Below are 461373 nucleotides of genomic sequence, written 5' to 3'. Positions count from 1 at the left end.
CTGCCTGTGGCATGAGGGCCGTGGCGCGGACGTCCTACCTGCGGAGGAGTTTGCTCACTGACCGCATTGCTACCGCAACTGATGGTGAGACTGTTACGCGCCCGATGTGAGCCCGCGCATAGGACGCACATCACGTACGAAGCCCCCTAGTGGACGTCCGGGCCCCGTAAAGGAGGGCTAAGTGTGGACATTGGGGCCGTCGGCGGACCCCCTGATCCACTATCGGGCTTCGTACGTCACTCCTTTGCCACAGAATTTTGCGCCCGCTAAGAATTGCTCCCGTCGCTCGGCGCCGCGGTCCTCGCACCGCGGCGTTTTGCCGGAAGCAACCTGTCCCCACCGGTTCAGAGCGGCCTCCCGATTTACGAAGAGGTCCACCTGCCATGTCCCAGCGCACCCCCTCTGGTCATAGTCGCTCCACGCTGACCAAGAACCAGAAGTTCTCGATCGCCGGTGTCGCCACCCTCGGTGCCGCCGCCCTCGCCTTCTCGATCGTGCCGGGCAGCTCCGACGACGCCCGGACCGCGCAGACCGAGGCCCTCGGCGCCCGCTCCGCCGCCTGGGCCGCGCCGGCCGACGCCCACGCGAGCGTCAGCAAGCAGCAGGCCAACGCCAGCAAGCGGGCCAAGGACGCCGCCGCGAAGGCCGCGGCCGACAAGAAGGCGGCCGACGAGGCCGCGGCGAAGAAGAAGGCCGAGGACGAGCGCAAGGTCAAGCAGGCCGCGAGCCGCTCCGCCGCCCGCAAGCCCGTCTACGCCAACAACCTCGACGGCTGGATCCGCCAGTCCCTGGACATCATGAAGTCCAAGGGCATCCCCGGCTCGTACGAGGGCCTGCACCGCAACATCATGCGGGAGTCCACGGGCAACCCGAACGCCAAGAACGGCTGGGACATCAACGCCCAGAACGGCACCCCGTCGATCGGCCTGCTCCAGGTCATCCAGCCGACGTTCACCGCGTACCACGTGGACGGCACCTCGACGAACATCTACGACCCGGTCGCCAACATCACGGCCGCGGCCAACTACGCCGCCGACCGCTACGGCTCGATCGACAACGTGAACGGCGCCTACTGAGTCGTACCCCCGGACCTCTTCAGCCGAGGCTCACAGACGCCGAAGGGCGGCACCCCGTGCGGGGTGCCGCCCTTCTTCGCGTCCGGCTCGCGCCGGGAGCGACTACTTGCGCATGACCTCCGGCTCGTGGCGGCGCAGGAAGCGGGCCACGAGGAAGCCGCAGAACGCGCCGAGGGCGAGCAGGGCGGCCATGTCCATCATGTAGGCGCCCGCCTCGTGGTCCCACAGCGGGTCGGTGGCGCCCGGGTCGTCCGGGTTGGGGCTGATCCTGTTGAAGTCCAGCGTGGCGCCGGCGGCCGCGACCGCCCAGCGCGACGGCATCAGGAACGAGAACTGATTGACGCCGACCGTGCCGTGCAGGATGAACAGACAGCCGGTGAACACGACCTGGATGATCGCGAACATGACCAGCAGCGGCATCGTCTTCTCCGCGGTCTTCACCAGGGCGGAGATGATCAGGCCGAACATCATCGAGGTGAAGCCGAGGGCCATGATCGGCAGGGAGAGCTCAAGGAGCACCTGACTGCCGAGGACCAGGCCCTCCTTCGGGATCTCACGGGTGGAGAAGCCGATCACGCCGACGAGCCCGCCCTGAAGGACGGTGATCGCGCCGAGGACGATGACCTTCGACATCAGGTACGCGGACCGGGACAGGCCGGTCGCGCGCTCCCGTTCGTAGATCACCCGTTCCTTGATCAGCTCACGGACCGAGTTGGCGGCGCCCGCGAAACAGGCGCCGACCGCGAGGATCAGCAGCACCGTGGTGGCCGTGCCGTTCGGGATGATCTTGCCGGTCTTCGGGTTCACCACCGGCAGCAGACCCTTGTCCGGGTCGATGAGCAGGCTCACCGCGCCGAGCACCGCGGGCAGGATCACCATCAGCGCCAGGAAGCCCCGGTCGGAGGCGATCACGGACACATAGCGGCGGATCAGGGTGAGCAGCTGCGAGCCCCAGCCCTGCGGCTTGGGCGGCGCGATCGCCTGCGGCGGCGGCATGTGCACGGACTGCGCGGCGACGGCGTCGATGTCCGCGGCGTACATCTGGTAGTGCTGCGAGCCCTTCCAGCGGCCCGCCCAGTCGTAGTCGCGGTAGTTCTCGAAAGCGGAGAAGACGTCGGCCCAGGTGCTGTAGCCGAAGAAGTTCAGGGCCTCCTCGGGCGGGCCGAAGTACGCCACCGAGCCGCCCGGCGCCATCACCAGGAGCTTGTCGCAGATGGCCAGCTCGGCCACCGAGTGCGTGACGACGAGGACCGTGCGGCCGTCGTCGGCGAGGCCGCGCAGGAGCTGCATGACGTCGCGGTCCATGCCCGGGTCCAGGCCGGAGGTCGGCTCGTCCAGGAAGATCAGGGACGGCTTGGTGAGCAGCTCCAGGGCCACCGACACGCGCTTGCGCTGGCCACCGGAGAGAGAGGTGACCTTCTTCTCCTTGTGGATGTCCAGCTTCAGCTCGCGCAGCACCTCGTCTATGCGCTGCGCGCGCTCCTGCTCGCTGGTGTCGGCGGGGAAGCGCAGCTTGGCCGCGTACTTCAGCGCCTTCTTGACGGTCAGCTCCTTGTGCAGGATGTCGTCCTGCGGGACCAGACCGATGCGCTGGCGCAGCTCGGCGAACTGCTTGTACAGGTTCCGGTTGTCGTAGAGGACGTCGCCCTCGTTGGCGGGCCGGTAGCCGGTGAGCGCCTTGAGGAGGGTCGACTTGCCGGAGCCCGAGGGGCCGATGACCGCGATGAGCGACTTCTCCGGGACGCCGAAGGAGACGTCCTTGAGGATCTGCTTGCCGCCGTCGACCGTGACGGTCAGGTGGCGCGCGGAGAAGGAGACGTCACCGGTGTCGACGAACTCCTCGAGGCGGTCGCCGACGACGCGGAACGTCGAGTGGCCGACGCCGACGATGTCGTTCGGGCCGATGAGGACCGTGGACGACTTCGCGATCGGCATGCCGTTGACGTACGTGCCGTTGTGCGAGCCGAGGTCGCGCAGCTCGAAGCGGCCGTCGGGCGTCGACGTGAACTCCGCGTGGTGCCGTGACACCTGGAGGTCGGAGACCACCAGCTCGTTCTCCAGGGCACGACCGATGGTCATCTTTCGGCCAAGCGAGAACTGGTGGTACGTCGTCGGGCTGCGGTCGCCGTAGACCGGTGGGGCCCCCGCCGCACCGCCGGATCCCATGCCCGCGCCCGGGCCCTGCTGCTGCGGCACCTGGTGCGGTGCCTGCTGGTGCTGCGCCGGCGCCTGGCCCTGTTGCTGCCAGGCCTGCTGCTGCGGCATCTGCTGCGGCTGCTGCTGGGGCGCCTGATACTGCTGCGGCGCCTGGTGCTGCGGCTGCTGCCCGGCCCAGCCCTGCGCCTCCTGCTGCCCCGGCTGACCGGCGGCGTGCTGCGGCGGCGCGTACTGCCCCTGCTGCTGCGCGCCCGGCGCGGACACCGCGGCGGCGGCACCCGCGGCGCCACCGGAGAGGATCAGTTGCGGACCGTCCGTCGCGTTGCCCAGATGGACGGCCGAACCCGGCCCGATCTCCATCTGATGGATCCGCTGCCCCTGCACGAAGGTGCCGTTGGTGGAGCCGTGGTCCTCAATGACCCAACTGCGGCCGCCCCAGCTGATCGTCGCGTGCCGCCAGGAGACCCTGGCGTCATCCAGCGCGATGTCACCCTGTGGATCGCGTCCAAGGGTGTATGGCCTGGACGAATCGAGCGTCCAGGTCCTGCCATTCAATTCCAGTACGAGTTCCGGCACTCCATGCCCCACTGAGTTGTCCCCCGAGTTGCCCCCATCATGGGGAGTCTAGGGATGTCGAACATCGGGAGGAACTATTTCAGGCGGAGGCCTCTGACCGAAAGTCGGGCCTTGTGAAGACTGCGTACGAGCCACTATGACTGCCCCGTTGACGGGGCAGATACCGCCCCGGAAAGTAGTAAGGGCTCTCAGCGAGTGCGGATCGCGTGCATACCGCGCATGCCACTCATGTCAGTGATGCCTGGAATGACGGGTATGCGCTCGACGCCTGTCCTCCCGGCGCCCACTGCCGTCCGTGCCATGCCCGTCATGCGCCTCACGGGTTCCCCGGCGCGTCTTCCGTACGAGGAGGGCGACGCGCTGCGAGCTCGGGGGGTCCCATGGAGACCGGCGGACACAAGGACGTACGGCGGGGTGTGCCCTGGGGTGATGCCCTGCTCTCCGCGCTCGCCGCGGTCAGCTGGGCGCTGATCGGCATGGCGGGCACGGCGGCGCTCGGCCTGCATCTGCTCGGGGCGGACTCCGCGGGGTCGCTCGGGCCGATGACGGCCGCGGCGATCGCGCTCGGCGTCGGCGGTTCCGTCACCCCGTCCGGTGACGTGTCGGCCTTCGGCCTCAAGGGCGCGGAGGCGACCACGGCCATCGAGGTCACCCCTCTGGGAGTGAGCCTTGTGGGCGCGGTGCTGCTCTCCTACTTCTTCCGGCGTTCCCTGCGCGGCGCGGGAGTTGTGATCTCACCCGCCGAACTCGTGGCCCGCGCGGGCACGGTGATCGTGCTTTTCCTCGGCATGCTCGGCGGTCTCGCCTGGGCGGGACACGATGTCATCACGATCGACGGCAAACAGCTCGGTATCGACAAGGGAATGGACAAAGGCCTCGACAAAGGTCTGGACAATCTTCCCGACGGTATCGCCGACCGGATTCCCGACGGCCTCAAGGACATCGGCGGCATCGGGGACATCGGCGGACTCCTGCCCGACCGGCTCGGCGACCTCGTCGAGGCGAAGGCCGCGGTGGGCTTCACGGTCGACACCGGGTCCACCCTGCTCGGCGGCGCGCTCTGGGTCGCCGCCGTACTGCTCATCGCCCTCCTCGCCTCCCGCCGCACTCCCCTGCCGCCCGGCCTCGGCGCCCTCCACCGGCTGCTGCGGCCCGCCGCGTCGGCGCTGGTCACCGTGGTCCTGATGGCGGTGGTCGCGGGGCTCACGGCGGCGGCGTACGCGATGATCGGCGACGACAACCCGAAGCGGGTCGCCGGCGGTGCGCTGCTCGGCACGCCGAACGGTGTGTTCCTCGGCCTGCCCGTGGGGCTCTTCGTCCCCTACGACGGCGAGGTGAAGGGGCCCTTGGCGCGCTTCCTGCCGGACCCGGTGGACGACCTGCTGCGCGGCGACAGCAACAAGGCCCTGACCGTGGGGCGGCTCGCCGAGCTGGACAACCGGGTGTGGCTGCTCGCGGTCGCGGCGATCGTCATGATGCTGTTCGCCGGGGTCCTCACCGCCGTCCGCACCCCGCTGGGGCCGGACGCCACCACGGCACGGGACGTCGGCGCCGTCGGCTTCGCCGCCCGCTGCGCCCTGTGGCTCGGGCTCGTCACGGCGGTCGCGCTGCCCCTGATGGCCTGGCTGTCGGGGGTGTCCGCCGACGCCTCGGTGTCGGTACTCGGCTTCGACGGCTTCGGCGCCGGCCTCGAACTGCACGGCAAACTCGGCATGGCGCTGCTCCTGGGAGCCGTGTGGGGCATGGCCGCCGGTGCCGCCGGGGCACTCCTCGCCCGGGCCACCGGGGCGGCCGGGGGCCGTGCGGCGCCGCTGGCGCTCGCGGGCGGCGAGACGGAGGAGGGGGTGCCCGGGGCCGGGCAGCAGCTCGTGCCCGGGGCGCACGCGGCGGGGCCCTATCGGGCGAGCACGCCTTATCGGCCGCCTCGGGCGGAGACCAACCCGTATTTGCGGGTGCCGGAGGAGTTGCGGGATCGGGAGCCGGGGGCCGGGTCGGGGCAGAGGTGGGACCGGGGGGCGGGTCGGGGGTCGGCGTCCGGTCCGGGATCAGGTCCGAGGTCAGGTCCGGGTGCTGGTAGTGGCGGTGCATCGGCCGGGGGCGGGGTGCCTCCGTCTGCGGGCCGAGGGGCGCCGTCGGCGGGCGGGCGTCCGCCGGGGGCCGGTGGGCCTCCGCCCCGGGGCGGTGGGGTGCCTCCGCCGGTGAGCGGGGCGCCCACGGTCGCGGGTCCTGTGGTGCCGCCGGCGGGTGAGGGGTCCGGGCGGGGGCGCCGGGGCGAGGAGGAGTGGCCGCCTCCCCCGCCTCCGCCGCCACCTCCGCCTCCGCCGCCGTCGGGTAGGGGGCCGAGGAAGCGGTAGGGCTGCGGGGTGGGGGTGTTGGGGGTGCTGCGGGGTGGGGGGCGTGGGGTGCGTGGGGCGAGGACCGTCGTGAGGTGAGGGCCGTCGCGGGGTGAGGGCCGTCGCGGGGTGAGGGCCGTCGCGGGGTGAGCGGTGGCGTGGGGGGGCCGCTGGGCGAGGTCCGCTGTGAGGCGAGGGCTGCCGAGGGGGGCGCTGGCGTCGGATGTCGCGAGGCGGGGCCATCGTGAGGTGAGGGCCGCCACAAGGCGAGAGCCGACGTGACCTGGGGCCGCCGAGGGGCGCACGCTGCCGTGAGGTGCCGCGGAGCGGGGGCCACCGCGAACTGAGCGCCGCCGAGAGGCGCCCCGAGGCAGGGCCAACGTGAACTGAGGGCCGCCGCAGGGCGCACGCCGGCGCTGGATGCCGCGACGCAGGGCCAGCGTGAGGTGCCGCAAAGCGACGGCCCGGCCAAGGCGAGCTGCGGGCCGCCGCAGGGGTGCGCGCCGTCTCGGGGTGCCGCGCAGCCGGGACAGCCGTGCGGTGCCGCAAAGCGAGGGCCGCCGTCGCCCGGGGTCGCCGCAGGGCGCGTGCCGCGCCGAGATGCCGCAAGGCGAGAGCCGTCGTGTGGTGCCGCCGGGCCAGGCTGTGCACGGCGCCCTGGGCCGCCGCCAGGACATGGCTCCGTGGGCCGCCGCCAGGACATCGCACCCTGGGCCGCCGCCACGAGACATGGCTCCCTGGGACACCGCCCCCCAGGACCACACCCCCACCGCCCACAGGTGAACACCCGACAGCCCGCCCGAGGCCCCCAGGCAAAGGGACCGCCAGCGTCCGGGGTGGCGCCGTCCGAGGGTCGGACAGGCCCGCCACCAGGCCGACCCGGCCAGATACCGTGGGGATCACCATGAGTGCCTCGACGCCCCCGCCGACCTCCGGCGAGCCCACCGCAGCAGGTCCCGGCGCCTCCGCCGACCTCCCCACCCTTCTGGTCAAGATCTTCGGCAAGGACCGCCCAGGCATCACCGCCGGACTCTTCGACACCCTCGCCGCGTACTCCGTCGATGTCGTCGACATCGAGCAGGTCGTGACCCGTGGCCGGATAGTGCTGTGCGCCCTGGTCACCGCACCGCCGCCCGGCATGGAGGGCGACCTGCGGGCCACCGTCCACAGCTGGGCGGAGTCCGTGAAGCTCCAGGCCGAGATCATCTCGGGCCACGGCGACAACCGCCCGCGCGGCCTCGGCCGCTCCCTGGTGACGGTGCTCGGCCACCCCCTCACCGCGGAGTCGACGGCCGCGATCGCCGCCTGCATCACGGCCACGGGCGGCAACATCGACCGTGTCTTCCGCCTCGCCAAGTACCCGGTCACAGCAGTGGAGTTCGCCGTCTCCGGCACGGAGACCGAGCCGCTGCGCACCGCCCTCGCGACGGAGGCGCACGCCCTCGGCGTGGACATCGCGGTCGTGGCGGCGGGCCTGCACCGCCGCGCCCAGCGCCTGGTCGTGATGGACGTCGACTCGACCCTCATCCAGGACGAGGTGATCGAGCTCTTCGCCGCGCACGCGGGCTGCGAGGAGGAGGTCGCCGCCGTGACCACCGCGGCCATGCGCGGCGAGCTGGACTTCGAGGAGTCGCTGCACGCCCGGGTCGCGCTGCTCAAGGACCTGGACGTGTCCGCCGTGGACAAGGTCAGGACCGAGGTCCGGCTGACCCCCGGCGCCCGTACGCTCATCCGCACCCTCAAGCGCCTCGGCTATCAAGTCGGTGTCGTCTCGGGCGGCTTCACCCAGGTCACCGACGACCTGAAGGAACGTCTCGGCCTGGACTTCGCGCACGCCAACACCCTGGAGATCGTCGACGGCAGGCTCACCGGCAGGGTGACCGGCGAGATCGTCGACCGCGCGGGCAAGGCCCGGCTGCTTCGCCGCTTCGCCGCCGAGGCGGGCGTGCCGCTGGAGCAGACCGTGGCGATCGGCGACGGCGCCAACGACCTGGACATGCTCAACGCCGCCGGCCTGGGCGTCGCCTTCAACGCCAAGCCGATGGTCCGCGAGGCCGCCCACACCGCGGTGAACGTCCCCTTCCTCGACACCGTCCTGTACCTCCTCGGCATCACCCGCGAAGAGGTCGAGGCCGCGGACATGCACCTGGACCAGGACTAAGGGCAGGAGCAGGGGCAGGAGCACGCGGGCCCGGCGTCCCTCGACGCCGGGCCCTTCTCGTGGATCACAGCAGGTCGGATCGGATCGGGCGGGCCCGAGCAGGTCTGAGCAGGTCGGAGCAGGCCAGCGCGGGTGTATCGGTCCTGCTACTCCGACGGCGCCCAGTAGTCCACCAGGGTCGCCGTCCCCGGCTCCAGGCCCTTCCACGACCCGGTGTACGTCAGGACGGCGAACGCCGACGTCGGGAAGCCGCGGCGGTTCATCCGCACCTGGGCGTCGCCCTCGGCATCGCCGCTGAGGACGTCGGCGAGGCCGTGGACGCCGGGGTTGTGGCCGATCAGGATCAGGTCCCTGACGTCGTCCGGGGTTTCGTTGAGCACGGCGATCAGCTCGCCGGGGGACGCCTCGTAGACCCGGTCCTCGTAGACCGTCCGGGGGCGCTGGGTGAGCTCCGGGACGGCGAGCTTCCAGGTCTCACGGGTCCTGGCGGCGGTCGAGCAGAGGGCGAGGTCGAAGGCGATGCCGCTCTCGGCCAGTCTGCGACCGGCCACGGGGGCGTCCCTGCGGCCGCGCTCGGCGAGCGGGCGCTCGTGGTCGGTCACTTGGGGCCAGTCGGCCTTCGCATGCCGGAAGAGGACAATCCTGCGGGGTTCTGCGACGCTCATGCGTCCCAGCTTCGCATGAAACACGCCATCGGGCGCAGGGAGTTGACGGGCTCCGTCAGCACGGGTGACAGGGCTTTCGAAGGGTGACCCACGAGGTCAGGGGCGGTGCCGGGGCCGCGCGCCGCGCCGTGGGGGCAATCGCTCACGATCTCCGCGTCACGCCGCGATGCGCAGCATGTCCCGCAGGCGCTCCAGGATGTCCGTGACCGCGGGCTCGCTGCTCGCCGCGTGGGCGTCCGCCGGGTTCAGTATCAGCAGGAGCAGGGCCGCGAAGGCGATCGCGGGGAGGGCGATGGACCACCAGGGCAGCTGGATCTCGATGCCGGCCGGCTTCGCCTGGTCCGCCGGATCGCGTCGAGTGTGCGAACGGGCCGACATGCCGCCTCCATGGTCTTCGAGTGCTCCGTGCCGCGTCTTCGCGGCCACATCTCGAAGGTACGGAGTCCGGCGCCCTCAACCCATCCGGTGATCCACCCAGTTAACCCTGACACTGGCCCCCTAGGGGATGGTGGTGCTAGCCCCACCATCCTGCGACGCGGGGGCCCCGCGCCGCCTGCTGAGGGATCGTCAGGGGGAGGCCACCGTCGCGACGATTCCGATGATCACGGTGATGGCCAGCATCGCGCCGAGCACGAGGAGCAGCTTCTTCTGGCCGTTCTGGGGGTTCGGGTCGAGCACTGGCATGGGGCCAGTCTCGCACCCCGCGGGCGGACCGCGGTCCCCGGGGTCGGGCAGTCGCGGTCCCCTGGGCCAGACTGTCGCGGCCCCCGGGCTCAGGCAGTCGCCCGCGCGGCCTCCGCCCGCTGCGCCACCTCGTCCTCGATGGTGCGGTCGCGGCCCGCGAGGACGCCGACGGCGATCTGCGGCACCATCAGGCCCGCCATGAGCGCGATCGGCAGGCCCCAACCGCCGCTGTGCTGGTAGAGGACGCCGACGAGCAGCGGTCCCGGGATCGAGATCAGATAGCCGGTGCTCTGCGCGAAGGCGGACAGCTTGGCCACACCCGCGCTGCTCTTGGCGCGCATGCCGACCATCGTGAGGGCCAGCGGGAAGGCGCAGTTGGAGATGCCGCACAGCAGCGCCCAGGCCCAGGCGCCGCCCGCCGGGGCGAAGTACAGGCCCGCGTACCCGGCGAGCCCGCAGGCGCCGAGGGCGACCACCACGGGACCCTGGTGGGTGAGGCGCGTCGCCACGCGCGGGATGACGAAGGCGAGGGGCACGCCCATGGCCATCGTGACGGCAAGCAGCACACCGGCCTCACCGGCGGGCACGCCCGCGTCCCGGAAGATCTGCGGCAGCCAGCCCATCGTGATGTACGCGGCGGTGGCCTGGAGGCCGAAGAAGCAGGCCAGCGCCCAGGCGGTGCGGCTGTGGGTGATGCGCAGGCCCTCGTCCTGCTGCCGGACGGCCGCGGGCACCCGCTCGGAGCCGACGGCGTTCCCGCGGTCGCGCACCAGCGGGATCCACGGCACGACGGCCACGACGGCCACCGCCGCCCAGATGGCGAGGCCCGCGCGCCAGCTGCCGCCGAGCGCGTCGGTCACCGGCACGGTGACGGCGGCGGCGAGCGAGGTGCCGAGCGCGAGGGCCATGGAGTACAGGCCGGTCATCGAGCCGACGCGGTCCGGGAACCAGCGCTTGACGATCACCGGCATCAGGACGTTGCTGACGGCGATGCCCATCAGCGCGAGCGCGCTCGCGGCCAGGAAGCCGACGGTGCCGCCCAGGAAGGGGCGTATCAGCAGGCCCGTGGCGATGGCCACCATGCCGCCGCACACCACCGCGCCCGCGCCGAAGCGCCGGGCGAAGCGGGGCGCGAGGCTGCCGAAGGCCGCGAAGCACAGCGGCGGCACGGAGGTGAGGAGGCCGGCGAGGGTGCCGCTCATGCCGAGGCCGTCGCGCACCTCTTCGAGGAGGGCGCCGAGGCTGGTGATGGCGGGCCGCAGATTGAGGGCCGCGAGGACGATGCCGACGATCACGAGGCGCGTCGTCCACGCGCGCGTGGGCTGCTGTTTCACGGCCGTCGCCGCGGCTCGCGCGGGTCCGGCCCCGCCGGTCTCGTCGGTACCACCGGTGCCGCTCGCGCGTCCCGTGAGCACCTTCGGTGCCGTCGTCGCCGTACCCGTGGCCGTACCCGTCGCGGGACTCGTCGTCTTCGCTTCCTCACTCGCCATGAGAGCCATCATAGAATCATGGGATGATTGGCTGTCCAATCCGTTTCACGATGCAAGCACCAGCGGGCACCCGCCCGATCACCGTCCGGCCTCCCGTCCGACCGCTCGCCCGAAGGAACGCCATGCCCCTGACCACGCCGCGCCGCTCGGCGCTCTCCGAGCAGGTCATCTCCGAGCTGCGCAACCAGATCTCGTCCGGCGAGTGGCCGGTGGGCTCCCGCATCCCCACCGAGCCCGAGCTGGTCGAGCAGCTCGGCGTGGCCAGGAACACGGTGCGGGAGGCGGTCCGCGCCCTCGCCCACAACGGCCTGCTCGACATCCGGCAGGGCTCGGGCACCTATGTGGTCGCGACCAGCGAGCTCGCGGGCGTGATGCAGCGCAGGTTCGCCGACGCCCACCCGCGGCACATCGCGGAGCTGCGCGCCACGCTGGAGTCGAGCGCCGCGAAGCTGGCCGCCGAGCGGCGCACCGAGCGGGACCTGCGACAGCTGGACACGCTGCTCGCGCGCCGCGAGGAGGCCTGGGCCTCGGGCGACGCCGAGGCGTTCGTGACGGCCGACTCGACGCTGCACCTCGCGGTGGTGGCCGCGTCGCACAACGACGTCATGACGGCCATGTACGCGGACCTGGGCGAGGTGCTGCGGGACTGGCTGCGCGAGGACATCGGCCGGGAGCTGACGCCGGAGGCCTACATGGACCACGGGCGCCTGGTCGAGGCGATCCGGGCGGGGGACGCCGAGGCCGCGGCGGCGGAGGCGGCCAGCTACCCCTACCTGTGCCGCCCGGAGCGCTTGGCGGCCGACGCCTGACGTCCGCCCGCCCCACCGCTGTCCGGCCCCATCGCTGTCCCGCCCCACCACTGTCCGGCCTCACCGCTGGTGGCTGACCCACACCGAGCGGATCTCCTTCCAGCACCGCCCGGTGAGCCGCACCGTCCCGGCCGGTCCCGCGGCCACCGGAGCGCTGTCGCTGTCGACGTCCCACCACCGGTCGCACTCGATGTGCAGCCGGACCCGGTCGGTCTCGGGGTAGGGGTTGTGGCAGTACGCGACGGCCGTCGACCCCTGCACGCTGCTGCGGCACTCCGCGCCGAACGGCCGGTCCTCGCGGGCCGGTCGCGCGGCCCCGCCCCGGTCACCGCCGTCGGCCGCGCGGGTCACCGCTCCCCCGGCCGTGTGGGACGCGGCGTCATAGGGGAGGGCGACGAGCAGGGCGAGGGCGGCGAGCACCGCACCAGGTGACCAGCGCACACTTCAGGGTGCGCGGCCCGGGCCCGGGCGCGCCCGGTCAGGCGGCCGAACGGGCGACGCCCCGCCTCCCGCGCGCTGCGGGGGACGGGGCGTCGGCCACGTACGAAAGGCACGTACGGACTCGTACGAGGACCTGCTCAGGCACCCATCATGTGGACGCCGCCGTCGACGTGCACGACCTCGCCCGTCGTCTTCGGGAAGAAGTCCGACAGGAGGCCGACGACGCCGCGGCCCGCGGGCTCCGGGTCGGTGAGGTCCCAGCCGATGGGGGCGCGGTGGTTCCACACGTCCGCGAGCTCCTCGAAGCCCGGGATGGACTTGGCGGCCATGGACTTGATCGGGCCGGCCGAGACCATGTTGACGCGGACGTTGCGGCCGCCGAGGTCACGCGCCAGGTAGCGCCCGGTGGACTCCAGGGCGGCCTTGGCGACGCCCATCCAGTCGTACTTCGGCCAGGCGATGGAGCCGTCGAAGGTGATGCCGACGACCGAGCCGCCGCCGCGCTTCTCCATCAGCGGGAGCAGCGCCATGGTGAGCGACTTCAGGGAGTACGCCGAGACCTGGAGGGCCGTCGAGACGTCCGCCCAGTCCGCCTCCAGGAAGTTGAAGGCGCCCTGCGGGCCGAAGGCGATCGAGTGGACGACGCCGTCGATGCCCTCGTCGTCGCCGAAGTACTCGTTGACCTTGGCGGCCAGCGAGTCCAGGTGCTCCTGGTCGGTCACGTCCATCTCGATGACCGTGGTGGGCTTGGGCAGCCGCTTGGCGATGCGCTCCACGAGCGTGACGCGGCCGAAGCCGGTGAGGACGACCTCGGCGCCCTGCTCCTGGGCGACCTTCGCCGCGTGGAAGGCGATGGAGCCCTCCGTGAGGACGCCCGTGACGAGGATGCGCTTGCCGTCGAGAATTCCGCTCATGGTGATCAGTGACCCATGCCCAATCCGCCGTCAACCGGGATGACGGCTCCAGTGATGTACGAGGCGTCGTCCGACGCGAGGAACTTCACCGTCGCGGCGATCTCCTCGGGCTTGGCGTAACGGCCGAGCGGCACCTGCGACACGATGTTCGCGCGCTGCTCGTCCGTCAGCACCTGGGTCATGTCGGTGTCGACAAAACCGGGCGCGACGACGTTGAAGGTGAGGTTGCGAGAGCCCAGCTCCCGGGCGAGCGAACGCGCGAAGCCGACCAGGCCCGCCTTGGAGGCGGCGTAGTTCGCCTGCCCTGGCCCGCCGTAGAGGCCCACCACCGAGGAAATGAGGACGACCCGGCCCTTGCGGGCGCGCAGCATGCCGCGGTTGGCCCGCTTCACGACGCGGAAGGTGCCGGTGAGGTTGGTGTCGAGGACGGACGTGAAGTCCTCCTCGGACATGCGCATCAGGAGCTGGTCCTTGGTGATGCCCGCGTTGGCAACCAGGACCTCGACGGCTCCGTGCTTCTCCTCGATCTCCTTGTAGGCCTGCTCCACCATCTCGGTGTCGGTGATGTCGCACTTGACGGCGAGGACGCCGGCAGCGGTGAGGTCCTTGGGCGGCTCACCCGAGCGGTAGGTGATCGCGACCTTGTCGCCGGCGTCGGCGAACGCGCGGGCGATGGCGAGGCCGATGCCCCGGTTTCCTCCAGTGACGAGAACCGAGCGGCTCAACGGATCACCCTTTCGATAGCGGTCTGATACGCCGACCCGAACACCAGGATGACAGGCGGCTTCTCGGAAAACTTATCGGTCTCGCCCCGCTCCATGACAATCGGGCACCGACAGTGGCTAGTCCCGCCTCCTGTCAGGTTCCTACAGTGCGTGCGCTCATGGCGATGCGGACACGGTCCGTGCGACATGACGCACTGCCGACGCGGCACGTCACTATTTGCCCTTAAATAATCGTTTTGTCGACGTGATGTGTCTGATCCAGGTCTACTCGTCCCGGACCCAGCGACGGTCCGCTTCTGCGAGCCTTTCGCACAGCTCTCCGAGCGCGCTGTCACTCAGCGCCTCCCGGTGGGACAGCGCGTTGCGAGCTGCGACCAGGCTCCTGAGTAACCGTCGTTCCTCTGACGGCAGCCGAACATGCTCCTCGTTGCAGGCACGCAGCAGATCACCGGGCTCCGCACACCTGAACGTCCGCTCAGGACGGGTGCGATAGTCAGGGAGCCTGTTCCTCATATGGAGTTCCACGAGCTCCTTCACCGGACGGTTCACGTACGCGAGCGCCACTTCCGCGAGCCGTCGGCGCGCGTCTTCGAGCCAAGGCATCAGCACTCGGGCCTGCGCCTGGCTGACCAGGATGTTGAGCTGATCAGGGCGGCCCGATCCCCCGTCCCTGTGCCACACCGCAGGGTGGACCCTGGGCCTTCCCTCCCAGGACTGGACGATTCCGTCCGCCCACGCCTGACGCAGAGCCGAGGGCGGCTTGTGCTGGACGCCCGCACCGCTGCGTATCGCGGGACAGTCCGAACCAAGATCCCGCCGCAGCGCCACCAGGCAGGCGCGCAGGCTCTCGTCGAGGGTGCGGTCGCTGCCGTCCCACCGGCCGAGGAGCTCCATCGCGAGGCCGATGTCGGGCCCGGACAACTCCCCCACCACCTCCTCACGCACCGCGCGCAGCACACGAGTACGCAGAGCCGCACCGCTCGTACGGGACGGGCCGGGGATCAGGGACCCGCGAAGGCCGGCCAGGAGAGTGGCCGTGTCCAGTCGGCCCATCGTCCCCCACCACCAATGGACGGCGCTGGTCGCCAGCTCCAGTTCCAGTTCGTCGGGGAGCAGCGAGGGCAGATCCTGGAGACGGCTGGTCACCATGACCCTCGGCCGTTTCTCCGGAGGAAGCCCGACGTCCTTCGCCGCCGCCCCCAGAGCCCGGACAAGCCGGGCGATGTCTTGCCCGCGATCCGCTTCTCGCCCTCCCGGGCCTTGTGCCGAACCGGGCTCGGCCCACGCCCTGATCCCTATCACCGGACGCCACTGAGCTACGGGGTCGGTCAGTTCGTCGACCGTTCGGCCCGGGTCTACGGAGAGCTCCTTGGCAAGCCTGCTCATGAGTTCCGACGGGCCTGTGTCCCGGGGCGAGCGCGGCGCATCGGCGCATGCACGCGGGAAGTCCCATCCGATGTCGAATCCGTCATCGAAGCCGTCGAGCAACGGCACATCACCTGCCGCGTACGGTGGCCATGAGGTTTCGAACGTCTTCGGCGGCTGTTCCGTGGCTGTTGTCGGCTCAGGCACGTCAATGCGTTCAGGACAGCGATCCAGCACCATGCGGTGCAGTTCCCCCGCGATCCCGTGGGCGACCAACTCGTCCGGCATCAGCCACAGGCAACTGCGGCCCAGGGCCAGATCGGCCCCAATGCGTTCGAGTTGGTCACGCACTCCCGGCAGCCTGCCCAGATCCTCCCCTGTCAGACGCATGGTGATCACGCCCCGGAGAAGCGGGCCCGAACAGCGCGGAAAGTCACCGGATCCACGGTGATCCCATCGTCAGCCTCATCGACGATTCCCAGCCGGTCCAGGCGGATCAACCAGGCCTTCGCGTCCTGCTCGGAGAGTTCCACCGCCGCCGCCACGTCGTCTATGGGCACTCCCTGCGCCTCGTTGACGTATCCGTTCCACATACCCAGCAGGTCCAGGTCGCGGCGTTCCAAACCGGCCCATTCGCAGTGCTTGTCGAGATTGTCGCGCTTCTGGATCGTCCGGCTCACTGAGTCCAGCGCGTTGTCGAGCGTCGCACCTCTCTTGACGACATCCGCGATGGCGAGCTCCACCCACGAGGCCCAACCCCCCGTGACCTGGATGAGCCGGGAGCGCTCCGCCCTGGACACGAACGGGCATTCGGGCCAGGCGCGAAGGCTCTCCACCGTCCAGCGCTCCGGGTGCAGGAATCGCACCGCAGGCTGGTCCTCCTCCCTGAGGTCCCGCAGGTCGCCCACGGTCAGTGCGTCGGCGACCACGAGGACGGACCGATGGCCGGAGCGCTTGCGTCCTTCGGCCTGCCGTATATGGGAGTCGGCGGCAGGTCCGGCATGCTGCGCGCACGCGTCCACCGCGTCGATCAGCGCGGGAGCCGCGGCCCCCCGCAGATCAACGGTGAGAACGTAGTTCCGACGCAACCTGGACGCGGCAGCGAGCGCGACGCGGAGGTCTTCCTGCGCTGAGAGGCCGCGCACCTCCACGCCTCGCGCCTCTGCGAATTTCCCCGCCGCGACGATCATCAGCTCTGGCCGATACAGCCGCGTGGTGCCGATCACCGTGACCCCGGGCTGGGCCGCTTCGTGCAGTTGTCCTTCGGTGAGAGGGCTGTAGCGCGTCACGAACTGCTGGGCGTTGCTCAGACTGTCACGCCCCAGAAGCCGCCGGGCTGCTCGAGGGTCGTATTCATACGGCTGGCTGAACTCGGTCTCTCGGAGCTCCAGTTCGAGCTCCTCACGTGTGCCGAGCATGTTCACGACGTTGGGACTGCGCACGGCGAACCGCGAGCGGTCGCCCAGTTGGACGAGAAGGCCCAGGCCGACCATCTCCTTGAGATAGATCTGCACCTGCTTGACACCCAGCCCCTGGAAGCCCGCGGGCCATGCTTCACCGGCCCAGCGCAGCAGTTCCTCGGCGGAGTAGTCGCCACGATAGCCATTGGCGAGGCTGCGCAACGCGATAACCAGCGTCAGGACGCGATAGCGGTCCTCCAGATTGATCGTGAAGCGCAGCCGCTCCGCCAAGCGTGTGCGGACGGTGTCCGACCCGGCCACTTCTTGGACATCCGCCTCCGTGATCAGCGTGGGGCGGGCGTGACCGCGCTGGGCACGCTCCTGGAGGGTCTGCACGAGCTCGCTGCAGAAGATCTGCACCAGGTTGGCCTGGTAGTTGGTGATGGCCAGGATGCGCCATACGAGTTCCGGACGCTCGAAGACGAAGCCCAACGCCGTCATGGGCTCGGTGACCAGACGCACGGCGGCGGTCGGGTTGAGCGGGCCGACCAGGACGTCGGGGCCGCCGTGAGCTGTGGACACATTGGACAACTCGCCGAATCGCTGCACCTGATGCAGGCCTGCGAACACGACTTTGAGCCGCCTGTCGGTCTGCTCCATCAGGTGCTGGAACCGTTTGACGTTCTGGAACGTGGACTCGCCGCCGGAGCGGAATACCCGGCGTGAGTCGGCCGTCAAGAAGGCGTCCGCTTCGTCGGCGAGGATCAGCAGTCGACGGGAATCGTGCGCGTCCAACCAGCTTCGGATCTCCCTGGCGACAACGTCGGGCCCCGCGTGGTCCGAAACCCTCTTGGAGTCGATGACACGCTGGCGCTTCAGGTCCTCGGCGAGCAGGTTCCAAATCCGCTCGGGGGATTCGGCCTGGCCGATCTCGGCCTTCACGAGGTCCAGATAGACGGCCACGTTGGACTCGGAATGGCTCGGGAAGAGCTCGGCCACCCTGCGCAGCAGCGCGGACTTGCCCAACTGGCGCCCGCCATAGAGGAAGAGGCCACCTTCCGGGTTCATCACCTCCCGCAGTTCCTTGTCACGGCCGTAGAAGACCTCGGGGGGCACCGCGCCCGCGACGAACGGCGTGTAGGGGTCGTACGCGGCCCAGGGGAGCGTCACGCGCTGCAGCGCGCGAAACGCGCCCGGCGTACGCGCCGCCATCCAGCCGAAGACCGCCGGGTCGACAACGAGGGCCTGCTGCGCTCGCCGCCGCGCCACTTCGGTGAGCGTGCGCCGCCCTTCCAGCCCGAGCGGATGCAGATAGATCACGATGTTGGCGTCGACGTCGGCGTCTTCGAGGTGGGCGAGCGGTCCCTCCGCGCGCTGCTCTTCCCATATGAGAACTATCGTGTACGACGTCGCACGAGAACCAAGCGCCGCGACGTACCCAGCACCCTCGGTCACGCTCGCGCGCCCCTTGAACCTCCGCACACCCTGGCCCATGCGCTCGGCCTGGAAGGGTGCCACCGGTTTCAGTCCCAGCAGGCGCAGGACCTTGGGCAGGTGGTGACTCCAGTCACTGTTCCGGCCCTTCTTGGTGCACAGGGCCTTCCAGGAGGCGAGGCCGTCCTCGGCGTTGCGGGTGAGTTTGGTGCCGGACCCAAAGCGGTCGGCCCACCAGCCCGCGGGGACACCGTCGCCTCCGGGCGCGGGAGCCGCCGGACCGGTCAGCCCTTGAAGGAACTCGCGCAGCTCGACCCCCTCGTCGTCCGGGCCGTCGGGCAACCTCTGGCTGCTCTCGGTCAGGGCGAGGAACTCCTGAGCGGTGACCGTGTCGCCCTCGTCGATCAGACGCAGGATCCGGTCGTGGTCGGGCTCCGAGAGAGGACGCTCGGGGTCGAGCCTGAGTGCGTCCAGTCTGTCCCGCAGCAGTTTGGTGGATTCGGCGACCAGCTTCGTGAGCTCCGCCACGAGCTCACGCAAGGCCTCCAGTGCGTACCGGCAGCGTCCCTGTTCGTCTCCGTCCGCGAACTCCTGGAGGCGCCCGGTGAACTCGCGCTCGGTGTCGGGCTGCATCAGGTTGAGCGTCCTGATCTGCGCCAGGTGGGACGCGGCCACACCGTGACGTTCCGCGATCTTGCGCCGCCACGTCTTCTCGGCCTCGCGGCAGCGCCGTGTGGCGTCCTCCTGCCAGTCTCGCCCCGTGTCCGGGTCGGACGTGACCCGTCTCTCCACAGCCCGCGCCAGGGCCCGGGCCAGGTGGAGATCGCCTCGGCTCAGGTAGTCATCCAGAGCGGTGTCGGGCGAGGCGGGAGTCAGAAGACCGGTCATGGAGTGGGCCGTGCGGGGGTCAGCAAGGTCGGGTCGGCCGTCGGCGTCACGCGGCAACTGCGGTACGAAAAGGAGACAGTCCTCGGACGGCAGCAAGGCGTTGTCCGGCTTCACGAGAGATTCACCGGTGCCCACGAATTCACCGGTCAGCCAGGTCCTGAGGAGACCGAGCGCGGCTCCGCCGACTCCGGCCGGCACGTCGTAGGACGCCACCTCCAGGACAGCTGCCTCGAGTTGGGGGACCTGGGTTCCCGAGGCGGCTTTCCGAGCTCGGTCGGCGGCAGCCATCGCCTCCGCCTTCGTCACCAGTTCGGCAACCGACCGGATCGTCGTCTGCAACTGGCGCAGGGCGCCCGAGTGGATGGGTTCCCGTGCCTGCTTCGGGGTGCGGAAGCGGCTGTCCGCGTCCTCGATGAGCCAGTCGGCGCGCTCGCCCCGGCAGAGATCGTCGCTGATCGCCCGCAAGGCCGCACCGTCGTCGTTGTTGGAGCGAGCCCACTGGAGAACCACCCTCAACGCCTGGTTCAACTGTCCCGACGGGCCTGTCAGGTACTGAAGCACCCGAGAGGCGCGCTGGTACTTGATCTTCCGGCGAGGGAGGTCCTCGAGGAGGACCCGGGCGGATTCCTCGATGTCCTTCGTGGTGGGACGGTGTTCCGTCTCAAGGGAGTCGTCGACGGCCCCGGGGACGAACGTCTGGCACTCCCGAACAGCCGTCACGAGTACTGTCAGCAGGTCCTGCCAGGGCACCGAGAGTCCGGCCGGCATGGAGAAGTCGCTGACGAGCGCGTGCGGCCACCCAGCGGTGAGACCGGCCCTCAGGGCCGCCACGGTGGCCACAAGATGGGCTTCCCGGTCCTCCACGAGCTCCGCGGCCGCGAAGTCGTACTCCATCTGTGCCTGTGTGGCGCCGTCCACGTCGACGCAGGCGAAGGCGGCCGCCGTGAAGGCAAGCGCCTTGGCCCGGGCGGCGGACTCGTCCGACGCCTCGGTCATCCAGTAGGCGTGTGCCATCCGACCGTGCCCGACGAGTTCCACCACAGGAGGGACTCGTTCTCCCGTGCTCCAGGGCAGCGTCAGGTCCACTGCCCTGTGGGGCATGTCGACAGGCTCGCCGGATGCGGGCTCCGCCAAGGCGTCTGTGGGCGGCGCGGTGAGGGCGGCGGACTCCTCATCGGCGGTGGGTTCCGTGCCGAGACTCTCCCGTTCGGTCTGCACCGGACGATGGGCTCGGTTTCGGTCCTGTCCCTGGGCGTGGTCCTGAGCACGGGTCTGCCCCTGTGTCGGCGACACCGTTCGCTGCTGAGCCGAAAGGGCTGAGGTCGGCTCCGTCGAGGGCTGCGGACGGTTCTCGCGCTCCGGTCGCTGTGCGCTCTCCCCCGGCGTTCCCTCGGAAGGGCCCTGCTCCTCGGACGATTCCCGGGCCTGTCCGCATGTCGCCGCTTCAGTCGATGCGGACGACGGAGATGCGACGTCCTGCGACATCGCGTCCCGACTCTCGGTGGCGTCGGGCACCTGCGTCACCTGGCCGGACGCGGATGTCGGAGTCGCCTGGCGGGGTGCCGCACCCTCGTCGACACCCTCAAGCGCAGAGATTCGGTCGAGGATCCCGTCTAAGGCCATCCGTAACCCCTCGGCCTCGGCTTCGCCCTCCGCGTCCGCGATCCACTGCTCGTACTGGGCGGCTCGCTGCCTGAGCTTCGCCAACTGACCTGCCCGGCGCGCTCGTTCTACACGGAGCGCGTCGATCCGGTCGAGTTCGGCATCCAACTCCTCATAGCCCTCTCCGGCAGGCCAGCGGACCCCCTGGACGGCAACCGACTGCGCCAGCAGGGCGCGCGCGTGGACCCAGGCGGACAGCTGGGCACCAACAGTCTGCGTTTCCTCCGGAGCTTTCCCTTCCGCCACCTCGGCAGCAACGCCGCGCAGCGCCTGGACCAGCTCCGCACCGCCGGACCGCAGCTCGGCCAGAACACCCCGGGCTTCATCCGTGCCGGCGGTGTCGCTGCACGCGCCTTCCTTCGAGGAATCCGTCGCTGCCGCCATCTCAGGATCCGCCTTCTCCTCGCCCATCTCTGCGGCTCTTCCCTCCTGCTCGCTCTCTCGCTCGACCGTGCCGCTCTCGTCGGCGAGCGCTGGTCCTATCTCCCGTGCGTTCGGGGGAGGTTCGCGCTCTGCAAACAGGGTGAGCCGCTCACGGTTCACCACCGCGATCGCTGCGGCGGGCTGTCCCTTCACCCCCGGCCGGAGCAGGCCGTAGAGAGCACATCGCGCCAGCGGTGGTTCAAGGACCTTGAACATCAAGGACAGTTGACTGTCCGTAGGATCCCTCACCACGCTTCGCGGGAACCCGTAGAAGCTGTCCAGCACGTGTGCCGCCCAGGCGACACCGCAAGCGGACACACCCAAGAGGTTCGACTCGGATGCCGTGGTCAACCACACGCGCGCCGAATGCACTTCGCGCCGCGACACCCCGGGGACGCCTTTCGGATCCCTGACTCGGCGCCGATGGGCGTCGCAGTTCCTGCGCCGCAGGCACTGATGGTATGTCAGCAGTCGTCGCATACCGCGCTCGTCGAGCGACATGAGCCATGCACGAAATTCCTGCCCCCACTCCTGCATGGGCAGATACTGTCACTTGCCACTGACAATGTGGCCGCCTCTCGGAAACTCAGGGGTCGCAGACCGTCTTCGCGGGGGCAACGCCGAGGCGCGCCCACCCCGGATCGCCTCCCGCCTCGCGCCCCTCGACGACAGTTGGGCAGGCGTCTTCCCGGATCCAGCCACGCGTCGACGAGCAGCCACCGACTCGACGCCGAGCTGTGTGGATTTCCAGCGGATACGACCGGTCGAACATGATTCACTGCCTGCGACGGCCAGAGCAGGCGAGCACCGAAGGGATTCCACCTGTGCCCCACGAAATCGATCAATCATTTCTGGCACTCCCGTTGCGGGCGCTCGCCGACGCCGCGCTCGCCCGCGCGCGGGCGCTGGGCGCCCAGCACGCGGACTTCCGGCTCGAGCGGGTGCGCAGCGCGTCCTGGCGGCTGCGGGACGCCAAGCCGGCCGGGTCGTCCGACACCACGGATCTGGGATACGCGGTGCGGGTGGTGCACGACGGGGCGTGGGGGTTCGCCTCGGGCGTCGATCTGACGATGGACGCGGCGGCGCGGGTCGCCTCGCAGGCCGTCGCGATGGCGAAGCTGTCGGCGCAGGTGATCAAGGCCGCCGGGTCCGACGAGCGCGTGGAGCTCGCGGCCGAGCCGGTGCACGCGGACCGGACCTGGGTGTCCGCGTACGAGATCGACCCCTTCTCCGTGCCGGACGCGGAGAAGACGGGGCTGCTCGCGGAGTGGAGCGCGCGGCTGCTCGGCGCCGCCGGCGTCGCGCACGTGGACGCCTCGCTGCTCGCCGTGCACGAGAACAAGTTCTACGCGGACACCGCGGGCACGGTGACCACCCAGCAGCGGATGCGTCTGCATCCGCAACTGACCGCCGTCGCCGTCGACGAGTCCAGCGGCGAGTTCGACTCGATGCGCACCATCGCCCCGCCGGTCGGCCGCGGCTGGGAGTACCTCACCGGGAACACCTGGGACTGGGCGGGCGAGCTCGACCGGATCCCGGAGCAGTTGGCGGAGAAGATGCGGGCGCCGAGCGTCGAGGCGGGCCGCTACGACCTCGTCGTCGACCCGTCGAACCTGTGGCTGACGATCCACGAGTCCATCGGCCACGCCACGGAGCTGGACCGCGCGCTCGGCTACGAGGCGGCGTACGCGGGCACCTCCTTCGCGACCTTCGACCAGCTCGGCAAGCTGGCGTACGGCTCGTCCCTGATGAACGTGACGGGTGACCGCACGGCCGAGCACGGGCTCGCGACCATCGGCTACGACGACGAGGGCGTGGCCGCGCAGTCGTGGGACCTGGTCAAGGACGGCACCCTCGTCGGCTACCAGCTGGACCGGCGGATCGCGAAGCTCACCGGCTTCGAGCGGTCCAACGGCTGCGCGTACGCCGACTCCCCCGGGCACGTCCCGGTGCAGCGCATGGCGAACGTCTCGCTGCAGCCGGATCCCGGCGGGCTCTCCACGGAGGACCTGATCAGCGGCGTCGACCGGGGCATCTACGTGGTCGGCGACCGCTCCTGGTCCATCGACATGCAGCGCTACAACTTCCAGTTCACGGGACAGCGCTTCTACAGGATCGAGAACGGGCGGCTCACCGGGCAGCTGCGCGATGTCGCCTACCAGGCGACGACCACCGACTTCTGGGGCTCGATGACGGCGATCGGCGGCCCGCAGACGTACGTCCTCGGCGGCGCCTTCAACTGTGGCAAGGCCCAGCCGGGCCAGGTCGCGGCCGTGTCGCACGGCTGCCCCTCCGCCCTCTTCTCGGGCGTCAACATCCTCAACACCACGCAGGAGGCCGGGCGATGATCAACTGCGGCACCCACGGAATCGGCTGGGGGTCCGGGGGTTACTCCCCGGGAAAGCACCGTCTCAACACCACGCAGGAGGCCGGTCGATGAGCCGCACCACCAAGCCGCACGAGATCGTCGAGCGCGCCCTGGAGCTGTCCACCGCCGACGGCTGCGTGGTGATCGCCGACGAGGAGTCGACCGCGAACCTGCGCTGGGCCGGCAACGCGCTCACCACGAACGGCGTCACCCGCGGCCGCACCCTCACCGTCATCGCCACGGTCGACGGCAAGGAGGGCACCGCGTCCGGTGTCGTCTCGCGGTCCGCGGTGACCGCCGCCGACCTGGAGCCGCTGGTGCGGGCCGCCGAGGCCGCGGCGCGCACGGGAGGGCCCGCGGAGGACGCGCAGCCGCTGGTGGCCGACGCCCCGGCGTCGCCGGACTTCACGGACGCGCCCGCCGAGACGTCGTCGGCGGTCTTCGTGGACTTCGCGCCCGCGCTCGGCGAGGCGTTCGCCCGCGCCCGGGCGGGCGGCCGTGAGCTGTACGGCTTCGCCAACCACGAGCTGACCTCCACCTACCTCGGCACGTCGACGGGGCTGCGGCTGCGCCACGACCAGCCGAGCGGCACCCTGGAGCTGAACGCGAAGTCCCCGGACCGCACCCGCTCGGCGTGGGCGGGCCGGGCGACCCGTGACTTCAAGGACGTCGACCCGGGCGCCCTGGACGAGGAGCTCGCGCGGCGCCTGGCCTGGGCGGAGCGGCGGGTGGAGCTGCCCGCCGGGCGGTACGAGACGCTGCTTCCGCCGACCGCCGTCGCGGACCTGCTGATCTACCAGCTGTGGTCGTCGGCGGGCCGGGACGCCGCGGAGGGCCGCACGGTGTTCTCCAAGCCGGGAGGCGGCACCCGGGTCGGCGAGCGGATCTCGGAGCTGCCGCTGACGCTGCGCAGCGACCCGAACGAGCCGGGCCTGGAGTCGGCGCCGTTCGTCCTCGCGCACGCCTCCGGCGACGACGCGTCGGTGTTCGACAACGGACTGCCGCTGCGGCCCACCGAGTGGCTGCGCGGGGGCGAGCTGGCGCAGCTCACGACGACCCGGCACAGCGCGGCCCTGACGGGCCTGCCGGTGGCCCCGGTGATCGACAACCTGATCCTCGACGGCGGCTCGGACCGCTCCCTCGACGACATGGTCGCGGCCACCGAGCGCGGCCTGCTCCTGACCTGCCTGTGGTACATCCGCGAGGTGGACCCGGCGACGCTGCTGCTCACCGGCCTGACCAGGGACGGCGTGTACCTGGTGGAGAACGGCGAGGTGGTCGGCGAGGTGAACAACTTCCGGTTCAACGAGTCGCCGGTGGACCTGCTGTCGCGGGCCGCTGAGGCGGGCCGTACGGAGAAGACGCTGCCGCGCGAGTGGGGCGACTGGTTCACCCGGGCCGCGATGCCCGCGCTGCGGGTCCCCGATTTCAATATGAGCTCTGTCAGCCAGGGCGTATAACCTCGGAGACCGCACCCGCGGTACGCCGGGGTGCACGCATCCTCTGACACCGCACCCCCGAGGTGCGTGGTCGAAGCACACCCAAGGAGACACGAGACCCGTGACGGACATCGTCGACGAGCTGAAGTGGCGGGGGCTGTTCTCGCAGTCCACCGACGAAGAAGCACTGCGCAAGGCGCTCGCGGACGGTCCCGTCACGTTCTATTGCGGCTTCGACCCGACGGCGGCCAGCCTGCACGTCGGGCATCTGGTGCAGGTCCTGACCGTGCGCCGCCTGCAGCAGGCGGGCCACCGCCCGCTCGCCCTGGTGGGCGGCGCCACGGGCCAGATCGGCGACCCGCGGCCGACCGCGGAGCGCACCCTGAACGACCCGGAGACGGTCGCGAACTGGGTGTCCCGGCTGCGCTCGCAGATCGAGCCGTTCCTGTCCTTCGAGGGCGAGAACGCCGCGGTCATGGTCAACAACCTGGACTGGACCGCGGGGATGTCCGCGATCGAGTTCCTGCGGGACATCGGCAAGCACTTCCGCGTGAACAAGATGCTCACCAAGGACTCGGTCGCCCGCCGCCTGGAGTCGCAGGAGGGCATCAGCTACACGGAGTTCAGCTACCAACTGCTCCAGGGCATGGACTTCCTGGAGCTCTACCGCCGCCACGGCTGCACCCTGCAGCAGGGCGGCAGCGACCAGTGGGGCAACCTCACGGCGGGCATCGACCTGATCCACCGCCTGGAGCCGGACGCGACCGTGCACGCGCTCGCGACGCCCCTGATGACCAAGTCCGACGGCACCAAGTTCGGCAAGACCGAGGGCGGCGCCGTCTGGCTCGACCCGGAGATGACGACGCCGTACGCGTTCTACCAGTTCTGGCTGAACGTGGACGACCGGGACATCTCGCCGTACCTGCGCATCCTGAGCTTCCGCTCCCGCGAGGAACTGGAAGAGCTGGAGAAGCAGACCGAGGAGCGCCCGCAGGCGCGCGCCGCGCAGCGCGCGCTCGCCGAGGAGCTGACCACCCTGGTGCACGGCGCCGACCAGTGCGCGGCCGTGATCGCCGCGTCGAAGGCGCTGTTCGGCCAGGGCGATCTGGTCGACCTGGACGAGGCGACGCTGGCGGCGGCGCTGTCCGAGCTGCCGCACATCCAGGTCGCCGATCTCGGCCCGGTCGTGGACCTGTTCGCGGAGGTCGGCCTGGTGGCGAGCAAGTCGGCCGCGCGCCGCACGGTCAAGGAGGGCGGCGCGTACGTGAACAACACGAAGGTCGCCGCCGAGGACGCCGTGGCGGACCGCGCCGACCTGCTGCACGGGCGCTGGCTGGTGCTCCGGCGCGGCAAGAAGAACCTGGCGGCGGTCGAGGTCACGGGCTGACCGCCCGGATCAGGGCCACGGCCTGACCGTCAGGCACAGCACGGCGCCGTCAGGCACAGCACGGCAGAGGGGCCGGTCCGCACGGACCGGCCCCTCTGCTTCTCCCCGCCGTCGGGCTCGGCTCCCGGCCGCTAGGTCGTCTGTTTGCCGCCCTTGATCATCTTGTACGCGGCGTCGCCGAGACCCACCACCACGAGCGCCGCGGCCAGCTGGAGGGCGTGCCGCCCCCAGTCGATGCCCTTGGTCTCGTCGATGCCGAAGCCCGCGGCCATCCAGTTGCCGAGCACGGCGCCGATGATGCCGAAGATCGTCGTCAGCCAGAGCGGACTGTGCTGCTTGCCCGGCAGGATCGCCTTGGCGATGAGACCAAGCACGAATCCCACGATGATCGCCCACAACCAGCCCATAGCTGCCTCCTCAGACGGCTCGACATGAGCATTACGCTCAGTGTCGGCCCATCCGCCATACGGCGCATGTCGGGCACCTCCATACGTGGCGCGACGCAGCCCCCACCAGGAGCCGAGCCGCCCCCCGGTCTACGCGTCGGCGCAGGCGCGGCGTAACGTGGTGGAGCGTCCAGGCCGGGGAGAGCCTGGCATGACGGGCAGGCGGTGGAACGTGATGCGGAAGCAGAGCAGCGCCCAGGTCTTCCGGATCACCGGGGCCCGGCAAGGCCTCGCGGACGACATCAAGGGCCGGCAGCGACGGTATGTGATCTCGATGTCGGTCCGTACTGTTTCAGTCATTGCCGCCGCGGTGCTCTGGAACGTCGAGCGGCACGTCGCTCTGGTCGCGCTGGTACTCGGAGTGCTGCTTCCGTACGTCGCCGTGGTGATCGCCAACGCGGGCCGCGAGAACGCTCCGTCGCTGCCGTCAACCTTCGTACCGGCACCGTCGCGGCCGATGCTGCCGCCGACGGCGACCCGTGAACGGGCCGCGGAACCCGTCCCGGAAGATGTGACCGGGGTCACGCACGAGGACGTGAAGGCGCGGTCGGGCGAACAGAGTTGACCGTCGACCTTACGCCAAGCTCAAGAAATGCTCAGATCAATCATGTAGTTCCAGTGCCAGGCGGCCGGTTCCCCGTGACATACTTCGTACGCGCTCCGCATCCCCCGTCGGAGCGACAGACCGACGCCGGGCAGCTCCCCCCGTGGCTGCTCGGCGTCGCCTTGTTTGGGATGAGTACGTGAGCGACGAAACACCGATCTGTTCCGCCAAGGGCTGCCGCGTCGCCGCGGTCTGGGTGCTCGCCTGGAACAACCCGAAGATCCACACGCCGGAGCGTCGCAAGACCTGGGTCGCGTGCGACGAGCACCGCGAGCACCTGTCCCAATTCCTGGGCGTACGAGGCTTCTTGAAGGACGTCGTGCCGCTCGCCGAGTGGGAGCAGCCGGAGGGCTCCACCGGCTGACCCGGCACTAGCCGCCGATCGCCGACATCGGCCGGTCGGGCTGGAGGAACGACGGGTCGTCGAGGCCGGAGCCCGCCTTCTTGCCCCACATCGCGAGCCGCCAGATGCGGGCGATCTCCTCGTCCGCGCCCTCGTCGGGACCTTCGGCACCCTCGGGCGCCGCCCGCAGCGCCGCCCGCAGGTCGGTCTCCTCGCTGGCGAACAGGCAGGTGCGCACCTGGCCGTCGGCCGTGAGGCGGGTGCGGTCGCAGGCGGAGCAGAACGGGCGCGTGACGGAGGCGATCACGCCGACGCGGTGCGGGCCGCCGTCGACGACCCAGCGCTCGGCCGGGGCGGAGCCGCGCTTCTCGGAGCCCTCCTCGGTGAGGGTGAAGCGGGTGCGCAGCGAGGTCAGGATGTCACCGGCCGTGATCATGCCGTCGCGCTTCCAGCCGTGCTGGGCGTCCAGGGGCATCTGCTCGATGAAGCGCAGTTCGTAGTCGTTCTCCACGGCCCAGGCGAGGAGGTCCGGGGCCTCGTCGTCGTTCAGGCCCGGCATCAGGACGGAGTTGACCTTGACCGGGGTCAGGCCCGCCTCGCGGGCGGCTTCGAGCCCTTCGAGGACGTCGCGGTGGCGGTCGCGGCGGGTGAGGGTCTTGAAGACGTCCGGGCGCAGGGTGTCCAGGGAGACGTTGACCCGGTCGAGGCCCGCCTCCTTCAGGGCCTTGGCGGTGCGCTTGAGGCCGATGCCGTTCGTCGTCAGGGACATCTTGGGGCGCGGCTCCAGGGCGGCGCAGCGCTCGACGATGCCGACGAGGCCGGGGCGGAGCAGGGGCTCGCCGCCGGTGAAGCGGACTTCCTCGATGCCGAGGCGCGTGACGGCTATGCGGATGAGCCGGACGATCTCGTCGTCCGTGAGCAGGTCCGGCTTGGCCAGCCACTGCAGGCCCTCTTCCGGCATGCAGTACGTGCACCGCAGATTGCACCGGTCGGTCAGTGAAACCCGCAGATCGGTGGCCACTCGGCCGTACGTGTCGATGAGCACGTGGGCCCCCTCCCCGGTCCGGATCGGCAGTGTGGCGTGGTGACGCCCTTTGAGTACGAGCCTACGTGACGGTACCGACATCGAAGAGGGGCATGATCCAACAGGAGCGGCGCGACCGCGTCGTAGAGATCTACGACGATCTCGACGGCGCGGCCGCGCCGGGGTGCCCCGGGCGGGCCCGCGGTGAGCGGGCCCGGTCGGCTCAGTGGGCTCCGGTGCCGGTCAGGGACCGGACCTCCAGCTCCGCGTACTTCTCCTTGTCGGGCTCCTCCTTCGACAGGACGGTGCCGAGCCAGCCGAGCAGGAAGCCGACCGGGATGGAGATCAGGCCCGGGTTCTCCAGCGGGAACCAGTGGAAGTCGACGCCCTTGAACATGGACGTCTTCTCGTTGCCGGAGACGACGGGCGAGAACAGCACCAGGACGACGGCGGTGGTGAGGCCGCCGTAGATCGACCACAGCGCGCCCTGGGTGGTGAACCGCTTCCAGAAGAGGCTGTAGAGGATCGTCGGCAGGTTCGCCGACGCGGCCACCGCGAAGGCGAGGGCCACCAGGCCGGCCACGTTCAGGTCGCGGGCGAGGGCGCCGAGGCCGATCGAGACCAGGCCGATGAAGACGGTCGCCCAGCGCGCGGCCTTGACCTCCTGTTTCTCGCTGGCCTGGCCCTTCTTGATGACGTTGGCGTAGATGTCGTGCGCGAACGACGAGGACGAGGCGAGGGTGAGACCCGCGACGACCGCGAGGATCGTGGCGAACGCGACCGCGGAGATCGTCGCCAGCAGGATGGCGCCCCAGTTGGAGTCCACTCCCCCCAGATGGAGGGCGAGCAGGGGCGCCGCGGTATTGCCCGCCGGATTGGAGTCGGTGATCTCCTTGGGCGAGATCAGCGCGGCGGCGCCGAAGCCGAGGGCGATCGTCATCAGGTAGAAGGCGCCGATGATGCCGATGGCCCAGTTCACGGACTTCCGGGCGGCCTTCGCCGTCGGCACCGTGTAGAAGCGGATGAGGATGTGCGGCAGGCCCGCGGTGCCGAGGACCAGGGCGATGCCGAGCGAGATGAAGTCCAGCTTGGACGTCGCCGTCGCGCCGTACTTCAGTCCCGGCTCCAGGAACGGCGCGCCCTTGCCGCTGTTCTCGGCGGCGCTGCCGAGCAGGTCGGAGATGTTGAAGTCGAACTTCAGGAGCACCAGGAAGGTCAGCAGGAGCGCGCCCGCGATCAGCAGCACGGCCTTGACCATCTGCACCCAGGTGGTGCCCTTCATGCCGCCGATGGTGACGTACACGATCATCAGGACGCCGACGAGCGCGACGATGGCGACCTTGCCGCCGTCGCTGGTGATGCCGAGGAGCAGCGAGACCAGGACGCCCGCGCCCGCCATCTGCGCGAGCAGGTAGAAGATCGAGACGACGATGGTGGAGGTGCCCGCGGCGGTGCGCACGGGGCGCTGGCGCATGCGGTACGCGAGGACGTCGCCCATGGTGTAGCGGCCGGAGTTGCGCAGCGGCTCGGCGACCAGGAGCAGCGCCACCAGCCAGGCGACCAGGAAGCCGATGGAGTACAGGAAGCCGTCGTAGCCGAACAGGGCGATGGCGCCCGCGATGCCGAGGAAGGACGCGGCGGACATGTAGTCGCCGGAGACGGCGAGGCCGTTCTGGAAGCCGGTGAACTGTCGTCCGCCCGCGTAGAAGTCGGCGGCGCTCTTGGTCTGCCGGCCCGCCCACACGGTGATGACGAGGGTGGCGACGACGAAGACCGCGAACAGTGTGATGATCAGCGGCCGGTGCTCGCTGGCCTCGTTCGCGGCCAGCACGGTGCTCTGCGCCGTGTGGAGCTGAAGGGTGCTCACGCGCCGCCCTCCATCCGGGACTTGATGGCGTCGGCCTTGGGGTCGAGCTTGCTGGCGGCGTGCCGGGAGTACCACCAGGCGATGAGGAACGTGGTCAGGAACTGGGCGAGGCCGAGGACCAGGGCCACGTTGATGTTGCCGAGCACCTTGGTGCCCATGAAGTCGCCCGCGTAGTTCGAGAGCAGGACGTACACCAGGTACCAGGCGATGAACGCGATGGTCAGCGGGAACGCGAACGAGCGGTGGGCGGTGCGCAGTTCACCGAACTCCGCGCTCTGCTGCACCGCGACGAACTCCTCCGTGGAGGGCGTGACGGGGGTGGGTTCTGAGCCGCCCTTCGATGGTGGCGGTACGTCGGTGGCCACGGAGTCTCCTCGTGGGACGGGGGTGGTGGGGAGGTGTGGTGCCGGGGCGGGGGGTTCGGGGAGGTGGGGGGAGTCGGAGGTGGTGCGGTGCATGGGGGTCTGCGTTCTCTGCTCTCGGGCCGTCGTGGGTGGCACGGATAGTGACACGGATCACGTGGCCGCGGATGGTGATGCTAAGCCCCGGGGACGTGATCCGACAGGGGGTCGATATTGCTTCTGTCCGCTGTTCAACGTCTCGGCGGCACGCCCGAAGCGGTCGAACTCACGCTTTTCCCGCTTTCTTCGGGAAGCCATTGCTGGCCTGGGAGTTCGGGGGATAACTTCACCCTGCACCACTCGTCATGCACCTGCCCGGGCACCAGCAGTGTTCGGGCAGTTCCGTATCCGGATGATGTGGAGATCCCATGGCTCATCTGCGCTCGTCACGCACGTCGCGCTCCAGACGCCTGGCGCTCGCGCTGCCGCTCGGTGTCGTGCTCGCCGCAGCGGTCGGCTTCGCGCCCGGCGCCGCGACCGCCGCTCCGCTCGACTCTCCCGGCTCCAGCACGGCGCGGGCCGCGGACACCGACGCGGCCGGCAAGCTGGCGTACGTCGTCAACACCAGGTCCGACGCCAAGACCCTGGCGCGGGTGAAGAAGGCGATAGCCAAGGCCGACGGCACGGTCGTCGTCACGTACGCGAAAATTGGCGTGATCGTCGCCCACTCGGCCAATCCGGACTTCGGCAAGACGCTGCGCGACGTGCGCGGTGTCCACTCCGCGGGCGCCACCCGCACCTCGCCGCTCACCCCGGCCGCCACGACGCAGGAGGGCGCGCCGACCTTCGTGTCGAAGGAGCAGGCCAAGGCGCTCAAGCAGCAAGCCGCCGCGGGCAAGGGCGGCGCCGCCGCCCAGGAGCCGCTCGAGGCCGACCAGTGGGACCTGCGGGCCATCGGCGCCGACAAGGCCGCGCAGATCAACCCGGGCAGCAAGAAGGTCACCGTCGGCGTCATCGACACCGGTGTGGACGACACCCACCCCGACCTCGCGCCCAACTTCTCGGCCAAGCAGTCCGCGAGCTGTGTCGGCGGCAAGGCCGACACCTCCCCCGGCGCCTGGCGCCCGGCGAAGCCCGAGCACTACCACGGCACGCACGTGGCGGGCGAGGTCGCCGCCGCGCGCAACAACGTCGGCGTCGCGGGTGTCGCGCCCGGCGTGAAGGTCGCGGGCATCAAGGTGGCCGACCCGGTCAGCGAGCTGTTCTTCCCGGAGAGCGTGGTCTGCGCCTTCGTGTTCGCCGCCGACAACGGCATCGAGATCACCAACAACAGCTACTACGTGGACCCGTGGCTGTACAACTGCAAGGACGACCCGGACCAGCGGGCCATCCTCGACGCGGTCAACCGCGCCCAGCTGTACGCCCAGCGCAAGGGCACCCTGAACCTCGCCTCCGCGGGCAACTCCAACCACGACCTGGACGCGGACGAGATCCTCGACGAGTCGAGCCCCGACGACTCCACGCCGGTCCCCCGCACCATCGACCCGCACGAGTGCCTCGACATCCCGACCCAGCTCCCGGGCGTCGTCACGGTCAGCGCGACGGGCGTGTACAAGGCCAAGTCGTACTACTCGACGTACGGCAACGGCGTCGTCGACATCGCGGCCCCCGGCGGCGACCGGCGCTACCAGAAGCCGACCGACACCCCCTCCAAGGACGGCGGCATCCTCTCCACGATGCCGGGCGGCCAGTACGCGTGGCTGCAGGGCACGTCCATGGCGTCCCCGCACGCGGCCGGTGTCGCGGCGCTCCTGAAGTCCACGCACCCGAAGGCGGGTCCGGCGGAGCTGCAGCGGCTGCTCAAGCGGCAGGCCGACAACCCGGGCTGCCCGACGAAGCCGTACGACCCCGACGGCGACGGCAAGGTCGACGCCGTCTGCAAGGGCGGCAAGAACAAGAACGGCTTCTACGGCCACGGGATCGTCGACGCGCTCGACGCCGTGAAGAAGTAAGGGGAACGGCACCTTGAGCAGCAAGCACACCAGCGGGACCGGCCGGGCCGGACGCCGCGCCGTCGCCCTTCCCCTCGGCGTCGCGGTGATCTCCGCGCTCGCCTTCCTGCCGGGCACCGCGTCCGCCCAGAGCGACGCTCCCGCGGCGCCCTCGGCGCCCGCGGCTCCGGGCGTCGGCGTCCTCGCCGCGGCCGCGGACGGTTCGACGATGAGCTATGTCGTCAACGTCCGCACCGGGCACGGAGGTTGGGCGGCGAAGTACGTCAAGAAGGCCATCGCCAAGGCCGACGGCAAGGTCGTGATCGCGTACGACAGGATCGGTGTGATCGTCGTCCACTCCGCGAACCCCGACTTCGCGAAGACGATCCGCAAGGTCAAGGGCGTGCAGTCGGCCGGTGCCACGCGCACGGCGCCGCTGTCGGCGCAGTCCAGCGACGACATCGACGCCTCGCGTCCGCTGTCCGCCAAGGAGGCCGAGGCCGCCGCGGACAAGGCCGGGGGCGGTCAGGACGAGCTGGAGCCGCTGCAGTGGGACCTGCCCGCCATGAAGGCGGACCAGGCCCACAAGGTGTCCCTCGGCAGCCCGAAGGTGACCGTCGGCGTCCTCGACTCCGGCGTCGACGACACCCACCCGGACATCGCGCCGAACTTCGACAAGCGCGCCTCGGCGAGCTGTCTGGGCGGCGTGCCCACGCAGAAGGACAACGCGTGGCGTCCGGTGGCCAAGGAGAGCGACCACGGCATGCACGTGGCGGGCACCATCGCCGCCGCGAAGAACGGCACCGGCGTCACCGGTGTCGCGCCGGGCGTGAAGGTCGCGAGCCTGAAGGTGGCCGAGCCGGCGACCGGCATGTACTACACGGAGGCCGTCGTCTGCGGCTTCATGTGGGCGGCCGACCACGGCGTGGACGTCACGAACAGCAGCTACTACACCGACCCGTGGCTGTTCAACTGCCGCACCGACGCCGACCAGAAGGCGCTGGTCGACGCGGTCGGGCGGGCGACGAAGTACGCGGAGCGCAAGGGCGCGGTGAACGTCGCCGCGGCCGGCAACGCGAAGACGGACCTCGCCCAGGACGAGATCGTCGACGAGTCCAGCCCGGACGACACGACGCCCGTCACGCGGACCATCAAGACCGCGGACTGCCTCGACATACCGTCGCAGCTCCCGGGCGTGGTGACCGTGTCGTCGACGGGCGCGAAGGGCATCAAGTCGTCGTTCTCGAACTACGGCAAGGGCGTCATCGACATCGCGGCGCCGGGCGGCGACTCCACCGCCTTCCAGAAGCCGCAGCCGCCCGCCACCAGCGGTCTGATCCTGTCGACGCTGCCGGGCGGCAAGTTCGGCTACAAGGCCGGTACGTCGATGGCCTCGCCGCACACCGCGGGCGTGGCCGCGCTCATCAAGTCGACGCACCCGAAGGCCTCCGCGGCCCGGGTGAAGGCCCTGCTGTACCGCCAGGCCGACGCGATGGCGTGCACCGACCCCTACGACATCGACGGCGACGGCAAGGTCGACGCGGTGTGCGCGGGCGGGAAGAACAAGAACGGCTTCTACGGCGTGGGCATGTCCGACGCCCTTGACGCCGTGCGCAAGTAGGGCGCGGGGCGCGAACGGCGCCCCGCCGATGTGACACCTCGCGATGAGCGGGGTGGTGAGGGGCCGGGCGGTGTACGTGCCGTCCGGCCCTTCGCGAGAGGATGCCGCACATGTATGCGTACCAGGACTCGACGTTCGCCTATGAAGGGCAGCAGCAGTGGCGGGCCGAACCCGACCGCCCCGGATGGCAGTTGTGGATCCGGTTCGTGCTGACCGTGCTGGTCCTGCCGGTGTGGTGGCTGCTGCTTCTGGTCATCGCGCTCGCCGCGCTCGTGGTCGCGATGTTCGCCGAGATCCTGACCATCGTCCCGGGCTTCGAGCGCGGCGCCGACCGCGCCATGGACGCCGTCATCGGCAAGGTCTCCGTCTGGCCGCGCTGGGCCGTGACCTGGCCCGAGCTGCGCCACGAGGGCGACACCGCGTTCCACGCCGCGCGGGTCGACGCGTACCTGGACAAGTGGACGAAGCACGCGTCCAGGCCCAGGGCCCCGAAGAAGCCCGCGCCCTCGCCGGAGTGCGAGGTCCCGTGGCGCAAGTACCGGGGCGTCGGCGGCGCGTACGTCGTCGAGGCGGCGGCGCGGCGCGGCTGGGAGCTGCGGCCCTCCGACCCGGCGAAGGAGATCCGGCTGTGGTGGTCGGCGGCTTCGGTGGCGGGGGCCACGGGGCCGGGCGTGGCTGGGCCTGACGTGGCCGAGCCAGGGGCGATGATGCCGGGCACGGCGGGGCCGGGGGCCTCGGGCCGCCCGCCCGCGGGCACGGCATAGTGACTGCATGACGCAATCATCTTTGGGGGACGCCGGTGGGGAGCAGGCGCCCTTGAACGGGCCTGCGGTCCCGGGGCCGTTGGACGGAGCCGCGGTCGCCTGGGACGCGCTCGGGGGCGACCCCGCGCTCCTGTCCCGGCTCTCCCCCGTCGTACGCGAGGACACCCTGCCCGCGCGGCTCCCGGTGCGGGCGCTCGCGCGGTCCTGTGTGGGCGTCTGCGCGCTCGCCGCCGCCGAGTTGACGGCCCTGCGCACGGGGCGGGACGTGCCGCACGCGCGCGTGGACGACGGTTCGGTGGCCGCCGCGTTCACCAGTGAACGGCACCTGCTCGTGAACGGGCGCGCGCCGGAGTCGTTCGCGCCCCTGTCGCGCTTCTGGCGCACCGCCGACGGCTGGGTGCGCACGCACGCCAACTACCCGCACCACCGGGCCCGCCTGCTCGCCGCGCTGGGCCTCGGCGACGGCGAGGCGTCCGTGGAACGCGTCGGCGCCCGCCTCGCGGAGCTGCCCGCTGCCGAGGCCGAGAAGGCGGTGTACGCCGCCGGGGGCCTGGCCGTCGCCCTGCGCACGCCCCAGGAGTGGGCGGCGCATCCGCAGGGGGCCGCGGTGGCCGGGCTCCCCCTGGTGGGCCGGGAGCGGCTCGGTGACGGCACCCCGCCCGCGACGGCGCCCCTCCGGGCCGCGGCCACGGACCCGCTCCTGCCCGCCGCCGGGCTGCGCGTCCTCGACCTCACGCGCGTCATCGCCGGACCGGTCGCCACCCGTACCCTCGCCCTGCTCGGCGCCGACGTGCTGCGCGTCGACCCGCCGCACCTGCCCGAACTCCCCGACCAGCACGCCGACACGGGCTTCGGCAAGCGCTCCGCCACCCTCGACCTCGGCGCCCCCGCGGACCGGCGCGCCTTCGAGGACCTGCTCGCCGGGGCCGACGTGGTCGTGACCGGCTACCGGCCCGGCACCCTCGACCGGTTCGGGCTCGCCCCCGAGGCGCTGGCCGAGCGGCGGCCCGGCCTCGTCGTGGCGCAGCTCTCGGCGTGGGGCACGAGCGGCCCGTGGTCGGGCCGCCGCGGCTTCGACAGCCTGGTGCAGGTGGCCACGGGCATCGCCGTGGCCGAGGGCGCGCCGGACGCGCCCGGTGCGCTGCCCGCGCAGGCGCTGGACCACGGCACGGGGTATCTGCTGGCCGCTGCGGTGCTGCGGGCGCTGTCGGAGCGGCTGAGGGGCACCGCCGACGGCACGGGTGGCGCGGGCGGCGCGGGTGGCACGGGTGGCACGCCTGTGGTGCGGCTCGCCCTCGCGCGGACGGCGGCGTGGCTCACGGGCTGGCCGACGTACACGGCGGAGCCCTGGCTCACCGGGACGGACGGCCCCCTGGGGCGGCTGCGGCACGCCCTGCCGCCGGTGTCCTTCGACGGCGGGCCCGTGAACTGGGAGCGGCCGCCGGGCGGTTGGGGCGGGGATGCCCCTGTGTGGCGGTGAGCGGGGCCGGATGGGCGGAATGACATTCCGCCAGTTGTTTGCCCGGACTTGCCCGGGAGTGCGACGACTGGTGAAGATCTTGTGGTGAGCTCCATACGACCGCCAGGGGACCCGGGAGGCGAGGCCACGGCCCGGACGGCCGCCGCCTCGTCGCACACAGGGTATTCGGCCCCGCCGCACCGTCCGGGGTACGCGGGCCCGGCCGACGCGCACGCGGCCCCGCCCGACACGACGCGTCCGGCCGCGCCCGACACGGCGTATCCGGACCCGGCGGACACGCTGCACCTCACCGTGCGGCGCACTCCGGATCCGGCCGACACCTTGCACCTCACCGTGCGGCGTGCGGAGCACCCCTCCGCGCCGCCCGCCGCACCCCAGGCACCCCAGGCACCCCAGGCACCCCAAGCCTCCGCGCCCCGCCGCCCGTCCTCCCGCCGTGCCGTCGCCGTGCTCGTCCTCGTGGCCGTCGCGGCCGTGGTGCCGCTCTTCGGGCCCAGCGCCGTCCTGGACGGCACCGGTGAGGCCGAGGCGCCGGGCACGCCGGGCATCACGTTCCTGCGGACGGTCCTGTTCGCCGCGCTGTGCGTGCAGGTGGGCGAGGTGTTCGTGCGGCGGCTCGCGCGCCGGGTGCCGGGGGCGCCGCTCGCATCGGCGCCGCCGGGGTGGGGGTGGTGGGCGGCCGTCGCGGGCGGTGTCGCCGCGCTCGGCCTCGCCTCGATCGTGGCCAGCGGCAACCTGGTGCCGCACCAGCCGTCCGACCTGGACATCGGCGGCCTGTACCAGTCGCGGGACGGCCGCCTCGCACTCCTCGAGGTCAACGCCTTCGTCGTGGCCGCCCTGTGCGCCCGCTCGCGCCGCCCGGACAGCGCCGTCCTGCCGCTGGCCGCCGTGATCGTGGCGGAGGCGCTGCGTGCCCACCCGCCGACGGAGGAGGCCGCGCTCGTCGGCTCGGGGCTCACCCTGGTGCACCTGACGTGCGCGGCGCTGTGGGCGGGCGGCCTGCTGTACGCGCTGCGTACGCTGCGGAGCTGGCGAAGGACCGCCCCGGAGGCGGGCGTTGCCGTGCTCGGCCGCTACGCGCGCGTGGCCGCCGTCCTGTTCGCCGCGATCACCGCCAGCGGAATCGTCAGCACGCTGCGCCGCATGCCGCCGGACACCGTGGCCGACCAGCTGACGGACACCGCGTACGGCCGCACCCTGCTCGCCAAGGTGCTGCTCGTGGCGGTCGTCGCCGTCCTCGCGCTGCTCTCCCGGCGCCGTCTGAAGCGGTCGCCCGGGGCCACGCTCAGCACGTACGCGCCCGCGCGCGCCGAGGTGATGGCGCTCGGGGCCGTGGTCGCGGTGTCGGCGCTGCTCACCGTCGTTCCGGTGCCGATCCGTTGGTGAGGGTGGCGGTGAGCACGCCCCGGGTCAGGAGGGCCTGGGCGGCCAGGTAGGTCAGCATGACCCAGAAGTCGGGGCGGGGCGCCTGGGGCCAGTCGGCGACGTCCGTGGCGATGAGGGTGTCCGAGAGCAGGAAGAGGCCGCCGCCCGCCGCGGCGGTCAGGCCGAGGGTGGTCGCGCCGAAGGCCATGGCCGTCAGGAGCAGGCTGTAGCCCGCCACCGGGATCCGCATGTCCGACGGCAGGTCGGGCCACAGGAGCGCCACGGTGACGATCAGGGCGCAGGCGTAGGTGGCCACGACGAAGGTGCCCCGGGCCGGGGCGTGGTGCTCGCCGTGTCTGCGGAACAGGACGAGGTAGCAGAGGTGGCCGATGGCGAAGGAGCCCATGCCCGCGAGGAAGAGGGGGTCGGCGTCGCCGAGGAGGAGGACGTCCCCGCCCCAGCCGAAGAGGAGGGCTGCCGTCAAGAGGGGTGGGCCTTTGCGGAGGATCACGTAGGCCGCGAGCAGGGGCATGAGGAGCGGCTTCAGTACCGTGTGGCCCGGGTCGGACCCGAGGGCCAGGGAGGCCAGGTCTCCGGCTGCCGCCAGGGCGAAGGCCACGAGTGCGGCTGTGCCGTAGCGGTGCCTCGTGAGCGTAGGCGTCTGCGCACTCGGCACCGGGGGTTGTGCCCACCCGTTCCGCCCTGCGGAACGATTGCCCACAACGGCGGACCTCGATGTCGGCTCACCGCGGGCCACGCCCCGGCCCGGCTCCGCGCGGCTCACGCCGCGGGCTCCGTCGTGCGTTCCCGCGTCGGCGTCGGCGCCGCGGCCGGTGGCTGGGGCGGCTGCCAGCCCGGGCCCCGGAAGACGTGGCCCGCCCGGGCGCTCCAGGTGGATGCCTGTTTCAGGTCCCTGGCGATCGCCGCGTACTCGTGGGTGGCGACGCGCAGCGGGTTGTACGTCGTGATGTTCTTCGTGAGGCCGTAGACCGGGCGGTCGGTCTCGGGGACCCAGGAGCGGAACAGGCGGTCCCAGACGATCAGGATGCCGCCGAAGTTGCGGTCCAGGTAGCCGCCCTGCGAGGCGTGGTGGACGCGGTGGTGGGACGGGGTGTTGAAGACGTACTCGATGGGCCGGGGCAGCTTGCCGATGCGTTCGGTGTGGATCCAGAACTGGTAGACGAGGTTCGTCGCGGAGCAGAAGGCGAGGGCGGCCGGGTGCACGCCGAGGGCGATCAGCGGCAGGTAGAACGGCCACACCGTGAGGCTCGTCCAGGGCTGGCGGAGCGCGGTGGTGAGGTTGAACTTCTCGCTGGAGTGGTGCACCACGTGGCAGGCCCACAGGACGCGGATCACGTGGTGGCCGCGGTGCGACCAGTAGTAGAAGAAGTCCTGCGCGAGCAGCATCAGCGGGATCGTCCACCACAGGACGGGCACGCGCAGCGGCGTCAGCGCGTACACCCCGGAGTAGACGGCGACGATCGGGATCTTCCAGAGGAAGTCGAAGGCCAGGCTGCCGAGCCCCATGGTGATGCTCGTGGCGGCGTCCTTGGTCTCGTACCCGGCGGCGTCCTCGTCGGGGTGGACCCGGTGGCTGATGATCTCGACGACCGTGAGCACCACGAAGGCGGGGATGGACCACAGCACGACATCGGGCAGGTTCGGGGACATGCGTGCACGGTAGAACGGCCTCTGGGCTGCCGCTAGGGGTTGTTACCGATAAGTATTACCGTGGGTACGGCCCCGGTTTTTGGTGATCTCCGCCAATGCGGGGCCCAGGCTCCCCCCGTGCGGGGCGCAGGTCCGGACCACCGCCTCACACCCCGGCCGCGCCGAGCAGCGCCCCCGCCCCGTACGTCACCGCCATCGCGAGCGCCCCGCCCGCCACGTTCCGCACGACGGCGGGCCGCACCGCGGCGGAGCCGAGCCGGGCGCTGCTGAGGCCGGTGAGGGCGAGCGCGCCGAGCACCGAGAGGACGGTGACGCCGAGGCGCAGGTCGGCGGGCGGGAGCACCATGGCGAGCAGCGGGAGCAGCGCGCCCGCGGTGAACGCGAGGAAGCTCGCCCACGCGGCGTGCCAGGGGTTGGTCAGCTCGTCGGGGTCGATGCCGAGCTCCACGCGCGCGTGGGCGCGCAGGGCGTCCCGCTCGGTGAGCTGCACGGCGGCCTCGCGGGCCACGTCACGGCTGAGGCCGCGCTCTTCGAGGAGGTCGGTCAGCTCGGCGAGTTCGGCCTCGGGCTGCTCGCGCAGTTCGCGCTTCTCCAGGGCCAGGGCGGCCTTCTCGGAGTCGCGCTGGGTGGACACCGAGACGTACTCGCCCGCGGCCATCGACATCGACCCGGCGAGCAGTCCGGCGAGGCCCGCCGTCAGGATCGTGGCGCGCTCGTCGGTGGCGCCGGCGACGCCGACGACGAGGCCCGCGGTGGACACGATGCCGTCGTTGGCGCCGAGCACCGCGGCCCGCAGCCAGTTGAGGCGGGTGCCGAGCGCACCGCCGTGGGCCTCGTCGTGGTCGGGGGCCGGCGCCTGATCGCTCATCCGGGGAGGGTCTCACCCGGTGCGCCGCCCGTGCGGCAGCGGCGCACCGGGAGGCTCACCAGACCCTCGTCTGCCCGCCGGGCGCGAACACCGGGCTCGTCGCCCCGGCCGGGGCCTCCTTCAGGGGTTCGGCGAGCTCCTGGACGGTGGGCCCGACGCGCGCCGCGACGGCGTCGAGGCGCCCCAGGTCGAAGCCGTACACGCGGGCCGCGTTGCCGCCCGCCATGGCCGCGACCTCGGCCGGGGGCAGGCCCGCGTAGGCGGCGCGCAGGCCCTCGCGCGAGAAGGGGTGGGTGCCCTCGTCGTGCGGGTAGTCGCTGCCCCACATGATCTTGTCGAGGCCGACGCGGTCGCGCACCGCCGCCTCGTGCGGACGCATGAAGCTGGCGCCGACGAAGCAGTTGTCCCGCCACACCTCGGAGGGACCCTTGCCCATGGCCTCGGAGAGCCCGGCGCCGAACTTGGCCTCGGCGGTGTCCCGGCGCGCGACGGCCGCGACGAGCCGCCCGTGGTAGTAGTCCAGCATCGCGAGCACGCCCGGGATCCAGCCGGAGCCCTGCTCGGTGAGGACCAGCTTCAGCTCGGGGTGGCGCCGGAAAGCGCCGCCGAACATCAGGTGCCACAGCGCCCGGTGGGAGAACCACGTCGTCTCCACCATGAACACCGCGCGCGCGGCGGGCTCGTCGCCGAGCGGCGGCGAGGCCGAGCCCGCGTGGTGGTTCACGGGCACGCCGAGCTCCGCGCAGACCGCCCACAGCGGGTCGTACGTCTGCGAGTACAGCTCGGGCAGGCCCGACCCCGGCGGCGTGCCGGGCACGAGGACCCCGCCGGTGAGACCCGCGTCGACGCACCGGCGGACCTCCCTGACGGCCTCGTCGACGTCGTTGAGCAGGATCTGGAAGACGCCCGCGCGGCGCCCGGGTGCCGCCGCGCAGAAGTCCGCGAGCCAGCGGTTGTGGGCGCGCAGTCCGGCCCAGCGCTGCTCGTACTCCTGCCGGGTCGGCGCCGGGGCCATCAGGGACGCCGACGGGAAGAACGGCGGGATGGTGTTCGGGAACACCACCTCGGCGACGATGCCGTCGGCCTCCAGCTCGGCGACGCGGCGGTCGGAGTTCCAGTTGCGGTCGGCGGTGTCGGCGAGCAGGTCCTCGTACGGATTGACGTAGGTGGCCGCCCAGGCGTCGAAGGCCTCGTGGTGGCGGGCGGCCAGGTAGGGCTTGTAGTCGAGGAGGTCGGCGCCGGCGTGGCAGTCGGCGGAGATGACGGTGTAGCGGTCGGTGTCGGCGTACGTCCTTGTGTCCGTCATGGGGTCACCCCGAGCGTCGGGAAGTCGTGGCCGGTCAGCCAGTGGCGGCCCGTCTCGCGCGAGCGGGCCCAGGAGGCCGCTACGGCGCGCTGGTCGGAGTCCTGGCCGAGGTCGGCGGGGGTCGGGCCGATGCGGCGGGCCAGCGGGGCGAGCTTCGCGGTGTCGAAGCCGAAGACCTCGGCCGCGGCGAGGCCCAGCATGCGGCGGGTCTCGTCGACGGGGATGTCGTGGAAGGTCCTCGCGAGCCACGCGCGCGTGTCGGGCCAGGTGCCCTCGGGGTGCGGGAAGTCGCTGCCCCAGAGGATGTTGTCGACGCCGATCTCGTAGCGCTGGGCCAGCTCGCGGCGCTTGGTGTTGGTGGCGCAGACGAAGATCTGCCGGTCCAGGTACTCGTGCGGCGGGCGCTTCAGCTCGGCGAACGGCGACAGCTTCTTGCCGCCGTGCGCGCCCAGGTACAGCCGGTCCATGAACCACAGCAGGTTCGGCAGCCACCAGCAGCCCGACTCCGCGACCCCGAACCTGAGCCCCGGGTGCCGCTCGAAGACCCCGGACCAGAGCAGGAACCACAGGGGGCGGGCGGGCCACCAGGTCACTTCGGAGACGTAGATGCCGAGGTGGTCGCCGTACTCGTCGCGGGGCGCGGCCCCGGAGTGGGTGAGCACGGGCATCGCGCACTCGGCCGCGGCGGCCCATACGGGGTCGTAACGCCGGTCGTGGTAGGGCGCCTTGTCGACCCACATGGAGGGGATCATCAGGGCGCCGAGCCCCGACTCCTTGGCGCGGTGGATCTCGGCGACGACCCGGTCGACCTCTCCGGTGACGGGCAGCAGGGCGACGCCGCAGTGCCGTTCGGGGTTCCCCGACACGAAGTCGGCGAGCCAGCGGTTGTGCGCCCGGGCGCCCGCCATGCCGAGGTCGGGGTCCTGGTCCCCGGAGAGGCCGAGGCCCACTCCGAAGGGCGCGGCGGTCCGGCTGTCCACGGCGTCGGCGTCCGGGAAGACGACCTCCGCGGCCACCCCGTCGCCGTCCAGCTCCTTGAGCCGCTGCGCGGGGTCCCAGCCGCCCCTGAGGCCTTCCTCGTTGTCGCTGAACCACCGGTCGGCGAAGGCCTCGTTGCGGATGCCGAGCCGGGTCATCTCCTCGCGGCGCCGCTCGCGCCCGCCGAGGAACTCGTCGAAGTCCCGGTGGAACCGGGCGTCCAGGTAGGGCCGGTACTCCTCGGTGGGCAGACCGGCGTGGCAGTCGGAGGACACGATCACATAGGGCTCCGCGAAGCCCTGTCGGGATTCTTCGGTGTCGTGCGGGTCCGTCATGGCGGCTCCCTCAGTCCAGGATGAAGCTCTCCAGGTACGACGGGTCGGTCCGGCCGAGCATCGACTGCGCGCGGGCCCGGATCTGCCGGTCGCTGTGCTCGCTCGCGGGCAGCAGCCAGAAGCGGCCCGCCGCGACGCCCTCGGCCACCAGGTCCGCCACGTCCTCCACGGGCGTGAACGCGACCTCCTGCCCGGCCTCGCGCATGGCCGCCTCCCACTGGCCGAGGCTGCGGTAGGGCGTCCTGCGGGGGCGGGACTTGGCGTACCGCTCGGGGCGGTTGCGGTGCGACTCCCACAGGCCGGTGCGCAGCATGTGCGGCCCGGGGAAGAGCACGGAGGCGCCCACGCGCGCGTGCTCCGCCTTGAGGTGCGCGTACAGGGACTCCGTCATCGTCACGACGGCCGCCTTGGTGACCGCGTACACGGACGCCGTCGGCAGCGGCGCGATACCGCCGTCCCCGGAGGAGGTGTTGACGACGTGGCCCTCCTCGCCGCCCGCGAGCATGCGCGGCACGAACGCCTGGATGCCGTGGAAGACACCCCACACGTTGACTTCGAAGGCCCACTTCCAGTCGTTCGGATCGTGCTCCCACATCCGGCCCTCGGCGCCGGAGCCGACCCCGGCGTTGTTGCACAGGACGTGCACGGCGCCGAACCGGTCGTACGTGTCGTCGGCGAGTGCGGCGACCTGCTCGCGCACGCCGACGTCGACCACGCGCGCGTGCACGCTCGCCCCGTCCGCGCGCAGCCCGGCCGCCGCCTTCTCCAGGGCGTCCGCCTCGACGTCGGCGAGCACGACGGTGAGGCCGTCCGCCGCGAACCGCCGTGCGAGGGCGAGCCCGACGCCGCTCGCCGCGCCCGTGACGACGGCGACCTGCCCCCGGCGCAGCTCCATGTCAGACGCTCCCCTCGGGCGGGCCGTCCAGGATCTGCCGCGGGTCGTCGTAGCGCTGGTGGATGTAGGGCAGCAGCGCCTGCGCGTCGACGCGCTCCACCACCCTGCCCCGCTGGTCGCTGGTCTTCTCGCCGATGGTCAGCTCCACCAGGCGGCGCACGGGCAGGTCCGCCACCGGGTCGTACATCGACTCGCGCAGCACCACGTCCCCGGTGACGCTCTCCAGCCTGCGGACCCGCTCCTCGCGTACGCAGTGCACGAGCACCGGGTCCGTGTCGAAGCCCGAACCGTCCACCGCGGGCAGGAACTTGAAGTAGAAGTCGGTCTTCCGCGTGGGCTCCGGCAGCGGCAGGCTCCCGCTCACGGCGCCGCGCACCTCCACGAACGCGATGCCGTGCCGGGCCATGGCGGCCCGCACCACCAGGCCGTCGCGCTCGACGGTGACGTCGCCCAGCTTCTTGGGCTCGCCGAAGACCTCACGGCCGCCGGTCAGTGCGCGCTCGTGCGTCATCGGCATCACCAGCGGATACCAGCCCGCCACCCCGCCGTGCTCCGCCGCGACGGCCACCGAACCCGCGCCCAGCGGATAGCCCGCGAGCTCCACCCTGCTGATGCCTGCCCGCACCAGGGGGCGGCCCGCGGGCTTCAGTGGCGGTGGCAGGACCGCCGCCACCACGTCCGGGTCGCTCTCCCACACGGCCACCACTCCCGTGGACCAGATGTCGGGGAGCCTGGTGTTCGCGGTGCGCGTCGCGGCCATTTCGGCCTCGGTGCGCGCGCCGTAGCGTACGCGTGCCATGCCGTACCACCCTTCGCCGACGGGCTGTCAGATACTTGCGGCGGTTCTGTAACACAGTTACAACAGGAGCCGTGAAGGGTAAAGAGACGCGTGCGCATCTGGACCGGGAACAGGTCATCGCCGCCGCCGCGGGCCTCGTCAAGCAGCACGGTCCCGACGCCCTGACCATGCGGGGGCTCGCCGCCGAGCTGGGCACGGCCGTCACCTCGATCTACTGGCACGTCGGCAACCGCGAGCAGCTCCTTGACGCCCTCGTCGAGCGCACCGTCGCCGAGCTCGGGGAGATCCGGCCGGGCGGGGGCACGCCCGCCCGGCGCATCGTGTCCGTGGCGCGCGCCCTGCGCCGGCTCCTTCGCGACCACCCGCACCTCATCGCGATGGTCCACGAACGCGGCCTGACGGAGCGGATGTTCCTGCCCGCGCAGCGGGCCCTGGTGCACGAGGTGCACGCGGCGGGGCTGCGCGGCGCCCGGGCCGCCGACGCCGTGCGCGCCGTCCAGATCCATGTCGTCGGTCACGTCCTGGTCGAGCGCAACCGCGAGCGGGCGCCGGTGCAGCGCCCCGGCGAGCAGGAACTGTGGGACGCGCGGGCCGCCGAGCAGGACCCGGCCCTCGCCCGCGCCCTCGCCCGGCCGCCGGACACGGAGCGGCTGTTCACCCTGTCGGTGCGGGCCCTGGTGGCGGGGTTGCTCGAACCCCCCTCCGGAGACTGACGGTCCGGCACGGAAGCCGCCGCCACCACCCCCGCGAGGTGACCGCCCCGGCCCCGGAAAGGTGACTGCCCCCGGCCCTGGGACCTGACTGTCAGTCGCGGCCCGTATCCTCATGGACCATGCTCGAAGACCGCACGACCGCACCGCCGACCGCGACATCGGCGAGTCCGGCCACTCCGGCGACGACCGACGCGACGGCGCCGGGGTCCGAGACCCCCTGGCCGACCGCCTACCCCTCCGGGTACGCGGTCGTCGACGTCGAGACCACCGGCCTGTCCAGAGACGACCGGATCATCTCGGCCGCGGTCTACCGCCTGGACGCCCGCGGCGACGTCGAGGACCACTGGTACACGCTGGTGAACCCGCAGCGCGACCCGGGCCCGGTCTGGATCCACGGTCTGACGAGCGACAAGCTTGCCGACGCCCCGCTCTTCGCGGACATCGCCGAGGAGTTCGCGACCCGCCTCGCGGACCGCGTCCTCGTCGCGCACAACGCCGTCTTCGACTGGTCGATGATCGCCAGGGAGTACGCCCGCGCGGAGCGCACCGCCCCCGTCCGGCAGCGCCTGTGCACCATCGCGCTCTCCAAGGAGCTCGGCCTGCCGCTGCCCAACCACAAGCTGGAGTCCCTCGCCGCCCACTTCGGCGTCGTCCAGCGCCAGGCCCACCACGCCCTCGACGACGCCCGGGTCCTCGCCGAGGCGTTCCGGCCGAGCCTGCGCGCGGCGGCGAGCGACGGCGTGCGGCTACCGCTCCTGGAGTGCCGCCCGCTCACCGAGTGGTCCGACGGCGGCGCCCGCATCGGCCGCCAGGGCGGGCCCGCCACCGGCTCCTCCACGTCGTCGTTCTCGGCGTACTCCTCGTACCAGTCCGGCAGTTGGCGCCCCTCCCGCAAGCGCCCCGCCTGCCCGTTCCCGAACCCGGGGCGGTGGGAGGACGGCAAGCCGCTCAAGCAGGGCATGCGCGTCGCCTTCTCCGGGGACACCTCCGTGGACCGCGAGCTCCTGGAGGACCGGGCGTTCGAGGCGGGCCTGCACATCGCGACGAGCGTGTCGCGGCTGACGAGCCTCCTCGTCACGAACGACCCGGACTCCGGCACGTCGAAGACGACGAAGGCCCGGGCGTACGGCACTCCGGTCATCGACGAGGCGGCCTTCGGCCAGCTCCTCCAGGACGTGGCCCCGGCGGAGACCCCGGCAGAAAGATGACCGCCACACGGTCCGCGTCAGACGGGTGATTGCCGGGCGACTCGCCCGTCCGCCGCTCGCCCCACGCCGCCGCCGCGTCCCACTCTGTGGCGCATGGCACGTTGTGAGGTCTGCGGAAACGACTACGGCATGTCCTTCGAAGTTCATGCCCAGGGTGCGGTGCACGTCTTCGACTGCTTCGCCTGCGCCATCCACCGCATGGCGCCCATCTGCGAGCACTGCCGGTGCCGCATCATCGGGCAGGGCGTCGAGGTCGAGGGTCACTGGTACTGCGGGGCGCACTGCGCCCGCGCGGAGGGGCGGGTGGGGATCGTCGACCGGGTGTGAGCGGGGGCCCTCCCGTCGGAGGGCTTTCCCACGCGGGGTAACGTCGAAGCCGTGTACCGCTTCCTCCTGACCCGCCAATGGGTGATCCTCACCCTCGTCGGCCTCGTCCTCATCCCCGTGATGATCGAGCTGGGCTTCTGGCAGCTGCACCGCCACGAGAAGCGCGTGGCGCACAACCAGAAGATCGGCAGGGCGCTCGACGCCGCGCCGGTCCCCGCCGAGCGGCTGACCGCGCCGGGCCGTGACGTACCGGACTCCGCGGTCTACCGCCGGGTGACGGCCAAGGGCACCTTCGACCCCGAGGACGAGGTCGTCGTGCGCCGCCGCACCAACTCCGACGACGAGGTCGGCTTCCACGTCCTGACCCCGTTCGTCCTCGACGACGGCAAGGTGCTGCTCGTCAACCGCGGCTGGATCCCGGCGGACGGCCCCCAGACCGCCTTCCCGAAGATCCCCGCCCCGCCCCGCGGCGAGATCACCGTCACCGGCCGGCTCATGGGCGACGAGACGTCCGCGGCCAGCGGCATCAAGGACGTACGCGGACTGCCCGACCGCCAGATCATGCTGATCAGCAGCGGGCAGCAGGCGCACGCCCTGGGCAAGAAGGTGCTCGGCGGCTACATCGAGCAGACCGCGCCGGACCACGGCGGCTCCCCCCAGCTCCTCGCCGAGCCCGACCACAGCGGGATCGGCGCGCACATGGCGTACGCCGTGCAGTGGTGGCTGTTCGCCGCCGGGGTGCCCGCGGGCTGGATCGTCCTTGTCCGGCGCGAGCGCAAGGACCGCATCGAGGCGGCGGCGCGGGCGGCGGCGGAGCAGGCGGAGGACGGCGAGGAGGCCGAGGCGGCTTCCCCGGCGACGGCCCAGGCCTCCCCCGGGACGGCCTGACCCCGGCGCACCCGACCCGCCCGGCGCACCCGACCCGCCGAAACTCCCGCCCCACCCGGCGCACCCGACCCGCCCGACCCTGCGGACCCCCGCCCCCTGTTCCGGTTGACACGTCGCCGAACCGGGAAGCCGTCACCCGTGTCACAACCCCAGCGCCGCCCCATCGAGGACTACGCCCTGATCGGCGACCACCAGACGGCCGCCCTGGTCTCCCGCACCGGATCCGTGGACTGGCTGTGCCTGCCGCGCTTCGACTCCGGGGCCTGTTTCGCCGCGCTCCTGGGCGACGAAGAGAACGGCCACTGGCGCCTCGCGCCGAAGGACGCCGACGTCTGCACCCGCCGCGCCTACCGCCCCGACACCCTCGTCCTCGACACCGAGTGGGACACCCCGGACGGCTCGGTCCGCGTGACCGACTTCATGCCGCAGCGCGACCGCGCCCCCGACCTCGTCCGCGTCGTCGAGGGCCTCCGGGGCGAGGTGACCGTGGACAGCACGCTCCGGCTGCGCTTCGACCACGGCTCGATCGTGCCGTGGATGCGCCGCGCCGACGGCCACCGGGTGGCGGTCGCGGGCCCCGACTCCGTGTGGCTGCGCACCGATCCGGAGGTCCGTACCGAGGGCCGCGACTTCACCACGTACTCCGAGTTCACCGTGGCCGCCGGGCAGCGCGTGACGTTCGTCCTCACCTGGCACCCCTCGCACGAACCGGCCCCGAAGCCGCTCGACACCGAACAGGCGCTGCGCGACAGCGTCGATGACTGGCGGGCCTGGGCGGCCCGCTGCCGCTACGAAGGCCCTCATCGCGACGCGGTCATACGCTCCCTCATCACCCTCAAGGCCCTCACCTACGCCCCGACCGGCGGCATCGTCGCCGCCCCCACCACCTCCCTGCCCGAGGAGATCGGCGGCGTCCGCAACTGGGACTACCGCTACTGCTGGCTGCGCGACTCCACGCTCACGCTCGGCGCGCTGCTCGCCGCGGGCTACCTGGAGGAGGCCGAGGCGTGGCGCGACTGGCTGCTGCGCGCGGTGGCGGGCGACCCCGCCGACCTCCAGATCATGTACGGCCTCGCGGGTGAGCGGCGGCTGCCGGAGTACGAGGCGGGGTGGCTGCCCGGGTACGAGGGCTCGGCGCCCGTGCGCATCGGCAACCGGGCGGTCAGCCAGCGCCAGCTCGACGTCTACGGAGAGGTCGTCGACTCCCTCACCCTGGCCCGCCGCGCCGGCCTCGCCACCCGCCCGCACGGCTGGCGGCTTCAGCTCTCCCTCATGGAGTTCCTGCGCCACTGCTGGCGCGAGAAGGACGAGGGCCTGTGGGAGGTGCGCGGCCCGCGCCGGCACTTCGTGCACTCCAAAGTGATGGCGTGGGTCGCCGCGGACCGCACCGTGCGCGCGATGGAGGACGACCCGGCGCTGCCCGGCGACGTGACGCGCTGGCGGCGGCTGCGCGACGACATCCACGCGGAGGTCTGCGCCCGCGGCTACGACGCGGAGCGCCGCACCTTCACGCAGTCGTACGGCTCGCGCGAGCTCGACGCCGCGCTGCTCCTGATCCCGCGCGTGGGGTTCCTGCCGCCGGACGACCCGCGGGTGATCGGCACGATCGAGGCGGTGCGGGACGAACTGGGCATGCGCGAGGGGCTGCTGCGGCGGTACTCGGTCGAGGGCGCCGTGGTGGACGACGCCGTCCCCGCGCCCACGGCCACCGTGGACGGCCTCACGGCCACCGTGGACGGCCTGCCCGGCGGCGAGGGAACCTTCCTCGTCTGCTCCTTCTGGCTCGCCGACGCGCTGCACCTCACCGACCGCACCAAGGAGGCCCGCGCCCTCTTCGAGCGGCTGCTCGCGCTCCGCAACGACGTGGGGCTGCTCGCGGAGGAGTACGACCCCGTGGCCGCGCGCCAGTTGGGCAACTTCCCGCAGGCCTTCAGCCACGTGGGCCTCGTGGGCACCGCCCTCGCCCTCTTCGGCACCGACGCGGCAGGATAGGACCATGGATCTTGGACTGAACAACCGTGTGTACGTCGTCACCGGCGCCACCCGTGGCCTCGGCAACGCCGCCGCCCGTGAGCTGGTCGCGGACGGCGCGAAGGTCGTCCTGACCGGCCGCGACGAGAAGACGGCCGCCGCGGCGGCCGCGGAGCTCGGCCCGAACGCGGTGGGCATCGGCGCGGACAACGCCGATCCGGGCGTCGCGGACCGCCTCGTGGCGGCGGCGCGCGAGCACTTCGGCGGCTTCGACGGCATCCTCGTCAGCGTCGGCGGGCCGCCGCCCGGCTTCGTCGCCGACAACACCGACGAGCAGTGGCAGGCCGCTTTCGACTCCGTCTTCCTCGGCGCGGTACGCCTCGCGCGCACCGCCGCGGCGGAGCTGGGCGAGGGCGGTGTCATCGGCTTCGTCCTCTCCGCGTCCGTGCACGAGCCGATCCCCGGCCTCACCGTCTCCAACGGCCTGCGCCCCGGCCTCGCGGGCTTCGCCAAGTCCCTCGCCGACGAGTTGGGGCCCCGCGGCATCCGCGTGGTCGGCCTCCTCCCGGCCCGCATCGACACCGACCGCGTCCGTGAACTCGACGGCTTCTCCGCCGACCCGGAGGCGACCCGCGCGGCCCACGAGTCCCGCATCCCGCTGCGCCGCTACGGCACCCCCCAGGAGTTCGGCCGCACCGCCGCGTTCCTCCTCTCCCCCGCGGCGTCGTACCTCACCGGCGTGATGCTGCCCGTGGACGGCGGGGCGCGACACGGCTTCTAGCCTGCGGCTGGGTGGGGGTGCCCGCCGCTAACGCGACGGGGTTTCCAGCCCGCGGCTCGGTGGGGGTGCCCGCCGCTACCGCGACGGGGTTTCTCCCACCCGCCCACCCGTTTGCTGTGGGACGTGGGGTGGGGGCTCGGGGCGAGGTGGGTGGGGGTACCCGGGGCGCCGGGTGCTCCGAGGGTCCGGGGCGAGGGCGGGTTCGGGGCGAGGGCGGGCTCAGGGCCAGGGCGGGCTCGGGGCCAGGACGGTGGGCGGAAGCCGCTGAGGGGCGAGGCGGGTCCCACAGTTCCGGGCGGGCGGGTGGGAGAGGCCGCCGCGCAGCGGCGGCGGGGCTGCCGCCCACGGCGAGGTGGAGCGCGGGGACGGGGCGAGGGTGGTCGGCCAAAGCCGCCCGGGGGCGAGGCGGGCCCCACAGTTCCGGGCGGGTGGGTGGGAGAGGCCGCCGCGCAGCGGCGGCGGGGCTGCCGCCCACGGCGAGGTGGAGCGCGGGGACGGGGCGAGGGTGGTCGGCGGAGGCCGGGCGGGGGTGGGCCGGGGGCGCCCCCGGGGCCGCGGTGCCCGGAGGGGTGGGTGGCCGCCGCCGACCGGGGCAGACCCCACGTTCAGCTGACGCGTTCGGCGCGGTGCTTCACGGCACGCAGGAGCACCGTGGCCGGCAGCCGCCCCAGACCGGCGGAGTCCCGCGCATGCGCCAACGCCTCCTCGCAGGTGCGATGCAAGGCCTCCGCGGGCACGGCGTCGGCGCCGAGGACGAGCCCGACCCGCGCCTCGGGGGCGTTGCGCCGCCCGGTGAGCCGCACCCGGGCCCGCTCGACGCCGTCGAGCGCCGCGGCCTCGGTCTCGAGGACGCTCTCCATGGCCCGCCCCCGCAGCAGCGCGCCCTCCCCGTCCCCGGTCTCGACCAGGACCTCCGCGAGGCGCCGCCGCCGCAGTTGGGCGGTGAGCCACCACAGGGCGAGCAGCACGACGACGGCGAGCACGCCGATGACGGTGGGCCACCACCAGCCGTCGTCCCGCCACCGCGCCCGGTCGGCGTCACTCAGCAGCACGTCGTCGCGGGAGTCGTGCACCCACCACGAGGGCGGCTCGACGCCGAGCCCGACCGCGAGGACGGACCCGCCGAGCAGGACGAGGGCGAGGCCGAGGAGGCCGAGGAGCACACGGTTCACGGTCCGCAGCATGGCGCGGTCACCCCTTCCGGCCCGGCCGGGCCACGTGCACGGAGAGACCGGGCGGGTGGCCGAGCCCGAGGTCGTGGATGGCGGCGGCGAGGGCGGCGTCCAGGTCGCCGCGTACGTCGTCGAGTTCACGGAAGTGCGACACGGCCCGCACGTCGACCTTGGAGCGGCTCATCCGGACGCGTACCGACCGTACGCCCGACACGTCCATGGCCCGGTCCCGCAGCGCCGTCGCGGCGGCGCCCCGGTCGAGCCCGGCGCGCACGTCGGCGTGGGTGCGCCGCATCGGGAGGAGGGAGCGCAGCCCGGGCGTCACGGCGAGGACGAGGAGCCACAGGCCGACGGCCACGGCCGCCGCGGCCCCGGCGAGCACCGCCGTGCTGTCGAGGGGCCGTTCGGCCAGCTCACGGGCGAGATCGCGGCGCCACCGCATCGCGGGGTGGTCGGCGCGCACGGCGACGATGTCGTACAGGAGCAGCCCGGCGCCGCCGAGGATCAGCAGGGCGAGCAGCCCGGCGGGCACCCGCCGCACCGACCAGAAGCGGGGGGAGCCGTCCTCGTCGCCGAGGGTGGGCAGCGGCTGGTAGGCGGCCGCGGACGCGGACTGGTCGAGTTCGGGTTCGGCCGCGGCACGCTCGATGACGGGCACGGCCTCGCCCGGTTTGGTCAGGTCGGTTCCACCGGCCTGCCGGGGTTCGCTCATCGGGTCCTCCCCTGCGCCGCGTCCCGCGCCTGCGCCGAGTGCAGCCGCTCCACCTGGACCGCCACCTCGGGCACTTCCATGCCCGCCAACGCCTTTACCCGTTCGGCGACCCGGTGACGCACGGCGCCGCACTGGCGGCCGATGTCGCTGGGGTAGTCCAGTTCGACGCTGACGCGGACGCGCGCGCTGCCGTGCGGGGCCTCGCCCGGCCTGGCGGAGCCCCCGGCGGGGGGCCGCACGCTCACGGTGGCGTGCGGTGGCGCCGCCTCGTCGGGCAGCGCGGGCAGCGCCTCACGTGCCGCGCGCGCGGCGATCTTCGCGACGACGCGGTCGGCGATCCGGGTCGCGCCGCGCTCGCCGGGCGGTACCTGCCCCACGACGTCGGCGGCCACCGCTCAGCGCCGCCGGTCGCCGCGGGGACGGAAGAACTCCCCGGGCTCCAGGTCCCCTTCCAGGAACCGCCCGGCCACGAACCCGATGGCGCCCAGGGCGGCCACCAGGAGGAAGGCCCCGAATCCGCCGAAGTACCCGGCGAATCCGAGGGCCATTCCGGCGATCATGCCGATCACGGCAAAGCTCATCGTGCGCTCCTTCGCTCCTGCGCGCCTCATGCTCCCGGCCGTCCGCGCCCGCCGCCGCGTACGTCCCGTGCTTCTCCTCTACCCAGGTCGCGCGGCGGGGCCGCCCCACCCGCGGGTGCGGAACGCCGGACGGTCCGAGCCGTCGCCTCCGACGGTCCGAGCCGTCGCCCCTATTGAAGCCGCGACGGCTGCTCGTCGTCCTCGTCGTCCGGCAGCTTCACATCACTCACCGCGATGTTCACCTCGACGACCTCCAGGCCCGTCATCCGCTCGACGGCGGCGACGACGTTCTCCCGTACGTCCCGCGCGACATCGGCGATCGAGACTCCGTAGTCGACGACGATCTCCAGGTCGAGGGCCGTCTGCACCTCGCCGACCTCGGCCTTCACGCCGCGTGTGACGGCCTTCGAGCTGCCGGGCACCCGGTCCCGCACGGCCCCGAAGGTCCGCGCGAGGCCGCCGCCCATCGCGTGCACGCCGACGACGTCGCGGGCGGCGAGGCCCGCGATCTTCTCGACCACACCGTCGGCGATGCTGGTACGCCCGCGCGTCGCGGGGTCGCCTCCCCCACGCCGTGCCGTGCCGCCCGTCCTGGCTTCGTCGGGCGACTCCTTCGCGAGCGTCTGGGACGTCGTGCGCTCTCCGGTGTCGGTCATCGTGCGGTCCTTTTCAGCAGGGGATCTGCTCTTTCGTCCACATTAAGCGCGGCCCGGGGCCGGCGCGCCCGGGATGGGGCACGCTGGAGCCATGACGGGTGACGGGTGGACCTCCGCGGTACGACGTCAACTGGGCCTCGGCCGGATGCTCCCGCTGGGCGGCCCGGGTGACGGCGCCTGGCTCGCGGAGTCGGCGGCGCGTTCGGTGCTGCGCGGCTCGGCCGCGCGGGTGGCGGGGGTCCGCGTGACCCGCCTGCGGGTGTCCCTCGTGGAGCGGGGCGGCGCACCGCTGTCCCCGGACGCGTACGTCGTCGCGGTGCCGTCGCCGCCGAGCGCGCTGCCGCCGGGGCCGCTGCGGATCAGCGCGGAGTTCCAGGCCGCGACGACCGAGCCGCTGGCCCCGACCGCGGACCGGCTGCGCAGGACGCTCGGCTCGGCCGCGGCGGAGCGGCTGGGTCTGGTGGTGACGGAGGTGGACCTGCGGGTGACGGGGCTGATGGAGGGGGGCGGGGGGCTCGGGGACGGGGGCCTTGGGGATGCGGCGGCCATGGGTGCGGTGGCCGGGGGTTCGACGCCCGGGGATGCGATGCCCGAGGACACGGCCGCAGCGGCTGCGCCCTCGGCGGCTGCCCCCTCGGCCACCGGCGACATCGCCGACGTACCGTCCGATCCCCTCCCCGCGTACGAGGACGACCCGTCGCCCGGCGACGAGGGGCGTGTGGCGCGGGCCGCCCTCGCGGTGCCCGGCGTGGCGCGGTTGGCGGGGGTACTCGGCGGCACGGCCCGGGCCGTCCACATCGAGGAGCACGGGGCGACGCTCATGCTGCCGCGCCGCCATGTCCGGGTGGACCTCGCGGCGGACGCGCGGCACCGCACCCTGGACGTGGCGCGCGCGGTCCGCGCGGCCGTCGCCGCGTCCCTGCCGGACCGACCGTCGGTGGCGGTCCTGGTCACGGCGGTGGACTGACCGCCGCCCCGCCGACCCCCGGCCGACTGTCTCTACCGGCTGCCCTCCCGACCAGGGCCGACGGCCGCCCGGGACTCCCTCAGTCCCCGATGCCCGCCAGATCCCGCAGCCTGCGCGCCTGCGCGGCCCGCTCGGCGCGGCGCTGCTCCTCGTACGAGCGCCCCGCGGCACCCTGAAGCAGCGCCTTGGTCTCGATGACCGCGTCGCGCGGCGCGGCGAGCAGCGCGGCGGCCAAGTCCTGTGCGGTGGCGTCGAGTTGGTCGCCGGGCACGACGAGGTTGGCGAGGCCGATGCGCTCGGCCTCGGCGGCCTGGACGAAGCGGCCCGTGGCGCAGATCTCCAGGGCGCGGGCGTACCCGACGAGGGAGACCAGCGGGTGGGTGCCGGTGAGGTCGGGCACCAGACCGAGGCTGGTCTCGCGCATGGCGAACTGCGCGTCGTCGGCGGCGACCCGCAGGTCGCAGGCGAGGGCGAGCTGGAACCCGGCACCGATCGCATGCCCCTGGACGGCGGCGATGGACACGAGGTCGCCGCGCCGCCACCAGGTGAAGGCGTCCTGGTACTCGGCGATGGCCGCGTCGAGCTCGTCGTCCGCGCCGCGCGCCAGGTCGATGAAGGACGGTTCGCCGTCGAAGCCCTCGGGCGTGAACGCCTGCCGGTCGAGGCCGGCGGAGAAGGACTTGCCCTCTCCGCGCAGCACCACCACGCGGACGCTGCCGGGAAGCACCCGGCCGGCCTCGGTCAACGCCCGCCACAGCGCGGGAGATTGGGCGTTGCGCTTGGCCGCGTTGGTCAGCGTCACCGTGGCGACGGCCTCGTCGACCGTGAGGCGTACGCCGTCCCGGTCGAGGACCGGCGCCGTCGTGCTTGCGACGCTCGGGCCGCTCTCGGGCGAACCGCTGTCGGGCGAAGCCATCAGTGCCTCCGGGTGGGTGCAGTCATGGTGGACGCACGCCGGTCAGCGCCCTGGCGGACGCGTGTCGGCGCGCCCTGCGGGCACGGACGTGCCCACAAGTGACTGCACAGTAACCACCCGGTCGATCAGCCGATCGACCGGGTGGCCACACCGGACCACCCGGAGTCGGACGGCCGCGAGAAGCCGACTGGGCCGACTAGCTGGAAGCGGCCTTCTTGCCTCGCGTTGCCCCGCCGCGTCCCCGCAGCGTGACTCCGGACTCACTGAGCATCCGGTGGACGAACCCGTAGCTGCGGCCGGTCTCTTCGGCCAACGCCCGGATGCTCGCACCGCCGTCGTACTTCTTCTTCAGGTCTGCCGCGAGCTTGTCGCGCGCGGCGCCGGTAACCCGGCTGCCCTTCTTCAGAGTCTCGGCCACCCGTGCCTCCTCATGGGAAGTGCGCTCTGGACTTCTCATGATCACCCCTTCCGAGCGTCCTGGCCACCCATTCGGCAAGGTCCATGCGACTTGATTCGCCGGGAGTCAAGCGGCCGTCACGAGCGGAATTAACGATTCCGCACGTCGCGGGACGTACCGCCGAATGGGTTCTGCGAGGAAGCGGCAGGTCAGCGCCGTGCCGGGGAAAGACGGGCCTGCGGGTCCCGTGGGACGCGAAAATCCGTGTATGCCACACCTCGGTACGAGGACGTCTCACACAGATGAAGGATCACGGCTCGGCCGAATGATCCATACGCAGTGGATCAGTCATTCGATCAAGCCCGGTGGACCCCGGACAGGGGTCCGACCGGGAGATCGTCAGGCGAGAGCCACCAGGTCCGCGTAGTCCGCGCCCCACAGGTCCTCGACGCCGTCCGGCAGCAGAATGATCCGCTCCGGCTGCAGCGCCTCGACGGCGCCCTCGTCGTGCGTGACCAGGACGACGGCGCCCTTGTAGGTGCGCAGGGCGCCCAGGATCTCCTCGCGGCTGGCCGGGTCGAGGTTGTTCGTGGGCTCGTCGAGGAGCAGGACGTTGGCGGAGGAGACGACGAGGGTCGCGAGCGCGAGCCGGGTCTTCTCCCCGCCGGAGAGCACGCCCGCGGGCTTGTCGACGTCGTCTCCGGAGAAGAGGAACGAGCCGAGCGTCTTGCGGACCTCGACGAGGTCCAGGTCGGGCGCGGCCGAGCGCATGTTCTCCAGGACCGTGCGCTCCGGGTCGAGGGTCTCGTGCTCCTGGGCGTAGTACCCGAGCTTGAGGCCGTGGCCCTCGATGACCTGGCCGGTGTCGGGCTTCTCGGCGCCGCCGAGGAGCCGCAGCAGGGTGGTCTTGCCCGCGCCGTTGAGGCCGAGGATGACGACGCGCGAGCCCTTGTCGATGGCCAGGTCGACGTCGGTGAAGATCTCCAGGGAGCCGTACGACTTCGAGAGCCCCTCGGCCATCAGCGGGGTCTTGCCGCACGGCGAGGGCTCGGGGAAGCGCAGCTTGGCGACCTTGTCGCTCTGGCGCACCTCGTCCAGGCCGGCGAGGAGCTTGTCGGCGCGGCGGGCCATGTTCTGCGCGGCGACGGTCTTGGTGGCCTTGGCGCGCATCTTGTCGGCCTGCGAGTGCAGGGCCGCGGCCTTCTTCTCGGCGTTCTGGCGCTCGCGCTTGCGGCGCTTCTCGTCGGACTCGCGCTGCTGCTGGTAGAGCTTCCAGCCCATGTTGTAGACGTCGATCGCGGAGCGGTTGGCGTCCAGGTAGAAGACCTTGTTGACGACCGTCTCGACCAGGTCGACGTCGTGGGAGATCACGATGAAGCCGCCGCGGTACGTCTTCAGGTAGTCGCGGAGCCAGACGATCGAGTCGGCGTCGAGGTGGTTGGTCGGCTCGTCCAGGAGGAGCGTGTCGGCGTCCGAGAAGAGGATGCGGGCCAGCTCGATGCGGCGGCGCTGACCGCCGGAGAGCGTGTGCAGGGGCTGGCCGAGCACGCGGTCCGGGAGGTTCAGGGCGGCGGCGATGGTGGCGGCCTCGGCCTCGGCGGCGTACCCGCCCTTGGTGAGGAACTCCGTCTCCTGGCGCTCGTACTGCTTGAGGGCCTTCTCGCGCGTGGAGCCCTGGCCGCTGGCGATCCGGTGTTCGTTCTCGCGCATCTTGCGGATGAGGACGTCGAGGCCGCGCGCCGACAGGACGCGGTCGCGGGCGAGGACGTCCAGGTCGCCCGTGCGCGGGTCCTGCGGGAGGTAGCCGACCTCTCCGGAGCGGCTGATCGTGCCGCCCGCGGGGGTGCCCTCACCGGCCAGGCACTTGGTGAGCGTCGTCTTGCCCGCGCCGTTGCGGCCGACGAGACCGATGCGGTCGCCCTTGGCGATGCGGAACGAGGCGTTCTCGATGAGGATGCGGGCGCCGGCACGCAGCTCGATACCGGAGGCGGTGATCACGGTCAGACTCCTGGACAGGGGATATGGACGGCGGGAGGGAGGCAAGGACGATGCACGATGCGTTGTCGCGCGGAGCGCGCCGCTCAGCCGTCTAATGCAGCAGGAGGATGGCCATGGGCCAATTCTAACGGGGCGCCGCAACCGCTTTTCCGGCGCGGCCCTCGGCGGCGCTCCCGGAGGGCCGCGTGACGCGGCCGAGGGGCGGCGTAGCCCGTTCGGACCTCCGTCCGGCGCCGGGTGGTGCGGGGCGTACCAGGATGAAGTGGCCGGGGTCCGGCGCGGGCGGCGGAGCGTCGTCCCGGAGGTGAGGCAGCGCGGCTCGTACGCGAGGCAGAGGGTGGTGCGCCCATGCAGTTCGACGACGACGCGAATCTCGACTCCTCCGAGGTGCAGGATGTGCGCGGCAGCCGCATCCCCGGCGGCAAGGCGACCATCGGCGGCGGTGTCGCCGGTCTGATCGCGCTGCTCCTCGGTCTCTTCTTCGGCGTGGGTCCCGACCAGCTCGGTCTGACGGACGGCGGCGAGGAGCCGGCCGCCTCGTCCTCCTCGCTCGCCGAGGTCAAGCGGAGCTGCCACACCGGCAAGGACGCGAACGCCCGCGAGGACTGCCGGATCCTGGCGGTCGTCAACAGCGTCCAGGACTACTGGCGCCAGGAGTTCCCGCGCCGCCAGGGGCAGTACGCGTCCGCGCAGACCGTGTTCTTCACCGGCCGCGTCGGCACGGCGTGCGGCGCGGCGTCGTCGGCGGTCGGGCCCTTCTACTGCCCCGGCGACCGCAGGGTCTATCTGGACCTGGGGTTCTTCGAGGAGCTGCGGACGAAGTTCGGCTCCACCGGCGGTCCGTTCGCGCAGGCGTACGTCGTGGCGCACGAGTACGGCCACCACGTGCAGAACCTGATGGGCACGCTGAGCCGGGCGCAGGACGGCCGGACCGGCGAGGGCAGCAACGCCGTACGCGTCGAGCTGCAGGCCGACTGCTACGCGGGGGTGTGGGCGCACCACGCCACGCGGACGCCCGACGAGGAGGGCAGGCCCGTGATCAAGAAGCTCACGGACGACGACATCCGCGACGGCCTGGACGCGGCGGCGGCGGTCGGCGACGACCGGATCCAGGAGCGCTTCCAGGGCCGGGTGACCCCCGAGTCCTGGACGCACGGCTCGGCGAAGCAGCGGCAGGACTGGTTCTACCAGGGCTTCCGTACCGGCGACATGGCGCAGTGCAACACCTTCCGCTGAGCCGCGCCGCCCGGCCCCCGCGGGCGCTCCCGGGCCGTTGTCAGACCCCGGTGCCAGACTGTGGAACAGGTCACGTCGAACGAAGGAGTGATCGCCATGGCAGGCGCTGCCAGGGGACGCCCGAGCATCTTCCCGACGCTGTTGTACGCGGACGCCAAGGCCGCGATCAAGCAGCTCACGGAGGCCTTCGGCTTCACGGAGACGAGTGTGTACGAGAGCGAGGGCGGCACGGTCCTGCACGCCGAACTCACGTACGGCAACGGCGCGGTGATGCTGGGCTCCAAGGGCCGCGGCGGCCTCTTCGCCGAGACGATGAAGGACGCGGGCCCGACCGCGACGTACATCGTGGTGGACGACGTAGACGCCCACCACGAGCGGGCCGTGGAGCACGGCGCGGACATCCTGATGCCCCCGACGGACCAGGACTACGGCTCGCGCGACTACATGGCACGGGACGCGGAGGGCAACATCTGGAGCTTCGGCACGTACGCCCCGGAGATACCCGCCTGACCCGCCCCGGGCCCCGGGGCGGGCGCGGCTCTCACATGCCGCCGGTGTGCACCTGGAACGCCGCCCGGCGCACGGCCTTCGCGAGCGCCGGGTCCGGGTGGGCCGCGGCGAGCGCGACGAGGACCTGCACGGTGCGCGGATGGCCGACGGTGCGCACCTCGTCGATGAGCGCGGGCACGGTGGGCTGCGGCGCCGACTCCAAGTGGCGCACGAGCAGTTCGGCCTCGCCGTGGTCGGCGACGGCCGCCGCGGTGTCGACCCACAGCCAGGTCGACTCCGCCCGGGTCAGGACGAGATGGACGTCCTCGGGGTCGGTGCCCTCGTGCTCGGCGAGCCACAGCAGGGCGTAGGGCCGCAGCGAGGCCTCGTCGACGACGGCGCGGACGTCCGGCTCGGCCGGGGCGCCGACGACCCGCAGGGCCTCGAAGGCGAGGCCGCGCAGCAGGGCGTCCTCGCCCCGGGCGGCGTCGATGAGTTCGGTGACGGCGGTGCCCGCGTCGCGGGCGGCGAGCCAGGCGCGGTACTCGGCGCGGGCCGCGTTGGGCCGCAGCCGGGCGCAGCCCCGGAGCATGTCCTCGGCGGACTGCTCGATGTGCCCCGCCGGGCTCTGCGCGGCCACGCAGATCTGCTCCAGCTTGACCCACACCGCCCAGCTGCCCAGCGGGGTGAGGGTGGCCTGGCCGTCGGCGCAGGTGAGGGCGCCCACGGCGGACAGGGCGTGCAGCGCCCAGTCGAGCAGGGCGGGCAGCGGGGGCTGGGTCGCGCAGTCGTCGGGCTCCGTGAGGTCGGCCGGGGCGGTGGCGGCCTGGGGCGGGGCGGTGGCGGCGGTCGTTGGGGCGGCGGTCGCCGGGGGTGGCACCGCTTCCCGGTGCGGTGCGGGCCGGGACGGGGGCTCGGGCTCCGCCTGCGGGCCGTACGGGATCTCGCAGCGCTCGGTGCGCAGTTCCCGGACGCGCTGGTCCAGGAGATCCAGGAGCTGCGGCACGGGCACGGGGCCCGCCGACAGCTGGAGGAAGGAGAGGAGCTGGGGGACGGCCTCGACGGCCTCCGCGACGGTGGCGGGCGGCAGTTCGGCGGGGGCGGGGTGGACGAGCGACCAGGCGTCGAACAGGGCGACCCAGCCGCGCAGGACCGCGGCGTCGTCCCGGTCCCAGGCGCGCAGCCGCCAGCCCGGGCGTGCGGTGCCGCCGTGCACCTCGACGAGTCCGGCCAGGCGGGCGGTGTCCCAGTCGGCACGGACCTGGTGGACCGTCATGTCCAGTGCGGCGGCCGCGCGTTCGGCGGTCGCGTCGGAGAGGGCGCCGCCGGTCCCTTTGCCCGTCCCGGCGTCCGCGTCGGCGTGCGGTCCGGCCTTCGGGCCGGCCCCCGCGCCGCTGTCCTTGCCGCCGTTGCCGCCGTCCCTGCCGCCCTTCGCGGCGCCGGTCGTGGTCTCGCTCTTGCCTTTGCCCTTGCCCGCCGCGCGCAGGGGGCCGGTGTCGGGACGCAGGGCCTGGTCGGCCCAGCGGGCGACGCGTACGGCGCTCGCCAGGCCCGCGCGGGCCTGGCGGGCCAGCTCGGCGGGCGCGGGGGTGCCCTCCGGCGGCGGGGGCGCGGGACGGCGCGAGCGGCGCTGGGTCACCGCGCCGGGGGCGCCGAGGGGGCCGCGCGCTCGGCCGCGCTCCGCCTCCGCTCGCCTTTCGGCCCTCGGGGACGGTGTGCGGACGAGGTGGAGCCGGGAGTCGCGCGGGATACGGGACGTCACGGGAGCAGTCTTCCTGTTGACGGTCCGAAAACCCAAACGGAATCCCGTCGGGGGCCTGGCAAGCGGACCCCAGAGCGGTCGCGGAGCGTCAGGCCCGGAGGTGGGAAGGGGGTCGCATCGGCTACATCAAGGGGGTGAGGAAGCGGCGCAGCGCCTCTTCGTACCGTGCGGAGTCGGCGTTCCACATGGCGCCGTGGGGCGCATCCGGAACGGTGTGCAGGGTGACGAGGTCAGGGCGTTTTCCGGCCAGTGCCCGGGAGAGCTCCCAGGGGGCGACGGTGTCGCCGGGGCCGTGCAGGACGAGGGTCGGAACCCGCAGGGCCGCGGGGTCGGCGGCGTCGGGGAGGCGGTCGCCGCGCAGACCGGTGCGGCCCTGGGCGGCGCGCACGGCCAGCGGGAGCAGCGCGCCGGGGGTGCGGCGGGCGGTGGCCAGGGCGCGCAGCGTGGTCTCCCAGTCGAGCACCGGCGAGTCCAGGACCAGGCCCTTGACGCGGTCGCGCAGGGCGGAGCGGGCGGCGGCGTGCAGGGCCATCGAGGCGCCGGTGGACCAGCCGTACAGGACGACGTCGCGGGCTCCGTAGCGCACGGCGTAGCGGATGGCGGCGTCCAGGTCGCGCCATTCGGTCTCGCCGAGGTGGCCGAGACCGTCCGGTGGCCGGGGCGCGCCCAGGTCGCCGCGGTAGGCGAGGTCGAGCACCGGCAGCTGCTGGCGGCGCAGGAAGTCCATGACGACCATCGGGTGCTCGCGGGTGGTGCCGAGGCCGTGCACGGTGATCACCCAGGTGTCGCGGGCGCCGGGCACGAACCAGGCGGGCAGCGGACCCAGTTCGCCGGGGACGTCGACGTCGGCGTGGTCGATGCCGAGCGCCCCGCGTGGGTCGCCGATGTGGACCTGTGGCGTGAACCAGACCCGGGCGCCGGGCTCCAGGGTGCCGTGGGTGACGCGTTCGAGGCGGCGCACGACGGTGTCGGCCTCGTGCGGGGCGGCGTCGAGGACCGGGCCGACGACGGCGTGGCAGCCGTCGCCGCTCAGGCCGTACAGGCCGGGGCGCCCGGAGGCCAGGGATCGGGTGAGGGCGATCTGTCCTGCGGCCGTGGAGTGCACGGTCAGACGTGGTTCCGTCGGCAGGGGGCGGCCCGCGGGGGCCTTCAGGGCGGCGTCGCTGGCGTAGCGCCCGGCCGCGATGGCGAGGGCGGTGGCGCCTAGGACGGCGGTTGCGGTGGTGACGACGGCGGTCGTCGCTTTGGCAGGGCGCACCCCAACAGTGTCTGCGGGGTCGGCGAGCGCGGCCAGTGGGCGGCGGCGCGGGAGTGCGCTCCGTGCGGGGACACCGACCGGTCCCGGCCGCGACCCGCGACCCGGTCGCGGCCGCCACGCGCGCCCCGGTCCCGGCCGTCAGCCGCACCCCGGTCCCGGCCGTCAGCCGCGCCCCGGTCCCGGCCCCTTCCCATGCCCCGGCCACGACCCCGCACCGCGTCCCGGCCCGTACTCGCCCGGCTCACCGAGCCGACCCCGACCGCGAGCCACGCCCGCCCCGCCTCGGGGGCGAGGTCAGCCCCCGTCCGCCCTGTCCGCCCCGGCGGACCCAGCCACCCCGGCGGACCCGTCCGTCCCGGCAAGCCCGTCCACCCCCACCCCCCGCTGCCCATACCCCTTCAACTTCCGCCCCGCCTCGCTCACCCGTTCCGCGGACAGGATGCTCGGCGTGCGGCCGGGCACCGAGGTCGCGGTGAGCCAGAGGTGGCACATCCACTCCAGTTGGGCGGTGCGGTCGAAGGCCTGGGAGAGGGAGTCCCCGTAGGCGACCGTGCCGTGGTTCTGGAGCAGGCAGGCCGTGCGGTCGCGCAGGGCGTGGAGCATGTGCTCGGCCAGCTCGTCGGTGCCGTACAGGGCGTACGGGGCGACGCGGACGGGGCCGCCGAGGGCGCCGGTCATGTAGTGGATGGGCGGGAGTTCCGGGACCAGGGTGGAGACGGCGGTGGCGTGCACGGCGTGGGTGTGGACGACGGCCCCGGCGTCGGTGGCGCGGTAGATCGCCAGGTGCATGGGCAGCTCGCTGGTGGGGCCGAGCGTGCCGAGGAGCCGCTCGCCGTCCAGGCCGACGCCGAGGATGTCCGCGGGCGTCAGCCGGTCGTAGGGGACGCCGCTCGGGGTGACGAGGACGGTGTCGCCGACGCGCACGGAGACGTTGCCGGAGGTGCCGACGACCAGGCCGTCCGTCACGGTCCTGCGGGCGGTCGCGACCAGCTCGTCCCAGGCCCGCGCGAGCGCCTCGCGCCCCGCGCCCGCAGTGGTGTCGTGCCGCTGCTCAGTCATGCGGTGATCCTGCCAGAGGGCGCGGCCGCGGGGGCCGGGTGAGCGCGGCGTCCGGGCATCGGGGCGGGCCATGGAATGGAATGGGGGGAGTCCGTGGAGCCTTGGAACACGGCACCGCCACACGGCCGGAGGTTTGAGACCTGTGGGCGGTCCGACGACGGCGCCGGTCACGGCAGGTGATCAGGATCTCTTCCCCGGCTCGACGGCCCAGCTCAGCGGTTCGAACGGGGGTCGCCCGAAAGGACCACGGACGGCCTAATTCCGGGCCCCCCACGGGTCCTCGCCATCACCCCGCCGCCCGAGTGGGTGTATGCCGGAAGGATGTGGAGTGACGGCACCCCGGTTCGAGTCACCGTGCGGCCCAACCCAGTTCACTTTCCGTTCATCCAGGTTGCCTACGTTCCACGAGCCACTGACGTCCAACAGAAGCCTGGGTAAATGGAACACATCACGCTTCTCCTCGGGATCGTGATCGTTACCGCTCTCGTGTTCGATTTCACGAACGGTTTCCACGACACAGCCAACGCGATGGCGACGACCATCTCGACCGGCGCTCTCAAGCCCAAGACGGCGGTGGCCATGTCCGCCGTGCTGAACCTCGTCGGAGCGTTCCTCTCCGTCGAAGTCGCCAAGACCATCTCCGGCGGCATCATCAATGAAGACGGTCTCAAGACCGAAGTGATCTTCGCGGCCCTGGTGGGCGCGATCCTCTGGAACCTGTTGACCTGGCTGCTCGGCCTGCCGTCCAGTTCCTCCCACGCCCTGTTCGGCGGCCTGATCGGCGCCGCCGTGATGTCGATGGGCTGGTCCTCGGTCAACGGCGGCACGGTCGTCACCAAGGTGCTGCTCCCCGCGGTCGCCGCCCCGCTCGTCGCCGGCATCGCGGCGACGCTCGCCACCCGCCTCACGTACAAGATCAGCAGCCGTACGGACGAGAAGGCGACCTCGAAGGGCTACCGCGCCGGGCAGATCGCGTCGGCCGGGCTCGTCTCGCTCGCCCACGGCACGAACGACGCCCAGAAGACGATGGGCATCATCACGCTGGCCCTGATCACCGGTGGCGTGCTCAACCCGGGCGCCAACCCCCCGATGTGGGTCATCGTCTCGGCCGGAGTCGCCATCGCCCTCGGCACCTACCTGGGCGGCTGGCGCATCATCCGCACCATGGGCAAGGGCCTCACCGAGCTGGCGCCGCCGCAGGGCTTCGCGGCGCAGACGTCCGCCGCGACGGCGATCCTCGCCTCCTCGCACATCGGCTTCTCCCTCTCCACCACCCAGGTCTGCTCCGGCGCCGTGATGGGCGCGGGCCTCGGCCGCAAGGGCGGCGTGGTCCGCTGGTCCACGGCGACGCGGATGTTCGTGGCGTGGGGCCTGACGCTCCCGGCCGCCGGTCTGGTCGGCGCGGGCGCCGAGCTCCTCACCAAGCAGGGCACCTGGGGCATCGCCACCACGGCCGCGCTCCTGGTCGGCGGCTCCGCCGTCATCTGGTCGCTGTCGCGCCGCCAGCCGGTCGACCACACGAACGTCACGGCCGACGAGATCGGCACCCCCGGCGCCGGCACCGCCGAGCCCGCGGGCGTCGTGACCACCGCCATCGCCGCCGTCACCCCGCCCCCGGCGGGCCCGGTGACCACCGGCACCGGGACCTCCGCGGTCGAAGGCGCCGCGCCCGCCCCCTCCGTGGCGGACTCCGCCCGGCCCGCCACGGTGTAAGGAAGCAGCAGCATGAAGATCGACTGGGCAGCTCTCGGCTCCGTCTTCGGAGTCAGCCTCGTGGTGACCGTCGCCCTCGTGGGCCTGTTCACCCTTGGGATCGTGGGCCTCTCCAAGCAGGAGCAGGCGCGGACCGCCGGGGGCGGCACGGCCGCGGTACCGGCGCGCTTGGGGGCGTACGCCTGCTTCGCGCTCTGCGTGGCGGCGGTCGCGTACGGGATCTATCTGATCGTCGTCTGACGGCGCGGGCGCCACAGCGCCCCGTCCGAAAAGCCCTGAGGGGCGGCCGAACTGGCCGCCCCTCAGGGCTTTTCGGCGTTCCGGCGCCTGGCCAGGAGGCCCGCGGACCGCGCGGGCGACACGCGCTAGCGATCATCCGCGATCAGGCAACACTGCGACTCGCTCATGTTCGATTAGACATGTGGCATACTGGGTAGCAGCACTCTGCTAGGGTCGGGCGCACATATGTCAGACAGAGCGGCTGCGCTGCGCTGCACGGCGGAGGGCCAGTCTGCGTTAGGCATACCTTCGTATCGCTGCCCTTCGTACGGCTTCATGGCGAGCTGACTCCTGGTCGTAGTGAAGGAGCCTCATGCCCAGCGAACTGGACCCGAGCCTGAACCGCCGTAAGCTCCGCATCGCCCTGCGCAAGGCCCGTGAGGACGCCGGGCAGACCCAGGGTGAGGCGGCGAACGAACTCGAATGGTCACTGTCGAAGCTGAACCGCATCGAGAAGGGCACCGTCAGTGTCTCGGTGACGGACCTGAGGGCACTGCTGCGTCAGTACGGCGTGGACGACGAGGAGAAGGTGACGGAGCTCGTCAACGCCGCTCGGGGCTCGAAGGGCCAGTCGTGGTGGACGCAGTGGTCGGACGTCGCCAATCCCCGGTTCTCCGAATATCTGGGGTTCGAGGCCGCGGCGGTCTCCCTGCGCACTTACCAGCCCATCGTCGTCCCCGGCCTGCTGCACACCGAGGAGTACGCCGACGCCCTGGCCACCCCCGAGGTCAGCGACACGAACACGCGCCGCCGCCTGGTGGAGTTCCGCACCGCGCGCCAGGAGCGGGTCTTCGACCAGGACAACGGGATCGAGGACCTGCACTTCATCGTGGACGAGGCGGCGCTGCGCCGCCGTATCGGCGCCCCGGCGGTGATGCGCGGCCAATTGCAGCGGCTCCTGGAGGTGGCGGAGCATCCGAACGCCACCCTCCAGGTGCTGCCGTTCACCGCCGGGGCGCTGCTGAGCACCCAGACCCCGTTCGCCCTCCTCGGCTTCAAGGACGACGACGACCTGATCTACGTGGAGTTCTCGCAGGCCGTCATCGCGACCCGGGAGAACTACGAGCTGGTCGCCAACTTCCAGGACTGCTTCGAGCAGTTGCAGGAGATCGCGTACAGCGGAAGCCAGGCGATCGACCTGATCAGCGAGGTCAGGGAAGGCTTCGCAGGCTGATTCTCGGAGCCGTCCGCTCCGGGACGAGGGGAGGTCTCGCGCCATGTGGGTCGTCATGTTGGCACGGTGGCTGTGGCACCACCTGACGGCCGCGCAAGCCGCCGCCCCGGACGGCTCCCCCGGCTCCCCCGGCGCCCCTGGGGTCCCTGCCCCTGCGGGCGCCGACGGAGCGGGCGAGGCGGACCCGCCGCCGGGCCAGGACCTCACGGCACCCGCCGCCCCCACCCACGTCAACGACCTCATCCGGGAGGGTATGAAGGACCCCGACTTCGCCCGCGAGCTGGACCGGCTCCTCGACCACGAGCACCGGCGCAGCCTGCACTCCCAGGAACTGCAGACGCTCAGCTTCCTCGCCAAGACGGGCTGCGTCTCGCTGTGCCTGGCCGTCGTGGTCGTGACGATCGCACCCGTCGTGATCATCGGCCGGAGCGTCGTCGCGCACTACGACATCAGCCCCTGGCACTTCGCCGTCGTCCTCAGCGGCGTCTGCGGACTGCTCACCGCCGCCGTGGGCTGGGTCGTACGGATCCTCAGGCGCGGCCGCCGCCAGGACCCCGCCGCTCCGGCCGAGCCCCGCCCGCCGGCCGACGGGGCGTCCGCGGACGGACCCGCTCCACGGGCGGGCGCGGGATGAGCGACGCACGGCCCCACACGACACCGGCGGCGACCGCCACGGCGGCGGACGTCGCCAGCCACACGACGAGCCGTAACGGCACGCCCTCGACGAGGAGGGAGGCGAGCGCGCCCGTCAGGGCGGCCACGCAGCCGCAGAGTCCGCAGTACACCACCACGGCGAGCCGCCTGGTGGACGGCGGGACATGCCTGCTCAGTGGCAGCTGCCTGCTCTCAACCCCCATGGTCTCCAGCCTTCCGTGCGCACGCTGGGACAGGTCACTCCACCCCGACTCTCCCCGAGGCCACCGCCCTCACAAACGCACGCCACGCCGGTGGCGTCACGGCCAGGTGCGTCTCGCCGCGGCGGTTGGAGTCACGCACCCACACCCGATCGCCGGGACGGGCCACTTCCACACAATCGCCGCCCGCCGTGGCGGTGTAACTGCTCTTGAACCACTGCGCTGCCGGTAAGTACGCGTCGGCCACACCGCCCCCTTGCCCCGTGCGCTCACAAGAGTCGGCGTCGCCCGAGCGGGTCCGCATGCCGCGCCGCTCTCCTGCTGTCATGTTCAAGTTTACGAACGGGCGTTGCTCCCGCCTAGCCGTAAACCGGCCCCCGGAACCTTCCGTGTGGAGCTCCGCACACTCTCCCGTCGCAGGTCAACAGCGAGTTGACGGGCGTCGTGGGCCGTGGTGGACTGCCGGAGCCATTTACGGCGGCAGGAGAGGAAGCCGGTGCGAATCCGGCGCGGTCCCGCCACTGTCACCGGGCGATCCGACGCGATCCCCGGGAGCCAGGAACTCTCGCCGCCGATCTCGTCGAACCAGGGCGCGGAAACCCTGAGTGAGGACATATCGCCATGCGCGGCCGCCCGTTGCCGTCCCCTGCTCCGCCCGGGGCCCCGTCGCGGCCGAGAGCCCTCCGCCGCGTGTCGGCGGGCTGACCCCCATGTGTGCCGATCGCGACTTCGCGTACGGCGCCGCCGCCGGACTCCTCGGTGACCTGCTGCTCGGCGATCCTCGCCGCGGGCATCCGGTCGCCGCGTTCGGGCGTGCGGCGGGGGCCGTCGAGCGGGTGCTGTGGCGCGACCACCGCGGGTGGGGCGCGCTGCACACCCTGGTGTGCGCCGGGGGCGCCGTCGGCGCCGGTGCGCTCGCTTCTTTCGCCGTACGCCGCTCGCGTGCCGCTTCCGTCGGGCTGACCGCCGCCGCGGCCTGGGCCGTCGTCGGCGGGACCTCCCTCGCGCGGGAGGCGCGCGCCATCGGGGGCGCCCTCGCCGCGGGGGACGTGGACGTCGCCCGGGAGCGGCTGCCCCATCTGTGCGGGCGTGATCCCGCGGCGCTCGACGCCGACGGGATCGCCCGGGCCGTCGTCGAGTCCGTCGCCGAGAACACGTCCGACGCCGTCGTGGGGGCGTTGGTGTGGGGGGCCGTCGGGGGTGTGCCGGGGCTTTTGGGGTTCCGGGCCGTCAACACGCTCGACGCGATGGTCGGGCACCGGTCCCCGCGCCATCTGCGGTACGGGTGGGCTTCTGCTCGGCTCGATGATGTCGCCGGGTGGCCCGGGGCTCGGCTCACCGGCGTGCTCGCCGTGGTCGCCGGGGGGTCCCCTCGGGGGGCGGTGCGGGCTTGGCGGGCCGACGCCTCGAAGCATCCCAGCCCCAATGCCGGGGTCGTCGAGGCCTCCTTCGCGGGGGCGTTGGGGGTGCGGCTCGGGGGGACCTTGTCCTACGCGGGGCGGGTTGAGCATCGGCCTGTCCTCAACGGCGAGGGGCGGGCTGTCGCCGTGGGCGACATCGAGCGGGCCGTGAAGTTGTCCCGGAGGGTCGGGTGGCTCGCCCTGGGTGTTGCTGTGGCCGCTGACCTTGCACGGGGTGCACGCGCGACCAAGCGGCACCCGGCGCCGTGGGCTGTGCCCACCCGTCCCGCCCTGCGGGACGATCGCCCACAGCGGGAGACGGCAGGCAATCGGCTGCCGGAGCAGCACGGGCAGCCCGCGCCACATGCGCAGTCACAGCGACCTGGAGGTGGCGCGTGAGCGGTGGGCTGTTGGTTGCCGGGACCACCTCCGACGCCGGGAAGAGTGTGGTCACCGCCGGGATTTGTCGGTGGCTCTCCCGCAAGGGAGTCTCCGTCGCGCCGTTCAAGGCGCAGAACATGTCCCTGAACTCGTTCGTCACTCGGGAAGGGGCCGAGATCGGGCGGGCGCAGGCCATGCAGGCGCAGGCCGCTCGGGTGGAGCCCAGTGCGCTGATGAATCCCGTGCTGTTGAAGCCGGGGAGCGACCGGTCGAGTCAGGTCGTGCTCATGGGGAAGCCGGTGGGCGAGATGAGTGCCCGGGGCTATCACGGGGGCCGGCAGGAGGCGTTGCTCGACACCGTCGTGGGATGCCTGGAGGAGCTTCGGGGCACGTATGACGCCGTGATCTGCGAAGGGGCGGGGAGTCCCGCCGAGATCAACCTCCGGCGGACCGACATCGTGAACATGGGGATCGCGCGGGCCGCCCGCTTCCCGGTCGTCGTGGTCGGGGACATCGACCGCGGGGGTGTGTTCGCGTCGTTCTTCGGGACCGTGGCGCTGCTGAGCCCCGCCGATCAGGAACTCGTCGCGGGCTTCCTCGTCAACAAGTTCCGCGGGGACGTGTCGCTGCTCGAACCCGGCCTCGACATGCTGCGCGACCTCACCGGGCGGAGCACCTTCGGCGTGCTGCCGTTCCGGCACGGGCTCGGCATCGACGAGGAGGACGGTCTTCGGGTCTCGCTGCGCGGGGCGGTGCGGGAGTCCGTCGTGGCGGCGCCCGTCGGCGCGGACGTGCTGCGGATCGCCGTGTGCGCGGTGCCGCTGATGTCCAACTTCACCGACGTGGACGCGCTCGCGGCCGAACCCGGCGTCGTGGTGCGGTTCGTGGACCGGGCCGAGGAACTCGTCGACGCGGACCTCGTCGTCGTACCGGGAACGCGCGGAACCGTGCACGCCCTGGAGTGGTTGCGCGAGCGCGGGCTCGCGGACGCGCTGGCGCGCCGGGCCGCCGAGGGCCGGCCGGTCCTCGGGATCTGCGGCGGCTTCCAGGTGCTCGGGGAGCGGATCGAGGACGACGTCGAGTCGCGGGCCGGGACCGTGGACGGGCTCGGGCTGCTGCCCGTACGGGTCACGTTCCGGCGGGAGAAGACCCTGGCGCGGCCCGTCGGCGAGGCGCTCGGTGAGCACGTCGAGGGGTACGAGATCCATCACGGCGTCGCCGAGGTCCTGGGCGGGGACCCCTTCCTGGACGGGTGTCGGGTGGGGGCCGTGTGGGGCACCCACTGGCACGGGTCGCTGGAGAGCGACGCGTTCCGGCGCCGCTTCCTCACCGAGGTCGCGCGCGCCGCGGGCCGCCGCTTCGTGCCCGCGCCCGACACCGGCTTCGCCGCCCTGCGCGAGGAACAGCTCGACCTCCTCGGCGACCTCATCGAAGAACACGCGGACACCGACGCGCTGCTGCGCCTGATCGAGACCGGCGCTCCGTCCGGTCTCCCCTTCATCGCACCGGGGGCACCCTCATGACCGTCCTTCTCCTGTCCACCGCCGACACGGACCTGCTCGCCGCCCGCGCGTCCGACGCGCCCTACCGCATCGCCAACCCGACCCGCGTCGACGTGCGCGAGGAACTGCCCGCGCTCCTGGACGGCGCGGACATCGCCGTCGTACGCCTCCTCGGCGGCAAGCGCGCCTGGGAGGACGGGCTCGCCGCGCTGAAGGCGGCCGGGATCCCGACCGTGCTGCTCGGCGGCGAGTCCGTGCCCGACGCCGAGCTGATGGCCGAGTCGTCGGTGCCCGCCGGCGTCGTCGCCGAGGCGCTGCGCTATCTCGTCGAGGGCGGCCCCGCCAACTTCGTGGAGCTGGAGCGGTTCCTGTCGGACACCGTGCTCCTGACCGGCCACGGCTTCGCCGAGCCGCGGAAGATGCCCGAGTACGGGGTGCACGGGGAGCGCGCGCACGTGGAGGGGCGCCCGACCGTGGGCGTGCTCTTCTACCGCGCGCACCAGCTGTCGGGGAACACCGCCTTCGTGGACACCCTCTGCGACGCCATCGAGGACAAGGGCGCCAACGCCCTCGCCGTGTACTGCGGTTCGCTGCGCGGCGCCGACCCCGGCCTGTACGAGATCCTCGGGCGCGCCGACGTCCTCGTCGCCACCGTCCTCGCCGCGGGCGGCACCCACGCCTCCGACGCCAGCGCGGGCGGCGACGAGGAGGCCTGGGACATCGGCGCCCTCGCCGACCTCGACATCCCCGTCCTGCAGGGCCTGTGCCTCACCTCGTCGCGCGCCGCCTGGCAGGACTCCGACGCCGCCCTCTCCCCCATGGACGCCGCCATGCAGGTGGCGATCCCCGAGTTCGACGGCCGCGTCATCACCGTGCCGTTCAGCTTCAAGGAGCAGGGCCCCGACGACGTCCCCGTGTACGTCGCCGACCCCGAGCGGGCCGCCCGCGTCGCCGGAATCGCCGTCCGCCACGGCGCGCTGCGGCACAAGCCCAACGCAGACAAGCGCCTCGGCCTGGTCTTCACCGCGTACCCGACCAAGCACAGCCGCGTCGGCAACGCCGTCGGCCTCGACACCCCCGCCTCCGCCGTGCGCGTCCTCGACGCCCTGCGGGACGCGGGCTACGCCGTCGAGGGCCACCCCGACAACGGCGACGAGCTGATCCACACCCTCATCAACGCCGGTGGCCACGACGTCGAATGGCTCACCGAGGAGCAGCTCGCCGCCGCCCCCGCGCGGGTGCCGCTCGCCGACTACCGGGCGTGGTTCGACACGCTCGACCCCGAGCTGCGCGACGGCATGCTGGAGGCCTGGGGCGAGCCTCCGGGCGGCCTGTACGTGGACGGCGGGGACATCGTGCTCGCGTCGCTCCGGTTCGGGAACGTCGTCGTGATGATCCAGCCGCCGCGCGGCTTCGGCGAGAACCCCATCGCCATCTACCACGACCCGGACATGCCGCCGTCTCACCACTACATGGCCGCGTACCGCTGGTTGGACAACAGCTTCGGCGCCGACGCCATCGTGCACATGGGCAAGCACGGCACCATGGAGTGGCTGCCCGGCAAGGGCCTCGGCCTGAGCGGCGGCTGCGCGCCGGACGCCGTGCTCGGCGACCTGCCGCTCGTCTACCCCTTCATCGTCAACGACCCCGGCGAGGGCACCCAGGCCAAGCGGCGCGGGCACGCCACCGTCGTGGACCACCTGGTGCCGCCGATGGCGCGCGCCGACACCTACGGGGACCTGGCGAAGCTGGAGCAACTCCTCGACGAGTACGCCCTGGTGAGCGACCTCGACCCGGTCAAGGCGCCGGCCGTGCGGGCGCAGATCTGGACGCTGGTGAAGGCCGCGGAGCTGCACCACGACCTGCACGTCGACGACCAGCCGGACGACGACGCCTTCGACGAGTTCGTGATGCACATCGACGGCTATCTGTGCGAGATCAAGGACGTGCAGATCCGCGACGGGCTCCACATCCTCGGCGGCGGTCCCGTCGGCGAGGCGCGCGTCAACCTCGTCCTCGCGGTGCTTCGCGCCTCGCAGGTGTGGGGCGGTGCCGCCAACGCGCTGCCGGGGCTTCGGGCCTGTCTCGCGGAGCACTTCGGGCTCGATGAGAAGGAACTGCTCGGCGAGCCCGGTGCGGCCGTGAAGGTGGCCGACGGGCTCACCTCGCTGGTGGAAGGGCCCGCGCGTACCGCCGCCGACGCCATCGACCTGCTTGAGCAGCTGTGCCGCCGCCTCGCCGAGGGCATGGAGGAGCGCGGCTGGGACCTCGCCGCCGTGCGCGGCCTCGTCCGTGACGTCGTCGGCGTCGAACTGCCGCCCGCCGTCGCCGTCCTCGGATTCGCCTGCGAGGAGGTCGTGCCCCGGCTCGCCCGCACCACCGACGAGATCGGGCACATCCTGCGCGCCCTCAACGGCGGCTACGTCCCCGCCGGACCCTCGGGCTCCCCCACGCGCGGCCTCGTCAACGTCCTGCCGACCGGCCGCAACTTCTACTCCGTCGACCCCAAGGCCATTCCGTCCAGGCTGAGTTGGGAGGTCGGACAGTCCCTCGCCGACTCGCTCATCGCGCGCTATCTGGCCGACACCGGCGAGTACCCGAAGTCCGTGGGCCTGACCGTGTGGGGCACCTCCGCCATGCGCACCCAGGGCGACGACATCGCGGAGATCCTCGCGCTGCTCGGGTGCCGGCCCGTGTGGGACGACGCGTCGCGCCGCGTCACGGGCTTCGAGGTCGTGCCCGTCGCCGAGCTGGGGCGGCCCCGCATCGACGTCACCGTCCGCATCTCCGGGTTCTTCCGCGACGCCTTCCCGCACGTCGTGGGGCTGATCGACGATGCCGTGCGGGCGGTCGCCGATCTTGACGAGGCTCCGGACCAGAACTATGTACGCGCCCACGTCGACGAGGACACCGCCGAGCACGGCGACCGGCGGCGCGCCACCGCCCGCATCTTCGGCTCCAAGCCCGGCGCGTACGGGGCGGGGCTGCTGCCGCTCATCGACGCGCGGAACTGGCGCTCCGACGCCGATCTGGCGGAGGTGTACGCGGTGTGGGGCGGCTACGCGTACGGGCGGGGGCTCGACGGGCGGGCCGCTCGGGGGGACATGGAGACCGCTTTTCGGCGGATCGCTGTCGCGGCGAAGAATGTCGATACGCGCGAGCACGATCTCGTCGACGCCGACGACTATTTCCAGTACCACGGCGGGATGGTCGCCATGGTGCGGCATCTGACCGGTGAGTCGCCCGAGGCGTACGTCGGGGACTCGGCCGTGCCCGATCAGGTCAAGACGCGGACCTTGGGGGAAGAGACCCACCGGGTGTTCCGGGCGCGCGTCGTCAATCCGCGGTGGATGGCCGCGATGCGGCGGCACGGGTACAAGGGGGCCTTCGAGATGGCCGCCACCGTGGACTATCTGTTCGGGTACGACGCGACCGCGGGTGTCGTGGACGACTGGATGTACGAGAAGTTGTCCGCGGAGTACGTCTTCGACCCGGAGAACAGGGCCTTCATGGAGAAGTCCAACCCGTGGGCGTTGCGGGGGATTTCCGAGCGGTTGCTGGAGGCGGCGGAGCGGGGGCTCTGGGCCGAGCCGGACGCGGAGACGTTGGAGCGGTTGCGGGCCACGTATCTCGAGCTCGAGGGAAACCTGGAGGGGGACGGCTGATGGCCCTCAACACCCCCGCGTTGGCGGGGACAACAGCAGCAGCTCGACCAGGTGATCGTGGAGCAGCGGACCACCCCCGCATCGGCGGGGAATATGGCCCCATCGTGGCTCTCTCCTTCTTTGAAGCTCTCTCAGTCCGGCCCCAGCCACTCGAAGGTGTGATCCGCGCATGAGCCCCTACCCTTTCACCGCGCTTGTCGGGCAGGACGACCTACGCTTGGCACTACTGCTCAACGCTGTCAGTCCCGCAGTGGGCGGCGTACTGGTACGGGGGGAGAAGGGCACCGCCAAGAGCACCGCCGTACGTGCACTCTCGGCACTGCTGCCGGAGGTGAGCGTCGTTCCGGGGTGTCGGTTCTCCTGTGACCCAGCGGCGGCGGACGCAGACTGCCCGGACGGTCCACACCGGGACGCCGGACGGATCCAACGCCCCGCCCGCATAGTCGAGTTGCCCGTCGGGGCCTCCGAGGACCGGCTCGTGGGGGCACTCGACATCGAGCGGGCACTGGCCGAGGGCGTGAAAGCGTTCGAACCCGGACTGCTCGCCGACGCCAACCGGGGAATCCTGTACGTCGACGAAGTCAACTTGTTGCACGACCACCTGATCGACGTCCTTTTGGACGCCGCCGCCATGGGCTCTTCCTATGTCGAGCGCGAGGGTGTGTCCGTACGGCATGCCGCGCGGTTCCTGCTCGTGGGGACCATGAACCCCGAAGAGGGCGAGCTGCGGCCGCAGTTGCTCGACCGGTTCGGGCTCACCGTCGAGGTCTCCGCGTCCCGCGAGCCCGACCAGCGCGTGGAGGTCGTGCGGCGGCGGCTCGCCTACGACGACGACCCGGACGGGTTCGCGGCGCGCTGGGGCGACGAGGAGGGTGCCGTACGCGGCCGCATCGTCGCCGCCCGCGCGCTGCTGCCGCGGGTGCGGCTCGGGGACGGGGCGCTGCGGCAGATCGCGGCGACCTGCGCGGCCTTCGAGGTGGACGGCATGCGCGCCGACATCGTGATGGCCCGCACCGCGACCGCCCTCGCCGCCTGGGCCGGGCGTGAGGACGTGCTCGCCGAGGACGTGCGGCAGGCCGCGCTGCTCGCGCTGCCGCACCGGCGGCGGCGCAATCCCTTCGACGCGCCGGGGCTCGACGAGAACAAGCTGGACGAGACGTTGGAGGAGTTCGGGGAGAACAACGACGGGGGTGATGAGCCCGATCCCGATGGTGGCGGGCCCGACGGTGGTGGCGGGCAGCCGCCGCAGGACTCCGGGCCCGAGCAGTCCGGGGACGGGGCCGCCGCGACGCCCGAGGCCGCCGACGACGGGCAGCCGCAGGGTGGTGGCGCGGGCGAGCAGCAGGCCGTGCGCGCCGGTGAGCCGTTCCGGACGAAGGTCCTGAGCGTGCCGGGGCTCGGCGAGGGCGCGGCGGGGCGACGGTCGCGGGCGCGCACCGAGCACGGCCGTACGACGGGTGCGCGGCGGCCCCGGGGGGCGCTCACGAAGCTGCACCTGGCGGCGACCGTGCAGGCCGCCGCGCCCCATCAGCGGGCGCGCGGGCGGTCCGGGCGCGGGCTCGTGGTGCGGCGTGACGATCTGCGGCAGGCCACCCGGGAGGGGCGCGAGGGGAACCTCGTGCTGTTCGTCGTGGACGCGTCGGGGTCGATGGCGGCGCGGCAGCGGATGAGCGCCGTGAAGGGCGCGGTGCTCTCGCTGCTGCTCGACGCCTATCAGCGGCGGGACAAGGTGGGGCTCGTGACGTTCCGGGGGTCGGGGGCGGAGGTGGCGTTGCCGCCCACGTCGTCCGTGGACGCGGCGGCCGTGCGCCTGGAGTCGCTGCCCACCGGCGGGCGTACGCCGATCGCGGCCGGGCTGCTGCGCGCCCACGAGGTGCTGCGGGTGGAGCGGCTACGGGATCCCGCGCGGCGGCCGCTGGTGATCGTGGTGACCGACGGCCGGGCCACCGGCGGTGTGGAGCCGGTCGCGCAGGCCGGGCGTGCCGCGCGGCTCTTCGCCGCCGAGGGGCAGGCGTCGGTGGTCGTGGACTGCGAGTCGGGTCCGGTGCGGCTCGGGCTCGCGGGGCAGCTGGCCGGGGAGCTCGGCGGGACCGCGGTGACGCTCGACGAGCTGCGGGCCGACTCGATCGCCGGTCTCGTGAAGGACGTCCGGGAGTCGTACGGCTCCGCGAGGAGGGTTGCCTGATGCCTCAGGGACAGCCGAGTGTCGTGCCCGACGACGGGCTCACCACGCGTCAGCGGCGCAATCGGCCGCTCGTCGTCGTGCACACCGGGATCGGCAAGGGCAAGTCGACGGCCGCCTTCGGGCTCGCGCTGCGGGCCTGGAATCAGGGGTGGCCCATCGGCGTGTTCCAGTTCGTGAAGTCGGCGAAGTGGAAGGTCGGCGAGGAGAACGCGCTGCGGGTGCTCGGCGCCAGCGGGCAGGGCGGGTCCGTCGACTGGCACAAGATGGGTGAGGGGTGGTCCTGGATCCAGCGTGCCCCGGCCGACGGCGAGATGAGCAACGAGGACAAGGCCCGTGAAGGGTGGGAGCAGGTCAAGCGGGACCTTGCCGCCGAGACGTACCAGCTGTACGTCCTCGACGAGTTCGCCTACCCCATGCACTGGGGGTGGATCGACGTCGAGGAGGTCGTCGCCGTGCTGAAGGCCAGGACCGGGACCCAGCATGTCGTGATCACCGGGCGCAACGCGCCGGACGCGCTCGTGGAGTACGCCGACCTCGTCACCGACATGTCCAAGGTCAAGCACCCCATGGACGCCGGTCAGAAGGGGCAGCGGGGCATCGAGTGGTAGCACGTGTCGTTGTCGCCGCACCGTCCTCCGGGAGTGGGAAGACGACCGTCGCGACCGGGTTGATGGCCGCCTTCACGGAGGCCGGGCTCGCCGTGTCCCCGCACAAGGTCGGGCCCGACTACATCGACCCCGGATATCACTCGCTGGCGACGGGCCGCCCGGGGCGGAACCTGGACGCGTATCTGTGCGGGCCCGACCTGGTCGCCCCGCTGTTCGCGCATGGCTCCGCCGGGTGTGATCTGGCCGTCGTCGAGGGTGTGATGGGGATGTACGACGGGGCCTCCGGGCAGGGGGAGCTGGCCTCCACCGCGCATGTCGCGAAGTTGCTGCGGGCTCCTGTCGTGCTGGTCGTCGACGCGTCGTCGCAGTCCCGGTCCGTGGCCGCGCTCGTGCACGGGTTCGCCTCCTGGGATCCGGAGGTTCGGGTCGGCGGGGTGATTCTCAACAAGGTGGGGTCGGAGCGGCACGAGGAGTTGTTGCGGGAGGCGTTGGACTCTTCCGGGGTGCCGGTGCTGGGTGCCTTGCGGCGGGCTCCGCAGGTTCGGGCGCCCTCTCGGCATTTGGGGCTTGTGCCTGTCGCCGAGCGGCGGGGGGAGGCTCTTGAGGCTGTGACCGCGTTGGCCTCGCAGGTGCGGGGCGGGTGTGACCTGGAGGCGGTGTTGGCGTTGGCTCGCAGCGCGCCGGAGTTGTCGGGTGCGGGGTGGTCGCCCTGCGAGGCATTCCCCAGTCCCGCCCCCTCCCGGCTGTATCGATTTGCGGCTCCGCCGCGTGGGGGGCTCCGCCCCCGGACCCCCGAATCGGCGCTTCGCGCCTCGTCCTCAAACGCCGGACGGGCTGAAATCAGCACCCCGGACGTGCAGGAGCCGCCCGTCGTCGCCATGGCGGGTGGGGCCGCGTTCTCGTTCTCCTACGCGGAGCACGCCGAGTTGCTCGCCGCTGCCGGGGCCGAGGTCGTGACCTTTGACCCTCTGCACGACGAAGAGCTTCCCCCCGGCACCCGGGGGCTCGTCATCGGGGGCGGGTTCCCCGAGGTGTACGCGCCCGAGCTGTCCGCCAACGAGCCCTTGCGGAAAGCCGTGGCGGAGCTCGCCCGGAGCGGTGTGCCGGTCGCCGCCGAATGTGCCGGGTTGCTCTATCTGGCGCGGGAGTTGGACGGGAAGCCGATGTGCGGCGTGCTGGACGCGACGGCGCGGATGTCGGAGCGGCTGACGTTGGGGTATCGCGAGGCCGTCGCCGTGTCGGACAGTGTGCTCGCGGGCGTGGGGACACGGATGCGCGGGCACGAGTTCCACCGCACGGTCGTGGAGCCGGGCGCGGGGGCGGCTCCCGCCTGGGGGCTGCACGCTCCTGAACGGCGCGTCGAAGGTTTCGTACAACGGGGTGTGCACGCGAGTTATCTGCACACGCACTGGGCCGCCGAGCCCGGGATCGCCCGTCGGTTCGTGGAGAGGTGCAAGGCATGAGTGGCAGCGGCAGCAGGCTGATCGGCGTGGGGGTCGGCCCCGGCGATCCCGAGCTGGTGACCGTCAAGGGCGTGAACGCGCTGCGCGGCGCCGATGTCGTCGTCGTACCCGTCATGGACACCGGCGAGCGCGGGCGCGCCGAGGCCACGGTGCTGCACTATGTGCCCGAGGACCGCGTCGTACGCGTCGTGTTCGCGCTGAACGAGCGCACCGACCGGGCGCGGCGCGAGGCGGCCTGGGACGCGGCCGGGGAGCGCGTCGCCGAACTGCTGCGGGAGCGCGGCACGGTGGCGTTCGCGACGATCGGCGACCCCAATGTGTACTCGACGTTCACCTATCTCGCGCAGACGATCGAGGGTCTGGTGCCGGGGGTGGCCGTCGAGACCGTGCCCGGGATCACCGCCATGCAGGACCTCGCGGCGCGCAGTGGTGCCGTCCTCACCGAGGGCACCGAGCCGTTGACGCTGGTGCCGGTGACGGCCGGGGCCGCCGTCCTGAAGGACGCGCTCGCCGGGCCCGGGACCGTGGTGGCGTACAAGTTCGGGCGGCTCGCGCACGAGGTCGCGGCGGCGCTGCGGGAGACCGGGCGGACCGAGGACGCGGTGTGGGGGTCGGCGCTCGGGCTGCCCGAGGAGTCCATCCGGGGCGCCGGGGAACTGGGCGACGGGCCGCTGCCGTACCTGTCGACGCTCATCGCGCCCGCGCGGCGCGAGGGCGGGCGGGGCGGGAAACTGTGACCCTCGACCGGGGGCGCGGCTCACTCGGCGATGCCCACCACCAGCCAGATGAACGCCGCCCCCGCCACCGTGCAGAGCAGCGTCGAGCGCGCCGGGTGGTCGTGGTGGGCCTCGGGCAGGATCTCGGCGGCGGCGAGGTAGAGCAGGGCGCCGCCGAAGAAGCCGAGATAGCCGCCGAGCAGTTGCTCCGGAATGGTGAAGGCCAGCGTGGTCGCCGCGCCCACGACCGGGGCGACCGCGTCGGCGAACAGCATCGCGACGGCCTTGCGGCGCGCGTTCCCGTACAGCCGGGTGATCGTGTACGTGTTGAAGCCGTCCGCGAAGTCGTGGGCGATGACGGCGACCGCCACCGCCACGCCCATGCCGCCGCCCACCTGGAACGCGGCGCCGATCGCGACCCCGTCCATCACGCTGTGGCCGACCATCGCCGCGGCCGCCGTCAGGCCGACCTCCGGGACCCGGCCGCCCGGGTGCTCGTCCGCCCCGTGCGCCGACCGGCGCAGCGCGAGCAGCCGCTCCACGACGTGCGCGAACAGGAAGCCCGCGACGGCCAGGAGCAGCGCCGCCGGTACGCCGAAGACCGGTCCTCCGGCCGCCTCCAGGGCCTCGGGGAGCAGATCGAGGCCGACGACGCCGAGCATCAGGCCGCCCGCGAGACCGAGCACCAGATGGCGCCGGTCGGTGACCCGCCCGGCGGTCCAGCCGCCGACGAGTGTCATCACGAACGCGCCGAGCGCCACGAACACCGCCATGCGCTCTTGCTAGCCGATTGAGCCCGCGCCCGCATCGCGCACCCGCCCCCCGGCCCCACGGGCCACTCCCCCGGCCCCGTCCCCGGGCCGCACGTCTTCTTCAGTCCCCGTTCCGCACGAGTCCGTACGAGTCGGTACGAACCCGTACGAGCCAGTAGCAGTCCGTATGAGAGGAACCTCCCCATGGCCGACGCCGCCCCCACCGGCAAGGTGACCTTCGTCGGGGCCGGACCCGGCGCCGCCGATCTGCTGACGTTCCGGGCCGCCCGGGCCATCGCGGACGCCGACGTGGTGATCTGGGCCGCGAGCCTGGTGCAGGCCGAGGTCCTGGAGCACGCCCGCGAGGGCGCCGAGATCCTGGACTCGGCGGTGATGTCCCTGGAGGACGTCGTGGCCGTGTACGAGCGGGCCGCGCGGGACGGCCTGAAGGTCGCCAGGATCCACTCCGGTGACCCGGCGCTGTGGGGCGGCACGCAGGAGCAGTTCGACCGGTGCGCCGAGCTCGGCGTCGAGACGGAGATCGTGCCGGGTGTCTCGTCGTTCTCGGCGGTCGCCGCCATCGCCGGGCGCGAGCTGACCATTCCCGAGGTCGCCCAGTCCGTGATCCTGACCCGTCTCGGGGGCGGCAAGACGCCGATGCCGCCCGGCGAGGAGGTGCGGGAGTTCGCACGGCACGGCACGACGATGGCGCTGTTCCTGTCGGCGGCGCGCAGCGGCCAGCTCGTGCGGGAGCTGCTCGAGGGCGGCTATCCGACGAGCACGCCCGTCGTCGTCGCGTACCAGGCCACCTGGCCGGAGGAGCTGGTCCTGACCTGCACCGTCGAGACGCTCGAAGAGACGGTCAAGGAACACCGGCTGTGGAAGCACACCCTGTTCCTGGTCGGCCCCGCCCTCGGCGCCCACGGCACCCGCTCGCACCTGTACCACCCCGGCCACTTCCACGGCTTCCGCAAGGCCGACCCCGAGGCCCGCGCGGCCCTGCGCGCCGAGAGGTCCGAACGGTGATCACTGTCTTCGGTACGGGGACGGGGGCACCCCTGGACGAGGCGGCCCGCTCGGCGGTGCGGGGCGCCGCCCTCGTGGTGGGCGGCCGCCGCCATCTGGAGGCGGCGGGGGTGCCTGCGGGGGTCCGGCAGGTGGTGCTCGGCCCGCTGGGGCCCGCGCTGGAGGCGATCGAACGGCTCCTGTCGGCAGACGGCGAGATATCTAAAGCCTGTCCGGCGATTGAGGACGAGGCCGAAGGCCGATCGGCGGGACCACGGACGCGGAGCAATGACTCTCCCCACGCCCCGGCAAGGGTGGTCGTCCTTGCCTCCGGGGACCCCGGGTTCTTCGGCATCGTGCGCGCCCTGGCGGACAGGTTCGGGCCGGACGCCCTGGACGTCCGGCCCGCCGTCTCGTCCGTGGCGACGGCGTTCGCGCGGGTCGGCCTGCCCTGGGACGACGCAGTAGTGGTGAGCGCCCATGGGCGCCACCTGCGCACGGCGGTGAACGCCTGCCGGGCCCACCCGAAGGTCGCCGTCCTCACCGGCCCCGGCGCGGGCCCCGCCGAACTGGGCGCCGAACTGGCCCGCCGCACGGAGAGCCGCACGCTGGTGGTGGCCACCGCCCTGGGCGACCCCGCCGGAGAACGCGTGGAACGGGTCACCCCCACCGAGGCCGCCGCCCGCGACTGGGGCGCCTCGGTCAGCGTCGTGCTCTGCCTCGACGAGGAGCGCGCGGTCACCGCGGCCGCCCGTACCGTCGCGGGGCCGCGGACCGGGCCCGGCCGGTGGGCCCTGGCCGAGGAGGAGTTCAGCCACCGGGACTCGATGATCACCAAGTTCGAGGTGCGGGCCCTCGCGCTCGCCCGGCTCGGGCCGCGCGTGGGCGACCTGGTGTGGGACATCGGCGCGGGGTCCGGCTCCGTCGCCGTGGAGTGCGCGCGGCTCGGCGCCGCCGTGACCGCCGTGGAGAAGACCGCCGACGGCGTCGAGCGTGTCCGCGCGAACGCCGCCGCGCACGGCGTCGACGTCCTCGCCGTGCACGGGGCGGCGCCCACCGTCCTGTCCGACCTCGCCGACCCCGACGCCGTGTTCGTCGGGGGCGGCGGGCGCGAGCTGCCCGCCATCGTCACCGCGTGCGCGCGGCGGGCGCGGCGGGCCGTGGTGGTGTCCCTCGCCGCGGTCGACCGGGTGCCCGCGGTGCGGGCCGCGCTGCTCGGGGCCGGGTTCGACTGTGACGGGGTGCTGTTGCAGTCCTCGCGGCTCGCGCCGCTGCCGGGTGAGGTCACGCGGCTCGCCGCGACCAATCCGGTGTTTCTGCTGTGGGGTACGCGGCCGGCTGCGCCGGGCGCGGAGCCCTTGGGTTCGACTTCCTTTACCGAAGGGGTAGTTCAGTGATCGGCCTGATCTCCGCCACGGAGGCCGGTGGGCGTGCGCGTGCACGGCTCGCCGGCGCCTGGCCCGCGCGTACGCGGGTGTACGAGGGTCCCGTGCGGGACGCCTTCGAGCGGGCGTTCCGCGAGTGCGAGCAGGTGGTCTGCTTCCTCGCCGCGGGCGCCGTGGTGCGGTTGGCCGCGCCGTTGCTCGCGGGGAAGTCGGTCGACCCCGGGGTCGTGTGTGTCGACGAGGGTGGGCGGTTCGCCGTCGCCCTGCTGGGTGGGCATGCCGGGGGCGCGAATGCGCTGGCTCGGGAGGTCGGGGAGGTGCTCGGGGCCGAGCCTGTGATCACCACCGCCACGGACGCGGTGGCCGTGCCGGGGCTGGACACGCTCGGGTTCCCCGTGGAGGGGGATGTTGCCGGGGTGACCCGGGCCATGTTGGACGGGGAGGCCGTCGCCCTGGAGGCGGAGTTGGCGTGGCCCCTTCCTGCCCTGCCGTCGAACGTATCGGCACCCCCGCACTGGGCTGTGCCCACCCTTCCCCAAGCTCTCGGCTCCGCCGGCCCCGCCCCACGGGGTGAAGGCGGGAAGCCGACCGTGCGCGTGTCCGACCGCGCCCTTGAGCCCGCTCTGCGGGAAGTCGTGCTGCGGCCGCCCTCGCTCGTCGTGGGGGTCGGGGCCAGCAAGGGGGCGCCTGTCGACGAGGTGCTGGGGCTTGTGCGGGAGTCGCTGCGGGAGGCCGGGCTCTCCGCCCTCTGTGTGCGGGAGTTGGCCACCGTCGACGCCAAGCGGGACGAGGCGGGGATCGTGGAGGCGGCCGGGCGGCTCGGGGTGCCGTTGGTGACGTACGGCGCCGAGGAGCTGGCCGGGGTCGAGGTGCCGAATCCGTCGGGGGCGCCGCTCGCCGCCGTCGGGACGCCGTCCGTCGCGGAGGCCGCGGCGCTGCGCGGCGGGGGCGAACTCGTCGTACCGAAGCGGAAGTCGGAGCGCGCGGACGGCAGGCCCGCCATGGCGACCTGTGCGATCGTGCGGCGGCCCGCGCGGGGGCGGCTCGCCGTCGTGGGGCTCGGGCCCGGCGCCCGGGACCTGCTCACGCCCCGCGCCCGCGACGAACTGCGGCGCGCCGCCGTGCTCGTGGGCCTCGACCAGTACGTCGACCAGATCCGCGACCTGCTGCGGCCGGGGACGCGCATCGTCGAGTCGGGGCTCGGCGCCGAGGAGGAGCGGGCCCGTACCGCCGTCGCCGAGGCCCGCGAGGGCCGCGCGGTGGCGCTGATCGGGTCGGGCGACGCGGGCGTGTACGCGATGGCGTCGCCCGCGCTCGCCGAGGCCGGCGACGACATCGACGTCGTCGGCGTACCGGGAGTGACCGCCGCGCTCGCCGCCGGTGCGCTGCTCGGCGCGCCGCTCGGCCACGACCACGTGTCGATCAGCCTGTCCGACCTGCACACGCCGTGGGAGGTCATCGAGCGCCGGGTGCGTGCGGCGGCCGAGGCGGATCTGGTCGTGACGTTCTACAACCCGCGCAGCCGCGGCCGTGACTGGCAGCTGCCCAAGTCCCTGGCACTGCTCGCCGAGCACCGGGCGGCCTCGACGCCCGTCGGTGTCGTGCGCAACGCCTCGCGCCCCGACGAGAGCGTGCGCCTGACCACGCTGGCCGCGCTCGACCCGGACAGTGTCGACATGATGACCGTCGTGACCGTCGGCAACACCGCGACCCGCGCCATCGCGGGCCGCATGGTGACGCCCCGCGGCTACCGCTGGCAGGGGGTGTGACCGCCATGGCCGACGGACAGAGCACGGCACGCGTCGTGCACCCCATCGAGCAGGAGTCGTTCCGGCGGCTGCGGTCCCGGCTCGACACCTCGCACTTCCCGCCGCTGACGCGGGCCGTCGTGGAGCGCGTCATCCACTCCGCCGCGGACCTGGACTACGCGCGGGACCTGGTGACGGACGAGGAGTCGCTGGTACGCGGCCACGCCGCCCTGCACGCGGGCGCGCCCGTCGTCGTGGACGTGGAGATGGTCGCCGCCGGGATCACGCGGCGCGAGACGGTGTGCCGGCTCAAGGACGCCAAGTCCGCTGCCGGGCTGACCCGTTCGGCGCATGCTGTGCGGCTCGCGTACGAGGAGGTGGGTCCGGGCGCGCTCTGGGTGATCGGGTGCGCGCCCACCGCCCTGGAGGAGCTGCTGCTGCTCGACGCCAGGCCCGCCCTCGTGATCGGCCTGCCGGTCGGCTTCGTGGGCGCCGTCGAGTCCAAGGAGGCGCTGCGCGCCAGCGGACTTCCCGCCGTCAGCAACGTGTCCGAGAAGGGGGGTTCGGCGGTCGCATCGGCCGCTCTGAACGCCCTGCTGTACCACCCCCCGGCGCCGGGCGCCGGGGTCCGACCCGAGGAGAACAAGTGACCACCCCGCCCGCACTGCTCATCGCCGGCCACGGCACCCGCGACGACGCCGGGGCCGCCGCGTTCCGTGACTTCGTCGCGGAGCTGGCGCGCCGCAACCCCGAACTGCCCGTCGCGGGCGGCTTCATCGAGCTGTCGCCGCCGCCGCTCGGCGAAGCCGTGACCGAGCTCGTCGAACGGGGCGTCAAACGGTTCGCGGCGGTGCCGCTCATGCTGGTGTCCGCCGGGCACGCCAAGGGCGACATCCCGGCCGCGCTGACCCGCGAGAAGGAGCGCCACCCCGGCATCTCGTACTCCTACGGCCGTCCGCTGGGCCCGCACCCCTCGATCCTGAAGGTCCTGGAGCGGCGGCTCGACGAGGCGCTCGGCGACACGGTGCGCACGCCGGAGGACCGGGCCGACGTCACCGTGCTCCTGGTGGGGCGCGGCTCGACGGACCCCGACGCCAACTCCGAGGTGTTCAAGGCGGCGCGGCTGCTGTGGGAGGGGCGCGGGTACGCGGGCGTGGAGACCGCGTTCGTGTCCCTTGCCGCGCCCGACGTGCCGTCGGGCCTCGACCGGTGCGTGGCGCTGGGCGCGCGGCGCATCGTGGTCCTGCCGTACTTCCTGTTCACCGGCATCCTGCCGGACCGGGTGCGGCAGCAGACCGACGGCTGGGCGTCCGCGCACCCCGACGTGGAGGTGCTGTCCGCCGATGTGATCGGCCCCGAGGAGGAGCTGGTCGAGCTGGTCATGGAGCGGTACCGGGAGGCCGTGGGCGGGGACCTGCGGATGAACTGCGACACCTGTGTGTACCGGGTGGCGCTGCCGGGCTTCGAGGACAAGGTGGGCCTGCCGCAGCAGCCGCACTTCCACCCCGACGACGACGGCCACCATCACCACGGGCACGACCACGGTCACGGTCACGGGCACGGACATCACGGAAGCCATGCGCACTCCCACTGAGGCCGGGGTCGCCGACGGTCCGGCGGCGGGCGTCGCCGCGCCCGACGTCGACCTGCGGCACCACGGGGACGTGGAGGTGCGGGGCGGCGGCGATCTGGTCGACCTGGCCGTCAACGTCCGTGCCGGTACGCCGCCGGCGTGGCTGAAGAGTTGCGTGGCCGCGTCCCTCGACGGCCTGGCCGCCTACCCCGACGGGCGGGCGGCGCGGGCCGCGGTGGCGGCGCGGCACGGGGTCCCCGTGGAGCGGGTGCTCCTGACGGCGGGGGCCGCCGAGGCGTTCGTGCTGCTCGCGCGGGCGCTGCGGGTGCGGCGGCCCGTCGTGGTGCATCCCCAGTTCACCGAGCCGGAGGCCGCGCTGCGGGATGCCGGGCACGCGGTGGGGCGGGTGCTGTTGCGGGCCGAGGACGGGTTCCGGCTCGATCCGGGGCTCGTGCCCGAGGACGCCGACCTCGTCGTGGTCGGCAATCCCACGAACCCCACCTCCGTGCTGCATCCCGCCGCGGACATCGTCCGGCTCGCCCGGCCGGGGCGGGTCCTCGTGGTGGACGAGGCGTTCATGGACGCGGTGCCGGGCGAGCACGAGGCCCTCGCCGGGCGGGTCGACGTGCCGGGGCTCGTGGTGCTGCGGAGCCTCACCAAGACGTGGGGGCTCGCCGGGCTGCGCATCGGCTACGTCCTCGCCGACCCGGCGGTCGTCGCCGAGCTGTCGCGTGCGCAGCCGCTGTGGCCGGTGTCGTCGCCCGCCCTTGCCGCGGCGGAGGCGTGCGTGTCGCCGCGGGCGCTCGCGGAGGCGGGCCATGTGGCCCACCGGGTGGCCGCCGAGCGGCGGTATCTCGTGGGCGGGCTCGCGGAGCTGCCCGGCGTCTCGGTGGCCGGGCCCGCGGCGGGGCCCTTCGTCCTCGTCCGGGTCGCCGACGGGCTCGGCGTGCGGGCGCGGTTGCGCGAGCGGGGGTTCGCCGTGCGGCGTGGCGACACGTTTCCCGGGCTCGGGGCGGAGTGGCTGCGGGTGGCGGTGCGGGACCGGGGGACGACGGACGCGTTTCTGGGGGCTTTGCGGGGGGTGCTGGCCGTCGGGCCCTGAGGCCGTGGGCGGGCCCTGCCGGGGGCTCCCCAGTCCCGCCCCTTCCCGAAACCGGGGCTGCGCCCCTGGGCCCCGGGGGTGGGTGTCCCCTTCGGGTGGGACAGCCTCCGCCGAATCGGCGCTTCGCGCCTCGTCCTCAATCGCCGGACGGGCTGAAATACAGCCGGGGCGGGCTGGAAAGGTGCCGCAGGGCGGGCCGGAAACATGCCCCGGGGCGAGCCGGAAGCACGCCGCAGGGGCAGGCCGGGAGCATGCCGCGGGGCAGGCTGGAAGCACGCCGCAGGGGCGGGCCGGAAGCACGCCGCGGGGCAGGCCGGAAACATGCCGGGGGGCGGGCCGGGAGCATGCCGCGGGGGCGGGCCGGGAGCATGCCGCGGAGGTGGGCCGGGAGCATGCCGCGGAGGTGGGCTGAGAGCATGCCGCGGAGGTGGGCTGAAAGGTGCCGGGTGGGTGGGCCGGAGTGGTGCTGTGGTGGGAGGCGGTTCGGGGCCGAAGGTGCCGCGCTGCTGCGCAGCCGGTGCAGGTTTGGGCGGGTGGGTGGGAGAAAGCCCCTCCGGCGTTTGAGGAGCGGGGGTCTGGGGGCGGAGCCCCCAGTCACGGGCAGGGGCGGGACCCGGCCGGGGCGTCGGCACCCCGGCCGGGAGTCGGCTCAGCCGCGGCGGCGGCGCGTCAGCGCCAGGGCGCCGCCTCCGGCGAGGACCAGGGCCACCGCGCCCCCGGCCACGTACGGGGTGGAGGAACTGCCGCCGGTCTCGGCGAGGTTGTCGTCGGGGGCCTCCTTCTTCGCGGCGACCGGCTGGGCGGGCTTGCCCTGGGGCGCGGGCTCGGCCTTCTGGGGCTCGGGCAGGGGCTTGGGCCCGGGGCCGGGGGTGGTGCAGTTGGCGCCGGCCAGGGTGACCGTGCCGTCGACGGCCGCGACGCCGAGCTTCAGGGGGTCGACGGACACCTTGAGGCGCAGGGCGACCGCGGCTGCCGTACGGGACGTGGTGCGGGCCGAGGACAGGTCGAGGCGGACGTCGCCGACGCCGGGGACGGACACCTGGGTGGTGCCGGAGGCCTTCACGGCGACGCGCTTGCCGAGCACGGTGACCCCGCCGAGCAGCTTGGACTCGGCGACGGGCCGCTTCCCGGACACGCACAGGGCCTTGGAGGTCACCTGGTCGACCTCGACGAGGGGCAGCACGGGCAGTCCTGGCAGATGCACCTTCGCGCGGGCGATGTTGCTGTAGCCCTGGGCCGTGCCGCCCTTCACGGTGGCGCGCGCGGTCGCGACGTCGGCGCGCAGCACGCTGACGGGGCGGCCCCCGTCGACGCCGTCCAGCTTCACGGTGAGCGCGGTCTTCTGGGCGCTCGCGGGCGCGGACACCTCGTTGAGGACGGCGTTCAGCGGGAGGTTCACGGTCTTGTCGAGCAGGGAGACGTTGAGGCCGGTGCGCAGGACGACGGCGTCGGCGCGGCCGCCGCGGTGGTCGTCGGTGGCGTGCGCGGTGCCCGCGGCGGCGAGGGCCGCGGAGCCCGCCGCGACGACGGTGGCGGCGGTGAGCGCGCCGATGCGGCGCCCGGGCAGTCTGCGGAAGGCGTTGCTGGTCAAGGTGGTGGAACCCTCACTTGAGTCACGGAAGTACCGACCGCGCACGCCACACGGGGACATCGCGTGCGCGCGGCACCAGGGACGCCGGGGATGCGCCTGGCGGCGCCCTCCCGACACCCGGAATCTTTACGCACTGAGAGTGAACAGTCAGCAACGCGGCGTGAGTTCACCCCAAGGAGAGGTTTCCGACGATGCATTCGAATCCGTCGGCACGGGCGTTCCCCCGGGCCTCTCGCACCCCGCACGTGCCGGTGACAAGCGTGATCGTCACGTTGACAGCCGGGGCCGGGGCAAAGTTACGTACAACGAGCCGGACCCCGTCGCGTCACCCTCCGTCAACAGGAGCCGCATGCCTCGCAACGTCGTCCTGATCACCGCCGACCAGTGGCGCGGCGACTGCCTGTCCGCCGCCGGGCACCCCGTGGTCCGCACGCCGTACCTGGACCAACTGGCGGGGCGCGGCGCCCGGTTCGACAAGGCGTACTCCGCCGTGCCGTCGTGCATCCCGGCCCGCGCCGCCCTGCACACCGGCCTCGCCCAGACCTCGCACCGCCGCACCGGCTACCGGGACGGCGTGCCGTGGGAGTATCCCGTCACGCTGGCCTCCGAGTTCGGGCGGCACGGGTACCAGACGCGGGCCATCGGGAAGCTGCACGCCTTCCCCGAGCGCAATCGCATCGGGTTCGACGAAGTGACCCTCCACGACGGGTACTTGCACGCCGCCCGGGACCGGCGGGTCGACCCGCGCTTCCACGACGACTACCTGTCCTGGCTCGAACGGCAGCCCGGCGAGCGCGCCGGGGCCGACTACGCCGACACCGGCCTCGACTGCAACAGCGTCGTGGCCCGCCCCTGGCCCCGGGCCGAGCGGCTGCACCCCACCAACTGGGTGGTGACCGAGGCCGTCGACTTCCTCTACCGCCGCGACGTCACCTCGCCCTTCCTCCTCCACCTCTCCTTCCACCGGCCCCATCCGCCCTACGATCCGCCCGCCTGGGCCTTCGAGCAGTTCCTCGGCGTGCCCCAGGAGGAGCCCGTCGTGGGTGACTGGGCCGACTCCCTCGCCCACTGGCGCGACGACAGCCGGGCCGACGCCAACTACGCGACGTACGACGCCGAGACCGTCCGGCGTGCCCGCGCCGGCTACTACGGCCACATGGCCCACATCGACCAGCAGATCCAGCGCTTCCTCACCGCGCTCGCCGAGTTCGGGCTCGGGGACGACACGTGGGTGTGCTTCACCTCCGACCACGGCGAGATGCTCGGTGAGCACCGGCTGTGGCGGAAGGCCTATCCGTACGAGGGGTCCGCCCGGGTGCCCCTGGTGCTCGCCGGGCCGCCGGGCGCGCTGCCCTCCGGCGGGGTCGTCGCCGACTCCCTCGTCGAACTGCGGGACGTCATGCCGACGTTGCTCGACTGCGCGGGTCTTGCCGTGCCGGACGGCCTCGACGGCTACAGTCTGCTCCCCGCGGCGCGGGGTGAGCCTCTTCCCTCGCCCCGGCCCTGGCTCCACGGCGAGCACGTCCTCTTCGGGGAGTCCATGCAGTGGCTCACCGACGGGCGGGAGAAGTATGTGTGGTTCTCCGGCAGCGGCCGCGACCAGCTCTTCGACCTGACCCTCGACCCCCAGGAACGTCACGACCTGGCCCCGTCCCGACCCGCCTCCGTGACCCGCTGGCGCACCCGCCTCACCACCGAACTCACCGACCGCCCCGAGGGCTACGTCTCTGACGGCGCCCTACGCCCCGGCCGCGCCCCGTTGGAGGTCCTGCCGGAGGCTCCCCAACCCCACCCCTTCCCGTAACTGGGGGCTCCGCCCCCAGACCCCCGCTCCTCAAACGCCGGAGGGGCTTCCTCCCACCCACCCGCCCAAACCTGCACCGGCCGTGCAGCAACGCGGCACCTTCAGCCCCGAACCACCTCCCACCACAACGCCACTCCGGCCCACCCACCCAGCACCTTTCAGCCACCCCGGCGGCACGCACCCGCCCCGCCCCGGCGAGTTTTCAGCCCGTCCGGCGATTGAGGACGAGGCGCGAAGCGCCGATTCGGCGGGGGCTGTCCCACCCGAAGGGGACACCCACCCCCGGGGTCCAGGGGCGCAGCCCCGGTTTCGGGAAAGGGGCGGGACCGGGGCGCACCGCGAGGGTCAGGCCACCACCCGCCCGTTCACCACCACCGCCGAAGGCGCCGCGAGGACCCGGACGTCCGCGCGGGGGTCCTCCGCGTACACGACGAGGTCCGCCGGAGCACCCTCGACGAGCCCGGGGCGCCCCAGCCAGGAACGGGCACGCCACACGGCGGAGGACAGCGCCTCGACGGCCGGGATCCCGGCCTTGGTGAGCTCGGCGACCTCCCCGGCGATGAGGCCGTGGGCGAGGGCCCCGCCGGCGTCGGTGCCGGCGTAGACGGGGACACCGGCGTCGTAGGCGGCGCGGACGGTGTCGTAGCGCCGGGCGTGGAGCCGCCGCATATGGGCGGACCAGCGGGGGAACTTCGCCTCGCCGCCGTCGGCGAGCTGCGGGAAGGTCGCGATGTTGACGAGGGTGGGCACGATGGCGACGCCGCGGGAGGCGAAGAGGGGGATGGTGTCCTCGGTGAGCCCGGTGGCGTGCTCGACGCAGTCGATGCCGGCCTCGACGAGATCCCGGAGGGAGTCCTCGGCGAAGCAGTGGGCGGTGACCCGGGCCCCGAGCCGGTGGGCCTCGGCGATGGCGGCCTCGACGGCACCGCGCGGCCAGCAGGCGGTGAGGTCCCCGGCGTCACGGTCGATCCAGTCGCCGACGAGCTTGACCCACCCGTCGCCGCGCCGCGCCTCGCGGGCGACGTACGCGACGAGGTCGTCGGGCTCGATCTCATGGGCGTAGTTGCGGATGTAGCGCCGGGTGCGCGCGATGTGCCGCCCGGCCCGGATGATCTTCGGCAGGTCCTCGCGGTCGTCGATCCAGCGGGTGTCGGAGGGCGAGCCCGCGTCGCGCAGGAGCAGGGTGCCCGCGTCGCGGTCGGTGAGGGCCTGCTTCTCGGCGACGTCCGGCGCGACGGGCCCGTGGGCGTCGAGGCCGACGTGGCAGTGCGCGTCGACGAGGCCGGGCAGCGCCCAGCCCCGGACGGTGAGCACGTCCCCGGCGGCGGGCCGCCGGTAGGTCACCCGTCCGCCGACCACCCACAGCTCGTCGCGTACGTCGTCGGGCCCTACGAGCACCCGCCCCTTCACGTGCAGCACCGCGCGTTCGCTCATGTGCGTCAGCTTAGACAGCAGCGTGGGAGGCGACAGGGCTGACGGGGGCGGTGGGTACGCTCGACGGCGAGAGACCGGGGGCCGAGCCCCGCGGCCGCCTCACCGACCCGCCGTACAGACCCCGTTACCGAAGCGAGCAGCAGCGTGACCCACCCCTTCCTTGACCTGGCGCCGCTCGGCGCCGCGCACTTCGCCGCCATCGAGGACCGGGTGGCCCGGCTCCTGGACACCGAGCAGGACGTCGTGATCATGCAGGGCGAGGCGCTGCTGCCCCTGGAGGGCTGCATCCGGGGCGCCGCCCGCCCCGGCACGAAGGCCCTGAACGTGATCACCGGTCCGTACGGGCAGACCTTCGGGAACTGGCTGCGGGACTGCGGCGCGAGCGTCGTCGACCTCGCGGTGCCGTTCCACACCGCCGTGACGGCCGCGCAGGTCGAGGCGGCCCTCGCGGAGCACCCGGACATCGACTTCGTGTCCCTGGTGCACGCGGAGGCGGCGACCGGCAACACCAACCCGGTGGCGGAGATCGGGGAGGTCGTACGGGCGCACGGCGCGCTGTTCATGCTCGACGCGGTGGCGTCGGTGGCCGCCGAGCCGCTGCTCCCGGACGCGTGGGGCGTGGACCTGTGCGTGATCGGCGCGCAGAAGGCGATGGGCGGCCCGGCGGGTGTGTCGGCGGTGTCGGTGAGCGAGCGCGCCTGGCAGCGCATGGCCGCCAACCCCGAGGCCCCGCGCCGCTCGTACCTCTCCCTCCTCGACTGGAAGGAGCGCTGGATCGACGGCGGCCGCAAGGCGCTCCTGCACGCCCCGGCGCAGCTGGAGATGCTGGCCCTGGAGGCGTGCGTGGAGCGCATCGAGGCGGAGGGCCTTGCCGCGCTGATGGGACGGCACGCGACGGCGGCGGCGGCGACGCGCGCGGGCGCCCTCGCGCTCGGCGGCGGCCTGGAGCCGTACGTGTACGAGGCCGCGGACGCCGCGCCGGTCGCGACGACGCTGCGGGCGCCGCGGGGCGTGGACGCCTCCGACCTGGTCGCGCGGGCGCTGGCGGCCGACCCGGTGCTGCCGCTGGTGGCGGGCGGGGGCGCGCTGGCCAAGGAGATGATCCGTGTCAACCACTACGGCCCGGACGCGACGCGCGGTGTGGTGCACGCGTCGCTGGCGGCGCTCGGTGCGGCACTGGGCGAGGTCGGGCTCGCCGTGGATCTGGAGGCCGGGCGGCGTGCGGTCACCCTCGCCTGGGCCTAGGCCTGGGTGAGCGCCGCATCGGCGCTCCGCGCCTCGTCCTCAATCGCCGGACAGGCTTTGCCTACCCGCCGCGCCACGACGGGGGCGGCCTGTCCGGCACCTGCCAGAAAGTGAATCGCCGCACTGCGATAAAGCGCTCCAGGGCAATTTCCCCGTGCGCTTTCATGAATTCTTTATGAGTGCAGCTTCCCGTATTCTTCTGCCCGCTTTCCGGGAGCCTAAACACTAAGGTTTCGCCAGCGCCAACCGCCGTAATTCGGGCACGTCTCCCCACGGTTACGCCGCTGTGACGCACTCCACAGAGGGCCCGTTATGTCGGATATAAATCCGGCCATACCGCCACAAAACCTCGGCCGCTCATGCGGGCGCCCGCGCCTGCGTGATAACACATGGAAGCGCCGCGCGTAACCCCTTCCCCCGATGCAATCCCAGAAATTGCTCGGTAAATTCAATCCGCATGACCGCTGCACAAGCCGATCTACCGACCGACCTGCAAGCGAAATTCCGAGAAATGCCCGAGGGCCTGCGGCTCGACAGCCCCGACGTCGCCGACGGCGCCGCGATCTGGCGGATCGCCCGCGACTCGAAGGTCCTCGACCTGAACTCCTCGTACAGCTACCTGCTGTGGTGCCGCGACTTCGCGGCGACATCCGCCGTGGCCAGGGACTCGGGCGGCGAGCCCGTCGGGTTCATCACCGGCTACATCCGCCCCGACAAGCCGCGCACCCTGGTGGTCTGGCAGGTGGCCGTCGACCACGCGCAGCGTGGCCGGGGCCTCGCCGGTGCGCTGCTCGACGGGCTCGCCGCGAAGGTCGCCGCCCGCCCCGGGTTCGACGCCCTGGAGACGACCATCTCGCCGGGCAACACCGCCTCCGAGCGCCTGTTCACCTCGTTCGCGAAGCGCCACGGCGCCCGCGTCGAGCGGACCGTGCTGTTCGACGCGGCCCTGTTTCCCGGCGACGACGGCGGGCACGAGCCCGAGGTCCTGTACGACATCGCCCCACTGTTCCGCTGACCGGCCGGCAGCCGCGCCGCCGGAGGCCTGACGCACCGTCACATGCCCCCGGCACGATCCCAGTCCACTCAGAACCCCTCACGATCAATCCATCTCCCAGGAGATCCGCTGTGACCATCACCCAGCCCGACCTGAGCGTCTTCGAGACCCTGGAGTCGGAGGTGCGCAGCTACTGCCGCGGTTGGCCCACTGTCTTCGACCGCGCGCAGGGCAGCCGCATGTTCGACGAGGACGGTCATGAGTACCTCGACTTCTTCGCGGGGGCCGGCTCGCTCAACTACGGCCACAACAACCCGGTCCTCAAACGCGCTCTCATCGACTACCTGGAGCGCGACGGCGTCACGCACGGCCTCGACATGTCGACGACCGCGAAGCGCGCGTTCCTGGAGTCGTTCCAGAACCTGATCCTGCGCCCGCGCGACCTGCCGTACAAGGTCATGTTCCCGGGCCCGACGGGCACCAACGCGGTGGAGTCCGCGCTGAAGCTGGCCCGCAAGGTCAAGGGCCGCGAGTCGATCGTGTCCTTCACGAACGCCTTCCACGGCATGTCGCTGGGCTCGCTCGCGGTGACCGGCAATGCCTTCAAACGGGCGGGCGCGGGCATCCCGCTGGTGCACGGCACGCCGATGCCCTTCGACCACTACCTCGACGACTCGATGCCGGACTTCCTCTGGTTCGAGCGGCTCCTGGAGGACCAGGGCTCGGGCCTGAACAAGCCCGCCGCGGTGATCGTGGAGACCGTGCAGGGCGAGGGCGGCATCAATGTCGCGCGCGCCGAGTGGCTGCGCTCGCTCGCCGACCTGTGCCGCCGCCAGGACATGCTCCTGATCGTCGACGACATCCAGATGGGCTGCGGCCGCACCGGCGCGTTCTTCTCCTTCGAGGAGGCGGGCATCGTGCCGGACATCGTGACGGTGTCCAAGTCCATCAGCGGCTACGGCCTGCCCATGTCGCTGTGCCTGTTCAAGCCGGAGCTGGACGTGTGGGAGCCGGGCGAGCACAACGGCACCTTCCGCGGCAACAACCCGGCGTTCGTCACGGCCGCCGCCGCCCTGGAGACGTACTGGGCCGACGGCTCGGCCATGGAGAAGCAGACCCAGGCCCGCGGCGAGCAGATCGAGCAGGCCCTGGTCGCGATCGCCGACGAGAACGGCGACGCCATCGCGGAGTACCGCGGCCGCGGCCTGGTCTGGGGCATCGAGTTCCGCGACAAGCCGCGCGCCGGCGCCATCGCCAAGCGCGCCTTCGAACTCGGCCTGCTCATCGAGACCTCAGGACCCGAGAGCGAGGTCGTCAAGCTCCTCCCGGCCCTCACCATCACGGCCGAGGAACTCGACGAGGGCCTGCGCACCCTCGCCCGCGCGGTCCGCGAGACCGCCTGAACACGCACACCGCACGCACAGACAAGGAAACGACTCACCGTGATCGTCCGCTCGTTCAAGGACATTGAAGGCACCGACCGGCACGTCAAGGCCGCATCGGGCACCTGGGAGAGCAAGCGCATCGTGCTCGCCAAGGAGCGCGTCGGCTTCTCGCTGCACGAGACCGTGCTCTACGCCGGCACGGAGACGTCCATGTGGTACGCCAACCACATCGAGGCCGTCGTCTGCACCGAGGGCGAGGCCGAGCTGACCAACGACGAGACCGGCGAGAAGTTCACCATCACGCCGGGAACGATGTATCTGCTCGACGGGCACGAGAAGCACACGATGCGCATCAAGAAGGACTTCCGCTGCCTGTGCGTGTTCAACCCGCCGGTGACGGGCCGCGAGGACCACGACGAGAACGGCGTGTACCCGCTGCTCACGGAGCCGGAGACGGTCTGAACCGCAGCGCGCGGCAAGGGCATCCCGCACAGGGCCGTACGAGAGAGGAGAGGCAGGCAACACCATGACCACCGCACCCGGACGCACCGCCGACCTGTACCCGACCCGAGGCGCCGAAGAGGTCCTCATCGAGCGCAAGGACCCCGTGGTGTGGTCCGCGCCGGGTACGCCGGGGCCCTTCACCGGCGAGGACCTGGCGGGGTTCGAACGTGACGGCTTCCGGGCCGTCGAGCAACTGCTCACTCCCGCGGAAGTCACGGAGTACCACGCCGAGTTGGAGCGGCTCGTGAACGACCCGGCGATGCGCGCGAACGAGCGCTCCATCGTCGAGCCGCGCTCCCAGGAGGTCCGGTCCATCTTCGAGGTGCACCGGATCAGCGAGGTCTTCGCCCGCCTCGCCGCCGACCCGCGCGTGGTCGACAGGGCGCGCCAGATCCTCGGCTCCGACGTGTACGTCCACCAGTCCCGGATCAACGTCAAGCCGGGCTTCGGGGCGTCGGGCTTCTACTGGCACTCGGACTTCGAGACCTGGCACGCGGAGGACGGCCTCGCGAACATGCGGACCGTGTCGGTGTCGATCGCGCTCACCAAGAACCACGACACCAACGGCGGGCTCATGATCATGCCCGGCTCGCACCGGACGTTCCTCGGCTGCGCGGGCGAGACGCCGCGGGACAACTACAAGAAGTCCCTGCAGATGCAGGACGCGGGCACGCCGTCCGACGAGGCGCTGACCAAGCTCGCCGGGGAGTACGGCATCCGGTTGTTCACCGGCGAGGCGGGCTCGGCGACCTGGTTCGACTGCAACGCCATGCACGGCTCCGGCGACAACATCACGCCCTACCCGCGCTCGAACGTCTTCCTCGTCTTCAACAGCGTGGAGAACACCGCGGTCGAGCCGTTCGCGGCGCCGGTGCGGCGGCCCGAGTACATCGGGGCGCGGGACTTCACGCCGGTGGGGTGACGTCCTGACGCGTTCTGACGTGCCCTGACGCGTTCTGACGCACAGCTGACGGCGGTGGCCCGGCACCTCTTGGGTGCCGGGCCACCGCCGTCACGGCTTCTCGCGGACGGTCACGCCGTCGGCAGCGCCGGGTAGTCCGTGTAGCCCGTGGCGTCGCCGCCGAAGAACGTCGCCTTGTCGGGCGTGTTGTACGGGCCGCCCGCCTTCAGGCGCGCGGGCAGGTCCGGGTTGGCGAGGAAGAGGGCGCCGAAGGACACGATGTCGGCGGTGCCGTCCTCGATCAGACCCAGGTCGTCGGGCCCGGTGGGCTCCTCGGTCGAGGGATTCAGGATGAACACGCCCCCGAACTCCTTGCGCACCCGCTGGACCAGGTCCCGGATCGGGCCGACCTCCATGACGTGCACGTACGCCAGGTTCAGGGCGCCGAGCTCCTTCGCGAGGGCGATGTAGGCCTCGTCCGGGTCGGGCTCGTGGATGCCGTTCAGCTCGTTGCCGGGCGAGAGGCGGATGGCCGTGCGCGCGGCGCCGATCTCGGCGGCGACGGCCCGGGACACCTCGACGGCGAAGCGGATGCGCTTCTCCGGGGATCCGCCCCACTCGTCGGTGCGCTGGTTGGAGCCCGGCGCGAGGAACTGGTGGATCAGATAGCCGTTGGCGCCGTGCAGCTCGACGCCGTCGAAGCCCGCGTCGATCGCGTTGCGGGCGGCCTCGACGAACTCGCCGATGGTGGCGCGCACCTCGTCGCCGGACAGCTCGCGGGGCGTGATGAAGTCCTTCGGTCCCTCGTGCGTGTAGACCTGCCCGGCCGCGGCGATCGGCGAGGGGCCGACGTTGATCAGGCCGTCCGGGAGCAGTGAGGGGTGGCCGATGCGGCCCGCGTGCATGATCTGGGCGAAGATCCGGCCGCCCTTGGCGTGCACCGCGTCGGTGACCTTGCGCCAGCCCTCGACCTGCTCGGCGCTGTGCAGCCCCGGGGTGTCCGGGTAGCCCTGGCCCACCGCGGAGGGCTGTACGCCCTCGGTGATCACCAGGCCGGCACTGGCGCGCTGGGCGTAGTACTCGACGACGAGGTCGGTGGGGACACCGCCCGCGCCCGCCCGGCTGCGGGTCATCGGCGCCAGGGCGATGCGGTTGGTGAGGGACACGCCGTGCAGGTCGATCGGGTCGAATGCGGTGGTCATCACAGCTCCAGGGCGTACGAAGATTGGTCGGCCAAGTAATTCAACCGAGAGCCACTGTAGCGCATTCCTTGGCCGACCAAGTTAATCTCGGAGGGGAACCAGGACGACACTGGTGGAGGATGGCGACGGCGGACAGGGCCGGGCCGGTGAAGGGCAGGAGCTGCGATGAAGGCCGACACAGGGACGGCGGGGGCCGCACAGGCCGACCCCGCGTGTAGGGAGCGGCTGCCGCTGGCCGCCCAGGACGGGCCGGTCAGCATGACGATCAGCCGGGTGGCCCGGCTGCACCGGATCGTGGCGGGCAAGCTCCTGAAGGGCCTCGGCCTCTACCCCGGCCAGGAATTCGTGATGATGCACCTGTGGGACGCGGGCCCGGTACGCCAGTCCGACCTCATCAAGACCCTCGACCTCGACCCGTCGACGGTCACCAAGATGCTCCAGCGCCTGGAGCAGGCCGGGCACGTGCGGCGGCGGCCCGACCCGGACGACCGCCGGGCCGTGCTCGTCGAGGCGACCGACTCCAGCTGCGGGCTGCTCACCGAAGTGCGGCGCTCCTGGGGCGAGTTGGAGGACCACACCCTCGCCGGGCTCGACCCCGCCGAGCGCGCGGAGCTGGCCCGGCTGCTCGGCCGGGTCGAGACCAACCTCTGCGTGGAGACGGCGGACTGCCCGGAGGAGGCGCGGCGGGCGGCGCTGCGCAGGTAGGACGGGCCAGGGCCTGCCGGGGCGGCGCGGCCTCGGCCGTGCGGCCCGCCCCTGCTCCTCAGCCCGCCCCGGCCCCTCAGCCCGCCCCGGCCTTTCAGCTCGCGCCTGCTCCTCAGCTCGCGCCGAGAGCCTCCAGGAGCCGGTCCACGTCGGCCTCCGTGTTGTACAGGTGGAAGGCCGCCCGCAGCTGGCCCGCGCGGTCCGACACCTCGATGCCCGCCGCGCTCAACTCCGCCTGGCGGACGCCGAGTCCGGGTACGGACACGATGGGCGAGCCCGGCGACGCCACCGGCTCGTGACCGCGCTCCGCGAGTCCGGCGCGGAAGCGGTCCGCGAGCGCCAGGTCGTGGGCGCGGATCGCGGCCACGCCCAGCTCCTCGATCACGGCGAGGGCGTGCCGCGCGCCCGCGTACGCGAACAGGCTCGGGCTCTCGTCGAACCGCCGCGCGGAGCGGGCGAGTTCGGTGACCGGGCCGTAGCAGCTGTCCCAGGGGTGCTCGCCCGCGACCCAGCCCGCGAGCAGCGCGGGCACCCCGCCGAAGGCCCCGGGGGCGTCGGGGTCCTCGGGGCCGTCGGGGACCACGAAGAACGCCACGCCCCGCGGGCACGTGAGCCACTTGAAGGCCACCGACGACAGGAAGTCCACGTCGGCGATGTGCTCGACGAGGTCGAGCCAGCCCGTGGCCTGCGAGGCGTCCAGGTAGAGGCGGGCGCCGTGCGCGCGGGTCGCGGCGCGCAGCGCGGGCAGGTCGGCGATCCGGCCGTCCGCCGACTGCGCCGCCGACACCGCGACCAGGGCGGTGCCCGGGCGCACGGACTCCGCGATCCGCTCCAGCGGGACGGCGCGGACCTTGAGGTCGGCGCGCATGTGGAAGGGGTTCACCGTCGAGCTGAAGTCGCCGTCGGCGGTGAGGACTTCGGCGCCCGCGGGCAGCGAGGCGGCGACCAGGCCGCTGTACACGGCGACGGACGCGCCCGCCGCGACCCGGCTCGGCGCCACCCCGACCAGGCGCGCGAAGGCGGCGCGGGCCGCCTCCACGTCCGCGAACATGTCGGCGGGGCGGCCCTCCGCCACGGACAGGGCCGCCTCGTGCATGGCCCGGACGGCGCGGCCCGGCAGGAGGCCGGTGCTCGCGCTGTTCAGGTAGGTGGTGCGGGGAGTGAACTCGGAGCGTACGAGCTTCTCGAAGGCCGCCGGTGTCGTGGCGGGACTCGAAGCGGTCTGGACGGTCTGGACGGGGCCCTGGCCGGAAGTCTCCATGGGGTCACTGTGCCGCCTCGACCGGGCCCGGTCCATTGCGGATGCCTGACCCGTACCGCTTAGCGACGCTTACTCATGGGCTTTGACCAGGGGGGATGCCGTCCGGCGCGGGGCGACGGCCAGTGCGGGTCGGCGCCCTGCCGGCTCCGGTCGGATCGGGTCAGGCGCCCGGCACCGCGCAGCCGTCGGGGCCGCAGGCGTCGCCGTCGGTGCCGTCGGTGCCGTTCGACGGGCCCTCTGCGAGCACCGTCAGCGGTGAGCGGGCCTCCCACGCCTGCTCCAGCGCCTGCGTGAAGACCTCCGCGGGCTGGGCGCCGGAGACGCCGAACTTCCGGTCGAGGACGAAGAACGGCACGCCGTTCGCACCGAGCTCGGCCGCCTCGCGCTCGTCGGCGCGGACCGCTTCGGCGTACGCGTCGGGGTCGGCGAGGACCGCGCGCGCCGCGTCCGCGTCGAGGCCCGCGTCGGCGGCGAGGGCGATCAGGCGCTCGTCGTCGTCGAAGACCGAGCGCTCCTCGGCGAAGTTGGCGCGGTAGAACGCGCCGATGAGGCGGTCCTGGGTGTCCTGGCCGCCCTTCTCCTTCGCGAAGTGCAGGAGGCGGTGCATGTCGAAGGTGTTGCCGTGGTCGCGGCCCTCGGTGCGGTACGCGAGGCCCTCGGCCGCCGCGTTGTCGCCGAGGCGGCGTTCGGCGTCCTTCGCCTGGTCCTCGGTCATGCCGTACTTCTGCGCCAGCATCGGGATCACGGCGGCCGTGTCGCCCTTCGGGCGGTTCGGGTCCAGCTCGAAGGAGCGGTGGATCACTTCTACGGCGTCCTGGTGCGGGAAGGCCTCGAGGGCCTTCTCGAAGCGGGCCTTGCCCACGTAGCACCAGGGGCAGGCGATGTCGCTCCAGATCTCGACGCGCATGTGGTTCTTCCTCGGGTCGTACGAAACGGAGACGTCCTCCGCGTCTGGTGCAACCCTGGTCCGGCCTCCCCCATTCCCGCCGCTCCGCGCCGGATCCTCTCCCACCCCGCCCACCCGTTTCCAGCCCACCGCGGGCTCCTGGCCGCCTGTGCCAGGTCCGGTCGTTCGGCGACTGCGGGCCGTCCGTCTTTTCGCCGCTTCGCGGCGGATCTCCCACCCCGCCCGCCCGTTTCCAGTCGGACGCAGGCTTCTGGCCGCCTGTGCCACGGTCAGCCGTCCGGCGTCTGCATGCCGTCCGCCCCCTGCCCTGTGGGCAGCTGGGCCGCCAGGGGCGGCACGGGTGGGCACAGCCCCGGTCGAGGGCACCTGTGCGGGCCGCGGTCACCCCGGATGGGGCCCGAAGCGGTGGGTGTTCGTGCGGATCCACGTGCGGAGGTGGGCCAAGGGCTCCAGTGCGCCCCGGCCGAGGGGCGTCAGCTCGTACTCCACGCGGGGTGGGACCTCCGCGAAGACCGTGCGGTGGACCAGGCCGTGGTCCTCCAGGCGGCGGAGGGTCTGGGTGAGGACCTTGGGGCTGACGCCCTCCAGGCGGGTGCGGAGTTCACCGAAGCGGTGGGGGCCGTCCTCCAGGGCGGTGATCGCGAGGCCCACCCACTTGGTGGCCAGCAGTTCGAAGATCTCCCGGCCGGGGCACAGCAGGCCGTAGATGTCGTGCCGGTGCTCCGCGGCCGCGGAGGGCGGCGTGAAACGGCTCTGAGCTGTCATGGTTTCCAGAATATAGTTGGTGCCCTTGCGGGTGATCAGGGCCCGGGCCGTACGGTCCGGGCATGATCGAGAACACCGGGAACCCCGCCGTCGGCGTCGGCGTCGTCGGCCTCTCCGCCCGCTCCGGCTGGGCCCCCCACTCCCACCTCCCCGCCCTCACCCGCCTCCCCGGCTACGCCCTGCGCGCCCTGGCCGCGTCGACACCGGAGTCGGCCCGCGCCGCGGGCGAGAAGTACGGGATCGACCGCGCCCACGCCGGTGCCGCCGAGCTGGCCGCGGACCCGGCGGTGGACCTGGTCGTGGTGAGCGTCCGCGTGCCCCGGCACCGGGAGGTGATCCTGGCGGCGCTCGCGGCCGGGAAGCACGTCCTGTCGGAGTGGCCGCTGGGCAACGGCGTGGTGGAGGCCGAGGAGCTGGCCGCGGCGGCGGCCCGCGCCGGGGTGCGGACCTTCACCGGGTTGCAGGCGCGTTCGGCGCCCGCCGTGCGGCACCTGCGCGACCTCGTCGCCGACGGCTACGTCGGCGAGGTCCTGTCCACGAGCCTCGTCGCGTCCGGCCGCCGCTGGGGCCCGACCTTCGAGCCGGGCGGCGCCTACCTCCTGGACAAGGGCAACGGCGGCACGATGCTCACCATCCCGTTCGGCCACACCGTGGACGCGCTGGCCCTGGTGCTCGGCGAGTTCACGGAGGTGTCGGCGACGACGGCGACCCGGCGGCCGGTCGTACGGGAGGAGGGCAGCGGGCGCGCCGTCCCGATGACCGTCGAGGACCAGGTCGCGGTCACCGGGCGGCTCGCCTCCGGCGCCGTCGCCTCCGTGCACTTCCGGGGTGGGCTCTCGCGCGGCACCGACTTCCACTGGGAGATCAACGGCACGGACGGCGACCTGGTCGTGACCGGGGACCACGGGCATCTGCAGCAGGCCCGGCTGACGGTGCGGGGCGCCCGCGGCGCGGACGCCCACCTCGCCGAACTGCCCGTACCCGGGCGGTACTTCGACGTCCCCGAGCTGGACGGGCTGCGTGCGGAGCCCGCGTACAACGTCGGGGTCCAGTACGCCCGCATCGAGCGCGACCTGCGCGAAGGCACCCGCACCGTGCCGGACTTCGCGCACGCCGCCCGGCGCCAGCGGCTGCTCGACGCGATCGGGCGGGCCGCCGCGACGGGGACGCGCGTCACGCTCTGACGGCGGGACCGGACCGGCTCAGGAGCCGTCGCGCAGGCCCTTCGGCCAGTTCGGGCGGAACTCGATCTCCTCGAACGTCACCACGCACCCCTCGCCCTGCGGCGACTGCGCGAGGAAGCCGACGAGCGCCGCGGCGGCGGCCTCCGCGTCACCGAGCTGGAAGATGCGCACGAACGTCCAGTGCTCGCCGTCCGTCGAGGCGTGGAAGGCGAACGCCGTGCCCGTGCGGCTGATCCGCAGCCAGACGCTGGAGCCGTCCACGACGAAGGCGTTGGCGTCGTCGGAGCGGCCCCGGGTGACCACCGTGCAGATGGTGGGGCGGTCCGGGGAGCGCTCGAAGCAGAGCTTGGCCCACTCCCGCTCCCCCACGTGCAGGTAGAGCACGCCCGCGTCGAAGGCGGCGGCGAAGCCGACGGTGACGCGGGCGATCAGCTGGAAGTCCCCCTCGGGCGCTCCGAGCAGCCGCGGCGCGTCGGACGCCGGGTCGAGGGCCTCGCCGGTGGGCGGCACGAAGCGGTCCTGGCGGGGTCCCGCCCAGCCGGTGAGGGCGCCGTTCTCGTAGCTCCAGTCGCCCTCGGGGCCGTACGGCCGCAAGGGGAAGGGGAGTTCGGGCAGGGTGAGGCTTCCGGTCTGCTTGGCGTTCATGCCGTCAGTGTTCCAGGCGGCCGTCGTAGCGGCGCGGCAGACCGAGGGGATTGTCGTCGTGGAGTTCCGGCGGCAGGAGCGCCTCGGGGGTGTTCTGGTACGCGACGGGGCGCAGCCAGCGCTCGACGGCGGTGCCGCCGACGGACGTGGAGGTGCTGGTGGTGGCGGGGTAGGGGCCGCCGTGCTGCTGGGCGGGGGCGACGGCGACGCCGGTGGGCCAGCCGTCGACGAGGACGCGTCCGGCCAGCGGGGTCAGTTCGGCCAGGAGCCGGGTGCCGCGGCCGTCGGCGGCCGGGTCGCCCGCGGCCTCCTCCGCGGACAGGTGCACGGTCGCGGTGAGGTTGCCGGGGAGCCGGGCGAGCACCGCGGTGATCTCGGCGTCGTCCGTGTACCGGGCGACGACGGTGACGGGGCCGAAGCACTCCTCCAGGAGCAGGTCGTGCGGGCCCTCGGCGGCGAGGCGGGCGGCCGGGACGGTGAGGAACCCGGCGGTGACGGTGTGCTCGTCGGCCGCTCCGGGCGCCACCGGGGCGCTCACGTCGGGCAGTTGGGCGCGCTCGACGACCCCGGCGACGAAGTTGTCGCGCATGCGGTGGTCGAGGAGTACCCCGGCGTCGGTGGCGCCGACGGCCTCCGTCAGGGACTTCAGGAGGCGGTCGCCGCCCGCGCCCTCGGGGGTGAGGACCAGGCCGGGCTTCACGCAGAACTGACCGACGCCGAGGGTCATGGAGCCCGCGAGGCCGGTGCCGATCTGCTCGCCGCGCTCGGCGGCGGCGGCCTCGGTGACGACGACCGGGTTGAGGGAGCCGAGCTCGCCGTGGAAGGGGATCGGCACGGGGCGCGCGGCCGCCGCGTCGAACAGGGCGCGCCCGCCGCGTACCGAACCGGTGAAGCCCGCCGCCGCGACCAGCGGGTGGCGGACCAGGTCGACGCCCGCCTCGAAGCCGTGCACCAGGCCGACGACGGCCTCGGGCAGCCCGTGGCGCCCGGCGGCCGCGCGCAGGACGGCGGCGACGCGCTCGGAGGTGTCGGGGTGGTCGGGGTGCGCCTTGACGACGACGGGGCAGCCCGCGGCGAGGGCGCTGGCGGTGTCGCCGCCGGGCACGGAGAAGGCGAAGGGGAAGTTGGAGGCGGCGTAGACGGCGACGACGCCGAGCGGGATCTTGTAGCGGCGCAGGTCGGGGACGGGGGGTGTGGCGGCGCCGTCGGGGTGGTCGATGACGACGCCGAGGTAGGCGCCCTCGTCGACGAGGTCCGCGAAGGCCCGCAACTGGTAGCGGGTGCGGGCCAGTTCGCCGGTGAGGCGGGCGGTGCCGAGGGCCGTCTCGGCGTCCGCGGTCGCGACCAGGTCGTCCTGGGCCGCGTCCAGGAGGTCGGCCGCGGTGCGCAGGAAGGCCGCGCGTGCGGTGCGGTCGGCCAGCGCGGCGCGCGCCGCGTGCGCGGCCGTGACGGCGTGGTCCACGTCCCGCGCGGTGGCCTCGGCGGCGACCTGCGCGCGCCGCTTCCCGGTTCGGGGGTCCACACTCCAGACTGGTGCTGCTGCCACCGCGGGTTCCTCCAGGGGTTGCCGTGCGGGCCGGTGTCCGCGGCCCGGATGTCACGAGCCGCTCGCCGTGCGTCGGATCTGCTGCCACTCACCAGGGGCGTTCGATATGCTGAACGCCGTCCCCGATGATGAATCGCCGGGGACAGTGGAGACTATTTCCTGTCGGACGTGAGGGGTCAAGGGCGATGTCGGCTGGGGAGACGGGCGGGGGCGCGCAGGTCAAGTCCGCGGTGCGGACGGTGGAGTTGCTGGAGTTCTTCGCGGGGCGGCCCGGGATGCACGCCCTGGCCGACGTCCAGGAGGCCGTCGGGTACCCGAAGTCCAGCCTCTACATGCTGCTTCGCACCCTCGTCGAGCTGGGCTGGATCGAGACGGACGCGACCGGTACGCGGTACGGCATCGGGGTGCGGGCGCTGCTCGTCGGCACGTCGTACATCGACGGCGACGAGGTGGTCGCGGCGGCCAGGCCGACGCTCGACCGGCTCTCGGACGACACCACGGAGACCATCCACCTCGCCCGTCTCGACGGCACGAACGTGGTCTACCTGGCCACCCGCCAGTCCCAGCACTACCTGCGCCCCTTCACGCGCGTCGGCCGGCGCCTGCCCGCCCACTCCACGTCGCTCGGCAAGGCGCTGCTCGCCTCCCACACCGACGAGCAGGTCCGCAAGATGCTCCCCGAGACGCTGCCGTCGCTGACCGAGAACACGATCACCGACCGCGAGAAGCTGATCGAGGAGCTGCACGCGGTGCGCGAGCAGGGCTTCGCCGTGGACCGCGAGGAGAACACCCTGGGCCTGCGCTGCTTCGGCGTGGCCATCCCCTACCGCACGCCCGCGCGCGACGCCATCAGCTGCTCGGTGCCGGTGGCCCGGCTCACGCCCGCCCACGAGCAGATGGTCAAGGACGCGCTGTTCGACGCGCGGGACCGGCTGACGCTGGCCACGCGGCGGCTCTGACGCCCCCCGGCACGCCGGTCACGCGGGGGCACTGACGCCCACCCGCCCCACCGCGCGGCTCCCCCGTCCCCTCCTCGCGGTCCTGTGTCCCCTCCCCCGTGCGGCGGAGGCGGTTCACCGGCAGGCAGGAGGTGGTGGGCGGGGGCGCAGCGGGAGCGTGGAGGCATGAGCCAGACACTCGTCCCCGCCCCGGCCGCCGGCCGCGGCGCGCACCCCTCCCCCGGCAGGCTCCGGCCGCTGCTGCGCGCCGTCGCCGTGGCCGCCTGCCTCCCCTACCTCTTCCTGAAGGTCGCCTGGATCGCCGGGAGCCACATCGGCATCCCGGAGGGCAGCTCCCTCCTCGACCACCGCGGCCTGATGGCCGTCGCCAACAGCGTCACCGTCCTCATGGACGGCGCCGTCATCGTCCTCGCCCTGCTCCTGACCCGGCCGTGGGGCAGGCGCGTACCGGCCTGGCTGCTCGGCCTGCCCATGTGGGCCGCGACCGGGCTCCTCCTGCCGATCATGGCCGGGTTCCCGGCGCAGCTCGCCGTGCGGGCGCTCGGCGGATCGGTCAACAACGCCGAGGACACCGGCCGCGACGCCTTCCTCCACGAGTGGGTGTTCGGGGTGGTGTACGGCGGGTTCATCCTCCAGGGCCTCAGCCTGGGGCTGCTGTTCGTCCTGTACGCCCGCGACCGGTGGGGGCACCTGTGGCGGGGCCGCGTGTGGGACCTGCCGAAGGCGAGCCCGGGCGGGCGCGCGACGCGGGTGTGCGCGGTGGCGGCCGCGGCGGGCGCCCTGTACCCGGCCGGGCTGCGGCTGCTGTGGGCGGGCGGTTCGACGCTCGGCCTGAACGCGTCGCGCGCCGACGGGCGCACGTCCGACTTCCACGTCCTGTCCGCCCTGGACTTCGGCTACCTCGCCGCGGCCGTGGCGGGCGTCCTGGTGCTCGCGTTCCGGCGGCTGCCCGCGCTGCCCGTGAAGGTGCCGCTCGCGCTCGCCCTCGCCGGGTCGGCGGCGGTGGCGTGCTGGGGCGCCTGGATGTTCGTGACGTCGTTCGCGGGCACCACGGACGTCGCCGACCGGCCCACGTCCGCGATGCTCCTGTCCTACGCTGTGCAGATGATCATCGGAACGCTCGTGGCCGTCACGGGGGCACGCTTCCTCAAGGAGCGGGCGGCCACGCTCGCCGGGAGCACGGGGCGGACGGGCACCGCGTGAGACAGCTCCCCCCGCACGGCGTGCGGCGGTTCGCCGCGGCCCTGGTCGGGCGGCGAACGCGGCGGCGGTGGATCCACCTGATCCTCGGCGGCGCGCTCGCCATGCCGTATGTCTTCGTCGGCTCGACGATGGCGGGGCCGCTGCTCGGCGAGAGCATGATGTTCGGCTCGTTCGCCTCCCAGCTCCTGTCGTTCGCGTTCGGCCTCCCGCTCGCCGCGATCACCGCGCTGTTCCCGCTGACCCGGCCGATGTCGGTGGCGGCGGTGCGGGCGCTGTGCCAGGTGCCCGACGCGTCGCTGGCCGACGGGCCGCCGCGGTCACGTGCCGCGCGGGGGCGCACCGTGGCCTGGTTCACGCTGCACCTCGGCTTCGGCGGGGTCATCAGCGGGATGACGCTCGGGCTCGTACCGTTCGCGACCTTCCAGATCCTCCTGCCGGTCTTCGTGGGCCTCGGGGACTCCTGGCTCGGGCTCCCCGAGAACCTGCAGAAGCCCTGGGTGCTCGCGATCGGGCCGGTCACGGGCACCCTGTTCCTCGTCGCGCTCGCCGGGTGCGTGGCGGGGGCGGGTGCCCTGCTCGCCCGCTGGGCGCCGCTGCTGCTCGGGCCGACGCCCGCCGACCGCCTCGCCGACGCCGAGCGCCGCGCCGCCGACCTCGCCGTGCGCAACCGGCTCGCCCGCGAGCTGCACGACTCGGTGGGCCACGCGCTGAGCGCCGTCACGCTCCAGGCGAGCGCGGCCCGCAAACTGCTCGACCGGGACCCGGAGTTCGTCCGCGAGGCCCTGGCCGCCATCGAGGAGACCACCCGGCGGACCGTCGGCGAGCTGGACACCGTCCTCGGGGTGCTGCGCGAGGGCGGCGAGCGCGGCTCGACGGCGCCGGCGCCCACGCTCGGCGGCGACCTCGCCGGGCTCCTCGACCGCACCCGGGCGGGCGGCCTGCGCGTCGACGCGGACATCGACCCCGAGGTGCTCCGCACATCGGGGTCCGGGTACGCCGAGGCGCTGCCGCCGATGGTGTCCCGCGAGGGCTACCGCATCGTGCAGGAGGCCCTCAGCAACGCACTCAAGCACGCCGGAGCGGACACCGTCGTGACGCTGCGCGTCGCCCTCGACGGCTCCGGCCTGGAGATCGTCGCCGAGAACCCGCTGCCCGCAGCCGGGCCCGCGTCCACCCGCCCGGGCGGCGGCCACGGCCTCAGCGGCATCGCCGACCGGGCCCGCCTCCTCGGCGGCACCGCGCAGGCCGGACCCGTCGGAGGACCGTCCGACGCCGCCGCCCCGGCCGACGGCGCGGCCACCGCCACGGCCCCCACCACCTGGCGACTCCACGTACGACTGCCCCTGCGGGGGCCCGCCTGACCCGCACGCCCCGGACGAACCGGACGCCCCGCGCCACCTGAACGACCCGCACGAAGGGACCCCCATGACCGACCCCGCCGCCCCGCTGCGCATCGTCCTCGCCGACGACGAGCGCATGGTGCGCACCGCGCTGCGCGCCATCCTCGCCGCCGAGCCCGACCTGGAGATCGTCGGCGAGGCGGCGACCGGCGCCGAGGCGGTGTCCGTGGTGCGCGAGCTGCGGCCCGACGTGGTGCTCATGGACGTACGCATGCCGGAGATCGACGGCATCCGCGCCACCGAGCAGATCCTCCAGACGATGCCCGAGCCGCCCCGCATCGTCGTCGTCACGACCTTCGAGAACGACGCGTACGTGTACGAGGCGCTGCGCGCCGGGGCGTCCGGCTTCCTCCTGAAGCGGGCCGAGGCGGAGGCGCTGGTGCAGGCGGTGCGCCTGGTGGCGCGCAGCGACTCGCTGCTGTTCCCCGCGGCCGTGCGGGCCCTCGCCGCCGAGCACGGGCGCCCCGAGGCCGCGCGAGCGCCGTGGATCGCGCGGCTCACCGGGCGCGAGAGCGAGGTGCTGCGGCTGATGGCGGCCGGGCTCACCAACGCGGAGATCGCCGAGCGGATGGAGGTCGGCCCGGCGACCGTGAAGACGCATGTGGCGGCCGTCCTCGCGAAGACGGGGGCGCGGGACCGCACCCAGGCCGTGATCGCGGCGTACGAGGCGGGCTTCATGAAGAGCGCGTGAGCGGAACGCTTCATGAAGAGCTCCTGAGAAAACGGACACATCGCCGCAAGAGGGGAACGGAAGGCGGAGGCGTGCTCGTCCTTCTGTGGGATGAACAAGACGATCAGGCACACCTCGGTGTTCGTGCTGCTCCTGGTGCTCGCCCTGCTTGTGCGGGCGACCTGGGTGCAGTTCCACGACTCGAAGGCACTCGCGGACGACCAGCTGAACCGGCGCAACGCGATCGAGCAGTACGCGTACCCGCTGGGCGACATCATCGTGGGCGGGGACGCCGTCACCGGCTCGAAGCGCACGAAGGGCGGTGACCTGGCGTACAAGCGCACCTACAAGGACGGCCCGCTGTACTCCGCAGTCACCGGCTACAGCTCACAGGTGTACGGCGCCACGCAGCTGGAGGGCATCTACAAGGACCTCCTCGACGGCACCGACAACCGTCTCAAGAACCCCCTCGACACGCTCACCAACAAGCGTGCCGACCCCGGTGACGTCCTCACGACCATCGACCCGGCCGTGCAGAAGGCCGCGTACAAGGCCCTCGGCGACAAGAAGGGCGCGGCCGTCGCCGTCGACCCGAAGACCGGGAAGATCCTCGGCATGGTCTCCACGCCGTCCTACGACCCGTCGAGGATCAGCGGTTCCACCGACGGCGACGCCTGGAAGGCGCTCACCTCCGACGAGGACAAGCCGATGGTGAACCGCGCGCTGCGCCAGCCGCTGCCGCCCGGCTCGACGTTCAAGCTGGTCGTCGCCGCGGCCGCGCTGGAGAGCGGGCTCTACGGGTCGGTCGACGAGAAGACCGCGAGCCCCAATCCGTACACGCTGCCCGGGACGCGGACCGTCCTCAAGAACGAGAACTCCTCCGCTCCCTGCGAGGACGCGACCATCCGCACCGCCCTGCGGTACTCCTGCAACAACGTCTTCGCCAAGATGGCCGTCGACCTCGGGCAGGACAAGGTCAAGGCCCAGGCCGAGAAGTTCGGCTTCAACACCGACAAGCTGGACGTGCCCGTGCGGGCGGCGAAGAGCTCCTACCCGTCCGGGATGGACAAGGCGCAGACCGCGCTCACCGGCATCGGACAGTTCGACGTCACCGCCACGCCGCTGCAGATGGCGCTCGTGTCCGCCGCGATCTCCAACGGCGGGGAGCTGGCATCGCCGCACATGGTGTCCAAGGTGACCGACGCCGACGGGAACGTGCTGCGGGACTTCGGTGACGGGGGCTCCGAGCGGGTCATGAGCGCCGGCACCGCCGAGGGGTTGCAGTCCGCCATGCGGACGGTCGTCGAGCAGGGTACGGGGACCAACGCGCAGATCGACGGGGCCGTCGTGGGGGGCAAGACCGGTACCGCCCAGCACGGTGAGAACAACTCCAAGACGCCTTACGCCTGGTTCACCTCGTACGCCAAGGGGGACGGCGGCAAGGAGGTCGCTGTCGCTGTGATCGTGGAGTCGTCCGGGGCCGCACGGGAGGAGGTCAGCGGGAACGGGCTGGCTGCGCCTGTGGCTGCGGCGATGATGAAGGCGGCTCTACGCTGACCGGGACGCCGACCCTCGCCCCTGCCACCTGCCTCCACCGCTGTGGGCAGCTGGGCCGCCAGGGGCGGCACGGGTGGGCACAGCCCACGACCGACGGTGCGCCTACGGACGGCGGCTACGCCAGCGGCGCCACGCCACGAACAGGGCCACCGGCACCGCCGCCCCCGCCACGAGGCCCGTGACGTAGCCCAGGCCGGAGGCCGCGTCTCCGTCCCGGAGGGCGGCGGTCACGCCGGACGTGGCCAGGGCGAGCGCCAGGAGGCCAAGGAGGGCGTAGAAGCGGGGGCTGAAGTAGGTGCGGCGGGTCGGAGGTGCCGGGACCGTGGACAGTTCGGCCGCGGGGCCGAGGCTCGCCGCGCGTGGGCGTTTGAACCAGGCGTAGATCAGCCAGTCGCCGCAGGCCTCCCAGCCCTCCGGCGCCAGGCGCTCGTCAAGGCCCTCGCGGCCCCGCGTGACCAGCTCCCGCCGGTACTCCCACCGCTGGGGGCGGTCCAGGTCCCGGTGGCAGACGAACCGTCCGACGGCGTCGACCCGCCGCATCTCCCACCCCTCGTCGCCGAACCGGCCGAGCAGTTCCTCGTCCACGAAGGTGTCGGCGGTCCACCGCCACACCTCCACCCGCGAGTCCCCCTCGGCGGCCGGAAGCGGATCCTCCGCCATCGCCCCGGGCGCCAGCTCGCGCGCGAACTCCTCGACCGGCCCGAACTCCTCCTCCGCCGTGCCCCCGCTCTCCGCGAGGTGCGCCGCGAGGTCCGCGACGGTCGTCCGGACGTGCTCGGCGGGCAGCCCCAGCTCCCGCAGCCGCGCGCCGAGGTCGTCCAGGTACGCCGAAGCCGTCCCCGCCGTGTTCGTCGAGCTCATCTCACTTCACTCCCGCCTTCGCCAGTACTCCACGTACCGATCCGTCGAACGCCAGCCACAACTCGCCCTGCTGGGAGAGGACTTCGCGGCCCTCGGCCGTGAGGGAGTAGTAGCGCCTGCCCGGGCCCTTCTCCGTCGCCCGGAACTCCGCCGCCACCAGGCCCGCCTCCTCCAGGCGGTTCAGGACCGGGTAGAGGGTGCCGCCCTTGATCTGTCCGAAGCCCGCCGCGCCGAGCTGCTTGGCGATCTCGTAGCCGTAGCTCTCGCCGTCGGTGAGGGAGGCGAGGACGAGGAGATCCAGGACGCCCTTGAACCAGCTCGCGCGCCGGTCCGCGGTCACGCCGTGCCGCCCTGGGGGTGGGGGAGTTCGGGCGCGGGGATCATCAGGTCGCGGACGCTGATCATGGCGTGCACGGCGATGGGCAGGAGCAGGCTCCCCGTGGCCAGGTACAGGCCGGTGAGGAGCGCGCCGAAGAGGGCGAGGACGACGATGCCGGTGCCGCCCTGGTACCAGCCGGCGAGGGCGTACACGGCGAGCGAGAGCGCCGCCGCCAGGTAGGGGTCGAGGCCGAGGGCGCCGACGCCGAAGGCGATGAGCAGGCCGCGGTAGACCAGTTCCGCGCAGACGCCGTCGGTCACGGCGGCCGCGATCGCGAGCCGCCGCTCCGTGCCGGTGCGCGGCAGCATCGCCTCGATGGCGGCCCGGCCGGGGATGTGCTTGCCCTCCTTGGCCAGCTCCCGGAAGGACCTCCCGGACGCGACGGCGATCACGGCGAAGAGGAGCACCACGGGGAGGAAGAAGGCCGGGTCCTCCGGCAGGGCCAGGCCCAGGTCCTTCGCCTTCGCTCCCTGCGAGAGCAGCAGGGTGCTCGCCGCGAGGGCCGCGAACGCCCACCAGAGCGTGATCGAGAGCGTGAAGTAGCGCACGAGCGCGCGCGGTTCGGTGGCGCGGCGGCGCGCCAGTGAGGCGTACATCCTGCGGCCGAGCCAAGGCTCGACGAGCAGGAGGTAGGCGCCGAGCGCGCCCGCGACGGCCGTGGCGGCACCGGAGAACTCCGGTGCGAAGTCCGTCGTGAGGATGGGTGACATGGTCGTGCTCCCCCTGGTCTTGTGAACTACCTAGACCGTAGAGCGACCTAGTTAGGAATGCAACCTATCCAGCTAACCTGCGTAGGGGTCGGGGACCGCTCCCGGCCGGGCGAGGAAGTCGAAGTCGCAGCCGGTGTCGGCCTGGGTGACATGCGCGGCGTACAGGGCGCCGTAGCCGCGTTCGTGGCGGACGGGGGGTGGCGTCCAGGCGGCGCGACGGCGGGCCAACTCCTCGTCGGGGACGTTGAGTTGAAGCGTCCGGGCGGGCACGTCGAGGGTGATCGTGTCGCCGGTGCGGACCAGGGCGAGGGGGCCGCCGACGTGCGACTCGGGCGCGACGTGCAGCACACAGGTGCCGTACGAGGTGCCGCTCATCCGCGCGTCGGAGATCCGCACCATGTCCCGCACGCCCTGCTTCAGGAGGCGTTCGGGGATCGGCAGCATGCCGTACTCGGGCATGCCGGGGCCGCCCAGGGGGCCGCTGCCGCGCAGCACCAGGACGTGGTCGGCGGTGATGCCGAGGGACGGGTCGTCGATGGTGCGCTGCAGGGTGCGGTAGTCGTCGAAGACCACGGCGGGGCCGGTGTGCCGCAGCAGCCGAGGGTCGGCGGCGATGTGCTTGATGACGGCGCCGTCGGGGCAGAGGTTGCCGCGCAGGACGGCGACGCCGCCCTCGGGGGCCACGGGGTTGTCGCGGGTGCGGATGACGTCGTCGTTGTGGACCCGGGCGGGCTTGAGCTGGTCGCGCAGGGTGTCGTGGGCGACGGTCGGGCGGTCCAGGTGCAGCAGGTCCGGGATGCGGGTGAGGAAGCCGGGCAGGCCGCCCGCGAAGTGGAAGTCCTCCATCAGGTGCGTCGAGCCGCCCGGCCGCACGTCGGCGAGCACCGGCACCCGCCGCGCCGTGCGGTCGAAGTCGTCGAGGGTGAGGCGGACCCCGGCGCGGGCGGCCATGGCGACGAGGTGGATGACGGCGTTGGTGGAGCCGCCGAGGCCGAGGACCGTCGTGACCGCGTCCTGGAAGGCGTCGGGGGTGAGCAGCTGCGACAACACCCGGCCCCTGCAGACGAGTTCGACGACGCGCAGCCCGGACGCGGCGGCCATGCGGTCGTGCGCGGAGTCGACGGCCGGGATCGACGAGGCGCCGGGCAGGGTCACGCCGAGGACCTCGGCGGCGGCGGTGAGCGTGGACGCGGTGCCCATCGTCATGCAGTGGCCCGGCGAGCGCGCGAGGCCGCTCTCCAGCTCGGCCAGCTCGCAGTCGCCGATCAGACCGGCCCGCCGCTCGTCCCAGTACTTCCACATGTCCGTGCCGGAGCCGAGCACTTGGCCGCGCCAGTGGCCCGGCAGCATCGGCCCCGCGGGCACGAAGACCGTGGGCAGGTCGACGGACGCGGCGCCCATCAGGAGCGCGGGCGTCGACTTGTCGCAGCCGCCGAGCAGCACCGCGCCGTCCACGGGATAGGAGCGGAGCAGTTCCTCGGTCTCCATGGACAGGAGGTTGCGGTAGAGCATGGGCGTGGGCTTCTGGAACGTCTCGCTGAGCGTCGAGACCGGGAACTCCAGGGGGAAGCCGCCCGCCTGCCAGACCCCGCGCTTGACGGCCTGGGCGCGCTCGCGCAGATGGACGTGGCAGGGGTTGATGTCCGACCAGGTGTTGAGGATCGCGATGACGGGCTTGCCCAGGTGCTCCTCGGGGAGGTAGCCGAGCTGGCGGGTGCGGGCGCGGTGCGAGAAGGACCGCAGACCGGCGGCGACACCGGAGCCGTACCACTGGTGGCTGCGCAGGACGGGTGGGGAGGGGCTGTGCACGGCGTCCCGTATGCCCCCGCCCGTCACCGCCCCCACCCCGCCACGATCTCCGCGACCTCCGCGCGCACCGGCTCCGGCAGCACGCTGCTCGGCGGGCGTACGTCGCGTCGGCACAGGCCGAGGACCGCGAGCGCCTCTTTCACCACCGACACGTTGGCCGCGGAGCCGTCGGCGGCCCGCAGCTCCTCGAAGCGGCGGATCCGCTCCCAGACCGCCATCGCCGTGCCGTGGTCCCCCTCACGCAGCGCCCCCAGCATCGCGAGCGACAGCAGCGGCGCCACATTGACCAGGCCCGAGGTGAAGCCGGTCGCCCCGGCCGAGAAGTACGCGGGCGCGTACGGCTCCGCGAGGCCCGCCACCCACACGAACCGCTCGGCGCCCGCGTCCCGCGCGAACGCCGCGAAGCGCGCCGCGTCCGGCACCGCGTACTTCACGCCGGTCACGTTCGGGCAGGCGTCGGCCAGCTCGGCGAGCCGGGACCCGGGCAGCCGCGGGTCGCGCACGTACGGCACGACGCCGAGTCCCGGCACGGCCTCGGCGACGGCCCGGTGGTAGGCGACCCAGCCCGCGCCGGAGACGTACGGGTGCGCGGGCTGGTGCACCATCACCAGGCGCGCGCCCGTCTCGGCGGCGTGCCGGGCGTCGGCCGTCGCGGTCGCCAGGTCGTGGCCGACGCCCACGACGACGGCGGCCCGGTCCCCCGCCTCGGCGACGGTCAGCTCGGTGACGGCGCGCCGCTCGTCGGGGCTGAGGGTGTAGAACTCGCCGGTGTTGCCGTTCGGCGTGAGCGTGCGGATGCCCGAGTCGAGCAGGCGGCGCAGCAGGGCGCGGTGGGCCGGGCGGTCGAGGGTGCCGTCCGCGGCGAACGGGGTCACGGGGATGGCCACGACGTCGGCGAGGGCGGCGCGGCGCGGGTCCGAGGAGTCCCACCCGGCCCTGTCCGGGGTCGCCGCGGCCCCTGAGTCCGTCGAAGGCCCTGAGGTCGTCGCAGGCCCTGCGTTCGTCGGTGTTCCTGAGGTCGCTGGAGTCATGGGCGCGCCTCTCGCGTATCGCGTCTCATATATGACGCATGAAGTACGACGCGATGAAGCTAGGCGTGCCGCGCGGGCCGCGTCAACGGCTGTGCGGCGTCCGGTCGTTGCGCCGCCCCGGCGGCCCGGTGGCCGCTGTCAGGGCCGCCAGGACGGGTCGCGTCCGCTCAGGGCGACCACCTGGTCCAGGAGCGAGGCCCCCTCGGGGACCGGCTGCGGCGGCCCGAAGAGGGTGCCCCGCGCCTCGGGCGACTCGGCGGCGGTCGCGGACACCATGGCGTAGGAGACGGCGAGGCTGACCTCGTCGGGGCCGTACTCCTGGCCCGTGGCGCGTGCCAGGTCCCAGCCGTGCACGACGAGTTCGTTCATGGCGACGGTGCCCGCGATGTCGCCGGGCAGTTCGACGCCGCCCGCCCGGGTGTCCCCGGTCCACGCCGCCGGGTCCCGCCACACCTCGGCGAGCCGGGCGAGCTGCCCGGGAAGTTCCTCCCGCCAGCCGTCGGCGAGGTCGGGCAGGGTGCTGCCCGGGTCGGTGTCCGTGGTGGGCCCGAGCTGTTTGCGGCCCGCGTCGGTGAAGGCGACGGTGAGGCCGACGATGTGGCCGATGAGGTGGCGTACCGCGTAGTCGGGGCAGGGGGTGGGACCGTCGAGCTGGTCGTCCTTGACGGCTTCGGCGACCCGCGCCATGAGCCGTGTCTGCGGTCCGAAGTCCGGCAGCAGGGCCTCGGTGTCGTCCGGCATGGGTTTCTCCTTCGTCCGCGTGCGGGGCCTCGGTAGGGCCCCCTCCTCAGGTCGACTCCTCGGACGCGCCGAACTCATCGCCGCCGCGTAGGGCATCTGCCCGATGCCCCGCGCGCGGCCTCAGAACCAGCATCGGGCGCATGGCAACGACGATCGGACGTGTCCTGCGGGACCGCAACGCGGGCCTCTACCTGACGGCGGTCGTGGTCTCCGGGTTCGGGAGTTCCGCGATGGCGCTGGTGTCGGGCATCTGGGTGAAGGAGCTGACCGGCTCCGACGGCCTGGCCGCCCTGTGCACCCTGGCCCTGTGGGCCCCGCTGCTCCTCGGCCCCCTGCTCGGCACCCTCGCCGACCGCACCCGGCGCCGGCCCCTGCTGGTCGCCGTGAACGTGGGCCTCGGCGTGCTGCTCCTGCCGCTGCTGTGGGTGGACCGCGTGGGCGGGGCGGCGGGCCTCGGCCTGCTGTTCGCCGTGCTCCTGGTGTACGGGGCGTGCGGCGTCGTCACCGACGCGGCGGAGGCCGCCCTGGTCGCGGGGGCCGTCGGCAAGGACCTGCTCGGGGACCTCAACGGGCTGCGGATGTCCGCGAACGAGGGCATGAAGCTGCTGGCGCCCGTGGCCGGGGCCGCGGTGTTCACCGCCTGGGGCGGGCCGCGCGTCGCGCTGCTCGACGCCGTCACGTTCGTCCTGGCCGGGGGGCTCTTCGCGCTGCTCCGGGTGGCGGAGGCCCGTCCGGCGGCGGACCCCGAGGGGTGGCGGGCGGGCACCGCGCGGGGCGCCCGGGTGCTGTGGGGCGACGCGCGGCTGCGGCCGCTGGTCGTCGCGGGCGGGCTCACCATGCTGTCGTCGGGGGTCAGCGGGTCGCTGGTGTACGCGATCGTCGAAGGGCTCGGCCACTCCCCCGCGTACGCGGGCACGCTGTACGTCGCGCAGGGCGCCGGGTCCGTCGCCGTCGGGATCGCGTCGGGGGCCCTGATGCGGCGCGTGGGCGAGCGGCGGTTCGCGGGCGCCGGGATCGCGCTGACCGCGGTGTCGGCGGTGCTGCTCGCGTCGCCGTGGGACGCGGTGGTGCTCGCGGGGAGCTTCGCCAACGGCGCGGGGCTGCCGTGCGTGCTCGTCGCCGCGCTGACGGCCGTGCAGCGCGAGGCGCCGCCGGAGCTGGTGGGGCGGGTGGCCGCGACCGCGGGCACGCTGATGTTCGCGCCCACGGCGGCGGGCATCGCGCTCGGCGCGGCGCTCGTCGAACTCGTCGATCACCGGCTGCCGCTGGCCGTCGTCGCGGGGGCGCGGCTGCTGATCGCCGCGCCCCTGCTCCGGTCGGTGGCCGGGCGTGCTACTTCACGCCGGCCCAGCGCTTGATGGTGGCGACGGCCCGCGACTGCTGCGGCTCGGGCAGCTTCGCGATGCTCGCGCCGTGGTTGGCGCCCGGCACCTCGTACAGGTACGAGTCGCGGTGGCTCGGCCGGAACCGCTCCGCGCTCCACGGGTCGTTCTCGCCGTAGACGAACATCATCCGCTGGCCGCGGGTCTTCACCCAGCGGTCGACGTCGGCGATGGTGCTGTTGTTGTACGAGCCGCGCATGGCGGGCGGGAGCACCGAGTTCGGCTGGTAGATGTCCGGGTAGTGGCGTACGCCCTTGAGGTGCTTGAACTTCAGGTCGGCCCAGCCGAGTTGGGTGGCGGCCTGGCGGTAGTAGGGGCCTGTGGTGTTCTCGCCGAGCTCGGCGTCGTGGTAGACGCTCAGGCCGTGCTTCTTCGACCAGTCGTACAGCTCGTCGTCGCTCGCCTTCTTCGCGTCGGGCACGGTCGGGCAGTCGGCGGCGGTGCCGGACTGCCAGAAGTTCCACACCTGGTCGAGGACGGCGAACTCGTACGCGCGGTCGGTGGTGCCGAGCGTCTCGTGGAAGGTCTGGCCGTTGGCCTTGGCGTCCGCCTCGAACTTGGGCAGGAGCGCGTCGCGGCGCACCAGCATCTCGCGCTGCACGGCGTTCAGGGCGGTGCGGCACTCCTTGGTGCCGACGGTCTTGAAGAAGCGCTCGTAGGTGCTGTCGTCCTTGTTGTTCGCGTCGTTGGGCGCGACGAAGGCGACGACGGCGTCCAGGTCGCCCGGGTAGAAGCGCTCGTGGTACGTGGCCGTCATGCCGCCCTTGCTGGCGCCCGTGCCGAGCCACTTGCCCTTCTCGATGGTGCGCAGCGCCTTGGTGATCCGGTGCTCGTCGGCCGCCTCCTGCTGGACGGTCATCTTGGACCAGTCCTTGCCCGCGGCGCCGGTCGGGCGGGACTGCTCGAAGTAGCGGTGCTCCAGGCTGACCTGGTTGGCGTCGATCAGCTTGGTGAGGGCGGTGGTGCCGGAGGCGAGGGTGTAGCCGCCGGTGTAGAGGACGGTCGGCTTGTCGGTGGCCTTGTGCCACAGGGTCAGGCGCTGGGTGAAGGTCCCGGAGGCGCCGGGGCGGTGGTGGTCGACGGGCTGGCGGTACGTCAGGGAGTAGAGGGGGTGGCCCTCCTTCTCCGTGACGGAGACGACCGTCATGCCCGGGATGTTCTCCAGCTGTTCGCGGATGTCGGCCGTGCCGGTGGGGCGGGGGCCGGTCTGCGCGGTCCGGTCGGCCTGCGCCGCCGCGGGCGCGGTGGTCGCGAGCACCGCCGCGCCCACCGTGAGGCCGCACACCAGCGCGGATATCCCCTTGTTGCGCACCTTGTCTCCTCGTCTGACGATCAGTCGCGCCGCGGGGAGAGCGGGTGGGTTGCCCCCGGTCCTCGCCTGTTCGCGGCGGGTGGTGCGCGGATCGTAGCCGTTGTCAGGCGATCTGCGACAGGGCCGTCCGGACCAGCGCCAGATCGTCGTCCGAGGCCAACCCTGCGTGGTAAAGCCGCAGTTCAGTGGCGCCGAGGCGGGCCGCTGCGCGGGCGTCGGCGGCGAGTGTCGCGGGGCTGCCGCCCATGCCCGCGACGACCGTGAGGTTGGCCGCGAGGACGGTGTCGGGACCGGCGTGCGCGGCGAACGGCAGGAGCGGGTCGGGGCCGGAGGCGCAGGGCACGACCACGCCGTCGGCGACGGACAGGACGTGCCGCGGGTCGACGCCGGCGTTCGCGCCGCAGTGGTGCGCCACCGGGTCGGCGTGCAGCAGCACCCGGAAGCCGTCGGGAGCCGCCGCGCGCACCGCGCCGACCGCCGCCTCCTGGAGCGCGCGGGCGCACCCCTCGCGCCAGGCCCGGGTGACCGCCGCCGTCTCGGCGCCGAGGAGCTTCTCCACGCCCGCCCAGCCGGGGTCGGTGGCCGCGCCCCGCCACACCGGCTCCAGGGCGAGGCGCACGGCGGCGGCCAGTTCGTCGGGGTCGTGGCCGTGCCCGGCGTACCCGGCGCGGCAGCCCCCGCAGAAGCACAGCGACATCAGGTACTGCCCGGCCTCGCCGAGGCCCACGCCCGCGATCTTGTCGTGGGCGTGCAGATGGGCCAGGCCGTACCAGCCGCACGACTCCAGTTCGGTGCCGCCCGCGCCGGGCCTCGTGGCGGCCTCCGCGGCGAGGTCCGTCAGGTAGGCGCGGGTGGCGGGCTGCGCGACGCAGGGCGCCCACGGGTAGCGGTCGCCGTAGGCGTTCACGACAGAGGTGTCCGGGTGTTCGGCGCCCATGCGGGAGTTGTGCGCGAGGACCACCCAGGTGTGCACGTCGAGCCCGGCGGCGGCCAGGGCGTCGGCGGCCTCCTGGTAGGTGTCTCCCGGGGCCCAGGCGCCGGCCGGGTACGGGCGCAGGGTGCGGGACGCCCAGCGGTCGTCCGGCTCGTACAGGACCGCGGCGTGCTCGGCGGTGACGACGCGGTGGCGGGGGTGGCGGGGGGTGAGGGCGCGGGTGGAGTGGTAGGCGGCGGCGAGGGTGACCTGTTCGACGCCGAGGTCGGCGATCCGCGCGGCGGCCCGGGGGTCGCCGACGACGTCCCAGGGGTAGAGGAACGCGGACGTTCTCACACGCCCTCCCGCAGCAGCGCCCGGCCGCGCTCGACGAGTTCGGCGAGCCGCTTGACGTGGTCGTCGGACGGCTCGTGCAGCGGCGGACGCACCCCGCCGACGTCGAGTCCCGCGAGCCGCACCCCGGCCTTGACCAGCGAGACCGCGTAGCCCCTGCCCTCCTTGCGCAGTTCGACGAAGGGCCGGTAGAAGCCGTCGATCAGGCGCTCGGCCGTCTCGTCGTCGCCGAAGTTCAGGGCCTTGTGGAAGGCGAGCGCGAGGTCGGGTGCGAAGCAGAAGACGGCCGACGAGTAGAGGCTGACGCCGATGCCCCGGTAGGCGAGGCCGGTCAGCTCGGCGGTGGGCAGGCCGTTGAAGTACAGGAACTCGCCCGGGACCTCGGCGCGCACGGCGCTGACGACGCGCTGCATCAGGTCGAGGTCGCCGAGGCCGTCCTTGAAGCCGATGATGCCGTCCGCGCGGGCGAACTCGACGACCGTCTCGGGGGTGAAGACGGCGTTGTCGCGCTGGTAGACGATGACGTCCAGGGAGGTGGCGGCGGCCAGTTCGGTGTAGTGCCGAAGGAGGCCGTCCTGGGCGGCGACCACCAGGTACGGCGGCATGGCGAGGAGCCCGTCGGCGCCCGCGGCCTCGGCGAGGCGCGCGTACCTGACGGCGAGCGCGGTGCCGTACCCGGCGCCCGCGATCACGGGGACGCGGCCCGCGGTCTCCTCGACGGCGGCCGTGACGAGCAGCTGGAACTCCTCGGGGGTGAGCGCGTGGAACTCACCCGTGCCGCAGCACGCGAACACCGCGGCGGCGCCCGCCTCCACGCCCCCGCGCACATGCGTGCGGAAGGCCTCGATGTCGACGGATCCTTCGGCCCCGTACGGCGTGACCGGGAAGAACAGCGGCCCGCTGGGAACGCGGAGCCTGGCGGCGAGGGGGGCTGACGTCACGGGCTCTCCCTAAGCGTGCACGTTTCTGATTCATATCCATATCCCTGAACGCGCCCACGCTAAGCCGCCGCGCCGGGCCGGTCAAGCGCGCAAACCCGCAACTCAGGACCGGATTCACGGACTCCGCGCGGTACTTGACGGCGGGGGCCACCGCTCCCTAGCGTGTCCACGAATGTGAATCTCATACATGAACGCGTACGAGGAGATCACCGCATGCCCGCTCCCCGCACCGTCCTGCTGACCGGCGCAGCCGGCGGCCTCGGCACCCTGATGCGGGGGCTCCTGCCCGCGTACGGATACGACCTGAGGCTGCTCGACATGCGCCCCGTCGACGGCGAGCCCGACGCCCTCATGGTGGACCTCGCCGACCGGGCCGCCCTGCGCGAGGCGGTGCGCGGCGTCGACGCCGTCCTGCACCTCGCCGGGATCTCCCTGGAGTCCACCTTCGACAAGATCCTCAAGGCGAACGTCGAAGGCGTGCACCACCTCTACGAAGCGGTGCGCGAGGAGGGCGTCCCGCGGGTCGTCCTCGCCTCCTCCAACCACGCGGTGGGCTTCACCCCGCGCCCCGTCGGCGACGACCCGCTGATCCCCGTCGACACCCCGCGCAGGCCCGACACCTTCTACGGCCTCTCGAAGTCCTTCGGCGAGGACCTGGCCCAGCTGTACTGGGACAAGTACGGCATCGAGACGGTGTCCGTGCGGATCGGCGCCTGCTTCCTGGAGCCCGTCAACGTCCGGATGATGTCGGTGTGGATGTCGCCCGGCGACGGGGCCAGGCTGTTCCACGCCGCGCTCACCGCGCCGCACGTCAAGCACTCCGTCGTGTACGGCTCCTCGGCCAACACCCGGCTCTGGTGGGACCTCGGGCCCGCCCGCGCGCTCGGGTACGAGCCGCAGGACGACTCCGAGCAGTACGCGGAGAAGCTGATCGCCAAGCACGGCGAACTCGACCCCGCCAACCCCGACCACGCGCACCTGGGCGGCCACTTCTGCACGAACCCGCCAGTGTGGCCGTATTGAGGCTCGTCCTTGGAGCTGACGGTTCCGTACGCCTGCGGAAGGGTGCGGGTCAGCCCGCGGGGCGACGTGCGCGAACGCGCCGCTGGCTAGCGTGAGTTGTCATGACTGCACCTCGAAAGACCCCGCGCGGGCGCGCCGTCGCCACCGTGCTCGCGCTGGCGCTCGCCGTGCCCCTCGCGGCCGCGGCGAGCGCCCAGGCCGCACCCGCCGCCGACCCCAGGCCCTCGGCCACCGCGCAGGCCCGCGCCACCGACGCGCCCGCGGTCCGGCCCGAACTCCCCCGCCCCACCGGCCGGTTCACCGTCGGCCGCGACACCCTGCACCTGGTCGACAAGAGCCGCGAGGATCCGTGGGTGCCCTCGGCCGGGGCGCGGGAGCTGATGCTGTCGCTGTACTACCCGGCGCGCGGCACGAGCGGCCGGGACACCGCGTACACCTCCGCGGCGGCGGCCAAGGAGCTGCTGGCCTATCACGAGCTCGACAGCCGGGTCTCCGCCGCCGACTACAGCTCCACGCGCACCTACGCCCGCACCGGGGCACACCCCGCCCGGGGACGTTTCCCGCTGGTCGTGCTCTCCCCGGGCTTCACCGCGCCGCGCTCGACGCTGACGCACCTCGCCGAGGACCTGGCGAGCCGGGGGTACGTGGTCGCGACGGTCGACCACGCCTATGAGGCGGCGGGCGCGGAGTTCAGCGGCGGGCGCGTGCTGCCGTGCGTCGGCTGCGTGGACGGCGGGGGCGACTCGGGGCCGCGCGTCACCGCGGACCGGGCCAAGGACCTGTCGTACGTCCTGGACCGGCTCGTCGGCGGCAGGACGGGCAAGGCGAGCTGGCGGCACTCCGGGATGATCGACGCCCGGCGGGTCGGCGTGGGCGGGCACTCCATCGGCGGCGCCGCCACGGCCGCCCTGATGGACACCGACCCGCAGGTGCGGGCGGGCATGAACATGGACGGCGGCTTCCACACCAGGCCCGACAGCGTGGCCCGCCCCTTCCTGCTGCTCGGCACCACGACCACGACCCAGGCCGGCGACCCCTACGACTGGGGCGCCGCCTGGCCGCACCTGGAGGGCTGGAAGCGCTGGCTCACGGTCGCCGGGTCCGGGCACTTCACGTTCACCGACGTGCCGGTCGTCCTCGGGCAGCTCGGCGAGCACGACCCCACGGCGCCGATCTCGGGGCGGCGCTCCGAGCAGATCACCCGCGCCTACATCGCCGCGTTCTACGACCGGCACCTGCGCGGGACCGCGCAGCCGCTGCTCGACGGGCCGACGCCCGCCCACCCCGAGGTCGGCTTCCACCAGCCCTGACGGACGGGGTCCTGCCGGCCGACCGGTCCCGGTCGACGGCAGGCCCCCGGCCGTTCATTTCCCGGCGTTGATTTCCAGCCGTCCAGGCCTCGCCCCGCCCGCCGCCCGCGCGCCAAACGGGCGGGAAACGGGCGCGGCGGGCCGATCAACGGGCACATGATCGCGTTGCCGCGCAGGACATCGCCCGGGTAAACGGGCGGATTCGGGCATCATCATGGCCGTTGCGCGCCTGGTCACCCACTTCCCCGCGCTGTAGAACTTCCCCACAGGGCCCGAACGGGCAGAGCATCGCAGTGCGGATCGCAGTGCGGATCGCAGTGCGGTCTGTGGGAAGAGGTGGCACCCATGTCGGCGGAGGAACGTCAGCGGCAGATCGTGCGCGCGGCACGCCGCTCCGGATCCGTCGACGTGTCCGTGCTCGCGGCCGAGCTCGGCGTCGCCAAGGAGACCGTGCGCCGCGATCTGCGCGCCCTGGAGGACCACGGCCTGGTCCGCCGCACCCACGGCGGCGCCTACCCCGTGGAGAGCGCCGGCTTCGAGACGACGCTCGCCTTCCGTACGACCATGCACGTGCCCGAGAAGCGCCGGATCGCGGCCGCCGCGGCCGAGCAGCTCGGCGACGCCGAGACCGTCTTCATCGACGAGGGCTTCACCCCGCAGCTCATCGCCGAGGCACTGCCCAAGAACCGCCCGCTGACCGTCATCACGGCCTCGCTCTCGACGGCGGGCACACTCGCCGCGTCCGAGCACGTGACCGTCCTGCTGCTCGGCGGCCGGGTCAGGGCGGGGACGCTCGCCACCGTCGACCACTGGACCACCCGCATGCTCGCGGGCTTCGTGATCGACCTGGCGTACATCGGCGCCAACGGCATCTCCCGCGAACACGGCCTGACCACGCCCGACCCCGCGGTCAGCGAGGTGAAGGCACAGGCCATGCGGGCCTCCCGGCGCACCGTGTTCGCGGGTGTGCACACCAAGTTCGGGGCGGCCAGCTTCTGCCGGTTCGCGGGCGTGGGCGACCTGGAGTCCATCGTCACCGGCGTGCAGCTGCCCGCGTCCGAGGCGCACCGCTACTCGCTGCGCGGGCCGCAGGTCATCCGCGTCTGACCGCGGGGGCCACCGGCCGCCCGCCCCCACAACTGATCTCCCGCTCCCGCACACCGGCCGCCGCACGGCCACCGGTGCGGCACCGCACACCCAAAATCCCCAGCCGCCCCCCCCTGCCCCTCACCCCTGCCCCTCTCCTCTCCTCCCCTCTCCTCCCTTCCCCCCTCTCTGTCCCCCTTGTTCAGGAGCGATTCATGCGAACCCAGAGCCGACGGAGGTCGCGGCGGCTGCTCGCCGCGGCCGCCGCAGGGACGCTGCTCACCCCGCTGCTCTCCGGCTGCTGGGCCGGGGCGGGCGGGTCCGGGTCCGGCGGCGACTCCATCAACGTACTGATGGTGAACAACCCGCAGATGGTGGAGTTGCAGAAGCTCACCGCCGCCCACTTCACGAAGAGGACGGGCATCAAGGTGAACTTCACCGTGCTGCCCGAGAACGACGTCCGCGACAAGATCAGCCAGGACTTCGCCAACCAGGCGGGCCAGTACGACGTGGCGACGCTCAGCAACTACGAGATCCCCATCTACGCCAAGCATGGCTGGCTGCGCGAGCTGGGCCCGTACACCCGCAAGGACCGGGCCTTCGACCAGGACGACATCCTGCCGCCGATGCGCCAGTCCCTGACCGGCGAGAACGGCAAGCTCTACGGGCAGCCCTTCTACGGCGAGTCGTCGTTCCTGATGTACCGCAAGGACGTCTTCGACAAGGCGGGCCTGAGCATGCCGAAGAAGCCCACCTGGCAGCAGGTCGCGGACCTCGCCGCGAAGGTGGACGGCGCCGAGAAGGGCATGAAGGGCATCTGTCTGCGCGGGCTGCCCGGCTGGGGCGAGGTGATGGCGCCGCTGACGACGGTCGTCAACACCTTCGGGGGCACCTGGTTCGACAAGGACTGGAAGGCGCGCCTGGACTCCCCGGAGTTCGAGAAGGCGACGCGCTTCTACGTGGACCTCGTCCGCAAGCACGGCGAGTCCGGCGCGGCCCAGTCCGGGTACGCGGAGTGCCTGAACAACCTCACCCAGGGCAAGACCGCCATGTGGTACGACGCCACGGCCGCCGCCGGATCCCTGGAGGCCGCCAAGTCCCCGGTCAAGGGCAAGATCGGCTACGTACCGGCGCCGGTGGAGAGGACGGCGAGCTCCGGCTGGCTCTACACCTGGGCGTGGGGCCTGCAGAAGTCCTCGCGGAACCCCGACAAGGCCTGGAAGTTCATCTCCTGGGCGTCCAGCAAGGAGTACGAGGAACTGGTCGGCGAGAAGATCGGCTGGTCCAACGTGCCCGCGGGCAAGCGCGCCTCGACGTACGAGAACCCGAAGTACCGCGAGGAGGCGGCCGCCTTCCAGGGCGTCATGCGCGCCGCCATCGCCGACGCGCGCCCGCGCGACCCGGGTGTGCAGCCCCGGCCCGCGCCCGGCATCCAGTTCGTCGGCATCCCCGAGTTCACCGACCTCGGCACCCGCGTCTCCCAGGAGATCAGCGCGGCCATCGCCGGACGCCAGTCCGTCGCGTCGGCGCTGGACAAGGCCCAGAGACTCGCCGAGAAGATCTCCGAGGAGTACGAGGGACGATGACCGCCACGACAAGCACCCCGCTCCCACGCGCGGCCGGGCGCACCTCCGCGCCACGCCCCTCGGGACGGCTGCGCGCCTGGGCCACCCGGGCCCCGCTCCTGCCCGCCCTGATCTTCATGATCGCCGTGACACAACTGCCGTTCGTGGCGACCCTGGTGATCTCCTTCTTCGACTGGAACGCGCTCTACCCGGACGCCCGCAGCTTCACCGGCCTCGCCAACTACCACGAAGTCCTCACGGACGCCGACCTGCGCAAGTCCGTGTGGACGACGATCCTGCTCACCGCGACGGTCGTCCTCGCGAGCCTCGTCATCGGCCTCGGCCTCGCGCTCCTGCTCGACCGGAAGTTCCGCGGCCGCGGCGTGGTGCGCACCCTGCTGATCGCGCCGTTCCTGCTGGTGCCGGTGGCCGCGGCGCTGCTGTGGAAGCACGTGCTCTACAACCCCGAGTACGGCCTGTTCAACGGCGTCCTGCACTGGGTCGGCGGCGACGGCGCGACGCAGCCCGACTGGATCTCCAACACGCCGCTGATCGCCATCGAGCTGTCCCTGATCTGGCAGTGGACGCCGTTCATGATGCTGATCCTGCTCGCGGGGCTGCAGAGCCGCGACACCGAGCTGATCGAGGCGGCCCGCATGGACGGCGCGAACAACTGGCAGGTGTTCCGCCACCTCACGCTCCCGCACCTGCGCCGCTATCTGGAGCTCGGCGCGCTGCTCGGCTCGATCTACATCGTGCAGAACTTCGACGCGGTCTTCACGATCACTTCGGGCGGGCTCGGCACCGCGAACCTGCCGTACACCGTCTACCAGAGCTTCTACCAGGCCCACGAGAACGGCCTGGCGTCCGCCGCCGGTGTGCTCGTCGTCATCGGCTCGATCATCATCGCGACCTTCGCGCTCCGCGTGGTGTCGTCCCTCTTCCGTGAGGAGGTGTCCCGCGCATGAGCGACGTCCGCGTGAGCGACATCCGTACGAGCGGCGCCGCCGTGCACGCCCCCCGGCCCAAGGCGCTCCGGGACCGGAAACCGGGACGGGCCCGGGGCGCGGGCCTCGCGCTCGCCGCCTGGGTGGCCGGGCTCCTGTTCTTCCTGCCCATCGCCTGGATGGCGCTGACGTCCTTCCACTCCGAGGAGGACGCGGCGACGAACCCGCCCTCGGTGGCGGCGTCCCTCACCCTGGACGGCTACCGGGAGTTCTTCGGCTCGGGCGGCGGCGCGAGCCCCTGGCCCTCGCTCATCAACTCGTTCGTGGCGTCGACGGCGTCGACGCTGCTCGTCCTGGTCCTGGCGCTCCCGGCGGCGTACGCCCTGTCGATCCGGCCGGTGAAGAAGTGGACGGACGTCCTCTTCTTCTTCCTCTCGACGAAGATGCTGCCGGTCGTCGCGGGCCTCCTGCCGATCTACCTCTTCGCCAAGAACACCGACTTCCTGGACAACATCTGGCTCCTGGTCATCCTCTACACGTCGATGAACCTGCCGATCGCCGTCTGGATGATGCAGTCGTTCCTGTCCGAGGTGCCGGTGGCGATCATCGAGGCGGCGCAGATCGACGGCGCGAGGCTGCCCACGATCCTCACCCGCGTGGTCGCCCCCATCGCCCTCCCGGGCATCGCCGCGACCTCCCTGATCTGCTTCATCTTCTCCTGGAACGAACTGCTCTTCGCCCGGGTCCTGACGGGCGTGGTCGCCCAGACGGCGCCCGTCTTCCTGACCGGCTTCATCACCAGCCAGGGCCTGTTCCTGGCGAAGGTGTGCGCCGCGTCCCTCGTGATCTCCCTGCCGGTGCTCGCCGCGGGGTTCGCCGCCCAGGACAAACTGGTCCAGGGCCTGTCGTTGGGAGCCGTCAAGTGAAAGCCGCCATCATCGAGTCCGTCGGCAAGGCCGTGATCGGCGAGGTCCCCGACCCCACGCCCGGGCCGCGCGACGTGGTCGTGGAGGTCGCCGCGTGCGGCCTGTGCGGCACCGATCTGCACATTCTGCAGGGCGAGTTCGCGCCGACGCTGCCGGTGGTGCCGGGGCACGAGTTCGCCGGCCAGGTGGTCGGCGTGGGCAAGGGCGTCACCGAGGTGTCGATCGGCGACCAGGTCGCCGTGGACCCGTCCCTGTACTGCCACGAGTGCCGCTACTGCCGCGAGGGCCACAACAACCTGTGCGAGCGGTGGGCCGCGATCGGCGTGACCACGGCAGGCGGCGCGGCCCAGTACGCGGTGGCGCCGGTCGCCAACTGCGTCCGGCTGCCCGAGCACATCCGCACCCAGGACGCCGCCCTCATCGAGCCGCTGTCCTGCGCGGTCCGCGGCTACGACGTGCTGCGCGCCCGGCTCGGCGCGCGCGTCCTGATCTACGGCTCCGGCACGATGGGCCTGATGATGCTGGAGCTGGCCAAGCGCACCGGCGCCGCGAGCGTCGACGTCGTCGACCTCAACCCCGACCGGCTCGCCACCGCCGAGCGCCTCGGCGTGAGCGGCTCCGGGGCGCACCCCGACGAGCTGGACCGCCCGCGCGGCTGGGACGTCGTCATCGACGCCACGGGCAACGCCGCCGCCATCCAGGACGGCCTCGACCGCGTCGCCAAGGCGGGCACGTTCCTCCAGTTCGGCGTCGCCGACTACGCCACCCGCGTCACCATCGACCCGTACCGCATCTACAACCAGGAAATCACCATCACCGGCTCCATGGCCGTCCTGCACAGCTTCGAACGCGCCGCCGAGCTCTTCGCCGCCGGCGTCCTCGACCCCGACGTCTTCATCAGCGACCGGGTGCCCCTGGCCCAGTACCCCGAGGCCCTGGAGAAGTTCGCGTCGGGCGAGGGCCGCAAGATCGTCGTGGTCCCGTGAGCTGAGCCGAGCCCGTCCGGGCCCGGCCCAAAACCGATACCGCCGGAGCATGACCGGGCCCTACCATCCCGGTCATGCCAAGACCCCACGGATTCCAGTACGACCAGCGCGCCGACGGCACCGTCGTCATCACCCACGGCACCCGCACCGCGGCGACCCTGCGCGGCCCCCGCGCCGAACAGTTCCTCACGGAGGCGTCGTCCGGCGACGCCCAGTTGGTGATGGCGCGCTGGACGGGGAACTACAAGCGGGGCAATGAGAGGGTTTCGCGGGGGCATCCGCGGAACGCGGGCTGAGGCGGGCGCGCAGCCCGTCCTGGCATATTCAGCCCGTCCGGCGCTTGAGGACGAGGCGCGGAGCGCCGATTCGGCGGCGGCCCGTCCCACCCGAAGGGAACATCGGCGAGGTCTGGGGTCCAGGGGGCGCAGCGCCCCTGGTCACGGGAAGGGGCGGGATCGGGGAGCCCCCGGCAGGGACCACCCGCCCGCCGCCGAAAATCTCCCCGAGTAAGGGAACGGCAAAGTCCCCCCGCTCGTTACCCCAGGCATGACAGCTATGACCCCTGGCTCGAACATCCCCCTGACCGCGGCCCGCGTGACGGTGGACGTCACCGCCCCCGTGCGTCTTGACGTATCGGGCCTGCTGCTCACCGCCGACGGCAAGGTGCGCTCCGACGACGACTTCATCTTCTACAACCAGCCCGCGGGCCCGGGCGTGACGTACCGCTCGGGCGGCGGCACGTCCCCCGACGCGATCACGGTCGACACCTCGGCCGTCCCCCCGGGCATCGAGAAGATCGTCGTCACGGCCAGCCCGGACGCGGCGGGCCAGTCCTTCCAGGGCGTCGAGCCCACGGCCACGATCCGCAACGCGGACGACGGCTCGGTCCTCGCGACGTTCACCCCGCCCCAGCTGGGCGCGGAGACGGCCCTGGTGATCGTCGAGGTCTATCTGCGCAACGGCGCCTGGAAGGCCCGAGCGGTGGGCCAGGGCTACTCCAACGGCCTGGCGGGCATCGCGACGGACTTCGGCGTGACGGTGGAGGAGCCGGCCCCGGCCCCCGTCCAGCCCGCGGCCCCCATGGCCCCGCCGGCCGGCCCTCCGGTGCAGATGCCGCCGCCCCCGGCGGCCGACCCGCGCCTGGCCCAGCAGCCCCCGGCCCCGCCCGCGGCCCCGGCGGCCCCCGCCCCCGGCGCCGGAAAGATCAACCTGGACAAGGGCCGCGTCAGCCTCCAGAAGAACCAGACGGTGTCCCTGGTCAAGGGCGGCCGCCCGCTCCTCTCCCAGGTCAAGATGGGCCTCGGCTGGGAGCCCGCGTTCCGCGGCAAGGACATCGACCTGGACGCGTCGGTCATCGCGTACGGCCCGCAGCGCAACCACATCGACAGCTGCTACTTCGGCAAGCTGAAGATCCTCAAGGGCGCCGTGAAGCACTCCGGCGACAACCTGACGGGCGAGGGCGGCGGCGACGACGAGGTGATCGTCGTCGACCTCGGCGCCCTCCCCCAGGAGGTCACGGGCCTGGTCTTCACCGTCAACTCCTTCTCCGGCCAGAAGTTCACGGAGGTCGCGAAGGCGTACTGCCGCCTGATCGACGGCGCCACGGGCGAGGAGCTGGTCCGCTTCGACCTGACCAACGCCGAGGCACAGACGGGCGTGATGATGGCGAAGCTGATCCGCCAGTTCACGGGCGAGTGGGACATGACGGCGATGGGCGAGTTCGTGAAGTCGCGCACGGTGCGGGGGATGGTGAAGCCGGCGGCGCAGGCGCTGTAGCGGGCGGGGGCGCCTCGACCAGGCTCCCCGGCCCGTGGTCGGCCCCCTTAGGGTCGGCACCGAACGACGGCCTCCGCGGCGCGAGTCGCTGCGGGGGCCGTTGTCGTGGCGCCGAGGCCCGGGGGAGCGTCGTCGTGGGCGCGCCGAGGCGGGCGGCCGGTCGTCGGGGACGCGCCGAACACGGGAGCCAAGTCGGTGCGGATCGCCGCCCGGGACGGCGCTAAGGGCGCCCCGACGACCGTCCGCTGCGACAGCCCCCTCACCGTGGGCCGGGTCCACACGGCACCCGGCGAGCAGCGGTTGGCGATCAGCGCCGAAGGCGGCGCCCGCTGGACCCTGGCCGTCGTAGACGGACGCGGCGACCTGTGAGCCGGTGAGGCTCCGGTCCGCCGACCCGCGCAACCGTACGATGCCCCACAGGCGTCGCACAGTTCGGCCGGGCGAGGGGGTCCGGGGGCCGAAGGGGACGAGGGGGTGCGCGGGGCATGGCTGGGGCCGGGCGTGGGGGGTCCGTCGAGGTGGGTGGGTACCGGCTCGTGGCCCGGCTCGGGGCGGGCGGGATGGGGCAGGTGCACCTGGCGCGCTCCGCGTCCGGGCGGCCCGTCGCCGTGAAGACCGTCCACCCCCACCTCGCCGCCGAACCCGAGTTCCGTGAGCGCTTCCGCCGCGAGACCGCCGCCGCCCGCGCCGTCACCGGCCCGTACACCGCCGCCGTCCTCGACGCCGACCCGGAAGCCGAACAGCCCTGGCTCGCCACCGAGTTCTGCGCGGGCCCCGTCCTCACGGACGCCGTGTCCGCGCACGGTCCCCTCTCCACCGCCGACCTCGCCGCGCTCGGCGCCTTCCTCGCCGAGGCCCTCGCCGCCGTGCACGCGGTGGGCCTCGTCCACCGCGACCTCAAGCCGTCCAACGTCGTCGTCACCCGCGACGGCCCCAAAGTCCTCGACTTCGGCATCGCCAAGGCCGCCGCCGACGACAGCCTCACCGCCACCGACGAGGCCATCGGCTCCCCCGGCTTCATCGCCCCGGAACAGCTCGCGCGCGGCGCCGACGACGCCCGCCCGGGGCCGCCCGCCGACGTGTTCGCCCTCGGCGCCCTCCTCGCCCTCGCGGTCACGGGCCGCGCCCCCTTCGGCGCGGACGGCGCGGCCCGCGTTCTGTACCGCACCCTCCACGAGGACCCGGACCTCGACGGCGTACCCGACCCCGCCCCGCGCGCCTTCCTGGCCCACTGCCTCACCCGCGACCCGGCCCGACGTCCCACGGTCGCGCAGGTCCTGGCGTGGTGCGCGGCGAGGGTGGAGGGGGCTCCGTGGTGGGAGCGGGGTGCTGTCGCTGGGCTGATACGGCGTCATGAGGATGATGTGGTGCGGTTGTTGGGGGGCGGGGAGGGGGGCTCGGGGGCGGGGGCGGGCGCGGGGGGTGTTTCGGGGGCTGCGGAGCCCGGGGCGCCGGAACCCGGAGCCGCGGCGCTCGGAGCCGCGGCACTCGGGACTGCGGCACCCGGGGCTCCGGCACTCAAGGCTCCTGCGTCCGCCACACCGCAGTCCGAGGTCCGGTCGCCGCCCGACGGCCCGCTCAGCGCCCCGCAACCCACCAGGTCGACGCCGACCTCTACGCCGACACCGGCACCAATAGCGCCCAACCCTCACCCCACCAACCCCTCACCCCCCACCCGCAAATCCACCCCCACCGACGCGTCTCCCGCCACCGACCGACCCCCCTCCCGCCGCAGCCTCCTCCTCTGGGGCGGCGCCGCCCTCGCCACCACCGCTGGCGTCACCGGTGTCGCCATCGCACTCCAGGGCGGGGACGGGGACGCGGATGGCAAGGACGGAGGCCCGCCGAAGCGGCCGTCGGACGCGACGGCCAAGGGGCGGGTCCTGTGGAGCAGGGACGTGGGCGAGCTCCGGCCCGACGGTCTGGTGCGCCGGGGCGACGACCTCTACCTGCTCGCCGCCGACTCCCTGACCTGCCTCGAAGCCCGCTCCAACACCGAGCGATGGGTGTACGCCGCGGAGCGGTTGCAGAGCGTGGACCGGTACCGCGACACGGTCTACGTCCTCCGGGACGACCTCTTCGAACCCGAGATGCACGCGCTGGACGCCGCCACCGGCCGCAAGGTGTGGACGTCCCCGTTCCCGCGCCTCAACCCGAAGCGCCGCGCCGAGGGCCTGCCCTCCTTCGACTCCGACGACAGCGCCCTGGAGGGCAACCAGGGGACGTTCGTGCTGGCCGGGGACGTGCTGTGCTTCCTCACCTACGCCCCGTACGACACCATGTGGGCGCGGCGCAGCTCCTGGGGGCGGCGCTGGCGGGCGTACGGGTTCGACGCGCGGACACGCGAGGAACTGTGGTTCCACGAGGGCACCGCCGCCGGGGTGATCGGCGTCGACGAGGCGGGCGGGCGCATCGCCGTGGCCGCGTCCGCGAACCCCGGCCTGACGGGCACGGACGACTACGCGCGGCGGGACCCGCTGGTCGTCCTGCGCGCGGCGGACGGCAAGGTGGAGCGGACGGTGCGCGACGGTGCGCGGCACCCGCGCGCCCACCCGGGCGCGAAGGGCGTGGCGTGCTACGCGAGCCGCACCGCGATCCGTGCCGTCGACCTCACCACGGGCCGCGTCCGCTGGACCCGCCGCATGGACTCGCCGACGGCCGTCACGCCGGTGCCGACGCGCGGCATGCTGCTCGCCGCGACGTCCGAGGGCCTCAGCGGGTACGCGGCCACGTCCGGTGGCAAGCCGCGGTGGACCCGTACGGACGTCGAGGAACTCACCGCCGCCGACGGCTCGTTGCTGACGGCGGGCGGCCATGTGTACGTCGTGGGGCCCGAGCCGGGCACGACGGGTGAGCCCGGCTGGGGCCTGCACGCCCTGGACGTCCGCACCGGCCGCACGGCCTGGGCGGCACGGTCCGAGGGCCTCAGGACGGTGAAGGCGGCCGCCGCGGCGCCGGACGTGGTCCACGTGTACGCGGACGGGACGGTCGTGGCGCTGGCAGCCCCGGAGCGAGCATGACGCCCACGCGCACAGGGACCGGACACCCCAACAGCCGTAACTCCTCGGGCAGTTGGAGCACCCCTGCCGACCCGATCACCCCCAGAAGCCCGAACCCCCGCCACAACCCGCCCGCCTCGGTCCCCCCGCCCGGCCACCCCGACCACGTCCCCCCGCCCGGCCCCGTGCGCCCCCCATCCCCGATCGGCACCCCCGCATGACCTCCCCCCTCCTCTCCGAGGACCCCGAAACCCTGGGTGGGCACCGGCTGTTGTCCCGGCTCGGGGCGGGCGGGATGGGCCAGGTGTATCTGGCCCGGAGCCCCGGCGGGCGCCTGCTCGCCGTGAAGACCGTGCACGAACACCTCGCCGCCGACGCGAAGTTCAGGGAGCGCTTCCGCAGGGAGGCGACCGCCGCGCGGGCCGTCACCGGTGCGCACACCGCCGCCGTGGTGGACGCCGACCCGGACGCCGACCAGCCCTGGCTCGCCACCGCGTATCTGCCGGGGGTCACCCTGCGCCAGGCCGTCGCCGCAGGCGGCCCGCTGCCAGGACCGGTCGCCCGGGCGCTCGCCGCCGCCCTCGCCGAGGCCCTGGCCTGCATCCACGCCGCGGGCATCGTGCACCGCGACCTGAAGCCGTCCAACGTCCTGGTCACCGCCGACGGCCCCCGCGTCATCGACTTCGGCATCGCCAGGGCCACGGGCGCGCACGGGCCGCTGACCGCGACCGGGTCGATGCTCGGCACGCCCGGCTACATGGCCCCCGAGCAGATCCTCGGCGGTCCGACGGGACCGGCCACCGACGTGTTCGCCCTCGGCGCGGTCCTCACCTTCGCCACGACCGGCGCGGGGCCGTTCGGGACGGGCCCGGTCGCCGTCCTCCTGTACCGCGCGGCCCACGAGGACCCCGACCTCAGGGGCGTACCGGAGGCGGCGGGGCTGCGCGACCTCGTCGCGGCCTGCCTTCGGCGGGACCCGGCCGGGCGGCCCGCGGTCGGGGATGTCCTGCGCCGCACCGCCAGGCCCGACAGCCCGCTGTGGTGGCGTGACGAGCCCCTGCGGTCCCTCATCGCCGACGCGGCGCCGGAGGAGGCCGTGGGGGCGGTGGCGCGGGAGGGGGCGGCGGGGCACGGGGGTGAGGCCTCCTCCGGTGCCGCGGCCACCCTCGTCGCGGACGGTTCGGGCGACCGCCCCTCCGCCCACCCCGCCGCCCCGGACCGCACCGCCCCCGCCCGCGCCCACCGCCACCGCACCCTCGCCCGCCGCTCCGCCCTCACCGTCGCGGGCGGTGGCCTCGTCGCGCTGATGGGGTGGGCCATCAGCACCGCCCCGCCCGGCTCCAGGACGCAGGACCCGGCGGCGGAGAACACGCTGAGCCTGCGGAAGGGGAAGCGCGCCCCGGGGGCCACACGGTGGACGCTGACCCTCGACGACGCGGTCGGCGGCAGCCTGGACGCACTGCTGCTCGCGGGCGACACCGTGCTGGTGCGCGGGCCGGAGCGCGGCACCACGCCGGGCGGCGGCACCGTCCACGCCGTGCGGGCCGCCGACGGCTCCGAGCGGTGGCGGCGGGACGGCGACGCGCAGTCCGGGCCCGCGCTGTGGGGCGTGGCGGACGGGCTCCTGGTCGCGCCGGACGTCCTCGCGGAGGTCGTCGACGTACGCACGGGAAAGCCGTGGCCGGTGAAGGACGCGTGGCCGTCGCCGGGGACCACGCGGTGGTTCGCGGTCGCGGACGGGCGGCTCGTGACGCTGCACGTGACCGGCTCGTCGAACGACCCGGAGCTGCGGCTGCGCACCCTGCCCGGCGGCACCGCGCCCGGCGTCCGCAAGGACGTGCCCGCGTGGCTGGCCCCCGCCGTCTCCGGGTCGTCGCTGCTGCTCGCGCCGGAGCCCGCGGAGCTGGTGGAGGGGGCGTCCTGCGTGGACGCGCGCACGGGCGCGGCACGCTGGACGTACCGGCATCTCACGGGCGACGAGCGGGCGGTCGCCGCCCCCGTGACGCTTCCCCGCAAGGGCGCGCGCGGCCCGCGCTTCGCGCTGCTCACCGAGGAGTCCGACCTGCATCTCATCGACGTACGGGGCGGCGAGCGGCGCGCGCGGCGGCGGCTCGAACTGGCGGCGGGGCGGGGCACGACGGCCCTGGGGCAGGCCGCCGGGGTCGGCCTGGTGCTCGGCGGTGGCCGGATCGTGGGCTTCGACCCGGGGGACGGCGGGCCGTTGTGGAGCCACGCGTCGGCGGGCCTGGACGCGAGCTGGCCGCGCCGGGCGGGCGGCGCGCGCGGCCCGGTGACCGCCGACGGCGTCCTGGTGCACTGGACGGACACGAACACCCTCGCGGCCGTCGACGTGCGCGACGGCCGCAAGCCGCTGTGGACGGCGTCGTTCGGGGCGACCGGGCAGCGCCCGCCCGCGGTCGGCGGTGACACCGTCTACGTCACGGCGGGCCGCGAGGTCCGCGCCCTCGGCCTGCGCGACGGCGAGCGGCGGGCGCGGTGGCGCCTGGACGGCACGGCCACCGCGCTCACCGCCGACGCCGACGGGTGGTACGCGATCGTCGGCGGGACGTCCGCGCGGGCGGTCGACGCGCCCGCGCGGTAGCCGGGTGCGGCGCCGGTCAGGGGCGCTGGCGGCGCCACGGCCCCTTGATCGCCAGCATGATGCCCGGGCTCTGGATGTTGGCGTACAGCGTCCGCCCGTCGGGCGAGAAGGTGACGCCCGTGAACTCGCTGTAGGACGGCTTCTCGGGGGTGCCCGCGTTCAGTTCGTTGCGGGCGATGGGGTACGTCCGCCCGCGCTCCGTCGCGCCGAACAGGTGCTGGATGCCGTCGCCGTCCTCGGCGATGACGAGTCCCCCGTAGGGCGAGACGGTGATGTTGTCGGGCCCGTCGTACGCGCCGTCCCTGCCCGGGTCGAGGTTGACGCCGATCAGGACCTTGAGCGTCAGGGTGCGGCGGCCGGGGTGGTAGAACCACACCTGCCCGTCGTGCTGTTCGGGGCTCTCGGCACGGGCGTACGAGGAGACGATGTACGCGCCGCCGTCGCCCCACCACATGCCTTCGAGCTTGCGGGCGCGGGTGACGGCGCCGGTGTCGAACTGCTCGCGGACCGGCACGGTGCGCGCGTCGCGGTCCGCCACCTCCACCCAGTCCACGCCGTACACGGTGCCGATCCTCGTGGCGCGCGCGAGGTCGTCGACGAACCGGCCGCCGGAGTCGTAGCACTTGACGGCCTTGAGGACACCGGCGTCGTCGGCGAGGGTGCGCAGCCTGCCGCGGCCGTGCCGGAAGCCGTGCGGCGGGGTCCAGCGGTACAGCAGGCCGTTGGGGCCCGCGGCGTCCTCGGTGAGGTAGAGGTGGCCGCGCTTGGGATCGACGACGACCGCTTCGTGGGCGTAGCGGCCGAGGGCCTTGAGGGGCTTGGGGTTCCGGTTGGCGCGCCGGTCGTAGGGGTCGACCTCGAAGACGTAGCCGTGGTCCTTGGTCATGCCGTTCTGGCCGGCCTTGTCCTCGGTCTCCTCGCAGGTGAGCCAGGTGCCCCAGGGCGTGGATCCGCCCGCGCAGTTGGTGGCGGTGCCCGCGACGCCGACCCACTCGGCGACCTCGCCGCCGCGCCGGACCTCGACGACCGTGCAGCCACCGGCCGCCGCCGGGTCGTAGACGAGGCCTTCGGCGAGCGGCACCGGGTGCTTCACGCGGGTGCGGGGGCCGCCCAGCTCGTGGTTGTTGACGAGCAGGGTCACTCCGCGCGGGCCCTCGAAGGCGGCGGTGCCGTCGTGGTTCGACGGCGTGAACTCGCCGGTGTCCAGCTTCGTCTTTCCGCTGTGCGTGATGACGCGGTACGAGAATCCGGCGGGGAGGGCGAGCAGGCCCTTGGGGTCGGGCAGGAGCGGGCCATAGCCCGGCGCGCCGTGACCGTGACCGTGGCCGAACTCGGCTTCGCCGTCGGGACCTTCGGCTCCGGCCACCTCCGGGTCCTCCGCGGCGAGCGCGCCGGGCGCGGTGGCGAGCACGCCGACGCTGCCTGCCAGGGCGACGCCCGCCCCGGTGACCGCTGATCGTCTGGCGAAGTCCCTGCGAGTGAGCGACGGCATGATTTCTCCTGAGGGCGCGTCGACCGGGCCTGCTGTCGGCGACAGATTCCCGCTCACGTATAAACGGCGGTTGAACGAAGGCCGACTTCGGCGGTCGTTTTCCGGATGCTCACATTCCGCCAGGAGGCTCCCATGAGCGACGCGCACACGGCCACCGACGCGAGCGGGCACGCTCCCTTTCCCGCCACCGGCCGCCGCGTCCTGGTCAGCGGCGCCTCCCGGGGCCTCGGCCGCGCCCTGGCCCGGGCGTTCGCGGACAACGGCGACCGGGTCGCGGTGCACTTCGGCTCGCGCGCGGACGAGGCGCGGGCCACGCTCGACTCGCTGCCGGGGTCCGGGCACGCCCTGGTGGGCGGCGACCTGTCGGACCCGGCCGGGGCCAAGGGCGTCGCGGACCGCGCGGCCGAGGCGCTCGGCGGCGTTGACGTCCTGGTGAACAACGCGGCCGTGAACCTGCCGCACCCGCCCGCCACCACCTCCTACGAGGACTGGTCCGCGCTGTGGCAGCGGCACGTGTCCGTCAACCTGCTCGCCACCGCGAACCTCAGCCATCTCGCGGCGCACCGCATGATCGGTCAGGGCACCGGCGGCCGCATCGTCAACATCGGCTCGCGCGGCGCCTTCCGGGGCGAGCCGGACCACCCGGCGTACGGGGCGACGAAGGCGGCCGTGCACGCGCTCGGCCAGTCGCTCGCGGTGGCGCTCGCGCCGCACGGGATCGCGGTGGCGTCGGTGGCGCCGGGGTTCTTCGGGACGGAGCGGGTCGCGCACCGGCTGAGCGGGGCGGAGGGCGAGGCGATCCGCGCGCAGAGTCCGTTCGGGCGGGCGGGCACGGCCGAGGAGATCGCGGCGGCCGTGGTGTGGCTGGCGTCGCCGATGGCCGAGTGGGCCTCCGGCGCCGTCCTCGATCTCAACGGCGCGTCCCACCTGCGCACCTGAGCCCGCCGCGGCCTACGTGAAGCGGCGTACATCGCGTGCGCGTTACTGGTGGGAAGAGACTTCGTATTCCCGGAAGAGTCTTCGTAAACAAGGTCAACAGGCGCGGACCGTCCGCAAAGGCAAGATTTCGCGCAGAACGCCTTGACCGCCGATGGCCACGGCAATAGACACCCAGGTACCGCATCCCGCAGGTACACCTGCGGAACCGCATCACCCACGCGGGGAGGCGAGCCGGAGTGGACGCACACCAGGCCCGCAGCCTCCATGAGAGCCGGCTGATGAGGCTGGCCAACGTCACCGGAGTAGGCACCGGCAGGGACGAACACTCGGGCGCGGACGTGATCGTCGTCTTCGTCACGCACCGGGTGCCCCGTGACCGGCTCCGGGACGAGGACGTGGTTCCGGACGTACTCGACGGCGTGCCCGTGCGCGTCCTTGCCATCGGCGACGTCGGCGCGCAGGGCGACGCCTGAGACGTCCACCGGAACCCGGGACTTCACCACAAGGGGAAGAGGTGGTCTGGCGTGAGCCAGCCCGAATTGATGCGTGGACCCACCGGCGGCACCCTCAGCGACAGCTCCCGCCAGCAGGCGATGGCCGACTTCATGCGCCGCGAACAGCCGCTCGCGAACGTGGTCGGCTTCGGGCACGGCGTGAAGTGGAGCGACGGACGGCCCACCGGCGAGCCCGCCGTGCTCGTGTTCGTCACCCAGAAGGTGCCCGAATCACTGCTCCCCGAACGGGATGTGATTCCCCGTCAGATGGACGACGGCACCCCCACCGACATCCTGGCCGTCGGCCATGTGGCCGCGCAGCGCCAGCAGCGCAGGTCCGCGCGCGGCGAGGACCGCTCCTCGGTGTCGTACGACGCCGACGGCACCGTCAGCGAACAGCTCGCCGGTCTGTCCCAGCCCCGGCTCGAAGAGCTCGGCGGGCTCGGCGCGTTCGAGCCGCAGCTCCTCAAGCGCCGGATGCGGCCGAGCCCGTCCGGCTTCTCGGTCGGCAACGTCCGCGTGACCGCGGGCACCCTCGGCAGCGTGGTGTACGACTTCCTGCCCGGCGCGTCCGTCGACCCGCCCGGCGCCGGACTCGGCGTGCCCGCGAAGTTCTACATCCTGTCCAACAACCACGTCCTCGCGGACTCCAACCGGGCCCAGCTCGGCAGCTCGATCGTGCAGCCCGGCGTGTTCGACGGCGGCCAGGACCCGGCCGACCGGATCGCGACCCTGGACCGCTTCATCACGATCCAGTTCGCCCCGCAGATCCCGCTGGAGCGGCACAACAACGTCGTGGACGCGGCGCTCGGCACCGTGGACTTCCAGGACGCGACCCGTGAGCAGTACTTCAGCGGGGCGCCGCGCGCCTGGCGGCGCAAGGCCAACGTCGCCGTCGGCGACCTCGTCAAGAAGTCCGGCCGCACCACGAACATCAGCTTCGGCCGGATCGTCTCCGTCGACGCGACCATCGACGTCAACTTCGGCACCGCGGGCACCGCCCGCTTCAAGGACCAGATCCTCACCACCAACATCTCCGCGGGCGGCGACTCCGGCTCTCTGGTGACCTCGCTCGACAACGTGGCGCTCGGCCTGCTCTTCGCGGGGTCCTCGACCGTCACCGTCGTCAACCACATCGAGAACGTCCGCGCGCTGCTGCGCGTCGAGATCGCCGAGCAGCTGGCCTGACGGCACGACTACCCGGAGGGAGGGTTCCATGACCACACAGGCACGCAAGCAGAAGGGCCAGGCCCGCGCGGAGCACCGTTTCCACAACCCGCAGGGGGCCGAGGTCAAGACGCGTGACGAGGCGTTCGCCACGCAGTTCGACGTCTCGGCGGAGGCCGTCTCCACCGACTGCAAGCTGACGCTCCACAACGGCCAGGTCACGTTCGGCATCGAGGTGAAGTACAACCCCAACACCTACCCGCACGTCGTGACCGGCGGCCAGATCACCTCCGGCATCTGCGGTGCCCCCTGGGACATCACCGGTGGCTTCGTCGGTGACACCATCCGCCTGGACGCCAAGCGGGCCGGCCAGGGGTCCTGCGCCACGACGATCACCATCGTCGGCGAGTACCAGAACCCGCCCGCGTACCGCGGGACGTACGGCTTCGACGGCGCCACATCGTCCTTCAAGCACACGACGCGCTACGAGTGCTGAGCCCTCGGGCCGGGCCGGGGAGCCGCCCCTCACGGCCTCCGGCCCGGCTCGTCCTCAAGCGCCGGACGGGCTCTCTCCCACCCACCAGCCCGGCATCCTCACCCCCGCCGGGGTCACCCCCGCATCGGCGCTCCGCGCCTCGTCCTCAAACGCCGGACAGGCTCTCTCCCACCCACCCCGCCCCCACCAGTACTTCGGCCGAACAACAGCCCGGCACCTTCAGCCCCGAAACGGCCTCACGCCGCAGCACCTCTCCAGCCCACCCCGCGGCACCTCTCCGGCCCGCCCCGGCTGTATTTCAGCCCGTCCGGCGTTTGAGGACGAGGCGCGGAGCGCCGATGCAAGGGTGCCCCCGTCCCACCCGGAGGGGAGACCCACCCCCGGGGCCCAGGGGCGAAGCCCCGGTTTCGGGAAGGGGCGGGATTGGGGAGCCCCCGGCAGGGCCCCCGCCTAGGCCTGCTGGCTGCGGGCCTTGAAGGCCGCCTTGCGGGCCTCCTTCGCGACCTTCTTGTCGGGGTGGAGGCGCCCCATCGCCTCCAGGACGTCCGCGGTGGCGGGGTGCTCCACGCGCCACGCAGCGGCGAAGAACCCGCTGTGCTGCGCGGCAAGCCCCTCGACGAGGGCTTGGAGCTCCTCGGAGTTGCCCTCGGCGGCAAGCTGCGCGGCAATCGTGTCGATGGTGAGCCAGAAGACCATGCCCTCGGACGGCGGCGGCACATCGGCGGCGCCGTGCTCGGCGAGCCACACCCGGGCGAGCCCACCGAGCTCGGCGTCGTCGAGGACCTCCCGCAGCGCGGGCTCGGCCTCGTCCCCGACGAGGGACAGCGCCTGCTGACACCGCAGCCGCCTGAGCGGCGCCCCCTCGTCGCCACCGCGCGCGGCGGACAGCAACTCCCGTGCGGCGCCGAGCGATTCCCGCCGGGCGAGCCACTGCTCGATCTCGGCCTGCGCGGCCCCCTGCGGGAAGGCGGCGGTGCCGTCGAGGAGCGTGTCGGCGCCCTTGTCGGCGAGGTCGCCGACGGCGGGCGCGTCGAGCCCGGCCTCCAGCATCCGCGCCCGGATGCCGTACAGCCCGAGCGGCGTCAGCCTGACCATGCCGTACCGCGTGACGTCCTCGTCGTCGACGGGCGGCATCGGCTCCTCGCTGTCGATGTCGGCCATCAGGGCCTCGTCGACGGGCTGGTAGGCGACGAGCCCGATCGGCTCCAGCATCCGGAACTGGTCGTCGAGCCGCATCATCGCGTCCGACACCTGCTCCAGGATGTCGTCGGTGGGCTCCCCCATGTCGTCGGGCACGATCATCGACGCGGCGAGCGCGGGCAGCGGCACCGCGCCGTCCGCGGCGCCCTCGCCGACGGTCAGCAGGTACAGGTTGCCGAGGACGCCCTCCAGGAAGTCGGCCTCGCCCTGCGGGTCCCAGCCGAGCGCCTCGAAGTCGATCTCGCCGCCGTCCTCGATGGCGTCGACGAGGTCGTCCAGGTCGGGGACCGTCGCGTCGGCGAACACGGTCTCCAGGGCGGCGAGCCAGATGCCGAGGACGTCCTGCGGCGCCCCGGAGGTGAGCAGGCCGAGCTCCTCGCCCTCGGTGACGGTCCCGTCGGCCTCGGCCTCGGCACCTTCAGTGTCCTCGTGGGCCTCGGGGGCCTCGTGGATCTCGACCAGGCCGGTGTCGACGGCGACCCGCCACGCCTCGCTGGCGTACGCCGCCGCGTCCCCGTCGTCCAGGCCGTCCGCCCCTTCCGGGCCGGTGAGCCCGAGCTCGGCCGCCGCGGCCGGAAGCTGCTCGTCGACGAGCTCGCCGCCGGCGCCCACCCGCGTGTCCGGGCCCGCCCAGCGGGCGAGCCGCGCGGCGCGGGCGAGCAGGGGCGTGGCGAGCGCGTCCCGCGCGAGCTCCGCTTCGGAGTGCAGCAGCACCGGCGGCAGGGTGGCGGGGCTTTGGGACATCGGCTGGTTCTCCTGACGGACGTGCGGGTCTGCCGCCCTGACGGGCGTGGGGTCTGCTGCGTGAAGCCTAGACGGATTTGACCGTTTGCCGCCCACCCGTCGGACGCACCGGTCCGGACCGGCTCCCACCCACCGGACGCACCCGTGCCGCACCACCCCGCCCGCCGACGGCACCCGCACCGAACCACCCGCCCACGGAACACGCCGACCCCGCCCCTGCCCGCCCTCCACCCCGGCCCGGAACAGCCCCGCGCAGCCGTCCCGCTTCGCCCGCATCGTCCCGACTCCGCCCCGCTTCACCCCGCCGTCAGGAGACGTACAGATCACGCACACCCGAAGAACCTTGACAACTCCCCCGCCCGCACAAGAGATTGACGCGCGTAGAGCGCCGCTCCCCCGGCCGATGCACCGCGCGTCCCCGTGCGCATCAGCGTTCCCGTCCCTTTCGTCACGTCACCTCACCCTCACTCGGAGTCCCCGATGCCCCACATACCGAGATCCGCCGCCGTCAGCACCCTCGTCGCCACCGCCCTCGCGGCCGGGCTGCTCGTCGCCACCGCCTCCACCGCGTCCGCCGACCAGGTGCGGGTGCACGACATCCAGGGCACGACGCGGCTCTCGCCGCTCGCGGGGCAGCAGGTCAGCGAGGTGCCGGGCATCGTCACGGGCGTGCGTGGCTACGGCTCGAAGGGCTTCTGGATCCAGGACGCGCGGCCGGACGACGACCGGGCGACCAGCGAGGGCGTGTTCGTCTACACCAACGCGACGCCGACGGTGAAGCCGGGCGACGCGGTCCGGGTCTCCGGCACCGTCACCGAGTACGTGCCCGGCGGCGCCGCCTCCGGCAACCAGTCGCTGACCCAGATCACCAAGCCGACGGTGACCGTGGAGTCCTCCGGCAACGCCCTGCCCGCCCCGGTGGCGATCGGCGCCAGGACCGTGCCCGCCGCGTACGCCCCCAAGGGCGACCCGGCCGCCGGGAACAGCGTCAACGGGCTGCCCCTGAAGCCCCGTTCGTACGCCCTGGACCTGTACGAGTCCCTGGAGGGCATGAACGTACGCGTCGGTTCCTCGCGCGTCGTCGGCGCGACCGACCCGTACAACGAGCTGTGGGTGACCGTGAAGCCGCACGAGAGCGCCACCCGGCGCGGGGGCGCACTGTACGGCTCGTACGACTCGCAGAACACCGGCAGGCTCCAGATCCAGCAGCTGGCGCCGATCTCCGAGCAGCCGTTCCCGAAGGCGGACGTCGGGGACACGCTGACCGGGGCGACGGAGGGGCCGCTGGACTTCAACCAGTTCGGCGGGTACACGCTGACCGCCCGTGAGCTGGGCAAGGTCGTGCCGCAGGGCAAGGGCGGCAAGGGCCTGCAGCGGGAGCGGACCCGGCCGCAGCGCGCGGGCGAGCTGGCCGTGGCCACGTACAACGTCGAGAACCTCGACCCGGGCGACCCGCAGTCGAAGTTCGACGCGCTGGCCTCCGGCGTGGTCACGAATCTGGCCACGCCCGACATCGTCGCCCTGGAGGAGATCCAGGACGACAACGGCGCGAAGAACGACGGCACGGTGTCCGCCGCGGCGACCCTGAAGAAGTTCACGGACGCGATCGTCGCGGCGGGCGGCCCGCGCTACGCATGGCGGTCCGTCGACCCCGAGAACAACAAGGACGGCGGCGAGCCGGGCGGCAACATCCGCCAGGTGTTCCTGTTCAACCCCGAGCGGGTGTCGTTCACCGACCGCGCCGCCGGGGACGCGACGACCCCGACGGGCGTCGTCCGCGTCGGCAAGCGGGCCGCGCTCACGCACTCGCCGGGCCGGATCGCCCCCGCGGACTCGGCGTGGACCAACAGCCGCAAGCCGCTCGCCGGTGAGTTCTCCTTCCGGGGCAAGCCGGTGATCGTGGTCGCCAACCACTTCGCGTCCAAGGGCGGCGACGAGTCGCTGGCCTCGCACCACCAGCCGCCGGTGCGCTCCTCCGAGACGCAGCGGGTGCGCCAGGCGGAGGCCGTGAACTCCTTCGTCCAGGAGATCAGGAAGACCCAGCGGGACGCGGACGTGCTCGTGGTCGGCGACATCAACGACTTCGAGTTCTCCGCCACGACCGAGGCCCTGGAGAAGGGCGGCGCGCTGCGCGCCGGGATCAGGACGCTGCCGCGCTCCGAGCGCTACTCGTACGTCTTCCAGGGCAACTCACAGGTCCTGGACCAGATCCTGGTGAGCCCGGGCGTGGGCCGGTTCCGCTACGACAGCGTGCATGTGAACGCCGAGTTCGCGGAGCAGAACAGCGACCACGACCCGCAGGTGGTGCGCTTCCGGCCGTAGCCGTCGCGGAAGCAACCACCGGAGCCGGAGCCCGCGTCAGCCGTACAGGCGCGTCAGCCAGTCCCGCCACGCGGGCTCCGCTCGCTTGGCGTCGGCGTGCGCCGCGAAGTCGTGGACGGTGACGCCGACGCGGCGGCCGAAGTGGTTGCGGCCGAAGAAGCGGTAGAGCGCGTCGTCGGTGCGCAGGCCGATGAAGTACGGCGTGCGGAAGTCGAGCACGGCGTCCAGGTCCACGCCGGCGGCGCTCAGCCGGAAGCGGGCGCCCTCCGAGGCGTCGGTGGGCAGGCCGAGTTCGCGCGCGAGCCGGGTGAAGGCGTCCGCGGCCGTGGCGGCGGCGGGGGCGTCGAGGTGGGTGTAGGTGACCGGGCGGCCCGCGAAGTACGTCAAGTACTCGCGCAGAGTGTGCAGATAGAAGTCGGTGTGCTTGCTCGCCGCGTCGTACTGGTTCTCCCAGTCCTGGGTGAAGATCCCGCTGTGCGCGTGCCGCACCCAGGAGCGGCGGCCGCCGTCGCAGGGCTCGATCAGGTGCTCCAGGTGGTTGGTGCTGCGCTCCGCGAAGAGCGCGGCCGGCCCTTCGGAGCGGACCGTGAGCCGGCGCGGCGGGTCCCAGGCCGTGACGACGGCGCCGTGCGGCGCGGCGCCGCCCACCCGCGGCTCGTACTCCATCGGCCAGAGCCAGCCGCCGGTGCCGGTGACCGTGGTGAACGCGTCCCACACCTGCTGCGGCGGCGAGCCGACCTCGAACTCCCGGACGATCTCGAACTCCCGCACGCCGGTGCTGCTGGTGCCGTCGCCGCCCCCGTCACCGGTGCCCCTGCCGGTACCCCTGCCGCCGGTGTCTCCCCTGCCGCTCCCGCTGCTCCTGCTCCTGCGGCTGTCCTTGGCCATGGCGACTCCTCGGGTCGAGCGGGACGGCCGCGGCCGCCGGGCCCCGGTCCCGCTCACGCCTCCATGACCCCACGGACGGCCCGCCGGGTAAAGCCCCGGGCGCGAACTAGCCGGGCACGACCCCGAACTCCCGCCGCCACCGCCGCACCGCCCCCGTCTCCAGCGTCCCCGGGAACTCCTGCACCCGGCGCCACTCCTCCGAGGGCGTGCCGATGCCGTCGCCCGGCGCCTCCAGCGCCCGCTGATGGGCCGCCGCGGTCTCCCACTCGGCGTAGTTGACGATCCGGGTGCCGTCGATGCTCAGGTGGAAGTGGGCCGACACCAGGCCGGGGACGGATCCGGTGTTCATCGCGGCGAGGACCGTGTCCACCCACGTCCGCTGCCGGTCGGCGTCCGGTCCCTCGAAGTCGACGTGCACGGTCACGAACGCCTCGGGCGCGGGGCCGTCGGCGCCCGGCGTCACGCTGCGGTACAGCCGGGACTTGACCAGGCCGAGGCGTTCGATGCCGGGCACGGCCGCGTCGATCTCGTCGTTGCGCGCGTCCCGGCCGTTGGCGAAGAAGTCCTGGTAGGACTCCTCGTCCCGCCACTGCGAGTGGTGCATCAGGGTCGCGCCGTCCTCACCCGCGTACACGTGATAGCCGAGCAGGCCCTCGTGCGGCCAGGGGCGGCTCTCCCAGGCGTGGGCGATGGCGGCCACGGCCGCCCGCTGCCGCTCGGCGGTGTCGACGTTCCAGGTGCTGAAGAAGGTGAGGCCGATGTCGGAGCGGGTCGGGTCGGGGTGGGCGAGGGCGCGGCGGGTCATGGCGGTCTCCACGTTCGGTGGGCGGACGCGGCCGTCGGTGCGGCCACGGACGCGCGGGTCGGTGACGGTGTACGCGGTGTTCGTGCGTGGCGTACGACCCCTACGCTCCAACGTGAAGTGAGGTTCAGGTCAAGCCCGTTCGGGTGCGGGCAGGGTGACCGCGTCGAGTCCGGGCCGCTTCGCCCGGTGCCCGCCGCCCCCGCCGGGCCGCATCCGCCGCACCCGCCGCCGCGCCCAGGGCCCGGCGGCACCGACGAGCCAGCGCACCTCCTGGGCCGCGCCGCCGAGCGCCGACACCGGGGCGAGCGGCGGCAGCGGGCGCGCCCAGTCCTCGTGTCCGGCGAGGCCGAGCAGATCGGCGACGCCGGCGGCGATGCGGGCGTGGCCGACGGGGCTCGCGTGGGTGCGGTCGCGGCTCCACAGCCGCGGGTCGGCGGTGATCCGCTGCGGGAACAGGTCGAGGACCACGACGCCGTGCCGGTCGGCGGCGGCGCGGATGCGGGCGTTGAGTTCCATGACGCGCGGCTGGGCGCGGCGGGCCAGCGGGGCGATGCGGCCGATGTCGGGGAAGGTCACGGTCACCACGCGGGCGCCCGCCGAGGTGAGTTCGGCGAACATCTCCTCGACGGCGCGGGCGGTGCGGGCGGCGTCGTAGCCGGGCCTGACCAGGTCGCCCATGCCCGCGACGACGGTCGCGAGGTCCGGCTTGAGCGCCAGGGCCGGGGCCAGTTGCTCGTCCCTGACCTGTTCGGCGAGGCGGCCGCGCACGGCCAGGTTGGCGTACGCGAAGTCGGGGCTCGCGACGGCGAGGATCTCCGCGAGGCGGTCGGCCCAGCCGCGGTAGCCGTGCCGTTCGTCGCCGTCGCCGATCCCCTCGGTCTGGCTGTCTCCGACGGCGACGTAACGCTCGTACGGATGCGTGGTCATGGCCCGAGGGTCCTGCGCCCGCCCGGGCCCGTCAACGACGCCTCGACGACACGTGTCACACTCCTGTACACCGCGTCCCACCGGTGCTCCCGCGCCCCGGCCGGGGGTGGACGCCAGCGGGACACCGGCGGCCCCTGGCCCGTGCGGGCCCCCCGGACCTCGTAGCGCTCCTTCGCATTACCTCGTAGCAGAATTAAGTGGAGCTTCACGACCGGTCCGCCGAGACTGCCCCTATGACCGCACCCTCCACACCCGCCGCGTCCCCGGACGCCCCCTTCGGCCGTGCCCTGTGCGCCATGGTCACGCCCTTCACCGCGTCCGGCGCCCTCGACCTGGACGGCGCCCAGGTCCTCGCCGACCGGCTCGTCACGGACGGCTGCGAGGGCCTGGTCCTCTCCGGCACCACGGGCGAGTCCCCGACGACGTCCGACGCCGAGAAGAGCGCGCTCCTGCGGGCCGTCCGGGAGGCCGTCGGCGAGCGGGCCGCCGTCGTCGCGGGCGTCGGCAGCAACGACACCGCGCACACCGGCGAACTCGCCCTGCAGGCCGAGAAGGCGGGCGCCGACGGGCTGCTCGTGGTCACGCCGTACTACAGCAAGCCGCCGCAGGACGCGGTCGAGGCGCACTTCCGCGCGGTCGCGGACGTGTCGGGTCTGCCGGTGCTCGTCTACGACATCCCGGGCCGCACCGGCACCCGCGTCGAACCGGACACGATGCTGCGCCTCGCGGAGCATCCGCGGATCGTGGGAGTCAAGGACTGCGCGTACGACCTGCTCGGCTCCGCCAAGGTGATGGCGCACTCGGACCTCGCGTACTACACGGGCTGCGACGAGTTCGTCCTGCCGCTGTACGCGCTCGGCGGCGCCGGGTACATCAGCACGGTCGCCAACGTCGCGCCGCGCTCGCTGCGGGCGATCCTGGACGCCTTCGACGCGGGCGACACGGCGGGCGCGGCACGCGGTCAGCGCCAGCTCAGCGAACTCATCGAGCTGATGATGGCCTCCGGGCTGCCCGGCACGGTCACGGCGAAGGCCCTGCTCGGCGCGCTCGGCCTGCCCGCGGGTCCGGTGCGCCCACCCCTGCTGCCCGCCGACCGGAACACGGTCGACGGGCTGCTGGCGGCCTACGAGGCGCTCGGCGGAGCGCTTCCGGCCGGGGCCGTTCAGCGTGCGGTGAGCATCGGCGTCCACACCCGCTTGTAGCCCTGGGGGGCCGTGCGGACGGCGGTCAGCGGCACGGCCTTCTTGCTGTCGACGGTGACGAGGACGAGCCGCTTGGGGTCGTTGTTCTTGCCGGTGCAGCGTGCCGGGTCGGCGCAGGCGAGCGCGACGATCCGCTTGCTGTCGGCCCAGGCGAGCTGCTCCTGGCTCGGCACCCACGCGACCTTCTTGCCGGTCATCGGGTCGAGGACCGGCGAGCCCTCGGCGCCGCCGTCGGCCGCGAGCAGCTTGCCGTCGGGCGAGAGTCCGGCCTGCGGGCGGCCCGCGTGCTTCTCGGCGGGGGGCGCGGAGGTCGGCCTGCCGCCCAGGGTGTACCAGTCGCGGTAGTCCTTCTTGCCCTGGCGCGCGTACTGCTGGACGTAGAGCCGGGTGCCGTCGTGGTTGAAGTGCAGGTCCTGGCGCGAGACGCCGGGGAACATGCCGTCCTCGTCCGGGTCGGGCTGGGGCACGTCGCGGAACGGGCCGACCTTGCCGGAGTCGGCCTCGATCAGGACGTAGCCGGTGCGGCTGCCGTGGTGCTTGGGCCAGCCCACGTCGCCGTTTCCGGGCACGGCGACCATCCGGTCCGGGTTCTTGCGGTACGCGGTCGCCACCAGACGCCTCCCGTCCGGGGACCACTCGACGCCCGCCACGCCGTGGCGCAGCGTGATCCAGCGCGTCACCTTGCCCGTGCGCAGGTCGAGCATCCCGACGCGGCGCGTGGGCAGTTCGCCCTCCAGGACGGCGGCGGTGCGCATGCCGGGGGCGACGGCGACCCAGGCCCACTTGGCGTCGGCCCTCTCGTACTTCATGGTCTTCGGGTTCAGCAGGAAGTACGAGCGGGCGAGGAGCGCGTCGCCGTTCTGCTGCGGGACGTCACGGGTGACGGAGTATCCGGCGAGGCCGGTCTTCCCCGCGGCGACGAAGTCGCGGGGCACCGACTGGCCGGGGTGCGCGATCACGTCGCCGGTGCGGGACGCGCTCGCCGGGCCCGCGTCCTCGCGCCCCGCGTCGAGGGCGGTCACGCCCACCACGACGGCGGCGGCCGTGCCGAGCGCGGCACCCGTGATCGTCCGGGCGCGTCGGCGGCGCCTGGTGGCGAGCACCCGGCCCGCCAGGTCCCCGCGCGGTCCGCCCTGTTCGGCGGCCTGTTCCTGGAGCGCCTCGCGCACCAGCTGGTCAACGTTCACGGACGTACCTCCACAGGCGAGATGTCACGGGGCGGCGAGGCCTCGGCGGCGGCCGGGCCGAGCGCGGCCAGTTCGGGGGCGAGGGAGCGCAGCCGGGCCAGGGAGCGGTGCGCGGTGCTGCGGACGGTGCCGACGGAGCACCCGAGGATCCGGGCGACGTCGGCCTCCGGCAGGTCCTCGTAGTACCTGAGGACGAGCACGGAGCGCTGGCGCGGGGTGAGCCGGGCGAGCGCGCCGCGCATCACGACGCGCAGCTCGGCGGCGCTCTCCCCGCCGTCGTCGGCCCGCTCGGGCGGCTCGGCGACGGCCACCTCGCGGCGCGGCCACTTCAGGCGCCACCAGCTGACCTGCTGGCGGTAGAGGACCTGCCGGACGTACGCCTCCGGGTCCTCGACCCTGCTCCACCGGCCCGCGACCTTCACCAGGGCGGTCTGCAACTGGTCCTCGGCGGCGTGCCGGTCGCCGCCGCACAGCAGCACGGCGGTCCTCAGCAGGGCGGAGGACCTGCTCTGAACGAACTCCCGGAAGCGGTCCTGGCTCTCGGCATCCATCGTCACCTTCTCTTCTCCGGCGGGCCCTGCTGCCCCCTCTGTGGTGAAGGACGTGCGCGGACCCGCGTCGCTATGCCTGTGGTGCGACGCGGGTCCGGGGAAAGCGTGGTGACGGGATTCAGCTGAGGGGGTTGCTGGGGAAGCCCTTCGCCTTGGTCCACTTCAGCCGGTCCGAGTTGTACTTGAACGTGACCTGCTTGCCGTTCTTGGTGATGTCGGCCTTGGCCCAGCCGTCGAAGCTCCTCGTGAGGTGGCGGTCCCACTTCGTCAGACGGCCGGTGGAGACGGCGGCGAGCGACTCCTGCGGGGGCTCGCCGTCGTAGCAGTACAGCGCCCAGTCGGCGATCGCGGCGACCGTGCCGGCGCGGTGCTTGAGCGTGATGCCCTGGCAGACGTCGGTCTTGGTGCGGTAGATGTTCTTCGGCTTGGACCAGCCGCGTTCCTTGGGGCTGTAGTCCTGGACGTACAGACCCTTCTTGTCCAGGTAGTGCATGGCCACGCGGCGGCCGTCCGGGAGCTTCAGCTGCGACTCGAAGCGATTCTTGGGGCCGCCATAGTGGATGTCGGTGTGCTGGAGCTTGTAGGTGTGCCCACCCGTCTTCGCCGCCGCGTCCGCCTGTCCGTCCCCGGTCCGCGCGACGCTCTGCCCGCAGGCGACGAGCACCGCGACGGCCACCGTGCCCGTGACCATCGATCCCACCGCTGTCTTTCGCATCCGGTCCTCCCCGAGTTCATGTGCTGTGTGCCCGCGCAGCATACGCACGCGAAGCGCCCTCCCGGCGGGCCGGGAGGGCGCTTCGGTGGTGCGGGTGTGCTCAGTTGTGGCTGTGCAGCACGTCGTTCAGGCCGCCCCAGACCGCGTTGTTCGGGCGGGCCTCGACGGCGCCGGTGACCGAGTTGCGGCGGAAGAGGATGTTCGAGGCGCCGGACAGGTCGCGGGCCTTGACGATCTCGCCGTCGGGCATCGTGACGCGCGTGCCCGCGGTGACGTACAGACCGGCCTCGACGACGCACTCGTCGCCGAGCGCGATGCCCACGCCGGCCTCGGCGCCGACGAGGCAGCGCTCGCCGATGACGATGCGGACGTTGCCGCCGCCGGACAGCGTGCCCATCGTGGAGGCGCCGCCGCCGATGTCGGAGCCGTCGCCGACGACGACGCCCGCGGAGATGCGGCCCTCGACCATGGACGTGCCGAGCGTGCCCGCGTTGAAGTTCACGAAGCCCTCGTGCATCACGGTGGTGCCCGCGGCGAGGTGCGCGCCGAGCCGCACCCGGTCGGCGTCGCCGATGCGGACGCCCTTGGGGGCGACGTAGTCCGTCATGCGCGGGAACTTGTCGACCGAGGTCACCGCCAGGTGCAGGCCCTCGGCGCGGGCGTTCAGGCGGACCTTCTCCAGGTCGTCGACGGCGACCGGGCCGAGCGAGGTCCAGGCGACGTTGGCGAGGAAGCCGAACATGCCGTCCAGGTTCGCGCCGTGCGGCTTGACCAGGCGGTGGCTGAGCAGGTGCAGGCGCAGGTAGACGTCGTGCGCGTCCAGCGGCTTGTCGTCCAGGGACGCGATGACCGTGCGGACGGCGACGACCTCCACGCCACGGCGGGCGTCGGGCCCGATCGCCTTCGCGGCGCCCTCGCCGAGCAGTTCCACGGCGCGCTCGGCGGCGAGCCGCTCGGTCCCGGCGGGGCCGGGCTCGGCGACCAGCTCGGGGGCGGGGAACCAGGTGTCGAGGACGGTGCCGTCGGCGGCGACGGTGGCGAGCCCGGCGGCGACGGCGCCGGTCGTACGGGAGGTGTCAACAGAAGGCGTATCGGTCATGAGTGAAACCTAACCGGGCCGGGCCGACGGAGGCTAACCGGTGCGGGTCCCCGTCTCACGTACCGAGCGCACCTCCTCGGTACGTGACACCCCCGCCCGTCCTGCCCTTCCCGCCCTTCCCGCCACCAGGAGCAGCACCCCCGCCAGCCCGGCAAGCCCCGCGCACACCGGCCACAGCGCCCCCGGCGCCACCGTGTACAGCGCCCCGCCGAGCGGCGCCGACAGCACGACCCCGCTCACGGAGACCCCCGAGTACAGGCTCTGGAACCGCCCCTGCACATGCGCGGGCGCGTGGTCGGCGACGTACGCCGTGGCGGGCGTCTTGTACAGCACCTCCCCCGCCGTGAGCAGCAGCATCATGGCGACGGCCGTCCCGAATCCGGGGCCGACGGCGAGCACCCCGTACCCCGCCCCGACGAGCAGCACGCCCCCGCCGATGATCCGCAGCGGCGCCCGCCCGCGCAGGGCGACGGTGACGGGCAGCTCAAGGAGCAGGATGAGGCCGCCGTTGATGGCGAGCAGCCAGCCGTACACTCCGGTGTCGAGCCCGTGGTGGTCGAGGTCGGCGGGCAGCGTGGAGTACTGCTGCCGGTAGACGAGGTCGGTGACGAGGATCGCGGCGAGCAGCAGGACGACGGTGGGCCGCTGCCGCAGGCAGGCGAGGACGCCGGGCGCGTCCGAGGCCTCGGCGGGCCCGGTCGCGCGGGCCGCGCCCCGTGCGGGCAGCACCCGCGCGGCGTACGCGGCGAAGATCAGCGTCCCGACCCCGTCGACGACGAACAGCGTCCCGTACCCGGCCTGCGCGATGAGCAGCGCCCCCAGCGGCGGCCCCACGGTGAACCCCGCGTTGGCGGCGAACCGCATCACGGCGAAGGCCTGCCGCCGCGCCCCCTCGGGCACGACAGTGGCGACGAGGGCGGCGTTGGCCGCGCGCACGCACCCGGCCGCGTACTGGCTCAGGACCGGCGCGACGTACAGCAGCGGCACGGAGAGCACCGGCAGCGCCAGCACACCCACCCCGCTGATCAGCGAGCCGACGAGGAGCACCCGCCGGTGTCCGTAGCGGTCGCCGAACCAGCCGCCGGTGAAGTTCCCGGCCACCGTCCCCGCGCCGCCGATGCCGCTGATCACCCCGGCCTGGGCGACGGACAGGCCTCGCTCGTCGGTCAGGTACACGAAGAAGTACACGAACGTGAAGGCCACGATCATGTTGAAGAACTGGCCCGCGGCCAGCAGCCACACGGTCCTCGGCACGTCCCGCAGCCCGCGCCGCAGGCCTCCCCCGCTCATCGTCACGCCCCCGCCTCCGAGTGAGTTCCTTTTGGGAACGGACTATGGCAGCATGCGAGGCTCCGGGTCAACGTCCCGCCGACCCCGAGAGAGCGTGCGCGGGGTGCACCGCTTCGAGGAGCTCCAGCGCGAGCGGGGCCCGCCCCGGGAGACCAACGGGTGCTCGGAGAGGGAGAGATGACAGCGACAGCCCCGACGGAGGCGTCACAGGAGGCGCGGCGCGTGCACGAGCTGCTCGGCACGAAGGTGCCCGCGCTGCGCCTGCTCGCGGACGACGGCGAGCAGGCGGACCCGGTCACGGACGCGGCGTACACGGTCCTGTACTGCTTCCCCGGCGCCTACGCCCGCAAGGACGCCTACCCGCCCGGCTGGTCGGCGATCCCCGGCGCGCGGGGCTGCACGCTGGAGTCGTGCACGTACCGCGACCGGCTCGCCGACTTCACCGCGGCGGGCGCGGCCGTGCGCGGCGTGTCCACCCAACGCCCGGACGAGCAGCGGGCGTTCGCCGCCAAGGAGGGTCTGCGCTTCCCGCTCCTCTCGGACGCGGACCTCGCCCTGACGGCGGCGCTGCGCCTTCCGACGTTCCGCGCGGCGGGCGTCAGCCGCCTCAAGCGGCTGACGCTCGTCGTGGACGCGGACCGGGTCGTCCGGGATGTGCAGTACCCGGTCACGGATGTGACGGCGAGCGTGGAAGCGGCCCTGGAGGCCGTCAGATCGCTTCGGAACCAGCGGAGTTGAACACCCGCCCGAGCAGCTCCCGGGTGTACGCCTCGTCGTACTCGCCCCCCGTGAGCAGCACCTGGAGGCAGACCCCGTCCATCACCGCGACCAGGCCGCGCGCGGTGACGGGGTCGGTCCGCTCCCGCAGGACCTCGGCGACCCCCTCGCACCACTCGGCGGCCACCGGCCGCAGCGCGGGGCGGCGCAGGGCGGACAGATAGAGCTCGTACTCCAGCTCGACCGCCTCGCGCCGCCCTGAGGCCCACTCGCCGAGCAGCGCCGCCAGTTCGGCGGGGACGTCGGCGTCCGGGTCCCGCAGGCCCCCGCGGTCGCGCACCAGCTGCGCGAACCCCTCGTTGGACTGGCGCAGCGCGGCCACGAGCAGGTCGTCGAGCGTCTTGAAGTGGTACGTCGTCGACCCCAGCGGCACGTCCGCCTCGGCGGCGACGGTCCGGTGGCTGAGGCCCGCGATGCCCTTCTCGCCCGCGACCCGGAGCGCCGCCTCGATGATGCGCTGCCGCCGCTCCGGGTCGTAGCGCCGACCCATCAGTGGGCCCCGCCGAGGTTCAGGACGACGACGCCCGCGATCACGAGCGCGATGCCCGAGATCTTGAGCAGGCTCGCCGACTCGCCCAGGAACAGCATCCCGATCCCGGCGACGGCGGCGGTGCCGATGCCCGCCCAGATCGCGTAGGCCGTCCCCACCGACAGCGTCTTCAGCGTCTGCGCGAGCAGCGTGAACGCCAGCAGATATCCCGCGACGGTGAGCAGCGACGGCCACAGCCGGCTGAACCCCTCGCTGTACTTCATGGCCGTAGTCCCGGCCACCTCCGCCGCGATCGCCGCGGCCAGCAGTCCGTATCCCATGCGTACTACCGTACACAACGATAGGTACGGCTGTACACATGCGCGTGCATAAAAAATCCGCCGATACGGCGGGCGGCACGGAAAAGGGCCCGCACCGATTCGGTGCGGGCCCTTCAGAGGCGTACAGCGGCGGGAATCAGACGTTGAAGCCCAGCGCCCGAAGCTGCTCGCGCCCGTCGTCCGTGATCTTGTCCGGGCCCCACGGCGGCATCCAGACCCAGTTGATCCTGAGCTCGTTGACGATGCCTTCCGTCGCGGACTTCGCCTGGTCCTCGATGACGTCGGTCAGCGGGCAGGCCGCGGACGTGAGCGTCATGTCGATGGTGGCGATGTTGGCGTCGTCGATGTGCACGCCGTAGATCAGGCCCAGGTTGACGACGTCGATGCCCAGTTCCGGGTCGACGACGTCGTACAGCGCCTCGCGGACCTCTTCCTCCGAAGCGGGCTTCGTCGAAAGCGTCTCCTGCGTACCGTGCTCGCTCATGCCGTCTTCCTCTCCACGCTCTCACCCAGGGCCTGGGCGGTCGCGTCCTTCCACGCCATCCAGCTCAGCAGAGCACACTTCACGCGCGCGGGGTACTTGGAGACCCCGGCGAACGCGACCGCGTCCTCCAGGACCTCCTCCATCGCGTCGTCCGGCTCCAGCTTGCCCTTGGACTGCATCAGCTCCAGGAACACGCCCTGGATCTTCTGCGCCTCGGCCAGGTCCTTGCCGACGAGCAGCTCGTTCAGGACGGACGCGCTGGCCTGGCTGATGGAGCAGCCCTGGCCCTCATAGCTGACGTCCTCGATGCGCGAGCCGTCGTACTTCACGCGCAGCGTGATCTCGTCGCCGCACGTCGGGTTGACGTGGTGCACCTCGGCGTCGCCCGGGCGCAGACCGCGCCCGTGCGGATGCTTGTAGTGGTCCAGGATCACGTCCTGGTACATCGAATCCAGCTTCACGTCTCAGCCACAGCCCCTCAGCCGAAGAAGTTCCGTACGTGCTCCAGGCCCTCGACGAGCGTGTCGATCTCGCCGGGCGTGGAGTACAGATAGAACGACGCTCGCGTGGTCGCGGGAATTCCGTACCGCAGGCAGACCGGCCGGGCGCAGTGGTGGCCGACCCGGACCGCGATGCCCTGCTCGTCGAGGACCTGGCCCACGTCGTGCGGGTGGATGTCGCCGAGCGTGAAGGAGATCGCGGCGCCGCGCTCCTCGGCCGTGGACGGGCCGATGATCCTGAGGTCGGGGACCTCCAGGAGCCGCTTGACCGCGTACTCGGTGATCGCGTGCTCGTGCTGGGCGATCTTGTCCATGCCGATCGAGGTGAGGTAGTCCACCGCCGCGCCGAGGCCCACGGCCTGCGCGACCGGCGGGGTGCCCGCCTCGAACTTGTGCGGCGCGGGGGCGTACGTCGACGAGTGCATCGAGACCGTCTCGATCATCTCGCCGCCGCCCAGGAACGGCGGCAGGTCCTCCAGGAGCTCCTGGCGGCCCCACAGCACGCCGATGCCCGTCGGGCCGCACATCTTGTGGCCGGTGAAGGCCACGAAGTCGGCCTGCAGGGCCTGCACGTCGAGCGGCATGTGCGGCGCGGCCTGGGAGGCGTCGATCAGGACCAGGGCCCCGACCTCCTGGGCGCGGCGCACGATCGCCTCGACCGGGTTGACCGTGCCCAGGATGTTGGACACGAGCACGAAGGAGACGATCTTCGTCTTCTCGGTGATGACCTCGTCGATGTTCGACAGGTCGAGCCTGCCGTCGTCGGTGAGGCCGAACCACTTCAGCTTCGCGCCCGTGCGCTGCGAGAGCAGCTGCCACGGCACGATGTTGGAGTGGTGCTCCATCTCCGTGATGACGATCTCGGTCTCGTGGTCCACGCGGTAGGGCTCGTCGGCCCAGCCGAGCATGTTGGCCACGAGGTTCAGCGACTCCGAGGCGTTCTTGGTGAAGATCACCTCGTCGCGGCTCGGCGCGTTGATGAACGCGGCGACCTTGTCACGCGCGCCCTCGTACAGCGCGGTGGCCTCCTCGGCGAGGACGTGCACGCCGCGGTGGACGTTGGCGTTGTGCTGCTCGTAGTACTCGCTGAGCACGTCGATGACCTGGCGCGGCGTCTGCGAGGTCGCCGCGTTGTCCAGGTACACGAGCTTCTTGCCGTCGTGGAGCGCGCGCTCCAGGATCGGGAAGTCCTTGCGGAGCGCCTCGGTGTCGAGGAGGCCGGGGAGCCCCTGGCGGGCCACAGTCACGCGGATGCGCCACCCTTCACGTAGGCCTCGTAGCCCTCGTTCTCCAGCTTGTCGGCGAGCTCGGCGCCGCCGGACTCGGCGATGCGGCCGCCCGCGAAGACGTGCACGAAGTCGGGCTTGATGTAGCGCAGGATGCGCGTGTAGTGCGTGATCAGCAGGGTGCCGACCTCGCCCGTGGCACGGACGCGGTTGACGCCTTCGGAGACCACGCGCAGGGCGTCGACGTCCAGGCCGGAGTCGGTCTCGTCGAGGATCGCGATCTTCGGCTTGAGGAGCTCCATCTGCAGGATCTCGTGGCGCTTCTTCTCACCGCCGGAGAAGCCCTCGTTGACGTTGCGCTCGGCGAAGGAGGGGTCCATCTGGAGGCCGGCCATGGCCTCCTTGACCTCCTTCACCCAGGTGCGCAGCTTGGGGGCCTCGCCGCGGATCGCCGTCGCCGACGTGCGCAGGAAGTTGGAGACGGAGACGCCGGGGACCTCGACCGGGTACTGCATGGCGAGGAACATGCCCGCGCGGGCACGCTCGTCGACCTCCATCTCGAGGACGTCCTCGCCGTCGAGGGTGACGGTGCCCTGCGTGATCGTGTACTTGGGGTGGCCCGCGATGGAGTAGGCGAGGGTCGACTTGCCGGAGCCGTTGGGGCCCATGATGGCGTGCGTCTCGCCCTGCTTCACGGTCAGGTCGACACCCTTGAGGATTTCCTTGGTGCCGTTCTCGACCTCGACGGTCACGTGCAGGTCGCGGATTTCAAGCGTTGCCATGGTGCCTCAGGACTCCTGGGAGAGGGAGACGAGCACATCGTCCCCTTCGATCTTTACGGGGTATACGGGGACGGGGCGCGTCGCGGGAAGGCCGGACGGCTTGCCGGTGCGGAGGTCGAACGCGGAGCCGTGCAGCCAGCACTCGATCTGACAGTCCTCCACCTCGCCCTCGGAGAGCGAGACGTTCGCGTGCGAGCAGATGTCGTGGATCGCGAACACCTCGCCCTCGGTGTGGACGACCGAGACCGGCGTGCCGTCGAGTTCCACCCGCTTCGGGGTGTCCTCCTCCAGCTCGCTCAGGCCACAGGCGCGTACGAAAGTCATCAGACGGACGCCTCCAGCTCCTCGTCGATCTTCACGAGGAGGCGCTCTTCGATGTCGGCGACGGCGATCTGCTGGACCAGCTCGGCGAAGAAGCCGCGGACCACCAGACGGCGGGCCTCGTCGGCCGGGATGCCGCGGGCCATCAGGTAGAAGAGCTGCTCGTCGTCGAAGCGGCCGGTGGCGGAGGCGTGACCGGCGCCGACGATCTCGCCGGTCTCGATCTCCAGGTTCGGTACGGAGTCCACGCGGGCGCCGTCCGTGAGGACGAGGTTGCGGTTCATCTCGTAGGTGTCCGTGCCCTCGGCCTTGGCCTCGATGAGGACGTCGCCGATCCACACCGCGTGCGCCTGCTCGCCCTGGAGCGCGCCCTTGTAGACGACGTTGGACTTGCAGTGCGGGACGTTGTGGTCGACGAGGAGGCGGTGCTCCTGGTGCTGGCCGGCGTCCGTGAAGTACAGGCCGAACAGCTCGGCCTCGCCGCCGGTGCCCGCGTAGGTCACGCGCGGGTGCAGGCGCACGACGTCGCCGCCGAAGGTGACCACGAACGACTTGAAGGTCGCGTCCCGGCCGATCAGCGCGTTGTGCTGGCCGACGTGGACGGCCTTGTCGTCCCAGTCCTGGACGGAGACGACGGTCAGCTTGGCGCCGTCGCCGAGGACGTAGTCGACGTTGGCCGCGAGGACCGCGTCGCCGGTGTGGTCGATGACCACGACGGCCTCGGCGAAGGCGCCGAGCTCGATGACCTGGTGGCCGTAGGCGACGCCGCCCTCGCCGTGCACGGCGATGCGGATCGGCTCGGTGAGCACCGTCTCCTTGGGGACGGTGACGACGCCGGCCTTCTCGAAGGCGGAGTAGGCCTGGGCGGCCACGCGGTCCACGGGGGTGCCCGCCTTGCCGAGTCGCGCGTCGTCACGGCCGACGGTCTCGACGACGACGCCCTCGGGGGCCTCGATGTCGATCCGCACGCCGTCACCGGTGGCGGCCGCGGTGCCGTCGTGCAGCCCGCGAAGGCGCTCCAGCGGCGTGAACCGCCACTCCTCCTCGCGGCCGTGGGGGACGGGGAAGTCCGCCACGTCGAAGGACGGGGGCGCGCTCATGCGCGTGGCGACGGTCGACTCGGCGGCCACCGCGATCTGGCCCGCGGTGGTGGAGCCCACGGGGATGTTCTGAGCCTCAGCCATGGCTGTCGGTCTGCTCTCTTCCTACGTCACTACGTCAAGAAATCTGGCGACTGCTGAAAGGGGGCGGTGGTTAACCGACCGCTCCTTCCATCTGCAGCTCGATCAGCCGGTTCAGCTCCAGGGCGTACTCCATGGGCAGCTCCTTCGCGATGGGCTCGACGAAGCCGCGCACGATCATCGCCATCGCCTCGAACTCGGTGAGGCCGCGGCTCATCAGGTAGAAGAGCTGGTCCTCGGAGACCTTGGAGACGGTCGCCTCGTGGCCCATGGAGACGTCGTCCTCGCGGACGTCCACGTACGGGTACGTGTCGGAGCGGGAGATGGTGTCCACGAGCAGCGCGTCGCACAGCACGTTGGACTTCGATCCGGCCGCGCCCTCGCCGATCTCGACCAGGCCGCGGTAGGACGTACGACCGCCGCCGCGCGCCACGGACTTCGACACGATGTTGGACGACGTGTTCGGCGCCATGTGGACCATCTTGGAGCCGGCGTCCTGGTGCTGGCCCTCGCCGGCGAAGGCGATGGAGAGGGTCTCGCCCTTGGCGTGCTCACCCATCAGGTAGACGGCGGGGTACTTCATCGTCACCTTGGAGCCGATGTTGCCGTCGATCCACTCCATGGTCGCGCCCTCGTACGCCACGGCACGCTTGGTGACCAGGTTGTAGACGTTGTTCGACCAGTTCTGGATGGTCGTGTAGCGGCAGCGGGCGCCCTTCTTGACGATGATCTCGACGACCGCGGAGTGCAGGGAGTCCGACTTGTAGATCGGCGCCGTGCAGCCCTCGACGTAGTGGACGTAGGCGTCCTCGTCGACGATGATCAGCGTCCGCTCGAACTGGCCCATGTTCTCCGTGTTGATGCGGAAGTAGGCCTGGAGCGGGATCTCGACGTGCACGCCCTTCGGCACGTAGATGAAGGAGCCGCCGGACCACACGGCCGTGTTCAGCGACGCGAACTTGTTGTCGCCGACCGGGATGACCGTGCCGAAGTACTCCTTGAAGAGCTCGGGGTGCTCCTTCAGGGCCGTGTCGGTGTCCAGGAAGATGACGCCCTGCTCCTCCAGGTCCTCGCGGATCTGGTGGTAGACGACCTCGGACTCGTACTGGGCGGCGACACCGGCGACGAGGCGCTGCTTCTCCGCCTCGGGGATGCCGAGCTTGTCGTACGTGTTCTTGATGTCCTCGGGCAGGTCCTCCCAGGACTCCGCCTGCTTCTCCGTGGAGCGCACGAAGTACTTGATGTTGTCGAAGTCGATGCCGGAGAGGTCGGAGCCCCAGTTCGGCATGGGCTTCTTCTCGAACAGGCGCAGGCCCTTGAGACGGAGCTTGGTCATCCACTCCGGCTCGTTCTTCTTCGCGGAGATGTCGCGGACGACATCCTCGTCGATGCCCCGCTTGGCAGAGGCACCGGCCACGTCGGAGTCGGCCCAGCCGTATTCGTAGTTGCCCAGACCCTCGAGCTCGGGGTGGGCAGTCTCCTCGATGGGGAGCGTCATGCGGGGTTCCTCCCGGCGGTGCTTGCAGATGCGTTATCAGTGGTCTGGGGGGTCGCCTTGGGGATGTACGTCGTGCAGACGCCGTCCCCGTGGGCGATGGTGGCCAGGCGCTGGACGTGGGTCCCGAGCAGGGCGGAGAAGATTTCCGTCTCCGCCTCGCACAGCTGCGGATACTGCTCGGCGACGTGGGCGACCGGACAGTGGTGCTGGCAGAGCTGCTCCCCCACCGGCGCACTGCGCGCCGTAGCAGCGTACCCGTCGGCGGTCAATGCCTTCGCCAGCGCGTCGGTCCTGCGCTCGGGGGGTGCCGCGTCCATCGCCGCGCGGTAGGCCTTGGCCTGCTCGGCGATGCGGGCGCGGGCGAATTCCACGACCGCCGTCTCGCCGTGCGTCTCGGAGATCCAGCGCAGGGCGTCGGCGGCCAGCTTGTCGTAGGACTGGTCGAAGGCGTCACGGCCGCAGTCGGTCAGGGCGAAGACCTTGGCCGGGCGGCCTCGCGTACGGGCGCCGTAGACCCGCTTCTCGCGGCCCTCGACCACGTTCTCCTGGACGAGGGAGTCGAGGTGGCGGCGGACGGCGGCCTGGGTCAGGCCGAGGCGTCCTGCGAGGTCGGCGACGGTGGACGGGCCGTGGTCCAGGATGGAGCGCGCGACGCGGTTGCGGGTCGACCGCTCACCGGTCGCGAGCTCTTCCTGAGGGGCCCCCGTGGGGGTCTCCCGAGCCTCGCCAACGTTTTTCACAACGCCATTGTTGCGTAATTCCTCAGAGCCTGACAACCCGCGTCCGGATCACTGTTCGGTGCGCTACGTCACTTAGGTATACCTAAGCTGACCTGCGGAAACGATCACTGATCGATCAAATCGGTGGCGCGATCCGGACCCGCCCGGAAGACTCGCAGACATGCCCACACCCCCTCCCACCGGCCCTTTGTGCACCCGCGATTCGATCGCGGACGAACTGCGGGCGCTCGGCGTCGGCCACGGCGAGACGCTGCTCGTGCACACCTCGCTCAGCTCGCTCGGCTGGGTCAGCGGCGGCGCCGAGGCCGTCGTCCTCGCACTGTTCGACTGTCTGGGTGACGAGGGGACGCTCGTGGTGCCCTCGCAGTCCAGCGACAACTCGGATCCGGCCGAGTGGGAGAACCCTCCCGTCCCCGCGTCCTGGTGGCCCGCCATCCGGGCCACCATGCCCGCCTACGACCCCCGCACCGCCCGCACCCGAGGCGTCGGCGTCGTCCCCGAGACCGTGCGCACCTGGCCCGGCGCCGTCCGCAGCGCCCACCCGCAGACCTCCTTCGCCGCCGTCGGCCCCCGCGCCGCCGCCCTGACCGACGGCCACGCCCTCGACTGCCGCCTCGGCGAGCGCAGCCCGCTGGCCGCCCTTGAGCGGGCCGGGGCGCGGGTGCTGCTCCTGGGCGCGGGCTTCGACGCCTGCACGGCCTTCCACCTGGCGGAGTACCGCCTTCCGGCGCCGCTCGTCGACAACTCCTTCGCCGTCATGACGGACGAGGGCCGCCGCTGGCTGACGGTGCGCGAGCCCTCGATCACCGACGACCGTTTCGACGAGCTCGGCGCGGCCTACGAACGCGAGCGGGCGGTGGCGCGGGGCCGGGTGGGGGCGGCCACGGCGCGGCTCTTCCCGCTGGCGGAGGCGGTGGCGTACGCGGAGGGGTGGCTGGCGGAGCACCGGCCGCGTACGGGCTGAGGGGTCGGTCCCGTACCGACGTACGGGTTGGGGCGCCGGTCCCGCACCGACCGAACCCGGCCCGCGGCCTCACCGCACGGGGGCCAAGGGCCCGCTGGCCACAGGACCCGCGACCCTCTCTAGACTTCCCGGCATGGGAACTGAGTCCGTCGTCCAGGCCGTGGGTCTGGTCAAGCGGTACGGAAAGAAGACCGCGGTGGACGGCCTCGACCTCGACGTCCGCGCGGGCGCCGTCACCGCCGTCCTCGGCCCGAACGGTGCCGGCAAGACCACCACCATCGAGACCTGCGAGGGCTACCGCAGGCCGGACGCCGGCGAGGTCCGCGTCCTCGGCCTCGACCCGGTGCGGCAGGCCGCCGCGCTGCGGCCCCGCATCGGCGTGATGCTCCAGTCCGGCGGCGTCTACTCCGGCGCCCGCGCCGACGAGATGCTGCGGCACGTCGCGAAGCTGCACGCGCACCCCCTCGACGTCGACGCCCTCATCGAACGCCTCGGCCTCGACTCCTGCGGCCGCACCACCTACCGGCGCCTCTCCGGCGGCCAGCAGCAGCGCCTCGCGCTCGCCATGGCCGTGGTCGGACGGCCCGAACTCGTCTTCCTCGACGAGCCGACCGCGGGCCTCGACCCGCAGGCGCGCCGCGCCACCTGGAGCCTGGTGCGCGACCTGCGCGCCGACGGCGTCTCGGTGATCCTCACCACCCACCACATGGACGAGGCCGAGGAACTCGCCGACGACGTCGCCGTCATCGACGCGGGCAAGGTCATCGCCCAGGGCAGCCCCGACGAGCTGTGCCGCGGCGGCGCCGAGAACACCCTGCGCTTCACCGGCCGCCCCGGACTCGACGTCGGCTCCCTCCTCAAGGCCCTGCCCCCGGACTCCGCCGCCGCCGAACTCACCCCCGGCGCCTACCGCGTCAGCGGCACCGTCGACCCCCAGCTGCTCGCCACCGTCACCTCCTGGTGCGCGCAGCACGGCGTCATGCCGGACCGGATCTCGGTCGAACGCCACACACTCGAAGACGTCTTCTTGGAACTCACGGGCAAGGAGCTGCGCGGATGAGCGCCGCCGGTACGTACGCGCCGCAGCCGGGCGCCGCCCCGCTCCCCCGCATGATCGCCGCGCAGGCCGCGCTCGAGACGAAGATGCTGCTGCGCAACGGCGAACAGCTGCTGCTCACCGTCGTCATCCCGACGCTCCTGCTCGTCCTGTTCAGCGCGGTCGACATCGTCGACACGGGCGACGGCAAGGCCGTCGACTTCCTGACCCCCGGTGTCCTCGCGCTCGCCGTGATGTCGACGGCCTTCACCGGGCAGGCCATCGCCACGGGCTTCGAGCGGCGCTACGGCGTCCTCAAGCGCCTCGCCGCCTCGCCGCTGCCGCGCTGGGGCCTGATGACGGCCAAGACCCTGTCGGTCCTGGTCACCGAGGTCCTCCAGATCGCGCTGCTCACGGCGATCGCCTTCGCGCTCGGCTGGTCGCCGCACGGCAACCCGTTCGCGGTGCTGCTGCTCCTGGTCCTCGGCACGGCCGCCTTCTCCGGGCTCGGCCTGCTCATGGCGGGAACGCTCAAGGCGGAGGCGACGCTCGCCGCCGCCAACCTGGTCTTCCTGCTCCTGCTCGTCGGCGGCGGCGTCATCGTGCCGCTCGACAAGTTCCCCGGCGCCGTCGAGTCGACGCTCGGCCTGCTGCCGATCTCGGCACTCTCGGACGGCCTGCGGGACGTGCTCCAGGACGGGGCCGCGATGCCGTGGGCGGACCTCGGGATCCTGGCGGTGTGGTCGGTGCTCGGGCTGGGCGCGGCGGCACGGTTCTTCCGCTGGGAGTAAGCGGATCCGCCCGCCGGGAGCAGGCGGACCGGCCGCCGGGAGCAGGCTGCGGGCGTCACCCCCTGGCGTAACCCACGCCACAGATGGGGCGGATACGTCCCCCTCGTGAAGGCGTGCACAAGCGGCCTTCTACGATGGGGCCCGTGCCAAACGTGACCCGAGCCGACGCCGCTCAATTCGTGCGCAATCCGCTCGCCTTCATCGCCGAGCGCTGGACCCCGACGCAGCGGACCGCGCAGCAGGCGGTGCTGATCTCGCTCGTGATGACCTGCGTCATCGTGGTCACCGGCGGCGCCGTCCGGCTCACGGGCTCCGGCCTCGGCTGCCCGACCTGGCCCAAGTGCACCGACGAGTCCCTCACCGCGACCAGCGAGATGGGCTTCCACGGGGTCATCGAGTTCGGCAACCGCATGCTGACGTACGTGCTCTGTGCCGCCGTCGGCTGGGCCATCATCGCCGTGCGCTCGCAGAAGCCCTGGCGGCGGAGCCTGACCCGCTACGGCTGGGCCCAGTTCTGGATCGTCATGGGCAACGCGGTGCTCGGCGGCATCGTCGTCCTCGTCGGCCTCAACCCGTACACCGTCGCGGCGCACTTCCTGCTCTCCACCGCCCTGATCGCGGTCGCCACGACGATGTGGCAGCGCACCCGGGAGGGCGACGCGGAGCCCCGCCCACTCGTCGGCAAGGCCGTCGCACAGCTGGTGTGGGTCCTGATCGGCGTCACCGTGCTGCTCATCGCCGTCGGCACGGTCGTGACCGGCGCGGGCCCGCACGCGGGCGACTCCAGCGACGTGCCCCGCATGAACGTCGGCGCGGTGGGCCTGGACTGGGAGGGCGTCACCAAGCTGCACGCCGTCCTGGCGTGGATCGTGGTGACGCTGACGTTCGCGCTGTGGTTCGTCCTGAAGGCGGTCGACGCGCCGCGCGGCCCGCTGAACCGCACGCGCGACCTGTTCCTGGTCCTGCTCGCGCAGGGGCTCGTGGGCTACGTCCAGTACTTCACCGACCTGCCCGAGGCCCTGGTGGCCGCGCACATGCTCGGCTCGTGCCTGGTGTGGATCGCGGCGCTGCGGGTGCTGCTGTCCCTGCGGGAGCGGCCGGCGCCCAAGGCGGACGTGCCGACGCAGGTGGACGACTCCCAGCTGTCCTCGGTCTGAGCCCGGCCCGCCGCCGGTCCTGCGCGGCACGGACCGGCCGCGCGCCCCTCGCCCCTAAGTCAGCCGTCCACCAGCCCGTAGACCCGCCGCGCGTTCCCCGCCGCGATCAGCCCCGCCACCCGCTGCGCGTCCGTCAGCGACCACGCGCCCTCCGCGACCCACGTCCCGAGCACCCGCCCCAGCGCCTCCCGGAACAGCTGGGCCCCCACCACGTGCAGCTCGGGCAGCCCCTGCGCGCCGCTGGAGAACAGCAGCTTGCCGAAGGGCGCGAGCTCCAGGATCTCGGCGAGCACGGCGGTCGCACGCGCCCCGGTCCGGACGAGCGCGGAGCCCAGGTCGGCGTACACGTGCGGGAAGACACCCGCCAGGTGGGCCGCCGCGCGGTGGTGCGGATAGCCGTGCAGGAGCACCAGGTCGGTGCCGAGCCCGGCGGTGGCGCGGGCGAAGTCGCCGAAGGAGCACTGCGGGTCGGCGGCGCCGGTGTGCAGTTGCAGGGGCAGGCCGGAGGCGACCGCGATCCACAGCAGATGCCGCAGCAGCACCGGGTCGGCCAGCTCGCCGCCCACCTGCCGCCCCGCCAGCCAGCGCCCGGCGGCCCCGCGCACCTCGCCGGGCCCCGGCGGCTCGCAGGCCAGGGCCTCGCCCGCGCGCACCCCGGCGACGGAGGTGAACGCGACGGCTCCGTGCGCCGCGCCGTGCACGGACTCGGCGAGGTTGGCGAGGAAGGAGTCGACGGTGCCCGAGGTGTCGGCGACCTGCTCGGCCAGTAATTCCAGGCGGACGATCTCGCGGGCCTGGGCGGCGCCGGTCGACGCCAGTTCGCCGGGCCCGGTCAGGTCGCCCGGCAGGCCGGTGTCGACGAGGTACGTCGTGATCCCGCTGCCGCGAAGCAGCCGCCGCCCGGCCTCCAGGACGCCGAGTTCACGGCGGCGCGCGAGATAGCGGGCGGGCGGGCAGTGCGGTTCGAGGCCGAGCAGCGGCGGACACCAGCGGCGCACGGCGAAGCCGGTCTGGGTGTCGAAGAAGGTGGTGCCGGGGGCGGGCGGGCCCTCGCCCCGGCCGAGGTGGGCCTCGAAGGTGCCGAGCCCCAGCTCCGTGCGCAGGACGCCGTGGCAGTGCTGGTCCACCAGGGACGGGGTTTCGATCATCCTGGCTCCAGACGTGGACCGTGTTCCTACGGTCCTAACGGGTGACCCCGGTGTCAGGTGTTGCTCGCCGTGTCACCCCGTGCCCGCCCCGCGCGTGTCGTCAGGCGCTCTTGGGGCCGCCGATCTGGATGCCCGCCATGCGCTTCCACTCGTACGGTCCGGTCGTCACCTTGGCCGCGAAGTCGCCGTCGAAGTCCTCGTGGACGGTGATCCCGGCCTTCTCGACGGCGCTCGTCGCGATGGCGTGGCTCGGCGCGACGAGGTCGCCCCAGCCGCCGTCCGCGCCGACGAGGACGATGCGCGCGCCCCGCTCGCCGATGTACGCGACCTGCCCCTCCGCGCCACCGTGCGCCCGCGCGAACACGCCGATCTCCTTGGCGAGCCGCGCGGCCCTGCGCTCGGCACGGGCGGCCTCCTTGGCGGCCTTCGCCGCCGCGCCGTCGCCGCTGCCCGGGGTGCCCTGCTCCGTCTCCTGCTCCGTGTCTGCCATGGCACAGGATGCTACCGACGGGTAGATCATTCGGCGACGCCCGGGCGGCGTGGTCTCGGCCACCCTCGCGCCGGGGGCGCGCACGCCCGTTCCGCCCGGTGCCGCCCCGTGGTAGGCCAGGGGGCATGACCGGACTGCTGATCGGTGAGGTCTTCCGGTCCGCCGCCCGCGCCGTTCCGCACCGTGTGGCCGCGCTGGTCGGCGACCGCGCGCTCACCTTCGCGGAGCTGGACGCGGCGGCGGACCGGACCGCCGTGTTCCTCACCGGCCACGGCGTGCGGCGGGGCGAGCGCGTGGTCTGCCCGGCGGGGGCGTCGCCGGAGACCCTGGCCGCGTTCGCGGGGGCCGCGCGGGCCGGGGCGGTGTTCGTGCCGGTCGCCCCGGACGCCGGGGAGGCACGCCTCGCGGAGGTCGTGCGCGCACTCGGGCCCCGCCTGCTCGTGACCGACGCGGCCGGTGCGGAGGGCGGGGCGCGGCCGGCGGCGGCTGCGGGGGTACGCCATGTCGTACTCCCGGACCTACGGCACGACGCGGACGCTGCCCCCGGGTCGCACCCGCGCCCCGGCGACGGGCCGCCACGGGAGGACGACCCCTGCGTGATCGTCGTCACCGGATCCGGCCGTCCCCGTGGGGTCGTCCTCTCGCACCGGGTGTGCGTGCTGCGCACCCACCCCGGCTGCCGACCGGAGCCGTGCACCGTGCTGGTCTGCGGATTCCCCCTGGGGCAGTGGTCCGCGTGGGCCGCCCTGCTGCGGCAGTGGCAGGCCCGGGGCACCGCGGTGCTCCTGGAGCGCCCGGACCCGGCGGCGATCTGCGCGGCCGTGCGGGGGCACCGGGCGGAGCGCCTGGTGTGCGCGCCCGAGACCTGGCAGGGCGTCCTGGACACGGCGCCGCACCACCTGGCCGCGCTGCGCTTCGCGGACGTCGAGACGAGCGGCCCGCCCGTCGCGCCCGGGCTCCTGGAGGACATCCGGACCGCGACCCCGCACGCCCGGGTGCGCGCCTTCCTCACCTCGCCCGAGGCGGGGGACCTGGCCGTCCTCGACCACGCCGACGTCCGCCTGCGGCCGGAGAGCTGCGGACTGCCCGCGCCGGGCGGCGAGGTGCGGGTGGCGGCGGGCGAGCTCTGGGTGCGGGGGCCGCTGCTGTTCGACGGGTACGTCGGCGGGCACGCGGACGGGCAGGACAGCGAGCGGGACGGCTGGTTCCGCACGGGACGGCCCGCGGCGGCCGACGACGACGGCCATCTGTACGTGAGCGAGAACTGAGCGGCCCCCCTCGCCGTCGGGGCGAAGGGGGCCGTACACGCGCAGAACCGCCGGGGGCTACCGCAGGAAGGGGTCCACCGCGACCGCCACGAACAGCAGCGAGACGTAGGTGATGGACCAGTGGAAGAGACGCATCTCCTTGAGCTTGCCGCCGGTGGCCTCGGCCTTGGCGCGGTTCTGCAGCCCGTGGGCCTCCCACAGCCACCAGCCGCCGGTGGCGAGGGCGACCGCGGTGTAGAACCAGCCGGTGTAGCCGAGCGGCTGGAGCAGCAGGGAGACGGCGACCATGACCCAGCTGTAGACGACGATCTGGCGCGCGACGACCTTGTTGGAGGCGATCACCGGGAGCATGGGGACGCCCACGCGCGCGTAGTCCTCCTTGACCCGCATGGACAGCGGCCAGTAGTGCGGCGGCGTCCAGAAGAACATGACGAGGAAGAGGACGATCGGCGCCCACGACATCGAGTTGGTGACGGACGACCAGCCGATGAGGACGGGCAGGCAGCCCGCGATGCCGCCCCAGACGATGTTCTGGGAGGTCCGGCGCTTCAGGATCATCGTGTAGACGACCACGTAGAAGAGCAGCGCCCCGAGCGACAGCCAGGCGGACAGCCAGTTGACGGCGAGTCCGAAGAGCAGCGTCGAGACGACGGCGAGCGTGATGCCGAAGACCAGGCACTCGCGGGGACTGACCATGCCGGTGACGAGCGGCCGCTGCGACGTGCGCTCCATGAGCGCGTCGATGTCGCGGTCGTACCACATGTTCAACGCGTTGGCGCCGCCCGCCGACAGGTAGCCGCCGAGGCAGGTGACGAACACCAGCGTCAGGTCGGGCACCCCCTGCTCGGCGAGGAACATCACCGGAACGGTGGTGATCAGCAGCAGCTCGATGATCCGCGGCTTGGTCAGCGCCACGAATGCCTTGACTCGGGCCCCGAACGGCCGGTTGCTCGGGTTCTGGCTCGTCCCGAGTACCCCCGCTGGACGGGATTCAACGGCCGTCACGCACACCCCTGACAGAGACTCCCAGCAAGCCCTGCGTCGGACGTTCGGACATGAAGATCCGGTAAAGGCTCGCGCGTACCACGCCACTGTAGACGTTGCCCATACCTCGCCCTTCGCGGGGGTGGGTTCGTGTTGAGGGGCCAGACGAGCGGAGTTCGTGGGCGGGTTCGCCCCGGTGTGGACGCCGGTGCGGCAAGCGGATGAGTCGACCAGATGAGCAGTGCCGCATTCACATGGTGAATGCGGCGGAGCCCTTTCGGGAGGCGGATCGGGACGTGTCCCGGCAGTCTGGAATGACTCGAAAAAATGCACGTTCTCGCAGCGGTAGGCTCGACAGCGGCCGGTGCGATCCATACGCCGCCGGCATTCGACATGTGGAGAGGAGCCCTGACTCAGGGTGAGCACCAAGCCGACCACCACAGACCTCGAGTGGACCGAACTGGACCAGCGGGCTGTCGACACCGTCCGCGTCCTGGCCATGGATTCCGTACAGAAGGTCGGCAACGGCCATCCGGGTACGGCCATGAGCCTCGCGCCCGCCGCGTACACCCTTTTCCAGAAGGTGATGCGGCACGATCCGGCGGACGCCGACTGGACCGGGCGCGACCGTTTCGTGCTGTCCGCGGGCCACTCGTCCCTCACGCTCTACATCCAGCTGTACCTGGCCGGTTTCGGCCTGGAGCTCGATGACCTGAAGGCCTTCCGCACCTGGGGCTCGAAGACCCCGGGCCACCCGGAGTACGGCCACACGGTGGGCGTGGAGACGACGACGGGCCCGCTCGGCCAGGGCGTCGCCAACGCCGTGGGCATGGCGATGGCCGCGCGGTACGAGCGTGGACTCTTCGACCCGGACACCGCGACGGGCGAGTCCCCCTTCGACCACTTCATCTACGCGATCGCCGGTGACGGCTGCCTCCAGGAGGGCATCTCCGCCGAGGCGTCCTCGATGGCCGGGCACCAGAAGCTCGGCAACCTGATCCTGCTGTGGGACGACAACCACATCTCGATCGAGGGCGACACCGAGACCGCGATCTCCGAGGACACCGAGAAGCGGTACGAGGCCTACGGCTGGCACGTCCAGCGCGTGGAGCCGAAGGAGAACGGCGACCTGGACCCGGCCGCGCTGTACGCGGCGATCCAGGAGGCCAAGGCGGTCACCGACAAGCCGTCGTTCATCGCGATGCGCTCGATCATCGCCTGGCCCGCCCCGAACGCCCAGAACACCGAGGCCGCGCACGGCTCGGCGCTCGGCGACGAGGAGGTCGCGGCCACCAAGCGCGTCCTCGGCTTCGACCCGGAGCAGTCCTTCGAGGTCTCCGACGAGGTCCTGGCGCACACCCGCCAGGCGCTCGACCGCGGCCAGGAGGCCAAGGCCACGTGGGAGAAGGGCTTCGCCGCCTGGCGCACCAAGGAGGCTGACCGCGCCGCCGAGTTCGACCGGATCGCCGCGGGCGAGCTGCCGTCGGGCTGGGAGGAGAAGCTCCCGGTCTTCGAGGCGGGCAAGGGCGTCGCGACGCGTGCCGCGTCCGGCAAGGTCCTGCAGGCGCTCGGCGCGGTGATCCCCGAGCTGTGGGGCGGCTCCGCCGACCTCGCGGGCTCGAACAACACCACGATCGACAAGACGTCGTCGTTCCTCCCCGCGGGCAACCCGCTGCCGGAGGCCGACCCGTACGGCCGCACGATCCACTTCGGCATCCGTGAGCACTCCATGGCCGCGGAGATGAACGGCATCGCGCTGCACGGCAACACCCGCATCTTCGGCGGCACCTTCCTGGTGTTCTCCGACTACATGCGCAACGCCGTGCGCCTGTCCGCGCTGATGCACCTGCCGGTGACGTACGTGTGGACGCACGACTCGATCGGTCTCGGCGAGGACGGCCCGACGCACCAGCCGGTGGAGCACCTGGCCACGCTGCGCGCGATCCCGGGCCTGAACGTCGTCCGTCCGGCCGACGCGAACGAGACGGCCGTCGCCTGGCGCGAGATCCTCAAGCGCTACACCAAGGTGTTCGGCAAGGGCGCCCCGCACGGTCTGGCGCTGACCCGCCAGGGTGTGCCGACGTACGACCGCGAGGTCACCGAGGGCGCGGTCAAGGGCGGCTACGTCCTGTTCGACGCCGAGGGCGCGGACGGCACGAAGGCCGAGCCCGAGGTCGTCCTCATCGGCACCGGCTCCGAGGTGCACCTCGCCGTCGAGGCGCGCGAGCAGCTGCAGGCGGCCGGCGTGCCGACGCGCGTCGTCTCGATGCCGTCGGTCGAGTGGTTCGAGGAGCAGGACCAGGGGTACCGGGACTCGGTGCTTCCGCCGTCGGTCAAGGCGCGCGTGGCGGTCGAGGCGGGCATCGGTCTGACCTGGCACCGGTTCGTCGGGGACGCGGGGCGCATCGTTTCGCTGGAGCACTTCGGGGCTTCGGCGGACGGCAAGGTCCTCTTCCGCGAGTTCGGGTTCACTGCCGAAGCCGTGGCCGCCGCGGCGCGGGAATCGATCGCGGCCGCTCAGCGCTGACGCCCACATACGACCAAGTAGGAGATGTAATTCCATGACAGACGCACTCAAGCGCCTCTCCGACGAAGGCGTCGCGATCTGGCTGGACGACCTGTCGCGCAAGCGGATCACGTCCGGCAACCTCGCCGAACTCCTCGACGAGCAGCACGTCGTGGGCGTCACGACGAACCCGTCGATCTTCCAGAAGGCGATCTCGTCGGGCGACGGCTACGAGCAGCAGCTCGCCGACCTCGCCGCCCGCAAGGTCACCGTGGAAGAGGCGATCCGCATGATCACGACGGCGGACGTCCGTGACGCCGCCGACATCCTGCGGCCGGTGTTCGACGCGACCGAGGGCCAGGACGGCCGGGTGTCGATCGAGGTCGACCCGCGGCTCGCCCACAACACGCAGGCCACGGTCGCCGAGGCCAAGCAGCTCGCCTGGCTGGTGGACCGGCCGAACACGCTCATCAAGATCCCGGCGACGAAGGCGGGCCTGCCCGCGATCACCGAGGTCATCGGCAAGGGCATCAGCGTGAACGTCACGCTGATCTTCTCGCTCGAGCGCTACCGCGAGGTCATGGACGCCTACCTCGCGGGCCTGGAGAAGGCGAAGGCCGCGGGCCTGGACCTGTCCAAGATCCACTCGGTGGCGTCGTTCTTCGTGTCCCGCGTGGACACCGAGATCGACAAGCGCATCGACGCCCTCGGCACCGACGAGGCCAAGGCCGCGCGCGGCAAGGCCGGTCTGGCCAACGCCCGCCTGGCGTACGAGGCGTACGAGGAGGTCTTCTCCTCCGACCGCTGGGTCGCCCTGGACAAGGCGCACGCCAACAAGCAGCGCCCGCTGTGGGCGTCGACGGGCGTGAAGGACAAGGCGTACAAGGACACGCTGTACGTCGACGACCTGGTCGCCCCGGGCACGGTGAACACCATGCCGGAGGCCACCCTCGAGGCCACCGCCGACCACGGCCAGATCACCGGCAACACGATCGCCGGGACCTACGAGCAGTCGCGCGCCGAGATCGAGGCCGTCGAGAAGCTCGGGATCTCCTACGACGACGTGGTGCAGCTCCTCGAGGACGAGGGCGTCGAGAAGTTCGAGGCGTCCTGGAACGACCTGCTCAAGTCGACCGAGGCGGAGCTCAAGCGCCTCGCACCTTCGGAGGGCTAAGACCTTGTCAAGCAGCAATCCGCTGCGTGACGCCGCGGACCGACGGCTCCCGCGTATCGCGGGGCCGTCGGGCCTGGTCATTTTTGGCGTCACGGGCGATTTGTCCCGTAAAAAGCTGATGCCCGCCGTGTACGACCTGGCCAACCGGGGGCTGCTGCCGCCGGGCTTCTCGCTCATCGGGTTCGCCCGCCGCGAGTGGCAGGACGAGGACTTCGCGCAGGAGGTGCACGACGCGGTCAAGCAGCACGCGCGCACGCCCTTCCGCGAGGAGGTCTGGCAGCAGCTCATCCAGGGCATGCGCTTCGTCCAGGGCAACTTCGACGACGACGACGCCTTCGAGCAGCTCAAGGCCACCATCGAGGACCTGGACAAGAAGCAGGGAACGGGCGGCAACTTCGCCTTCTACCTCTCCGTGCCCCCGAAGTTCTTCCCGCAGGTCGTCCAGCAGCTCAAGAAGCACGAGCTGGCGGACGCCCCCGAGGGGTCCTGGCGCCGCGCCGTCATCGAGAAGCCCTTCGGGCACGACCTGAAGTCCGCCAAGGAACTGAACGCGATCGTGCACGAGGTGTTCGCCCCGGACCAGGTGTTCCGGATCGACCACTACCTCGGCAAGGAGACCGTCCAGAACATCCTGGCGCTGCGCTTCGCCAACCAGATGTTCGAGCCGATCTGGAACAGGTCGTACGTCGACCACGTCCAGATCACGATGGCCGAGGACATCGGCATCGGCGGCCGCGCCGGGTACTACGACGGCATCGGCGCCGCCCGTGACGTCATCCAGAACCACCTGCTCCAGCTGATGGCGCTGACCGCGATGGAGGAGCCCGCCTCCTTCGACGCGGACGCCCTGGTCGCGGAGAAGGCGAAGGTCCTGGGCGCGGTGAAGCTGCCCAAGGACCTCGGCAAGGACACCGTGCGCGGGCAGTACTCCGCGGGCTGGCAGGGCGGCGAGAAGGCCGTCGGCTACCTCCAGGAAGACGGCATCGACCCCAAGTCGAAGACCGACACCTACGCCGCCATCAAGCTCCAGGTGGACAACCGCCGTTGGGCGGGCGTCCCGTTCTACCTGCGCACCGGCAAGCGCCTCGGCCGACGCGTCACGGAGATCGCGGTCGTCTTCCAGCGCGCGCCGCACTCCCCCTTCGACCACACGGCGACCGAGGAGCTCGGGCAGAACGCGATCGTCATCCGCGTCCAGCCGGACGAGGGCATCACGGTCCGCTTCGGCTCGAAGGTGCCGGGCACGTCCATGGAGATCAGGGACGTGTCGATGGACTTCGCCTACGGCGAGTCCTTCACCGAGTCCAGCCCGGAGGCGTACGAGCGCCTCATCCTGGACGTGCTGCTCGGCGACGCCAACCTCTTCCCGCGCACGGAGGAGGTCGAGCTGTCCTGGAACATCCTCGACCCGATCGAGGAGTACTGGGACCGGCACGGCAAGCCCGCGCAGTACCCGGCCGGTACCTGGGGCCCGGTCGAGGCGGACGAAATGCTCGCACAAGACGGACGGAGCTGGCGTCGGCCATGAAGATCGACCTGACGGACACCACGGCCAGCAAGATCAACAAGGCCCTTGTGCAGGGCCGCCGCGCGATCGGCACCCCGGCCGTCGGCATGGTGCTCACCCTCGTCATCGTCACCGACGAGGAGAACGCCTACGACGCGCTGAAGGCCGCGAGCGAGGCCTCGCGCGAGCACCCCTCGCGCACGCTGGTCGTCATCAAGCGGGTCTCGCGCTCGCCGCGTGACCGTACGACCTCGCGTCTGGACGCCGAGGTCCGGGTGGGCGCGGACGCGGGCACCGGAGAAACGGTCATTCTGCGTCTTTACGGCGAGGTGCTCAACCACGCCCAGTCGGTGGTCCTGCCGCTGCTGCTCCCCGACGCCCCGGTCGTCGCCTGGTGGCCGGTGAACGCGCCGCTGGACCCGGCGCAGGACCCCCTGGGCGCGCTCGCCCAGCGCCGCGTCACGGACACGTATGCCGCCGAGCAGCCCATCCACGAGCTGACCGCCCGCGCCGACGCCTACCACCCCGGCGACACGGACCTGTCCTGGACCCGCATCACGCCGTGGCGCTCAATGCTGGCCGCGGCCCTGGACCAGGTCTCGTGCGAGGTCACCGCGGCGGCGGTGGAGGGCGAGGAGTTCAACCCGAGCGTCGAGCTCCTCGCGATGTGGCTGGCGGAGCGGCTCTCCGTGCCGGTCAAGCGCACGGTGTCGCCGGGCCCCGGCCTGACCGGCGTGCGCATGGAGACCAACTGCGGTCCCATCGTGCTCGACCGGGCCGACGGCTCCCTCGCCACGCTGTCCATCCAGGGCCAGCCGGACCGCGCGGTCGCGCTCAAGCGCCGTGAGACGTCCGAGCTGATCGCGGAGGAGCTGCGGCGGCTCGACCCGGACGACACGTACGCGGCGGCGCTGCGCTTCGGCGTGGACCGGCTCGGTGAGGCGGCGGCTGCTGCCGCGGCCGGGGAGTCGGCCGGGGACGGGGCCAAGGAGGGCTCCGGCGCCAAGGCCGAGTCCGGGGCCGCCAAGAAGGCCTCGGCGAAGGCTCCGGCCAAGAAGGCGGCCGCGAAGTGACGGTGGCTCCGCAGCTGGTCGTGCACCGCGACAAGGAGCTGATGGCGCAGGCCGCCGCGGCCCGGCTGATCACGAAGATCGTCGACGCCCAGGCGGCCCGCGGCTCCGCGTCCGTGGTCCTCACGGGCGGCCGCAACGGCAACGGCCTGCTCGCCGCGCTCAGTTCGGCGCCCGCCCGCGACGCCGTGGACTGGTCCCGCCTCGACCTGTGGTGGGGCGACGAGCGGTTCCTGCCGGAGGGCGACCCCGAGCGCAACTACACGCAGGCCCGTGCGGCCCTGCTCGACTCGGTGCCGCTCGACCCGGCGCGGGTGCACCCGATGCCCGCGTCGGACGGCACGTTCGCCAAGGGCGCCGACGGGGACGGCGCGGACGCGGCGGCCGAGGCGTACGCGGCGGAGCTCGCCGCGGCCGCCGGCCCGGAAGACCACGGCCCCGTTCCGACGTTCGACGTCCTGATGCTGGGCGTCGGCCCGGACACGCATGTGGCGTCGCTGTTCCCGGAGTCGCCTGCGGTACGGGAGACGGACCGCACGGTGGTCGGCGTGCACGGCGCGCCCAAGCCGCCGCCCACCCGCGTCTCGCTGACCCTCCCCGCGATCCGCTCGGCCCGCGAGGTCTGGCTCCTCGCGGCGGGCGAGGACAAGGCGAAGGCCGCGGCGATCGCCCTCTCCGGAGCGGGCGAGGTCCAGGCCCCGGCAGCGGGCGCGTACGGCCGCGCCCGCACGCTGTGGCTCCTGGACGCGGCAGCGGCCTCGCAGCTCCCGCGGGACCTGTATCCGCCGGCGTCGCCCTGACCCCGGCTGTACGCGCCGACGGGCCCCGGTCCTTTCTGGACCGGGGCCCGTCGGCGTGCTGCGAGCCATTGCGTCGCGCCGTCAGAAGCCGTCGCAGGTGGCGGTGGCGAACTTTCCGCTGGCCGTGCCGGTGCGAGTCGTCCCGTCAGCGGTGACCTTGCAGCTGACCTTGCCGCCGGAGGCTCCGGTGGTGACAGCGAGGGTTCCGCCCTTCACGAACCCCTTCCGCTGCCGCCCGGACCGCGTCCGCATCAGTCGTCCGAGTGAAGGCGGACGTTGACGGCGCAGCGCGGGCAAGGCGCCCCGGGCCTCGCGGGCCGGGGCGCCACTGGTGAACCGTGGGCTCAACGCCCGCGCAGCTCCCGGTACTTGGCGACAAGCGCCGTCGTCGACGCGTCCAGACCCGGCACGTCCGCGCCCTCCGTCAGGGCGGGCTCCACGCGCTTGGCCAGGACCTTACCCAGCTCGACGCCCCACTGGTCGAAGGAGTCGATGTTCCATACGGCTCCTTGCACGAAGACCTTGTGCTCGTACAGGGCGATGAGCTGGCCGAGGACCGACGGGGTCAGCTCGGTGGCGAGGATCGTCGTCGTCGGGTGGTTGCCCTGGAACGTCTTGTGGGGCACCAGTTCGTCCGGCACGCCCTCCGCGCGGACCTCGTCGGGCGTCTTGCCGAAGGCGAGGGCCTGGGTCTGGGCGAAGAAGTTGGCCATCAGCAGGTCGTGCTGGGCGACCAGGCCGGGCCGCAGGTCGTCGACCGGCTTGGCGAAGCCGATGAAGTCGGCCGGGATGAGCTTCGTGCCCTGGTGGATGAGCTGGTAGTAGGCGTGCTGCCCGTTCGTGCCCGGCGTGCCCCACACCACCGGACCGGTCTGCCACCGCACCCGCTCGCCGTCGCGGTCCACGGACTTGCCGTTGGACTCCATGTCGAGCTGCTGGAGGTAGGCCGTGAACTTGGACAGGTAGTGCGAGTACGGCAGGACGGCGTGCGACTGGGCGTCGTGGAAGTTGCCGTACCAGACGCCGAGCAGACCGAGCAGCAGCGGCGCGTTCTCCTCGGCGGGCGCCGTGCGGAAGTGCTCGTCGACGAGCCGGAACCCGTCGAGCATCTCGCGGAAGCGGTCCGGGCCGATGGCGATCATCAGGGCGAGGCCGATCGCCGAGTCGTACGAGTACCGACCGCCGACCCAGTCCCAGAACTCGAACATGTTGGCCGTGTCGATGCCGAAGTCGGCGACCTTCTCGGTGTTCGTCGACAGGGCCACGAAGTGCTTGGCGACGGCGCTCTCGTCGGCCTGGAGCTGGGTGAGCAGCCAGTTCCGCGCGGAGGTCGCGTTCGTGATCGTCTCGATCGTGGTGAACGTCTTGGAGGCGATGACGAACAGCGTCTCGGCCGCGTCCAGGTCCCGGATCGCCTCGTGCAGGTCGGCGCCGTCCACGTTCGACACGAAGCGGACCGTCAGGTCGCGGTCGGTGAAGGACCGCAGCGCCTCGTACGCCATGGCGGGGCCGAGGTCGGAGCCGCCGATGCCGACGTTGACGACGTTCTTGATGCGCTTGCCGGTGTGGCCGGTCCACTCGCCGGAGCGGATCCGGTCGGCGAACGCGGACATCTTGTCGAGCACGGCGTGCACGCCCGGCACCACGTTCTCGCCGTCGACCTCGACGTCGGCGTCCCGGGCGGCGCGCAGCGCGGTGTGCAGGACCGCGCGGTCCTCGGTGGTGTTGATCTTCTCGCCGCGGAACATGGCGTCGCGGAGCCCGAAGACGTCCGTCGCCGCCGCGAGGTCCCGCAGCAGCGCCAGGGTCTCGTCGGTCACCAGGTGCTTGGAGTAGTCGATGTGCAGGTCGCCCACCCGGAGGGTGTAGCCGGTGCCGCGCGCCGGATCAGCGTCGAACAGCTCCCGCAGCCGCACCTCCCCCAGCTGCTCCTTGTGCTTGGCCAGCGCCGTCCACTCCGGCGTCTGATTCAGCTTGGTGCGGACTTCTGCGTTCATCTCGGACTTCAGCTCTCTCTCGTACAACCTGAATACCGTGCGTGCGCCCCGCTGCCCTCCCAACCTAATTGATCAGCGAGCGGTTTGAGTTGTCTGTCCGCTGTCGGCCGACTTAAGCGCGGGTGTGAGCGCGGTGACCGAGAGCGCGAACAGGGCGGCGGCCAGCAGCATCGGGGTGTTGGGCCCCCACAGCGCGGCCACGGCCCCGCCGAGGATCGCCCCGAGCGGCGCCCCGGCGACCGCCAGGGTCCGGAAGGCCGAGCTGACGCGCCCGAGCACGGCGGCGGGCGGACGCTCCTGCATGAGCGTGTGGGTGCTGACGTTCCACACCATCCCCATGGCCCCGAACACCGCCATGCTCACGACCAGCGCCCCGAGGTCGCGGACCGTGCCCATCGCCACGAGCGCCGCGATCTGGGCCGTTCCGGCGACGAGCACGCTGCGGACCCGGCCGAGCGCCCGCGCGAGCCACCCGGCGAGCGCCCCGCCCACGAGGCTCCCGGCGGCGTACGCCGTTATCGCCGCGGCGTACCCGCCGCTGCCCGCGTCCAGCCAGCCGGTGACGAGGACGACGAGGGTGGCGAGGAGCGCGCCTATGCCGACGTTGCCCACGGCGGTCGCCACGCACAGGCGCCGCAGCACCCGGTCCCGCCACAGCACGCGCAGGCCGTGCGCGATGTCGGACCGCAGGGTGGCCCCGGCGGGTCTGGGCGGGTGCTCGGGCGCGGGCACCCGCAGGGAGGCCACGAGGGCGGCCGCGACCAGGTACGTCGCCGCGTCCACCATGTACGGAAGGCCCGCGCCCGCGGCCATCAGGAAGGGCACGACGGGAGCGGCGAGGAGGCCGCCCGCGAACTGCTGGCCGGTGAGCAGCCGTGCGTTCGCGCTGCCGAGGGTCGCGCGGTCCACGAGGGCGGGGAGCAGGGCCGTGGCGGCGTTGTCGAACAGGGTCTGGAGCGTCGTGAGCACCACGGCGAGGGCGATGAGCAGGCCGATCGAGGCGTGGCCGAGCGCCACGGCGAGCGCGAAGCCCGCCACGAGCAGTCCGCGCGCCACATCCACCGTCCACATGGCGCGCCGCTGGTCCACGCGGTCGGCGACGGCCCCGCCGACCAGTCCGAACACCAGCCACGGCAGATAGCCGCAGGCGGTCACCGACGCTATGAGCAGCGGGTCGTCGGTGAGGGACGCAGCGAGCAGCGGCAGCGCGGCCTTGCGCAGCGAGTCCCCGAAGCTGGAGAGCACCGCGGCGCCCCACAGCCGCCCGAACCCGCCGCGCCAGGCGACACTTCGCTCGCCCGTCCCGCTCACGTGGACCGCAGCCGTCACAACTCCCCCTCCCCGCCCCGTGGTTCATCCGGCGGCACGGCCGGTCCCACGAGGTCTCCGAGGGTTCACCGAGCCACAGTCAAACCGTAGACGCCACCACTGACATCGAGGTCGGGCGCGTCGCTGACCAGCGACTTCGGCGCGGGAAGCCGACGCGCGGCTCGGCGTGGGAGGGCAGACGGCTCCGGCCGGGCACCCGAAGGTGTCCGGCCGGTTCTCAAGTCCTAGATCTCGCCCCGCAGTTTGGCGAGCGCCTCGGCGAGGATGGCCTCGCCGTCCGCGTCGCTGCGCCGCTCGCGGACGTACGCGAGGTGCGTTTTGTACGGCTCGGTGCGCGGCGGGTCCGGGGGGTTGTCCCGGTCCTGGCCCGCCGGAAAGCCGCAGCGGGGGCAGTCCCAGGTGTCGGGGACCTGCGCGTCGCTGGCGAAGCTCGGCTGCGTCTCGTGCCCGTTGGAGCACCAGAAGGAGATGCGCAGCCGCGGCGCGGACTCGCCGCGCTCGGCCTCGCCCATCGGCCCCGCCCCGACCCGGCTTCCCCGGATCGCGTTGCCACTTGCCACGGTCGTAACTCCCTGCGTGATGGTGCTGCCTGTGTCGAACGGCGGCTGCGCCGCGGGGTCGACTGCCGGCTCCGCTGCGGGTGCCTCAGTCTACGTAAGGCCCAACGCGCGTCCAGTGTTGGGAGTTACACCCCACCCCGACACGCAAGCCCCATGATAAGCCGCGCACGGGGGCGCGTACTGAACATGGGGCTATGAGCGGGACAGCGGACAGGACCGCCCCGAAAGGGCGGGCGGCACCCGGCTGCTGTCAGTTGTTGACCTTCATCAGGATGCCGAGCACGACAATGGTCGCGAACCACAGCAGACCGACCACGACCGTGATGCGGTCGAGGTTGCGCTCGGCGACCGAGGAGCCACCGACCGACGACTGCATGCCGCCACCGAACATGTCGGAAAGGCCGCCGCCCTTGCCCTTGTGCATCAGCACCAGCAGCATCAGCAGCAGGCTGAAGACGATCAGGGCGATCGAGAACCCCATAACCACGGCTGGACCAACTTCCTCGGATCTGAATCGACGACGGGGCCCGAAGCTCTTCGGTGAGCACTGTGGCTCAGAGAACAAGCCTCGGACCCCGCAAGGGTACGACGTATCGCCGCTAGCGCATACTCACTGGTCTCGTCACTGGTCGCCGAAGCGAACGATCTTGACGAACTCGTCGGCGTCGAGCGCCGCGCCGCCCACCAGGGCACCGTCGACGTCGGGCTGCGCCATGATGTCGGCGACGTTCTTCGCCTTCACGGAGCCGCCGTACTGGATGCGGACCTTGTCCGCGAGCTCCTGCGAGTACAGCTCGGCGAGGCGGCCGCGGATCGCGCCGCACACCTCCTGGGCGTCCTCGGGGGTGGCGACCTCGCCGGTGCCGATGGCCCACACGGGCTCGTAGGCGATCACGATGGACTCGGCCTGCTCGGCCGGGACGTCCTTGAGGCCGCCGTCGAGCTGGTTCAGCGTGTACTGGACCTGCTGGCCGGCCTTGCGGATGTCCAGGCCCTCGCCGATGCACAGGATCGGCGTGATGCCGTGCTTGAAGGCGGCCTTGACCTTGGCGTTGCAGAGCTCGTCGGTCTCGTTGTGGTACTGACGGCGCTCGGAGTGGCCCACGGCCACGTACGTGCACTTCAGCTTGGCGAGCATCGGGCCCGAGATCTCGCCGGTGTAGGCACCGGAGTCGTGCGCCGAGATGTCCTGGGCGCCGTACTTGATCTTGAGCTTGTCGCCGTCGACCAGCGTCTGCACGGAGCGCAGATCGGTGAAGGGCGGCAGGACGGCGACCTCGACGGCCTCGTAGTCCTTGTCGGCCAGCGCGAACGCGAGCTTCTGGGTGTGCGCGATGGCCTCGAGGTGGTTGAGGTTCATCTTCCAGTTGCCCGCCATGATCGGCGTGCGGGTGGTCTGATTCGTCATGAGGGGTGTCAGTTCTCCAGTGCGGCGAGACCGGGGAGCGTCTTGCCCTCGAGGTATTCGAGGGAGGCGCCGCCGCCGGTCGAGATGTGACCGAATGCGTTCTCGTCGAAGCCCAGGATGCGCACGGCCGCGGCGGAGTCGCCGCCGCCGACGACCGTGAAGGCCGACGAGTCGAGAAGGGCCTGGGCGACCGCCTTGGTGCCGTCGGCGTAGTCGGGGTGCTCGAAGACGCCCATGGGGCCGTTCCAGAAGACGGTGGCGGCGTCGGCGAGCTTCGAGGCGTAGAGCTTACGGGTCTCGGGGCCGATGTCGAGGCCCTCCTGGTCGGCCGGGATGGCGTCCGCGGCGACCGTGGTGGGGTGGGCCGGGGCCTTGGTCTTCAGGTCCGGGAAGTCCGTCGAGACCAGGACGTCGACGGGGAGCACGAACTCGACGCCCTTCTCCTCGGCGCGCTTGAGGTAGCCGAGCACCGCCGGGATCTGGTCCTCCTGCAGCAGGGAGATGCCGACCTCGTGGCCCTGCGCCTTGAGGAAGGTGTAGGCCATGCCGCCGCCGATGAGGATGCGGTCGGCCTTCTCCAGGAGGTGGTCGATCACACCGAGCTTGTCGGAGACCTTGGCACCGCCGAGGACGACGGCGTAGGGCCGCTTGACGTCGTCGGTGAGCTTCTTCAGGACGCCGACCTCGGTGGCGATGAGGTAGCCGGCGTAGTGCGGCAGGCGGCCCGGCAGGTCGAACACGGAGGCGTGCTTGCGGTGCACGGCGCCGAAACCGTCGCCTACGTAGACATCGGCCAGGGCCGCGAGCTGGTCGGCGAAGGCGCCGCGCTCGGCGTCGTCCTTGGCGGTCTCGCCCGCGTTGAAGCGCAGGTTCTCGATGACGGCGACCTGGCCGTCGGCGAGGTCGGCGACGGCTGCCTTGGCCGAGTCGCCGACCGTGTCGGTGGCGAACCGGACGTCGGCACCCAGGAGTTCACCGATCCGCGCGGCGGCCGGGGCCAGCGAGAACGCCGGGTCCGGGGCGCCCTTGGGGCGGCCCAGGTGCGAGGCGACGACCACGCGGGCGCCGGCCTCGGCGAGCGCCTTCACGGTGGGCAGGACCGCGCGGATGCGGCCGTCGTCGGTGATGGTCGTGCCGTCGAGCGGCACGTTGAGGTCGGCGCGGACGAAGACCCGCTTGCCTGCGACACCGTCGGCGAGAAGTTCGTCGATCGTCTTCATGTAATAGGACTCCGTGACTGGGACTTCTTGAGGGGTGCTCACGCGCAAAGGGTCCGAACGGCGCGGCGCTGCGCTGTCCGGACCCTGTGCTCACATCGAGATGCCTGGCTCTGAGACGTGGACCGCTTAGAGCTGGCCGCCGACGAAGACCGTGAGGTCGACGAGGCGGTTGGAGTAGCCCCACTCGTTGTCGTACCAGCCGAGGATCTTCACCGACTTGCCCTCCTGGACCATGGTCAGGGAGGAGTCGAAGGTGCAGGAGGCCGGGTCGCTGACGATGTCGGACGACACGATCGGGTCCTCGGTGTAGTAGAGGATGCCCTTGAGGTCGCCGTCGTCGGCGGCCTTCTTGAACGCGGCGTTGACCTCGTCCTTGGTGACCTCGCGCTGCAGCTCGACGACCAGGTCGGTGGCGGAGCCCGTCGGGACCGGCACGCGCATGGCGATGCCGTCGAGCTTGCCCTTGAGCTGCGGCAGGACCAGGGCGGTGGCCTTGGCGGCACCGGTCGTGGTCGGGATGATGTTCTCGGCGGCGGCGCGGGCGCGGCGCAGGTCCGAGTGCGGGAAGTCCAGGATGCGCTGGTCGTTGGTGTAGGCGTGCACCGTCGTCATCAGGCCCTTGACGATGCCGAAGTTCTCGTCGAGAACCTTGGCCATCGGCGCCACACAGTTGGTGGTGCAGGAGGCGTTGGAGATGACGTGGTGGTTCGCCGCGTCGTACTTGTCCTGGTTGACGCCCATCACGATGGTGATGTCCTCGTCCTTGGCCGGAGCCGAGATGAGGACCTTCTTCGCGCCACCGGCGATGTGCTTCTCGGCGTCCGCCTTCTTGGTGAAGATGCCGGTGGACTCGATCACGATGTCGACGCCGAGCCGGCCCCACGGGATGTCGGCGGGGTTGCGCTCGGACAGCACCTTGATGGTGTGGCCGTCGACGGTGATGGTGTCCTCGGTGTGCGACACCTCGGCCTTGAGGCGGCCCAGGATGGTGTCGTACTTCAGCAGGTGAGCGGTGGTCGCGGTGTCACCCAGGTCGTTGACAGCCACGATCTCGATGTCCGCGCCCTGCTCAAGGAGCGCGCGGAAGTAGTTGCGACCGATGCGGCCAAAGCCGTTGATGCCTACGCGGATCGTCACGAACCGATCTCCTCGTTGGTACGCCGGTCTGAGACGCCGGCGAGATGTATTGGGATGTCCCCGACCGCCTCCGACCCTACCTCTCCGGCGGCTCCGGGGTGACATCGACAGGGGCCCTGCGCGGCCCGGTGGCCCGTACCCCCCAGTAGGGGCACGGGCCACCGGGACCTTGGTCCTGACTACGCAGCGTCAGCGGCGCAGGTGGTCCAGTGCCTTGCCCAGCAACCGGGCCCGGTCGGCCGCTGCGGGGATGTGTTCCAGGCCGAAGCCGAGCAGCACGCTGTCACGCGCTGTGACCGCGGCGTGGGACTTGTAGAGCTCCCCGGTGCGCGCCCAGTCGCCCGTGATATTGGGGCTTCCTGCCGGGGCCGGAGCGACGGCCCAGGTGCCGAGCGAGGACTCGAATCCCTCGGTCTCGGTGGCGTTGCCGCCGACGACGAGACGCGCGTTGTCGGCGAACAGTCCGCGGCCGCCGCTGCCGGGGTCGGTAACGGCGCTGAGGGACACCTCCACCTTCTTGCCCGCGTAGGGGGCGAGGTCGAAGGCGACCTGCTTCCAGCCGCCGGAGGAGCCGGTGAAGCTGTTCCAGGCCCCGCTGCTGCCGCTCGCCGTGCAGCCGGTCGCGCCCTGCGTCAGATAGTGCTTGAGGAACGGGTGGCCGTTGATGAAGAACCCGGCCGCGCACTGGGCGGGCACGGCGGCCGAGGAGCTGCCGTTGGTGTCGGGCAGCGTGGTCCAGTCGTCGGCGCCCGTGGTGTGCGCCTCGAGCAGGCCGTGGTCGAAGCCGGGCTCCAGGTTCCAGTTGAGGGCGAGCCGCAGCTCCGGCTTGTCGGCGGCCGTGACGCCGGTCAGGTCGAAGGTGCGGGTGAGCCGCTTGTAGTCCCGGTCGGCGTGGGTCGCGGCGGCCATGCCCTGGCCCTCGAAGGGCGCGTAGGGGTTGCTGAGGCCGGGGTAGGAGCCGCCGGCCGCGCTCTTGAACTGCGGGAACCGGCTGGCGGGCAGGGTGTCGGAGGTGACGGTGAAACGGCCCGCCTTGTCGAGCGGATTGCCCTCGGCCGCGCCGAGCGCGCCGTCCGCCCCGGCGAGCGTGCCGGTGCCGCTGAAGCTCTTGGCGTCGGGTGCGGAGAGGCGTTCGTAGGCGCCGAGGTAGTACTGCGCGAAGTCGTCGGTGAGGGCCTCGCCGAGGTCGACGTCGCTGCCGGTGCGCTCGCCGGACTCGATCAGCTTGCCGCCCTCGTTGAGGTAGGCGCGCAGGGCGAGCTGGGTGGGCGCTCCGGGCACGGGGTCGCCGGTGTGGTGGACGACGGCGGAGAAGTGCGAGAGGACGCCGAGCGGGTGCGGGGCGCCCTGCTTGGCGACGTCCCACACGGCGGCCGAGCGGCCGCCGGCCTTCAGGGCGTCGACGTACTTCTGGGTCTGGGTGGCGGGTGCGCCTTCCTCGGCGACGACGAGGGTGCTCGCCCTGGGGCGTTCGGCGACGGTGTACGTGAAGTGCTCGCTCTGCGTGCGGCCCTTCTTCCCCTTCTTGTCACGCCCGGTGAACCACACCTCGACCTTGTCACCCGCGCGGGCGCCCTCGACGTCGGCGCGGTACTGGTCGAAGTGCAGGTTGTCCTCGCCGCCGTAGGTCTCGCCGCCCTTCCAGGCCTTGAGCTTCTCGTCGTGCGTACGGCCGCCGTTGATGCGGTAGTTGAGCTCCTTGGCGCGCACGGACTTGCGGGCGGTGACGGCGACTTCCTGGTCCGCTCCGCGCGCGTACGACGTCTTGAAGGTGTCGGGCGTGAAGTCGGGGGCCTCGATGCCGGTGACGGAGACCGGCTGGTCGGGGTGGAGCGCGGTCTCGGCGACGGCGAGCGCGAAGGGCACGTTCTTCGCGAACTCCTGCTGGATCAGCTTCTCGTCGTCGGGGAAGGTGAAGATGGACGCGCAGTCCTGGGGCCGCCAGGCGTCATTGGGGTCCACGTTCGACGCGGTCTGGCAGGTGGACATCTCCGGCGTGAACATCGGGATGCCGTTGACGTTGCCCGCGTGGCCGTCGGCCTCGCCGTTGGTGGTGTACAGCTCGGAGGACACCTGCGGGTGGTAGCCGGGGACCGCGGGCTTCTCGGGGGTGCCGGCGAGCGCCTTGTAGAGCACGTCGTCCGGGGTGGGGGTGGCGACCTGCCAGCCCACTCCGTAGAGGATCAGTTCGGCGGCGGAGTGGTAGTTGATGCCGTACGCGAAGCCGATGCGCTTCTGGAAGCGGTCGATGACCTTGGTCTCGGGCTCGGACATCGGTCCGGTGCCGCGGTAGGTCTCCGAGGACGCGTCGGGCGAGGAACCCTCGTTGTCGTAGCCCCACTTGTAGGCGAAGTTGCGGTTGAGGTCGACGCCGTCGCCGGGGGCGATCCTGCCGTCGCCGTCGATGTCACGGAGGTTCTTGCGCCACTGCCGGTCGCCGCCGGCGGCGTGCGTGAAGTCGTAGCCGTCGGGGTTGGCGGAGAGCACGAACCACAGCTCGGTGGAGTTCACGAGCTTGGTGATCCGCTTGTCCTTGCCGTAGTTGTCGAGGTAGTGGTGCATCAGGCGGCGGGTCATCTCGGGGGTGATCCACTCGCGCGCGTGCTGGTTGGACATGTACAGCGTGGCGGGCTTGGAGCCGTCCTTGGACTTCTTGGCGTTCTTGGAGAGCTTGAGCGCGAGGATGTCCTTGCCCTGGACCGTCTTGCCGATGGAGACGACCTTGGTGAGGCCGGGGTGGGCCTGACCGGTCTTGACGATCTCCTCCTGGAGCCCGCCCTTGCCGCTGTACGGCCTGAAAACGCCGTCCCCCGCGGCCTTCAGCTTCTTCGCCGTCGCCGCGGACACGCGGTGCTCGGTGAGGTCGATGCCCTTGCGCTCGATCGCCTCGGCCTGGCCCTCGGTCAGGTACAGCTCGACGCGGCCGGTGCCGCTCTCGGGTGCCTGTCCGGCGAGTTCGTGGGCGTCCTGCCCCGCCTCGACCAGGATCGGTATCTGCTTCTTGGTGACGTCGGCCTGGTAGACCTTGACGGCCGCCGGGTCGTCGTCGGCCGGAGACCTGGCCGGTCCGCTCGCCTGGGCGTGCGGTGCGGCGACGAGTCCGCCGACGAGCAGTGCGCTCGCGGCGAGGATCGATCTCGCGCTCGCTCTTCGTCTCATGAGCCCCCCTTGCAGTTGTCCGGCACGTTTGTGCGCGAACGCCAGGCTCGTCACGCTTCATGATCATGTCAATACGGCGGGTGAGCGGTTACCGAGCGGTTCCGCTGCCGGGCCGCAGGGCTCTCCGGGCACAGAGAAGCCGCCGGGGCCCATGGGGCCACCGGCGGCTTCCGGGGTCTGCGGCGGTGCCGGAGCACCGCGTCTCGGGCGACGGGGGCCCGGGCGACCGGGGCTCAGACGACCATGTTGTCGGCGAGCTCCTCGCTCAGGTTGGACTCCGTGCCGGGGATGCCGAGGTCCTGCGCCCGCTTGTCGGCCATGGCGAGCAGGCGGCGGATGCGGCCCGCGACGGCGTCCTTGGTCAGCGGCGGGTCGGCGAGCGCGCCCAGCTCCTCCAGGGAGGCCTGCTTGTGCTCCATGCGCAGCCGGCCCGCGGCCGCGAGGTGCTCGGGCACCTCCTCGCCGAGGATCTCCAGGGCGCGCTGCACCCGGGCGCCCGCGGCGACGGCGGCACGGGCCGAGCGACGCAGGTTGGCGTCGTCGAAGTTGGCCAGGCGGTTGGCGGTGGCGCGCACCTCGCGCCGCATCCGCCGCTCCTCCCAGGCGAGCACCGACTCATGGGCGCCGAGCCGGGTCAGCAGGGCCCCGATGGCGTCCCCGTCCCGGACGACGACGCGGTCCACGCCGCGCACCTCACGGGCCTTCGCGGCGATCTGCAACCGCCGGGCCGCGCCGACCAGCGCAAGGGCCGCCTCCGGGCCCGGGCAGGTCACCTCCAGGGAGGAGGAGCGGCCGGGCTCGGTCAGCGAGCCGTGCGCGAGGAAGGCGCCGCGCCAGGCCGCCTCGGCGTCGCAGGTGGCCCCCGAGACCACCTGCGGGGGCAGGCCGCGGATGGGCCGGCCGCGGCCGTCCACCAGGCCGGTCTGGCGGGCCAGCTGATCGCCGCCCGCGACCACCCGAACGACGTAGCGCGAGCCGCGGCGCAGGCCGCCGGGGGCCATCACGATCAGCTCCGAGCTGTGCCCGAAGATCTCCAGGATGTCCCGCTTGAGGCGGCGCGCCGCCATCGCGGTGTCCAGCTCCGCCTCGATCACGATCCGGCCGCTCACCAGGTGCAGACCGCCCGCGAACCGCAGGATCGACGAGACCTCTGCTTTTCTGCAGCAGGTCCGGGTGACGGGGAGCCGGGAGATCTCGTCCTTCACCGCTGCCGTCATCGCCATGGGCCGATCCTTCCATGCATCCGAAAAATACGGTCGTACGCGGCGGCCAGCAGCTCCGGGTCGTGCTTGGGGCTGCCGTCCTGGCGGGCCACCGGCGCCAGCTCCACCGTGGCGCCGAACCGCTTGGCGGCGTCGGTCAGTGATCCACGGTCGGGCACGGCGGCCTCGTCGGCCAGCACCACGTCCAGGGCGAGTTTAGGGGCGTGTCGGGCCAAAACCTCCAAATGACGCTGCGGAGAGAAGCCCTCGGTTTCTCCGGGTTGCGGCGCGAGGTTCAGCGAGAGGACCCGGCGGGCCTTGGTCTCGGTGAGCGCGTCGAGGAGCTCGGGCACGAGCAGGTGCGGGATCACCGAGGAGAACCAGGATCCGGGGCCGAGAACCACCCAGTCGGCGTCAAGGACGGCGGCGACGGCCTCCGGCACGGCCGGCGGGTCCTGCGGGACGACGTGCACGGACTGCACCTCGCCCGGGGTGAGCGCGACCGTGGCCTGGCCGCGGACGGTGTCCACGTCGTCGGGGCGGTCCGGGTCGTGGCCCTTGACCAGCGCCTGGAGCTCCAGCGGCACGGCGGACATGGGCAGCACCCGGCCGTGCGCGCCGAGCAGCCTGCCGACCAGGTCGAGGGCCTGGACGTGATCGCCGAGCTGTTCCCACAGGGCGACGATCAGGAGATTGCCCACCGCGTGCTCGTGCAGGTCACCGCGGGACTGGAAGCGGTGCTGGATCACGCGGGACCAGGTCTGGCCCCAGTCGTCGTCGCCGCACAGCGCGGCGAGCGCCTTGCGCAGGTCGCCGGGCGGCAGCACGCCCAGCTCGGCGCGCAGCCGCCCGCTGGAGCCGCCGTCGTCGGCGACCGTCACCACGGCGGTGAGGTCGCCGGTGATGCGGCGCAGCGCGGCGAGCGACGCGGACAGACCCATGCCGCCGCCGAGGGCGACGACCTTGGGCTGGGTGCCCCGCTTGCGGCCCAGGCGGTTCAGGCGGAGCACCCGGCGGTTGGGCTTCATTCGCGCCCCATGTCCCGGTGGACGAGGACGGTCTCGATCCCGGCGGCGGTCAGTCGGGCCGCCAGCTTCTCGGACGTGGCGACGGAGCGGTGCTTGCCGCCCGTGCAGCCCACGGCGATGGTCACGTACCGCTTGCCCTCGCGGCGGTAGCCCGCGGCGATCAGCTGGAGGAGTTCGGTGTAGCGGTCGAGGAACTCCTTGGCGCCGGGCTGGTTGAAGACGTACGCCGACACCTCCTCGTTGAGCCCGGTGTAGGGGCGCAGCTCGGGGACCCAGTGCGGGTTGGGCAGGAAGCGCATGTCGACGACGAGGTCGGCGTCGACCGGCAGGCCGTACTTGAACCCGAAGGACATGACCGTGGCCCGCAGCTCGGGCTCCTCGTCGCCCGCGAACTGGGCGTCCATCTTGGCGCGCAGCTCGTGCACGTTCAGGCTGGAGGTGTCGATGACCAGGTCGGCGTCGCCGCGCAGCTCGCGCAGGAGCTCGCGCTCGGCCGCGATGCCGTCGACGATGCGGCCGTCGCCCTGCAGCGGGTGCGGGCGGCGCACCGACTCGAAGCGGCGCACCAGGGCGTCGTCGGAGGACTCCAGGAACACGATGCGCCGGGTGACGTGCTTGGACTCCAGGTCGGCGAGGGACTGGCGCAGGTTGTCGAAGAAGCGGCGGCCGCGGACGTCGACGACCACCGCGATGCGCGCGACATTGCCCTGGGAGCGGGCGCCCAGCTCCACCATGGTGGGGATCAGCGCGGGCGGCAGGTTGTCGACGACGAACCAGCCGAGGTCCTCCAGGCACTTCGCCGCCGTGGAGCGGCCCGCGCCGGACATCCCGGAGATGATCACCAGCTCGGGGATGGCCGCCTCCGCGGCTTCGCCCGGTTCGATGGTCGTGCCCGTACTCACTTGTTCTCCGCCTTCGTCGTGCTCGCTCATGTCTCCATCCCCCGTCGTGTCCGTGCGGCGCCCACGCGCGTGGGCGCCTCGCTGTCGCTCGGGGCCGCGGCCGTGCCGGGCCCGTCGCCGTGCGAGTCTCCCGCCTGTGCGGAAGGCCCGCCGTCGGACGAGTCTCCCGCGCCCGCGGGCTGCTCGCCGTGGTCGGAGTCACCCGCCGTCGCGGGTTCCTCCTCTTCCATGATCTCTCCAGTCGCGGTGTTCACCGCGGGGGCCGCCGGGGCGGCCCGGGCGAAGGCCGCGAGGACGGCCTCCGCCGTCTTGCGGCCTATGCCCGGGACCTCGCAGATCTGGTCGATGGTCGCGGACCGGAGTTTCTTCACCGAACCGAAGTGCTTGATCAGTGTCTGCTTGCGAGCCTCGCCCAGGCCGGGCACGGCGTCCAACGGGCTCGCCTTGAAGCGCTTGGTCCGCTTCGACCGCTGGTAGGTGATCGCGAAGCGGTGCGCCTCGTCGCGCACCCGCTGGAGCAGATAGAGCCCCTCGCTGGTGCGCGGCAGGATCACCGGGTCGTCCTCGCCGGGCACCCAGACCTCTTCGAGGCGCTTGGCGAGGCCGCAGACGGCGATGTCGTCGATGCCGAGGTCGTCCAGGGCCCGCTGGGCGGCGGCGACCTGCGGCTGGCCGCCGTCGACGACGACGAGCTGCGGCGGGTACGCGAACTTCTTGGGCCGCCCGTCCTCCTCGGTGAAGCCGTTCCGGCCGTCCTGGCCGTCCTGAGCGTTCTCGGCGTCCTCGGGGGACCACTCCCCCGTCTTCTCCTTCTCGGCCAGATACCGCCGGAAGCGCCGGGTGAGGACCTCGTGCATGGAGCGGACGTCGTCCTGGCCCTCGAAGCCCTTGATCTGGAAGCGGCGGTACTCGCTCTTGCGGGCCAGGCCGTCCTCGAAGACGACCATGGAGGCGACGACGTCGTCGCCCTGGAGGTGCGAGATGTCGTAGCACTCGATGCGCAGGGGCGCGCTGTCGAGCTCCAGGGCCGTGGCGATCTCCTCCAGGGCGCGGGAGCGGGTCGTGAGGTCGGAGGCGCGCTTGGTCTTGTGCAGCACGAGGGACTGCTGGGCGTTGCGCGCGACGGTCTCCATGAGGGCCTTCTTGTCGCCGCGCTGCGGGATGCGCAGCGACACGTTCGACCCGCGGCGCTGGGTCAGCCACTCCTGGACCGGCTCGGCGGGGTCGGGCAGGGCGGGGACGAGCACCTCCTTGGGGACGGCGTCGCCCGTCTCCTCTCCGTAGAGCTGCTGGAGGGCGTGTTCCACGAGGTCGGCGGTGGTGACCGCCTCGACCTTGTCGGTGACCCAGCCGCGCTGGCCGCGCACGCGTCCGCCGCGCACGTGGAAGATCTGGACGGCGGCCTCCAGCTCGTCCTCGGCGACGGCGATCAGGTCGGCGTCGGTGGCGTCGGCGAGGACGACGGCGCTCTTCTCCATCGCCTTCCTGAGGGCCTCTATGTCGTCGCGCAGCCGGGCCGCGCGCTCGTACTCCATGTCCTCGGCGGCGTCCGTCATCTGCCGCTCCAGGCGCCGGATGTACGTCCCCGTGCGGCCGGTCATGAACTCGCAGAAGTCCTCGGCCAGTTCACGGTGCTCCTCGGCGGAGACGCGGTCGACGCAGGGCGCCGAGCACTTGCCGATGTAGCCGAGGAGGCAGGGGCGGCCGGTGCGGGCGGCGTTCTTGAAGACTCCGGCGGAGCAGGTGCGGACGGGGAACACGCGCAGGAGCAGGTCCACGGTGTCGCGGATCGCCCAGGCGTGGCCGTAGGGGCCGAAGTAGCGCACGCCCTTCTTCTTCTGACCGCGCATCACCTGCACGCGCGGGAACTGCTCGTTCATCGTCACCGCGAGGTACGGGTAGCTCTTGTCGTCGCGGTACTTGACGTTGAAGCGCGGGTCGTACTCCTTGATCCAGGTGTACTCCAGCTGGAGCGCGGCGGTCTCCGTGGCGACGACGGTCCACTCCACGGACGCCGCCGTCGTCACCATCGTGGCCGTGCGCGGGTGCAGGTTCGCCAGGTCCTGGAAGTAGCTCGCCAGGCGCTGGCGCAGGCTCTTGGCCTTCCCGACGTAGATCACCCGGCGGTGCTCGTCGCGGAACCTGTAGACCCCCGGCGAGTCGGGGATCTGTCCCGGCTTGGGGCGGTAGCTGGAAGGGTCGGCCATGTCGGACAGCCTACTGGCGAGCAGTGACAGTCAGTCGCGGTGGCCGGGCGGCGCCGAGGCCCGGGACGTGCCCGCTTCTGCCCTCTTCTTCCGCCCCGGCGCGTCCGGGACGACCGCTCGCGGGTGCACCCGCCCGCCCTGTGCGGGGCGGGCGGGCGGGAGTGTCCCAGCCGGGGGCCGGGGCCGGGTCAGCTCAGGCGGCGGGAGCGACGCCGGAGCAGGGCCGCGCCGGACAGGCCGAGGGCGACCAGGGCCCCGGCTCCGGCCACGGTGGAGGCGACGGTCACCGGCCCGTCGGAGGAGGACGACGCGGACTCGGCGGTCCCGTCCGCCTTGGCCGACGTGGCCCCGGGCGCCCCCTGCGAGGGCTGCTCGGCGTACCCGCCCGCCTTGCCGGACTTCGCGTACGCCGACCCCGGCAGCTTGTCCCCGTACGCCTTCTGGACCCGCTTGCGGTAGGCGTCGGTCGAGGTCCCCTCCGCGCCGACCGCACGCACCGCGTCCTTGTCCAGGGGCAGCACGCGCGCCCCCTTGGTGACGTACCAGCCGTTGATCTGCGGCTCGTGGAAGACGGTGCCTCCGGGGAGCTTGTCGGCACCCACGCGCGCGTAGTGGGTCTCGTCGTCCCCGGTGGCGATGTTCACGATGCGCCAGGAGCCCTCCTGCCGGACGGACCAGAGCGACGCCTCCTGGCCGTCGGAGGAGACCGCCTTGCTGGCCAGGAACTCCATGCGGGCGACGGGCGCGTCCTTCTTGCCGGCGACGAAGTCGGGCGACAAGTAGTAGACGGGCACGGCCTTGTCGCCCGCCACGCGCGGCTCGGCCGCGGCCTTGGTGACGGCTCCCTCGCGGGCGAAGAAGCGGGAGAGCGTGTCGAGGGTCTTCGGGGCCTCGGCCGCGTCGTGGGCGGCGCCGCGGGCGGCGTCCGAGGGGGCCGAGGGGGCGGGCGGCGCGGGCCGCGCGGCCGGACCGGAGTCGGCCGTGGCGTGCGGGGCCGCGAGGCCGAGGAGCAGCGCGGCGGCCGAGCCCGCGAGCACGGCCTTCAGGGCACGCCCTGACGTACCGGAAGCGTGCGACGCGTAGGAGTCGCGGGCCTCGGGGGAAACGGGACGGGTCATCGCTCTCACGCCCCTATCCGGTACAGCGAGTGGGTCCAGGAGAAGGTGTTGTTGTTGACGTACCAGTCGTGGGACGCCCAGTTGTAGCGGTCGCTGGAGGGCCATGGGTCGCCCCAGTACACCCAGCTGTTGGCGGTGTCGTAGCCGTAGATGACGTGCATGTGGCCGCCGCCGTTGGACCACTGGATGCGGGTCTCGACGGGCCGGTTGGCGTTGATCTCGGACTGCACGGTGGGGTAGCGCAGCCAGCCGGTGACGTACGAACCGGAGTTGATGCCCGCCCAGCGGAGCCCCGTCTGCACATTGCCGAGGGTGGCCTGGTTGTTGGGGCACTCGGTGTTCTGGTTGCGGCCGAAGGCGGCGTTGCAGAACTGGTTCTGGCTGTAGTTCTTGCCGAGGTACGTGGCGATGGTGTTGCCCGCGGCGGCCCAGCACCAGTTGGTCTTCTGCTGCGCCTGCATGGTGATGTTCAGGCGCTTGGCGGCGAGGACCGACGGGTCGGCCGCTCCCGAGGCGGCCGGAGCGACGGTCGACGACGTGTCGTGGGGTGCCGCGGCGGCGGTGGCCGCCGGTACGGCGAGGAAGGCCGCCGCGGCGACGGCCAGTGCGGACAGCCGTCTGCGACGGCTCGACCCGCGGGTGGAGTGGTGCATCGCGTTCCTCCCGAGCGGAGTGGGGGTGGGATGTGGAGGAGCGCGTCCGGACGCTGCGATTGAGCATCAGGTGTTGTCCAGTGCAGGTCAACACGCTTCAATGCGGCATGGTTTGAAGCGTGAACAACGGCGTACATCTGTGAACGCCCGGCGCACGCTCACCTGGCCACCCGCTTCGACCGGGGCGTATACCCGCACGGCCGGAGTGAACGTTCACAGAAAGGACCTGCGGTGCGGAACGTCACCCCCCACGCAACGCCCCACGCGACGCCCCTCGCGGACGACACCCCGGCAGACCTCGCCACCGCCCTGCGCACCGGCCCGTTCCACGTCGCCCTGCGCGCCGCCATCGCCGCCCGGCGCCTGCCCCTGCAACGGGTGCGCCACCATCTCGCACGCGCGGGCGTCCACGTCGGCGTGACCAGTCTGAGCTACTGGCAGCAGGGTGCGCGCCGCCCCCAGCGCGCCGAGTCGCTACGGGCCGTACGCGCCCTGGAGGAGATCCTGCGGCTGCCGGACGAATCACTCATCAGGCTTCTCGCCCAGGCCGAGCAGCGTATCAACGCCGAGCGCCCCGCCGCCCGTTCGTACCGTTCCCTGGTGGAGGCCTCCGACGTCCTGCAGAAGCTCCTCGCCGACCTGGAGTCCCCGCTCGACGGCGGCCTGCACACCGTCGGCCACCACGAGCGCATACGCATAGGAGCCCACCGTGAGCTCCTGGGACGCGATTCCCAGCATGTCGTACGCGCCCACACGGACGGGATCGACCGCTATCTGGCCATCCACCACGGGGACCCCGGCTGCGCCCCGGAGCGGATGGAGGTGCGGGCCCTGGAGAACTGCCGCACCGGGCGGGTCCGCTGGCACCACGACACCGGTGTCCTGGTCGCGGAGCTGCTGTTCGACGCCCGGCTCCGCGCGGGCGACACCCATCTGTTCTGCTACGGCTTCGAGGACGGCACGGCCGGGACGAGCGCCGAGTACGTACGCGGCTTCAGCTTCGCCGGCGGCCAGTACGCCCTCCAGGTCCGCTTCACCGAGGACGCCCTGCCCGTGCGCTGCCACCGCTTCACACAGCGGTCGGCGGCGGCGCCGCGCCTCGGCCTGCAGGAGCTGACGCTGAGCGGCAGCCATCGCTCTGTGCACCTCGTGGAGCCGCAGGTGCGGGCCGGGATCATCGGGATCGGGTGGGACTGGGAGTGACCCCTCACGCACTCGGGCCCGCCGGGGTTCAGGCTCCCGGGCCCGCCACGATCTTGCCGCCCGCGACCTTCACCGGCAGCTCCTCCAGGGGCGTCACGGCGGGCTCGCGAAGCACCTTGCCGTTCCGCGCGTCGAACTGGCTGCCGTGGCACTGGCAGGTCAGCTTGGCGCCCTGAAGCTTCTCGATGGGGCACCGGGCGTGCGTGCAGATGCTGCTGAACGCCTTGTACTCGTCGTCGGCGATCCGGCTGACCACCACGTTCTCGTCCGTGTAGAGCTTCGATCCGCCCACCGGCACCTCGTCGGCCGCGCCCAGGTCCACCGGCTCGGTCGGCGCGGAACGGCTGCCGTCGCCACCGGAGGAGCAGGCGGTGAGCCCGAGCCCGACGGCCGGGGCGAGGGCGGCCGCGCGCAGCACGGTGCGGCGGGCGGGGGACGTGCCGGGCATGAAGTCTCCACAGGTCAGGGTGGTTCGGCGACGAATCGACCCTACCGGTGGGCGATCGCGTGACCGGGTGGGGCACCGGGGTGCCCGAGTGTCGCCCGCATCGGTCGCGTCCACCGGGTCTGGCTTTAGCCTGTCCGCAGGCGGAGGCCGGGGCTCCAGGACGTCCGGACCCCGGACGCGCCGAAACGCCCGACCGCCGGAGCCGTACGCCGGGAAGGAACCGTCAGTGATAGTCGTCGCAGGAGAGGCCCTCATCGACCTCGTGCCGCAGGACGGGCTGCGGGGCGCCCTGTCCGCCCTCGCGCCGCGCCTGGGCGGCGGGCCGTACAACACGGCGGTCGCGCTCGGCCGCCTCGGCTCCCCCACCGCCTTCTGCTCCCGGGTCTCCCTCGACGCGTTCGGCGAGGCGCTGCTCGGGGGCCTGCGGGCGGCGGACGTCGACGTGTCGTACGTCCAGCGCGGCCCCGAGCCGACGACCCTGGCCCTGACCTCGATCGACGGCGACGGCTCTGCCGCGTACTCCTTCTACGTGGACGGCACCGCCGACCGCCTGTTCGCCACGCCGCGTCGGGTCCCTGACGGGGTGCGGGCGCTGTCCTTCGGGACCTGCTCGCTCGTCCTGGAGCCGGGCGCGAGCGCGTACGAGGAGCTGATGCGGCGCGAGGCGGCCCGCGGTGTCTTCACGGCGCTCGACCCCAACATCCGCCCGGGCCTCATCGCCGACGCGGACGCCTACCGCGCCCGGTTCAAGAGCTGGCTGCCGTCGGTGGCGCTCCTGAAGCTGTCCGAGGAGGACGCCCGGTGGCTGGGCGGCACGCCCGCGGAGTGGCTGGCGTCGGGCCCGGCGGCCGTGGTGGTGACGCGGGGCGGCGACGGGCTCTCCGTCTTCACGCGCGAGGGCGGCGAGGTCTCGGTGCCGGGCGTCCCGGTCGACGTCGTGGACACGATCGGCGCGGGCGACACGGTGAACGCGGCGCTGCTGCACTCCCTGGCCGCGCGGGACGCCCTGTCCGCGCGGACGGCGGCGGGGCTCGGCGGCGACGCCTGGGCCGAGGTGCTGCGGTTCGCGGCGCGCGCGGCGGCGGTCACCTGCTCGCGGGCGGGGGCGGAGCCGCCGTACGCACGGGAGTTGGACGGGGGCGCGGGGCGCTAGAGCCCGCTTCCGCGGACGCCGGGGCCGGGCCTTGCGGACCGCCTGGCTCCGCGTGCGGATCTCAGCGGCTGACAGCGGGCGGGTCTCAGCCGCTCACCGCGCGCAGACCGCCCGGCTGGCGGCCGTTGAGCCGGTCGAGCGCCGCCGAGGTGGCGTCGTCGGCCGGGAGGTGGACGATCAGGCGCTGGCCGTCGACGTCGGGCAGCGCAAGCGTCTCGTACGAAAGGCGCAGCGCGCCCACCTGCGGGTGCGTCAGGCGCTCCACGCCACTGCGGCGCGGCAGGCCCGGCACGGCCTCGATGCGGTCGGCGAACGGCGCCCCGGCGAGCACCGTCAACTCGTCGACGAGCTGCACCGCATGGGGGTCGATCATCGGCGACTCGTTCCTGAGGTGCGCGATCTGCTCGTCGGCGACGCGGTCCCACTCGGGGAAGACGGTACGGGCCCGTTCGTCGGTGAAGACGAACCGCAGCAGGTTGGGCCGGTCACCGTCGAGCAGGCCGAGGGGGCGGGCGATCCGTTCGTAGCCCGTCGTGTACGTGAGGACGTCGCTGAGCCGGTTGAGCAGCACCGCCGGGGTGGGTTCGAGGCGGTCGACCAGGGCGCGCACGGTGGGCCGCACGGACAGCGCCGGGGGCGGGGCGGCGGAGCAGCAGGGGTTGTCGGCGCCGTTGGCCGCCTTCTCCAGGCGGCGCAGGTGGACGCGCTCCTCGACGGTCAGGCGCAGGGTGTCGGCGAGCGAACCGAGCACGGACGGCGAGGGGTTGCGGTCGCGGCCCTGTTCCAGGCGGGTCAGGTACTCGACGCTGATGCCGGCGAGGGTGGCGACTTCGGAGCGGCGCAGTCCGGGGGTGCGGCGGCGCGGGCCGCTGGGCAGGCCCACTTCGGTGGGGGTGACGGCCTCGCGGCGGGCACGCAGGAAGGCTCCCAGCTCGTTCTCGCTCACCGTTCGAACGTACCAGGGCGGCTCCTGGGGCCGCCGCCCCTGATCGTGGCCCTGCCACTACCAGTCTCCGCCCGGCCTTCCTCGGCTTCGGCGGCCGCCGCAGAGTGGACGGCATGACCACCGAGACCCACACCACTGACGCTGCCACCCCCACCGCCCTGCCGCTGCCGGCCGGCCGCTGGGCGCTCGACCCGCTGCACTCCGCCGTGAACTTCACCATCCGCCACCTGGGCATCTCCAAGGTGCGCGGCCGTTTCACCGAGTTCGACGCGGAGCTGGTGGTGGGCGAGACCCTCGCCGACACGGCGGTGAGCGCCACCATCGCCCTCGCGTCGATCGACACCGGCAACCCGGACCGGGACGCGCACGTCCGCGCCTCCGATCTGCTCGACGTGGAGAAGCGCCCGACGATGGCGTTCCGCTCGGCCCGGATCTCCGGCTCCGGCGAGGACTGGACGATGGCGGGCGAGTTGACCATCGGCGATGTCACCCGCCCGGTGACGCTGGCCGTGGAGTTCGGCGGCCTCGGCGACTTCGGCGACACCCGCCACGCCGGTTTCGAGGCGACGGGCGAGATCCGCCGCAGCGAGTACGGCCTGACGTTCGCCCCCGGCATGCTCGGCGAGGCCGTGAAGATCCAGCTGGACATGCAGTTCCTGGAGCCGGTCAAGGGCGAGGCGTAAGGCCTCGGGCCCCGGAGGATTCAGGCCTGGGCGGTTCAGGTCCGGAAGGACCGAGCCCGGAAGTTCCGGGCCCGCACGAGCCGAGCCCGGAAGGTCCGGGCCCGCACGAGCCGAACCCGGAAGGTCCGGGTCCGCACGAGCCGCGCCCGGGAGGTTCAGCTCGTCCCGAAGGCGCCGTGCCGTCCCGCTCCGGCGGCGAACCGCGCGGCGCCTTCCGCCGCTTCGCCGAGGGCGTGCATGCCGTGGGCCAACTCGCCCGCGAGCGCCTGCTGTTCGGGCAGCCCGTGCTGTTCCCGGGCGGACAGTCGGTCGTGCCGCAGGCAGGTCTGGGGGAACGCGGCGATCTCGGCGGCGAGTTGCTCGGCCGCCGCGCGGGCGGTGCCGTTCGCCACGACCCGGTTGACCAGACCCATGCCCAGCGCCTCGGCCGCGCCGACCGGACGGCCGGTGAGGATGAGATCCATGGCGCGCCCCTCCCCGATGATCCGGGGCAGCCGCACCGTCCCGCCGTCGATGAGCGGCACGCCCCAGCGGCGGCAGAACACCCCGAGCACGGCGTCGTCCTCGGCGACCCTGAGGTCGCACCAGAGGGCGAGTTCCAGGCCGCCCGCGACGGCGTGCCCGGAGATCGCGGCGATGACGGGCTTGGACAGGCTGAGGCGCGTGGGCCCCATCGGCCCGTCGCTCTTCCCGTCGACCTCGGCGACCTCGTTCCCCGACGGCGTCCCCAGCGCCTTCAGGTCGGCACCCGCGCAGAAGGTGCCCCCTTCGCCCCAGAGCACGGCGACCGACGCCTGCGGGTCGGCGTCGAAGTCCCGAAAGGCGTCGGCGAGGGCCCGCGCGGTGGGCCCGTCGACGGCGTTGCGCACGTCGGGCCGTGACAGGACGACCGTGGTGACGGCCCCTGCTCGTTCACTCCGCACGGAAGGGACGGCTGCGGCTGACATCTCGGGCGCCTCCTGGTCGCGGTGGTGCGTCGGGCGGTGGATGCCTTGGACGGTACGCGAGTCGGGCGGTACGCGAGTCGGGCGCGGGAAGAGACGTCAGCGCGCCACCCCTGTGCGGGGCGGCGCGCTGACGTGACGGTCCGTGGCCGGACGGGCGCTCGGCCTCAGGCCTTGCGGGTCCGCGTCGCCGTCTTCTTGGCGGGTGCCTTCTTGGCCGTCGCCTTCTTGGTGGCGGCCTGCTTGGCGGTGGCCGTCTTCTTCGTGGCCGACGCCTTCGTGGGCTCCGACTTGGTGACCGTCGACTTGGTGACGGCGGTCTTCGTGGGGGCCGACTTGGAGGCCACCGTCTTCTTGGCGGTGGTCTTCTTGGTGCTCCGGCGGGCAGCGGGCACCGCCGCGTCGCTGATGCGGTCGGCGGCGATGATGTCGCGCAGGAACTTGCCGGTGTGGCTGGTCGGGACGCCGGCGACCTGCTCGGGGGTGCCTTCGGCGATGACGAGGCCGCCGCCGCTGCCGCCCTCCGGGCCCATGTCGACGACCCAGTCCGCGGTCTTGATCACGTCGAGGTTGTGCTCGATGACGATGACCGTGTTGCCCTTGTCGACCAGGCCGGACAGGACCGTGATCAGCTTGCTGATGTCTTCGAAGTGCAGACCGGTGGTCGGCTCGTCGAGGACGTAGACCGTGCGGCCCGTGGAGCGCTTCTGGAGCTCGCTGGCCAGCTTCACGCGCTGGGCCTCGCCGCCGGAGAGCGTGGGCGCGGACTGGCCGAGCCGGACATAGCCGAGGCCCACGTCGTGGAGGGTCTTCAGGTGCCGGGCGATACCGGGCACCGCTTCGAAGAAGTCGAGCGCCTCCTCGATGGGCATGTCGAGGACCTCGGCGATGGACTTGCCCTTGTAGTGCACGTCCAGGGTCTCGCGGTTGTACCGCGCGCCGTGGCAGACCTCGCAGGGGACGTACACATCCGGGAGGAAGTTCATCTCGATCTTGATGGTGCCGTCGCCGGAGCAGTTCTCGCAGCGGCCGCCCTTGACGTTGAAGGAGAAGCGTCCGGGGAGATAGCCCCTGACCTTCGCCTCCGTGGTCTCCGCGAAGAGCTTGCGGACGTGGTCGAAGACTCCGGTGTACGTCGCCGGGTTCGACCGGGGGGTGCGGCCGATGGGCGACTGGTCGACGTGCACGACCTTGTCGACGAGGTCGTCGCCCTCCACGCGCGTGTGGCGGCCGGGGACCGACCTGGCGCCGTTCAGCTCGCGGGCCAGGTGGGTGTAGAGGATGTCGTTGACCAGGGTGGACTTGCCGGACCCGGAGACGCCGGTGACGGCGGTGAGGACGCCGAGCGGGAAGGAGACGTCGATGTCCTGGAGGTTGTTCTCGCGGGCGCCGTGCACCGTGAGGCGGCGGGTGGGGTCGGCGGGGCGGCGGATGTCGGGGACGGGGATGGCCTTCTTGCCCGACAGGTACTGGCCGGTGACCGACTTGTCGTTGGCGAGCAGTTCCTTCAGGGAGCCGCTGTGCACGACCTTGCCGCCGTGCTCGCCCGCGCCGGGGCCGATGTCCACGACCCAGTCGGCGACCTTGATGGTGTCCTCGTCGTGCTCGACGACGATCAGGGTGTTCCCCATGTCGCGCAGCCGGACGAGGGTCTCGATGAGGCGGTGGTTGTCGCGCTGGTGCAGGCCGATGGACGGCTCGTCCAGGACGTACAGCACGCCGACCAGGCCGGAGCCGATCTGGGTGGCCAGGCGGATGCGCTGGGCCTCGCCGCCGGAGAGGGTGCCCGCGGCGCGGTTCAGGGAGAGGTAGTCCAGGCCGACGTCGACCAGGAAGCGCAGTCGTTCGTTGACCTCCTTCAGGACCCGCTCGGCGATCTTCTTGTCGCGGGCGTCGAGCCGCAGCTCGGCGAGGAAGTCCGCGCAGTCGCTGATCGACATCGCGGAGACCTCGGCGATGGACCGCCCCATGACCGTGACGGCGAGGACGATCGGCTTGAGGCGGGTGCCCTCACAGGTGGGGCAGGGCACCTCGCGCATATAGCCCTCGAAGCGCTCGCGGCTGGCGTCGCTCTCGGCCTCGCTGTGCCGCCGCTTGACGAAGGGGACGGCGCCTTCGAAGGCGGTGGTGTAGACGCGCTCCCTGCCGTACCTGTTGCGGTAGCGCACTTCGATCTGGGTCTTGTGGCCGTGCAGCAGGGCCTTCTTGGCGCGCTGGGGCAGGCCCGCCCAGGGCATGTCCGTGGCGAAGCCGAGCGCGTCGGCGAGGGCACCGACGAGGCGGCCGAAGTAGTCCTTGGTGTGGCCGTGGGACCAGGGGTGGATCGCGCCCTCGTCGAGCGACTTGTCCTCGTCCGGGACGATCAGCTCCGGGTCGACCTCCATGCGCGTGCCGATGCCGGTGCAGTCGGGGCAGGCGCCGAAAGGCGAGTTGAAGGAGAAGGAGCGGGGCTCGAGCTCCTCGAAGGACAGGTCGTCGTACGGGCAGTAGAGGTGCTCCGAGTACATCCGCTCGCGCTCGGGGTCGTCCTCGGGGAGGTCGACGAAGTCCAGGACGACCATGCCGCCGGAGAGGCCGAGCGCGGTCTCCACGGAGTCGGTCAGGCGGCGCTTGGCGGAGTCCTTCACCGTGAGGCGGTCGACGACCACCTCGATGGTGTGCTTCTCCTGCTTCTTCAGCGTGGGCGGCTCGGAGAGCTGGATGGTCGCGCCGTCCACCCGGGCGCGGCTGTACCCCTTGGTCTGGAGGTCGGCGAAGAGGTCGACGAACTCGCCCTTGCGCTCGCGCACCAGCGGTGAGAGCACCTGGAAGCGGCTGCCCTCGGGCAGTTCGAGGACCTTGTCGACGATGGCCTGCGGGGACTGCCGGGAGATCGGGCGGCGGCACTCGGGGCAGTGCGGCTTACCGATGCGCGCGAACAGCAGGCGCAGGTAGTCGTAGACCTCGGTGATGGTGCCGACCGTGGAGCGCGGGTTGCGCGAGGTCGACTTCTGGTCGATGGAGACCGCGGGGGACAGTCCCTCGATGAAGTCGACGTCCGGCTTGTCCATCTGGCCGAGGAACTGGCGGGCGTACGACGAGAGCGACTCGACGTAGCGCCGCTGGCCCTCGGCGAAGATCGTGTCGAACGCGAGCGAGGACTTGCCGGACCCGGACAGACCGGTGAAGACGATGAGGGAGTCACGCGGGAGGTCGAGCGAGACGTTCTTGAGATTGTGCTCGCGCGCGCCACGGACGATGAGACGGTCGGCCACGCCGGTCCGCACCTTTCTTGAGAGAAGTGACAGGGGCGGGGCCCCCGTCGTTCACAGACTAGGGCGACCCACTGACAACGCCGGGCCGGATTCTCTGGTTCGCGAGACCCGGAGGTCGATGAGACCCGGACTACCAAGAATGCCCGATGCCGCAACCGACCTTATAGCACGGACATTCGATTTGCGGGCCTCGCCCACCGCCTTCACCCGAACGTGTGGCGCAGCTATCGTCGGGCCCATGATTGATCATGTGCGCGACCTGGCGTCTGTACGTGACGCGACCGAACGGCTGCTCGCCGCAGCCACCGCATTGGACAACGTTTCGACGGCCGAGCCGTCACGGCTTCCCGGCTGGACGCGGGGCCACGTCCTCGCCCACGTGGCGCGGAACGCCGACGCTCTGGTGAATGTTCTGGCCGGGCGGCCCATGTACGTGAGCGGGGAGGCGCGGGACGCCGACATCGAGCGGGACGCTCCGCGGGCGCTGGACGTGCAGCTCGCCGACCTGCGGGAGTCCGCGGCCCGCTTCCAGGACGAGGGCGCCGCCCCCGCGGACTGGTCCCGCACCGTGGAGCTGCGCAACGGCGTCAAGGACACGGCCGCCAACGTGCCGTTCCGGCGCTGGATCGAGGTGGAGCTGCACCACGTGGACCTCGGCGTCGGCTACGAGCTGGAGGACCTGTCCCCCGAGTTCACCCAGCGCGAGATCAACTTCCTCGTCAACCGCTTCAGGAACCACCCGGGCCTGCCCGCCGTGGACATCCGGCAGGACGACGGCCGCGTGCTCGCCACGGGCGCCGTCGAAGGCGTCACCCTGGAGCAGGTCGAGCAGGGCCACGGGCGCACGGCCGACGTCACCATCAGCGGCCGTCAGGCGGACCTCCTGGGCTGGCTCGCCGGGCGCCGCGACGGGGCCGAGCTGACCGTCGAAGGCGGCTCCCTGCCCGCCCTCCCCCCGCTATAGGCTGAGTCGCATGACGTACAGCGGAGTGGTGAAGGTCGGCGGGCCCGCGGACGTGCACGAGCTGCAGGACCTGATGATCTCGAAGGTCGCGGTCGGCCCGATGGACAACAACGCCTACCTGCTGCGCTGCCGGGCCACCGACGAGCAGCTCCTGATCGACGCGGCGAACGACCCGCAGACGGTGCTGAGCCTCATCGGTGACGACGGCGTCAAGGCCGTCGTCACGACCCACCAGCACGGCGACCACTGGCAGGCCCTCGAGGAGGTCGTCGCGGCGACCGGCGCGCGCACGTACGCGGGCCGCGAGGACGCCGAGGGCATCCCGACGCCGACGGACGTCCTCGTCGACGACGGCGACACCATCACCTTCGGCCGGATCTCGCTCACCGCCCGGCACCTCGTGGGCCACACCCCGGGCTCGATCGCCCTCGTCTACGACGACCCGCACGGCCACCCGCACGTCTTCACCGGCGACTGCCTCTTCCCCGGAGGCGTCGGCAACACCTGGGAGGACCCGGAGCGGTTCGCGAGCCTCATCGAGGGCGTCGAGACGAAGATCTTCGGCACGCTTCCGGACGAGACGTGGGTCTACCCGGGCCACGGCAAGGACACCACGCTGGGCGCCGAGCGTCCGCACCTCGCGGAGTGGCGCGCACGCGGCTGGTGACCCCTGCTGGGGCGGGCCTAGCCCCGCCCCAGCAGCGCCGCCACCCGCTCCACCCCGAACACGTACCCCTGCACTCCGCAGCCCGCGATGACGCCGTCGGCGCGCTGCGAGACGTACGAGTGGTGCCGGAACGCCTCACGCTGGTGGATGTTGGAGATGTGGACCTCCACCACCGGCATGCCGTCGCACGTGTTGAGCGCGTCCAGGATGGCGACCGACGTGTGCGAGTACGCGGCCGGGTTGATGACGATGCCCGCGTGGTGCTCGCGCGCCTCGTGGATCCAGTCGACCAGCTCACCCTCGTGGTTGGACTGCCGCAGGTCCACCGTCCCGCCGTGCGCCGCGGCCGCCTCGGCGCACATCGCCTCGACGTCGGCGAGCGTGTCGGTGCCGTAGATCTCCGGCTGCCGACGGCCCAGGAGGTTCAGGTTGGGCCCGTTCAGGATCAGGACGGGGGCGGTGGCGAGGGTGTGGGGCACAGGGACCTCCGTGCGTCGGACTGCTGCTCACAGACGGTTTATCACGGTGCGGGCGCGGTGAGCCGGGACGTACGCTGCCGGGCATGACACCACCCGGCCGCCCGCACCCGCCGCTGTATCCGCCGAAGCCCGCCCCGGGCGACCGCGTCGCCGTCGTGTCGCCCGCGGCCGGACTGCCGGAGCTCTTCCCGCTCCCCTACGAACTGGGCCTGCGGCGGCTGCGGACGGACTTCCTCCTGGAGCCGGTGGAGTATCCGACGACGCGCAAGATGGGGGCGTCGCCGCAGCAGCGGGCCGACGACCTGCACGCCGCGTTCGCCGATCCGCAGATCAAGGCGATCGTCGCGAGCATCGGCGGCGACGACCAGATCACCGTGCTGCCGTTCCTCGACCGGGAGTTGATCCGGGCGCACCCCAAGCCGTTCTTCGGGTTCAGCGACAACACCAACCTGCACGCCTTCCTGTGGCAGACCGGCGTCGTCAGCTTCCACGGGGCGTCGGTGATGTGCGAGCTGGGGCGACCGGGGGCCATGGCCGCCCCGACCGCCGACTCGCTGCGCGCCGCCCTGTTCACGCCCGGCCCCTACGAGCTGCGCCCCGCCGAGCGCTTCCGTGACATCGACGGCTCCTGGGACGACCCGGCGGCCCTCGCCGTGGAGCCGCCGACGGAGCCGGGCGAGGGCTGGAGCTGGCATCTGCCGGAGGGCGCCGAGCGAGTCGTGGAGGGGCGCTCCTGGGGTGGCTGTCTGGAGGTCCTTGCCGGGCTCCTGATGGCCGACCGCGAGGTCGCCGACCCCGCCGCGTACGACGGGCACGTGCTGTTCCTGGAGACGACGGAGGAACTCCCCTCCCCCGCCGAGGTCTTCCGGATCCTGCGCGCCATGGGCGAGCGCGGACTGCTCGCGCGCTTCGCCGCGCTGATCATGGGCCGCGCCAAGCGCTGGAGCCTCGACCGCCCCAACGGCCCCGAGGAGCGCGTCCGTTACGCCCGCGAGCAGCGCGAGGCCGTACTGGCCGCGCTCTCCGCGTACGCCCCCGCCACCATGGCCGTCTTCGACGTGGACCTCGGGCACACGGATCCGCAGTACGTGATCCCGTACGGCGGCACCGTGCGGGTCGACGGGGACGAGCGGCGGATCACGGTCACGTACTGACACGCGCGCGGGCGGTGCGTCGGCGCCCGCGGGCGGGGCGCGCCGCCGGGCTTTCCGGCGCGCCCTCGGACTCCCGCGCGCCCCCGTAACCGCCCGTCACACCGGGTAGTTGACGCACCGTGCACACCAGTGACTCTCCGTCAGAATCCCAGCCCACAGCCCACAGCACGCCCCAGCCCACGCCCCCTTCGCTGCCCCGGCTCGCCGCCGCGTCGCTCGCCGGGACGGCCATCGAGTTCTACGACTTCTTCATCTACGGCACCGCGGCGGCCCTCGTCCTCGGGCCGCTGTTCTTTCCGACGTTCTCCCCACTGGCGGGAACTCTCGCGGCGTTCGCGACATTCGGAGTGGGCTTCGTGGCCCGGCCGCTCGGCTCCGTGCTCTTCGGGCACCTCGGTGACCGGCGCGGCCGCCGGCCCGTCCTGGTGATCTCGCTGCTCCTGACGGGCCTCGCCACCGTCGCCGTGGGCTGCGTACCGACGTACGAGACGATCGGTGTGGCCGCCCCTGTGCTGCTGCTCGTGCTGCGTTTCGTGCAGGGCGTGGGACTCGGCGGCGAGTGGGGTGGTGCGGTGCTGCTGACCGCCGAGCACGCGCCGCCCGAACGGCGCGCGCTGTGGGCGAGCTTCCCGCAGGTCGGGCCCGCCATCGGGTTCCTGCTGGCCAACGGCGTGACGCTGGCGCTGTCCGCGACCCTGACGGAGGCGCAGTTCGCCTCCTGGGGGTGGCGGATTCCGTTCTGGGGAGCGGGGGTGCTCGCCGTGGCGGGGATCGCGCTGCGTGCCTCGCTCACGGAGAGCCCGGACTTCCTCCAGGTGCGCGAGCACGCGCGCGTACCGCTCGTCGAGGTGGCGCGCGGACACTGGCGGCTCGTGCTGCTCACGGCGGGCGCGCTCGCCGTCGGGTACGCGGTGTTCTACGCCGTCACGACGTGGTCGCTCTCGTACGGCGTGGAGCAGCTCGGTGTCAGCCGTACCGTCATGCTGGCGTGCATCATGGCCGCCGTCGTCGTCAAGGGCGCGCTGACACCCGTGGCGGCCGTCCTGGGCGACCGGTACGGGCGGCGGCCGATGTGCCTGGTGGGGTGCACGGCGATCGCCCTGTGGATGTTCCCCATGGTCGCTCTCCTCGCCACGGGTGAGCCGCTCCTGATGTTCCTGGGCTTCCTGGTGGCGCTGCTTGCGTTCGTCACGATGTTCTCCGTGATCGCCGCGTATCTGCCGGAGCTGTACGAGCCGCGGGTGCGCTGCACGGGGGCGGCGGTGGGCTACAACCTGGCCGGTGTCCTCGGCGGGGCGCTCACGCCGATGGTGGCGACCGCGGCGGCGAGCGGCGAGGGCACCCCGTGGGGTGTGGCGGCGTATCTGACGGCCGTGGCGGTGCTGAGCCTCGGGTGCTTCGCGCTGCTTCCGGAGACGCGGCCCGTGCGCGAGGAGGCGGTGGTGCCGGCCACGGGGTGATCCCGGGGCCGACACCGCCCGCTCCCGCACGTCAGGGGTTGATCGCCAGCTCCAGGTACGCCGCGAACAGCACCAGGTGCACACCGCCCTGCAAGGGCGTCGCGCGGCCGGGCACGACCGTGAGGGTGCCGACGAGGACGGTCAGCACGAGGAGCACCATGTGGGTCGAGCTGAGGCCGAGCACGAGCGGCCCGGACAGCCACACGGAGGCGATGGCGACGGCGGGGATGGTCAGGCCGATGCTGGCCATCGCCGAGCCGAGGGCCAGGTTCAGGCTGGTCTGGACGCGGTTCCGGCGGGCCGCGCGCACGGCCGCGATGGTCTCCGGGAGCAGCACGAGCAGCGCGATGATCACGCCGACGACGGCGTGCGGCAGACCGGCCGACTCGACGCCCGACTCGATGGTGGGCGACACGCCCTTGGCGAGCCCGACGACGCCGATGAGGGCGAGCGCGAGCAGACCGAGACTGATCAGGGCGGTACGGGCGGAGGGGCCTTCGGCATGGTCGTCCTCGTCGACGACCTCTCCCTCCTTGGTGACCGGCAGGAAGTAGTCGCGGTGCCGCACGGTCTGCGTCGCGACGAACAGGCCGTACAGGACGAGGGACGACAGGGCGGCGAACGTGAGCTGTGCCGTGGAGAACTCCGGCCCGGGCTTGGACGTCGTGAAGGTCGGCAGGACCAGGCTGAGCGTGGCCAGCGTGGCGACGGTCGCGAGCGCGGCGCCGGTGCCCTCGGAGTTGAAGACGGCGACGCGGTGGCGCAGGGCGCCGGTCAGCAGACAGAGGCCGAGTATGCCGTTGCAGGTGATCATCACGGCGGCGAAGACGGTGTCGCGGGCCAGCGTGGAGCTCTTGTCGCCGCCGTCGACCATGAGGGTGACGATGAGGGCGACCTCGATGATGGTGACCGCGACGGCCAGGACGAGGGAGCCGAAGGGTTCGCCGACGCGGTGCGCGATGACCTCGGCGTGGTGGACCGCGGCGAGCACCGCTCCGGCGAGGACCGCCGTCACCAGGGCGACGACCACGCCCGACAGGGAGCGCCCCCAGGTGAGGGCGAGGAGGACGATTCCGAGCACGGGCACGGCGGTCGTCCACCGTGCGGCGAGTGCCCGGAGCTTAGGGATCATGTTTTCGATGCTGCCCCGCTCACGGGAGGGCCGCGACTTCATAGGTTCCTTTCATGCGGAAGCGGTGCGCGATGACCTCGGCGTGGTGGACCGCGGCGAGCACCGCTCCGGGTGGTTCTCACACAGTCCGTACCCGCCGGTCCTCACCGGTTCTCACCGGAGGCGCCTTCGAGCCGACTGCGTGCAGAGCGCTCTGACGTCTGCCGTCACGCCTCGACGCTGTCCTTCTGGGCGTCGTCCTTGCCGGTCTGCTCACCGCTGCCGGCCTCGGCCGCATCGCGCTCCGCCTGCTTCTTGGAGGCCATGAGGCTGGTGATCGTGGTGATGATCAGGACACCGCAGATGACGCCGAGCGAGACCGGGATGGAGATCTCGGGGACGTGCACGCCGTTCTCGTGCAGGGCGTGCAGCACGAGCTTCACACCGATGAAGCCGAGGATCACCGACAGGCCGTAGCTCAGGTGGACCAGCTTCTTGAGCAGTCCGCCGATGAGGAAGTACAGCTGCCGCAGGCCCATCAGGGCGAAGGCGTTGGCGGTGAAGACGATGTACGGGTCCTGGGTGAGGCCGAAGATCGCCGGGATGGAGTCCATGGCGAACAGGACGTCGGTCGTGCCGATGGCGAGCATGACGACCATGAGGGGCGTCATGATCTTCTTGCCGTTCTTCCGGATGAAGAGCTTCGTGCCCTCGTACCGGTCGGAGACGCCGAACTTCTTCTCGATGGACTTCAGGAGGCGGTTCTCCTCCCAGTCCTCTTCCTCCTCGTCGGCACGCGCCTCCTGGATGAGCTTCCAGGCGGTGTAGATCAGGAACGCGCCGAAGATGTAGAAGACCCAGGAGAAGTTGGCGATGACCGCGGCGCCGGCGGCGATGAAGATCGCTCGCAGGACCAGGGCGATCAGCACACCGAACAGCAGCACGCGCTGCTGGAGGTGGGAGGGCACCGAGAACTTCGCCATGATCAGGATGAAGACGAAGAGGTTGTCGACGGAGAGCGACTTCTCGGTGATGAAGCCCGCGAAGAACTCGCCGGACGCCTGCGTCTCGCCCGCGAACAGCAGGCCGAGGCCGAAGAGCACGGCGAGGATGATCCAGACGATCGTCCAGATTCCGGCTTCCTTGATCGACACGTCATGGGGCTTGCGCCCGATGAAGAAGTCGACCGCGATCAGGGCACACAGACCGAGAACGGTCGTCACCCACAAGGTCATAGAAACGTCCACTGCGCCTCCGGCGTCGTACGGCTACTGATCAGCGTCGTCGCTGCCGGAGGTCTCTTCCACCCGGGCGCTGTCCGCGCGCCCCGGTCCGACGCCCCGGGACCGATGGCGGTCCGTATTGACGGGTACGTCTCGTCTGGGAGTACTCCCCTCCGCACTGAGAAGAGTACGCGAAAGACCAAGGTTAGGTAAAGGGACCGGCAAACGAGCGCCAAATGGCCAGCTCAGAGGGGTGCGCGGGCACCCGTCAGTCTCTAGGTCGACTTGGCGGCGCCGGTACGGGAGGGACCGGTGGGGCATTTGTCGACTTGGTGACGCGCGGCGGTGGCTCAGCGGCTCCCGGTGCGGCGGGCCGCGCCCACGCGGTCGAGGACGTGGCTGAGGACCTGGCTGCCGGGCGGGGCGAGCGAGGGTTCGTACGTCCACGCGTGGCCCACCCACGGGTCCGCGAGGTGGTCCTCAGGGACCGGGGTGAGGCGCAGCAGGGCCCGCCACAGCGGGTCGAGGAGCGGGCCGTACTCCGAGGCGTCCTCGCGGTCGGCGACCAGCATCAGGTGCACGCCGACGGCGGGGCCCTCGTCCGCGAGGTAGCGCAGCCGGGTCACGGCGCGGTCGTCGAAGCCGTGCGGGAAGTCGTTGACGATCAGGAGGTGCTCGCCGGTGTCCAGGTCCTGCGGCAGCGCGTCGGCCATGCCGCCGCGGACCGCCATCTGGACGAGGTCCACGCGCTGGGTGAGCCGCGTGAGCACGGCGGCGGCGGCCGCGGCGCCGGTCGCGGGCGGCTCGTCCAGGACCCCGGCGCTCACCAGCGGGGCGAACGCGCTCATGCCGCTGCCCGCGGCGTCGATGACGTGCACGGTGAACGCGCCGGGCGGATACGAGGCGAGCAGCCGCGCGGCGTGCGCGACGGCGCTGTCCAGGGCGAGGCGGCGCAGCTGGTCGGCGTCCGCGAGGGAGTCCGTGCCGGAGCGGCCGCTGTCGATCCACAGGCCGCGCTCCAGAGGCAGCCGGACGAGCATGGGGATGCGCAGGTCCGGGCGCTCGGGCAGATGGAGGCCGCCGAGGCGCAGGGCCATGGGGATCTCCATGGGCGCGCGGTACCCCTGCCAGACCGGGCTCGACCAGTCGGCGAACGCCGGGGGCAGGGCGGGCTCGACGACCTCCGCCTCGGCGGCGAGCTGGGCGAGGTCCCGGTCGAGGGCGGCCCGGGCCTGGTCGACGAGGTCGCCGTGGCGGGCGCGGGCGGCCTCGCGCGCGGCGTCGCCGGTGCCGCCGATGCGGCTGCGCGGGTCGGAGAGGACCTTGTCCAGCTCCTGCTCCATGCGGGAGTCGGCGAAGTCCACCGCGCTGCGGTACGCCGACGCGGACCGGGCCAGGTCCTCGAACATGCCCCACACCTGGTTGTACAGCCGCTCCTCCAGGGACCAGCCGGTGGCGTCGCCCGCGACGGGGCGGGCGGGCCGACCGGGGGCGGCGGGCGGCGCGGTGGGCGGAGGCGGTGGGGGCGCGCTGGTCTGGCGGCGGCGCGGGTGGGTGTAGTTCACGGGGCCGCCGTCGCCGGGCTGCGCGGGCGGGGTGGCGTCGCCGGCCGCAGGGGTGACGGGCTCCGGGGGCCGGCCGCCGTCGGCGGGCGCGGGGGTGACGGCCTGGGGGGCGGTGTCGGGGCCCGGCTCGGGTGCCGAGGGCTGTCGACCGGGGCTCGTGTGGCCCTGGGCGGCGGCGCGCACGCGGGTCTCGTCCGCGGGGCGGGGCGGGGGCGCGGCCACCGAGCGGGCGAGGCCGCGCGCCACCGCGTCGTTGATGGCGGTCGCTAGCTCCTGGGCCTCGGGCAGGCCCTGGTCGGCGAGCATGTCGGCGAGTCCGCCGGCGTAGCCCTGGCCGACCGCGCGGACCTTCCAGACGTCCTGCTTGCGATACAGCTCCAGGGCGACGACGGCGGACTCGGCGGACAGGTCCGTGATCGTGTAGCTGGCGATCTCGGTGCCGTCGAGTCCGGTGACGGCCACGAAGGGCGCGGCGACGGTGCCGAAGGTGACCGGGCCCGCGACGCCGACGGGCAGCGCGAGCAGCACGTTGACCTGGTGCGCGCCGTCCGGCAGCGCGCCCAGGTCGACGGCGAGGCGGTGGTCGGCGGCCGCCTGCCGGGACACTTCGAGTCCGGGCAGGGTGGGGGCGCCGGGGTGGGCGACCCAGGAGGTGCCGCGCACCTTGCGCCGGTCGTCGCAGAGGGTCGCACCGGCGACGATCGGCTTCCCGGCCGACACCCGGATCTCGAGGCGGGTGCCGGGAACCGGATGGTTCTGCCCCCTGACCAGCTCGGCGGTCATCGCGTTCGTTCCCCCTTGGTGTAGGCCCCCTCACCGGGCCTGTGTGCGGACTGCCGTCTGGGCGGTGGTGCTCAGAGGTGCGGCAGGATCGACGGCATCAGATCCTGGAAGGTGCGGCCGTTGGCGGGGTTGCCGAGGGCGGTCATCTGCCAGCCGGAGCCCGCGCGGTTGACCTTGGCCATGATCTGGGCGGTGTACTGGCCGCCGCCGTCGAGGGTGTAGCGGGCCAGTTCCTGGCCGTTGGTCTCGTCGACCAGGCGGCAGAAGGCGTTCTGCACTTCCTGGAAGGTCTGGCCGGTGAAGGAGTTCACCGTGAAGACGATCTGGTCGATGTGGACCGGGACGCGCTGCAGGTCGACGAGGATGGCCTCGTCGTCGCCGCCCTGGCCGACGCCGCCGACCAGGTTGTCGCCGGTGTGCCGCACGGAGCCGTCGTCGCTGACGAGGTGCCGGAAGAACACCACGTCGACGGGCTGCTTGTCGGCGAACAGGACGGCCGACGCGTCGAGGTCGATCTCACGCGTGCGCGTGCCGAACAGGCCGCGTCGCGGGGCCGCCTGCCAGCCCAGTCCCATGCGCACCGACGTCAGAGCGCCCCCGTCGTCCTTCTGCAGGCTGATGGCCTGGCCCTTGGTCATGTTGACCGTCACGCGCTGTCCCCTTCTCGAACTGCCCTGGGCAACCGCCCGTTGCGGGCGATTGCCCATCACCCTATGCAGCCCTGTCCACCGCGCCGCACCCTGCCGGGCACTTTGTGTCGGTGTTGCAACACTGCGCTACGCCTGGCCTGCCTCCTTCATCTGCCGGAGCTCCTTCTTCATCTCCGACACCTCGTCGCGCAGGCGTGCCGCGATCTCGAACTGCAGGTCCGCGGCGGCGGCGCGCATCCGCGCGGTCATCTCCTCGATCTGCTCGGCCAGTTCGGCGGCGGGCCGGTCCGTGGGCACCGTCTGCGCGGCCTTGCCCTTGGCGGCCTTCCCCGCCGTCCCCGCCTTCGCGCCCTTGGCGGCGGCCGCGCCGCCCGCCGTGCCGAGCGACGGCACCGGGGCCTTGGCGTTCTTGCCGTCCTTCGACTTGCGGTAGTCGGTGCCGAGGAGTTGCTCCGTGTCGACCTCTTCGCGCGCGATGGCCGAGACGATGTCGTTGATCTTCTTGCGGAGGGGCTGCGGGTCGATGCCCTTCTCCTTGTTGTACGCGATCTGCTTCTCCCGGCGGCGGTTGGTCTCCTCGATGGCCTTCTCCATCGCCGGGGTGATCTTGTCGGCGTACATGTGGACCTGGCCCGAGACGTTGCGCGCCGCGCGGCCGATCGTCTGGATCAGGGAGGTGCCGGAGCGCAGGAAGCCCTCCTTGTCGGCGTCGAGGATCGCCACGAGGGAGACCTCGGGCAGGTCCAGGCCCTCCCGGAGGAGGTTGATGCCGACCAGGACGTCGTACTCACCGGCGCGCAGCTCGCGCAGGAGCTCGACGCGGCGCAGGGTGTCGACGTCGCTGTGCAGGTAGCGGACCTGGATGCCCAGTTCCAGGAAGTAGTCCGTGAGGTCCTCGGCCATCTTCTTGGTGAGCGTGGTGACCAGGACGCGCTCGTCCTTCTCGGTGCGCTTGCGGATCTCGTGCACCAGGTCGTCGATCTGGCCCTCGGTGGGCTTGACGACGACTTCGGGGTCGACGAGGCCGGTGGGGCGGATGATCTGCTCGACCGCGCCGTCGGAGCGGGAGAGTTCGTATGCCCCCGGGGTCGCCGACAGATAGACGGTCTGGCCGATGCGCTGCTGGAACTCCTCCCACTTCAGCGGGCGGTTGTCGAGCGCGGACGGCAGCCGGAAGCCGTGGTCCACGAGGGTGCGCTTGCGGGAGGCGTCGCCCTCGTACATCGCGCCGATCTGCGGGACCGTGACGTGCGACTCGTCGAGGACGAGCAGGAAGTCGTCCGGGAAGTAGTCGAGGAGCGTGTGCGGCGGGGTGCCGGGGCCGCGGTCGTCGAAGTGCATCGAGTAGTTCTCGACGCCGGAGCAGGAGCCGATCTGGCGGAGCATCTCCAGGTCGTACGTCGTGCGCATGCGCAGCCGCTGGGCCTCCAGCATCTTGCCCTGCTTCTCCAGCTCCGCGAGGCGCTCGGCGAGCTCCTTCTCGATGCCGTTGATCGCCTTCTCCATGCGCTCGGGACCCGCCACGTAGTGGGACGCCGGGAAGACGTAGAGGTGGTCGTCGTCGCTGATGACCTCGCCGGTCAGTGGGTGCAGCGTGGAGAGGGCCTCGATCTCGTCGCCGAACATCTCGATGCGCACGGCCAGTTCCTCGTACACCGGGAAGATCTCGATGGTGTCGCCGCGGACCCGGAAGGTGCCGCGGGTGAAGGCGAGGTCGTTACGGGTGTACTGGATGTCGACGAAGCGGCGCAGGAGCTGGTCGCGGTCGATCTCGTCGCCGACCTTGAGCGGGACCATCCGGTCCACGTACTCCTGCGGGGTGCCGAGGCCGTAGATGCAGGAGACGGAGGCGACCACGATGACGTCGCGGCGGGTGAGCAGGGAGTTCGTCGCGGAGTGGCGCAGGCGCTCGACCTCCTCGTTGATCGAGGAGTCCTTCTCGATGTACGTGTCCGACTGGGGGACGTACGCCTCGGGCTGGTAGTAGTCGTAGTACGAGACGAAGTACTCGACGGCGTTGTTCGGCAGGAGCTCGCGGAACTCGTTGGCCAGCTGGGCGGCCAGCGTCTTGTTCGGCGCCATCACGAGTGTGGGGCGCTGGAGCTTCTCGATCATCCACGCGGTGGTGGCCGACTTGCCGGTGCCGGTGGCGCCGAGCAGGACGACGTCCTTCTCGCCCGCGCGGATGCGCTTCTCCAGGTCGGCGATGGCCGTGGGCTGGTCGCCACTGGGCTGGTACGGGCTGACGACCTCGAAAGGTGCCACCGTGCGTTCGATCTTCGATACGGGCCGCATGGAACCCACCGTACGACCACCCACTGACAACGCCCCCGCGCTCACCACTTCTGCGGTGTCCGCGCCCCCGTCCTGCGCCGGATCCTGCGGCCGGGGCGCGCCGCCGGCCGGCGGCTGACGTGCCCGAGCTGGCGGTCGCCGGAGCGGGGCACGGGGTAGGAGGCGCTGCGCGGGCGGGCCGCCGCGGCCTTCAGGTCGGCCTTGCCCAGCATCATCAGCGGGTCGAACATCACGATGACGCCGGCGAGCAGCAGGAAGGCGAGCGGGCCGACCATGAGGGGGGCGAGGATCTCGGGGGACGAGTCGCCGGGCGGGGCGGTGGAGCGGCTGTGCAGGTGGACGGTGACCGCGGCCATCCCCGTGTAGTGCATGCCGCTGACGGCGAGGCCCATGACGAGGCTGGCGCCGAGGCTCCACAGGAAGCCCCTGATCTGGCCCGCGGCCCACAGCGCCGCGATGGCGGCGACGACGGCGATCACCACGGAGGCGGCGACGGTCAGGGTGTTGTACTGGAGCCTGCCGCCGAGGCGCATGCCGGCCATCCCCAGGTAGTGCATCGAGGCGATCCCGAGCCCCGTGATGGTGCCTCCGGTGAAGAGCGCCGCTCCGCTGGCGCCGCGGTAGCCGACGATGAAGATCCCGACGCCGACCATGACGATGGCGACGGCGAGGCTCGCGAAGGTCGTCGCCCGGTCGTAGTGGATCGGCGTCCCCTCGACGCTGAAGCCCATCATCGCGATGAAGTGCATGGTCCAGATGCCGGACCCGATGGCGGCCGAGCCGAGCGCGAGCCAGCCGGGCCGCCAGGAGTGCGCGACCAGGAGCGACCGCGTGGTGCAGCGCAGGCCGAGCGCGCCGCCCAAGCAGGCCATCAGATAGGCGACCACCGGCGTGACGAATCCGTAGCTGAAGCCGTCGACCGTGCCCTCCATGAGCGGTAGCCCTTCCGCCTGTCGTACCTGGATGTCCCGGATCGCCCCGTCTGCTCTGACCGACGGCCAGGTGACGGGCCGTCGGCTGAGGTGAGAGTAGGGCTCAGCCGTGAACGCACGACCGATTTTCCGGCAAAGAAGCACGGGTTCCACGCCTGGGGTCCCCACTTGGGAGGCCGGTGTTCAACGTGTGGTCATCCTGTACCTGTCTGTAGTTGGCCGTGCACTGTCATTCTCAACCGAACCGTGAGCTCATGACGCGAGGAGAACCCGTGCACGCACGCGCCGCAGCCGCCACGACCGCCGCTCTCCTGGGAACAGGAGCACTCGTCCTCCCCTCCACCGCCGGCGCCCAGGCACCCGCCGACACCGCCGTCGCCGCAGCCTCCGCCGCGCACAAGAACCCCACAGTCGTGGCCCACCGCGGAGCCTCCGCCTACGTCCCGGAGAACACGCTCGCCGCGATCGACAAGGCCGCCCGCATGGGCTTCCGCTGGGTCGAGAACGACGTCCAGCGCACCAAGGACGGCGTGCTCGTGATCGTGCACGACGACAACCTGAAGCGGACGACGAACGTCGAGGAGGTCTTCCCCCACCGCGCCCCGTGGAAGGTGAAGGACTTCACCGCGGCGGAGATCGCCAAGCTGGACGCGGGCAGCTGGTTCGGGGAGAAGTACAAGGGCGCGCGCGTGCCGACGCTCACGCAGTACATGAACCGCGTCTCGCGCAACCACCAGAGCCTCGTCCTGGAGATCAAGAAGCCCGAGCTGTACCCCGGCATCGAGCGGGACACCCTGCGGGTGCTGCGCAAGACCGGCTGGCTCGACCGCGACCACGTGAAGAACAAGCTGGTCGTCCAGAGCTTCAGCGCGGACAGCATCAAGAAGGTGCACGCCCAGCGGCCCGACATCAAGACCGGCTTCCTGGGTACGCCCGCGACCGCCGACCTCCCGGCGTACGCGAAGTTCGCGGACCAGATCAACTCGACGCACACGTCCATCTCCGCCGGCTACGTCTCCGCGATCCACCGCCTCAAGGGCGCGCACGGCAAGCGCCTGGAGATCTTCACGTGGACCGTGGACGAGGCCGCCGCCGCGCGGCGGGTCGCGGGCTTCGGCGTGAACGGCATCATCACCAACAAGCCCGATGTGGTGCGCAGGGCGATCAACGACTGACGTCGAGCGGCATCGAGCGGCTTCGAGCGGCTTCGAGCGGCATCGACCGACACCACGGCCGGCCGCACGGCCGACGGCGGACCTCTCGCCTGCCGGGCGCCGCGGGACGACTTGTCCCGCGGCGTTGTCAGTGCCCGGACGTACCGTGGTCTCCATGAACGCCATGGGGCACAACGAGCAGGACCGGGACGAGCGTCGGGAGCCGGGCGCGCGGTCCGGCGCCGTATGGGCCGTCGTCGGGAGCGACATCGGTCCGCTGCTGCTTGCGGCGACCGACGCGGGCCTGGTCACGGTCGTCTTCCACGCCACGGACGACGTGCGCGACAAGGCCCTGGAGCGCCTCGGCTCCCGCCTTGGCGCCGAGCCGGTCGAGGATCCCGACTCACCCCTGCTCGCCGAGCCCATACGCCAGCTGCGGGCGTACTTCGCCGGACAGCGGCGCGACTTCGAGCTGCCGCTGGACTGGTCGCTGATCTCCGGCTTCAACCGCCAGGTGCTGCGCGAGCTGGCGGCGGGCGTGCCGTTCGGGACGGTCGTGGGGTACGGAGACCTGGCCCGCCGCGTCGGCCAGCCCGGCGCGGCCCAGGCCGTGGGCATGGCGATGGGCGCCAATCCGCTGCCGGTCGTGGTGCCCTGCCACCGGGTGGTGGAGAGCGACGGCGGCATCGGCGGGTTCGGCGGCGGCCTGGAGACGAAGCGGCGGTTGCTCGCGCTGGAGGGGGTGCTTCCGGAGCCGCTGTTCTGAGGGACCCCGGACTCGGTGTTCCTGGACAGCCCTGGACCCGGTGTTCCGGCGCGCCCCGCAGACTCAGTGTTCCGGGTACCTGGGTGGCCCGCTGACTCGGTTTCCTCCCGTACTGCATGTACATGAACACCACCGGTCCTGACACACTTCCGACGTGCTCATATCTGCCTCGCCCTCGCCCTCCTTGTCGCCCTCCTCCGCGCCCGCCAGGTGTCCCCGTGGCCCGCGATGTCCCCGATGAGCACGACCGGGGGCACGACCGCCGCACCCGTCGCCGTCGAGGAACTGCCCGCGGTGCGACGGCGGATCACGGCGGTCCTGGTCGCGAGCCAGATCCTCGGCGGGCTCGGCGTGGCCACCGGGATCGCGCTGGCCGCCGTGCTCGCCAAGGAGGTCAGCGGCACGGAGTCGCTGTCCGGGCTCGCACCCACCGCGACCGTCGCCGGGACCGCGCTGCTCTCGGTGCCGCTCGCGGCGCTGATGACCGCGCGGGGCCGCCGCCCCGGCCTCGTACTGGCGTACCTGATCGGCGCGTTGGGCGCGGGAGTGGTCGTCGTGGCCGCGGCCGTCGGGAACTTCCCGCTGCTCCTGGTGGGCATGGCCGGGTTCGGCGCGGCGTCGTCGGCCAACCTCCAGGCGCGGTTCGCGGCGGCCGACCTGGCCGAGCCGGGGGCCAGGGCGCGCGCCATCTCCAACGTCGTGTGGGCCACGACGATCGGCGCGGTCCTCGGGCCCAACATCGCGGCGCCCGCGGGCCGCAGCGTCTCCGGGCTCGGCATCCCGAAGGAGGCGGGGCCCTTCGTCTGGGCGGCCGGGATCTTCCTGATCTCGGCGGTCGTGGTGGCGCTGCTGCTGCGTCCCGATCCGCTGCTCACCGCCCGTGCGCTGGAACCCGGCGGGGACCAGACGGCGGCGGGCCGGTCGCTGCGGGCCGGGTTCGCCGCCGTGGCCGCCTCCCCGCAGGCGCGGCTCGCGCTCGTGACGGTCGCCATCGCGCACACCGCCATGGTGTCGATCATGTCGATGACCCCGGTCGACCTCGGCCACCACGGGGCGAGCATCGATCTGATCGGCCTGGTCATCAGCGGACACATCGCGGGCATGTACGCGTTCTCGCCGGTGATGGGACGGCTCGCGGACCGGATCGGACGGCTCGCCGTCATCGCCCTCTCCGTGGGGCTCCTCGGCTGTGCGGCGCTGCTCGCGGGCACGGCGGGGAGCAACCACGGGCAGACGGCGGCAGGCCTGTTCGTGCTCGGCCTCGGCTGGTCGGCGGGGCTCGTGGCGGGGTCCGCGCTGCTCACCGACTCGGTGCCGCAGGCCGCGCGGGCCGCCGCCCAGGGCCTCTCGGACCTGACCATGAACACGGCGGCGGGCGTCGGCGGCGCGGTGGCGGGCCTGGTGGTCGCGCGGGCGAGCTACGGCTGGCTCAACCTGATCGCGGCGCTCCTGCTGCTGCCGCTCGCGGCGTTCGCCCTGTTCACACGCGGCCCCGGCCGCAGGGACGCCGAGGCCGCCGCCGTACCGGAGGACTGACCTCCGCGGGCGTTCAGCCGCCGAGGGTGATGTGGTACGCCTTGCGCAGCGTCTCGTGCACGGTCCACGTCGTACGGTCGCCCTCGCGCAGCACGGCCGCGTCGCCGGGGCCGACCTCCAGGACGTCGCCGCCCTCCACCTCGATGGTGGCGCGGCCGCTGACGACCACGAACAGCTCGTTGGCCTCGGTGTCGGTCACCACGCCCGGGGTGATCTGCCAGATGCCGCGCAGCTGCTTGCCGTCGGCGGACTCCCAGAGGACCTTGCCGGTGACGACGGGGTCCCCGGAGACGATCTGCTGGGGGTCGAGCGGCTCCTCCTCCAGCTCGACATCCGGAATGTGCACGGCAAAAGAGGGCGCGTTCTGATCATTCGTGGTCATGGCCGGTCACCTTAATGGGTTTGCCGCGGGGCGCCGCCCGCCAGGGATGAAGGAAGACCCGACTGGCAGGAGGCTGACCGTGTTGGTGGTGTCCGACGAGGTACAGGCGGCTCTCACGCGACGGCGCCCCGTCGTGGCCCTGGAGTCCACGATCATCGCGCACGGGCTGCCCCGCCCCCGCAATCTGCGCGTCGCCCACGAACTGGAACAGGCCGTACGCGACGAGGGCGCCGTGCCCGCCACCATCGCCGTGCTCGACGGGCGCCCCCACATCGGCCTGGACAAGGACCAGTTGGAGCGGGTCGCCGGGGAGGACGGCATCCGCAAGCTGGGCCACCGGGACCTGCCGCTCGCCGTCGCGGCGGGCGCGAGCGGGGCGACGACGGTGTCCGCGACGGCCCTGCTCGCCGCCCGCGCGGGACTGCGCGTGTTCGCCACGGGCGGGCTCGGCGGGGTGCACCGGGAGTGGACCCTCACCCAGGACGAGTCGGCCGACCTGGGGCTGCTCGCGCGGACCCGGATCACGGTCGTGTGCGCGGGCGTGAAGTCGATCCTGGACGTGGCCGCGACCCTCCAGCGCCTGGAGACCCTGGGCGTGGCGGTGGCGGGCTACGGCACGTCCCGCTTCCCCGGTTTCTACCTCACCGACTCCGGGCACGACGTGGACTGGACGCTGCGGACACCGGACGAGGTCGCCGCGGTCATGCGCGCCCAGGACGCGCTGGCCGCACCGGAGTCGGCGCTCGTCGTGGCCCATCCCGTACCGGAGGCCGAACAGCTCGAACCCGCCCTCCACGCGCGCGTGCTCGACGAGGCGCTGCGGGAGTGCGCCGCGCGAGGCGTGCGGGGCCAGGCGGTCACCCCGTTCCTCCTCGACCACTTGATGCGGCACACCGAAGGAGCCTCCCTGGAGGCCAACCTCGCGGCGGTACGCGGGAACGTACGCCTCGCGGGGCGGATCGCGTCGGCGTGGACGCGGGCGTGACGGCTTCGGGCGAACCGCCGGACGCGGGCGTCGGGTCACCGGGCGAGCCACCGGACCCCGGCGCGACGGCCCCCGGACCGGACCGTCCCCCGGCGCCCTCCCCGAACGGAACCGGCGCCCTCCTGGTCGTGGGTGACGTCGTCACGGACATCGTCGCCCGCCACCGGGCGCCCCTCGCGCCCGGCACCGACACCGTCGCGGCGATCCGCACCGTGCCGGGCGGCGCGGGCGCCAACGTCGCCTGCTGGGCGGCGCACTGGGGGTGCCGCGACGTGCGTTTCCTCGGCCGGGCGGGTGCCGACGCCGCCGCGTGGCACGAGGAGACGCTGCGCCGCGCCTCGGTACGTCCCCATGTCGCCGTCGACCCCGAGGCGCCCACAGGCACGGTGATCTGCCTGGTCGACGCGGCAGGTGCGGCGGCCGAGCGGACCTTCCTCACGGACAGCGGCGCGTGCCTGCGCCTGTCCCCCGCCGACTGGACGCCCGCCCTGCTCGACGGCGTGACCTGGCTCCACCTGTCCGGCTACCTGTTCTTCGCCGAGTCCAGCCGCGCGGCGGCGCGGGCGGCGTTGGTGTCGGCACGCGCGCGTGGGGTGACGGTGAGCCTGGACCCGGCGTCCGCGGGGTTCCTCGTCCGGCACGGCGTGGACCGCTTCCTGGCCGACGCGGCCGGGGTGGACGTCCTGCTGCCGAGCCGCGACGAGGCGCTGCTCCTGGCGGGACCACCCGGGACGACGGGGATCGCCGACGCGACGGGCCCGGCTGACGCTGCTGGGCCGACCGGGCCCGCCACCGCGGCCGCCGAGCTGAGCCGCCGGTTCCCCGAGGTGGTCGTGAAGCTGGGCGGGGACGGCGCGCTGGCCGCGCGGGACGGGCAGGTGCGGGTCCGCGTCCCTGCGGTGCGGGCGGACGCCCGGGACTCCACGGGCGCGGGCGACGCGTTCACCGGGGCGTACGTCGCGTCGCGGATGGCGGGGGCGGGGCTGCGGGACGCCGTGAGTGAGGGGTGCAGGGCGGGGGCGCGGGCGGTGTCACGGGTGGGGGCCCGGCCGGAGCTGCGGGCCCCGCTTCCCGGGGGGCGTGCGGGGGCTCCCCCGGGGGCGTGAGGCGCTCCGCGCGCGGGCTCACTCTCCGGTGTGGACTCACGCTCCGGTCGAGGGCTGCATCTCGGTACAGCCCCGCGCCCGCACCCGGACTCACGCCCAGGTCCGGGCTGACGCTCCGGTCCAGGGACGCACCTCGTTCCAGAGCCCCGCGCCTCGGGCCAAGCCCCGGACGCCCCGGTCCAACCTGGCGCCCCGGTCCAGACCCCGCGCCCGCGCCCGGGCTCACTCTCCAGTCCAAGCCCACCCGGCCCCGCCTCACACCCGTCCACGCCCCGCCCGGCCCGGCTCACGCTCCCCTCCAAACCCCACCCGGCCCCGACTCACCCTCCGATCAAGCCTTGCGGGCCCACGCCGACACCAGCGGAGCCGTCGCCGGGACGACGACGCGGTCGGCGACATGGGTGAGGTGTCGTTCGATGTCGTCGTGCGAGGCGAGGCCCGCGGCGACGAGGCCCGCGCGGACCTGCTCGACGGTGGCGGACTCCAGGGCCGCGCACGCCGGGGAGACGAGCGGGAAGTACGCGTCGGCCTCCACCTGCCGCAGTCCCGCCGCGCGCAGCAGCCTCGGCAGCACCCGCCCGAACGCGAGGTCGGCGCCGCGGTCGGCGAGCAGCGCGCGCACGCCACCACGCAGCCGGTTCGCCGCCTCCTCCTCGGGGCCGTGCTCGTCGGGGCAGGCCAGCGGCTGCAGCGCGGGGTCGGCCTCCTCGATCAGGAGCCGGCCGCCGGGGCGCAGCGCCTTGATCATGGAGTGCAGGGCCCGCTCGCGATCCGGTACGTGGGTGAGGACGAGGCGGGCGTGCACGAGGTCGAACGCCTCGGCGGGCGGCGCGTCGGCGGCCACGTCGTGGACACGGACCTGTACGGGCGGACGCGCTGCCGTCAGGAGCGGCGCCGTGTCCGTGGCGGTGGCGAGCACACGGCCGGTGGGGCCGACCCGCTTGGCGAGCCAGGACACGACGGACGTGCCGCAGGCGCCGACCTCCCAGCAGCGCCAGCCGGGCCCGATCCCGAGCCGTTCGATGTGCCGGAAGGTGGTGGGGTCGAAGAGGGCGGCGAAGGCGCTGGAGCGGGCCGCCGACTGGTCGGGCCTGCCGTCGAGGAGATGTCCGTCGGTTCGCGTCATGTGGCGATCATTACAGTTCCGGAGCGGAGTATTCCGTTCCCACAGGCCTCACCGTGGTGTCGGACCGGACTGGCAGACTTGCTCATCAAGTCCAGCACGAGGAGCTGCACATGTCGATGTCGGGCAACCTGCGGAAGGTCGGAAGCCTCCGCAAGGTCGGGAATCTGCGGAGCGTCCGCGGCCTGCGCAAGGTCGCGGGACTGACCCGGCGTGGGCCTCGCGTCGACCTGAGCCACCCCGTCCGCTCCCCGCTGGGCTCGTCGGTGGTGAAGTGCGTGACCTATCGCAAGGGGGTGCGCCAGACACCCGCCCGCGACGGCGATCTCGTCGAGGCCGTGGGCCAGGTCCGCAAGCACGACGACGGCTTCGTGTGGCTGGGGCTGCACGAACCGACGGAGCGGGAGTTCGCGGGCATCGCCGAGCTCTTCGACCTGCACCCGCTGGCGGTCGAGGACGCGGTGCACGCCCACCAGCGGCCGAAGGTCGAGCGCTATGGCCAGACGCTGTTCGCCGTGTTCAAAACGGTCTGTTACGTGGAGCACGCGGAGCTGACCGCGACCAGCGAGGTGGTGGACACCGGCGAGATCATGGTCTTTGTCGGCAAGGAGTTCGTGATCACCGTGCGGCACGGCAGGCACGGCTCGCTCGGCCCGCTGCGCGAGGAGCTTGAGGGGACGCCGGACCAGCTGGCGCAGGGCCCTGCGGCGGTCCTGCACGCCATCGCGGACCAGGTCGTGGACGACTATCTGGCGGTGGCGGACTCGGTGCAGGCCGACATCGACCAGGTCGAGGCGGAGGTGTTCGCGCCCGAGGGCGCCCGCGGGGCCGACCCGGGCCGGATCTATCAGCTCAAGCGCGAGCTCCTGGAGCTGAAGCGGGCGGTGGTGCCGCTCGGCCGCCCGCTCCAGATCCTCGCCGCCAAGCCGATGCGGCTCGTCGCCCCGGAGATACAGGCGTACTTCCGCGACGTGGACGACCACCTCAAGCGGGTCACCGAACAGATAGCGGCCTTCGACGAACTGCTGAACTCGATCCTCCAGGCCCACCTCGCCCAGGTGACGGTCGCGCAGAACGAGGACATGCGGAAGATCACGGCCTGGGCCGCCATCGTCGCCGTGCCCACGATGGTCTGCGGGGTCTACGGCATGAACTTCGACCACATGCCCGAGCTGCGCTGGCAGTACGGATACGGCCTGGTGATGGGAGTGATAGCGACGGCGTGTGTCCTGCTGTACCGCGGCTTCCGGCGCAGCGGCTGGCTGTGACGGAGGGCCGGGAGGGGGCAGGCGCGGGACGGGCGGGCGCGGGGCCGGTCAGGACTTGGCGTAGACGCTCTCGACCCAGGCGGAGAGCTGTTCGTCCGTCAGGTGCTGGGCGAGGTCGGCCTCGCTGATCATCCCGACGAGGCGCTTGTTCTCGATCACGGGCAGCCTGCGGATCTGGTGGCCCTGCATCTCGTGCAGCACCGCATCGACGTCGGCGTCCGACGCGATCCAGCGGGGTGTGCCCTTGGCCATGTCGCCCGCGGTGACCTTGGCCGGGTCGTGCCCCATCGCGACGCAGCCGACGACGATGTCCCGGTCGGTGAGGATGCCGCACAGGCGGTCGTTCTGGTCGCTGATGGGCAGGGCGCCCACGTCGAGTTGGCGCATGAGCTGGGCCGCGCGGTCCAGGGTCTCGTGCGCGGGGATCCACTGGGCACCCCGGTGCATGATGTCTCCGGCGGTGGTCATGGGTACCTCCCGGTGCCGGACGGCCGGCGCGGCGCGGGGGCGTCGCTAGTCCCGGCGTCCTCATTCTCGTCGCGGCGCCCACGGGCCGCACCCGCAGCCGCCGCGGGACGGATCGGCGCTGGTCGGAGGCGGTCCGGGCCGGACGCGGTCGAGCCGAGGCCGGTCGGATCAGCCTGTCCAGGCCGGGTGGCGCGGGTCGTCGGCCCGGACGACGACGTCGGCCGCCGCGGTGGGGTCGGCCTCCGCCTCGTACCGGTCGAAGGCGGGCAGGGTCCACTGGTCGTCCGGCGGGGTGCGCCGCCGCAGGGCGCCGGAGGAGAGGTGGACGTGCACGGTCAGGTCGAGGGGGAACCAGTGGCCGAGGAGCAGCGGGCCGTGCAGCAACAGCAGGGCGCCGGGAGGGAGTTGGACGTAGGGGGTGCGGGTGGCGCGGTCGGCGTGCGGGTCCCACAGGTCGGGCAGGACGCGGCCGGTGCCGCCGGGGTCCAGCGGTCCGAAGACCTCGCGCCAGAGGGCGCCGGTGTCGAACCAGCCGCTGTAGTACGCCTCGACGTCCTCGTGGCCGTACTCGAGGCGCAGCGAGGCGGGCCGCAGGAACCCGGACGTGCCGACGACGAGCGAGGGCCGCCCGCGCACGCGCAGCGCCTCGGCCACCGCGGTGGCGAGTTCGCCGGGGCGGGCGGCGGGGGCGCCGTCGAAGGCGACGCGCGGCCAGACGCCGCCGTCCCGCGGCTCCAGGCCGAGCAGTCGGTCGGCGAGGGTGTCCGTGAGCCGTTCCCAGGTGATCGCTTCGAGTCGCACGGGCCCATGATGCGGGGTGCCGGTGGGCGGGCATGAACCGGGCATGGCCGTTCCTCGCGTGCGCACCGGGCCCGTCGTCATCCAGCCGCTGAAGCGCAGGCGTTGTGTGGAGTGCCGGGGCGGGCCGCTGTCGCTGCTGGTCGACGAGGGCGGCGGGCCACGCTGCCTGGACTGCGCGGACCTCGGGCACCTGGTGTATCTGCCGCGCGGGGACACGGCGTTGACGCGGCGGGCGCGGGAGGGCAGTGGGCTTGCCGCGGTGGTCGTGCGGTTCAACCGGCGCAAGAGCCGGTACGAGCGGCAGGGCGTCCTGGTCGAGGAGGCGGCGCTCGTCCGGGCCGAGGAGCGCTGCCTGGCCGACGCGGACGCGCGGGCGCGGCGGCGGGCGCGGGACGGCGCCCGGCGGGCCGGGGAGGACGTGCGATTCGTCGGGGAGTTCGCGGCGGAGATCCGCCGGCTGTTCCCGGGCTGCCCGCCGGACCGGGCCAGTGCGATCGCCGCGCACGCGGGTGCCCGGGGCAGCGGCCGCGTGGGACGCAGCGCCGCAGGACGCGCCCTGACGCCGAGAGCGGTGACGGCGGCGGTGATCGCCGCGGTACGGCACACGGACACGGAGTACGACGCGCTGCTGATGCGCGGGGTGCCACGGGGCGAGGCGCGGCGTGCCATCGCGGGGGTCCTGGAGGAGCTGTTGCGGGGGTGGCGGGGGGCCGGGCCGGGGGCCGGGGAGGGCGGGCCGGAGTGGGGTGCCGGGGCCTGAGGGGCCCAGTGCCGGACGGTGCGGGGCGGTGGCCCTGCGGGGCGTTCCCCAGTCCCGCCCCTTCCCGAAACCAGGGCTCCGCCCCGGGCCCCGGGGGTGGAGGTTCCCTTCGGGTGGGACCGGGGCACCGTCGAATCGGCGCTCCGCGCCTCGTCCTCAAGCGCCGGACGGGCTGAAATTGCCTCGTCGATTGCCTCGTCGTTCCCGTCGGGTGAGACGGGACGCCCCCGCTGGAGCGGGCCGGGCCCCCGGCCTGCGAGACGTCCGCACATGGAGGCGCGGGGGTCGCGTATGGCGTTCGGAACTGTGGGGTCCTTGACTGGTCACAGACACACCGCGCCGTGCAGGATCGGGCGCGCCACGCCGGCCGTCGGAGGCCGGACCCACCCAGGGAGTAGCCATGATCGACGGACCGTACTTCGTGCTCACCGTTCTCGGTGCGGTGACCTGTGCCCTCGTCGCCGGAGTGTTCATCGGCTTCTCCACCTTCGTGATGCGGGGGCTCGCCGCGCTGCCGTCGCCCCAGGGCATCGCCGCGATGAACGCGATCAACGTCACGGCGGTCAGGCCGCCGTTCATGGCCGTGTTCATGGGGGCGACCGGCGTCACTGTGGTGCTGGCCGTGGTCACCTTCGTGGTCTGGCCCGACGAGGGCGCGGTGGAGCTGCTGCTCGGCTGCGCGCTGTATCTCTTCGGCTGCTTCGGGGTGACGGTCGTGGCGAACGTGCCGCGCAACAACGAGCTGGCGAAGGTCGACGCGGCATCGGAGTCCGGCGCGGCGTACTGGCGTACGTACGTGGCCGAATGGACGATGTGGAACCACATCCGGACGGGTGCCGCCACCGCCGCGACGGTCTCCTTCATCCTCGGCCTGACCTGAGAGGCCTCGGCCCGGCCCGGGAGACCTCCGCCTGACCTGGGAGTTCCCGGCCGGTCCTGCGCCGCTCCGCCGCCCCCGGAGCACATGCCGACCCCGTCTCCCCGGCATACCGTGGTGGCTGAAAGACGCGCCCTACGCGTAGGGAGACGGCCATGGCCGACCCCAAGGGGTTCCTGCGGCACCCGCGCCGGGAGTGGCCGCGGCGGCCGGTGGGCGAGCGGGTGAAGGACTGGGACGAGGCGTACGTCCCCGGGGCGCCGCTGCCCCTGATCGAGGAGCAGGCCGACCGGTGCATGGACTGCGGGGTCCCGTTCTGCCACGAGGCCTGTCCGCTGGGGAACCTGATCCCCGAGTGGAACGACCTGGTCTCGCGGGCCGACTGGCGCGCCGCCGCCGAGCGGCTGCACGCGACGAACAACTTCCCCGAGTTCACCGGCCGGTTGTGCCCGGCGCCGTGCGAGGCGGGCTGCGTCCTCGCCATCAACCAGCCCGCGGTGACCATCAAGAACGTCGAGGCGGCGATCGCCGACCGTATCTGGGCGGACGGCCTGGCCCCGCCGGTGCCGCCGGAGCGCCTGACCGGGAAGTCGGTGGGGATCGTCGGGTCGGGCCCCGCGGGCCTCGCGGCGGCGCAGCAGCTGACGCGGGCGGGGCACACGGTCGTGGTGTACGAGCGGGACGACCGGGCGGGCGGGCTGCTGCGCTACGGGATCCCCGCGTTCAAGATGGCGAAGCACCATCTGGAGCGGCGGCTCGCGCAGCTGCGGGCCGAGGGCACGAGGTTCCGTACGTCGACGGAGGTCGGCCGGGACATCGGCGCGGCGGCGCTGCGGAGCCGCCATGACGCGATCGTGCTCGCCGTCGGGGCCACGGCGTGGCGGGAACTTCCGGTGCCGGGGCGGGAGCTCGCGGGCGTCACACAGGCCATGGAGTACCTGCCGCAGGCCAACCGCGTGTGCGAGGGCGACCTCGGCGTCTCCCCGCTGTCCGCCGCCGGCCGGCACGTCGTGATCGTGGGCGGCGGCGACACCGGGGCGGACTGCCTGGGCACGGCGGTCCGGGAGGGCGCCGCGTCCGTGACCCAGGTGGACATCCGCGCGCTCCCCCCGACGGAGCGGGACGAGACGGCCGACCCGTGGCCCACGTATCCCACCGTGCACCGGGTCTCCCCCGCTCACGAGGAGGCCGAGGCGTTGGGTTTCGGCCAGAATCCGGACGCCGACGCGCGGCTCTTCGCGGCCTCGACGCTGCGGTTCTCCGGGGACGCCGCGGGGCGGGTGCAGGCCGTTCACCTGGGCACTGTCGATGAGCGGCGGCGTCCGGTGCCGGGTGCCGAGCGGATCCTCAGGGCCGACTTGGTGCTGCTCGCGCTGGGGTTCCGGGGGCCACAGGTGACCGTCGGGAGCGCGGTCTCGGAACTGGGAGTGACGGTGGCGCCGGACGGCACGGTCGCCAGGGACGGCGGCTACGCGACGAACGTGCCCGGGGTGTACGTCGCCGGGGACGCCGGGCGCGGCCAGTCCCTGGTGGTGTGGGCGATCGCGGAGGGCCGCGGGGCCGCGGCGGCCGTGGACCGCCACCTCATGGGCACGACGTCACTGCCGTCACCGGTGACCGCGCACGACGGCCCTCTCAGACCGTGACCGGGTACCGCGGAACAGGCCGCCGACCGCGACCCCACAGGCGCCAAAGCCCGCGGCGAGCGCCCCTCACCCCTTGCGGGCGACCCCGCCGTAAATGGGCAGCGGCCCGTCCCCGACGGGCTCCGCCCGCTCGCCCAGTTCCGGGTGCCACGCGTCGGCCACCGTCACGCCGGGCTCCACCAGGTCGAGGCCGTCGAAGAAGCGGACGACGTCGGGGCGGTCGCGCAGGGCGAGGGTGAGGGCGCGGGACTTGTACAGGTCACCGGCCGTCCTGGCCCGGTCGGGGGTGAACTCGCCGGTGCCGTGGGACAGCATCAGGAAGCTCCCCGACGGCAGCGCGGACACCAGTTCGTCCACGACTTCGTACGCGCCGTCCTCGTCGGGCACGAAGTGCAGCAGCGCGATCAGCGAGAGGGCGACGGGGCGCGTGAAGTCGAGGGTCTTGCGGGCCTCGGCGAGGATGGCGGCGGGTTCCCGGGCGTCGCCCTGGATGTACTCCGTGGCGCCCTGGGGCGTGGATCGGAGGAGCGCCTCGGCGTGGGCGAGGACGATCGGGTCGTTGTCGCAGTAGACGACGCGGGTGTCGGGCGCGATGCCCTGGGCGATCTGGTGCAGGTTGGGCTCGGTCGGGATGCCGGTGCCGATGTCGAGGAACTGCCTGATCCCGGCGGTGGCGAGCCAGCGCGTGGCGCGCTGCATGAAGGCGCGGTTGGCGCGTGCGACGGCGGGGATGCGCGGGTCCATGGCGACGAGCTGGCGGCTCATCTCCTCGTCGACGGGGTAGTTGTCCTTGCCGCCGAGCCACCAGTCGTACATCCGCGCGGGATGCGGCTTGCTCGTGTCGATGTACGACGAGCCGCCCTCGCCCGCGGAGGCCTGCCCCGTCCCGGTCATCTGTGGCTCCCTTGCCCCTTCACCGAGGTCCGCGCGCACCGTGGTCGAGGTGTGCGCGCACGACGTACGAGTTCACCGGCGGATGCGGCACCCGCCGCCCGGCCGGTGGCGTATCCGCGCACCCGCCGGTGACGTACCCGGTCACGACAGCAGAAAGTCCGCCTCCCCCGCCTTCGCGCCCTGTATGAACGCCCGGATCTCACCGTCCGTGTAGATGAGGGCGGGGCCGTCCGGGTCGGAGGACTGGCGGACGGCGACGCGGCCGTCGTCCAGCTTCATGGCTTCGAGACAGTTGCCGCCGTTGCCGCCGCTCCACGGCTTGTGCCAGCCCTCGACGCCGAGTTCGCGCGCGGGCATGCCGTTGTAGATCCGGGACCCGGGGGGCCGGGAGTCGGCGCGGGTGTCGGGCCGGGACGCAGGGCCCGTGCCCGCACGGTGTCGATCTCGGTCCATTCACAGCTCCTTGCGGACATCCCGGAGGATCTCCTTCGTGCGTTGTGCGGTGGCGGCCTGGGCCGCCATGCGGTCCATGACCTCAAGATGCGTCGCCACCTCGGTGCGGGCGTCCAGATAGACGGCACCGGTCAGGTACTCGCTGTAGACCATGTCCGGCAGCTCCGCCATCGCGAAGCGGAAGAGCACGAACGGCCCGAAGGTGCCCGGGTGCGGCCCGGAGGAGAACGGCGCGACCTGGAGCGTCACGTGCGGCATCTCCACGGCTTCGAGCAGCCGGTCGATCTGTGCCCGCATCACGTCGGGGCCGCCGACGGGCCTGCGCAGGGCGGTCTCGTCCATCACGGCCCACAGGCGCGGCGCGTCCTCGCGGGTGAGCAGCGCCTGGCGCTCCATGCGCAGCGCCACGTACCGCTCGATGTCCTCGGGACGGGTCTGGCCGATGGCCCCGGAACGCAGCACGCCACGCGCGTAGCTCTCCGTCTGGAGCAGTCCGGGCACGAAGTGCGGTTCGTAGGACCTGATGAGGCTCGCGGCGCCCTCCAGGCTGACGTACATGCTGAACCAGCCGGGCAGGATGTCGTGGAAGCGCTGCCACCAGCCGGGCTTGTTCGCCTCCTCGGCGAGCAGCACGAAGGCGTCGGCCTCTTCGTCCGTGACGCCGTACGCCTTCAGGAGCAGCTGGAGGTACGGGATCTTCAGCGCGACCTCGGCCGTCTCCATGCGGCGGACCGTGGCGGGGGCCACGCGGAGTACCCGCGCGGCTTCGTCGCGTTTCAGGCCGGCTCGTTCGCGCAGGTCCTGCAGGCGACGACCGAGAACGACCTGTCCGACGGTCGGCGCCGACCGCGGTTCGCTCACGTCCTACCTCCACCCACTTCGCGTCGCTCTCTGCATCGCCGTCGCACGACTCGCGTTACCGTGCGTCACCGCACTTCACCACGTGTCGCGCACGTCACGCCGCTCGGTGAGGCGTTGCGAGAAGTGTGCCATGGGACGTCTCAAAGGAACACGTCACTGTGCACTTTTCAGAGTGGGTCTTGCCAAGGTGTTCGCGGCGGGGCGATAGTGGAGAGCGTGACTCCGCCCGCATCGTTAGGAACTGAAGCCACCCGAGCTCGACTTGGCGTTTGTGCCGAGGTTCGAGCGGAGGCCGGCGAGCCTTGCGTCACCTTCACCCTGGCCGCGATGCCGAGTTCCGTGGCACAGGCGAGGCGGCTGACGCGCGATCGGCTCTGTTCCCTCGCGGTCGGCGACGACGCCTGCGACCTGGCGGCGCTCGTCGTATCGGAGCTGGTCACCAATGCGATCGTGCACACCGCGAGCCGCACCGTCGTCTGCGAGATCTGCACGGGAGCCGACACCGTGCGGATAGCCATACGCGACGAGGGTCAGAACGCGGGCGTGCCACGGCCGACAGGGCTGCGGGGACCTGACGAGGAGCATGGGAGGGGACTGCTTCTCGTGAGCGCCGTGAGCAGCGCATGGGGTGTCCAGGACTCCGGATCCGGCCTTTCGGTGTGGGCGGAGCTGCCCAGATCACCCGATCCGGCGGCGTGCTTCGGCACGCGGGAGACCGGTGTCCACGGTTTCGATACGGACGTCCTCGACGCAGAGGGCGTCGAGGGCGTCGAGGCCTTGACCGACGGCCTGTGAGCCGACTGACGGGGATGCGAGTGCGACAGTGATGCGGTCGGGGGACATGTGAGCACGAGGACAGCGCGACTGCTCGACCTTGGCACCTTGGTACGGCTCTCGCGAGAGCGGGAGCGGGCGGTCGGACGGCGAGTCGTGAGTGTGCAGCCAGTGGCACGACTCGCCGTCCCCGCCGGAATGCGGCAACCCCTCGGCTGCGACGCGGTCGCCATGCCGGCGGAGTTCGGTCCGCGCCTCCTGGAGCGACTGCCCCGGGTGGGATGTGTGTACGAGGACGGGCCGCGCTGGTGGTGGATCGTGCCGGCGGACTCGGACGTGGCCCTGCAGTGGCCGCCGTCGGCGTTCTACTCGCCGGGCGCCGTGGTCCCCGACGCGACCCGGGAGCCGGTGCTCGTGCACCGGCCCGAGGGCTCCGTCCCCTATACCCCGCCGATCCCCCTCTATCTGGGCCTGTGCCGCCTCTCGGGGGCCGTGCCGGGGTGGGCGGGGGCCGTCCGGGCCTGAGGCCCGGACACCGTCAGGCCGCGGCGGGCCCGCTCGCCTCCTGACCGCGCACGATCACCAGGAACGCGTCGCTGGACAGGTCCATCACGACTTCCGCGCGCTGGCCCTCACGACGCCGGTCCCGCGCGAACTCCTCCGCGGGCCACGACCCGCGCGGTCCGCCCGCCGGAAAGCTCTCGAGCACCACTCGTCCGTTCATCATGTTCACGTTCCCCCGTGTACGACTCGGCGCTCTGTTCTCCGCGCCTGTCTGTGCTTCTCTGTGTCTGTCCGCGGTTCCTGAGAACCAAGACCTTGCACTGAGGAGAACGCGCGCCGCACCCCGAACGGCTCACAACGTGACCGAAACGACACGGAGTTGGGTCCCTACGGCAGCACGGTGTCAGTATCCGTACCCGTCGTAGTCCTCGTACTCGTCGTGGTACCGCACCCGGTCGCTCCCCGCCGGGGCCCCGAGCGCCGACGCCCGGCCCCGCGGCCGCTCCCACTCCTCCTGGCGGCCGAGCGCGGTGAGGTCGAGCAGGCTGGTCGTGGAGCCGATGCCGTCCAGGCCCCGGTCGAACGTGGAGTACGTGTGGAAGACGCGGTCGCCGTCGCGCAGGAAGCAGCTGAGGCCCGGCCGGTCCTGGACGCGGCCGTCGGGGCCCGCGAACGACGCGGCGAAGTCGCGGTTGAACTCGCCGCCGCACGCGGAGAACCAGGGCACGACCCAGCCCATGCGGGCCTTGAAGGGCAGGATGCGGGTGAAGGGGGCGCGCGAGACGGCGACGAAGGTCGTGCCGCGGGCCCGCAGGTGCGCGAGGTGCCCGATCTGGTCGAGGAACGCCGAGCAGCTGCGGCAGCCCGCGTCCCACTCGGGGGCGAACATGAAGTGGTACACGATCAGCTGGGCGCGGCCGTCGAACAGGTCGAGCAGGGTCGCCTTCCCGTCCGCGCCGTCGAACAGGTAGTCCTTGTCCACCTCGACCATGGGCAGCCCGCGCCGGTCGGCGTTCAGCTCGTCGCGGGCGCGGGTGGCGGCCTTCTCCTTGGCGAGCAGCTTCTCGCGGGCGGCCAGCCACTCCGCGCGTGTGACGATGTGCGGCAGTCCCATGGCGCATTCCTCCGGATCCGGTCCGCGGTCGCGGGTTCTCGGGAGGGCTGACTGGATGTCTCACAAGAACTCATCGGTCCCGTACGGGATTTCCCGGATTTTTTCTCAGCCGGGCCGTGGCCGGGTCGCCGGATCCCGCCACCGAGGGCGCGGCACGCCTCCGACGGGCCCGGTTCAGAACACCACCGGCAGCGCGAGCAGCCCCCGCGCCCGCAACGAAGGACGCCACCGCAGTGCGCTCTCGGGCACGCCGAGCGCGAGGTCCGGGAAGCGTTCGACGAGCGCGCCGATCGCGGTCGTCAGCTCCAGGCGGGCCAGGGGCGCGCCCACGCAGTGGTGGATGCCGTGGCCGAGGGCGAGGTGGCCGCCGGCGTCGCGGGTGAGGTCGAGGCGGTCGGGGTCGGGGAAGCGGTCGGGGTCGCGGCCCGCGGAGCCGAGGCCGAGGAACACCGTCTCCCCGGCCGGGACTCTCACCCCGCCGATCGTGACGTCCTCGCGCGCGAAGCGCCGGATGGAGAACACCGCCGACGTGTCGTACCGCATGAACTCCTCGACGGCGCCCGGCAGTCGCGCCGGGTCGGCCCGCAGGGCGGCGAGCTGTTCGGGGTGGCGCAGGAGCGCGAGGACGGCGTTGCCGATGAGCTGGACGGCGTTCTCGTACCCGGCGAAGTGGAGAAGGAAGGCGAGTGACGTCAGCTCGTCCTCGCTGAGCCGGTCGCCGTCGTCGCGGGCCGCGATCAGGTCGGAGAGCAGGTCCTCGCCCGGCCGTTCGCGCTTCTCGGCGATGAGCGCGGTGTAGAACCCGAGCATCGCGACGACGGTCTCCTTGGCGCGGTCGGGCTTCGCCGGGTCCGGCGCGATGAGCGCGTCGGTCCAGTCCGTGAAGTCGCGCCGGTGGTCGGCGGGCACGCCGAGGAGGTCGCAGATGGTGGTGATGGGCAGCGGCGCGGCGTACGCGGCCACGAGGTCGGCGCGGCCCGCGCCCTCGACGGCGTCGAGGAGTTCGTCGGCGGTGCGCCGGACGGGCGCGCGCAGGCTCTCGACGCGCTGCTTGGTGAACGCCTTGACGACCAGGCGGCGGATGCGGGTGTGGTCGGGCGGGTCCATGTTCAGCATGTTCGCGTCCAGCGCGGGCGGCAGCGCGAAGCCGCGGTAACTCCCGGGCGACGCGTGCCGCTTGTCCACCGAGAACCGCTGGTCGGCGAGGGCCGCGCGGACGTCCGCGTAGCGCGTGACGAGCCAGGCGGGGGTGCCGTCGGGCCCGGTGATCCGCCGCACGGGGGCGGTCCGGCGCAGCTGCGCGTAGGTGCCGTAGGGGTCGGTCATGAGCCCGTCGAGGTGATCGGGTTTCGCGGGGGTCGCCATGGGTTCCACCCTAAGGAGCGCGGCGGGCGCCCGCCTCACCCGTCGTACTCCTGGATCCGCTTCCCGTGCCCCCGCTCCACCAGCGCGGGCAGCCGCTCCCCCAACTCCGCCACGACGGCGGCCACATCGACCGTGAGCAGTTCCCGGTCCCGCATCAGGACGCGGCCGTCGACGACGGTGGTGCGTACGTCCCCGCTGCGCGCGCTGTGCACGAGGGTGGCGGCCAGGTCGTGCACGGGCTGGGTGTGCGGTCCGGTGAGGTCGACGAGGATCAGGTCGGCGCGGCGGCCCACGGCGATGCTGCCGATCGCGTCGCCCAGGCCCACCGCGCGGGCGCTCTGCAGCGTGGCGTGGTGCAGGGCCTGACGGGAGGTGAGCCAGCGCGGGTCGCCGGTCGTGGACTTCTGGACGAGGGCGGTGAGCGCCATCGCCTCCCAGACGTCGAGGGAGTTGTTGGAGGCGGCGCCGTCCGTGGCGAGGCCGACGGGGATGCCGAGTTCGGCGAGGGCCCGCACGGGAGTGGGGCCCCAGGCGAACTTCAGATAGCCGCGGGGCGCGCTCGCGACGCCGACGCGGCCCGTGGCCCCGGCCAGGACGGGCAGGTCGCGCTCCACGATGCCGGTGCCGTGGGCGATGAGGACGTCGACGTCGAGGAGCCCGGCGCGGTGCAGGATCTCGATGGGCGTGGCGCCGTGCCGCTCCAGGCTGTGCTCGGTCTGGGCGCGGCTCTCGGCGGCGTGCAGATGCACCAGCAGGCCGTGCTCGCGGGCGAGTTCGGCGGTCGCGGCGAGGTCGGCCTCGTCGACGGTGTAGGGGGCGTGTGGGGCCAGGCAGGTGGTGACGCGGCCGTCGGCGGATCCGGCGCGGCGCAGCGCGAAGTCCAGGGACGCCTCCCGCCCTTCGGGGCCCTGGGAGGAGAAGTAGGCCTGCCCGAGGCTGGCCCGCAGGCCGGTCGCCGCGACGACGTCGGCGACGGTGTCCATGGCGAAGTAGTGGTCGGCGAAGGTGGTGACGCCGCCGCGGATCATCTCGGCACAGGCCAGGCGCGCGCCGAGCTCCACGTCGCGCTCCTGGAGGTTGGACTCGATGGGCCAGACGTAGTCGTTGAACCACTCCTCCACGGGCAGGTCCTCAGCGATGCCGCGCAGGGCCACCATCGGGGAGTGCGTGTGGCAGTTGACGAGGCCGGGCAGGACGGCCTGGCCGCGGGCGTCGATGCGTTCGACGGCGGCGAGCGGGGCCGCGGCGGCGGTCGTGGTGACGTCGGCGATGACTCCGTCGCGTACGACGATCGCGGTGTCCGCCGCGAAGCCGACGCGCTCGGCCGAGTCGTGGACGAGGGCCGTGCAGCCCATGATGATGAGGTCGGCGGGGCCGGATGCGGCAGGCGCGGTCATCCGTTCACGGTACGGGGAGTGGGTCGCCGTGGGCCTGTCGCGGCAGGCGTTTCGGGAGCACTCTGGCGTCAGCCGCCCGCCGCGGTGGCGGCCTTCCCGCCGCCCCCGGGCCCGCGGGAAGACCTCACGACGGCGCCCGCGCGAGCGCCCGCCCCCGTCCGGGGGACGCTCCCGCCACGACGCCGAGAAGGAGCCCGGCATGCTCCTCGGCACCTGGAACCTGGAGAACCTCTACCGGCCCGGCGGCGAGTTCGGGCCTCGCGACAAGGCGGCGTACGAGGCGAAGCTGAGCGCGCTCGCGGAGACGGTGCGCGCGCTGCGGCCGAGCCTGCTCGGCGTGCAGGAGGTCGGCGACCCGGCGGCGCTCGCCGACCTGGCCGGGATGCTCGACGGCCACTGGCGCACGGCGGTGTCGGAGCACGCGGACAGCCGGGGCATCCGGGTGGGGTTCCTGAGCCGGCTCGACCTGGAAGTGCTCGCCGACGTGGAGGCGTTCCCGGCGAAGCTGCGGCCCGTGCAGGGCGACGACGCGGGCACACCGGTCGCCACGACCGGGCGTGGCCTGTTCGCCGTGCGGATCGTCACCCGGGCCCTGACCGTGGACGCGGCGGTCTGTCATCTGAAGTCCAAGCTCCTGACGTACCCCGGCGGCCGGTTCCAGCCGCGCGACGAGGGCGAGCGGGCCCGCGTCGGTGCGTACGCCCTGTACCGCCGCACCGCCGAGGCCGCGACCCTGCGCGCGCTCGCCGACCGGCTGCTCGGCGGGGCCGGACTCGACCGCGACGTGGTGGTGCTCGGCGACCTCAACGACGAGGTGGCGGCGGCCACCACCCAGATCCTGCTCGGCCCGCCCGGATCCGAGCTGGGCACGCCGGGGCACGGCAGGCCGGACAAGGGCGACGCGACCCGGCTGTGGAACGTGGCGCCGCTGATACCGGCCGAACGCCGCTTCTCCCGCGTCAACTTCGGCCGCCGCGAACTCATCGACCACGTCCTGATGAGCCACCGCCTCACCGGCCGGGTGACGGCCGACGGCGAGGCGGGCACGGGGCTTCCGGACGCGGCGGCGGGGCTCGACCTGCCGTCGGTGGGGGCGGATCCGCAGGCGCGCAGGGACGCGCCCGGGTCGGACCACGCGCCGGTGTGGATACGCTTCCAGCCCTGACGGCCCCGCCGGGCGGCGGCTACCCGCGCGGCAGCACCGTCGAAAGGACCCCCGGCAGCGGATACCAGTCGGACGACACGATGCTGGCGTGCCGTCCCGCGAGGAGGGCGACGCGGTCGCGGGCCTGGGCCTCGGTCGGGTGGGTGGCGCTGATGGCGGGCGGCACGTTGTGGGCGTCGGACATGACGACGAGGTAGCGCCGGTCGGCGTACCACTTGGTGTCGACGGACCCGCCCGCGTACACCGACGCGTCCCCGTCGAACAGCACGAACCACGGCCGGATCGAGGCGTCCTGGTAGCGGGTGCGGGGGTCGCCGGACGCGGCGCCGAGCACGGCGGGGAAGGCGCCGGCGTCCGCGAGGCGGCCGGCGGCGGCGAGGTCGCGCAGGTGCGTGGCGTACTCGCGGTCGGTCCACAGCTTGTCGGCGGGGTTGTTCTGCTCGACGGTGCCGGGGATCAGCTCGACGATGAACTTGCCCGCGAGGTCGGGCCGGTCGGGCCAGCCCTTCTTCTGCACGGCCTCGTCGAGGTTCGCGCTGCCCTCGGCGAGTTGGCCGGGGCGGTAGAGGGCGTCGCCGAGCTTGCTGCGGAGCAGGGCGTCGAGTTCGGCGGGGCCGCGGCCGTTCTTCGCCTGGAAGCCGTCCTTCAGCTCGACCTTCACGAGGACGGGCCGGTGGCCCGGGTGGGCGTCGTGCCAGGCCTTCATGTCGGAGAGGCAGCCGTCGAGGCGCTGGTTGCGGGCCTTGGTGCGCAGCTCCTCGGGCCGTTGCGCGTTCTCGCAGTTGTTGTCGTTGCCGACGGGGTTGCTGTGCGAGACGCGCCAGCCGCCGCCGAAGACGTTGGTCCACACGTCGAGTTCGAGCATGCCCGCGCCGGAGTCGAGGGCGTCGGCGAAGTAGGGGTACTTGGACTTCTCGTACGCGTTGTGGACACCGACGCCGGTGGTGGCGGCGTACGGTGCCTGGGCGGCGGGCGCGGAGGCGGGGCCGCTGTCGGCGAGGGCGGACGGGGCGGCGGTGAGGGCGCCGACGAGGGCGAGCCCGAGGGCTGTGCCCCACCCGCGCCGCGCCCCCACCCTCACCGCACGCAGCGCACGTGCCGCACGTGGCGCACCTACCGCCCCTTCCTCACGTCCCGCACCTTCCACACCCTCCGCACGCCCCATCACTGCCCGCACCGTCGTCCCCTCCGCCACACCCGTCAAGTCCTGGGAAAGGTAAGGGATGAGGGTGGCGGGACGGAAGACGGCGACTTACGGACAGCCCCCGTGCGCCGACACGTCCACGAGGCCAGGGTCCTCTACTGTGTACGCCCGTCGGCGCCGCTCCGCACCCGGCCGTCGGCACCCCTTCCCGTCGCCCGGCCCGCGCGGCCGCGCGCCCGCACGAAAGGCGGCCCCATGGCCCTCACCCTCACGCTCACCGGCCCGCGCATCGCCCTGGCCGCCACGGCGGCGGTCCTCGCGATCGGCGCGCCGACGGCGTACGCGGCCCTGGACTCCGAGGACACCGCACCCCGCACGCAGGCCACGGCGTCGCGCGGCGAGCCCTACGTCGAGACCCGCCTGTTCTTCGGCACCGAACGCCCCGACGGCGGCCCCGCCGTGACGGACAAGCAGTTCATGAAGTTCATCGACACCGAGGTCACGCCGGGCTTCTCCGACGGCCTGACCATCCAGCAGGGCCGCGGCCAGTGGAAGGACAGCAACGGCAAGATCGAGCGGGAGCGCTCGTACGAACTGATCCTGCTCTACCCCACCGCCGAGGCGAAGAAGCGGGACGTCCTCATCGAGGAGATCCGCTCCGACTACGAGAAGAAGTTCAAGCAGGACTCGGTGGGGCGGTTGGACGACCGGGCGCGGGTGGACTTCTGAGGAGCATGAAGGTCTGAGGCACGTGGAGATCTGACGCGCGCGGCCTCCTGGCGCGCGCGTCGGCTCCGCCTAGCTCAGCGTGACGTCGCCCACGGTGTGGGCCTGGATGACGTGCCCGTGCTGTACGCCACCGCTGATGCTGTTGCGCACGCTCCCACCCCGCCCCTCCTCGGCCCCGTCGGGCGCCAACTCGTCCAGCAGCACCCGCAGTTCGGCGGCTGCCTCGGGGTCGTCCCGCAGCGCCCGCCGCATCCGGTTCCGCCACTCGGCCTGCACATCGGCGGCCGTGTCCGCGTCCTCCGCGTCCCGCGCGGCAACCAACTCCTCGCGCGCCTCGTCGAGTTCACCTGCGACGGCCGCACCGGCCGCGTTGTCTCCGTTGTCCGCGCGCCGCCGCGTGAAGAACCCGACGACCCGCTCCCGCGCGTGCGTCCACCCGTCCCCCACCATCGACTGCACGAGAGCCGTGGCTCCGGCCGCCGCGAGGGCGGTCAACTCTGCGTCCACGGGGTCTCCTTCGTCGCTGCTGCTGCCGCTGGGGAGTCCACGGTAGCGGCCGCGCGCGTCAGGGGCCGAGCAGACTCGTGAGGGCGCCCACCGGGTCCTCGTCGGCGGCGCCGTCCGGCCACCAGTCGGCCGGGCCGGTGTGGGGCTCGGCGCGGTAGGGGTACCAGCGGCCGTCGTGGCCGTAGCGGATCTGGTGGGCGCCGGTCGGGTCCGTGAGGTGGTTCTGCTGGATCGTCATGCGGGGCAGGCCCGCCGCGGCGAGGGCGCCCCTGGCCCGGTCGAACGGGCCCGCCGGTGGGTCCCAGGGGGACTCCAGGACCGTCAGGCCCTCCTCTCCGCCCTGCCGCCAGGCCGCCGCCGCGCGGGACAGGTCGGCGGGCGTGCGGCCCACCGACGCGGCCAGCTCGGCGAATTGCCTGCTGAAGGTGCGGCGGCCCGTCAGCCCCGGGTGGGACGCGGCGAGCCGCACCGCGTCGAGCCACGCGTCGGCCGCGAACGGGGACTCTCCCCACCGCAGGTACGCGTGCGCCCGCGCCACCGCGTCCGTCGCGAGGAACTCCAGCGCCGTGGGATCGGGCGCACCCGGCACGGCGGGCAGGAGGGGCGGCTCGCCGGGGTGCGGCGGGACGGGGAAGGGGGGTGGGAGCGGGGGGCGGTAGTCGCTGGTGAGGGCGTCCCGGGCGGGGGTGCCTGGGAGGGACGGGGGTGTGGGGGGCGGTGTCGCGGGGTCTTGGGGGTGGGGTGCGGGGGTGTTCCGCGGTGCGGGAGTGCCCTGCGGCGCGGAGGTGTTCCGCGGTGCGGGGGTGCCGTGCGGCGGGGAGAGCGGGGTGGCCGTCGGGTCGCCGGGGAGGGGGCTCGTCGGCTTGGAGGGCAGCGGGCTCCTCGACACGGAGGGCAGCGGGTTCCCCGGCTCGGAGAGGCTTGCGTTCTCCGGGTGTTGGAGGGCGCGGCGGTTGTCCTGCTGCTGGCGGGCCGGGGTGGGGGTGGGGGGTCGGCGGATGGCGTTGCGGGCGGCGTCCGAGGGGCGGGGGGTGGCTTTCGGGCGCAGGGGGTTGGCCGCGTCGGCCGTCGGGCGGGTGGCATCGGGTGCCGTGGGCGTCGTGGGGTCGGTGGCGGCGTCGTCGGCCACCGGGCGAAGGGCTTTCCCCGCCGTGGCGCCCCGGACGGCCTTCCGTGCGGCGTCCGACGGGCGGATGGCGCCACCCGCTGCGGACGTCGAGGAAGTGGCGTCGCCCTCGTCGGGCAGGGAGCGAACGGCATCCCCCGCCCTGGCGCCCCGAACAGCCGCCCGCACCGCGTCCGACGGACGGACGACGTCCCCCGGCGGGCCGGCCGGGCGAGCAACGTCCCCTGCCACAGCCGCTGGACGAACGCCGTCGCCCCCTTCCGCTCCCGGACGCACCCCCTCCCCCGCCCGGGCAGCCGACCGGATGGCCCTTCGCGCCGCGTCCGACGGCCGGGCGGCGTCACCCTGGCCGGACGTCGACGCGCGCAAGGCGTCCCCCGCCCCGGCGGCCGGACCGAAACCGTCACCCACCCCCGCGGCCGGACCGAAGGCATCCCCCACCCCGGCCGCCCGACCGAAGCCGTCACCCGCCCCGGCCACCGGACCGAAACCGTCACCCACCCCCGCGGCCGGACCGAAGGCACCCCCCACCCCGGCCGCCCGACCGAAGCCGTCACCCGCCCCGGCCACCGGACCGAAGCCGTCGTCGGACGCCGCCCCGTACTCCGACGCCTCCCCGTCCGGCGGCGCCGAAACCTCGCCCCGCACGGCCACCCCAGCCCGCGCCCCGGCCTCCCGCGCCGCGAAGTGCGCGTTGCGGCGCGCCAGTTCGTCCAGTACGCGCGTCTCCTCGGCGCCCCGTACGAGGAGCAGGACGAACGGGTCGGCGTCCAGGATGCGGGCCGTCTGGTAGGTGAGGGCCGCGGCGTGTTTGCAGGGGTGGCCGCGGTCGGGGCAGGTGCAGGTGGGGACGAGGTCGCCGTGGCCGGGGAGGAGGGGGACGCCGGTGTGGTCGGCGGTGGTCGCGAGGGCCTGGGGCATGTCGCGGGTGAGGAGGGCCGTGAGGTGGGCGGGGTCGGCGACGGCCGCGTCGAGGAGGCGGTCCCAGTCGGCGGGGGTGAGGGTGCGCATGCGGAGTTCGGCGCGGTAGGGGCGGGGGCGGCTGCCGTGGACGTACGCGCGGATGCGGCCCGGCTCGACGGTGATCGTGTCGACGTGGCCCTCGCGGGCGTACGCACGGCCGCGCGCCAGGCGGGCCGGGTCGAGGGCCGAGTCCTCCAGGGCGGCGATCCACGCGTTGCCCCACCACGTCGAGGCGAAGGGGGCGTCGGGGTCGGTGCGGGGCGGGAGGGCGGGGAAGACACGGGAGCGGGCACCGCCGCCGACGCCGGGGAACATCGGGGAGCGCGCGCCGTCGCCCGGAGCGGAGCTCATCGCACCCTCCGCAGCGCCACGAGGTCCGACAGCTCCGCGTCCGACAGCTCCGTGAGGGCCGCCTCGCCGCCGTCGCCGAGCACCGCGTCCGCCAGGGCCTGCTTGGCGGCGAGGAGTTCGGCGACGCGGTCCTCGACCGTGCCCTCGGTGATGAGGCGGTGGACCTGGACGGGCTGGGTCTGCCCGATGCGGTACGCGCGGTCGGTGGCCTGGTCCTCGACGGCGGGGTTCCACCAGCGGTCGTAGTGCACGACATGGCTCGCGCGGGTCAGGTTCAGACCGGTGCCCGCCGCCTTGAGGGAGAGGAGGAAGACGGGGACCTCGCCCGCCTGGAAGCGGTCCACCATCGTCTCGCGCGCGGCCACCGGCGTACCGCCGTGCAGGAGTTGGGTGGGTACGCCGCGCGCGCCGAGGTGGGACTCGAGGAGGCGGGCCATCTCCACGTACTGGGTGAAGACGAGCACCGACGCGTCCTCGGACAGGATCGTGTCGAGGAGTTCGTCGAGCAGGTCGAGCTTGCCGGAGCGGGAGCGCCCCGCGCCGGCGGCGCCGTCCTTCAGGTACTGCGCGGGGTGGTTGCAGATCTGCTTGAGGGCCATGAGCAGCTTCATGACCAGGCCGCGGCGGGCGATGCCGTCGGCGGCCTCGATGCGGGCGAGCGTCTCACGGACCACCGCCTGGTAGAGCGCGGTCTGTTCGCGGGTGAGGGGCGCCGGGTGGTCGGTCTCCGTCTTCGGGGGCAGTTCGGGGGCGATGCCCGGGTCGGACTTCTTACGGCGGAGGAGGAACGGGCGTACGAGACGGGCGAGGCGTGCCACGGCCTCGTCGCTCTCGGCGGACCCGCCGGTCTCGGCGAGCCGTGCGTGCCGGGCGCGGAAGGCCTTGAGCGGGCCGAGCAGCCCGGGAGTGGTCCAGTCGAGGAGGGCCCACAGCTCGGAGAGGTTGTTCTCGACGGGTGTGCCGGTGAGGGCGACCCGCGCCGCCGCGGGGATGGTGCGCAGCGCCCGGGCCGTGGCCGCGTGCGGGTTCTTCACGTGCTGCGCCTCGTCGGCGACGACCAGGTCCCAGTCGCGGGCGGCGAGTTCGGCGACGCTGGTGCGCATCGTGCCGTACGTGGTGAGGACGATGGCGCCTTCGGGTACGGCGTCGAGGCTGCGGCCCGCGCCGTGGAAGCGGCGTACGGGGATGTGCGGGGCGAAGCGTTCGATCTCGCGCTGCCAGTTGCCGAGCAGGGAGGTGGGGCAGACGACGAGGGTGGGCTCGGGGCGGGCCCGGTGCAGGTGCAGGGCGATGAGGGTGACGGTCTTGCCGAGGCCCATGTCGTCGGCGAGGCAGCCGCCGAGGCCGAGGGCGGTCATGCGGTCGAGCCAGGCGAGGCCGCGGAGCTGGTAGTCGCGCAGGGTGGCCTTGAGCGCGGGCGGCTGCGGGACGGGGTGCGGTTCGCCGGTGAGGCGTTCGCGCAGGTGGGCGAGGGCGCCGGCGGGTACGGCCGGGACGCGTACGCCGTCGACGTCGGCGGCGCCGGTGAGCGCGACCGTGAGGGCGTCGACGGGGTCGAGCAGGCCCAGGTCGCGCTTGCGGGCCTTGCGGACCAGGTCGGGGTCGACGAGGACCCACTGGTCGCGCAGCCGCACGATGGGGCGGTGGGCCTCGGCGAGCGCGTCCATCTCGGCCTCGGTGAGCGGGGATCCGCCCTCCGCGCCGTCCGGGCCCTCGGCTCCGCCCTTGTCCGGCCCGAGCGCCAACTGCCAGCGGAATTCGAGGAGTTGCTCGGTCTTGAAGAAGTCGAAGTTGTCGGCGGCGGTGCCCGGCGCGGGCCGCACCACGGCCGTCGCGGTCAGCTCGCGCGACAGCTCCCGCGGCCAGTGCACGTCGACCCCGGCCGCGCCGAGCCGGGTCGCGGTGGCGCCGAGGAGGTCGTACAGCTCGGGCTCGGTGAGCGGGAGCACGTCGGGGCGCGGCCGGTCGACGAGGCGCCCGAGCGGCGGCCAGACGCGGGCGGCCCGGCGCACCGCGAGCAGCGTCTGGGCCTTGGCACGCGGCCCGAAGTGCTCGGCGCCCTCCCAGAGCCGCGCGGCGTCGACGACGAGGGTGGGGTCGGCGAGGCTGTGCACCTGGAGCACGGCGGCAGCGGCCCCGGCGGCGACTCCGGCACGGCCACCGGCCCCGTGAGCCGCCCCGACGCCCCCGGCCGCCCCGACCACGCCCGCACCGGCCCCGGCACCCCCGGCCCCACCGGCACCCCCAGCCCAGGCCGCACCGGCCCCGGCACCCTCACCCGCCCCAGCCGCACCGGACCCGACCCCGGCACCCTCGCCCTCCCCGTCGAACAGGTCGTGCGCCCGCAGATCCACCCGCAGCGACACCCGCACCCCCGCGTCCTGTCCGGCCGCCACCTCCGCCGCCCACTCGCGCGCCTTGGGCAGCGCCTGCGGGGCGCGGGCGGCGAAGGGCGCGCCGACGGCGTACGCGGCGGCCGGGGTGCGCGGCAGGACGTCGACGACGGCGTCGACGAAGGCCCTGACCAGCGCGTACGGCTCGGGCAGCAGCAGCGGCCCCCGGGTGCCGGGCAGGGGCACGGCGTGCGCTTCCGGGGGCAGGGCGGCGGCGACGGCCCGCAGGTGCGCGACGTCCTCGGCGGCGAGGGGCCCGGCCCGCCAGGCGTCCACGTCGGCGTCGGTCAGGCCGGGCAGCAGCTTGCCCCGGGCGGCGAGGTGCAGGGCGTGCCGGGCGGCGGCACCCCAGCACGCGGCGGCGGGATGCGCGGCGGGGTGCGCGGAGGCGGCGTGACGGCCGTGGGCGTCGGCGCGGACACGGGTGCGGGCAGGAGCGTGGGCCGCCCCCCCCCCCGCCCCGCCCTCGGCACCCCCCAGCAACACCCCCACCCCCTCCCCCACCGGCGCGAACAGCGCGGGCACGACCCGCCTGCGCACCCCGGCGCCATGACGGCGTACGACGGTCAGCTCCCCCCGCCCCCAGGTCCCCGCGCCTCCCGCACCAGGCACCTCGGGCAGTTCCCCGCCGTCCGGCCGCCACCACGCGAGCACCCCGTCACGGGGCACCTCGGCGGGCAGGAAGACAGCGGCGCAGGTGCGGACGAGAGCCGCGACGTCGACCCCCTCGGCGACCGGACCGCCGACGACGGCCCCCTCGGCGACGGCGCGGCGAATGCCGTCAGAGGCAACCCCAGCGCCCCCGGCACCCCCACCCGTCACCGCCACCACCGCACACCCACCTCACCCACGACTCACACACCACCCAGCTCCCACCGCCACCCTAAGGCGACCCCGCACCCCACCCCGGCACCGCGCCCTCCCACGCGGCCTCCGCCACGCCCGCCCACGCGCCTCGCCCACGCACCCCGCACCGCCCCCACACCACCGGAAGGAAACTTTCCTAACAATTATTGGTCAGCAATCTTGACGCGCACATGCCCCCTCGCCACCATTCCTGGGACAGCACCACCAGACGCATCTCCCGCACCCCCACGCGCCACCCCCCACGCGATCAGGAGACGGACATGCCGCTCACCCCCCGAGCCACCACCACCCCCAACTCCGACCCCACCCCCACTCCCAACTCCCGTACACCCAAGGCCCGTTGGATCGCCCCGGCCGCCGCGGCCACCGCCCTCGCCGCGGTCGGCGGCGTGCTCCTGTGGTCGCCGGCCGACGAGGCCGACGCCGCGGCGGCGCCCCGGGCGGCCTTCTCCGCCGTGGCCGTCGGCGACATCGCCGAGCAGTGCACCAAGAGCGACAGCGACTGCGCGCACCCCAAGACGGCCGCGCTCGTCCAGCGGCTGGACCCGAAGTTCGTGCTGACGATGGGCGACAACCAGTACGACGACGCCCGCCTGAAGGACTTCCAGAAGTACTACGCGACCACCTGGGGCGCCTTCAAGAACAAGACCAAGCCGGTCCCCGGCAACCACGAGACGTACGACCCGGCGGGCCCGCTCAAGGGCTACAAGTCCTACTTCGGGTCGGTCGCCTACCCCAACGGCAAGAGCTACTACAGCTTCGACCAGGACAACTGGCACTTCATCGCGCTCGACTCCAACAGCTTCGACAGCAGTGCGCAGATCGAGTGGCTGAAGAAGGACCTGGCCGCGAACTCCAAGAAGTGCGTGGCCGCGTACTGGCACCACCCGCTGTTCTCCTCCGGCGAGCACGGCAACAACCCGGTCGGCAAGCCGGTCTGGAAGCTGCTCGACGAGGCGAAGGCGGAGCTGGTCCTCGGCGGCCACGACCACCACTACGAGCGGTTCGCGCCGCAGAAGGCGAACGGCTCCGCCGACTCGGGCGGCATCGTGGAGATCCTCGCCGGTACGGGCGGAGCGAACCCGTACAAGATCGAGGAGGTCCAGCCCAACAGCCAGAAGCGGATCACCAACACCTACGGCGTCGTGAAACTCGACTTCACCGACACGGGCTTCTCCTGGAAGCTGATCGGCACCGACGGGTCGACGAAGGACACCAGCCCGTCCTACAACTGCCGCTGACCCGGCCGGGGTGTCGCGCACATGTATCTGGCCACCACGGACGCGGTCGCCACGGCCAAGGACAAGAAGAAGGGCGAGGGCGACAACGCCACGCAGGGCAGGGGGCGCAAGGGGCGCGGGCGCGTCACCGGCCCCGTCCTCGCACTCGGCGCCGTCAGCCTCGTCACCGACATCTCCTCGGAGATGGTCGCGGCGATCCTCCCGCTGTACTTCGTCCTCGGCCTCGGCCTGTCACCGCTGGCGTTCGGTTTCCTCGACGGTCTCTACAACGGCGCCTCGGCGTTCGTACGGCTCCTCGGCGGGTACGCGGCCGACCGCGGCGGGCGGCACAAGCTCGTCGCGGGCTCCGGGTATCTGCTGTCCGCGCTGTCCCGGCTCGGGCTGCTGCTCGCGGGCGGTGCGACGGCCGGGATCGGGGCGGCCATCGCCGCGGACCGCCTCGGCAAGGGCGTGCGGACGGCGCCACGGGACGCGCTGATCTCGCTGAGCAGCCCGCCGGACGGGCTCGGCCGGGCGTTCGGCGTGCACCGGGCGATGGACACGACGGGGGCGCTGCTCGGCCCGCTCGCGGCGTTCGCGCTGCTGTGGGTGACGGCGGACGCGTACGACGCGGTGTTCGTCGTCAGCTTCTGCTTCGGGCTCTTCGGGGTGCTGCTCCTGGTGGCGTTCGTGCCGGGCCGGGGGGCGCTGCCCGCCGCGCCCGCCGCGGCACGGGCGTCCCGCCCCCGCAAGGCACTCACGCTCCTGCGGGTCCCCGCCTTCCGCCGTATCTGCGCGGCCGCCGCGCTGCTCGGCGCGGCGACCGTCGGGGACGCCTTCCTCTATCTGCTGCTCCAGCGGCGCCTGGACTTCGCGGAGAGCTGGTTCCCGCTGCTCCCGCTCGGTACGGCGGCGGTGTATCTGCTGCTCGCCGTGCCGGTGGGGCGGCTCGCCGACCGCGTCGGACGGCGCGGCCCGTTCCTCGCGGGGCACGGCGCGCTGCTCGTCGCGTACGTCCTGCTGCTCCTGCCCACCGGCGGCCGGACGCTGCTCGTCGGGGTGCTGCTCGCGCTCGGCGTGTTCTACGCGGCGACCGACGGCGTCCTGATGGCCCTGGCCACGCCGTGCCTGCCGGAGGGACGGCGGGCGAGCGGCATGGCGGTGCTCCAGACGGGCCAGGCGCTCAGCCGGCTGCTCGCGGCTGCGGGGTTCGGCGCGGCCTGGACCCTGTGGGGCATCGGCGCGGCCCTGACGTGCGCGGCGCTCGCGCTGACGGTGGCGCTCGCGGGCGGGGCGGCGCTGCTGCGGTCGACGGAGGTCACGCCGGAGAAAGCATCACCCCTCGAAGAGCCGCACGCACCCCCGGAAGGCACCCCATGACCCTCACCCCGCCCGAGGCGTCCACCCGCCTGCGCGTCGTCTCCGTCGTGGCGGCCGCCGCCCTGCTCGCCGCCGTGGCCGTCACGTACACCGTGCGCGCCGTCCACCGGGCCGAACCCATCGCCTCCAGCTCGGAGTTCGCCCTCGACCCCGGCCACCTCTACTTCCGCTCGACGCAGTCGGGAGCGGGCCGCGTCGCCCGCCTCCCCGCGTCCGGCACCGGCCCCCGCACCCCCAACGGCCCGTCCTGCGAACGCTTCTACGCCGCCGGGGGCACCGCCCTGTGCCTGCTGCGCCGTCCCGGCATCCCGCCGAAGTCGTACGCCGTGGTCCTCGACGAGCGGCTGCGCGAGAAGCGGCGCGTGGCGCTCACCGGCATCCCGAACCGGGCGCGGGTCTCGGCGTCCGGCCGGATGCTGTCGTGGACGATGTTCACCACCGGCGACTCCTACGCGGGCGGCAACTCGTCCTTCTCCACCCGCACCTCGATCCTCGACACCCGCACCGGCTACCTGGTCAAGAACATGGAGGAGATCCCCCTCACCCTCGACGGCCGCCGCTACCACTCCCCCGACGTCAACTACTGGGGCGTCACCTTCGCCCGCGACGACAACCGCTTCTACGCCACCGTCTCGACGAAGGGCAAGACGTACCTGGTGCGGGGCGACATGCGGAAGTGGTCGGCCCGCGCCCTGCGCGAGAACGTGGAGTGCCCGTCCCTCTCCCCCGACAACACCCGCCTCGCCTTCAAGAAGCGGGTGCGCGGCGGCACGAAGAACCCCTGGCGCCTGTACGTCCTCGACCTGCGCACCCTGCGCGAGCACCCCCTCGCCGAACGCCACAGCGTCGACGACCAGGCGGCGTGGCTGGACGACGACACACTGGCGTACGCGCTGCCGGGCCGCGAGGGCCGCAAGCAGGACATCTGGACGGCACGGGCGGACGGCACGGGCAGGCCCGAGCTGCGGGTGCCGGGCGGGAGTTCACCGGCGCGGGTGCGCTGAGCCCCGCCGGCTCCGGGGTGGGCGCCCCGAAATCCGGATGCGCCCACCCCGCCCGACACCGCACGATGCCCCCATGACCTCCGACTCCACCCCCGCCGCACCCACCGGCCCCGCCACACCCGCCACCTCTGTCCAGCGAACCGTCGTCCCCAGCCTCTTCCCGCCCCCCGGATACGCCCACGCGGCCGTGGTGGAAGCCGGTACGCGCCTGGCGTTCATGGCCGGTTCCGTCCCCCTGGACCCCGACGGCAACCTCATCGGCGAGGACGACCCGGTCGGCCAGGCGCACCAGGTCATCGCCAATCTCGACGAGGCCCTGCGCGCCGTCGGCAGCGACCTGTCGCAGGTGGTGGCGAGCACGGTGTACGTCGTCGGGGACGAGCCCGAGGCGCTGTCGCGGGTGTGGGACGTGGTCCGCGCCTCCGAGCTGCTCAGCGAACGCCCGCACACCTCCACGCTGCTCGGCGTGACCGTCCTCGGCTATCCGGGCCAGCTGGTGGAGATCACCGTCACGGCCGTCGTGCCCGCCGGTCCTGACGCGTGAGCCGCCCCGCCGCGAGCGTCACCCTGCGCCCCGCCACCGAGGCGGACGCGCGGGCCGTGGCCGACGTGTACCTGCGCTCGTACGACGCCGCGCTGCCGACGGTGCGCCGCGCCCACTCCGACGACGAGGTCCGGGACTTCTTCCGGTACGTGGTGGTGGGCCGCGGCGGCACCTGGGTCGCGGAGGCGGCGGGCGAGGTCGTGGGCATGATGGTCCTGGAGGCCCCCGAACCGAGCCCGGCCTCCGCACCGGAACAGGGTCCCGCGCCGACGGACCTGAGCCAGCTGTACCTGGCGCCCGAGTGGCGCGGCCGGGGCATCGGCGACCGCTTCGTCGCCCTGGCCAAGGAGCAGGCCCCCACCGGCCTCTGCCTCCACACCTTCCAGGTCAACGAGCCCGCGCACCGCTTCTACGAACGCCACGGCTTCACGGCGGACGCCTGGACGGACGGCGCGGACAACGAGGAGCGGGAGCCGGACGTCCGCTACGTCTGGCGCCCCTGAGCAGGGGGAACGTCCCGCGCACCGGCGACATCGGCATCACTGGTGTCCCCGGTGTCGCCGGTGTCGCCGGGGAGGCCTGGTGGCGCCAGGCTCACCAGGTGCGTGCCGCGTGCCCGGACGGCGAGGCCTAGGGCGTACTCCGGCCACCACGTCCCGGCGGCGGGCCCGCCCCGGCAGGTGCCGTCCGACTCTCCCGGCCGCTTGATCCACAGGTAGGCGTCGACGGCGGGGTCGCCGGTGCGGGTGGTGGGCGGGGTGCCGAGGGCGCGTCCCGGCGGGTTGCACCAGGCCTTGTCGGCGCCTGTGTAGGGCCCGTTGCCGTTGCGGCTGGTGTCGACGACGAAGTGCTTGCCGCCGCCGAGGGCGCGGGCGATGCGGTGGCCGTAGGCCGTGCTCTCCTCGGTGGTGCGGTAGTTGGAGACGTTCAGCGCGAAGCCGTCGGCCCGGTCGACACCGGCCTGGCGGAGCGGTTCGACGAGGCGGCTCTCCTGGGGGATCCAGCTCGCGTTGCCCGCGTCGAGGTAGACCTTGGCGCCGGGCTGCTGCTTGAGCCGGGCGACGGCGTGGGCGAGCAGCGCGTACCGCTCGGTGGCATCGGCGCCCTCGCAGCCTGCGACTTCCTGGGCCACGGCGTCCGGTTCGACGATGACGTACGCGGTGTGCGTGCCGATGCCGTCGGCGAAGGCGTCGATCCACGCGCGGTAGTGCGCGGCGTCGCGGGCGCCGCCCGCCGAGTAGTCGCCGCAGTCGCGGTGCGGCACGAAGTAGGCGACCAGCACGGCGGTACGCCCGGCCGCTGCGGCCTTCTCGACGTACCCCCGCACCACGTCCCGGGTGCCGCCCGTGCCGTCCGCGCTCGCCACGGTGTCCTCGTACAGCCACTCGGCCTGGGCGCGGGTGGCGATGCGGCCCATGAACCAGGCGTCGGCGAGCCGTCCCCGCTTCTGCCACTCGACCACCTGTCGGGCGGCCGAGGTGTCCGGGTTCACCCAGAACTCCACGTCCCCCGGTGCGCGACCGGCGTCCGCGGCAGCCCCCACGCCCCCGGACAGGGCGAGCCCCACCAGAGCGGCACCGCTGACAACCCCCCGCGCCAGCCTCCCTCGCACCACAGGCCGCTCCACTCGCCAGGCGCCGGCGCTCTCCCGGCACATTGCGCAGAACGTGCCCATCATTCCCCCCGACCTGCCCCCCACCCCAAAAATTCACCCCGACGGCGGCCACCCCCGATACGGCGCTTCGCGCCTCGTCCTCAAACGCCGGACAGGCTCTCTCCCACCCACCCCGCCCCCACCAGTACTTCGGCCGAACAACAGCCCGGCACCTTCAGCCCCGAAACGGCCTCACGCCGCAGCACCTCTCCACCCCACCCCGCGGCACCTTTCAGCCCGCCTCGCAGCACCTTCCGGCCCACCCCGGCTGTATTTCAGCCCGTCCGGCGATTGAGGACGAGGCGCGGAGCGCCGATTCGAGGGAGGACTGTCCCACCCGCCACGGGACGCCTGCCTACGGGGTCCAGGGGCGAAGCCCCGGGATCGGAGAAGGGGCGGGACCGGGGCGCACCGCGAGGGACTACCGGAACCCGTCCGTAGCCCGAACCACCGCAGAGGCAATCCCCTCGGCCCCCGCGTCATGCCCCACATCCCCCACGACGACCAACTCCCCGTCCCCCCAGCCCAGCTGCAAGCGCCACGGCACGCCCACCAGATTCCCGAAGTCAAGACTCCCCTGCACCACCACCCCCGGAATCCCCCGCAACGCCCCCGCGTCCCGCAGCACCACCCCGTCCTCCCCCAACCAGTGCCCGTTGGCGAAGTAGTGGGTGACGGTCCGGGCGAACCCGGCCCGGAACACCGGGTCCTCGTAGCGGGCGACGGACCGCGGCGCGGCCATGGCGATGGCGGTCTCCCAGTCGGTCCAGGCCCGCGCGGCCCGAGCCCGCACCTCCGCGTCCCCGGAGGACAGCAACCGCAGGTAGGCCTCGGCGAGATCCCCGTCCCGGTCGGCCTCCGGCACCCCGTCCCGGAAGGCCGCCCACGCCTCGGGGAACACCCGCCCGAGCCCCCGGGTGAGCAGGTCGACCTCGGCCTGGCTCCCGGTGGCGAGCCCGGTGAGGACGAGCTCGGACACCCGGTCCGGGTAGGTCTGGGCGTAGCGGAGGCCGAGCACCGACCCCCAGGAGACACCCCAGACGAGCCACCGCTCGACGCGCAGGTGCCGCCGCAGGAGTTCGAGGTCGGCGAGCAGGTGCTTGGTGGTGTTGACGCCCATGTCGGTGGCGGGGTCGCTCGCGTGCGGCGTGGAGCGCCCGCTGCCGCGCTGGTCGAGCAGCACGATGCGGTAGGCGTCGGGGTCGAAGTAGCGCCGGAATCCGGGGGTGCAGCCGGACCCGGGCCCGCCGTGCAGGAGCACGGCGGGCTTGCCGAGCGGGTTGCCGCAGACCTCCCAGTACACGCGGTTGCCGTCGCCTACGTCGAGCATGCCGTGGTCGTAGGGCTCGATCTCCGGGTAAAGACTCATCCCGGCACGGTAGCCGCCCTCAGGTGAGCGCCGCGCCGACGGCCACGAAGCCACAGATGAGGACGAACAGGATGGCGAGCAGCGGCCATACGAACCGCAGGTACTTGTCGTAGCCGACCTTGGCGAGGGCGACCCCGCCGATGGTGACGGCGGTCGTCGGCACCCACAGGTTCATCCAGCCGCTGGCAGCGGCCCAGGCGGTGACGACGACGGACCGGGAGACGCCGGCGAAGTCGGCGAGGGGCGCGAGGATCGGCATGGCGAGGGTGGCGTGCCCGGAGGTGGAGGGGATGAGGAAGGCCAGCGGCAGGTTGACGAGGAAGACGATGATGGCGAAGAGCGCCGACGACGTGCCCTTCACGACGCCCTCGATCGAGTGCAGCACGGTGTCGGTGATCCGCGAGTTGTTCATGATGACCGTGACGCCGCGCGCGAGCACGATGACGAGCGCGGGCGAGATGAAGTCCGCCGCGCCCTGGATGACGGTGGAGCTGAGCCTCTGCTCGCCCATCCGCGCGACCAGGCCCACGAGAACCGCCGCGCACAGGAACAGGGCGGCCAACTGCGGGAAGGACCAGCCGAGTTCGAAGCCGTACGGCTCGGCGTCCGCGTCGCCCGTCAGGGCGCTGGACCACGGCACCACCGAGAAGATCATGAACGCGAAGACCAGGGCGACCGCGACCAGGATGGCCTTGTGCAGCCGCGTCAGCTCGGGCACCTCCCCCGACCGCTCGGCGGCGGCGCCGTCCCGGTCGCCCGGCAGGAACCCGCTCAGGGACCGCTCGGGGTCCTTCTGTACGCGCCGGGCGTACCGGATGACGTACGCGACCGTGACGCCCGTGAGCACCAGCCACATCGCGAACCGCAGGACGATGCCGTCGCCGAGCGAGATGTCCGCCGCGGACGAGGCGACGCCGGTGGCGAAGGGGTTGACGGTCGAGCAGAGGACGCCGATGCCCGCGCCCAGGATGATGGCGCCGACGGCGGTCATCCGGTCGTAGCCGAGGGCGAGCATCAGCGGCACGATCAGGCCGTAGAAGCCAAGGGTCTCCTCGGCGAAGCCCTCCACGGTGCCGAGGACGGAGAAGACCACCATGACGCCCGCGATGAGCATGGCGCCGCGTTCGCGCAGCTTGTGGGCGAGCCGTCCGATGCCACGGTCGAGGGCGCCGGTGGCGAACACGACGGTGATGAACGCGCCGATGGCGAGGACGAAGAGGAAGACGCCCGCGCTGCCGTACAGCTCACCGGTGAGGTCCGGGCCGACCTGACCCGACTCGGTGTCCTGCACGCCGTACAGGCCGTTGACGGGGGCGAGGAAGAGGTCGTTGAGGCGGTCGACGAAGGACTGGTCGTCGGGGACGCGGTGGTAACTGCCCTGGACGGGCGCGCCCTTGTCGTTGCGGTCGTAGGCGCCCGGCGGCACCAGGAAGGCCAGCAGCCACACGGCGACGGTGACGATCGCGAGCACGGTGAGGGCGCTGGGGAAGGTGAACCTGCTCTTGGGCGCGGGCTCCTCGGTGCCCGGCTCGGTCGTGGTGGTGCTCACGCGCGGCTCCCGTCGCCGCCGCGGGCGGCGGCCGCGTACTCCCGTACGAACGCGCCCATCGCGACCACCGTGTCGCGCAGCTCCGAGAGCAGCACGCGCTCGTTGGGGGCGTGCAGGTTGCACATGCTGTCCTGCGCGCCGAAGAGCAGCACCTCGGCGCCGGGTGCCGCCTGCGCGAGCCCGTTGACGAGAGGGATGGACCCGCCGGTCGCCACGTACGCGGCCTCCTTGCCCCAGGCCTCCTTCAGGGCGGTGAGCGCGGCGCGGTAGGCGGGGCCGCCGGTCTCGGCCTCGTAGCCGGGGCCGGTGTCGCCGGGGGTGACGGTCAGCGGGACGCCGAAGGGGCGCAGCGAGCGCAGATGGTCGACGAGGCGCCCGCGCGCCTCGACCGGGTCCTGCCGGGGGTGGAAGCGCAGGTTGAGCTTGGCGCGGGCGTACGGCACGACCGCGGACGCCGCGTGCTCGACGCCCGGTGCGTCCAGGCCGATCACGGTGATCGCGGGCCCGCTCCACAGCCGCTCGCCGAGCCCGCCGCTGCCGATGAGCGGCATCCCCTCGCGCACCCCGGCGAGCGACCGGAACTCCTCTTCGGTGTACGAGGTCCCGGCCCACTCCTCCCGCCGCAGCCCCTCGACGGCGACGTCCCCGTGCACGTCGTGCAGCGTGGCGAGGGCCTTGAGCAGCACGAGCAGCGCGTCGGGGGCGGCGCCGCCGAACTCGCCGCTGTGCCGCGGCTCGTCCAGGGTGCGCACCTCGACGACGACCTCGGCGGCGCCGCGCAGGCCGGTGGTGAGGGTGGGGGTGCCGGGGCGGAGGTTGCCGAGGTCGGCGATGACCATGGCGTCGCAGGCGAAGCGGTCGGGGTCGGTGGGCGGATAGCCGTCGAAGGCGCTGCCGTACTCCTCCTGGCCCTCGACGACGATCTTGACGCCGACGGGCGGGCGGCCGCCGTAGGCCCGGAGCATCCCGATGTGCGCGATGACGTTGGACTTGTCGTCGGCGATGCCGCGCGCCCGCAGCCCACCGCCGTCTCCGCCTCCGTCTCCCTCGATGGGTGTCGGCTCGAAGGGCGGCGACCGCCACAGCTTCTCGTCGCCGGGCGGCTGGACGTCGTAGTGCCCGTAGAGCAGCACGGTCGGGGCGCCGGGATCCGGTGGCGGGATCTCGCCGTAGACGACCGGCGCGGTGTCCGGCAGGTCGAGGCGCTCGACGTGCGGCACACCGGCGTCGCGCAGCAGCTCCGCGACCAGGTCGTGCGCTTCCTGGACCGGTCCGTCCGGGAACCCGGGGAAGGCGATGGAGGGGATCTCGGCGAGCCGGACGAGGTCGGCGCGCAGGCCGTCCATCAGTCCGTCGACCGTGGTGGCGAGCTCTTCGGGCGTCATGGGGGCACCTCTGCGATCTGAGGGGCGGACGGATGAGTGATTTGCCATGAATGGCCCGAATTATCGAGTGCGGCGGCGCGCGGATTCCGGACGGCTCGCCGGGCAGCCGGGCTCCCCGCACCGATGCCGCACTAAGGTCGACGCATGGCTTCGGAGACTTCACCGGGCACGGGCGGCGGCACCGTGCGCGTCGACAGCTGGATCTGGTCCGTGCGGCTGGTCAAGACCCGCTCGGCGGGCGGGGCGGCCTGCAAGGGCGGCCATGTGCGGGTCAACGGCGAACGCGTGAAGCCCGCGCACGGCGTGAAGGAGGGCGACGAGGTCCGGCTGCGCCAGGCGGGCGGCCGCGAGCGCGTCGTGATCGTCAAGCGCCTCATCCGCAAGCGGGTCGGCGCCCCCGTGGCCGTCGAGTGCTACGTGGACAACAGCCCGCCCCCGCCCCCGCGCGAGGCCGTGGCCCCCGCGGGCATCCGCGACCGAGGCACAGGCCGTCCCACCAAGCGCGACCGCCGCGACATGGACCGCCTGCGCGCCCTCAACTCCCGCACGGGCCCGACGCTTTCGGCCAGGCCGAGGCCGGTGGACGCGGGCGAGGATCTCAGCCCGTCCGGCGATTGAGGACGAGGCGCGAAGCGCCGATTCGAGGGCGCCCCCGTCCACGGCAACGGGACACCCATCCCCGGGGCCCGGGGCGGAGCCCCGGTTACGGGAAGGGGCGGGCTCGGGGACGCTACAGCGGAAACCACCCATGGCCTTCGTACCAATGCCCCCCACCCCGCAAGTGATCCCCCACGGCCCGCTCCACCCGCGTCCGCCGAGGCAACGTCGCCACCTCCAGCTCCCGGTCCCCGAAGACGAACCCCACGGGCAACCGGTCGTCGGGCTCCTGCCCGGCATACGTCTCCGCGAGCCGGAACCGCTCCTGGAACCGCACGATGTTGGCCGCCCCCGGCAGATACCGCTTCAACTGCGGATCGAGCAGCCACGAGTGACAGACGACCACGTCGTACCGCTCCCCGGGAAAGTGCCGGGGAAAGAACTCCCGGGCCCACTCCACGGACCGCTCGCACGCGGCGTCGGACATCGGCCCGAGGAAGTCGGGGATGTGCACGCTCAGGCACGGATCCCCGGCGCGGGCCCCGATCCCCGACGCGGCGACGTCGGCCGCCATCCGCTCCCCGAGCACCGCCCGCTGGAACTGCAACCGCCCCAACTGGTAGAGCTCACCGCGGAAGTGCAGCGCGTGCCAGCCGGGCACGGGCACGCCCCGGGTGCCGTGGCGCCGACGGTGGACGGCCATGTGCCGCCCCAGGTCGGCGAGGGTGCGCCGGGACACGTCTGCGGGGATGCCGTGGCGCCGGTGGTAGTCCCGGACGTCGGGCAGCGCGGCGAGGAAGACGAAGACGTGGAAGCAGCTGCCCAGGTCGCCGAGGCTCGCGGGCAGGACGGGCAGCCGCACGTCGGACCCGGGCTCGCCCAGGTCCCGCAGCAGCGCGCCGACGCACCGGGCGAGGAGCCGGCGGGCGTCCGGGTCGCCGAGGATCCGCGCCCGCAGGCCGAGCAGCGCGTTGATGTCCTCGTGCGGCACGGCGAGGTCGAGGAGGACGTCGGGCAGGTCGTCGGTCTCCGGCAGGACGACGTCGGCGACCGGCGCGCCCGGGTCGTCGAGCGCTTTCAGCCAAGCGGCGAGCGCCTCGTCGTGCTCGGCCGCGGCCCGCAGTGCGTCCAGCACGGCTCCACCTGCCCCTCGGTCGGCCCTTCCGTTCACCCCGTACCGGGTGGACCCTGGAAGGAGGAGATGACGTTTCCATGCGCACAGGCAGTGAACCGGTGACGGCGCGCAGTCCGCTGCGCATGCGCTTCTGGTTCAGCGTATGGGGACTGGTGTGGGCGGCCGCGGGCACGGTGGCGTTCGCGCTCGCCGGGCGCACCGCGTGGGCGGTGGCGTGCGGGGTGCTGTGCCTGGTGGTGGTCGTCGACATGACGCTGGTCGTACGGCACATCCGCCAGGGCGCGCATTTCCAGCCGGGCCGGGACGTGCCGCCGTACGACCCACCTCGAACCTGACCCCGCGGCGCGCGGCCCGACGACCCCACGACCCGGCGCCCCGGCGCCCCGGGCAGCCCCGACGGCCTAGCTGCCGCCCGCCTCCCCGGGCCCGGCCTCGCCGGTGGCCTCGTCGAACCGCGCCGCCGCCAGGTACTCCGGCTGCGGGTCGAGCGCGGCGGCGAGCCGGAAGTGGCGGCGGGCCTGGTCGGGTCTGGCGGCACGCTCGTAGGTGCGGGCGAGGGCGAAGTGCGCGAACGCGTTGTCCGGCTCGCGCTCCAGGACGATGCTGAACTCCAGCTCGGCGGCGCGCAGTTGCGCGGAGGCGAAGAAGGCGCGGGCACGCAGGAGCCGCGCCGCGGTGTTCTCCGGATGCGCGGCGATGACGGAGTCGAGCAGCTTCACCGCACCCCGCGGATCCCGGGCGGCGAGCAGTTGCTCGGCCGCGCGGAAGTCGATGACATGGCTCTCCGGGCTGCTTTCGGGCACGCCGGACTCCTTCCCTCACTCCTCAGCGTCAACACACCACCCGATCCGGCATATTCCGCGGCCGGAAAGGACCCGCACACCCGGCCGCGCCCCCGGGTCAGCCCGCCATCCCCAGCGCGAGCCCCACAATCGCCAGGCTCGCGCCCGCCGCCACGAAGGCCCAGTCGAGGCCGCGCCGTTCCCGGCCGATGAGCACGACCTCGCGCGGGTCGTCGGCGTCGTAGGCGATGCGCACGCGCTCCCCGGTGCGCAGGGGACGCCGCCGGTTCGGTGGCACCGGTGAGACGACTTCGAGGACGCGCCCGTCAGCGGTCTCGAACTGCAGGGTCGGCCGGTCGGCGCCTTGCAGCACGGCCTTGACCAGGGCGTCCGTGATCTCACCCGCCTCGGTGAGGTGCCGGGTGCGGTGCAGCCCGTACGCGCCCGCGAGCAGCGCGACGAGCCCGCCCAGGGTGGTGAACGCCGCCAGTACGACCACAAGACTCGCCCTTCTCGCCGCTGTCCCGGCTCTCGCGCGCTACGCCGCCCGGGCCCGCTGCCGCAGGTCCCGCCACACCTCGTCGACGCGCGGCACGAGCCGCTCCAGGGGCCCGTCGTTGTCGATGACGAGGTCGGCGATCTCCAGGCGCTTCTCGCGGGTGGCCTGGGCGGTCATCCGCGCGCGGGCGTCGTCCTCGGTCATGCCGCGCAGCCGCACCAGGCGGTCGAGTTGGGTCTCGGGGCGGGCGTCGACGACGACCACGACGTCGTACAGCGGCGCGAGGCCGTTCTCGGCGAGCAGCGGCACGTCGTGCACGACCACGGTGTCGTCGGCGGCCTCGGCGGCGGCGCGCTCCAGTTCCGCGGAGCGGGCGCCGACCAGGGGGTGCACGATCGCGTTGAGCGCGGCCAGCTTCTCCGGGTCGGCGAAGACGATCGCGCCGAGCTTCGGACGGTCGAGGGAGCCGTCGGCGGCGAGGATTCCGGGGCCGAAGGTCTCCACGACCGCGGCCAGTCCCTCGGTGCCGGGCGCCACCACCTCGCGGGCGATGCGGTCGGCGTCGACGAGGACGGCGCCCCGCTCGACGAGCAGCCGTGACACTTCACTCTTGCCGGCACCGATCCCGCCGGTCAGCCCCACTTTCAGCATGACCGGCAGCTTATGCGCCCGCCCTCCCCCTGTCTGCCGGAACCCCCGTCAGCCGTCGCCCTCGCGCTCGGCGAGGAAGCGCTCGAACTCGCGGCCGATCTCGTCCGCGGACGGGATGTCGACGGGCTCGGCGAGCATGTTGCCGCGCGCGTCGGCGCCCGCCGCCGCGTCGTACTGGTGCTCAAGGCCCTGGACGAGCGCGACCAGTTCCTCGTCGCCCTCCTGGACCTGCCGGTCGATCTCGGTCTGGGTGCGGTGCGCCTCGGTGCGCAGCGCGTGCGCGACGCCGGGAAGCACCAGGCCGGTGGCGGCGGTGATGGCCTCCAGGACGGTCAGGGCGGCGTCGGGGTAGGTCGAGCGGGCGATGTAGTGGGGGACGTGCGCGGCGACGCCGAGCACGTCGTGGCCGGCTTCCGCGAGGCGGTACTCGACCAGCGCCTCCGCGCTGCCGGGCACCTGCGCCTCGTCGAAGGGGCTGGCGTGGCCCGGCACCAGGTCCGTGCGGTTGCCGTGCGGGGTGAGGCCCACGGGCCGCGTGTGCGGTACGCCCATGGGGATGCCGTGGAAGTTCACCGAGAGCCGCACGCCGAGCCGTTCCACGATCTCCCTGACGGCCGCGGCGAAGCGCTCCCACTCTATGTCCGGCTCGGGGCCGGAGAGCAGCAGGAAGGGCGCGCCGGTGGCGTCCTGGAGGAGGCGGACGTCGAGCGTCGGCACCTCGTAGTCGCTCCAGCGGTCGCGCCGGAACGTGAGCAGCGGGCGCCGGGCGCGGTAGTCCACGAGCCGGTCGTGGTCGAAGCGCGCGACGACCTGCCCGGGAAGACTGTCCGCGAGCTTCTCGACGACCTGGTCGCCGGTCTCGCCCGCGTCGATGTATCCGTCGAAGTGGTAGAGCATGACCAGACCGGCCGACTCCTGGGCGAGCGCCATGTCGACAACAGCGAGGCCCTTCGGCTCCCATGCGTACAAACCCTGCGGATCTAGCACTGTGACCGCTCCTCCTCGTGTTCATTGAGCAGAACGCGCCTCGCGGGGCGGGCATTCCCCTGTCCGCGCATTCACAGCCACGGCTGATCCGTTTCCTACGACCATGCCACCCGAGTTCGCATCCTTGAACTCGCCGAGCACCACGGGGAGTTCGGCACACACCCCACTCTCACCACGCCGTTTCCACCCCTCCAGGTACAGACCTTGACGCGAACATGCCTCACCTCTACCGTCACGAAGCAGCACAGTGTTCAGACTGAAGTCCACAGTTCATGTACAAGAACCCACTCACTCATCAGAGCAGCCACCAACGGGAAGGCAACCCCACGATGCGCACCCGCTTCCTCATCGCCGCGCTCGCCGCCACCACCGCCACGGTCGGCCTCACGGCGGCCGCGTACGCGACTCCGGCACCCTCGGCACCCCGCCCGGCCGCCACCATCGACGTCTCCACGGCCGCCCAGCTGAAGTCGGCGCTCGGCTCGGCGGGCCCGGGCGACACGATCCGCCTCGCCGACGGCACGTACTCGGGGAACTTCAAGACCGCGATCGCCGCGAGCTCCGGCTCCCGGATCACGCTCACCGGCTCGCCGAAGGCCGTCCTCACCGCGGGCGGCGGCTACGGGCTGCACCTGAACGGCGCCTCGTACTGGACCGTCAAGGGCATCACCGTCACCGGCGGCCAGAAGGGCATCATGATCGACTCCGCGAAGGGGGTCGTGGTGGACGGCGTGACGGTCCACGGCCTGGACATGGAGGGCGTCCACTTCCGCAAGTCGAGCACCGACGGCGTGATCAAGAATTCGAGGATCTACGACACGGGCAACGACAACCGCGGCATGGGCGAGGGCGTGTACGTCGGCAGCGCGGGCGGCCTCTCCGACAAGAGCGACAACGTCCAGATCCTGGACAACGTCATCGGCCCGGACGTGGGCGGCGAGGCGATCGACCTCAAGGAAGGCACGAAGAACGGGAGGGTCTCCGGCAACACCTTCGACGGCAGGGGCCTGACCGGCAACAACTACGACGACTCCTGGGTCGACGTGAAGGGCAACGGCTACGTCGTCGAGGGCAACACCGGCAAGAACACCACGAACAACGGCTTCGAGACCCACACCCAGCAGTCGGGCTGGGGCTGCGGCACGGTCTTCCGCGACAACAAGTCCGACCTGACGGGCGCGTCCGGCGACAAACAACTGGCCATCAACGTGACGAACAACAGCGCGAGCTGCAAGACAACGGTCCACGCAAGCAACACGGTGAAGGGCGGCAAGGGCCTGACCAACGTCCCGGTCACACCGTAGAAGCCCCGTAAGGGGCGCGGGGAACTGCGCGCCCAGCCCCCACGCACCCGCAGGAACAGCGAAACCCCGAGCGCGAAGCGCACAAGAAAACACTGTGGGCCCGCACCAAAAGGTGCGGGCCCACAGTGCTCAGCTACCGCCTAAGAGAGCGGCGCGCGGTCAGCTCTGACCGCCGGCCAGCTTCTCGCGCAGAGCGGCAAGCGCCTCGTCCGAAGCAAGCGCACCGGAGTTGTCCGGGCCCTCGGAGGAGTACGAGCCACCGCCGGAGGCGGCGGGAGCCGCACCGGCCGGAGCCTCGTTGCCACCCTCGGCCGCCGCCTGGGCGTCGGCCTCGCGGGACTTGATGACCTGAGCCTGGTGCTGCTCGAAGCGCTGCTGCGCCTCGGCGTACTGGGTCTCCCAGGCCTCGCGCTGGGTCTCGTAGCCCTCGAGCCAGTCGTTGGTCTCGGGGTCGAAGCCCTCGGGGTAGATGTAGTTGCCCTGGTCGTCGTAGGACGCGGCCATGCCGTACAGGGTCGGGTCGAACTCGACGGCCGACGGGTCGGCGCCGAAGGACTCGTTGGCCTGCTTCAGCGACAGCGAGATCCGGCGACGCTCGAGGTCGATGTCGATGACCTTGACGAAGATCTCGTCGTTGACCTGGACGACCTGCTCCGGGATCTCCACGTGGCGCTCGGCCAGCTCGGAGATGTGGACCAGGCCCTCGATGCCCTCGTCGACGCGCACGAACGCACCGAACGGAACGAGCTTGGTGACCTTACCGGGAACGACCTGCCCGATCTGGTGCGTGCGGGCGAACTGCTGCCACGGGTCTTCCTGCGTCGCCTTGAGCGACAGGGAGACGCGCTCGCGGTCCATGTCCACGTCGAGAACCTCGACGGTGACTTCCTGGCCGACCTCGACAACCTCGGAGGGGTGGTCGATGTGCTTCCAGGAGAGCTCGGAGACGTGGACGAGACCGTCGACGCCGCCGAGGTCCACGAACGCACCGAAGTTGACGATCGAGGAAACGACGCCGGAGCGGACCTGGCCCTTCTGCAGGGTCGTGAGGAAGGTCTGGCGGACCTCGCTCTGGGTCTGCTCGAGCCAGGCACGGCGGGACAGGACCACGTTGTTGCGGTTCTTGTCCAGCTCGATGATCTTGGCCTCGAGCTCCTTGCCCACGTAGGGCTGAAGGTCGCGGACACGGCGCATCTCGACCAGGGAGGCCGGGAGGAAGCCGCGGAGGCCGATGTCGAGGATGAGACCACCCTTGACGACCTCGATGACGGTACCGGTGACGATCCCGTCCTCTTCCTTGATCTTCTCGATGGTGCCCCAGGCACGCTCGTACTGGGCGCGCTTCTTCGAGAGGATCAGGCGGCCTTCCTTGTCCTCCTTCTGGAGAACAAGGGCCTCGATCTCGTCACCGACGGCGACGACCTCGTTCGGGTCGACGTCGTGCTTGATGGAGAGCTCGCGGCTCGGGATGACGCCTTCGGTCTTGTAACCGATGTCGAGCAGGACCTCGTCCCGGTCGACCTTCACGATGACGCCGTCGACGATGTCGCCGTCGTTGAAGTACTTGATCGTCTCGTCGATCGCGGCGAGGAAGGCTTCCTCGTTACCGATGTCGTTGACCGCTACCTGCGGAGTGGTGGCGGTGGTCTCGGTGCTGCTCGTCATGTGGGAAAGGGCTCCGGTACGGACATTGAAGTCGTAGGTACTGCTTACGCCGGAGCCCGTTTCGCTCTGCAGAAGCCGGACAGCCTAGGAGACGCGACTTCCTGGATTCCCGAAGGAAACGGAAAGCGCCTCGACAACCGAGGGGACATACAACAGACGCGAGCGCAACCTGCTATGTCTGAGGAACGCAGGCCCGCAGCGCAACTTGTAGCATACGGGGGCTGTCGTACAGGGTCAATGCGCGAAGGCGCACACCCGGGGCGGATCGCCGCATACCCGGCACAAAACGTGTTGCATGAGGCCACACCGGCCGCATCGCGCCCTGCCGCGACGCACCCGCCGACGCCGGACGCCACCGTAACGACGACGTCAGACGGCACAGTAACGACGATGGAGCGGATCATCCAAGAGCCCGACGCACCCGAGGCACCGGAACCTGAGGCCACCCGGCGTGACGCCGATGTCACGGAGAGCAGCCGCGCCAATCGCGGCTGGTGGGACCGGAACGCGGACGAGTACCAGATCGAGCACGGCACGTTCCTCGGGGACGACCGTTTCGTGTGGGGCCCCGAGGGGCTCGACGAGGTGGAGGCGGAGCTGCTCGGCCCGCCCGAGGAGCTGAAGGGCAAGGACGTCCTGGAGATCGGCGCGGGCGCGGCCCAGTGTTCGCGCTGGCTCGCCGCGCAGGGCGCCCGGCCGGTGGCCCTCGACCTCTCCCACCGCCAGCTCCAGCACGCGCTGCGCATCCAGGAGGGCTTCGGGGCCCCGGTGCCGCTGGTGGAGGCCGACGCGGGCGCGCTGCCGTTCGCAGACGGCTCCTTCGACCTCGCCTGCTCCGCGTACGGGGCGCTGCCGTTCGTCGCCGACCCGGTGCGGGTGCTGCGCGACGTGCGCCGGGTCCTTCGTCCGGGCGGCCGGTTCGTCTTCTCCGTCACGCACCCGATCCGCTGGGCCTTCCCGGACGAGCCGGGGCCCGAGGGGCTCTCGGTGGCGGCCTCCTACTTCGACCGCACACCGTACGTCGAGCAGGACGAGCAGGGGCGCGCGGTGTACGTGGAGCACCACCGGACGGTCGGGGACCGGGTGCGGGACGTGGTCGCGGGCGGGTTCCGCCTGGTGGACCTGGTGGAGCCGGAGTGGCCGGCGTGGAACACGCAGGAGTGGGGCGGGTGGTCGCCGCTGCGCGGGAACCTGATCCCCGGGACGGCGATCTTCGTGTGCGAGCGGGACTGAGGTTGTCCTTGGTCCGTGGGTGGGTCCGTGGGTGGGTCCGTGGGTGGGTCCGTGGGTGGGGCTGAGGCCGTCTCCCGACCTCGGCCCCGGTCCTGGGCCACGGTTCCGGTTCGGGCCTCGGTTCCGGCGGCGCGTCGTGGCGTACGAGACTGGGGGCGTGATCCGTGACGACGCCCTGAGACTGCCCGTGCGCGAGGCGCTGCCCGCTCTGCGCGATGCCCTGGACGGGCCGGGGTGCGCCGTGCTGTGCGCGCCGCCCGGCACGGGCAAGACGACGCTCGTGCCGCTGGCCCTCGCGGGTCTCGTGCCGGGGCTCGGTGCCGAGGACGGTCCGGTACGCCGGGTCGTGGTCGCCGAGCCGCGGCGCATCGCCGCCCGGGCCGCCGCACGGCGGATGGCGTGGCTGCTCGGCGAGAAGGTCGGCCGGAGCGTCGGCTACACAGTGCGCGGCGAGCGCGTGGTGGGACCGCACACACGCGTGGAGGTCGTCACCACCGGAGTGCTGCTCCAGCGCCTCCAGCGGGACCAGGAGCTCGCGGGCGGTGGCGGGGTCGACGCCGTGGTGATCGACGAGTGCCACGAGCGGCATCTGGACGCGGACACCGTCGCCGCCTTCCTGGTCGACGTGCGCGAGACGCTGCGGCCCGAGCTGCGGCTCGTGGCCGCGTCCGCGACGACGGACGCCGAGGGGTGGGCGCGGATCCTCGGCGGGGCGCCCGTGGTGGAGGCCGCGGGGACCGCTCACCCCGTGGACGTGGTGTGGGCGCCGCCCGCGCGGCCCGTACGGCCGCCGCACGGCATGCGCGTCGATCCGGCGCTGCTCACGCACACGGCGTCCGTGGTGCGGCGGGCCCTTCGGGAGCGGGACGGGGACGTGCTGTGCTTCCTGCCCGGGGTCGGCGAGATCGGGCGGGTGGCCGGGCAGCTCGGGGACCTGGGCGGCGTCGAGGTGCTCCAGGTGCACGGGCGCGCCCCGGCCGCCGTGCAGGACGCGGTCCTCGCGGGCGGTGAGCGGCGCCGCGTCGTCCTCGCCACGTCCGTGGCCGAGTCGTCCCTGACGGTGCCGGGGGTGCGGATCGTGGTCGACTCCGGCCTCGCCAGGGAGCCGCGCGTCGACCATGCGCGCGGGCTCAGCTCCCTCACCACCGTGCGGGCCTCGCAGGCGGCCGGGCGGCAGCGGGCGGGGCGGGCCGGGCGGGAGGCGCCGGGGGCGGTGTACCGGTGCTGGGCGGAGGCCGAGGACGGGCGGCTGCCCCGGTTCCCCTCCCCCGAGATCAAAGTGGCCGACCTGACGGCGTTCGCACTCCAGGCCGCCGTCTGGGGTGACCCGGGCGCGGCCGGGCTCGCGCTGCTCGACGTGCCGCCCGCCGGGGCGATGGCCGCCGCGCGGGACGTGCTCGTCGCGATCGGCGCGGTGGACGGGGTGACGGGGCGCGCCACCGGGCGGGGCGTACGGCTGTCCCGGGCCGGGGTGCACCCTCGGCTCGCCCGGGCCCTCCTGGACGCCGCGCCCCGGGTCGGCGCCCGGCGGGCCGCGGAAGCCGTCGCCCTGCTCAGCGAGGAGCCTCCCCGGGAGTACGGGGACGACCTGGCGGCGGGCCTGCGGGCCGCCCGGCGGGGCGCCGACGCCTATGCTGCGCGCTGGCGGGGCGAGGTGGGGCGCCTCACGTCGGCCGCCTCCGCGTCCTTCGGCGACGGCGGGCCGACCGACGCCGCGCCCCTCGCCGGGGAGACCGTGGACGCCACCGCCGCGTCGGCGCCCGCGCGGCACCGGGAGCCGGGGGCACCCGACGCCGACGCTCCCCCGGGCCCGCCGAGCCCCCTCGGCGCTCCGTCGGCCCACGCCACGCCCGGCACCGGCGGCACCGTCGGCCCCGCCGCCGCGTCGGCGCCCGCGCCTTCGGCGCGGGACCTCTCCCACCCACCCGCCCATGACCCGGCACCGGGGTCACCCAACGCCGACACTCCCCAGCGCGGGTCGGACGGCCACACCTCGGTACCGGGAAACCCAAGCACGCACGCCCCCGACGACCTCGTGGTCGGCCTCGTCGCCGCCCTCGCCTTCCCCGAGCGCGTTGCCCGGCGCGCCGACGACGGGACCTACCTGATGGTCGGGGGGACCCGGGCCGAGGTGGGCGGGGGGTCGGGGCTCGCGGGGGCCCGGTGGGTCGCCGTGGCTGTGGCTGATCGGGCCGCGGGGGCGGGGCATGCGCGGGTGCGGCTCGGGGCCGTCGTCGACGAGGGGGTCGCGCGGGCGGCCGCCGCTTCGACGTACGCCGAGGGTGACGAGGTCGCGTGGGTGGACGGGGATCTGGTGGCGCGGCGCGTGCAGCGGCTGGGCGCGGTGGAGCTGGTGGTGCGGCCGATCAAGGAGCCGGACGCCGGTCTCGTACGGGAAGGACTGGTGGAGGGGCTGCGGCGGGAGGGGCTCGGGCTGCTGCGGTGGAGCCGGGACGCGGGCGCGCTGCGCGACCGGCTGCGGTTTCTGCGGCGCCACCTCGGGGAGCCGTGGCCGGACGTGTCGGACGCGGCGCTCCTCGCGCGCGCCGACGACTGGCTCGAACCCGAGCTGGGCCGGGCCAGGCGCCGCGCCGACCTGGGCCGGATCGAGGCCGGGCAGGCCCTCATGCGGCTGCTGCCGTGGGCCACGGGCGAGGCGGTCCGCCTGGACGCGCTCGCGCCGGAGCGGGTGGAGGTGCCGAGCGGGTCACGGGTGCGGGTCGACTACACCGACCCGGAGCAGCCCGTTCTCGCCGTGAAGCTGCAGGAGATGTTCGGGCTCGACGACACCCCGCGCGTGGCGGGCGTACCGCTCCTGGTGCATCTGCTGTCCCCCGCGGGGCGCCCGGCCGCCGTCACCGCCGACCTCGCCTCCTTCTGGCGCGACGGCTACCGCGCGGTCCGCGCCGAGCTGCGCGGGCGCTACCCCAAGCACCCGTGGCCGGAGGATCCGGCCGGGGCGGCGCCGACCCGGCACACCAAGGCCCGGCAGGAGCGCGCCCAGCGGGGGTGAGCCCGGCGGCGCCGCCCGCCGCCCGGGCCGGGGGTCACGCGTTGGCCGGCTGCGGTTCCGGCTCCGCTTCCGCCGCCGGTGCCGGGTCGCCGGGCCTGCGGCTGCGGGCCTCCAGCCAGAGGGAGAGCGCGAGCAGCAGCCCGCCGAGGCCCAGGAAGCCCCAGGGGAGGTACGAGGTCAGCAGGAGCACCAGGACGCGCTGGGACTTGACCAGGTCGACCGTGCTCTTGATGTAGTCCTCGCGCATCTTCACGTGCCCGGCGAAGACGGTGAGCCGGTCGCGGTCGCCGAGCAGGGTGCCGCCGCGCAGTTCGTTGCGCTGGATCTCCTCGCCGTAGACGGGCGCCCCGGTGGTCGGTTCGACCCAGAACTTGCGGACCGTGGTGTACCAGCGGGTGGTGCCGGTCTTGGCGAGGGACTCCGGGGTGATGTCCTTGACCGGCATCGTCTTGGGGAAGGGGACCTTCGTCCAGGGGATGGTCTGCTCGAAGTAGTAGACCTTCACGCCGCGGAAGGTCCGGGTGCCCTTGTAGTGGATGGGCCTGGTGATGCGGGCCTGCGCGTCGAAGTACTCGTAGTCGCGCTTCTCGGTCAGGAAGGGCCACTTGAACTCGATGCCCTCGCGCTTGACGGGGTCGCCGTCGACCATCTCGCCGGTGGCGTGCACGGGCTCCTGGCTGTGCGCGTCGAAGATGTACCGCTCGGGGATCTTGGACACCATCTTGCCCTTGGAGTCCTGTACGTAGGAGAGGGCGTCCCAGACCACGACGTCGCGGTCGGCACTCTTCTCGATCTTCTCCGAGGCCTCCACGTTGCCCTTGAGGGTCTGCACGATGGTGACCTTGGGGACCTTCTCGGCCTTCATCGTGCTGTAGTCGATGAGCGTCGCGTCCTTCGCCTCCAGGACCGCGTCCTGGTACTGGCTCGGCGGGATCTTGGCGAGGCGCGGGAAGGCGTACCAGCGCATGAGCGGGGACATGGCCGCGCAGAACACGGCGAAGGCGAGCAGGACCAGGCTGGCCTTGCGGCGCATCTCGGCCCTCCCTACGGGTGCTTGGGGACGGTGGTGAGCAGCGGCTTGGGCGAGGTCTCGCCGGACGGGGCGCCGACGGCCGTGATCGTCAGGACCAGGGCGAGGGCGACGGCGAGGCCGGTGGCGGCGGCGATGAGGGCGCGCATGCGGGCCTCCCGAGGCGGCTTGAACCGGGACGTGAACCAGCAACTGACTGTGCGTCAGAGCGGGGGCACCGTAGCAACGGACAGGCCAGATGAGAACACGTTGCACACACGCCGACCGCCCCCGGCCCGTGGTGGGCCGGAGGCGGTCGGGTGCTGCGTGCGGGCGGTGCTCGCGCCGGGGCGCGGGCGGGTGGCTGGTTACGCGGTCGGCGAGGCGGACGCGGTGGGCGAGGCCGACGGCGAGGCGGGCGCGGCCACCTTCAGCTCGACGGTGAGGGTGGCGCCGCCGTTGGTGACGATGCGCAGGAGGTACGTCCCGGCGGTGTCGTCGGCGTACATCTTCGGCAGCAGGAGCTTGCCGTCCTCGTCGGTCTTGAGGCCCTTCAGGGTGCGCACGGGCTTGCCGTCCGCGCCCTTGAAGTAGGGGCCCTTGTCGTTGGCGGTGCCGTCCTGCGCCGACTTGACCATCGTGGCGGTGGCGGCGACGCCCGCGGCGCTCTCGCCCTTGTACGTCGCCTTGACCTGGACCTGGTCGGCGAACTCCGTGCCGGGCTCGCAGACCAGCGCCTTGTCGCCGACGCGCTCCAGCTCGTCGGCCTGGCGGGCGGTGACGGTCGCGGGCACCTCGACGACGGTCAGGGAGCGGTCCACGACCCGGGCGCGGACGGTGAACTCACCGGTCTGCTCGCCCGCCTCGATGACGGGCGCCGTGGCCGTGCCGCTGCCGGTCGTGGTGACCGTGACGCTGCGCGCGCCGCCCTCGAACCGGGTGTCCGTGTCGCCGGAGATGGTGAAGCGGACCTTGACCTTGGGCACGCCGAGGCCGGTGCGGTTCTCCGCCTTGGCCGCGACCCGTCCGGCGAAGGTGTCGCCCGCGGTCGCCGTCAGCTTCGCGGCGCCCGCGTTCTGAAGGCGGCTGACCTGCTCGGACGGCTTCGGGGGCTTGGGCGGCTTCGGGGGCTTGGGCTTGCCGGGCTTGTCCGGCGGCTTCGGGGTCCCGGGGCTCGTACCGGGCTTGTCCGGCTTGTCCCCGCCGGGCGTCTTGCCGGGCTCCTCGGGCTCGGGCAGTTGCTTGGGCGGGGTGCTCGGCGGGGGCGTGGGCCGCAGCGGCGGGGTCGACGTGCCGGGCGAGGGCCGGTTCTCGTCGCTGCGGTCGTCGGGCAGGACGCCGGTGCCGTCGGGAACCTCGTGGGTGCCCTCGCGGTAGTACTCCAGCCACGAAAGGACCGTGTTCAGGTACTCCCTGGAGCGGTTGTAGCTGAGGATCGCCGCGTGCAGGTCGTCCTTGTCGGCGAGGTCGCGGCCGCCCGCGCACAGGTAGTGGGCGGCGCCGAGCGCGGCGTCGTAGATGTTGTTCGGGTCCTTCGCGCCGTCGCCGTTGCCGTCCTGCTTCCAGCTCGCCCACGTCGAGGGGATGAACTGCATCGGGCCGACGGCGCGGTCGTGCGTGGTGTCGCCGTCGAAGGCGCCGCGGTCGGTGTCGGTGATCTTCGCGAAGCCGTTGCCGTCGAGGACCGGGCCGAGGATGGGCGTGAGGGTCGTGCCGTCGGCGTCGACGCGGCCGCCGCGGGCCTGTCCGGACTCGACCTTGCCGATGGCGGCGAGCAGTTGCCAGGGCAGGTTGCAGCCGGGCCGGGACTCGCGCACGGCCGCTTCGGCCTTCTTGTACGCGTCGAGGACCGTGGCCGGCAGGCCCGCTTCCTTGTCGCCCATGGCCACGCCGCCACCGGGCTTGGAGCTCGGCGGGACGGGGCTCTTCAGCGGTGGCAGGTCCGTGTAGTACGGCGAGTCTCCGGTGGCGGAGTCGCCGTCCGGGGACGGCGTGGTGTCCGCGGCGCCCGCCCGGTCGTCCCGCGCCTGGTCGTTGGTCGCGCCCGGGGCCTGCGAGGCGGCCAGCGCCGCCACCGCGGCGGCGGCGACCGCGGTGGTCACCGCGGTCCTGCGCACCCGACTGCCGAATACCGCCGCCATGTCCGTGAACCCCTCCCCTTGACGACCCGGCCCGTTCGTCCCGGCGCACCCGCGCGCCCTTGACGGAACGACTCAGGCGACACTACGACAACTTCCGGAGCCCAGACACCCGTTCGTGCCCGATTTTCCCGTCTTGGCGCGTCACGGTCCTGTCCCGGTTCCCCAAGGTTCCACTCCGGATGCTTCTCGTTCACCGGGGGCCTGTCCAGACCACCCGGAGCCGACGAACACGGGGAGGCCGATAAGAGCCCGTCCGGCGCTTGCGGACGAGCGCGCAGCGCGATCGGCGGCGCTCCGGCCAAGGGCGCCGAACGGCCGACGCCGATTCAAAGCCCGTCCGGCGATTGAGGACGAGCGCGCAGCGCGATCAAGGGCGCCCCCGGGCAACGGAACCAACAGCCCCACGCCCAGAGGCACCCCAACCCCAAGCCGGAGGCTAATGCGCGGCCGACTCCCAGTCGGCCCCGACGCCCACCGACACATCCAACGGCGCTCGAAGCGAAACCGCCCCGGCCATCTCCCGCCGCACCAGCTCCTCCACGGCCGCCCGCTCGCCGGGAGCGATCTCCAGGACGATTTCGTCGTGGACCTGGAGCAGCATCCGCGAGCTCAGCGCCGCGTCGCGGAGCGCCCGGTCCACGTTCAGCATGGCGACCTTGACGATGTCGGCCGCCGTGCCCTGGATCGGCGCGTTCAGCGCCATCCGCTCGGCCATCTCGCGCCGCTGGCGGTTGTCGCTGTTGAGGTCGGGGAGATAGCGGCGGCGGCCGAGCATCGTCTCCGTGTACCCCGTGGCGCGGGCGTCGTCGACGACGCGGCGCAGATAGTCGCGCACCCCGCCGAAGCGCTCGAAGTAGGTGTCCATCAGGGCGCGCGCCTCGCCCGCCTCGATGCCGAGCTGCCCGGAGAGGCCGAAGGCCGAGAGGCCGTACGCCAGGCCGTACGACATGGCCTTGATCTTGCGGCGCATCTCCGCGTCGACGCCGGAGCGCTCCACGCCGAACACCTGCGAGGCGACGGTGGTGTGCAGGTCCTCGCCGGAGGTGAACGCCTCGATGAGGCCCTCGTCCTCCGACAGGTGGGCCATGACGCGCAGTTCGATCTGGCTGTAGTCGGCGGTCATCAGGGACTCGAAGCCCTCGCCGACGACGAAGCCGCGGCGGATCGCCCGGCCCTCGTCGGTGCGGACGGGGATGTTCTGCAGGTTCGGGTCCGTCGAGGACAGGCGGCCGGTGGCGGCCACCGTCTGGTTGTACGTCGTGTGGATGCGGCCGTCCGCGGCGATGGACTTGACCAGGCCCTCGACGGTGACGCGCAGCTTGGCCTGCTCGCGGTGGCGGAGCATGATCACGGGGAGTTCGTTGTCCGTCTGGGCGGCGAGCCACGCGAGGGCGTCGGCGTCCGTGGTGTACCCCGTCTTCGTCTTCTTCGTCTTGGGCAGGCCCAGCTCGCCGAAGAGGACTTCCTGGAGCTGCTTGGGCGAGCCCAGGTTGAACTCGTGGCCCGCGGCCGCGTGCGCCTCCTTCACGGCCTGCTGCACGGCGCCCGCGAACTGCTGCTCCATGGCCTCCAGATGCGCCCGGTCGGCCGCGATGCCGTGCCGCTCCAGGCGGGCCAGGAGCGTGGACGTGGGCAGCTCGACGTCGGTGAGGAGACCGGCGGCGTTGACCTCCTTGAGGCGCTCGCCGAAGGCCGTGCCCAGGTCGAGGATGGTGCGGGCCCGCACCATCAGCGCGTCGGCCTCGGCGCCTTCAGGGTCCTCGAGGTCCTCAGTGCCGAAGGCCAGTTGTCCGTCGGCCGCCGCGGGCACCAGCTCGCGGCCCAGATACTCCAGGGACAGCGCGTCCAGGTCGAAGGAGCGGCGCCCGGGCTTGACCAGATAGGCGGCGAGGGCGGTGTCCATGGTGATGCCGGCGACGCTCCAGCCGTGCTCGGCGAAGACCCGCATCACGCCCTTGGCGTTGTTCAGGACCTTGGGCCTGCCCGCGTCGGCGAGCCAGCCCGCGAAGGCGTTCTCGTCGGCCTCGTCGAGCCCCGCCGGGTCGAACCAGGCGGCCGCTCCGCCCGCCCGTCGCCCGCCACCACCCTTCTGGGGAAGCCCTGCGGGCTGCACCTCCTGATTTGCCGCGAGCGCGACCTCGGTGACCGAGCCCGTGCCGAGCTGCCAGGTGTCGACCGTGGCCAGGCCGAGCACCGCCGTGCCGTGCTCGGCGAGCCAGGGCGCCAGCTCGCCGGAGCCGAGCACCGAACCGTCCAGGTCGATGCCCTCGGCGGGCGGTGCCTCCTCGACCTCCTCGGCGCCCGGGTCGACGGCCAGGAGCCGCTCCCGCAGCGAGGGGTTGCGGATCTCCAGGGTGTCGAGGACCATCGCGAGGCCCTTGCGGTCGTACGGAGCGCGCTCCAGGTCGGCGACCCCCTTGGGCAGCTCGACGTCGCGGACCATCTCCGTCAGGCGGCGGTTGAGCTTGACCGCGTCCAGGTGGTCGCGGAAGTTCTGCCCGGCCTTGCCCTTGACCTCTTCGGCGCGCTCGACCAGCTCCGCGAACGAACCGAACTGGTTGATCCACTTCGCGGCCGTCTTCTCGCCGACGCCGGGGATGCCCGGGAGGTTGTCCGACGGGTCGCCGCGCAGGGCCGCGAAGTCCGGATACTGCGCGGGCGTCAGGCCGTACTTCTCCTCGACCTTCTCCGGCGTGAAGCGGGTCAGCTCCGAGACGCCCTTCGTCGGATACAGCACCGTCACGTGGTCGGTGATCAGCTGGAAGGAGTCGCGGTCGCCGGTGACGATCAGGACCTCGAAACCGGCCGCCTCGGCCTGCGTGGCGAGCGTGGCGATGACGTCGTCCGCCTCGAAGCCGTCGACGGCGAACCGCACGGCGTTCATCGAGTCGAGCAGCTCGCCGATCAGCTCGACCTGGCCCTTGAACTCGTCCGGGGTCTTGGAGCGGTTCGCCTTGTACTCCGTGAACTCCTCGGAGCGCCAGGTCTTGCGCGAGACGTCGAAGGCCACCGCGAAGTGCGTGGGCGCCTCGTCGCGCAGCGTGTTCGCCAGCATCGACGCGAAGCCGTAGATCGCGTTCGTCGGCTGGCCCGTCGCCGTCGTGAAGTTCTCGGCGGGCAGCGCGAAGAACGCCCGGTACGCCAAGGAGTGCCCGTCCATCAGGAGCAGGCGCGGACGCTCGCCGCCGGCGGCCGGGGTCGCCTTCTTCGCCGTCCTGGCGGCGGGCGCGGACTTCTTCTTCGATGCTGTTTCTGCCACGCCCCCGATCCTGCCACGCCCCACTGACACTCAGGCCATCTCCGTGGCCCGGGCGGCGGCTGTGTCAGCCCCGCGTGGGAGGATCGGAGACGTACGTCACGTAGGCGCTCGAAGAGGAGCAGGCCATGGCCAGCAAGCCGCCCAAGGGTGATCCGGTCCAGGACGCGCCCCAGGTCACGGACGCCCCGCACGCCGCGGCCGGGCTGCCGGCCATCGGTCACACGCTGCGCATCGCGCAGCGGCAGATGGGCGTGCGGCGCACGGCGCTGACGCTGCTTCGCGTCAATCAGAAGGACGGCTTCGACTGCCCCGGCTGTGCCTGGCCCGAGCCGGACCACCGGCACAAGGCGGAGTTCTGCGAGAACGGCGCGAAGGCGGTCGCGGAGGAGGCGACGCTGCGCCGGGTCACGCCTGACTTCTTCGCCGCGCACCCGGTCTCCGACCTCACGACGCGCAGCGGGTACTGGCTGGGCCAGCAGGGCCGCCTCACCCACCCCATGTATCTGGCGGAGGGCTCCGACCACTACGAGGCGGTGCCGTGGGAACGGGCCTTCGCCATCGTCGCCGAGGAGCTGGCCGCCCTCGGCTCCCCCGACGAGGCCCTCTTCTACACGTCGGGGCGCACGAGCAACGAGGCGGCGTTCCTGTACCAGTTGTTCGCGCGCGAGCTCGGCACGAACAATCTCCCCGACTGCTCGAACATGTGCCACGAGTCGTCGGGCTCGGCCCTCACCGAGACCCTCGGCGTCGGCAAGGGCAGCGTCCTCCTGGAGGACCTCTACAAGGCCGACCTGATCATCGTCGCCGGGCAGAACCCGGGCACGAACCACCCGCGCATGCTCTCCGCCCTGGAGAAGGCGAAGAACAACGGCGCGAAGATCATCACGGTGAACCCGCTGCCCGAGGCCGGCCTGGAGCGGTTCAAGAACCCGCAGACCCCCCAGGGCATGCTCAAGGGCACCGCCCTCACCGACCTGTTCCTGCAGATCCGCCTCGGCGGCGACCAGGCCCTCTTCCGCCTCCTCAACAAGCTGGTCCTGGAGACCGAGGGAGCGGTGGACGAGGAGTTCGTACGCGAACACACCCATGGGTACGAGGAGTTCGTGGCCGCCGCGCGCGCCGCCGACTGGGACGAGACCCTGACGGCCACCGGCCTGGACCGCGCCCGCATCGAGGAGGCGCTGCGCATGGTGCTCGCCTCCAAGCGCACGGTGGTGTGCTGGGCGATGGGCCTGACCCAGCACAAGCACGCGGTGCCCACGATCCGCGAGGTCGTCAACTTCCTGCTCCTTCGGGGCAACATCGGGCGGCCCGGCGCGGGCGTGTGCCCGGTGCGCGGCCACTCGAACGTGCAGGGCGACCGCACGATGGGCATCTTCGAGCGGCCCGCGCCCGCGTTCCTCGACGCCCTGGAGAAGGAGTTCGGGTTCGCGCCGCCGCGCCACCACGGCCTGGACGTCGTGCGTGCCATCCGGGCGCTGCGCGACGGCGAGGCGAAGGTGTTCTTCGCGATGGGCGGCAACTTCGTCTCCGCGTCGCCCGACACGGAGGTCACGGAGGCGGCGATGCGCCGCGCCCGGCTGACGGTGCACGTGTCGACGAAGCTGAACCGCTCGCACGTCGTGACGGGTGCGCGCGCCCTGATCCTGCCGACCCTGGGCCGCACCGAACGCGATCTCCAGGGTGGTGGCGAGCAGTTCGTGACCGTCGAGGACTCCATGGGCATGGTGCACGCCTCGCGCGGGCGCCTTGAGCCCGCGAGCCCGCACCTGCTGTCCGAGCCCGCCATCGTGTGCCGCCTCGCCCGGAGCGTCCTCGGCCCCGGATCGGCCACGCCCTGGGAGGAGTTCGAGAAGGACTACGCCACGGTGCGCGACCGCATCGCGCGCGTGGTCCCCGGCTTCGAGGACTTCAACGCCCGCGTCGCGGAACCGGGCGGCTTCGCCCTGCCGCACGCCCCGCGCGACGAGCGCCGCTTCCCCACGGCCACCGGCAAGGCCAACTTCACGGCCGCGCCCGTGGAGTACCCCGACCTGCCCGAGGGGCGCCTGCTGCTCCAGACGCTGCGGTCCCACGATCAGTACAACACCACGATCTACGGCCTGGACGACCGCTACCGAGGCATCAAGAACGGCCGCCGCGTCGTCCTGGTCAACCCCGACGACGCCCGCGCGCTCGGCCTCGCCGACGGCTCGTACACCGATCTGGTCAGCGAGTGGCAGGACGGCGTCGAGCGGCGCGCGCCGGGCTTCCGCGTCGTGCTCTACCCGACGGCGCGGGGCTGCGCCGCGGCGTACTACCCGGAGACCAACGTCCTTGTGCCGCTGGACGCCACGGCCGACACCAGCAACACCCCCGCCAGCAAGTCCGTGGTCGTACGCCTGGAACAATCGGCGACCGACTGAGCGTTCGCTCAGCGACGGGCGCGGCCGCCGCGGTGGCCGCCGCGGTTGTTGTCAGGTGTCGTCGACGAACGGAGCACGGCCGATGGGTGAGCAGCACACGACGAAGTTCCCGCAGGAGGTCATCGACGAGTACGCCGCGCTCGGCGTCGACCTGCCCGCCCTGTTCTCGGCCGGGAACCTCGGCCGGCGCATGGGTGTGCAGATCCTGGAGGCCGCCGCCGAGCGCGTGGTCGGCACCATGCCCGTCGAGGGCAACACCCAGCCGTACGGCCTGCTGCACGGCGGCGCGTCCGCGGTCCTCGCCGAGACGCTCGGGTCGGTCGGCTCGATGCTGCACGGCGGCAGCACGAAGATCGCCGTGGGCGTCGACCTGAACTGCACGCACCACCGCGGCGCGCGCTCGGGCCTGGTCACGGGCGTGGCCACCCCCGTGCACCGCGGGCGCTCCACGGCGACGTACGAGATCGTCATCACCGACGAGGACGGCAAGCGGGTGTGCACGGCGCGCCTGACCTGCCTGCTGCGGCCGGTCGACGCGATGCCCGGCATCGACGCGGACGGCGGCTCCCCGGCCGCCTGAGACATGCACGCGAGGCCGGAGGCCTGAGGCTCGAATCCGGGTCTCAGGCCTTCGGTCTGTCCGGATGCCCGGATAGCGGACACGGGTCGTCACCAACCGTATCCGGAGCACGCCGGAGGGGTGGCACCCGCGCACACCCGCGGACACCCGTGCGCACGCCGTGGTCTTCACCTCAAAAACAGGAGTGCTACGCAAAAACACTCCTGACCGCGCACATTCGCGAAAGCGGAAAAGTGGCACGGAATGCCTGGCTCCCTTTTTTCCGGAGTAACGCTGCGTAATGCGTGCGCAATCCGTTCGCGACCCGCGGGAAGCACATCGCGCACCGCGAAAGATCATTTCCGGGCGTTCGACTCCGCATACCCCCCGAACACGGCTGTCATGAGTGAAACCACTTAACGGTCCTGCCGGTTTCCAGGGGCGACATCTGCCGAAGCGTGCATATTCCGCCACAACCGACCCCTGCGTTCCAGCGCGGAATACTCCGTGGCATAACAAGAGCGTCACAGCCTTGGCTCGACCACTCCACCTGGATCAATTGCCCCCTTAGAGTCACGGCCAGTCACCGCGCCGCCGGGCGCGAACTGAATTGCACGGCCCGGTACCACCACCAGTACGGCCCGGCGATCTTCACGGCTCCTCCGCAGAGGGGACCGCGCCAGGGAAAGGACCCATCGTGCGAAACCGTTCCGCGCTCATCCTCACCACGGTGTTGACCACGGGGGCACTCACCCTCACCGCCTGCGGGTCGCGCGACAAGGACAAGGGCTCCGACGACAACGGCGGCGGCAAGACCACCGTCACCATCGGCTTCGACGCCCCGCTGACCGGCGACCTCTCCGCGCTCGGCATCGGCATGCGCAACTCCGCCGAACTCGCCGTCAAGACCGCCAACAAGGAGCAGACGGTCGACGGCGTCGAGTTCAAGCTGCAGCCCCTCGACGACCAGGCCCAGCCCTCCGTCGGCGGCCAGAACGCGCAGAAGTTCATCAGCAACGAGGACGTCATCGGCGTCGTCGGCCCGCTGAACTCCAGCGTCTCCCAGTCGATGCAGAAGCCCTTCAACGACGCCAACCTCACCCAGATCTCGCCCGCCAACACCGGCACCGAGCTGACCCAGGGCGACGGCTGGAAGAAGGGCGACAAGAAGCGTCAGTTCAAGACCTTCTTCCGCACCGCCACCACCGACCAGGTCCAGGGCCAGTTCGCCGCGCAGTACCTGTACCAGAAGGCGAAGATCAAGAAGGTCTATCTGATCGACGACCAGAAGACCTACGGCGCCGGCCTCGCCGCGTCCTTCAAGGACACCTTCACCTCCCTCGGCGGCAAGATCGTCGGCCAGGACCACGTCAACCCCGAGGACCGCGACTTCAAGTCCGTCGCCTCCAAGGTCAAGGGCAAGGGCGCCCAAGCCGTCTACTACGGCGGCGAGTACCCCGCCGCGGCCCCGCTCAGCCAGCAGCTCAAGGAGTCCGGCGCCGACGTCCCGCTCATGGGCGGCGACGGCATGAAGAGCGAAGAGTTCCCGAAGCTCAACAAGAAGGCCGAAGGCGACCTCGGCACCTCCGTCGGCGCGCCCGTCGAGGAACTTCCCTCCGCGAAGAAGTTCATCGCGGAATACAACAAGAACTACAAGGAAAACATGGAGACCTACGGTGGCGGCACCTACGACGCCACCTGGGCGATCATCGAAGCCGTGAAGCTCGCCGTCGCCGAGAACGACGGAGAGCTTCCCGACGACGCTCGCGAGAAGGTCCTCGCCAGCATGGCCAAGGTCAAGTTCGACGGCGTCACCGGCACCGTCTCCTTCGACCAGTACGGCGACACGACGAACACGATGATGACCGCGTACGAGATCAAGAACAACAAGTGGGAGTCGAAGTTCAGCGAGGCCTACAAGCCCCGGTAAATCCCACGCACACCCATTGACTCAAGACCGCGCGGGAAGCGCTACCAGCGCTCCCGCGCGGTGCCATATCCGAACCAACGGAGGCCCTGCGGTGAACGAACTGCCGCAACAGCTGGCCAATGGACTCATCCTCGGCGCGATGTACGGTCTCATCGCGATCGGCTACACGATGGTCTACGGAATCGTCCAGCTCATCAACTTCGCCCACGGCGAGATCTTCATGGTCGGCGGCTTCGGCGCCCTGACCGTCTCCCTGTGGCTCCCCGAGGGATTCTCGCTGCTCGCCGCGATCCCGCTCATGATCATCGGCGGCGTCATATGTTCCGTCGCCGTCGGCACCGCGGCGGAACGCTTCGCCTACCGCCCGCTACGCGGCGCCCCACGCCTGGCACCCCTCATCACCGCCATCGGCCTGTCCATCCTGCTCCAGCAGGCCATCTGGAAGTGGTACCCCGAGGCCAAGAAGGACCGCACGTTCCCGCAGTTCAGCGGCGACCCCGTGCACATCTTCGGCGCCGACATCCAGCGCGGCGACTTCTTCCTCATCATCGCCGCCCCGCTGTGCATGGTCGCCCTGGCCTACTACGTCAACAAGACCCGCACCGGCCGCGGCATGCAGGCCACCGCGCAGGACCCCGACACCGCCAAGCTCATGGGCATCAACACCGACCGCATCATCGTCATGGCCTTCGCCATCGGTGCCGCGTTCGCCGCCGTCGCAGCCGTCGGCTACGGCCTCCACAACGGCCAGGTCGGCTTCAAAATGGGCTTCATCATGGGCCTCAAGGCCTTCACCGCGGCCGTGCTCGGCGGCATCGGCAACATCTACGGCGCCATGCTCGGCGGCATCGTCCTCGGCGTCGCCGAAGCCCTCGCCACCGGCTACATGGCCGACGTACCCGGCATGGAACAGTTCGGCGGCGGCGCCTGGAAGGACGTGTGGGCCTTCGCCCTGCTCATTCTCGTCCTGCTCCTGAGGCCCCAAGGCCTACTCGGCGAACGCGTCGCGGATCGGGCGTGATACCCATGACCACGAACACCACCAAGGACTCCGGGAACCCGGGAGGCACGGGGAACAACGGCGGCACGGCCAAGACCCCCGCCGCACTCCCCACCTCCACCCTCCCCATCCCGCCGCACATCGCCCGCATCGCCGTCTACGCGGGATCCGCCGCGGCCCTCGTCGGCACCTTCCTCGCCTGGACCTGGACCACCGCCTTCCCCGGCGACCTCACCGTCACCGGCTACCCCGGCGGCCTCCAGATCATCACCCTCGTCGGCGCCGCCCTCACCCTGCTCTTCGCCCTCTCCGGGCAAGGCATCCGCGGCCTCGGCTGGCTCACCCCCGGCGGCACCAACAGCCCCGTGGTCCTGCTCAGCCTCGGCGTCCTCGGCTCCACCGGCTACACCATGGGCGCCATCGCCGAACACCTCGGCGGCATCGTCAACCTCGAACCGGGCGCCTGGGTCTCCGGCATCGGCGCGCTCGTCGCCGCCGTCGGCGCCCTCGGACTCCCCTCCGACCTGCCCGCCGACGAACCCCACCACAACCCCTGGGAACGCCTGCGCTCCAGCCTCAAGGCACCCGCGCCCCAGCGCGCCAAGACCCTGCCCGACTGGGTCGAGATCCTCATCATCGCCGCCTCGTTCGGCATCGGCCTCTACGTCTTCGCGTACGGCATCGAGGCCTACTCCGAACTCTTCATCGGCTTCCTCATCACCACCGTCTTCGGCGCCACCGCGCTCAACCGGGCAGGCCTCATCCCCCGGCTCAACGCGCTCACCGCCAAGCACCGCAACGTCACCCTGACCGCGGCGATCATCGCCGCGGCCATGTTCCCCTTCACCCAGAGCGACGCGAGCTACGCCCTCATCGGCGTCAACATCCTCATCTTCGCGACCGTCGCCCTCGGCCTGAACGTCGTCGTCGGCCTCGCCGGACTCCTCGACCTCGGATACGTCGCCTTCCTCGGCGTCGGCGCCTACACCGCCGCCCTCGTCTCCGGATCGCCCGCGTCCACCTTCGACGTCAAGTTCCCCTTCTGGGCCGCCGTCCTCACCGGCGCCGCCGCATCCCTCGTCTTCGGCATCGTCATCGGCGCCCCCACCCTGCGCCTGCGCGGCGACTACCTCGCCATCGTGACGCTCGGCTTCGGCGAGATCTTCCGCATCACCATGAACAACCTCAACGGCAGCGCGGGCCCCGACCTCACCAACGGCGCCCAGGGCATCCCGAACATCCCCGACCTGGAGATCTTCGGCTGGAACCTCGGCATCGAACACGAAGTCCTCGGCTTCACCCTCAGCAGGCCCGCCAACTACTACCTGCTGATGCTCTTCTTCACCGCCGTCGTCGTCCTGGTCTTCCGCCGCTCCGGGGAATCCCGCATCGGCCGCGCCTGGGTCGCCATCCGCGAGGACGAGACCGCCGCCACCGCCATGGGCATCAACGGCTTCCGCGTGAAGCTCATCGCCTTCGCCCTCGGCGCCACCCTCGCCGGATTCGCCGGCACCGTCCAGGCACACGTCTCGTACAGCATCACGCCCGAGCAGTACCTGTTCGCCAACACCGTGCCCCCGAACTCCGCCTTCCTGCTCGCCGCCGTCATCCTCGGCGGCATGGGCACCATCAGCGGACCCCTCATCGGCGCGGCCCTGCTCTACCTCATCCCGGCCAAACTCCAGTTCCTCGAGGACTACCAGCTGCTGCTGTTCGGCCTCGCGCTCATCCTGCTCATGCGCTTCAGGCCCGAAGGCCTCGTCGCCAACAAGCGCGCGCAGCTCGAATACCACGAGACCGACCAACTCGACGTACCCGACCAGCAGAAACTGCCCGAAGGAACCGTCGGCGCCAGCAAGGCGGGGGCGTGACCACCATGACCACCACAACCACCACCACCGTCCTCGAAGCCAGCGGCGTCACCATGCGCTTCGGCGGCCTCACCGCCGTCCGCTCCGTCGACCTCACCGTCAACAGCGGCGAGATCGTCGGCCTCATCGGACCCAACGGCGCCGGCAAGACCACCTTCTTCAACTGCCTCACCGGCCTGTACGTCCCGACCGAGGGCAAGGTCTCCTACAAGGGCACCGTGCTGCCCGCCAAACCCCACCTCGTCACCGACGCCGGCATCGCCCGCACCTTCCAGAACATCCGGCTCTTCGCCAACATGACGGTCCTGGAGAACGTCCTCGTCGGACGCCACACCAGGACCAAGGAAGGCCTCTGGTCGGCACTCCTGCGCGGCCCCGGCTTCAAACGGGCCGAAGCCGCCTCCCACGCGCGGGCCATGGAACTCCTCGAGTTCATCGGCCTCGCCCACAAGGCCGACCACCTCTCCCGCAACCTCCCCTACGGCGAACAGCGCAAGCTGGAGATCGCCCGCGCCCTCGCCAGCGAACCCGGGCTGCTGCTCCTCGACGAACCCACCGCGGGCATGAACCCGCAGGAGACCCGGGCCGCCGAGGAACTCGTCTTCGCCATCCGCGACCAGGGCATCGCCGTCCTCGTCATCGAGCACGACATGCGGTTCATCTTCAACCTCTGCGACCGCGTCGCCGTCCTCGTCCAGGGCGAGAAGCTCGTCGAGGGCACCTCCGAAGTCGTCCAGGCCGACGAGCGCGTCGTCGCCGCCTACCTGGGCACCCCCTTCGAGGGCGCCCCCGGCGCGGCGGAGGTCGCCGAGGTCGAGGCGGCCGAGGCGGAAGCGGAGGCGGCGGCCGCGCCCGCGCCCGACGACGCACCGGGCGCCACCGGCGCCGGCGACTCCGGTACCAGCACCACCGGTTCGGAAGGAAAGAGCCTGTGACCACACTGCTCGAGGTCGAGGACCTCAGGGTCGCCTACGGCAAGATCGAAGCCGTCAAGGGCATCTCCTTCAGCGTCGAAGCCGGGCAGGTCGTCACCCTCATCGGCACCAACGGCGCCGGCAAGACCACCACCCTGCGCACCCTCTCCGGCCTGCTCAAGCCGCTCGCCGGAAAGATCATGTTCGACGGGCAGCCGCTCAACGGCATCCCCGCCCACAAGATCGTCGCGCTGGGCCTAGCCCACTCCCCCGAGGGCCGGCACATCTTCCCCCGGCTCACCATCACCGAGAACCTCCAGCTCGGCGCCTACCTCCGTGACGACAAGGCAGGCATCGAGAAGGACATCCAGCGCGCCTACGACCTCTTCCCCATCCTCGGGGAACGCCGCAAGCAGGCCGCGGGCACCCTCTCCGGCGGCGAGCAGCAGATGCTCGCCATGGGGCGGGCGCTGATGTCCCGGCCCAAGCTCCTCATGCTCGACGAGCCCTCCATGGGGCTCTCGCCGATCATGATGCAGAAGATCATGCAGACCATCAGCGAGCTCAAGGCCCAGGGCACCACCATCCTGCTCGTCGAGCAGAACGCCCAGGCCGCGTTGTCCCTCGCGGATCACGGGCATGTGATGGAGGTCGGCAACATCGTGCTGTCGGGCACCGGACAGGACCTGTTGCACGACGAGTCCGTCCGCAAGGCGTACCTAGGTGAGGACTAGTCCCGCCCCGGGGGCCCCGTAAGGGGCGCGGGGAGTCGCGCGCCCAGCCCCCACAGGCCGGCAGCCAAAGGAACGACGAAGAGGGCGGTCACCCCGACACCGGGGTGACCGCCCTCTTCACCGCTCAAGGCCCAGGGGCCGGAACCCTCAGCCCTTGGCTGCCTTCTTCTCCTCCGCGTCCTCGATGACCGCCTCCGCGACCTGCTGCATCGACAGGCGGCGGTCCATCGACGTCTTCTGGATCCAGCGGAAGGCGGCGGGCTCCGTCAGGCCGTACTCCGTCTGGAGAATCGACTTCGCGCGGTCCACCAGCTTGCGGGTCTCCAGGCGCTGGGTGAGGTCCGCGACCTCCTGCTCCAGGGCCTTCAGCTCCGTGAACCGGGACACCGCCATCTCGATGGCGGGCACCACGTCGCTCTTGCTGAACGGCTTCACGAGATACGCCATGGCACCGGCGTCGCGGGCCCGCTCGACGAGATCGCGCTGGGAGAACGCGGTGAGCATGAGGACCGGGGCGATGGACTCCTCGGCGATCTTCTCCGCCGCCGAGATGCCGTCCATGACGGGCATCTTCACGTCCAGGATGACGAGGTCCGGCTTGTGCTCACGGGCCAGCTCGATGGCCTTCTCACCGTCACCGGCCTCACCGACGACGGTGTAGCCCTCCTCCTCCAGCATCTCTTTGAGGTCGAGCCGGATCAGGGCCTCGTCCTCGGCGATGACGACACGGGTCGTCAGCGGCGGCACGTGCGACTGCTCGTCGGACACGTCAGCGGGCTCGGGCGACTCGGGGGTGGTCACGGGGGCTCCTCGTTGCGGGGCACGTTACTGCTTGCCTTGAGCCTACCTAGCTCCTGTATGTTTGAGGCACAGCAGGTCTCCGCTAACCTTCGTTCTGAAGGATGCCCCGGTAGCCCAGCGGTAGAGGCAGTGGTCTCAAACACCATCCAGCGTGGGTTCGAATCCCACTCGGGGCACTTTACCTTCAATTCCAAGGTCGCGACTAGGTAGATCGACTTTCACGGGAACGTGTGAACGCACCGCGTTCCCCGGCCTCACCAGGCAGCCTCAGTCAGACTCCGACTCATGGAACAGCACAAACCTTCGGTACGAGCCGAGGCGCTCGAACTCTTACGCCTAGGTCTGCCAAATCGAGCTGTAGCGGAGCGCCTCAACGTGCCTCGCGGCACCATTGGCTGGTGGCTTTCCGAAGACCGCAGAAAGCACGGAATCAAGTACGAGCAGCCCACCGACTGCCCCCTCTGCACCGGCCGCCAATTCGACCACGTCGCGTACAGCTACCTTCTCGGCCTCTACCTCGGTGACGGACACATCATCTCGAAGCCGAAGCAACATCACTTGTCGATCTTCTGCGCCGACTCCTGGCCCGGCCTCATCGCTGCCACCGAAGATGCCATGCGGAACGTCATGCCCACGCCCAGGGTGAAACCGCGCCAGAGGAAGGGTTGCACCGAGGTCAAGTCGTATACCAAGCACTGGCCTTGCATGTTCCCGCAGCACGGCCCCGGCAAGAAGCACGAGCGCACCATCGCGCTCGAACCCTGGCAACAGGAGATCGTCAACGAGTACCCGTGGGAATTCATCCGGGGGCTCATCCACTCCGACGGCTGCCGCATCACCAACTGGACGACCCGCATGGTCGGCGGCGAGCGCAAGCGTTACGAGTACCCCCGGTACTTCTTCACCAACAAGTCCGACGACATCCGGAAGCTGTTCACCGACACCCTCGACCAGGTCGGCGTCGAGTGGACCACGCTCGCCCGGGGCAGCGACCCCTTCAACATCTCCGTCGCCCGCAAAGCCTCCGTAGCCCTCATGGACACCCACGTGGGCCCGAAGTACTGACCCCGCGCCTAGCGCGTGCTGTCGTCCTCGCCGATGCGGTGGATGCGGACCAGGTTGGTGGAGCCCGCGACGCCGGGGGGTGAGCCCGCGGTGATGACGACGATGTCGCCCTTCTGGCAGCGGCCGATCTTCAGGAGTTGCTCGTCGACCTGCTGGACCATCGCGTCGGTGGACTCGACGTGCGGGCCGAGGAAGGTCTCGACGCCCCAGGTGAGGTTGAGCTGGGAGCGGGTCGCGGCGACGGGGGTGAAGGCGAGCAGCGGGATGGGTGAGCGGTAGCGGGAGAGGCGGCGGACGGTGTCGCCGGACTGGGTGAAGGCGACGAGGAACTTGGCGCCGAGGAAGTCGCCCATCTCGGCGGCGGCGCGGGCGACGGCGCCGCCCTGGGTGCGGGGCTTGCTGCGCTCGGTCAGGGGCGGCAGGCCCTTGGCGAGGATGTCCTCTTCGGCGGCTTCGACGATGCGGCCCATCGTCTTCACGGTCTCGATGGGGTATTTGCCGACGCTGGTCTCGCCGGAGAGCATCACGGCGTCGGTGCCGTCGATGACGGCGTTGGCGACGTCGGAGGCTTCGGCGCGGGTGGGCCGGGAGTTGTCGATCATCGAGTCGAGCATCTGGGTGGCGACGATGACCGGCTTGGCGTTGCGCTTGGCGAGCTTGACGGCCCGCTTCTGGACGATCGGGACCTGCTCCAGGGGCATTTCGACGCCGAGGTCGCCGCGGGCGACCATGATGCCGTCGAAGGCGGCGACGATGTCCTCGATGTTGTCGACGGCCTGGGGCTTCTCGACCTTGGCGATGACGGGGAGGCGCCGGTTCTCCTCGTCCATGATGCGGTGGACGTCCTCGATGTCGCGTCCGCTGCGGACGAAGGAGAGGGCGATGACGTCGAAGCCGGTGCGCAGGGCCCAGCGGAGGTCGGCCTCGTCCTTGTCGGAGAGCGCGGGGACGGAGACGGCGACGCCGGGGAGGTTCAGGCCCTTGTGGTCGGAGACCATGCCGCCTTCGATGACGGTGGTGGTGACGCGGGGGCCTTCGACGGCGGTGACTTCGAGGGTGACCTTGCCGTCGTCGACGAGGATGCGCTCGCCGGGGGTGACGTCCTCGGCGAGGCCGGCGTAGGTGGTGCCGCAGACCTGGCGGTCACCCTGGGTGTCGGGTTCGACGGTGATGGTGAACTCGTCGCCGCGCTCCAGGAGTACGGGTCCTTCGTGGAAGCGGCCGAGGCGGATCTTCGGGCCTTGAAGGTCGGCGAGGATGCCGACGCTGCGGCCGAGCTCGTCGGCGGCCTTGCGCACGCGCTGGTAGCGCTCCTCGTGGTCGGCGTAGGTGCCGTGGCTGAGGTTGAAGCGTGCCACGTCCATTCCGGCCTCGACCAGGGCCTTGATCTGGTCGTAGGTGTCGGTGGCGGGTCCCAGGGTGCAAACGATTTTCGCTCGGCGCATGCTTCGAGCCTAGGCCTTACTGACGGGTAGAGGTTTGGCCGGGCATGACTACTCAACGACCTTTGCATGAAAGGGTCTTGACAAGTGTTGAAGTGTGCGCGCGCTCGCTCTGATGAGCGCGTTCAGAGGTCGGCAGCGGCCAAGGGGGCGTCGAGTGGTCACAGTTGCGATGGTTGCGGTCGCTCAGCGTCGCCGAGGACCGTGGTGCTCGGCGTCGCCGGGTGCCCAAGGTGCTCAGAGTCGCGGCGGGTTCATCGTGAAGCGCGCGTTGACCTGGGCGTAGACGGTCTGGCGCTGGGGTTCGAGGTCGAGGGGGGCGGCGGCTTCGGGGGCGCCGCCGTACGCGGCGCGGGCCATGCCGGGGGCGGCGGGGCCGCCGTACGTGGGGTAGGGGGCGTTGTCGGCGCCGATGTCGGCGATCTCGACGAGGGCGGCGAGTGCGGTGCCGAGGGCCTCGGCGTACTCGCGGGCGCGCTGGACGGCCTCCTTGACCGCTTCCTGGCGGGCGCGGCGGTGGGAGGGCGAGTCGGGGCGCAGGGACCACCAGGGACCGTCGACGTGGGTGAGGTCCAAGTCGGCGACGCGGGTGGTGAGTTCGCCGAGGGCGGTGAAGTCGCTGAGTTCGGCGGTGATGTGGACGCGGCCGTGGTAGGTGCGGACGCGTTCGCCCTTGCCGCGTTTGGTGAGTTCGGGGGTGATGGAGAAGGAGCCGGTCTCGACGCGTTCGACGGCTTCGCCGTAGGTCTTGACGAGGTCGATGACGGTGGCGTTGCGGCGGGTGAGGTCGGCGAGGGCGTCGCGGCGGTCGGTGCCGCGGGCGCTGACGGTGATGCCGATGCGGGCGATCTCGGGGTCGACTTCGAGGTGGGCCTCGCCGCGGACGGCGAGACGGGGGGCCTCGGGGGTGCCGTAGGGGACGCTCTGCTGGGGCTCGTCGGTGGTCATGGGCCCACTCTCGCACCGGTGGCGGGTACCGGACAGTCATCGGATCGAAACCTGGCGGGTCTGTCGCGAGCCGGTCGGGCGGGTCAGAATCTACGCGCGTTACCTGTGTTCGCCGATGTCGTACGACGTGTTGGAGGAAGCCGAGATGCCACTGAACCGCAGGAAGTTCCTGGGCCGGTCCGCAGCGACGGGTGCGGGGGTGGCGCTCGCGGGCGCGGTGGCGGCACCTGCGGCCGAGGCGGCCGTGGCGCCGGGCGCGGCCCGTCCGGGCAAGCGGCCGCGGCGGTACTCGTTCACGGTGATGGGCACGACCGATCTGCACGGCAACGTCTTCAACTGGGACTACTTCACGGACAAGGAGTTCGACGACAAGGACCACAACGACGTGGGCCTGGCGAAGATCTCCACGCTGGTGTCGGCGGTCCGCGAGGAGAAGGGCCGCCGCAACACCCTCCTGATCGACGCGGGCGACACGATCCAGGGCACGCAGCTGTCGTACTACTACGCGAAGGTCGACCCGATCACGGCCGCGCGCGGCCCGGTGCACCCGATGGCACAGGCGATGAACGCGATCGGCTATGACGCGGCGGCGCTCGGCAACCACGAGTTCAACTACGGCATCCCGGTCCTGCGGAAGTTCGAGGAGCAGTGCGACTTCCCGCTGCTCGGGGCGAACGCGCTGGACGCGAAGACGCAGCGGCCGGCGTTCGCGCCGTACAGCATGCACCGCCTGCGCACGCCGCACGGCCGTGATGTGCGGGTGGCGGTGCTCGGTCTGACGAATCCGGGCATCGCGATCTGGGACAAGGCGAACGTCCAGGGCAAGATGACGTTCCCCGGCTTGGAGGAGCAGGCGGCGAAGTGGGTGCCGCGGCTGCGTTCGATGGGCGCGGACGTGGTGATCGTGTCGGCGCACTCGGGGTCGAGCGGCACGTCGTCGTACGGGGACCAGTTGCCGTACATCGAGAACGCGGCGGCGCTCGTGGCGGAGCAGGTGCCGGGGATCGACGCGATCCTGGTGGGGCACGCGCACACGGAGATCCCCGAGTATCTGGTGGAGAACAAGAAGACGGGCAAGAAGGTGGTGCTGTCCGAGCCGCTGAAGTGGGGGCAGCGCCTGACGCTGTTCGACTTCGACGTGGAGTGGTCGAAGGGCCGCTGGCGGGTCGTGAAGGCGGGGGCGAAGGTCCTGAACTCCAACGCGGTGGCGGAGGACCGGCGGATCACGCGGCTGCTCGGGGACGAGCACAAGAAGGTCGTGGCATACGTGAACCAGGTCATCGGCACCTCCAAGGAGGCGATGAGCACGGCCGAGGGCCCGTACAAGGACGTCGCGATCATCGACCTGATCAACCATGTGCAGGCGGAGACGGTGCGGGCGGCGCTCGCGGGTGGCGCGTACGCGAAGCTGCCGGTCCTCTCGCAGGCCTCCTGCTTCTCGCGCACGGCGAAGATCCCGGCGGGCGAGGTGACGATCCGGGACGCGGCGGGCCTGTATCCGTTCGAGAACACCCTTGAGGCGCGGCTGATCACGGGTGCGCAGCTGAAGGACTATCTGGAGTTCTCGGCGCGCTATTACGTGCGGACGGCGGCGGGCGCGCCGGTGGATCCGGCGAAGCTGACGAACGCGGACAGCATTCCGGACTACAACTACGACGCGCTGTACGGAGTGACGTACGAGATAGACATCGCGCAGCCGGCCGGGTCCCGCATCACGAAGCTGCAGTTCGAGGGCAAGGACCTGGACCCGAAGGCGGAGTTCGTGCTCGCGGTGAACAACTACCGGGCGAGCGGTGGCGGCAATTTCCCGCATGTGGCGGCCGGAAAGCAGGTGTGGGCGAATTCCGACGAGATCCGCAACACGATCATTTCGTGGGTGAAGGCGAAGGGCACCATGGATCCCGCGGAGTTCGCGAAGGTGGGCTGGCGGCTGACCCGTGCGGGCACGCCGGTGTTCTGAGGTCTAGCCTCGGTCGTATGAACGAGGAACTGGCCGTGGCGCTGGCCGTCGTGGAGCGCGATCTGAGGGCGACGTGCGCGGTGCAGCCGATCGTCCGTGAGGAGTTGGACTTCGACGACGAGCCGCTGGTCGTGCTCTACGAGGCCGACGGCTCGGGGGTGGGGGTCTCGGTGCCGGAGGGTGCCGCTGCCGCCGAGCAGGTGGCGAGTCTCGCGGAGCAGGTGAAGGACTGGGCGGTGGAGGCGCTGGCCGCGCAGTTGCTGCCCGCGACGTGGCCGGAGTGCCCGGACCATCCGGCGTCGCATCCGCTGGACGCGTCGGTGGCCGGGGGTGTGGCCGTGTGGTCGTGCCCCCGGTCGCGGCGGGTGGTGGCGCCGGTGGGCGCGCTCGAGGATCTGGGCGCGCCCGCGGTGCGGCGGCGCGGCGTCAGTTCTTGAGGCGCACCAGGTTGGGGTGGGTCTCGGCGGTGGGCCGGTCCGGGGTGCGGGGGTGGGGGTCGGCGAGGCCGAAGCTGGTGAAGGCGGTGCGGTCCGGCAGGGGGTAGGGGTTCTTGCCGGTGAGGGTGTTGAGGATGGTGGCGCTGCGCCAGGCGGCGAGGCCGAGGTCGGGGGCGCCGACGCCGTGGGTGTGGCGCTCGGCGTTCTGGACGTAGACGGATGCGCCGGTGCCGGTGACGGAGGGGTCGAGGACGAGGCGGTACTGCTCGTCGATGCGGGGGCGCTCGGCGGAGTCGCGGCGCATGTAGGGGTCGAGGCCGGCGAGGAGCTGGTCGAGGGGGCGTTCCTTGTAGCCGGTGGCGAGGATGACGGCGTCGGTGGTGATGCGGGAGCGGCTGCCCTGTTCCAGGTGTTCCAGGTGGAGTTCGACGCGGGTGGCTCCGACGCGCCCCGCGGTGCGGACGGCGACGCCGGGGGTGAGGACGGCGTCGGGCCAGCCGCCGTGGAGGGTGCGCTGGTACAGCTCGTCGTGGATGGCGGCGATGGTGTCGGCGTCGATGCCCTTGTGGAGCTGCCACTGGCCGGGGACGAGGCGGTCGCGGACGGGCTCGGGCAGGGCGTGGAAGTAGCGGGTGTAGTCGGGCGTGAAGTGTTCCAGGCCGAGCTTGGAGTACTCCATGGGGGCGAAGGCGGGGGTGCGGGCCAGCCAGTGGAGTCGTTCGGCGCCGGGCGGGCGGTGCCGGAGCAGGTCGAGGAAGACTTCGGCGCCGGACTGTCCCGAGCCGATGACGGTGATGTGGTCGGCGGCGAGGAAGCGGTCGCGGTGCAGCAGGTAGTCGGCGGCGTGGATGACGGGGACGGTGGGGGCGTCGGCGAGGGGCCGCAGGGGTTCGGGTACGTAGGGTGCGGTGCCGACGCCGATGGCGATGTTGCGGGCGTGGGTGCGGCCGAGTGCCTCGGCTTCGCCGTCGGAGTCGAGCTGGGTGAAGTCGACCTCGAAGAGGTTGCGTTCGGGGTTCCAGCGGACGGCGTCGATCTGGTGGCCGAAGTGGAGCGCGGGCAGGTTCTCGCTGACCCAGCGGCAGTAGGCGTCGTACTCGGCGCGCTGGATGTGGAAGCGCTCGGCGAAGTAGAAGGGGAAGAGGCGTTCGCGGGCGCGCAGATAGCTGAGGAACGACCACGGGTTCGCGGGGTCGGCGAGGGTCACCAGGTCCGCGAGGAAGGGGACCTGGAGGGTGGCGCCGTCGATGAGGAGGCCGGGGTGCCAGTGGAAGGAGGGCCGCTGTTCGTAGAAGGCGGCGTCGAGGCCGTCCAGGGGCTGGGCGAGGGCGGCGAGGGACAGGTTGAACGGGCCGATGCCGATGCCGACCAGGTCGCGGGGTGCGCTGGGGCCAACGGGTGCCTGGGGCGCCTGGGGCGGTCGGTCGGGCAGTTCGGGCGTCGCCGTCATCGGGGAGTGGTTCCTTCCACGAGCGCGAGCAGGGCCGCGAGGTCTTCGGGGCGGGTGTGCGGGTTGAGCAGCGTGACTTTGAGCCAGCGGCGGCCGTCGAGCTGGGCGCGGCCGAGGACGGCGGTGCCGTCGTTGAGGAGTTTCCTCCGTATGTGGGCGATGTGGTCGTCGTCGGCGTCGGTGGGCCGGAACAGGACGGTGCTGATGGCCGGTTTGTCGTACAGCTCGAAGCCGGGGTGGTCGGCGACGAGGTCGGCGAACTCCCTGGCATGGTCGCAGACTTGGTCGACCAGGTCACCGAGTCCTGCGCGGCCCAGGGCCTTCAGGGTGACGGCGATCTTCAGGGCGTCGGGGCGGCGGGTGGTGCGCAGGGAGCGGCCGAGGAGGTCGGGCAGTCCGGCTTCGGTGTCGTCGTCCGCGTTCAGGTAGTCGGCGCGGTGGCCGAGGACGGCGGTGTCGGCGCGGTCGCGGACGGTGAGGAGTCCGGCTGCGGCCGGTTGCCAGCCGAGTTTGTGCAGGTCGAGGGCGACGCTGTCGGCGCGGTCGAGGCCGTGCAGCTTGGTCCTGCGGGTGTCGCTGAAGAGCAGGCCCGCGCCGTAGGCGGCGTCGACGTGCAGGCGGGCGCCGTGGGCGGCGCACAGGTCGGCGATGTCCGTGAGCGGGTCGATGAGGCCCGCGTCGGTGGTGCCCGCGGTGGCGGCGACGAGGAAGTGGCCGTGCCGGCCCGGGAGTTCCGTGAGGGCCTCGTCGAGCGCGGCCGGGTCCAGTACGCCTGCGGGCGCGGGTACGGTCACGGGCTCGGGCAGGCCGAGGAGCCAGGCGGCGCGGCGCAGTGAGTGGTGGGCGTTGGCGCCGACGAGGAGTTGCACGGGGTGGCCGTGGGCGGCCGCCCGTTCGCGGGCCAGGAGCAGGGCCAGTTGGTTGGACTCGGTGCCGCCGGTGGTGATGAGGGCGTCGCCGCCGTCGCCGTGGACCTCGGTGGTGATCGCTTCGGTGAGGAGTGCTTCCAGGGCGGACGCGGCGGGGGCCTGGTCCCAGGAGTCCATGGACGGGTTCAGGGCGGATGCGGCGAGGTCCGCCGCGACCGCCATGGCCAGGGGTGGGCAGTGCAGGTGGGCCGCGCACAGGGGGTCGGCGGGGTCCGCCGCGCCCTCCCCCACCGCGCCCACGAGTGCGCGCAGCGCCTCCTCGGCGCCGGTGCCCCGCTCCGGCAGGAGGTCGCCCGCCGCCTCCCTGACCCTGGCCGCCACCGTCTCCGGGCCGCCGGGCGGCAGCGGGCCGCCGCGGGCCTCGGCGCCCGCCGCGAGCGCGTCCAGGACCGTGGCGAGCAGCGGCCGCAGGGCGTCGGGACCTTGGGGTCCTCCGGCGAGGGGCGGGGGGCTGCTCATGGCTGTCCTCCGGGTGTGCGGGTGGGGTCACCAGCCTGTACGGACGGTGGACGGCATGCCCGGAAAGCCCAACGATCGAAACCCGAAAGGGGTATTGGGGGCGGGGGAGTTTGCCGGTGGGGTGGGGTGGGTGTTAGGGCGCGCGGGTGCCCTGCCGGGGGCTCCCCAAGCCCGCCCCTTCCCGAAACTGGGGCTCCGCCCCAGACCCCGCTCCTCAATCGCCGGAGGGGCTATATAGAGCCCGTCCGGCGATTGAGGACGAGGCGCGGAGCGCCGATCAGGGGGCGAGGCCTACCCCAGCCGCACCACCCCCTCCCCCACCTCCCCCTCCACCTCGAGCACCCACACCTCGTTGGGGCCCTCCCGCAGCACAGGGCCGGGCACGTACAGAGCGTGCTGCGGTCCGACGCCCCAGTAGCGGCCGAGGCAGAAGCCGTTGATCCAGGCGAAGCCGCGCCCCCAGCCGGGAAGTTCGAGGGCGGCGTCACCGGGCCCGCGCACGTCGAGGGTGCCGCGGTAGAGCCCGGCGGCCCCGGGCGGCGAGGCGGCGGCCGGGAGGCGGCGTACCGCGTCGGCGGAGTCGAAGGCGCCGAGGGCAAGGCCCACGGCCCGCACCCCGTGCACGTACTGCCGCTCGTGCAGCACACCCCCGGTGACGCCCTTGGTCTCGCCGAGCCGTGGCCCGTAGTTGACGCGGCCGAGGGACTCCGTCCAGAGGGTCACGCGGGCGGGGCCGGGGACGGGGTCGGGCAGGGTGGGGCCGTCCTCGGTGAGGACGCCGGCCCGGACCCCGTCGACGTACACGACGGCGCGGTCGCGCAGGCCACGCACGCCGAGGGGGTAGGGCTCGCGGGGCCCGGGCAGGTCGAGGGTGTAGCGGACGAGGCCCCGGTCGACGCCGAGCTGCTCGAAGGAGGGCGGGACGGCGTGCTCGGTCTCGGGGGTGCCGAGGTGGTCGGCGACGGTGTCGAGGGGCACCCGGTCGGTGAGGCGGGCCGAGGCGGGGGCGGCGAGGGCGGCGGGCGTGGCCGGGACCTCGGGCAGGGGGCCCTCCGCGTACGCCGAGAGGATCTCGCGGAAGAGCCAGAACTTCTCGGTGGGGCGCCCCCGTTCGTCGATGGGGGCGTCGTAGTCGTAGGACGTGACGTCGGGCTGGAGGCGGCCGTCGTGGAGGGTGCCGCCGGCGCGGTTGGCGCCGGCCCAGCCGGCGAAGTTGGTGCCGCCGTGGGCCATGTAGAGGTTGACGGAGGCGCCGCAGTCGAGGATCTCGCGGAGGGCGGCCGCGGCGTCGCCCGGGTCGCGCAGGACGGGGTCGGCGCCCCAGTGGTCGAACCAGCCGCACCAGAACTCCATGCACATCAGGGGTCCCTTGGGGCGGTGGCGGCGCAGGGTGGCGAAGCCGTCGCGGGCGGCGGAGCCGAAGTTCACGGTGGCGAGGACGCCGGGGACGCTGCCGCCGGTGAGCATGTGGTCCTCGGGGCCGTCGGACGTGCACAGCTCCGCGGTGACGCCGTGGGCGAGCAGAAGGTCGGCGAGGTGGCGCAGATAGACCTGGTCGGAGCCGTAGCTGCCGTACTCGTTCTCGACCTGCACCATGATGACCGGGCCGCCGCGGTCGTGTTGACGGGACACGACCTGGGGCAGCAGGCGGGCGAACCAGCGCTCGACGTGCGCGAGGTAGGCCGCGTCGCGGGTGCGGACGCGGCCGCCGACCTCGGCGGTCAGCCAGTGCGGCAGGCCGCCGTTGTCCCACTCGGCGCAGATGTAGGGGCCGGGGCGGACGATCGCCCACAGGCCGGCGGCGTGGGCGGCGTCGAGGAAGCGGCCGAGGGCCGTGACGTCGTGGAGCTCGCCGGGCCGTGGTTCGTGCAGGTTCCAGGGGACGTACGTCTCGACGCAGTTGAGGCCCATCGCCCGCAGCATCGCGAGCCGGTGCCCCCACTGGGCCTCGTGCACCCGGAAGTAGTGCAGCGCCCCCGAGAGCAGCCGCACCGGCCTCCCGTCCAGTTCGAAGTCGTCCGCGCCCACCCGGAAGCTGTCGCCGCGGGTGCCGGTGCCGTCGTGCGCCACGTGGTGGCTTGCGTCCATCGTGTCCCTCCCGATCACTACTGCGGCCACGATTGCCTCTGGCGGGCGGCAGGGTCCATGGACAAAGATCGAGCCGGGTTGGACGCAGCGATCCGACGAGAGGGGCGGCAGCGGATGTACCACACCTGGATGCGGTATTTCACGCCGAGCCCGGTCCATCACCGCCTCGGCCTGGTGTGTCTGGGCGTGGGCCTGCAGCACGGCACGCTGCCCGCCGTGGGGCCCCGCACCCTGGACCACCACGTGGCCCTGGTGATCAGTTCGGGCAGCGGCTGGTTCCGGGCGCCGGACGGGCGCCGCAGGGCGGTCACGGCGCCCGCGTTGATCTGGCTGTCGCCGGGGGTGCCGCACCACTACGGCGCCGATCCGGAGACGGGCTGGGACGAGTGCTTCGTGGACTTCACGGGGCCCGCCACGACGACGTACACGGAGCTGGGCTACATCGAGCCGGACCGGCCGGTGGTGCCGCTCTCCGACCCGGACGGGGCGCGCGGCGTCGTCGGGCGCATCGCCCGCGCCGCCCGCCGCGGCAATCCGCTGCTTGAGGTCGAGACGAGCGCCGCCGTCCATGAGCTGCTTGTGGCGCTGCGCCGGGCCCGCGCCGACGTCGCGCCGGACGGCGACCCGGTGCTGCAGTCCCTGGCCAGGGACGCGTTCAAGGCGCTCTCGGTGACCGAGCACGCGGCCCGGCACGGCATGACGCCCGCGGAGCTGCGGACGGCGGTGCGCCGGGGGGCGGGGTGCAGCCCGAAGGACTATCTCCTCGGCATCCGGCTCGGCCGCGCCAAGGAGCTGCTCGCCGCGACGGAGCTGCCGGTGGCCGCGGTGGCCCGGCGGGTGGGCTACGACGATCCGGCGTACTTCTCGCGGCTGTTCACGCGTCGTGTCGGTACGGCGCCGGTGCGGTTCCGGGAGCAGCAGGGGCGGGCGGTGCCGGGTGGCTGGTCGCAGCAGGTGCCCGACCCGGAGCGGCCGCCGACACTCACGTCGTTCGACGGCACGGCGGCATCGGGTGGCACGACCGCTCCGAGTGGCACGGCCGCTTCGGGCGGGGCGGGTGCGGGCACGTAGGCTCGGCTGCCATGACCACACGCCACACCAGTGACGACAGCGGCGCGGCCGCAACCGGTGCCGGGGACGCCGTGGACCCCGCGGTGCGCGCGGAGCTGTCCCGGCTGCGCGACAGCATCGACAACATCGACGCGGCCGTCGTCCACATGCTCGCCGAGCGCTTCAAGTGCACCCAGCAGGTCGGCCACCTCAAGGCCAACCACCAGCTGCCGCCCGCCGACCCGGCGCGGGAGGCCCGGCAGATCGCGCGGCTGCGGGAGCTCGCGGAGAACGCGAAGCTGGACCCGGCGTTCGCCGAGAAGTTCCTGAACTTCATCATCGCGGAGGTCATCCGCCATCACGAGAGCATCGCGGACGGCGCCCGCTGAGGTCCCGGTCGGCGCCGGCGTCCGCGGCGGCGCCCCCGTAGCGGGGACACCCACTCCCAGCCATCCCGTCCGATCAGGCACCATGGCCTGATGCCCGTACTGACGCGCGACGAAGCGCAGACCCGAGCCCGGCTCCTCGACGTCCGGCGGTACGAGATCGCGCTCGATCTCACCACCGGCGATGACACCTTCGACTCCCGCACGGTGATCACGTTCGCGGCCGCCGCGGACGGGGACACCTTCGTCGAGCTGAAGCCCGCCGAGCTGCGGTCCGTCACCCTCGACGGTGCCCCGCTCGACCCGGCGGACCTGGTGGACAACCGGCTTCCGCTGCGGGGCCTCGCGGCCGGTGAGCACGAGCTGCGCGTGGACGCGTCGATGCGCTACTCCCGCACCGGCGAGGGCATGCACCGCTTCACCGACCCGAGCGACGGCGAGACATACGTCTACACGCAGTTGTTCATGGAGGACGTGCAGCGGGTCTTCGCGGCCTTCGACCAACCCGACCTGAAGGCGGAGTTCGCGCTCACCGTGCGGGCGCCCAAGGGCTGGACGGTCCTGGCCAACGGCGTCACCGAGCAGGTGACGGCGGGCGAGTGGCGGGCGGCGCCGACGCCGCCGCTCTCGACGTACCTCGTGGCGGTCGCCGCGGGACCCTGGCACTCGGTGCGCACCGAGCACCGGGGGCTGCCGTTCGGCCTGCACTGCCGCCGCTCGCTCGCGCCGCACCTGGACGCCGACGCCGACGAGCTGCTCGACATCACGCGGGCGTGCTTCGACCGGTACGAGGAGAAGTTCACCGAGCCCTACCCCTTCGACTCCTACGACCAGGCGTTCGTCCCCGAGTTCAACGCGGGCGCCATGGAGAACCCGGGTCTGGTCACCTTCCGCGACGACTTCGTGTACCGCTCGGCGGTCACCGACACCGAGCGGCAGATCCGCGGCATGGTCGTCGCGCACGAGATGGCGCACATGTGGTTCGGCGACCTGGTGACGCTGAAGTGGTGGGACGACATCTGGCTGAACGAGTCGTTCGCGGAGTACATGGGCTACCAGACGCTGCACGAGGCGACGCGCTTCACCGACACCTGGGTCGACTTCGCCGTCGCCCGCAAGCCGTGGGGCTACGACGCCGACCAGCGCCCGTCCACGCACCCCGTCGCGCCGGACCCGGACGCGGTGCCCGACACGGCGTCGGCGATGCTCAACTTCGACGGGATCTCCTACGCCAAGGGCGCGAGCGCGCTGCGCCAGCTCGTGGCGTGGCTGGGCGAGAAGGACTTCCTGGCGGGCATCAACGCGCACTTCGCGCGGCACAGGTTCGGCAACGCCACGCTCGCCGACTTCATCGACAACCTCGCGTCGGCCACGGACCGCGACGTGCACGGCTGGGCGCGGTCGTGGCTGCGGACGACCGGCGTCGACGCGTTCACGCCGACGGTCACGCACGGCGGCCGGGAGTGGACGCTGTCCCTGGAGCGGGACGGCAGCCGTCCGCACCGGGTGGCGGTCGGCGTCTTCGACCGCGATCTGTCGGACGGGAAGGCGCTGGTGCTGCGCGAGCGGTACGAGACGGACGTGCCGGAGCAGGAGGCCCCCGCGGCGCGGGACGGGGGTCGGCCCGCGCTGATCGTGCCCAACGACCACGACTTGACGTACGCGAAGATCCGCCTGGACGCGGTGTCGCAGGAGACCGTCCTCAGGTCCCTCTCGGGGGTGCCGGACGCGCTGACGCGGGCGGTGCTGTGGAACGCGCTGCGCGACATGGTGCGCGACGGCGATCTGGCGCCCGGCGTGTTCCTGGCGGCGGCGCGGGCGCATCTGCCCGCGGAGAGCGATCTGGCCCTGGTCTCCGGTGTGCTGCCGTTCGCGTCGGCCGTGGTCGCCGGGCGCTACACCCCGCCGGACGGCCGCGGCGCCGCCCTCGCCGTCCTGGACGCGCTGTGCCAGGACGTGATCCGGCGTACGGAGGACGGTTCGCACCCGGGCCTCCGCCTGGTGGCGGTGCGGGGCCTCATCGACGCGGCGACGCAGCCCGAGCCGCTGGCGACGTGGCTGGAGCAGGGTGCCGTGCCCGGCGGGCCCGAGCTGGACCCGGAGCTGCGCTGGCGGGTCCTCGGCCGACTCGCGGTGCTCGGCGCGACCGACGAGGACGCCATCGCCGCCGAGCTGCGCAGGGACCCGAGCGCGACCGGCCAGGAGGGGGCCGCGCGCTGCCGGGCCGCGCTGCCCGACCCCGCCGCCAAGCGGGCCGCGTGGGACGCGATGTTCGGCTCCGACGAGCTGTCGAACTACCTGTTCACCGCGACCGCGCAGGGCTTCTGGCAGCCCGAGCAGGACGCGGTCGTCCACACGTACGTGCCGCGGTTCTTCGAGGACGCGGTGGCGCTCGCCGCCCGCCGCGGGCCCGCCATCGCCGAGGCCGCGGGCCGGTACGCGTTCCCGGTGTACGCCGTCGACGAGGACACGCTGCGCCTGGGCAAGCAGTGCCTGGAGCGCACCGACGTGCTGCCCGCGCTGCGCCGTCGGCTCGTGGACCAACTGGACGACCTGGAGCGGGCGTTGCGGGTGCGCCGGAGCGCCGAAGGGGTGTGAGGCGGGCGCGCCGGTCGTGCGTCCTGCGACCTAGGTCCGCCGGACCAGGAGGGTGCGGGGCATCTACTTCCTGGTGAGGATCCGGCGGGCCGGGGCCGCCGCCTAGGGTCGATGGTGATCAGAGCCGGGCCGGGGGCATGCGCTCCCGGCCCGGTGTCGTCCCGACCTCAAGGAGCCCCCGTGATCGTCGTGACCGGTGCCACCGGAAACGTAGGCAGTGCTCTCGTCTCCCAGCTCGCCGCCGACCGGGTGCCGGTGCGCGCCCTGACCCGGGACCCCGCCCGCGCGCGGGTGCCGGAGGGCGCGGAGGTGGCGCGGTTCGCGGGCCCGGGTGAACCCGCGGCCATGGCAGCTCAGTTCGCGGGCGCGACGGCGCTGTTCCTGCACCTGGCGGCGGGCGGCGAGGACACCCCGGCACTGCTCGCGGCCGCGCGGGACGCCGGTGTGAAGCACGTCGTCGTCCTCTCGTCGATCATCGTCGACCACGACGCCGCCGCCGAGCACCCCATCCACGTCGTGCACTCCGCCCTGGAGCGGCACGTCCGGGAGAGCGGGCTCGGCTGGACGGCCCTGCGGCCCGGCGCGTTCAGCACCAACTCGCTGCAGTGGGCGCCGCAGGTCCGCGCGGGCGACACGGTCCGCGGGCCGTTCGGCGAGGCCATGACCGCACCGGTCCACGAGGCCGACATCGCGGCTGTCGCCGCCGTGGCGCTGCGGGACCCCGCCGGGCACACCGGCGCCGTGTACTCCCTGACCGGCCCGGAGGGCATCACCACGCGGGAGCAGATCCACGCGGTGGGCCGGGCGGTCGGCCGGGAGCTCCGCTTCGAGGAGATAGCCCCGGACGAGGTGCCCGCGGAGATGTTCCCGCACGTACAGCCGGAGATGCTGCCGACCCTGCTGAAGTCCATCGGTGACAGCGTCGGCACGGACCCGGACGTGACGACGGCGGTGGCGGACGTCACGGGCCGCCCGGCGCGGACGTTCGCGCGGTGGGCCGAGGACCACGCGGACGACTTCCGCGCCTGACGGGTCCCGGGGTCCCAGGGTCCGGGGCATCGCTCCCCCGGCCCGCCGGACAGGCGTCAGGACCTGCCCGGCGGGCCTGCCGACCCATCGGACAGGCCCTAGGCCTCCCGCACCTCGAACGCGTCGAGGACGAACTCCGCCTTCCCGTCGTCGCCGACCTTCCGCAGGCCGACCCACGCCTCGCCGTCCGCGGGGGCGGTGAACTCGTAGGACAGGGTGGTGGGGGCGGTGGCCACGGGCAGGGTCTCGCGGGACAGTTCGCGCGCGTCGGGCTCGTCCACGGCGGTCACCCACGCGTACTGCCCGGCCTTCTCGTTCTCGTACCGGAACGACACCCGGTAGCGCTTGCCGCCCTCGAAGCGGACCGTGTGCGGCACCGTCCGGTAGACGAGGCCGTCGTTCTCGCCGCGGGACTTCAGGGACTGGGTGCCGTCCACGACGTCGTCGACAACCTTGCCGTTCCAGCCGCGCTGGGTGTACGGGGCGTGGCGCTGCGCGATGTGCGTGCGGGGGTCGGTGGCTCCCCCGGCGTCGCCCTTCACGAAGGGGCCCCAGCCCTGCGGTACGTCCTCGAAGTCCTCGTGGGCGAGGACGCCCCGGCCGAGCGGGGCCCGGTCGCCGACGGCGACGACGCGCACGTTGTCGAAGCGCACCCGGGCGTCCCCGGCGACGGCGCGCAGCGCGAGCCGTACCGGGCCGCCGCCCTCGGGGACGGTGAAGCGCGTGAACAGGCGCTGGAATCGGGTGCCGTGCTTGCGGTCGGCGGCGACGAAGTTGCCCGCGGTGGAGGTGTGCGTCCAGTTGACGGCGGTGACGCCGTCGGCGGTGCGGACCTCCAGGGCGGCGCGGCGCCGCTGTCCCGCCTTCTCGCCCACCTCGACCTGCGCGGACGCCACGTAGGTGCCGGGCTTGAGGCGGCGCAGGCGCTGGCTGACGGAGGCGGCGGCGCCCGCGGCGACGACGAGTTCGTAGTCGCCGAGCTTGCTGCGCTCCACCGACGCGGGGCCGCTGACCTGCCAGGCGTCCAGGTCGCCCGCGTGGAAGCCGGGGTCGCGCAGCGCGGTGCCCTGGCCCCAGTCGGGGTCGGGGGCGCGGCGGGCGCGGGTGCGGTGGACGACGTAGGGCTGCTTGGCGTCCGCGTCGAGGGTGACCTTCCCGGCGCGCACGGGGACGTCGGCGACGAAGACGCGGCCCTGGTCGGTGAGGCGGTACAGGGCGACCTTGCGGACGCCCCGCCAGCCCCTGGGCAGCGTCCAGCTGGTCGTTCCGCCGTCGGGGTTGAAGTGGTAGAGCTTCGCGGGGTCGGTGGCCTTGCGGGGCTCCCAGGGCAGCAGGTAGCTCCCGCCGTCGAGGACGAGGTGGCCGTCGGTGGTGATGCGGCGCCTGCCGCCGTCGGCGTCGGACACGGAGGTGGCGCCGGCGCCGAAGAACGTGATCTCGTGCTCGCCCCAGGTCTTGATGGGCTGCGCCTGGAGGTACTTGGCGGGCAGCGCGTGCGTCCAGATCAGTTCGTAGAACTTCGTCCAGTCGGTCTTGCCGGTCCAGCCGGTGAAGTTGCCCATGCGGGCGATGCCGAGCAGCGAGGGCCACTTGTCGGCGAAGACGTCCTTCTGGTGGTGCCGGATGAAGCGGATGAGGCGGGAGTTGATGCCGCGCGAGCTGTCGGGGCCGTAGTCGGTCTCGGTGGCCCAGTGCGACCACAGCGCCGAGCGTTCGAAGCCGTGGCCCCATTCGCTGGTGACCATCCAGCCCTGGTCGCGCAGGGTGCGCTGGAGGCGGTCGGAGGTCCAGCCGGACTCGCGGAACACGTCGATGTAGAGGGTGTTGAGGGCCGGGTGGGCGTCGCGGCGCAGATCGGCGAAGCGGCGCACGATGTCGCCGGAGACCAGGTCGCGGCGCTGGTCGATGCGGTAGCTCTGGTCGAGCCAGTCCCACTGTTCGTTGTTCTTGTCGACGAGGGTGTCGGAGAAGGCGTTGGCGACGGGGTAGGACTCGGTGGCGTTGACGTGGACACCGAAGTCGCTGTTCCACTTGGCGCCCTCGCGGACCAGGGTGTTGAGGTCGGCGAGGCCGCCCGCGCGGGTGTTGTAGTTGCCCGCGTAGTCGGGGTGCGCGGAGTCGTGGCCCTCGGACTGGTAGCCCTTGAGGAGCGTGTACTGGCGCAGTCCGTCGGTGGCCAGGTGGATCCGCTTGACGTCGTCGAGGGTGGCGAGGAACGGGTTGGTGGCCTGCGAGGCGAAGTTGAAGGGGATGTGCGGGACGACGCGCAGGTGCTGCTCGTCCGCGCCGAGCGGGTTCACCATGATGTCGCGGAAGGCGATGGCGGCGTCCTGCCAGTCGACCTTGCCGTCGCCGTTGCGGTCGCCGGTGATGACGACGGTCGCGTACGGCAGGGGTTCGGTGGCGCCGGCCGGGGAGGTGGCGGCGCGGTGGGTCCACTGGCCGGGGGTGAGACGGGCCTCGACGTGGGCGTCCTTGCGGACGGTCTGGCGCCAGAGGCGGCCGTTCTCCCAGGACGTCTCCGCGGTGGGCTTGTCGTAGACGGTGTTGGTCTCGACGGCGCCGCCGAGCTTGTCGTGGGCGAGGACCGCGTACGCGCAGCCGCCGGCCGCGTCGGCCGGGGTGTCCGGCGTGAGCTGCACCAGGGTGTCGCCGCTCTTGGCCTTGTCGAGCTGCACCTTGGCGGCGAGCAGGGCCGCGCCGGGCTGGTCGCTGCGCACGGAGAGGAGGGCGAGGCCGGGGACGCGCAGGGTGCCGACGCGCAGGGCGGCGGTGTCGGCGATCTTCGTGACGCGCCAGTGCACCTGGTGGCCCTCGACCGCGATCTCGACGTCGATGCGGGTGCCGCCGTCGAGGGTGAGGGTGTACGCGGCGCGGTCGCCGCGCACCGTCGCGGTGACCTTCGGCGTGTGCTCCTTGTCGTCGATGAGGAGCGTGCCGACGGGGTCCGGCTGTCCGTGCAGGACGGCGCGGCTCTTGCGGTCGGTGTACGACACGACGCGCGGGAAGCCGGTGGCGACGCGCACCTCCAGGGCGGCCGAGCGCAGGATCGCCTCGTCCGCCGCCGGGCGGGCGGCGGACGAGGACGGCGGGGCCGCGTGCGCGGAGGCGGTGCCGACTCCGACAGCGGCCCCTATCCCTGCGATCGCTCCCGAGGCGACCACGGCTCTGCGGCTCGGTCCGGACCCTGAACCGGATGTCTGTGTCGGCAGCATGAACGCACCCTCCGTGGAACTGAATTCGTGACGGTCACGATGCGTTGCTTCGGGCGAGGGCGCCCATGGACAAAGGTGGGAGAGGTCTTGGACTAACGTCCGGACCCTGCCGGGGGCTCCCCGATCCCGCCCCTTCCCGAAACCGGGGGCTCCGCCCCCTGGACCCCCGTATCGGCGCTCCGCGCCTCGTCCTCGATCTCCCCCAAGCTCTTAAGGAGCAGGGGGGACCCCCACGACGGGCTGGAATGGCCTTACGCCTCCGTCCCCTGCCCGTACGGCAGTACAGCCCGTACCTCCCAGCCCCCCTCTGGCGACGGCCCCGCCGTCAACGTGCCGCCCAGGGCCGTGGCCCGTTCCTCCAGGCCGGTCAGCCCGAACCCGCCCCGCTCACCGGACCGCTCGCCCGGCTGCCCGCCGTCGTCGGCGACCCGCACCTCCACGCCGCCCTCGACGACGCGGACGCCGACGCGCACCGCCGAGACGCCGATGGCGTGTTTGCGGACGTTCGTCAGCGCCTCGCGGACGATGTGGTGGGCGGTGGCCGCGAGATCGGCCGGAAGCCGCTCCTGAAGGCCCTGTTCCACATGCACGGCGACCGGAGGGCCGGTCCTGGTGAACGTCTCGGACAGCTCGCGCAGCTGGGCGAGACCGGCCACGGGCACGGTGCGGGCCTCGCCCTCGCGCAGGACCCGCACCAGGCGTCGCATGGCGCCGAGCGCCTCGTCGCCCGCGTCCGCGATCCGCACGAAAGCGCTGGTCGCGGCGGCGGCGCCGACCTCGGTGAAGGACGCGGCGCGGGCCTGCACGACGATTCCGGTGACGTGGTGGGCGACCAGATCGTGCAGTTCCCGGGCGAGTTCGAGCCGTTCGGCGGCGCGCACGGCCTCGATGTCGCGGACGCGCTGCGCCTGCTGGGCGCGTAGAAGCAGAGAGAAGGCGCTCACCACGGCGGCCAGCGCGGAGAACAGGAGCGTGAACCGGCCCGGAGAGGCGTCGCGCACCGGCGCGGCCACGCAGGCGAGCGCGAGCAGCGGCCCGAGCACGGCGGCGCGGCGGGCGGGCAGCCGCAGCAGGACGCCAGTGAGCAGCACGAGCAGCGCGATGGCCTCGCCCATGCCCCAGACGATCTGCGGCCGGGCGCTCACGAAGACGTACAGGGTGGCGGCCCAGGACACGCAGGCGGCGAGCCAGGCGCGGGTGGCGAGGGCCGGGCGGGCCCAGGGCACCGCGCACAGGCAGCAGAGGATGCCCGCCGTCCAGACGGCGGCGCGCGGTCCGGTGGGCTGGCGGGCCAGGGTCAGGCCCTCGACGGTGACGAGCAGGACGAGGACGGCGGCGAGCAGCAGGCGGGCGGCGGTGCGGCGCGCGGGATGCCGGTCGAGCAGGCGCGTGTACCGGTCGAGGGTCGCGGTGGTCACGGCGTGCGGGTGGCGAGGCCGGACTCCCAGGCCCAGGCAGCGATCTCGACGCGGTTCCTGGCGTCCAGCTTGGCCTGGACGTTGGCGAGGTGGGACTTGACCGTGGACAGGGAGACGAAGAGTTCGGCGGCGATCTCGTTGTTGGTGCGGCCGCGGGCGAGGGCGCGCACGACGTCCTGCTCGCGCTGGGTGAGGGGTTCGGAGGGGGTACGGGTGCCGGGTCCTTCCGCGGCCGCGGAGGGTCCGGCGGCCAGCTCCCGCAGCAGGCGTACGGTGATCGCGGGCGAGACCAGCGCGTCGCCGACGGCCGCCGCGCGCACGGCCTCCACCAGCATGGCGGGGCTCGCGTTCTTCAGGAGGAAGCCGCTGGCCCCGGCGCCGAGGGCCGCGTGCACGTACTCGTCGAGGTCGAAGGTGGTGACGATGACGACGCGGGGGCGCACCCCGGCGCGGGCGGCCAGGCGGCGGGTGACCTCCAGGCCGTCGAGGCGCGGCATGCGGATGTCGAGGAGCAGCACGTCGGGGTCGTGGCGGGTGACGGCGGCGAGCGCGGCCTCGCCGTCGGTGACGTCGGCGAGGACCTCGATGTCGGTCTTGCTCTCCAGGATCATGCGGAAGCCGGTGCGGACCATGTCCTGGTCGTCCGCGATGACCACCGTGATCGCCATGTGCCGTCGTCCGCCCTTGCCGCGCCTGTCTCGTACGCCCCCGAGTGTCCCATATATGGGCATACGAAGCGGGGCCGGGTCAGCCGTGACCCGGCCCCGCGACGGAAAGGCTGTTCACCTCACGGGCACCCGGGGCGCCCGGGGCGTCAGAGCTGGTTGGCCTGCTTGGCTATCTCGGCCGCGAAGGTCGAGACCTCGGTGTAGACACCGGGGAACTTCGGGCGGGCGCAGCCGTTGCCCCAGCTCACGATGCCCACCTGGATGTACTGGCCGGCCTCGTCCTTGCGGAACATGGGGCCGCCGGAGTCGCCCTGGCAGGTGTCGACGCCACCCACGTTGAGCTTGCCCGCGCAGATCTCCTCGCCCGGGATGATGTCGCCGCTGTAGGCGGCCTGGCAGTCGGCGTCGCTCACGAAGGGCACGGTGGCCTTGAGCAGGTAGCGCTGCTGCGCGCCGCCCTCGCGGTTGGCGCCCCAGCCCGCGACGGTGAAGTTGCCGTTGTTGTACTTGGTGGTGGTGGCGATCTTCAGCGTGGGCTGGTTGATCGGCTTGGCGAGCTTGATCAGCGCCCAGTCCTTGCCCTTGCCGTTGTAGCCGGGGGCCTGCAGGACCTTGGTGGACTTGACCTTGACCGCGCTGGAGCTCTGCAGGTCGACGACGCCGCCGGTGGCGGTGATGGAGGTGTTGTTGCCCGAGCCGTCGACACAGTGCGCGGCGGTCAGGACGACGTCCTGCTTGAGCAGGGAGCCGCCACAGCCCATCGAGAGCCGGACCATGAACGGGAACTCACCCTGCGCGGCACGCACACCGCCGACGACACGCTCGCCGGGGTTCGGGCCGGGGTGCGGGGCGGCCTGGGCGACGACGGGCTGCAGGCTGGCGACACCGAGGGCGACCGACCCGAGGACGGCGGCTCTCTTGACTCCACGGAACTTCGTCTTCAACTTCTTGCCCCTTCGTGGGAGTTGTGGGGGGTTGCGCACGCGGCGGGCCCATGCCGCACACGCCAGAGGCAATGCGTGGCATGAGCCCGCCAAGCGTTGTTGGATTATGAGGAGGGCCGCGCGCGGGCGACAAGGGGCGGTTTTCGGCCAGGCGTTGGGGCCGGGGCTGGTTACCGGTGCGAACAACCCCCGTACAGTGGGGACGAATCGGACGGTGCTCAGGGGGTGGGGGCGTGGCGAACGGCGGTCCGGTCGAGCACGGCTATCCGCATCTGGAGACGGTGCACGCGGCCATCACCGCGCTGTACCGACGGCTCTCGTACGACACCGTGCACACCTTCGACACCAGCGTCGCCCCGGCCGACGTGGCCTTCTGCGACCAGGACGACCTGTATCTGGGCGCGCAGCGGGTGGCCCGCGAGATGGTGCGGCACCTGCGGCTCCCGGACGCCCGCATGATCGTGTCGTTCCGGGAGATGCAGCACGCGGCGTCCGTCGAACTCGCCGCGGGGCCCGAGTACTTCATCGAGCTGAACGACCGTTTCCGCACGCACCGCAGGGACATCGGCGCGGCCCTCGCGCACGAGGTGATGCACGTGTACCTGCACCGCCTCGACCTGACGTTCCCGGGCACGCGCGCCAACGAGATCCTGACCGACACGGCGACGACATACCTGGGCGCGGGCTGGCTGCTCCTCGACGCCTACCGCGAGGACAGCGCCTCCTCGCAGAAGCTCGGCTATCTGACGCCGGAGGAGTTCGGCTACGTCCTCGCCAAGCGCTCCCTCGCGTTCGGCGAGGCACCCGAGACCTGGTTCACCAGCCCGCAGGCGTACACGGCGTACACGAAAGGGCTCGCCCGGGCCCGCCAGGACGAGCAGCAGCCCCCGCTGACGGCGGCGGGCTGGGCGGGCCGGCGGCGCTACGCCAAGGACCGGCGCTACGCCCAGGACCACGGCACGGCGACGGGCCCCGGACCCGGGCGGTCCGGCAGTCCGTACGCCTTCTCGCGCCCGGACGGCACCGGCCCGCTGCGGGTGTCGTTCCCGTGCCCGACCTGCCGTCAGCGCATCCGGGTGCCCGCGCGCGGCCGGATGCGGGCGCGGTGCGGGCTGTGCCGGACGGTGCTGGACTGCGACACGTGAACTCGCTTGCGAAGAGGGCAAGTCGGCGCTGACCTGCGGGGCTCGACGGCGATACGGGAACGGGGTGGGCCTCGGCCCACCCCGTCACCTCTGCCTCGGGTACCCCCGAGCCGCCCGCGGACTACGCGGCGTTGCGGCTCCGGCCGCCCCGGCGGCCGCGGCCGCCCCGGCGTCGGGCACCGCTACCGGTGCCACCCGCTCCCCCGGCACCGGCCCCGGCGCCCGCGGACCTGCGCTGCGCGGGGGCCTTGCGCTGCGCCACGACCTGGACGGGCGGCGCGATGACGACCGGCACGCCGGAGGGCTCGCGCGCCCCGGTGATCGTGACCAGTTCCTCGGAGGACGAGCGGACGGCGACGGCCTCCGGCTTGATGCCCGCGTCGGACATCAGGCGGGCCACCTCGCGCTTCTCCTCGGGCAGGACGAGCGTGACGACGCGGCCGGACTCGCCCGCGCGGGCGGTGCGGCCGCCGCGGTGCAGGTAGTCCTTGTGGTCGACGGGCGGGTCGACGTTCACGACCAGGTCGAGGTCGTCGACGTGGATGCCGCGCGCGGCCACGTTGGTGGCGACGAGCGCGGTGACCTCGCCGCTCTTGAACTGCTCCAGGGTGCGGTTGCGCTGCGGCTGCGAGCGGCCGCCGTGCAGCCCGGAGGCCCGCACCCCGCTGGCGAGGAGCCGCTTGGTGAAGCGGTCCACGGCGCGCTTGGTGTGCAGGAAGAGGATGACGTTGCCGTCGCGCGCGGCGATGCGCAGCGCGACGGCCTTCTTGTCCGTCTCGTCGGCGACGTACAGGACGTGGTGCTCCATCGTGGTCACCGCGCCCGCGGAGGGGTCGACGGAGTGCACGACGGGGTCGCTCAGGTAACCGCGGACGAGGCGGTCGACGTTGCGGTCCAGGGTCGCCGAGAACAGCATCGTCTGGCCGCCCTGCTCCACCTGCCCGAGCAGCGCCGTGACCTGGGGCAGGAAGCCCATGTCGGCCATCTGGTCGGCCTCGTCGAGGACGGTGACGCGGACCTGGCCGAGGGCGCAGTCACCGCGGTCGATGAGATCCTTCAGGCGGCCCGGGGTGGCGACGAGCACCTCGACGCCGCGGCGCAGCGTCGCGGCCTGCTTGTTGATCGAAAGACCGCCGACGACGGCGGCGACGCGCAGGTTCACGGAGGTGGCGTACGGCGCGAGGGCGTCGGTGACCTGCTGCGCCAGCTCGCGGGTGGGGACGAGGACCAGGGCGAGCGGCTTGCCGGGCTCGGCGCGGCGGCCCGCGGTGCGGCCGAGGAGCGCGAGGCCGAAGGCGAGGGTCTTGCCGGAGCCGGTGCGGCCGCGGCCGAGGACGTCGCGTCCGGCCAGGGAGTTCGGCAGGGTCGCGGCCTGGATCGGGAAGGGCGAGGTGACGCCCTGCGCGGCGAGGGTCTTGAGCAGCGCCTCGGGCATGTCGAGGTCTTCGAAGCCCTCGACGGCGGGCAGCGCCGGGGTGAGGGTCTCGGGCAGCGCGAAGTCGGCGGGCGCGGTGCGTGCCGGGGTGGGGCGGGAGGTCTTGCGGCCGCCTCGGCCGCCGCCGTTCACCGGGCGCTTGCCGCCGCTCGTGTTCCGGGTGCCGCCGCCGTTGCGGGTGCCGCCGGTGGCGCCGGTGCTCTTCCGGCCGGAGTCGCCCGAGGACTGGCCGCGGGTGGCCGAGCCTGCCGTGCGGTCGTTCGATGAGCGCCGACGGGCGGGGCGCGCGGGACGGTCGGGGCGATTCATGGGGCAAGCCTTCCTGGCCGGTGACAGCACACAAGCCGGGACCCGCACCGTGGTGGTGCGGGCCCCGGCTGCGATGTTCGCGAGAAGCGACGATCAGGCGGGAACGATGTTCTCGGCCTGCAGGCCCTTCTGGCCCTGGGTCACCTCGAAGGAGACCTTCTGGCCCTCCAGGAGCTCACGGAAGCCGGAGCTGGCGATGTTGGAGTAGTGGGCGAAGACGTCGGGGCCGCCGCCGTCCTGCTCGATGAAGCCGAAGCCCTTTTCCGAGTTGAACCACTTCACGGTTCCAGTTGCCATGTCAATCTCCTCAACAGGGGCAGATTAAGGAGAGCCACGGAATTGTGGTTCTCCCAGCGCTGCAAGGACCCCCATCCGGAGAGACCGGGGTCCGGCCCGCAAAAGAGCCGGAAAAACAAAATAATGCGCCCTCGGAAGCATTCCGTCAGGCGCACATAAAGTTCATGGGTACCAAAACTGCAACGGTTAACCCTAACATGCGCCCGGCCCCCGCAGGCGGGAGCCTTCCGGGGACCGGGTCGACGGCGGTGCGCGGGCCTCACTCGGGCCGCTCCACCGCCCGCCGCGGCAGCGCCGGACACAGCAGCGCGCAGAGCACGAAGACGGCCACCACCCACGGCATCGCGGCGCCGAGCGCGTCGGTGAGCCCCGCCCCCGCACCCACCGGGCCGTGCTCGCCGGACGCGCCCGACGGCCCCGACGAGACGTGGCCGAAGAACACCGTCCCGATGACCGCCGCCCCGAGCGCCCCGCCGAACTGCTGGGCCGTGGAGAAGATGCCGGACGCCCCGCCCGCGATGTCGCCGGGCACGGCCGAGAGCACCACGTTCACCAGCGGCACGACCAGGAAGCCGAGCCCCGCGCCCGCCACCAGGAGCCCCGGCACCAGCGGCCAGGCCCCGGTGTGCGCGTCGCTCGCGTCCGCCACCGCCGCCCACACCCAGGCGAAGCCGCCCGCCATGAGCAGCGCCCCGGCGGCGAGGACGAGCCGCCCGAAGCGCAGGGCCAGGGCGTCCGCGGCGGGCGCGGTCAGGAAGCCGCCGACGGAGAAGGCGACGGTGACGAGTCCTGCCTGCATCGGCGTGTAGCCCTCGCTGCCCTGCAGCCAGATCGCGAAGACCAGGAAGAAGCCCTGCATGCCGACGGAGAACAGGAGCTGCACCAGGACGCCCACGGAGAACGCGGGCAGCCTGAAGGCGCGCGCGGGCAGCAGCGGCACGGTCCGGTGCGAGCGGCGCCGCGCCTCGGCCACGCCGAGCCCGGCGAGCGCGGCCACCCCGGCGCCCAGGCACACCCAGCCCCACACCGGCCAGCCGTTGGCGCGGCCCTGGACCAGCGGCAGCACGACGGCGACCAGGGCCCCGGCGAGGACCAGGCTGCCGAGCACGTCGGGCCGTCCGGCGGAGCGCTCCCGCGTGGCGGGTACGAGGACGGCCCCGGCGACGAAGGTGGCGACGGCCACGGGGATGTTCACCAGGAACACCGAGCGCCAGCCCCAGCCGAACAGGTCGGCGTCGGTGAGCAGGCCGCCGAGCAGCAGCCCGATCGCGGACGCGAACCCGGCCACGGCTCCGTACATCCCGAAGGCCGTGCCGCGCTCCTTGCCCCGGAACAGTGTGCGGAAGGAGCCGAGCACCTGCGGCATGAGGAGCGCGGCCATGACGCCCTGCACGGCGCGGGCCGCCACCAGCTGCCCCGGCGTCTGCGCGATCCCGCAGGCGAGGCTCGCCAGGCCGAAGCCCGCGGTGCCGGCCAGGAACAGGGCCTTGCGGCCGTACCGGTCGCCGAGGTGTCCGGCGACGATCAGGGTGGCGGCGAAGCCGAGCAGGTAGGCGGAGACGATCCACTGCAGGGCGCTCTCGGACGCGCCGAGGTCCCGTCCGATCGACGGGATCGCGACGTTCACGATCGTCACGTCGAGCAGGTCCATGAGGGCGGCGACCATCATCACGACGGCGGCCGCCCAGCGCCGGGGGTGCGGGGCGCCGACGGCGGCGCCGTCCGCGGGCGGGGTGGTCAGGGTGGTGGTCATGTCGGCTCCAGGGCTCCTCGGGTCTCGCTGACGGGACATGTCGGCCTCCGATTTATTTCGTTCGACCTAACGAAAGACTTGCACGGGGCAATCCGTGATCACAAGTCTTTCGTTCGACCGAACGAACTTTTTGCTAGGCTCTCTCCATGCCGAAGAGCCGCACGCCCCAGGACCCGTCGGACCCGGAGCGCGCCGACGTCGTGGCGCGCCTGTCCGCCGCGGGCCGGGCCAACAGCGCGGTCACCGTGATGTTCCACTCGGCCGTCGCCGCCCGGCAGGGCCTGAACGCCACCGAGAGCAAGACCCTCGACCTGCTCATCCGCAAGGGCCCCCTGACCGCAAAGGACCTCGCGGCCGAGACGGGCCTGGCGCCCGCGTCCGTGACGGGCCTCGTCGACCGCCTGGAGGCCAAGGGCTTCGTACGCCGGGTGAAGCACCCCACGGACAAGCGCCGGGTCCTCGTGGAGTTCCGCGCCGAGAAGATGGCGGGCCTGACGGAGGTCTTCGCGGACTGGGGGCGCGAAGTGGAGCAGTTCTGCGAGGAGTTCACGACGGAGGAGCTGGAGACGGTCATCCGCTTCCTGGACGGCGCGGCGGACCGCCAGCGCCGGGCGGCGGCGCGGCTCGCGGAGTAGCGGGCGGTACGCGACCGGGACGGTACGCGACCGAGGGCACCCCTCACATCAGGCACACGCGCCCGCACCGCATCGCCCGTATTGACGCACCGTCAAATAACCTTCGTGCGCGCCTTCCCCCTTCGAGGGGCCGCCGTTACCGTCCCACCCGACCCCGGCCAAACAGCTGTTTGGCCGGACGGCGACAGGTACGGAAAGGCGGCCCGATGCGCAGCACACGCACCCGTACGGCGGCCACGGTCGCGGTCCTCACGCTCGTCCTCGGCACCGCGCCGGCGCTGACGGCGCACGCCGCGCCGACGGCACCCCGGCCCTCGTACACGCACCCCCACACCTCCGAAGCACCCCGGCAGATCCCGCTCCAGGGGGCGGTCAACGTCCGTGACGTGGGCGGTTACCGCACCTATGACGGCGAGCGGGTGCGGCACGGCCGGGTCTTCCGCGCGGACGCGCTCAGCAAGCTCACGGACGGGGACGTCTCGACGCTCGCGGGGCTGCGGCTGCGGAAGGTGGTGGACTTCCGGGTCGCGGAGGAGGTCCAGTACGACGGCCAGGACCGGCTGCCCGCCGGTCTGGTCGCGACCGCGCGGCCCGTCACCGACAACGGCCTGTTCCGGCAGCTCATGACCGTGATCGGGTCCCGGGACCCGGTCAAGCAGGAGGAGATGCTCGGCGGCGGGAAGGCCGAGGCGTTCATGCGGGACGTCTACCGCACGTTCGTCACGGACGCCACGGACCGCGCGCAGTTCGGCGCGACGCTGCGCGACATCGCGTCCGGCGGCGCGGCCGCGCCCCTGCTCTACCACTGCACCTCGGGCAAGGACCGCACGGGCTGGGCGACGTACGTCCTGCTGCGCGCGCTCGGAGTGCCCGAACGCACCGCCGTGGACGACTACTTGGCGTCCAACACGTTCCGCGCCGCGTACGACGCGAGGCTGCGCGAGACGCTGCGGCAGACCGGCATGATGCAGAACCCGGACCTGCTCATACCGCTCCAGGAGGTCCGCACCGGCTATCTGGACGCGGCGCTCGCCGAGGTGACACGGCGGTACGGGAGCTTCGGCGGCTATCTGACGAAGGGCCTCGGCCTGGACGCGGGGACGCTGGTCGAGCTGCGCCGGGCGATGGTCGGTTGAGGCGCGGGCCCGTCGGCCGGGTCCTAGGGGGCCGCGGTGCGGGGTGCGACGATGCCGTGCTCGCGCGCCGCGGCCAGCCACTGCGGGAACTCGGCGACGAGGTGGTCGTACAGGAAGTCGTCCGGGGCGGCGGCCGGGTCCTCGCCGAGGTGGAAGAACCCGGCGTTGTCGACGACGCGGCGCCCGGGCACCGGCAGTTCGTCGAGCCTGCGCAGATAGTCGAACTGCCTGCTCGCGGGGTTGCCGAAGCCGATGAACTGCCAGAACAGCGGCAGCTTCGCCGCCTTGCACAGGTACCGCTCGGCGGCTGCCCTGTTCAGGGGGCCGCCGTCGGTCTGGAACACCACCAGCGCGGGCGCGGTGGCGCCGCATTCCAGGTAGTGGTCGATGACGGCGTCCATCGCGGCGTGGTAGTTCGTCCGCCCCATGTGCCCGAGCCCGGCCACGATCTCGCCGATGCGGCCCTGGTGGCCGGTCAGTTCGACGTCGACGACCGCGTCCACGTCCGTGGAGAAGAAGACGGCGGGTACGACTCCGTCGTCGTCCAGGTGCGCGGAGAGGCCGAGCACGCGGTCGGCGAGGGCCTGCACGCTGCCGTCGTCGAAGTACGGCCGCATCGAGCCGGAGTGGTCGACGACCAGGTACACGGCGGCGCGCTCGCCCTCCAGGCCGTGGGCCCGCAGCCGCTCCCCCGCCGTCTTGTAGAGACTGACGAGGCCGGGCGCCACGGCCCGCACCTTGTCCAGACTGATCGCCGCGCCCATGGCACCAGCGTACGGTCCCGGCGGCGGCGCCCGGTCAGCCTGCGAGGAAGTCGACGGCCAGGCGCAGGAACTCCGCCTCCCGCTCCACGTACGCCAGATGCCCGCAGCGCGGGAACACGTGCAGGCGGGCGTCCGGCATCGTCTTGAGCGCGACGAACGCGCCGTCGACGGGGTTGACGCGGTCCTCGCGGCCCCAGGTGAGGAGCGTGGGCCGGGTGATCCGGTGGGCCTCGCGCCACAGCAGGGCCCCCTCGGGCCACTTGGCGAAGGCCGCCCCGAGGCGCTGGGCGCCCAGGCGGGAGCCCGGGTCGAGGGCCTGCGTGTACCGCTCGTCGACGAGTTCGTCCGTCACGAGGGACGGGTCGTGGACGAGGGAGGTGAGGAAGGCCCGGACGTGCTCGCGGGTCGGGTCGGGGGCGACGCTCAGCTCGATGAGGCGCTTGACGCCTTCGGTGGGTTCGGCGGTGAAGAGGTTGAGCGCGAGGCCCGCGGGGGCGGTGAGCAGGAGCCGGTCGACCTTGTCCGGATGGTCGAGCGCCATCCGCACACACACGCCGCCGCCGAGCGACACGCCCGCGAAGTGCGCCTTGGCGATCCCCAGTTCCTCAAGCAGCCCCGCCACGGCGTCCGCCCCGAACGAGAACACGTCCTTGTCCAACTCGGGCTTGTCCGACCGCCCGAACCCCGGCAGATCGACGAGCAACGTCCGAAACCGCGCCGCGAAGCCCCCGACGACACCCCCGAACGCCCCCCAGGCACTGGCCCCCGGCCCACCCCCGTGCAACATCACCAGCACCGGCGCGTCCGCCCCGCCGGGCCCGACCTCGTGATACCGCAGCCCGACCCCGGCCCCCCGGCCACTGCGCGAGGTCCCCTCACAACTCAACCCCACCCCAACCTCCCCGCAAGCCCCACTGACCACCAACACCCCCATGCTCCCTCACCCACCCCCTCCCCCGCCCACCCACCCCGGCCGCTACCGCGGACACCACGCCCCACCCACCAAAGCGGCGGCGCTACCACCGCAAGCGCGGGCCTGACCCAACGGCAAGGTCGAGCGGGGGATTCAGCCCGTCCGGCGCTTGAGGACGAGCGCGCAGCGCGATCGGCGCCCACCCCGGGCAACGCACAGACACACCCCACCCCTCCGGGCCCCGCCCCCCCGGGAGGGAGAAGGGCGGGCGGGTGGGGAAACCAGCCCGTCCGGCGCTTGAGGACGAGCGCGCAGCGCGATCGGCGCCCGCCCCGGGCAACGTACAGACGAAGTCCCCAAGGCGACCCGCGCCTAGGAGGGCCGGTCCTCGAAGGCCGGCAGCGCGAAGATCCTGACCTTCGCCTCGTCGGACATGAGCTCCACCAGAGGCAGCACAAGCTCCCAGAGATCTCGCTTGCCCACCTCCCGGACGAGCGCGTCGAGTTCGGCGTCGGACAGCTCCGCGGCCCGGTCGGCCACCACCTTGCGGGAGTCCTCGGGAAGCACCTCGACGAGGGGCAGGAACTCACCCCACAGCCCGGTGGCGACGACGGCGGGGACCACTCCGCCGAGGACGGCGGGGTCACGCAGCGAGGGAAGCCCGGCCACCGTACGGAGTTCGTCCGCGCCGAGCAGCGCGACCAGCGGAAGCAGCGACTCCCAGAGCCCGTCGCGGGCGACGGTCACGACGAGCGGATCGAGCCGCTCGGGCGGCTGCGCGGCGGCGAGGGACGCGATCCGCCCGCGCTGCTCGCCGGTCACCATCCCGGCGACGGCGAGCGCCTCGGCCCACAGCCCGTCGGCGGCGGCCGTCCCGATGACGCCGGCGAGCCGCTCCTCACCCATCAACTCGACGATGTGCCCGAGCCGTTCGGGCACATCGATGAGGAACCCGGTGCGGAGCACCACCGCGTCGGCGACCTGCGGCAGGATCCGCCCGAGCGCGCTGTCGCGGAGGTGCCCGACGAAGCGCCCCATCGTGATGTGGTCCTCGCGCTCGGCGAGGGCGACGGCGATGCGGACGAGGAGGTTCTCGTCGAGCCGGTCGACGATGCCGCTGATGCGCCGCGGGTCGAGGTGCGCGCAGGACTCGGCGGTGAAGGAGACGGGCAGCTTCTCGATGATGTCGGCGGCGCGGGCGGGTTCGAGGCGCCCGGCTACGGCGGCGGCGAGCCGGGGCCCGAGCGCCTTCTGGGAGATGGCGGCGGCGACCCCGGCGGGCACGAGCTTGGTCGCGGAGGCGATGCGGTCGAGCATGTCGGGCGCCCGGTCGTGGAGCGTCGCGACGCAGTCGGCCCGGAAGCGGTGCACGTCCTCGGCGGGCAGTTCCCCGAGGAAGGCGAGCGCGTCGGGCTCGACGTCGAGGAGGCGGGCGGTCTTCAGGGCCTCGGCCCTGCCGCGCAGCTTGTCCATGTGTCCTCGCCCCCGGCTACCGGAAGAGGATCCGGCGTACGGGCCCGCGGGCCAGCGCGGGCACCAGCTTCAGGGCCTCCTCGGCGGCCTGGTTCAGGCCGGACGCCCGGCTCTCGCGCTCCCGGCGCAGCGCGTCGGCGAGGGACGCGAGCCGTTCGGGCGGCAGCGCGGCGAAGGACTCGGGGGGCCTGACCCCCAGCTCCGCGGTCAGTTTCTCCAGTGCTTCGGTGCTCACGGGACCTCCCGGAGGGTGCGCTGGGCTTCAAGGTCCCGAGAGTGGAGCGAAATTGAATAATAGTCAATAGCGTCGGCGGAGCAACGCGAGGCAGCCGGAGAGCGGGCCGGGGACGGCGCGGCGGGAGCGCGAACGGAAGGGGGGTGGGGGGGGGGCCCGCCCCCCCCCCCCCCCCCCCCACCCCCCTCGCGCACCTCAGCCCTTGACGGCCCCCGCCGCGAGACCCGAGCCGAGCCTGCGGTGGACGACGACGAAGAAGAGCATGACGGGCACCGTGACCAGCGTGGAGCTGGCCATCACGGGACCCCAGGACGTGGTGTTCTCACCGAAGAACTGGAAGATGCCCACGGCCGCCGTGTACTTGTCGCTGCCCTTCATGAAGGTGTACGCGAACACGAACTCGTTCCACGCCGTGATGAAGGCGAAGATCGAGGTGGCGACGAGCCCCGGCGCGACCAGCGGAAGCAGCACCGACCAGAACATCCGGAACCAGGAGGCGCCGTCGATGTACGCGGCCTCCTCGACCTCCTTGGGCACCGCCGCCACGAACCCGCGCAGGGTCCAGATGGCGAACGGCAGCGACAGGGCGATGTAGACGATCGACAGGCCGAGCAGCGAGTTGAGCATCTCGTAGTCCCGCATCTGGATGAACAGCGGGATGACGAGGGCCTCCAGCGGCACCATCTGCACGATCAGGATCATGATCAGCACCGAGGTGCGGAACTTGAACTTGAAGCGGGCCACCGCGATCGCCGCGAACAGCGAGAGCAGCGCCGCCGCCAGGATCGTGGCGATCCCGACGATCGCCGAGTTCAGCAGGTACTGCCCGAAGTTGCCCCGGTCGAAGACGAAGTCGAAGTGCTCGAAGCTGATGCCGCTCGGCAGCAGGTCCGAGCCGCGCGTGAGCGCCTTCGGGTCGAGTGCGGTGGAGACCATCCAGTAGACGGGGAAGAGCGTGAAGACCAGCAGCGCCGCCACGGACAGCGGCAGGCCGATGCGTGCGGCGAGCGAGGTGCTTCGTCGGGCGCTCACAGGTCCTCCTCTCCCTGCCGGAACAGCGTCCGGATGTAGACGATGGTGATGGCGAGCAGCAGCAGCGTGAGCAGCACGGCGGCCGCGGCGCCCGCTCCGTAGTCGTTCTTGGCGAACGCCTCGATGTAGGAGTACACGCCGAGGTTGTAGACGTCGGGATTGGAGCCGCTGCCTCCCGGCATCAGGAAGACCTGGGTGAAGACCTTGAAGTCCCAGATGGTGGAGAGGATGGTCACCACCAGGAAGACGGGCTTGATGGTCGGCACGGTGATCTTCCAGAACCGCTGCCAGGCGTTGGCGCCGTCGATCTCCCCGGCCTCGTACAGCTCCTTGGGAATCGTCAGGAGCCCCGCGAGGACGGTGATCGCCACGAACGGGAAGCCGTGGTGCACGACGTTGATGGTGGCGATGGCGTAGAACGGCAGCCGCTCGGTGAACCAGTTGGTGGTCTCGGCGTCGATCAGGCCCATGGAGTCGGCGACTTGGCTGACCATGCCGTCCTCGGGCGAGAACAGCCAGATCCAGACGTACGTCCCGGTCACCGCGGGCATCGCCCAGGCGGCCAGGATCGACACCGAGCAGATCAGCTTCCAGGTCGGGCCGAGGCGGTTGAGGAGCAGTGCCACGGCCGTGCCGAGGGCGACGGTCAGGCCGACACAGGCGAACGCGAAGAACACCGTGTTGGGCAGGACCGTCTTCCACAACAGCTCGCCGGTCAGCAGGTCCTTGTAGTTGTCGAAGCCGGTGTAGGTGCCCTTGCCGCCGCCGAACTTGACGACGTAGTCCTGCAGCGACAGCTTGCCGACCTGGATCAGCGGCCACAGGAGCAGGCCGATGAGCACGACGAGTGCGGGGGCGAGCAGCAGCCAGGGGCGGGTGAGGGTGGTCAGTCTCTTGCGGCGGCGCGCGGCGTCGCCGTCGTCGGACCGGGGGGAGCGAAGGCTCGAAGAGCCGGACGAACCGTCCTTCGAGCCGTCGCTGACGAGCATGTCTTTCACGTGGTCACTCGTCCCTGTGTGCCTACTTGTCCTTGGCGAAGATCTCGTCCATGTCCTTGGCCGCCTTGTCCGCGGCCTCCTTCACGGACGACTTGCCGGTGAGGATCGACTGGACCATGCCGGTGACGACCTGCGAGGCCTGGATCTCGCCGTACGCCTTGGTCTTGGGCACCGTGGCGCCGGCCTCGATCATCTGCTTCGCGAACGGCTCGACCAGCGGGTCCTTCTGGCCCTCGATCTTCTTCAGCTCGGAGTTCTGGCCGGGGAAGTAGTTGGTCTGCTTGGCCCACTTCGCGGCGAACTCACCGGTCGTCATGAGCTTGACCAGCTCCCAGGCCAGTTCCTTCTTGTCCGTGTTGAACGCGGACAGGTAGGAGCCGCCGAGGAAGGACTTGCTCATGCCGCCGTTCTCGCCCGGGATCGGGACGGCGCCGAGCTTGCCCTTGAGCTTGGGGTTCGCATCCGTGATGGCCTTGGGCGTCCAGTTGCCACCGATCGCCATGGCGATCTGGCTCTTGTTCCAGGCGTCGCCGACCTCCTTCTCGGTCCAGGTGTTCACCTTGGCCGGGGAGACCTTGTCCTTGGTGGCGAGGCCGGTGTAGAACTCCAGGCCCTTGATCGCCTGGGGCGAGTTGATGGCGGACTTCCACTTGTCGCCGTCCTGGGTGGCGAGTTCACCGCCCGCGCCCCAGACGAAGGGGGTCGCGAACATCTCCGCGCCGCCCGCCACCGGGAACGGGATCAGGCCGGGCTCCTTGTCCTTCAGCGTCTTCGCCGTGGACTGGAGCTCCTTCCAGGTCGTCGGCGGCTTCAGCTTGTGCTTCTCGAAGATGTCCTTGCGGTAGACGATGGACCGCACGCCCGCGTACCACGGCATGCCGTACTGCTTGCCGTCCAGCGTGCCCGCGTCCTTCAGGCCCTCGACCAGGTCGTTGGCGAGGCCGGACTTCTTCACGTCGTCCGTGACGTCGACGAGCGCCTCGGTCTCGGCGAACTGCGGCACCCAGGTGGTGCCGACCTCGGCGACGTCGGGGACCTGGTCCTCGCCGCCCTCGATCGCGGTCGTGAACTTCTTCTGGGCGGTCGCCCACTGCTGGTACTCGACCTTGATCTTGGCGCCGGTCTTCTTTTCGAAGGCCGCGCCGACCTCCTTGAAGAAGGGCCGGGGATCGGGGTTGGTGCCCTCCATGATCCACACGGTGAGCGTCTTGCCCTTGCCGTCGACCTTGCCGCCGTTGTCCCCGCTGTCGCCGCCGTCATCGCCACCGCACGCGGTCGCGGTCAGACCGAGCGCCATGGCGATACAACCTGCCGCGATGACACGTCGCTTCATGCCGGCCCCCTTCAGGTTCCTATGGTGAGAGCGATTCTGGTCACACAGAGTGTGGGCGGTCTAGACCCTTTCGGCGAAGCGGCCGAACCGTAATCACCGTTGCGCGGTGCGCTACGGCTTGCAATCGTCGTTGCGCATGACGCAATCACGGTGTAGGCGCCGGGTGCGGAGCGCACGAAAAACGCGACGCCCACCCAGTGTCCGGTCGGGGACAGGGCAGGCGCCGCGCCAGTTCCGTACGCCGTTGTACGGGACGTGTGAAGGGGCCGTACGGATTACACCGTCAGGGCCCGGTCGGTCGGGCGAATGGGCGAGGGAAGATCACTCGCACCGGTGAGGAAGCGGTCCACGCCGCGGGCGGCCGAGCGCCCCTCGGCGATCGCCCACACGATGAGCGACTGGCCGCGCCCGGCGTCACCGGCGACGAACACACCGGGGACGTTGGTCTGGAACTCGCCGTCCCTCGCGACGTTCCCGCGCGCGTCCAGGTCGAGCCCGAACTGCTCCACCATGCCGTTCTCCCGGTCGGTGCCGGTGAAGCCCATGGCCAGCGTGACGAGCTGGGCGGGGATGCGCCGCTCGGTGCCCGGCTTCTGGTTGAGCTTGCCGTCCACGAACTCGACCTCGACCAGGTGCAGGAACTGCACGTTCCCGTCCTCGTCGCCCTCGAAGTGGGTGGTCGACACCGAGTAGACCCGCTCGCCGCCCTCCTCGTGGGCCGAGGTGACCTTGTAGAGCATGGGGAAGGTCGGCCAGGGCTGCCCGGCGGACCGCTCGTCGCCCGGCCGGGGCATGATCTCCAGCTGGGTGACGGAGGCCGCGCCCTGGCGGTGAGCGGTGCCCACGCAGTCCGCGCCGGTGTCGCCGCCGCCGATGACGACGACGTGCTTGCCCTCGGCGGAGACGGGCGTGGTCACGTAGTCGCCCTCCTGCACCTTGTTGGCGAGCGGCAGGTACTCCATCGCCTGGTAGACGCCCTTGAGCTCGCGGCCGGGGACGGGCAGGTCGCGGGCGGTGGTGGCGCCGGCCGCGATGACCACGGCGTCGTAGCGCTTGCGCAGCTTCGCCGCGTCGATGTCGCGGCCGATCTCCACGCCGGTGCGGAACTTGGTGCCCTCCGCGCGCATCTGCTCGATGCGGCGGTTGATGTGCCGCTTCTCCATCTTGAACTCGGGGATGCCGTAGCGCAGCAGGCCGCCGATGCGGTCGGCGCGCTCGTACACGGCGACGGTGTGCCCGGCGCGGGTGAGCTGCTGGGCGGCGGCGAGGCCCGCGGGGCCCGAGCCGATGACGGCGACGGTCTTGCCGGACAGGCGCTCGGGCGCCTGCGGCGCCACGTCACCGGTCTCCCAGGCCTTGTCGATGATGGAGACTTCGACGTTCTTGATGGTGACGGCGGGCTGGTTGATGCCGAGGACGCAGGCCGCCTCGCAGGGGGCCGGGCAGAGGCGGCCGGTGAACTCCGGGAAGTTGTTCGTGGCGTGCAGCCGCTCGGAGGCGGCGGACCAGTCCTCGCGGTAGGCGTAGTCGTTCCACTCGGGGATGAGGTTCCCGAGCGGACAGCCGTTGTGGCAGAACGGGATGCCGCAGTCCATGCAGCGCGAGGCCTGCTTGGAGATGATCGGGAGCAGCGAGCCCGGGACGTAGACCTCGTTCCAGTCCCGCAGCCGCTCGGGGACCGGGCGGGTCTCGGCGACCTCGCGGCCGTGGTTCAAAAAGCCCTTGGGATCAGCCATTGGTCGCCGCCTCCATCATCTTCTCGGTGATCTCGGACTCGGTGAGTCCGGCCCGCTCGGCGGCGTCCTTGGCGGCGAGCACTGCCTTGTACGTGGTGGGGATGATCCTGCTGAAGCGGTTCACGGAGGTCTCCCAGTCCGCGAGCAGCTTCTCGGCGACGGTGGAGCCCGTCTCCTCCTGGTGGCGGCGCACGACGTCGTGCAGCCACTGCTTGTCGGTGTCGTCGAGCGGCTCGACGGCCGCCAGGTTCCCGGCGTTGACGTTGTCGCGGTCCAGGTCGATGACGTACGCGATGCCGCCCGACATGCCGGCCGCGAAGTTGCGCCCGGTCTCGCCGAGGACGACCGCGTGGCCGCCGGTCATGTACTCGCAGCCGTGGTCGCCCACGCCCTCGGACACCACGAGCGCGCCGGAGTTGCGCACGCAGAACCGCTCGCCGGTGCGGCCGCGCAGGAACAGCTCGCCGCCGGTCGCGCCGTAGCCGATGGTGTTGCCCGCGATGGTGGAGTACTCGGCGAGGTGGTCGGCGCCGCGGTCGGGGCGGACCACGATGCGGCCGCCGGACAGGCCCTTGCCGACGTAGTCGTTGGCGTCGCCCTCCAGGCGCAGGGTGACGCCGCGCGGCACGAAGGCGCCGAAGGACTGGCCCGCCGAGCCCGTGAAGGTGATGTCGATGGTGTCGTCGGGCAGGCCCGCGCCGCCGAACTTCTTCGTCACCTCGTGGCCGAGCATGGTGCCGACCGTGCGGTTGATGTTGCGGATCGCGACCTGGGCGCGGACCGGCTGGGCGTCCGCCTGGGAGTCGGCGGCGAGCGCGTCGGCCGCGAGCTTGATCAGCTCGTTGTCGAGGGCCTTCTCCAGGCCGTGGTCCTGGGCGACGACCTGGTGGCGGACGGCACCACCGGGCAGGTCCGGGACGTGGAACAGCGGCTCCAGGTCCAGGCCCTGGGCCTTCCAGTGGTTCACGGCCCGCTCGGTGTCGAGGAGTTCGGCGTGGCCGACGGCCTCCTCGATGGAGCGGAAGCCGAGCTCGGCGAGGAGCTCGCGGACCTCCTGCGCGATGAACTCGAAGAAGTTCACGACGTACTCGGCCTTGCCGCTGAAGCGCTCGCGCAGCGTCGGGTTCTGCGTGGCGATGCCGACCGGGCAGGTGTCCAGGTGGCAGACGCGCATCATGACGCAGCCGGACACGACGAGCGGGGCGGTCGCGAAGCCGAACTCCTCGGCGCCGAGCAGCGCGGCGATGAGCACGTCACGGCCGGTCTTCAGCTGGCCGTCGGTCTGCACGACGATGCGGTCGCGCAGGCCGTTGAGGAGCAGCGTCTGCTGGGTCTCGGCGAGGCCGAGCTCCCAGGGGCCGCCCGCGTGCTTGAGCGAGGTGAGCGGGGACGCGCCGGTGCCGCCGTCGTGGCCGGAGATGAGGACCACGTCCGCGTGCGCCTTGGAGACGCCCGCGGCGACCGTGCCGACGCCGACCTCGGAGACCAGCTTCACGTGGATGCGGGCCTGCGGGTTGGCGTTCTTCAGGTCGTGGATGAGCTGGGCGAGGTCCTCGATGGAGTAGATGTCGTGGTGCGGCGGCGGGGAGATGAGGCCCACGCCCGGCGTCGAGTGCCGGGTCTTGGCCACCCACGGGTAGACCTTGTGTCCGGGCAGCTGGCCGCCCTCGCCGGGCTTGGCGCCCTGGGCCATCTTGATCTGGATGTCGTCGGCGTTGACCAGGTACTCGCTGGTCACGCCGAAGCGCCCGGAGGCGACCTGCTTGATGGAGGAGCGGCGCGCCGGGTCGTAGAGGCGGTCCGCGTCCTCGCCGCCCTCACCGGTGTTGGACTTGCCGCCCAGCTGGTTCATGGCGATGGCGAGGGTCTCGTGCGCCTCGCGGGAGATCGATCCGTACGACATGGCGCCCGTGGAGAAGCGCTTGACGATCTCGGAGACCGGCTCGACCTCGTCGACGGGGATCGGCGCCCGCCCCTCGCTCTTGAAGCCGAACAGGCCCCGGAGCGTCATCAGGCGCTCGGACTGCTCGTTCACGCGGTCCGTGTACTGCTTGAAGATGTCGTAGCGGCGGCTGCGCGTGGAGTGCTGGAGGCGGAAGACCGTGTCGGGGTCGAACAGGTGCGGCTCGCCCTCGCGGCGCCACTGGTACTCGCCCCCTATCTCCAGGGCGCGGTGCGCGGACGGCACGCCGGAGGCCGGGTAGGCCTTGGCGTGGCGGGCGGCGACCTCCTGGGCGACGACGTCGATGCCGACGCCGCCGATCTTGGAAGCGGTGCCGTTGAAGTACTTCTCGACGAAGGCCTCCTGGAGGCCGACGGCCTCGAAGACCTGCGCGCCGCGGTAGGAGGCGACCGTGGAGATGCCCATCTTGGACATCACCTTCAGGACGCCCTTGCCGAGGGCGAAGATCAGGTTGCGGATGGCCTGTTCGGCCTCGATCCCGGGCAGGAAGGTGCCCGCGCGGACCAGGTCCTCTACGGACTCCATCGCCAGGTACGGGTTGACGGCCGCGGCGCCGAAGCCGATGAGCAGCGCGACGTGGTGGACCTCGCGCACGTCGCCCGCCTCGACGAGCAGGCCCACCTGGGTGCGCTGCTTGGTGCGGATGAGGTGGTGGTGGACGGCCGCGGTGAGCAGGAGCGAGGGGATCGGGGCGTGCTCGGCGTCGGAGTGCCGGTCGGAGAGCACGATCAGTCGGGCGCCGGCCTCGATGGCGGCGTCGGCCTCGGCGCAGATCTCCTCGATGCGGGCGGTCAGGGCGTCACCGCCGCCGCCGACGCGGTACAGGCCGGAGAGGGTCGCGGCCTTCATGCCGGGCATGTCGCCGTCGGCGTTGATGTGGATGAGCTTGGCCAGCTCGTCGTTGTCGATCACCGGGAAGGGCAGGGTGACGCTGCGGCAGGAGGCCGCGGTGGGGTCGAGGAGGTTGCCCTGCGGGCCGAGCGAGGAGCGCAGCGAGGTCACGAGCTCCTCGCGGATGGCGTCCAGCGGCGGGTTGGTGACCTGCGCGAACAGCTGGGTGAAGTAGTCGAAGATCAGCCGCGGGCGCGCGGAGAGCGCGGCGATCGGCGTGTCCGTGCCCATCGAGCCGATCGGCTCCGCCCCGGCCTTGGCCATCGGGGCGAGCAGGATGCGCAGCTCCTCCTCGGTGTAGCCGAAGGTCTGCTGGCGGCGCGTGACGGAGGCGTGGGTGTGCACGATGTGCTCGCGCTCGGGCAGGTCGGACAGCTCGATCTCGCCGGCCTCCAGCCACTCCGCGTAGGGCTTCTCGGCGGCGAGGGCGGCCTTGATCTCGTCGTCCTCGACGATGCGGTGCTCGGCGGTGTCGACGAGGAACATCCGGCCGGGCTGCAGGCGGCCCTTGCGGACGACCTTGGCCGGGTCGATGTCGAGGACGCCGACCTCGGAGCCGAGGACGACCAGGCCGTCGTCGGTGACCCAGTAGCGGCCGGGGCGCAGGCCGTTGCGGTCGAGGACCGCGCCGACCTGGGTGCCGTCGGTGAAGGTGACGCAGGCCGGGCCGTCCCAGGGCTCCATCATCGTGGCGTGGAACTGGTAGAAGGCGCGGCGGGCCTGGTCCATGGAGGCGTGGTTCTCCCAGGCCTCCGGGATCATCATCAGGACCGAGTGCGGCAGCGAGCGGCCGCCGAGGTGCAGGAGTTCGAGGACCTCGTCGAAGGAGGCGGAGTCGGAGGCGTCCGGCGTACAGACCGGGAAGGTCCGCTCCAGCTTCTCCTTGCTCCCGAAGACCTCGCCGACCAGCTGCGACTCCCGGGCCCGCATCCAGTTGCGGTTGCCCTGCACGGTGTTGATCTCACCGTTGTGCGCCACGAAGCGGTACGGGTGCGCGAGCGGCCAGCTCGGGAACGTGTTGGTGGAGAACCGCGAGTGGACGAGGGCGATGGCCGTGGCGAAGCGGCGGTCGGACAGGTCCGGGAAGAAGGGCTCCAGCTGGCCGGTGGTCAGCATGCCCTTGTAGACGATCGTGCGGGCCGAGAGCGAGGGGAAGTAGGTGGCCGCCTCGCGTTCGGCGCGCTTGCGCAGCACGAACGCCTTGCGGTCCAGGACGAGCCCGCTGCTCTCGCTGTCCGCGACGAACAGCTGGCGGAAGACCGGCATCGTCGAGCGGGCGGTGGCGCCGAGCAGCGTCGGGGCGACGGGGACCTCGCGCCAGCCGAGCACGGTCAGGCCCTCTTCGGCGGCGATCGTCTCGATCCGTGAGACGGATTCGGCGGCGGAGTCCTGCGGCAGGAAGGCGATGCCGACGGCGTACGCGCCTGCCTCGGGGAGGCTGAATCCGGCCACTTCGCGCAGGAACGCGTCCGGGACCTGGAGCAGGATGCCGGCGCCGTCGCCGGAGTCGGGCTCGGAACCGGTGGCGCCGCGGTGTTCGAGATTGCGCAGTACGGTCAGCGCCTGCTCGACGAGCTCATGGCTCGCCTCACCGGTGAGGGTGGCCACGAACCCGACACCACAGGCGTCGTGCTCATTACGGGGGTCGTACATCCCTTGCGGGGCGGGGCGACCGTCCATGGGCGACCAGGCGTCGGAACGCATCGGCACTCCCGTCGTCGTGATGGGGGGCAACCTCCCGGGCGAATGGGGCTCCGGGGGCGCGAGCGGCGATAGGGACGACGTTGGCCCTGGCTAAATTTCGTGCAGGTTACATGATGGACCGCTTCTCGAAAAGCGGATACTTCATTCCAGCATGTGGACGCGCTCTGGGGGGTCGAGAGCGGCGGGAGGGGACCGGAAGCGGACAGATCGGTGGCCGCGGGTCCGGAGCGCCAGGGGCCTCATTGCCCGCAGCGCTTACGGCTCATGCCCAGCGGTCAAGGAATCGAAACCGCACGGTAACGACTACTTATGCAGAATCCTGCATACACCTGCACGGCCGCCTATCCTACGGCCGTCCCGAACAGGCTGCCCAGGGCGTACGTCACACCCGCCGCGGCACCGCCCAGCGCGAGCTGCCGCAGCCCGCTGAACCACCAGGACCGCGCCGTCACCCTGGCCACGACCGCACCGCACGCGAAGAGCCCGATCAGCGCGAGCAGGAGCGCGGGCCACAGGGCACCGGCCCCGAGCAGATACGGCAGTACGGGCAGCAGGGCGCCGAGCGCGAAGGAGCCGAACGAGGACACGGCGGCGACCAGCGGCGAGGGCAGGTCGCCCGGGTCGATGCCCAGCTCCTCGCGGGCGTGGATCTCCAGGGCCTGCTCGGGGTCCTTGGACAGCTGCCGGGCGACCTCACCGGCCAGCTCGGGCTCGACGCCGCGCGACACGTACAGCGCGGCCAGCTCCCGCTCCTCGTCCTGGGGGTGCTTGCGCAACTCCCTGCGCTCCACGTCCAGTTCGGCCTGGACCAGCTCGCGCTGCGAGGCCACGGAGGTGTACTCGCCCGCGGCCATGGAGAACGCGCCGGCGGCGAGCCCCGCGAGGCCGGTGATGACGATGGTCTCGCGCGACACCGCCCCGCCCGCGACACCGGTCATCAGGGCCAGGTTGGACACGAGACCGTCCATGGCGCCGAAGACGGCGGGGCGCAGCCAGCCGCCGTTGACGTCGCGGTGGGTGTGGTTGTCCCGGTGCGCCTCGTGCAGCGGGGCCTCGATCTCGATGATCGCCATGACGAAAACTCTTCCTCCCACTCGGACGGGGGCACGCGCATGCGGACGGGGGCACACGTCACCCCGGTACGGAGCGCTCCGGCCCCGGTCCCTCCCCCTCGGACACCCTCGAAAGTACGCGCGAAAAATCTTGCCCGCCAGCAAGGAAGGCCGTACTTACCTGCGAAAACGCGCCTCGGCGGGCCCTCCCCCGCACCTCGCGCGGAGCCTGTCCTTCATGCCGAAGGGGTGACGCTGAGCGCACGAATGCTCACATGAGTGCCGTCGCGTGGCAGGGATGGTCCAACGCAACTCAACCCGGCAGTCAGCGTGACAGGGAGGCACGGCATGGCATCCGTCGCATGTGTTCCCTCGGTCCCGGCGCCCGGTGACGCCGGCGGACTCCGCGAGCGGGCCCGCGGCGCGATGCTCGGCCTCGCCGTCGGCGACGCGCTCGGCGCGCCCGCGGAGAACATGAAGCCGTCCGAGATCCGCCGCCGCTGGGGCCGCATCACGGGGTACGTCGTCGAGCATCCGGCGGGCACGGACGACACCGAGTACGCCATCTTCTCCGGGCTGCTCCTCGCCCGGCACGGCTCCGCGCTCACCGTCGCGCACGTCGAGGCGGCCTGGCACCAGTGGATCGCCGACCTCGACGAAGGCCCCTTCCGGGGCGCCGGGTTCAGCGAACGCGGCACCCTGGAGAACCTGCGCCGGGGCCTCGCCGCGCCCATCTCCGCCCAGCACCGGCACGCCTGGAGCGACGGCCTCGCGATGCGCGCCGCCCCCTTCGGCGTCTTCGCCGCGGGCGCCCCCGCCGAAGCGGCCCGACTCGTCGCCGTCGACGGCACCGTGAGCCACGAGGGCGAGGGCATCCACGGCGGCCGCGCGGTGGCCGCGGGCGTGGCGGCGGCGATGGCGGGGGCGCCGGTGGAGTCGGTGGTCGCGGCGGCCCTGTCCGTCATCCCGGCGGACAGCTGGACCGCCCGCTCGCTGCGCCGGGCCGTCGCCGTCGCCCACCGCGGCGAACGCGCGGTCCGCTCGGCGGTCGTCATCGGCGGCTACCCGTGGACGGATCTCGCCCCCGAGGCGGTCGGCCTCGCCTTCGGCGCGTACGCGGCCGCCGGGGGCGACTTCACGACGGCGGTCCTCACGGCGGTGAACATGGGCCGCGACGCCGACACCACGGCAGCGGTCGCGGGCGCCCTGGCAGGCGCCACCTGCGGCGCCACAGCAATCCCCCCGGACTGGTCCACTCCCATCGGCCCGGCCCTCGGCACCTGCCTCCCGTCGATGCGGGGCCATCACGTCCTGGACATCGCAGAGTTGCTCACGCCGGACGGGGAAGAATCATGAAGCCCGCATCCCCCGCTGTGGGCAGCTGGTCCGCCCAGAGGGCGGTAGGGGCATCCCCTGCTCGAGCGGAGCCGAGAGCTTGGGGAAGGGTGGGCACGGCGGACACCGCGGCGGCGCGCAACACACTCGCCCTGACCTCCGCCCCGGCGCCGGGCACCCCCGAGCCCCACACCGGCCAAGGCCCCCCTAGGGCCACCCCGCCCCAGGGCACGACGACGGGCACCCGCGCCGAAGGCCTCCTCCTAGGCCTGGCCGCAGGCGACGCCGCAGGCTGGCCCGCAGCCCGCCACCGCGCGGCACGCATGCCCACCTGGACCCGCCGCCTCACCCGAGAACTGGACACCTTCGCCGAACACAACGCGACCACCACCCTCCCCGTCCCCATCGCCCTGAACCAGCCCCCCGAGCCCCTCCGCCTCGGCCCCTCCGACGACGCCGAGTGGGCGGCCTTCACCGCCGAAGCCGTACTGAAGGCGACGGACGGCACCCTGGACCGCACCCTCACCCGGGACCGCCGCACCCGAGCGACCCTGGCCCTCGCCTGGAACACCCTGGCCAGCGAGGTGGCAGCGGCGGCATCCCGCGCCCCGGAGGTGGAGTCCGCCGTACTCCCCCTGCGCGCCCGCATCTCCGTACGCGCGGGCCTCGGCAACCTCGCCGCGGGTCTGCGCCCACCCGCCACCGGCCACGACAACCCGCACTTCTTCGACGACGCCGCCTGCGTACGCGCCTGCGTCCTCGCCCTGGTCCACCCGGGCGCACCCGAACGGGCCGCCGACCTGGCCGAGTTCGACGCCCGCTACACCCAGGACGGCGACGGCGTCCACGGCGCCCGCGCGATGGCCGCGGCGATCGCGACCGCGCTCACGGGCGCGTCCCCCGAGGAGGCCGCGGCCGCCGCCCTCGCCCAACTGCCCGCGCACACCGAGATCGGCCGCAACGCCCGCCACGCCCTGGACCTGGCCCGCGCCTGCGCACAGTCCCCGCACCCGGGCGACGCCACCTTCGCCCTGGTCCCGCTCCTGGAGCACAGAATCGTCGACCACGTCTACAGCTACGGCATCGCCGCCGCCGAGACCGTCCCGGTGGCCCTGGCCCTGGCCGTCGCCGCCGGGGGCCGGATCCGCGAGGCGGTCCCCGCGGCGGCCTGCCTGTCCCGCGTGGCGGACTCCGCGCCCGCCCTCGCCGGCGCGCTGACCGGCGCCCTGGCCACGGCCACCGCCATCCCGTACACGTGGCGGGAGACCTGCCGCACCCTCTCCGGCTGCGCCCTGCCGCGCCTCGCGGGCACCGATCTGGTGGAGCTGGCCGGGCAGTTGGCGCGGGCGCACACCGAACCACCCACTCCACAGGAGGACTCGGGACATGCCACCACTGGATCCGACACCGTCGAGCTCCCGGGCGAGCCGTCCGACGCTGAGCCTCGCCGACCGCGTGACGGGCGCCCTGGTCGGCGCGGCGGTCGGTGACGCGCTCGGCGGCCCCGTCGAGGGCTGCTCCCCCGACCAGATCGCCGAACGCCACGGCGGCCGAATCCGGGGGATCGTCGGCCCCTGGCACGGGGACGACTGGCGCACGGCCCGCCCCATCGCCCCGTACCACAAGGGCGACGGACACATCACCGACGACACCTTGCTGACCCACGCGCTGATCCGCGTGTACGCCACGGTCCGCGACCACCTCGACGCGTACGCGATCGCCGACCACCTGGTCCCCGACCTGATCACCACCCCCCGCTGGATCCCCGAACTGGAGGCGGACGCCCTCCCCCTGCACCGCCTCTTCCTCGCCGAGAAGTGGCTCGTGGCCCGCCTCCACTACGGCCACGTGGATCCGCGCGAGGCGGGCGCGGGCAACATCGTCAACTGCGGCGCCGCGATGTACATGGCGCCGGTCGGCCTGGTCAACGCGGCGAACCCGGCGGGCGCGTACGCCGAGGCCCTGGACGTCGCGGGCGCGCACCAGTCGTCGTACGGCAGGGAGGCGGCCGGGGTCTTCGCGGCGGCGGTGGCGGCGGCCTGCGTGCCCGGCGCGACGCCCGCCTCGGTCGTCGACACCTGCCTCGCCCTGGCGAAGGACGGCACGCGCGCGGCGATCGAGGCGGTGGCCGAAGCGGCGTCCGGGTACGACGAGTTCGAGCCCGCCCTGGCCCCGCTCCGGGCGGCGATCGCCCCCTTCGACACGGTCGGCCCGGACTACCGCGCCCCGTCCCTCGGCGCCCGCCGCCCCTCCCGCCTGCACGCCATCGAGGAACTCCCCGTCGCCCTGGGCATGCTCCTCATCGCCGACGGCGACTACCGCCGCACCGTCCTCGGCGCGGTGAACTACGGCCGCGACTGCGACTCGACCGCCACGATGGGCGGCGCGATCGCGGGCGCCCTGCACGGCGCGTCCACCGTCCCCGACGACTGGTCGACGACGGTCGGGGAGGCGAGCCGCCTCGACCTCCACGCCCCCGCCCTCACCCTCACGGAGGTCGCCCGGGAGGTCTTCACCAAGGACCGCGCCCGCCGCCGCACCCACGAGTCGGCGTTCACGGCCCTGACGGACACCCCCGCCTGATGCGCCTGACCTGGCTCCAGCCCGAGGACCTCCTCCCCCACGAGTTCCGCCAGGCGGAGGAGGAGGGCAGAGACGTCACAGGGGCGACGGCCCGCTGGCTGGCGGCGGGCGGCTGCACCACCCCACCCCGCTCGGGCGCGTCCCCGAACCAGGCCTCACCACAGCTGAGGTCCCTGGCAGAAGCCCTCCTGACCGAACTCGGCCAGGAACAGGAAGACGAGACAGCAGCCGCGACCTTCCAGCCCGTCCGGCGTTTGAGGACGAGGCGCGAAGCGCCGATCAGCGGGGGCCCGGGGGCGGCAGCCCCCGCTTCGGGAAGGGGCGGGCTTGGGGAGCCCCCGGCAGGGCCCACCCACCGCACCCGCCTCCACGCCGCCTGGCTCGGCCGAGCCGCGGGCTGCCTCCTCGGCAAGCCCGTGGAGAAGCTCCCCCTCGAAGGCATCCGCGCCCTCGCGAAAGCCACCGGCAACTGGCCCCTGGACACCTGGTTCACGGCAAGAGGCGTCCCACCCGAGCTGACCACCGCGTACCCCTGGAACAGACGCTCGGCACAGTCCTCCCTGGCCGAGAACATCGACGGCATGCCGGAGGACGACGACCTCAACTACCCCCTCCTGAACCTGCTGCTCGTCCAGCGCCACGGCAAGGCGTTCACGACGCACGACGTGGCCACGCTCTGGCTGGAGGAACTCCCGGCCGCGAGGACGTTCACGGCGGAGCGCGTGGCGTACCGCAACCTCCTGAACGGCGTACCGCCACCTCGCACGGCCCGCCACCACAACCCGTTCCGCGAGTGGATCGGCGCCCTGATCCGCGCGGACGTGCACGGCTGGACGAACCCGGGCGACCCGGCGTCGGCGGCGGAGCAGGCGTACCGGGACGCGTGTCTGACGCACACGGGCAACGGCGTGTACGGGGCGATGTTCGCGGCGGCGACGATCGCGACGGCGGCGTCGGGGACGGCCGACGTGCACGCGAGCCTGGCGGCGGGCCTCGACGTGATCCCGCCGGACTCGCGCCTGGCTCTTGCGGTGCGCCGCGGCATCGAACTGGCGGGGGCGCACCGGGACTTCGACGCCGTGGTGGACCGGCTGCACGCGGAGTACGGCAGGTACCACTGGGTACACGTCGTCCCGAACGCGGCGCTGCTCGCGGCCGCCCTCACGCACGCCGACGGCGACTTCACCGGCTCGATCACGCGCGTGGTGTCGGGCGGCTGGGACACGGACTCCAACGGGGCGACGGCGGGCTCGGTCGCGGGCCTGCTGTCCGGTCGCCCCGACGCGCTCCCGGACCGCTGGACCGCCCCGCTCCACAACCGGCTCGCCACCTCGGTCGGCGGCTTCCACGGCACCGGCTTCGACACCCTCGCGCGCCTCACCGCGCACCTGACCGACGACCCCACCCCGCAGGAGGCACCCCACCCATGACCCGGCCCCACATCGCCGTACTCGGCAGCACCAACATGGACCTCGTCGCGTACGTGGCCAAGGCCCCGCAGCGCGGGGAGACCGTCACCGGCCGCGAGTTCCGCACCCTTCCCGGCGGCAAGGGCGCCAACCAGGCCGTCGCCGCGGCCCGCGCGGGCGCCACCGTCGCGATGATCGGCGCCGTCGGCAACGACGGCTTCGGCACCCAACTGCGGTCCGCGCTCGACCACTCGGGCGTGGACACCGACCTGCTGCGCACGGTCGAGGGCCCGAGCGGCACGGCCCACATCGTGGTCGACGACGACGGCGGCAACGCGATCGTCGTGATCCCCGGCGCGAACGCCACGCTCACCGCGCTGTCCGCGGGCGACAAGGCCGAGATCGCCTCCGCCGCCGCGCTCCTGCTCCAGCTGGAGGTCCCCCTGGAGGGCGTGCTCGCCGCCGCCCGTACCGCCCGCGAGCACGGCGTCCGCACCATCCTCACCCCGGCGCCCGCGCAGCCCCTGCCGCCCGAACTCCTCGCCGCCACCGACCTGTTGCTCCCCAACGAGCACGAGGCCGCCGCCCTCACCGGCATCACCGAACCGGCCGCGGCGGCCCGCGCGCTCCTCTCCCAGGTCCCGGAGGTCGTCGTGACGCTCGGCGCGGCGGGCAGCCTGTACGCGGCCCGGGGCGCCGAGCCCGTCACGGTGCCCGCGCGGCGGGTCACGGCGGTGGACACGACGGGCGCCGGCGACACCTTCGCGGGCGCGCTCGCGGTGGCGCTCTGCGAGGGCAACTCCCTTCCAGACGCCCTGAGTTGGGCGTCGGCGGCGTCCGCGCTCTCCGTGCAGCGGACGGGAGCGGCGACCTCCATGCCGTACCGCACGGAAATCGACGCCGAAGCGGGAGCGACGGCATGACCCCGACCGCGCCAAAAACCCCACCACCGCCGCCCCTGACGGGCCTGCGCGTCCTCGACCTGGCCACCCTCTTCGCCGGTCCCCTCGCCGCCACGCTCCTCGGCGACTTCGGCGCGGACGTCGTCAAGGTCGAGCACCCGACCCGCCCCGACCCGTCGCGGGGGCACGGCCCGGCGAAGGACGGCGTCGGCCTGTGGTGGAAGCTGCTCGGCCGCAACAAGCGCACGATGACCCTCGACCTCTCCACCCCGGGCGGCCGCACCACGCTGCTCCGCCTCGCCGCAGAGGCGGACGTGATCGTGGAGAACTTCCGCCCCGGCACCCTGGAGAAGTGGGACCTCGGCTGGGAGGAGCTGAGTGCCGCGAACCCCCGGCTCGTGCTCGCCCGCGTCACCGGCTTCGGCCAGTTCGGGCCGTACGCGCGCCGCCCCGGGTTCGGCACTCTCGCGGAGGCGATGTGCGGGTTCGCCGCGGCCACCGGGGAGCCGGACGGGCCGCCGACGCTGCCGCCGTTCGGCCTCGCGGACTCCATCGCGGGCCTGGCGACGGCGTACGCGGTGATGACCGCCCTGGCGGCGCGCGAGCACACGGGCCGCGGCCAGGTCGTCGACATGGCGATCATCGAGCCGATCCTCACGGTGCTCGGCCCGCAGCCCCTCTGGTACGACCAGCTCGGCCACGTGCAGCCGCGCACCGGCAACCGCTCCGCGAACAACGCGCCCCGCAACACCTACCGCACGGCGGACGGCTCCTGGGTCGCCGTCTCCACCTCGACCCAGTCGATCGCCGAGCGCGTGCTGCGTCTGGTGGGCCGCCCCGACCTGGCCGCCGAGCCCTGGTTCGGCTCCGGCTCGGAGCGCGCCGCCCACGCGGACGTGCTCGACGAGGCGGTCGGCGCGTGGATCGCGGACCGCACCCGCACCGAGGTGATCGAGGCGTTCGAGAAGGCGGAGGCGGCGGTGGCGCCCGTCCAGGACGTACGGGACGTCATGACCGACCCCCAGTACGCGGCCCTCGGCACCATCACCACCGTCCCCGACGACCCGGAGCTCGGCGACCTGCGCATGCAGAACGTGCTGTTCCGCCTCAGCGAGACCCCGGGCGCCATCCGCTGGGCGGGCCGCCCGCACGGCGCCGACACCGACGCGGTCCTCACCGAGCTCGGCCTCACCGACCGCGAGATCAGCTCCCTGCGCGAGGCGGGCGCCCTGTGAGACCGATCCCGCTGACCTGGCTGTACGTGCCCGGGGACCGGCCCGACGTGGTGGCGAAGGCGCTCGTGGCGGGCGCGGACGTGGTGGTGGTCGACCTGGAGGACGCGGTGGCCCCGGCCCGCAAGGAGTACGCCCGCGCGGCCACCGCGGAACTCCTCGCCGAGCCGCCGCCCCCGCCGTCGCCCGGCACCGCACGCCCGGCCGTGCAGGTCCGGGTGAACGCGCTCGGCACCCCGCTGTCCGACGCGGACCTGCGGGCCGTCGCCCCGCTGCCCGGACTCGCCGGGCTGCGGCTGCCCAAGGTCACCTCACCGGCCGACGTGATCCGCGCGGCGGAGCGTGCGGCGCCGCACGACGGCGGGGCGCCCGCCCTGCACGCCCTCCTGGAGTCCGCACTCGGCATCGAGCGGGCCCACGCCATCGCCACCGCGCACCCGGCCCTGCGCGGGGTGTCCATCGGGGAGGCCGACCTCCGCGCCGACCTGGGCGTACGCGAGGACGCGGGGCTCGACTGGGCGCGCTCGCGGGTGATCGTGGCCGCGCGGGCGGCGGCGCTCCCGGCGCCGCCGCAGTCCGTGCACCCCGACATCCGGGACACGGACGGCCTCGCGGCGTCCTGCGCGCACGGGCGCACCCTGGGCTTCCTGGGCCGCGCCGCGATCCACCCGCGTCAGCTCCCGGTGATCGAGCGCGCCTATCTGCCCACCGCCCGGGAGGTCGAGGAGGCCGAGTCGGTCCTCAAGGCGGCGGCGTCCGAGGAGGGCGCGCTCGCCCTCCCGGACGGCCGCTTCGTGGACCGGGCGGTGGTGGAGCAGGCCCGCAGGACGCTGGCGCTCGCCGGGAGCGGGCTGTAGCGGAGCCCGTCAGCCCTTGTCGGCCGCCGCGTCCGTGGACTTCGGCTTGGTCAGGTCCTTGGTCATGGACGGGGACTTGGTGTCGCCGCCGGACGTGGCGTCGGCGGTCGCCTTGTCACCGGCGTCGGAGTCGGTGTCGTCGGCCGCCGCGTCACCGGTGCCGGAGAGCTGCTTGTCCTCCGCGGCGCCGGGTTCGACGACCTCTTCGCGGCCGGGCCGCGTCCGCGCCGACACCACGAAGTAGACGACGGCGAGGACGAAGACGAGCAGCGCCGTCCAGTTGTTCAGGCGCAGGCCGAGGAACTCGTGGGCGTCGTCGACGCGCATGTACTCGATCCAGAAGCGGCCGACGCAGTACGACGCGACGTACAGCGCGAAGGCGCGGCCGTGGCCGAGCTTGAAGCGGCGGTCGGCCCAGATGACCAGGACGGCGACGCCGATGCACCACAGCGACTCGTACAGGAACGTCGGGTGGTAGGTGCCGGGGACCCGGCCGTCCTCCGCGGAGGTGATCTTCAGCGCCCACGGCAGGTCGGTCTTCTTGCCGTACAGCTCCTGGTTGAACCAGTTCCCCCAGCGGCCGATGGCCTGGGCGACGGCGATGCCGGGCGCCAGCGCGTCGGCCCACGCGGGCAGCGGGATGCCCCGGCGGCGACAGCCGATCCAGGCGCCGACGGCGCCGAAGGCGATGGCGCCCCAGATGCCGAGCCCGCCCTCCCAGATCTTGAAGGCGTCCACCCAGTCACGGCCGTCGCTGAAGTACAGCTGGTAGTCCGTGATCACGTGGTAGAGGCGGCCGCCGACGAGTCCGAAGGGCACCGCCCACACGGAGATGTCGGCCACGGTGCCGGGCCGGCCACCGCGGGCGATCCACCGCCTGTTGCCGAGCCACACGGCAACGAAGACGCCGATGATGATGCAGAACGCGTAGCCGCGCAGCGGAATCGGGCCGAGATCGACCACTCCGCGCGAGGGGCTGGGGATGTAGGCAAATTCCATGGCAGGGTCGACGCTACCGTGCCGGGCGGCGACGACGGCAGCCAGCCCCGCAACGGGTCCATAACGGGGTCCTGACACGGCCGGGCTGACGGGCGGGACGGCGGGCGGGACGGCGGCCGGGAAGAGAGCGGGCCCGGGGCGGGGCCGACACCCCCGTCCCCGGGCCGCACGAACCGCCGGACCGCCGCCCGGCTACTGGTTCGCCTTCTCCACCATGGCCTTGAGCTTCTGGGGGGTCAGCGGGTTCTGCTGGTCGCCGAAGATGTCCTTGCCGTCGAGCAGGACCGTGGGCGTGCCGCGGAGCTTGGCCTTCTGGAAGGCCTCGTGGGACTTGCCGACCCAGCTGTTGTGGGTGCCGTCGTTCACGCACTTCTTGAACGGGGCGGTGACGAGTCCGTCGACCTTGCCCGCGAGCTCGATCAGCTTGGCGTTGTCGGCGAAGGCGTCGTCGGGCTCCGGCGGCTGGTTCTTGAACAGCTCGTCGTGGTACGGAGCGAACTTGCCCGCGTCCTGGGCGCAGGCGGCGGCGTTGGCGGCGTGCAGGGAGCCGCTGCCGCCCATGTTCCCGTCGATGAGGGTCGCGAGGTGGTAGTTCACCTTCAGCATGCCCCGGGCGGCGAGGTCGTTGATCGTCGAGCGGTACATGTCCTCGAACTGCTTGCAGGCCGGGCAGCGGAAGTCCTCCCAGACCGTGAGCGTGGACTTCGCGCTGTCCTTGCCGAGCGGGATGGACAGCTTGTCCTCGCCGCTCGCTCCCTTGGGCACGACGACGGGACCCGCGGTGTCCTTCTCCTTCTTGTCGTCGCCCGCGTTGGCCGCGAGCACGCCGACGACCGCGGCCAGGCCGAGCACGCCGACGACGGCGGCGCCGACCAGGAGCGCGCGGCGCCGCTTGTCGCGCGCCTTCTGCCGCTCCCGCTCCACCGCGAGGCGTTCACGGGCCGATTGCTTACCTTCTCGGTTCTTCTCGCTCACATCGGGGCAAACGAACCGGGGAGGCCCGTGCGGCCTCCCCGGTCCCAGGTCCACCCTTACGGATTACGCGTGTTCGCGTACGCCCTTCGCAAGGTCACCCGCGAGCTCGCGGACCGCGGCGACCCCGGCCGCCTCGTCGTCGGCGTCCAGCATCCGCTGGACGAACGCCGAGCCGACGATGACGCCGTCGGCGAAGCCCGCGACCTCGGCGGCCTGCGCGGCGTTCGAGACGCCGAGGCCGACGCAGACCGGCAGTTCGGTGGTCGCGCGGGTGCGCTCCACCAGGTCCTGCGCCTGGGCGCCCACGGAGACGCGGGTGCCGGTGACGCCCATCAGCGAGGCCGCGTACACGAAGCCCGAACCGGCCGCCGTGATCGTCGCGAGCCGGGCGTCCTTGCTGCTCGGCGCGACCACGAACACCGTGGCCAGGTCGTGCTTGGCAGCGTGCTCGCGCCACAGCGCCGACTCCTGCACCGGCAGGTCGGGCAGGATGCAGCCCGCGCCGCCCGCCTCGGCGAGCTCGGCTGTGAAGCGCTCCACGCCGTAGCGGTCGATGGGGTTCCAGTACGTCATGACGAGCACCGGCTTGCCCGTGGCCGCGTGGGCCTCGCGCACCGTGCGGAACACGTCGGCGATCTTCACGCCGCCGCGCAGGGCGATGTCGTCGGCGGTCTGGATGACCGGCCCGTCCAGGACGGGGTCGCTGTGCGGCAGGCCGACCTCGACGACGTCCGCGCCGCCCTCGAAGGCCGCCTTGATCGCCTCGATGCCGCCGTCCACGGTGGGGAAGCCCGCCGGGAGGTAGGCGATGAGGGCCGACCTGCCCTCGGCCTTGGCGGCGGCGAGGGTGTCGTTCAACAGCTGGATGTTCCCGCTCACTTGGCGTCCCCCTCGATCTCGGCGTTCTCTGCGGCGGCGTCCGCGGCGACGGCGGCGTCCGTGTCGTACAGGTCGAAGTAGCGGGCTGCGGTGTCCATGTCCTTGTCGCCGCGGCCCGACAGGTTGACGATGATCAGCCCGTCCTCGCCCAGCTCCTTGCCGATCTCCAGGGCGCCCGCGAGGGCGTGCGCGCTCTCGATCGCCGGGATGATGCCCTCGGTGCGCGAGAGCAGGCGCAGGGCCTCCATCGCGGCGGCGTCGGTGACCGCGCGGTACTCGCCGCGGCCGCTGTCCTTGAGGAAGGCGTGCTCGGGGCCGATGCCCGGGTAGTCGAGTCCGGCCGAGATCGAGTAGGGCTCGGTGATCTGGCCCTCCTCGTCCTGCAGGACGTAGCTGCGCGACCCGTGCAGGATGCCCGGCTCGCCCGCGGTCAGGGTGGCCGCGTGCTCGCCGGTCTCCACGCCGTGCCCCGCCGGCTCGCAGCCGATGAGGCGTACGTCGGCGTCCGGGATGAACGCGTGGAACAGGCCGATCGCGTTGGAGCCGCCGCCGACGCAGGCGACGGCCGCGTCGGGCAGGCGCCCGGCGCGCTCCAGGATCTGCCTCCTGGCCTCGACGCCGATGACACGGTGGAAGTCGCGGACCATGGCGGGGAAGGGGTGGGGCCCCGCCACCGTCCCGAAGAGATAGTGGGTGTGGTCGACGTTGGCCACCCAGTCGCGGAACGCCTCGTTGATCGCGTCCTTGAGCGTACGGCTGCCGGACTTCACCGCGACGACCTCGGCGCCCAGCATCCGCATGCGCGCGACGTTCAGTGCCTGCCGCTGGGTGTCGATCTCCCCCATGTAGATGGTGCACTCGAGCCCGAACAGCGCGCAGGCGGTGGCCGTCGCGACGCCGTGCTGGCCCGCGCCGGTCTCGGCGATGACCCGGGTCTTGCCCATGCGCTTGGTGAGCAGCGCCTGCCCGAGCACATTGTTGATCTTGTGGGACCCGGTGTGGTTCAGGTCCTCGCGCTTGAGGAACACCCGGGCGCCACCGGCGTGTTCGGCGAACCTCGGCACCTCCGTGAGGGCGCTCGGGCGGCCCGTGTAGTTCACGAGCAGGTCGTCGAGCTCGCGCGCGAACTCCGGGTCCGCCTTCGCCTTCTCGAACTCGACGGCCACCTCGTCGACGGCGGCGACCAGCGCCTCCGGGATGAACTTGCCGCCGAACGCGCCGAAGTACCCTTCGGCGCTCGGGATCCGACCCTCCGGGTCGGGGATGAAGTACTCGCTGGGCATGTGGAACCTCGCGTGATGTGGGGTGGACTGTCGGTCACCGTATTGCGCGAGCGCCTCTGGCCGGCGGGGGTGGGGGCGGCAACTGTTCCCGCCGCTGCGCGGCGGATTGCCCCACCCGCCCACCCGTGCCCCTGGGGCCCGGGTGGCCCTGCGGACCGCCGTGCGGCGGGAGCCCTCGGCCCCGGGTGCGGGTGCGGAAGCCGTCCCGCCGCTGCGCGGCGGATCGCCCCACCCGCCCACCCGTAACTGTGGGACCCGGGTGCGGGAACGGGCCCACCCCGCAGGTGCAGGTTCTCCCACCCACCCGGGGGGGCACAGGTTCTCCCACCCATCCGAGGGCGCGGGACCTCCCAACCACCCGAAGGTGCGGGCTCTCCCAACCACCCAAGGGCGCAGGCTCTCCCACCCATCCAAAGGCGCGGGACCTCCCACCCACCCAAGCGTGCAGGCTCTCCCACCCACCCGAAGGCGCAGGCTCTCCCAACCACCCGAAGGTGCGGGACCTCCCAACCACCCAAGGGCGCGGGACCTCCCAACCTTCCGAAGGCGCAGGCTCTCCCAACCACCCGAAGGCGCAGGACCTCCCAACCACCCAAGCGTGCAGGTTCTCCCGCCCTCCCGAGGGTCAGGTTCTCCCACCCACCCGGGGTCCGGGATCCCCCACCCACCCGGGGGTCCGGGGGCGGAGCCCCCGGGTTCGGGAAGGGGCGGGGTTGGGGAAGGAAAGAATCCGCCGCCACGGCGAGCAACCCCCACCGGCGAGTTCCGGCGGTGCCGAACTCCCCGCTAGCGATGCCGCAGGCAAAGGCGCAGGCGCGCGTCGTGCGGGCGCCATCGCATGCCGTTCACCTGCCCGGGCTCGTCCCCGATGACGTACCGCACCCGCCGCCCGTGCACACGCCGAGCGGGCGCCCTGCACCCCCGCGGCCGACAGCCACGGGCAAGGCGGGCGTAAGGGTCACGGGCGCCCGAGGGCGCCGCAGGACCCATCGGCGCCGCCGACCGCACGCACGCCCGCCCGCCGTCCGGGCGCGAGCCCGGCCGGTCGGCGGCGGCGAAGAGGTCGGCGGCCATGGTCGCGGGTCAGCTCCTGCCGTGCCGCAGCGCCGGGTGCGCCCCGGCGGCGACGAGGTCGGACACGGCGCCCCGCGGGTCCCGGCCGGTGACGAGGGACTCGCCCACGAGCACGGCGTCGGCGCCGGCGTTGGCGTAGGCGATGAGGTCGTGCGGCCCGCGCACCCCGGACTCGGCGATCTTCACGACGGAGTCGGGCAGCTCGGGCGCGACCCGCTCGAAGGTGTCGCGGTCGACCTTGAGGGTCTTCAGGTCGCGCGCGTTGACGCCGATGACCCGCGCCCCCGCGTCGACGGCCCGCTCGGCCTCGTCCTCGTCGTGGACCTCCACGATCGGGGTGAGGCCGATGGACTCGGCGCGCTCGATCAGCGACTCCAGGGCGGGCTGGTCGAGGGCGGCGACGATCAGCAGGGCGAGGTCGGCGCCGTACGCCCGGGCCTCCCACAGCTGGTACGACGTGACGATGAAGTCCTTGCGGAGCACCGGGATGTCGACCTTGGCGCGGACGGCCTCCAGGTCGGCGAGCGAGCCGCCGAAGCGGCGCTCCTCGGTGAGCACGGAGATGGCGGCGGCGCCACCGGCCTCGTAGTCGGCGGCGAGCCCCGCGGGGTCGGCGATCGCGGCGAGCGCGCCCTTGGACGGGCTGGAGCGCTTGACCTCGCAGATGACCTTGACGCCGTCGCCGCGCAGCGCGGCGACCCCGTCCTTGGCCGCGGGGGCCTTCGCCGCGCGCTCCTTGAGCTCGTCGAGGCTGACGCGCGCCTGCCGCTGTGCGAGGTCGGCGCGGACTCCGTCGATGATCTCGTCGAGCACACTCACGCGAGCGGCCCCCTTCCAGGACGGTTGAATCTACGTTCAAGCAGTTTCAGAGCGGTGTTCAAGCAGTACAGCGCCACCCGGTCCGCCCTCGACGGGCTTTCCCATGGTCACTGCGATGGTATCCGCAGGAGGGCGAAGGACCCGCATCCGGTTGACGCGGGTCCCACGACCTGGACATTTGTCAGGCGTGCGGCGGAGTGCTAGGGGTGCAGCGCCCCGCCGAAGGGCAGGTTCCGTACGAGGGTGAACAGCGCCACGACGACGCCGACGCCCCACAGCTGCGCGCGGCCGAGTTCGAGCCGCAGCGGCCTGCCGCGCGCCGTCCGAAGGGCCCAGACGCCCCACACCACCGCGAACAGGCCGAAGCCCACGACGGCCAGCGCGTTGGCGCCGAGGGCCGTCGGCAGGTCGCCGTGCGCGAAGGCGTGGGCGCTGCGCAGACCGCCGCAGCCGGGGCAGAAGATGCCCGTGTGGTGCAGGAGCGGGCACGGCGGGTAGTGGCCGGGCTCGTTCGGGTCGACCGTGGCGACGTAGGCGAAGGCCGCGGTGACCGAGCCGAGCAGTCCGAGCGGCACGGCCAGGCGTCGCAGCGCCCCGGCCGGGCCCGGGGGCGCGGTGGTCGGCGGTGGTGGGGTCACCCGGGCATTGTCTCCCGCGCGGGGGCCGCGCGCCCGGGTGGTACGCCGTCGGAGGGGCGAAGTGGTCCGGCCGGGTGCCCGGGGCGCGCGAAGGGGAGCCGGAACGTGTCCGGCTCCCCTTCGCGTACGTATCTCCGCTGTCGCGGGTCAGCTCTCGGAGCTCGCCACCCGCGGCGCCCGCTGCGGCTTCTGGCCGAGGCCGGCCAGGCGCATGGCGCCGCCCACGACGCCGCCGACGAGGGTGAGGGCCATGCCGGCCCAGAAGCCGAGCGGGTTGTCCATCACCATGAAGGCGCCCGCGACACAGAAACCGATGAAGGCGATGATGACGCCGGTCCAGGCGGCCGGGGTGTGACCGTGTCCGTGGCTGCTGCCCGCCATGACTTGCTCCTCGTAGCTATGCGTGTGGGGTGGGCGCCGGTCCGGGCGGATCGCCGGTGCCGCGCCACCGTGAGTCGGACGCTCGGCTCCATTGTCCCGTACCCGCGCGTATGCCTTGAGCGCGGGGTCCCGACCCGCCCGAGCCGTCGGACGGGTTCCCGGACCGTCGGACAGGCCCTAGGCCTCGCGAGTGGGGTCCTCGCCGCGGTCGATGGCCTTCCACAGCTCCTCGGGCCGGTCCGGGTCGGGGGCCCGGCGGGGGGCGCGGGGGCGGGGGGAGCCGTCGCGTTCGTAACGGCCGGACATCGCGGGCCAGTTGCGGCCGCAGAACAGGGCGAGCAGTCCGGCGGCGAGGATCAGGGCGCCCGCGGCGACGGCCGCGTAGGGCCAGCCGGTGTGGCTGAGCCCGGCGATCTTGGAGGCCGCGTCACCGGAGGCCTCGGCGGCCTTCTCGTCCAGGGCGGCACTGTCGTTCGCGCCGAGCAGCGCGGCCACGACGGTGCCGACGCCGCTGAGCGCGAGCACCAGGGACACGAGCACCCGGCCGGTGCGGCGCACGGCGAAGACGGCGACGAGCGCGGCCAGGCCCACTATCGCGAGGGCCGCGGGCACGCCCGTGACGTCGCTGCCCTTGGCCGTCAGCGGGAAGTCGCCGCCCGCCACGGCCGCGGTGCCGTGCGCCCAGGACTGCCGGGACGCGAGCAGCGCGAGGGCGGCCCCGGCGGCGCCGAGCAGCAGGGCGGCGGCGAGGCTGCGCCGGCCGCCGCGGGGTGCGGGGTCGGCGGCCACCTGCGGCGCCCCGTCGGAAGCGGGCGACACGCCGTCGGTACGCGGTGTTGGCACTGCAGAAGTCACCCGTCCACTATCCCTCACGGCTCTCGGCGCCGTGCAGCCGGTTCGCGGTGTGGATGGCGCGCAGCACGGCGGCGGCCTTGTTGCGGCACTCGGTGTCCTCGGCGACGGGGTCGGAGTCGGCCACGACCCCGGCTCCGGCCTGCACGTACGCGGTGCCGTCGCGCAGGAGCGCGGTGCGGATCGCGATGGCGGTGTCGGAGTCGCCCGCGAAGTCCAGATAGCCGACGCAGCCGCCGTACAGGCCGCGCCGGGACGGCTCGAGCTCGTCGATGATCTGCATGGCGCGGGGCTTGGGGGCGCCGGAGAGGGTGCCCGCGGGGAAGCAGGCGGTGAGCACGTCGTAGGCGGTGCGGCCCTCGGCGACGCGGCCGGTGACCGTCGAGACGATGTGCATGACGTGGGAGTACTTCTCGATGGACATGAAGTCCACGACCTCCACGGAGCCCGGCTCGCAGACCCGGCCGAGGTCGTTGCGGCCCAGGTCGACGAGCATCAGGTGCTCGGCGCGCTCCTTGGGGTCGGCGAGGAGTTCCTCGGCGAGCGCCTGGTCCTCCTGCGGGGTGGCGCCGCGCGGCCGGGTCCCGGCGATGGGGTGCACCATGGCGCGCCCGTCCTCGACCTTGACGAGCGCCTCCGGCGAGGACCCGACGACGTCGAATCCGTCGAAGCGGAAGAGATACATGTACGGCGACGGGTTGGTGGCCCGCAGCACGCGGTAGACGTCCAACGCGCTCGCCCGGCACGGGGTTTCGAAGCGCTGCGACGGTACGACCTGGAAGGCCTCGCCCGCGCGGATGCGCTCCTTGATGTCCTCGACGGCCTCCTGGTACTGCTCGCCGCCCCACAGCGCGGTGTACGGGGGCAGTTCGGAGGGCGGGAGCGCGGCCGGGGGCTGGGAGAGTGGCCGGGAGAGGTCGGCCTCCATGGCGTCGAGGCGGGCGACGGCGTCGGCGTGGGCCTCGTCGACGCCGGTGTCCAGGTCGTTGTGGTTGATGGCGTTGGCGATGAGCAGGACCGAGCCGTCCCAGTGGTCCAGGACGGCGAGGTCGCTGGTCAGGAGCATCGTCAGCTCGGGCAGGCGCAGGTCGTCCCGCTCCCCCGGGCCGATCTTCTCCAGGCGGCGCACGATGTCGTAGCCCAGGTAGCCGACCATGCCGCCGGTGAACGGCGGCAGGCCCTCCGCGCCGGTCAGGTCGCGCGGGGTGTGCAGGGCCTCGACGGTGGCGCGCAGCGCGGCCAGCGGGTCGCCGGAGGTGGGGACGCCGACGGGCGGCTCGCCGAGCCAGTGCGCCTGCTCGTCGCGGACGGTCAGGGTGGCGGCGCTGCGGACGCCGACGAAGGAGTACCGGGACCACGATCGGCCGTTCTCCGCGGACTCCAGCAGGAACGTCCCGGGCCGCTCGGCGGCGAGCTTGCGGTAGAGCCCGACCGGGGTGTCGCCGTCCGCGAGGAGTCGGCGGCTGACGGGGATCACCCGGCGGTCGGTCGCGAGCTTGCGGAAGGTCTCCAGATCCATGGGTCCAGACCCTACTGACCCGGCGCCGGGGCGTCGGCCACGGCGAGCACGTCGGCGTCGAAGCAGGTGCGGGTGCCGGTGTGGCAGGCCGCGCCGACCTGGTCGACCTGGACCAGGACGGTGTCCGCGTCGCAGTCGAGGGCGACGGACTTCACGTGCTGGAAGTGGCCGGAGGTGTCGCCCTTGACCCAGTACTCCTGGCGGCTGCGGGACCAGTACGTGCAGCGGCCCGTCGTCAGGGTGCGGTGCAGCGCCTCGTCGTCCATCCAGCCGAGCATCAGCACCTCACCGGTGTCGTACTGCTGGGCGATGGCGGGGACCAGGCCGTCGGCGCTGCGCTTGAGGCGCGCGGCGATCTCCGGGTCGAGGCTGCTGGGCTGCGGCGATGCGGTCATGGGGCCATTGTGCCGCCCGCGCGGCGCTCACCCGGCGGACGTCCACTGTCCGGACCGGGCACCCGGTCGTAGGCTGACTCCATGTCGACCCATGCCAAGCGTGAACGACTCCTCCTCGCCGATCTGTTGGAAGCCGCCGGGCCGGACGCACCGACCCTCTGCGACGGCTGGAACACCCGCGACCTCGCGGCCCACGTGGTGGTGCGCGAGCGGCGCGCGGACGCCGCGGGCGGAATCCTGATCAAGCAGCTCGCCGGGCGCCTGGAGCGGGTGCAGGCGGAGTTCGCCGCGAAGCCGTACGAGGAGCTGATCCAGCTGATCCGTACGGGCCCGCCGCGGTTCTCGCCGTTCAACCTGAAGCAGGTCGACGAGGCCTCGAACGCCGTGGAGTTCTACGTCCACGCCGAGGACGTGCGGCGCGCGCAGCCCGACTGGACGCCGCGCGAGCTCGACCCCGTCTTCGCCGAGGCCCTCTGGTCCCGCCTGGAGCGGGTGGCCCGTGTCGTCGGCCGCAAGGCCCCGGTGGGCCTGGTCCTGCGGCGCCCCGACGGCCAGACGGCGGTGGCCCACCGCGGCACGCCCGTGGTCACGGCGACGGGTGAGCCGGCCGAGCTCCTGATGTTCGTCTTCGGCCGCCAGGAGGCGGCGGAGGTGGAGCTGCAGGGCGACAAGGACGCGATCGCGCGGCTGCACGAGACGAAGCAGCTGGGTCTCTGACCTGCGAGAACGCCTGAAGGCTGCGGCAGGCGCGGGAACGGCCTGCCACAGCCTTCAGAGTGCGCGTCGCGGCAGCGGCTCAAGAGCCACCGCTCAGGGACGACAGGAGGGGCGCGGCGTCACGACTGCGGCGGCGGCGGCTGCCCTTGGTCACCGCCGAACTGTTCCTTGAGCTTGTCCTGGGCCGTGTCGACCTGGCTGCTGTACTTGCCCTGGGTCTTGTCGTCGACAAAGTCACCGGCCTTGTCGATGCCCTGTCCGGCCTTGTCCTCGTGACCCTTGAGCATCTGCTTCAGCTTGTCCATCACAGACATCGCCGACCTCCTTGCTGTTCGTCGGTCACCTCCAGCATGGGCTCCGCGTACGCTGCGCGCATCCGCAGGACCCCGCAGTCACCGCGCGAGCTCGGCCCCACGCAGCCACCGCAGCCCCACCAGGCCACCCACGCCGGTCACCACGGCCCCCGCCACGAACACGGGACCGACGCCCCACAGCCCGATCGCGACCCCGGTGAGCGGGTAGCACAGCGGCGGCACCCCGAGCGTGAGCAGGCTCGCCACCGACGTGACCCGCCCCAGGTACGCGGGCTCGGTGACCGTCTGCAGGAGCGCGCCGCCGAGGGCCCCGCCGAGGCCGAGCAGCAGTCCGACCAGGAGCGCCGCGAGCACCGCCCCGGCGACCGACGGTACGAGCGCGAGGGCCGCGAGGGCCGCCGCCCCCGGCAGCGCCGTCCACGACAGGACGGCCCCGGCCCGCCGCACCCGCCCGCGCACGGCCACGCCGAGCGCCGCGAGCCCCGCCCCTGCGCCGAAGCCGGAGACGATCCACCCCATGCCGGTGGCGCCCCAGCCGCGCTCGTCGGCGAGGAGCACGATGCCGACGTTGCCCGGTCCGGCGAAGCCCATCTCGGTCACCGCGATGACGACCATCAGGGGGGCGAGCACCTTGTGCCCGCGCACGTACCGCAGGCCGCCGACGAGCTGCCGCCCGGCGGGCTCCGTGGTGCCCGCCCGGTCGTCGGCTGGCAGCTCGCGCACCTTCACGGCAAGCAGGAGCGGCAGCGAGAGGGCGAACAGCAGCCCCGCCACGGCGAAGCCCGCCGCGGGTCCGCCGAGCGCGACGGCCACGCCGCCCGCGGGGGCCGCCGTCACCGTCGCCACCCGCTGGGCGAGCACCTTCATCCCCTGCACCCGGGCCAGCTCCCCGGGCGCGGTGAGCCGCGGCGGCAGCGCCCCGACGCTCGGCAGGAACAGCGCGTCCACCACGCCGAAGAGCAGCGCCGCCACCACGAGCAGCCAGACCGCGGGCGTCGACGCCAGCAGGACCGCGGCCAGGGCGAGGGTCACCACGCACCGCGCGGCGTCGCTGCCGAGCACCACGCGGCGCGGCCCGAACCGGTCGGCGACGACTCCCCCGCCGAGCATCAGGGCGGCGCGCGGCACGGCGCCGGCGGCGAGCACGAGGCCGGTCTGGGCCGCGCCGCCGCTGCGGGCTGCGGCCCAGGCGAGGGCGGCGAAGTAGACGCTGTCGCCGATCATCGACGCGGTGTACGCGGCGAGCCAGCGCAGGACGTTGCCGTCGCGGTGGGCGGGTTTCCCGGTGGCCGGGGCGGTGCGTATCCGTGTGACGGTCACGGGCTGCGCTCCTCAGGTCCGGAACGGGAAGCTGTAGAGGTGCAGCGCGACGTTCTCGCGCCCTTCGTCGTCGCCCGCCTCGTGTGCGGCGTTGCCTGAGCCGACGTACTTGTGGATCACGGCCCGCAACTCGTCGGAGAGGTCGGAGAGTTCGGCGGCGGTGAGCCGGAGCAGGTGGTCGGAGCCGTCCGCCGCGGTCTGCCACTCGGGGCTCCAGGCGGGCTGCTCGTCGAGGTAGCGCAGGTAGGCGTCGGTGCGCTGGTCGACGATCAGGCGGGTCACGGCGCTGTGCGCGGCGAGCTTCTCGGGGGCGTCCTCGAAGTCCCGCCGGTGCAGGCTCAGGCCCTCCTGTGCGGGCTGCCACCAGCGCTCGCGGCCGTCGCCGCGGTGGGCGCCCCGTGCCTCCTCGATGAGGCCGTGCTCGGCGAGTTTGCGCAGGTGGTAGCTGACCAGGGAGACGGCTCCTTCGACCTCTTCGGCGAGCTGTGAGGCCGTCGCCCTGCGGCGTACGTACAGCGAGCGGTACAGCTTCAGGCGCAGCGGGTGGCCGAAGGCCTTCAGTGTGCCGAGGTCGGTGATGCGGCGGTCCTCGGGCCGGTCGCCCGCGCTCCGCGGCTCCTGCTCGGTCCTGTCGTCCTGTTCGGGCTTGTCGCTCATGCTCGTCACGCTAGACAGGAAAGGAAAGTTGCGCAATTATTTTTGCGCAACTTTCCTTTCGCATCCGTGCGCGAGAAGGCCCCGGCCACCCTGAGGTGGACCGGGGCCTGGTGGCGCGGAGCTACCGGACGGGGTGTCCCGCCGACCGCAGCGTCTCCTTGACCTCGCCGATGCGCAGATCGCCGAAGTGGAAGACGGAGGCGGCAAGGACCGCGTCCGCGCCCGCCGCGACGGCGGGCGGGAAGTGCTCAAGACGGCCCGCGCCGCCCGAGGCGATGACAGGCACGCTGACGTACTTGCGGACCGCCTCGATCATCTCGATGTCGTAGCCGTCCTTCGTGCCGTCGGCGTCCATCGAGTTCAGCAGGATCTCGCCCGCGCCGAGCTCGGCCGCGCGGTGCGCCCACTCCACCGCGTCGACCCCGGCCGACTTGCGGCCGCCGTGGGTGGTGACCTCGAAGGAGCCCGACGCCGTGCGCCTGGCGTCCACGGAGAGCACGAGCACCTGGCGCCCGAAGCGCTCGGCGATCTCGCGGATCAGGTCGGGGCGTGCGAGGGCGGCGGTGTTCACACCGACCTTGTCCGCGCCGGCCCGCAGGAGCTTGTCGACGTCCTCGGCCGTCCGCACGCCGCCGCCGACGGTGAGCGGGATGAAGACCTGCTCGGCGGTGCGGCGGACCACGTCGTACGTCGTCTCGCGGTCGCCGGAGGACGCCGTGATGTCCAGGAACGTCAGCTCGTCGGCGCCCTCGGCGTCGTACACCTTGGCCATCTCGACGGGGTCGCCCGCGTCGCGCAGGTTCTGGAAGTTGACGCCCTTGACGACGCGGCCCTTGTCCACGTCCAGGCAGGGAATGACCCGTACGGCGAGCGTCATGCGGAATCACCCTCCCCGACGGGCCCGTACGCCTCCACCTCGACCTCGACGACCAGGCTCGGGTCGACGAAGCCGGCGACGACGAGCATGGACGCGGCCGGACGGACGGCGTCGAACAGCTGCTTGTGGGCGCGCCCGACGTCCTCCACGTCCCGTGCGTGCGTCAGGTACATCCGGGTGCGCACCACGTGCTCGGCGCCGAGGCCGACCTCCTTCAGGGCGTCGAGGGCGACCTGGAAGGCGTTGAGGGCCTGCTGGTAGGGCGTGCCCGCGTCGATCGTGCCGTCCACCACGGACGCGCAGCCCGACACCAGGACCAGGCCGCCCGGGAGCGCGACGGCGCGGGCGGAGCCGATGGACTCCTCCCACGGCCCGCCCGTACCCACCCTGCGGATGGCCCCGGTCATGACGACGCCACCGCCGCGAGGGCCTCCTCCAGCGTGAACGCCTTCGCGTACAGCGCCTTGCCGACGATCGCGCCCTCGACGCCCTGGGGAACAAGCTCGGCGATGGCCCGCAGGTCGTCCAGGGACGAGACGCCGCCGGAGGCGACGACGGGGCGGTCGGTGGCCGCGCACACGTTCTTCAGGAGCTCCAGGTTCGGGCCCTGGAGCGTGCCGTCCTTGGCGATGTCGGTGACCACGTAGCGCGCGCAGCCCTCGGCGTTCAGGCGCTCCAGGGTCTCGTAGAGGTCGCCGCCGTCGCGGGTCCAGCCGCGGCCGCGCAGGGTCGTGCCGCGCACGTCGAGGCCGACCGCGATCTTGTCGCCGTGCTCGGCGATGACCTTGGCGACCCACTCGGGGGTCTCCAGGGCGGCGGTGCCCAGGTTGACGCGGGTGCAGCCGGTGGCGAGGGCGGCGGCGAGGGTGTCGTCGTCGCGGATGCCGCCGGACAGCTCGACCTTGATGTCCATGGCGGCGGTGACCTCGCGGATCAGCGCGCGGTTGTCGCCGGTGCCGAACGCGGCGTCCAGGTCGACCAGGTGCAGCCACTCGGCGCCCGACCGCTGCCAGGCCAGGGCGGCCTCCAGCGGGGAGCCGTAGGAGGTCTCCGAGCCGGACTCGCCGTGGACGAGGCGCACGGCCTGGCCGTCGCGGACGTCGACGGCGGGGAGGAGTTCGAGGGTGCTCACAGGGTTCCGATCCAGTTGGTGAGGAGCTGGGCGCCGGCGTCGCCGGACTTCTCGGGGTGGAACTGGGTGGCCCACAGGGCGCCGTTCTCCACGGCCGCGACGAACGGCTCGCCGTGCGTGGCCCAGGTGACGAGCGGGGCGCGCAGGGCCGGGTTCACCGTCTCCAGGGACCAGTCGTGGACCGCGTAGGAGTGCACGAAGTAGTAGCGCTCGTCGGCGCCGAGGCCCTTGAACAGCTCGGAGCCCGCGGAGGCGTCGACGGTGTTCCAGCCCATGTGCGGGACGATGTCGGCCTTCAGCGGCTCGACCGTGCCGGGCCACTCGTCCAGGCCCTCGGTCTCGACGCCGTGCTCGATGCCGCGCGCGAAGAGGATCTGCATGCCCACGCAGATGCCCATGACGGGCCGCCCGCCGGACAGGCGGCGGCCCACGATCCAGTCGCCGCGCGCCGCCGTCAGGCCCTTCATGCAGGCCTCGAAGGCGCCGACGCCCGGCACCAGGAGGCCGTCGGCGTTCATGGCCTTGTCGTAGTCACCGGTGATCTCGACGTCGGCGCCCGCGCGGGCCAGGGCCCGCTCCGCGGAGCGGACGTTGCCGAAGCCGTAGTCGAAGACGACGACCCGCTTACGTGGCGCGGAGGAGGTCAATTCCACACCTCCAGACGGACGACGCCCGCGATCAGGCACATGCCCGCGCCGATGGAGAGCAGCGTGATCAGGCTCTTGGACTGCTTCTGCTTGACGAAGGAGTAGACGCCGCCGAGGAGGAAGAGCCCGACGAAGAACAGCAGGGTGGAGGTACCGCTCATGGCTTACAGCGCGCCCTTCGTGGAGGGGAGGATGCCGGCCGCGCGCGGGTCCCGCTCGCTGGCGTAGCGCAGCGCCCGGGCGAGGGCCTTGAACTGGCACTCCACGATGTGGTGCGCGTTGCGCCCGTAGGGCACGTGGATGTGCAGGGCGACCTGGGCCTGGGCGACGAAGGACTCGAAGATGTGCCGGGTCATCGTCGTGTCGTACGCGCCGATCATCGGCGCCATGTTCTCCGGCTCGGTGTGCACCAGGTAGGGGCGTCCCGAGAGGTCGACGGTGACCTGGGCGAGGGACTCGTCGAGGGGGACCGTGCAGTTGCCGAAGCGGTAGATGCCGACCTTGTCGCCGAGCGCCTGCTTGAAGGCGGCGCCGAGGGCGAGGGCGGTGTCCTCGATGGTGTGGTGCGAGTCGATGTGCAGGTCGCCGTCGGTCTTGACCGTGAGGTCGAACAGGCCGTGGCGGCCGAGCTGGTCGAGCATGTGGTCGTAGAAGCCGACGCCGGTCGACACGTCGACCTTGCCGGTGCCGTCGAGGTCGATCTCGACGAGGACCGAGGTCTCCTTGGTGGTCCGCTCGACTCTGCCAACGCGGCTCATCCGCTCTGCTCCTTCTTCAGTTCGCGTACCGCATCGAGGAACGCGTCGTTTTCGGCGGGGGTTCCCGCGGACACCCGCAGCCACCCCGGCACTCCGTTGTCGCGGACGAGGACGCCGCGGTCGAGGATCCGCTGCCAGGCCGCGTGGGTGGCGCCCGGGCCCTCGAACCGCCCGAACTGCACGAAGTTGGCGTCGGACTCGGTCACCTCGAAGCCGATCGCCCGCAGCTCGGTGACCAGGCGGTCGCGCTCGGCCTTCAGCTGCTCGACGTACCCGAGGAGGGTGTCCGTGTGCTCCAGGGCGGCCAGGGCGGTGGCCTGGGTGACGGCCGAGAGGTGGTACGGCAGGCGCACCAGCTGGACCGCGTCGACGACCGCGGGGTCGGCGGCGAGGTAGCCGAGGCGCAGCCCGGCCGCGCCGAACGCCTTCGACATCGTGCGCGAGACGACCAGGTGCGGGCGGCCCTCGAGCAGCGGGAGCAGCGAGGCGCCGTGGCTGAACTCCACGTACGCCTCGTCGACCACGACGATCGACGGCTTGGCGGCCTGCGCGGCGTCGTACAGCGCGACGACCGTCTCGGCGGAGACGGCGTTGCCCGTGGGGTTGTTGGGGGTGGTGATGAAGACGACGTCCGGGGCGTTCTCGGCGATGGCGCGGGCCGCCGCCTCGGGGTCGATGGTGAAGTCCTCGCGGCGGGGGCCCGAGATCCAGCCGGTGCCGGTGCCGCGGGCGATCAGGCCGTGCATCGAGTACGAGGGCTCGAAGCCGATGGCCGTACGGCCCGGGCCGCCGAAGGTCTGCAGGAGCTGCTGGATGACCTCGTTCGAGCCGTTGGCCGCCCACACGTGGGCGCGCGTCACTTCGTGGCCGCCGGTGCGGGTGAGGTAGCGGGCGAGCTCGGTGCGCAGCTCCACCGCGTCCCGGTCGGGGTAGCGGTTCAGGTCGCGGGCGGCCTCGCGGACGCGCTCGGCGATGCGCTCGACCAGCGGCTCGGGCAGCGGGTAGGGGTTCTCGTTGGTGTTCAGGCGGACGGGGACGTCGAGTTGAGGCGCGCCGTACGGGGACTTGCCGCGCAGCTCGTCCCGGACGGGGAGGTCGTCGATGCTCACGTCGCTCACTGGCCGGGCACCTTCCATCCGCTGTGCCAGTCCTGTTCGCCTTCGGCAAAACGCGCCTTGACGGCGGCGCCGTGCGCGGGCAGGTCCTCGGCCTCCGCGAGCGTCACCACGTGGTGGGCGACGTCGGCCAGGGCCTCGCGGGTGTAGTCCACGATGTGGATGCCGCGCAGGAAGGACTGGACGGACAGGCCCGAGGAGTGGCACGCGCAACCGCCCGTGGGCAGCACGTGGTTGGAGCCCGCGCAGTAGTCGCCGAGGGAGACCGGCGCCCAGGGGCCGACGAAGATCGCGCCCGCGTTCTTGACGCGGTCGGCGACGGCGGCGGCGTCGCGGGTCTGGATCTCCAGGTGCTCGGCGCCGTACGCGTCGACGACGCGCAGGCCCTCGTCCGGGCCGTCGACCAGGACGATCGCGGACTGCCTGCCCGCGAGGGCCGGGGCGATCCGGTCCTCGACGTGCTTGGTCGCGGCGACCTGCGGCTCGAGCTCCTTGGCCACGGCGTCCGCGAGGTCGGTGGAGTCGGTGACGAGGACGGCGGCGGCCAGCGGGTCGTGCTCGGCCTGGCTGATCAGGTCGGAGGCGACGTGCACCGGGTCGGCGGTGTCGTCGGCGAGGATCGCGATCTCGGTGGGGCCGGCCTCGGTGTCGATGCCGATGCGGCCGGTGAAGTACCGCTTGGCGGCGGCGACCCAGATGTTGCCGGGGCCCGTGACCATGTTGGCCGGGGCGCAGCTGTCCGTGCCGTACGCGAACATCGCGACGGCCTGGGCGCCGCCGACCGCGTACACCTCGTCGATGCCGAGGAGCGCGCAGGCCGCGAGGATCGTCGGGTGCGGCAGGCCGCCGAAGTCGGCCTGCGGCGGGGACGCGAGCGCCATGGAGGCGACGCCGGCCTCCTGCGCGGGCACGGCGTTCATGATCACGGAGGACGGGTAGACGGAGCGGCCGCCGGGTGCGTACAGGCCGACGCGCTCGACCGGCACCCACTTCTCGGTGACCGAGCCGCCGGGGACGACCTGGGTGGTGTGCGGGGCGCGGCGCTGGGCGCGGTGGACGGTGCGGGCGCGGCGGATGGACTCCTCCAGGGCCGCGCGGACGTCCGGGGCGAGGCCGGCGAGGGCCTCGGTGAGCGCGGCGGCGGGCACGCGGACGTGCTCCAGCTTCACGCCGTCGAACTTCTCCGCGTACTCGATCAGCGCCGCGTCGCCGCGATGATGCACGTCCTCGCAGATCGGCCGCACCTTCTCCAGGGCGGCAGCGACGTCGAAGTCGGCACGGGGCAGCAGGGCGCGCAGGGCGTTGCCCTCGGGGAGGGCGTCGCCGCGCAGATCGATTCGAGAGATCACATGGCCAATTCTCTCAGACGGCCATCGGCGGCCGGTCGCCCGTATCAGTGGCTGATACAGGCCCCCCGGACCCGGACGTTCCACCCGGCGAATTAACGGACGGCCGTGTTCACCACTAGCGTTCAGCCGGTCACGGAGCGGGCATGAACAGGTGCACGAGACACGAGTGCACCGGCGAACACAACGGGAGGACACCAGCAGTGGTCGACGACACCGGCATCGGGGACCCGCCGGACGGGCTGACCGCAGCGGAGATCGGCATGTGGCAGGCGTTCCGCAACGGCAGCGTGTACGACCTGCGGTCGGGGGACGCGGCCGAGGACGACCCGCACGGCGGGTATCCCTGGGGCCCCGAGCGCAGCGTCCGGGCCCGCATCGTGTGCTGGCTGCTGCTCGACGGCCCGCCCGCGCTCGCGGGCCGGGTGTCGTCCCTGAAGCTGGCCGGGGTGCAGATCACGGACGTGCTCGACCTGGCGGGCGGCACGGTCGTGCCGTACACGGAGCTGAAGGGCTGCCGGTTCGAGAAGGAGATCCTGCTGCCCGAGGCGCGCTTCACCACACTGCGCCTGGTCGACTGCTCCATCCCGCGTCTGGAGGCCGCCCGCCTGCACACCGAGGGCGACCTGCACCTGCCGCGCTGCCGCCTGCACAACGGCATGCGGCTCACCGACGCCCACATCGGCACGGACCTGCTGCTCAACCAGGCCGTGGTCTACCGCGACCGGCGCGGCCGCTCGATCATGGGCGACGGCATGACGGTCGGCCAGGACCTCCAGGCCGAGATGCTGGAGTCGCACGGCGAGCTGAGCCTGCGCGGCGCGAAGGTCGGCGTCAGCCTGAGCCTGCGCGGCAGCCGCCTCGCCAACCCGTACAGCCGCCGCGCCCTGAACGCGCCCCAGCTGACCGTCGAGCGCACGCTGTACCTGACCCCGGCGGGCGTCGGCAACCCCCCGCAGACCAGCGGCACGACGCCCGCGCGCGGCACCCGCGTGCAGCGCTTCGAGTGCGAGGGCGGCATCCGCCTGGACGACGGGCGCTTCGGCGACGCGGTGGATTTCGGCCAGGCCCGGTTCACGTTGCAGAACGACCAGGAGGTGTCGCTGCGCCGCGTCCAGACGCCCGAGCTGCGCTTCCTGTCCGAGGCGCCGCGGCGCGGCAAGATCGTGCTGTCCGGCGCGCGGGTGGTGAACCTGATGGACCGCGCCTCCAGCTGGCCGGGGCCCGGCAACCTGCAGATGGGCGGCTTCACGTACGAGAACCTCATCCCGCAGGGCAGCTTCCCGCTGTCACGGCGCCTCGCGTGGGTGGCGGCGGCCACCGCCGAGTACAACCCCGAGCCGTACGAGAAGCTCGCCACCGTCCTGCGCAACGGCGGCGAGGACGCCGACGCCCGCGAGGTCCTGCTCGCCAAGCAGCGCCGCCGCCGTGAGACCCTGCCCCCCGCCGCCAAGCTCTGGGGCTACGCCCAGGACTGGACGGTCGCCTACGGCTACCGCCCCGGCCGGGCCGCACTGTGGATGGCCGTCCTGTGGGCCGCGAGCGCCATCGCCTTCTCCCGCGCCGACCACCCCCCGCTCAAACCCGGCGAACACCCCAACTGGAACCCCTCCCTCTTCGCCCTCGACCTCCTCCTGCCCGTCATCAACCTCGGCCAGGACAGCTACTGGCAACTTCGCGGCGGCTGGCAGTGGCTCGCCGCCGCCCTGATCCTCCTCGGCTGGATCCTGGCGACGACGGTGGCGGCGGGGGCCACGCGGTTGCTGCGGCGGAGCTGAGAGGGCCGGGGGCCTTGGGGGACGGGGTGGGCCGGGGGTCGGGTAGGCCGGAAGGGGTGGCTGGGGCGCCGGGGTCTGGGAGGTGGGCCGGACGGTGGTACCGCTCCATGCCGAAGCCGAGCCCGGCGGTCGTGCCGAGCAGGGCGGCTCGGGGGCACCCACACCGCCGCCCACCGCAGGTCGGCGTGCGGCGGCCGGGCCGGGCTGCCGCAGCCGGGCGGGGCCGGGGTGCCGAGCGGGCCCGCGTCGAGGCGGCCCGCACCGCCCGCCACGGGCCCGGTGCGCCGGAGCCGGACCGGGGGTGTGCGCCGTGCGGGCGCCCGCGCTTCGCGGCTGAACCGTTATCCGGCGGGGGGCAACCATCGGCCCATCTCGTCCGTCAACACACGCGACCAGCAACAGACCGCTCGCGGACCACGAGCGGGTCGCAGCACCGACCACGACACCGGCCACGGCGACCGGCGCCCCGCCCCACGCAGCGGCGCCGGTCGGGGCGCGAAGGGGGACAGCCAGATGCCGCTGCTGCGCGCCTTCGTCCGGACCGCCCGCATGATCCGGCACACCCCGCGCCTGGCCGACGGCCTGACCCCCGACGACGAAGTGCTGCTCGACGTGCCGGACGACCGGCTCGGGCCCGCCCTGGTCGCGGCGGGGCGGGGCGAGTACGGCCCGGCCGCCAAGCTGCTCGCCACCACCCGTGAGGCCGCCGAGTGGGAGAACCGCGACCGGTACGCGACCCGCCTCGCCGCCTTCGCCCGCTCCCGCTCCGAGTGGTTCGACGACTGGCTGTCCGCCACCCCGCACGACCCGGACGCGCTGCTGCTCAAGGCCGAGCTGGCCGTCGTCCGCGGCTGGGAGTCGCCTGCCCGCGCGGAGCTCCTGCGCGAGGTCAGCCCGCTGCTCACGGCCGCGGCCGACGCCGACCCGCGCGACCCGGTGCCGTGGCGCATCGCGCTCGACCACGCCCGCGGCACGCACGCCTCGCACACCGAGTTCGAGGAGCTGTGGGCACAGGCGGTGCGCCGCTCCTCGTACCACTACGGCTGCCACGCCTCGGCCCTGATGTACCTGTCGGCGGACTGGTACGGCTCGCACACCGAGTGCTTCCACTTCGCGGAGCGGGCGGCGGCCGACGCGCTGCCCGGCTCGCTGATACAGGCACTGCCGGTGCGCGCCGCGTTCGCCTACCTCACCAGCGCCGCCGGGAACCTGCCGCGCGAGCGCCTCGACAAGGCGGCCGACCTGGCCATCGCCCTGTCGGGTGAGTACGCCGCCGCCGACCCCTGGCCGGCCGAGGTCCGCAACCTCCTCATGTACGTCCTGATCCGCCTGGAGCGCTGGCACGACGCCCTCGACCAGCTCCGCCTGATCGGGCCGTACGCGACGTCGTTCCCCTGGGACCGCCTGTCCGACGACCCGCTCGGGCAGTTCCTGGAGCTGAGGGACGGGGTGCGCATAGAGGTCGCCGCACGGACCCCGCTGCGCCCGCGGCAGGGCGACGCGGACGGCCGGGGTCCCGGCGGCCGTTAGGCTTTCGGATCGTGACGACCGTCCGGCTTCCGCTCTTCCCGCTCAACTCGGTGCTGTTCCCGGGGCTCGTGCTGCCCCTGAACGTCTTCGAGGAGCGTTATCGCGCCATGATGCGCGAACTCCTGAAGGTTCCCGACGACGAGCAGCGGCAGTTCGCGGTCGTGGCGATCCGTGACGGCCGGGAAGTGGCGCCGAGCGCGCCGGGCCTGCCCGACCAGACCGCCCAGCCCGAGCAGGGCCCCGCCGCGGGCTTCGGCGACGACCCGCTGAAGGCGTTCCACGAGGTGGGCTGCGTCGCGGACGCGGCGACCGTCCGGGAGCGCGAGGACGGCGGCTTCGAGGTCCTCGCCACCGGCACGACCCGGGTGCGGCTGCTCTCGGTGGACGCCTCCGGGCCCTACCTCGTCGGCGAGCTGGAAACCCTCGACGAGCAGCCCGGCGAGGAGGCGGGCGCGCTCGCCGAGGGCGTCCTGCGCGCCTTCCGCTCGTACCAGAAGCGGCTCGCGGGCGCCCGCGAACGCTCCCTGTCGACCAGCGCGGAACTCCCCGACGAGCCGTCGGTCGTGTCCTACCTGGTCGCGGCCGCCGCCGTCCTCGACACCCCCACCAAGCAGGAGCTCCTCGAAGCCCCCGACACGGCGGCCCGGCTGCGCGCCGAGCTGAAATTGCTGCGCGCGGAGACCGCGATCATCCGTAATCTGCCGTCGTTGCCCGCGACGGAACTGACGCGCGGCACGACCAGCCTCAACTGAGGCACGGCCGGACCACCTCAGGTACGAGCCCGTACGAACCGTACGAACCGCGGAAGTTGGCGAGCAGCAGCGTGGCGAAGAAGCAGAAGAAGACGCAGGCGGGCGGGACCCCCGCGACGGTCGCCCTCACCGCGGCGGGCACCGCCTTCACCGTGCACTCCTACGACCACGACCCCGCCCACCCCTCGTACGGCCAGGAGGCCGCCGAGGCCATGGGCGTCTCCCCCGACCGTGTCTTCAAGACCCTGGTCGCCGACGTCGACGGCGAGCTGACCGTGGCCGTCGTCCCGGTCGCGGGCACCCTCGACCTGAAGGCCCTCGCCGGCGCCGTCGGCGGCAAGCGCGCCACCATGGCCGACCCGGCCGCGGCCGAGCGCACCACCGGGTACGTCCGCGGCGGCATCTCTCCCCTCGGCCAGCGCAAACGCCTGCGCACCGTCCTGGACGACTCGGCCTCCGCCCACCCCACGATCTGCGTCTCGGCCGGCCGCCGCGGCCTGGAGGTCGAGCTGTCCCCCGCCGACCTGGCCGCCCTCACCAGCGCGACGCTCGCCCCGATCGGGCGTGAATGACCCCTCGACGCGGGTCCCGTCCTCGACTAGGACCACACCCATGTCGAAGAAAACGCGCAAGCGGAAGTGGCGGGTAAGGAAGGGCAAGTCCAACCACGGCAGGCGCCCGGCGTAGGGCCCGGCTGGGAGCTCCCCGACCCCGCCCCTTCCCGTAACTGGGGCTCCGCCCCAGACCCCGCTCCTCAATCGCCGGAGGGGCTATTCATAGCCCGTCCGGCGCTTGAGGACGAGGCGCGAAGCGCCGATAGCGGGGGTCCGGGGGCGCAGCCCCCGGTTTCGGGAAGGGGCGGGACTGGGGAAAGCCCCGCAGGGCCCCCTACCGCTCAGGCGCCCCATAAGCATCCCGATGAGCCCCCTCGTACGACGAGAACGGCTCCGGATCCCGGGGCCCGAACAACCCCGTGAGCACCAGCTGCGCGACCATCGCGGCGACAGGCCACGCAAGCAGCACCCCCTTGGCCTTCAACTCCATGGGCGCGTCGAAGACGACCCCCGCCCCCACGTCCCGCGCATGCGCCGCCACATCCGTCTCGGGCCCGACCCAGACCCCCACCTTCCAGGCGAGCACGGCCCCGAGCAGCCCACCCGCGGCGAGCCCGACGACGAGCGGGATCCCGCCCCGCCGCCGCACGAGGAAGACGACGACCGCGCTGACGAGGCCGAAGGCGAGGCCGAGGAGAGCGAACGTTCCGTCGACCCCGATGGCCTGCTCGCCCTCGGTGTCCTTGAGGTAGACGGACGTCCTGTCGGCGATGAGCGGCACGGTGGGCGCGAGCCACAGCCACAGCAGCCCGAGCAGCACCCCACTGGCCGCGACGGCGAGCGCGATCACCACGGCGTCCCGCACGTCGGCCTTCAGATCGGTCGGCACGGGCGCTCCGCCCTCCTCGTGCGCCGCCTCGGCCGCGTACCCCGAGGACCGCGCTGGTGCCCGCCAGGGGTTGTCGGGGCCGGACGGGTCGGCGTCGCCGTCTTCGGGGCGGTCGTGCGGCGGTTGGGAGGGTGTCAGCGGTGCGGTCACGCACACATGGTGCCAGCTCCGCCTGAGAACCGCGCCACCGGACGGCGGATCGGCGTCAGCGGACGGCGGCCCGCCGGTAGGCCCAGGTGGCGACGGCCAGGGAGGCCACGCCGACGCCCGCGCAGACGGCGAGATCGAGGGCGACGGCGCCCCAGTCGGGGTCGGAGCCGAAGGTCCGGGCGAGGGCCTCCACGCCGTACGTGGAGGGCAGCAGATCGCGGGCGTACTGCAGGAACTCGGGCATCCGCTCGGCCGGGAGCACCCCGAGCAGGAGCGCCGCGGACATGCCCATCTGCCCGAGCAGGGTGGCGAGTTCGGGCCGCGGCGCGAGCAGCCCGAGGGCGGCGCCGAGCCCGGCGAGGGCAGCGCCGGAGAGCGGGATCACGGCGGCGAGCACCCACAGGTGCGTCAGCGGCAGGCCGAAGAGCCCGCAGCCGACGACGGCCGTGACGATGGTGCCGGGCACGGTGAAGGAGGCGTACGCGGCGGCGGCGCCGAGGACGACGGCGGCGGGCGGCACGGGCAGCGTGGCGTAGTGGTCGAGGCCGCCGTCGCCGCGGAGCTGGCCGAAGTACTGGGCGAGCAGGTTCAGCGCGACGAACGCGACCACGAGGACCGAGGACCCGGCGACGACGGCGTGGGCCTCACCGCCACCGTCCACGACGCCCCGCATGAGGATCATGATGCCGACGGACTGGAAGGTGGCGACGAAGAGCAGCGGGATGCGCGCGACGCGGGCCCGCGACAGCTGTGCCCGGTAGACGGCGCCCAGGGCCGGCAGGAGCCGCGCCCGGGCCCCGAGCGGCGCCGCGACGTCCGGCACCGGTACGACGCCCTCCTCGGCGCGCACGACGGCTTCCAGGGGAACGGCACTCAACGGACAACCTTCCTGCCGACGTCGTGGCGCTTGCGGGCGAAGCCCACCCTGCTTCGTCCGCCGCCCTCGCGGTTCGGGGTGACGGACGGGCGGGTGGGAGAGGTCCGCCGCGCGGCGGCGGCACCGAAGACCCCGCCGCGGAGAGGAGCTGTCACGCCTTCACCAGCCCGTCCCCGCCTCGCCCACCCAGGGCGAGATACACATCTTCCAGGCTGGGTGTGGCCAGCGTGAAATCGTCCAGCGCGGCGAAGGCGCCCCCGCCGGTGACCGCCGCGACGGCCGCCCGCGCCTCCTCGGGCGCGAGCCGCAGCGTCCACTTGCGCCCGGACTCGACCGCGGAGGACCGCAGCGCGGCGACCTCGGGCACGTCGACGGGCGCCCGCTCGCGCCAGACGAGCTCCACCCGGACCTCCCCGGCGACCTGCTCCTTGAGTCCGGCGGGCGTGTCGCAGGCGATGACCCGGCCGTGGTCGAGCACGGCGACGCGGTCGAGCACGGTCTCGGCCTCGATGACGTTGTGGGTGACGAGCAGGACGGTGGTGCCGCGCTCGGCCCTGCGCCGGTCGACGGCGCCCCACACGGCGCGCCGCGCCACGGGGTCCATGCCGGTCGTCGGCTCGTCGAGCACGAGCAGTCGCCGCTCCCCCACCAGGGCGGTGGCGAAGCAGGCGAGCCGGCGCTGGCCGCCGGAGAGCTTCTTCAGGGGCCTCGACGCGAGGGCGGTGAGCCCCAGCTCGTCCAGGACGTCGTCGCGCTCGGTCCGCGCGCGTGCGGTCTCGAGGCCGCGCAGGCGCGCGGTGGTCTCGACGGCGAGGGAGACGGTCAGCTCGTCCAGGGCGGTGGACTCCTGGCCCAGATAGGCGAGGAGCCGGGCGGCCCGCTCCGGGTGGCGCACGATGTCGTGGCCGAGGACGTGGACGCTGCCGCTGTCGGGCCGCATCAGGCCCGTCAGCTGGCGTACGAGGGTGGACTTGCCGGCGCCGTTGGGCCCGAGGAGGCCGAAGATCTCGCCGCGGCCGACCTCGATGTCGAGGCCGTCGCTGGCCCGGACCTCGGGCGTCGCGGGCCTGCCGCGCCTGCCGCGGGCGGCGGGATAGACCTTGACCAGGTCACGCACGACGCAGACGGCATCGCTGCCGTGCCCCTGCCGGAGCCCCTGTCGGACTGCCTGTGCCGCGCGCGTACTCACGAAGGACGAGGGTACGGGGTCCCGTGTCCGGTAGGGCGCGCGGGGCGGCCCTCGCGCCCCGTCCGCCCGCCGAAGAGGGGACCCTCACCACCCGCGGGAGCGGACCTCACTCCCCGGCCGGAGCGTGCTCGGCGGCGGTCCGCACGTCGATCTCGCGCCAGAAGCCCGCCCGGATCGCGTACCGGTCGTGCTCGTCGATCTGGTCGTCCTTGTGGGCGAGCAGGCCGAACCGGGCGGCGTAGCGCAGCAGCTCGCCGTCGATGCGGTGCGGGATGCGCGGGTACATCGCGCCGAGCTTCTGGAGGTTGTGCTGCTCGGGCAGGCGTCCCATCCAGCGCCGGGCGAAGACCTGGCCGACCTCGAAGGGGTCGCCGCCGACGGTGGTGATGTCCTCCTCCCGGTCGGCCCAGCGCTGCTCGGCCGTGGTGAGCTGGGCGAGGGTGGGCAGCGCCGCGGCCTCCGGGGGCTCGGCGGGGGTGCCGGGGCGGTCCACCCAGCCCTTGTCGGACGACCAGCGCAGGGTCGCGCTCGCCGGCTCCTTGGGGTGGTGGACGCCGGGGGCGCGCAGGGCCGCGAGGTCCTTGGGGGTGGGCACGCCCTTGGTGGCCGGATTGCGGTCCCCGTTCTCCTGGGCGCGGGGGGCCGCGGCGGGGTGCGGGGCGGCCCCGGCCTGCTCGGGGGTCGCGGTGAGCGCGGACTCGGGCAGCGGGGCGGAGAGGATCGCGGCGATCTCGGGGCGGGGGGCGGGCGGCGGGGCGCAGACGCCGGTGAGCTCCTTGGCGCGGACGGCCTTGGTGATCCAGACGCGGTCGAGGACGCGGCGCTCGTCGGCCTCGGCCACCAGGTCCTCGGACTGGTTGTAGTCGCCGTCGGCGGCCTGTACGGCCCAGAGGTGGACGGCGACGCCGTGTTCCTTGGCGGCCATCATGCCGGGCAGCAGATCGCCGTCGCCGGTGACGAGCACGACGTCGGAGCAGGCGCGGTTGCGGGCCAGCTCGGTCAGCTCGGCGTGCATGGCGGCGTCCACGCCCTTCTGCGCCCAGCGGCCGTCGCTGCGGGTCAGGGCGCCCAGGCGGACGGTGACGCGGGGCATCACGCGGAGCCTGCGGTGCTCCGGCTGGGGTACGCGGTCGGGGGCGCCGTCGAACCAGTAGATCCGCAGCAGCGGGCGCTCCGTGTCGGCCTCGGCGCGCTCCCGCAGACCCTGGATGAGGGCGGTGTGGTCGACGGTGATCCGGGACCGGGACGGCTCTCCCGCGAGGAGGCTCGCGGCGGCTCCCAGCAGATACCCGGCGTCCACCAGGACGATGCAGCGGTCCACGCCATCCACCCTCTTCCCTGGAAGATTCCTGAAGGTGCCCGAAGATCCCACAGATCCCGGGCGGGGATCCGGCGTTTTCGCGGATCGGGAGATCCCGCGGATCCTGGAGGTCACTTCGGGTTTCCTTCGAGTCTGCCCGACCTCGCGGAGGTTAACGGCCCGAACTCGATCTTCGGCGTGGCGTATCCGCCCGAACGCGTTGCGTGGCTCCTTTCGAGTGCCCCCGCGAGTCCCCCTATGACGCACGGTAATTATCCAAAATGCGCCTTTTGCCGACCTATGTGAGTCTGGTCGCGTCCTGGCCCCTCGATCACCCCCAGGAGGAAGATCACCATGGCCAAGAACAAGAACCGCAAACAGGGCTCCCAGCAGAACCGCTCCTCGCAGGCCGAGCGCGCCAACGAGGAAGCGAGGTCGGCCGCGACCGAGGCCCAGCAGGCCATGCAGTCGCAGGCCCAGGGCAGCCCGGCGGATGTTGCCCGTAAGCACCAGCGCCGCTTCGGCCACAACTGACGCCAACTGGCGCCCGCACAGGCACACATGAGGGGCGCACCCGATCCGGGTGCGCCCCTTGGCCATGCGGTTCCCGCCGTGCGCGCCGCTCGCGCCGCCGGTGGTGGGGTCAGCCCGCCAGGCAGGACGGGCCGAGCAGCACCTTGAGGTCGCCGAAGAGCGCCGGGTCGGGCTTCACGCGGTGCCGGTCGAGCCGGAGCACGGTGGTCTTCTGGGCGCCCTGGAGCTTGATCCGCACCTCGCTGTTGCCCCGGTGGTGGCTGAGGATCTCGCCGAGGCGCGTGACCATCGGCGGGCTCACCTTCACGGTCGGGATGGTGATGAGCACGGGCGCGTTGGTCCCGGCGTTCGACAGGTCGGGGACCTGCATCTCCATGGCGACGAGGCGGGGGACGTCCTCACGCTTGTCGAGCCGCCCCTTGACGAACACCACGGCGTCCTCGACGAGTTGCGTGGACACCAGCTGGTACGTCGCCGGGAAGAACATGCACTCGATGGAGCCCGCGAGGTCCTCCACGGTGGCGATCGCCCACGCGTTGCCCTGCTTGGTCATCTTGCGCTGGAGCCCGGAGATGATGCCGCCGATGGTGACGACCGCGCCGTCGGAGAAGTCGCCACCGGTCAGCTGTCCGATGCCCGCGTCGGCCTTGTCCGAGAGCACGTGCTCCAGGCCGAACAGCGGGTGGTCGGAGACGTAGAGACCGAGCATCTCCCGCTCCTGGGCGAGCAGATACGTCTTGTCCCACTCGTCGTCGGAGAACTCCACGTCCAGGCCGAACCCGGGCTCGTCGGAGTCGTCCTCGCCCATCCCGCCGAAGAGGTCGAACTGCCCCTCGGCCTCCTTGCGCTTGACCGCCACCACGTTGTCGATCATCGGCTCGTACTGCGCGGTGAGGCCCTTGCGGGTGTGCCCCATCGTGTCGAACGCGCCCGCCTTGATCAGCGACTCCGTCGTGCGCTTGTTGCACGCGGTCGCCTCCACCTTGTCCAGGTAGTCCGGGAACGAGGCGAACTTCCCCTTCGCCTTCCGCGACCGGATGATCGACTCCACCACGTTCGTGCCGACGTTGCGCACCGCCTCCAGGCCGAAGAGGATCACGTCGTCGCCCTGGGCGGCGAAGTTGTGCACCGACTCGTTCACGTTCGGCGGCAGGACCTTGATGCCCATGCGGCGGCACTCGTTCAGATACACCGCCGACTTGTCCTTGTCGTCCTTCACCGACGTGAGGAGCGCGGCCATGTACTCGGCGGGGTAGTTCGCCTTCAGATACGCGGTCCAGTAGGTGACCAGGCCGTACGCGGACGAGTGCGCCTTGTTGAACGCGTATCCGGCGAAGGGGACCAGGACGTCCCACAGGGCCTGGATCGCGGCGTCCGAGTAGCCCTTGTTCTTGGCGCCCGCCTGGAAGAGGACGAAGTTCTTCTCCAGCTCCTCGGGCTTCTTCTTGCCCATCACGCGGCGCAGGATGTCGGCCTCGCCGAGGGAGTAACCGGCGATGATCTGGGCGGCCTTCTGCACCTGCTCCTGGTACACGATGAGGCCGTAGGTGAGGCCCAGCGTCTCCTTCAGGGGCTCTTCGAGCTCCGGGTGGATCGGCGTGATCTCCTGGCGGCCGTTCTTGCGCTCGGCGTAGTTCGTGTGCGAGTTCATGCCCATCGGGCCCGGCCGGTAGAGGGCCGAGACGGCGGAGATGTCCTCGAAGTTGTCGGGCTGCATCTGGCGGAGCAGCGAGCGCATCGGGCCGCCGTCGAACTGGAACACGCCGAGGGTGTCACCGCGGCAGAGCAGTTCGAAGGTCTTGGGGTCGTCGAGCGGAAGGCTGAGCATCTCCAGGTCGATGCCCTTGTTGGCCTTCACCATCTTGACGGCGTCGTCCATGATCGTGAGGTTGCGCAGGCCCAGGAAGTCCATCTTGAGCAGGCCGAGCGACTCGCACTGCGGGTAGTCCCACTGTGTGATCGTGACGCCGTCGGTGTGCCGCACCCAGATCGGCGCGTGGTCCACGATCGGCTCGCTGGACATGATCACGCCGGCCGCGTGCACACCCATCTGCCGGACCAGGCCCTCCACGCCCTTGGCGGTGTCGATGACCTTCTTGACGTCCGGCTCGTTCTCGTACATCCCCCGGATCTCGCCCGCCTCGCTGTAGCGCGGGTGGGTGGGGTTGGTGATGCCGTCGAGGTCGATGCCCTTGCCGAGGACGTCGGCGGGCATGGCCTTGGTGAGCCGGTCGCCCATGGCGTAGGGGTAGCCGAGGACGCGCGCGGAGTCCTTGATGGCGTTCTTCGCCTTGATCTTGCCGTACGTACCGATCATGGCGACCTTGTCCTCGCCGTACTTCTCGGTCACGTACCGGATCACTTCGACGCGCCTGCGCTCGTCGAAGTCGATGTCGACGTCGGGCATGGAGACGCGCTCGGGGTTGAGGAACCGCTCGAAGATCAGTCCGTGCGTGATCGGGTCGAGGTCGGTGATGCCCATGGCGTACGCGACGATCGAGCCCGCCGCGGAGCCTCGGCCGGGGCCGACCGCGATGCCGTTGTTCTTGGCCCACATGATGAAGTCGGCGACCACGAGGAAGTACCCGGGGAACCCCATCTGGATGATGATGTCCATCTCGTACTCGGCCTGCTTCTGGCGGTCCTCGGGGACACCGCCCGGGTAGCGGCGGTTCATGCCGACCCGGACCTCCTCCTGGAACCAGGTGACCTCGGTGAAGCCGTCCGGGATGTCGAACTTCGGCATGAGGTCGCGCTTCTCGAACATGCCGGTCGTGTCGATCTGCTCCGCCACGAGGAGCGTGTTGGCGCACCCCTCCTGCCAGGCGTCGGAGGAGTCGACGGCGTACATCTCGTCCGTCGACTTCAGGTAATAACCCGTCCCGTCGAATCGGAATCGGTCCGGATCCGAAAGGTTCTTGCCCGTCTGAATGCACAGCAGCGCGTCGTGCGCCGTCGCCTCGTGCGCATATGTGTAATGCGAGTCATTCGTGACCAGCGGCGGAATGCCCAGCTTCTTTCCGACCCGCAGCAGGTCCTCACGCACCCGGCGCTCGATGTCGATGCCGTGGTCCATCAGCTCCAGGAAATACCGGTCCTTGCCGAAGATGTCCTGGTATTCCGAAGCCGCCTTCACCGCCTCGTCGAACTGCCCGAGACGCAGCCGCGTCTGCAGCTCACCCGAGGGGCACCCGGTCGAGGCGATCAGCCCCTCCGACCACTGGGAGATCGTCTCCTTGTCCATCCGGGGCCACTTCTGCAGCCAGCCCTCGGCGTACGCGTCCGAGGACAGGCGGAACAGGTTGTGCAGGCCGGTCTGGTTCGCCGCCCAGATCGTCTTGTGCGTATAACCACCCGAACCGGACACGTCGTCGCGCTTCTGGTGCGGCTGGCCCCACTGGATCTTCCGCTTGTTGCGCCGGGACTCCGGCGCCACGTACGCCTCGATCCCGATGATCGGTGTCACCCCCGCCTTCTTCGCCGTGTGGAAGAAGTCGTACGCCCCGTGCAGGTTGCCGTGGTCGGACATCGCGATGTGCGTCATGCCCATCTCGTTGCACGCGTTGAACATGTCCTTCAGCCGCGCGGCACCGTCCAGCAGCGAGTACTGGGTGTGGACGTGCAGGTGCGTGAAGGGCGGCTTCGACACGACGTTGGCCTCCGGGGGAACTCTGCGGGTGGCGTGGGTGGACAGCGTGGAAGTCTAATCCGCGCGACTGACATGGAGGGCGAAAGCTGTGGCGCGCAGCGCCTCGATGAGGGGTGGTGGCCGGGTGGCGGGAGGGCGGGCACTCGGGAGTACGGTCGGGCGTTGAGAAGAGGGCGGACGACCGTCCCCCATGTCATGCACCAGGAGGCACCCCGCGATGTCGGTCCCGCAGCCCACCGCCGACCAGCGCGGCGAGGAGATCCTCGCCGTCTTCGACACCGCGTTCGGCGAGCTGCTCGCCGCCGACCCCGCCGCGTTCCGGGTGAAGTTCCGGAAGATGGCGGCCTCGGCCTTCGCGTTCTACCGCGGCACGGCGTGCCTCTTCTACCACGACCTGGGCCGCGACCAGCACGCCGGTCCGTACGTGGACGACCGCACCGGCCGGGTCTGGATCCACGGCGACCTGCACGCCGAGAACTTCGGCACGTACATGGACTCCCAGGGCCGCCTGATCTTCAACGTCAACGACTTCGACGAGGCGTACGTCGGCCCCTTCACCTGGGACCTGAAGCGCCTCGCGGCCTCCCTGGCCCTGATCGGGTACACGAAGGCGCTGAGCGACGAGCAGATCACGTCCCTGGTGCGGACGTACGCCGCGGCGTACCGCGAGCGGGTCCACGACCTCGCGACGGGCGCCAAGAGCGACGAGGTGCCGCCCTTCACCCTCGACACGGCCCAGGGCCCCCTCCTGGACGCCCTGCGCGCCGCCCGCTCCCTGACCCGCTTCGAGCTCCTGGACTCGATGACGGAGATCCGCGACTTCGAGCGCCGCTTCGCGCCGGGCGGCGGCTCCATCGAGCTGGACGCGGCCACGCGGTACAAGGTCCTCGCCGCCTTCGACGGCTATCTGGAGACGCTGCCCGAGTCGTCCCTGGCCCGCCCCGACTCCTACCGCGTGAAGGACGTCGTGGGCCGCCGCGGCATCGGCATCGGCTCCGCCGGGCTGCCGTCGTACAACATCCTCCTCGAGGGCAACAGCGACGCCCTGGAGAACGACGTCGTCATCTATCTGAAGCAGGCCCAGACCCCGGCCGTCTCCCGGCACATCACGGACCCCGCGGTCCGCGGCTACTTCCAGCACGAGGGCCACCGCACGGTCATCTCGCAGCGGGCCCTCCAGGCGCACGCCGACCCCTGGCTCGGCTGGACCGAGCTCGACGGCGCGGGCCAGCTCGTCGCCGAGGTCTCGCCGTACGCGGTCGACCTGGACTGGTCGGACATCGACGACCTGGACGAGATCTCCTCCGTGGTGGCCGACCTGGGCCGGGCCACGGCCACGATGCACGCGGCCGCGGACGACGAGAGCGGCCACTCGGAGCTGGTGCCGTTCTCCACGGAGCGGGCCATCGACGCCGCCATCGCGGCCGACGAGGACGGCTTCGGCGACCTCCTGGTGGACTTCGCGCACGGCTACGGCGCCCGGGCCCGCGCGGACCACCAGATCTTCGTCGACCTGTTCCGCAACGGCCGGATCCCGGGGCTGTAGCGGCCCGCCATGTGATTCATAGGGACCCTTTAGGGGTCCCTTATGACAGCTCATGGCACACTCGCTTGCGCGATGGACATATCCGGGACCCAGATCAGAGTGGTGCGCGCGGCACTGTTCACGGCACTCGTCGTGATGCTGTCCGCCGCGTCGCACATTCTGCTGTCCCGGGCCCCGCTGCCGCTCACCACCTGCCTCGCCGTCACGGCCGGCGTGTACGTGATCGCGTACGCCCTGGCGGGCCGCGAGCGCGGGTTCGGCCGCATCGCCGCCCTGCTGATCCCCCTCGAGCTGGCCGCCGACACCGTCTTCACGTCGGGCCAGCACGTCTGCTACGGCCAGTCGGGCGGCCCCGTCACGGGGCCGCTGCGGTCCGTCGGCGTGGACGTGCTGTGCGGCGGCGGCAGCGTCGGCACCCCGCTGGCGCGGATGGCGGGCGGCGAGAGCCACGGCGCCGCCGCCCTGCTCGCCGACGGCGGCCCGGCCACGGCCTGGCTGCTGCTCGGCGCGCACGTCGGCGTCGGGCTGCTCGCCGCGGCCTGGCTCGGGCGGATGGAGCGGGCCGTGGCGGGGCTGCTCCGGGCGGCGGCCGCGGCGACGTTCCGGCCGCTGCTGCTCGCGGTCGCCGCGGTGACCCGGCGGATCGAGCCGGTGCGCGGGCTGCCGCGCCCGGCCCGCCGGACGCCGGTGGTGCGCACCCGGCTGCTCGTGCACTGCGTGGGACGGCGTGGACCGCCGTGCTCGGCCCTCCTCGCCTGAGCACAGCCGACCAGCCGACGCCACACCCACGGAGAACCATCATGAGCAAGCGCAACAGCCAGGCCGCGAAGCAGGCCGCCCGCGAGCGGATCCGCGCCCAGCAGGAAGCCGAGCGCAAGCGCGAGAAGCGCAAGCGGTCCATCATCGTCGGCACGTCCATCGTCGGCGTCCTCGCCCTCGCGGGCGGCGTCTCGTACGCCGTCATGCAGGGCAACAAGCCCGGCTACTGGGAAGACGCCAAGGACAAGAAGCTCGTCAAGCCCGCGAACACCTCGGGCAAGGACGGCACGACCGTCGTCGTCGGCAAGGCGAGCGCCAAGAAGACCCTGAAGGTCTACGAGGACCCGCGCTGCCCGATCTGCGCGAGCTTCGAGCAGGCCGTCGGCCCGACGGTCGAGAAGGACATCAAGGACGGCAAGTACAAGGTCCAGTTCGTCGGGGCCACGTTCCTCGACAACAACATCCCGGGCGAGGGCTCCCGCAACGCGATGAGCGCGCTCGGTGCCGCCCTGAACGTCTCCCCGGACGCGTTCCTCGCCTACAAGAAGGCGCTGTACTCGGCGGACAACCACCCGAGCGAGCAGGACGACAAGTTCAAGGACGACTCGTACCTGCTCAAGGTCGCGAACGAGGTGCCCGAGCTCAAGAAGAGCGACGCCTTCAAGAAGGCGGTCAAGGACGGTACGTACGACCGCTGGGCCCTGGCCATGGGGCAGGCGTTCCAGGACGACAAGGACGGTGTCGAGGGCACCCCCGCGTTCGTCATGAACGGCAAGCAGCTCAAGGGCGCCGACGGCAAGAACGCGCCGATGTCGGTCGAGGACTACAAGAAGGCCGTCGATGAGGCGCTGAAGGCCTGATCCAGGAGTTATCACGCAAGCGCAGTAGGCGTGTTGCGGAAGAGCGGGCGAACTTTCGGCGGTCGCCCGCTCTTCGCCGTTACCGGTCCGTAGGGTTGCCCCTCGTGACCAGTCGAAGAGACAACTCCCTTACGCCCGCTGAGGGTCCCGGCAAACCGTCCGCCGCCCTCACGCCGCGCCGCCGCACCGTCGTCAAGGCCGCGGCCGCCACCGCCGCCCTCGCCGCGCCGCTCGCGGCCGCCCTGCCGGCCCGGGCCGCCGCGGGGCCCGCCTTCCTGCACGGCGTCGCCTCCGGTGACCCGCTGCCCGACGGCGTCCTGCTGTGGACGCGGATCACGCCGACGCCCGATGCGGTGCCCGGGTCCGGCAAGGGCCCGGACGTCGAGGTGCGTTGGGAGGTGGCCGAGGACAAGGGCTTCAGCAAGGTCGTGGGCCGCGGCTCGACCACCGCGAAGGCGGCGGGCGACCACACGGTCAAGGCCGATGTAAGGGGCCTGCGCCAGGCGACCACCTATTACTACCGCTTCTCCGTAGGCAGCGATTCGCCGGTGCGCTCCCCCGTGGGCCGCACCCGCACCGCCCCCGCCCACGACGTCGCGGCGCCCGGCGTCCGCTTCGGCGTGGTGTCGTGCTCGAACTGGGAGGCCGGGTACTTCTCCGCGTACCGCCACCTCGCCGCCCGCACCGAGCTTGACGCGGTCCTGCACCTCGGCGACTACCTGTACGAGTACGCCTCCGGCGGCTTCGCCTCGTCCGGCGACGTCGTGCGCGAGCACCAGCCGAAGCACGAGATCCTCACCCTCGCCGACTACCGGACCCGGCACGGCGCCCACAAGACCGACGCCGACGCGCAGGCCATGCACGGCACGCACCCGGTCATCGCGATCTGGGACGACCACGAGGTCGCCAACGACGCCTGGTCGGGCGGCGCGGAGAACCACAGCCCGGAGACCGAGGGCCCCTGGGCCGCGCGCGTGGCCGCCGCCAAGCAGGCGTACTTCGAGTGGATGCCGGTGCGCCCGGCCACCGAGGGCACCGTCTACCGGCGGCTGCGCTTCGGCAAGCTCGCCGACCTGCACCTGCTCGACCTGCGTTCGTTCCGCTCGAAGCAGGCGGGAGTGGGCAGCGGCGACGTCGACTCGCCGGACCGCACGATCGCGGGCCGCGCCCAACTGGACTGGCTGAAGGCGGGACTTGCCGCGTCGGACGCCGCGTGGAAGCTGGTCGGCACGTCGGTGATGATCTCGCCGGTCGCGTTCGGCTCGCTGCCCGCGTACCTCCTGAAGCCCCTGGCGAAGCTGCTCGGCCTGCCCGAGGGCGGTCTCGCCGTCAACACCGACCAGTGGGACGGCTACACCCACGACCGCAAGGAACTCATCGGGCACCTGCGGGACAAGGGCATCAGGAACACCGTCTTCCTGACCGGTGACATCCACATGGCGTGGGCCAACGACGTGCCGGTGACCGCCGCCACGTACCCGGCGTCGCCGTCCGCGGCCACGGAGTTCGTCGTCACGTCCGTGACGTCCGACAACGTCGACGACTTCCTGAACGTCCCGCCGCAGACCCTGTCCCTGGTCGGCGTCGCCGCGGTCAAAGCCGCCAACCGCCATGTGAAGTGGCTGGACATGGACTCCCACGGCTACGGCGTCCTGGACGTCACGGCGGAGCGCTCGCAGATGGACTACTTCATAGTCTCCGACCGCACGGACCCCGATGCGACGTCGAAGTGGGCGCGTTCGTACCGCACCCTCACCGGCACCCAGAAGGTGGAGCGGGTGCAGTCGCCGGTTCGCTGAAAGCCCGGTGAAGCAGGCCGACAGGTGCCCCTCGACCCCCTACGCTGTCGGCCATGAGCGGCCAGGGGGACGTGATCGACGGGCGCTTCGAGCTGCTGCGGCGGCTCGGCAGCGGAGGCATGGGCACGGTGTGGCGGGCCCGCGACACCGTGCTGCACCGCGAGGTGGCACTGAAGGAGGTACGGCCGCCGGGCCCCGAGCCCGCCGGTGACACCTCGCGGCTGCTGCGGGAGCGGGTGCTGCGCGAGGCCCGCGCCCTGGCCCGGCTCAACCATCCGCACGTCGTGACGATCCACCACATCGCCGACGTCGAGCCGCACCCGTGGCTGGTGATGGAGCTGCTCCCGGGCCGCACCCTCCAGGACTTCCTGGAGCAGCGCACCCTGCCGCCGCGGGAGGCCGCCCGCATGGGCCGCGAGGTCCTCTCGGCGCTGCGGGCCGCCCACGCGGCGGGCATCCTGCACCGCGACATCAAGCCCGCCAACATCCTGCTCCGCGAGCCGCCCCCGGGCCGCCCGGACGAGGTGCCGCCCGTCGTCCTCACCGACTTCGGCATCGCCGCGCTCCAGGGTTCCACGCAGCTCACCGCCACCGGCGAGCTGATCGGCTCGCCCGAGTACATCGCGCCGGAGCGCGTCCGCGGCACCGGCGAGGGCCCGGCCGCCGACCTGTGGTCCCTGGGTCTCGTCCTGTACGTGGCCGTGGAGGGCGTCAGTCCGCTGCGCCGCTCGTCCACCCTGGCCACGCTGGCCGCGGTGCTGGACGAGCCGGTGTCGCCGCCGGTGCGCTCGGGGCCGCTGGCCCCGGTCCTGGAGGCGCTGCTCGTGCGGGACCCGGCGCTGCGGCCCGATGTGGAGCGCCTGGACGCGATGCTCACGGCGGTCGCCGACGGGGTCGCGTGGCAGCCCACGGAGACGGCGCCCCGCCCGCCCGTACCACCCACGCAGACCGCGTCCCGTCCCCCCTTGCCGCCCACCGCGCCGCCCCCGCCACCCGGCGCCCCGGGCCACACGCACCCGCAGCCCGCGTACGACCCGGCTCCCGGCGGGACGCCCAGAGCCGACCACCAGAGCGCGGCCGTCCGGCGCCGCACGCCCGTGCTCGCCGCCGCGATGGTGGCCCTGGTCCTTGTGGCGGGCGTGGCCCTGGCGTTCGCGCTGCGCGACGGCGGGGACGGCGGGGCGGAGGACAAGGGCGGCGGCCGGACCGGCGGTGCGGCCTCGGAGGGGTCACGCACGACGGGACCGGCCGAGCGGCCCACCGACAAGGCGAGCGCCAAGCCGCGCGAGTCCACGGCGGGCCCCGCCTCCTCGGCCCCGAGCACCCCGAACGCACCGACCACGCCGGCCCCGTCCACCGCGTCCACCACGTCGTCCGCGCCGCCCACGTCCGGCCGCTGGATCGCCCAGCTGCACTCGGAGCCGGGCTCCTCGTCCGCCGCGACCCGCGACCGCAAGCTCGCCGCCGTCCGCAGGACCGTCCCGGAGGCCCAGTACCTGCGCAGCGACGACTACGCCTCGCTGCGCCCGGGGTACTGGGTGTTCTACGCGCCGGGCCCGTTCCCGAACGGCCAGTCGGCGCTGCGGTTCTGCGCGGAGCGCGGCCGGACCTCGGGCAACACCTGTGTGGGGCGCTATCTCAGCGACGAGGCCGCGGACCTCGGCCTGCAGTGCAAGCCGCCCGCGAGCAGGCCGGTGGGCCGCTGCGTGCGGGGCTGAGCGGGGACCGGCCGGGGCCGGCCGGGTGCCGCGCCGGCGGCTACAGGCTCTCCAGGAACCCGAGCGCCGTGCGCCAGGTCGCCTCCGCCGCCTCGGCGTCGTAGTCGTCCAGGTCCGGGTCGGTGTACAGGTGCCCGGCGCCCGCGTACCGGTAGACCTCCACGTCGGCGCCCGCGCGGCCCATCTGGAGGTACCAGGCGCTGAGCCAGTCGTCCGTCTCGAAGGCGTCGGGCTCGGCGACGTGCAGCTGCACGGGGAGCTCGTCCACGGACGCGTTCTCGGCGATGTCCGAGGTGCCGTGCAGGAGCAGCAGTCCGCGCGCCTTGGCGTCGCCGAGGGCGAGGGTCTGCGCCGTGGCGGCGCCGAGCGAGAAGCCCGCGTAGACGAGGCCCCGGTCGGAGTAGGGCGCGGCGGCGAGGACCGCGCGCTTGAGCACCTCGTCGTTGCCCAGCTCGTCCTTGAAGGCAAGCCCTTCCTCGACGCTGTCGAAGGTGCGTCCTTCGAAGAGGTCCGGGGTCCACACCTCGTGCCCGGCCGCGCGCAGCCGGTCGGCCGCCGCGCGCACCGCGGGCCGCAGCCCGTACGTCGAATGGAAAAGCATGATGTTCATGGGGCCATCGTGCCACCTACCCTCGGAGGCATGGAGAACGTGCTGCGTCCGTTGATCGTGGTCGGCGGCTCGGTCATGCTCACGCTCGCGGTCGGCTGGGTGGCCGACTGGGCGTTGCGCCGGGCCGCCGACCGACGGCCCGAGCAACCGCTGTGGGAACTGCTGCGTCGGTGTCGGCTGCCGCTGCAACTGGTGCTGTGCGCGGCGATGCTGCGCGGGTCCTACGCCCAGGCGAAGATCGCCGAGGGGCATTCGGTGGGCATCGGCAGAGCGCTCACGCTGGTCCTCATCGCCTCGGTGGCCTGGCTGGCGGTGCGGATCTCGGCGGCCGTGGTGGAGTCGTCGTACGCGCGCTACGCCTCCGCGCACCGCGACCCGGCCCGGGTCCGGCGGGTGCGTACTCAGGTCACGCTGATCCAGCGCGTGGTCGCGGCGATCGTCGGCGTGGTGGCCGCCGCCGCGATGCTGCTCACGTTCCCCGCCATGCAGGCGGCCGGGGCCTCGCTGCTCGCGTCGGCGGGGATCCTCGGCATCGTCGCGGGCGTGGCCGCGCAGTCCACGCTCGCCAACCTCTTCGCGGGGCTGCAGATCGCCTTCGGCGACATGGTGCGGATCGGGGACACGGTGGTGGTGGACGGCGAGTGGGGTGTCGTCGACGAGATCACGCTGACGTTCCTGACGGTGCGCACCTGGGACGAGCGCCGGATCACGATGCCGGTGTCGTACTTCACCTCGAAGCCGTTCGAGAACTGGTCGCGCGGCGGCGCCCAGATGACCGGCACCGTCTTCTTCCAGCTCGACCACACGGCCCCGATGGCGGAGATGCGCGAGAAGCTGCACGAGATCCTGCGCGAGTGCGCCGCCTGGGACGGCCGCGACTGGGGTCTCGCGGTCACGGACACGACGCCGAACACCGTGCAGGTGCGGGCCCTGGTCACGGCCAAGGACGCCGACGACATCTGGACGGTGCGCGTCACGGTCCGCGAGCAGCTGGTCGCCTGGCTGACCGAGCACCATCCGTACGCGCTGCCGCGGGTCAACACGGCCTGGGCGGTGGAGCCGCCGGACGGGGACCATCCGCATCCGGTGACGCCGCACGTGCCGCGGACGGGGCGGGGCTGAGGCGGCGGCAAGGCTGGGGCAGCGGCGGGGCAGCGCGTCCCGGCGGGTGCGTCAGCGCAGGCTGCGTACGTCCAGGTGGTGCAGCACCCGGTCCACGATCTCCGGGTCGTAGCCGGGTTCGCTGCGCGCGGCGAGGACCTCGTGGCGGGCGGCCGACATCATCTCGCGCTGGATGCGCTGGACGGCCTTGAAGCGGTCGACGCGGGTGGCGTACCGCTCGCGCCGCTCGTCGTCCAGGATGTCGGGGCTGATCCGGGCGCCGATGTCGAAGGCGCCGCGAAGGAGCCGCTCGGCGACCTCCTCGGGCAGCTCCTCGACCTCCTCGATCTCCTTCAGGCGCGCCTTGGCGGCCTTCGCGGCGCGCACGGCGAGCTCGCGCTCCAGGGCCCGCTCGGCATCGGTGTCGGCGCGCACGCCGAGCTTTCTGACCAGCCACGGCAGGGTCAGGCCCTGGGCGATCAGGGTCGCGATGATCACGCAGAAGGCGATGAAGATGATCTCGTCACGGGCGGGGAACGGAGCCCCGTCGTCCGTCTTGAGCGGAATGGCGAGGGCCAGCGCGACCGACGCCACGCCCCGCATGCCGGACCACCACATGACGACGGTCTCGCGCCAGCTGGTCGGGATCTCCTCGTCGTAGTCACGGCGCTTGTGCAGCCGCTTGGCCAGCCAGGTGGCGGGCAGCAGCCACATCAGGCGTACGCCGACGACGACCGCCACGATGGCGGCTCCCCAGCCGACCATCTCCCACTCGCGCCCGTCGGCGGTGCCGAAGACGTTGTGCAGTTCGAGGCCGATGAGGCCGAACGCGACGCCGGTGACGAGGGTGTCGACGATCTCCCAGAAGGACTGCCCGGTGATCCGGCCGAGCACGTCGTCGGCGTCGACGGCGTTCTCGGCGAGGTAGAGGGCCGTGGTGAGGACGGCGAGGACGCCGGAGCCGAGGAGTTCCTCGGCGAGCACGTAGGCGACGAACGGCACGAGCAGCGTCAGGCCGGTCTGCAGGGTCGCGTCGCCAAGGAGGCCCATGAGCTTGTTGGAGAGCCAGCCGAGCGCGAGTCCGACGGCGACGGCGACGACGGCGGACAGCACGAGCCGGCCGACGGCCGACGGCCAGGAGAAGGTGCCGCTGACGGCGGCGGCGATGGCCACGTGGTACAGCACGATCGCGGTGACGTCGTTGAAGAGCCCCTCGCCCTCCAGGATCGACACCAGGCGGCGCGGCAGTCCGAGCGACCCCGCGACCGCGGTCGCGGCCACCGGGTCCGGCGGGGCGACGAGCGCGCCGAGCGCGACGGCCGCGGCGAGCGGCAGCCCCGGTACGACGGCGTTGGCCACGGCCGCGACGGCCGCCGTGGTCACGAACACCAGCGCCACGGCGAGCAGCATGATGGGCCGGATGTTGGCCGCGAACTGCCGCCAGGACGTGCGCTGCACGGACGCGTAGAGCAGCGGCGGCAGGACCAGCGGAAGGATCAGCTCAGGCGCGATCTCGACGTTCGGCACGAACGAGAGGAAGGCGAGTACGCCCCCGAACAGCGTCATGAGCACCGGCGCGGGCAGCCCGATCCGGTCCCCCAACGGCACGGTGACCAGGGCCCCCAGCAACAACAGGAGCAGCAACGCCAGTTGATCCACGGGATGCCCTCCGGGCGGTGAGGCCAGCTTGGTCAGGGCTTCAACCTTGCCACGGAGCACAACAATCGGCGCAAATCACCCGCCCACCACGGTTCGGTCACGCCCCGAAGGGGCGCGGGACCGCTCCGACGTGCGACGGTGCCGGAGCGCCCCGAAAGGGGCGCGGGGAACTGCGCGACCAGCCACGGCGAGCGCGCAGACGGACAACAACACGGCCCGCCCCCCACGAATCGCTAGCGCAGCGCCTTACGCATGGCCCGATGCGGAATGCCAGCATCCGGAAACTCCGGCCCATATGCCGCGTACCCGAGCCGCTCGTAGAACCCGAGCGCATGTGTCTGCGCGTGCAGATCGACGGCGCCGAGCCCGCGCTCACGGGCGGCGTCCTCAATGGCCCGCACCAGTTCCGCCCCGACCCCGAGCCCCCGTGCGGAGCGCAACACAGCCAGCCTGCCCAGGGCCCCCACGGTGGCGTCCCCGCCGTTCTTGACAGCGGCCGCCGCCCCCGTGAGCAACCGCCCCGTGCCCAGCGCGGCCCCGTCCTCGGCCCGCACCGCGAGCACGTGCACGGCCCCGCCGTCGTACTCGTCGTACTCCAGGTCCTCAGGAACACCCTGTTCGGCGACGAACACCTCTTTGCGTACGGCGAAGCACGCGTCCAGGTCCGCCCGGTCCTCCGCGACCCGGCAGCTCACGCCGCCCGCGGCGGTCACGCGCTCTCCGCCCGCACCCGGTCGAGCGCCAGCTGGAGGTCGTCGGGGTAGTCGCTGGCGAACTCGACCCACTGCCCGTCCCCGGGGTGCTCGAAGCCGAGCCGCACGGCGTGCAGCCACTGGCGGGTGAGCCCGAGCCGCTTGGCGAGCGTGGGGTCGGCGCCGTACGTCAGGTCGCCCACGCAGGGGTGCCGGTGCGCCGACATGTGGACCCGGATCTGGTGGGTCCGGCCGGTCTCCAGCTTGATGTCGAGCAGGGAGGCCGCGCGGAAGGCCTCCATGAGGTCGTAGTGCGTGACGGAGGGCTTGCCCTCGGCCGTGACCGCCCACTTGTAGTCGTGGTTGGGGTGGCGGCCGATGGGGGCGTCGATGGTGCCGCTCATGGGGTCGGGGTGGCCCTGCACGAGCGCGTTGTACCGCTTGTCGACCGTGCGCTCCTTGAACTGGCGCTTCAGCGACGTGTACGCCCGCTCCGACTTGGCGACGACCATCAGGCCCGACGTGCCGACGTCCAGGCGGTGCACGATGCCCTGGCGCTCGGCGGCGCCGGACGTCGAGATGCGGTACCCGGCGGCGGCGAGGCCGCCGATCACGGTGGTGCCGGTCCAGCCGGGGCTGGGGTGCGCGGCCACGCCGACCGGCTTGGTGATCACGACGATGTCCTCGTCGTCGTGCACGATCTCCATGCCCTCGACGGGCTCGGCGACGATCTGCACCGGAGCGGCCGCCTGCGGCATCTCCACTTCGAGCCAGGCGCCGCCGTGCACCCGCTCGGACTTGCCGACCACCGAGCCGTCGACCGCGACCTTCCCCGCCGCGGCGAGCTCGGCGGCCTTCGTGCGGGAGAAGCCGAACATGCGCGAGATGGCGGCGTCGACGCGCTCGCCCTCCAGGCCGTCCGGTACGGGCAGGGTACGGATCTCGGGAATCGTGCTCACCCCACGAGTATGCAGGAGTGCTGTGACACCGCCGTACCGAACGCCGTGCGCGAGGGCCCGCGCGGTCCTCGTAGCGGGTCTCAGTCCTTGTGGACGGTGCCGTCCGGGTCGAGCCCGCGGAAGGAGAGCAGCACGATCAGGATGCCGCCGCAGACGATCGCGGAGTCCGCGAGATTGAAGACCGCGAAGCCCTTCGGGGCGATGAAGTCGACCACCGCGCCCTTGAACACGCCGGGCGAGCGGAAGATCCGGTCGGTGAGGTTGCCGAGCGCGCCGCCGAGCAGCAGGCCGAGGGCGATCGCCCAGGGCAGGCTGTACAGCTTGCGCGCGAGACGGGCGATCACCACGATCACGGCCGTGGCGATCACCGTGAAGATGATGGTGTACGCCTCGCCCATGCCGAAGGCGGCGCCCGCGTTCCGGATCGCGTTGAAGCGCAGCAGGTCACCGACCACGTCGATCGGCTCGTGGTGCTCCAGCTTGGCGACCACGATCATCTTGGTGATCAGGTCCAGGGCGTACGCGAACAGGGCCACCCCGAAGAGCACGGCGATCTTGCGCCGCCCCTTGGACTGCGGCCCGCCCTCGGGCTCGGCGTCGGTCTCGGCGTCCGCCGGGGCCTGCGGCTCCGGCGTCGGCTCCGCCTCCGGCTTCGGCTCGCCCGCGGCGCGCTGCCCGTCCTCGGAGCCAGGGCGCCGCCCGTCCTCGGAGCCGGATGCGGACTGCTCAGGACCGGCCCCCTCCGCCTCAGGGATGTCCGGCGTACCGATGATGCGCTCCGCCTCTGCCACGTGAGTCCCTCAACCTAGGTGCCTGACTGGGGACGAGGGTACGACACCGGGGCCGGGGCCCAGACGCCCAGGCCACGCTCAGTAGCGCCGTTCCTGCTTCTGCTTGCACTCCACGCACAGGGTGGCCCGCGGGAACGCCTGCATGCGGGCCTTGCCGATGGGGTTGCCGCAGTTCTCGCAGAGGCCGTAGGTCCCCGCGTCCAGGCGCTCCAGGGCGCGCTCGGTCTGCTCCAGCATCTCCCGGGCGTTCGCGGCGAGCGCCATCTCGTGCTCGCGCGTGATGTTCTTCGTGCCGGTGTCCGCCTGGTCGTCGCCCGCGCCGTCCCCGGAGTCCCGCATCAGCCCGGCGAGTCCGGCCTCGGACGCCTCGATCTCGGACCGCAGCCGCATGGTCTCGGACATCAGCTCGGTCCGTGCCTCGGCGACCTCCGCCGGGGTCCACGGGTCCTCGCCCGGGCGCACCGCGAGCTCGCCGGGTGTCGCCGCGGCCCGCGCCTTGGGCACCGCGCCCGCCTTCGCCGCCGCCGTCGCCGTGCCCGGAGTCTTCTTCGCAACCACCGTCGTGGCTCCCGTCGTCTCCGCGGCCTGAGCCGCACCCTCGGCCGCGGACGCGGCCGTCTTCTTGGCCGTACGTTTCCTGGCTCCCGAGCCCTTCGCGGCGCCCGTCGCCTTCTTGGACGCACCCGACCCGCCGTCCGCCTCCGTCGTGGCGGCGGAGTTCTCGGCGGCGGCCTGCTCGGGTGCGGCTGTCGCGGCCGACGCCTTCCTGGCCGACGCCTTCTTCGCCGCCGTCTTCCTCGGAGTCGTCTTCTTGGCAACGGTCTTCTTGGCGGCCGCGTTCCTGGAGGTGCCCGCCGTCTCCTTGCCGACTGCCTTCTTGCCGACAGCCTTCTTGGCGGCTGCCTTGCCGGCAGCTGCCTTGCCGGCAGCTTCCTTGCCGGCGGCTGCCTTCTTCTCGGCGGCCTTCTTCGCCGGGGCCGTGGCGGACGACTTCTTGGCCGAGGCCGCGGCAGCGGTCTTCTTCACCGGAGCCGCGGCCGACGCCTTCTTCGCCGCCGCCTTGGCAGGAGCCTTCGTGGCCGCCTTGGTCGTGGTCTTCTTCGGCGCCGCCGAGCCCTCGGCCGCCGTCCTGCCCGCACGCACGGTCTTGACGGCGCGGGCCGCCTTGCCGCCCGCCTCCCCCGCCGCCCCGGCCCCCGCGGCTGTGGATCTGCTCGACGCCGACTGCTGTACGGCGGTCTTCTTCGCCACCATGGCCGCGGCCCCTTCACATATTGTGATCTTGCACGCGAATCGTGCTGGGACGATAAATCGACTCCAGGCCCGCGGCAACGGGGCACGCCGCCCGATTCGCCCGCCCCCGGGGGTCGCGCGGTGAGCCTGCCTGCGTTGTGCCCAGCTCCCCGGCGGGTAATCCGCCGGACGCCCGAGGTCAGGATCCGGACGCCCCGCGTATCGCCATTCGGGGCAGTCCCGCGGTCTCGCCCCACAGCGGCAGGGCGCCCCGCAGGGCCCCTCCCGGGAGCCCGTACGGGCCTAGACTGGAAGGCGACCCAAGAAGGTGCGCCATGCGCAAAATGACCGACTGCCGCGACTTCCCGAGCGAGACCCACTGCACCCTCGCCATCTCCGGCGAAGAGGAAGAAGTGGTCCGCGCCGCCAGCGAGCACGCCGTGTCCGTACACGGCCACACGGACAGCCCCGAGCTGCGAAAGATGATCCGCGACTCCCTCAAGGACGACATCCCCCAGCACGCGTGATCCACGGGAGCGTCTGCGGGGGACCGCTCACCGCCTTCCCCGCCCCCCGGAAATCCGGTCGGCCGCGCCCGCCCCGGCGCCGTACACTGGCCGGAGCGAGACGTGTGGATGGGGACGAGTAGCGGCGTACGCAGCCATGAGCGACCCGGGGACGGTGTGAGCCCGGGGGCGAGCGCGACGTGAAGATCACCCCGGAGCCGCCGGAAGAAAGCCGCAGGTCAGCCCCCATCGGGGACGGGCCGGGTGAGTAGACCCGGCATCGCGACCCCAATGAGGGGGCCCTGTGGCGCCAGCGCCGGAGGGCCAAGGAGGGTGGTACCGCGGGAGCGCAGCGATGCGCCTCTCGTCCCTCCGACGGAAGGGAAGAACGTCCGCCGGAGGAAAAGCGAATGACGCCGCCGCAGTACCGCCAGGTGCCCGCCCAGGTCGACCTGCCCGCTCTGGAGCACGCCGTGCTCGACTTCTGGGAGCAGCAGAAGATCTTCGCCAAGAGCCTCGAGCAGTCCGAGGGCCGCCCCGAGTGGGTGTTCTACGAGGGCCCGCCCACGGCCAACGGCATGCCCGGCGCGCACCACATCGAGGCCCGTGTCTTCAAGGACGTCTTCCCGCGCTTCCGCACGATGCGCGGCTACCACGTCGCCCGCAAGGCCGGCTGGGACTGCCACGGCCTGCCCGTGGAGCTGGCGGTCGAGAAGGAACTGGGCTTCAACGGCAAGAAGGACATCGAGGCGTACGGCATCGCCGAGTTCAACGCCAAGTGCCGCGAGTCGGTGACCCGCCACACGGACGCCTTCGCCGACCTGACGACCCGCATGGGCTACTGGACGGACCTCGACGGCGCCTACCGGACGATGAACCCGGAGTACATCGAGTCCGTCTGGTGGTCCCTCAAGGAGATCTTCGACAAGGGCCTCCTCGTCCAGGACCACCGCGTCGCCCCCTGGTGCCCCCGCTGCGGCACGGGCCTGTCCGACCACGAGCTGGCGCAGGGCTACGAGACGGTCGTCGACCCGTCCGTCTACGTCCGCTTCCCGCTGACCGGCGGCCCCCTCGCGGGCGAGGCCGCGCTCCTGGTGTGGACGACCACCCCGTGGACGCTGGTGTCCAACACGGCGGTCGCCGCGCACCCGGACGTCACCTACGTAGTGGCGACCGACGGCAAGGAGAAGCTGGTCGTCGCCGAGCCCCTGGTGGAGAAGGCCCTCGGCGAGGGCTGGGAGACCACGGGCCAGAGCTTCACCGGCGCCGAGATGGAGCGCTGGACGTACCAGCGCCCCTTCGAGCTCGTGGAGTTCCCGGCGGAGGCGCACTACGTGGTCAACGCCGACTACGTGACCACGGAGGACGGCACCGGCCTCGTCCACCAGTCCCCCGCCTTCGGTGAGGACGACCTCAAGGTCTGCCGGTCCTACGGCCTGCCGGTCGTGAACCCCGTCCGCCCGGACGGCACCTTCGAGGAGGACGTCCCGCTCGTGGGCGGCGTCTTCTTCAAGAAGGCCGACGAGTCCCTCACCAAGGACCTCGACGACCGCGGCCTGCTGTTCCGGCACATCGCGTACGAGCACAGCTACCCGCACTGCTGGCGCTGCCACACCGCGCTCCTCTACTACGCCCAGCCTTCCTGGTACATCCGCACCACGGCTGTCAAGGACCGGCTTCTGGAGGAGAACGAGAAGACCAACTGGTTCCCGGAATCCGTCAAGCACGGCCGCTTCGGCGACTGGCTGACCAACAACGTCGACTGGGCGCTGTCCCGCAACCGCTACTGGGGCACCCCGCTGCCCATCTGGCGCTGCGAGGAGAACCACCTCACCTGCGTCGGCTCCCGCGCCGAGCTGACCGAGCTGACGGGCACCGACCAGTCGGACCTCGACCCGCACCGCCCGTTCATCGACGACGTCACGTTCACCTGCACCCACGAGGGCTGCTCCCTCGAAGCGGTGCGCGTGCCCGAGGTCATCGACGCCTGGTACGACTCGGGCTCGATGCCGTTCGCGCAGTGGGGCTACCCCCACAAGAACAAGGAACTCTTCGAGAGCCGCTACCCCGCGCAGTTCATCTCGGAGGCCATCGACCAGACCCGCGGCTGGTTCTACACGCTGATGGCCGTCGGCACCCTGGTCTTCGACAAGTCGAGTTACGAGAACGTCGTCTGCCTCGGCCACATCCTCGCCGAGGACGGCCGCAAGATGTCCAAGCACCTCGGCAACACCCTGGACCCGATCCCGCTCATGGACCGGCACGGCGCCGACGCGGTCCGCTGGTTCATGGCGGCCGGCGGCTCCCCGTGGGCTGCCCGCCGCGTCGGCCACGGCACCATCCAGGAGGTCGTCCGCAAGACCCTCCTGACGTACTGGAACACGGTCGCCTTCCAGGCGCTCTACGCCCGTACGTCGAAGTGGGCCCCCTCGGACACCGACCCGGCGCCCGCCGACCGCCCGCTCCTTGACCGCTGGCTGCTCAGCGAGCTGCACGCGCTCACCGACCAGGTGACGCAGGCCCTGGACGCCTACGACACCCAGCGTGCCGGAAAGCTCCTGTCCACGTTCGTCGACAACCTCTCCAACTGGTACGTCCGCCGTTCGAGGCGCCGCTTCTGGCAGGGCGACGCGGCCGCGCTGCGCACCCTGCACGAGGTCGTCGAGACGATCACGCGGCTGCTCGCCCCGCTGACGCCGTTCATCGCGGAGCGCGTCTGGCAGGACCTGGTCGTGCCGGTCACGCCCGACGCCCCGGAGTCGGTGCACCTGGCGAGCTGGCCGGAGGCGGACCTGTCGGCGGTCGACCCGGAGCTGTCGAAGCAGATGGCCCTGGTGCGCCGCCTCGTCGAGCTGGGCCGGGCCACGCGCGCGGAGTCGGGCGTCAAGACCCGTCAGCCGCTGTCCCGCGCGCTCGTCGCCGTCGCCGGTTTCGACACGCTCAGCCCCGAACTGCACACGCAGATCACGGAGGAGCTGAACGTCTCCTCCCTCGCCTCCCTCTCGGAGGTCGGCGGCTCCCTGGTCGACACCACCGCCAAGGCCAACTTCCGTGCCCTCGGCAAGCGGTTCGGCAAGGGCGTGCAGGCGGTGGCCAAGGCCGTCGCGGAGGCCGACGCGGCCGCGCTGTCCCTCGCCCTGCGCGAGGGCAACGCCTCGGTGGAGGTCGACGGGGAGACGGTGACGCTCGCCCCGGACGAGGTCATCATCACCGAGACCCCGCGCGAGGGCTGGTCGGTGGCGTCCGACTCCGGCGCCACGGTCGCCCTCGACCTGGAGCTCACGGACGAGCTGCGCCGCGCGGGCCTGGCCCGGGACGCGATCCGCCTGATCCAGGAGGCCCGCAAGAACAGCGGCCTGGACGTCGCGGACCGGATCGCCCTGCGCTGGACGTCCGCCGACCCGGCCGTCGTCACGGCCCTGACCGACCACACCGCCCTCATCGCGGACGAGGTCCTGGCCACGGACTTCGCCGAGGGAGAGGCCGACGACACCTACGGCGAGCCCTTCAAGGACGACTCCGTGAACCTCACCTTCCGCCTCCGCAAGGCGTAGCAGCAGCAACGAAGGCCCGGGCGCACCAAGATCTTGGTGCGCCCGGGCCTTCGGCGTTGCGTACCCGCGCACAAACGTCGGAACGTTTCTGCTGACCGGGGCTCGCCGCACGGCACAGCAAAAGGGCGAGGCCCCCGGATTCCCGGGGGCCTCGCCCTGTACAGCCAGCCGACGCCTACGGCGTGGTGCTGCCCGTCAGTTGTCGTCCTCGTCGATGAGGAATCCCCGCATCGGGGACGGAGCCTGCTGCATCGGCTGCTGGCCCTGCGGCCGCACCGGCGCCATCGGCTGCGTCATCGCGGGCGACATCTGCTGCTGCCCGCCGTAGGACGGCGCGCCCGCGGGCTGGTTGCCACCCATCGACTGGTTGCCGCCGTAGGACGGGGCACCCGCGCCGGCCGAGGCCATGGAGGGCGCCGGGGACGGCGGAAGCGACGCGGTCGCCGGGGTCCGCGGCGGGGCCAGCGAGTCGTCGGCCTGGGTCTCCAGCTGACGCAGCTGCGACTCCAGGTAGGACTTCAGCCGCGTGCGGTACTCGCGCTCGAAGCCGCGCAGGTCCTCGACCTTGCGCTCGAGCGTGGCGCGTGCGGACTCCAGGGAGCCCATCGCGACGCGGTGCTTCTCCTGCGCGTCCCGCTCCAGGGCGTCGGCCTTGGCGCGGGCGTCCCGCTCCAGGCCCTCGGCGCGCGAACGGGCCTCGCCCACGATCTTGTTGGCCTCGGAACGGGCCTCCGCGATCGCCTGGTCGGCGGTCTGCTGCGCGAGCGAGAGCACACGGGCGGCGCTGTCGCCGCCGGGGCCCTGGCCGGGCTGCGGAAGCTGCGGGCCGTGTCCGCCCATCGGGCCGCCCATGGGGCCACCCATCTGACCCTGCATCTGACCCTGGCCCATCGGACCGGGACCCTGACCCATCGGGCCAGGACCCTGCGGGCCGCCCTGCGGACCGTGGCCGCCGGGGCCCGGGGGAAGCTGCGGAGCGCCGCCCGGCAGCTGGGGCGGGCCGCCCATCGGGTGCTGCTGCTGCGGCGGCACCGGCTGCGGGCCAGATATTGCGGCGGGCACGGGGGCGCCGGGACCTCGCTGGTCCTGCGGCCCGTCGGGGCCACCGGGACCGCCGGGGCCCTTGCGCATGCCGCCCTGCTGCTGGTTCTGCGCGGCGGCACGCGTGGCTGCGGCCAACTTGGCGCGCAGGTCCTCGTTCTCGCGGAGCAGACGGGTCAGCTCGGCCTCGACCTCATCTAGGAAGGCATCGACCTCGTCCTCGTCATAGCCTTCTCGGAGGCGGACGGTCGTGAACTGCTTGTTCCGCACGTCCTCGGGGGTCAGCGGCATCTCTTCACCTCAACGTAGTCGTCGGCATTCGGCAAGAACGTAGTTGACATCGCGCTCACAGCCGGCTCACGACGGAGATCAGGATGTAGACGATGATCATCAGCACGAAGAAGGACAGGTCGAGCGCCACGCCCCCGAGACGCAGCGGCGGAATGAACCGCCGCAGAAGCTTGAGCGGTGGATCGGTGACAGTGTAGGTGGCCTCCAGAACGACCACCATCGCCTTGCCGGGTTGCCATGAGCGGGCGAACTGGAAGACGTAGTCCATGACCAGCCGGAAGATCAGCACGATCAGGAAACACATCAGAGCGATGTAGATCACTTGCAAGACCACGCCCATGTTCGTGTTTCCCTCTCCCCTGTCCTCAGTTGTCCTCAGTCGAGCCGTGCTGTGTCGATCCGATGACTGCTGTCTACTGCACTTGCGTCTCAGCTCTGGTTGAAGAACCCGCCCTCTGCGATGCGGGCCTTGTCCTCCGCCGTGACATCGACGTTAGCAGGCGACAACAGGAACACCTTCTGCGTCACTCGCTCGATACTGCCATGCAGGCCGAAGACGAGACCGGCGGCAAAGTCGACAAGTCGCTTCGCATCCGTGTCGTCCATCTCCGTCAAGTTCATGATCACCGGGGTGCCTTCGCGGAAGTGTTCCCCGATGGTACGGGCTTCGTTGTAGGTCCGGGGGTGAAGTGTGGTGATGCGGTAGGGCTCACGCTCGGACACGACCTTGGGCATGATCACCGGTGCGTTCTTCTCCAGGCTCTGGCGTTCAGGTGTGATGGATGCCACGGGGGCGATTCGCGCCGGACGTCCCGATTCAGCGGGAAGCGAAGCGGCGCGCGGCGCCGGTTCGCGGGGCGCGGGCGGCTGCACCACTCGTACCGATTCGTCCCGGTCCAAGTCCCGGTCCGCGAGGTGGGACTGGTGGGACTGGTGCGACGGCTCGTGCCGTCGGCGGTCGCGCTCGGGCTCCGGCTCGGGCTCGAAATCGTCGTCGGGGTCGAAGCCCCGACCGTCGTAACCGTCGTCCTCCACGAGGCCGAGGTAGACCGCCATCTTGCGCATCGCGCCGGCCATGCTCTGAGTCCTCCGCTCTGTGGTGGATCGAGAGGTCCGTCGTCATCAACTGCCCGCGATCCACGTGGCCTCCCGCCGAACTGCGGGAATGACCATATTTTCTGCTGTGGTCCGACTTCCTGGCGACGTTACCCGAGCCCGCGTCGGACTCCGAGTACCGCCGTACCGACGCGCACATGTGTCGCTCCGGCCGCCACGGCCTGTTCGAGGTCCGCACTCATCCCTGCCGACACCATGTTCGCAGCCGGATGGGCCACGCGCAGGGCAGTCGACAAATCCATCAGCCGCTCGAACGCCGCCTGTTGCCGTCCCGCGTATTCCCCGGTGAGCGGCGCGACGGTCATCAGGCCGTCGAGCCGCAGCCCGGGGGCGTCGGCCACGCGTGCGGCCAACTCCTCGATCCCGCCGGGGCCCACGCCACCGCGGTCCCCCCGCCCGTCGGCCTCCGCGTCCAGGGCGACCTGGAGCAGACAGCCGATCTCACGCCCGGCGCGCACGGCGGCCGTGGACAGCGCCGTGACCAGCTTGGGCCGGTCCACCGACTGCACGACGTCCGCGTAACCGACCACGGAGCGCACCTTGTTGGTCTGCAGCTGCCCCACGAAGTGCCAGCTGAGCGGGAGGTCCGCGCAGTCCGCGGCCTTCGGCGCCGCGTCCTGGTCGCGGTTCTCGGCGACATGACGCACGCCGAGTTCCGAGAGAAACCGCACATCGCTCGCGGGGTAGGTCTTGGTGACCACGATCAGGGTCAGTTCCTCGCGCTTGCGGCCCGCCGCCGCGCAGGCCGCCGCGATGCGTTCTTCTACTTTCGCCAGATTTCCGGCGAGTTCCGCCTTACGGTCCGTCATGCCCCATCAGTCCAACCACACATAGCCCGCGAGCCGACCGGTCGTACGGTCGCGGCGGTACGAGAAGTGATCGCCCGACTCCCGCGTGCACACCGGCGACTGCTCCCGGTCGCGCACGCCGAGCCGGTCGAGCTGCGCGTGCACTCCGGCGGTCACGTCGACCGCGGGGGTGCCCCAGCTCGTCTCGGCGTACGCCGCGGGTTCCACGGCGGCGACGTCGGCGCGCATGTCCGCGGGTACTTCGTAACAACGGCCGCAGACGGCGGGCCCGGTGCGGGCCACGATCCGGTCCGGGCGCGCGCCGAGGGCCACCATGGCCTCGACGGCCGCGGGCACCACCCCGGCGACCATTCCGGGCCGGCCCGCGTGCGCGGCCGCGGCGACTCCCGCGACCGGGTCGGCGAGCAGCACCGGGGTGCAGTCGGCGGTGAGGACGGCGAGGGCGACACCGCGCCGGGCGGTGACGACCGCGTCGACCGCCGGGATCTCCTCGCGGTCCGCCCAGGGGCCGTCGACCACGGCGACGTCCCGGCCGTGCACCTGGTTCATCCAGACCACGCGCGCGGGGTCGATGCCGAGGTTCTCGGCGACGGCCGCGCGGTTGTGGCGTACGGATTCGGGGTCGTCGCCGACCGCTCCGCCGAGGTTGAGCTCCTCGTACGGAACGGCGCTCACCCCGCCCCACCGGTCGGTGAAGGCGAAGTGGGCGCCGCTCGCGGTGCTCGTCTCCAAGCGCTGGTCTATCACTTCAGGAAGTCCGGCACGTCCAGCTCTTCGGCCTGGCTGTCCTGGTGCAGACGGGTCGAGGGGACCTGCGGCGGGGTCGCCGACGAGGCCGGGGGCTCGCTGGCCTGGACCGGCTCGGGCTGCTCGGCCGCGGGGGCGTCGTCGCGCGGGGTGACGCTGCCGAGGCCGCCGAACGCCGGGGCCGGACGGGACGGTTCGGGCTGCCGGGCCTGGGGCGCCGGCTCCTCGCGCTTGGCGGACGCCGAGCCGAGCACGTTGTCCCGCTTGGACGGGGGCTGGCCGCCGTCGAAGCCGGCCGCGATGACGGTGACCCGGACCTCGTCGCCCAGCGCGTCGTCGATGACCGCGCCGAAGATGATGTTGGCTTCGGGGTGCGCGGCCTCGCTGACCAGTTGGGCGGCCTCGTTGATCTCGAAGAGGCCGAGGTCGGAGCCGCCGGAGATGGAGAGCAGGACGCCCCGGGCGCCGTCGATGGACGCCTCCAGGAGCGGCGAGGAGATCGCCATCTCGGCCGCGGCCACCGCGCGGTCGTCGCCGCGGGCCGAGCCGATGCCCATGAGCGCCGAACCCGCCTCGGACATGACCGACTTGACGTCGGCGAAGTCGAGGTTGATCAGGCCGGGCGTGGTGATGAGGTCGGTGATGCCCTGCACACCGGAGAGGAGCACCTGGTCGGCCGACTTGAAGGCGTCGAGCACGCTGACCTGGCGGTCCGAGATGGACAGGAGCCGGTCGTTGGGGATGACGATGAGGGTGTCGACCTCTTCGCGGAGCTCGGCGATGCCGTCCTCCGCCTGGTTCGCGCGGCGACGGCCCTCGAAGGTGAACGGCCTGGTGACCACACCGATCGTCAGGGCGCCGAGGGAACGCGCGATGTTGGCGACCACGGGCGCGCCGCCCGTGCCGGTGCCGCCGCCCTCACCGGCCGTCACGAAGACCATGTCGGCCCCCTTGAGGACCTCCTCGATCTCCTCGCGGTGGTCCTCGGCGGCCTTGCGGCCGACGGCCGGGTTGGCTCCTGCGCCGAGTCCGCGGGTGAGTTCACGGCCCACGTCGAGCTTGACGTCGGCGTCGCTCATCAACAGGGCTTGCGCGTCGGTGTTGATGGCGATGAACTCGACGCCCTTGAGACCGACCTCGATCATCCGGTTGATGGCATTGACACCACCGCCGCCGACACCGATGACTTTGATGACTGCGAGGTAGTTCTGCGGTGCTGCCACGTCGAAGGCCTCTCGCCTCGAGTTACGTGTCGCCGTCTCGCGCTTGAGCGATACGACGACTGATGCCGAATGGGACGGTCCGAACGCCGACCCGAACCCTAACGCTGAAGTTTAGGGTTACCAGTGTGTCTGTTCCCTGGACTCTTCCGAACAGGACACTAAGTCGACAAGTGGCGCACGTTCAACGAACACGCCGAACCTCCCGTTTTTCTTTTCACCCTATGTGATCAGGCTTAAGCCTGCCCATCCAGGGTGCTGGCCTGCGCTGATGTACGTCAACTCGCCGATGACGCAGGGGCGGTGGGGACGCTCACATCGAAGTGCCGTGCCTTCGGAACTGCTTTCATGAGCCCGGCGAGCGCCTCGGCCTTTGCCCGGCCCTTCTCCCCGCTCCCCCACATCACCGTGCGGTCGTCGCGAAGGCGCAGCGAGATGGAGTCGTACGAACGGACCTTGACGGTCCGGGTGTCCGCGGCGACCGCGCCGGGCAGGGCGGCGACCACGCGGACGGCCTCGCGGCGCAGCCGGGCCGCGTCGAAGCGGCGCAGGCTCGCGGCGGCGCTGCCGGCGGGGTCCGTGGCCATTTCGAGGCGGGGGGTGTCCTTCGGCGCCTTCTCGACCGTGGCGAAACGAACACCCTTCGCGTCCACTTCGATGAACTTTCCGCCCTTTTCGATGAGCAGGACCGGCGTGCGCTCCGTCACTTTCAGTGCGATTCCATGGGGCCAGGAGCGGACGACATCAACCGAGTCAATTCGGGGCAATTTTCTCCGAAGCCGCTCTTCGATGGCTCCGGAATCGACCGAAATCAGCGGTTCCCCGACCGGTACGCCCGCGATCTCGCGCACCTCGTGCGGCTTGAGGACCATCGTCCCGGACGTCGTCACCCGCTCCACCCGCAGCCACGGCGAGCCGTAGAACACCCAGGCGCCGCCCCCGGCGAGCACGGCGAGGCCCAGCACCAGGACGATCAGGAGGCGCACCCGCGGTGCCCGCAGCGCCCGCGGAAGGCGCGGGCGGCGGGGGCGGGACGGGCGGGACGGGGCAGACCCGGCCCCCCGCCGTTCGGCGGTCGTCGGTCCGGCCCGTCCGGCCACAGTCCCCTGCCTTCTCTCACGCGTTGCGGCGTGACGCAATCGCCTCGTACACCATGTTGACGAGGAGGTCGTCGGCGTCCCTGCGGCCGAACTCCGATGCGGCACGGGACATCTCGTACAGCCGGTGCGGGTCGGCGAGCACGGGCAGGACGTTGCCCTGGACCCACTCGGGGGTGAGCTCCGCGTCGTCGACCAGCAGGCCGCCGCCCGCCTTGACCACCGGCTGGGCGTTCAGCCGCTGTTCGCCGTTGCCGATGGGCAGCGGGACGTAGGCGGCCGGCAGCCCGACGGCGGACAGCTCGGCGACGGTCATCGCGCCCGCGCGGCAGAGCATCATGTCGGCCGCGGCGTACGCGAGGTCCATCCGGTCCACGTACGGTACCGGGATGTAGGGGGGCATCCCGGGCATGTTCTCCACGTACGGCATTTCGTTCTTCGGGCCGACCGCGTGCAGGATCTGGATGCCCGCGCGCTGGAGGACCGGGGCGACCTGCTGGACGACCTCGTTCAGGCGCCGGGCGCCCTGGGAGCCGCCGGAGACGAGCAGCGTCGGCAGGTTCGGGTCGAGGTTGAAGGCCGCGCGGGCCTCCGGGCGGACCCGGGCCCGGTCGAGCAGCGCGATGGTGCGGCGCAGCGGGATGCCGATGTAGCGCGAGCCGCGCAGCTTGCTGTCGGGCGTGGAGACCGCGACCCCGGAGGCGTACCGCGAGCCGATCTTGTTGGCGAGGCCGGGGCGCGCGTTGGCCTCGTGCACCACGATCGGCACACCCGCGCGCTTGGCCGCCAGATAGCCGGGCAGCGCCACATAGCCGCCGAAGCCCACCACGCAGTCGGCCTTGGTGCGCTCCAGGATCTGCTCGGCCGCCTTGATGGTGCCGCGCAGCCGCCCGGGCACGGTGATCAGCTCGGGGGTGGGCTTGCGCGGCAGCGGCACGGCGGGGATGAGGGCGAGTTCATAGCCCCGCTCGGGTACGAGTCGGGTCTCGAGGCCGCGCTCCGTGCCCAGGGCCGTGATCCCCACGGTCGGGTCCTGCCTGCGCAGGGCGTCCGCGAGGGCGAGCGCGGGCTCGATGTGGCCGGCGGTCCCCCCACCGGCGAGTACGACATGCACCGAAATTCACCGCTCTCCGGACGAACGCGCCTTGACGCGCCGTCGCATCGTGTTCCATCTCACCCGAGGCTGCCGCATGGCCAGGGCCGCCTTCGCAGCGGGGTCCTCACGCGCGAAGGCGATCAGGAGTCCCACGGCGAACATGGTCGGCAGCAGGGCTGAGCCTCCGTAGGAGAACAGCGGAAGCGGGACACCGGCGATCGGCAGCAGACCGAGCACCGCACCGACGTTGATCACGGCCTGGGCCGTGATCCAGGTGGTCACGCCTCCCGCTGCGTACCTCACGAAGGGGTCCTCCGTGCGTCCGGCCACGCGGATACCCGCATAGCCTAGAGCCGCGAACAGGGCGAGCACCGACAGCGTCCCCGCCAGACCGAGTTCCTCCCCGGTGATGGCGAAGATGAAGTCGGTGTGCGGTTCGGGCAGTTGACCCCATTTTTCCACACTCGCGCCGAGGCCGGAACCGAAGAATCCGCCGGAGGCCAGGGCGTAGATGCCGTGTACGGCCTGCCAGCACTGGTCGCCGGGTCCGGGGTCGGTCGCGCCGATGCAGGCGAGCCGGGCCATCCGGTTCGGGCTGGTCTTGATGAGGATCACACCGAGGACGGCCGCGATGCTCAGGACCCCGGCGAACAGCCGGGTCGGGGCACCCGCCAGCCACAGCAGGCCGAACAGGATCGCGGTGAGGATGATGGCCGTGCCCATGTCGCCGCCCAGCATGATCAGGCCGAGCAGCATGAAGGTGACCGGGACCAGCGGCACCAGCATGTGCTTCCACTGGGTGAGCAGCCGCTTGTCCTGTTTGCGGGCCAGCAGGTCCGCGCCCCAGAGCACCAGCGCGAGCTTGCCGAACTCACTGGGCTGGAGCTGGAAAGGGCCCCCCAAATAGATCCAGTTCTGATTGCCGTTGACGCTGCGCCCTATCCCGGGGATCTGGACCAGGATCATCAGGAAGACGGAGGCGGCCAGCATCGGGTAGGACAGCGCCCGGTGCAGCTTGACCGGCATCCGCATGGCGATGAGCAGCAGGGCGGAGCCGAGGACCGCGGCGACGAACTGCTTGCGGAAGAAGTAGGAGGCGGGCAGGTTCAGCTGCAGCGCCTGGATCATCGACGCGGAGTAGACCATCACCAGGCCGAGCGCCGTGATCAGCAGGCTGCTGCCGAGGATCAGGTAGTACGCGGTCAGCGGCCGGTCCCAGGCCTTGCGGGCCCGGTCGTAGAGCCGCCTCAGCGCGCTCTCGCGGGCCACCGGCGTGGTCCGCGGCCGCACCGGTCGCTTCGGGGTGCGCGGGGTGCGCACGGAGGCGCGCCCGGCCATCAGCGGCACCCCGCGCCCGCGCGGGCGCTGCCCCCGCCGGCGCGCGGCCGACCACGAAACCCCCGCCACGACGGCGTTCCCACGGCTGCCACGTGCCCTCCTTCGGGTGCCGGGCGCCCCCGGACCACGCTGGGCCCGCCGTCAGGCGCTCGCGCCGAGCTCGCGGACCGCTGCCGCGAACGCGTCACCACGCTTGTTGTAGTTGGTGAACATGTCCATCGACGCACAGGCGGGCGCCATCAGGACGGTGTCCCCCGGCCGCGCGAGCCGCGCGGCCTGCCGTACGGCCTCGGACATCGCCCCAGTGTCCGTCCGGTCGAGGTCCACGACGGGTACTTCCGGCGCGTGTCGCGCGAGCGCTTCGGCGATCAGCGCGCGGTCGGCGCCGATGAGGACGACCCCCCGCAGCCGCCCCGCGGCGCCCGCGACCAGCTCGTCGAAGGTGGCGCCCTTGGCGAGGCCACCGGCGATCCACACGATCGACTCGTACGCCGCCAACGACGCCTGCGCGGCGTGGGTGTTGGTGGCCTTGGAGTCGTCGATGTAGGCGACGTTCTCGACGTCGGCGACGTGCTCGATCCGGTGCTCGTCCGGCCGGAAGGCGCGCAGCCCCTCGCGCACCGCGGCCGCCTCCACGCCGAACGCGCGCGCGAGTCCCGCGGCAGCGAGGGCGTTGGCGATGTTGTGCGGGGCGGGCGGGCGGACGTCGGAGACCTCGGCGAGCTCCTGGGCCTGCTTCTGGCGGTCCGGCACGAAGGCACGGTCGACCAGGATGCCGTCCACGACGCCCAGTTGCGAGGGGGCGGGCGCGGCCAGCGTGAAACCGATGGCGCGGCAGCCCTCCTCGACGTCGGCCTCGCGGACCAGGTCCTCGGTCGCCTTGTCGGCGACGTTGTAGACGCAGGCGACCTGGTTGCCCTCGTAGATGCGGCCCTTGTCGGCGGCGTACGCCTCCATGGTGCCGTGCCAGTCGAGGTGGTCGGGGGCCAGGTTCAGGACGGCCGCCGAGTGGGCGCGCAGGGAGGGCGCCCAGTGCAGCTGGTAGGAGGACAGCTCGACGGCGAGGACGTCGTAGGCATCGTCGCCTTCGAGGACCACGTCCACGATGGGCGTGCCGATGTTGCCGACGGCCGCCGTGCGCAGCCCGGCCGCGGCCAGGATCGACGCGAGCATCTGCGTGGTCGTGGTCTTGCCGTTGGTGCCGGTGATCGCGAGCCAGGGCGCGGCGTCGGGGCCGCGCAGGCGCCAGGCGATCTCGACGTCGCCGACGACGTCGACGCCCGCCTCGGCGGCGGCCGTGAACAGCGGCGACGAGGGCTTCCAGCCGGGCGAGGTGACGACGAGGTCGGTGCCGTCGGGGAGCGTCTCGGCGTCCCCGAGGCGTACGGAGATGCCGGTTCCGGCGAGCTCCGCGGCGCGTGTCCGCTGGGCGTCGCCGTCGCCGCCGTCCACGACCGTCACCACCGCGCCGAGGCCCGCGAGCGCGCGGGCGGCGCTGAGGCCGCTCACGCCGAGCCCGGCGACGGTGACGTTCCTGCCCTGCCAGCTGGTCACTTGGTGGCCGCCCACCCTGCGTAGAAGAGTCCGAGACCGACGATCACGCACATGCCCTGGATGATCCAGAAGCGGACCACGACAAGGACTTCCGACCACCCCTTTAGCTCGAAGTGGTGCTGGAGTGGCGCCATCCGGAAGACGCGTTTGCCGGTGAGGCGGAAGGAGCCGACCTGGATGACCACGGACATGGTGATCAGGACGAAGAGGCCGCCGAGGAGCGCGAGGAGCAGCTCCGTGCGGGAGCAGATCGCGAGTCCGGCGAGCGCGCCGCCGAGGGCAAGCGAGCCGGTGTCGCCCATGAAGATCTTCGCGGGCGAGGTGTTCCACCACAGGAAGCCGAAGCAGGCGCCCATCAGCGCGGAGGCCACGACCGCCAGGTCGAGTGGGTCTCTGACCTCGAAACACGCCTCGGGGTTGGTGAGGGTGTTGGCGTTGGCGCAGGACTCCTGGTACTGCCAGACGCCGATGAAGGTGTAGGCACCGAAGACCATCACGGAGGCGCCGGTGGCGAGGCCGTCGAGGCCGTCGGTGAGGTTCACGCCGTTCGACATCGCGAGGATCATGAACAGCGCCCAGACCACGAACAGGACCGGGCCGATCGACCAGCCGAAGTCCGTGACGAACGACAGCTTGGTGGAGGCCGGGGTCTGGTTGCGGTTGTCGGGCCAGTTCAGCGCGAGCACGGCGAAGCCGATGCCGACGATCAGCTGACCCGCCATCTTGGCCTTGGCGCGCAGACCGAGCGAGCGCTGCTTGACGATCTTGATGTAGTCGTCGAGGAAGCCGACCAGGCCCATGCCCGCCATCAGGAAGAGCACCAGCAGGCCGGAGAGCGTGAACTCGCCGCCGGTGATGAACTTCGTGAGGAAGTACGCGATGAGCGTGGCCAGGATGAAGGCGATGCCACCCATCGTCGGCGTACCGCGCTTGCTGTGGTGCTCGCGCGGGCCGTCGTCCCGGATGAACTGGCCATAGCCCTTGCGGGCCAGGAGCTTGATCAGCAGGGGCGTACCGACCAGGGTCAGGAAGAGCCCGATCACACCCGCGAAGAGGATCTGCCTCATCGGCCGGCGACCCGCCCCTCCGAAGACGCGGCGGCGTCGTCGAGCAGCGTCAGCGCGACCCGCTCGAGACCGACCGATCTGGACGCCTTCACCAGCACGACGTCTCCCGGGCGCAGCTCGCTGCGCAGCAGGTCGATCGCCGCCTGTGCGTCGGACACGTGCACCGACTCCTCACCCCACGAACCCTCGTTGTATGCGCCCAGTTGGAGCCAGGACGCTTCCCTGCCCCCGACTGCCACGAGCTTGTTCACGTTCAGCCGGACGGCAAGGCGTCCGACCGCGTCGTGCTCGGCGAGCCCGTCGTCACCGAGCTCGGCCATGTGACCGAGCACCGCCCACGTGCGCCCGCCCTCGGCCTGCGCGGCTCTGCCCATGGCCGCGAGCGCGCGCAGGGCGGCTCGCATGGACTCGGGGTTCGCGTTGTAGGCGTCGTTGACGACCGTCACGCCGTCCGGGCGCTCGGTGACCTCCATCCGCCAGCGGGACAGCGTGCCCGCCTCGGAGAGCGCGAGGGCGATCTCGTCCACGGACATGCCCAGCTCATGGGCGACGGCGGCCGCGGCGAGCGCGTTCGACACGTGGTGCTCACCGTACAGGCGCAGCCGCACGTCGCTGCACCCGGTGGGTGTGGTGAGCGTGAAGGCGGGCTGTCCGTTCTCGGTGAGCCGGACATTCTCGGCACGTACGTCGGCGTCGGCGGCCTCTCCGAAGAGCAGCACCCGGGCCTTCGTACGGGAGGCCATCGCGCGTACGAGGGGGTCGTCGGCGTTGAGGATCGCGGCGCCGTCGGCCGGCAGTGCCTCGACCAGCTCGCCCTTTGCTTGCGCGATCTGCTCGCGGCCGCCGAACTCGCCGATGTGGGCGGTGCCGACGTTCAGGACGAGGCCGATCCGGGGCGGCGTCAGCCCGGTGAGGTACCGGATGTGGCCGATGCCGCGGGCGCCCATCTCCAGGACGAGGAACCTCGTCTCGTCGGTGGCGCTCAGCGCGGTCAGCGGCAGGCCGATCTCGTTGTTGAACGATCCCGGCGTCCACACGGTGGGCGCCTTGCGGCCGATGACCTGGGCGATCAGATCCTTGGTGCTGGTCTTGCCCGCGGATCCCGTGAGGGCGACGAGGGTGGCGCCGAGCCGGGCGACGACGTGCCGGGCGAGGGCGCCGAGCGCCGTCTGCACGTCGTCGACGACGATGGCGGGCACCCCGCACGGCCGCGAGGCGAGCACGGCGACCGCGCCCGCCCCCACGACCTGGGCGGCGTAGTCGTGCCCGTCGACGCGCTCGCCCACGAAGGCGGCGAACAGGCCGCCGGGCTCCACCTCACGGGAGTCCATGACGACCGGCGCGGTCACCTGGACCTGCGGATCCGGTATGTCGTACGTCTGCCCGCCGACGACGGTGGCGATCTCGGCGAGGGAGAGGGCGATCACAACTTCATCCCTGGGTTTGCTCGATAGCTTCGCGAAGCACCAGGCGGTCGTCGAAGGGACGGACCACCCCGGCGATGTCCTGGCCCTGTTCGTGTCCCTTGCCCGCGACCAGGACGGTGTCCCCGGGCTCGGCGCGGGCGACGGCCGCGCGGATGGCGGCGGCGCGGTCCTCGAAGACGGCGACGTCACCGCGCTCGTGGGCGGGCACCTCGGCGGCGCCCGCGAGCATCGTCGCGAGGATGGCGAGAGGGTCCTCGCCGCGGGGGTTGTCGGACGTCAGTACGGCGGAGTCGGCGAGCCGGGCCGCGGCCGCGCCCATCGGCCTGCGCTTGGTCTGGTCGCGGTCGCCGCCGCAGCCGAGCACGATGTGCAGCTTGCCCTCGGTGACCTTGCGCAGCGCGCGCAGGACCGATTCGACGGCGTCCGTCTTGTGGGCGTAGTCCACGACGGCGAGGTAGGGCTGGCCCGCGTCGACGCGCTCCAGGCGGCCGGGGACGCCCGGCACGGCCGCGACGCCGTCGGCGGCCTGCTGCGGGTCGATCCCGGCGACGGCGAGCGACACGATCGCGGCGAGGGTGTTGGCGACGTTGAAGGGCCCGGCGAGCGGCGAGCGGGCGGCGATCCGCTCGCCCTTGGGGCCGACGGCGGTGAACGTGGAGTCCAGCGGCCCGACTTCGACGTCCTCGGCGCGCCAGTCGGCGTCCGGGTGGCCCTCGGCGGAGAAGCTGGTGACGGGGACCTCGGACTCGGTGAGGAGGCGGCGGCCGTACTCGTCGTCGAGGTTGACCACGCCGAGCCGGGCACGCCGTTCGGTGAACAGCTGCGCCTTGGCCCGGAAGTAGTCCTCCATGTCGGAGTGGAACTCCATGTGCTCCGGGCTGAGGTTGTTGAAGACGGCGACGTCGAAGACGCAGCCGTCGACCCGGCCGAGCACCAGCGCGTGGCTGGAGACCTCCATGGCGACCGCCTCGACGCCGCGCTCGCGCATCACCGCGAACAGCGCCTGCAGGTCGGTGGCTTCGGGCGTGGTCCGCTCGGACTTGATGCGCTCCTCGCCGATGCGCATCTCGACGGTGCCGATGAGCCCGGTGGCGCGGACGGCCTTCAGACCGCCCTCGATGAGGTACGCCGTGGTGGTCTTGCCCGACGTGCCGGTGATGCCGATCTGCAGCAGGTCGCGGCCCGGGTGGCCGTACACCGTCGCGGCCAGCTCGCCCATGCCGCCGCGCGGGTCGGCGACGACGAGCACCGGGAGTCCCGTGGCGGCGGCGCGGTCGGCGCCGGTCGGGTCGGTGAGGATCGCGGCGGCGCCGAGGTCGGCGGCCTGGGCCACGAAGTCGGCGCCGTGCATGCGGGCGCCGGGCAGGGCCGCGTAGATGTCGCCGGGGCGCACCGCGCGCGAGTCGTGGGTGATCCCGGTGACGGCGGCGTCCGTGCCCGGGGCCGCGGCCCCCAGCTGATCGGCGAGCTCCGCGAGGGGGGTGGCGGAGACCTGGGTCGGCCTCGGCGGTCCCGGGTAGGTCACGGGAGCGTCCTTCTGGGTGGTTTGGGACTGATCAGCGTGTGGCACGGCGGTGAGCGTACCGGGCGCACCCCCGTTGGGGCCAAAAGGCAGGGGGCCGCGCGCGGTGCGGTCGGTCGGGGGCGGCGGGGGCCCGGGGGCGGCGGCGCGGTGTGTCGCGGGCCGGTTCCCCGGGTCCGGGGTGATGGTCGTCACGGGCTGTTCCTGTCCGGCTGCGCGTCCTAGCCGCCGTTCGCGGGTCGGCCGGGGGGCTTCGGCCCGCCGGGGTCGTAGGTCACCGGGAGCGGCGCGGGGGCCTTGCCGGTGGGCGGGGCCTGGAGCGTCTTGAGGGCGAACTGCATGACCTTCTTGTAGATGGGGCCGCAGATCTGGCCGCCGAAGTAGCTGCCCTTCGTGGCGTTCTGGATGACGCAGTAGACGGTGACGCGCGGCTTGTCGGCGGGCGCGAAGCCGGCGAAGGAGGAGGTGTAGCCGCGGTAGCGGCCGGTCTGCGGGTCGACCCGGTTGGCCGTGCCGGTCTTGCCCGCGACGCGGTAGCCGGGGATGCGGGCCTTGGTGCCGGTGCCCTCCTCGTCGTCGACGACGGACTCCAGCATCCGCGCCACGGTCCGCGCGGTCTTCTCGCTGACCACGCGGGTCTTCTTCGGCGCGGGCGCGGGCGTGAAGCGGCCGTCGGGCCCCTTGGTGCCGCGCACCAGCGTCGGCTCGACGCGGACGCCGCCGTTGGCGATGGTCGAGTACACGGACGCGGCCTGCATGGCGTTGATGGACACGCCCTGGCCGAAGGGGATCGTGAACTGCTGCGAGGTCGACCACTTGTCGGGCGGCGCGAGGATGCCGGAGGTCTCGCCGGGGAAGCCGAGCCCGGTCTCCTTGCCGATGCCGAACTTCCGCAGGTACGAGTAGAGGGTCCGGTTGGCCTCCCGCTGCGTCTTGCCGAGTTCGCCGGTGGCGAGGATGGTGCCGATGTTGCTGGACTTGGCGAGCACGCCGTTGAGCGTGAGGTACCAGGTCGGGTGGTCGATGTCGTCCTGGAAGAGCCGGTCGCCGCGGTGCAGGCGGTTGGGCACGGTCACCCGGGTGCCGGGGGTGGCGGCGTTCTCCTCGAGGACGGCGGCCATCGACATGACCTTGGCGGTGGAGCCGGGTTCGAAGGCGTCCTGGAGGGCGGCGTTGCCGAGGCTGGCGCCGCGGGCCTGGGCGAGGTTGTTGGGGTCGAAGCCGGGCGCGTTGGCCATGGCGAGGACCTCGCCGGTGCGGGTGTCCTGCACCAGTACATAGCCGCGGTCGGCCTTGGACTTCTGCACCTGCTCGGTGATGGCGTCCTGGGCGGCCCACTGGATGTCGCGGTCTATGGTCAGCTCGACGTCCGAGCCGGGCACCGCGGGCTTCTCGGTGCTGCCGGCGGTGGGCACCTGGCGGCCGCCGGACTGGGCGTAGCGGATCTCGCCCTGCTTGCCCGCGAGCTTCTTGTCGAGCTGCTGCTCCACCCCGCCGCCGCCCTTGCCGTCGGCGTTGACCCAGCCCAGTATCCCGGCGGCCAGGCCGTCGTTGGGGTACACGCGCTTGCTGGTGGGCACGGCGAAGACGCCCGCGAGGACGTTGACCGCCTTGGGGTCGGCGTTCGCCTTGTCGGCGAGGGCGGAGCGGAGGTCCTTGATCTGCTTCCAGACCTGCGGCGACTCACGGCGGGCCAGGAGCGTGAAGCGGGTCTTGGGCGTCCGGAGCTTCTTGGCGAGTTCACCGGCGTCCGCGTCGAGGATCGGCGCGAGCAGCCCGGCGGCCTGCTCGGGCGCGTCGCCGGTCTTCGTCTCCTTCGGCGTGAAGAGGGTGGGGTCGGCGGTGATGTCGTACGCGTCCACGCTGGTGGCGAGTTCGACGCCGCCGCGGTCGGTGATGGCCCCGCGCTCGGCGGCCAGCTTGTGCGTGGAGTACCGGTTCTTCTCGGCCTTCGCCGCGTAGGTGTCGGCGTCCACGGCCTGCACCTGGAACAGCCGCACCACGAACGCCAGCATCACCAGGGTCAGGCCGAGGCTGACCATGCGGAGCCGGGGCCGCGGGCTGCCGAGCCGGATGGTCTTGGCCTGGGGCCCTCTGGGCGGCCTCGATCCGGACGGGCGGGGGCGGCGCGAGGCGGGCGGGCGCGCTCCGGGCCCGGGCCCGCTCCGGCCGCCGGGGCGGGCGGGCCGTGCCGGGCCGGGGACCCGGCGGCGTGGGGGTGGCGGTTGGCGGTCCGTCACTTACGTCACCTGCCGGGGGTCGTGGGGGCGGGCCTCGCGGGAGCGGCCGGGGGTGGGGGCGGTGCGTTGAACGGGGTCGCCGGAGCCGCCGGGGTCGCCAGGGCCCCCGGGGACACGGCGGCGGGGGCCGAGGGCTGCGGTGCCGGGCCCCCGGGGGCGCTCGGAGAGGTGGCCGCCGCGGGCGGGGGCGCGGGGGCGGCCGGGGACGGGACGGGCGGGAGCTGCGAGGGCCCGGGGACCGGGACGGGGCGGCGGGCCGCGGACTCGCGCAGGGCGGAGCCGGGGGCGACGCCGGGTTTTCCCCGGACGGTGCCGTCGGGGTACAGGAAGGCCGGGTCGCCGCCGGGGACCATGCCGAGCTCGCGGGCGCGGCGCTGGAGGGCGTCCGGGGCGGCGTACTCGTCGACGTCCTTCTGGAGCTCCTGCTCCTCGTCGGTCAGCTCCTGCGTCTCCTTCTTCAGCTTGGACAGCTGGAACGAGCCCTCGTTCAGGGAGGAGTTGAGGATCAGGAGCGTGATGAGGCCGCCGCCGAGGAGCAGCACGACCAGGAGCACGAAGGGGGTGCGCGCGGCCTGGCTCGGGCGCGCGGGCAGCAGCCGGGCGAGCCGCGCGGCCCTCCCCCGCAGCTCGGGCTTCTTGCTCATACGGCCTCCTCGCGGACGCGGCTCACGGGGCCTCTTCGGTGGGACCGCTCGGGGGTCCCGCGGTGGGACCGCTCGGGGGTCCCGCGGTGCGGCCGCTCGGGGATCCTGCGGTGCGGCCGGTCACGGGGCGTCCCCGGCGCGGCCGTTCACAGGGCTTCCTCGCGGATGCGCTGCGCACCCCGCAGCCGTGCCGGCGCGGCCCGGCGGTTCTCGGCGATCTCTTCCTCGGTGGGCAGCTCGGCGCCGCGGGTGAGCAGCTTGAGCCGGGGCTGGTACTGCTCGGGCACGATCGGCAGGCCGGGCGGCGCCGTGGTCGCGGCGCCCGCCGCGAACACCTGCTTGACCAGGCGGTCCTCCAGCGAGTGGTACGAGAGGACGGCGATGCGGCCGCCGACGGCGAGCGCCTTCACGGCGTCGGGGACGGCCCGCTCCAGGACGCTCAGCTCGCCGTTGACCTCGATGCGCAGGGCCTGGAAGGTGCGCTTGGCGGGGTTGCCGCCGGTGCGCTTGGCGGCCTGCGGCAGCGAGTCGCGGATCAGCTCGACGAGCCGGGCGCTGTTGCTGAACGGCTCCTTGTCGCGCTCGCGCACGACGGCGGAGACGATCCGCTTGGCCTGCTTCTCCTCGCCGTACTGCCGCAGGATCCGCACGAGTTCACCGGCGGGGTAGGTGTTGAGGACCTCGGCGGCGCTGACGCCGGTCGTCTGGTCCATGCGCATGTCGAGGGGGGCGTCCTGGGCGTAGGCGAAGCCGCGGTCGGCCTCGTCGAGCTGCATGGAGGAGACCCCGAGGTCGAACAGGACGCCCTGCACGCGCGGGACGCCGAGCCGCTTCAGCACGTCGGGCAGCTCGTCGTAGACCGCGTGCACCAGGGTGGCGCGGTCGCCGTAGGGGGCGAGCCGCTCGCCGGACAGGCGCAGCGCTTCCTTGTCGCGGTCCAGGGCGATGAGGCGGGCCGAGGGGAAGGCGGCGAGCAGCGCCTCGCTGTGGCCGCCGAGGCCGAGGGTGCAGTCGACGACCACCGCTCCCGGCTCCGCGAGCGCCGGGGCCAACAGGTCCAGGCACCGCTGGAGCATCACCGGGACATGTCGGGCAGAACTCAATGCACCCTCTCAGGGTCCGGCGCGGATGGCGCCCGCACAGCCGGGTCCCCGCCCGCTCATGAAGGGGAATCCGGCCCGCCGGCGCCGGGGAAGTGGCGTCGGCCGACCGGGAGCGGGAGGAGGCCGAGCCGTACGTACGCGCCGCGCACGTGGGAACTCAAGAAATCTCCGGAACGGTCCGGTGGCGAAGCTCCGGTCCGTTCCAGCGGGAAGCGGACTCCACTCCCGCTTCGCGTCACTTTAGTCCACCCTGTCTCGCGGTCAATCAACCGGCCTGCGCGGCGCGGCCCGGCCGCGCGGGAAGCCGCCGTCCGGGCGCCGTCACCGGTTCGGACGCGCCCCGTGTAACCGGTTCGGACGCGCCCTCCGGAGCCCTGTGGGTTACCTCACAACAACGTCCAATGGCGTTCTTTGTCCCCTCTCACAGCGGGCCCGGTTCATGCGTGACCACTACCGTCATAGTCATGACGACTTCCGCATCACTCCCCACGAATTCCGAAGACGCCATAAGCGCAAACGGCGCATCCGAGGGCGGCACGGTCACCGACCGCCTCGTCGAGGCCAACGAGCGCTACGCCGCCGATTTCACCGACCCGGGCATGGACGCCCGCCCCGTCCTCGGCGTGGCCGTGGTCGCCTGCATGGACGCCCGCCTCGACCTGCACTCCGCCCTCGGCCTCGACCTGGGCGACTGCCACACGATCCGCAACGCGGGCGGTGTGGTCACCGATGACGTGATCCGCTCCCTGACCATCAGCCAGCGGGCGCTCGGCACCCGCAGCGTGGTCCTCATCCACCACACCGGCTGCGGCCTCGAGTCCCTCACCGAGGAGTTCCGCCAGGACCTGGAGAACGAAGTCGGGCAGCGGCCGACGTGGGCGGTGGAGTCGTTCCGCGACGTCGACCAGGACGTGCGCCAGTCCATGCAGCGCGTGCGGACCTCGCCCTTCCTCCTGCACGCCGACGACGTCCGCGGATTCGTGTTCGACGTGAAGACGGGCCTCCTCCGCGAGATCGACCCTGCGTGACCGTTGCCTGTTGGGTACCGGACAATCTCCGGTGCCCAAAAGGCGACAAGCACTGACATATCGCCGCCAGTTGTCCACAGGCGAGTGACACGAACCGGTAAGCCCAACAAGAATGCGTGTGTGGCGTCGCGCTGAACCTTTCACGCGTGGCGTCCGTGTTTCGGGGTGGGCCGGTCCGCACGCGAGCGTCGGCCCGGGAAAAGAAGAAACCTGTGCTCCTTGCCGAGCGTGGGGAAGGGCCGAGGAGGGCCGGGTGACGACCTATGACGATCGAGCGAGCCTCACAGATCTGACCACGACCGCGGAGCGTGTCCGCAGGTCGGTCGAGGGCGTGATCGAGGGCAAGCCGGAGGTCGTACGGCTTTCGCTGACCGTGCTCCTGGCGGAGGGGCACCTGCTCATCGAGGATGTACCGGGCGTGGGCAAGACCATGCTCGCCAAGGCGCTCGCGCGGTCCATCGACTGCTCGGTGCGGCGTATCCAGTTCACGCCGGACCTGCTGCCTTCGGACATCACGGGCGTGTCCATCTGGGACCAGCAGCGCCGTGACTTCGAGTTCAAACCGGGAGCGATCTTCGCGCAGATCGTGATCGGCGACGAGATCAACCGCGCGTCTCCGAAGACGCAGTCCGCGCTCCTGGAGTCCATGGAGGAGCGCCAGGTCACCATCGACGGGCAGACGTACGAACTGCCCAGCCCCTTCATGGTGGTGGCCACGCAGAACCCGGTCGAGATGGAGGGCACCTACCCGCTGCCCGAGGCGCAGCGCGACCGCTTCATGGCCCGCGTCTCGATCGGCTATCCGGCCCCCGAGGCCGAGCTGCAGATGCTGGACGTGCACGGCGGGGTCTCCCCGCTCGACGACCTCCAGCCCGTGGCGCACGCGCACGACATCGTGAAGCTCATCGACGCGGTCCGCACGGTCCACGTCGCCGACTCCGTGCGCAGATACGCCGTCGACCTGGTCGCGGCCACCCGCAGCCACCCGGACCTGCGCCTCGGCGCGTCCCCGCGCGCGACGCTGCACCTGCTGCGCGCGGCCAAGGCCTCCGCCGCCCTCAGCGGCCGCGAGTTCGCCCTGCCGGACGACGTGCAGGCCCTCGCCGTCGCCGTCCTCGCGCACCGCCTGCTGCCCACGGCCCAGGCCCAGCTGAACCGGCGCACGGCCGAGTCGGTGGTCCTGGAGATCCTCCAGCGCACCCCCGTCCCGGCGACCCAGCAGCCCGGCCAGGGCTTCTTCGGCCAGCCGCCCGGCTCGCGGAGGCTGTGATGGCCGCCGGGGGGCCAGCCGCGCGCGCCGAGGACGACCGCGGCGGCCTGCGCACGGCGCTCGCCGGCCTCACCACCCGCGGCCGCTCCTTCTTCGCGGCGGGCATCGCCGCCGCCGTGTGCGCCTACGTCCTCGGCCAGAGCGACCTGCTGCGGGTCGGCCTGCTCCTCGCGGTGCTCCCGCTGGTGTGCGCGGCCGTGCTCTACCGCACGCGCTACCGCGTCGCGGGCAGCCGCCGCCTCTCCCCCGCGCGCGTGCCCGCCGGTTCGGAGGCGCGCGTGCACCTGCGGATGGACAACGTCTCGCGGCTGCCCACGGGCCTGCTGATGCTCCAGGACCGGGTGCCCTACGTCCTCGGGCCGCGCCCGCGCTTCGTGCTCGACCGGGTCGAGGCGGGGGGCCGCCGCGAGGTGTCCTACCGGGTGCGCTCGGACCTGCGCGGCCGCTATCCGCTCGGACCGCTCCAGCTGCGCCTGACCGACCCGTTCGGCATGTGCGAGCTGACCCGCTCCTTCTCGACGTACGACACCCTGACGGTCGTCCCGCGCGTGGAGCCGCTGCCGCCGGTGCGGCTCACGGGCGAGGCCAAGGGGTACGGCGACGGGCGGCACCGCTCGCTGGCGCTCGCCGGGGAGGACGACGTCATCCCGCGCGGGTACCGCTACGGCGACGACCTGCGCCGCGTCCACTGGCGCTCCACCGCGCGCTACGGCGAGTTGATGGTGCGCCGCGAGGAGCAGCCGCAGCGCTCGCGCTGCACGGTGCTCCTCGACACCCGGGACGTCGCCTACCAGGGCGCGGGCCCGGACTCGGCCTTCGAGTGGGCGGTGGCGGGCACCGCGTCCGCGCTGGTGCACATGCTCGAACGGGGCTTCTCGGTACGGCTCCTGACGGACACCGGCAACTCGCTGCCCGGCGAGGGCGGGGACGGCTTCGCGGGCGCGAGCCAGGAGTCGGCGGACGCGGCCGGGCTCATGATGGACACGCTCGCCGTGATCGACCACTCGGACGGCGCGGGCCTCTCGCGCGCGTACGACGTGCTGCGCGGCGGGAACGAAGGACTGCTGGTGGCCTTCCTCGGCGAACTGGACGACGAGCAGGCCGCGGTGATCGCCAAGATGCGCCAGCGCAGCGGCGCCGCGGTCGCCTTCGTCCTGGACGGCGCGGCCTGGACCCAGGGGCCCGGACCGGCCCCTTCGGCGGCGGCGCAGCACTCGGTGCGGCTGCTCAACGAGGCGGGCTGGACGGCGGTCGCGGTGCCTCCGGGGGTGGCCCTGGTCGACCTGTGGCGCCAGGCGGACCGCCTGCGCGCCAGCGCCGGGCCCGCGCCGACGGCGGGGACGACGGCCGGGGGCTGGTCATGAGGGGGCGCGCGGCAGCGGGCGACTCCGGGGGCGCGCGGGCCCGGCACCGCCGGTACGACTACGAGGGGTTCTCGGTGAGCCCGGGGGGTGCTTCATGAGTGGGCGTACGCGGCTTGCGCTGTGTGCCACCGCCGCCACGCTGATGGCGTCGGGCGCGCTGCTGCCGCTCGTCGACACATCGGGCTGGCTCGTCCAGGCGGCGATCCTGCTGGCGCTGCAGAGCGGCGTCGGCGCGCTCGCCCGGCGGGTCCCGCTGGCCCGGCCGGTCACGGTCGCCGTGCAGGCCCTGGTGACGCTGCTGCTCCTGACGCTGGTGTTCGCGCGGGAGCAGGCCATCGCCGGGGTGATCCCGAGCCCCGAGGTCTTCCAGCACTTCAGCACGCTCCTGGAGACGGGCGGCGACGATGTGGGGCGGTACGCCATTCCGGCGCCGCTCACCGACGGCATCCGCCTGATGGTCGTCGGCGGTGTGCTCGTGGTGGGCCTGGTGGTGGACGCCCTCGCGGTGACGTTCCGCACGGCCGCGCCCGCCGGGCTGCCGCTGCTCGCCCTGTACTCGGTCGCGGCCGGGCTCTCCGGGGACGGCGCCGGGTGGCTGTGGTTCCTGCTCGCGGCGGCCGGGTATCTGCTGCTGCTCCTCGCCGAGGGCCGGGACCGGCTCTCGCAGTGGGGGCGGGTCTTCGGCGGCTCGGGCCAGGCCCCCGGGCGGGTCTCGGCCGGGCTCGACTCCGACGGCGGCGCCATCGCCCCGGTCCGCACGGGCCGCCGCATCGGCGCCGTCGCCCTCGGCATCGCCCTGGTCGTGCCGCTCGCGCTGCCCGCGCTCGACGGGGGCCTGCTCGACGGCTCGGACGGGCCCGGGGGCGGCGACGGGGGCGGGGGCGGCACGATCTCCGCCGTGAACCCGCTGGTCGCGCTCCAGGACAGCCTGAACCAGCCGGAGGACCGCGAGGTCATCTCGTACCGCACGAACGCCAAGAACACCCAGGACCTGTATCTGCGGATCGTCTCGCTCGACAAGTTCGACGGCACGACCTGGCGGACCACCGTCCGGGACATCTCGGACGTGCCGTCGCGCCTGCCCGACCCGCCGGGCCTGTCCCCAGAGGTCCGCAGGACGGAGATCCAGACGAACATCTCGGCCGACGACCGCTACGCGCAGAACTGGCTGCCGATGCCCTATCCGGCCAGCCAGGTCCGCATCGAGGGCCGCTGGCGGTACGAGCCGGTGGGCCGCGCCCTGGTCGGGGACCGCGGGCAGACCACCCGGGGCGCGCAGTACAGCGTCAACAGCCTGGTGGTGGAGCCGACGGCCGAGCAGCTCGCGTCGGCGCCCGCGCCGCGGTCGGACCTGGCCCGGGAGTTCACCAAGGTGCCGGACTCGCTGCCGTCGGTGGTGGCGTCCACCGCGCGGGACGTCACCGAGGGGTCGGCGAACGACTACGAACGGGCGGTGAAGCTGCAGGACTGGTTCTCCTCCGAGGGCGGCTTCACGTACAACACGCAGGTCCGCGCGGGCAGCGGTCCGTCCGCCATCGCCCGCTTCCTGGACCAGAAGGAGGGCTTCTGCGTCCACTTCTCCTTCGCCATGGCGTCGATGGCCCGCACGCTCGGCATCCCGGCACGCGTCGCGGTGGGCTTCACGCCGGGCTCCGCGCAGTCGAACGGCACCATGTCGGTCGGTCTGCGGGACGCCCACGCGTGGCCCGAGCTGTACTTCGAGGGGGTGGGCTGGACCCGGTTCGAGCCGACGCCCAACCGCGGTTCGGTGCCCGAGTACACCCGTCCGGACACCCCGTCCGAGGACTCCGACTCCTCGGCCGTGCCCGAGCCGTCGGCGTCCACGGCGCCGTCGCCGACGCCCTCGCAGTCCCAGGACTGCCCGCGCGACCTGCAGCAGCAGGGCGGCTGCACGAGCGCGATGCCGGAGCTCGCGGGCGGTTCCGACGACGAGGGGCCGCCGCTCGGCTGGATCGTCGGCGGGACGCTGCTCGCGCTGATCGTCCTGGTGGTGCCCTCGCTGCCCATGCTGTGGCGGGCGCGGGTGCGCGCGGTGCGGCTCGGGAGCGGCGGGCGCACGGAGGCGGACGCGGTCGCGCGGACCCTGGCGGCCTGGGAAGAGGTCACCGACACGGCCTGGGACCACGGCATCGCTCCGGACGAGTCCCAGACGCCGCGCAAGGCGGCCGCGCGGATCGTCCGGGTCGGCGGGCTGGGCACCGGCCCCGCGGAGTCGGTGCACCGGGTGGCGGCGGCGGTGGAGCAGGTCCTGTACGCGCCCCGGCCGCGGCCCGCGCCGGGTCTCGGGGACGATGTGCGCCACCTGCGGGACGGACTGCGCGCCTCCGTGAGCCGGACGACGCGGCTGCGGGCGACGGTCGCCCCGCGTTCGGCCGCCCGGGTGGTGTGGGCGGCGTCGGACCGCTGGACGGCGCTGCGCGGCCGCTGGTCGCAGTGGGCGATCAGGCGCTGGGAGGCGCTGCGGAGGCCCGCGCGCCAGGGGGGCTAGGCCTCCCGGCCGGGGGGCGGAATGTCCGGCCCCCGGCTTGTGCGAACAGCTGAGCACGTGAAGCGGCGCCCGGTCCCACGGCCGGGCGCCGCTTCACGAGGGCCGGCGGCGGGATGGGGTGCCTGACGGCGGCGACCTGCCGCCGGGCGGGCGCGGACATACGTGTGGGGGGTGACCGATGCGTTTCGGTCACCCCCCACACGTATGTCGAGGAGGTCGGCGCGTGGGCGCCTTCCGACGGGGCGCTGTGCGTCCGCGCGGGTGTACGCCGACGGGGCGCGGCCGGACGGGCTACTGGCCGCCCTGCTGCTCGTCCCTGCGGCGCTGCCAGCGCTGTTCGATGCGGTCCATCATGGAGCGGCGCTGCCGGGACTGCTGTCGGCGGCCGGGTGGCGCACCGGGGCCCGCGGCCGCCGCTGCTCCGGGTGCCTGCTCGCCAGGCTTGGGCGCTTTGCGCCAACCAGTGACGGCGAGCACCGCGCACCCCAGCATGACGAGGAAGCCCACTACGCTCACCCAGATCAGCTGGGCGACCATTCCGGCCATGAGAAGGGCAATGCCCACCAGGAAGCCCGCGACCGCTTGGTAGACCCGCTTCCGGGTGTACGTACGCAGCCCGCTTCCCTCAAGCGCTGTCGCGAACTTGGGATCTTCGGCGTACAGCGCTCGCTCCATCTGCTCGAGCATGCGCTGCTCGTGCTCCGAGAGCGGCACGGAGTCCTCCTCATCGTGCAGTCGCCGGGGCGACCGGGGGGTCCCCTTCAGGATAGGCAGGGAATCGCCCCCGTGAAACCCGCCCCTCTGCGCCAACTTCGCCAAACCGGACCGCCAGGTCGCTCCGGCCCGCTGAAGCCTGCATTCCCCAGCGGCCGGTCCGTCATGCCGGACGGTGTCCCTCGATCATACGGCGCCCGTAGCCCGTTCGGGGGGCCTGTGGCGTACTCCATGTGCGGCTGCGTCGCTGATCAGCGAGCCGATCCCAGCTGTCACAGGGGCCCCACGCGCCGGTCGGCGCTCAGGCCTCGCCGGCCCCGGGGTCCGCTGCCGCCCCCTGGGCCTCACCCAGCACGTGCAGCTGGGTGGCCACGGAGTGGAAGGCGGACAGCTCGGCGGCGGCGGCCTCCAGCTTCAGCAGCGCCTCCAGGGCGCCGGGCTCGGTGTCCACGAGGACGCCGGGGACCAGGTCGGCGAAGACGCGCACGCCGTGCACGGCGCCGACGCCCAGGCCCGCGCCCTCGACCAGCTCGGTGAGCTGGTCGGCGGTGAAGCGGCGCGGCACCGGGTCGCCCTCGCCCCAGCGCCCGGCCGGGTCGTCGAGGGCCCGGCGGGCCTCGCTGAAGTGTCCGGCGAGCGCGCGGGCGAGCACGGCGCCGCCGACGCCCGCGGCGAGCAGGCTGAGCACGCCGCCGGGGCGCAGCGCGCTGACCGCGTTGCGCACGCCTTCGGCCGGGTCGTCCACGTACTCCAGGACGCCGTGGCAGAGCACGGCGTCGTACCCGCCGCGCTCGACCACGTCGAAGAGGCCGTGCACGTCGCCCTGCACGCCGCGCACACGGTCGGCGACACCGGCCTCGGCGGCGCGGCGCTCCAGCGCGAACAGGGCGTTCGGGCTGGGGTCGACGACGGTGACGCGGTGGCCGAGGCGGGCGACGGGCACGGCGAAGTTGCCGCTGCCGCCGCCGGTGTCGAGCACGTCGAGGGCGGGTGCGGCGTCCGGCTCCTGGCCGGTGGCCTTGATCCGGCGGTCGAGGGCGTCCTTGAGGACGTCCCAGACCACGGCGGTGCGCAGCGAGGCGCCCGGACGAGGGGGGTCGGAGCGCGTCGACGCCGTGTGCGGGGGGCGGGGGGAGACGGGCGGGCGCATCGGGTCCGACACGGCAGTTGACTCCTCGGCGCGGCTCCGCCTGGGACGGCGGGCTGTTCGGGTGCGGGCGCCTCCACCCTATTGCCTTCGCGGCCGTGCCCCGTCACCCGTCCCACCGGTCGGTCGACGCGCGTCCGCGCGGGTCAGAGTGGGTCGGGACGCGCCCGGCGCCGGCTTCGCCCCCCGGCTTCGGTGGTGCCCTCCCTCCTGGCTTCAGCTACGGCTTCTGCCTCGGCGTCGACCTCACCGGGCCGTCGGCGTCGGCGTCGCCCCGCCCCTCGGTCGCGGCGCCGCGCCCTCCGCGCTACGGCCTCCGGCACGTTCCGCTCAGTCGCCGTCCGGCGTCTCCTTTCTCGGCTGGGGCAGCACGGGCTGGAGGACGAGCATGCGCTCGACCAGGCGCAGGAACATGGCCACGTCGCGCAGCAGGTCGTCGGCGTCGCGGATGGTCGCGGCGCCCTCGATGCCGGCCTCGGCGCGGGCCCTGCGGGCGGCGCCGGAGGCGAACAGGGCGCTCCACTCGGTCAGTTCGGGTGCTATCTCGGGGAGCACTTCCCAGGCGCTCCGGATGCGCTGCCTGCGGCGTGGGTTCAGCTCGGGGCGGCCGCGGGCGGCGAGGACCGCGGCCGCGGTGCGCAGGGCGGCGAGGTGGGCGGTGGCGTAGCGCTCGTTCGACGTGTCCAGGTGGGCCGCCTCGTCGAGTCCGGCGCGGGCCTGGGCGAGCAGTTCGAGGGCGGCCGGTGGGGCCGAGGCACGGCGGAGCACCGGGTGGACGTCGCTCGCGGGACCGGTCAGTGAGGGGGCAGGGCCGAGGGCGCGGCGCCGGCGTGCGGCTGCGGCGTGAGAACTGGCCATGACGAACCTCCTGTCGTCTGTGTGACGGCGCAGTGGCCGTATGTGCCCATCGTGGAGTACGCCACTGACAATCCGCCCTGACCTGCACTTTTGCCTCGATCGAAGGTTCGGGATAGCTTTTGAACTGACTAGTCAGTTCAAAAACTCGGGCCCGCCGGGCCCCAGGCAATCGGACGAGGGGGGACCGTGGACGGTCCGCACGGCGCCGCCGTCAGCGCGGTGGACTTCGGGCTCAAGGGACCGCGGGGCTGGGCGTTCCGCGGCGTCGGGATCACGGCCGGGCCCGGGTCGCTCATCGCGGTCGAGGGCCCTTCCGGCTCCGGCCGGACCTGTCTGCTGCTCGCCCTCACCGGCCGGATGCGGTCCACCGAGGGCACGGCGACCGTCGGCCGCCACCGGCTGCCCAAGCAGCTGGCCGCCGTGCGCCGGATCAGCGGGCTCGGCCCCGTCCCCGGCGTCACCGACCTCGACCCGGCCCTGACCGTGGCCGAGCACCTGCGCGAACGGGCCTTCCTGGAGCGGCGGTTCGAGGGCTCCCTGCGCGGCCTGCTGCGGCCCCGCACGGAGCGGGCGACCGAATCCCGGCTGCGGATCGACACCGCGCTGCGGGCGGCGGGACTCGACGTCGAGGCGCTGCCCAAGGGCTCCCGCACCGCCGTGCGCGACCTGGAGCGGCTCGAGGCGCTGCGGCTCTCCGTGGCGCTCGCCCTGATCGCGCGGCCCCGGCTGCTCGGCGTGGACGACACCGACCTGAAGCTCTCGGACGCCGAACGCGCGGCCGCCTGGGACCTGCTGCGGTCCATCGCCGCGAACGGCACGACCGTCGTGGCCGTGTGCAGCGAGGCCCCCGAGGACGCGGTCGTCGTATCGACCGCCCCGCGCTCGGAGGCCGACGTATGCGAAACGGCCGACACGGGCGACGCGCGCGCTGCGGCCGCTGCGGCCGATGCGGCCGATGCGGCCGATGCGGCCGACCACAGCGACGACCACGACACCGACGACGACAAGGAGAAGGACGATGCGGTCGCCGAAGCTCGCCGCGCTTGAGCTCAAGCGCTTCGGCAGGGGCAGGCTGCCCCGCGCGGCCCTCGTGGCGCTCCTGCTGCTGCCCCTGCTGTACGGCGCGCTGTATCTGTGGTCCTTCTGGGACCCGTACGGCCGCCTGGACAAGATCCCCGTGGCCCTCGTGAACGACGACAAGGGCGCCACCGTCGACGGCAAGAAGCTCACGGCGGGCGACGGCATCGCCGAGCGGCTGCTCGACAGCAAGACCTTCGACTGGCACGAGGTGAGCGCCGCCGAGGCCCGCGACGGCGTCGAGGACGGCACGTACTACCTGTCCCTGACGATGCCGTCGGACTTCAGCGAGCGGGTGGGGTCCAGTTCCGGTGACGCTCCGGAGACGGGTGCCCTGAAGGTCCGTACGAACGACGCCAACAACTACATCGTCGGGCAGATCTCGCGGACGGTCTTCTCCGAGGTGCGCACGGCCGCCTCCACGAAGGCGTCGCGGAACATGCTGGACAAGATCTTCATCTCGTTCTCCGACATCCACGGCAAGACGCGGGAGGCCGCCAAGGGCGCCGACAAGCTCGAAGGCGGCATCGGCAAGGCCAAGAAGGGCTCCAAGGACCTCGTCGACGGCCTGAAGAACGCCAAGGACGGCAGCGGGGACCTCGCCTCGGGCGTGCGGAAGCTGCACACCGGCGCGGGCGACCTGGAGGACGGCTCGCGCAAGGTCGCGGACGGCACGCAGAAGCTGGCCGACCGCGTCAACGGCGACGCCGCCAAGGTGCGGCCGTACCTGAAGGACAACGGCAAGGTGCTCGGCGACAGCGCCCAGCTCGTCGCCGACTCCTCCCGCGCGGTGCGGCACAACCTGAAGACCCTCGTCGACGCGGCCCCGACGGCGGCAACGAAGGCCAAGGAGTCGTCGACCGCCCTGAACGGCCTCTACGAAGAGCAGTGCCGGCAGGCCGCCGACGCCCCCGAGTGGTGCCCGAAGCTGAAGAAGGCCAAGGAGGTCGCGGCCGACGTCTCGACCGTCGCCGCGGACCTCGACACGCTCGTCAAGGACCAGAACGGCGACCTGAAGACCCTCGACACGAACCTCGCCACCCTCCAGAAGAAGGCCCAGGGCCTCGCCGATCGCGCCCCGCACCTGGACGAGAACCTGGAGAAGACCGTCCGGGACGTCAACGCGCTCAACACGGGCGCCGGAGACGTCGCCAAGGGCGCCAAGAAGCTGCACACGGGCCTCGGCACGGCCAAGACCGGCGCCGCGGACCTGGACACGGGCGTCGGCAAGCTGAAGACGGGCGCGACCGACCTCGACGGCGGCATGTTCAAGCTGGCCGACGGCTCCCAGGAGCTGGCGGGCGGACTGCACGACGGCGTCAAGAAGATCCCCGACTACGACAAGCAGGACCGCGACCGGCGCACGGACGTCATGGCCGACCCCGTGCAGCTCGCCTCGCAGTCGCTGCACAAGGCGCCCAACTACGGCACGGGCTTCGCCCCGTACTTCATCCCGCTGTCCCTGTGGGTCGGCGCGATGGTGGCGTACATGCTGATCCAGCCGCTCAACCGGCGCGCGCTCGCCGCGGGCGCCCCCGCCTGGCGCATCGCGCTCGCGGGCTGGCTCCCGGTGGCCGCACTCGGCACGCTGCAAGTGGCGGCGCTGATGTCGGTCCTGCACTGGCGCCTCGGCCTGCAGATGGAGCGGGCGGCCGGGACGATCGGCTTCCTGATCCTGGTGACGGGCTGCTTCGCGGCAATCGTGCAGTGGCTGAACGCGCGCTTCGGAGCGGCCGGACGCATCCTCGTCCTCGCCTTCCTGATGCTCCAGTTGACGTCCGCGGGCGGCACGTACCCGGTGCAGACGAGCCCGACGTTCTTCAGCGCGATCCATCCGTACCTGCCGATGACGCACGTCGTCGACGCGCTGCGGCGGCTCATCACGGGCGGCGGCCTCGGGCCGGTGTGGACGGCGTGCGCGGTGCTCGTGGCCTTCACCGTGGGCGCGCTGGCGCTCACCGCCGTCTCCGCGCGCCGCAAGCAGGTGTGGACGCTGGACCGACTGCATCCGGAGCTGAGCCTGTGAACGCCGCGGAACCTGTGAAAATCAAGCTCATGGAAAGCAGTGCGAGCAGCTCGCGGCGCGAGGCCACGCGGCAGAAGCTCTACGAAGCAGCCGTCACCCTCATCGCGGAACAGGGTTTCTCCGCCACGACAGTTGACGAGATCGCCGAGCGGGCGGGCGTCGCGAAAGGCACGGTCTACTACAACTTCGCCAGCAAATCGGTCCTCTTCGAAGAGCTGCTCCGGCACGGCGTGGGCCTGCTCACCGCGTCCCTGAAGCAGGCCGCCGACGAGGCCACCCGGGAGGGCGGCCGCAAGGTCGACGCCCTGGACGCGATGATCCGCGCGGGCCTCGTCTTCATCGACCGCTACCCGGCCTTCACCCAGCTGTACGTCGCCGAGCTGTGGCGCACCAACCGCGCCTGGCAGTCCACGCTCATGGTGGTGCGCCAGCAGGCCGTGGCGGTGGTCGAGGACGTGCTGCGCGGGGGCGTGGAGAGCGGTGAGCTGAGCGAGGAGATCGACATCCCGCTGACGGCGGCCGCCCTGGTCGGGATGGTCCTGGTGGCGGCGCTCGACTGGCAGTCGTTCCAGCCGGAGCGCTCCCTCGACGACGTGCACGCGGCGCTGTCGCGGCTGCTGCAGGGGCGGGTGAGCGGCAGCGGGTGAGCGGCAGCGGGTGGCGGGCTGTTGTCCGGCCTCGCACACGGCCTCACGCACGGTCTCGCTCGCGGTTTTGCTCGCGGCCTCGTCGTCGGCCCCGTCGCCGACCTCGTTCACCCGTTCGCAGTCGTCGCGCGGCGCCGGTCCGGTGGAGCCTGGATGTCCCAGGCCCCACCGGACCGGCGCTTGTCGCATTCCCCCGCGCGACCCCCGTGGTCGTCCCCCGGTCGCCCCCGTGCCTCGCTCCCGCCACGGGCGAGGCGGGAGGAGCGGCCAAGGGCGCCGCCCGATTCCGCCGCCCCGTGTCGGCGGTTCCGGTGCCGCGCCCTTCTCCGTGCCCTCACTCTCCCGTCCCCGCAGGTCGGGGCCCATCCGCGCGCGTACTCATCTCCGCGCCTAGGTACGGATACTCAGACGTGGGTGTCCGTGCCCAGGCCGGATCGCGCCCCGCTGGTTACGATCACGCCGTGTCCGTACTCCCCCTGGTGTTCACCAGTGGCTGGGCCAGCGGGATCAACGCCTACGCGGTGATCCTGCTCCTCGGTGTCTTCGGGGCCACGGGCCTGTCCGACGAGGTCCCGGAGTCGCTGCAGAGCCCCGGAGTCCTCATCACCGCGGGCGTGCTCTTCGCCTGCGAGGCCGTCGCCGACAAGATCCCCTACGTGGACTCGGTGTGGGACGCCGTGCACACCGTCGTCCGGCCGGTGTCCGGGGCGGTCGTGGGCGCGCTGCTCGCCGGGCAGAGCGGCTCCCTCTCGGACGTGGCGGCGGGCGCGGTCGGCGGGTCGACGGCGCTCGCGAGCCACGCCGTGAAGGCCGGGACGCGGATGGCGGTCAACACCTCCCCCGAGCCGTTCAGCAACCTCGTCCTGAGCACCGCCGAGGACCTCGGGGTCGGCGGGATCGTCAGCTTCGCGATGTTCCACCCCGAGGCCGCGGCGATCATCGCGGCCGTGCTGCTCGTCGCGGGGCTCGTGCTGCTGCTCTTCCTCGCGCACCGGATCCGGCGGTTCCTGCGGCGCAGGGCGCAGCGGCGGGAGGAGCGGAGGATGGCGGCGGGGCGGCCTCCGGACGGACGTCGGCACCCGCCGGACTGAGCCGACGCCGCCGGCCCGACGCGGGCGCCCACCGGGTCGGCCCGGGCGCCCACCGGGCCGGCCCGGGCGCCCACCGGGTCGGCCCGGGCACCCGAAAGCACTGTCAGTGGGTGCCGATAAAGTCCCTGGCATGGCACGGATTGTGGTGATCGGCGCCGGGATGGGCGCCATGACGGCCGCCGCCCGGCTGGCCGTGGCGGGCCACCGGGTGGTGGTGCACGAGCGCGCGGGGACGTACGGCGGCGCGCTCGGCCGCGTGGAGCGGGACGGCTTCGGGTTCGACACGGGCCCGTCCCTGCTGCACCTGCCCGCGGTCTACCGCGACCTGTTCGTGAAGACGGGCAAGCAGCCCCTGGAGGACTGCGTCGAGCTGTCCCAGGTCGAGCCCGCCGTCCGCCACGTCTTCGCCGACGGCACGGCCGCGGACCTGCCGAACGTCTCCCGCGCGGGCGTCGGCGAGGCCCTGGACGGCGCGCTCGGCGCGGGCTCGGGCGCGCGCTGGGCGGCGTTCATGAACCGCGCGCGGGAGGCCTGGGACCGCGCCCGCCGCCCGCTCCTCGAAGAGCCCCTGTGGCCGAACTGGCAGGTGCTCGCGGACCGCGAGCCCTACCCCGCGGTCGCCCGGAAGCGCCTGCTGCGCCGTGAGCGGCGCGCGGCCACGCTCGCCGAGGTCGGCGCGTTCGAGCTGGGCGGCGAGCCCCGGCTGACCACGCTCCTCGAGCACTTCGCGCTGGTACGCGGCCTGGATCCGCGCACGGCCCCGGCGTCCGCGGCCGTCCTGCCGTATCTGGAGCAGACCTTCGGCACCTGGTCCGCGCGCGGCGGCATGCGGGCCCTCGCGACCGCCGTGTACGAGCGGTGCCGTGCGCGCAGGGTCGAGTTCGCGTTCGGGTCGGACGTCGTGCGGATCGTGGAGAAGGACGGGCGCGCGAGGGGCGTCGAGCTGGCCGACGGGACCGTTGTGGACGCGGACTTCGTGGTGGCCGGGGTGGCTCCCGGCGCGCTGGACGCGATGCTGTCCGGCACGGCCGCCCGCACCTCCGAGGACGTGCCCCCGCAGTCCGGGCTCCCCAGCCGCCTCACCGTCCTGCTCGCCCTGCGCGGCGCCCGCCCCGAGGGCACGGCGCACCGGACGGTGCTGCACACCACGGACCGCGCCGACGAGCTGGACCGTGTCTTCGGGCCCCCCGGCGCTCCCGGGAGCACCGGCGGCGCCCGCCCCGCCCACGACGGCTCCCCCGGCGTCCCCGCCGCCCCGACCCTCACCGTCCTGCGCCCCGACGATCCGACGTCCACGCCGGACGCGGAGCACGAAGCCGTGACGCTGACCGCCGTGGTCCCGGCGGGCGCCGAGGTCACCGACGCGGACGTGCGGCGGCTGATCGCCCGCGCGGGCGCCGTGGTCCCGGGCCTGGACGACCGCCTCCTGTGGCAGGAGGTCCGTACGCCCGCGCACGTGGCCGAGGCGACGGGCGCCGAAGGCGGCGCGGTCCCCGCCCCCGTCCTCGCCGCCGCGGCCGGACGGCATCTGCACCCGGCCAACAGCACGGCCGTGGCGGGGCTCTACGCGGTCGGCGGCTGGTCGCACCCCGGCGGCGGGCTGCCGCACGCGGGCATGTCGGGCACGCTGGCGGCCGGACTCATCGTGGAGGGACCGGAGTTCCGCGGCTCACAGTGAGCGCGCGAAAGGCGGGGCGCCGGGACCCGGCCGGGCGTTGCCACCCCGGGGCGGCAACGCCCGCTGACCCGTGAGTGTCGCCGGACCAGCACCGGCCCTGGCCAGCACCGACAGCCGGACCCGACCTCAGTACCGGTACTGCTGCTCCCCATTGACCCCGGGCTCATAGCCGAACTGCCCCCCGGGCTCCGGCGGCAGCCCCTCGCCCTGGAACGGCGGGTAGCCGGGCTGCTCGGGCGGGAGTTCCGCGCCGTAGGGCGGCGCGGGCTCGCTCGTGCGCTGGTGCGGCACCCAGACGCCGCCGGGCGGGGTGTCCTGGTAGCCGCCGCCGTAGGTGTCGCCCCCGTAGGGCGCGTACGGCTGCGGGTCGGCGTAGGTGTCGTAGCCCGGCTGCGCGCCGTAGGTCTGCGGGCCGATGTACGGGTCGGAGTAGGCGGCGTACCGCTGCTCGCCGGTCTCTCCGTAGCCGAAGGTCAGCGGGTCCTGCTGGTCGTGCTGGGCCTGGGCGCCCTGCGGGTCGTACGGCGGGTAGGCGTCGAAGCCGTAGCCGTCACCGGCGGGGGCCTGGGCGTACGCCGCGTCGCTGTAGACGCCGTACTGCCCGGTGTCGTCGGGCATGGGCTCGGTCTCGTACACGCCGGGTCCGGAGGCCTGCTGCTCCAGGACGTCGGCGGCGGGCGCGCCGGACTCGGCGGCGGCAGCGGCGTCGTACTCGAGGTCGGAGACCTGGAGCGTCGGTTCCGCGGGGGCGCCCCGGGTGATGGTCTTGCGGCGCCTGCTCGCGCCCGGCTGGCCGCCGAGCGCCCAGCCGGTCGAGAAGCCGCGGCGGAACGACAGCGTCACATACGTCTGTCCGGTGGCGAACGCGATCGCGCCGACGGCGATGACGACCACCGACGGCATCAGGACGCCGAGGACGACACCGAGGAAGCCGACGAACGCGAGCAGCCGCCAGCGCAGCCGCGCCTTGTACTGCAGCAGCACCTCGCCGAGCAGCCACAGCGCGACTCCGCCGAACGCGATGTAGAGGACCGTCCAGCCCATGTACGCCCCTCTCCCCTGCGGCCGCGGCCCCAGGGGTACGACCGGTCAGGCCTGCTGGTGGTGCAGGCCCAGGTTTTCGTAGATCTCCAGCGTCGCCGTGGAGTTGTTCAAGGTGATGAAGTGCAGCCCCGGCACTCCCTCGGCCAGCAGCCGCGCGCAGAACTCCGTCGCGAACTCGATGCCAATGGAGCGTACAGCCGCGGGATCGTCTTGGGACCTGAGGATCCGCTCTTTCAGTTCCGGCGGGAAGTCCGCGTTGCTGAGCTGCGGCAATCGCTCCAGTTGGCGCACGTTCGTCACCGGCATGATCTCCGGGATGATCGGCGTCCCGCAGCCCGCCGCCTCGACGCGGTCGCGCAGGCGCAGGTATTCCTCCGGGTGGAAGAACATCTGGGTGATGGCGTAGTCGGCGCCCGCGCGGCACTTGTCGACGAAGTGCTCGACGTCGGCCTCCCAGCTGTCCGAGCGGGGGTGCATCGCGGGGAAGGCGGCGACGCCCACGCAGAAGTCGCCGGACTCCTTGATGAGGCGTACCAGCTCGGCGGCGTAGGTCAGCCCCTCGGGGTGCTTGACCCACTCGCCCATCGGGTCGCCGGGCGGGTCGCCGCGCAGCGCGAGCATGTTGCGGATCCCGGCGTCCGCGTACTGTCCGATGATGTTGCGCAGTTCGGCGACGGAGTGGTCGACGGCGGTGAGGTGGGCGACGGGCGTCAGGGTCGAGTCGGCGACGATCTGCTGGGTCTCGCGCACCGTGCCCGCGCGCGTGGAGCCGCCGGCACCGTACGTCACGGAGACGAAGCTGGGTGCGACGGCCTCGACCCGGCGCAGCGAGTTCCAGAGGATCCGCTCGCCCTTGGGGGTCTTCGGCGCCGAGAACTCGAACGAGTACGTGGTCTTGCCGGTCGCGAGCATGTCGCGCACGGTGCGTGCGCGGTCAGTCCTGGTGGAAGCAGTGCCTAGGGCCATACCGGCAGGTTAGCCAGGCTGGGGCGGTCGCCCAACCGCACGTTGGTCATTTGTCCCGTTAGTCGGTTTGTTGTCCACGCATCGGACACCATGGGGGTGTTGCTCAAACAGGCGTACGAATGCGGGGCCGGGCGCACAGGAGTGCGGGCGCGGCCGCCGTCAGACCGCACGCAGGCGCTTCGCGAAGTCCGCCGCGGCGGCGCCGGGGTCGTCCGCCTCGGTGATGGCGCGGACGACCACCACCCGGCGCGCGCCCGCCTCGACGACCTCGTCCAGATTGCGCGCGTCGATGCCGCCGATGGCGAACCACGGGCGGTCGGTGCCGAGCGCGGCCGTGTACCGGACCAGGTCCAGGCCCGGGGCGTGGCGGCCCGGCTTCGTGGGCGTCGGCCAGCACGGGCCGGTGCAGAAGTAGTCCACGCCCTCCTGGACGGCGGCCGCCGCGGCCTCGTGCTCGGCGTGCGTGGAGCGGCCGATCAGGACGTCGTCGCCGGTCGCGCCGAGGATGGCGCGGGCCGCGGGCACGGGCAGGTCGCCCTGGCCCAGGTGCAGCACGTCGGCGCCCGCGGCGTGGGCGACGTCCGCGCGGTCGTTCACCGCGAGGAGCTTGCCGTGGCGGCGGCATGCGTCCGCGAAGACCTGGAGGTGCTCCAGCTCCTCGGCGGCCTCCATGCCCTTGTCGCGCAGCTGCACGATGTCGACACCGCCCGCGAGGACGGCGTCGAGGAACTCGGGGAGGTCCCCCTGGCGCTTGCGCGCGTCGACGCACAGGTAGAGCAGGGCGTCGGCGAGCCGGGCGCGCGCGGAGGCGCCCGCCGTGTCGGTGGCCATGAAGAGGTCCCCCCGTGTCGGTGGCGTACGGGCCGCGGCCGCGGCCCGTACGCCGGACGGTTGTTTCAGGTCAGACGGCGAGCGCCTGCGCGCGGCGCTTCACCTCCGTCCCGCGATTCTCGCTCAGGGCCTGCGCGGGGGTGCCGGGCAGGGTCGGGTCGGGGGTGAAGAGCCACTCCAGTGCCTCTTCGTCGGTGAAGCCGTCGTCCCGCAGGAGGGTCAGGGTGCCTACGAGGCCCTTGACCACCTTGTCGCCGTCGATGAAGGCGGCGGGCACCTGCAGCGCGCGGTTCTCACCGCGGCGCACGGCGATCAGCTGGCCCTCCTTGACCAGCTGGCGCACGCGCGTCACCTCCACGTCGAGCATCTCTGCGATGTCGGGGAGGTGCAGCCAGGCGGGGACGAGAGCATCGGTCTTTGCGTCAATCTCGGTCACGGATCAAGCGTGCCATTTCTGGCCGGGGGCCGGTAGCGGGGGTGGGGTGCCCTTGCGCCCCACGGTGCCCCATGGGGGTATCGGCAGCTGGAGTGGTCCTTGAGGTGACCCGGAACCGGGGGCTGTGCCCACGGGGTGGTGGCCCCCGGACGAGGGCCACCACCGAGCAGACGGGTCAGGAGGTGGTGGCGCGTTTCAGGGGGGTCGACGGGTCCGCCGTCAGGGTCGGGTCCATGCGGGCCCCGGCCTCGATGAGCTTGCGCCCCTGGGCCAGGTCGCGGGGCCGCCCCACCGCCAGGAGAGCGGTCAGGGCGCCGCCCCGCAGCCAGCACACCGACCAGGCCGGGTCCCCGGAGGCGCCCCGCCAGACCAGTTCGTCGCCGGGTGCGTGATGCCCCGCGTACTGGACGAAGCGCCCGAACTGCTCGGACCAGAAGTACGGCACGGGGTCGTAGGCCGTCGGGCTCTCCCCGACGATGTCGGCGGCGACCGTGCGCGGCCCCTGGACGGCGTTGTCCCAGTGGTGCACGAGCAGCCGCTCCCCGTACCGCCGCGAGGGGAAGGACGCGCAGTCGCCGACCGCGTACACGTCGGGCACGGACGTGCGCAGACGCTCGTCGGCGAGCACCTCGCGGTGGGCGCCGAGTGCGATCCCGGAGCCCGCGAGCCACGCCGTTGCGGGCCGCGCCCCGATGCCGACGACCACGGCCCCCGCGGGCAGCCGCGTGCCGTCGTCGAGGAACACCGCACCCGGCTCGACGCGCTCCACGCGCGCGTGGGTGCGCAGTTCGGCCCCTGCGTCCGCGTACCAGGCCGCCATCGGCGCCGCGACCTCGGCGGGCAGCGCGCCCGCGAGCGGCCGGTCGGCGGCCTCGACGACGGTCACCGAGCAGCCCGCCTCCCGCGCCGCCGTGGCGAACTCGGCGCCGATCCAGCCCGCGCCCACGACCACGACGTCGTGCTGCTCGGCGAGGACGGGCCGCAGCCGTTCGGCGTCGTCGAGGGTGCGCAGCAGGTGCACGCCCGGGACGCCCTCGGAGCCGGGCAGGCTGATCGGTTCGGCTCCGGTCGCGAGGACCAGGCTGTCGTACGCGACCGGGCCCGCCTCGGTGTCGAGTTCGTGGTCGGCCGGGCGGACGCCGGTGACGTCGACGCCGAGCCGCAGGTCCACGCCCAGGGCGTCGAAGTCGATGTCGAAGGCCGAGCCCTCCGCCTTGCCGAGCAGCACCGCCTTCGACAGCGGCGGCCGGTCGTACGGCTGATGGGGCTCCGCGCCGATCAGCGTCACCGTGCCCGTGAACCCCTGCTCGCGCAGCGCCACGGCGGACTGCACCCCGGCCATCCCGGCGCCGACGATCACCACGCGCCGCCCCGACTCCACCCGCTTCTGGTCCTCGCTCACCCGATCAACTGTAGGACGGCGCCCCCACCCGCGGACACGACGGGCTTAACCGCCCGCGGGACGACGGGCTACGCTGACCGTGCAGAGCACTCGCGGGAGCCCGGACGCACCGGGCTGAGAGGGAGGCTGGGACGGCCTCCGACCGTACGAACCTGATCCGGGTCATGCCGGCGAAGGGAGGGGCTGGACGCCCATGCGTTCCCGTACGAATGCAGCACCACGCACGAGCACGAGTACCGGTACAGGTACAGACGTCCTCGTCATCGGTGGTGGGGTCATCGGACTCGTCACCGCCTGGCGGGCCGCGCAGCGCGGTCTCGCCGCCACCGTCGTCGACCCCGAGCCCGGCGGCGGCGCGGCGCAGGTCGCGGCGGGCATGCTGGCCGCCGTCACCGAACTCCACCACGGCGAGCAGACCCTGCTCGGCCTCAACCTCGCCTCCGCGCGCCGCTATCCGGACTTCGTGGCCGAGCTGACGGAGGCGACCGGGCACGACGTCGGCTATCGCGCGTGCGGCACGCTCGCCGTCGCCCTCGACTCCGACGACCGCGCCCACCTGCGCGAACTCCACGCCCTCCAGCAGCGGTCGGGGCTCACCCCGGAGTGGCTGAACGGCCGCGAGTGCCGCCGTCTCGAACCGATGCTCGCTCCGGGGGTACGGGGCGGGCTGCGCGTCGACGGCGACCATCAGGTCGACCCGCGCAGGCTCACGGCCGCCCTCGTCGTGGCCTGCGAGCAGGCCGGGGTGACGTTCACGCGCGCGTGGGCGCGGGAGCTTTCGGTGGTGCGGGAGCGGGCCACCGGCGTCGTCCTCGCCGACGGCACCGCGCTGGCCGCCGGGCAGACGGTGCTCGCCGGGGGCAGCCTCAGCGGGCGGCTCGCGGGGGTGCCCGCCGACGTGCTGCCGCCGGTGCGGCCCGTGAAGGGGCAGGTGCTGCGGCTCACGGTGCCCGGGCGGTACGCGCCGTTCCTGCACCGCACCGTGCGGGCCGTCGTCCGCGGCAGCCACGTCTATCTGGTGCCGCGCGTCAGCGGTGAGCTGGTCGTCGGCGCGACCAGCGAGGAACTGGGCTGGGACACCACGGTCACGGCGGGCGGCGTGTACGAACTGCTGCGCGACGCCCACGAACTCGTACCCGGCATCACGGAGCTGCCGCTCACGGAGACCCGCGCCGGGCTGCGGCCCGCGTCCCCCGACAACGCGCCCCTCCTCGGCCCCACCGCGCTGCCCGGTCTGCACCTGGCCACCGGCCACTACCGCAACGGCGTCCTCCTGACACCCGTCACCGGGGACGTCATGGCGCACGCGCTGGCCACGGGTGAACTGCCGGAGGTGGCACGGGCGTTCACACCGGCCCGCTTCACGAACCTCCCCCACCCACCCTCCGCACCCACCGCGCCCACCGGCCCCACTTCCCCCAAGGACCTCACGGAGCTGTCCGCATGACCACGCCGTTCGCCGTATTCGCCGTCTCCGTCAACGGAGAAGTACGAGACGTGGCCGCCGGGACCACGCTCGACACCGTCGTCGCCCAACTGTCCACCGCGCACTCCGGTGTCGCCGCCGCGCTCAACGAGACCGTCGTCCCGCGCGCGGAGTGGGCCACCACCGCGCTCAGCGACGGCGACCGCGTCGAAGTCCTCACCGCCGTCCAGGGAGGCTGACGCGACATGGCGGACGACCCCTTCGTCATCGGCGGCCTCACCCTGTCGTCGCGACTGATCATGGGTACGGGCGGTGCGCCCAGCCTCGACGTCCTGGAGCGGTCCCTCGTCGCCTCCGGTACGGAGCTGACGACCGTCGCGATGCGGCGGCTCGACCCGGGTGTGCAGGGCTCCGTGCTTTCCGTCCTGGACCGGCTCGGCATCCGGGTCCTTCCGAACACGGCGGGCTGCTTCACCGCGGGCGAGGCCGTCCTGACCGCGCGGCTCGCGCGCGAGGCCCTCGGCACGGACCTGGTGAAGCTGGAGGTCATCGCGGACGAGCGCACGCTCCTGCCCGACCCGGTGGAGCTCCTCGACGCGGCCGAGGTCCTCGTCGACGACGGCTTCACCGTGCTTCCGTACACCAATGACGACCCCGTGCTCGCCCGGAAGCTGGAGGACGTGGGCTGCGCCGCCGTCATGCCGCTCGGCTCGCCCATCGGCTCCGGGCTCGGCATCCGCAACCCGCACAACTTCCAGCTCATCGTGGAGCAGGTGAGCGTGCCGGTGATCCTGGACGCAGGGGCCGGTACGGCGTCGGACGCGAGCCTCGCGATGGAGCTGGGCTGCGCCGGGGTGATGCTCGCGTCGGCCGTGACGCGGGCCCGTGAGCCCGTCCTCATGGCCGAGGCGATGCGCCACGGCGTCCTGGCGGGGCGCCTGGCCCACCTCGGCGGCCGCATCCCCCGCCGCCACTTCGCCGAGGCCTCCTCCCCCACGGACGGCCGCGCCGCCCTCGACCCCGAACGCCCGGCGTTCTGACGTCCCACCGCCCGGCAACCCCACGCCCGCGCTGCGCGCGGCCCCTCCCACCCGCCCACCCGTGACCGTTGTCCCCGGGTGCACCCCGAGCGCCCGTTGCGAGGGCGGGGCGGAGGCAGCCCGCGGCCGGGCCGGGGGAGGAGCAAGGCGAGGGGGCAAGCACAGGGGTAGAGCTGGGCGGGGGCGGAAGCGGAGTGGCAGCCGGGGAAGGGGCCGGCCACACACCAAGGACAAGGGGTGGGTGGGAGTCACCCGGCAGGGCGGCCTTGCTCCGGGGAGCAAGGACAAGGGGTGGGTGGGAGTCGCCCGGCAGGGCGGCCTTGCTCCGGGGACGACAGTCACGGGCGGGCGGGTGGGAGAGGCCGCGCGCAGCGCGGGCTTGGGGTTGCCGGGCCTCCGCCCCGGCCGACCCGAGCCGGCCGGCCCGAGGCGCCCCCGCCCGACACCCCCGGGCACGGCCCGGTTCGGCCTCGGTCACAGGTGCGCTGCAGTCTCGCTGGTCCGGCGCCCGCGAGGGCGGGGCCCGGGGTGGCGCCTCGTAGACTCCCCCCGTGGACACGACCCTCAAGGACCCCCTCGTCGGGCAGGTGCTCGACGGCCGTTATCGCGTCGACGGACGGATCGCGGTCGGCGGGATGGCCACGGTCTACCGGGCCGTGGACACCCGCCTCGACCGCCTGCTCGCCCTGAAGGTGATGCACCCGACGCTGGCGGCCGACGCCTCGTTCGTCGACCGCTTCATCCGCGAGGCCAAGTCGGTGGCCCGCCTGGCGCACCCGAACGTGGTCGGGGTCTTCGACCAGGGCACCGACGGGGCGTACGTGTATCTGGCGATGGAGTACATCGCCGGGTGCACGCTCCGCGACGTACTGCGCGAGCGCGGCGCCCTGCGCCCCCGCGCCGCCCTGGACATCCTGGAGCCCGTGCTCGCCGCCCTCGGCGCCGCGCACCGCGCCGGGTTCGTGCACCGCGACATGAAGCCGGAGAACGTCCTGATAGGGGACGACGGCCGGGTGAAGGTCGCCGACTTCGGGCTCGTACGGGCCGTGGACTCCGTCACGAACACCACGGGCACGGTCCTCGGCACGGTCTCCTACCTCGCCCCGGAGCAGATCGAGCAGGGCACGGCCGACACCCGCGTCGACGTGTACGCCTCCGGCGTCGTCCTCTACGAGATGCTCACCGGCGCCAAGCCGCACCAGGGCGACTCCCCCGCCCAGATCCTCTACCGGCACCTCAACGAGGACGTACCGCCGCCCTCCGCGGCCGTACCGGGCCTCGCCTACGAGCTCGACGAACTGGTCGCGTCGGCGACCGCCCGCAACCCCGACCTGCGCCCCCACGACGCGGTGGCCCTCCTCGGGCAGCTGCGCGAGGCGCGGTTCGCGCTCACCGAGGCGCAGTTGGACGCGATACCCCCGCAGGCCCGCGACACCGAGAGCCAGAACGGCCGGCAGGATCAGGGCGGGCAGAACGGGCACGGTGGCTCCGAGGACCGTACGAGCGTCCTTCCGCGCGCGGCCCGCTCCGTACAACTGCCCCTGCCCACCACCGAAGAGCCCGAGCACCCCGCCGCCACCCGGAACCTCCGCGGCTCCCTGCGGCAGGAACCCGGCCCCCGGCAGGACGGCCTCAGCCACACCAGCGTGCTGCGCACCCCGCCGCCCGGGCCACCCCCTTCGGCAGCCCCCTCCTCCCCCGTGGCACGGCTGCGGCAGCGCCTCAACACACGCCGCGGGATCACCGCCGTGATCGCCGCCGTCCTGCTGGCCCTCGGGCTCGGCGCGGGCGTCTGGTACATCAACTCGGGGCAGTTCACAGAGGTCCCGGCGCTCCTGGCGAAGACGGAGGCCGAGGCCCGCAAGCGCCTCGACGGCGCCGGTCTCGACGTGCGCAAGGTCAAGCGCGCCTACAGCGACACCGACAAGCGCGGCACGGTCATGGCGACCGACCCCGGCGTCGGCGACCGCATCCGGCACAACGGCAAGGTGACGCTGACCGTCTCCCTCGGCCCGGAGACCGTCAAGGTGCCCGACCTCGAGGGCACGCCCCTGGACGAGGCGAAGGACAAGCTCGACGACGCGGGCCTCGGCGCCGGCATGGTCACCAAGGCCTTCAGCGAGGACGTCGACAAGGGCGCCGTGATCAGCACGGACCCGGGTGCGGGGAAGGTCCGCAAGGCGGGCTCGGCCGTCGCGCTCGTCGTCAGCAAGGGCCGCCCGGTCGAGGTGCCGGACGTCACCGGCGACTCGGAGGGCGACGCCCGCGCGGAGCTGGAGGACGCGGGCCTGAAGGTGCGCATCGCCCCGGAGCGGGTCACCTCCGACGAGGACAAGGGCACGGTCGTCGAGCAGTCCCCGAGCGGGGAGAAGACGATCGCCGAGGGCGACACGGTCGAGCTGACCATCTCCAAGGGCCCGCCGATGGTCGAGGTCCCGGACGTCGAGGGCATGAGCGTCGACGACGCCAAGGACGAGCTGAAGGCGGCTGGCTTCGAGGTCGACGAGGACCGCGGGCTGCTCGACATCTTCGCGGACAAGGTGAAGGACCAGTCGGTGGACGGCGGCGACAAGGCCCCCAAGGGGTCGACGATCACCATCAAGATCGGCTGAGGCAGGGACGGAGGACCGGGGCGGGGGGGGCCCGGGCCCCCCCCCCCCCCCCCGGACCCCCCCCCCCCCCCCCCCCCCCCCCCCCCCCCCCCCCCCGCGGGGGGGGGGGGGGGGGGGCCCCGCGCCCGGCCCCGCCCCCACCCCGTGCCACCCTGGACCGGGTGAGCACCGAGAAGTCCCCCGACTCCCCCAGCACCCCCGAGGCCGCCCGGGCCCGCCGCAACCCCGTCGGCAGCCACGTCCCCGTCGCGGGCGGCCTCGCCTCCGTGGGCCTCGCCTACGCGCGCGACCTCGCCGCCGAGACCGTGCAGGTCTTCGTGGCCAACCCGCGCGGCTGGGCGACCCCGCCCGGGAACCCCAGGCAGGACGAGGAGTTCCGGGCCGTCTGCGCGGCCGAGGGCATCCCCGCCTACGTACACGCCCCCTATCTGATCAACTTCGGCTCGCACACCGAGGCGACGGTGGAGAAGTCCGTGGAGTCGATGCGGCACTCCCTGCGCCGCGGCCGCGAGATCGGCGCGCTCGGCGTCGTCGTGCACACCGGTTCGGCGACGGGCGGCCGGGAGCGGAAGGTGGCGCTGCGCCAGGTGCGGGAGCGGGTGCTTCCGCTGCTCGACGAGCTGACCCACGACGACGACCCGTTCCTGCTCCTGGAGTCGACCGCCGGGCAGGGCGCCTCGCTGTGCTCGCGCACCTGGGACTTCGGGCCGTACTTCGAGGCCCTGGACGCCCACCCGAAGCTCGGCGTCTGCCTGGACACCTGCCACATCTTCGCGGCCGGGCACGATCTGGCCGGGCCCGGCGGCATGAAGCAGACCCTCGACCTGCTCGTGGACACGGTCGGCCCCGGCCGGCTGAAGCTGGTGCACGCCAACGACTCCAAGGACGTCGTCGCCGCCCACAAGGACCGCCACGAGAACATCGGATCCGGCCACATCGGCGCCGACCCGTTCCGCGAGCTGATGACCCACCCGGCGACCGAGGACGTACCCCTGATCATCGAGACGCCGGGCGGCAAGGAGGGACACGCGGCCGACGTGGCCCGCCTGAAGGAGCTGCGGGACGCCTGATCCTTCCCGTCGGCACCACCACAGGACCCCGCCGGACACCGGCCCGGAGCGGCTACAGCTCCGGGCCGTCCCCCGGCTCCTCCTGGTAGGAGTACCGCTGCTCCCGCCAGGGGTCGCCGATGTTGTGGTAACCCCGCTCCTCCCAGAAACCGCGCCGGTCGGCCGTCATGTACTCGACGCCGCGGACCCACTTGGGGCCCTTCCAGGCGTACAGCTGGGGCACCACGAGCCGCAGCGGGAAACCGTGCTCCGCGGTGAGGAGTTCGCCGCCCTTGTGGGTGGCGAAAATCGTGCGGTCGGAGGCGAAGTCGGCCATGCGCAGATTGGAGCTGAAGCCGTACTCGGCCCAGACCATGACATGGGTGGCGTCGGGCGCGGGCGGCGCGAGCGCGAGCAGGTCGCGGGCGAGCACGCCGCCCCATTCGGCGCCGAGCATGCTGAACTTCGTGACGCAGTGCAGATCCCCGACCACCGTGGCGTACGGCAGGGCCGAGAACTCCTCATGGGTCCAGCAGTGCTTCTCGCCGTCGGCGGTGGCCCCGAAGACCCTGAACTCCCAGCGCTCGGGGCGGAACTTGGGCACGGGGCCGTAGTGCGTGACCGGCCAGCCGCGCTGCAGTCGCTGCCCCGGCGGAAGCTCCGGTTCCGCCACGTCTCGAGATGTGCGACCCACCGGCTGACCCATGGCTCCATCCTGACAGACGGCGAGCGGTGGACGTGACCAGGTATACGTGGATTCGGGCAACTCCTACTAAGCATGCACTTACTGGACGGCCCCGGATACCGGTGCAAAGATGCGCGCTACCTGCCCAGTCACCCGCTTGGAAGGAGCCTCTGCGATGCAGGGCGACCCCGAGGTCATCGAATTTCTCAACGAGCAGCTGACCGCCGAGCTGACCGCGATCAATCAGTACTTCCTGCACGCCAAGATGCAGGACAACTTCGGTTGGACGAAGCTCGCCAAGTACACCCGGTCCGAGTCGATCGACGAGATGAAGCACGCGGAGGTGCTGACCGACCGGATCCTCTTCCTCGACGGTCTGCCCAACTACCAGCGGCTGTTCCACGTACGCGTGGGCCAGACCGTCACCGAGATGTTCAAGGCGGACCGCCAGGTCGAGGTGGAGGCGATCGACCGCCTCAAGCGCGGCATCGAGGTGATGCGCGCCAAGGGCGACATCACGTCCGCGAACATCTTCGAGTCGATCCTCGAGGACGAGGAACACCACATCGACTATCTCGACACCCAGCTCGAGCTGGTCGAGAAGCTCGGCGAGCCGCTGTACATCGCGCAGCTCATCGAGCAGCCGGAGGGCTAGGCCGCCTCCGGGAGCTCTTCCCGTTCGGGAATCCCGGGAATCTTCGGCAGCTCCGCCTCGGGGACCAGCGCCACCGCGGGCTCGCCCTGGTCCACCAGCTCCCGCCGCGGGCACGCGCCCCGGCCGAGCAGAGCCTGGATGCGGCGTACGCACGAACCACAGTCCGTGCCCGCCTTGCAGGCGGACGCGATCTGCCGGGGGGTGCAGGCGCCTCCCTCCGCGTGCTTCTTCACCTGCTCTTCGGTCACCCCGAAGCAGTTGCAGACGTACACGCGGTTCACCTCCCGTGCGGGATCCATAGGCCGTGCCATCCCGATTGATCGGTGAGGCTAACCTAACCTTACCCGCGCCTTCGGCTGCGCAAAAGCCCGGGATACACACGTGGGGCGCGGATCACAAGGATCCGCGCCCCACGCCCGTGACACCGGAAACACCCGGGTCACCAGGGATTACTGGTCGTTCATCGACGACTACTGGTCCCGGTACATCTCCGCCACCAGGAACGCCAGGTCCAGCGACTGGCTGCGGTTGAGCCGGGGGTCGCACGCCGTCTCGTAGCGCTGGTGCAGGTCGTCGACGAAGATCTCGTCGCCGCCGCCCACGCACTCCGTGACGTCGTCACCGGTCAGCTCCACATGGATGCCGCCCGGGTGCGTGCCGAGCGCCTTGTGGACCTCGAAGAAGCCCTTGACCTCGTCGAGCACGTCGTCGAAGCGGCGGGTCTTGTGGCCGGAGGCCGCCTCGTAGGTGTTCCCGTGCATCGGGTCGGTGATCCAGGCCACGGTCGCGCCGGACGCGGTGACCTTCTCGACCAGCTCGGGGAGCTTGTCGCGGACCTTGTCCGCGCCCATGCGGGCGATGAACGTCAGCCGGCCGGGCTCGCGGTCCGGGTCGAGGCGGTCGATGTACCGCAGCGCCTCCTCGGCCGTCGTCGTCGGGCCGAGCTTGATGCCGATCGGGTTGCGGATCTGCGAGGCGAACTCGATGTGCGCGCCGTCCAGTTGACGGGTGCGCTCACCGATCCAGACCATGTGGCCCGAGACGTCGTACAGGTTGCCCGTGCGCGAGTCCACGCGGGTCAGCGCCGACTCGTAGTCGAGGAGCAGCGCCTCGTGCGAGGCGTAGAACTCGACGGTCTTGAACTCCTCCGGGTCCGTGCCGCAGGCGCGCATGAAGTTGAGCGCGTTGTCGATCTCCCGCGCGAGCTGCTCGTAGCGCTGGCCGGACGGGGACGACTTCACGAAGTCCTGGTTCCAGGCGTGCACCTGGCGCAGGTCGGCGTAGCCGCCGGTGGTGAAGGCGCGCACCAGGTTGAGCGTGGACGCGGAGGCGTTGTACATCCGCTTCAGGCGCTCGGGGTCCGGGACGCGGGCCTTCTCGGTGAAGTCGAAGCCGTTGACGGAGTCGCCGCGGTACGTCGGCAGGGTGACGCCGTCGCGGGTCTCGGTCGGCTTGGAGCGCGGCTTCGAGTACTGCCCGGCGATCCGCCCGACCTTCACGACCGGCACGGAGGCGGCGTACGTGAGGACGGCGCCCATCTGGAGGAGGGTCTTGAGCTTGGCCCGGATGTGCTCGGCGCTCACGGCGTCGAAGGACTCGGCGCAGTCGCCGCCCTGGAGCAGGAACGCCTCCCCCTTGGCGACGGACGCGAGGCGGCCGCGCAGCTGGTCGCACTCACCCGCGAAGACGAGCGGCGGATACGATTCGAGGTCCGCGATCACATCGCGCAGAGCCTCGGCATCGGGGTACTCGGGCTGCTGCGCCGCGGGCAGGTCTCGCCAGGTCGCCTTGGCGGCGACGGCTTGGGAATCAGCGTTCACGGTCACCCCGTAAACCTTACGGGGTCGCGCTCGGTGGTTTCGCCTCCGCCCGTCAGATGAGACGACCGGGGTGCGACCCGATGGGCCGCACCCCTGGTAACCCCGCACACACGGGGAGGACACCGCCCCGATCTGCAGCAGCGTCTCGAGCTTGGGGCCACCCCCGCGTGAGCGAGGAGAAGGCGTCTCAGAAGTGAAACGGCCGAGCCCTCACACAGTCGCGGTCCGCCTTTCCCGCTCCCCCGCGCTCGGCGCCCCCAGGGCGAAGGCGCGATGAGTGCGGCGCAGCATGAGGCGGGCCATGAAGGGGTGTCCGAGCCGGACGACGCCCCAGTACAGGCGGCCGCGGCGGGTGTCGGGGCGGGCGTAGGTGCTGAGGGTGATGTGCTCGTCGTCGACGAGGATCGAGGCGCGTGCGGTCAGGCCCGCGATGTCGACCTGGAGCAGCAGTTCGCCGTCGGCGCAGCCGAGCTCGGGGAAGGCGCTGCGCAGCATGGGGTACCAGGCGCGGGGGTCGCGGGGCAGTCCGGGGAGCATCCGCATGCGGTACGCGTCCTGGTAGGCGGGCCGGTCGAGGGCGGCGCGCAGGAGCCGGGCGCCCTCGGGGACGGCGACGGTCTCGGGCCGGTCCCAGTCGAGGGCGTTGAGCAGCCGCACCCACCGTGACCAGCGCGTGGGGTGCGCGCAGTGGCCTGTGGCGGCCCGCTCGGCGTTGTCGAGTACCTCCTCGACCATCGTGTCGTGCACGGGTCGGATGACCGTGGGCCACAGGAGGCGCTCCAGGCGTCGCGGCGTGGTCTCCAGGACGTGCCGCACAAGGCAGCGCCGCTCCCCCAGCGGCTCCACGGAGATCTCGTGGAAGCCGTCGTCCGGCTCGGTGAAGTCGAAGCGGACGCGGCGCCCCGGTTCGTACGCCGCGACCCGGTACCGCACCGGCCCGTGGCCCCCGCTCGCGCCCACGGCGAGCGGCCCGTCGAAGGTCATCGCGGGCCAGGCCGGGGTCGGGAAGAGCGGGTCGTCCGCGGCGGAGAGCCGGTCGATCAGGGCCCCCACGGCCGCCGCCGGAGCCTCGATCACCCGCTGGTGTTCATTGCGCACGACACCCATGACGTACCTCCATACGCTGGCGTATGGTCAACCGTACGGTACCGTATGGTCATGGTGCAACGGCAGCGGACGACGACGGCCCCGGACGCGCGGAAGGCCCCGGCGAAGCCCCGGCTCTCCGCCCAGGACTGGGCCGACGCCGCGCTGACCGCCATCGGTGACGGTGGGCTCGCCGCCGTCGCCGTGGAGCCCCTCGCGGTCCGGCTCGGCACCACCAAGGGCAGCTTCTACTGGCACTTCGCGAACCGTGACGCCCTGATCAAGGCCGCTCTGGAGCGCTGGGCGGAGATCAACACCGAGGGGATCATCAGCGAGGTCGAGGCCGAGCCGGACATCCGCACCCGCATCCGTCTCCTCTTCGCCGAGGCCATCAGCTCGGCGTCCGCGGACCCCCTGGAGGTCTCGCTGCTCGCGACCGCCTCGCACCCCGAGGTCGCCGCGGCCCTGCGGCGGGTCACCGAGCGCCGGGTGGCGTACGTCGCCGAGCTCTTCGCCGCCCTCGGCTTCCCGGAGGCGGAGGCGCGCCGCCGCGGGCTGCTCGCGTACTCGGTGTACCTGGGCCACGCCCAGCTCGGCCACGCGGCGCCCTCGGTGCTGCCCGGCGAGGACGAGTTCGGCGCCTATCTGGACGAGGCGCTCGACGTGCTGATGGCCGGGCCCTGAGACGTGCCGCCGTCCCGGGTCCGGGATGCGCTAGGGTGCGGGCATGTTCGCGCACTCGACCCAGAACTGGTGGTGGCCCGCTTCTCCGGCGGCCCACTGACTGCGCGTACTCCAGACATCGCGAAGGCCGCCCGAGGGGCGGCCTTCGGTGTTTTCCGGCAGCGTTCCGGACCGGCCGTTCCTCTCCCACCCGCTCACGGAGAAGGAACAGCCCCATGGATCTGCGGAACCTGCTGACCGACGACCGCCCCTTCGCCCGCCCGTCTCCCACCACCACCCTCAACCGACTGCTCCACGAGCAGACCCCTTTTGCCTTGTTGCGCCGCCGCGCCCCCGGCCGCGACCACGACACCGTGGAGGTCCTGCGCGGCCCGGTCACGACCTGCGAACACCTCGCCGACCTGCCCGAAGGCCTCGCCCTCATCCCCTTCCGGCAGATCAGGGAGCGCGGCTTCGAGGTGACCGACGACGGCACACCGCTCATGGTCCTCACCCCCGAGGAGACGGACGAGGTGCCGCTCGCCGAGGCCCTCGCGGCGCTGCCCGACCACGAGGTGAGGGTGGCGGAGGGCGCCTTCGACGTGAGCGACGAGGAGTACGCGCGGACCGTCGACCGGGTCCTTCGGGAGGAGATCGGCGGCGGCGAGGGCGCGAACTTCGTGATCCGGCGGACGTACCGGGGCGAGCTCCCCGGGTTCGGGCGGGCCGACGCGCTGGCGCTGTTCCGCAGGCTGCTCGTGGGTGAGCGCGGGGCGTACTGGACGTTCGTCGTGCACACCGGGGGCGAGGACGGGCGGACGCTGGTCGGGGCGAGCCCGGAGGTGCACGTGCGGATGTCCGGCGGGACGGTCGTGATGAACCCGATCAGCGGGACGTACCGCTATCCGCCCCAGGGCCCCACGGCCGACGACCTGCTGCGCTTCCTCGCCGACGGCAAGGAGACCGAGGAGCTGTCGATGGTCGTCGACGAGGAGCTGAAGATGATGTGCACCGTCGGCGACCGCGGCGGGGTGGTCGTCGGCCCCCGGCTGAAGGAGATGGCCCACCTCGCGCACACCGAGTACGAGCTGCGCGGCCGCTCGTCGCTGGACGTCCGTGAGGTGCTGCGGGAGACGATGTTCGCGGCGACCGTCACCGGCTCGCCCGTGCAGAACGCGTGCCGGGTGATCCGGCGGCACGAGGCGGGCGGGCGCGGCTACTACGCGGGGGCGCTGGCGCTGATCGGCCGGGACGCGGGTGGTGCGCAGACCCTGGACTCGCCGATCCTGATCCGTACCGCCGACATCGACGCGCGCGGGGGCCTGCGGGTGCCGGTCGGCGCGACGCTGGTGCGCGGCTCGGATCCGGCGGGGGAGGTGGCGGAGACGCACGCGAAGGCGGCCGGGGTGCTCGCCGCGCTCGGGGTGCGTCCGGGTCGGCCGCGGCACGAGGGCGCGCGGCCCGCGCTCGCCGAGGATCCCCGGGTGCGGGCGGCCCTGGACGGGCGGCGGGCGGGGCTGGCCCCGTTCTGGCTGCGGATGCAGGAGCCGTCGGCGGAGCTGTCCGGGCACGCCCTTGTGGTCGACGGCGAGGACACGTTCACGGCGATGCTCGCGCATGTGCTGCGCTCGTCGGGCCTGACGGTGTCGGTGCGCCGCTACGACGAGCCGGGCCTCGCGGACGCGGCCCTCACCCACGAGGGCCCTGTCGTCCTCGGCCCCGGTCCCGGGGATCCCGGCGACTCCGGGGACCCGAAGATGCGGTTCCTGCGGGCGCTCGCGGCGGAGCTGATCCGCGGCCACCGGCACCCGGTGCTCGGGGTGTGCCTCGGCCATGAGCTGATCGCGGCCGAGCTGGGCCTGGAGATCGTCCGCAAGGAGGTGCCGTACCAGGGGGCACAGACGACGATCGACCTGTTCGGGCGGGCCGAGACGGTCGGCTTCTACAACAGCTTCGTGGCGCGCTGCGACGAGGAGGCGGCCGTCGAACTGGCGGCGCACGGGATCGAGGTGAGCCGGGACCGGGCGAGCGGGGAGGTGCACGCGCTGCGCGGACTCGGGTTCGCGGGGGTGCAGTTCCATCCGGAGTCGGTGCTCTCGCTGCGCGGGGCGCAGGTCGTGCGGGAACTGCTCGGTCAGCTGCGGGGCGCGGCGGGCACGAGGACGTTCTCGGAGCGGCGGCCCGCCTGATAGTCGAGGACGTTCTGGACGGTGGTGTCGATGATCTGGCTCACGGCGTCGACGGTGTAGTACGCCTGGTGGGAGGTCACCACGACGTTCGGGAAGGTGACGAGGCGGGCCAGGGTGTCGTCCTCGACGGCCTCCAGGGACTTGTCGAGGAAGAAGAGCCCGGCCTCGGCCTCGTACACGTCGAGGCCGACGCCGGTGAAGCGGCCCGCGCGCAACTCGCTCACCAGGGCGTCGGTGTCGATCAGGCCGCCGCGGCTGGAGTTCACCAGGATCGCGTCGTCCTTCATCGCGCGCAGGGCGCTCGCGTCGATGAGGTGGTGGGTGGCGGGGAGCAGCGGGACGTGCAGGCTGATCAGGTCGGACTCGGCGAACAGCTGTTCCTTCTCGACGTACTTCATGCCGAGTGCGGCGCACGCGGGGTTCTCGGCGACGTCCCAGCCGAGGAGGTTCATCCCGAAGCCGTGCGCGATCCGGGTGAAGGCCTCGCCGATCTTGCCGGTGCCGAGGACTCCGGCGGTGCGGCCGCGCAGGTCCCGGCCCATCAGGCCGTCGAGGCGGAAGTCGAAGTCGCGGGTGCGGTTGCTGGCGCGGACGATGCGGCGGTTGACGGCGGTCGCCAGGGTCCAGGCGAACTCGGCGACCGAGTACGGCGAGTAGGAGGAGACGCGGGCGACCGTCAGGCCGAGGCGTTCGGCGACCTGGAGGTCGATGTTGTTGAAGCCGGTGGAGCGCTGGGCGATCATCTGCGTGCCGCCGGCGGCGAGGGTCTGCAGGACGCGGTTGTCCAGGCTGGCGTTGACGCTGGTCGAGATGATCTCATAGCCGGCGGCGATGGGGGCGGTGTCCTCGTTCAGGAAGACGTCCAGGCACCGGGTGTCGTGGTGCGGCGCGAAGGCCTTCTCGATGAGGGGGCGCTCGTCCGCCTGGACGCCGAAGGCAAGGATCTCCACGATTGGCTCCCGGTCTCGCGTGCGTTGCCCCCGCGCCGCCGAATATACGGTCCCGCCGCCGCACCCGCCGCCCGACGGCGCGGTTCAGCCGGGGGCCGCTCGCTCGGGTCAGCCGAAGAAGACGCCCACCTCCTGGTAGAGGGCGGGGTCGACCGTCTTGAGCCTGGCGGTGGCGTCGGCGATGGGGACGCGGACGATGTCCGTGCCGCGCAGGGCGACCATCTTGCCGAAGTCGCCGTCGCGCACGGCGTCGATCGCGTGCAGGCCGAAGCGGGTGGCGAGCCACCGGTCGAAGGAGCTGGGCGTGCCGCCCCGCTGGACGTGTCCGAGGACGGTGGTGCGGGCCTCCTTGCCGGTGCGCTTCTCGATCTCCTTGGACAGCCACTCGCCGACGCCGGAGAGCCGCACGTGCCCGAAGGAGTCGAGGGTGCCGTCCTTGAGGACCATCTCGCCGTCCTTGGGCATGGCGCCCTCGGCGACGACGACGATCGGCGCGTAGGAGGCCTTGAAGCGTGAGGTCACCCAGGCGCACACCTGGCCGAGGTCGAAGCGCTGCTCGGGGATGAGGATGACGTTGGCGCCACCGGCGAGCCCGGAGTGCAGCGCGATCCAGCCGGCGTGGCGGCCCATGACCTCGACGACGAGGACGCGCATGTGCGACTCGGCGGTGGTGTGCAGGCGGTCGATGGCCTCGGTGGCGATGCCGACGGCCGTGTCGAAGCCGAAGGTGTAGTCCGTGGCGGACAGGTCGTTGTCGATGGTCTTCGGTACGCCGACGACGTTGATGCCGTACTCGTCGGTGAGGCGGGCGGCGACGCCGAGGGTGTCCTCGCCGCCGATGGCGATCAGGGCCTCGACCTCGTGCTTGGCGAGGTTCTCCTTGATCCGCCTGATGCCGTTCTCGACCTTGAGGGGGTTGGTCCGCGAGGAGCCGAGGATGGTGCCGCCGCGCGGCAGGATGCCGCGGACGGCGGGGATGTCGAGTTGGACGGTGTCGCCTTCGAGGGGTCCGCGCCAGCCGTCGCGGAAGCCCACGAAGTCGTACGCGTACTCCTGCACGCCCTTGCGGACGACGCCCCGGATGACGGCATTGAGTCCGGGGCAGTCGCCGCCTCCGGTCAGAACTCCGACCCGCATGGAAATGTCCCTTCGCCGCGATTGCGCTGACGCGGGCCACGCTAATGGTGATCCGCGTCACTTCGGCATGGGACGAACCGTGAATTCCGGGGCGTGGTCCGGGAGTTGCGATGGAGAGGGGGGCTCCGGTTCACCCGAAGGAGGTCATGTACGAACGCCGGGGCCGGGGATCAGGTCCCGGTCGACTCGTCGGTGTCGAGGCCGCGCTCGATCGCGTACCGCACCAGCTCCACCCGGTTGTGCAGCTGGAGCTTGCCGAGGGTGTTCTGGACGTGGTTCTGCACGGTGCGGTGCGAGATGACGAGGCGTTCGGCGATCTGCTTGTAGCTGAGGCCCTTGGCGACCAGGCGCAGGACCTCGGTCTCGCGGTCGGTCAGGCGCGGGGCGCCGGGCTCGTCGGGGGTCGCCGGGGCGGGCTCGGAGGCCAGGCGGCGGAACTCGCCGAGGACCAGGCCCGCGAGGCCGGGGGTGAACACGGCGTCGCCGACGGCGGTGCGGCCGACGGCGTCGATCAGCTCGGCGGTGGACGCGGACTTCAGGAGGTAGCCGGTGGCGCCGGACTTGACCGCCTCCAGGACGTCGGCGTGCTCGCCGCTGGCCGAGAGGACCAGGACGCGCAGGGCGGGATTGGCGCCGACGAGTTCCTTGCAGACCTGCACGCCGGGCTTCAGCGGCAGGTTCAGGTCGAGGACGAGGACGTCGGGCGCGGCGGCCTGGGCGCGGCGCACGGCCTGTTCGCCGTCGCCCGCGGTCGCCACCACGTCGAAGCCGGACTCGGCGAGGTCCCGGGCGACGGCGTCGCGCCACATCGGGTGGTCGTCGACGACCATGACCTTGACCGGCGCGGCGGCGTCCGCCCCGGCCTGCCCGGCCACGGGCTCCTGGTGCTGCTCGTGCTGACTGCTCATCGTTCCGCTTCCGCCTTCCCCCCGTCCCGCACGCGCGGGACGCTCAGTTCCACTTCCGTGCCCTGGCCCGGCACCGAGATCAGCTCGGCCGTGCCCCCGATGTCCCGCAGCCGCCCCCGGATGGACAGCGCAACCCCGAGCCGCCCCTCCCCCTCGGCCTGGGCGAGCCGCCCCTCCGGGATGCCGGGGCCGTCGTCGCGGACCGTCACGACGACGGCGTCGGGCTCGTCCTCGACCAGGATCCAGGCGCGGGCGTCCGGCCCGGCGTGCTTGCGGACATTGTCCAGGGCGGCGCCGACCGCGGCGGTCAGCTCCCTGGCGGCGTGCGGCGCGAGCGGCACCGCGGCGCCCGGCTCCGACAGGGTCACCTTCGACCCGGCGAAGGGCGCGAGGAGCAGGCGCAGGTCGCAGCTGGTCGCGCCGGTGGTGCCGTCGCCGTCGGGGCCTTCGGGGTCGTCGGGTTCCTCGACGAGCCGGACGACGGCGCCCTGGGAGGCGTCCTCCGAGGCGTACGAGGTGGGGATCAGGCCGCCTGCGACCAGGGTGCGCAGAGCGACCTCCTGCTCGCCCGCCATCCGGCCGAGCTCGGCCGCCTCGCCGCCGATGGCGGTGCCGCGGCGCTGCACCATGGCGAGGACCTGGAGCACGCTGTCGTGGATGTCGCGGGCGAGGCGTTCGCGCTCGCGGGTCGCGGCCTCGATCTCCAGGGCCCGGGCGAGGGTGCGCTCGGAGGCGCGGGCGACCTCCACGACGTAGCCGATGGCGATGGAGGCGATGCAGACGAGGAGGACGTTGTGGACGGTGTCGCGGCTGAACGCGCCGCGCTGCACGACGTTGGCGACGCCCACGAGGAGCGAGGCGAAGGCCGCCCAGCGCCAGCCGCCCTTGATCGCGAAGGCGAGGACGGAACCGGCCGTCCATATGGACGGCAGCGTCGGCCCGCCGTCGACGACCCGCCAGTGCTCGACCGCGACCGGCGTGAGCAGGATGCCGGTGAGCGCGACCCCGAGGTCGACGGCGAGGAAGCGCTTGGTGCAGCTGGCGGCGCCGGAGACCTTGGGGACGGTGGCGAGCGTCCAGGCGGCGAGCACCACGTAGTAGCCGACGGCGAGCCAGGGGCGGGCGAAGGCGGAGTACCCGGCCACGAAGAGGCCGATGGCGTACAGCATGGTCAGCACGCGGTACGCGGTCAGGGCACGCCACAGCGGCTGCTCGACCGACATTCGCATGACCTTCTCGCGCCTGGCCACTACCCCACCCCACAGGACGCCGTCGTGCGCCCCTCTCCCACGGACGCCCCTCTACACGGACGCGGCTACGCGCCGGACCGTTCCTTGGCCGCCGCTTCCTTGGCGGCTGCCTCCTTGGCGGCCGCTTCCTTCTTGGCCGCCTCCTTCGCCGCCTTGGCCGCCTCGCTGAGCTGACGCTTCGCGGCGGTCGCGTAGATGTCGACGTACTCCTGGCCGGAGAGCTTCATGATCTCGTACATGACCTCGTCGGTCACGGCCCGCAGGACGAAGCGGTCGTGCTCCATGCCCTGGTAGCGGCTGAAGTCCAGGGGCTTGCCGATGCGGATGCCGGGCCGCATCAGCTTCGGCATCACCTTGCCGGGCGGCTGGATCTTCTCGGTGTCGATCATCGCGACGGGGATCACGGGCGCGCCGGTGGCCAGGGCCACCCGGGCGAGGCCGCCGGGCTTGCCGCGGTAGAGGCGGCCGTCGGGCGAGCGGGTGCCCTCGGGGTAGATGCCGAACAGCTCGCCGCTCTCCAGGACCTCGATGCCGCTCTTGATGGCCGCCTCGCCCGCGCCGCGCGCGCCCGAGCGGTCCACCGGGAGCTGGCCGACGCCCTTGAAGAACGCGGCCGTCATCCGGCCCTTGATGCCGGGCGTCGTGAAGTACTCGGCCTTGGCGATGAAGGTGACCTTGCGGTCGAGGACCGCGGGCAGGAAGAAGGAGTCCGAGAAGGACAGGTGGTTGCTTGCCAGAATGGCGGGGCCCTCGGCGGGAATGTTCTCGAGGCCTTCCACCCAGGGCCTGAAGGCGAGCTTCAGGGGCCCTCCGATGGAAAGCTTCATTGCGCCGTAGATCAAACCGAGTGCCTCCTGTGTCTGTGGATCAGACCATAACCCGAGTGGGGCCCGCGCTCCTTCCGGAGCGGGGCCGACCGCCCCGGCCGGCGGCGGTCCCCGTAGGCGTCCGGTATGCGCGAAGGACCTGGTCGGTGTCAGTCCGGTCGCGTACGGTGAAGTACCCCCAGCTCTCTCGAGAAGGAGACCGAAGGTGCCGGTCCTCCCCGGAGCCGAGCCGTACCGCCACGAGGGCGGCGAGGTCGGCGTCCTGCTGTGTCACGGCTTCACCGGATCCCCGCAGTCGCTGCGCCCCTGGGCGGAGCATCTGGCGGAGCGCGGCCTGACGGTCTCGCTGCCGCTGCTGCCCGGCCACGGCACCCGCTGGCAGGACCTCCAGGTCACGGAATGGCAGGACTGGTACGCGGAGGTGGACCGCGAGCTGCGCGCGCTGACCGAGCGGTGCGCGGAGGTGTTCGTCTTCGGCCTGTCCATGGGCGGGGCGCTCGCGCTGCGGCTCGCCGCGAAGTACGGCGACGCGGTGCGCGGCGTGGTCGTGGTCAACCCGGGGAACAAGGTGCACGGCCTGGCCGCGCACGCCCTGCCGGTGGTCCGCTTCCTGGTGCCCTCGACCAAGGGCATCGCCAGCGACATCGCCAAGCCGGGCTCGGACGAGATCGGGTACGACCGGGTGCCGCTGCACGCCGCGCACTCGCTGCGCCGGTTCTTCCAGGTCGTCGACGCCGAGCTGCCGCAGGTCACCCAGCCGCTGCTGCTCCTGCACAGCCCGCAGGACCATGTCGTGCCGCCCGCCGACTCCGCCCGCGTGCTCAGCCGGATCTCGTCCACGGACGTCACGGAGATCCTGCTGGAACAGAGCTACCACGTCGCGACGTTGGACCACGACGCGGACCGGATCTTCGAGGAGAGCTTCACGTTCATCGGCCGGCTCGCCCCCAGCGCAGGCAAGGAAGGGACGGCCACCGGTGGCTGAGCAGCACGACGCGGAGGAGAGCCGCGAGGACGACAGCCGCGAGCCGCAGGAGCAGGCGGTGCCGATCGACGAGGACGCCGCCTGGCAGGCCATCGTCGCCGGGTACGGCGAGGAGCCCGCGGACCCGCCCGGCGCCAAGCCGTTCAAGTCCGTGGAGGACCTGGCGCTCCTGGAGCCGGAGACCAACGGCCCCGCGGGCGGCGACACCGACGGCGCCGGGAGCGGCGGCAAGGGTGACGGCGGCGGGAAGGGTGCCGACGGCGCGGGCAAGGCGCTCGGCAGCTCCGTGTCCTTCGCGCCCGGAGTGGGCGGCGCGGGCCCGCGGGACTACAGCGCCGCCGAGGCGTCCGAGGACGACTTCGACCCGGACGACGAGGGCCACTTCGTGCCGCCCGAGCCGCCGCCGCTGCCGGACGCGGAGGTCACCGCCAAGTTCGCCTGGCTCGCCGTCATCGGCGGCCCGCTGCTGCTGTTGCTCGCGGTGCTCCTCGGGTGGCAGATGACGTGGTGGCTGACCACGCTCGGGATCGGTGGGTTCCTGGGTGGCTTCGCCACGTTGGTCGTTCGGATGAAGAGCGACGACGAAGAGGACGACGACCCCGGGCGGGGAGCCGTCGTCTGAACCTCCGTCACACGACGTCAGGCAGGCACCCGTAGCGCCGCCAACACCGGCAGGTGATCCGTCGCCGCACGGAGGTCCGCCTCCGTCACGCCCTCGTGGTCCAGCGGCACGCCGCAGCCCAGGACTTCGATGCCCTTCGTGGCGAAGATGCCGTCGATGCGCTGGTGCGGGTCGGCCGGGGTGGAGGTGTACTCGCCGCCCCAGGGCTCCGTGGCCCAGCAGTCGCGCAGGCCGGTGGCGAGTCGGCGGAAGGAGCGGCCGTCGGGGCGGTCGTTGAGGTCGCCGCCCGCGACGGCGTGCTCCACGCCCATCCCGGCGAGCTGGTCGAGCAGCATCCCGCTCTGCTCGTACCGCTCCTTGTTCTGCAGGCTCAAGTGACAGCTCAGGACGCCGAGCCGGGCGCCGCCGAAGCGCACCACCGCCGTCGCGAAGCCGCGCCGGTGCAGCCCGGGGGTCAGCGGCAGCAGCACGTCCTCGGTGCGCTCGACGGTGGCGCGCAGGGAGCAGAGGAGGGCGGGACCGGCTGCGGTGCCGCCGCCGGAGAGCATCACGAGGTCGGTGGCGCGGGCGAGCCGGGCCAGCTTCTTGCGCCACCGGAAGAACCGGGGCGCCTCCTGGATCAGGACGAGGTCGGGCGCGCACGCGGCGATGACGCGGGCGAGCGCGTCGGTGTCGTCGCGCATCGAGCGGATGTTGTAGCTGAGCACCCGGACGACGGCCGAACCGTCCGTTTCGGTGCGGGAGTTGGGCAGCGCGGGTGTCGGGCTCGTCGGCATGGCGATCAAGATACGGGAAACCCCGGACGGGCCGGAGAATTCCGGCCCGTCCGGGGTTTCCCCTGGGCTCACCCGTGCGCCGGGTTCACATGATGGGGTCGGGCTCCCGGGCCAGGTCGGCCGCGCCGACCATGCCCGCCTTGTTGCCCAGCTGCGCGGCGATCACTTCCGCCTGCGGACGCCACTGCGCCCCGACGAGCCAGCGCTTGAAGGACTTGCGGATCGGGTCGAGCACCAGCTCGCCCTCGTCCGAGAGGCCGCCGCCGACGATGAACGCCGACGGGTCGAACAGCGAGGCCAGGTCGGCGAGTCCGGCGCCGACCCAGCGGGCCAGCTCGCGGTAGGAGTCCACGGCGACCAGGTCGCCCTGGCGGGCGGCCATGGAGATGTGCTTGCCCTCGATGCCGTCGGGGGTGCCGTCGCCAAGGGAGAGCAGGTACTCGGCGTTCTCCGGCGTGGCGTTGGCGCGCTGCTTGGCGTAGCGCACGAGGGCGCGGCCCGACGCGTACTGCTCCCAGCAGCCCTGGCTGCCGCAGCCGCACAGCAGGCCGTCCGGGACCATCCGGATGTGGCCGAACTCGGCGGCCACGCCGAAGTGGCCGCGGCGCAGCTTGTTGCCGATGATGATGCCGCCGCCGAGGCCGGTGCCGAGGGTGATGCAGATGGCGTTGCGGTGGCCCTTGCCGCCGCCGAACTTGTACTCCCCCCAGGCCGCCGCGTTCGCGTCGTTCTCGACCACGACCGGCAGGCCGACGCGCCGCTCGACCTCGTCCTTCAGCGGTTCCTGGCGCCAGTCGATGTTCGGTGCGAAGTAGACCGTGGAGCGCTGCCGGTTGACGTATCCGGCGGCGCCGATGCCGACGCCGACGATCTCGTGCCCGGCCCGGGCGCCCTCGACGGCGGAGGCGATCGCGTCGACAATGGCCTCGGAGGTGCCGGGGGTGGGCACCTTGAACGTCGACAGGATGTGACCGTCCTCGTCGACCACTCCGGCCGCGATCTTCGTGCCGCCGATGTCGACGCCGATGGTGAGTCCCATGAATCCCTCAGTTCGATCGAGCCCCGCTACGGCCCACCGTACCCGAGGGGGGTCAGTCCAGATCGATGTGTTCCCCAGGTCCGGGGCCCTCGTCGCGGCGATCCGAACCGTCCGGGGCGGCGGCCGCGGTGTCATCGCGCGTCCAGCGGGCCTCCTGACCGGTGACCGCGCTGCGGTAGGCGGCGAGCAGCTCCGCGCCGGCCGCCGCGAGGTGGTCGAAGACGTCGGGGTTGCGCTCGATGACGGGCTCCACCGCGGCCTTCGCCTGCCGGACCACCTGCTGCACCGTCTCCTGCACGGCGCCCTGGGCGACCGCGCCGAGCAGCGGTGACTGGCCCCCCGACAGACTCGCGAGCTTGTCGGAGACGGCGTCGACGAGCTTGCGCAGCTCCTCGGCGGCCGATCCGGGCGGCGGCCCGTACTGGGCACGGCGGCGGGCCTTCTCCGCCGCGAGGTCCTCGGCGCAGGCCGTGGCCCACGCGTCGGCGTCGGCGGGGGCGGGGCGCTCCGGCTCGGAAGCGTCGTGCGCGCCGTGCTCGATGGATTCGCTCATGACGGGCTGACTCCTGCGCAGGACCGATGAATTCGTACTCTCGACGTTACCCGAACGGCGGCAGGCCGTTCACCGGGTCCGGGGCCACAGGTCCGGGTCGGGGGCGAAGCGGATCCGCAGGGTCCCGTCGCGCAGGGCGGCGCCGGTGACGGTGCAGCGGCGCAGCGCGGAGGGCAGCGCGGCGATCCGCCGGAACGGTCCCGCGGTGATGACCAGTTCGTCGCCGCGCCGGACCAGGTCGAGGTCCTCGCGCACGGCGCCGGGCAGCGGGATGGACCAGTGCAGCAGGTTGTCCGTGGCGAGCGCGTCGGTGACGGGCCAGTGGACCGGGTCGGGGGCCGGTCCCGGGCCGGGGGCGCCGAGGGCGGCGAGGTCGTCGGCGCCCCGGGGGTCCGGGCCGAGGTAGGGGATCCCGTGGGTGCGGTACGTGTGCGTCCACTCGCCGAGCGTCTTGTGCTGCTGGGCGCGCAGGGCGGTGAGCCAGGGTGCCGGGTCGGGGCCCTGGGGCTCGGGTGCGACGCGGTTGGCGAGGAGTCCTTCGAGGGGCAGTCCGTGCAGGGCGAGGCCCGTGGCGGTGCGGGCCACGGCGTCGGCGCCGGCCGGGCCCGGCTCGGCGACCAGGCGGACGCCGGTCCCCGGGTCCTCGATCACGGCCTGCGCGGCGGCGAGCGCGGTGTCCCAGCGGTCGGCCGCCTCGTACAGCGATCCGGCGGGCACGGGGACGCCCGCGAGGCGGCCGAGTACCGGGCGCAGCGCGCGGGCCGCCCGCCGCTCCGGGGGCAGCAACCGGCGCAGGTAGCGGCGCAGTTGGGCGGGCAGGGCGAGGAGCGCGAGGGCGCGGGGGGCGGCGGGCAGGTCGACGACGACGGTGTCGTACGAGTCCGGGGCCGCGCGCAGGGCGCTCAGGAGGGCGAGGTCCTCGGCGCCCGGCAGCGGGGTCAGCTCCTCGTCGTCGAGGCGTCCTGCGCCCAGGAGGTCCAGGGCGGGTCCCGCGTGCTCCTGGAGGGTGAGCAGGCCCGCGCGGAAGCCGGGGTCCGGGTCCGGGCGCAGGGCGGTCAGGCCCGGGGCGACCTGGACCGGGCGGGGGCCCGTGGGGGTGCCGAGCGCCGCGCCCAGGGTGTCGGCGCGGTCCGCGGACAGGAGCAGGGTGCGGGTGCCCTCGCGGGCGGCGGTGAGGGCTGTGGCGGCCGCGAGGGTGGTGCGGCCGGCTCCGCCGGGGCCGGTGAGGAGGAGGGTGCGCATGCGGTGGGACTCTACGTCGGTGGGGACGGGGGGTGCCCGGGGCCCCACGTCAGAGGTGCCGTGGGCCGCAGCGCACCCGGGCGCTACGCCTTCGTCTCCACGCGCTTCTTCAGGCCCGCCAGGGCGCGGTCGATGATGACCTTCTCCGCCTTGCGCTTGATCATGCCGAGCATGGGGATCTTGACGTCGACGGTCAGCTGGTAGGTGACCTCGGTGCCGGTGCCGGCGGGCTTCAGGAGGTAGGAGCCGTCCAGGGAGCGCAGCATCTGGGACTTGACCAGGGTCCAGGACACCTCGTGCGCTCCGCTCCAGGTGTACGCGAGGGTCTGGTCGTCCTTGATCGCTCCGGCGTCCATGACCAGCCGGACCTGCTCGGCGCGGCCGGAGTCGTCGGCCTGGAGGACCTGGGCCTCCTTGACCTCGCCGGTCCACTCCGGATAGCGGGCGAAGTCGGCGATCACGTCCATGACGTCGGCCGGTGCCGCCTCGATCGTGATGCTCGAGCTGGTGTATTCCGCCATCGCGGTGGCTCCTCCAGATGCGGTCCGGTGCGGGCGCTTGTGCCTGCCCGCTGAAGGCTACCGCGCACGCGACCTGCGACGGTCACCCAGCCCACTGAAGCGCCCAGGGCCGCCCCGACCCCGCGAAGTGCCCGACGTTCACGCACTCCGTCGACCCGATCCGCATGCGGCTGACGAGCGGCTGGTGCACATGGCCGAAGAGCGCGTACCGCGGCCGGGTGCGCCGGATCGCGTCGAGGAGCGCGCGGCTGCCCCGCTCGAAGCGGCGCGCCACCGTGTCGTACACGAGCTCGGGCACCTCCGGCGGGATGTGGGTGCAGAGCACGTCGACCTCGCCGACGGCCTCGATCTTGGCGGCGTACTCCTCGTCGCTGATCTCGTAGGGCGTGCGCATCGGGGTCTTGAGGCCGCCGCCGACGAAGCCGAAGACGCGGCCGCCGATCTCCACGCGCTCGCCGTCGAGGACGGTCGTGCCGGGACCGGCGTATTCGCGCCACAGCTGTGGCATGTCGACATTGCCGTACGTGGCGTACGTAGGGGTGGGGAAGGCGGCGAACAGCTCGGCGTACTGCTTGCGGACCGCCTGCTCCACGGCGGGGCCGCGGTCGAGGCCGGCCCACAGCGAGGCGCCGAAGGCACGGGCCTCCTCGAAGCGGCGGGCGGTGCGCAGCTCGACGAGGCGGGTGGCGTTCTCGGCGCCGAACAGATCGGGGAAGATGCCGCGCGCGTGGTTGGCGTAGTCGAGGAAGAGGACCAGGTCACCCAGGCAGATCAAGGCGTCGGCGCCGTCCCCGGCGCGGGCCAGGTCCGCGGCGTTGCCGTGCACGTCACTGACCACATGGACCCGGAAACCTCGCATGCCGGTCACCTTATGGCGGCGGGGCCGGGGCCGACCAGGGCGGGGTGGCCGGGCGGGCGCGGGCGGCGGACCTGCGGTTACTTCCGAGTCAGGAAGAGCGTGGCGTACTGTGCGGTTCAGACCATAACGTCGTGTGACGCACGGAACATCTGGCCCGGCCCCCCTACCGAACCAGCCATACCGGTGGGTAACGTCCGGGCAGTCCAGTAGTGCTCAGCCCCTCACGCAATCCCGAGGAACCCCCAGAGCCCCCCGACTGAGCACCTGCCCGACCTTGGACCGCACCGTCGCATCGCACAACGTCGTGGCGTCGGCGCCCTATGTAGGAGCAGCAGTCTTGCGCGAGTTCAGCCTTCCGGCCCTGTACGAGGTCCCCGCGGACGGCAATCTGACCGACATCGTCCGCAGAAACGCCGCGCAGCACCCGGATGTGGCGGTCATCGGCCGCAAGGTGAACGGCAGTTGGCAGGACGTCACGGCCACGGCCTTCCGCGCCGAGGTGCGGGCCGCCGCGAAGGGCCTGATCGCGGCGGGCGTGCGGCCCGGCGACCGGGTCGGCCTGATGTCGCGTACGCGCTACGAGTGGACGCTGTTCGACTTCGCGATCTGGAGCGCGGGCGCGGTCTCCGTGCCGGTGTACGAGACCAGCTCGGCCGAGCAGATCCAGTGGATCCTCGGCGACTCGGGCGCGGTGGCCTGCGTCGTGGAGACCGACGGGCACGCCGAGGCCGTCGAGTCGGTGCGGGACCGGCTGCCTGCGCTCACGCAGGTGTGGCAGATCGACCGGGGCGGCGTCGAGGAGCTGAACCGGGCGGGCGCCGAGGTCTCCGACGAGACCGTCGACGAGCGCGGTGCCGTCGCGGGCGCCGACGACCCCGCGACCATCGTCTACACCTCCGGTACGACCGGTCGCCCCAAGGGCTGTGTGCTCACCCACCGCAGCTTCTTCGCGGAGTGCGGCAACGTGGTGGAGCGCCTGAAACCGCTCTTCCGCACCGGCGAGTGCTCCGTCCTTCTCTTCCTGCCCGTCGCGCACGTCTTCGGCCGCCTGGTGGAGGTGGCCGCTCTGATGGCCCCCATCAAGCTCGGCCACGCGCCCGACATCAAGCACCTCACCGACGAACTCGCCGCGTTCCGGCCCACGTTGATCCTCGGTGTGCCGCGCGTCTTCGAGAAGGTCTACAACGGCGCGCGCGCCAAGGCGCAGGCCGACGGCAAGGGCAAGATCTTCGACAAGGCCGCCGACACGGCGATCGCCTACAGCCGCGCCCTGGACACCCCGGGCGGGCCCTCGATCGGCCTCCGCATCAAGCACAAGGTCTTCGACAAGCTGGTCTTCAGCAAGCTGCGGGCCGTCCTCGGCGGGCGCGGCGAGTACGCCATCTCCGGCGGCGCCCCGCTCGGCGAGCGGCTCGGCCACTTCTTCCGCGGCATCGGCTTCACCGTCCTGGAGGGCTACGGCCTCACCGAGTCCTGCGCCGCCACCGCCTTCAACCCCTGGGACCGGCAGAAGATCGGCACCGTCGGGCAGCCGCTGCCCGGCTCCGTCGTCCGCATCGCCGACGACGGCGAGGTGCTGCTCCACGGCGAGCACCTGTTCTCCCACTACTGGAACAACGAGGCCGCCACCGAGGAGGCCCTCGCCGACGGGTGGTTCCACACCGGGGACATCGGCACCCTCGACGAGGACGGGTATCTGCGGATCACCGGCCGCAAGAAGGAGATCATCGTGACGGCGGGCGGCAAGAACGTCGCTCCCGCCGTCATCGAGGACCGCATCCGGGCGCACGCGCTCGTCGCCGAGTGCATGGTCGTCGGGGACGGGCGGCCGTTCGTCGGGGCGCTCGTCACCATCGACGAGGAGTTCCTCGGGCGGTGGGCCGCCGAGCACGGCAAGCCGACCGGGGCCACGGCCGCCTCCCTGCGGGAGGACGCCGATCTGCTCGCCGCCGTCCAGCAGGCCGTCGACGACGGCAACGCGGCGGTCTCCAAGGCCGAGTCCGTCCGGAAGTTCCGGGTCCTGCCCGCGCAGTTCACGGAGGAGTCCGGGCATCTCACGCCGTCGCTGAAGCTGAAGCGGAATGTTGTCGCCAAGGACTATGCGGACGAGATCGAGGCGTTGTACCGGGGCTGAGGGGCGGGTCCTTGCCGGGGGCTCCCCAATCCCACCCCTTCCCGAACCTGGGGCTCCGCCCCAGACCCCGCTCCTCAAACGCCGGAGGGGCTGAAAACTACCCGCACATTCCCAGCCCGCCCCGGGGATATTTCAGCCCGTCCGGCGATTGAGGACGAGGCGCGAAGCGCCGATCAGGGGGGTCCAGGGGGCGCAGCCCCCGGTTTCGGAGAAGGGGCGGGACTGGGGCGCACCCGCGAGGCCTACAGCAGCTCCCGCAGCCGCTCCGCCAGGAGGTCCCACCGCCACCGCTCCTCGACCCAGCGCCGCCCCCGCTCCCCCATCCGCTCCCGCAACTCCGCATCACCGAGCAGCGCCAGAATCCGGTCGGCGGAATCCTCGGCGGAGCCACCCCGCACGACCCACCCCGTCTCCCCGTCGAGCACGGCATCAGGCGCCCCGCCAGAATCCCCGGCGACGACGGGAAGCCCGGTGGCGGAGGCCTCCAGGTAGACGATGCCGAGCCCCTCGACGTCGAGCCCCCCGCGCCGCGTACGGCAGGGCATCGCGAAGACGTCCCCCGCGCCGTAGTGGGCGGGCAGCTCGGCCCAGGGCACGGCCCCGGTGAAGACGACGGAGTCCGCGACCCGCGTCTCGGCGGCGAGGCGCCGCAGGTCCTTCTCGTAGGGCCCCCCGCCCACGATCAGCAGCACCGCGTCCGGCTCCCGGGCCAGAATCCGCGGCAGGGCGAGGATCAGCGTGTCCTGCCCCTTGCGCGGCACGAGCCGCGAGACGCACACGACCACCGGCCGGTCGGTGAGCCCGAGCCGGGCCCGCACGGCGGCGCCGCCGGAGCCGGGGTGGAAGGTCTTCTCGTCGACGCCGGGCGGCAGTTGGACCATGCGCCCGGCCGCGGCGGGGCTGACCGCGGCGGCGATGCGGGAGCGGGTGTACTCGCCGAGATAGGTGATCGTGTCGGTCGACTCGCCGATCCGGCGCAGGAGTTGCCGGGACGCGGGCAGCTGCGCCCACCCGGCCTCGTGCCCGTGCGTGGTCGCGACCAGACGCCGCGCCCCGGCCCTGCGCAGCGCGGGCGCCATCAGGCCGAGCGGCGCGGCGGCCCCGAACCACACGGACGTGCAGTCGTGTTCACGCAGCAGCGAGACGGCGCGCCGGGTGACGCGGGGCGTGGGGAGCAGCATCGTCGTGGGGTCCCGGACGACCTGGAAGGGCTGCTCGGCGTCGAAGGCCGCGGTGGCCTCGGCGCCCTCGCGGCCGCGCTTCCAGGTGGAGGCGTAGACGACGATCCGGGCGGGGTCCAGGCGCAGCGCCATGTTGTGCAGGAACGCCTGGATGCCACCGGGCCGGGGCGGGAAGTCGTTCGTGACGATCAGGGTCTTGTGCATCGCCGCCGACAGTACCGGCCGGACGCCCGCCCGCGCCGCACGGCCCCGCCTCGCCCGCCCGCGCCGCCCCGCCCGGCATCATGACTCCCCAAAACCCACTTAAACGCATCAAAAGCGGGCGAGGTAGACATGACGGGCACGGGACAGCCGGGGACGACCACGAGGGCCCTCACCGCGGGGGCCGAGCCCGGGCAAACCGAACCGGACGGACCCGAACCACCACCCCGTCCGCGTCGCTCCCTCACCATCCCCGAACTCCGCCTGCTCGCCCTCTGGATCCCCACCCGCGCCCTCCTCCTGCTCTGCGTCTTCCGCGTCGTCGTGATCCCCGGCCCCGACGTCACCAGCGACGTCTCGTTCATCTACCAGAGCTGGTACGAGGTCCTGCGCACCGGCACCTTCCCGCTCGACGACGTCACCTGGCAGTACCCGCCCGCCGCCGCGCTCGCGATCCTCGGTCCTGCCGCGCTGCCGTTCCTCGGCTACCCCGCCGCGTTCTTCCTGCTCGCGTTCCTGGCCGACGCGGTCGTGACGGGGCTGCTCGTGCACGCGGGCGGGCGGCCCGGCAGGACGCTGCGCGGGGCCTGGGTGTGGACGGCGGGGGTCGCCCTGCTCGGGCCGACCTCCTACGCCCGCTACGACCTGATGGTGACCGCCGTCGCCGTCGCCGCGCTGCTCGCGGGGGCGCGCCGGGCCCGCGTGGCGGGGGTGCTCGCCGGGTTCGGGGCGGTGGTGAAGGTGTGGCCGGTGCTGCTGCTCGTCGGTGTGCCTCGGGGGCGGGCGGCCCGGCGTTCGTGGGGTGCCGCGGTCCTCACGGCGGGGGCCGTCACGCTGGCGTTCGTGGTGGCGATGCCGGGGGCCCTCGCGTTCCTGACGTTCCAGCGGGACCGGGGCACGGAGGTCGAGTCTCTCGGCGCCCTCGTCTTCCATGTGGCGCGCCAACTGGGCTGGCCGGGGGAGGTACGGCTCAACTACGGCTCGGTGGAGTTCCTCGGCCCGTACGTCCCGCTGGTCAGCGCCGTGGCGCAGGTGCTGTCGCTGGCCGCGCTGGGGTGGCTGGTGCTGTGGCGGGTGCGGGCGCGGGTGTGGACGGCCGCCACGTCCGCGGACGCGGCCTTCGCCGCGGTGCTGCTCTTCACCACGACGAGTCGGGTGATCAGTCCTCAGTACATGCTGTGGCTCGTCGGGGTCGCCGCCGTCTGCCTTGCCTGGCGCGGCAGCCGGATGGTGTGGCCCGGCGTCCTCGTCCTCGCGGCCACGTTCGTGACGTTCCTGGAGTTCCCCCTCTGGTTCGCCCACGTCGTGGCCAGCGACGCGCTGGGCGTGACGCTCCTCGTCGTCCGCAACGGCCTGCTCGTCGCGGCGACGGTGCTGGCGTGCCGGGGGGTGTGGCGGGGGGCGGTGCCTCGCGGTGCGCCCCAGGCCCGCCCCTGCTCCGAAACCGGGGGCTGCCGCCCCCTGGACCCCCGCTGATCGGCGCTCCGCGCCTCGTCCTCAAACGCCGGACGGGCTAGAGACAGCCCCTCCGGCGTTTGAGGAGCGGGGGTCTGGGGGCAGCGCCCCCAGTTACGGGAAGGGGCGGGCTTGGGGAGCTCCCAGCTGGGCCCCACCTCACCCCAACTCCTCCCGCACATAAGCCCGCCACCGCCCCGTGAAGTCCTCCCCCGTCGTGCCGAGCACATCCCGCAGGGCCCCCTCCACCGCCCCGGCCCGCTGCCGATGCCGCCCCACGGCCTCGTAGAAGGCGCGCAGCTTCTCCTCGCCCCACTCCTCCGCGATCATCCGGCAGGCCAGCCAGGACCCCTCGTAGGCCCGCGCGAGCCCCGCCGCGTCGCCGCTGAAGCCGAAGGCGTCGTCGGCGGGGAGGGCGGCGGGCAGGCGGCCGTCCACGACGGCGCGGCGGAGTTCGGGGGCGGCCTGGTGGGGGGTGCGGTCGGTGCCGCGGTAGCCGACCCAGTCGGCGAAGCCCTCGGAGAGCCAGAGGGGGGTGGCGCGGGAGGTCCGGGAGCGGGTGGCGACGTGGGTGGTCTCGTGGGTGAGGACGACCTGCTTGCCCAGCTCGCCGAGGACGCCGTACGCGTCGGGGTTGACGACGATCCGGTCGGCGGGCGTCCGGCCGGAGCCGCCGGCCTCGCCGGTGGTGACGGCGGCGATCCCCTGGTAGCCGGAGGCGGGCGCGCCGAGGAGGTCGGCCATGGTGTCGAGGGACTTGGGGACGAGGACGACGACCTTGCCGGGCCAGTCGCCGCGCCAGGCGTCCCGCACGGCGGGCACCGCGCGGTCGGCGAGCTCGGCGTACCGCCGCAGCTCGGCCCGTTCGCGGCCGACGCCGAGGATGAGGCTGTGGGTGCCGCGCACGGCGTCGACGCGGCCCTGGTCCCAGAGCTGCTCGGAGGCCTTCGCGGCGGGGCGCTCGGCGGTGACGTACCAGCGTCCGTCGCGCCGCTGGAGGGACAGGGACCGCTCGGCGGTGAGGGGCGCGCGGTCGTAGCCCGCGACGCGGTAGCTCAGGTCGGCGGTGGCGGTGGCGCGGCCGCCGTCGCGCTCGAAGTCCTTGAGGCGGTACGTCCAGGACTTCAGGGGGACGTCGCGCAGCCGGTCGTAGGCGGCGGTGGGGCCGCCCGTCGCCCGGTAGGCCCCGGGGTCGCGCTCCAGGACGGCCGCGGCGCGCCGGTCGAGCAGCCGCCGCACGTCGGCGGGGGCGCCGTCCGCCGGGTCGTCGCGCCCACAGCCCGTGAGCGCGGCGGGGGCGAGCACCGCGAGGCACACGCCCGCACCCGCCGCCGCCCGCGCGCTCCGCCCACGCCCCTGCCCTCGACCAGCCACGTTCCCGATCGTACGGGGCCCCGGGGCCGCCGCCCCGGGCCGTGCGGCCGAAGAGCGTCGGTCAGACCCGCGTCACCGACGACACCGGCATCATCCCCACCGGGTCGTAGCGCACCGCCGCGCCGGGGTAGGGCGCGTGCACCACCTGGCCGTTGCCGACGTACATGCCGATGTGGCTGGCGTCGTCGCGGTAGGCGACGAGGTCGCCGGGCTGCGCCTGGCCGAGCGGCACCCGCTGTCCCGCGCCCGCCTGGGCCTGCGAGGTGCGGGGCAGCCCGACGCCCGCCTGCGCGTACGACCACTGGGTCAGGCCCGAACAGTCGAAGCCGGTGGGGCCGTTGGCGCCCCACACGTACGGCTTGCCGACCGCGGAGCGGGCCGCGGCGATCGCGGCGGCGGCGCGGCCCGACGCCGGGGCTCCGGCGCCCGCGAGGTCGGGCATGTCGGCGCGGCCCGAGCGCGAGGACCGGTCGTCCCGCTCGCGCTCCGCCTCCGGCAGCGAGTTGAGCAGCTGCCGGGCCTTGGCGAGCTTGGTCTCGACGGTGCGCTTGTGGTGGGCGACCGTCTTGCGGCTCTCCTCCAGCTCGGTGAGCTTGCGGGTGGCCTCGGAGCGCTCCTGGGCGAGTTCGCGCTGGGCCCGCTGGAGCTCGGTGAGTTCGCCGCTCTGGCGGGCGCTGAGGCGGCTGAGGGCCGAGGCCCGTTCCAGATAGCCGTCGGGGTCGGAGGAGAGCATCAGGGCGAGCGCGGGGTCGATGCCGCCCGAGCGGTACTGGGCACCGGCGAGCGAACCGAGGGCGCCGCGCATCACGTTGATGCGCTCCTGGCCTCTCGCGACCTTGTCCTTGGCCCGTTCGACCTGGTCGCGCAGCGTGTCCGCGCGCTCGTCCGCCTTGTTGTACGCCTCCGTCGCCTTCTCGGCCTGCTCGTAGAGGCGGTCCACCTTGGCCTTGGTGTCGGACCGCGGGTCCTGCGGGGCGGCGCCCGCGGGTGTCGCGGCCAGGGCCGCCGCGGCGGCCGCGGCGGACAGGACGGTGATGGTGGCGGTGCGTACGCACCGGTCGGGACCGGTGGGTGCTGCGGGACGGCGATGGGATCCCACGGGAAGCCGCTCTCCCTTCCGCTGGAACGGACCCCCGCGGGGGCGGGGGACTGTCGGTCCCCGCGCGGGGCGGGGCCGCTCCCCGGAGTCGGGGAACGCGCGCGACAGTAGCGGCGTGATCAGGTCGCGGCCAAAGACCCCGGGCGCCTACGCACAGTGACGCCCCGCCTCTGACGCAGGTCATCGGCGGGGCGCGGGGTCAGCGGAAGTTACCGGAATTCGCCCGATCGGACGGTGCGTCGGGCGCCGGTGGGGGCGGACGTCAGATGCGGACGCCGAACTGGAACGGCATGTTGTTGATCGACTCGTAGCGGACCACGGTGCCGGTGCGCGGCGCGTGCAGGACCTGGCCGTTGCCCGCGTAGAAGCCGACGTGGTGCAGGTCGCCGTAGAAGATCACGAGGTCGCCGACGCGCAGGTCGCTCTGCGAGGCGATGCGCGTGCCGTAGTTGGCCTGGGCCTGCGAGGTGCGCGGGATGTTCATGCCGGCCTGGGCGTAGGCCCAGGAGGTCAGGCCGGAGCAGTCGAAGGAGCTCGGGCCCGTGGCGCCGTAGACGTAGGGCGAGCCGATCTTGCTCTGTGCGGCGGCGTACGCGGACGAGGCGCGGCCCGAACCCTTGGCGGGGGCGCCGCCCTTGGAGTCGGGCTTGTCCATGGCCTGGCGCTCGGAGTCGCGCGAGGCGCGGTCCTCCTTGGCCTTCAGGGCGGCGCGCTCGGCGGCGGACAGGGAGTTCAGGAGGCGCTGGGCCTCGCCGAGCTTGCCCTGGACCTCCTTCTTCTTCTTGCCGAGTTCGGTGCGCGTGGTGGCGAGGTCGCCGAGCTTGTCCGCGGCCTCCTTGCGCTGCTGCGCGAGGGTGCGCTGCTTGGCCTGGATCTTCTTGAGGGCCTCGGCCTGCTTGCTGCTGAGCTGGTCGAGCGCGGAGGCCTTGTCCAGGTAGTTGTCCGGGTCGGACGAGAGGAAGAGCTGCAGGGAGGGGTCGATGCCGCCGGAGCGGTACTGGGCGCTGGCGAGCGAACCGACGCCGCTGCGCAGGTCGTTGAGGTCGTCCTGACCGCGGGCGACCTTGTCCTGCAGGGTGTCGACCTGCTTCTCCAGCTTCTCCTGCTTCTCCTTGGCGCCGTTGTACTTCTCGGTCGCCTTCTCGGCCTCTTCGTAGAGCTTGTCGACCTTGGACTTGACCTCGTCCTTGCTCGGCTTCTCGTTCGGCGCGGCGTTCGCTGCCTGCGAGGTGAGCGCGACGGCCGCAGCGGCGGTCGCGGTCAGCACGGTCACACGGGCACGGCCCGGCTGCTTGGGTCGACGGTGTGACGCCACGAAGGCGGCTCCTTCGATGAGTGATCAACAGAGCGGAGGTCTGGGCGTGACCCTAGTGACCAGCCGATGATCAGATCAAATCCTGACCATGAAAAAGTCGACCGCCAAGCGTTTTCTTTACGAAGAATCGACGCGCGGTAGCGGTCATTTGACGCTCCGTCTCGCACGCACACGACCCAATTCGGGCATTCGGTACGGGAGTTACGGATGGGGCTCAGCCCCGTGAAAGCCGCTTCAGGAGCACCGCGGACGCCACCGGGCGCGCCCCCGCCTTCGCGATCCCGTCGGCCACCTCGCGGTCGGTCGACACCACGATGACGGGCCGCCCCGGCGGTTCGGCGCGCACCAGCTGCCGGATCAGCTCGTCCGCCGTCACCCCGGCCTTGGAGAAGAGGACCCTTACCCCGCGCGGCGGCGCGAGCAGCACCGGCGCGGCCAGCTCGGCGCCGTCGAAGACGCAGGTCACCTCGGCCCCGCTCTGCAGCGCGAGCTGGGAGAGTGAGCCGAGCAGGCGCAGCCGCTGCTTCTCCAGGGGCATCGTGGGATAGCCGGTCTTGGTGACGTTGTAGCCGTCGACGACCAGATGCGCCTGCGGCAGGGCGAGCAACTGGTCGAGAATGGCCGGATCGTTCTCGGACAGCGCGCGGGCGGCGATGTCCTTCGGCGTCATCCGGCCGGGCTCGACGGCGTCGACGGTCTCGGCGGGCCGCACGGACACCGGCGGCAGGGCCAGTTCGCGGCGCAGCCCCTGGGCCGCCTCCAGGACGGTGTCGAGCAGCAGCCGCACCCGCATGTCCTCGACGCTGCGGCCCTCGCGCGCGGCCCTGCGGGTGGCCTCCAGGGCGGCCTCGGCCTCACCGAGGCGGGCCTTGAGCCGACGTGCCTCGCTCTCGGCCGCGGACAGCTGGGTCTGGCCCTCGGCGCGCACGGCGTCGGCCTCGGCGGCCGCCTTGCGCAGCGCCGCCTCGCCGCGCTTGATGTCGCTGAGCGCGGCGCGCAGTTTGCGGTGGGTGGCGTCGACCTCGCGCTTGGCCGCGTCCAGCTCGGTGCGCAGGCGCTCGGTCTCGGCCTTGGTGTGGGTGCGGGCGGCGGCCAGCTCGGCGCGCAGCCGCTCCAGCTCGGCGCGGGTCTCCTCGTCGGCCCGCTCGGCGTCGGCGCGCTGGGCCTCCTCGCCCGCGGCGGTGACGAGCTTCACCCAGCCGAGCGGGCGCAGCACGTAGGCGGCGGCCGCCACGTCCAGCGGGTCGGCGGCGGGCGGCGGCGTGCCGGCGTCCAGGGCCTCGGCCAGCTCGGGCTGTGCCTCGCGCAGGCGTTCGCCGATGCGCTGGCGGAAGAGGGGGTCGCCCTCCAGGGCGGCGGCCATGGCGTTGGCCGCGAACTTCACCCGCCTGCTCGGGGTGAAGCGCGCGTACTGACGCAGCTGGGCCGGCAGTTCTGCGACCGTCAGGCCGCCGAAGCCGTCCGACACGATCTGCACGACCGCCCGCCGCACGCCGTCGGGCAGCGGACGGTCGAGCACCTCAGCGGCGCCGTCCTCCGGCGTTCCGCCCGCGCTCTCCACCATCGGTCACCCCACTAGCTGTGCGGGGCCCGCTCCCGTTTCAGGAGCCGGCCCCGGGCCTGTCCACGAGTTCCACCTGATCCACCGCGTTGCACCAGCGGCAGCGGACCGACTCGATGGTCTCACTGACCACCTCGCGTTCCTCGACCTTCGGCGCTCCGGCCAGGTCGAGGTGCACATACTCGACGACCTTCGAGGAGCGGGTCACGTCGAAGCGCGTGAGGTTGCCGCACAGGGCGCAGCGCCATCGGGTGGTTTCGGTCGGCAGGGGAACCGTCATCGTGACGTTCGCTTTCCTTCGGGAACCGTGGTGCGTATTGCCCGTAACCCTAAGGCCTGCGTAAGGGGCTCCGTACGCACATGGGTGGGCGAGGCGATCTGCCCGGATCGCTGCCGTTACGTCATGCTCTGTTCATGATCACTGCGTGGGTCCAGGCCACCGGTCGGATGGTCGGGCGACAGTCGGCTCCGGTGACGTACGCGCTGATCGTCGCGTGCTGTCTGATCTTCCTGATCTCCCCGGGCTCCGGGCTCAACCCCTCCTACGGCACCGGCGACGAGCTGATCGCCGCGCAGCGGGCCTACTTCGAGCGCTGGGGGGTCGTACCCGTCGAACTCCTCGGCGGGAAACCGCGGGCCGCGCTCACCGCCCTGACGGCTCTGTTCGTGCACGGCAGCTGGCTGCACCTGCTCGGCAACATGCTCTTCCTGTACGTGTTCGGGGTGATGGTCGAGGAACGCATGGGCCACCTCCAGTACCTGCTCTTCTACCTCGGCTGCGGATCCCTCGCCCTGCTCGCCTACGCGATCGCGCACGCGGACTCCGGCCAGACCCTGGTGGGGGCCTCGGGGGCGATCTCCGCCGCGCTCGGCGCCTTTCTGTATCTCTTCCCGAAGGCGCGGGTCACCAGCCTCTTCCCGTTCCTGTTCTTCCTGCCGCTGCGGTTTCCCGCGTGGGTGGTGCTGCCGTTCTGGGTGGCGTTGCAGTGGGCGGCGGCGGGGCAGGAGCGGCAGGGTCCC

Annotated in this window: 402 protein-coding genes, 1 tRNA gene, 2 pseudogenes and 2 riboswitches (1 of these 407 only partly in view); of the genes and pseudogenes, 175 read left to right on the top strand and 230 right to left on the bottom strand. The window is 72.6% G+C overall.

What is annotated here, in order from left to right:
• The first annotated feature begins 383 nt into the window (after positions 1–383).
• Positions 384–1076, top strand: a complete 693-nt coding sequence (locus AB6L24_RS10910) for a transglycosylase SLT domain-containing protein (RefSeq protein WP_405654609.1) — start codon at positions 384–386, stop codon at positions 1074–1076.
• Positions 1077–1178: 102 nt separating this feature from the next.
• Here AB6L24_RS10910 and AB6L24_RS10905 read toward each other — a convergent pair whose 3' ends face one another.
• The gene (locus tag AB6L24_RS10905; RefSeq protein ID WP_405654606.1) at positions 1179–3821 is read right to left on the bottom strand and encodes an FHA domain-containing protein; all 2643 of its coding nucleotides are present in this window, start codon (positions 3819–3821) and stop codon (positions 1179–1181) included.
• Between the two features lie 368 nt (positions 3822–4189).
• Between AB6L24_RS10905 and AB6L24_RS10900 the strand changes: the two genes are divergently transcribed.
• Entirely contained in the window at positions 4190–6163 is a 1974-nt protein-coding gene (locus tag AB6L24_RS10900) for a streptophobe family protein (RefSeq protein ID WP_405654604.1), read from the top strand.
• 883 nt (positions 6164–7046) lie between these two features.
• A complete protein-coding gene (serB, locus tag AB6L24_RS10895) occupies positions 7047–8303 on the top strand; it encodes a phosphoserine phosphatase SerB (RefSeq protein ID WP_405654602.1) in 1257 nt (418 codons plus the stop codon).
• Positions 8304–8449: 146 nt separating this feature from the next.
• Here the strand turns inward: serB and AB6L24_RS10890 are convergent, their stop codons facing one another.
• From AB6L24_RS10890 to AB6L24_RS10875, 4 genes are all read right to left on the bottom strand, one after another.
• A complete protein-coding gene (locus AB6L24_RS10890) occupies positions 8450–8968 on the bottom strand; it encodes a SixA phosphatase family protein (protein WP_405654600.1) in 519 nt (172 codons plus the stop codon).
• Positions 8969–9124: 156 nt separating this feature from the next.
• Positions 9125–9346, bottom strand: a complete 222-nt coding sequence (locus tag AB6L24_RS10885) for a hypothetical protein (RefSeq protein WP_030361377.1) — start codon at positions 9344–9346, stop codon at positions 9125–9127.
• 189 nt (positions 9347–9535) lie between these two features.
• The gene (locus AB6L24_RS10880) at positions 9536–9652 is read right to left on the bottom strand and encodes an SGM_5486 family transporter-associated protein (RefSeq protein ID WP_087883525.1); all 117 of its coding nucleotides are present in this window, start codon (positions 9650–9652) and stop codon (positions 9536–9538) included.
• An 89-nt stretch (positions 9653–9741) separates the two neighbouring features.
• Positions 9742–11142, bottom strand: a complete 1401-nt coding sequence (locus AB6L24_RS10875) for a CynX/NimT family MFS transporter (RefSeq protein WP_405654598.1) — start codon at positions 11140–11142, stop codon at positions 9742–9744.
• Positions 11143–11264: 122 nt separating this feature from the next.
• Between AB6L24_RS10875 and AB6L24_RS10870 the strand changes: the two genes are divergently transcribed.
• Complete coding sequence (locus AB6L24_RS10870) at positions 11265–11951, top strand: FadR/GntR family transcriptional regulator (RefSeq protein WP_380851011.1); 687 nt, start codon at positions 11265–11267, stop codon at positions 11949–11951.
• 60 nt (positions 11952–12011) lie between these two features.
• Here the strand turns inward: AB6L24_RS10870 and AB6L24_RS10865 are convergent, their stop codons facing one another.
• The 5 genes from AB6L24_RS10865 to AB6L24_RS10845 form a co-directional block, all read right to left on the bottom strand.
• Entirely contained in the window at positions 12012–12392 is a 381-nt protein-coding gene (locus AB6L24_RS10865) for a hypothetical protein (protein ID WP_030361374.1), read from the bottom strand.
• Between the two features lie 137 nt (positions 12393–12529).
• Entirely contained in the window at positions 12530–13306 is a 777-nt protein-coding gene (gene fabI / locus AB6L24_RS10860; RefSeq protein WP_030361373.1) for an enoyl-ACP reductase FabI, read from the bottom strand.
• A 5-nt stretch (positions 13307–13311) separates the two neighbouring features.
• Positions 13312–14031, bottom strand: a complete 720-nt coding sequence (gene fabG / locus AB6L24_RS10855) for a 3-oxoacyl-[acyl-carrier-protein] reductase (RefSeq protein ID WP_030361372.1) — start codon at positions 14029–14031, stop codon at positions 13312–13314.
• 264 nt (positions 14032–14295) lie between these two features.
• On the bottom strand, positions 14296–15795 hold the full coding sequence (locus tag AB6L24_RS10850; protein WP_405654595.1) for a hypothetical protein: 1500 nt from the start codon (positions 15793–15795) through the stop codon (positions 14296–14298).
• On the bottom strand, positions 15792–21740 hold the full coding sequence (locus AB6L24_RS10845; protein ID WP_405654593.1) for a hypothetical protein: 5949 nt from the start codon (positions 21738–21740) through the stop codon (positions 15792–15794). Before AB6L24_RS10845 ends, AB6L24_RS10850 begins: the two co-directional genes overlap by 4 nt.
• 287 nt (positions 21741–22027) lie before the next feature.
• Here AB6L24_RS10845 and AB6L24_RS10840 point away from each other — a divergent pair, with 287 nt between their 5' ends.
• The 3 genes from AB6L24_RS10840 (at position 22028) to tyrS (ending at position 26397) form a co-directional block, all read left to right on the top strand.
• Positions 22028–23551 (top strand): TldD/PmbA family protein, encoded by a 1524-nt coding sequence (locus AB6L24_RS10840; RefSeq protein ID WP_405654591.1) that lies wholly within the window; start codon positions 22028–22030, stop codon positions 23549–23551.
• Between the two features lie 88 nt (positions 23552–23639).
• The gene (locus tag AB6L24_RS10835) at positions 23640–25031 is read left to right on the top strand and encodes a metallopeptidase TldD-related protein (protein ID WP_405654589.1); all 1392 of its coding nucleotides are present in this window, start codon (positions 23640–23642) and stop codon (positions 25029–25031) included.
• A gap of 100 nt (positions 25032–25131) precedes the next feature.
• On the top strand, positions 25132–26397 hold the full coding sequence (gene tyrS, locus AB6L24_RS10830; RefSeq protein ID WP_087883532.1) for a tyrosine--tRNA ligase: 1266 nt from the start codon (positions 25132–25134) through the stop codon (positions 26395–26397).
• A 131-nt stretch (positions 26398–26528) separates the two neighbouring features.
• Here tyrS and AB6L24_RS10825 read toward each other — a convergent pair whose 3' ends face one another.
• Complete coding sequence (locus AB6L24_RS10825; RefSeq protein ID WP_190116544.1) at positions 26529–26804, bottom strand: GlsB/YeaQ/YmgE family stress response membrane protein; 276 nt, start codon at positions 26802–26804, stop codon at positions 26529–26531.
• A 214-nt stretch (positions 26805–27018) separates the two neighbouring features.
• Here AB6L24_RS10825 and AB6L24_RS10820 point away from each other — a divergent pair, with 214 nt between their 5' ends.
• Together AB6L24_RS10820 and AB6L24_RS10815 are read left to right on the top strand one after the other, a co-directional pair.
• A complete protein-coding gene (locus AB6L24_RS10820; RefSeq protein WP_051811140.1) occupies positions 27019–27408 on the top strand; it encodes a DUF3099 domain-containing protein in 390 nt (129 codons plus the stop codon).
• 178 nt (positions 27409–27586) lie between these two features.
• Positions 27587–27811, top strand: a complete 225-nt coding sequence (locus AB6L24_RS10815) for a hypothetical protein (RefSeq protein ID WP_030361366.1) — start codon at positions 27587–27589, stop codon at positions 27809–27811.
• Positions 27812–27818: 7 nt separating this feature from the next.
• On the opposite strand, the gene moaA is transcribed toward AB6L24_RS10815, so the two are convergent.
• The 3 genes from moaA to AB6L24_RS10800 form a co-directional block, all read right to left on the bottom strand.
• Entirely contained in the window at positions 27819–28835 is a 1017-nt protein-coding gene (gene moaA / locus AB6L24_RS10810) for a GTP 3',8-cyclase MoaA (protein WP_380851028.1), read from the bottom strand.
• 202 nt (positions 28836–29037) lie between these two features.
• Complete coding sequence (locus AB6L24_RS10805; protein ID WP_380851031.1) at positions 29038–30681, bottom strand: cation acetate symporter; 1644 nt, start codon at positions 30679–30681, stop codon at positions 29038–29040.
• Positions 30678–31046 carry a DUF485 domain-containing protein gene (locus tag AB6L24_RS10800; RefSeq protein WP_087883533.1) on the bottom strand — a complete coding sequence of 123 codons (369 nt, stop codon included), beginning with the start codon at positions 31044–31046 and terminating at the stop codon, positions 30678–30680. Before AB6L24_RS10800 ends, AB6L24_RS10805 begins: the two co-directional genes overlap by 4 nt.
• A 404-nt stretch (positions 31047–31450) precedes the next feature.
• Between AB6L24_RS10800 and AB6L24_RS10795 the strand changes: the two genes are divergently transcribed.
• From AB6L24_RS10795 to AB6L24_RS10775, 5 genes are all read left to right on the top strand, one after another.
• On the top strand, positions 31451–33034 hold the full coding sequence (locus AB6L24_RS10795) for a S8 family peptidase (RefSeq protein WP_405654585.1): 1584 nt from the start codon (positions 31451–31453) through the stop codon (positions 33032–33034).
• A gap of 13 nt (positions 33035–33047) precedes the next feature.
• On the top strand, positions 33048–34634 hold the full coding sequence (locus tag AB6L24_RS10790; RefSeq protein WP_405654582.1) for a S8 family serine peptidase: 1587 nt from the start codon (positions 33048–33050) through the stop codon (positions 34632–34634).
• A gap of 110 nt (positions 34635–34744) precedes the next feature.
• The gene (locus tag AB6L24_RS10785; RefSeq protein ID WP_405654581.1) at positions 34745–35398 is read left to right on the top strand and encodes a hypothetical protein; all 654 of its coding nucleotides are present in this window, start codon (positions 34745–34747) and stop codon (positions 35396–35398) included.
• Positions 35399–35405: 7 nt separating this feature from the next.
• Positions 35406–36878, top strand: a complete 1473-nt coding sequence (locus AB6L24_RS10780; protein ID WP_405654579.1) for a CoA transferase — start codon at positions 35406–35408, stop codon at positions 36876–36878.
• Between the two features lie 321 nt (positions 36879–37199).
• Positions 37200–38264, top strand: a complete 1065-nt coding sequence (locus tag AB6L24_RS10775; RefSeq protein WP_405657121.1) for a CopD family protein — start codon at positions 37200–37202, stop codon at positions 38262–38264.
• On the opposite strand, the gene AB6L24_RS10770 is transcribed toward AB6L24_RS10775, so the two are convergent.
• The 7 genes from AB6L24_RS10770 to AB6L24_RS10740 all read right to left on the bottom strand — a co-directional run bounded on the left by AB6L24_RS10770 (position 38233) and on the right by AB6L24_RS10740 (position 45095).
• The gene (locus tag AB6L24_RS10770; protein WP_405654577.1) at positions 38233–38862 is read right to left on the bottom strand and encodes a lysoplasmalogenase; all 630 of its coding nucleotides are present in this window, start codon (positions 38860–38862) and stop codon (positions 38233–38235) included. The two genes, AB6L24_RS10775 and AB6L24_RS10770, sit on opposite strands and share 32 nt — an antisense overlap.
• Before the next feature lie 161 nt (positions 38863–39023).
• The gene (locus AB6L24_RS10765) at positions 39024–39914 is read right to left on the bottom strand and encodes a sterol desaturase family protein (RefSeq protein WP_405654575.1); all 891 of its coding nucleotides are present in this window, start codon (positions 39912–39914) and stop codon (positions 39024–39026) included.
• A gap of 145 nt (positions 39915–40059) precedes the next feature.
• Positions 40060–40782 carry a VIT family protein gene (locus AB6L24_RS10760; RefSeq protein WP_405654573.1) on the bottom strand — a complete coding sequence of 241 codons (723 nt, stop codon included), beginning with the start codon at positions 40780–40782 and terminating at the stop codon, positions 40060–40062.
• A gap of 55 nt (positions 40783–40837) precedes the next feature.
• Positions 40838–42088, bottom strand: coding sequence for an amidohydrolase family protein (locus tag AB6L24_RS10755; RefSeq protein WP_405654571.1), 1251 nt, complete (start codon positions 42086–42088; stop codon positions 40838–40840).
• The gene (locus AB6L24_RS10750; protein WP_405654569.1) at positions 42085–43401 is read right to left on the bottom strand and encodes an amidohydrolase family protein; all 1317 of its coding nucleotides are present in this window, start codon (positions 43399–43401) and stop codon (positions 42085–42087) included. The genes AB6L24_RS10755 and AB6L24_RS10750 overlap by 4 nt, the downstream gene beginning before the upstream one ends.
• Positions 43402–43411: 10 nt before the next feature.
• Positions 43412–44296: an SDR family NAD(P)-dependent oxidoreductase gene (locus AB6L24_RS10745; protein ID WP_405654567.1), complete on the bottom strand. Its 885-nt coding sequence runs from the start codon at positions 44294–44296 to the stop codon at positions 43412–43414.
• 1 nt (position 44297) lies between these two features.
• Positions 44298–45095, bottom strand: a complete 798-nt coding sequence (locus AB6L24_RS10740) for an acetoacetate decarboxylase family protein (RefSeq protein WP_405654565.1) — start codon at positions 45093–45095, stop codon at positions 44298–44300.
• 71 nt (positions 45096–45166) lie between these two features.
• On the opposite strand from AB6L24_RS10740, the gene AB6L24_RS10735 reads away from it, so the two are divergent.
• The 6 genes from AB6L24_RS10735 (at position 45167) to AB6L24_RS10710 (ending at position 50983) form a co-directional block, all read left to right on the top strand.
• Complete coding sequence (locus tag AB6L24_RS10735; protein ID WP_405654563.1) at positions 45167–45808, top strand: TetR/AcrR family transcriptional regulator; 642 nt, start codon at positions 45167–45169, stop codon at positions 45806–45808.
• Between the two features lie 119 nt (positions 45809–45927).
• Complete coding sequence (locus AB6L24_RS10730; protein WP_380851069.1) at positions 45928–47016, top strand: DEDDh family exonuclease; 1089 nt, start codon at positions 45928–45930, stop codon at positions 47014–47016.
• A gap of 93 nt (positions 47017–47109) precedes the next feature.
• Positions 47110–47343 (top strand): hypothetical protein, encoded by a 234-nt coding sequence (locus tag AB6L24_RS10725; protein ID WP_087883543.1) that lies wholly within the window; start codon positions 47110–47112, stop codon positions 47341–47343.
• A gap of 51 nt (positions 47344–47394) precedes the next feature.
• Positions 47395–48231, top strand: coding sequence for an SURF1 family protein (locus AB6L24_RS10720; protein WP_405654560.1), 837 nt, complete (start codon positions 47395–47397; stop codon positions 48229–48231).
• Positions 48232–48369: 138 nt separating this feature from the next.
• The gene (locus tag AB6L24_RS10715; protein ID WP_405654557.1) at positions 48370–50223 is read left to right on the top strand and encodes a glycoside hydrolase family 15 protein; all 1854 of its coding nucleotides are present in this window, start codon (positions 48370–48372) and stop codon (positions 50221–50223) included.
• A gap of 4 nt (positions 50224–50227) precedes the next feature.
• A complete protein-coding gene (locus AB6L24_RS10710) occupies positions 50228–50983 on the top strand; it encodes an SDR family oxidoreductase (RefSeq protein WP_030361345.1) in 756 nt (251 codons plus the stop codon).
• 605 nt (positions 50984–51588) lie between these two features.
• Here AB6L24_RS10710 and amaP read toward each other — a convergent pair.
• The 5 genes from amaP to AB6L24_RS10685 form a co-directional block, all read right to left on the bottom strand.
• Positions 51589–52167: an alkaline shock response membrane anchor protein AmaP gene (amaP, locus tag AB6L24_RS10705; RefSeq protein ID WP_030361344.1), complete on the bottom strand. Its 579-nt coding sequence runs from the start codon at positions 52165–52167 to the stop codon at positions 51589–51591.
• Between the two features lie 7 nt (positions 52168–52174).
• Entirely contained in the window at positions 52175–52867 is a 693-nt protein-coding gene (locus AB6L24_RS10700; protein WP_405654553.1) for a DUF6286 domain-containing protein, read from the bottom strand.
• A complete protein-coding gene (locus tag AB6L24_RS10695) occupies positions 52864–53259 on the bottom strand; it encodes a hypothetical protein (protein WP_380851081.1) in 396 nt (131 codons plus the stop codon). The genes AB6L24_RS10700 and AB6L24_RS10695 overlap by 4 nt, the downstream gene beginning before the upstream one ends.
• Before the next feature lie 3 nt (positions 53260–53262).
• Complete coding sequence (locus tag AB6L24_RS10690; protein ID WP_030361341.1) at positions 53263–53448, bottom strand: hypothetical protein; 186 nt, start codon at positions 53446–53448, stop codon at positions 53263–53265.
• Between the two features lie 170 nt (positions 53449–53618).
• Positions 53619–54104 (bottom strand): Asp23/Gls24 family envelope stress response protein, encoded by a 486-nt coding sequence (locus tag AB6L24_RS10685; RefSeq protein ID WP_380851084.1) that lies wholly within the window; start codon positions 54102–54104, stop codon positions 53619–53621.
• Between the two features lie 91 nt (positions 54105–54195).
• Between AB6L24_RS10685 and AB6L24_RS10680 the strand changes: the two genes are divergently transcribed.
• Positions 54196–55071: a nucleopolyhedrovirus P10 family protein gene (locus tag AB6L24_RS10680; protein ID WP_405654550.1), complete on the top strand. Its 876-nt coding sequence runs from the start codon at positions 54196–54198 to the stop codon at positions 55069–55071.
• A 79-nt stretch (positions 55072–55150) separates the two neighbouring features.
• Here the strand turns inward: AB6L24_RS10680 and AB6L24_RS10675 are convergent, their stop codons facing one another.
• From AB6L24_RS10675 to AB6L24_RS10665, 3 genes are all read right to left on the bottom strand, one after another.
• Positions 55151–55987, bottom strand: coding sequence for an enoyl-CoA hydratase/isomerase family protein (locus tag AB6L24_RS10675; protein WP_405654549.1), 837 nt, complete (start codon positions 55985–55987; stop codon positions 55151–55153).
• A 196-nt stretch (positions 55988–56183) separates the two neighbouring features.
• Positions 56184–56405 carry a helix-turn-helix domain-containing protein gene (locus AB6L24_RS10670; protein ID WP_016645426.1) on the bottom strand — a complete coding sequence of 74 codons (222 nt, stop codon included), beginning with the start codon at positions 56403–56405 and terminating at the stop codon, positions 56184–56186.
• 378 nt (positions 56406–56783) lie between these two features.
• Positions 56784–58382, bottom strand: coding sequence for an ABC-F family ATP-binding cassette domain-containing protein (locus AB6L24_RS10665; protein WP_030361337.1), 1599 nt, complete (start codon positions 58380–58382; stop codon positions 56784–56786).
• 348 nt (positions 58383–58730) lie between these two features.
• Here AB6L24_RS10665 and AB6L24_RS10660 point away from each other — a divergent pair, with 348 nt between their 5' ends.
• Both AB6L24_RS10660 and AB6L24_RS10655 read left to right on the top strand, forming a co-directional pair.
• Complete coding sequence (locus AB6L24_RS10660) at positions 58731–59618, top strand: neutral zinc metallopeptidase (RefSeq protein WP_405654546.1); 888 nt, start codon at positions 58731–58733, stop codon at positions 59616–59618.
• A gap of 96 nt (positions 59619–59714) precedes the next feature.
• Positions 59715–60128 (top strand): VOC family protein, encoded by a 414-nt coding sequence (locus tag AB6L24_RS10655; RefSeq protein ID WP_405654544.1) that lies wholly within the window; start codon positions 59715–59717, stop codon positions 60126–60128.
• A gap of 31 nt (positions 60129–60159) precedes the next feature.
• Here the strand turns inward: AB6L24_RS10655 and AB6L24_RS10650 are convergent, their stop codons facing one another.
• The 3 genes from AB6L24_RS10650 to AB6L24_RS10640 form a co-directional block, all read right to left on the bottom strand.
• Entirely contained in the window at positions 60160–61869 is a 1710-nt protein-coding gene (locus AB6L24_RS10650) for a hypothetical protein (protein ID WP_405654542.1), read from the bottom strand.
• A gap of 121 nt (positions 61870–61990) precedes the next feature.
• Positions 61991–63127 (bottom strand): alpha/beta hydrolase, encoded by a 1137-nt coding sequence (locus AB6L24_RS10645; RefSeq protein WP_405654540.1) that lies wholly within the window; start codon positions 63125–63127, stop codon positions 61991–61993.
• A 294-nt stretch (positions 63128–63421) separates the two neighbouring features.
• Positions 63422–64186 (bottom strand): class II aldolase/adducin family protein, encoded by a 765-nt coding sequence (locus AB6L24_RS10640; protein WP_405654538.1) that lies wholly within the window; start codon positions 64184–64186, stop codon positions 63422–63424.
• Positions 64187–64624: 438 nt separating this feature from the next.
• Between AB6L24_RS10640 and AB6L24_RS10635 the strand changes: the two genes are divergently transcribed.
• The 4 genes from AB6L24_RS10635 (at position 64625) to AB6L24_RS10620 (ending at position 67986) form a co-directional block, all read left to right on the top strand.
• Entirely contained in the window at positions 64625–65899 is a 1275-nt protein-coding gene (locus AB6L24_RS10635) for an anion permease (RefSeq protein WP_405654536.1), read from the top strand.
• A gap of 12 nt (positions 65900–65911) precedes the next feature.
• Positions 65912–66139, top strand: coding sequence for a hypothetical protein (locus tag AB6L24_RS10630; RefSeq protein ID WP_380851111.1), 228 nt, complete (start codon positions 65912–65914; stop codon positions 66137–66139).
• A 352-nt stretch (positions 66140–66491) separates the two neighbouring features.
• Entirely contained in the window at positions 66492–67352 is an 861-nt protein-coding gene (locus tag AB6L24_RS10625) for a helix-turn-helix domain-containing protein (protein ID WP_405654534.1), read from the top strand.
• A gap of 43 nt (positions 67353–67395) precedes the next feature.
• Positions 67396–67986 (top strand): hypothetical protein, encoded by a 591-nt coding sequence (locus AB6L24_RS10620; protein ID WP_405654532.1) that lies wholly within the window; start codon positions 67396–67398, stop codon positions 67984–67986.
• Positions 67987–68243: 257 nt separating this feature from the next.
• On the opposite strand, the gene AB6L24_RS10615 is transcribed toward AB6L24_RS10620, so the two are convergent.
• Complete coding sequence (locus AB6L24_RS10615) at positions 68244–68510, bottom strand: DUF397 domain-containing protein (protein ID WP_078619328.1); 267 nt, start codon at positions 68508–68510, stop codon at positions 68244–68246.
• Positions 68511–68652: 142 nt separating this feature from the next.
• A riboswitch (cobalamin riboswitch) is annotated at positions 68653–68794 on the top strand.
• 122 nt (positions 68795–68916) lie between these two features.
• On the opposite strand from AB6L24_RS10615, the pseudogene AB6L24_RS10610 reads away from it, so the two are divergent.
• The 7 genes and pseudogenes from AB6L24_RS10610 to cobI form a co-directional block, all read left to right on the top strand.
• Positions 68917–69852: pseudogene (locus tag AB6L24_RS10610) on the top strand (cobalamin biosynthesis protein); the annotation flags it as partial.
• Positions 69853–70001: 149 nt separating this feature from the next.
• Positions 70002–71510 (top strand): cobyric acid synthase, encoded by a 1509-nt coding sequence (locus AB6L24_RS10605; RefSeq protein ID WP_405654530.1) that lies wholly within the window; start codon positions 70002–70004, stop codon positions 71508–71510.
• On the top strand, positions 71507–75154 hold the full coding sequence (cobN, locus tag AB6L24_RS10600) for a cobaltochelatase subunit CobN (RefSeq protein WP_405654528.1): 3648 nt from the start codon (positions 71507–71509) through the stop codon (positions 75152–75154). Before AB6L24_RS10605 ends, cobN begins: the two co-directional genes overlap by 4 nt.
• Positions 75155–75323: 169 nt before the next feature.
• Positions 75324–77339, top strand: coding sequence for a putative cobaltochelatase (locus tag AB6L24_RS10595; protein WP_405654526.1), 2016 nt, complete (start codon positions 75324–75326; stop codon positions 77337–77339).
• On the top strand, positions 77339–77947 hold the full coding sequence (gene cobO, locus AB6L24_RS10590) for a cob(I)yrinic acid a,c-diamide adenosyltransferase (protein ID WP_405654524.1): 609 nt from the start codon (positions 77339–77341) through the stop codon (positions 77945–77947). The genes AB6L24_RS10595 and cobO overlap by 1 nt, the downstream gene beginning before the upstream one ends.
• Positions 77941–79410: a cobyrinate a,c-diamide synthase gene (locus AB6L24_RS10585; protein ID WP_405654522.1), complete on the top strand. Its 1470-nt coding sequence runs from the start codon at positions 77941–77943 to the stop codon at positions 79408–79410. The genes cobO and AB6L24_RS10585 overlap by 7 nt, the downstream gene beginning before the upstream one ends.
• Positions 79407–80147 carry a precorrin-2 C(20)-methyltransferase gene (gene cobI, locus AB6L24_RS10580; RefSeq protein ID WP_405654520.1) on the top strand — a complete coding sequence of 247 codons (741 nt, stop codon included), beginning with the start codon at positions 79407–79409 and terminating at the stop codon, positions 80145–80147. The genes AB6L24_RS10585 and cobI overlap by 4 nt, the downstream gene beginning before the upstream one ends.
• A 20-nt stretch (positions 80148–80167) precedes the next feature.
• Here cobI and AB6L24_RS10575 read toward each other — a convergent pair whose 3' ends face one another.
• The gene (locus AB6L24_RS10575; protein WP_380851143.1) at positions 80168–80899 is read right to left on the bottom strand and encodes a ZIP family metal transporter; all 732 of its coding nucleotides are present in this window, start codon (positions 80897–80899) and stop codon (positions 80168–80170) included.
• A gap of 183 nt (positions 80900–81082) precedes the next feature.
• Here AB6L24_RS10575 and cobM point away from each other — a divergent pair, with 183 nt between their 5' ends.
• The 6 genes from cobM to cobC are packed head-to-tail and all read left to right on the top strand — an operon-like array spanning position 81083 to position 87691.
• Positions 81083–81904 (top strand): precorrin-4 C(11)-methyltransferase, encoded by an 822-nt coding sequence (cobM, locus tag AB6L24_RS10570; protein ID WP_405654518.1) that lies wholly within the window; start codon positions 81083–81085, stop codon positions 81902–81904.
• Positions 81901–83280: a precorrin-6y C5,15-methyltransferase (decarboxylating) subunit CbiE gene (gene cbiE / locus AB6L24_RS10565; protein ID WP_405654516.1), complete on the top strand. Its 1380-nt coding sequence runs from the start codon at positions 81901–81903 to the stop codon at positions 83278–83280. Before cobM ends, cbiE begins: the two co-directional genes overlap by 4 nt.
• On the top strand, positions 83277–85037 hold the full coding sequence (gene cobJ, locus AB6L24_RS10560) for a precorrin-3B C(17)-methyltransferase (RefSeq protein WP_405654513.1): 1761 nt from the start codon (positions 83277–83279) through the stop codon (positions 85035–85037). Before cbiE ends, cobJ begins: the two co-directional genes overlap by 4 nt.
• Positions 85038–85042: 5 nt before the next feature.
• Complete coding sequence (locus tag AB6L24_RS10555; protein ID WP_405654510.1) at positions 85043–85666, top strand: precorrin-8X methylmutase; 624 nt, start codon at positions 85043–85045, stop codon at positions 85664–85666.
• Positions 85663–86610 carry a sirohydrochlorin chelatase gene (locus AB6L24_RS10550; RefSeq protein WP_380851159.1) on the top strand — a complete coding sequence of 316 codons (948 nt, stop codon included), beginning with the start codon at positions 85663–85665 and terminating at the stop codon, positions 86608–86610. The genes AB6L24_RS10555 and AB6L24_RS10550 overlap by 4 nt, the downstream gene beginning before the upstream one ends.
• Positions 86594–87691, top strand: coding sequence for an Rv2231c family pyridoxal phosphate-dependent protein CobC (gene cobC, locus AB6L24_RS10545; protein WP_405654508.1), 1098 nt, complete (start codon positions 86594–86596; stop codon positions 87689–87691). Before AB6L24_RS10550 ends, cobC begins: the two co-directional genes overlap by 17 nt.
• Positions 87692–88340: 649 nt before the next feature.
• Here cobC and AB6L24_RS10540 read toward each other — a convergent pair.
• On the bottom strand, positions 88341–89282 hold the full coding sequence (locus AB6L24_RS10540; protein ID WP_405654506.1) for an SCO1860 family LAETG-anchored protein: 942 nt from the start codon (positions 89280–89282) through the stop codon (positions 88341–88343).
• A 349-nt stretch (positions 89283–89631) separates the two neighbouring features.
• On the opposite strand from AB6L24_RS10540, the gene AB6L24_RS10535 reads away from it, so the two are divergent.
• Entirely contained in the window at positions 89632–91086 is a 1455-nt protein-coding gene (locus AB6L24_RS10535; RefSeq protein ID WP_405654504.1) for an arylsulfatase, read from the top strand.
• A gap of 345 nt (positions 91087–91431) precedes the next feature.
• Here the strand turns inward: AB6L24_RS10535 and AB6L24_RS10530 are convergent, their stop codons facing one another.
• Positions 91432–92520 (bottom strand): amidohydrolase family protein, encoded by a 1089-nt coding sequence (locus tag AB6L24_RS10530; RefSeq protein WP_405654501.1) that lies wholly within the window; start codon positions 92518–92520, stop codon positions 91432–91434.
• 144 nt (positions 92521–92664) lie between these two features.
• Here AB6L24_RS10530 and AB6L24_RS10525 point away from each other — a divergent pair, with 144 nt between their 5' ends.
• From AB6L24_RS10525 to thpD, 5 genes are all read left to right on the top strand, one after another.
• Positions 92665–93765 (top strand): pyridoxal-phosphate-dependent aminotransferase family protein, encoded by a 1101-nt coding sequence (locus tag AB6L24_RS10525; protein ID WP_405654500.1) that lies wholly within the window; start codon positions 92665–92667, stop codon positions 93763–93765.
• A 457-nt stretch (positions 93766–94222) separates the two neighbouring features.
• Positions 94223–94780 (top strand): diaminobutyrate acetyltransferase, encoded by a 558-nt coding sequence (gene ectA / locus AB6L24_RS10520; RefSeq protein ID WP_405654498.1) that lies wholly within the window; start codon positions 94223–94225, stop codon positions 94778–94780.
• Between the two features lie 110 nt (positions 94781–94890).
• The gene (gene ectB, locus AB6L24_RS10515) at positions 94891–96162 is read left to right on the top strand and encodes a diaminobutyrate--2-oxoglutarate transaminase (protein WP_405654496.1); all 1272 of its coding nucleotides are present in this window, start codon (positions 94891–94893) and stop codon (positions 96160–96162) included.
• Between the two features lie 39 nt (positions 96163–96201).
• A complete protein-coding gene (locus AB6L24_RS10510; RefSeq protein WP_030358882.1) occupies positions 96202–96606 on the top strand; it encodes an ectoine synthase in 405 nt (134 codons plus the stop codon).
• Positions 96607–96670: 64 nt separating this feature from the next.
• Complete coding sequence (gene thpD, locus AB6L24_RS10505; protein ID WP_405654494.1) at positions 96671–97570, top strand: ectoine hydroxylase; 900 nt, start codon at positions 96671–96673, stop codon at positions 97568–97570.
• Positions 97571–97680: 110 nt separating this feature from the next.
• Here the strand turns inward: thpD and AB6L24_RS10500 are convergent, their stop codons facing one another.
• Positions 97681–98751 carry an alkene reductase gene (locus AB6L24_RS10500; RefSeq protein WP_405654491.1) on the bottom strand — a complete coding sequence of 357 codons (1071 nt, stop codon included), beginning with the start codon at positions 98749–98751 and terminating at the stop codon, positions 97681–97683.
• A 165-nt stretch (positions 98752–98916) separates the two neighbouring features.
• Here AB6L24_RS10500 and AB6L24_RS10495 point away from each other — a divergent pair, with 165 nt between their 5' ends.
• Positions 98917–99456 (top strand): MarR family winged helix-turn-helix transcriptional regulator, encoded by a 540-nt coding sequence (locus AB6L24_RS10495; protein ID WP_405654488.1) that lies wholly within the window; start codon positions 98917–98919, stop codon positions 99454–99456.
• Positions 99457–99568: 112 nt separating this feature from the next.
• Here the strand turns inward: AB6L24_RS10495 and AB6L24_RS10490 are convergent, their stop codons facing one another.
• From AB6L24_RS10490 to AB6L24_RS10480, 3 genes are all read right to left on the bottom strand, one after another.
• On the bottom strand, positions 99569–100753 hold the full coding sequence (locus AB6L24_RS10490; RefSeq protein ID WP_405654485.1) for an aminotransferase class V-fold PLP-dependent enzyme: 1185 nt from the start codon (positions 100751–100753) through the stop codon (positions 99569–99571).
• Between the two features lie 124 nt (positions 100754–100877).
• A complete protein-coding gene (locus AB6L24_RS10485) occupies positions 100878–101624 on the bottom strand; it encodes a DsbA family oxidoreductase (RefSeq protein ID WP_405654482.1) in 747 nt (248 codons plus the stop codon).
• A gap of 381 nt (positions 101625–102005) precedes the next feature.
• A complete protein-coding gene (locus AB6L24_RS10480) occupies positions 102006–102389 on the bottom strand; it encodes a winged helix-turn-helix transcriptional regulator (RefSeq protein WP_405654479.1) in 384 nt (127 codons plus the stop codon).
• Positions 102390–102451: 62 nt separating this feature from the next.
• Between AB6L24_RS10480 and AB6L24_RS10475 the strand changes: the two genes are divergently transcribed.
• Positions 102452–103573: a Gfo/Idh/MocA family protein gene (locus tag AB6L24_RS10475; protein ID WP_405654476.1), complete on the top strand. Its 1122-nt coding sequence runs from the start codon at positions 102452–102454 to the stop codon at positions 103571–103573.
• Between the two features lie 18 nt (positions 103574–103591).
• Here the strand turns inward: AB6L24_RS10475 and AB6L24_RS10470 are convergent, their stop codons facing one another.
• Together AB6L24_RS10470 and AB6L24_RS10465 are read right to left on the bottom strand one after the other, a co-directional pair.
• The gene (locus AB6L24_RS10470; protein WP_380851204.1) at positions 103592–104218 is read right to left on the bottom strand and encodes a DUF1349 domain-containing protein; all 627 of its coding nucleotides are present in this window, start codon (positions 104216–104218) and stop codon (positions 103592–103594) included.
• Between the two features lie 4 nt (positions 104219–104222).
• Complete coding sequence (locus AB6L24_RS10465) at positions 104223–105764, bottom strand: aldehyde dehydrogenase (NADP(+)) (RefSeq protein WP_405654473.1); 1542 nt, start codon at positions 105762–105764, stop codon at positions 104223–104225.
• A gap of 185 nt (positions 105765–105949) precedes the next feature.
• On the opposite strand from AB6L24_RS10465, the gene AB6L24_RS10460 reads away from it, so the two are divergent.
• The 5 genes from AB6L24_RS10460 (at position 105950) to AB6L24_RS10440 (ending at position 111553) form a co-directional block, all read left to right on the top strand.
• A complete protein-coding gene (locus AB6L24_RS10460) occupies positions 105950–106723 on the top strand; it encodes an IclR family transcriptional regulator (RefSeq protein WP_030358873.1) in 774 nt (257 codons plus the stop codon).
• A gap of 165 nt (positions 106724–106888) precedes the next feature.
• Positions 106889–107926 carry a hypothetical protein gene (locus tag AB6L24_RS10455; protein WP_405654470.1) on the top strand — a complete coding sequence of 346 codons (1038 nt, stop codon included), beginning with the start codon at positions 106889–106891 and terminating at the stop codon, positions 107924–107926.
• 20 nt (positions 107927–107946) lie between these two features.
• Positions 107947–109287 carry a sensor histidine kinase gene (locus AB6L24_RS10450; protein ID WP_405657120.1) on the top strand — a complete coding sequence of 447 codons (1341 nt, stop codon included), beginning with the start codon at positions 107947–107949 and terminating at the stop codon, positions 109285–109287.
• Between the two features lie 64 nt (positions 109288–109351).
• The gene (locus AB6L24_RS10445) at positions 109352–110017 is read left to right on the top strand and encodes a response regulator (RefSeq protein ID WP_405654467.1); all 666 of its coding nucleotides are present in this window, start codon (positions 109352–109354) and stop codon (positions 110015–110017) included.
• A 90-nt stretch (positions 110018–110107) separates the two neighbouring features.
• Positions 110108–111553: a peptidoglycan D,D-transpeptidase FtsI family protein gene (locus AB6L24_RS10440; RefSeq protein ID WP_405654464.1), complete on the top strand. Its 1446-nt coding sequence runs from the start codon at positions 110108–110110 to the stop codon at positions 111551–111553.
• 102 nt (positions 111554–111655) lie between these two features.
• Here AB6L24_RS10440 and AB6L24_RS10435 read toward each other — a convergent pair whose 3' ends face one another.
• The 6 genes from AB6L24_RS10435 to AB6L24_RS10410 form a co-directional block, all read right to left on the bottom strand.
• The gene (locus AB6L24_RS10435) at positions 111656–112414 is read right to left on the bottom strand and encodes a hypothetical protein (protein WP_405654461.1); all 759 of its coding nucleotides are present in this window, start codon (positions 112412–112414) and stop codon (positions 111656–111658) included.
• Position 112415: 1 nt separating this feature from the next.
• Complete coding sequence (locus tag AB6L24_RS10430; protein ID WP_380851222.1) at positions 112416–112754, bottom strand: PadR family transcriptional regulator; 339 nt, start codon at positions 112752–112754, stop codon at positions 112416–112418.
• Positions 112751–113503 carry a CPBP family intramembrane glutamic endopeptidase gene (locus AB6L24_RS10425; RefSeq protein ID WP_405654458.1) on the bottom strand — a complete coding sequence of 251 codons (753 nt, stop codon included), beginning with the start codon at positions 113501–113503 and terminating at the stop codon, positions 112751–112753. The genes AB6L24_RS10430 and AB6L24_RS10425 overlap by 4 nt, the downstream gene beginning before the upstream one ends.
• 72 nt (positions 113504–113575) lie before the next feature.
• Positions 113576–115339, bottom strand: a complete 1764-nt coding sequence (gene araD, locus AB6L24_RS10420; RefSeq protein WP_405657118.1) for an L-arabinonate dehydratase — start codon at positions 115337–115339, stop codon at positions 113576–113578.
• Entirely contained in the window at positions 115336–116343 is a 1008-nt protein-coding gene (locus AB6L24_RS10415; protein ID WP_405654455.1) for a dihydrodipicolinate synthase family protein, read from the bottom strand. The genes araD and AB6L24_RS10415 overlap by 4 nt, the downstream gene beginning before the upstream one ends.
• Before the next feature lie 138 nt (positions 116344–116481).
• A complete protein-coding gene (locus AB6L24_RS10410; protein ID WP_030358864.1) occupies positions 116482–117084 on the bottom strand; it encodes a TIGR03086 family metal-binding protein in 603 nt (200 codons plus the stop codon).
• 140 nt (positions 117085–117224) lie between these two features.
• On the opposite strand from AB6L24_RS10410, the gene AB6L24_RS10405 reads away from it, so the two are divergent.
• Positions 117225–118442: an MFS transporter gene (locus AB6L24_RS10405; protein ID WP_405654452.1), complete on the top strand. Its 1218-nt coding sequence runs from the start codon at positions 117225–117227 to the stop codon at positions 118440–118442.
• On the opposite strand, the gene AB6L24_RS10400 is transcribed toward AB6L24_RS10405, so the two are convergent.
• The 3 genes from AB6L24_RS10400 to AB6L24_RS10390 all read right to left on the bottom strand — a co-directional run bounded on the left by AB6L24_RS10400 (position 118417) and on the right by AB6L24_RS10390 (position 121986).
• Positions 118417–119778: a S28 family serine protease gene (locus AB6L24_RS10400; RefSeq protein ID WP_405654449.1), complete on the bottom strand. Its 1362-nt coding sequence runs from the start codon at positions 119776–119778 to the stop codon at positions 118417–118419. The genes AB6L24_RS10405 and AB6L24_RS10400 overlap by 26 nt on opposite strands.
• A gap of 103 nt (positions 119779–119881) precedes the next feature.
• Positions 119882–121048: a hypothetical protein gene (locus AB6L24_RS10395; RefSeq protein WP_405654446.1), complete on the bottom strand. Its 1167-nt coding sequence runs from the start codon at positions 121046–121048 to the stop codon at positions 119882–119884.
• Positions 121045–121986 carry a 5-dehydro-4-deoxyglucarate dehydratase gene (locus AB6L24_RS10390; RefSeq protein WP_405654443.1) on the bottom strand — a complete coding sequence of 314 codons (942 nt, stop codon included), beginning with the start codon at positions 121984–121986 and terminating at the stop codon, positions 121045–121047. The genes AB6L24_RS10395 and AB6L24_RS10390 overlap by 4 nt, the downstream gene beginning before the upstream one ends.
• 213 nt (positions 121987–122199) lie before the next feature.
• On the opposite strand from AB6L24_RS10390, the gene AB6L24_RS10385 reads away from it, so the two are divergent.
• From AB6L24_RS10385 to AB6L24_RS10330, 12 genes are all read left to right on the top strand, one after another.
• Positions 122200–123009, top strand: coding sequence for an NAD-dependent epimerase/dehydratase family protein (locus AB6L24_RS10385; RefSeq protein WP_405654440.1), 810 nt, complete (start codon positions 122200–122202; stop codon positions 123007–123009).
• 101 nt (positions 123010–123110) lie between these two features.
• Positions 123111–124319 carry an alpha/beta hydrolase family protein gene (locus tag AB6L24_RS10380; protein WP_405654437.1) on the top strand — a complete coding sequence of 403 codons (1209 nt, stop codon included), beginning with the start codon at positions 123111–123113 and terminating at the stop codon, positions 124317–124319.
• A 345-nt stretch (positions 124320–124664) separates the two neighbouring features.
• A complete protein-coding gene (locus AB6L24_RS10375; protein ID WP_030358857.1) occupies positions 124665–125426 on the top strand; it encodes a DeoR/GlpR family DNA-binding transcription regulator in 762 nt (253 codons plus the stop codon).
• A gap of 194 nt (positions 125427–125620) precedes the next feature.
• Positions 125621–126991, top strand: a complete 1371-nt coding sequence (locus AB6L24_RS10370) for an ABC transporter substrate-binding protein (RefSeq protein ID WP_405654433.1) — start codon at positions 125621–125623, stop codon at positions 126989–126991.
• Positions 126988–127938, top strand: coding sequence for a carbohydrate ABC transporter permease (locus AB6L24_RS10365; RefSeq protein WP_405654430.1), 951 nt, complete (start codon positions 126988–126990; stop codon positions 127936–127938). The genes AB6L24_RS10370 and AB6L24_RS10365 overlap by 4 nt, the downstream gene beginning before the upstream one ends.
• A complete protein-coding gene (locus AB6L24_RS10360) occupies positions 127935–128843 on the top strand; it encodes a carbohydrate ABC transporter permease (RefSeq protein ID WP_380851264.1) in 909 nt (302 codons plus the stop codon). Before AB6L24_RS10365 ends, AB6L24_RS10360 begins: the two co-directional genes overlap by 4 nt.
• A complete protein-coding gene (locus AB6L24_RS10355) occupies positions 128840–129829 on the top strand; it encodes a zinc-dependent alcohol dehydrogenase family protein (protein ID WP_405654427.1) in 990 nt (329 codons plus the stop codon). Before AB6L24_RS10360 ends, AB6L24_RS10355 begins: the two co-directional genes overlap by 4 nt.
• A 74-nt stretch (positions 129830–129903) precedes the next feature.
• Positions 129904–130125, top strand: a complete 222-nt coding sequence (locus AB6L24_RS10350) for a hypothetical protein (RefSeq protein ID WP_405654424.1) — start codon at positions 129904–129906, stop codon at positions 130123–130125.
• 259 nt (positions 130126–130384) lie between these two features.
• Complete coding sequence (locus AB6L24_RS10345) at positions 130385–131605, top strand: TerD family protein (RefSeq protein ID WP_405657117.1); 1221 nt, start codon at positions 130385–130387, stop codon at positions 131603–131605.
• 195 nt (positions 131606–131800) lie between these two features.
• Positions 131801–131974 carry a hypothetical protein gene (locus tag AB6L24_RS10340; protein WP_405654421.1) on the top strand — a complete coding sequence of 58 codons (174 nt, stop codon included), beginning with the start codon at positions 131801–131803 and terminating at the stop codon, positions 131972–131974.
• A gap of 116 nt (positions 131975–132090) precedes the next feature.
• Positions 132091–134625 carry a protein kinase domain-containing protein gene (locus AB6L24_RS10335; protein WP_405654418.1) on the top strand — a complete coding sequence of 845 codons (2535 nt, stop codon included), beginning with the start codon at positions 132091–132093 and terminating at the stop codon, positions 134623–134625.
• A gap of 196 nt (positions 134626–134821) precedes the next feature.
• Entirely contained in the window at positions 134822–137206 is a 2385-nt protein-coding gene (locus AB6L24_RS10330) for a protein kinase domain-containing protein (protein ID WP_405654415.1), read from the top strand.
• Positions 137207–137222: 16 nt separating this feature from the next.
• Here AB6L24_RS10330 and AB6L24_RS10325 read toward each other — a convergent pair whose 3' ends face one another.
• Positions 137223–138698 carry an alkaline phosphatase PhoX gene (locus AB6L24_RS10325; protein WP_405654412.1) on the bottom strand — a complete coding sequence of 492 codons (1476 nt, stop codon included), beginning with the start codon at positions 138696–138698 and terminating at the stop codon, positions 137223–137225.
• Between the two features lie 132 nt (positions 138699–138830).
• Here AB6L24_RS10325 and AB6L24_RS10320 point away from each other — a divergent pair, with 132 nt between their 5' ends.
• The 4 genes from AB6L24_RS10320 to AB6L24_RS10305 all read left to right on the top strand — a co-directional run bounded on the left by AB6L24_RS10320 (position 138831) and on the right by AB6L24_RS10305 (position 141794).
• Positions 138831–139637 (top strand): SDR family NAD(P)-dependent oxidoreductase, encoded by an 807-nt coding sequence (locus AB6L24_RS10320; RefSeq protein ID WP_405654410.1) that lies wholly within the window; start codon positions 138831–138833, stop codon positions 139635–139637.
• Between the two features lie 278 nt (positions 139638–139915).
• Positions 139916–140110, top strand: coding sequence for a hypothetical protein (locus AB6L24_RS10315; protein ID WP_051811011.1), 195 nt, complete (start codon positions 139916–139918; stop codon positions 140108–140110).
• 51 nt (positions 140111–140161) lie between these two features.
• Positions 140162–141319 carry a hypothetical protein gene (locus tag AB6L24_RS10310; RefSeq protein ID WP_405654407.1) on the top strand — a complete coding sequence of 386 codons (1158 nt, stop codon included), beginning with the start codon at positions 140162–140164 and terminating at the stop codon, positions 141317–141319.
• A 28-nt stretch (positions 141320–141347) separates the two neighbouring features.
• Positions 141348–141794: a hypothetical protein gene (locus AB6L24_RS10305; protein ID WP_087883599.1), complete on the top strand. Its 447-nt coding sequence runs from the start codon at positions 141348–141350 to the stop codon at positions 141792–141794.
• Positions 141795–142244: 450 nt separating this feature from the next.
• Here AB6L24_RS10305 and AB6L24_RS10300 read toward each other — a convergent pair whose 3' ends face one another.
• Positions 142245–143738 (bottom strand): hypothetical protein, encoded by a 1494-nt coding sequence (locus AB6L24_RS10300; RefSeq protein ID WP_405654405.1) that lies wholly within the window; start codon positions 143736–143738, stop codon positions 142245–142247.
• A 480-nt stretch (positions 143739–144218) separates the two neighbouring features.
• Here AB6L24_RS10300 and AB6L24_RS10295 point away from each other — a divergent pair, with 480 nt between their 5' ends.
• On the top strand, positions 144219–146060 hold the full coding sequence (locus AB6L24_RS10295; protein WP_405654403.1) for an endonuclease/exonuclease/phosphatase family protein: 1842 nt from the start codon (positions 144219–144221) through the stop codon (positions 146058–146060).
• Between the two features lie 36 nt (positions 146061–146096).
• Here AB6L24_RS10295 and AB6L24_RS10290 read toward each other — a convergent pair whose 3' ends face one another.
• The 3 genes from AB6L24_RS10290 to AB6L24_RS10280 form a co-directional block, all read right to left on the bottom strand.
• On the bottom strand, positions 146097–146948 hold the full coding sequence (locus AB6L24_RS10290) for an SRPBCC domain-containing protein (RefSeq protein ID WP_405654401.1): 852 nt from the start codon (positions 146946–146948) through the stop codon (positions 146097–146099).
• Positions 146949–147054: 106 nt separating this feature from the next.
• Positions 147055–147753 carry an antibiotic biosynthesis monooxygenase gene (locus AB6L24_RS10285; RefSeq protein WP_405654399.1) on the bottom strand — a complete coding sequence of 233 codons (699 nt, stop codon included), beginning with the start codon at positions 147751–147753 and terminating at the stop codon, positions 147055–147057.
• A gap of 129 nt (positions 147754–147882) precedes the next feature.
• Positions 147883–148680: an SGNH/GDSL hydrolase family protein gene (locus AB6L24_RS10280; protein WP_405654397.1), complete on the bottom strand. Its 798-nt coding sequence runs from the start codon at positions 148678–148680 to the stop codon at positions 147883–147885.
• A 233-nt stretch (positions 148681–148913) separates the two neighbouring features.
• On the opposite strand from AB6L24_RS10280, the gene dapA reads away from it, so the two are divergent.
• On the top strand, positions 148914–149882 hold the full coding sequence (gene dapA / locus AB6L24_RS10275) for a 4-hydroxy-tetrahydrodipicolinate synthase (protein ID WP_405654395.1): 969 nt from the start codon (positions 148914–148916) through the stop codon (positions 149880–149882).
• Here dapA and AB6L24_RS10270 read toward each other — a convergent pair.
• The 5 genes from AB6L24_RS10270 to AB6L24_RS10250 form a co-directional block, all read right to left on the bottom strand.
• Positions 149843–151069 carry a WD40 repeat domain-containing protein gene (locus tag AB6L24_RS10270; RefSeq protein WP_405654393.1) on the bottom strand — a complete coding sequence of 409 codons (1227 nt, stop codon included), beginning with the start codon at positions 151067–151069 and terminating at the stop codon, positions 149843–149845. The genes dapA and AB6L24_RS10270 overlap by 40 nt on opposite strands.
• Complete coding sequence (locus AB6L24_RS10265) at positions 151066–151620, bottom strand: SigE family RNA polymerase sigma factor (protein WP_341949847.1); 555 nt, start codon at positions 151618–151620, stop codon at positions 151066–151068. Before AB6L24_RS10265 ends, AB6L24_RS10270 begins: the two co-directional genes overlap by 4 nt.
• Before the next feature lie 118 nt (positions 151621–151738).
• The gene (locus AB6L24_RS10260; RefSeq protein ID WP_405654391.1) at positions 151739–152335 is read right to left on the bottom strand and encodes a hypothetical protein; all 597 of its coding nucleotides are present in this window, start codon (positions 152333–152335) and stop codon (positions 151739–151741) included.
• A gap of 100 nt (positions 152336–152435) precedes the next feature.
• Positions 152436–153434, bottom strand: a complete 999-nt coding sequence (dapD, locus tag AB6L24_RS10255) for a 2,3,4,5-tetrahydropyridine-2,6-dicarboxylate N-succinyltransferase (protein ID WP_405654389.1) — start codon at positions 153432–153434, stop codon at positions 152436–152438.
• A gap of 33 nt (positions 153435–153467) precedes the next feature.
• Positions 153468–154724: an MFS transporter gene (locus AB6L24_RS10250; protein ID WP_405654387.1), complete on the bottom strand. Its 1257-nt coding sequence runs from the start codon at positions 154722–154724 to the stop codon at positions 153468–153470.
• A 147-nt stretch (positions 154725–154871) separates the two neighbouring features.
• On the opposite strand from AB6L24_RS10250, the pseudogene AB6L24_RS10245 reads away from it, so the two are divergent.
• A pseudogene (locus AB6L24_RS10245) lies at positions 154872–155462 on the top strand (peroxiredoxin); the annotation flags it as partial.
• On the opposite strand, the gene AB6L24_RS10240 reads toward AB6L24_RS10245, so the two are convergent.
• The 10 genes from AB6L24_RS10240 to AB6L24_RS10195 form a co-directional block, all read right to left on the bottom strand.
• Positions 155434–155991 (bottom strand): TetR/AcrR family transcriptional regulator, encoded by a 558-nt coding sequence (locus tag AB6L24_RS10240; protein WP_405654385.1) that lies wholly within the window; start codon positions 155989–155991, stop codon positions 155434–155436. The pseudogene AB6L24_RS10245 and the gene AB6L24_RS10240 sit on opposite strands and share 29 nt — an antisense overlap.
• Positions 155991–156311 (bottom strand): multidrug efflux SMR transporter, encoded by a 321-nt coding sequence (locus AB6L24_RS10235; RefSeq protein WP_030358831.1) that lies wholly within the window; start codon positions 156309–156311, stop codon positions 155991–155993. Before AB6L24_RS10235 ends, AB6L24_RS10240 begins: the two co-directional genes overlap by 1 nt.
• Positions 156312–156447: 136 nt before the next feature.
• Positions 156448–156795 (bottom strand): metal-sulfur cluster assembly factor, encoded by a 348-nt coding sequence (locus AB6L24_RS10230; protein WP_087883607.1) that lies wholly within the window; start codon positions 156793–156795, stop codon positions 156448–156450.
• The gene (sufU, locus tag AB6L24_RS10225) at positions 156792–157256 is read right to left on the bottom strand and encodes a Fe-S cluster assembly sulfur transfer protein SufU (RefSeq protein WP_405654381.1); all 465 of its coding nucleotides are present in this window, start codon (positions 157254–157256) and stop codon (positions 156792–156794) included. The genes AB6L24_RS10230 and sufU overlap by 4 nt, the downstream gene beginning before the upstream one ends.
• Before the next feature lie 17 nt (positions 157257–157273).
• Positions 157274–158536: a cysteine desulfurase gene (locus AB6L24_RS10220; RefSeq protein ID WP_380852081.1), complete on the bottom strand. Its 1263-nt coding sequence runs from the start codon at positions 158534–158536 to the stop codon at positions 157274–157276.
• A 2-nt stretch (positions 158537–158538) separates the two neighbouring features.
• Complete coding sequence (gene sufC / locus AB6L24_RS10215) at positions 158539–159303, bottom strand: Fe-S cluster assembly ATPase SufC (protein WP_405654379.1); 765 nt, start codon at positions 159301–159303, stop codon at positions 158539–158541.
• A 6-nt stretch (positions 159304–159309) separates the two neighbouring features.
• Positions 159310–159627, bottom strand: a complete 318-nt coding sequence (locus tag AB6L24_RS10210; protein WP_030687200.1) for a bifunctional 3-phenylpropionate/cinnamic acid dioxygenase ferredoxin subunit — start codon at positions 159625–159627, stop codon at positions 159310–159312.
• Complete coding sequence (gene sufD / locus AB6L24_RS10205) at positions 159627–160808, bottom strand: Fe-S cluster assembly protein SufD (RefSeq protein ID WP_405654377.1); 1182 nt, start codon at positions 160806–160808, stop codon at positions 159627–159629. Before sufD ends, AB6L24_RS10210 begins: the two co-directional genes overlap by 1 nt.
• 70 nt (positions 160809–160878) lie before the next feature.
• Positions 160879–162303: a Fe-S cluster assembly protein SufB gene (sufB, locus tag AB6L24_RS10200; RefSeq protein ID WP_405654375.1), complete on the bottom strand. Its 1425-nt coding sequence runs from the start codon at positions 162301–162303 to the stop codon at positions 160879–160881.
• A complete protein-coding gene (locus AB6L24_RS10195) occupies positions 162300–163043 on the bottom strand; it encodes a metalloregulator ArsR/SmtB family transcription factor (protein ID WP_030358823.1) in 744 nt (247 codons plus the stop codon). Before AB6L24_RS10195 ends, sufB begins: the two co-directional genes overlap by 4 nt.
• A gap of 160 nt (positions 163044–163203) precedes the next feature.
• On the opposite strand from AB6L24_RS10195, the gene AB6L24_RS10190 reads away from it, so the two are divergent.
• From AB6L24_RS10190 to AB6L24_RS10175, 4 genes are all read left to right on the top strand, one after another.
• On the top strand, positions 163204–164007 hold the full coding sequence (locus AB6L24_RS10190) for an aminoglycoside N(3)-acetyltransferase (protein WP_405654372.1): 804 nt from the start codon (positions 163204–163206) through the stop codon (positions 164005–164007).
• A 133-nt stretch (positions 164008–164140) separates the two neighbouring features.
• The gene (locus AB6L24_RS10185) at positions 164141–165067 is read left to right on the top strand and encodes an ABC transporter ATP-binding protein (protein WP_380851331.1); all 927 of its coding nucleotides are present in this window, start codon (positions 164141–164143) and stop codon (positions 165065–165067) included.
• The gene (locus AB6L24_RS10180) at positions 165064–165834 is read left to right on the top strand and encodes an ABC transporter permease (RefSeq protein WP_405654370.1); all 771 of its coding nucleotides are present in this window, start codon (positions 165064–165066) and stop codon (positions 165832–165834) included. Before AB6L24_RS10185 ends, AB6L24_RS10180 begins: the two co-directional genes overlap by 4 nt.
• A 134-nt stretch (positions 165835–165968) precedes the next feature.
• Positions 165969–166991 (top strand): COX15/CtaA family protein, encoded by a 1023-nt coding sequence (locus tag AB6L24_RS10175; RefSeq protein WP_405654367.1) that lies wholly within the window; start codon positions 165969–165971, stop codon positions 166989–166991.
• A 59-nt stretch (positions 166992–167050) separates the two neighbouring features.
• Here the strand turns inward: AB6L24_RS10175 and AB6L24_RS10170 are convergent, their stop codons facing one another.
• Positions 167051–168139 carry an amidohydrolase family protein gene (locus AB6L24_RS10170; RefSeq protein WP_380851340.1) on the bottom strand — a complete coding sequence of 363 codons (1089 nt, stop codon included), beginning with the start codon at positions 168137–168139 and terminating at the stop codon, positions 167051–167053.
• A 100-nt stretch (positions 168140–168239) separates the two neighbouring features.
• On the bottom strand, positions 168240–168629 hold the full coding sequence (locus AB6L24_RS10165; RefSeq protein ID WP_405654365.1) for a hypothetical protein: 390 nt from the start codon (positions 168627–168629) through the stop codon (positions 168240–168242).
• Positions 168630–168754: 125 nt separating this feature from the next.
• Here AB6L24_RS10165 and AB6L24_RS10160 point away from each other — a divergent pair, with 125 nt between their 5' ends.
• Positions 168755–169897 (top strand): AMP-binding protein, encoded by a 1143-nt coding sequence (locus AB6L24_RS10160; RefSeq protein ID WP_405654363.1) that lies wholly within the window; start codon positions 168755–168757, stop codon positions 169895–169897.
• A gap of 57 nt (positions 169898–169954) precedes the next feature.
• On the opposite strand, the gene AB6L24_RS10155 is transcribed toward AB6L24_RS10160, so the two are convergent.
• Complete coding sequence (locus AB6L24_RS10155; RefSeq protein ID WP_405654361.1) at positions 169955–170908, bottom strand: heme o synthase; 954 nt, start codon at positions 170906–170908, stop codon at positions 169955–169957.
• A 391-nt stretch (positions 170909–171299) separates the two neighbouring features.
• Here AB6L24_RS10155 and tkt point away from each other — a divergent pair, with 391 nt between their 5' ends.
• Genes tkt through pgl form a run of 5 tightly spaced genes read left to right on the top strand, consistent with a single transcriptional unit; the run spans position 171300 to position 177938 of the window.
• A complete protein-coding gene (tkt, locus tag AB6L24_RS10150) occupies positions 171300–173408 on the top strand; it encodes a transketolase (protein WP_405654359.1) in 2109 nt (702 codons plus the stop codon).
• A 34-nt stretch (positions 173409–173442) separates the two neighbouring features.
• Entirely contained in the window at positions 173443–174561 is a 1119-nt protein-coding gene (gene tal, locus AB6L24_RS10145) for a transaldolase (RefSeq protein WP_405654356.1), read from the top strand.
• A gap of 4 nt (positions 174562–174565) precedes the next feature.
• Complete coding sequence (gene zwf / locus AB6L24_RS10140; protein WP_380851358.1) at positions 174566–176089, top strand: glucose-6-phosphate dehydrogenase; 1524 nt, start codon at positions 174566–174568, stop codon at positions 176087–176089.
• Entirely contained in the window at positions 176086–177141 is a 1056-nt protein-coding gene (gene opcA, locus AB6L24_RS10135; protein WP_405654354.1) for a glucose-6-phosphate dehydrogenase assembly protein OpcA, read from the top strand. The genes zwf and opcA overlap by 4 nt, the downstream gene beginning before the upstream one ends.
• Positions 177138–177938, top strand: coding sequence for a 6-phosphogluconolactonase (pgl, locus tag AB6L24_RS10130; protein ID WP_030358810.1), 801 nt, complete (start codon positions 177138–177140; stop codon positions 177936–177938). Before opcA ends, pgl begins: the two co-directional genes overlap by 4 nt.
• Before the next feature lie 81 nt (positions 177939–178019).
• Here the strand turns inward: pgl and AB6L24_RS10125 are convergent, their stop codons facing one another.
• From AB6L24_RS10125 to AB6L24_RS10055, 15 genes are all read right to left on the bottom strand, one after another.
• Positions 178020–178154, bottom strand: coding sequence for a hypothetical protein (locus tag AB6L24_RS10125; protein WP_405654352.1), 135 nt, complete (start codon positions 178152–178154; stop codon positions 178020–178022).
• A gap of 128 nt (positions 178155–178282) precedes the next feature.
• The gene (gene pgi / locus AB6L24_RS10120; protein WP_405654350.1) at positions 178283–179935 is read right to left on the bottom strand and encodes a glucose-6-phosphate isomerase; all 1653 of its coding nucleotides are present in this window, start codon (positions 179933–179935) and stop codon (positions 178283–178285) included.
• Positions 179936–180007: 72 nt separating this feature from the next.
• Entirely contained in the window at positions 180008–181264 is a 1257-nt protein-coding gene (locus AB6L24_RS10115) for an MFS transporter (protein ID WP_405654349.1), read from the bottom strand.
• A 224-nt stretch (positions 181265–181488) separates the two neighbouring features.
• Positions 181489–181824 (bottom strand): RNA polymerase-binding protein RbpA, encoded by a 336-nt coding sequence (locus AB6L24_RS10110; protein WP_003957010.1) that lies wholly within the window; start codon positions 181822–181824, stop codon positions 181489–181491.
• 250 nt (positions 181825–182074) lie between these two features.
• Positions 182075–182305, bottom strand: a complete 231-nt coding sequence (gene secG / locus AB6L24_RS10105; protein ID WP_189732446.1) for a preprotein translocase subunit SecG — start codon at positions 182303–182305, stop codon at positions 182075–182077.
• A 141-nt stretch (positions 182306–182446) separates the two neighbouring features.
• Complete coding sequence (gene tpiA / locus AB6L24_RS10100; protein ID WP_380851374.1) at positions 182447–183232, bottom strand: triose-phosphate isomerase; 786 nt, start codon at positions 183230–183232, stop codon at positions 182447–182449.
• Between the two features lie 8 nt (positions 183233–183240).
• Positions 183241–184452, bottom strand: a complete 1212-nt coding sequence (locus AB6L24_RS10095; RefSeq protein WP_405654346.1) for a phosphoglycerate kinase — start codon at positions 184450–184452, stop codon at positions 183241–183243.
• 126 nt (positions 184453–184578) lie between these two features.
• The gene (gene gap / locus AB6L24_RS10090; protein WP_405654343.1) at positions 184579–185589 is read right to left on the bottom strand and encodes a type I glyceraldehyde-3-phosphate dehydrogenase; all 1011 of its coding nucleotides are present in this window, start codon (positions 185587–185589) and stop codon (positions 184579–184581) included.
• Between the two features lie 189 nt (positions 185590–185778).
• Positions 185779–188748, bottom strand: coding sequence for a M14 family zinc carboxypeptidase (locus AB6L24_RS10085; protein WP_405654341.1), 2970 nt, complete (start codon positions 188746–188748; stop codon positions 185779–185781).
• A gap of 233 nt (positions 188749–188981) precedes the next feature.
• Positions 188982–189971 (bottom strand): DNA-binding protein WhiA, encoded by a 990-nt coding sequence (gene whiA, locus AB6L24_RS10080; RefSeq protein ID WP_030358801.1) that lies wholly within the window; start codon positions 189969–189971, stop codon positions 188982–188984.
• Entirely contained in the window at positions 189962–190978 is a 1017-nt protein-coding gene (yvcK, locus tag AB6L24_RS10075) for a uridine diphosphate-N-acetylglucosamine-binding protein YvcK (RefSeq protein WP_380851383.1), read from the bottom strand. Before yvcK ends, whiA begins: the two co-directional genes overlap by 10 nt.
• Positions 190975–191910 (bottom strand): RNase adapter RapZ, encoded by a 936-nt coding sequence (rapZ, locus tag AB6L24_RS10070; protein ID WP_190116670.1) that lies wholly within the window; start codon positions 191908–191910, stop codon positions 190975–190977. The genes yvcK and rapZ overlap by 4 nt, the downstream gene beginning before the upstream one ends.
• Positions 191907–194087, bottom strand: a complete 2181-nt coding sequence (gene uvrC, locus AB6L24_RS10065; RefSeq protein WP_405654337.1) for an excinuclease ABC subunit UvrC — start codon at positions 194085–194087, stop codon at positions 191907–191909. Before uvrC ends, rapZ begins: the two co-directional genes overlap by 4 nt.
• Before the next feature lie 188 nt (positions 194088–194275).
• The gene (locus AB6L24_RS10060; protein ID WP_405654335.1) at positions 194276–195205 is read right to left on the bottom strand and encodes a hypothetical protein; all 930 of its coding nucleotides are present in this window, start codon (positions 195203–195205) and stop codon (positions 194276–194278) included.
• A 5-nt stretch (positions 195206–195210) separates the two neighbouring features.
• Positions 195211–195858 (bottom strand): papain-like cysteine protease family protein, encoded by a 648-nt coding sequence (locus AB6L24_RS10055; protein WP_380851393.1) that lies wholly within the window; start codon positions 195856–195858, stop codon positions 195211–195213.
• A gap of 231 nt (positions 195859–196089) precedes the next feature.
• Between AB6L24_RS10055 and AB6L24_RS10050 the strand changes: the two genes are divergently transcribed.
• Positions 196090–197061, top strand: coding sequence for a hypothetical protein (locus AB6L24_RS10050; protein ID WP_405654333.1), 972 nt, complete (start codon positions 196090–196092; stop codon positions 197059–197061).
• Positions 197062–197089: 28 nt separating this feature from the next.
• Here AB6L24_RS10050 and AB6L24_RS10045 read toward each other — a convergent pair whose 3' ends face one another.
• Positions 197090–197509, bottom strand: a complete 420-nt coding sequence (locus AB6L24_RS10045; RefSeq protein WP_405654331.1) for a Rieske 2Fe-2S domain-containing protein — start codon at positions 197507–197509, stop codon at positions 197090–197092.
• Positions 197510–197735: 226 nt separating this feature from the next.
• On the opposite strand from AB6L24_RS10045, the gene AB6L24_RS10040 reads away from it, so the two are divergent.
• Positions 197736–198662 (top strand): carbohydrate kinase, encoded by a 927-nt coding sequence (locus tag AB6L24_RS10040; RefSeq protein WP_405654330.1) that lies wholly within the window; start codon positions 197736–197738, stop codon positions 198660–198662.
• Positions 198663–198747: 85 nt separating this feature from the next.
• On the opposite strand, the gene AB6L24_RS10035 is transcribed toward AB6L24_RS10040, so the two are convergent.
• A complete protein-coding gene (locus AB6L24_RS10035) occupies positions 198748–199608 on the bottom strand; it encodes a helix-turn-helix transcriptional regulator (protein WP_405654328.1) in 861 nt (286 codons plus the stop codon).
• Between the two features lie 113 nt (positions 199609–199721).
• On the opposite strand from AB6L24_RS10035, the gene AB6L24_RS10030 reads away from it, so the two are divergent.
• Positions 199722–200291, top strand: coding sequence for a YceI family protein (locus AB6L24_RS10030; protein ID WP_405654326.1), 570 nt, complete (start codon positions 199722–199724; stop codon positions 200289–200291).
• 155 nt (positions 200292–200446) lie between these two features.
• Here the strand turns inward: AB6L24_RS10030 and AB6L24_RS10025 are convergent, their stop codons facing one another.
• Together AB6L24_RS10025 and uvrA are read right to left on the bottom strand one after the other, a co-directional pair.
• Positions 200447–201238 (bottom strand): crotonase/enoyl-CoA hydratase family protein, encoded by a 792-nt coding sequence (locus AB6L24_RS10025; protein WP_405654323.1) that lies wholly within the window; start codon positions 201236–201238, stop codon positions 200447–200449.
• A gap of 164 nt (positions 201239–201402) precedes the next feature.
• On the bottom strand, positions 201403–204489 hold the full coding sequence (uvrA, locus tag AB6L24_RS10020; RefSeq protein ID WP_030358789.1) for an excinuclease ABC subunit UvrA: 3087 nt from the start codon (positions 204487–204489) through the stop codon (positions 201403–201405).
• 238 nt (positions 204490–204727) lie between these two features.
• On the opposite strand from uvrA, the gene AB6L24_RS10015 reads away from it, so the two are divergent.
• Both AB6L24_RS10015 and AB6L24_RS10010 read left to right on the top strand, forming a co-directional pair.
• On the top strand, positions 204728–205453 hold the full coding sequence (locus AB6L24_RS10015; RefSeq protein WP_405654319.1) for a maleylpyruvate isomerase family mycothiol-dependent enzyme: 726 nt from the start codon (positions 204728–204730) through the stop codon (positions 205451–205453).
• Between the two features lie 10 nt (positions 205454–205463).
• On the top strand, positions 205464–206120 hold the full coding sequence (locus AB6L24_RS10010) for an MBL fold metallo-hydrolase (RefSeq protein ID WP_030358787.1): 657 nt from the start codon (positions 205464–205466) through the stop codon (positions 206118–206120).
• 17 nt (positions 206121–206137) lie between these two features.
• Here AB6L24_RS10010 and aroQ read toward each other — a convergent pair whose 3' ends face one another.
• On the bottom strand, positions 206138–206599 hold the full coding sequence (gene aroQ / locus AB6L24_RS10005) for a type II 3-dehydroquinate dehydratase (RefSeq protein ID WP_405654316.1): 462 nt from the start codon (positions 206597–206599) through the stop codon (positions 206138–206140).
• A gap of 83 nt (positions 206600–206682) precedes the next feature.
• Between aroQ and AB6L24_RS10000 the strand changes: the two genes are divergently transcribed.
• Positions 206683–207753 (top strand): S66 peptidase family protein, encoded by a 1071-nt coding sequence (locus AB6L24_RS10000; protein WP_405654314.1) that lies wholly within the window; start codon positions 206683–206685, stop codon positions 207751–207753.
• A gap of 191 nt (positions 207754–207944) precedes the next feature.
• Positions 207945–209213, top strand: coding sequence for an MFS transporter (locus AB6L24_RS09995; RefSeq protein WP_405657116.1), 1269 nt, complete (start codon positions 207945–207947; stop codon positions 209211–209213).
• Positions 209214–209244: 31 nt separating this feature from the next.
• Here AB6L24_RS09995 and AB6L24_RS09990 read toward each other — a convergent pair whose 3' ends face one another.
• From AB6L24_RS09990 to AB6L24_RS09965, 6 genes are all read right to left on the bottom strand, one after another.
• The gene (locus tag AB6L24_RS09990; RefSeq protein WP_405654312.1) at positions 209245–210345 is read right to left on the bottom strand and encodes a calcium:proton antiporter; all 1101 of its coding nucleotides are present in this window, start codon (positions 210343–210345) and stop codon (positions 209245–209247) included.
• A gap of 206 nt (positions 210346–210551) precedes the next feature.
• Positions 210552–211571 (bottom strand): TerC family protein, encoded by a 1020-nt coding sequence (locus tag AB6L24_RS09985; protein ID WP_405654310.1) that lies wholly within the window; start codon positions 211569–211571, stop codon positions 210552–210554.
• A gap of 326 nt (positions 211572–211897) precedes the next feature.
• Positions 211898–213895, bottom strand: a complete 1998-nt coding sequence (locus AB6L24_RS09980; protein WP_405654308.1) for a TerD family protein — start codon at positions 213893–213895, stop codon at positions 211898–211900.
• Between the two features lie 71 nt (positions 213896–213966).
• Entirely contained in the window at positions 213967–214545 is a 579-nt protein-coding gene (locus AB6L24_RS09975) for a TerD family protein (RefSeq protein ID WP_030358780.1), read from the bottom strand.
• A 126-nt stretch (positions 214546–214671) separates the two neighbouring features.
• Positions 214672–216840 carry an excinuclease ABC subunit UvrB gene (gene uvrB, locus AB6L24_RS09970; RefSeq protein ID WP_030358779.1) on the bottom strand — a complete coding sequence of 723 codons (2169 nt, stop codon included), beginning with the start codon at positions 216838–216840 and terminating at the stop codon, positions 214672–214674.
• Between the two features lie 41 nt (positions 216841–216881).
• Positions 216882–217772 carry an MHYT domain-containing protein gene (locus AB6L24_RS09965; RefSeq protein WP_405654305.1) on the bottom strand — a complete coding sequence of 297 codons (891 nt, stop codon included), beginning with the start codon at positions 217770–217772 and terminating at the stop codon, positions 216882–216884.
• Between the two features lie 272 nt (positions 217773–218044).
• Between AB6L24_RS09965 and AB6L24_RS09960 the strand changes: the two genes are divergently transcribed.
• From AB6L24_RS09960 to AB6L24_RS09950, 3 genes are all read left to right on the top strand, one after another.
• Entirely contained in the window at positions 218045–218947 is a 903-nt protein-coding gene (locus tag AB6L24_RS09960) for a glycerophosphodiester phosphodiesterase (RefSeq protein ID WP_405654303.1), read from the top strand.
• A gap of 163 nt (positions 218948–219110) precedes the next feature.
• Positions 219111–219692: a methylated-DNA--[protein]-cysteine S-methyltransferase gene (locus AB6L24_RS09955; protein WP_405657114.1), complete on the top strand. Its 582-nt coding sequence runs from the start codon at positions 219111–219113 to the stop codon at positions 219690–219692.
• Between the two features lie 237 nt (positions 219693–219929).
• Positions 219930–221228, top strand: a complete 1299-nt coding sequence (locus tag AB6L24_RS09950) for an MFS transporter (RefSeq protein WP_405654301.1) — start codon at positions 219930–219932, stop codon at positions 221226–221228.
• Between the two features lie 13 nt (positions 221229–221241).
• On the opposite strand, the gene AB6L24_RS09945 is transcribed toward AB6L24_RS09950, so the two are convergent.
• Entirely contained in the window at positions 221242–221610 is a 369-nt protein-coding gene (locus AB6L24_RS09945; RefSeq protein WP_405654299.1) for a cupin domain-containing protein, read from the bottom strand.
• A 46-nt stretch (positions 221611–221656) separates the two neighbouring features.
• Here AB6L24_RS09945 and AB6L24_RS09940 point away from each other — a divergent pair, with 46 nt between their 5' ends.
• Positions 221657–222595, top strand: coding sequence for a pseudouridine-5'-phosphate glycosidase (locus tag AB6L24_RS09940; RefSeq protein WP_405654297.1), 939 nt, complete (start codon positions 221657–221659; stop codon positions 222593–222595).
• Positions 222592–223701, top strand: a complete 1110-nt coding sequence (locus AB6L24_RS09935) for a carbohydrate kinase family protein (RefSeq protein ID WP_405654295.1) — start codon at positions 222592–222594, stop codon at positions 223699–223701. Before AB6L24_RS09940 ends, AB6L24_RS09935 begins: the two co-directional genes overlap by 4 nt.
• 331 nt (positions 223702–224032) lie before the next feature.
• Here AB6L24_RS09935 and AB6L24_RS09930 read toward each other — a convergent pair whose 3' ends face one another.
• Positions 224033–224827 (bottom strand): methyltransferase domain-containing protein, encoded by a 795-nt coding sequence (locus AB6L24_RS09930; protein WP_405654293.1) that lies wholly within the window; start codon positions 224825–224827, stop codon positions 224033–224035.
• Positions 224828–224937: 110 nt separating this feature from the next.
• Between AB6L24_RS09930 and AB6L24_RS09925 the strand changes: the two genes are divergently transcribed.
• On the top strand, positions 224938–226092 hold the full coding sequence (locus AB6L24_RS09925) for a magnesium and cobalt transport protein CorA (protein WP_405654291.1): 1155 nt from the start codon (positions 224938–224940) through the stop codon (positions 226090–226092).
• A gap of 48 nt (positions 226093–226140) precedes the next feature.
• Here AB6L24_RS09925 and AB6L24_RS09920 read toward each other — a convergent pair whose 3' ends face one another.
• Together AB6L24_RS09920 and AB6L24_RS09915 are read right to left on the bottom strand one after the other, a co-directional pair.
• Positions 226141–226560 carry a CBS domain-containing protein gene (locus AB6L24_RS09920; RefSeq protein WP_380851467.1) on the bottom strand — a complete coding sequence of 140 codons (420 nt, stop codon included), beginning with the start codon at positions 226558–226560 and terminating at the stop codon, positions 226141–226143.
• A gap of 168 nt (positions 226561–226728) precedes the next feature.
• Positions 226729–227361, bottom strand: coding sequence for a uridine kinase (locus AB6L24_RS09915; protein WP_405654289.1), 633 nt, complete (start codon positions 227359–227361; stop codon positions 226729–226731).
• A gap of 43 nt (positions 227362–227404) precedes the next feature.
• Here AB6L24_RS09915 and AB6L24_RS09910 point away from each other — a divergent pair, with 43 nt between their 5' ends.
• The 3 genes from AB6L24_RS09910 (at position 227405) to AB6L24_RS09900 (ending at position 230644) form a co-directional block, all read left to right on the top strand.
• Entirely contained in the window at positions 227405–228121 is a 717-nt protein-coding gene (locus AB6L24_RS09910; protein WP_405654287.1) for a DUF2293 domain-containing protein, read from the top strand.
• Positions 228122–228521: 400 nt separating this feature from the next.
• Complete coding sequence (locus tag AB6L24_RS09905; RefSeq protein WP_405654285.1) at positions 228522–229001, top strand: DUF1772 domain-containing protein; 480 nt, start codon at positions 228522–228524, stop codon at positions 228999–229001.
• Positions 229002–229153: 152 nt separating this feature from the next.
• Complete coding sequence (locus AB6L24_RS09900) at positions 229154–230644, top strand: glutamate synthase subunit beta (protein ID WP_405654283.1); 1491 nt, start codon at positions 229154–229156, stop codon at positions 230642–230644.
• Between the two features lie 66 nt (positions 230645–230710).
• Here the strand turns inward: AB6L24_RS09900 and AB6L24_RS09895 are convergent, their stop codons facing one another.
• The 3 genes from AB6L24_RS09895 to AB6L24_RS09885 all read right to left on the bottom strand — a co-directional run bounded on the left by AB6L24_RS09895 (position 230711) and on the right by AB6L24_RS09885 (position 232852).
• Positions 230711–231538, bottom strand: a complete 828-nt coding sequence (locus AB6L24_RS09895; protein WP_405654280.1) for an SAM-dependent methyltransferase — start codon at positions 231536–231538, stop codon at positions 230711–230713.
• Positions 231539–231679: 141 nt separating this feature from the next.
• Positions 231680–231895: a DUF397 domain-containing protein gene (locus AB6L24_RS09890; RefSeq protein WP_289956183.1), complete on the bottom strand. Its 216-nt coding sequence runs from the start codon at positions 231893–231895 to the stop codon at positions 231680–231682.
• Between the two features lie 96 nt (positions 231896–231991).
• Positions 231992–232852, bottom strand: a complete 861-nt coding sequence (locus AB6L24_RS09885) for a helix-turn-helix transcriptional regulator (protein WP_030358762.1) — start codon at positions 232850–232852, stop codon at positions 231992–231994.
• Positions 232853–233179: 327 nt separating this feature from the next.
• Here AB6L24_RS09885 and AB6L24_RS09880 point away from each other — a divergent pair, with 327 nt between their 5' ends.
• Together AB6L24_RS09880 and AB6L24_RS09875 are read left to right on the top strand one after the other, a co-directional pair.
• Positions 233180–233647 carry an ATP-binding protein gene (locus AB6L24_RS09880; protein WP_405654277.1) on the top strand — a complete coding sequence of 156 codons (468 nt, stop codon included), beginning with the start codon at positions 233180–233182 and terminating at the stop codon, positions 233645–233647.
• Between the two features lie 150 nt (positions 233648–233797).
• Positions 233798–234151 (top strand): hypothetical protein, encoded by a 354-nt coding sequence (locus AB6L24_RS09875; protein WP_380851485.1) that lies wholly within the window; start codon positions 233798–233800, stop codon positions 234149–234151.
• A 13-nt stretch (positions 234152–234164) separates the two neighbouring features.
• Here AB6L24_RS09875 and AB6L24_RS09870 read toward each other — a convergent pair whose 3' ends face one another.
• The 4 genes from AB6L24_RS09870 to AB6L24_RS09855 form a co-directional block, all read right to left on the bottom strand.
• Complete coding sequence (locus AB6L24_RS09870) at positions 234165–234353, bottom strand: hypothetical protein (RefSeq protein ID WP_405654275.1); 189 nt, start codon at positions 234351–234353, stop codon at positions 234165–234167.
• A 180-nt stretch (positions 234354–234533) separates the two neighbouring features.
• Positions 234534–235244: a DUF899 domain-containing protein gene (locus AB6L24_RS09865; RefSeq protein ID WP_380851488.1), complete on the bottom strand. Its 711-nt coding sequence runs from the start codon at positions 235242–235244 to the stop codon at positions 234534–234536.
• Positions 235245–235418: 174 nt separating this feature from the next.
• The gene (locus tag AB6L24_RS09860) at positions 235419–236609 is read right to left on the bottom strand and encodes a cytochrome P450 (RefSeq protein ID WP_405654273.1); all 1191 of its coding nucleotides are present in this window, start codon (positions 236607–236609) and stop codon (positions 235419–235421) included.
• 35 nt (positions 236610–236644) lie between these two features.
• Positions 236645–238006 carry an amidohydrolase gene (locus AB6L24_RS09855; protein WP_405654271.1) on the bottom strand — a complete coding sequence of 454 codons (1362 nt, stop codon included), beginning with the start codon at positions 238004–238006 and terminating at the stop codon, positions 236645–236647.
• Positions 238007–238205: 199 nt separating this feature from the next.
• On the opposite strand from AB6L24_RS09855, the gene AB6L24_RS09850 reads away from it, so the two are divergent.
• Positions 238206–239171 (top strand): endonuclease/exonuclease/phosphatase family protein, encoded by a 966-nt coding sequence (locus tag AB6L24_RS09850; RefSeq protein WP_405654269.1) that lies wholly within the window; start codon positions 238206–238208, stop codon positions 239169–239171.
• Positions 239172–239190: 19 nt separating this feature from the next.
• Here the strand turns inward: AB6L24_RS09850 and AB6L24_RS09845 are convergent, their stop codons facing one another.
• The gene (locus tag AB6L24_RS09845) at positions 239191–240252 is read right to left on the bottom strand and encodes a phosphatidylinositol-specific phospholipase C domain-containing protein (protein ID WP_405654267.1); all 1062 of its coding nucleotides are present in this window, start codon (positions 240250–240252) and stop codon (positions 239191–239193) included.
• A 318-nt stretch (positions 240253–240570) separates the two neighbouring features.
• Here AB6L24_RS09845 and AB6L24_RS09840 point away from each other — a divergent pair, with 318 nt between their 5' ends.
• Positions 240571–241044, top strand: coding sequence for a DUF3574 domain-containing protein (locus AB6L24_RS09840; RefSeq protein ID WP_405654265.1), 474 nt, complete (start codon positions 240571–240573; stop codon positions 241042–241044).
• 69 nt (positions 241045–241113) lie between these two features.
• Here the strand turns inward: AB6L24_RS09840 and AB6L24_RS09835 are convergent, their stop codons facing one another.
• From AB6L24_RS09835 to AB6L24_RS09825, 3 genes are read right to left on the bottom strand one after another with little or no spacing between them, the layout of a single operon-like run.
• Positions 241114–241551 (bottom strand): hypothetical protein, encoded by a 438-nt coding sequence (locus AB6L24_RS09835; protein WP_405654263.1) that lies wholly within the window; start codon positions 241549–241551, stop codon positions 241114–241116.
• A gap of 58 nt (positions 241552–241609) precedes the next feature.
• The gene (locus AB6L24_RS09830) at positions 241610–243991 is read right to left on the bottom strand and encodes an SWIM zinc finger family protein (protein ID WP_405654261.1); all 2382 of its coding nucleotides are present in this window, start codon (positions 243989–243991) and stop codon (positions 241610–241612) included.
• Positions 243988–247206, bottom strand: coding sequence for a DEAD/DEAH box helicase (locus AB6L24_RS09825; protein WP_405657112.1), 3219 nt, complete (start codon positions 247204–247206; stop codon positions 243988–243990). Before AB6L24_RS09825 ends, AB6L24_RS09830 begins: the two co-directional genes overlap by 4 nt.
• Positions 247207–247511: 305 nt before the next feature.
• Here AB6L24_RS09825 and AB6L24_RS09820 point away from each other — a divergent pair, with 305 nt between their 5' ends.
• The 5 genes from AB6L24_RS09820 (at position 247512) to AB6L24_RS09800 (ending at position 251902) form a co-directional block, all read left to right on the top strand.
• Entirely contained in the window at positions 247512–248492 is a 981-nt protein-coding gene (locus AB6L24_RS09820) for a metallophosphoesterase family protein (RefSeq protein WP_405654259.1), read from the top strand.
• A 21-nt stretch (positions 248493–248513) separates the two neighbouring features.
• Complete coding sequence (locus AB6L24_RS09815) at positions 248514–249851, top strand: MFS transporter (RefSeq protein ID WP_405654257.1); 1338 nt, start codon at positions 248514–248516, stop codon at positions 249849–249851.
• Positions 249848–250855: a TolB family protein gene (locus tag AB6L24_RS09810; protein WP_405654255.1), complete on the top strand. Its 1008-nt coding sequence runs from the start codon at positions 249848–249850 to the stop codon at positions 250853–250855. The genes AB6L24_RS09815 and AB6L24_RS09810 overlap by 4 nt, the downstream gene beginning before the upstream one ends.
• Positions 250856–250928: 73 nt before the next feature.
• On the top strand, positions 250929–251399 hold the full coding sequence (locus tag AB6L24_RS09805) for a RidA family protein (RefSeq protein ID WP_405654253.1): 471 nt from the start codon (positions 250929–250931) through the stop codon (positions 251397–251399).
• Positions 251396–251902 (top strand): GNAT family N-acetyltransferase, encoded by a 507-nt coding sequence (locus AB6L24_RS09800; RefSeq protein WP_405654251.1) that lies wholly within the window; start codon positions 251396–251398, stop codon positions 251900–251902. Before AB6L24_RS09805 ends, AB6L24_RS09800 begins: the two co-directional genes overlap by 4 nt.
• Here AB6L24_RS09800 and AB6L24_RS09795 read toward each other — a convergent pair.
• From AB6L24_RS09795 to AB6L24_RS09780, 4 genes are all read right to left on the bottom strand, one after another.
• On the bottom strand, positions 251884–252966 hold the full coding sequence (locus AB6L24_RS09795; RefSeq protein WP_405654248.1) for a glycoside hydrolase family 6 protein: 1083 nt from the start codon (positions 252964–252966) through the stop codon (positions 251884–251886). The genes AB6L24_RS09800 and AB6L24_RS09795 overlap by 19 nt on opposite strands.
• Before the next feature lie 508 nt (positions 252967–253474).
• Positions 253475–254422 (bottom strand): prolyl aminopeptidase, encoded by a 948-nt coding sequence (gene pip / locus AB6L24_RS09790; protein WP_405654243.1) that lies wholly within the window; start codon positions 254420–254422, stop codon positions 253475–253477.
• 19 nt (positions 254423–254441) lie between these two features.
• Entirely contained in the window at positions 254442–255971 is a 1530-nt protein-coding gene (locus AB6L24_RS09785) for a YfcC family protein (protein WP_405654241.1), read from the bottom strand.
• Positions 255968–257356, bottom strand: coding sequence for a M20/M25/M40 family metallo-hydrolase (locus tag AB6L24_RS09780; RefSeq protein WP_405654238.1), 1389 nt, complete (start codon positions 257354–257356; stop codon positions 255968–255970). The genes AB6L24_RS09785 and AB6L24_RS09780 overlap by 4 nt, the downstream gene beginning before the upstream one ends.
• A gap of 144 nt (positions 257357–257500) precedes the next feature.
• On the opposite strand from AB6L24_RS09780, the gene AB6L24_RS09775 reads away from it, so the two are divergent.
• Complete coding sequence (locus AB6L24_RS09775) at positions 257501–257974, top strand: RNA-binding S4 domain-containing protein (RefSeq protein WP_405654236.1); 474 nt, start codon at positions 257501–257503, stop codon at positions 257972–257974.
• 112 nt (positions 257975–258086) lie between these two features.
• Here the strand turns inward: AB6L24_RS09775 and AB6L24_RS09770 are convergent, their stop codons facing one another.
• The gene (locus tag AB6L24_RS09770; RefSeq protein WP_405654233.1) at positions 258087–259088 is read right to left on the bottom strand and encodes an acyltransferase domain-containing protein; all 1002 of its coding nucleotides are present in this window, start codon (positions 259086–259088) and stop codon (positions 258087–258089) included.
• A 77-nt stretch (positions 259089–259165) separates the two neighbouring features.
• On the opposite strand from AB6L24_RS09770, the gene AB6L24_RS09765 reads away from it, so the two are divergent.
• The gene (locus AB6L24_RS09765) at positions 259166–259423 is read left to right on the top strand and encodes a DUF6343 family protein (protein ID WP_087883658.1); all 258 of its coding nucleotides are present in this window, start codon (positions 259166–259168) and stop codon (positions 259421–259423) included.
• A gap of 66 nt (positions 259424–259489) precedes the next feature.
• Here AB6L24_RS09765 and AB6L24_RS09760 read toward each other — a convergent pair whose 3' ends face one another.
• The 4 genes from AB6L24_RS09760 to AB6L24_RS09745 form a co-directional block, all read right to left on the bottom strand.
• A complete protein-coding gene (locus AB6L24_RS09760) occupies positions 259490–259891 on the bottom strand; it encodes a tetratricopeptide repeat protein (RefSeq protein ID WP_087883659.1) in 402 nt (133 codons plus the stop codon).
• 97 nt (positions 259892–259988) lie between these two features.
• Positions 259989–260369, bottom strand: a complete 381-nt coding sequence (locus AB6L24_RS09755) for a DUF3592 domain-containing protein (protein WP_405654228.1) — start codon at positions 260367–260369, stop codon at positions 259989–259991.
• Between the two features lie 39 nt (positions 260370–260408).
• Positions 260409–261020, bottom strand: a complete 612-nt coding sequence (gene coaE / locus AB6L24_RS09750; protein WP_405654225.1) for a dephospho-CoA kinase — start codon at positions 261018–261020, stop codon at positions 260409–260411.
• 48 nt (positions 261021–261068) lie between these two features.
• The gene (locus AB6L24_RS09745) at positions 261069–262007 is read right to left on the bottom strand and encodes a PAC2 family protein (protein WP_030362926.1); all 939 of its coding nucleotides are present in this window, start codon (positions 262005–262007) and stop codon (positions 261069–261071) included.
• 329 nt (positions 262008–262336) lie between these two features.
• Between AB6L24_RS09745 and AB6L24_RS09740 the strand changes: the two genes are divergently transcribed.
• On the top strand, positions 262337–263311 hold the full coding sequence (locus tag AB6L24_RS09740) for a right-handed parallel beta-helix repeat-containing protein (RefSeq protein WP_405654221.1): 975 nt from the start codon (positions 262337–262339) through the stop codon (positions 263309–263311).
• A 159-nt stretch (positions 263312–263470) separates the two neighbouring features.
• Here AB6L24_RS09740 and rpsA read toward each other — a convergent pair whose 3' ends face one another.
• Positions 263471–264976, bottom strand: a complete 1506-nt coding sequence (rpsA, locus tag AB6L24_RS09735) for a 30S ribosomal protein S1 (RefSeq protein ID WP_030362924.1) — start codon at positions 264974–264976, stop codon at positions 263471–263473.
• A gap of 390 nt (positions 264977–265366) precedes the next feature.
• Here rpsA and AB6L24_RS09730 point away from each other — a divergent pair, with 390 nt between their 5' ends.
• Entirely contained in the window at positions 265367–266209 is an 843-nt protein-coding gene (locus AB6L24_RS09730) for a class I SAM-dependent methyltransferase (protein ID WP_405654218.1), read from the top strand.
• Positions 266210–266366: 157 nt separating this feature from the next.
• Positions 266367–269222, top strand: a complete 2856-nt coding sequence (locus tag AB6L24_RS09725; RefSeq protein ID WP_405654215.1) for an ATP-dependent RNA helicase — start codon at positions 266367–266369, stop codon at positions 269220–269222.
• A 34-nt stretch (positions 269223–269256) separates the two neighbouring features.
• Here AB6L24_RS09725 and AB6L24_RS09720 read toward each other — a convergent pair whose 3' ends face one another.
• The 4 genes from AB6L24_RS09720 to polA form a co-directional block, all read right to left on the bottom strand.
• Positions 269257–270255 carry a DUF3068 domain-containing protein gene (locus AB6L24_RS09720; protein ID WP_405654212.1) on the bottom strand — a complete coding sequence of 333 codons (999 nt, stop codon included), beginning with the start codon at positions 270253–270255 and terminating at the stop codon, positions 269257–269259.
• An 11-nt stretch (positions 270256–270266) separates the two neighbouring features.
• Complete coding sequence (locus AB6L24_RS09715) at positions 270267–270401, bottom strand: SPW_0924 family protein (RefSeq protein ID WP_106983515.1); 135 nt, start codon at positions 270399–270401, stop codon at positions 270267–270269.
• Between the two features lie 198 nt (positions 270402–270599).
• Positions 270600–272372 (bottom strand): lytic transglycosylase domain-containing protein, encoded by a 1773-nt coding sequence (locus AB6L24_RS09710; RefSeq protein ID WP_405654208.1) that lies wholly within the window; start codon positions 272370–272372, stop codon positions 270600–270602.
• Between the two features lie 436 nt (positions 272373–272808).
• Positions 272809–275532, bottom strand: a complete 2724-nt coding sequence (polA, locus tag AB6L24_RS09705; protein ID WP_405657111.1) for a DNA polymerase I — start codon at positions 275530–275532, stop codon at positions 272809–272811.
• A gap of 224 nt (positions 275533–275756) precedes the next feature.
• Here polA and AB6L24_RS09700 point away from each other — a divergent pair, with 224 nt between their 5' ends.
• The 7 genes from AB6L24_RS09700 to AB6L24_RS09670 all read left to right on the top strand — a co-directional run bounded on the left by AB6L24_RS09700 (position 275757) and on the right by AB6L24_RS09670 (position 285044).
• On the top strand, positions 275757–278036 hold the full coding sequence (locus AB6L24_RS09700) for an FdhF/YdeP family oxidoreductase (protein WP_405654205.1): 2280 nt from the start codon (positions 275757–275759) through the stop codon (positions 278034–278036).
• Positions 278037–278118: 82 nt separating this feature from the next.
• On the top strand, positions 278119–278616 hold the full coding sequence (locus AB6L24_RS09695) for a PaaI family thioesterase (RefSeq protein ID WP_405654202.1): 498 nt from the start codon (positions 278119–278121) through the stop codon (positions 278614–278616).
• 676 nt (positions 278617–279292) lie between these two features.
• Positions 279293–280525 carry a branched-chain amino acid ABC transporter substrate-binding protein gene (locus AB6L24_RS09690; RefSeq protein WP_405654200.1) on the top strand — a complete coding sequence of 411 codons (1233 nt, stop codon included), beginning with the start codon at positions 279293–279295 and terminating at the stop codon, positions 280523–280525.
• Between the two features lie 91 nt (positions 280526–280616).
• Positions 280617–281546 carry a branched-chain amino acid ABC transporter permease gene (locus tag AB6L24_RS09685; protein ID WP_380851582.1) on the top strand — a complete coding sequence of 310 codons (930 nt, stop codon included), beginning with the start codon at positions 280617–280619 and terminating at the stop codon, positions 281544–281546.
• A gap of 5 nt (positions 281547–281551) precedes the next feature.
• Complete coding sequence (locus AB6L24_RS09680; RefSeq protein WP_405654196.1) at positions 281552–283396, top strand: branched-chain amino acid ABC transporter permease; 1845 nt, start codon at positions 281552–281554, stop codon at positions 283394–283396.
• Between the two features lie 5 nt (positions 283397–283401).
• Positions 283402–284331 carry an ABC transporter ATP-binding protein gene (locus AB6L24_RS09675; protein ID WP_405654194.1) on the top strand — a complete coding sequence of 310 codons (930 nt, stop codon included), beginning with the start codon at positions 283402–283404 and terminating at the stop codon, positions 284329–284331.
• Complete coding sequence (locus tag AB6L24_RS09670; protein WP_380851588.1) at positions 284328–285044, top strand: ABC transporter ATP-binding protein; 717 nt, start codon at positions 284328–284330, stop codon at positions 285042–285044. The genes AB6L24_RS09675 and AB6L24_RS09670 overlap by 4 nt, the downstream gene beginning before the upstream one ends.
• Positions 285045–285191: 147 nt before the next feature.
• Here AB6L24_RS09670 and AB6L24_RS09665 read toward each other — a convergent pair whose 3' ends face one another.
• On the bottom strand, positions 285192–285845 hold the full coding sequence (locus AB6L24_RS09665; RefSeq protein ID WP_380851591.1) for an ANTAR domain-containing response regulator: 654 nt from the start codon (positions 285843–285845) through the stop codon (positions 285192–285194).
• A gap of 103 nt (positions 285846–285948) precedes the next feature.
• Between AB6L24_RS09665 and AB6L24_RS09660 the strand changes: the two genes are divergently transcribed.
• Positions 285949–286021: transfer RNA gene (locus AB6L24_RS09660), tRNA-Leu, on the top strand.
• A 109-nt stretch (positions 286022–286130) separates the two neighbouring features.
• Entirely contained in the window at positions 286131–286910 is a 780-nt protein-coding gene (locus AB6L24_RS09655) for a helix-turn-helix domain-containing protein (RefSeq protein ID WP_405654190.1), read from the top strand.
• Positions 286911–286918: 8 nt separating this feature from the next.
• On the opposite strand, the gene pyk is transcribed toward AB6L24_RS09655, so the two are convergent.
• Positions 286919–288355 (bottom strand): pyruvate kinase, encoded by a 1437-nt coding sequence (pyk, locus tag AB6L24_RS09650; protein ID WP_405654188.1) that lies wholly within the window; start codon positions 288353–288355, stop codon positions 286919–286921.
• A 234-nt stretch (positions 288356–288589) separates the two neighbouring features.
• Positions 288590–289300 carry an SIMPL domain-containing protein gene (locus AB6L24_RS09645; protein WP_380851600.1) on the bottom strand — a complete coding sequence of 237 codons (711 nt, stop codon included), beginning with the start codon at positions 289298–289300 and terminating at the stop codon, positions 288590–288592.
• A 145-nt stretch (positions 289301–289445) separates the two neighbouring features.
• Here AB6L24_RS09645 and AB6L24_RS09640 point away from each other — a divergent pair, with 145 nt between their 5' ends.
• Both AB6L24_RS09640 and AB6L24_RS09635 read left to right on the top strand, forming a co-directional pair.
• Positions 289446–291260: a bifunctional metallophosphatase/5'-nucleotidase gene (locus AB6L24_RS09640; protein ID WP_405654185.1), complete on the top strand. Its 1815-nt coding sequence runs from the start codon at positions 289446–289448 to the stop codon at positions 291258–291260.
• A 17-nt stretch (positions 291261–291277) separates the two neighbouring features.
• Positions 291278–291697 (top strand): hypothetical protein, encoded by a 420-nt coding sequence (locus tag AB6L24_RS09635; protein WP_405654183.1) that lies wholly within the window; start codon positions 291278–291280, stop codon positions 291695–291697.
• Here the strand turns inward: AB6L24_RS09635 and AB6L24_RS09630 are convergent.
• From AB6L24_RS09630 to AB6L24_RS09620, 3 genes are all read right to left on the bottom strand, one after another.
• Positions 291687–293147, bottom strand: a complete 1461-nt coding sequence (locus AB6L24_RS09630) for a lysine N(6)-hydroxylase/L-ornithine N(5)-oxygenase family protein (protein ID WP_405654181.1) — start codon at positions 293145–293147, stop codon at positions 291687–291689. The genes AB6L24_RS09635 and AB6L24_RS09630 overlap by 11 nt on opposite strands.
• Positions 293144–294535 (bottom strand): pyridoxal phosphate-dependent decarboxylase family protein, encoded by a 1392-nt coding sequence (locus AB6L24_RS09625; protein ID WP_405654179.1) that lies wholly within the window; start codon positions 294533–294535, stop codon positions 293144–293146. The genes AB6L24_RS09630 and AB6L24_RS09625 overlap by 4 nt, the downstream gene beginning before the upstream one ends.
• A gap of 291 nt (positions 294536–294826) precedes the next feature.
• Entirely contained in the window at positions 294827–296623 is a 1797-nt protein-coding gene (locus AB6L24_RS09620) for a glycoside hydrolase family 35 protein (protein WP_405654176.1), read from the bottom strand.
• A gap of 114 nt (positions 296624–296737) precedes the next feature.
• On the opposite strand from AB6L24_RS09620, the gene AB6L24_RS09615 reads away from it, so the two are divergent.
• From AB6L24_RS09615 to AB6L24_RS09600, 4 genes are all read left to right on the top strand, one after another.
• Positions 296738–297694: a helix-turn-helix domain-containing protein gene (locus AB6L24_RS09615; RefSeq protein ID WP_405657110.1), complete on the top strand. Its 957-nt coding sequence runs from the start codon at positions 296738–296740 to the stop codon at positions 297692–297694.
• Between the two features lie 11 nt (positions 297695–297705).
• Complete coding sequence (locus AB6L24_RS09610; protein ID WP_405654174.1) at positions 297706–298062, top strand: chorismate mutase; 357 nt, start codon at positions 297706–297708, stop codon at positions 298060–298062.
• Between the two features lie 90 nt (positions 298063–298152).
• Positions 298153–300657, top strand: coding sequence for an aminopeptidase N (pepN, locus tag AB6L24_RS09605; RefSeq protein ID WP_405654172.1), 2505 nt, complete (start codon positions 298153–298155; stop codon positions 300655–300657).
• 180 nt (positions 300658–300837) lie between these two features.
• Positions 300838–301686 (top strand): NAD(P)H-binding protein, encoded by an 849-nt coding sequence (locus tag AB6L24_RS09600; RefSeq protein ID WP_405654170.1) that lies wholly within the window; start codon positions 300838–300840, stop codon positions 301684–301686.
• 98 nt (positions 301687–301784) lie between these two features.
• On the opposite strand, the gene AB6L24_RS09595 is transcribed toward AB6L24_RS09600, so the two are convergent.
• From AB6L24_RS09595 to AB6L24_RS09580, 4 genes are all read right to left on the bottom strand, one after another.
• Positions 301785–304901: an endo-alpha-N-acetylgalactosaminidase family protein gene (locus tag AB6L24_RS09595; RefSeq protein ID WP_405654168.1), complete on the bottom strand. Its 3117-nt coding sequence runs from the start codon at positions 304899–304901 to the stop codon at positions 301785–301787.
• A 251-nt stretch (positions 304902–305152) separates the two neighbouring features.
• The gene (locus tag AB6L24_RS09590) at positions 305153–306319 is read right to left on the bottom strand and encodes a sensor histidine kinase (RefSeq protein WP_405654166.1); all 1167 of its coding nucleotides are present in this window, start codon (positions 306317–306319) and stop codon (positions 305153–305155) included.
• Positions 306316–306987, bottom strand: coding sequence for a response regulator (locus tag AB6L24_RS09585; protein ID WP_405654164.1), 672 nt, complete (start codon positions 306985–306987; stop codon positions 306316–306318). Before AB6L24_RS09585 ends, AB6L24_RS09590 begins: the two co-directional genes overlap by 4 nt.
• A gap of 146 nt (positions 306988–307133) precedes the next feature.
• On the bottom strand, positions 307134–307931 hold the full coding sequence (locus AB6L24_RS09580) for a S1 family peptidase (RefSeq protein WP_405654162.1): 798 nt from the start codon (positions 307929–307931) through the stop codon (positions 307134–307136).
• A 233-nt stretch (positions 307932–308164) separates the two neighbouring features.
• Here AB6L24_RS09580 and AB6L24_RS09575 point away from each other — a divergent pair, with 233 nt between their 5' ends.
• Entirely contained in the window at positions 308165–309076 is a 912-nt protein-coding gene (locus AB6L24_RS09575) for a hypothetical protein (protein WP_405654159.1), read from the top strand.
• Positions 309077–309197: 121 nt separating this feature from the next.
• Here the strand turns inward: AB6L24_RS09575 and AB6L24_RS09570 are convergent, their stop codons facing one another.
• From AB6L24_RS09570 to AB6L24_RS09560, 3 genes are all read right to left on the bottom strand, one after another.
• The gene (locus tag AB6L24_RS09570; protein WP_405654157.1) at positions 309198–310820 is read right to left on the bottom strand and encodes a DEAD/DEAH box helicase; all 1623 of its coding nucleotides are present in this window, start codon (positions 310818–310820) and stop codon (positions 309198–309200) included.
• 93 nt (positions 310821–310913) lie between these two features.
• Positions 310914–311117, bottom strand: a complete 204-nt coding sequence (locus tag AB6L24_RS09565; protein WP_030362889.1) for a cold-shock protein — start codon at positions 311115–311117, stop codon at positions 310914–310916.
• A 259-nt stretch (positions 311118–311376) separates the two neighbouring features.
• Positions 311377–312870, bottom strand: coding sequence for an MFS transporter (locus tag AB6L24_RS09560; protein WP_405654154.1), 1494 nt, complete (start codon positions 312868–312870; stop codon positions 311377–311379).
• Positions 312871–313016: 146 nt separating this feature from the next.
• Here AB6L24_RS09560 and AB6L24_RS09555 point away from each other — a divergent pair, with 146 nt between their 5' ends.
• Entirely contained in the window at positions 313017–313505 is a 489-nt protein-coding gene (locus tag AB6L24_RS09555; RefSeq protein ID WP_405654152.1) for a MarR family winged helix-turn-helix transcriptional regulator, read from the top strand.
• Between the two features lie 206 nt (positions 313506–313711).
• Positions 313712–314641, top strand: a complete 930-nt coding sequence (locus AB6L24_RS09550; protein ID WP_405654150.1) for a tyrosine-protein phosphatase — start codon at positions 313712–313714, stop codon at positions 314639–314641.
• Positions 314642–314664: 23 nt separating this feature from the next.
• On the opposite strand, the gene AB6L24_RS09545 is transcribed toward AB6L24_RS09550, so the two are convergent.
• The 10 genes from AB6L24_RS09545 to AB6L24_RS09500 form a co-directional block, all read right to left on the bottom strand.
• A complete protein-coding gene (locus AB6L24_RS09545) occupies positions 314665–315405 on the bottom strand; it encodes a VWA domain-containing protein (RefSeq protein ID WP_405654147.1) in 741 nt (246 codons plus the stop codon).
• Positions 315406–315439: 34 nt separating this feature from the next.
• The gene (locus tag AB6L24_RS09540) at positions 315440–316192 is read right to left on the bottom strand and encodes an alpha/beta fold hydrolase (RefSeq protein WP_405657109.1); all 753 of its coding nucleotides are present in this window, start codon (positions 316190–316192) and stop codon (positions 315440–315442) included.
• 498 nt (positions 316193–316690) lie between these two features.
• Positions 316691–317791 carry a hypothetical protein gene (locus AB6L24_RS09535; protein WP_405654144.1) on the bottom strand — a complete coding sequence of 367 codons (1101 nt, stop codon included), beginning with the start codon at positions 317789–317791 and terminating at the stop codon, positions 316691–316693.
• Positions 317792–317807: 16 nt separating this feature from the next.
• Positions 317808–318026 (bottom strand): hypothetical protein, encoded by a 219-nt coding sequence (locus AB6L24_RS09530; protein WP_380851665.1) that lies wholly within the window; start codon positions 318024–318026, stop codon positions 317808–317810.
• A 195-nt stretch (positions 318027–318221) separates the two neighbouring features.
• Entirely contained in the window at positions 318222–319058 is an 837-nt protein-coding gene (locus AB6L24_RS09525; protein WP_380851668.1) for a carbohydrate ABC transporter permease, read from the bottom strand.
• On the bottom strand, positions 319055–320047 hold the full coding sequence (locus tag AB6L24_RS09520; RefSeq protein WP_405657108.1) for a carbohydrate ABC transporter permease: 993 nt from the start codon (positions 320045–320047) through the stop codon (positions 319055–319057). The genes AB6L24_RS09525 and AB6L24_RS09520 overlap by 4 nt, the downstream gene beginning before the upstream one ends.
• Positions 320048–320078: 31 nt before the next feature.
• Positions 320079–321389 carry a sugar ABC transporter substrate-binding protein gene (locus AB6L24_RS09515; protein WP_405654141.1) on the bottom strand — a complete coding sequence of 437 codons (1311 nt, stop codon included), beginning with the start codon at positions 321387–321389 and terminating at the stop codon, positions 320079–320081.
• A gap of 275 nt (positions 321390–321664) precedes the next feature.
• Entirely contained in the window at positions 321665–323125 is a 1461-nt protein-coding gene (locus AB6L24_RS09510; protein ID WP_380851674.1) for a glutamate synthase subunit beta, read from the bottom strand.
• On the bottom strand, positions 323118–327632 hold the full coding sequence (gene gltB / locus AB6L24_RS09505) for a glutamate synthase large subunit (protein ID WP_405657106.1): 4515 nt from the start codon (positions 327630–327632) through the stop codon (positions 323118–323120). The genes AB6L24_RS09510 and gltB overlap by 8 nt, the downstream gene beginning before the upstream one ends.
• A gap of 392 nt (positions 327633–328024) precedes the next feature.
• The gene (locus AB6L24_RS09500; protein ID WP_405654139.1) at positions 328025–328756 is read right to left on the bottom strand and encodes a VIT1/CCC1 transporter family protein; all 732 of its coding nucleotides are present in this window, start codon (positions 328754–328756) and stop codon (positions 328025–328027) included.
• 327 nt (positions 328757–329083) lie between these two features.
• Here AB6L24_RS09500 and AB6L24_RS09495 point away from each other — a divergent pair, with 327 nt between their 5' ends.
• Genes AB6L24_RS09495 through AB6L24_RS09465 form a run of 7 tightly spaced genes read left to right on the top strand, consistent with a single transcriptional unit; the run spans position 329084 to position 337053 of the window.
• The gene (locus tag AB6L24_RS09495) at positions 329084–330091 is read left to right on the top strand and encodes an ADP-ribosylglycohydrolase family protein (RefSeq protein ID WP_405654137.1); all 1008 of its coding nucleotides are present in this window, start codon (positions 329084–329086) and stop codon (positions 330089–330091) included.
• Positions 330088–331560 (top strand): ADP-ribosylglycohydrolase family protein, encoded by a 1473-nt coding sequence (locus tag AB6L24_RS09490; RefSeq protein WP_405654135.1) that lies wholly within the window; start codon positions 330088–330090, stop codon positions 331558–331560. Before AB6L24_RS09495 ends, AB6L24_RS09490 begins: the two co-directional genes overlap by 4 nt.
• On the top strand, positions 331457–332653 hold the full coding sequence (locus tag AB6L24_RS09485) for an ADP-ribosylglycohydrolase family protein (RefSeq protein ID WP_405654133.1): 1197 nt from the start codon (positions 331457–331459) through the stop codon (positions 332651–332653). The genes AB6L24_RS09490 and AB6L24_RS09485 overlap by 104 nt, the downstream gene beginning before the upstream one ends.
• Positions 332653–334083, top strand: a complete 1431-nt coding sequence (locus tag AB6L24_RS09480) for an ADP-ribosylglycohydrolase family protein (RefSeq protein ID WP_405654131.1) — start codon at positions 332653–332655, stop codon at positions 334081–334083. The genes AB6L24_RS09485 and AB6L24_RS09480 overlap by 1 nt, the downstream gene beginning before the upstream one ends.
• Complete coding sequence (gene rbsK, locus AB6L24_RS09475; protein WP_405654129.1) at positions 334080–334985, top strand: ribokinase; 906 nt, start codon at positions 334080–334082, stop codon at positions 334983–334985. The genes AB6L24_RS09480 and rbsK overlap by 4 nt, the downstream gene beginning before the upstream one ends.
• Positions 334982–336199: a CaiB/BaiF CoA transferase family protein gene (locus AB6L24_RS09470; protein WP_405654127.1), complete on the top strand. Its 1218-nt coding sequence runs from the start codon at positions 334982–334984 to the stop codon at positions 336197–336199. Before rbsK ends, AB6L24_RS09470 begins: the two co-directional genes overlap by 4 nt.
• Complete coding sequence (locus AB6L24_RS09465) at positions 336196–337053, top strand: HpcH/HpaI aldolase/citrate lyase family protein (RefSeq protein ID WP_405654125.1); 858 nt, start codon at positions 336196–336198, stop codon at positions 337051–337053. The genes AB6L24_RS09470 and AB6L24_RS09465 overlap by 4 nt, the downstream gene beginning before the upstream one ends.
• A 9-nt stretch (positions 337054–337062) precedes the next feature.
• Here AB6L24_RS09465 and lgt read toward each other — a convergent pair whose 3' ends face one another.
• The 11 genes from lgt to hisI form a co-directional block, all read right to left on the bottom strand.
• Positions 337063–338052 (bottom strand): prolipoprotein diacylglyceryl transferase, encoded by a 990-nt coding sequence (lgt, locus tag AB6L24_RS09460; protein WP_405654122.1) that lies wholly within the window; start codon positions 338050–338052, stop codon positions 337063–337065.
• 192 nt (positions 338053–338244) lie between these two features.
• A complete protein-coding gene (locus AB6L24_RS09455) occupies positions 338245–339027 on the bottom strand; it encodes a DsbA family protein (protein WP_405654120.1) in 783 nt (260 codons plus the stop codon).
• Positions 339028–339090: 63 nt separating this feature from the next.
• Positions 339091–339906: a tryptophan synthase subunit alpha gene (gene trpA / locus AB6L24_RS09450; protein WP_405654118.1), complete on the bottom strand. Its 816-nt coding sequence runs from the start codon at positions 339904–339906 to the stop codon at positions 339091–339093.
• The gene (trpB, locus tag AB6L24_RS09445; protein ID WP_405654116.1) at positions 339903–341189 is read right to left on the bottom strand and encodes a tryptophan synthase subunit beta; all 1287 of its coding nucleotides are present in this window, start codon (positions 341187–341189) and stop codon (positions 339903–339905) included. The genes trpA and trpB overlap by 4 nt, the downstream gene beginning before the upstream one ends.
• 786 nt (positions 341190–341975) lie before the next feature.
• On the bottom strand, positions 341976–342263 hold the full coding sequence (gene trpM / locus AB6L24_RS09440; RefSeq protein WP_405654114.1) for a tryptophan biosynthesis modulator TrpM: 288 nt from the start codon (positions 342261–342263) through the stop codon (positions 341976–341978).
• Between the two features lie 9 nt (positions 342264–342272).
• Positions 342273–343082 carry an indole-3-glycerol phosphate synthase TrpC gene (gene trpC / locus AB6L24_RS09435; protein WP_405654112.1) on the bottom strand — a complete coding sequence of 270 codons (810 nt, stop codon included), beginning with the start codon at positions 343080–343082 and terminating at the stop codon, positions 342273–342275.
• 200 nt (positions 343083–343282) lie between these two features.
• Positions 343283–343720: a DUF2752 domain-containing protein gene (locus AB6L24_RS09430; protein ID WP_405654110.1), complete on the bottom strand. Its 438-nt coding sequence runs from the start codon at positions 343718–343720 to the stop codon at positions 343283–343285.
• Between the two features lie 147 nt (positions 343721–343867).
• On the bottom strand, positions 343868–344101 hold the full coding sequence (locus AB6L24_RS09425) for an HGxxPAAW family protein (RefSeq protein ID WP_030361629.1): 234 nt from the start codon (positions 344099–344101) through the stop codon (positions 343868–343870).
• Between the two features lie 177 nt (positions 344102–344278).
• Positions 344279–344956 carry a TIGR02234 family membrane protein gene (locus AB6L24_RS09420; RefSeq protein ID WP_405654108.1) on the bottom strand — a complete coding sequence of 226 codons (678 nt, stop codon included), beginning with the start codon at positions 344954–344956 and terminating at the stop codon, positions 344279–344281.
• Positions 344957–344963: 7 nt separating this feature from the next.
• The gene (locus AB6L24_RS09415) at positions 344964–346472 is read right to left on the bottom strand and encodes an anthranilate synthase component I (RefSeq protein WP_405654106.1); all 1509 of its coding nucleotides are present in this window, start codon (positions 346470–346472) and stop codon (positions 344964–344966) included.
• Between the two features lie 11 nt (positions 346473–346483).
• The gene (gene hisI, locus AB6L24_RS09410; RefSeq protein ID WP_380834371.1) at positions 346484–346867 is read right to left on the bottom strand and encodes a phosphoribosyl-AMP cyclohydrolase; all 384 of its coding nucleotides are present in this window, start codon (positions 346865–346867) and stop codon (positions 346484–346486) included.
• Between the two features lie 81 nt (positions 346868–346948).
• Between hisI and AB6L24_RS09405 the strand changes: the two genes are divergently transcribed.
• Entirely contained in the window at positions 346949–347584 is a 636-nt protein-coding gene (locus tag AB6L24_RS09405; RefSeq protein WP_405654103.1) for a TIGR03085 family metal-binding protein, read from the top strand.
• Between the two features lie 119 nt (positions 347585–347703).
• Here the strand turns inward: AB6L24_RS09405 and AB6L24_RS09400 are convergent, their stop codons facing one another.
• The 11 genes from AB6L24_RS09400 to hisD all read right to left on the bottom strand — a co-directional run bounded on the left by AB6L24_RS09400 (position 347704) and on the right by hisD (position 355753).
• Complete coding sequence (locus AB6L24_RS09400) at positions 347704–347898, bottom strand: antitoxin (RefSeq protein WP_405654101.1); 195 nt, start codon at positions 347896–347898, stop codon at positions 347704–347706.
• A gap of 78 nt (positions 347899–347976) precedes the next feature.
• The gene (locus AB6L24_RS09395) at positions 347977–349218 is read right to left on the bottom strand and encodes an MFS transporter (protein WP_405654099.1); all 1242 of its coding nucleotides are present in this window, start codon (positions 349216–349218) and stop codon (positions 347977–347979) included.
• Positions 349219–349230: 12 nt separating this feature from the next.
• Positions 349231–349875: a winged helix-turn-helix domain-containing protein gene (locus tag AB6L24_RS09390; protein WP_405654097.1), complete on the bottom strand. Its 645-nt coding sequence runs from the start codon at positions 349873–349875 to the stop codon at positions 349231–349233.
• 121 nt (positions 349876–349996) lie between these two features.
• On the bottom strand, positions 349997–350752 hold the full coding sequence (hisF, locus tag AB6L24_RS09385) for an imidazole glycerol phosphate synthase subunit HisF (RefSeq protein ID WP_405654095.1): 756 nt from the start codon (positions 350750–350752) through the stop codon (positions 349997–349999).
• The gene (locus AB6L24_RS09380) at positions 350749–351159 is read right to left on the bottom strand and encodes a Rid family hydrolase (protein WP_405654093.1); all 411 of its coding nucleotides are present in this window, start codon (positions 351157–351159) and stop codon (positions 350749–350751) included. The genes hisF and AB6L24_RS09380 overlap by 4 nt, the downstream gene beginning before the upstream one ends.
• Positions 351156–351884 carry a bifunctional 1-(5-phosphoribosyl)-5-((5-phosphoribosylamino)methylideneamino)imidazole-4-carboxamide isomerase/phosphoribosylanthranilate isomerase PriA gene (gene priA, locus AB6L24_RS09375; protein ID WP_405654091.1) on the bottom strand — a complete coding sequence of 243 codons (729 nt, stop codon included), beginning with the start codon at positions 351882–351884 and terminating at the stop codon, positions 351156–351158. Before priA ends, AB6L24_RS09380 begins: the two co-directional genes overlap by 4 nt.
• Positions 351881–352531 (bottom strand): imidazole glycerol phosphate synthase subunit HisH, encoded by a 651-nt coding sequence (gene hisH, locus AB6L24_RS09370; RefSeq protein WP_405654088.1) that lies wholly within the window; start codon positions 352529–352531, stop codon positions 351881–351883. Before hisH ends, priA begins: the two co-directional genes overlap by 4 nt.
• Positions 352528–352692 (bottom strand): hypothetical protein, encoded by a 165-nt coding sequence (locus AB6L24_RS09365; RefSeq protein ID WP_030361641.1) that lies wholly within the window; start codon positions 352690–352692, stop codon positions 352528–352530. The genes hisH and AB6L24_RS09365 overlap by 4 nt, the downstream gene beginning before the upstream one ends.
• 3 nt (positions 352693–352695) lie before the next feature.
• A complete protein-coding gene (gene hisB / locus AB6L24_RS09360) occupies positions 352696–353289 on the bottom strand; it encodes an imidazoleglycerol-phosphate dehydratase HisB (RefSeq protein ID WP_030361642.1) in 594 nt (197 codons plus the stop codon).
• Entirely contained in the window at positions 353286–354407 is a 1122-nt protein-coding gene (locus AB6L24_RS09355) for a histidinol-phosphate transaminase (RefSeq protein ID WP_405654085.1), read from the bottom strand. The genes hisB and AB6L24_RS09355 overlap by 4 nt, the downstream gene beginning before the upstream one ends.
• A complete protein-coding gene (gene hisD / locus AB6L24_RS09350; RefSeq protein WP_405654083.1) occupies positions 354404–355753 on the bottom strand; it encodes a histidinol dehydrogenase in 1350 nt (449 codons plus the stop codon). Before hisD ends, AB6L24_RS09355 begins: the two co-directional genes overlap by 4 nt.
• Before the next feature lie 260 nt (positions 355754–356013).
• On the opposite strand from hisD, the gene AB6L24_RS09345 reads away from it, so the two are divergent.
• The 4 genes from AB6L24_RS09345 (at position 356014) to ybaK (ending at position 360382) form a co-directional block, all read left to right on the top strand.
• Complete coding sequence (locus tag AB6L24_RS09345; protein WP_380839728.1) at positions 356014–357528, top strand: oxidoreductase; 1515 nt, start codon at positions 356014–356016, stop codon at positions 357526–357528.
• Between the two features lie 513 nt (positions 357529–358041).
• Positions 358042–359058, top strand: coding sequence for a hypothetical protein (locus tag AB6L24_RS09340; protein ID WP_405654081.1), 1017 nt, complete (start codon positions 358042–358044; stop codon positions 359056–359058).
• Between the two features lie 11 nt (positions 359059–359069).
• The gene (locus AB6L24_RS09335) at positions 359070–359810 is read left to right on the top strand and encodes an LON peptidase substrate-binding domain-containing protein (RefSeq protein WP_405654079.1); all 741 of its coding nucleotides are present in this window, start codon (positions 359070–359072) and stop codon (positions 359808–359810) included.
• Between the two features lie 71 nt (positions 359811–359881).
• A complete protein-coding gene (gene ybaK, locus AB6L24_RS09330) occupies positions 359882–360382 on the top strand; it encodes a Cys-tRNA(Pro) deacylase (RefSeq protein ID WP_405657104.1) in 501 nt (166 codons plus the stop codon).
• Between the two features lie 316 nt (positions 360383–360698).
• On the opposite strand, the gene AB6L24_RS09325 is transcribed toward ybaK, so the two are convergent.
• From AB6L24_RS09325 to AB6L24_RS09310, 4 genes are all read right to left on the bottom strand, one after another.
• The gene (locus AB6L24_RS09325; RefSeq protein ID WP_405654076.1) at positions 360699–361403 is read right to left on the bottom strand and encodes a DUF2567 domain-containing protein; all 705 of its coding nucleotides are present in this window, start codon (positions 361401–361403) and stop codon (positions 360699–360701) included.
• A gap of 55 nt (positions 361404–361458) precedes the next feature.
• Positions 361459–362280 (bottom strand): ABC transporter permease, encoded by an 822-nt coding sequence (locus AB6L24_RS09320; protein WP_087883710.1) that lies wholly within the window; start codon positions 362278–362280, stop codon positions 361459–361461.
• A gap of 151 nt (positions 362281–362431) precedes the next feature.
• On the bottom strand, positions 362432–363469 hold the full coding sequence (locus AB6L24_RS09315) for an ABC transporter ATP-binding protein (RefSeq protein ID WP_193560784.1): 1038 nt from the start codon (positions 363467–363469) through the stop codon (positions 362432–362434).
• Between the two features lie 106 nt (positions 363470–363575).
• Positions 363576–364790: an NYN domain-containing protein gene (locus AB6L24_RS09310; RefSeq protein WP_405654073.1), complete on the bottom strand. Its 1215-nt coding sequence runs from the start codon at positions 364788–364790 to the stop codon at positions 363576–363578.
• Between the two features lie 333 nt (positions 364791–365123).
• Between AB6L24_RS09310 and AB6L24_RS09305 the strand changes: the two genes are divergently transcribed.
• Positions 365124–365303: a hypothetical protein gene (locus AB6L24_RS09305; RefSeq protein ID WP_380851775.1), complete on the top strand. Its 180-nt coding sequence runs from the start codon at positions 365124–365126 to the stop codon at positions 365301–365303.
• Positions 365304–365412: 109 nt separating this feature from the next.
• Here AB6L24_RS09305 and dnaE read toward each other — a convergent pair whose 3' ends face one another.
• On the bottom strand, positions 365413–368952 hold the full coding sequence (gene dnaE, locus AB6L24_RS09300) for a DNA polymerase III subunit alpha (RefSeq protein ID WP_405654070.1): 3540 nt from the start codon (positions 368950–368952) through the stop codon (positions 365413–365415).
• A 217-nt stretch (positions 368953–369169) separates the two neighbouring features.
• On the opposite strand from dnaE, the gene AB6L24_RS09295 reads away from it, so the two are divergent.
• The 5 genes from AB6L24_RS09295 (at position 369170) to AB6L24_RS09275 (ending at position 375634) form a co-directional block, all read left to right on the top strand.
• A complete protein-coding gene (locus tag AB6L24_RS09295; RefSeq protein ID WP_405654068.1) occupies positions 369170–370498 on the top strand; it encodes a DUF2252 domain-containing protein in 1329 nt (442 codons plus the stop codon).
• A 72-nt stretch (positions 370499–370570) separates the two neighbouring features.
• Positions 370571–371257, top strand: a complete 687-nt coding sequence (locus AB6L24_RS09290; RefSeq protein ID WP_405654066.1) for a hypothetical protein — start codon at positions 370571–370573, stop codon at positions 371255–371257.
• A gap of 41 nt (positions 371258–371298) precedes the next feature.
• Entirely contained in the window at positions 371299–372117 is an 819-nt protein-coding gene (locus tag AB6L24_RS09285) for a thioredoxin domain-containing protein (protein WP_405654064.1), read from the top strand.
• Between the two features lie 104 nt (positions 372118–372221).
• Positions 372222–373916 (top strand): alkaline phosphatase D family protein, encoded by a 1695-nt coding sequence (locus AB6L24_RS09280; RefSeq protein WP_405654062.1) that lies wholly within the window; start codon positions 372222–372224, stop codon positions 373914–373916.
• Positions 373917–373969: 53 nt separating this feature from the next.
• A complete protein-coding gene (locus AB6L24_RS09275; RefSeq protein ID WP_405654060.1) occupies positions 373970–375634 on the top strand; it encodes a protein kinase domain-containing protein in 1665 nt (554 codons plus the stop codon).
• 40 nt (positions 375635–375674) lie between these two features.
• Here AB6L24_RS09275 and AB6L24_RS09270 read toward each other — a convergent pair whose 3' ends face one another.
• Positions 375675–376244 (bottom strand): dienelactone hydrolase family protein, encoded by a 570-nt coding sequence (locus AB6L24_RS09270; RefSeq protein ID WP_380851796.1) that lies wholly within the window; start codon positions 376242–376244, stop codon positions 375675–375677.
• Positions 376245–376274: 30 nt separating this feature from the next.
• Between AB6L24_RS09270 and AB6L24_RS09265 the strand changes: the two genes are divergently transcribed.
• Positions 376275–377366: a mechanosensitive ion channel family protein gene (locus AB6L24_RS09265; protein WP_405654059.1), complete on the top strand. Its 1092-nt coding sequence runs from the start codon at positions 376275–376277 to the stop codon at positions 377364–377366.
• Positions 377367–377417: 51 nt separating this feature from the next.
• Here AB6L24_RS09265 and AB6L24_RS09260 read toward each other — a convergent pair whose 3' ends face one another.
• The 5 genes from AB6L24_RS09260 to AB6L24_RS09240 all read right to left on the bottom strand — a co-directional run bounded on the left by AB6L24_RS09260 (position 377418) and on the right by AB6L24_RS09240 (position 382700).
• A complete protein-coding gene (locus AB6L24_RS09260; protein WP_405654057.1) occupies positions 377418–379004 on the bottom strand; it encodes a Na+/H+ antiporter in 1587 nt (528 codons plus the stop codon).
• Between the two features lie 233 nt (positions 379005–379237).
• Positions 379238–379717 carry a GNAT family N-acetyltransferase gene (locus tag AB6L24_RS09255; RefSeq protein ID WP_405654055.1) on the bottom strand — a complete coding sequence of 160 codons (480 nt, stop codon included), beginning with the start codon at positions 379715–379717 and terminating at the stop codon, positions 379238–379240.
• Positions 379714–380655, bottom strand: a complete 942-nt coding sequence (locus AB6L24_RS09250) for an RluA family pseudouridine synthase (RefSeq protein WP_405654053.1) — start codon at positions 380653–380655, stop codon at positions 379714–379716. Before AB6L24_RS09250 ends, AB6L24_RS09255 begins: the two co-directional genes overlap by 4 nt.
• An 80-nt stretch (positions 380656–380735) precedes the next feature.
• Entirely contained in the window at positions 380736–381446 is a 711-nt protein-coding gene (gene lspA, locus AB6L24_RS09245) for a signal peptidase II (RefSeq protein WP_405654051.1), read from the bottom strand.
• A gap of 78 nt (positions 381447–381524) precedes the next feature.
• Complete coding sequence (locus AB6L24_RS09240) at positions 381525–382700, bottom strand: TraR/DksA family transcriptional regulator (RefSeq protein ID WP_405654049.1); 1176 nt, start codon at positions 382698–382700, stop codon at positions 381525–381527.
• Positions 382701–383014: 314 nt separating this feature from the next.
• On the opposite strand from AB6L24_RS09240, the gene AB6L24_RS09235 reads away from it, so the two are divergent.
• Positions 383015–383206 carry a DUF1059 domain-containing protein gene (locus AB6L24_RS09235; protein WP_405654047.1) on the top strand — a complete coding sequence of 64 codons (192 nt, stop codon included), beginning with the start codon at positions 383015–383017 and terminating at the stop codon, positions 383204–383206.
• Positions 383207–383595: 389 nt separating this feature from the next.
• Positions 383596–386739 carry an isoleucine--tRNA ligase gene (gene ileS, locus AB6L24_RS09230; protein ID WP_405654045.1) on the top strand — a complete coding sequence of 1048 codons (3144 nt, stop codon included), beginning with the start codon at positions 383596–383598 and terminating at the stop codon, positions 386737–386739.
• Positions 386740–386934: 195 nt separating this feature from the next.
• On the opposite strand, the gene AB6L24_RS09225 is transcribed toward ileS, so the two are convergent.
• The 16 genes from AB6L24_RS09225 to rsmH all read right to left on the bottom strand — a co-directional run bounded on the left by AB6L24_RS09225 (position 386935) and on the right by rsmH (position 405051).
• The gene (locus tag AB6L24_RS09225) at positions 386935–388071 is read right to left on the bottom strand and encodes a DivIVA domain-containing protein (protein WP_030361668.1); all 1137 of its coding nucleotides are present in this window, start codon (positions 388069–388071) and stop codon (positions 386935–386937) included.
• Between the two features lie 55 nt (positions 388072–388126).
• Positions 388127–388411, bottom strand: coding sequence for a YggT family protein (locus AB6L24_RS09220; RefSeq protein WP_030361669.1), 285 nt, complete (start codon positions 388409–388411; stop codon positions 388127–388129).
• A gap of 89 nt (positions 388412–388500) precedes the next feature.
• Positions 388501–389148 (bottom strand): cell division protein SepF, encoded by a 648-nt coding sequence (locus AB6L24_RS09215; protein ID WP_030361670.1) that lies wholly within the window; start codon positions 389146–389148, stop codon positions 388501–388503.
• A 128-nt stretch (positions 389149–389276) separates the two neighbouring features.
• On the bottom strand, positions 389277–389996 hold the full coding sequence (locus AB6L24_RS09210) for a YggS family pyridoxal phosphate-dependent enzyme (protein ID WP_405654043.1): 720 nt from the start codon (positions 389994–389996) through the stop codon (positions 389277–389279).
• Between the two features lie 6 nt (positions 389997–390002).
• A complete protein-coding gene (gene pgeF, locus AB6L24_RS09205) occupies positions 390003–390728 on the bottom strand; it encodes a peptidoglycan editing factor PgeF (protein WP_405654041.1) in 726 nt (241 codons plus the stop codon).
• A gap of 11 nt (positions 390729–390739) precedes the next feature.
• On the bottom strand, positions 390740–391966 hold the full coding sequence (gene ftsZ, locus AB6L24_RS09200) for a cell division protein FtsZ (RefSeq protein WP_405654039.1): 1227 nt from the start codon (positions 391964–391966) through the stop codon (positions 390740–390742).
• 275 nt (positions 391967–392241) lie between these two features.
• Positions 392242–393063, bottom strand: coding sequence for a cell division protein FtsQ/DivIB (locus AB6L24_RS09195; RefSeq protein WP_405654038.1), 822 nt, complete (start codon positions 393061–393063; stop codon positions 392242–392244).
• Positions 393064–393079: 16 nt separating this feature from the next.
• Positions 393080–394174: an undecaprenyldiphospho-muramoylpentapeptide beta-N-acetylglucosaminyltransferase gene (murG, locus tag AB6L24_RS09190; protein WP_030361675.1), complete on the bottom strand. Its 1095-nt coding sequence runs from the start codon at positions 394172–394174 to the stop codon at positions 393080–393082.
• A 6-nt stretch (positions 394175–394180) separates the two neighbouring features.
• Positions 394181–395494, bottom strand: coding sequence for a putative lipid II flippase FtsW (gene ftsW, locus AB6L24_RS09185; RefSeq protein WP_405654036.1), 1314 nt, complete (start codon positions 395492–395494; stop codon positions 394181–394183).
• A 141-nt stretch (positions 395495–395635) separates the two neighbouring features.
• Positions 395636–397048 carry a UDP-N-acetylmuramoyl-L-alanine--D-glutamate ligase gene (murD, locus tag AB6L24_RS09180; RefSeq protein ID WP_405654035.1) on the bottom strand — a complete coding sequence of 471 codons (1413 nt, stop codon included), beginning with the start codon at positions 397046–397048 and terminating at the stop codon, positions 395636–395638.
• Positions 397045–398115 carry a phospho-N-acetylmuramoyl-pentapeptide-transferase gene (gene mraY, locus AB6L24_RS09175; RefSeq protein WP_016643657.1) on the bottom strand — a complete coding sequence of 357 codons (1071 nt, stop codon included), beginning with the start codon at positions 398113–398115 and terminating at the stop codon, positions 397045–397047. Before mraY ends, murD begins: the two co-directional genes overlap by 4 nt.
• The gene (gene murF, locus AB6L24_RS09170) at positions 398112–399542 is read right to left on the bottom strand and encodes a UDP-N-acetylmuramoyl-tripeptide--D-alanyl-D-alanine ligase (protein WP_405654032.1); all 1431 of its coding nucleotides are present in this window, start codon (positions 399540–399542) and stop codon (positions 398112–398114) included. Before murF ends, mraY begins: the two co-directional genes overlap by 4 nt.
• Positions 399543–399546: 4 nt before the next feature.
• The gene (locus AB6L24_RS09165; RefSeq protein ID WP_405654030.1) at positions 399547–401259 is read right to left on the bottom strand and encodes a UDP-N-acetylmuramoyl-L-alanyl-D-glutamate--2,6-diaminopimelate ligase; all 1713 of its coding nucleotides are present in this window, start codon (positions 401257–401259) and stop codon (positions 399547–399549) included.
• A 26-nt stretch (positions 401260–401285) separates the two neighbouring features.
• Positions 401286–403106, bottom strand: a complete 1821-nt coding sequence (locus AB6L24_RS09160) for a peptidoglycan D,D-transpeptidase FtsI family protein (RefSeq protein ID WP_405654028.1) — start codon at positions 403104–403106, stop codon at positions 401286–401288.
• A 203-nt stretch (positions 403107–403309) separates the two neighbouring features.
• Complete coding sequence (locus AB6L24_RS09155) at positions 403310–403948, bottom strand: septum formation initiator family protein (RefSeq protein WP_405654026.1); 639 nt, start codon at positions 403946–403948, stop codon at positions 403310–403312.
• A 146-nt stretch (positions 403949–404094) separates the two neighbouring features.
• Entirely contained in the window at positions 404095–405051 is a 957-nt protein-coding gene (rsmH, locus tag AB6L24_RS09150; protein ID WP_087883728.1) for a 16S rRNA (cytosine(1402)-N(4))-methyltransferase RsmH, read from the bottom strand.
• Positions 405052–405515: 464 nt separating this feature from the next.
• Here rsmH and AB6L24_RS09145 point away from each other — a divergent pair, with 464 nt between their 5' ends.
• The 4 genes from AB6L24_RS09145 (at position 405516) to AB6L24_RS09130 (ending at position 411222) form a co-directional block, all read left to right on the top strand.
• The gene (locus AB6L24_RS09145; protein ID WP_405654024.1) at positions 405516–406079 is read left to right on the top strand and encodes a beta-class carbonic anhydrase; all 564 of its coding nucleotides are present in this window, start codon (positions 405516–405518) and stop codon (positions 406077–406079) included.
• 253 nt (positions 406080–406332) lie between these two features.
• On the top strand, positions 406333–407349 hold the full coding sequence (locus AB6L24_RS09140) for a MoxR family ATPase (protein WP_030363029.1): 1017 nt from the start codon (positions 406333–406335) through the stop codon (positions 407347–407349).
• Entirely contained in the window at positions 407349–408713 is a 1365-nt protein-coding gene (locus tag AB6L24_RS09135; RefSeq protein WP_405654021.1) for a DUF58 domain-containing protein, read from the top strand. The genes AB6L24_RS09140 and AB6L24_RS09135 overlap by 1 nt, the downstream gene beginning before the upstream one ends.
• A gap of 94 nt (positions 408714–408807) precedes the next feature.
• Positions 408808–411222 carry a DUF3488 and DUF4129 domain-containing transglutaminase family protein gene (locus tag AB6L24_RS09130; RefSeq protein ID WP_405654019.1) on the top strand — a complete coding sequence of 805 codons (2415 nt, stop codon included), beginning with the start codon at positions 408808–408810 and terminating at the stop codon, positions 411220–411222.
• A 291-nt stretch (positions 411223–411513) separates the two neighbouring features.
• On the opposite strand, the gene AB6L24_RS09125 is transcribed toward AB6L24_RS09130, so the two are convergent.
• From AB6L24_RS09125 to AB6L24_RS09115, 3 genes are all read right to left on the bottom strand, one after another.
• Positions 411514–411936: a DUF3040 domain-containing protein gene (locus AB6L24_RS09125; protein WP_030363026.1), complete on the bottom strand. Its 423-nt coding sequence runs from the start codon at positions 411934–411936 to the stop codon at positions 411514–411516.
• A 301-nt stretch (positions 411937–412237) separates the two neighbouring features.
• Positions 412238–413098 carry a methyltransferase gene (locus AB6L24_RS09120; protein ID WP_405654017.1) on the bottom strand — a complete coding sequence of 287 codons (861 nt, stop codon included), beginning with the start codon at positions 413096–413098 and terminating at the stop codon, positions 412238–412240.
• A 315-nt stretch (positions 413099–413413) separates the two neighbouring features.
• Positions 413414–413941, bottom strand: a complete 528-nt coding sequence (locus tag AB6L24_RS09115) for an SAV_6107 family HEPN domain-containing protein (RefSeq protein ID WP_405654015.1) — start codon at positions 413939–413941, stop codon at positions 413414–413416.
• Between the two features lie 186 nt (positions 413942–414127).
• On the opposite strand from AB6L24_RS09115, the gene AB6L24_RS09110 reads away from it, so the two are divergent.
• The 5 genes from AB6L24_RS09110 to AB6L24_RS09090 all read left to right on the top strand — a co-directional run bounded on the left by AB6L24_RS09110 (position 414128) and on the right by AB6L24_RS09090 (position 420460).
• Positions 414128–414988 (top strand): ATP-binding cassette domain-containing protein, encoded by an 861-nt coding sequence (locus AB6L24_RS09110; protein ID WP_405654013.1) that lies wholly within the window; start codon positions 414128–414130, stop codon positions 414986–414988.
• Positions 414960–417044 (top strand): YhgE/Pip family protein, encoded by a 2085-nt coding sequence (locus AB6L24_RS09105; RefSeq protein WP_405654011.1) that lies wholly within the window; start codon positions 414960–414962, stop codon positions 417042–417044. The genes AB6L24_RS09110 and AB6L24_RS09105 overlap by 29 nt, the downstream gene beginning before the upstream one ends.
• 29 nt (positions 417045–417073) lie before the next feature.
• The gene (locus tag AB6L24_RS09100) at positions 417074–417691 is read left to right on the top strand and encodes a TetR/AcrR family transcriptional regulator (protein ID WP_405654009.1); all 618 of its coding nucleotides are present in this window, start codon (positions 417074–417076) and stop codon (positions 417689–417691) included.
• A gap of 461 nt (positions 417692–418152) precedes the next feature.
• Positions 418153–418782 carry a DUF4126 domain-containing protein gene (locus AB6L24_RS09095; RefSeq protein ID WP_405654007.1) on the top strand — a complete coding sequence of 210 codons (630 nt, stop codon included), beginning with the start codon at positions 418153–418155 and terminating at the stop codon, positions 418780–418782.
• Positions 418783–418912: 130 nt separating this feature from the next.
• Positions 418913–420460, top strand: a complete 1548-nt coding sequence (locus tag AB6L24_RS09090) for a phytoene desaturase family protein (RefSeq protein ID WP_405654004.1) — start codon at positions 418913–418915, stop codon at positions 420458–420460.
• Positions 420461–420586: 126 nt separating this feature from the next.
• Here the strand turns inward: AB6L24_RS09090 and AB6L24_RS09085 are convergent, their stop codons facing one another.
• From AB6L24_RS09085 to AB6L24_RS09065, 5 genes are all read right to left on the bottom strand, one after another.
• Complete coding sequence (locus AB6L24_RS09085) at positions 420587–421504, bottom strand: hypothetical protein (protein WP_405654002.1); 918 nt, start codon at positions 421502–421504, stop codon at positions 420587–420589.
• 45 nt (positions 421505–421549) lie between these two features.
• Positions 421550–422470 carry a methylenetetrahydrofolate reductase [NAD(P)H] gene (gene metF / locus AB6L24_RS09080; protein ID WP_405654000.1) on the bottom strand — a complete coding sequence of 307 codons (921 nt, stop codon included), beginning with the start codon at positions 422468–422470 and terminating at the stop codon, positions 421550–421552.
• 159 nt (positions 422471–422629) lie between these two features.
• A complete protein-coding gene (thiE, locus tag AB6L24_RS09075) occupies positions 422630–423301 on the bottom strand; it encodes a thiamine phosphate synthase (protein WP_405653997.1) in 672 nt (223 codons plus the stop codon).
• 70 nt (positions 423302–423371) lie between these two features.
• Positions 423372–423737, bottom strand: coding sequence for an Rv2175c family DNA-binding protein (locus tag AB6L24_RS09070; protein ID WP_030363015.1), 366 nt, complete (start codon positions 423735–423737; stop codon positions 423372–423374).
• Positions 423738–423912: 175 nt separating this feature from the next.
• Positions 423913–425139, bottom strand: a complete 1227-nt coding sequence (locus AB6L24_RS09065) for an NAD(P)/FAD-dependent oxidoreductase (protein ID WP_405653995.1) — start codon at positions 425137–425139, stop codon at positions 423913–423915.
• Positions 425140–425221: 82 nt separating this feature from the next.
• Positions 425222–425335, top strand: a riboswitch (TPP riboswitch).
• On the opposite strand from AB6L24_RS09065, the gene thiO reads away from it, so the two are divergent.
• From thiO to AB6L24_RS09040, 5 genes are all read left to right on the top strand, one after another.
• Positions 425333–426586, top strand: coding sequence for a glycine oxidase ThiO (gene thiO, locus AB6L24_RS09060; protein ID WP_405653993.1), 1254 nt, complete (start codon positions 425333–425335; stop codon positions 426584–426586). (Overlaps the previous riboswitch by 3 nt.)
• Positions 426583–426804 carry a sulfur carrier protein ThiS gene (thiS, locus tag AB6L24_RS09055; RefSeq protein WP_380851896.1) on the top strand — a complete coding sequence of 74 codons (222 nt, stop codon included), beginning with the start codon at positions 426583–426585 and terminating at the stop codon, positions 426802–426804. The genes thiO and thiS overlap by 4 nt, the downstream gene beginning before the upstream one ends.
• Positions 426805–426810: 6 nt before the next feature.
• Positions 426811–427605, top strand: a complete 795-nt coding sequence (locus AB6L24_RS09050) for a thiazole synthase (protein WP_030363011.1) — start codon at positions 426811–426813, stop codon at positions 427603–427605.
• Positions 427606–428156: 551 nt separating this feature from the next.
• Positions 428157–430217 carry a Stk1 family PASTA domain-containing Ser/Thr kinase gene (pknB, locus tag AB6L24_RS09045; RefSeq protein ID WP_405653989.1) on the top strand — a complete coding sequence of 687 codons (2061 nt, stop codon included), beginning with the start codon at positions 428157–428159 and terminating at the stop codon, positions 430215–430217.
• Positions 430218–430378: 161 nt separating this feature from the next.
• Positions 430379–431287: a deoxyribonuclease IV gene (locus tag AB6L24_RS09040; RefSeq protein WP_405653987.1), complete on the top strand. Its 909-nt coding sequence runs from the start codon at positions 430379–430381 to the stop codon at positions 431285–431287.
• Between the two features lie 52 nt (positions 431288–431339).
• Here AB6L24_RS09040 and AB6L24_RS09035 read toward each other — a convergent pair whose 3' ends face one another.
• Positions 431340–431972 (bottom strand): sulfite oxidase-like oxidoreductase, encoded by a 633-nt coding sequence (locus AB6L24_RS09035; protein ID WP_405653985.1) that lies wholly within the window; start codon positions 431970–431972, stop codon positions 431340–431342.
• Positions 431973–432126: 154 nt separating this feature from the next.
• Here AB6L24_RS09035 and bfr point away from each other — a divergent pair, with 154 nt between their 5' ends.
• Positions 432127–432606: a bacterioferritin gene (gene bfr, locus AB6L24_RS09030; protein WP_385712456.1), complete on the top strand. Its 480-nt coding sequence runs from the start codon at positions 432127–432129 to the stop codon at positions 432604–432606.
• Here the strand turns inward: bfr and AB6L24_RS09025 are convergent.
• The 3 genes from AB6L24_RS09025 to AB6L24_RS09015 form a co-directional block, all read right to left on the bottom strand.
• On the bottom strand, positions 432603–432905 hold the full coding sequence (locus AB6L24_RS09025; RefSeq protein ID WP_380851911.1) for a bacterioferritin-associated ferredoxin: 303 nt from the start codon (positions 432903–432905) through the stop codon (positions 432603–432605). The genes bfr and AB6L24_RS09025 overlap by 4 nt on opposite strands.
• Positions 432906–433076: 171 nt before the next feature.
• Entirely contained in the window at positions 433077–434432 is a 1356-nt protein-coding gene (locus AB6L24_RS09020) for a class II 3-deoxy-7-phosphoheptulonate synthase (protein WP_405653981.1), read from the bottom strand.
• A 204-nt stretch (positions 434433–434636) separates the two neighbouring features.
• Positions 434637–435533, bottom strand: a complete 897-nt coding sequence (locus AB6L24_RS09015) for a DUF2867 domain-containing protein (protein WP_405653980.1) — start codon at positions 435531–435533, stop codon at positions 434637–434639.
• Positions 435534–435578: 45 nt separating this feature from the next.
• On the opposite strand from AB6L24_RS09015, the gene AB6L24_RS09010 reads away from it, so the two are divergent.
• From AB6L24_RS09010 to AB6L24_RS09000, 3 genes are all read left to right on the top strand, one after another.
• The gene (locus tag AB6L24_RS09010; protein ID WP_405653978.1) at positions 435579–436196 is read left to right on the top strand and encodes a TetR/AcrR family transcriptional regulator; all 618 of its coding nucleotides are present in this window, start codon (positions 435579–435581) and stop codon (positions 436194–436196) included.
• A gap of 43 nt (positions 436197–436239) precedes the next feature.
• Complete coding sequence (locus AB6L24_RS09005) at positions 436240–436296, top strand: trp operon leader peptide (RefSeq protein ID WP_107062014.1); 57 nt, start codon at positions 436240–436242, stop codon at positions 436294–436296.
• A 115-nt stretch (positions 436297–436411) separates the two neighbouring features.
• The gene (locus AB6L24_RS09000) at positions 436412–438364 is read left to right on the top strand and encodes an anthranilate synthase family protein (protein WP_405653976.1); all 1953 of its coding nucleotides are present in this window, start codon (positions 436412–436414) and stop codon (positions 438362–438364) included.
• On the opposite strand, the gene AB6L24_RS08995 is transcribed toward AB6L24_RS09000, so the two are convergent.
• The 5 genes from AB6L24_RS08995 to AB6L24_RS08975 all read right to left on the bottom strand — a co-directional run bounded on the left by AB6L24_RS08995 (position 438310) and on the right by AB6L24_RS08975 (position 443436).
• Positions 438310–439314: a 2-hydroxyacid dehydrogenase gene (locus AB6L24_RS08995; RefSeq protein WP_405653973.1), complete on the bottom strand. Its 1005-nt coding sequence runs from the start codon at positions 439312–439314 to the stop codon at positions 438310–438312. The genes AB6L24_RS09000 and AB6L24_RS08995 overlap by 55 nt on opposite strands.
• A gap of 108 nt (positions 439315–439422) precedes the next feature.
• The gene (locus tag AB6L24_RS08990; RefSeq protein ID WP_405653971.1) at positions 439423–440451 is read right to left on the bottom strand and encodes a 6-phosphofructokinase; all 1029 of its coding nucleotides are present in this window, start codon (positions 440449–440451) and stop codon (positions 439423–439425) included.
• A 170-nt stretch (positions 440452–440621) separates the two neighbouring features.
• Positions 440622–441359, bottom strand: coding sequence for a response regulator (locus tag AB6L24_RS08985; protein ID WP_405653968.1), 738 nt, complete (start codon positions 441357–441359; stop codon positions 440622–440624).
• Positions 441356–442609, bottom strand: a complete 1254-nt coding sequence (macS, locus tag AB6L24_RS08980; protein WP_405653966.1) for a MacS family sensor histidine kinase — start codon at positions 442607–442609, stop codon at positions 441356–441358. Before macS ends, AB6L24_RS08985 begins: the two co-directional genes overlap by 4 nt.
• Before the next feature lie 65 nt (positions 442610–442674).
• Entirely contained in the window at positions 442675–443436 is a 762-nt protein-coding gene (locus AB6L24_RS08975; protein WP_380851935.1) for a lysophospholipid acyltransferase family protein, read from the bottom strand.
• Positions 443437–443641: 205 nt separating this feature from the next.
• On the opposite strand from AB6L24_RS08975, the gene AB6L24_RS08970 reads away from it, so the two are divergent.
• Together AB6L24_RS08970 and AB6L24_RS08965 are read left to right on the top strand one after the other, a co-directional pair.
• Positions 443642–444421: an alpha/beta hydrolase gene (locus AB6L24_RS08970; RefSeq protein WP_380851938.1), complete on the top strand. Its 780-nt coding sequence runs from the start codon at positions 443642–443644 to the stop codon at positions 444419–444421.
• Complete coding sequence (locus AB6L24_RS08965; RefSeq protein ID WP_405653964.1) at positions 444414–445043, top strand: hypothetical protein; 630 nt, start codon at positions 444414–444416, stop codon at positions 445041–445043. Before AB6L24_RS08970 ends, AB6L24_RS08965 begins: the two co-directional genes overlap by 8 nt.
• Before the next feature lie 17 nt (positions 445044–445060).
• On the opposite strand, the gene AB6L24_RS08960 is transcribed toward AB6L24_RS08965, so the two are convergent.
• The 6 genes from AB6L24_RS08960 to AB6L24_RS08935 form a co-directional block, all read right to left on the bottom strand.
• Complete coding sequence (locus AB6L24_RS08960; protein WP_405653962.1) at positions 445061–445819, bottom strand: endonuclease/exonuclease/phosphatase family protein; 759 nt, start codon at positions 445817–445819, stop codon at positions 445061–445063.
• Between the two features lie 85 nt (positions 445820–445904).
• Positions 445905–446858, bottom strand: a complete 954-nt coding sequence (locus tag AB6L24_RS08955; RefSeq protein ID WP_087883749.1) for an ROK family glucokinase — start codon at positions 446856–446858, stop codon at positions 445905–445907.
• Positions 446859–446910: 52 nt separating this feature from the next.
• A complete protein-coding gene (locus AB6L24_RS08950; RefSeq protein ID WP_405653960.1) occupies positions 446911–447411 on the bottom strand; it encodes a DUF5304 domain-containing protein in 501 nt (166 codons plus the stop codon).
• Between the two features lie 69 nt (positions 447412–447480).
• On the bottom strand, positions 447481–448653 hold the full coding sequence (locus AB6L24_RS08945) for an ArsA family ATPase (protein WP_405653958.1): 1173 nt from the start codon (positions 448651–448653) through the stop codon (positions 447481–447483).
• 83 nt (positions 448654–448736) lie between these two features.
• On the bottom strand, positions 448737–449174 hold the full coding sequence (locus tag AB6L24_RS08940; protein WP_405653956.1) for an SRPBCC family protein: 438 nt from the start codon (positions 449172–449174) through the stop codon (positions 448737–448739).
• A gap of 82 nt (positions 449175–449256) precedes the next feature.
• Positions 449257–450033, bottom strand: a complete 777-nt coding sequence (locus tag AB6L24_RS08935) for a metallophosphoesterase (RefSeq protein ID WP_405653954.1) — start codon at positions 450031–450033, stop codon at positions 449257–449259.
• Between the two features lie 337 nt (positions 450034–450370).
• Between AB6L24_RS08935 and AB6L24_RS08930 the strand changes: the two genes are divergently transcribed.
• The gene (locus tag AB6L24_RS08930) at positions 450371–452167 is read left to right on the top strand and encodes an AMP-dependent synthetase/ligase (RefSeq protein WP_405653952.1); all 1797 of its coding nucleotides are present in this window, start codon (positions 450371–450373) and stop codon (positions 452165–452167) included.
• Positions 452168–452409: 242 nt separating this feature from the next.
• Here AB6L24_RS08930 and AB6L24_RS08925 read toward each other — a convergent pair whose 3' ends face one another.
• Positions 452410–453552 (bottom strand): glycosyltransferase family 4 protein, encoded by a 1143-nt coding sequence (locus tag AB6L24_RS08925; protein ID WP_405653950.1) that lies wholly within the window; start codon positions 453550–453552, stop codon positions 452410–452412.
• 129 nt (positions 453553–453681) lie between these two features.
• Here AB6L24_RS08925 and AB6L24_RS08920 point away from each other — a divergent pair, with 129 nt between their 5' ends.
• Complete coding sequence (locus AB6L24_RS08920) at positions 453682–455025, top strand: glycosyltransferase 87 family protein (protein ID WP_405653948.1); 1344 nt, start codon at positions 453682–453684, stop codon at positions 455023–455025.
• Positions 455026–455163: 138 nt separating this feature from the next.
• Here AB6L24_RS08920 and AB6L24_RS08915 read toward each other — a convergent pair whose 3' ends face one another.
• The 5 genes from AB6L24_RS08915 to AB6L24_RS08895 form a co-directional block, all read right to left on the bottom strand.
• A complete protein-coding gene (locus AB6L24_RS08915; RefSeq protein ID WP_405657102.1) occupies positions 455164–456321 on the bottom strand; it encodes a hypothetical protein in 1158 nt (385 codons plus the stop codon).
• Positions 456322–456439: 118 nt separating this feature from the next.
• Complete coding sequence (locus AB6L24_RS08910; protein ID WP_405653946.1) at positions 456440–457477, bottom strand: NlpC/P60 family protein; 1038 nt, start codon at positions 457475–457477, stop codon at positions 456440–456442.
• Between the two features lie 262 nt (positions 457478–457739).
• Positions 457740–458792, bottom strand: a complete 1053-nt coding sequence (locus AB6L24_RS08905) for an NlpC/P60 family protein (protein ID WP_405653944.1) — start codon at positions 458790–458792, stop codon at positions 457740–457742.
• Between the two features lie 214 nt (positions 458793–459006).
• Positions 459007–460356, bottom strand: coding sequence for an NYN domain-containing protein (locus AB6L24_RS08900; RefSeq protein WP_405653942.1), 1350 nt, complete (start codon positions 460354–460356; stop codon positions 459007–459009).
• 37 nt (positions 460357–460393) lie between these two features.
• Positions 460394–460633: a hypothetical protein gene (locus AB6L24_RS08895; RefSeq protein ID WP_030360887.1), complete on the bottom strand. Its 240-nt coding sequence runs from the start codon at positions 460631–460633 to the stop codon at positions 460394–460396.
• 134 nt (positions 460634–460767) lie between these two features.
• Between AB6L24_RS08895 and AB6L24_RS08890 the strand changes: the two genes are divergently transcribed.
• On the top strand, positions 460768–461373 hold the 5' portion of the coding sequence (locus tag AB6L24_RS08890; RefSeq protein ID WP_405653940.1) for a rhomboid family intramembrane serine protease. 126 nt of this gene lie beyond the right edge of the window; the window shows 606 of its 732 coding nt (coding positions 1–606); its start codon is at positions 460768–460770; the stop codon falls past the right edge of the window.

The organism is Streptomyces sp. RK9, assembly GCF_045070545.1.
Lineage (GTDB): Bacteria > Actinomycetota > Actinomycetes > Streptomycetales > Streptomycetaceae > Streptomyces > Streptomyces alboflavus.
This window is presented reverse-complemented; position numbering and strand designations above follow the sequence as displayed.

Coding starts and splice junctions, on each gene's coding strand:
- AB6L24_RS10910 (WP_405654609.1), top strand. CDS start 384: ATGTCCCAGCGCACCCCCTCTGGTCATAGTCGCTCCACGCTGACCAAG.
- AB6L24_RS10900 (WP_405654604.1), top strand. CDS start 4,190: ATGGAGACCGGCGGACACAAGGACGTACGGCGGGGTGTGCCCTGGGGT.
- serB (WP_405654602.1), top strand. CDS start 7,047: ATGAGTGCCTCGACGCCCCCGCCGACCTCCGGCGAGCCCACCGCAGCA.
- AB6L24_RS10890 (WP_405654600.1), bottom strand. CDS start 8,968: ATGAGCGTCGCAGAACCCCGCAGGATTGTCCTCTTCCGGCATGCGAAG.
- AB6L24_RS10885 (WP_030361377.1), bottom strand. CDS start 9,346: ATGTCGGCCCGTTCGCACACTCGACGCGATCCGGCGGACCAGGCGAAG.
- AB6L24_RS10880 (WP_087883525.1), bottom strand. CDS start 9,652: ATGCCAGTGCTCGACCCGAACCCCCAGAACGGCCAGAAGAAGCTGCTC.
- AB6L24_RS10875 (WP_405654598.1), bottom strand. CDS start 11,142: ATGGCGAGTGAGGAAGCGAAGACGACGAGTCCCGCGACGGGTACGGCC.
- AB6L24_RS10870 (WP_380851011.1), top strand. CDS start 11,265: ATGCCCCTGACCACGCCGCGCCGCTCGGCGCTCTCCGAGCAGGTCATC.
- fabI (WP_030361373.1), bottom strand. CDS start 13,306: ATGAGCGGAATTCTCGACGGCAAGCGCATCCTCGTCACGGGCGTCCTC.
- AB6L24_RS10845 (WP_405654593.1), bottom strand. CDS start 21,740: ATGCAGGAGTGGGGGCAGGAATTTCGTGCATGGCTCATGTCGCTCGAC.
- AB6L24_RS10835 (WP_405654589.1), top strand. CDS start 23,640: ATGAGCCGCACCACCAAGCCGCACGAGATCGTCGAGCGCGCCCTGGAG.
- AB6L24_RS10825 (WP_190116544.1), bottom strand. CDS start 26,804: ATGGGCTGGTTGTGGGCGATCATCGTGGGATTCGTGCTTGGTCTCATC.
- AB6L24_RS10820 (WP_051811140.1), top strand. CDS start 27,019: ATGCGGAAGCAGAGCAGCGCCCAGGTCTTCCGGATCACCGGGGCCCGG.
- AB6L24_RS10795 (WP_405654585.1), top strand. CDS start 31,451: ATGGCTCATCTGCGCTCGTCACGCACGTCGCGCTCCAGACGCCTGGCG.
- AB6L24_RS10785 (WP_405654581.1), top strand. CDS start 34,745: ATGTATGCGTACCAGGACTCGACGTTCGCCTATGAAGGGCAGCAGCAG.
- AB6L24_RS10780 (WP_405654579.1), top strand. CDS start 35,406: ATGACGCAATCATCTTTGGGGGACGCCGGTGGGGAGCAGGCGCCCTTG.
- AB6L24_RS10765 (WP_405654575.1), bottom strand. CDS start 39,914: ATGTCCCCGAACCTGCCCGATGTCGTGCTGTGGTCCATCCCCGCCTTC.
- AB6L24_RS10760 (WP_405654573.1), bottom strand. CDS start 40,782: ATGAGCGATCAGGCGCCGGCCCCCGACCACGACGAGGCCCACGGCGGT.
- AB6L24_RS10755 (WP_405654571.1), bottom strand. CDS start 42,088: ATGACGGACACAAGGACGTACGCCGACACCGACCGCTACACCGTCATC.
- AB6L24_RS10750 (WP_405654569.1), bottom strand. CDS start 43,401: ATGACGGACCCGCACGACACCGAAGAATCCCGACAGGGCTTCGCGGAG.
- AB6L24_RS10745 (WP_405654567.1), bottom strand. CDS start 44,296: ATGGAGCTGCGCCGGGGGCAGGTCGCCGTCGTCACGGGCGCGGCGAGC.
- AB6L24_RS10740 (WP_405654565.1), bottom strand. CDS start 45,095: ATGGCACGCGTACGCTACGGCGCGCGCACCGAGGCCGAAATGGCCGCG.
- AB6L24_RS10730 (WP_380851069.1), top strand. CDS start 45,928: ATGCTCGAAGACCGCACGACCGCACCGCCGACCGCGACATCGGCGAGT.
- AB6L24_RS10725 (WP_087883543.1), top strand. CDS start 47,110: ATGGCACGTTGTGAGGTCTGCGGAAACGACTACGGCATGTCCTTCGAA.
- AB6L24_RS10710 (WP_030361345.1), top strand. CDS start 50,228: ATGGATCTTGGACTGAACAACCGTGTGTACGTCGTCACCGGCGCCACC.
- amaP (WP_030361344.1), bottom strand. CDS start 52,167: ATGCTGCGGACCGTGAACCGTGTGCTCCTCGGCCTCCTCGGCCTCGCC.
- AB6L24_RS10700 (WP_405654553.1), bottom strand. CDS start 52,867: ATGAGCGAACCCCGGCAGGCCGGTGGAACCGACCTGACCAAACCGGGC.
- AB6L24_RS10690 (WP_030361341.1), bottom strand. CDS start 53,448: ATGAGCTTTGCCGTGATCGGCATGATCGCCGGAATGGCCCTCGGATTC.
- AB6L24_RS10685 (WP_380851084.1), bottom strand. CDS start 54,104: ATGACCGACACCGGAGAGCGCACGACGTCCCAGACGCTCGCGAAGGAG.
- AB6L24_RS10680 (WP_405654550.1), top strand. CDS start 54,196: ATGACGGGTGACGGGTGGACCTCCGCGGTACGACGTCAACTGGGCCTC.
- AB6L24_RS10675 (WP_405654549.1), bottom strand. CDS start 55,987: ATGGCTTCGCCCGACAGCGGTTCGCCCGAGAGCGGCCCGAGCGTCGCA.
- AB6L24_RS10660 (WP_405654546.1), top strand. CDS start 58,731: ATGCAGTTCGACGACGACGCGAATCTCGACTCCTCCGAGGTGCAGGAT.
- AB6L24_RS10655 (WP_405654544.1), top strand. CDS start 59,715: ATGGCAGGCGCTGCCAGGGGACGCCCGAGCATCTTCCCGACGCTGTTG.
- AB6L24_RS10640 (WP_405654538.1), bottom strand. CDS start 64,186: ATGACTGAGCAGCGGCACGACACCACTGCGGGCGCGGGGCGCGAGGCG.
- AB6L24_RS10635 (WP_405654536.1), top strand. CDS start 64,625: ATGGAACACATCACGCTTCTCCTCGGGATCGTGATCGTTACCGCTCTC.
- AB6L24_RS10630 (WP_380851111.1), top strand. CDS start 65,912: ATGAAGATCGACTGGGCAGCTCTCGGCTCCGTCTTCGGAGTCAGCCTC.
- AB6L24_RS10625 (WP_405654534.1), top strand. CDS start 66,492: ATGCCCAGCGAACTGGACCCGAGCCTGAACCGCCGTAAGCTCCGCATC.
- AB6L24_RS10620 (WP_405654532.1), top strand. CDS start 67,396: ATGTGGGTCGTCATGTTGGCACGGTGGCTGTGGCACCACCTGACGGCC.
- AB6L24_RS10615 (WP_078619328.1), bottom strand. CDS start 68,510: ATGCGGACCCGCTCGGGCGACGCCGACTCTTGTGAGCGCACGGGGCAA.
- cobN (WP_405654528.1), top strand. CDS start 71,507: ATGACCGTCCTTCTCCTGTCCACCGCCGACACGGACCTGCTCGCCGCC.
- AB6L24_RS10595 (WP_405654526.1), top strand. CDS start 75,324: ATGAGCCCCTACCCTTTCACCGCGCTTGTCGGGCAGGACGACCTACGC.
- cobO (WP_405654524.1), top strand. CDS start 77,339: ATGCCTCAGGGACAGCCGAGTGTCGTGCCCGACGACGGGCTCACCACG.
- cobI (WP_405654520.1), top strand. CDS start 79,407: ATGAGTGGCAGCGGCAGCAGGCTGATCGGCGTGGGGGTCGGCCCCGGC.
- AB6L24_RS10575 (WP_380851143.1), bottom strand. CDS start 80,899: ATGGCGGTGTTCGTGGCGCTCGGCGCGTTCGTGATGACACTCGTCGGC.
- cobM (WP_405654518.1), top strand. CDS start 81,083: ATGGCCGACGCCGCCCCCACCGGCAAGGTGACCTTCGTCGGGGCCGGA.
- AB6L24_RS10555 (WP_405654510.1), top strand. CDS start 85,043: ATGGCCGACGGACAGAGCACGGCACGCGTCGTGCACCCCATCGAGCAG.
- cobC (WP_405654508.1), top strand. CDS start 86,594: ATGCGCACTCCCACTGAGGCCGGGGTCGCCGACGGTCCGGCGGCGGGC.
- AB6L24_RS10535 (WP_405654504.1), top strand. CDS start 89,632: ATGCCTCGCAACGTCGTCCTGATCACCGCCGACCAGTGGCGCGGCGAC.
- AB6L24_RS10530 (WP_405654501.1), bottom strand. CDS start 92,520: ATGAGCGAACGCGCGGTGCTGCACGTGAAGGGGCGGGTGCTCGTAGGG.
- ectA (WP_405654498.1), top strand. CDS start 94,223: ATGACCGCTGCACAAGCCGATCTACCGACCGACCTGCAAGCGAAATTC.
- thpD (WP_405654494.1), top strand. CDS start 96,671: ATGACCACCGCACCCGGACGCACCGCCGACCTGTACCCGACCCGAGGC.
- AB6L24_RS10500 (WP_405654491.1), bottom strand. CDS start 98,751: ATGACCACCGCATTCGACCCGATCGACCTGCACGGCGTGTCCCTCACC.
- AB6L24_RS10495 (WP_405654488.1), top strand. CDS start 98,917: ATGAAGGCCGACACAGGGACGGCGGGGGCCGCACAGGCCGACCCCGCG.
- AB6L24_RS10490 (WP_405654485.1), bottom strand. CDS start 100,753: ATGGACCGGGCCCGGTCGAGGCGGCACAGTGACCCCATGGAGACTTCC.
- AB6L24_RS10485 (WP_405654482.1), bottom strand. CDS start 101,624: ATGCGCGTCGAGATCTGGAGCGACATCGCCTGCCCCTGGTGCTACGTG.
- AB6L24_RS10480 (WP_405654479.1), bottom strand. CDS start 102,389: ATGACAGCTCAGAGCCGTTTCACGCCGCCCTCCGCGGCCGCGGAGCAC.
- AB6L24_RS10475 (WP_405654476.1), top strand. CDS start 102,452: ATGATCGAGAACACCGGGAACCCCGCCGTCGGCGTCGGCGTCGTCGGC.
- AB6L24_RS10470 (WP_380851204.1), bottom strand. CDS start 104,218: ATGAACGCCAAGCAGACCGGAAGCCTCACCCTGCCCGAACTCCCCTTC.
- AB6L24_RS10460 (WP_030358873.1), top strand. CDS start 105,950: ATGTCGGCTGGGGAGACGGGCGGGGGCGCGCAGGTCAAGTCCGCGGTG.
- AB6L24_RS10455 (WP_405654470.1), top strand. CDS start 106,889: ATGAGCCAGACACTCGTCCCCGCCCCGGCCGCCGGCCGCGGCGCGCAC.
- AB6L24_RS10445 (WP_405654467.1), top strand. CDS start 109,352: ATGACCGACCCCGCCGCCCCGCTGCGCATCGTCCTCGCCGACGACGAG.
- AB6L24_RS10440 (WP_405654464.1), top strand. CDS start 110,108: ATGAACAAGACGATCAGGCACACCTCGGTGTTCGTGCTGCTCCTGGTG.
- AB6L24_RS10435 (WP_405654461.1), bottom strand. CDS start 112,414: ATGAGCTCGACGAACACGGCGGGGACGGCTTCGGCGTACCTGGACGAC.
- AB6L24_RS10425 (WP_405654458.1), bottom strand. CDS start 113,503: ATGTCACCCATCCTCACGACGGACTTCGCACCGGAGTTCTCCGGTGCC.
- AB6L24_RS10415 (WP_405654455.1), bottom strand. CDS start 116,343: ATGACTCCAGCGACCTCAGGAACACCGACGAACGCAGGGCCTGCGACG.
- AB6L24_RS10410 (WP_030358864.1), bottom strand. CDS start 117,084: ATGCCGGACGACACCGAGGCCCTGCTGCCGGACTTCGGACCGCAGACA.
- AB6L24_RS10405 (WP_405654452.1), top strand. CDS start 117,225: ATGGCAACGACGATCGGACGTGTCCTGCGGGACCGCAACGCGGGCCTC.
- AB6L24_RS10385 (WP_405654440.1), top strand. CDS start 122,200: ATGCCCGCTCCCCGCACCGTCCTGCTGACCGGCGCAGCCGGCGGCCTC.
- AB6L24_RS10380 (WP_405654437.1), top strand. CDS start 123,111: ATGACTGCACCTCGAAAGACCCCGCGCGGGCGCGCCGTCGCCACCGTG.
- AB6L24_RS10375 (WP_030358857.1), top strand. CDS start 124,665: ATGTCGGCGGAGGAACGTCAGCGGCAGATCGTGCGCGCGGCACGCCGC.
- AB6L24_RS10370 (WP_405654433.1), top strand. CDS start 125,621: ATGCGAACCCAGAGCCGACGGAGGTCGCGGCGGCTGCTCGCCGCGGCC.
- AB6L24_RS10365 (WP_405654430.1), top strand. CDS start 126,988: ATGACCGCCACGACAAGCACCCCGCTCCCACGCGCGGCCGGGCGCACC.
- AB6L24_RS10360 (WP_380851264.1), top strand. CDS start 127,935: ATGAGCGACGTCCGCGTGAGCGACATCCGTACGAGCGGCGCCGCCGTG.
- AB6L24_RS10350 (WP_405654424.1), top strand. CDS start 129,904: ATGCCAAGACCCCACGGATTCCAGTACGACCAGCGCGCCGACGGCACC.
- AB6L24_RS10345 (WP_405657117.1), top strand. CDS start 130,385: ATGACCCCTGGCTCGAACATCCCCCTGACCGCGGCCCGCGTGACGGTG.
- AB6L24_RS10335 (WP_405654418.1), top strand. CDS start 132,091: ATGGCTGGGGCCGGGCGTGGGGGGTCCGTCGAGGTGGGTGGGTACCGG.
- AB6L24_RS10330 (WP_405654415.1), top strand. CDS start 134,822: ATGACCTCCCCCCTCCTCTCCGAGGACCCCGAAACCCTGGGTGGGCAC.
- AB6L24_RS10325 (WP_405654412.1), bottom strand. CDS start 138,698: ATGCCGTCGCTCACTCGCAGGGACTTCGCCAGACGATCAGCGGTCACC.
- AB6L24_RS10320 (WP_405654410.1), top strand. CDS start 138,831: ATGAGCGACGCGCACACGGCCACCGACGCGAGCGGGCACGCTCCCTTT.
- AB6L24_RS10315 (WP_051811011.1), top strand. CDS start 139,916: ATGAGGCTGGCCAACGTCACCGGAGTAGGCACCGGCAGGGACGAACAC.
- AB6L24_RS10305 (WP_087883599.1), top strand. CDS start 141,348: ATGACCACACAGGCACGCAAGCAGAAGGGCCAGGCCCGCGCGGAGCAC.
- AB6L24_RS10300 (WP_405654405.1), bottom strand. CDS start 143,738: ATGTCCCAAAGCCCCGCCACCCTGCCGCCGGTGCTGCTGCACTCCGAA.
- AB6L24_RS10295 (WP_405654403.1), top strand. CDS start 144,219: ATGCCCCACATACCGAGATCCGCCGCCGTCAGCACCCTCGTCGCCACC.
- AB6L24_RS10290 (WP_405654401.1), bottom strand. CDS start 146,948: ATGGCCAAGGACAGCCGCAGGAGCAGGAGCAGCGGGAGCGGCAGGGGA.
- AB6L24_RS10285 (WP_405654399.1), bottom strand. CDS start 147,753: ATGACCCGCCGCGCCCTCGCCCACCCCGACCCGACCCGCTCCGACATC.
- AB6L24_RS10280 (WP_405654397.1), bottom strand. CDS start 148,680: ATGACCACGCATCCGTACGAGCGTTACGTCGCCGTCGGAGACAGCCAG.
- dapA (WP_405654395.1), top strand. CDS start 148,914: ATGACCGCACCCTCCACACCCGCCGCGTCCCCGGACGCCCCCTTCGGC.
- AB6L24_RS10265 (WP_341949847.1), bottom strand. CDS start 151,620: ATGGATGCCGAGAGCCAGGACCGCTTCCGGGAGTTCGTTCAGAGCAGG.
- AB6L24_RS10260 (WP_405654391.1), bottom strand. CDS start 152,335: ATGCGAAAGACAGCGGTGGGATCGATGGTCACGGGCACGGTGGCCGTC.
- dapD (WP_405654389.1), bottom strand. CDS start 153,434: ATGACCGATACGCCTTCTGTTGACACCTCCCGTACGACCGGCGCCGTC.
- AB6L24_RS10250 (WP_405654387.1), bottom strand. CDS start 154,724: ATGAGCGGGGGAGGCCTGCGGCGCGGGCTGCGGGACGTGCCGAGGACC.
- AB6L24_RS10240 (WP_405654385.1), bottom strand. CDS start 155,991: ATGGGTCGGCGCTACGACCCGGAGCGGCGGCAGCGCATCATCGAGGCG.
- AB6L24_RS10235 (WP_030358831.1), bottom strand. CDS start 156,311: ATGGGATACGGACTGCTGGCCGCGGCGATCGCGGCGGAGGTGGCCGGG.
- AB6L24_RS10230 (WP_087883607.1), bottom strand. CDS start 156,795: ATGAGCGAGCACGGTACGCAGGAGACGCTTTCGACGAAGCCCGCTTCG.
- sufC (WP_405654379.1), bottom strand. CDS start 159,303: ATGGCAACGCTTGAAATCCGCGACCTGCACGTGACCGTCGAGGTCGAG.
- AB6L24_RS10210 (WP_030687200.1), bottom strand. CDS start 159,627: ATGACTTTCGTACGCGCCTGTGGCCTGAGCGAGCTGGAGGAGGACACC.
- sufD (WP_405654377.1), bottom strand. CDS start 160,808: ATGGCTGAGGCTCAGAACATCCCCGTGGGCTCCACCACCGCGGGCCAG.
- sufB (WP_405654375.1), bottom strand. CDS start 162,303: ATGACGCTCCCCATCGAGGAGACTGCCCACCCCGAGCTCGAGGGTCTG.
- AB6L24_RS10190 (WP_405654372.1), top strand. CDS start 163,204: ATGCCCACACCCCCTCCCACCGGCCCTTTGTGCACCCGCGATTCGATC.
- AB6L24_RS10185 (WP_380851331.1), top strand. CDS start 164,141: ATGGGAACTGAGTCCGTCGTCCAGGCCGTGGGTCTGGTCAAGCGGTAC.
- AB6L24_RS10180 (WP_405654370.1), top strand. CDS start 165,064: ATGAGCGCCGCCGGTACGTACGCGCCGCAGCCGGGCGCCGCCCCGCTC.
- AB6L24_RS10175 (WP_405654367.1), top strand. CDS start 165,969: ATGGGGCCCGTGCCAAACGTGACCCGAGCCGACGCCGCTCAATTCGTG.
- AB6L24_RS10170 (WP_380851340.1), bottom strand. CDS start 168,139: ATGATCGAAACCCCGTCCCTGGTGGACCAGCACTGCCACGGCGTCCTG.
- AB6L24_RS10165 (WP_405654365.1), bottom strand. CDS start 168,629: ATGGCAGACACGGAGCAGGAGACGGAGCAGGGCACCCCGGGCAGCGGC.
- AB6L24_RS10160 (WP_405654363.1), top strand. CDS start 168,755: ATGACCGGACTGCTGATCGGTGAGGTCTTCCGGTCCGCCGCCCGCGCC.
- tal (WP_405654356.1), top strand. CDS start 173,443: ATGACAGACGCACTCAAGCGCCTCTCCGACGAAGGCGTCGCGATCTGG.
- opcA (WP_405654354.1), top strand. CDS start 176,086: ATGAAGATCGACCTGACGGACACCACGGCCAGCAAGATCAACAAGGCC.
- pgi (WP_405654350.1), bottom strand. CDS start 179,935: ATGAACGCAGAAGTCCGCACCAAGCTGAATCAGACGCCGGAGTGGACG.
- secG (WP_189732446.1), bottom strand. CDS start 182,305: ATGGGGTTCTCGATCGCCCTGATCGTCTTCAGCCTGCTGCTGATGCTG.
- tpiA (WP_380851374.1), bottom strand. CDS start 183,232: ATGACGAATCAGACCACCCGCACGCCGATCATGGCGGGCAACTGGAAG.
- AB6L24_RS10095 (WP_405654346.1), bottom strand. CDS start 184,452: ATGAAGACGATCGACGAACTTCTCGCCGACGGTGTCGCAGGCAAGCGG.
- AB6L24_RS10085 (WP_405654341.1), bottom strand. CDS start 188,748: ATGAGACGAAGAGCGAGCGCGAGATCGATCCTCGCCGCGAGCGCACTG.
- whiA (WP_030358801.1), bottom strand. CDS start 189,971: ATGGCGATGACGGCAGCGGTGAAGGACGAGATCTCCCGGCTCCCCGTC.
- yvcK (WP_380851383.1), bottom strand. CDS start 190,978: ATGAAGCCCAACCGCCGGGTGCTCCGCCTGAACCGCCTGGGCCGCAAG.
- rapZ (WP_190116670.1), bottom strand. CDS start 191,910: ATGAGCGAGCACGACGAAGGCGGAGAACAAGTGAGTACGGGCACGACC.
- uvrC (WP_405654337.1), bottom strand. CDS start 194,087: ATGGCCGACCCTTCCAGCTACCGCCCCAAGCCGGGACAGATCCCCGAC.
- AB6L24_RS10060 (WP_405654335.1), bottom strand. CDS start 195,205: ATGACCCGTCCCGTTTCCCCCGAGGCCCGCGACTCCTACGCGTCGCAC.
- AB6L24_RS10055 (WP_380851393.1), bottom strand. CDS start 195,858: ATGCACCACTCCACCCGCGGGTCGAGCCGTCGCAGACGGCTGTCCGCA.
- AB6L24_RS10045 (WP_405654331.1), bottom strand. CDS start 197,509: ATGCCCGGCACGTCCCCCGCCCGCCGCACCGTGCTGCGCGCGGCCGCC.
- AB6L24_RS10030 (WP_405654326.1), top strand. CDS start 199,722: ATGACCACCGAGACCCACACCACTGACGCTGCCACCCCCACCGCCCTG.
- AB6L24_RS10025 (WP_405654323.1), bottom strand. CDS start 201,238: ATGTCAGCCGCAGCCGTCCCTTCCGTGCGGAGTGAACGAGCAGGGGCC.
- AB6L24_RS10015 (WP_405654319.1), top strand. CDS start 204,728: ATGATTGATCATGTGCGCGACCTGGCGTCTGTACGTGACGCGACCGAA.
- AB6L24_RS10010 (WP_030358787.1), top strand. CDS start 205,464: ATGACGTACAGCGGAGTGGTGAAGGTCGGCGGGCCCGCGGACGTGCAC.
- AB6L24_RS10000 (WP_405654314.1), top strand. CDS start 206,683: ATGACACCACCCGGCCGCCCGCACCCGCCGCTGTATCCGCCGAAGCCC.
- AB6L24_RS09990 (WP_405654312.1), bottom strand. CDS start 210,345: ATGATCCCTAAGCTCCGGGCACTCGCCGCACGGTGGACGACCGCCGTG.
- AB6L24_RS09980 (WP_405654308.1), bottom strand. CDS start 213,895: ATGACCGCCGAGCTGGTCAGGGGGCAGAACCATCCGGTTCCCGGCACC.
- uvrB (WP_030358779.1), bottom strand. CDS start 216,840: ATGCGGCCCGTATCGAAGATCGAACGCACGGTGGCACCTTTCGAGGTC.
- AB6L24_RS09965 (WP_405654305.1), bottom strand. CDS start 217,772: ATGGAGGGCACGGTCGACGGCTTCAGCTACGGATTCGTCACGCCGGTG.
- AB6L24_RS09955 (WP_405657114.1), top strand. CDS start 219,111: ATGGGGCACAACGAGCAGGACCGGGACGAGCGTCGGGAGCCGGGCGCG.
- AB6L24_RS09950 (WP_405654301.1), top strand. CDS start 219,930: ATGAGCACGACCGGGGGCACGACCGCCGCACCCGTCGCCGTCGAGGAA.
- AB6L24_RS09945 (WP_405654299.1), bottom strand. CDS start 221,610: ATGACCACGAATGATCAGAACGCGCCCTCTTTTGCCGTGCACATTCCG.
- AB6L24_RS09940 (WP_405654297.1), top strand. CDS start 221,657: ATGAAGGAAGACCCGACTGGCAGGAGGCTGACCGTGTTGGTGGTGTCC.
- AB6L24_RS09930 (WP_405654293.1), bottom strand. CDS start 224,827: ATGACGCGAACCGACGGACATCTCCTCGACGGCAGGCCCGACCAGTCG.
- AB6L24_RS09925 (WP_405654291.1), top strand. CDS start 224,938: ATGTCGATGTCGGGCAACCTGCGGAAGGTCGGAAGCCTCCGCAAGGTC.
- AB6L24_RS09920 (WP_380851467.1), bottom strand. CDS start 226,560: ATGACCACCGCCGGAGACATCATGCACCGGGGTGCCCAGTGGATCCCC.
- AB6L24_RS09910 (WP_405654287.1), top strand. CDS start 227,405: ATGGCCGTTCCTCGCGTGCGCACCGGGCCCGTCGTCATCCAGCCGCTG.
- AB6L24_RS09905 (WP_405654285.1), top strand. CDS start 228,522: ATGATCGACGGACCGTACTTCGTGCTCACCGTTCTCGGTGCGGTGACC.
- AB6L24_RS09900 (WP_405654283.1), top strand. CDS start 229,154: ATGGCCGACCCCAAGGGGTTCCTGCGGCACCCGCGCCGGGAGTGGCCG.
- AB6L24_RS09895 (WP_405654280.1), bottom strand. CDS start 231,538: ATGACCGGGACGGGGCAGGCCTCCGCGGGCGAGGGCGGCTCGTCGTAC.
- AB6L24_RS09890 (WP_289956183.1), bottom strand. CDS start 231,895: ATGCCCGCGCGCGAACTCGGCGTCGAGGGCTGGCACAAGCCGTGGAGC.
- AB6L24_RS09880 (WP_405654277.1), top strand. CDS start 233,180: ATGCCGAGTTCCGTGGCACAGGCGAGGCGGCTGACGCGCGATCGGCTC.
- AB6L24_RS09870 (WP_405654275.1), bottom strand. CDS start 234,353: ATGATGAACGGACGAGTGGTGCTCGAGAGCTTTCCGGCGGGCGGACCG.
- AB6L24_RS09865 (WP_380851488.1), bottom strand. CDS start 235,244: ATGGGACTGCCGCACATCGTCACACGCGCGGAGTGGCTGGCCGCCCGC.
- AB6L24_RS09860 (WP_405654273.1), bottom strand. CDS start 236,609: ATGGCGACCCCCGCGAAACCCGATCACCTCGACGGGCTCATGACCGAC.
- AB6L24_RS09855 (WP_405654271.1), bottom strand. CDS start 238,006: ATGACCGCGCCTGCCGCATCCGGCCCCGCCGACCTCATCATCATGGGC.
- AB6L24_RS09850 (WP_405654269.1), top strand. CDS start 238,206: ATGCTCCTCGGCACCTGGAACCTGGAGAACCTCTACCGGCCCGGCGGC.
- AB6L24_RS09840 (WP_405654265.1), top strand. CDS start 240,571: ATGGCCCTCACCCTCACGCTCACCGGCCCGCGCATCGCCCTGGCCGCC.
- AB6L24_RS09830 (WP_405654261.1), bottom strand. CDS start 243,991: ATGAGCTCCGCTCCGGGCGACGGCGCGCGCTCCCCGATGTTCCCCGGC.
- AB6L24_RS09820 (WP_405654259.1), top strand. CDS start 247,512: ATGCCGCTCACCCCCCGAGCCACCACCACCCCCAACTCCGACCCCACC.
- AB6L24_RS09815 (WP_405654257.1), top strand. CDS start 248,514: ATGTATCTGGCCACCACGGACGCGGTCGCCACGGCCAAGGACAAGAAG.
- AB6L24_RS09810 (WP_405654255.1), top strand. CDS start 249,848: ATGACCCTCACCCCGCCCGAGGCGTCCACCCGCCTGCGCGTCGTCTCC.
- AB6L24_RS09805 (WP_405654253.1), top strand. CDS start 250,929: ATGACCTCCGACTCCACCCCCGCCGCACCCACCGGCCCCGCCACACCC.
- pip (WP_405654243.1), bottom strand. CDS start 254,422: ATGAGTCTTTACCCGGAGATCGAGCCCTACGACCACGGCATGCTCGAC.
- AB6L24_RS09780 (WP_405654238.1), bottom strand. CDS start 257,356: ATGACGCCCGAAGAGCTCGCCACCACGGTCGACGGACTGATGGACGGC.
- AB6L24_RS09775 (WP_405654236.1), top strand. CDS start 257,501: ATGGCTTCGGAGACTTCACCGGGCACGGGCGGCGGCACCGTGCGCGTC.
- AB6L24_RS09765 (WP_087883658.1), top strand. CDS start 259,166: ATGCGCACAGGCAGTGAACCGGTGACGGCGCGCAGTCCGCTGCGCATG.
- coaE (WP_405654225.1), bottom strand. CDS start 261,020: ATGCTGAAAGTGGGGCTGACCGGCGGGATCGGTGCCGGCAAGAGTGAA.
- AB6L24_RS09740 (WP_405654221.1), top strand. CDS start 262,337: ATGCGCACCCGCTTCCTCATCGCCGCGCTCGCCGCCACCACCGCCACG.
- rpsA (WP_030362924.1), bottom strand. CDS start 264,976: ATGACGAGCAGCACCGAGACCACCGCCACCACTCCGCAGGTAGCGGTC.
- AB6L24_RS09730 (WP_405654218.1), top strand. CDS start 265,367: ATGGAGCGGATCATCCAAGAGCCCGACGCACCCGAGGCACCGGAACCT.
- AB6L24_RS09720 (WP_405654212.1), bottom strand. CDS start 270,255: ATGCGCCGCAAGGCCAGCCTGGTCCTGCTCGCCTTCGCCGTGTTCTGC.
- AB6L24_RS09715 (WP_106983515.1), bottom strand. CDS start 270,401: ATGCGCGCCCTCATCGCCGCCGCCACCGGCCTCGCCGTCGCCCTCGCC.
- AB6L24_RS09710 (WP_405654208.1), bottom strand. CDS start 272,372: ATGGCGGCGGTATTCGGCAGTCGGGTGCGCAGGACCGCGGTGACCACC.
- polA (WP_405657111.1), bottom strand. CDS start 275,532: ATGGACGGGCACTCCTTGGCGTACCGGGCGTTCTTCGCGCTGCCCGCC.
- AB6L24_RS09700 (WP_405654205.1), top strand. CDS start 275,757: ATGGCCAGCAAGCCGCCCAAGGGTGATCCGGTCCAGGACGCGCCCCAG.
- AB6L24_RS09695 (WP_405654202.1), top strand. CDS start 278,119: ATGGGTGAGCAGCACACGACGAAGTTCCCGCAGGAGGTCATCGACGAG.
- AB6L24_RS09680 (WP_405654196.1), top strand. CDS start 281,552: ATGACCACGAACACCACCAAGGACTCCGGGAACCCGGGAGGCACGGGG.
- AB6L24_RS09675 (WP_405654194.1), top strand. CDS start 283,402: ATGACCACCACAACCACCACCACCGTCCTCGAAGCCAGCGGCGTCACC.
- AB6L24_RS09655 (WP_405654190.1), top strand. CDS start 286,131: ATGGAACAGCACAAACCTTCGGTACGAGCCGAGGCGCTCGAACTCTTA.
- pyk (WP_405654188.1), bottom strand. CDS start 288,355: ATGCGCCGAGCGAAAATCGTTTGCACCCTGGGACCCGCCACCGACACC.
- AB6L24_RS09645 (WP_380851600.1), bottom strand. CDS start 289,300: ATGACCACCGACGAGCCCCAGCAGAGCGTCCCCTACGGCACCCCCGAG.
- AB6L24_RS09640 (WP_405654185.1), top strand. CDS start 289,446: ATGCCACTGAACCGCAGGAAGTTCCTGGGCCGGTCCGCAGCGACGGGT.
- AB6L24_RS09635 (WP_405654183.1), top strand. CDS start 291,278: ATGAACGAGGAACTGGCCGTGGCGCTGGCCGTCGTGGAGCGCGATCTG.
- AB6L24_RS09630 (WP_405654181.1), bottom strand. CDS start 293,147: ATGACGGCGACGCCCGAACTGCCCGACCGACCGCCCCAGGCGCCCCAG.
- AB6L24_RS09625 (WP_405654179.1), bottom strand. CDS start 294,535: ATGAGCAGCCCCCCGCCCCTCGCCGGAGGACCCCAAGGTCCCGACGCC.
- AB6L24_RS09620 (WP_405654176.1), bottom strand. CDS start 296,623: ATGGACGCAAGCCACCACGTGGCGCACGACGGCACCGGCACCCGCGGC.
- AB6L24_RS09615 (WP_405657110.1), top strand. CDS start 296,738: ATGTACCACACCTGGATGCGGTATTTCACGCCGAGCCCGGTCCATCAC.
- AB6L24_RS09610 (WP_405654174.1), top strand. CDS start 297,706: ATGACCACACGCCACACCAGTGACGACAGCGGCGCGGCCGCAACCGGT.
- pepN (WP_405654172.1), top strand. CDS start 298,153: ATGCCCGTACTGACGCGCGACGAAGCGCAGACCCGAGCCCGGCTCCTC.
- AB6L24_RS09595 (WP_405654168.1), bottom strand. CDS start 304,901: ATGCTGCCGACACAGACATCCGGTTCAGGGTCCGGACCGAGCCGCAGA.
- AB6L24_RS09585 (WP_405654164.1), bottom strand. CDS start 306,987: ATGGCGATCACGGTGGTCATCGCGGACGACCAGGACATGGTCCGCACC.
- AB6L24_RS09570 (WP_405654157.1), bottom strand. CDS start 310,820: ATGAATCGCCCCGACCGTCCCGCGCGCCCCGCCCGTCGGCGCTCATCG.
- AB6L24_RS09565 (WP_030362889.1), bottom strand. CDS start 311,117: ATGGCAACTGGAACCGTGAAGTGGTTCAACTCGGAAAAGGGCTTCGGC.
- AB6L24_RS09560 (WP_405654154.1), bottom strand. CDS start 312,870: ATGACCACCACCCTGACCACCCCGCCCGCGGACGGCGCCGCCGTCGGC.
- AB6L24_RS09555 (WP_405654152.1), top strand. CDS start 313,017: ATGCCGAAGAGCCGCACGCCCCAGGACCCGTCGGACCCGGAGCGCGCC.
- AB6L24_RS09550 (WP_405654150.1), top strand. CDS start 313,712: ATGCGCAGCACACGCACCCGTACGGCGGCCACGGTCGCGGTCCTCACG.
- AB6L24_RS09545 (WP_405654147.1), bottom strand. CDS start 315,405: ATGGGCGCGGCGATCAGTCTGGACAAGGTGCGGGCCGTGGCGCCCGGC.
- AB6L24_RS09540 (WP_405657109.1), bottom strand. CDS start 316,192: ATGTTGCACGGGGGTGGGCCGGGGGCCAGTGCCTGGGGGGCGTTCGGG.
- AB6L24_RS09535 (WP_405654144.1), bottom strand. CDS start 317,791: ATGGACAAGCTGCGCGGCAGGGCCGAGGCCCTGAAGACCGCCCGCCTC.
- AB6L24_RS09520 (WP_405657108.1), bottom strand. CDS start 320,047: ATGCTCGTCAGCGACGGCTCGAAGGACGGTTCGTCCGGCTCTTCGAGC.
- AB6L24_RS09515 (WP_405654141.1), bottom strand. CDS start 321,389: ATGAAGCGACGTGTCATCGCGGCAGGTTGTATCGCCATGGCGCTCGGT.
- AB6L24_RS09510 (WP_380851674.1), bottom strand. CDS start 323,125: ATGGCTGATCCCAAGGGCTTTTTGAACCACGGCCGCGAGGTCGCCGAG.
- gltB (WP_405657106.1), bottom strand. CDS start 327,632: ATGTACGACCCCCGTAATGAGCACGACGCCTGTGGTGTCGGGTTCGTG.
- AB6L24_RS09500 (WP_405654139.1), bottom strand. CDS start 328,756: ATGGCGATCATCGAGATCGAGGCCCCGCTGCACGAGGCGCACCGGGAC.
- AB6L24_RS09495 (WP_405654137.1), top strand. CDS start 329,084: ATGGCATCCGTCGCATGTGTTCCCTCGGTCCCGGCGCCCGGTGACGCC.
- AB6L24_RS09490 (WP_405654135.1), top strand. CDS start 330,088: ATGAAGCCCGCATCCCCCGCTGTGGGCAGCTGGTCCGCCCAGAGGGCG.
- AB6L24_RS09485 (WP_405654133.1), top strand. CDS start 331,457: ATGCCACCACTGGATCCGACACCGTCGAGCTCCCGGGCGAGCCGTCCG.
- AB6L24_RS09480 (WP_405654131.1), top strand. CDS start 332,653: ATGCGCCTGACCTGGCTCCAGCCCGAGGACCTCCTCCCCCACGAGTTC.
- rbsK (WP_405654129.1), top strand. CDS start 334,080: ATGACCCGGCCCCACATCGCCGTACTCGGCAGCACCAACATGGACCTC.
- AB6L24_RS09470 (WP_405654127.1), top strand. CDS start 334,982: ATGACCCCGACCGCGCCAAAAACCCCACCACCGCCGCCCCTGACGGGC.
- lgt (WP_405654122.1), bottom strand. CDS start 338,052: ATGGAATTTGCCTACATCCCCAGCCCCTCGCGCGGAGTGGTCGATCTC.
- trpB (WP_405654116.1), bottom strand. CDS start 341,189: ATGCCCAGCGAGTACTTCATCCCCGACCCGGAGGGTCGGATCCCGAGC.
- trpM (WP_405654114.1), bottom strand. CDS start 342,263: ATGGCCGCCGACCTCTTCGCCGCCGCCGACCGGCCGGGCTCGCGCCCG.
- AB6L24_RS09425 (WP_030361629.1), bottom strand. CDS start 344,101: ATGGCGGGCAGCAGCCACGGACACGGTCACACCCCGGCCGCCTGGACC.
- AB6L24_RS09415 (WP_405654106.1), bottom strand. CDS start 346,472: ATGGATCTGGAGACCTTCCGCAAGCTCGCGACCGACCGCCGGGTGATC.
- hisI (WP_380834371.1), bottom strand. CDS start 346,867: ATGACCGCATCGCCGCAGCCCAGCAGCCTCGACCCGGAGATCGCCGCG.
- AB6L24_RS09405 (WP_405654103.1), top strand. CDS start 346,949: ATGTCGACCCATGCCAAGCGTGAACGACTCCTCCTCGCCGATCTGTTG.
- AB6L24_RS09400 (WP_405654101.1), bottom strand. CDS start 347,898: ATGTCTGTGATGGACAAGCTGAAGCAGATGCTCAAGGGTCACGAGGAC.
- AB6L24_RS09390 (WP_405654097.1), bottom strand. CDS start 349,875: ATGAGCGACAAGCCCGAACAGGACGACAGGACCGAGCAGGAGCCGCGG.
- hisF (WP_405654095.1), bottom strand. CDS start 350,752: ATGACGCTCGCCGTACGGGTCATTCCCTGCCTGGACGTGGACAAGGGC.
- AB6L24_RS09380 (WP_405654093.1), bottom strand. CDS start 351,159: ATGACCGGGGCCATCCGCAGGGTGGGTACGGGCGGGCCGTGGGAGGAG.
- AB6L24_RS09365 (WP_030361641.1), bottom strand. CDS start 352,692: ATGAGCGGTACCTCCACCCTGCTGTTCTTCGTCGGGCTCTTCCTCCTC.
- hisB (WP_030361642.1), bottom strand. CDS start 353,289: ATGAGCCGCGTTGGCAGAGTCGAGCGGACCACCAAGGAGACCTCGGTC.
- AB6L24_RS09345 (WP_380839728.1), top strand. CDS start 356,014: ATGTGGCAGGCGTTCCGCAACGGCAGCGTGTACGACCTGCGGTCGGGG.
- AB6L24_RS09340 (WP_405654081.1), top strand. CDS start 358,042: ATGCCGCTGCTGCGCGCCTTCGTCCGGACCGCCCGCATGATCCGGCAC.
- AB6L24_RS09305 (WP_380851775.1), top strand. CDS start 365,124: ATGGCCAAGAACAAGAACCGCAAACAGGGCTCCCAGCAGAACCGCTCC.
- AB6L24_RS09295 (WP_405654068.1), top strand. CDS start 369,170: ATGTCGGTCCCGCAGCCCACCGCCGACCAGCGCGGCGAGGAGATCCTC.
- AB6L24_RS09290 (WP_405654066.1), top strand. CDS start 370,571: ATGGACATATCCGGGACCCAGATCAGAGTGGTGCGCGCGGCACTGTTC.
- AB6L24_RS09285 (WP_405654064.1), top strand. CDS start 371,299: ATGAGCAAGCGCAACAGCCAGGCCGCGAAGCAGGCCGCCCGCGAGCGG.
- AB6L24_RS09275 (WP_405654060.1), top strand. CDS start 373,970: ATGAGCGGCCAGGGGGACGTGATCGACGGGCGCTTCGAGCTGCTGCGG.
- AB6L24_RS09270 (WP_380851796.1), bottom strand. CDS start 376,244: ATGAACATCATGCTTTTCCATTCGACGTACGGGCTGCGGCCCGCGGTG.
- AB6L24_RS09265 (WP_405654059.1), top strand. CDS start 376,275: ATGGAGAACGTGCTGCGTCCGTTGATCGTGGTCGGCGGCTCGGTCATG.
- AB6L24_RS09240 (WP_405654049.1), bottom strand. CDS start 382,700: ATGGTGGCGAAGAAGACCGCCGTACAGCAGTCGGCGTCGAGCAGATCC.
- AB6L24_RS09235 (WP_405654047.1), top strand. CDS start 383,015: ATGCGCAAAATGACCGACTGCCGCGACTTCCCGAGCGAGACCCACTGC.
- ileS (WP_405654045.1), top strand. CDS start 383,596: ATGACGCCGCCGCAGTACCGCCAGGTGCCCGCCCAGGTCGACCTGCCC.
- AB6L24_RS09225 (WP_030361668.1), bottom strand. CDS start 388,071: ATGCCGCTGACCCCCGAGGACGTGCGGAACAAGCAGTTCACGACCGTC.
- AB6L24_RS09220 (WP_030361669.1), bottom strand. CDS start 388,411: ATGGGCGTGGTCTTGCAAGTGATCTACATCGCTCTGATGTGTTTCCTG.
- AB6L24_RS09215 (WP_030361670.1), bottom strand. CDS start 389,148: ATGGCCGGCGCGATGCGCAAGATGGCGGTCTACCTCGGCCTCGTGGAG.
- AB6L24_RS09210 (WP_405654043.1), bottom strand. CDS start 389,996: ATGACGGACCGTAAGGCGGAACTCGCCGGAAATCTGGCGAAAGTAGAA.
- ftsW (WP_405654036.1), bottom strand. CDS start 395,494: ATGGCCGGGCGCGCCTCCGTGCGCACCCCGCGCACCCCGAAGCGACCG.
- mraY (WP_016643657.1), bottom strand. CDS start 398,115: ATGAGGCAGATCCTCTTCGCGGGTGTGATCGGGCTCTTCCTGACCCTG.
- AB6L24_RS09160 (WP_405654028.1), bottom strand. CDS start 403,106: ATGGTCAGCCTCGGCCTGACCCTGGTGATGCTGGCGTTCGTGGTGCGG.
- AB6L24_RS09155 (WP_405654026.1), bottom strand. CDS start 403,948: ATGAGCAAGAAGCCCGAGCTGCGGGGGAGGGCCGCGCGGCTCGCCCGG.
- AB6L24_RS09145 (WP_405654024.1), top strand. CDS start 405,516: ATGACGACTTCCGCATCACTCCCCACGAATTCCGAAGACGCCATAAGC.
- AB6L24_RS09135 (WP_405654021.1), top strand. CDS start 407,349: ATGGCCGCCGGGGGGCCAGCCGCGCGCGCCGAGGACGACCGCGGCGGC.
- AB6L24_RS09130 (WP_405654019.1), top strand. CDS start 408,808: ATGAGTGGGCGTACGCGGCTTGCGCTGTGTGCCACCGCCGCCACGCTG.
- AB6L24_RS09115 (WP_405654015.1), bottom strand. CDS start 413,941: ATGGCCAGTTCTCACGCCGCAGCCGCACGCCGGCGCCGCGCCCTCGGC.
- AB6L24_RS09105 (WP_405654011.1), top strand. CDS start 414,960: ATGCGGTCGCCGAAGCTCGCCGCGCTTGAGCTCAAGCGCTTCGGCAGG.
- AB6L24_RS09100 (WP_405654009.1), top strand. CDS start 417,074: ATGGAAAGCAGTGCGAGCAGCTCGCGGCGCGAGGCCACGCGGCAGAAG.
- AB6L24_RS09090 (WP_405654004.1), top strand. CDS start 418,913: ATGGCACGGATTGTGGTGATCGGCGCCGGGATGGGCGCCATGACGGCC.
- AB6L24_RS09085 (WP_405654002.1), bottom strand. CDS start 421,504: ATGGGCTGGACGGTCCTCTACATCGCGTTCGGCGGAGTCGCGCTGTGG.
- metF (WP_405654000.1), bottom strand. CDS start 422,470: ATGGCCCTAGGCACTGCTTCCACCAGGACTGACCGCGCACGCACCGTG.
- thiE (WP_405653997.1), bottom strand. CDS start 423,301: ATGGCCACCGACACGGCGGGCGCCTCCGCGCGCGCCCGGCTCGCCGAC.
- thiO (WP_405653993.1), top strand. CDS start 425,333: ATGCGTTCCCGTACGAATGCAGCACCACGCACGAGCACGAGTACCGGT.
- thiS (WP_380851896.1), top strand. CDS start 426,583: ATGACCACGCCGTTCGCCGTATTCGCCGTCTCCGTCAACGGAGAAGTA.
- AB6L24_RS09050 (WP_030363011.1), top strand. CDS start 426,811: ATGGCGGACGACCCCTTCGTCATCGGCGGCCTCACCCTGTCGTCGCGA.
- AB6L24_RS09035 (WP_405653985.1), bottom strand. CDS start 431,972: ATGGGTCAGCCGGTGGGTCGCACATCTCGAGACGTGGCGGAACCGGAG.
- bfr (WP_385712456.1), top strand. CDS start 432,127: ATGCAGGGCGACCCCGAGGTCATCGAATTTCTCAACGAGCAGCTGACC.
- AB6L24_RS09025 (WP_380851911.1), bottom strand. CDS start 432,905: ATGGATCCCGCACGGGAGGTGAACCGCGTGTACGTCTGCAACTGCTTC.
- AB6L24_RS09015 (WP_405653980.1), bottom strand. CDS start 435,533: ATGGGTGTCGTGCGCAATGAACACCAGCGGGTGATCGAGGCTCCGGCG.
- AB6L24_RS09010 (WP_405653978.1), top strand. CDS start 435,579: ATGGTCATGGTGCAACGGCAGCGGACGACGACGGCCCCGGACGCGCGG.
- AB6L24_RS09000 (WP_405653976.1), top strand. CDS start 436,412: ATGGATCTGCGGAACCTGCTGACCGACGACCGCCCCTTCGCCCGCCCG.
- AB6L24_RS08990 (WP_405653971.1), bottom strand. CDS start 440,451: ATGCGGGTCGGAGTTCTGACCGGAGGCGGCGACTGCCCCGGACTCAAT.
- AB6L24_RS08985 (WP_405653968.1), bottom strand. CDS start 441,359: ATGAGCAGTCAGCACGAGCAGCACCAGGAGCCCGTGGCCGGGCAGGCC.
- AB6L24_RS08975 (WP_380851935.1), bottom strand. CDS start 443,436: ATGAAGCTTTCCATCGGAGGGCCCCTGAAGCTCGCCTTCAGGCCCTGG.
- AB6L24_RS08960 (WP_405653962.1), bottom strand. CDS start 445,819: ATGCCGACGAGCCCGACACCCGCGCTGCCCAACTCCCGCACCGAAACG.
- AB6L24_RS08955 (WP_087883749.1), bottom strand. CDS start 446,858: ATGGGACTCACCATCGGCGTCGACATCGGCGGCACGAAGATCGCGGCC.
- AB6L24_RS08950 (WP_405653960.1), bottom strand. CDS start 447,411: ATGAGCGAATCCATCGAGCACGGCGCGCACGACGCTTCCGAGCCGGAG.
- AB6L24_RS08945 (WP_405653958.1), bottom strand. CDS start 448,653: ATGCGCACCCTCCTCCTCACCGGCCCCGGCGGAGCCGGCCGCACCACC.
- AB6L24_RS08940 (WP_405653956.1), bottom strand. CDS start 449,174: ATGGCGGAATACACCAGCTCGAGCATCACGATCGAGGCGGCACCGGCC.
- AB6L24_RS08935 (WP_405653954.1), bottom strand. CDS start 450,033: ATGCGAGGTTTCCGGGTCCATGTGGTCAGTGACGTGCACGGCAACGCC.
- AB6L24_RS08925 (WP_405653950.1), bottom strand. CDS start 453,552: ATGCACAAGACCCTGATCGTCACGAACGACTTCCCGCCCCGGCCCGGT.
- AB6L24_RS08920 (WP_405653948.1), top strand. CDS start 453,682: ATGACGGGCACGGGACAGCCGGGGACGACCACGAGGGCCCTCACCGCG.
- AB6L24_RS08900 (WP_405653942.1), bottom strand. CDS start 460,356: ATGGTGGAGAGCGCGGGCGGAACGCCGGAGGACGGCGCCGCTGAGGTG.
- AB6L24_RS08895 (WP_030360887.1), bottom strand. CDS start 460,633: ATGACGGTTCCCCTGCCGACCGAAACCACCCGATGGCGCTGCGCCCTG.